Here is a 403037-nt window from a genome sequence, read left to right on the forward strand (position 1 = left end):
GTGACGCCTGTGCCAGCAAATAAGTGCCTTCAATGATCACATAAGGCGCGCTGAAAGCGATTTGTTCCGCCCGCACCGGCTCGATAGCCATAAAGGCCACATTCCAGGCCGAGGTTGCCAATGCGGCGAAAACCTTGCCCGCCGCGTCGTAAGTCACCAACTCCAATGCCACGCCCAGTTCATGCGCCAATGCGCTGGCTAAAACCACGGACACGCCCTGCGGTTCGCCATCCGGCCCCGTCTGCGCCAAAACCGGATTGCCAAGATTGATCGCCGCGCGCAGGACACCCTGTGGGGCCAGGTCAGCAAGTACGGCTACGGGAATAGGGTCCATGGTTATCTCCTTAATAATGAGTCACTGCGCCTCTTCAACGCGTCCCATTAATGTTATAGCCCAATATCGACTGAGCAGCATTTAACCGTGGCTCCCCCTGGAGACGTGACTGGCGTCACAGTATTGTCACAAAAATGACCAATCGTCCCCCGCCGCACTGGGCCGCGGCAAACACGCATTGACCCTGTCGCGGTCAATGCGCTATACCCTTCCTCTTTCGCGCTGTGCGCGGTTCAGCCGCGTTTCTCAGGGCAGTTAAGATTTTCTTTTTAATCAGACAGGGTACGGTGGATGGTTTCAGCATTAATTTCGTTTGCACTTTTTTTAGCCTCAATTCTCATCTACCGGACCCGGGCCGCCGCTAACCGCTGGTGGCTTGCCGCTCTGCTGACGCTGCTGGGGAGCTATCTGATCCTCAACGTGGTGCTGATCGCCAGTAACTACTTTACCGGCGACGGCATTACCGATGCGGTGCTCTACACTCTCACCAGCAGCCTGAAGGGCGCCGGCGTCGGCAAATACCTGCTGCCGTTTATTGGGCTGTTGGCGGTATTGGCACTGATTTTCGCCGTGCTGACCTGGAGCCTGGTGCGACGCAAGGCAAAAAGCAGCAGCGTGGTATATAGCGTGATCGCCGTGCTGCTGGCGCTTTTTTCCGTCGGCACCACCCCGGCCTTTCAGGATATTTCCCTGCTGGTCAGAAGCCAGATTAGCGGCGACACCGCCGACTTTGATACCTACTACAAAGCCCCGAAGAAGAGCGTGCAGGGCAAAGCACCGAACCTGGTATATATCTATGCCGAAAGCCTGGAAAGAACCTACCTGGATACGGATGTTTTCCCCGGCCTGGCCGATGAACTGAATCAGCACCGTGAAAACAGCATCGACTTCAGCAACACCCAGCAGTTGCCGGGCACCGGCTATACCATTGCCGGAATGGTGTCTTCACAGTGCGGTATTCCGCTGTTTGCCCCCTTTGATGGCAACGCCTCCAGCGCGGTGTCCACCTTTTATCCGGAAAACGTCTGCCTGGGCGACGTGCTGAAATCCGCCGGTTACGACAACTACTTTTATCAGGGTGCCGAACTGGCCTTTGCCGGTAAGGACACCTTCCTGAAATCGCACGGTTTTGATCATGCTTACGGCTTCAAGGAATTGCGCGGGCAGGTCAGCGACCCTGGCTACAAGAATGACTGGGGCTGGTACGACGATACCGTGCTGGATCTGGTGTTCAACAAGTTTGTCGAGCTGTCGAAACAGGATAAAAAGTTCTCGCTGTTTGCACTGACCGTCGACACCCATCATCCGGATGGTTTCATCTCCGCCAGTTGCAGCAAAAAGTCGTTCAGTTGGCAGAACAAGGAAAACCGTTCGCTGAGCGCAGTGGCTTGCAGCCAGCAGCACATTGCGGCGCTGATCGACAAAATCAAAGCGTCGGACTACTTCAAAAACACCGTCATCGTGGTGTCCTCAGATCATCTGGCGATGAACAACACCGCCTATGACATTCTGACCAAACAGAAACGCCGCAACCTGTTCTTTATCATTGATGGCACCCACCCGCAGACCACGCTGCATAACGAAAAGCGCAGTACGCTGGACAATGGTGCCACGGTGCTGGATGTGATGGGTGGCGATAACTACATCGGCCTCGGCCGCAGCAGCCTGTCCAGCCCAACGCTGACCACCGTGTTCCTGAATATTGATGAAAAGATCAACGCCTGGAAACCGGCGGTGGTGAAGCAATGGGGCTTCCCGAACAGCATTAGCAACTTTAGTTTGGACGACCAGGGCAGCCGTTTTACCTTCTCTGGCATCACCTTTAAGGTGCCGTTTATCCTGAAGGTGACGGACAACAAAATTGAGCCAATGTTTAACGTCTACCTGTCCACGCCGCTAAAAAAACAGCTGGCCGGTCTGGGAGCAGGTGAAAAATTTGTCTGGGTCGACAAATGCTATGAAATCGGTCGGGTGTGGGCACCCGAACTGGCGCTGAGTACCGAGACCTGCGTCGCCTCCGGCAATCTGGCCGCCCCACCGCAGATTGTGCAGGCCAAAGCGGGCAGCTATCGCGGCAAGGTCAACTTTACTGCGCCAGAAGCGGATAGCGTTGCCGCTTACCAACAGGCCGTCGATCGGCTGAAAGTGGACGACAGCGCGGTTAAATATCACGCGGACGCCATCGCCTTTATGCTGCCGGGTATGCCGGAACAGGTGAAGGCCATCACCGGCGTTTCCAGCGTCGAGGATTGGGGCCGCTGGTCAGACGCCAATCTTGCTCCGACGGTGAACATCGACTACGTTGACCCACTGCCATCCGCCTTCGATCTTGTGCTGCGCGCACGCGCTTACGGCAAAAATGTTGGTGAGCCGATCTCGGTACGCGTTGGGGATCAGGAGCAGTTTGTGACGCTCACTGAGCAGGACACCACCGTGACCCTGCGCTTCGACAACCCCGGCGGCGCGCAGAACATCAGCATCACGCCACCGGCACCGACCGAGCCGCAGGAAGGTGCCAGCGGGGGCTTTATACCGAAAAAACTGGGTATTGGCCTGGTCTCGCTGAAGGTCGAACAAGCCGCCCCCGCTTCCTGATCATCAGCTTGTCAGGGCGCTGCATGCAGCGCCCGTGTTAATCGTTCGCCCCCAACAGCAAATCTACCGGGAGCAGATTTGAACGCTGCCTTTTCTTTCCTCCGGTTCTATTTCTGCAAAGCTTTTGCGCCCATCTTCAGCTAACCTGTTGCAGTGAATTGATATCGGCATCCGCATGCCTCCCGCCGCAGAGCCGGGAGAACCCAGGAGAGAGTATGAGCAGTCAGCAATCCGGCACCGGCCTCACCCCCGCTCAGGCGATTGAACAACTGGAAGCGCTGTATGAAGCCTCGGTTGAAGCGCTGCGCCAGGCGGTTGGGGATTTTATCAGTCACGGCGGGCTACCCGACGCGCAGACCCGCGCAGCAGGGCTGTTTGTTTACCCTGAACTACGAGTCAGTTGGGATGGCAAATCGACCGGTCAGACCAAGACCCGCGCCTTCGGCCGCTTCACCCATACCGGCTGCTACACCACCACCATTACCCGACCACAGCTGTTTCGTCACTATCTGACCGAACAATTGACCATGTTGGCGGGGGAATATGATGCACATATTGAAGTACGGCCATCACAACAGGAAATCCCCTTCCCTTACGTGATCGACGGTTCCAATCTGATGTTGGATCGCTCGATGAGTGCCAGTCTGGCGCAGCATTTCCCTACTACCGAATTGGCGCAAATTGGTGACGAAACCGCTGACGGTCTGTTCAACGCCACCAGCACTTTCCCGCTTTCACACTTCGACGCATTGCGGGCCGATTTTTCACTGGCGCGGTTGCGGCACTACACCGGCACCCCGGTGGAGCATTTCCAGCCGTTCGTGCTGTTCACCAACTACACCCGCTACGTGGATGAATTTGTCCGCTGGGCCTGCGCCGAGATAGCCGATCCGGCCAGTCCTTATATTGCGCTGTCCAGCGCCGGTGGCATCTATATCACGCCGGAAACCACCGCGCCGGACCAGGCCGTGTCCGATCTGGCCTGGAAGAATCACCAGATGCCGGCCTACCACCTGATTTCTCGTACCGGCCAGGGCATTACCCTGATCAATATCGGCGTCGGCCCGTCCAACGCCAAAACCATCTGCGACCATCTGGCGGTATTGCGCCCCAGCGCCTGGCTGATGATTGGCCACTGCGGCGGCCTGCGCGAAAGCCAGTCGATTGGCGACTACGTGTTGGCCCACGCCTACCTGCGCGACGATCACGTGCTGGATTCGGTACTGCCACCGGACATCCCAATCCCCAGCATTGCCGAAGTACAGCGCGCGCTGTATGACGCCACCAAAATGGTCAGCGGCATGCCGGGCGAAGAGGTCAAACAGCGCCTGCGTACCGGCACCGTGGTCACCACCGACGACCGCAACTGGGAGCTGCGTTACTCGGCTTCGGCACTGCGCTTTAACCTCAGCCGCGCCGTGGCGGTAGACATGGAAAGCGCCACCATCGCCGCTCAGGGTTATCGGTTCCGGGTGCCTTACGGCACGTTGTTGTGCGTGTCCGACAAGCCGCTGCACGGCGAAATAAAACTGCCCGGCCAGGCCAACCGCTTCTATGAAGGCGCAATCTCGGAGCACCTGCAGATCGGTATCTGCGCGATCGATCTGCTGCGTGCAGAAGGCGATCGTTTGCACTCCCGCAAGCTGCGTACCTTTAACGAGCCACCTTTCCGCTAACGGCCGATCATCAAAGCCCGTTTCTGCGGGCTTTTTTTACTTTTAGCGCCCAGACCGTTGATGAACAGGCCGCAAATCTGTTACAACTGCGGCTTCTATTCCCCAGTCAGCCCCACACCTATGATTGTCAGACCTCAACAACACTGGTTCAGACGGCTTTTCGTCTGGCACGGCTCGGTGCTCTCCAAAATTTTGTTCCGCCTCAGCCTTAACGTGGCGATGTCGCTGGTCGCGGTGCTCTGTTTCCAGTGGTACGAACACCTGGGCGTCAAGCTGACCCTGGCTCCCTTCAGTTTGTTGGGCGTGGCGATTGCTATCTTTCTCGGCTTTCGTAACAGCGTCAGCTATGCACGCTTCACCGAGGCGCGGTTGCTGTGGGGCAGCCTGTTGATCGTCCAGCGTTCGCTGCTGCGCCAGATTAAAAGCCTGCTGCCGCAGCAGGACCAGGCGGCACATGAGTTTGCCGCCCTGCTGATGGCGTTTAGCTACTGCCTGAAACATCAGCTACGTGGTACTGATATCAGCGCAGACCTACAGCGCCTGCTACCTAATGCCGACCTGCGGGCGATTGGAAGCAGCGCTTCACCCTGTAACCGGCTGCTACTGATGATGGGTCAATGGTTGGGTGAGAAGCGGCAATCGGCCCAGTTGTCGGACGTGCTGTTTCATAGCATCGATCAGAATCTAAACCGCCTGTCGGAGATCCTCGGCGGCTGCGAACGCATCGCCAATACGCCGATCCCCTTCGCCTATAGCCTGATCGTTCACCGTACGGTTTATCTGTTCTGCACCCTGCTGCCCTTCGCGCTGGTGCCGGATCTGCACTATATGACGCCGCTGGTATCGGTATTTATCTCCTATACCTTCATCTCACTGGACTCGCTGGCGGAAGAACTGGAAGATCCTTTTGGTACCGCGGCCAACGATCTGCCGCTCAATGCCATGTGCAATGCGATTGAGATCAACCTGCGTGAAATGAATGATGAAACAGACTTGCCTGCCCCCGCGCAGCCAGACAGTCGTTACCAGCTCAGTTAATCTGTTACCGCTTCAGGCCGGTGAAAATCGCGCCTGAAGCCCCCAGTGACCGTTACTCCTGCCAGCCGCCACCCAGCGCACGGTAAAGATCGACCAGATTGGTCATCCCCGCCATCGGCAAGATTAAGCGGGAAAGTCTGTCCTGATTTACTGCACCAGCGCCAGCACGCGTTTTTCCTGACTGCGGCTGGCGGCGATCGACAGCAGGATCTCTTTCACCACCAGCGCCGGGGCCGACAGGGATTGCTGGCCGGAAATGCATAGCGAAAGCGGCACGCTCAATGACGGGGCATTGATACGCGCCATCCATGCCTTGGCCGGGCCAATCATCGCGCGGGCCACCGACTCTGGCAAAATGGTGGCGCCCAGGCCGCTGGCGATAGCCGCACTCAACGTGCCGGGGGATTCAATTTCACCAATCACATTAGCGGCCAATTTACGCACCGCCATGGCTTCATCCACCTGGCTACGTACTACGTCCCCCTCACGCGGCAGGAACAGATTCAGTCGCGCAACGTCCAGTAGTTCAACGCTGTTACCGGGATTCGGTACCGCACGCGTCGCCACCAGATAAAGATCTTCCCGCATTAACGCCGTGGCCTGCAAACCAGCAGGCATTTTAGCGCCGTAGATCACCGCCATATCCAAATTCTGGTTGGCGACCTGCCCGGCCAGCGTCGAACCAATATTCTCATTCAGGCTGAGCAAAATCCCCGGATGCTGATCGCGTACCGCCTGCAACAGCGGCAAAGCCAACTGTGACGCCAGGCTCCCCGGTGCCAACCCGACCGACACATGACCGCTCATTGCCTGCCCGGCGCTATTGACCGCGCTTTGCGCCTGTTCGCACTGGCGCAGAATAGTCTGGGCATGGGCATATAGAATATTACCGGCCTCGGTCGGCATTACGCCGCGCTTGGTGCGGATCAACAATTGCTGTTTCAGTTCGCCTTCCAGCGTGGCCAATTGTTGGCTGAGCGCCGGTTGAGCAATATGCAACACTTCTGCTGCCTGCGTCAGGCTACCGATATCGACGATTTTCACGAAATACTTAAGACGTCTGAAATTCATATTGCCTCCGTCGTGCCACTTAACTGCGTATCGCTAAACAACAGCAAGATCCGGGCCAGAGCGACGGAATAAGAGAAAACCTGAACTAATCGACGGAAAAATAAGAAAAAATGATAGTGGGCGATTTAATGGCTCACTCCACAACCGGCGAGAATAGCCAAAGCTTGCACCAGCATAAGGCATGCTGACACGACCCAGCGGAAGGTGCTGAACCACTGCGCAGCAGTGCAGCAATAAAAGCCATAAAAAGCAGCAGGTTGAATAATCTTGCAGCAAACGAAACGACAAGGCGTTTTCAGGCTTTACAAGCCCAGGCCCCCCCGTTATTATTCGCCCCGTTCACACGATTCCTCTGTAGTTCAGTCGGTAGAACGGCGGACTGTTAATCCGTATGTCACTGGTTCGAGTCCAGTCAGAGGAGCCAAATTAGAGAAGCCCGCTCGGGGAAACCTGAGCGGGCTTTTTGTTTTTTGCTTTTGGTTTTTGGGTTTTGCTGGAAGACCACCGAGAGCGAAAGCAAGAATGTGGTACATCATCCAAGCACTCTGTAGATCTCAGTGATCACCTGCATCGTTGCGTCTTCGATGGTTCCTTCATTACGACATAAAAACCAGCCGTGATTTGCAATTTCTCGCTCGAATGCCTTGGTACAAGCGACTTGCTCTTCCAGCTTATAAATCACCGTACTACTTAGCCCACGCGGCCGGGCCGCAGCCCTCGCCCATGAAATATCAGGCGCAGTAACAACCCCGACATGCAGGTCTGGCGTTCGCACGTTTCGTTCAATGTTAAGCTGTAAAATCTCTGTAAATGGCACCATCCGGCGAAACGCAGCATCCGACGGGTACCAGCGATCCATCAAGATAATGCTGTCTGGTGGCTGTTTAGTCAGCACTTGCTGGGAAATCCAGGCACGGCTATCTGCAAGGCGCTTACAAACTTCCAATTCCAAATCCAGGGAGGGATTTCTGGCGAGCTGGTTAACGAGGGCCATTGTTTCCCCCCTGTAGAGATCGCTTTTTTTCTCGCAAAGTCGGACCACCTTCTTGTTGTCTGCCCTTAGTACTTTCGTAATGGCCTCCAACAGTGTGGTTTTACCGGCTCCTTTGGGCCCATCCAGAGAAACAAACAGCTGACGACTCATTCTTGAAATGACGATTGATATAGGTTTTTTGTAAAGCTTGCATCTGGCAAAAACATCTTACTTCCTTCATATGAATAGCTGCTCCCTCTTCGCTCGTTGGAGTCGCTTGGCACGTCAGCGTGAACCTAATAGAGGCGGCAGTTGCTTACTGAAGCAATACTCTCAATTGCGCTAACAATCTGCTCACCATTGATTATCACATTGATGTCAGCTACGTCCACGACTGACACAAAGTGTGTCAGGCAGAAGTGACCTACAGGTCCGTGATGAGCGAGGAGCGGACGCCGGTGTGAAGTAAACAGGCGCCCAATATATTAGATTACTTAACTCGTTTCCCCTTTTCATCAATGACCTTTTCACCGTCCTCTTTGGTAAAAGAGCCTTTCTGACCTTCAGGTAGAATATCCAGTACAATTTCTGAGGGACGACAAAGACGCGTGCCAAGCGGCGTCACTACAACCGGTCGATTAATTAGGATCGGATGCTGAAGCATGAAATTAATCAACTGCTCATCAGAAAATTTGTCTTCATCAAGACCCAACAACTCATAAGGTTCAACGTTCTTACGCAGCAATGCGCGTACTGAAATCCCCATATCTGAAATCAGTTTGCTCAGTTCTTCACGCGTCGGGGGCGTATCGAGATAATAAATAATGGTTGGTTCGTTACCGCTGTTACGGATCATCTCCAGCGTGTTACGTGAGGTCCCACAGGCCGGGTTGTGATAGATGGTAATGTTGCTCATATCAATATCTCATTACAAAGTGACAGAGAGCCGCCACACCAGCGCGGCCAGAGTGACGAAAAGCACGGGCAGGGTCATGATTATGCCGGTGCGGAAGTAATATCCCCAGGTGATGGTCATGTTTTTCTGTGCCAACACATGAAGCCACAGTAGGGTTGCCAGACTACCTATCGGGGTGATTTTAGGACCTAAATCGCAGCCAATAATATTGGCATAAATCATCGCCTCTCTGACGATGCCGGTCGCAGCACTCCCGTCAATTGACAATGCACCAATAAGCACCGTTGGCATATTGTTCATCACAGACGACATGAACGCAGTCAGGAAGCCGGTACCGAACGTGGCAGCCCATAAACCTTTGTCTGCCAGCATATTGAGTACGGCAGAAAGATACTCAGTGAGTCCTGCGTTACGCAGGCCGTAGACAACCAGATACATACCCAGCGAGAAAATCACGATCTGCCAGGGCGCGCCGCGCAGCACTTTCCCGGTATTAATGACATGGCCACGCTTTGCTACCACGAAAAGCACTGCAGCCCCAACTGCTGCTATCGCGCTTACAGGGATCCCTAACGGCTCCAGAACAAAGAAACCAACCAGCAGGAACAGCAGAACAATCCAGCCCGCTCTGAACGTCGCAGGATCTTTAATCGCACTGGCAGGCATCTTGAGCAGTGAAACGTCATATCTGGCTGGGATATCGCGGCGGAAGAAGAGATGGAGCATAACCAGCGTGGCAGCTATGGCCGCCAGGTTCACAGGAACCATCACGGAGGCGTACTGTGTAAAGCCCAGGCCGAAGAAATCTGCCGAGACAATATTTACCAGGTTGGAAACTATCAGCGGCAGGCTGGCGGTATCAGCGATGAATCCTGCAGCCATGACAAAGGCCAGAGTCGTCGCCTGACTGAACCCCAGTGCGAGCAGCATCGCAATAACAATCGGCGTCAGTATCAGTGCTGCACCGTCGTTAGCAAACAGCGCAGCAACAGCAGCGCCAAGCAGTACTATCCAGGTAAACAGCAGGCGACCGCGCCCGTTACCCCATCGGGAAACATGCAACGCGGTCCATTCAAAGAAACCGGACTCATCGAGCAGCAAGCTGATGATGATCACCGCGATGAATGCCGCTGTTGCGTTCCAGACGATATTCCAGACTACGGGGATATCATGAATGTGGATAACCCCCATACCCAGAGCTAGTACGGCTCCGATACTTGCGCTCCAGCCAATGCTGAGGCCTCTGGGCTGCCAGATGACCAGGACCAGCGTCAGTATAAAGATACTCCCTGCCAAAATCATTTCAGGTTCCTTTGCATATGGTTATATGTATATGATAAACATTCTTAACATGATGTGCCGGCTGATTTTGACAGCCATTCATCCACATCTTCTCTCAGACACTGCCAGGACGTCGTGATCGTCTCAGCCGCCCACGCGGGCATGTGGGGAGACAGGCGGTAGTGAATCCATTTGCCTTCCCGACGGTCAAGCACCAGCTCAGCTTCACGCAGAATAGCCATATGGCGAGAAATTTTTGGCTGTGATTCAGTGGTGGCCGCACATATATCGCATACGCACAGTTCGCCGGACTCCCGGAGAAGCATGACAATCGCGAGGCGGGTTTCATCCGACAGGATTTTAAAAAGCTGAATAGGCTGTAGCATTTTTTACTCCGTTTCCTTTAGAACTCACATATGATAAAACATATATGTTTATTTTGAAATCACCAAAATCTCCCGGAGGAGTAATAATGGAACACTTTCCTGCACTGAACGCTGATTGCTTCGATCAGCTGATTGCTGAACGCCTGCAGCTCCAGGAACCGCCACGCATTCTGATTCTGTATGGCTCGGTAAGAGAACGTTCTTACAGTCGTTTTGCAGCAGAAGAAGCGGGTCGCCTGCTGACGGCGATGGGGGCGGAGGTCAGACTGTTTAACCCCTCAGGTTTACCCCTGCCGGATGATGCTCCGGATACGCACCCTAAAGTCACCGAACTGCGCGGACTGGTCAGATGGTGTGATGGAATGGTGTGGAGTTCTCCTGAACGGCATGGGGCAATGAGTGCGGTGATGAAAGCACAGATCGACTGGATCCCCTTAAGTGAAGGTGCGGTTCGTCCTTCACAGGGCAAAACTCTTGCGGTGATGCAGGTTTGTGGCGGCTCGCAGTCTTTTAATGCCTTGAACCAAATGCGTATTCTTGGGCGCTGGATGAGGATGTTCACTATCCCCAACCAATCTTCAGTAGCCAAAGCCTGGCAGGAATTCGATGAGAACGGGCGAATGAAACCTTCGTCCTGGTATGATCGTATCGTCGATGTCGCCGAGGAGTTGTTTAAAATCACGCTGCTGCTCAAGGGGCAAACCGGCTACCTTGCCGATCGCTACAGTGAACGAAAAGAGAGCCATCAGGAGCTTTCATCCCGCGTCAATCAGGAGAAAATATAACCTCCTTTCTTATTGAACTCACAGCACAAACCAGACCTACTGACGGGCAGGTGATTATTTCCCTGAACCAGCTGTCAGCAGGTAATCTCTTTTAACCCCGGAGAGAGGGCTCTACGGGGCCTTATCTTGCTGCTGACACTTAGGGGATATTCTTCAGTTATTTCAGCGAAACCAGGGAACTTAACAACCGTCGCTTGTATCAACGGTAGCCCGTTAAGGAACTATAGAGAAAATTGTACAGACAATCTGTTGCAGACCCATTTTCTCCTGACTTCCGCAAGATACTCACTTCCAGATCGTTCAGTGGAGGCAGACCTTCATTGGCACCAATAATGCACAGGGATGGCGGTACACTGCACTTAGCCAGACCGGCCACTGCAAGCCCCGCCTGAACAACAGCTACAAGACCAAGCAAACTGGCACTCGAATAAGCATTCCGGTAGGTATAGCCGTTTTCAGATAGAGCACGAATGACATTGGTACGTGCAGCACTTCCGGGAGCAAATAGTGCTACCGGGACAGGATCACTTTTCCAGGCGACATGTGTTGGTGATGCAACCCAGACAAAAGGCTCTTTTCGTATCACTTCAACCGGTTGTTCCTCCACCCGGGTAACAATGGCCAGGTCAATTTTCCCATCCGCAATAGCTTTTGTGAGGGAAAGAGAGGGCTCACATATCAGTTCTACTGTCACCAGGGGATGTTCCGCCGAGAATTGTTCAAGCACCGGAGGTAATAAAAAAGCGGCATAGTCATCAGGTACCCCCAGGCGAACACAGCCAGTTTCTTCTGGGCGTGTCACACTTGTCCAGGCCTCATCTGACAGTTTTAAAATTTGCCTGGCATGAACCAGGAAATCAGCACCAACGGAGTTGAGGGCAACAACCTTTGTCCCTCGATGTAAAAGGCGCTTACCGATGGACTGTTCAAGACGCTTGATCTGCATACTCACCGCAGACTGGCTTCTCCCTATACGTTCGCCCGCACGGGAAAAACTGCCCGTTTCGACAACAGCAACAAAGGCACGCAGCAGATCAATATCTAAAAGATTAGCCATAGTTCTATTAATATAACGAATAGAAGCTATCAAATCTATTCACTGGCTTAATTTAACCACAAAAAATATAGTTGCTTCATTGTTCATTTAGAGCCTGGGAAGGGATAGAAAAATGTCTGACAAACAGCTACCTGCGGTTAAACTTGCTGTCGGAATGGCGATGATAGGAACGGTTGGCGCTTTTGCCGTGGAGTCCGGACTTTCGCCAGTTTCGGTAGTGTTCTGGCGCTGCGTTTTTGGCACTCTCTTTCTTGGTTTATGGTGCATCATCCGTGGTTACCTGCCGGACAGGTCTCTTTCCCTTAAACGTCTTACTTATGCCTCCCTCGCAGGGGTCTGTATGGTGCTGAGCTGGATAGCTTTTTTTGCCGGATTCACACTTACCTCAATTGCCACAACAACTATTATCTACCACATACAACCTTTCTTTGTTGTACTGATTAGCGCAGTGTTTCTTAGGGAGCTGATCTCACTTAACCAGGTCCTATGGATGGCAGGAGCATTTACAGGTGTCATTCTGGCCAGTGGGCTTGTCTCTCCCTTCGGTATCATTAATATTCACTGGGTTCTGGGAGTCGCGCTTACACTGGTTGCAGCCTTGCTGTACGCGATATCAACATTAGTGGGGAAAGGACTGGGGCAGCAACGACCCGAAATTACCATATTATGCCAGACGATAGTTGGAATTATTCTGCTGGCCCCCTTTACCGACTCGTTTCGTTCAGTTCCTCCTGAGTCGTGGGGGTGGCTAATTGGCATAGGTGTATTGCACACCGGTGTCGCCTACGTCCTGATGTATTCGGCTTATCCAAAGTTAACCACCCCGGTAATTGGCGTGCTGACTTTTATCTACCCACTGATTGCTATCATTGTTGACTGGGTGTTTTATGGCCATCAACCAGGGGTCATTCAGATGACAGGTATGATACTGATCGCACTATGCACACTTGGTGTAAAACTGGGCTGGCCTTTCCCAGTCGGGCTAAAACGGAAGATAAGTTTATAAGGCCATAGCGACAGATAATCTTCACGGGTTCAGCGTCCGCTCATGGCACTAATCGGACAGACTGACCGAGTTGAAGGTCCGCTGTGAGCGAGGAGCGGACATTGTGGCCCCAGAAGAAAACCACCCTATCATTGACCTGCTTTCTTAATTGTTGGCCTGATCGTTTTGGTATTGAATGACGATCATCTGATTACCCCTCGTTTGCGTTGTTTTACGTTTCGACTTTACGATAAAGTACCTCTCTGATTTTCATCCAGGCTCCTACGATGTCAACAGTGATTTCTACCGAATCTTTCAGCAGCATCGTCCACTTCGTGACGGCCGCAAATTCAAGTAGTTTTACCGAAGCTGCTGAACAGTTGGGCGTGTCGAAATCAGCAATTGGTAAGAGCATTCAGCGACTTGAGCATAACCTCGGCACTCCGCTCTTTCATCGCACCACGCGTAAAATAAGCCTGACCACAGAGGGCGAAGCATATTTGGCAAGCTGCCAGAGTGCGCTTGAAACTCTGCAAATGGCAGAAATGGCGCTGCGTTCCAAGCTTACAGAGCCCACGGGTACAGTGAGGATAGATCTGCCTGCTGCCTTTGGCCGTTCGGTGATGATGCCGGTGCTGATGAGCATGACAAAACGCTATCCGTATCTGAAGCTGACCATCACTTTTAATGACCGCATCATTGACCCACTGGATATTGGTTTCGACCTGGCCATCCGCTTTGGTCCGGTGAAAGACACACCCGATCTCATCGCCCGTAAACTGAATGATCAGCATCTGATTATCTGCGCGTCTCCCACTTATATTTCGACTTATGGCACACCTGAAACTCCGGCCGATCTGGTACACCACCGCTGTATTCTGGCATGGCGCGGTGGGGCACCGCTTAGCTGGCTCATCCGAGACGAGAACGGGAAGGACATCAGGCTTAAACCCACGCCTTTTCATCAAATCAGTGATGGCGATGCGATGATCGATGCCTGTATTGCCGGAGCCGGTTTGATTCAGTTTCCCGAAGCGTTACTGCGGCCGCATGTACAGAGCGGTAAGTTAGTGCCGCTGCTGGCTGCCTGCAATCCTGCGCCCACCGAGCTCAATGTGATATGGCCCCGCGCTCGTCATTTGCTGCCAGGCGTACGTTTCATCATTGATGAGTTAATGGGTTTGGCTGCACAAAAAGCATTCGAATGATTGTAGATATAAAGTCTACACTCTGTCCTATTTTAGCCTGTTTATCCACTTACATTATCAGCGTAGGATTTCTTCTAACGTCAGTTTGACTGACAATTCATTCACTCATGAAGGGATCTACCATGCCAGTAGTTAATATTCAGATGTTCGAAGGCCGTGATGATGCTAAACCTGCTATTGCTAAAGCAGTAACTGAAGCTATCGCCACTCATGCCAACGTTGATCCACAGTATGTCTATGTCATTTTCAACGACGTAACCACCGACAACTGGGCAATTTCAGGTGAGATTTTTTCTGAGACGCTGAAAAAATCGAGCTGACATTCAGCGATCCTTAGTTTTACCCGCCGTTATGCTCTCGCGCATAACGGCATATTCCTTTATCCCTCTTCTCTTTGCTTGTTCACCCGCGCCCATCATTCTGGAGGTTACGATGAAAAATGAAATTACCTGTGTGTTTAACCTGGCAGTCAATGACGGACAATTCCCTGCGTTTAAAGAATTAGTTTCACGCGTGGTAGAAGCTACCAGTCAAGAACCCGGCACGCTGAGTTATGTCTACAGTGTCAGTAACGATCAGACAACGGCAAGCATTGGATGCATGGCGGAGAGAGATGGCGGTTAAGTCCAAGGTTAATCTTAATGACGAAATCGCTATCTGAACCCGCTTTCCGTGATCCCTAATACACCGTCAATACCATGCTGGATTATCAGGTAACCGATAAGCTTTCCACCAACCTCACCTGGACCTTGTTTGGGGAAACCTGAGCGGGCTTTTTAGCGCTCAAAAACTTCTTCTTGCCACCAGAAAAGCGCCAATCACCAGCAATATACCGCCCAGCAGGGCCGGCAGGTTTTCGCGCAGTGCCTCCGGGCCAGCCTTGTAAATATCGGCCATCAAGCCCGCCACCAGTTGGCTGGCTACCAGTACCGCAATGGTGGTTGCCGCCCCCAATTTCTGGTACCCCAGAATGCCGGAGAAGACAAAGAACGAACCCAGCAGACCGGGCAATAACATCCACAGCCGGAGGGCGCCCGTTATCTCTGCCAGGGCGCTGACGCCATTTTTGGCAAACAGCAGCCCCATCAACAACACCAGACCAACGCTGGAGTTGATCACCAGCGTAATCAGCACCGTCGAAACGCTTTCGGTGATACGTACCATCAACAGATTCTGGATAACCAGGCTGACCCCGGCCGCCACCAGCAGCAATAGCATGATATTCATAGAGGTTCCGTTCTTTGCAGCGTCATTGGCGGGCTGGTGGTGCATTGCTGTCGTCTAGTTTTAACTGCAGGAAGGTCAAATCCAGCCATTTGCCGAACTTGGCCCCCACTTCACTCATCCGACCGACCATTTCGAAACCCAGATTGATGTGCAGCTGTACAGAGGCCTGGTTGCCGGACTCAATGCCCGCCACCATCACGTGTTTGCCCATCGCCCTGGCGTGTTCAATCAGCGCAATTAACAGCGTTTTCCCCACCCCGCCGCCACGGCTGTCTTGCCGAACATAAACCGAATGTTCCACTGTGTGACGGTAACCGTCCCATGCCCGCCAATCGCCAAACGAGGCGTAGCCCATCACCTCGCCTGCCTCATTGATCGCCACCAGCACCGGATAGCCCGCCGCTTGCCGCTCCGCCATCCACGCGGCACGGTTTGCCTCGTCGACGCTAAGTTCATTCCAGATCGCGGTGGTATTAAGCACAGCGTCGTTATAGATAGCAGCAATGCCTGCGCTATCGGTTATAGTCGCGTTACGGATAAGCATGTTGACCTCTTGGTTGACCGTCTACTATCATACTACGATATGAATAATAAATTAGACAACCTAAATCAGCGCATCGGTGCGAGGATCCGCATCGAACGTGAAGCACGCCATTGGTCGTTGTCCGATCTGGCCGAACGGGCTGGCGTTTCGCGGGCGATGGTGCACAAAATTGAACGTGGCGACAGCAGCCCAACCGCGATGTTGCTGGGCAGGCTTTCCGGCGCGTTTGGCCTGAGCATGTCCAAACTGATCGCCCGGGCGGAAACGCAGGAAGGTCGGTTGATGCGCCGCCAGGACCAACCGCTGTGGGTCGATCCCGACAGCGGCTATGTGCGTCGCCATGTGTCACCGCAGTCAGACATCCCGCTCGATTTAGTGCGCATTGAACTGCCTGCTGGTGCTGCGATCCCCATGCCGGCTTCGGCCTATGCCTTTATGCGACAATTAATCTGGGTGTTGTCCGGCTCGCTGGTGTTCCAGGAGGGTGAAACCCGCCATGAAATGGCCGAGGGTGATTGCCTGGAGCTTGGGCCCCCCACGGACTGCGTGTTCAAAAATGAGAGCGCCGAAACCTGCATTTATCTGGTGGTGGTGATGAATAAGGCCTGAGCCCGTCAGGCCATATGATGGCGGCGCTCAGTTTTGCCGATCGCGGTTATATCCTGCGCAGAAGAACTTTTCGGCCAGACGATTGGCGCCGCCAGAAAAGAACTCGCTCATCACTTCCCCATTGAGATCGTACGCCCGACACAGCAACCCGGCTTCGAATGCCGCCTGGTTTTCGTCACCCAGGCTTTGGGCCAAGTGGTGAGCATAGCCCAGCACAAAGCCACGTTTATAGTCACAGCAGAAACGGGTAAGCTCCGAAGCCGGCCTGACGTCCTGCGTGGCTAAACCGGCCATCAGCCCCTTACCGAAGTGATTGTTCATGGCACCTCCTCTATCATTAAACGCTATATAAAATATTATATAACGATCATTGCGCGCATGGACATACTCACAAAGTTTTACCTGGTTACCTGTACGCATAAAAGACCCGCAGAGCGAAAAACCTGCGGGCAGATGAGCATTTAGACCAGGATAATTACAGGGTAAAGCTCAGCCCTTCTATCACCGTCTGCTCCAGCGGCAAGCGCCCTGAAGGGATCTCTTTTTGTTGCAAGAATTCCGGCAGCAGGGATTTGTCGCCCGCTTTGCCGATCGCCACCATACCGTGCACCTGATAGTTATCCGGCAGGTTCAACGCAGCCTTGATTTTGTCATGGTGAACACCGCCCATGCAGTGGGTCAGCCAACCTTTCAGGTGCGCCTGCAGCGCCAGGTTGGCCCAGGCGGCACCGGCATCAAAGGCATGACTCGGGTTACTGACTTCCTTCTCACCGTTCAGACTGGTGGTTTTGGAGATCACCACCACCAACGCCGAAGCGTGCTGCGCCCAACCGCGGTTGAACTCAATCAGGAAATCCAGATAGCTGTCCCAACTGGCCGAACCGTGTTTGCTGTAGGCAAAACGCCACGGCTGAATGTTATAGGCCGAAGGTGACCAACGCGCCGCTTCAAAGAAGCTCAGCAGGGTCTCATCGTCGATAGCATCATTGGCCAGCGCGCGCGGCGACCAACGTTCAATAAACTGCGCATCAATCGGGTAATCAGAAACTCTTGGCTGGCTCATGGACATCTCTCTCATGGGAATGGATAACAAAGTTATCTGATATTCCCATGTCTCACGCCAGAAAAACTTTTATTTTGTGCCCTTGCTCAGCGCCGGACCTCCTGTTGCAGCCAGTCCAGAAACGCCCGCACCGGCGGGTGCCGTTCGCGGCCAGGCACGCACAGCGCAGTATAAGCCGCACCCGGCACGCAAATGTCCGGTCGATAAGATGCCAGCAAACCGTTACGCACCAGATCGGACACCATTACCGAGCTGGCCAGCACCAGCCCCTGCCCGGCCACCGCCGCCTGCAGCGCATAATGCTCTTCGTCATAAGCCCGCAATGCGGCATGCTGCTGCCACCAGTCGACTCCCGCAGCCTGGCACCACTCACGCCAGCCAGTTTCATATAGGGTGGAGTCATGCCAATGAACGGTGATCAGCGTGGGCACGGGTTGCTCCATTGCACACAAATCTGGGGCACCGTAGACACCAAAGCTCTCCTCCAGCCGCGCCGCCTGATGCAGTTGCGGGTAGCTTGCGCTGCTGTAGCGAATGGCAATGTCCACGCTGGCGTCCTGTTGCAGATCAATCACCTCGCCGCAAGCCTCCAGCCGTACCAGATAATGCGGATAGGCCTGATAAAAACGTCCCAGGCGCGGCACCAGCCATAAGGCTGCAAAAGAATGGGTGACGGAAACACTCAATGATCCGGCGCTGGGCACCGGCCGCAAAGCATCCAGCGTGGTGGCAACATCAAGCAGCGCAGTGTGAACCCCTGCAAACAAACGCTCACCCTTCTGCGTCAATCTAACGCCACGCGGCAGTCGTTCGAACAAGGCAAAGCCCAACTGCTGCTCAAGCGCTTTGATCTGATGTGATACCGCAGTCGGCGTAACCGCCAGCTCCAGCGCCGCCTGTTTGAAACTGCACAGGCGGGCAGCGGATTCGAAAGTTCGCAATGCAGTTACGGGAAGCGAGGCAAACATGAACAAGACCCATACAGATGAATTTATCTCATCCTGACAGAGTAGCCGTCATTTGTCGCTTGCGCTGCACTCACCGTAAATTGACACCCGTATTCCCCTACTCAGCAAACGGAGAGTGACATGAACTCATCTCAGCAACCCAAACGCCTTATCGTCCTGGTGGGCAGCCCACGCCGCGACGGCAACAGTGCCACCCTGGCGCAAGCCGTCATGGCGGGAGCTGCCGAAGCCGGTACCGAAGCCAGCCTGCATTTTCTCGATGACTACATCAGTGGTTTTCTGGTGGATGGGCGCCATGCCGAGCCGCCTGCTGACCGTTATGGCGAACTGTTTCTGGAACACTTCTTGCCGGCGGATGGAGTGGTATTTTGTACCCCGCTTTACTGGTACGGCATGTCGGCACAAACCAAAGCCTTTTTCGACCGCTCTTTCAGCTATTACTCCAACGCCTATCCGGATGCGGAACAGGTTCATCAGCGTATGAGCGGCAAACGCATCGGGCTGACGGTGGCCTCGGAAGAAACTTACCCCGGCGGGGCAATGGGGATCGTGCATCAAATTCAGGAATTCAGCCGCTACTCGCATTGCGAATTCATCGGGATGGTCCAGGGGGCGGGCAACAACCGGGGTGAAGTTAGCCGCGATCCGCGCAATCCACTACAGGCCGCCCGCGATTTGGGGCGCGAGATTTTCACTCGCCGCTATTCGGATTACCGGATGGATACGCCGCGCAGCACACAGGTTTGGCAAGATTGATTCAACACAGGGGCGGTCTGCTGCCCCTTTATCAAGGTTACGCAAGTATATGTAGCAAACTATTGCCGACCATTGGCCCACCAGGACAAACATCATATGATGCAGATGCCAGACTGGCGCACTCATTAACTCGAAGCGAAACAAGATGTCAAAACAGTGGAAAATAACGGCGGCCAACGCCTGTCTGCAGGTGTACACCCGGTTGGGCGGCAACTTCAAAGAAAAGGCCAGTTTTACACCGGAGCTGACTTTCGAACGCATCGTTATTTTTTCCACCACCGCCCTCGGCGACCTGATGTTTAACACGCCGGCCATTCGCGCGGTGCGTGAACGTTACCCCATGGCGAATATCACCCTGATTTCCAGCCATAAGAATAAACAGCTGGTCGCGACCAGCCGTTACTTTAATGCTGTTATTTATTGGGATCATAAAGCCAAAGACATGCTCAGTATCATTCGCCAGTTGCGTAAGCATAAGCCGCAACTGGCCGTCATCCTGCACTCCAAATCCCCTTACGATGTGATTGTCGCCATCACTGCCGGTTGCCAGTATCTTTTCAAAGACGTCTACGGCAATAAAGCCACCGGTATGGAAACCTGGCTGAGCGGCGTAAGCCAGAGTACCGGCGGGCATTTGATTCAGCGCAAGCTGGATCTGGTGGCGCAACTGGGGTGTAAAACCGACAACACCGAGATGTTTATTCCCGTTGAATTTTCGCCGGTTAATAAAACCGCGGATAAAATCCCAATCGGTTTTCAAATGGGTGCTTCTGAAACGCTGCGCTGCTGGCCCGTCGGCCAGTTTATTCACCTGGCGAAACTGTTGCTGGCACAGTCGCCACACCACCAAATCGAATTAATCGGCTCCCCGAAAGAGCTGGCTATCGAAAAGGAATTTATGGCGGGGCTAACGGCGGACGAACAGCAACGCGTGGTCAGCCATATTGGCAAAACCACCCTGCCGCAACTGCTGGCGGTGATGTCAAACATGCAGGTGCTGGTAACCGGCGATACCGGCCCATTACATCTGGCCATTGCCCTAAAAACACCGACCATCAGCCTGTTTGTCACGGCCAATCCGCAGCACACCGGCCCCTATCAAAATAGCGAACTGCATCAGGTGATGAACGTATCGGTGGATGCGCAAAAGCTCACCACGGCTCAACGCCGCCAACCGCTCAGCATCATCACCGAAAATGAGGTGTTTGAAAAAGTGACGAGCGCGCTGGAGTTCACGCACCCGCAGGCTGACTAACGCACTCTTTGGGGCGGCTGGGCAAAAACCATCGCCAATGGGAACCAGAACAGGTACCAGAACTCGGCCGGATTGGCGATGACAAACATGCCCTGCGAGCAGTAGAAGATCAGCATAAACAGATATAAAGCCGCCTCCAGCCGCCACCCGGCCCTGAGGTGACGCGCGGCTTGCCGCGCGCCAAACGCCAGTAATCCGGCGAACAAACAAAAACCAACCAACCCGCCTTTGAGCAATGCCCCCAGATACAGGCTGTGAGTGGTATGAATAAACTCGCCGGTATAATTGGTAAAAGTCAGTTCTTTATCAAATCCATAGCCGAAAAACGGCGCCTGTTCTATCAACGCCAGGCTGTGCCGCCAAATGCTCATCCGCACGAAGCTCTGCTGATACAACTCGGCAAAGCGCGTAATCAGCATTTCCCCGATGGACGACCATAGCACCATGCCTACGGTAAATATGATCATTGCCATAATCAACATCGCCAATTTTTTATTCAGCGCCCGGTAATGCGTGGTTAACACCAGCGCCGCCATTAAGGCAATCAAAGGCCCACGGCTTTGTGTCAGTACCATAAAGGCAAAAAGTAGTGGGATCGTCAGCAGGACCTTTTTTTGTTGGGTATCACGAAAAACCATCAGGCTTAAAATAATGCCCAAAGCGGCATAACCGGCAAGATCGATCACATTACGCGGGCCGGGATTGGCGTCTGAGGTTTCTCTGAGGGTATAAATTTCTTGGTAATCACTCCATGCCAGATACAGGCATAGCAACGTGATACCGGCGATCACGCAGCAGAGCAAGAGATTGCGCCGGGGGCTATCCAGCACGCTGACCAACAGACCCAAATAAATCAGGATATAAGCGCTATGCGTCAGGGCAGACAGCGCATCTCCCGGCGTGCCTCCCCAGAAATTACTGGCGGAGTAGTACGCCAGAAAATACGCCGCCAAGGCTATTCCGGTGACCGCAGCACGTCTGCTAAACCAGGCCTGACGAAATTCCGGCCGGGTGAGCAGCGTCAGCAGGAAAAAAAATGCCGAGATATGGAATAGATTATTCACCCGGGTATGGCCGCAAAAAATGGCACTAAAGAAGGAGAATGCCAGGAAGACGTAAACAGCGATCGGTGTGGTTACATCAGTTTTTTTTGAAAAAATCACTGCAATCAACCTTTTCAAAAATACGGGTATCTATGGCGCTCGCCAATGAAAAATTCTTTACGGCGATATTGTTGATTTTCATTCTTTCAGCGGCATGGCTAAAAGCCGGGATGATCATATCATCGACCTTTTCGGGTAAAAATGTCGGCAGTTTGTTTTCTGGCGTTTCATAGAAGCGTGGCAAATGGAAATTGTTCATATCCAGCCCGACAATAAAGAGCTGTTTAAACCCCAGGAAGGAGATGATCTGAAACACCCAATAAACCACCGTGCCGGCATCAAAAATTCCATGCCGAATATCATGACTAAAAGCGATGGATTTACAGACAGAAGAAAAATAGACGTTACCGTCATGGCGGTAATGTTCCCACAATGCCGGAGGATTTATTTTTGGGCTGTAAATTTTGAAAGCCGCATCTTCGATGGCGGCAAACTGACACTTCACGCCTGCCAGCGTGAAACGGTCAATGATTTTCGCCACGCCGTGGACCGTCGTAAACAGGATTAAATCCTCTGCCAGAACAATGTCTTCTATAATATCCGGCCTTTGATCAATAAATCCCATATCGACAATGACGTAAAAACGAAAGCTCACCTGTTGGCTTAAGAAATAGGCCCCATTGACCCCGATGGCCGGCATATCAGGAATATCGCTAAAGTAAACAGAACTCACCGATGGCCCGGTGGCCGTCAGCAATACAGGCCCCTGAAAGCGGTCTTTTAACGCTGAAAGTTTCACTATAGGAATCATCTGTCTTTTATAATGAAACTCGACAATCTCGCCACTCTCCGCACGTTCAATTTTCACGTAAGGCCAGAGGTTTTCATTATGCCGATAAGGGCGGGAATGTGAATAACGGTATATCTGCTTAAAAAAACTTCCCATCGAGACCATTTCCCATCAAAAATGCATCCACGCCAACACAGATTCGTTTGATCTAAATTAAATCCATTGATGGGATGAGTATCGGAGCATTCATGACGGCGAGCAATTTATGCAATTTGAGTTATTCGTTATATTAACGACAAGAGATATGTCTATTTGTTAATAACGTTAAAAACCTGCCTTAAAAGGTAATTATTATCTTGAATTGCATAGGGGCGTAAACTTTCGCCCCGTTTTACACGGCGGTTATTGGCGGAAGACTTATTAATCGTCGAAGGGCTCACCCAAAGTCAGCATCAACCGGTTAGCCCAGGCAAAGAACGCCGTCGACTGCACCAAATCCAGCAACGCCAGCTCATCCAGCCCCTGCTCACGCAGCACTGCCAGATGTTCAGCGTTAACCTGCGGCGGCGTAGCGGATAACGCCGCCGCAAAGTCTATCTGTGCCCTCCACGGCTCCCCTTGCCCCTCACTCAACACGCCCCCCGGTGCTACCTCCAGCAGACGCTGCACCTCGTCCGTCTGTTTGGACAACTGTGCCGCCTTGCGCGCATGCACCGAAGCGCAATAGATGCAGCCATTCACCTTGCTGGCCACCGTGGCCGCCAGTTCACGGTCTTTACGTTCCAGCCCGCCTTGCGTATAGAAAATGGCCCGATCCACCAGCGTTCGCTGCTCCAGCACCGGATGGTTACGTGCCAGCAGGCGAAAATAATCCGAGTCGCTATGCCCGAAGCGCGTCAACAGCGCCTGACCCGATTCATCAAACTCCGCCAGCGGCTTGGCGGCGATCCACGGCTCCCAACCCAGTTCCTGACGGGTAAACACCGGCGGCGCATGGCGGCCACTCAGGGTGTCGGACTCGGTGCGCCAACTGCCGGCTCTGACCGGTGAGCTGCTGCTGCCCTCCTCAACCGGCTGACCGCCAAGCAGCCGATAGCCGGTTAACAGACGGCTTTGGAAACTGACAAACGCGATCAGTTGCGACAGGGTGACGATAGCGTCCAGTGACCAACCGGCCTGCTGCAATGCCTGCAAATGCTGGGCATCGGCACTGGCGGGTTTGAACGCCAACCGTTCGGCATGATCCAGCGCCGCCTGCAAACGCGGGCTATCCTCTGCGCCGCCCTGTTGTTGCAGCAACGCCGCATAATGGGCCGCCAGTGATTTATCCGCATGCCATTCGCTGATGCGCTGGGCGATTTGCAAGCGCTGCGCTACAGGAAAATCGCCGGCATCGGCGGGAGCAAACAGCGCAAGGTAGCTGGCCTGAATCGCGTCTGTCGCCGCCTGCCGTGTCACTCTGGCCTGTGCCAATGCGGAACCGGGTACGATCTCTGCCAGCACGGCCAGCAGGTCGTCATTATTCAATGTTGCAGTCATACCTTTTCCTCAGCGTGATGTTCGTGGGAGATGGAAGCGGGAGTGCGACGTTGCCAGCCCAGTTCCGGGGCAACGTGGCGGGCGATCAGCTCAATAGAACGCAGAATGTGGGCGTGCGGTGGATCAATGGAATGCACCTGGAACGCCAGGTCGGTGACTCGCGCCAGCGCGCTGTCTTTCTGCAACGAGGCGATCACCTGATCCGGAGTGCCGAGATGCACGTCAAAAGCCCGGATCAGCCCATCGAGCGACTCATCGGATGGCCGATGGCCACTGGCGCGCAGGCGTTCAAGCCCACGGCCCAACCCTTGCGCGGCAAAGTCCCGCGCCTGTTGGCTATTATCGGTCACCAGAGCGGTGCGCGACCCCATAATACGCGGTGCGATGCCGGGCGGCAGCGCCGCCAGATAGGCGTCGATAATCGGGTTCTGCAACTCGTCCAGCGGCAAATCTGGCGCATCCGCCGGGCGCGGTTGGGTACGCGACAACATTAAGCCGTCACCGGCACGTCCGGCACGCTCGCCACCTTCCACCGAAAAAGTCGCCTGCCAGACTCGCTCCACCAACTGCGGCGCTGCCGGATACAAACGGTTATCCTCACCGCCCAAGGCCTCACCGCGCCAGGCGCGCAGCAGCGTGTTGAAGTTGTCGGCAAATACCGCGTGGCGCTGCTGAGCATCAAAACCGAAGGCGCTGAACGATGACGGCGTGCCACCGGCGGCAATTCCCACCTCCAGCCTGCCGTCAGACAGCAGATCCAGCACCGCAGTATCCTCCGCCACACGAATGGCTGACTCCATCGGCAGCGTGATCACCCCGGTACCCAGCCGGATATGGCGAGTTCGTGCCGCCACCTGAGCCAGGAACACCAGGGGGGAAGGCAAGCCGCCCTCATCCTCATGAAAATGGTGTTGCGCCACCCAGGCGCTATCAAAGCCGACCCGTTCGGCATGCACGATTTGCTCGGTTGCCAACCGGTAACGCTGCTGTGCACTGCCCTGATCCAGCAGGCGGGTGAAAAAACCCAGTCTTTTACTGCTCATTAATCGCATCCTTAATCTTGGGCTGTTCGGCATAAAACTGACGCCCGGGAATAGCCTCAATCAACTGGCGGGTGTAATCACTGCCCGGCATGGCGAACAGCTCACCGGTCGCGCCGCTGTCCACCTGTAACCCACGGTGCAACACTGAAACGCTGTGTGAAATCTGCCGTACCCTGGCCAGATCGTGTGAGATAAACAAATAGGTCAGCCCCAGTTCCTGCTGCAAATCCTGTAACAGCCGCAGGATCTGCGCCTGTACCGTGACATCCAATGCCGAGGTCGCTTCGTCCAGCACCAGTACCCGTGGCTGCAACACCAGCGCCCGGGCGATCGCCACCCGCTGACGTTGGCCGCCGGACAGCTCGCGCGGCTTGCGGCTCAGTAACTCGTCCGGCAGCGCCACCCGTTCAAACAGCTCACGTACCCGCCGATAACGCTCGACTTTGCCCAGCGGTTCAAAGTTCAGCAACGGCTCTTCAATCACCTGAGACAGCGTCTGCGATGGATCGAGCGAACCGAACGGATTCTGATACACCAACTGAATACGGCGACGGAACTGCCGCAGCGCCTCCCCCTTCAACTGGGTGAAGTCGATGCCGTCGATAATGATTTGCCCGGCGTCCGGCCGTTGAAAACCGAGCAGGCAGCGTGCCAACGTGGTCTTGCCGGAGCCGGATTCCCCTACCAGCGCATGGGTGGTGCCACGCGGTACGCTAAATGACACCTGATCCAACGCACGGTAAGTTTTGCCCCCCACACCGGCCAGGCGGAAATCTTTCACCAGCCCATTAACCTGGATCGCCAACTCTTGCGTGCTGCTGTGGGGTTGCGGCAACGCCGCACGGGTCAACGATGGCACGTCGGCAAACAGTCGGCGGGTATAATCGCTGGTGGGGGCACGCAGCACTTCGGCGGTCACCCCCTGCTCCTGAACCCGGCCATGGCGAAACACCAGCAGCCGGTCGGCACGCTCCGCCGCCACAGCCAGATCGTGAGTCACCAGCAGCACCGCGGTACCAAACTCCTGCCGCAGCTCGTCGATCAGATCGAGAATGCGCTTTTGCACCGTGACATCCAGCGCGCTGGTTGGCTCATCGGCGATAATCAGCGCCGGTTGCAGCGCGATAGCGATGGCGAGCAACACCCGCTGTTTCATGCCGCCGGAAAGTTCGTGCGGATACTGACGCGCCCGCAGCTCCGGGTGGGTCAGACCAACCCGGGTCAGTAATGCCACCACCCGCTGCTGCACCTGTTTGCGCGGCAGGCGACGGTGAATATTGAGGATCTCCGCCACCTGTTCGCCGATAGTCTTCACCGGGTTGAGCGAGCTGGACGGATCCTGTGGGATCAGACTGATTTGCGCGCCACGCACTGCATCCAGACGTCGTGACGACCAATGGCTGATATCGGTGCCGTTGAGACGGATAGCGCCCTGCTCCAGACGGCCATTTTCCGTCAACAGGCCAATGATTGCCTGCGCGGTGGTGGTTTTGCCTGAGCCGGACTCGCCGACCAATGCCACCACTTCCCCCGGCTGAATGGCGAACGATACCTGATGCACCACCCGCTGGCTGCCGGTTGCGCCCTGATAGGCAATCGACACCTGCTCCAGCTCCAATACCGGCGTGGCCGCCGCCCGTTGTAATGCCGTCTGAATACTCATAGCTGCGTTCTCCCCAATGCACGGCTGATGCGGTTGGCCGCCAGCACCACCGCCACCACCGCCAGCCCCGGGAAGGTCGTCAGCCACCAGGCGGTGGAAATGTAGTTGCGCCCTTCGGCGATCAACAGTCCCCACTCCGGCGTCGGCGGCGGAGTGCCATAACCCAGGAAGCTCAGGGTGGCGATCGCCAAAATAGCGCTGCCAAACTGCAACGCCGAGAAGGCGATCACCGAAGTCAGCGAGTTCGGCAGGATGTGCCGCCACAGCACCGCCCAGAAGGTACCGCCGCTGCCATAGGCCGCTTCAACGTAATCACTGTGCCGCACCCGCACTACTTCTGCGCGCGCCAGGCGGGCAAAGTTGGCGACCGAAGTAATCCCGACGGCAATGGCGGCGTTAACCGTACCAAACCCCAGTAAAATAATGATGCTCAGCGACAGCAGCAGGCCGGGAATAGACAGCAAGACGTCGACAAAACGCATCACCGCTTCGTCCGCGATGCCCCCCACCGCACCGGCAATCAGCCCCAGCGCGGTGCCCAGCAATAATCCCAGCGCGACTGCCACCAGCGCGGCGGACAGCGTCTGCGAGGCACCATAGACAATGCGCGCATACAGATCGCGCCCCAGTTGATCGGTGCCCAGCCAGTGTTCGCCGCCCGGTGCCAGCCGCTGCGCACCGGCGATACCTTCGGTGCCGCTGTAGGCGGTGAATAACTGGGGCGTCAGCGCCCACAGCACTGCAATGGCGATCACCGCCCAGGCCAGCAGCAAGGTCAACGGCACGCGACGACGGCGTGGACGGCTGGTCGGTAAGGTTCCTTCACTTTCCAGGCCGCCCAGATCTCGCTCCGGTACGACCGCTTTTTCATAGGAGATACTGCTCATACGGCGACTCCTGTGTGGGTTTTCAGTCGTGGATCCAACAGCGGGAACAGCAGATCCACCAGCAGATTGAGGGTGACGAAAGCGGCGGCGGAGATCACCACGATCGCCTGCAACACCGCCACGTCCTGATTCAGCACCGCCTGCAGGGTCAGTTGTCCCAGCCCGCTGCGGCCAAACACGGTTTCGGTAATCAGCGCGCCGGCGATCAGTTCGCCCAACAGAATACCGGCGATGGTCAGCGCCGGCAGCATGGCGTTGCGCGCCACATGCCGCCACAGCACCCCGCTACGGCTGGCACCTTTGGCACGCGCCACGGCGACAAACGGCTGGGTCTGCACCTGGTCAATGCTGCGGATCAGGATCTGCGCCAGCGGGGCGGAGATCGGTACCGCCAACGTCACAATCGGCAGGATTAACCCTTGCCACTCACCCGGGTTGATCACCGGGATCAGCTTGAGTTGGAACGAAAACACCTGGATCAACACAATCCCCAGCCAGAAGGTCGGCACCGAGACAAACAGCGACGGCAGCGACTGCAGCGCCGATCTCAGCCAGCCAAAACCGGTCAGATTGGAGATAAAGGCAATCGCCAGCGCCAACAGCAACGCCAGCGTAAAACCCAGCACCGCCAGTTGCAGCGTGGCGGGCAGGTTGGTGGCCAACAGTTCGGTGACCGGTACCCCGGCCTGAATGGAGTAGCCCAGATCTCCCCGCAGCACGTTACCCAACGCATGCAGATACTGCTGCCACAGCGACACATCGGCACCATAGGCGGCACGCATATCGGCGATCTGCACCGGGCTTAGCCCCATGTCCGGGTTCTGGAACTTAATCAGGATCGCATCGCCCGGCAGCACCTGCAGTAGGAGAAAAGACAGGCTAAAGGTCGCCCACAGCACCAGCAGCGCCTGCCCGATGCGCCGCGCCAGATATCGGCTCATCATGCTCTCCTTAATGTTTTTCTAACCAGGCGCCGTAGAAACTCGGGCGACCCACGGCTTCGAAGCTCACCCCCTTCAGATAAGGTGCACCGGCAAACACCTGCGGCTCCTCGAAGAACGGGATCACATAGGCCTGATCGATCAGGTAATTTTGTGCTTCACCGGCAATCTGCAGGCGTTTTTGCGGGTCCACCTCAGAGGCGATGCCCAGCAACAGCGCGTTCAGCTTGTCGTCGCTGAACTGGCTGTTTTTACCGGAGCCGCCTTGCTGCAATAGCGCATCGCGGTTGGTCGGGTAGAACTGGCTTTTAATCACGTCAGGATCGGCCCGCCCCACTTCCACCACCGCCGCCGGGGTTTTCTGCGGGTCGAGGTTATCGGCCACCCGGCTGCTGGCGTCACCGGCCAGAATGTTCAAACGCGCGCCGACCTTGCCCCACTGCTGCGAAACCAGTTGCAGAACCGCCTTGTTCTGCGGTTGCGGCAGCGATTCGTAAACATTCAACAGCAGTTTTTTACCGTCCTTCTCACGCAGGCCGTCGCTGCCCTTTTTCCAGCCCGCCTCATCCAGCAGGCGGTTGGCCAGTTGCGGATCGAACTTCAACTTGGCGGACAAGTCGACAAAACCAGCGGCGGAAGAAGCAATCACCGATTTGGCCTGTGGGTAGTTAACCGAGAACAGCGTATCGACGATCTGCTTGCTGTCAGTGGCATGCAGCAACGCCTGACGCACGCGCAGGTCGCTTACCAACGAGTTATCCGGTCGGAAGGCGATGCTGTCATTAACACCACGCGTTGGGGCCGCGTAGATTGTGAAACCCTGATCCTGAGTCTGCTTCTCGTCGTAGGCCTGGATCTGGCGAATAAAGTCCGCCTGCCCGGCTTGCAACGCACCGATACGCACGCTGTCTTCCCCGGTGACAATCACCTTGATGCCATCCAGATTCGCGCGCCCTTGCTGAGCCAGCCTGGCCGGACCCCAGTGATAATCTTTGCGAACGCTAAGGCTGACCTCACGCCCCAGCGTCTCGCCGCTGACCACAAACGGGCCAGATCCGATGATATGGCGCGCATCGCCGAGTTGGTCATAGTTGCGGTTCAGGGTGCTGAGCGAAACCAAGCCCGAGCCAATAGTGGCGGTACCCTGCAGGAAACCTGGCGACGAGTGCTTGAAGTAAAATTTGACGGTTAACGGGTCGCTCACTTCGCTGTGGTCGTAGTTATTGATGACTTCAGACACCGGCAGGCGTTTCTCTTTATTGCCCAGGCCATAGGTATCGAAGTTTTTTGCCACCGCATTGGCATCCAGCGGTGTACCGTCGGAGAAGGTCACCCCCGGCCGCAGCTTGAAGGTGTATTCGGTTTTGTCGGCGTTGCTGCTCCAGGATTCGGCGATCCACGGCTCAATCTCCAGCGTTTGCGGGTTCTGGTAGGTCAGTTTGTCAGTGATTTGATTGAGGATGCCGCCATTGGGGTAGAAACCGCCAGAAGGCGGATAAAGGTTGGTGTGCGCCTGCTGTTCCAGGTAGACCAGCGTGCCGCCCTGCACCGAGGCCAGCGCCGGACTCATCACCGTCGCCAGGCCCAATGCCACTGTTATCCCGCTGGTTAATCTATTGAAAGAGAAATTAAACATCGTATGCCACGCCTTCTTTATTTCGGAATGTTATGGGTTAGATAACAAACCAAATCGGCGGGGAGTTGAACGAACTAATTTCGCTAACCAATGGCGAAAAATGCACAAGGCATCGGTGGTTGGCAGAAAGGATGTTTTGTTATAACGTATCAGAAATCAAACCAGGAAGACCAAAATGAAAATTCAGCTCTCGCTGTTGTTCCTTGGCCTATTGGCCGGACGCGCCGCCGCGTTTCAGTCAAAAGTGCCGGAACCGCAGCCAGAACAGACGCGCGCAGCAGAAAATAATATCGAGAATAGGTTCTACGGCTTTCATGCGCTGGATGCGCAAACGGTCAATGTCGGCACCTGCGCAGCATTGCCGCAGGCCGGATGCCAATGTGCTTTTTGCACCATGCTGCGACAGGCCGGGCCGACGAAATAATCGGTCCGGATCAAACCTCAGCCCAGTTCATACTGCACAATCAACTGCCCTTTTTTCATCTTGAGCGCGGTAATATTTACCTTACCCAGTTCAGCCAGGGAAGAGACATGGGTACCACCGCAGCCATAAGTAGGCAATTGACCAAAACCTACCTGACGCAGGCCGTCAACCGTCAGTTGTTTGCGTGGGAAATCCGCCGCAATCAGCCGCGCCAACTCCGCGTCCAAAAAATCCAGATCCAGGGTTTGAGGTTCAGCGCCCGGTGCAAAGGTAATGCGCCCTTCACCCGGCCAGTGGTGCGCCTTGACCGGTTGCCAGCCTCGCGTTTCACCCAACCAGCCAATCAGATGTCCGGCGGAATGCCAACGGGTATGCAAGCGGCGCCGCTCGCCCTCAACCTGCACGCTTATCGGGCCAAGAGGCACGGGGTCGGCGGTAAAATGCAGCACCTGATCCCCCTGTTGTGCCACACGCAGCACCGGAATAGCACCCAGCCTGCCACCGTCTGCCGGTTGTCCGCCGCCCTGAGGGTGAAACAGCGTGGCGTTCAATGTTATCGCGTACCCGCCGTCTTCAACCGGAGTACAGGCCAGTACCTGCGCTTCAGCCTGTAAATCGTCGCTGTAAAAATAGAGTCGTTCGGTCATGGTTTTTCTCCTGGTTAGAAGCCCCATTATATTCATGCCATAATCAAAGCATAATCCATCAACTTTACAATGGACCTTTGCGCTGTGAGCACAAATCTTTCTCATTCACTGCTGGCCGAAATGGCCGTGTTTGTTCAGGTGGTGGAAAGCGGCAGTTTTTCCGCCGCCGCTCGTCAACTGGGCACCTCTCCCTCTGCTGCCAGCCGCAGCGTGGCCAAACTCGAACAGGCGTTGGCATTGCAACTGCTGCACCGCACCACGCGTAAGCTGCGCCTGAGTGAACAAGGTGAAGAGGTGTTTCTACGCTGTCGCAGCATGTTGCACGCGGCGAACTCGGTCATGGCGTTCAGCGGCCGTGGGGCGGTGGAACCCGAAGGGCTGGTCAGCATCAGCGTGCCCAAAGCCGTCGGCCGCTTTGTGTTGCACCCGCATATGCCAGAGTTTCTACGCCGTTACCCCAAGGTAGATATTCGCCTGCGGTTGGAAGACCGCTATATGGATTTGATTGACGATCGGGTCGATCTGGCGCTGCGCATTACCGAACGTCCTTCTCCCGGCTTGATCGGCCGCCAGCTGATGACCATCGAACACCTGCTGTGCGCCACCCCCGGTTATCTGGCACAGCACGGCACGCCGCAGCATCCGCAGGATTTAACTCAGCATAGCTGTATTTATCTGGGAGAAACGCCCAACGACGCCCGTTGGAAATTCCGTCGCGCCGGTAAAACGGTGACGGTGAACGTACACGGGCGCTATGCCGCCAACCACACCGGCGTGCGGCTGGATGCGGTAAAACAGCACATTGGCAGCCTGCCGTACTTTACTGCCCGGCAGGCGCTGGACAGCGGTGAAGTGGTGCAAGTGCTGCCGGAATGGGATTTTCTCAGCAGTTACCACGGCGGCCTGTGGCTACTGTATGGCCCCAACCAGCACTTGCCGCCCAAACTGCGGGTGTTTATCGACTATCTGGTTGCCTGTTTGGCAAAAGAGCCGCAACTAAAGCGCCTTACGTAGCGTGATGTTAATGCGGTGTGGCCCCACCAGTGAATGATAGCCCTCTTTGATCGGCATAATACCGTGAAAACACAGCCGTGACGGGCCGCCCCATACCACCACGTCACCGTGTGCCAAGGGTATGCGCTGGGTGCGATCGCTGCGCTGCATGCCGCCAAACTGGAACACCGCCGGTAACCCCAGTGAAACGGAAACGATCGGCGAGCCGAAATCATGCTCGTCTTTATCCTGATGCAACGACAGCTTGCTGCCCGGATCGTAGCGGTTCATCAGGCAGGAATCCGGCACGAAAGGGGCAAAACCCGCCTGCTGCGCCGCCTCATCCGCCAGCGCCATCAGGATAGCCGGGATCGGTGGCCAGCGTTTGCCGCTGCGCGAGTCGCGTTCGGAGTAACGGTAACCCCGGCTGTCACTGCTCCAGCCGTTACCGCACCAGCTCATCGCCACCGACATAACATGACCGCCCGGCGTGGTCATATGCCGCCACGGCACCTGAGCGATCACCCCATTCACTGCCGCCAGCAACTCCGGGCCGTGATCGCGCACAAAACCGTGCATCACCACCGCGCCAGGGGCGATCTGCTCCCGCCACGGCGGCGGCACAGAGTCTTCAAAAAGATCGAGGGTCATCGCATAACACCTGTATTAATACACAGTACTTATTTTAACTCGCCACTGCCGATTGTCCAGTGTGATACGCAGCATTGTTGTCAGCACCAAACTTCACTAGAGTGGGCGGCAATAAAATCAATAACTTTTCAGGACAGCCCGTGATTAAAGGAATAGCGCTTTCCGTTATCGCCTCGATATTGTTCGGCGTGATGTATTACTACACTTCCACTCTGACGCCGCTCGACGGTGAGCAAGTGTTTGGCTGGCGCACCCTGCTAACGGTGCCGTTTTTGACGCTGTTTATGCTGTTTTCCGCCGACTGGCGGAAAGTCGGCGAAACGCTGTGCTGGATAAAACAACGGCCGCGCCGCCTGCTGTTTCTGCCGCTGAGCTCGGCGCTGCTGGGGATCCAACTCTGGCTGTTCCTGTGGGCGCCGCTGCACGGCAAAGCGCTGGAGGTGTCACTGGGCTATTTCCTGCTGCCGCTGACCATGGTGCTGGCGGGGCGTTTGATCTTCCGCGACAGGCTTTCTTTGCTGCAAAAATTGGCGGTTGCCTGCGCGATCATCGGCGTTGGCAATGAACTGTATCAGGTGGGCGGCGTCTCCTGGACCACGCTGGTGGTGGCGCTGGGCTATCCGGTTTACTTTATTCTGCGCCGACGTTTCGGCACCGATAATCTCGGCGGATTGTGGTGTGAACTGACGCTGATGCTGCCGGTCGCCGCCTGGTTTGCCTTCGGGGGGAATGGGCCGCTGGCCGCGCTGAGCGTCAGCCCGACGCTGTATTGGCAAATCCCGCTGTTGGGGGTGATCAGCGCCGCTGCACTGGTGTGTTATATCCTGGCCAGTCGCCTGTTGCCGTTCAGCCTGTTCGGTTTACTGAGCTACGTGGAGCCGGTACTGCTGGTTATCGTGGCGCTGTTGCTCGGCGAGAGCATCGGCCGGGATGAATGGCTGACCTATATTCCGATCTGGCTGGCAGTGCTGTTACTGGTGTCGGAAGGTGCTGGTCATCTATTGCGCCGACAGCGGATAAAATCAATCACGTGACAGTGCAACGCATTTATTGCATTGATTACAAATAAATAAATGTAGTGACATCGTCACTTTCATGCCAGTAGCGGCCACTAAAGCGTCGGCCGACATGGCAATGCGGCGTGAGCTGTTTAAGCAGTTCCAATTCAAAGGTCTGCTGTTGTGGATTGAGTGCCACCAGGCGCGCATCGAGAAAATCAAAATAGCTGCGCACCTGTGGGTACAAAGCCTTGAACAAGCTTTCTTTGGCGGAGAATACCAGCGTCAACAGTTGGTTAAATGCCTGTGGCTGTGCGCGCAGCTGCTCACACTCCGCCTCACTGACGATAGCGCGCCACAAGTCCTCCGCCCGTGCGACAGGGATCAGCGTTTCAACGTCCAGCCCCACGCCACCCAACCCCGTTTCCCGATGTACGGCGCAAAGCGCAGTATCCGCATTATGACTGAGCGCACCGGCAATGCCCGGCGGCCACAGCGGCGCACGGTCCTCGCCACGTAATAAGGTGAAGTCGACAAACCCCAGCGACGTCAGTAACTCTCGTGCCAGGTAACGCCCGGCCAGATACTCCGCCCGCCGCTTTGGCACCGCCCGCGCCAGATGATCGGGCAGTGTCATGCCGATTTCGTCGAAACAGCTGTCCTGATAATGGGCCAAAAAAAAGTGGCAACGCGCGACCTGCCCCGGGTAATTGTCCAGGTTCAGCCATTCAATACTGGGGATAAAGGAAGAGAACACTTGTCGTCCATGTTGGGTGTGTAAGCGCTAATTTTAGACGCCGAACCCATGGGCAACAATGATTATTCCTCTCCCCCGCCATTGAGGGAGAGGAGCGGCAAGATTACAGAATGCCTTTCATGGTTTTTTCGAAGTCACTCCAGGCGCAGTAACCCTGTTTATCTACCGGGCAACCTTTCAGCGCCAAAGTTACGCGCTGCGGCGGGGTTTTCAGCGTCAGCGGGCTGGCATTACGCAACTGGTCGGTGGATTGATACACATACTCAATCTTCAGCAGGTCGCGATCGTTTTTCTTGTCGTGCCAGCGCTGGAACACCAGCTTGCCGCCAATCGGCGTTTTCTCATATTGATGCGGCAATTGGTACGGTTGGAACTCCATCGCCGACAACAGAGAAGCGATGTTGGAATCGTGGCCCACCAGCACCGTCACTTTCGGTGAGTCCGGTTTGCGTTCACCAATCAGTGCGCCGTTGATGTAGGTCAGCAGCGGCTTGGCCACGTTCTGCGCCACTACCGGCGAGGTGAACAACGAATCCTGATAGCCGTCTTTCAACTGCGCCAACTGTTTCCACTGCTGCGGCGTAGTGATTTTGCCCCAGGCCACGTCCTTCATCGGGAAGCCTTCGTAATATTGCAGCATGAAGGCATCCACCAGCGAGTTGCCCACCCGCAGCGGACCCGCGACACCCGGCTCTTTGCCCGGTACCGCACTCATTTTGCTGGCCTCTTTGGTCAGATCGCAGTGCTTGTCGGTTTTACAGCTGCTGGAATCTTGGTAATCGATGATTTTCGCCAGTTGTTTATAGGCCGCATCCAGCTTCAGCGAGGCCAGTTCTTTGTTCATCGCCCCCAGCGCCTGTTGATTGAAAGCGTCGCTGTTGTCGGTGATGATCGGGTTGAAGGTCGGATCCATCTCCCCCATTTTGTCCTGGTGATGCACGCTGATATCACAGCCAGGGAACGCGCCGTTGGTAAAGAACTGCGCGGTCGCTACCGTGCGCTGTAGGCTATTGGCGTAAACGTAAACGCTGCCAGCCGTCGGGCAGCCTTCCTGCGGCAGTACTCCGGTTTGCTTCAGCCACGCATTGAAATAGTGGCCCATATACACTTCCAGCACCCCGCCCTTGGTGGTCAACAGGCCACCCGGTGTATCCCAGGCCGGCCAGGCTTTAGGCGTGGACTGTGCCAGCACGCTGCCGTTATTGGCCAGTGGCGCACGCAGGTTATGGCGGCTCATCACCAGCACCTGATCCAATTGATAGTCGTTGGTTTCCGCCAGGGCAGTCCCGGTCATTAATAACGGCAAGCACAGCAATAAGGCTTTTCTTTTCATCCGCAGAGGCTCCAGGAAAATGATTATTTTTAATGTGTTAGCTTTTGCTTCGCTATGATGGAGAGGTTAACGGGGAAAGTGTGTGATGAGTATCACAAGGAAAGGTCTGCCCAGCGGCCATCCGCAAATGACCGCCGTTAACTCAAAAAATTACAGCCACAAACGCATGATTGGCCAGCCGATCAACAGCAGCGCGGCGATATACACCACGCCGAGAATACCGCCCATGCGCCAGTAATCTTTCGACTTCACGTAGCCGCAGCCGTAGATGATCACCCCTGGGCCGGTAGCGTACGGCGTCAGCACGCCCATGATGCCGATCGACAACACCAGCAGCATCGACAGTTGCTCCATCGGCACCCCCGGCAACCCTTTACCCACCGCCAGGATCACCGGCAGCATGGTGGCCGTGTGTGCCGACAGGCTGGCGAACAGGTAGTGGGCAAAGTAGAACACCAGCACCAGCGCCACCACCGTCATATTCGGTGAAAAACCGTCCAGGTGGGTGCTCATGGTCTGGGCGAACCAGTCGATAAAGCCGGAGCGGGTCAGGCCGTTGGCCATCACCACCAGCGTCGCCAGGTTAACCAGCGTATTCCAGGCGCTGGAATATTTGGTGATCTCCTTCCACGACACCACGTGCAGCGCCAACATCAAGGATACCGCCAGCAGGCAAACCGTGGTGGCATCCAACAGCTTACCGCCAAACACCCACAGGCACAGGCTGAGCAGCACCAGGCCAATCAGCGTGTATTCCTTGCGCGTCAGCTTGCCCATTTCGGCCAGCGCGGTATTGGCCCAGGTCGCCACTTCGCTGCTGTGGGTCACGCCCGGTTTGTACAGGTAATAGGAGATCAACGGCGCGATAATCAACAACAGCAGCCCGACCGGCAGGAAGGCCAGGAACCACTGCATCCAACTGATGTGCACCCCGGCAATCTTGCTGACGAACTCGATCCCCAGCACGTTCGGCGCGGCACCGGTGACGAACATCGAGGAGCTGATGCTGGTCCCCACTACCATCATCCACATCAGGTAACCGCCGATACGGCGCGAGGAAGGATCATTGGGGAAAGAGTCAAACAGCGGCGGCAGGTTTTTCACCACCGGGAACACGGTACCGCCGGTACGGGCGGTATTGGACGGGGTAAAGGGCGCCAGCAGAATGTCGATGATCACCACCGCATAGCCGAGCGTCAGGGTACGCTTGCCCATAAACTTCACCAGGAACAACGCAATACGTCGCCCCAGCCCGGTAGCCTCGTAACCGAGCGCGAAGATGAATGCGCCGAACACCAGCCAGACGGTGGTGCTGGAGAACCCTGCCAGCCCCCATTTCAACGCTTCTTTACCGGCCTTGAAGCCCGGTTCCGCCAGCTCCTGCGCACCGAACAGCACCCAGTTGGCACTCAGCACGCTGAGGGTCACGGCGATAAAGCTGATCGCCGTCGCCGGGATCGGCTCCAGGATCATGCCGACAATCATCGCCACAAAAATGGCAAAGTAGCGCCAGGCCTGCGGCGGCATGCCGTCCGGCGTGGGTATCCATAACAGGATAGCCAGCACCAGCAACGGCGTTAGCGCTTTCCAGATTTTTTCCTTGGTTTCGGACATAAGTTTCTCCAGAGACGGGATATTGTTTTTAGTTCGGTAACTGCGCCAGTAGCCAGGTAACGATTAACAGGTCGGCGCTGCCGCCGGGGCTGAGGTTGCGTATGATGCAGTCGGCGTCAAACTGCCGCAGGCGCTGTATGCCCTGCTCGCCCTGCGCGCCACCTTGAGCCAGCAGCCCGGCGGCACGCTGCTGAAGCCAGTGCAGGCCATCGATGCCGCCGCGCGAGGCGACGTTGGTGTCATCGTTGTGGGCCATCAGCCACAGCAGGCTGTCCATCAGCGCGGTCGGTTCATCACAGCCGGCATTCAGCCGTTGTCGGTACAGCGGCAAAGCGCCGTTAATCACCCGTTCGAAGCCGGATTCGGCCTCGCCGCGAGCGCCACTCAGGCCATGCCCAACAAACAGCCGCTGACCGGCAGTCTGTAGCGCGTTGTGCTGTTGCAGCTCGCGCGCCACCAGCCCGTCACACATCGTCGCCACTTCGGCGCACAAGGTTTTGGCGTTGATATGGCGTTGCTGCTGATCACAACGACCGTAGGCGGCACACAGCAGACCGAGTGAAAACACGCTGCCTTTGTGGGTGTTGACGCCGCCGGTGGCCTGGAACATGTGGTTTTCGCAGGCCAACCCCAACGGGCGCAGTCGCAATAACTGCTCGGCTGCCGGGCGGAAAGCATCGTCGCGGCCCTGGCGGATAAAGCGCGGCAGCCAGATGCCAATGGCACGGGCGCTGCGGTAAAAATGACCGAGGTTCATATCCCGGTGTGCGCCGTTGTTATGACGATCAACCAGGCCCGGTTTGGGGGTCAGATTCACTTCCACCAGCAGCGCCCGGTAGGCGGCATGGGCGAAGTCCCCGACTTGCGTTTGGCGGGCATAACGGATGGGATCAGCGGGTAGCGAGTGCATCATTGAGCATCCTTTCCATTTCCTGCAGCAGCTGTTCACTGCTGTGCTGCCGTTGGCGGGCGCAGAGTTTGGCCGGTTGACTGCACAGCAGGCAGCGACGCTCCGCCAGCCCCAGGTCGCGGCGCGACAAAATGCGCCCCTGTGAGTCCAGCACGTCGATATCCCACAGTCGGCCAATCGGCTGCTGCACTTCCAACTGCATGGCGCAGTCTTTCACCCGCTGGGCATCGGCCTGTAGCGCCACAAAACCTTCGCAGCCAGTGGACAGCGCCAACGTTTCGGCCTGCAGGCAGTGCCAGCCCTGCTCGCCCCACAGCTGTTGCAGCGCCTGCCAACCCAGGTTGAAGATATTGCGCGTCAGCGCGCTGTCTTTCACCCCACCGGGCACCACCAGCGTCAACACCAGCAAGGTTGACTGATGCTGTGCCAGCCACGCCTGCTGGCGGGCCTGACGACATTCGCGGCTGGTGAGCAGTTCCGGCAGGCTGACTGCGCGGTTGGCGGCCAGTTCAGGAAGGACGCTAGCCATAGGATTACTCCGCCACCTGATGCACCACGTCGATCACCGAACCATCGCGATAGCGCACGACCGCCACCACCTTGTCGGTAAAGACGATCGGCTCCGGTTCACCGGTCAGCAACAGCGCTCGCTGACGCAGCCAGTCAATGCCTACCACCGGCAAACCGGCCTCTTTTAGCCGCTGCACCAACTCTGGCCGCGCCGGGTTAACGGCAATGCCATGATCGGTAACCAGAATGTCTATGCTGGAGCCGGGCGTGACACAGGTGGTCACCTGCTCGACCAGCGTTGGGATGCGCCCACGCACCAGCGGTGCCACGATGATCGCCAGCCGCGCGGCCGCAGCGGTATCGCAGTGGCCGCCAGAGGCACCACGCAGCAGGCCGTCGGAACCGGTCAGCACGTTAACGTTGAACCCGGTGTCGATTTCCAATGCGCTCAGCACCACCACGTCAAGCCTATCGACCGAGGCGCCCTTCGAACTGAAATTGGCGTACTGGTTGGCGCTGATCTCAATGTGGTTAGGGTTGCGTGCCAGCGACATCGCCGCCGCGCGGTCGAAGCTCTGCACGTCCAGCAGCCGGGTGATCAGCCCTTTTTCATGCAAATCCACCATGGTCGAAGTAATGCCACCGAGTGCGAAACCGGCGCGGATACCGCGGGCGCGCATCTTGTCCTCCAGAAAACGCGTCACCGCCAGTGAGGCGCCGCCGGTGCCGGTCTGCAGCGAGAAACCTTCGGTAAAGTAGCCGGAACCGGCGATCACTTCGGCGGCCCGACGGGCAATCAGCAGTTCACGCGGGTTGGAGGTCATGCGCGTGGCGTCGGCACCAATCTTGTCGGCGTCGCCCACCCGTGCCAGTTGAACGATCAGATCCACCCGATCCTGTGCCAGGCTGGCCGGATGATGCGGATAAGGCACAATCGCCTCGGTCAGCAACACCACGGTGCCCGCCGCGTCGGCATCCACTTTGGCGTAACCCAGCGAGCCGCAGCAGGCTTCGCCGCTGTAGCCGTTGGCATTGCCGAACTCATCGCAGGCCGGTACCCCAAGGAAGGCGACGTCAATGGCCAGTTCACCGGATTCGATCAGGTTGACCCGGCCGCCGTGGGAGTGGATCTGCACCGGTTCGGCCAGCAGGCCGCGTGAAATGGCGTCCGCCAGCGGGCCGCGCACACCGGAGGTATAAATCCGGCTTACCACCCCGTTGCGGATATGGCCGACCAACGGCGCATGACATTCGCTCAGCGAGCTGGAGGCCAGCGTCAGGTTGCGGAACCCCATCGCCGCCAACGTTTCCATCACCTGATTCAGCGCCAGATCGCCGCCGCGAAACGCATGGTGGAAAGAAATGGTCATGCCGTCCTGCAATCCGCTGCGGCGCACCGCCTGTTCCAGCGTGTCGCAGCGTTTGATATCGCGGGGTTTACGCGCCTGTTGGTTAGCCTTGGAGGAGTCCTGATAGCAACACAAATCCGCCAGGTTGTTCAGGGTCATCAGTCGTTGTTGACGTTTCATTATGCTTCCTCTCCATGCTGAATCGAGGCTTCGCGGATGCCGGAAAGCGCTGCGCGCTGCAACACCAGCCGTGCGCGCTCAATCACCGGGCTGTCGACCATCTTGCCGTTGAGCGACACCACGCCGCGCCCTTCCTGCTCCGCCGCTGCGGCGGCATCCACCACCCGCTGGGCATGGGCCACCTCTTTGGCGGTAGGCGCATACAGGTTGTGCAGCAGTTCGATCTGCCGGGGATTAATCAGGGATTTGCCGTCGAAACCGAGCTGTTTGATCAGCGCCGCTTCCTGCAGGAAACCGGCTTCGTTATTGGCGTCGGAATAGACCGTATCGAACGCCTGAATGCCTGCGGCCCGCGCCGCCTGCAACAGTGAGCAGCGCGCAAACAGCAGCTCGATGCCCTCGGGGGAACGTTCGGTACGCAGGTTGCGCACATAGTCTTCCGCCCCCAGCGCAATACCGATCAACCGTGGCGAAGCATGCGCGATAGCCACCGCCTGAGTGATGCCCGCCGCCGACTCAATCGCCGCCAGCAGACCGGTGCTGCCGACCGGGCGGCCGCTGTCGGCTTCGATGGCGGCAATCTCGCGATCCATATCCACCACGTCCTGCGCGCTGTCGGTTTTCGGCAGGCGCACAATGTCGGCCCCACCACGGACTACCGCCTGCAAATCTGCCAGGCCGTAAGCAGAATCCAGCGCGTTAACCCGCACAATGGTTTCCACTTCCTGATACAGCGGATGTTGCAACGCGTGATAGACCAGCCGCCGCGCCGCGTCTTTTTCGCGCAGGATCACCGAGTCTTCCAGATCAAACATCAGCGCATCGGCCTGATAGATAAAGGCATTACTCACCATCGCCGCATTGGCGCCGGGCACGAACAGCATGCTGCGGCGCAGGCGGTGTTTATTCAGCGTTTTCATTAGACGCTCCCCACGGCAGTTGACCGTTTTCACTGGCGCGCATCAGTGCGGTTTCCAGCCGGGCTCGCAGCACGCAGTCGAGCGCACCTTTGTCGTCCACCATCACCTGCACCGGCTCCACCTGGTAGTGTTGCAGCACCTGCAGCAGCGTCTGGCGGATAGCTTCGCCGAACTGTTTTTCCACGCTGCTGGCGATCAGCAGATCGTGTTCCGGCCCCTCAGCGGGCGCGATGCGCACCATGACATCGCTGGACTCCAGCGTGCCGGCCATTGCTTCTCGGATAATTTTCATCTTTCACCTGATTGTGCGGATTCAAAGGGGGTGACTGCCGGTTTGGCCCGGCGCTGCGTTTGCAAATCTTGCAGGTAATACAGGGTGTCTGGTGGTACCAGCGGCGCAGCGGCGTGAAAATCGCCTGCCGCCAACAGCTTGCGTACCCAGGAGGCGGAGATCGCCGTGCCCTGATATTGCAAACGCTCAATTTCTACCAGCGCGATCGGCGGGCTGGGCAACGCCGGGGTTTCCAGCCAATAACGCATATCGCGGTTGTATTTCGCGGTGACCGCGCAGAACGGCTCGTTGCCGACAAAACGGTGGGTGATACCCAGCGCGGGGGCCAGATACTGACGAAAGATCTTGAGATCGATTTCGGTGTAACAGTCGTCGGCAATACCCTGATCTTTAATGAAGTAACAAGGGAAAGTGGCGCGGGAAATGACGTATTGCGAGCCTTCATGCACCGTCAGGTTAGGGATATCCGTGGTACCCGCCAGTACCAGCCGCCGCCGGTCTTCATAGCTGAAACGCGAGGTGTTTTCCTTGACCAAAAACAGGTGCAGCCAGTCGCACTTTTCTGCCGCCTGGCGCACCAGATACTGGTGACCGCGGGTAAAGGGGTTGGCGTTCATCACGATGCTGCCAATGGTGTGGCCCGGCTGTCGCTGGCCCGCCAACTGGGCGGCATAGCGCTTCAGGCGGCACGGGCTGTTTTCCATCAGCACCACAATGCCCGGTACCTGGGCTATCGGATAAAAACCGCACTGGCGGAACAACGCTTCATTTTGGATTTTTGTGTAGATAAATAGCTGGGTGTGGTGGCGTTCATAAGCCAGATTGACCAGTTCGGTCGCCAGCCGCAGTGCCAACCCTTCGCCACGCATTTGTGGGCTGATAGCGACGCATTTGATAATATTGTCCGCAATGCCGCCGCAGGCGACCAATTCATCGTTTTGCGTCACGGTTATAAATATTTCTACCGTAGTATCAATATTCAGGTCGTTACTCCGCAGAAAGGCATTAATCTGCGCTATATTTTTATGATCTGATCTTTTCACTCGGTCAAATACGGCATCGCCCAACATAGCACACTCTCTGGGTTAACTAATAAATAACAAATTAAACAGAAAATAAACATCAATTAACATTTTCAAGGGTTATTAAAACCTTAAAAACCATAAAGATAAAACCGTTAAAACCATCAGGTACATTTAATAAAACAATAGTAGGCAGAAAAAATCAGCGAATTATTGACCTATTTCACAAACCCCTACCGGTTAATAAGTTATTTAATGTTCTTTATTTACTTAATTATTTTTATGGTGTTTATTATTGAGACAATCTTTAATTGATGGCGCAATTAAATTACATTTACGTAGCATATTCATTGCAACTGGAAAATGTCCTATGGAATGGTTGAACATACTGATCGTCGAAGATGAAACGCCGCTGGCGGAGATGCATGCGGAATTTATCCGGCAGAACGGCGGTTGCCGGCAAATTTGGTTGGCCGGCAACCTGGCGCAGGCGCGTATGATGAGCGAGCGCTTCAAACCGGATCTGATCCTGCTGGACAACTTCCTGCCCGACGGTCAGGGTATTGAGCTGCTGCGTGAACTGACCCTGAGCGGTTATACCGGTGGCATCGTGTTTATCACCGCCGCCAGTGATATGGACACCGTGGCCGAAGCGCTGCGTTATGGGGTCTTCGATTACCTGATCAAACCGCTGGCCTACGATCGTCTGTCCCACACGCTGCTGCGCTTTAGCCAGCGACGTCAGGCGCTGAAGGACAAAGCGCGGCTTAGTCAGCACCGCATTGATCAGATGTTCAATACCTACGCACGCGGCGAACAGCAGGCGAGCTTGCCGGCAGGCATCGATGAACTGACGTTGGTGAAAATCCGTGCCTTGTTTGAACTGCCTTCGGCCAGCCACACCGCTGAAAGCGTTGCGCAAAAAATGGGGCTAAGCCGCACCACCGCACGCCGTTATCTGGAGTTTTGCACTGCCGCCCAGCAGCTGCGTGCAGAAATCATTTACGGCAAAGTGGGCCGTCCGCAGAGGATTTACCGCCCCAACCAGCCAGAATAAGCGGTTATTTGATCGCCCCTGCAAGCTTGAATGTAACCGCTTTACTTTTATCACTATCCTCAGCATCTTATTCGGCATGATGCCTCTATAATCCGCCGACAGGACGATCGCTGATGAGTAGCCTGCCCCTTCCTTCCCTGAAAGATCTTCTCGCCCGCCGGGACTGGCAAAATCCGGCCTGTACCCATTATCAACGGCTGGCTGCACATCCGCCTTTCTCGAGCTGGCGCAGCCTGAATGCTGCGCGTGACGATGAGAGCAGCGGTAGTCGGCAACTTCTGAACGGCGACTGGCAGTTCAGCTATTTTGGCAGCCCACAGGCGGTGCCCGACAGTTGGTTGCAACAAGATCTGGTCGATGCGGATACCCTGGCTGTGCCGTCTAACTGGCAACTTGCCGGTTATGACGCGCCAATCTACACCAACGTCCGCTACCCGATCCCAGTCGATCCGCCGCGGGTGCCGGAACAGAACCCGACCGGCTGCTATTCGCGGCAGTTTACTGTCGATCCCGCCTGGCTGACTGAAGGCCAGACGCGCATTATCTTTGACGGCGTTAACTCGGCGTTTTATCTGTGGTGCAACGGCCACTGGGTCGGTTATTCACAGGACAGCCGCCTGCCTGCCGAGTTTGATCTGAGCCCCTGGTTGCAGGCCGGTGAAAACCGGTTGGCGGTGATGGTGCTGCGCTGGTGCGATGGCAGCTATCTGGAAGATCAGGATATGTGGCGCATGAGCGGTATTTTCCGCGACGTCAGCCTGCTGCATAAACCCACCGCGCACCTGAGCGATATCCGCATTACCACCCCGCTGTATGACAGTTTCCGCCGTGGCGAACTGGTAGCAGAAGTACACATCAACCGTGCCGCCCAGTACCGGGTACAGTTGCAGCTATGGCGTGATGGGCAGTTGGTGGGGGAAAAAACCCAGGCGTTCGGCAGCAAGATTATCGACGAACGCGGGGCCTATGAGGATCGCACTACCCTGCGCCTGTCGGTGGAGCAACCGGCACTGTGGAGCGCGGAAACACCTGCGCTGTACCGCGCAACGCTCGCCCTGCTGTCGCCGGAAGGGGAAATTATTGAGGTCGAGGCCTATGACGTCGGCTTCCGTCAGGTGGAAATCAGCAATGGGCTGTTGAAGCTTAACGGCCAGCCGCTGCTGATCCGCGGCACTAACCGTCACGAACATCATCCGCAGCACGGCCAGGTGATGGACGAAGCCACAATGCGCCATGACATCCTGCTGATGAAACAGCACAACTTCAACGCGGTGCGCTGCTCACACTACCCAAACCACCCGCTTTGGTACCGATTGTGCGACCGCTACGGGCTGTATGTGGTGGATGAAGCCAATATTGAAACCCACGGCATGCAGCCGATGAACCGGCTGTCTGACGATCCGCTGTGGCTGCCGGCCATGAGCGAACGCGTGACGCGCATGGTGCAGCGCGATCGCAACCACCCTTGCATTATTATCTGGTCGCTGGGCAACGAGTCTGGTCATGGCTGCAACCACGACGCGCTGTATCGCTGGGTGAAAAGTCAGGATCCCACTCGCCCGGTTCAGTACGAAGGCGGTGGTGCCAACAGCGCCGCAACCGATATTATCTGCCCGATGTATGCTCGGGTGGATCAGGATCAACCGTTCCCTGCCGTGCCCAAGTGGTCAGTCAAAAAATGGATCGGCCTGCCGGATGAACATCGCCCGCTGATCCTGTGTGAATACGCCCACGCGATGGGCAACAGCTTCGGTGGCTTTGACCGCTACTGGCAGGCCTTCCGTCAGCATCCGCGCCTGCAGGGTGGCTTCGTCTGGGACTGGGTCGATCAAGCACTGACCCGCCGCGATGAGAACGGTGATGAACACTGGGCTTACGGTGGCGACTTTGGCGACACGCCGAACGATCGGCAATTCTGCCTTAACGGGCTGGTATTCCCCGATCGCACTCCGCATCCCGCGCTGTTTGAAGCCCAGCGCGCACAGCAGTTTTTCCAGTTTACCTTCGACGCCGATACGCTGACGCTGACCGTCAGAAGTGAGTACCTGTTCCGCCAAACCGACAATGAACGGCTGAACTGGCGGCTGGAACTCGATGGCATCGAGCGCGCCAGCGGCAGCGTTGATCTCACCCTGAAACCTCAGGGTAGCGCCAGCGTCCAACTGCTCGAGCGCTTGCCGATGCTCCATCAACCCGGCGAACTGTGGCTGAATGTCGAAGTGGTTCAACCGCAGGCCACCGACTGGTCCGAGGCCAACCATCGCTGCGCCTGGGATCAATGGCTGGTGCCCCGCACGCTGCATCTGGCACCGCCGACATCAACAGGCTCGTTTCCACAGCTCAGCCAAAATGACCAAAGGATCGACATCACCCATGGCAGTCAACGCTGGCAGTTTACGCGCGACGACGGCTGTTTAACCCAGTGGTGGCACCACGAACACCCTCAGTTGCTGACGCCACTGCGTGATAATTTTATCCGCGCACCGCTGGATAACGACATCGGCATCAGTGAAGTCGAACGCATCGATCCCAACGCCTGGGTCGAACGCTGGAAGCTGGCAGGCATGTACCGGCTAGAAGCACGCTGCACGCAGTTACAGGCCGACTTGCTAAGCGATGGCGTGCGTGTGGTGAGTGAACACCTGTTCGGGGCCGATGGGCAAACGCTGCTACGCAGCCGTAAACAGTGGCTGTTCGACAACCAGGGCGCGGTCAGCATCAGCGTTGACGTTGAGATCGCCGCCAGCCTGCCGCCACCGGCACGCATTGGCCTGAGCTGCCAACTGGCGGAAACTCATCCGCAGGCGCAATGGTTGGGCCTGGGCCCGCATGAGAACTACCCTGACCGTCGCCTTGCCGCGCAATTTGGGCGTTGGCAGCAGCCGCTGGAAGCGTTGCACACGCCGTATATCTTCCCCGGCGAGAACGGCCTGCGCTGCGAAACCCGCAGCCTGCAGTACGGTGGCTGGCACATTGACGGACTGTTCCACTTCTCGCTCAGCCGCTACAGCCTGCGCCAGTTGATGGATTGCAGCCATCAGCACCTGCTGCAACCGGAAGCCGGTACCTGGCTCAATCTGGACGGTTTCCACATGGGGGTGGGCGGTGACGACTCCTGGAGCCCTAGCGTTAATCAGGACTACCTGCTCAGCCGCAGCCATTTCCATTATCAACTGCGTCTAAAACGCGCAGAACAGAGCTAAATCTGCCAAAAGCTCAACGGGTTGCGCATTCTGTAAGCAAACAGTCACAGAATGCGTAATCCGCCTTTGACATGCTGCCAACACCCCGTTATGATTCCGGCCGTTCAAACGATTCCTCTGTAGTTCAGTCGGTAGAACGGCGGACTGTTAATCCGTATGTCACTGGTTCGAGTCCAGTCAGAGGAGCCATATTAGAGAAGCCCGCTTAAGGAAACTTAAGCGGGCTTTTTGCTTTTCGGGTATCCTTCTCAAAGCTTATCGCCCCGTCAATACCCCCCACCTGCCCCTACTATCGGCACTTTCCCCCCACCGTACCCCAGATCATGAATATGGCTCATGTTGTAATGAAATTAAGTCGCTTTCACTCATCCAATGGCTCTGGCATAAATTATGCAATGTTAACTTATTGACAACATGAAGACTGACGAATGAGAAACCCAGTAGTTTCTGGAGAATCAAAAAGTTAGATTCAGTTTTCATACCAGAACTCAGGGTGCAAGAACGCGATGAATAAAAATTTTACATTTACGGTTAAGAGCAGTAGTTTCGATGAAAACTATAACCCTTCAGAAAATACGCGCATTACCACCAACTTTGCCAATTTGGCCAGAGGGAAGAACCGCCAGGAGAACTTGCGCAACACTCTGGTGATGATTGACAATCGCTTCAATACATTGGCGCATTGGGATAACCCTAAAAGCGATCGCTATGCTGTCGAACTTGAGATCATCTCTGTTGAGATGAATATTGAGGGCAATGGCGATAGCTTCCCAGTGATTGAAATATTGAAAACCAACATTATTGACAAGAAAACCAACAAACGCACTGAGGGCATTGTAGGAAATAACTTCTCTTCTTACGTTCGAGATTATGACTTTAGTGTATTGCTGTCAGAACACAATAATAACCAACCCGAATTTAGCATTCCAGATGACTTTGGTAATTTGCACGGGAATATATTTAAATTATTTGTCAATTCAAATGAGTATAAAGATAAATTTAACAAACTACCGGTTATATGCTTAAGCGTATCCAGTAAAGACACCTATTATCGGACTGGAAATGAGCATCCTGTATTGGGCATTGAATACCAGCAAAACGATTCATCTTTGACTGAACAATACTTCAGCAAAATGGGCTTGCAGGTTCGCTATTTTATGCCGAAAAATAGTGTTGCACCTTTGGCCTTTTATTTTTCTGGTGATTTACTCAGTGATTACACTGACCTTGAACTTATCAGCACCATCAGCACGATGGAGACTTTCCAAAAGATTTACCGCCCTGAGATTTACAATGCAAACTCTGCAGCCGGACAATACTATCAGCCGGCCCTGAATCACCAGGATCATTCATTGACAAAAATTGTTTATGACCGTGAAGAGCGTAGCCAGTTGGCTATTGAGCAGGGGAAATTTACTGAAGAACACTTTATCAAACCCTATAAGACTATTTTTGAGCAATGGTCTGCTCACTGCGCGCTTTGATTAACCAAAAATAAAAGGTCATCCATTATGAAAATATTATTACCTACTTCGACTGCCGGCAGCTTACCCAAGCCTTCCTGGCTGGCACAACCTGAGACACTTTGGTCACCCTGGAAATTGCAGGATGAGGAACTGATTGAGGGGAAACAGGATGCTCTGCGTTTGTCCCTGGAAGATCAACAACGAGCAGGTATTGATATTGTCAGTGATGGCGAGCAAACGCGCCAACACTTTGTCACTACCTTTATTGAGCACCTGAGCGGCGTTGATTTTGAAAAACGGCAGACGGTTAGAATTCGTAATCGCTATGATGCGAGTGTGCCTACGGTCGTTGGTGCAGTGACTCGCCAAAAACCGGTGTTTGTTGAAGACGCCCGCTTTTTACGTCAGCTCACCAAGCAGCCGATTAAATGGGCCCTGCCAGGCCCGATGACCATGATAGATACGCTTTACGATAGCCACTATAAAAGCCGCGAAAAACTGGCCTGGGAATTCGCAAAAATTCTCAATCAGGAAGCCCGAGAGTTAGAGGCGGCCGGTGTCGATATTATCCAGTTTGATGAACCCGCATTTAATGTCTTTTTTGATGAAGTGAATGATTGGGGCATCGCCGCTTTAGAAAGAGCCATCGAAGGGCTTAAATGTGAAACGGCGGTGCATATCTGCTACGGGTATGGCATCAAAGCCAATACCGATTGGAAAAAGACTCTGGGGTCGGAATGGCGTCAATATGAAGAGGCTTTTCCCAAACTGCAGACCTCTAATATCGATATCATCTCACTGGAATGCCATAACTCACATGTTCCAATGGACTTGCTTGAACTGATCCGCGGTAAAAAAGTGATGGTAGGTGCCATTGACGTGGCAACCAACACCATAGAGACACCGGAAGAAGTCGCCAATACTTTACGCAAGGCACTGCAGTTTGTGGATGCCGACAAGCTCTATCCTTCGACCAACTGTGGCATGGCCCCCTTGGCTCGTCGGGTAGCCACTGGCAAACTAAATGCTTTAAGCGCAGGCGCAGAGATCATCCGCAGAGAACTCTCAGCTAAATAAGCTCGCCACATTAGAAAAGCAGACTTCCCCGGAAGTCTGCTTTCTTTATTTTATCCAGGCGTTACTGCTTATGCTTCACTGGTTTCTCTCAGAGAACTTATAACCTCACGCGCCTCGGCGAACAGTTTATGGTAGTGGGCTTCGCCATCAGTAATCCCCTCCTCAACTCCAATCGTATTATAGAGAAAATCGATCCTTGCATCCTCCACGCCCAGATATGCCATGCCGCCATTAATGTAATCGGTCATGTTCTTTTCCCAACCGTACTTAATGAATCCTGACTGAGAACCGCCCACCAAAGCCAACCAGCGAATTTTTTTATCCTTCAGCCTATTTTCGTCGCCGTAGGCCAGACCATAGTTCCAGACGCGTTCCAGGTAACCCTTGAGTATTGCCGGGAAGGAGTACCACCAAACCGGGAACACCAGAACCAATGTGTCCTTATCCTCCAGCTCATTGAAAAGTCGATGTACTTCCTCCGAATAGATTTTTTGCGGATTATCCCAGTCCGGCTCATCCTCCACCCTGAGTATCGGATCAAAATCGCTGCGATAGAGATCAAGGCTGGAAACGTTGTAGCCATGACGCACCGCCTCGCTCTGCATTTCGTTCACCACCTGCGCGGTTAAAGAATCGGACCGAGGGTGAGCCCAGATAAAGTAAATATTATTTAATTTCATGAAATTACCTTAACATTCCGTGGAGGAACCATTACTTTACGGCTGTACTATAGTTCTGTAAAACGTAGTATTTGAGATGGGTTATTGAGGGAAATTCACTAATGCAGCCGAACTTTTCAGACTTTGCTTCGTTTATTGCCGTCGCACGCTACAAAAGCTTTCGGGCGGCGGGTGATGAATTGGGACTATCCCCCTCCGCCATGAGTCATTCCGTCAAACAGCTGGAGCAGAGATTAAAAGTCAGACTATTTAATCGCACCACTCGCAGCGTGGCACTCACCGAGGCGGGGCTAACCCTTTTTGCACGACTACGCCCGGTCTTTGATGAGTTCAATACCATACTCGACGAGATGAACTGCTTTCGCGATGCCCCGATGGGCACTCTGAAAATCAATACTTCACGCCTGGCCTCGCGTCTCTTTCTGCTGCCGCTCATCACCGGGTTTAGCCGTCGATATCCGGACATAAAAGTGGCGATCACCACCGAGGACAAACTGGTGGATATTGTCCAACAGGAGTTTGATGCCGGGATCCGCCTGAATAACCGGGTAGAAAAAGACATGATTACCGTCCCCATCGGGCCGAAAATCAAACTGGTGGTGGCCGCCACGCCGGATTATTTCAAGCATCATCCCGCACCGACGCATCCGTGCGAGCTGGTTAATCACCAAAGCGTTGTTTTTCGTTTCCACAGCGGCCGCCCGTATCTCTGGGAATTTGAAAACGCTTCGGAAAAACTTGAAGTGGCGCCGATCGGCAATATCATGCTGGACGATATGGATTCCGCACTCGAGGCTGTTCTGGGTGGAGCTGGGCTGGGTTATCTGTATTACGAACAGGTGAAAGAGCATCTGACAAGCGGCAGACTGGTCAAGGTCCTGGACGACTGGCTCCCCGAACGCCCCTGCCTGCAACTCTACTACCCTAATCGCCAATATATGTCTGGCCCATTACGCGCCTTTATTGACTACATAAAAGAGACGCAGAGAACGGCAAAAAAGAGTCATCAAGAGGATCACCTCTGATCACGGCAGTGAGTTTGCTGACAAAGGCGAACCAGTCGGCAATCCCCTATCAATTGGCAATAACTCAATAGTCACAGACTATTACAACATTCAACTATTCCTATTTTATCTATCGGCTTCCACTGACTAAGCTTAGTCATGAGTGTCAGTGCGAGCCCCATCCGCGGTTGGCGAAAAACTCATACCTTATTATTGAAAATCAGTTGATTAGATAAACCATTAGCGCAACACCCGACGCGAGCATTAGCCCGCGATGTCAAGTTAACGGCTCCCCAGGTACAGACAGACAGGGCCTGGCGAGCGAACCTACAGAAGCAGAGAGCGCATCATGACAACTGAAAGCAAATGCCCATTTTCGGGCGGCGGTAAGCCGAACACTCCGCGCCGCGGCCCCTCAAATCAGGACTGGTGGCCCAACCAACTTAGCCTGAAACCGCTGCACCAGCACTCCTCCCTTTCCGACCCGATGGACTCCGATTTCGATTACGCCAAAGCCTTTAACAGCCTCGATCTGGCCGCCGTTAAACAGGATCTGCACGCCCTGATGACCGACTCGCAGGACTGGTGGCCGGCAGACTTTGGCCACTATGGCGGCCTGTTTATCCGTATGGCCTGGCACAGCGCCGGTACCTACCGCATCGGCGATGGCCGTGGCGGTGCAGGTGAAGGCCAGCAACGTTTTGCACCACTCAACAGTTGGCCCGATAACGTTAGCCTCGATAAGGCCCGTCGCCTGCTATGGCCAATCAAACAGAAATACGGCCGCAAAATTTCCTGGGCTGATCTGATTATCCTGACCGGTAACGTCGCGCTCGAATCCATGGGCTTTAAAACCTTCGGCTATGCCGGTGGCCGTGCCGATACCTGGGAGCCGGATGACGTCTATTGGGGATCGGAAAAAATCTGGCTGGAGCTGAGCGGTGGCCAGAACAGCCGCTATTCGGGCGATCGTGACCTGGAAGATCCGCTGGCGGCGGTTCAAATGGGCTTGATCTACGTTAACCCGGAAGGCCCGGACGGTAACCCGGATCCGGTCGCTGCGGCACGTGACATCCGTGAGACCTTCGCCCGGATGGCGATGAACGATGAAGAAACCGTGGCACTGATCGCCGGTGGCCACACCTTCGGCAAGACCCACGGCGCAGGCCCGGCCTCGCATGTTGGTGACGATCCGGAAACTGCCGGCCTCGAATTACAAGGCCTCGGTTGGCAGAGCAGCTTTGGCACAGGTAAAGGTAAAGACGCCATCACCAGCGGCCTGGAAGTGACCTGGACCACTACCCCGACCCAGTGGAACCACGACTTCTTCAAACACCTGTTCGAATACGAGTGGGAACTGACGCAGAGCCCAGCAGGCGCGCACCAGTGGGTGGCCAAAGACGTGGGCGAGACCATTCCCGATGCGTTCGATCCGGCGAAGAAACGGCGCCCAACCATGTTAACCACCGATCTGTCGCTGCGCTTTGACCCGGCATACGAGCAGATCTCTCGTCGCTTCTATGAGCATCCTGACCAGCTCGCCGACGCTTTCGCCCGCGCCTGGTACAAGCTGACCCACCGCGATATGGGGCCACGCGCCCGCTATCTCGGCCCGGAAGTGCCGGCCGAAGAGCTGATTTGGCAGGATCCGATCCCGGCCGTCGATCATCAGTTGATTAACGATCAGGATATCGCCGATCTCAAAACCAGGATCCTGGCCTCCGGCCTGCCGCTCTCGGTGCTGGTGTCCACCGCCTGGGCTTCAGCCTCCACCTTCCGCGGCTCCGACAAACGCGGCGGTGCCAACGGTGCGCGCATTCGTCTGGCACCACAGAAAGACTGGGCAATCAACCAACCGGCTCAACTGGCGCAAACGCTGGCCAAGCTGGAAGGGATCCAGCAGGCGTTCAACAGTGCCCAGTCGGGCAACAAGCGCGTCTCGCTGGCGGATTTGATCGTGCTGGCCGGTGCCGCAGCCGTCGAACAGGCCGCGATCAACGCCGGGCATCCGGTGAGCGTGCCCTTCGCGCCGGGCCGTATGGATGCTACGCAGGAACAAACCGACGTCGACTCCTTCGAAGCGATGGAGCCGGTTGCCGATGGTTTCCGTAACTACCTGAAGCGCCAGTTCAACATCCCAGCCGAAGCCTTGCTGGTCGACAAAGCACAGTTGCTGACGCTGACGGCACCGGAAATGACGGTACTGGTGGGCGGGTTGCGGGTGTTAAACGCCAACGTCGGTCAGAGCCAGCATGGCGTGCTGACCCAACGGCCGCAGGCACTGAGCAATGACTTCTTCGTCAATCTGCTTGATGGGGCCACGACCTGGAAAGCGGCAGACGAGGAAGGTGTGTTCGAAGGCCGCGACAGCCAAACCGGCGCGCTCAAGTGGACGGCGACCCGCGCCGATCTGATCTTCGGCTCACATTCCCAACTGCGCGCGCTGGCGGAAGTCTATGGCAGCTCAGACGCCCAGGCGAGTTTTGTCCAGGACTTTGTCGCCGCCTGGAATAAGGTGATGAACCTCGATCGTTTCGACCTGGCCTAAGTCAGAACAGCAGTAACGCAGCCCGCTTAAGGCAACTTGGGCGGGCTTTTTATTGCCCACTGACCGGGAATAACCGCTCGCCAAGAAAGTCGATAAAAACGCGCAGTTTGGGCGCCAGGTATTTGCTGGAGGGCCAGATAACGCGAAAAGCGCCCTGATGCTCGACAAACTCCTCCAGCACCTTTTGCAGTTCGCCGCGCTGCAACGCCGCCTTCACCATAAAATCCGGCAGGCAAGCAATACCTAACCCGGCCTGCGCCACGGGCAACAGCGCCTCGGTGGTATTGCAAATCATGGTCGCCGACAGTTCAGGTAAGGCTTCCCCCAGCAGCGGCCAGCTTTCAAAGCGGCCAGTGGAGGGGAATTTATGCTGCAAACAGGCATGGTTGAGCAAATCCGCCGGTTTCTCTGGCACACCACGCCGCGATAAATAATCCGGCGACGCCACCAGCACCAGTTGAAAGCCGCCCAACCGGCGTGATACCAGTCGCGAATCGGCCGGCTCACCGGTACGCACCACCGCATCAAACCCCTCTTCGACGATGTCGACCATGCGATCGGAAAAGTCCACGTCCAGTTCGATATCCGGATACTGATGCATAAAGTCCGTCAATACCGGCATTAGCAACCCACTGACCAGCGGCAGGCTAATACGCAGCTTGCCACGCGGTGCGGCACGGCTGTCGGCCAGCTCAAGTTCGGCGGCGGCGATCTCCGCCAAAATGCGGCGGCAGCGCTCAAGAAACAGCGCTCCTTCTGCCGTCAGCGTCACACTGCGAGTGCTGCGGTGAAATAAACGCACCGCCAGCCGCTGTTCCATACGCGCCACGCTCTTACCCACCGCGGAAGACGAAACGCCCAACTGTCGCGCAGCATCGGAGAAACTGCGTGTTTCCGCAACCTGCACAAACGCCAGAATGCCATTAAGACTGTCCATCACACGTGATCCCTCATTCCGGACATTTTTGTCCGATATCTATGGAAATTTAGCCTATTTTTCTCCACTACGGGAAGCATTACCTTGATGGCAACGCAGTCAGCAGGCCATTACCCGGCGCTTAGCGCTGCGCAGCACCCGCTTTCGGGCTTTTTCACCAGAGACAGATGAGCACCATGACGCAAATAACCTCCACCGCAGACCGCATTGAAATCCGGGCATGGCTGCAATTACTGGCCGCCTGCCTGACCGGTATCCTGATCCCACTGAGCTTTACCGGACCGGCGGTGGTCTTGCCCTCCATCAGCCATTCGCTGGGTGGCAGCGCCGTACAACTGAGTTGGGTGGTCAATGGTTATATCCTTACCTATGGCAGTGCCATGATGGCCGCCGGCAGCCTGACCGATATTTATGGCCGCAAACGGGTTTGGTTGTTCGGGCTGGGCGCGTTCGCCATTCTGACCATGATGATCCCCTTCGCCCCGTCGGTGGTGGGAATAGATATTTTGCGGCTGGCGCAGGGACTGGCCGGTGCGGCAGCTTTTGCCGGTGCGATGGCGTCGCTGGCGCAGAGTTTCCACGGACCGGTTCGCACCCGCGTTTTTAGCCTGCTGGGCACCACATTCGGTATTGGCCTGGCTTTTGGGCCGCTGGCCTCCGGCTGGCTGGTGGTGACCGCAGGCTGGCCATGGGTATTCTTCGCCACCGCGTTGATTGGCCTGGCGGGATTGGCACTGGTCGCGCTCAGCGCAACGGAATCCCGCGATCCCCATGCGGTGGGTTTGGACTGGCCCGGTGCCATCAGTTTTACCGCTGCGCTGGCGTTGTTCACCTACGCCATTCTGCTGGCACCGGAAAACGGTTGGGGCAGCCTGTCGGTGGCCGGTTCATTGCTGCTGTCGCTGGCGGTCTTTATCGCCTTCGTGCTGATTGAGCGCCGGGTAGCACGCCCAATGCTCGATCTGACCCTGTTCCGCAGCACCCGCTTTATTGGGGTTCAGGTGCTGGCTGCCTCTCCGGCATTCTTTTTTGTGGTATTGATCGTCATGCTGCCGGGGCGCTTTATCGGTATTGATGGGCAGAGCGCGCTCGAAGCCGGTAAAACCATGATTGCTCTGGCGGCCCCGTTGCTGTTGGTGCCCTTTCTTGCGGCACTGCTGGCACACCGTTTTACCTCTGGCGTGCTCTCCGGTATCGGGTTGCTGTTGGTCGCCGTCGGGTTGGCCTGGCTGGGTCATGCACTGACGGCAATTAGCGGCCACGGCTTGATAGCGCCGATGCTGTTGATCGGCACCGGTATCGGCCTGCCCTGGGGATTGATGGATGCCATGGCGGTCAGCGTGGTGGAAAAAGAACGGGCGGGCATGGCCACCGGGATATTCAACGCAGTGCGTGTCTCGGCCGACGGTATCGCCATTGCGATTGCCGGCGCGATACTGGCCATGCTGATCCAGGGCGGTCTGTTTGCTGCACTCTCCGGCAGTGGCGGCACGCTACATTTGGTTGAGGCAGCTAACCGCGCGGCACTGGGTGACCTGAACAGTGCCGCCGCACTGCTACCCGGGCAACGCCAGCTAACGCTGCAAACTTATGATCAGGCGTTCCGCAACTTGCTGTATATCCTGGCGATAGCCTCTGCCGCCTGCGCGTTACTGATATTTGGGTTATTGGGACGTTTGCATGCTCACGATAGCACGGCGGAGTAAACCGGCCTCCGCCGCAGCTGTTTTACTCTCTCATCGCTTGCCGCTCCAGGTGCCGCAGGTCAAGCGACAGGAAGTGGTGTACCACCGGTTTCTCCGGGCCGATATGGAACTGCAGCGCCTCCTGCTGCAAGTCGGCATCGGCATGAGAAACCCGCTGGTGCTGGCGCAGGTGTTCGGCCCAGGACTCCACCATAAACCACTCCATCACGCACTGCGGATCGGCGGTATGTTCGGTCAGCCCCCAGGCGTAGGCACCGTCACGCCGGCGTACCCGCGAAAGCCGTTGCAGGGTGCGCAGAAACTGCGGGCGATCCTCCGGTCGCACCCGGTACTCCACCTGGATCATCACCGGCCCGCGATCGTTTTCAACCGGGGTATTGAGCAAGGGCTCCGGCCAGTGGTTGGACGGCTGCAGATCGGCCTCGCCCTCCGGCAGGCGAATACGGTGAAACACCAGCGAAATCACCAATAAACCCACACCACCCGCCAATAGCGTGGCGGCCACACCAATCTCTTGGGCAATCAAGCCCCACAATAGGCTCCCGGCAGCCATCGCGCCATTAAACACCATCAGATAAATCGCCAGCCCGCGTCCACGCACCCAGTTTGGCAACACGCCCTGTGCTGCGCCGTTCAGGGAGGTAAGCGCAATAATCCAACCGCCACCCAGTGCCAGCAGCAGCAAGATCGCCAGCCACTGTGGCGGCGCCAACGACAGCAACGCCATTACCACTGCGGTGATCACCGCGGCCAACAGCACCAGACCATCGGCGTTCAACCGTTGACGCAGCCGGGGTAATAACACCGCACCGCCTATCGCGCCGGCCCCCACCGCCCCCAGCAGGATGCCGTAGAAACCGGCGGTACCGCCCAGCATCTGCCGGGCAACGAGGGGCAACAACGCCCAGACCGAACTGGAGAACACAAAGAACACCGCCGCTCGCAATAGCACCACGTGCAGCTCACGGCTGGCACGGGCATAGCGAATACCGGCACGGAAAGCGCCAAAGAAATGTTCGGAAAGTCCGTTGTCCTCCACCTTCGGCCTGCGCCACCACAGCAGGGCGGCAACCACGAACACATAACTCAGTACATCGGCACCGTAGGCCGCACCGGCACCAAAGCTCGCCAACAGCAGCCCCCCGGCCGCCGGGCCGATAGCACGGGCGATATTGATCCCCAACGAGTTTAGCGCTACCGCATTTCTGAGATCGGCTCGCGGTACCAGTTCCGGCACGATGGATTGCCATGTCGGCCCCATCAGCGCCCCGCCGATGCCGCCGATAAAGGTCAGCGCCAGCAAATACTCAACGGTCAGCGCGCCGCTTTGCGACAGCAGTAATAAAGTGCCGCTGACGCTGGCCAGCAGGATCTGGACAAAAATAAGAAAGCGGCGGCGATCGAGAATGTCTGACAACACCCCTGCGGGGATCGCCAACAGGAACACCGGCAGTGTGGCGGCGGTCTGCATCAGTGCCACCGCCGACGGGTTAGAGGACAAATCCGTCACCAGCCAGGAACTGGCGACATCACGCATAAAGCTGCCGACGTTGCCCAGCACCGTGGCCCCCCACAACACCGCGAATACCGGGATCTTCAGCGGCGCGAAACCGCCGGGTGCTACCTTATTCTCAGCCGGTTCGGCCATCTTTTGCTCCTTCAGATCGTACAACGCCACCAGCAACAGCCAGCGAACAGATAAAAGCGGCAGTGCTCATGGTCGGCTCCGGTTCACAGGCAAAGCCCCCCGTCCGGGGGACAGGGGTCAAGATTGGATAAACGCCAGTAGGTCGGCATTAAACTGTTCAGGGTCTGTTTGCGCCAGCCCGTGCGAAGCGCCCGGATAGACTTTCAATTCAACCTGCCTGATAAGCTTAGCGGCTTTCAACGCGGATGCGGCGATCGGCACAATCTGGTCGTCGTCGCCGTGCACTAGCAGCGTCGGCTTATCGATGGCCAGCAGATCCGCGGTGTAATCGACCTCGGAAAACTCACGCACGCAGTCATACAACCCCTTCACTCCGCCCTGCATGCCCATCAGCCAGAAACTGTCCGTCAGCCCGGCATTGGCCCTCACGCCGTGCCGGTTATAGCCGTAGAAAGGCACCGCCAGATCCTTGAAGAACTGGGAGCGATTTTCTGCCGTTCCGCTGCGGATGCCGTCGAATGCCGACATCGGCAACCCTTCAGGATTAGCCGGGCTTTGCAGCATCAACGGCGGCACCGCCCCCACCAGCACCACCTTCGCCACCCGTGCGCTGCCGTGCCGGCCAATATAGTGTGCCACTTCGCCGCCCCCGGTTGAGTGCCCCACCAGGATAAGGTCCCGCAGATCCAGCGTTTCAATCAACTCCGCCAAATCGTCCGCATAGCGGTCCATGGTATTGTCGTCCCAGGTTTGGTCGGAACGGCCATGACTGCGGCGATCGTGCGCGATAACGCGGTAACCGCTTTGGCCGAAGAACAGCATTTGATTATCCCAGGCATCCGCGGATAGCGGCCAACCGTGAGAAAACAGAATCGGCTGCCCACGGCCCCAGTCTTTATAGAAAATACGCGTGCCATCTTGGGTAGTCAGAATGCTCATAGGTTATCTCCCGGTGGTGGTAGAGGTGGGTCTTCCGGGTTAACAGTAAGGCAGGAGGGGAAACGGTGATAACGGAATTATTTTCGGATGATCGCGAGTTTTTTTGCTGAAGATCCCGGCCTGGCTTCAGGGCACAACGCCGGGTGGCTGCGTCAGATATTTTCCAAATCAATACCACGGGTTTTGGGGCCAAACACCCCGATCACCACCATCACAATCAGCATGCTGGCAACGATAAATGCAATCACCCCCACCGAGCCGCCGTATTGCAGGATCATGCCGATAATCAGGCTGCTAAATACCGTCGACAGTCGGCTGAACGAATAACAGAATCCGACCGCGCGGGCCCGGATGTAAGTCGGGAACACTTCTGACTGATAGGAATGGTAACTGTAGGTCAGCCAGGCATTGGACCAGGTAATGAAGAACCCGCACAGAATCAGCCACAGGGGATTATTCTGCATGGCAAACAGTGAGCCGAAAATCACCGTGACCAGGCAGGAAAGAACAATCTGCCATTTGTTTTCCATCTTGTCGGCATAGCGACTGCACAGCAATGATCCCAGCGGGTAAGCCAGGGTAATAAAGAAGGCGTACAGCAGACTGTGGGTGATTGAAGCGCCCTTTCCGGCCAGTAAGGCCGGCAGCCAGTTGCCAAAACCGAAGAAACCAATCGCCTGGAAGAAATTCATCACCACCAGCATCAGGGTGCGGCCCCGGTAACGCGGCGACCAGATATCTTTAAAGCCTCCCTGCGCGGGCGTTTCACTCGCTGATTCGGCATCACGCAATGGGAATTCCGTCATCTGGGTAACGCCGCAACGGCGCTCCATCGCCAGCATTACCTGCCTGACCTCCGGGTAACGTCGCTGCTGCGCCAGCCAACGCGGGGACTCCGGCAAGCCTTTACGCACCAGCCAAATCACCAGTGAAGCCACGGCACCGGCGATCACCACATAACGCCAACCGCTCAGGCCCAAAATGGTCTGTGGTACCAGCCACCACGACATCAACGCGACCGTTGGCACCGACAGAAATTGAATGAAAAACGAAAAGGCAAAGGCCCGGGTACGCAGATGCGCAGGCACCCACTCGGTCAGATAGGTATCTATGGTGACCAGCTCAATCCCCAACCCGACTCCCACCAGAAAGCGCAGGAAGATCACCCACTCTGCCTGATGCTGAAAAGCCAGGCACAGCGAAAACACGCCATACCAGGCCAACGCAAACATGAAGGTGGTGCGGCGGCCAAAGCGGTCAGCATAGGGGCTGAGCAGGCTGGCACCAATAAACAGGCCAAGGAAGGTGGCAGAGGCAAACGCCGCCTGGTCGGAGACGCCGAACACGCCTTGCGCGCCGGTATGGAATATCCCCTCGGCAATTAAACCCGTGCTGATATAGCCGGTCTGGAACAGGTCATAAAGTTCAAAAAAACCGCCCAACGCCAGCAAAGCGATAAACTTCCACAAGCCGGCCGAGGTCGGCAACGCATCAATTCTTGCTGACAAATCCTGTTCATGGATCGGTGACTGGGCCACCGCATCGCTTCCCGCAACCAAAAAACCACTCACCATTAACCTCGTCATAACATAATTATTATTTTTCTATGCTATAGGCTCGGCGTCGGAGTTAAATATTTAATTAGCATGCTATGCAAGGTAATTAAGCATAAAAAACTGCAGCAATCTGTTTTGCTGAGAGAAAATTTAAGCCGTGGGGATATGCCTGATAGTGAGCCGGCGGCCCACTATCAGAGCACAGGAAGTTAGCGGATTTGGTGGTGTTGCAGGCGTTCACTACGGTAAAAGTTCAGCAGGCACCAGCCAAGGGCGATCAACGCCAACGGGGCAGCGACAAAGCCGATGTTGCCCATACCCAGATACTGGCTGACCTGGTTACCCAGCAGAGCGCCGGCACCGATGCCGAAGTTGTACAGCCCGGAATAGATCGACATCGCCACGTCGGTAGCGTCCGGGGCCAGGTTCAATACTTTGGCCTGCATCGACAAACCAATTGCCATGATTGCCATGCCCCATACCGCAAACAGCACCGTCAGATGGTTTTCATCACCGGAGGCCGGTAACAGCAGCAGCAGGCTCAGCATCAATAAGGCGATGGCGCCGATGAAAAAGCCCGACGGGAAACGCTCGCTGAAACGGCTGAACAGCAGGCTGCCAATGATACCGGCGGCACCGAACAGCAACAGCATCAGGGTGGTGAAGTTTTCCGACAGCCCGGCCACGGTCTGAATAAAGGGTTCGATATAGCTGTAGGCGGTAAAATTGGCCGTCACCACAATAATGGTCAGCATATACAGGCTGACCAACGCCGGGCGCTTAAACAGCATTGGCACGCTGGCCAGCGAGCCGGAATGCTCGCTTTTCAGCACCGGCAACAAGCGCCACAGCAGCACCAACGCCAGCGTGGCACAGACGGCGATACCAATAAAGGTCATGCGCCAGCCGAGGATTTGACCCACGATACGGCCCAGCGGCAGGCCGAGCACCATCGCCAGCGCGGTTCCCCCCGCCAGCAGGCTCAATGCCTGCGCCTTTTTGCCCGCGGGTGCGACCCGGATCGCCAATGAGGCGGTGATCGACCAGAATACCGCATGGGCCAGCGCCACACCGGCACGGGAAATCACCAGCGTGGTAAAATTCCATGCCACGGCGGTCAGCACATGGCTGGCGATAAACAGGATAAATACCCCGATCAGCAGTTTGCGCCGCTCAATCCGGCTGGTCAGCAGCATACACACCAGCGAACTGGCGGCGACGATCCAGGCATAAATAGTGATAATCAACCCCACCTGCTCGGTCTGCATCGAGAAGCTTTGGGCGATATCACTCAGCAACCCGACCGGAATGAATTCGGTGGTATTGAAGATAAAGGCCGAAACGGCAAGAATGACCACGCGCAACCAGGCAGTTGAGCGAGAGACCTGAGTTTGTTCCATGTTAAACGGGATCCGGACGGGTGCGGGAAGTAGCGATATTTTAACCAATCGGCGGGGTAAATGCGACATGCGTCACACTTTTATTGGCCTGTTTTTTTCGCCAGCCTTTTGCCATCCAGGGCCTGCACAATGGCAGACCCTGGACAGCAACAGATGCCGTTTACTGACTGATACAGTGCTTTAACGCCTCGACCGAGGTATTGATGCCGGCATCGACCGACATGGTCAGATCCTCCATCTCCAGCGACACCCAGTCGTTATAGCCCATCATGCGTACCACCGAGAAAAACTCTTTCCACCACTGCAGATCCTGTCCGCAGCCGACCGCCACATAATTCCAGGCACGCTCCGCCACCTGCTCCACCGGCCGGGTTTCCAGCAGCCCGTTGACGGCCACCACACCCCTTTCCAGCCTTACGTCCTTGCCGTGCACATGGTGGATTGCGTCCCCTAAACGGCGTGCTACGGCAATCGGATCGGCCCCCATCCAAATCAGATGGCTGGGATCAAGATTCAGCCCGACCATCGGCCCCACCGCATCACGCAGCCTGAACAAGGTGTCGGGGTTCCACACCAACATCGAACTAAAGTTCTCCAGCGCGAATTTCTCGATGCCAAACGCCTGTGCCTTTTCCACCAGCCGTTGCCAGTAGGGGATTGCCACTTCGTTCCACTGATAGTCCAGGCAGTTTTTTAGCGTCGGCGGCCAACTGATGGTATAGGTGATCCAGTTGGGGATGCTGTCGCCGGGAGCCGCAGGGGGCAATCCGCTCATCATGACGATTTTCTTCACCCCCAGGCCGGCGGCCAGCGCCAGCGTGTTGTCGGTATCGTGGCGATGTTTTTCACCCAGTACCCCCGGCTCCAGCGGGTTACCGGAAACGTTCAGTGCGGCAATGTTCATGCCACGGCTTTCCAGTGCCGCCAGTAACCGTCGGCGCTTACCGGCGTCCTGCAATAACGCAACGGTATCCAGATGCGGTGCCGAAGACCAGCCACCGGTGGTCATTTCCACACCAAACACCCCCAATTCGCCCAATCGATCCAACATGGCTTCAAACGGCAGGTGGCCCAGACTATCGGTACAGAAAGAAAGCTTCATGTTATGTCTCCGCAAAAAGGTTTATTCAAAGGCTACCCAGCGAGCACCCTGATCGGCTGAGCGCACGCAGTTTTCAATCCAGCGCACACCGTCGATCCCGGCGTCGATGTCCGGATACACCAGTTGATCCAGCGCCTGCCGATCGCCACGGTTGCAAGCATCAATCGCCAGGGCGAATTTCAGGTAGATGTTGGCCCAGGACTCGGTCAACCCCTCGGTATGCAGCGCCCCCAGCCGCTCCCAGGCATTGCAGGTTTCGTCCAGATAGGGCATGCCGCGATACAGCGTCTGATTGGGTTGCCCCTGCACCTGGTAACTCAACTCGCTGGGGTTGATGTCGGTCCATTCCAGGCTGGCCTTCGAGCCGACGATGCGAATACGCTGGCTGCTCATGGCACCGGCATTGACCGATGAGGCCCACATGCGCCCCACCGCACCGTTGGCATAGCGCATCATCACCAGCGCGTTGTCTTCCAGCGGCGCACGCGAGGGAATAAAGCTCTGCCGATCGCAAAGCAGTTCGCTGATTTGCATCTGCGGCATGACCAGTTGGGACAGGTAATAGGTGTGGGTGGAAATATCGCCCAGCACAAAACTCGGGCCTGAAATTTGGGGATCAATGCGCCATTTCTGCGCATCGCTGAGACGATCGACCTCGTCGGTGGCATTAAAACCGTGGGTATATTGCAGATCCACCATGCGAACTTCACCGATCTGCCCGTTGGCAACCATGGCGCGCATCTGCAGCAGCAACGGATGGCCGGAGAAACCGTAGGTCACGCCGACAATGCGGTTTTTTTCCGCCGCCAGTGCCTTGATTTCATAGGCTTCCCGGCTGGTAAAAAACAGCGGTTTTTCGCAAATCACGTGCAGCCCGGCCAGCAGTGCCGCACGGGTAATTTGGTAATGGGTACCATTCGGCGTCGCCACCGACACCACTTCAATACCGTCTTCTCGCCTGGCCTCTTGAGCAAACAGCGTGCGGTAATCGTCATAGCAGCGATCGGCATCCACCCCCAGATTGACGCCGAATTCTCGGCCGCGCTCCGGCACAATATCAAATGCCCCAGCCACCAGCGCAAAGGCGGTATTATCCCGCAATGCACCGCAGCGATGTTTATAACCCACCTGCCCCAACCGCCCGCCGCCGACCATCGCCCAACGCAGAGGCTGTGGCGTTTTTCTTTCACCATTCAACATAGTTGCTCCCGAAGCTCAAAGTTTCTGATATTTCCGCCGCATTGCACCCGGGTGCAAATTTAAAATGCACCCGGGTGCAAAATTGGGTGGCAACTTGACCGCAAAACAAATGCCACTTGCGATGGACTATTGGAGAGGGTTAAAAATAAGTCAAATGCGCCATGATAAATCTGCCGCTCAGGATCACAATTTACCGTTAAAAGGATCGGGGACATCACCCTGTTTGCACCAGGGATCCCACCGCTGACGGCAGCAACTCCCGCATCCGGCAAGGCTGTGCTAATCTGTTGAACCCATAACGTTTTTTCATCACGAGCGAAGATGATGGCGAAGAAACCCGGCGCGATCCCCGCGCCCACTGCACGCAAGGCGACGGCCAGTGATGTGGCTGCCCGCGCCGGCGTGTCCAAATGGACGGTATCGCGTGCCTTTACCGACGGTGCGTCGATCTCGCCCCATGCGATGTTGCGCGTTCAGACCGCGGCAAGAGAATTGGGCTATCGCCCTAATCTGCTGGCGCGCAGCCTGTCGAAAAAAAGCACCCGCATCATCGGGCTGGTGGCGGACGAGCTAAAAAACCCGCATATTTTCACGCTGCTGGACGAAGTCACCCGGCAGTTGCAAAGCCGCGGCTATATGGCCTTGCTGCTGAATATCACCTCGGAACATGACTATGAATCGGTGCTGACGCTGGCCGATCAAATGCAGGTGGATGGCCTGCTGTTTCTCGGCACCCTGCTCAACGATCGGCTAATCACGCTGGCACAGGATATTCACCATATTCCACTGGTGGTGCTGTATCGCTATAGCGAAAGCCCCTATATCCAGGTGTTAGCCACTAACGGCTATCAGGCCGGGCGTGAAATTGGCGAACTGTTGCTGACGCAAAATTATCAGCGCATGGGCTATCTGGCTGGGCCGGTGAGCGAATCCACCCAGTTACGCCGCCTTGACGGTTTCCGCGCTGCACTGACGGAAAAGCAACGCGACGTCAGCGTGCTGCTGCAGGCCCCGCATTATCAACGTCAGTGCGGCATGGAAGCCTTCGCGGCCTACCTGGCAACCACCCCGGCAGAACAACGGGTTGAGGCGATTTTTTGTGAGAACGATATTCTGGCAGTGGGGGTTATCGACGCCATCCGCGCCACGCCTGACTGCGCACCGATTGCCGTGGTGGGGTTTGATGACATTGAACTGGCCGCCTCCCCCAGTTACCAGTTGACCACTTATCGCCAGCCGATGCAGTCGCTGATTGCCGATGGTATTCATTGCCTGACGCAGGCTTTTGAGCCGGGTGGTCAGCGCTTGTATAACGGTGAATTAATCGTCCGACAGTCGCATATTAAACAATAATGATATCAACAGACGGCGAGAACTCGGGTCAGGCTTATTGAGGTCATATGTCAGCTCTCTATGATTGGTCGGTATTGGCATTACGCCGCATTTACGATCGCCGCATCAGCGGTGCGCCGGTGCTCGACAGCGCGCGTCTGTTCCCCGACGCACAGCGTTTTACCGCCCAGTGGCCGCAGATCCGTGATGAGGCACTGACCCTGGCGCAGGATCTGGGTAATATCCCGCGATTTCACGAGATCATGAGCGAACAGGCGTCGATCTCCGCCAATGATGCGCGTGACTGGCGCATGTTTATTATGCAGGCTTATGGTCAACCGATTCCCCGCAATCTTGCCCGCTGCCCGTTATTAGCCAGCCTGATCGCTTCTTCCCCAGACGTGCTTTCAGCCTCATTGTCCTTTCTGGCGCCCGGCAAGCAGGTGCCCGCTCACCGTGGCCCGTTCCGGGGTATTCTGCGCGGTTATCTGGTGCTGGCGATGCCCAAACGCGCCGACGGCCTGCCCGCCGCCGTATTGAAAGTCGACGGGCAAGAATATCGGCTCAATGACGGGGAATTTATGCTGTGGGACGATACCTTCGAGCATGAGGTGTGGAACGACAGTGACCGGGTGCGCACCGTGCTGCTGCTGGATATCCGCCGCCGCGATTTACCTACCGGGCTGCGGATGTTGTCCAACGGCATTATTGCACTGGTACGGCTGAACGTGCGCTGGATCCAGCGCCAGTTCTAGGTACCGCCCAGATAGGCTTTCCTCACCTCCTGATCGTTCAACAGCTCCGCACCGCTGCCGGTCAGCCGGATTTGGCCGTTGACCATCACATAGCCGCGATCGGACAGTTTGAGCGCGTGGTTGGCATTCTGCTCCACCAGAAACAACGTCATGCCGCCACGGGTCAGCTCCCGCAAAATGCTGAAGATCTGTTTAACGATGATCGGCGCCAGCCCCAGACTCGGCTCGTCCAGCAACAGCAGCTTGGGCCGACTCATCAGCGCCCGGGCAATCGCCAGCATCTGCTGTTCGCCGCCGGACATGGTCATCGCCCGCTGGTTACGCCGTTCCTTCAGGCGTGGGAACAGCTCGAACATGCGCAATAAATCCTCATCCACGTAGCGATTACCGATGGTAATGGTGCCCATCAGCAGGTTTTCCTCCACGCTCATGTCCGGGAAAATGCGCCGCCCTTCGGGTGCCTGGGCAATACCGCTGCTGGCAACGTAATGGGTGGAACGCTGGCTGATGTCCTCGCCACGAAACAGGATCTGCCCACCGCTGATGCGCGGCTGACCGAAGATCGACATCAGCAGCGTCGACTTGCCCGCCCCGTTGGCACCAATCAGCGCCACAGTTTCCCCTTCCCTTACCTGTAGAGAAACCTGCTGCAACGCCTGGATCGGGCCGTAAAACACGTCTACGTTGCGAAACTCCAACATCACATTGCTCATTCCGCCAGCTCCTCTTCATCCGCGCCAAGGTAAGCGGCGATCACCGTATCGTTATGCTGAATTTCTTTCGGCGTGCCTTCGGCGATCACATCGCCGTGATCGAGCACAATCACCCGATCGGAGATCTCCATCACCATGCCCATATCGTGTTCGATCAGCAGCACCGTGATGCCGTGATGCTGACGCAGAAAACGAATAATGCGGCTCAGCGTCGCCGTCTCCACCGGGTTCAGCCCGGCAGCGGGTTCATCGAGGCAGATCATCTCCGGCGTGGTGCACATTGCCCGGGCGATCTCCAGCCGTCGTTGCTGGCCGTAGGACATCTCCCCCGCCAACCGGTTGGCGCAATCCACCAGTTCCACCACTTCCAGCCAATAAAAGGCGCGATCCAGTGCCTGGCTTTCTGCCCGGCGGTAGCCCGGGGTATTAAGCACGCCGGCGATCAGGTTGCGGTTGCTCAGCATGTGCTGCGCCACCAGCAGGTTCTCCACCACCGACATTTCGCGGAACAAGCGGATGTTCTGGAAGGTGCGCGCCAGTCCGGCACGGTTGACCAGGTGGGTGCCGCCAAACATTTTGTAGTAAACACGCGAGCCCAGCCGTTTCGGGTTAACCCAGTCCCCGGCGTGGAATTTCTGCCCCAGCACCTGGATCACGTCGGTCGGCCGCTTGTGGGTGTTGAGCAAGATCGCGCCGCCGGTGGCACGATAAAAGCCGGTCAGGCAGTTGAATACCGTGGTTTTACCGGCCCCGTTGGGGCCGATCAGCGCGGTGATAGAGCCGCGCTCCACCGCCAGATTGACGTCGTTCAGCGCCTTGATGCCGCCAAAATGCATCATCAGATGCTCAACCTGCAGGATAGCGTCGCTCATGGCTCCACCCCCTTGCGGGTCGCAAAGCTGGTTCGGCTGATGCGCACCAGGCCGCGCGGCCGCCAGATCATCATCGCCACCATCAGCACGCCGAACAACAGCACGCGGTACTCGGCAAAGCTGCGCAACAGCTCCGGTGCCACCGTGAGCACGAACGCCGCCAGCACCACGCCGATGGTCGAGCCCATGCCGCCCAGTACCACTATCGCCAGGATCAGCGCCGACTCAAAGAAGGTGAACGAGGTGGGATTGACGAAGCCCTGATAGGTGGCGAAAAACACCCCGGCCAGCCCAGCGGTGGAAGCACCCATCATAAAGGCCGACAGCTTCACCAGAACGTGGTTCAGCCCGAGTGAGCGACAGGCGATTTCATCCTCACGTAATGCCTCCCAGGCGCGGCCGATTGGCATGCGCGTCAGCCGGTGCTTGATGTACAGCACCAGCAGCACCACCAGGAACAGCACGGCATAGATAAAGATAAACTTCAGGTTGGGGTTGTAGGCGATACCGAGAAACTCGTGGATCGGCACGCCGCCGTCCTTCGCCCGTCGGCCAAACTCCAGGCCAAAAATCGTCGGCGCAGGCACCGAGACCCCGTTGGGACCGCCGGTCAGCGACATCCAGTTGTTCAGCACCAGGCGGATAATCTCGCCGAACCCCAGCGTGACGATCGCCAGATAGTCGCCGTGCATGCGTAACACCGGGAACCCCAGCAGCGCGCCGGCCAGTGCCGCCATCAGCGCCCCCAGCGGCAGCATCGCCCAGAACCCCAGCCCGAGATACTGGTAGCCCAGCGCCAGGCCATAAGCGCCAATGGCGTAGAACGCCACGTAACCCAGATCCAGCAGCCCGGCCAGCCCGACGACAATGTTCAGCCCCAGCCCAAGCAACACGTAAATCAGCCCCAGTATCGCTACCGTCAGCAGATATTTGGTGGCAACAAACGGGAACAGCAGCGCGATCACCGCCATTAACGGAATAATCCAACGCAGACTGGTTTTGGCCCCTATAGGCCGGACATACACCCCGTCATTGCCACCGTCAAAGCGCGTCAACAACTTGCGCCCCGGCGCGGTTTGCAGGAACAGGCTGAGCAACAGCCGCCCGGCCATTACCGCGGCGATAATCCACGCCAGGCGGCGCGGTTCAAAGTTAAAACTGTATCCATTAAGGACGATACCGACGATCGGCCCGAACACGATCAGGGCTATCAGCCCGGCCAGCACCGCATCCAGCAGGCTGCGTTTAACGTTCAGCCCTGGGTGAGCTACAGATTGCGACATAGTTTTCCCCTCAAACCTTAGCGACCATTGGCCGACCGAGCAGGCCCTGAGGGCGGAAAATCAGGATCACTACCAATAAACCGAAGGAGAAAACGTCTTTGTAATCCGAGTTCACCATACCGGCGAACTGCGCCTCCGCGACGCCCAGCAGCAGGCCACCGAGCATCGCGCCGGGTAGCGAACCAATGCCCCCCAGCACCGCAGCGGTAAAGGCCTTTATGCCGATGATAAAGCCGACGTAGAAATCAAAGGTGCCGTAGTTCATGGTGATCAACACCCCCGCAAGCCCGGCCATGGCGGCACCAATCACGAACACCAGGGAGATCACCCGGTCGGTGTTGATGCCCAGAATGGACGCCATCTTGCGGTCCTGCTGGGTGGCGCGGCAGATGCGCCCCAGACGGGTGTGCTGAATGATGTAGGTGAGGATGGCCATGCCCAGCAGTGAGGCGACCAGGATAAACACCTTGGTGTAGGTGATTTGGATCACCCCGCCGTCAAAGTTGAGGCGGAACACGCCGTCCAGCAACGTCGGGATCCCTTGCTGGCGCGGCCCCTGGCTGATTTGCGCGTAGTTTTGCAAAATAAGCGACATGCCGATGGCGGAGATCAGCGGTGCCAGACGCGTGGAGTTACGCAAGGGTTTGTAGGCGATACGCTCGATCACCCAGCCATACACGCCGGTGACCACGATGGTGAACACCAGCGTACCGAGGATCAGCAGCGGGAAGGATTGCAGACCGAAGAACGACAGCAGCGCCAACCCTATAGCGCACAGGTAGGCGGAAATCATGTACACCTCGCCGTGGGCGAAGTTAATCATGCCGATAATGCCGTAAACCATGGTGTAGCCGATGGCGATCAGGCCGTAAACCGCGCCGAGCGTCAGGCCGTTGATCAACTGTTGCAGAAAGAAAACATCCATAATGAGCAGTCTCGCCTGGTGGGACCGCAAGCTAGTGCAGACGCGGCCCAAGGGAAGTATCGGCGCGGACCCGCTGAACACGCGGATCCGCTTATGGGTTAATCCTCAATGGATTTCAAGTTACAGCCAGGCGGCAAGTATGCGCATCCCCAGGAACTTAGATACGCTAAGTGACTGGGGTGACCGTATGCAGCCAACAACGCTGTGGCTTGAAAGACGCCGAGGATGGATTAGAGTTGGTGATATTTGCCTTTATCGTCCCATTGATAGACCACGTAATCCGATACCTTCAGGTCACCTTTCTTGTCCCAGGCCTTTTTGCCCATCACGGTATCCACATCATGCGATTTCAGCCATTCGCTGGCCTTGGCGCTGTCTTTGCCGCCGGTAGCGCTGAAGGCTGCGGCGATTGCCTGAATCGAAGCGTAGGAGTAGAGGGTGTAGCCTTCCGGCTCAAAACCGCTGGCGCGGAACTTGGCGATCACCGCCTTGCCTTCCGGAATTTGACGCGGATCGTTGCCGAAGGTCATCAAGACGCCGTTGGTGTACTGTGGCCCACCGGCAGCGGTCACCAGCTCTTCGGTCACGATGCAGTCACCGGAGAAGAACTTGGCGGTCACGCCCTGCTCACGCATCTGGCGCACCAATGGCCCGGCTTCTGGATGGCAACCACCGAAATAGACCACGTCAGGTTTGACCGAGGCGATTTTGGTCACCAGCGCGTTGAAGTCTTTTTCACCGCGTGACAGCCCTTCATACAGCACTTCCTTCACGCCACGCTTGTTCATCTCTGCCCTGGCGGCATCTGCCAGCCCCTGCCCGTAGGTGTCTTTGTCGTGGATCACCGCGATGCGTTTGGCTTTCAGGGTATTGAGCATGTAGTTGGTGGCGATCACTCCTTGCTGGTCATCACGGCCGCACATGCGGAACATGTTGGTCATGCCGCGTTCGGTGATCTGCGGGTTGGTGGATCCGGGGGTGATGGCGATAATCCCGGCTTCGTCATACACCTCGGAGGCCGGCATAGTGGAGGAGGAGCAGAAGTGCCCGACCACCGCCGAGACCTTGTCCTGATCCACTAACCGGTTGGCGACCGAGACCGCCTGTTTGGGTTCGCAGGCGTCATCCCCCTGCACCAGTTTGATTTTTTCCCCTTTAATCCCGCCGGCGGCGTTGATATCCGCTGCCGCCTGCGAGGCACCACGCCAGTACTGATCGCCATAGGTCGCATTCGGCCCGGAGAACGGCCCGGCGACGCCAATAACAATATCCGCCTGAGCATAAAAAGCAGAACCTAAACAACCGATAAGCAGAGCAGCGAGCGGACTTTTAATAAGTTTCGATGACATTGTTGTATTCCTCAGCACTGTTTTTAGACCCTAAATAATTGGAGCTGTATCAAGGCGGAAGAACATCCATCCCCAGGATGCTTACTCAAGTAAGTGACTGGGGTGGGTGTTCGCAACCAACACCGATACAGCTTCAAGTATGACGGGTATAGCGAAACGCCCAGGGGCGTGGACCAGTCACTTTATGTGTAGACGGGGAAAATAATTTGCGCGAGAGCGCAGTCGCATTACCCGAATTTAGCTAAGCAAAAATCCAGCCATTGTGACGGCCAATACATATTTTCTGTTCATTCATCCTACATATCAGAGGCAAAACGCGGGGATTCACTACCGCGAGGAGGCGCTGTGGGGCGATCAGGTGGCAAACTCGTCGCAAAATTTTTCTGCTACTTCAGTCGTTGTTCCCATGCAGCCTCCCCCCTTCGCACCAGAAACGTGCAATGGCGGGTGCAACCCTGACGCCGGGGATTTTGTGGTGATAAACAACAGGGATAAACAAGATGAGTGCCGAAAAACAACGCAACATGCTCATTCCATCAGCAAACGCGCTTTTCTTGCAGTTTAGTGCTTTGACAAAGCCGCACCACCCCGCTATTATTCGCCCCGTTCACACGATTCCTCTGTAGTTCAGTCGGTAGAACGGCGGACTGTTAATCCGTATGTCACTGGTTCGAGTCCAGTCAGAGGAGCCATATTAGAGAAGCCCGCTCAGGGAAACCTGAGCGGGCTTTTTGCTTTTAGGGTTTGGTTAGCGATGGTTAAACGGGCATAGATGCAAAAATCAGAGCCTCTCATACGATAGTGATTATAATGAACACCATTACTGCTTTATCCTCAGTTGTGATTTTGTAGGTCATGTGATACCGGTCGATATTTCTTGTGTCGGTACCATGCTTTTCACTTTGCTTTAAAACACTTTGGGGAGTCGCCGGGAACGATGTCTACGTGCATGACACTTATTTCTTTGGATTACATTATTTTTCGTACATTTTAAGTTGAGTGAAGTTTATTTTTATTCTCCATATTAAAATTCAGTAAAAAACCAGATGGAGTTTTGATCCCGTCCCAGGTGTGCATTAACATTATTGAATTGCATCAACAACTCATTTATAAAAATAACCAAAAAACTTTAAGTAAACCATTTACTTAATAAAATATTTTGGCGAGAAAATCTTATCGCTTATTTTTTCCACGCCATCCATTCCACCTCAACTTGCTTACTTGCAACTTTTTCATCGTTAGCATGCTTTATCATATATTGCTCTTTAAAGTTTTTTGCACTTATTAACAAGCTGGCATCCGACAGGTTGTCACTCTCTATTCTGGCTATCGTATCCCATATTTTTGAACTTAACTCGAGGTCTGTCTCCTCTTGCATCATTGAAAAATCAAGCAAGTGTGAAATAGAAACATCTTCATTTCCCTTCGCCAGAGAAAAATAATCAATGACTGCAATTGGATGCATGACATAATATCCATCATTACCATCTGGATTTTTACTTGAGTGTACTTTATCCCATGTACAAAGGAGCTTTACTATTCCAGATTGAACATAGTCTCCTGACAAATAACCTATAACTCGTGCGTCATGCCTTACTAATACCTCCGGTCTTGTTATATTTTCATCAGATAAAAATTGTTGAAGTTCTTCAATCTTACTAGAAATAAATTCTACTGGAAACTTCTCCACACTGAAATTATATTTGGATGATATACTGCTGAGCTCTCGTACAGATCTATCCCTTACTGCATAAAATGAAGAATCTGACATGTCGGCGCTAACATTACTAAGTCTGACCCCAAACACTTTCACATAATCATTAAAAGTAACATCTGCATTATTTTTCTTGTATTTTGAGTAATGGCTAACAAATGCATTTCCAGAATGTGAAAGATCAACATCCTGCTCTATTATATGTTTGTAATCGCGACAGGCTTCTATCAGATGGCTTGCAACTTCCTCCATGTAATCATATGGAATTATGGCTTTAAAACTATGATTTGAAATTAACTTATATAATGAAGAACCTGATTGTGAAAACCTATCTTTTACCTTATCAAATAATAAACTACAGATTATTGGTATAAAAACAGAAGAATCTATATAAACATTGAGATTTTCTGTTCCACCCAACGCATTTATAAGATGAGATGAATTTGTATTTAGGAAAGCATCATATAATTTTGCACAAGCAACATGCTTAGCAAAATCTGAAGTGGCGAAAAATGCGGAAAGTTCCTTAAATATTTCAGATGTTTGATCTTGACCAAAATTCGATGCAATAATTTCTCTAATTGAATTGTAAGCATCATTATGCTTTAATTCACCGTCATAAGTACTATAGTTTTTCCCAGATAGATAAATTGTTAACTCTAGGAAGTTATCTACAAGTAAATCTTGAATTCGATCGTCAATATCTGTTGCTAAACTAGATACTTTATCTTTGAAATCAATTTTTAATATTTCCAGTTCAAGCTCTGTGGTTTTTTTCAGTCCAGCAAATCGATCTTTTTCAGGTGCCGAGAGAGTAATCACTCCTCTTTTATTTATTATTTCACCTCCTTGCAAAAGGCTATCTATGTTCGAATTGATCTGTACCAATTGATTTTCTTGAATGTTAAAAACTGTCTTTATTTCATTTAGTAAGGAGTTCCTAGCAAAGCCATTAATCTCCCTTGAAAGCACTGACATTATTATCGATTGAAAAAATCGCTGTCTAAGATCCTTTGTTTTTTGATCGAATAATAAAAGTGAAGAGACTGCTTCATTTTTTGGACCAAGATATTCTTTCTGTTTCTCTGTAGCAGGACCAACATTTACCCCCATCAATAACAGTGCATCCTTTACCTTGTTATGATTTATCAAACGTGTAGCAATAGCTTGGCTGTCATATTTATTGATTGTAACTCCATGCTTTAAAAAAATCTCCTCTTTTATTGTTGCGTATGTGCCTTCTGGTATCCTACGTGAAGATAGGAAATACATAATATTCGTGTCATAATTTTTTTTCAGCTTGATAGCATCCGAGTTTATTTTATTTTGCCATTTTTTTTCTACGGAAATTTGAATTCCTATATTTACACCGCTTGCAGGCATAACTGCTAAATTAAAATCCTTACCACCATCGTAAGGTCCATCGCAGTAGTCGGCATCCCCTAACCCAATCAATGGTACTACAATTGCGGCTATTGAACGAAAAACAGATACATCGGTTGCTTCAATCAATCTGGCAAATGTCTCAATGTTCATATTTACCTTATATAGTTATGCATTCTAATTATTACTTTGATAGGGATTTGTCAAACTACTCTATCAAAGAAATGTTGACTAAAAGTGGAGATTCAGACTGCTTTATCCATATTTTTACTCATGCAAAGTTAGCGCAAACATACCTATAAGCCAATAGTTTTCCAAGAAAATTTAAATTATTACCGGTTAAATAAACTCAAAAATCATGCGAGTTGCTAAGGTTTTTACTAAGGTACCTCTACAGGATTTATGCCGATGACGACGTGTACATTCCGTACAAAGTCAAATTTTCCGATCTCTCCTTCATGTCCGCTCTTGGCACAAAGCCAACGGTCAGGACGCCCCCATCATAACCAAAACTCTTCCAGTTGACTTAGTACCCCCCCCCCCTAAATCAACAACTTCACCCGATCATAAATCAGTCGGTCCTCGAGCCGCGCGGAGCGGGCGTGCTGGCGCAGGGTGCGGATCAGGTTATCAATCAACGCGTGGGCGGCGGTACTGAGAATGCTGTTACGCCGGGTGACGATATTCAGCCGCGCCAGGTCACAGCCTTCCTGTAGCGCCAGCGGTTGCAAGCGTCCGGCAAACTGCGGTAGTCCGAGCAACGGTGCCGGGCACCAAGTGCACATGTCTGCCGATTCCACCATTGCCTGTAGCATGCCAAGGGAATGCGCATGAATAATGCGGTTCGGATCAAGCTGAGCGCCGTGTCGGCTGAACAGTTGGTGGATTAAATCGTCATAATTTTCTGGCGTATAGTTCAGCACCCAATCCTGCTCCAGCAATTGGTGGACTGAGGTGCTTTGGCCCAACGGATGGCCGTGGCGCACCATCACCGCCGTTTCATAATCCAGCAATGGTTCACAATGAAACTCCTGCGGTGCCATCGAAGCCGGAAGCGGCGTGATGGCGAAATCCATCGTGCCCTCTCGCAGTTGGGATTGTGCGTTGGCCATCAGGCTTTCAAACAGCTCCAGTTTTACCCTGGGCATCTTTTTGCGAAAGGCCATCACGGCCGCCGGTAACACCGTCAGCATCAGCCATGGCGTGATCGCCACCTTCACCTGTTCTTGCGCCAACCCGCGCAGGCCAGCCATTTCATTGTTGGCCTGTTCCAGTTGGTTTAACACCAGCCGGGCGTGAGCCAGCAGCGTTTTCCCGTAAGGCGTAAAGCCCAGCCCGGCCGGTGTACGGATCAGCAATGGCAGTTCCTGCTGCTGTTCCAGCTCACGCAGGGCGCGCGTGACCGCCGCCTGTGAAAGCCCCAACTGCCGTGCGGCGGCGCGGATGCTGCCACCGTCGGCACTGGCGACCAAGGCCTGTAACTGATGTAGTTTCATCACGCCCCCTGACAATCAAAGGTTGTCAGCATAACCGAACGACGGCTCCCCGGGCAAAAGGTTGTTTGTTAGTCTCCGAAGTACCTTGTTCCCGGTTATTGATTGCATCGGGAACCGAATACTCCAGTTGGAAACCCTGATGACTCATTCGCTGGTCTTACCTGAAATAGCCGCTGTTCAGCACGAAATGGTCGCCATTCGTCGCCATATTCATGCTCATCCCGAACTGGGATTTAACGAGTTCGCCACCAGCGATTTGGTGGCAAAACTGCTGTCCGAATGGGGTTATCAGGTCACGCGCCATATAGGACAAACCGGGGTTGTCGCCACGCTGCAACGCGGCGTGGGGAAATCGCTTGGCTTGCGTGCCGATATGGACGCGCTGCCGATTGAAGAAACCAGCGAATTGCCCTATGCCAGCACCCATAGCGGCGTGATGCACGCCTGCGGCCATGATGGCCACACCACCATGCTATTGGCGGCGGCGCGTTATCTGGCGCAGCGGTCTGACTTTACCGGTACCCTGCACCTGATTTTTCAGCCAGCAGAAGAAGGCGGCGGCGGTGCCCGAGTGATGATGGAAGACGGGCTGTTCGAGCGTTTTCCCTGCGATGCCGTGTTCGCCATGCACAACGTGCCCGGCTTCCCGGTCGGCCAACTGGGCTTTGCCAACGGCCCCTTCATGTGCTCGGCCGATACCGTCAACATCACCCTGCATGGCCACGGCGGCCATGGCGCGGTGCCGCAGCATACCGTTGATCCGATAGTAGTCTGTGCCGCCATCGTGATGAGCCTGCAGACCATCGTATCCAGAAATATCGATCCGCAGGAAACGGCGATTGTGACCGTGGGCGCGATCCAGGCCGGTCATGCAAGCAATGTCATCCCCTCGACTGCCACCATGACGCTGAGCGTGCGCGCGCTGAATGCCAATGTCCGTCAACGGCTGGAAGACCGCATTACGGCACTGGTGGAAGCACAGGCCGTCAGTTTTGGTGCCCGGGCAGAGATTGATTACCAACAGGGTTATCCGGTGTTGGTAAACCACGCGGCGGAAACTGAGCTGGCGCGAACGGTCGCGCTGGAATGGGCCGGTGAAAGCCGGGTTATCCCCAACCTGCGCCCGATTACCGCCAGTGAAGACTTCGCTTTTATGCTGGAGAAATGCCCCGGCAGTTATATCTCAATTGGCAACGGGGAAAGCACGCCCGGTAACTCGCTGCATAACGCCGGTTACGATTTTAACGACGAGTGTTTGCCGATTGGCGCCACTTATTGGGTCAAGCTGGTTGAACGCTTCCTGGCTTAATCCCTTTTTGAACACCACTTCGCTGAGGAAAACCAAATGAAAACAAAAAGTAGCCTGGTTTTATTGCTGCCACTGGCATTCAGTTTCGCCGCCTTTGGCGGGGAGTTCAGCGGCAAGGTGATTAAGCTGGGCATAGACCCCACCTTCCCGCCGCTGGAATACAAAACGGCGCAAGGAGCCCTGACCGGGTTCGGTGTGGATATCGCTCAGGCGCTGTGCGATGAAATGCAGGCCAGGTGCGTGTGGGTCGAAAGCAGTTGGGACGGGATGATCCCGGGATTGCAGGCAAAAAAGTTTGACGCTATCGCCTCCTCAATGACCATTACGCCGCAGCGCGAAAAGCAGATCGCCTTCTCAAACAAGGTTTCTAACGCCCCGGCGCGGCTGGTGGCACGCAAAGGCAGCGATCTGCAACCCACGGCGGCTGCGTTGAAAGGCAAGTCAATTGGCGTGCAGCAGGGCTCCAGCCAGGAAGCTTATGCGAACGCACTGTGGCGACCGGCCGGTGTCAATGTCGTTGCCTATCAGAGCCAACAGGAAGTGAATGAGGATCTGGCCAACGGCCGGTTGGATGCTTCGTTGCTGGCCAGCGTCAGCGCCAGTGAATTCTTCAAAACGCCCGGCGGCAAGGACTTCGCCTTTACCGGTGCGGAACTGAACGACAGCAAATATTTTGGCATTGGCGATGGTATTGGCGTGCGTAAAGAGGACAGCGCATTACTTGATGCCTTCAACGCGGCGCTGAAAGCCATTATCGCCAACGGCACCTATAAGAAGGTGAACGATAAATACTTTGATTTTGATATGTACGGTGCAGGTGAATAACGGCGAGGCAGACTAAAAGGGCCAGGCGAGTGCCTGGCCCAATAAAAACGGTTACTTCACTTCGCCCATAGCCTTCAGCTTTTTGGACAGTTCGCGACGTTCTTTAGACAGATCGGCATTTTTGATGATGTAGTCATCAACGCGATCTTCATAGTCGCTACGCATGTTGGCAATGATGCCCTGAACATCTTCAATGCTCATGCCCGGCTTGATGTACTCACTCAGGTTATCGAGCAACAGCACACGCTTCTGGTTGTCGCGGACTTTCTTCTCGTTGTCGACAATTTCACGCTGCAGCTTATTTTTACGTCGGAACATACGCACAAACTCCAGAACGTCCTGGAAACTCGGCTTATTTGCATTATCCATCTTCATACCCTTGCTTTAGTAATACACAGATTCATTTGCTTACGGCCACAATGAGACCAAGATACAGGTTTGTGGCGCTCAGACACAACACTCATCGCCCTATCTTACTCACTTTAGCGCCGCGACAAAAACCCGAAGCGCCTGCTTCATGATCTGGCCCCCTATTCACGCTCGCCGGCGGTACACACCTTGAGCAAGTCACCCAGCTCTTCCAACTGCTGCGTCAGTTCCATGCTCAACCATACGTAGCCGTAGATCGGTGCTTCACCATGCTGGCTGACGCTGGCTTCCTGCATCAGGGTTTTCAGCTCCGCAGCGATTTCGCTCAGTTCCCCTGCCGCCATCGCCCGCTGCGCCTGCGGGCCGTTACGCATTGTCTCCGCCAGCGCTTCCAGCGAGCGTAGCGTCAACAGTTGCGCACTGCGCAGGGTTTTGGCATTCAGCATAATAAAATGGGTTTCGCGCGAGGCCCAGTAAGCGTCGGCCAACAGCTCCAGGGTACAGACCAAATTGCGGCTCAGCGTCTGCACCGCTTCGAATACCGCTTTGGGAATATGGGTTTCTTTGCTGCTGGGCACAATCAGCCCGCGCAATTTGACCACCTGATTCAGCAAGTCTTTCAGTTGCGGCTCCAGCCGTGGCCGTTCGATCATGTTCGGGGACAGATAAGCGCCGTAGATCTTGCCCGCGCTTTGCAGGCAATCCGCCATCTGCATGCGCCACAGGATGTAGGCGCGCTGTGGGTAAATACTGGTGAACAACAACGCCAGCAGTGAGCCAAAAATCACGTCGCCGCTGCGCCACAGTGCAGTGTGCATATCACCGGCCCCCGCGCCACAGACCACCGCCAGCGTAATACCCACCAACAGCGCCATATAGGGCCGTTTGCCGAGCGTAAGATAGCCGCAGAAAAACATCACCACCCCGCACCACGCCAGCATTAAGGGGAGTGAATACAGCTCAAGATACAGCGCGATCAGGCCCGAGGCGGCACCAAACACCGTGCCGGCGATACGCTGCAACGCCCTTTGCAACACGTTGCCCCAAAACGAGATCGGCCCCATCACCACCACCAGGGTAATCAGCGGCCAGGTGCCTTCCGGCACTTCAAGCAGGCGGATCAGCAGGAAGGTCAGGATAAACGCCAGCCCAATGCGCACACCGTGCACAATGCGGTAATGGCGATAAGTCAGACGTTCAAACGACGATATTTTTCTGTCGAGGCGCACAATGCATCCCGTTATCGATGGCGAGAAAGAACATCAGTTTAGCGGAGGAAGGCAGGCGGAGAAAAGGCGGATAAGGCGTCCCCTATCCGCCGTCAGACGTTAAGCGGCATATTTATCCACCAGCGCGCGCAAAATGGCGGCGGTTTCCACATCCATCACCCCGTCGTACTGCCGTTGACGGAAATGCAGCTGGAAGGCGCGCACCAGTTGACGATAGCCTTCGGCATCGGTCGCTGCCGAGGTGTCGTAACCGTATTTAGCGAACAGCGCCAGCAAATCAGGCTGCGCCGGCAGGCCGTGGCACTGATACTCATGCTGGTGACGTTGCTTCACCGCTTCGTCATACCAGGCGCCTACACCTGCCTGATATAGCTGGTGCCACGGAAACTTCGGACCGGGATCACTTTTGCGGCCCGGAGCAATATCGGAATGCGCCACCACGTTGACCGGCGTGATATCCGGATAGCGTTGCAGAATGTTCTGCGCCAGTTGGCTGACCGCCGCAATCTGCTGCGGGTTAAACGGCGGGAAGCTAATGTCTTCGCCATCGCCGCTGGCCAGATTGACGATCTCAATGCCAATCGACGTATCGTTGAGATTATTGCGATTGCCCCACTGACTGGCCCCGGCATGCCAGGCGCGTTCCACTTCATCGACCAGGTTGAAAATGCGCACGCCGTTGAAACCGGCGGCCTGATAGCTTTGATCTTCAGGATCCGGCACCAGATAATGGGCGCTGACCGACTTGCCGGTCAGTGACTGCACCGAATCGGCAAAGTTTTGCGCCGTGTAATGCAGCACCAGAAAACGCACCCGGTGGCCAAAGCTGGCTACCGAACGGTAGCTGTTGTAATCCATACTGAACATAATAGATTCCTTGTTAGTTAAACTCGCGTACCACAGTCATTGCAGGATCCGTTCCGCTCAAGCGGCCGCAACGTACAGCGACCCTACAATGTCTTTGCGGACCATGTCCACCCGTTCATGTTTAGCTAATTGCTAAAGTTAAAGCAAGAAATATTTAGTGAAAGCAATATTTACCTTTTTGCTAAAGAGTGCGATCATCCGACAATGGAAACCAAAGAAATAAGACGCAATAATTTGCGCGAGCTGATGGCCAGCTACGCCCGCCAGGGTGTTAACCAGAACGAGTTTGCGCTGCTGGTAGAGTCCTCTTCGCCGACGCTCAGCCAAATCAGCGGTGAAAAGTCATCCCGCAACCTGGGTGATAACCTCGCCAGACGGATCGAGGCCAAACTGAATCTGCCCAAGGGCTGGTTTGACGTTTTCCATGAAAAAGAGCTGGTACGGCCGTTTGATAACGTGGCGGCAGAGTCGGATTTTCAACCTGCCCGCCTGAAGCCGGTGGTATGGGAAGACACCGAACAGGACAAGGAAGAGTTTGTGGAAATCCCGCTGCTGGATATCAATTTTTCTGCCGGCGACGGCTGTTATGAAATCGTCGATCGTGAAGAGTTTTCGCTGATCTTCCGTCGCTACTATCTGCACAAGATGGGGGTGGCAGTGAATGCCGCGCGCATCATCCGCATTTCGGGCTCCAGCATGGAACCGCGTCTGCAAGACGGCGATGTGGTGGGGATTAATACCGATGACATCCGCATTCGCGAAGGCAAGACCTACGCCATTCGGCACGGTAATCTGCTGCGGGTAAAAGTGTTGATAGAACAGCCCGACGGCGGCGTCACTATTCGCTCCCTGAACCGGGAAGAATACCAGGACGAACACCTGAGTTATCCGCAGCGCAAAGACCAACTGGTGGTGCTGGGCCGCGTTTTCTGGTCTTCTTCGTCCTGGTAATAAGCCGGGCGCCGTGGGTCGGCGCCTTGCTGTTATTTAAAATCAACCACCATCTGCTGCTGGATCGATAACCCACGCGTGGACTGCACGCAACAGTCGATATAGTCGGTAAAGCGCGGCGGCTTCGGCATGCCCAGCTTAAGGATTTTGTCATTGCTGAAACGCACGTTAAGCATGGCGAAAGATCCATACAGGCGCATCGCCTTCAGCATCAGTCGTTCGTTACAAGGCCCGAAAATATCCTTCAGCTGCTTGCGCATTTTCAACAGCGCTTCGTAACTGACCTGCGCGTAATGATCGCCAAGCGGCGGTTTTTCCAGCGCGGCGGCAATCGCACGGTCAATATCCGCAAAGCTGACGCTGCTCTCTTCACCGGCGGAGATATGATAAACATCATTATCCAGCGTTTCGCTGTTCAACAGCATCACCAGCGCATCGGCACAGTAATCGACCGGGATCACGTCGATGTTGTCCTGCAGTGAACACATAAACTTGCGCAGCATCAGCGCCATGCTGAACACCCAGAAAATGCTGCTGGAAGGCTGGCAGCCCAGGCGAGTATGCCCCACCACGATCGAAGGACGGGCAATCACCAGCGGCAGCTGCGGACAGCGTTGGCGCATTAGCTGCTCGATGGTCGATTTGGAGCGGGTGTATTCCACCAAATGCTCGGCGGTTTCTTCAAATTCACCACTCTCTGCCACCAGAGAACCCGGTTCCGGCGCACAAGACATGGCGGTACCCACGTGCAGGAAACGTTTTAATCCAGACACCTGCGCCATTCTCTCGGCAAAGGCCAGCGTGCCTTCGACGTTCACCTTCCAAATAAGAGGATTGTTGCCAAACGAGGCTACTGCGGCACAATTAATAACGTGCGTTACATTGTTAATTCGTGTGTCCGCTAAAAAGTCAGCGGGCTCACCTAAGTCGCCCAGCAATATATTTTCTATCGTGATCTTTGAAAATAAATCAGCATCAACATTAAACTTTTCCATATTCATTCGAATACGTTCCAGTCCCTGCTGTGCATTTTCAGCCCGCACTAACAGAAGATAGTTAATAGACTGATTTTCTTTAATTAATTTCTCGAGAACCGCACCACCGAGAAAGCCGGTAGCACCGGTTAACAGCAGAGTTTTCATAATAAGTGTCCACATTGGTATTGAATGCTGCTGATTGTATGTGGAAACAATTAAACGAATACTAAATAAAACTCAGTGGCATCTATTTATCTTTTCTTAATATTATCTTAAGGAATGTTCTGAAACATCACGAAGGTATTTGGTAACACATTAACAAAAAAACAAACCATAATAATGTGGCCGTTGACATTCCATTGAGAGAAACTCTGATTTAATTTCCTGGCAAATTCTATTACCTTTTCTCATCCGGAGTATTTATGAGCTATAACCAAAAAGTCTGGCTGGGCATCCTGGTCCTGTGCAGCGTTTTCTGGCTGGCGGTGATCGGCAGTGTTTTCTCGGCCCATAGGGCCTTCGAGCACGCTAATCTGCAAAACCGGCAGGATTTTGCCGCCCGATATGCTCAGCATTATCATGGTGCTGCGGCACCCGGCCACAGCCTCCAGGCAAAGTCGCCGACTTCTTGAGACTCCCCCCAGAATGGGTAGGGACAAGCGCTGCCAAGGATCCTATGATGCCCTATGATTTACAGGGAGAATAATATGGGTCGAAAGCTGGATAGCTTACCGCAAGCAGAGCGTGAAAAAATTGAAGTCGATTTACTGGCCCTCAGCGTCATTTACAACGAACGCTATGGCATTACCGTCAATGACGCCACCAACGCCGAACAACAGGTGCCCGATTATTTACGCCCCTACTTTCATCTGCGCCTGAACTACTACCGCAGTGCGTAATGCCGCGCATTTCGGTGATTAACACTAACGACTCGTACATCTCGCCGTTACAATAGAGGCATATTCCCTACGCCACGTGAGAGATGCGATTTTGAGCAGCAAGGCACCGGCCACATTCTACATTCACGACTACGAAACTTTCGGTATTAGCCCATCACTGGACCGCCCGGCGCAGTTTGCCGGTGTGCGTACCGATGCGGATTTCAATATTATCGAAGAGCCGTTAGTCATCTACTGCACCCCGGCCGATGACTACCTTCCCGATCCTGAAGCGGTGATGATCACCGGTATCACGCCGCAACTGGCGCTGGCCAAGGGTGTCAACGAAGCCGACTTTGCGCGTCAGATCCACCAGGCGTTCAGCGTGCCCGGCACCTGTATTCTGGGTTACAACAACATCCGCTTCGATGACGAAGTCAGCCGCAATATTTTCTACCGCAGCTTCTATGATCCTTATGCCTACAGCTGGCAGAACGGCAACTCACGCTGGGATCTGCTCGACGTTATGCGTGCCTGTTATGCACTGCGCCCGGACGGCATCGTCTGGCCGGAGAACGAAGACGGCTTCCCCAGCTTCCGTCTGGAGCACCTGACCCGTGCCAACGGCATCGAACATGAGCATGCCCATGACGCGATGTCGGACGTCTACGCCACCATCGCCATGGCCAAACTGGTTAAACAGGCGCAGCCACGGCTGTTTGATTTCCTGCTGCAGCACCGTAACAAGCATAAGCTGAACGCCCTGATCGACATCGCAGAAATGACACCCCTGGTGCACGTTTCAGGCATGTTCGGGGCCGCACGCGGCAACACCAGTTGGGTCTCGCCGCTGGCCTGGCACCCGGATAACAAGAACGCAGTGATCATGTGCGATCTGGCCGGCGATATGACGCCGCTGCTGACGCTGAGTGCCGACGAGCTGCGTGAACGGCTGTATACCCGCCGCGACGATCTGGCCCCCGGGCAATCACCAGTCCCAATCAAACTGGTGCATATCAATAAATGTCCGGTGCTGGCACCGGCCAAAACCCTGCTGCCGGAAAACGCCGAGCGGCTGGGTATCGATCGTCAGGCCTGCCTGCAAAACCTGCAGTTGTTGCGCCAGCATCCGCAAGTGCGTGAAAAAGTCGTCGCGCTGTTCGCCGAAGCCGAGCCTTTCAAGGGATCGGATGATGTCGATGCGCGGCTGTACGACGGTTTCTTCAGCGATGCCGACAAGGCGGCGATGAAGATTATTCAGCAGACCAAACCGCAGAACCTGCCGGCGCTGGATCTGACCTTCAGCGATAGCCGCATGAAGGAGTTGCTGTTCCGTTTCCGTGCCCGCAACTACCCCAATACGCTGGATGACGCCGAACAACGCCGCTGGTTACAGCATCGTCAGGAAGCCCTGAGCGCCGAACGGGTGCAGAGCTATGTCCTGCAACTGGAATCGCTGTATAACCTGCATGAAGGCGATCAGGAAAAGACCGCGCTATTGAAAGCGCTGTTTGAGTACGGCAAAGAATTGGTCGGCTGACAAAAACAACAAAGGGCGCCGAGGCGCCCTTCTTAATACTTACTGAATAAAGCTTAGGCTACGTCTTCGCTAGCCTGTGGTACCGGCAGGCGGAAGCTGCGGGTCACAAAGGCCAGGTAAATCAGGCCAATTGCCGCCCACACCAGGCCCAGCGTCATGGAGCTGGCTTCCAGATTCAGCCACAGCGCGCCCACGGTCAGCGCACCCATAATTGGCAGGATCAGGTAGTTAAAGGTGTCTTTAACGGTACGGTTCAGCTTGTCGCGAATATAGAACTGCGAGATCACCGACAGGTTCACAAAGGTAAACGCCACCAGCGCACCGAAGTTAATCAGCGCCGTTGCGGTAACCAGATCAAACGACACCGCAGACAACGCAATCACGCCGACCAGCAGCACGTTCAGTGCCGGGGTACGCCATTTCGGGTGCACATAACCGAAGAAACGCTCCGGGAATACGCCATCACGACCCATCACATACATCAGGCGCGAAACACCGGCGTGCGATGCCATGCCTGAAGCCAGTACGGTCACACAAGAGAACACCAGGATCACCGACTGGAAGAACTTGCCGGCCACGTACAGCATGATTTCCGGCTGAGACGCGTCAGGATCTTTAAAGCGTGAAATGTCCGGGAAGTACAACTGTACAAAGTAAGACACCACGATAAAGATGATACCGCCGATCAACGCCGTCAGGAAGATGGCTTTCGGGATCACGTTCTCTGCGTCTTTGGTTTCTTCAGACAGCGAACTGATGCCGTCAAAACCGAGGAACGAGAAGCACAGAATGGTCGCACCGGTAATCATCGGCACCACGTGCGCACCCTCAGACCAGAACGGACGGCTGCTGATCAACGTACCGGCACCTTCACCATGTGAAATACCGTTCACTACCAGGAACAGGAACACGATCATGATCGCCACCTGCACCACCACGATAATGGAGTTCAGGTTCGCCACCAGCTTGATGCCGCGCAGGTTGAACAGCGTCATCAGCGCGACCAGTGCCGCCACGAAGATCCACGAAGGCACTCCCGGGAAAATGGCTTCCAGGTAAATCTTGGCCAACAGGATGTTGATCATCGGCATGAACAGGTAGTCCAGCAGCGACGACCAGCCCACCATAAAGCCGACGTGCGGGCTGATGGCTTTCTGGGCATAGGTATAGGCAGAACCGGCGGACGGGAATTTCCGTACCAGTTTGCCGTAGCTCAGTGCGGTAAACAGGACCGCCAGCAGAGCAAAGGCGTACGCAGTGGCGACGTGACCATCGGTCAGGCCGGATACGATGCCAAAGGTATCGAAGATGGTCATTGGCTGCAGATAAGCCAGCCCCATCATCACTACCGGAACTAAAGTCAGGGTTTTACGCAGCTGTGCGCGTTCAGCCGGAGCGGCATTGATGATGTTATCGGACATGACGCAGCCCCCCCTTACCTTCAGCCTTGCGGAGCGTAGACACGCCAAGACTTAAGGTTGCGGGGAAACTTCGCAACTTGCGACTGAATTCAAAAAGAAGGGGATTGGAAGCTGGATAACGAGTCAAGGCGGCCTTGGCTGCTCCATAATCGCTGCGACCGCAGCGGAAACCGGCGGGCACCGGTGCTAAAGTGAAAAATTGCCCCATCTTTCTTATCCTCATGAGTCACGACCATAAAGTTTTATTTGATCGCGCACGAAACTATTTATCTATCCGGATCGGTGTCCGGCCTCGCTTGGTGTATGAAACGCACAGTTTGTAGAACACAAATGCAAAAAAAATAACCGACGCGTTAAAACGTCGGCTATCTGCATTAGGGATATTTTGCACCAGAAACCCTCCTGATGACAAGATCAGGAAGGCCTGTTAAACAAATTCTTTTCGCGATCGTTCGGAAATGCGCCCTTATGGGTGAATTAATCCGCTATCTTCACTTTCACCGATCAACTTAATGACGCTCAGTTTACGCCCCCTCAGGCATTTTTCAACATCCAGTCGATCTCGGTTTCCGTCACCAGCCGTTCGAACTGCATCAGTTCATCCATTTTGCAGGCGTGATAAACATGCGCGAAACGCTCGCCGAGATACTGCGTCAGTTCGTGCTGATGCTCAAATTCATACAGCGCATCGCTTTGGCGGATCGGGAACGGCAGCCCTTCCTGCTCCAGCCCGTTGCCGGTCACCGGCTCAGGTAATGGCAGTTCGTTATCCAGCCCGTAAAGAATGCCTGACAGTATCGCCGCCACCACCAGATAAGGATTGGCATCGGCGCCCGCAACGCGGTATTCCACCCGATGATTCTCCTGCTCGCCGCAGGGAATACGCAGTGCAACGGTGCGGTTATTGTGTCCCCAGGATGCCTGGGTAGGCACATACATTCCCGGCTGAAAACGACGGAAGGCGTTAATATTGGGTGCCAGCAGCGCCATGGAAGCCGGCATTAAGGTAATCATCCCGGCCAACGCGCGATGCAGCAATGTAGAGTCTTCGCCGTCCGCTTGCGCGAACAGGTTGTTGCCGTTGCCGTCGAGCATGCTGATATGTACGTGCATGCCGCTACCGGCGTATTCCTCATAAGGTTTCGCCATAAAGGTGGCGTGCAAGTGATGATTTTCCGCCACCATTCGCACCAGACGCTTTAACCCCAGCGCATGGTCACAGGCCAGCAGCACGTTATCGGTATGCTTCAGGTTCACCTCGAACTGGCCGGGTGAGGCCTCCGCGACCGCGCCGTCCGCCGGCAAGCCCTGCATCTGTGCCAGGCTGTCGATGTCGTTTAACACCTCGGCAAAATGATTCAGGTTATCCAGCGAGTAAACCTGGCTCTGCATATTGCGCTCCTGGGTACCGGGCGCACAGGGTGGCTGCAAATACCCCTCTGAGTCTCGCTGTCGATCAATGAGATAGAACTCCAACTCTACCGCTACCACCGGGAACATGCCGCGCTGGCGCAACGCCTGCCACACTCGATTCAGGACATTACGGGGTTCAACGTCAAAGGGAGTGCCATCTTCATCCAGCATGGTCAGCAACACCTGACCGATATTATCCGGGTCCGCCGCTGACGGTGTCAGTGAACCGAGCACCGGCAGACAAACGCGGTCCGGCTCACCCAGTTCCTGGCCCAGGCCTGCCTCTTCCACCACATTGCCCAAAATATCCATAGCGAATACCGAGGCGGGGAAGTAACAGCCTTTTTCCAATTTTTTCAGTCCGGAGACGGGAATACGTTTACCGCGGAAGGAACCATTCAGGTCAGTGAGAAGGATATCGATATACTGCGTTGAGGGGTGGCGTTCCAAATAGTGAGCAACCTCACGTTGGAACGCGCTACTTCGCCTCTCTTCATTATGCTGTGCAAAATTTTCAACTGCTGCGATATTGGTTTGCATACATCACCCGCCATTATGCTCTGAGAACGCGCTTGCGTTCGCCTGCCGATAGGTTCAACACATGGTCTGATTTCTCTGTAGACTGCGCCAGAATGGGCGCTCAAAATAACATCCATAATATGAAACATAGCCTTAACACAAATGGTTTGCAAATGTTACAATCCTGTTTGATTATTCGCCACCGACTGCTAAATTGATAAAATATTGACCGAAAAGGCGTTAACTGCCTTTTTGTGTACAGAATTTCGTCCGCCAGAATGGGGGTGGTCATGGGCAATATATTTTCCATATCGGTCACAACTACCGATATCATGCTGTGTCGAACTCACTCAGACAGGCACCTGACACCGATATTCATTTCTGCCTGTCGTCCCTACCAGAAGGAAGTACCGCTATGAGCGAAGTCAGCTTGGCACCAGGCAAGCGCCTGTCACAGATCCGTCTGCAATTGGGTTTGTCGCAGCGCCGGGTCGCCGAACTGTCCGGGTTAACCCACAGCGCAATCAGCACTATCGAGCAGGACAAGGTCAGTCCGGCCATCAGTACGCTGCAAAAATTGCTGAAGGTTTACGGGCTGTCGCTGTCGGCATTCTTTGCCGAACCTGAGGCCACCAATGAACCCAAAGTGGTGATCGAGGCCGAAGATCTGATCGAGATCGGCAGCCAGGGCGTGTCGATGAAGCTGGTGCACAACGGCAACCCAACGCGCAATCTGGCGATGATGCTGGAAACCTACCAACCCGGCACCACCACCGGAGAGAAAATCAAGCACCAGGGCGAGGAGATTGGCACCCTGCTGGAAGGCGAGATCATGCTGACCATCAACGGCCAGACCCACAGTCTGAGCGCCGGCCAGAGCTATGCGATTAACACCGGCATTCCCCACAGTTTCAGCAATACCTCGGCGCGCGTCTGCCGCATCGTCAGCGCACATACCCCCACCACCTTCTGACCCCTTGGGGCGGAGGCGTTATGCAGGAACATGTCGCCAGTTATTATGCCGCTACCGCCAACCCGTTCGCGCCCTATCCGGCGCTGAACGGGCCGGTCCGCTGCGACGTCTGCATTATTGGCGGCGGCTTTACCGGCCTGTCGTCGGCGTTGCATTTGGTTGAGGCCGGTTACGATGTGGTGCTGCTGGAAGCCGCCCGCATCGGCTGGGGCGCCAGCGGTCGCAACGGAGGTCAGGTAGTCAACTCCTACAGTCGTGATATCGATGTGATCGAAGCGCGCTATGGCGCGGATACCGCAGCGATGCTGGGCAGCATGATGTTCGAAGGGGCAGAGATTATCCGCCAGCGCATCGATCAATACGCCATCGCCTGCGACTACCGTCCCGGCGGCATCTTCGCCGCTCTGAATCCAAAACAACGCGATGAGCTGCAGCAGCAACAGATCCGCTGGCAGCGCTATGGCAATCACCAATTGGAATGGTTGGATCAGCAGGCTATCCGCCGTGAGATTGCCAGCGAGCGTTACGTCGGCGGGCTGTTGGATCACAACGGCGGCCACCTGCATCCACTCAATCTGGCGCTGGGTGAAGCCGAGGCGGTACGCCGTCACGGCGGGCGGCTGTTCGAACAATCTGCCGCCACGCGCATCGACTACGGCGAAACGGTCAAGGTGCACACTGCCCAGGGGTCGGTCAGCGCCAACTTTGTGATTATTGCCGGCAACGCCTACCTCGGTGAGCAACTCGAACCCCGCCTTAGTCGCTTAAGCATGCCCTGCGGCTCACAAGTTCTCGCCACCGAACCGTTGTCCAGTGACATGGTGCTGTCGCTACTGCCCAATAATTTCTGTGTCGAAGACTGCAATTACCTGCTGGATTACTTTCGCCTGACCGCCGACAACCGCCTGCTGTATGGCGGTGGCGTGGTGTATGGCGCCCGCGACCCTGCCGATATCGACGCGTTAATCCTGCCCAAGCTATTGAAGACTTTCCCGCAACTGAAACGGGTGCGGATTGATTACCGCTGGAGCGGCAATTTCCTGCTGACGCTGTCACGTATGCCGCAGTTTGGTCGGTTGGAGAATAACGTCTATTACATGCAGGGCGACAGCGGTCATGGCCTGACCAGCACGCATTTGGCGGGCAAGCTGATCGCCGAAGTGCTGCGCGGCGATGCCGAACGCTTTGACGCCTTCGCCAAATTGCCGCACCTGCCTTTTTTGGGTGGACGCCAGCTGCGCGTTCCCTTCACCGCCCTCGGCGCGGCCTACTATGCGTTGCGTGACCGGCTGGGGTTCTAGTGCCTGCCCGACCAGATTTTTTTGATCTCAGTTATGCCATTTAGTTTGTTGCGGAAATCGCAATCTGTGTTACAAAAGGCTTACTTTAGCCATCTAAACACCTAAACGTCTTTTAATCACACTATGCCAATTCCTACGCCCTCACGCCTCGAGATGCGCAATATTTCGATCGCCTTTGCTGGCTTCAACGCCCTGCAAAACGTTGACTTCACCCTGCAGGGCGGCTCTACCCATGCGCTGGTCGGCGCTAATGGCGCAGGAAAATCCACGCTGATGGCAATACTTTCCGGTGCGCACAACCATTACCGTGGTGAGATCTTTATCGACGGCCAAAAAGTGGATATTCATTCGCCGCTGCAGGCGCGTCAGCACGGGATCCACGTGGTGCAGCAGGAAGTGGATGTGGCGCTGATCCCCACGCTGTCGGTGGCGGAAAATATCATGCTCGACTGGCTGAACCAGCCGGGCCATCTGCTGAACTGGGCACAACTGTATCGCCAGGCGGCACAGTTACTGGCCCAGTTGGATTTAACCATTAACCTGCGTCAACGATTGGCGGACTGCACATTGGCGGAAAAACAGCAGGTGCTGCTGGCCCGTGCGCTGTCCCACCGTTGCCGTTTCCTGGTACTCGATGAACCCACTGCCCCGCTTGATCGCACTGAAAGTGAACGTCTGTTCCGCGTGGTGCGCCGTCTTAAGTCCGAAGGCATCGGCGTGGTGTTTATTTCCCACCGCATTCATGAACTGAGCGAAATCTGCGACCGCCTGACGGTACTGCGCGATGGCCGCCACGTCAGCGAAGACACCATGCAGGGGCTGAGCGGTGAGCAGATTGTCGAAAAGATGCTCGGCCATCAGTTGGACGACATCTTCCCGCCACCGCGCCCACCGCACGGTGCCCGTCCGCTGTTGCAGGTGGAAGGTCTGAACGATCGCCACAAGCTGCGTGACGTCACGCTAAGGCTGCATCAGGGGGAAATCCTCGGTATTGCCGGGCTGGCCGGTGCAGGCAAAACCGAACTGTGCAAGGCGCTGTTTGGTGCCTCAGCAGCCCGGGTTGAACGGGGCGAACTGCTGGGTAAGCCCTGGGCCCCGCGCGCGCCGCACCTCAGCGTTGAACAAGGGTTGGCGCTGGTGCCGGAAGAACGGCGCAAAGAAGGCATTTTTATTGATGAAGCCATCCCGATGAACCTGAGCGTCAGCGCCGACGAAAGCTTCTCACGCTGGAGCCTGTTCAACCGCCGTCAGGAACTGCGCTGGGCGCGGGATATCATGCAGCGCCTGAACATCCGAGCCTCTGGCCCGCAACAGCGGCTGGCCAGGCTGTCGGGCGGCAACCAGCAAAAAGTCGCCATTGGCAAATGGTTACGCGGCGACGCCAAAGTGCTGATTTTCGATGAGCCGACCAAGGGCGTGGATATCAAGGCCAAACAGGAGCTGTTCACCCTGATCGACGGCCTGGCACGTGACGGTAAAGGCATTATCTATGCTTCCGGCGAGTTCTCCGAGCTGGTCGGTTTATGCGATCGCATCTGCGTGCTGTGGGATGGCCGAGTGGTGGCGGAGCTTAACGCCGCCGAGATTGATGAAGAAACCCTATTACTGTATTCCACCGGAGGAACCCCAGCGTGAGTAAAGAATTATCCCTGCAGAATGCGCAACCCTGGCGCCATCAGCTGTTTGAATTTCTCTACAAATGGGGGATGTTACTCACCGTTGTCGCGCTGATCGCCCTGTTCGGGCTGGCGTCGGACAACTTCCTCGATCCCAATAACATCATCAATATTTTACGCTCAATTGCCATCGTCACGGTGATCGCCATAGGGGTCTCCATTTCGCTGTCGGTCGGCGGTTTCGACCTTTCCGTCGGTTCCACCGCCTCGCTGGCCAACGCCCTGGTGGTTTCGCTGTTTGTTTGGTACGGCTTCGGGACCACCGGCGCGATTGTGCTGACGTTGCTGATTTGCACGCTGGTCGGGCTGTTTAACGCTTTCCTGATCGTGGTGCTGAAGATCCCCGATATGCTGGCGACGCTGGCCAGCCTGTTTGTGATCCAGGGCGTGGCGATGACCTACAGCTACGGCGGATCCATCACCCAAAATATGCTGCTGCCGAACGGCGATATGGCGGAAGGCCTGATCCCGGAGATCTTCTCATCACTGGGCCAGGTACCGGTGATCGTGCTGATTATGCTGGCAGTCACTGTTGTGGTGCAGCTGTTCCTGTCGCTGACCAAGCATGGCCGTCGTATGTATGCCATCGGCGGTAACCCGGAGGCGGCACGCCTTTCGGGTATCCGTACCGTACGTTACAGGGTTGCAGCTTATGTCATTTCTGCCCTGCTGGCCTCGCTTGGCGGCATACTGCTGGCGTCACGTATTGGTTCTTCGCAGGTGAATGCCGGCAGCGGTTATCTGATGGATGCGGTTGCCGCCGCCTACATTGGTTTTTCGCTGGCCGGCTCCGGCAAACCTAACGCGCTTGGCACGCTGGTCGGCGCGGTGATCCTCGGCGTGCTGCAGAACGGCCTGGTGATGCTCTCCGTCCCCTACTACGCGATGGACATTATCAAAGGCCTGGTGCTGGCCCTGGCGCTGGCGATCACCTACATCCAGAAACGTTGATCCCCCCGGCGCACGCCCTGCTGCGCCGGTTTTTTCCTGCCATTCATCAATTTCTTCGTCATATCCCCTTTCCTTTTATAAGCATACAAATGATACGAATTATCATTTGCGTTTACATTTTGTTTGAAATCCTTACAATGGCCTGACGAAATACTGACGGAACGACGATCTTCGCAACGACGGAGCCCGTTTCTACTTATTATTCAAACCGTTAAAACGACACTTTGTCGATTTACATCAGACCAGGAAAGGTTTGCCTCATGGAAAAGCCACGTTATAACCAGCTTACCGCACTGATTATTGCCTCACTCGGCAGCGCCGGCGTCTTCGCCGCACCACAAGATGATGCACAGGACACCATGGTGGTGACCGCCTCCGGTTTCCAGCAACGGATCCAGGATTCCGCAGCCTCTATCTCAGTGATCCCACGCCAGCAGATTGAAGACAAAGCCTATCGCGACGTCACCGACGCATTAAAAGACGTGCCGGGCGTGGTAGTCACCGGCGGGGCAAGCAGCAGCGATATCAGCATCCGCGGCATGTCCTCCAAATACACCCTGATTCTGGTAGATGGCAAACGCGTGGACACGCGTGGCACTCGCCCGAACAGCGATAACTCCGGCATCGAACAGGGTTGGTTGCCACCGCTGGAAGCCATCGAACGCATCGAAGTAGTACGTGGCCCTATGTCATCGCTGTATGGTTCCGATGCCATGGGCGGCGTGATCAACGTGATCACCCGCAAGACCTCCAGGACCGAATGGAAAGGCTCTCTGCACGGCGACGCCACCTTCCAGGAACGCAGTGACTCCGGCGATATTTTCCAGACCAACGCCTACGCCTCCGGCCCGCTGATTGAAGGCTTGCTGGGCCTGCGGGTCAACGGCCTGCTGTCGCGTCGTGCCGAGGATCAAATCCTCAACGGCTTTAACGAACAGCGCATGCGCAGCGGCACTGCGGTATTTAGCCTGACACCGGATGATAAAAACGAATTCGACTTTGAAGTTGGCCGCTCGCTGCAGGACCGTAACAGCACGCCAGGTAAATCCATGGCGACCGAAAACTGTCGCAATAACAAATGTACGCCAAACACCGCCAGTGACAGCCTTTACGCCCGCACCAACTATGCACTGACGCATAACGGTTATTACGACTTCGGCAACACCACCAGTTACATTCAGCACGAAGAAAACAATAATCCGGGCCGCAAAATGAAGATGTATAACACCATCCTCAATACCCAAACCCAGTTTGATCTCGGCGCCCATATGCTGAGCCTGGGTGGTCAATATCGTTACGAAAAATTGAGTGACGAAGGCAATCAGTTGGAAGCGGCAGATGGCTTGAATAAGCTGACCCGTTGGAGCTGGGCGCTGTTTGCCGAAGACGAATGGGCGATGACCAACGACTTCAGCCTGACCAGCGGCATCCGTATGGATCAGGACCAGAACTACGGCAACCACTGGACACCGCGCATGTACGGCGTCTGGCACCTGACCGAGCAATTTACCCTGAAAGGCGGCGTTTCCGCCGGCTACCGGTCACCAGACCTGCGCCAATCCTCTGCCAACTGGGGACAAATCACCGGTGGTGGGCGCACCTCAATCATTATCGGCAACCCGGACCTGCAGCCAGAGAAGAGCCTGAGCGAAGAGATCGGCGTGATGTGGGATAACCAACAGGGCCTGAACGCCGGCGTAACCCTGTTCAACACCGACTTCAAAGACAAGATCACCGAAGTCCGTCGCTGTGACAGCGGTGATGGCGACGCACAATGCATGATCGGCAATACGCCTTACTACTTTATCAGTGACCGCACTAACGTTGATAAAGCCAATATGCGCGGCGTAGAGGCCACCTTCGGTTGGGAAATCACCAAGGACTGGGAGTGGACCACCAACTATACCTATACCTCGTCCGAACAGAAAAGCGGAGATTTCCAGGGCAAGCCGCTGAACCAGATGCCGAAACATATGGTTAACAGCGTGCTGGATTGGCAGGCCACACAAGACGTCAGCCTGTGGTCACGCGTGAACTTCCGCAGCAAGACTTCAGATTATTTAAGCCGGACGTCAATGGCCAAGAGCACGCCGTCTTACACCTTTGTCGATGCCGGGCTGAGCTATAAGGCCAATAAAAACCTGCAGGTTACCGGTGGGGTCTACAACATCCTCGACAAAACCGTGGATTACGATCACTACAACACCGTACTGGATGGTCGCCGCTACACCGTCGGCATGACTTACAACTTCTGATGCCACACTGGGCGCGCACTTCAAACTGCGCGCCCTTTTTGTCACTCTCGCACCCGAGGAAGCCTTAATGACATTACGTCGTTCCCCCATGGTTATCGCCCTGCTGGCCTGTATGACGCTGGCAGGCTGCAACAGTCAACCCCACACTGCGGCCCCGGCAACGGTCAGCTTTCAACATCTTAACGGCACCACAGAAGTGAAAAAACACCCGCAACGCGTGGTGGTGCTGGACTACGCTTCGCTGGAAACCCTGCAACTGCTGGGCGTCGAGCCGCTGGCACTGCCAGGCAACCGCAGCATGCTGCCGGATAGCCTGAAGCAGTATCAGGATGCCAAATACCTCAACGCCGGTACCCTGTTTGAACCGGACATGGCCACGCTGCGCGCAGCCAAACCGGATCTTATCCTGATCGCCGGTCGCTCTTCCAAGGCCTATAGTGAACTGAGTGGTATCGCACCAACGTTGAATATGGCGATTGATCCGCAAGATCAACTGGGCAGCCTTAAGCAACGGACTCTGCAGTTGGGTGAGTTGTTCGATAAACAGCAGCAGGCACAGGCCGCGGTCGACAAACTGGACGCTGAAATTGCAGCAGTCAAACCGCAAGTGGCAAAAGCCGGGCGTGGCCTGGTGGTGTTATTCTCTGGCGGGAAAATCAGCGCTTATGCGCCCAAGAGCCGTTTCAGCTTTACCTACGATGCGCTCGGATTCCCTTCGGCGTTACAGAGCGAAAACCCCGATGTCCGCGGCAACAAGCTATCGCCCGAGCAGGTGGCTAAACTGAACCCGGACTGGCTGTTTATCATCGATCGCGATGCGGCAACCGGCCGTCCGAATGCGGTTGCTCCGCAGAAGATACTCACCACTACCGCGCTGAAAAACACCGTGGCGGTGAAGAAAGGTCAGGTGGTTTATTTGCCGGCGGCGGAGGTCTATTTGTCTGGCGGTATTATCACCAGTCAGCATATCGTCGAACGCGTCGCCGACGCGCTAAACAAGAAGTAATAGTAAAAGGCCCGGTGATCACCGGGCCTTCCTGATATCAAACCACCGGCTGGTTCACCAGGCCGTCGATCAACACCTGCGGTGTCCCTTGCGAACAACGCTCAATCCGCCCACGCACGCCATACACCCGCGCCAGACTCTGCGGCGTAATCACCTCTTCCGGCGCACCGTCGGCAATCAATTCGCCATTCTGCAGCATCAGTACATGGTCACCATGACGCAGGGCGATATTGATGTCATGCACCACCACCACCGTGATGATATTGCGTTTACGCGTCTCTTTACGCACCAGATCCATCACGTGAAACTGGTAGTTGAGATCGAGCGCGCTCAGCGGTTCATCCAGCAACAACAACGAGGGCTGGCGGATCAGCGACTGTGCCAACCCGACCAACTGTTTCTGCCCACCGGAGAGCTGATCAAGATAGCTCAGCGCCAAATGGGCGATGCCCAGCTGCTCGAGCAGCGCCATCACCTCGGCCTCGCTGCCGGCGTTGCTGCGGCCGCCTGAAGCGCGTTGCGCCACTATAATCGACTCCAGCACGTGCAGATGCACCCCGGCAGGCAACGATTGTGGCAGATACACCACCTTTTCAGCCCGGCGGGCAAAAGGCATCTGCATTAAATCGGTATCATCCAGCCACAGTTGCCCCTGCGCCGGGTTTAACCCCGCCAATGAACGTAGCAGCGTCGACTTTCCACTGCCGTTCGGCCCCAACAGCACGGTGATTTGACCGCGAGATAACATCGGGACCGCCAGATCGCTGATCACCTGACGCTTCGGATAACCGGCAGAAAAATGCTCAATGCGTAATCCCTGGCTCATACATTCCCCCGATGACGCAAAATAATACTCAGGAAGAACGGTACACCCACCAGCGAGGTGACAATACCCACCGGAATGATGATCCCCGGGATCAGGTTTTTCGACACTACGGAAGCCATCGACAACACCAGCGCACCAATCAGCGCACTGGCCGGCAGATAGAAACGGTGATCTTCACCGAAAATCATTCGGGCGATATGGGGCGCCACCAGGCCGATAAAACCGATAGGCCCGACAAACGCCACCGCTAATGCGGAAAGAATACTGATACGCAATAAAGTGGTCAGACGCAGACGACGCACGTCGATACCAAAGCTCACCGCCCGATCTTCACCCAGACGCAGCGCGGTCAGTTTCCATGAGCTCATCATCGACAACGGCAGCAGCACAGCGAATACTCCGAGCAGGATACCCAGCTTGTCCCATGAGGCGCGCGCCAGGCTGCCCATGGTCCAGAACACCAGCCCCTGCAGCGTGTCTTCGCTGGCAATAAACTGCATCATGGAAACCAGCGCGTTAAAGGTGAACACCAGCGCAATGCCAAACAGCACCACCCCGGAGGTGGCAACCCGCGTCCAGCGCGTAATACCGTCCAGCATCAGCGCGGCGAACAGGGCGAAAACAAACGCATTGGCAGAAATAAACCACTGGTCGGGAATGCCCGGTAAGCCAATCCCCAACACGATGGCCAGCGCCGCGCCGAAAGCCGCAGCAGAAGACACACCCAGGGTAAAGGGGCTAGCCAGCGGGTTATTCAGGATGGTCTGCATTTCGGCACCGGCCAGGCCAAGCGCAAAGCCCACCACCACCGCCATCAGGGCATATGGCAGGCGGATATCCCAGACGATCACCCGCGTTCCGGCATCGGCCGTCGCAGGATCAATCAGCGTTTGCCACAGCGAGGACAACGAAAGACCTGAGGGCCCCAGGGTAAAATCCAGCAGCAGCGATCCCAAAATCGCCAATGCCAACACCCCCATCATCAATAAACGGTGGCGGAGAATATGGTGATAACGCCCCATAACATTGACGTCAGGTTGCCCCTTGGCGTCAGACAGAGGATCGGTGGATACGCTCATTATTTCGGATACCTGTTACGACGATGACCATAGCGGTGTGCCAGACGGCCGCTTGAACCTGATAAGCAGCCGGTAACAATAAAGCAAACGATAATACTTATCAATCATATCAATAGCTATTACCCGTCATGTGAATATGTAACGCTTTATTTTATAAGGTGATTAACCAAACAGGTCTGACAAGCCGTTGCTAGCGGACAGGGTTAATAATTCCGAAAGTTTCGCCTCGCTCGGTCCGGCTGTGACAAATGGCAACGAAACCACATAGAATCCAAAACCAGACCGGTAAATAACGTGCTCACCGCGCCAGACCGGATATTTTGGCCTGTTGGCAGGGCCCCTATGAAAGAGGCTGCATTGAGAAGTCGAACCCAAACCTTAACGCCTAAAAAGCCCGCCTTGCTGCACTGGCTGGTACAAAGCCCGCAGCAGGCTGATGACGCCCAATTCCAACGCCAGATGCGGCTGACCCTGGTGCCTTCGCCAGTCACCCCCTGGCTAAATGCCGCCGGGGTAGCGCTGCTGCTGTTGGCTTATGCCTGGCTGAGCCATATGACCATTGGTGCAGCACTGCTGATGTTGCTGGTCCTGCTGACCGGCGTGCGCTGGTGGCTGGCGCGCGTCAGTCCCCCCCGCAGGCCAACCGCCATGCTGGTAACGGTGCTGCTCTGGTGCGCCCTGGTGGGAACCATTGCCCTGCTGGCGATGCTTTCTGGCCGCATGGTTCTGATCCTGTTCGCCGGCCTGTTGATTACCGCGCTGGCGTTCTGGCTGATACAGCGCCACGCCGCCGCACCGCGCTTTGTCTTGCTGGAGGTGATGCTGCTGACGCTGCCCTATCTGCTGGCCGCACCGTTGTCACGCGTGCAAAATCTGTTTTTACTGGCGGATATCATTCCGCTGTGGTTGCTGCTGGCCCACGGATTGATCGCGTTTTACCATCGTCAGGTGGCACAGCAGGTCACGCTGACCGCAGAAAAACAGCAAGCGGCCCAGCGCGATCATTTGACCGGCTTCCTCAACCGGGCTGGCGGCGAAGCGGTGATGCAGGAAATTTGTAGCCCTTCCCCCACCATCCACCCACTTTCTCATCTGTTTATGATCGAATTCACCCCACTGGCCGCGTTGTACCAAAGCCACGGCGTGCTGATCGGCGATGACGTGTTACGCACCATCGGCGAACGCCTGAAAATGCTGGTTCGCCCCAGCGATTTTGTCTGTCGCTATAGCGGTGGTCAGTTTCTGATCCTGGTGCACGGCCTGCCTTACGGTTCCGAAGGGGAATTTTTGGCGCGTATCGTTCCCCCGTTGGAGGTGCCCTACGACTTTGGTGCTTTCGGTGAGGTGACGCTGCAGTTGAATAGCGGTGCACTGGCGTTAACGCAGGATTATCAAACGGTTGAAAACCTGATGGCTGCGGCGCAGCAAGCGCTGGTGATCAACAGAAAGGAGTAGCACGACGTTTCAAGCTGCAGCCAGGCGGTCGGCTGCAGCTTGAAATTCACAGGCTAAAGGCCGGAGTTAGTTCACGTCCATTTTCGGGAATTCCATTTCGCTGTACTTCACGACACGGGTGCCGCGCGTCAGCTTGTAGCCGAACCAGATAATCAGGAACAGCGGCAGGCCGATATAGGTGGCCGTCACGCCGTACCAGTCGATCCGGTCTTGCAGGAACGCCTGATAGTTCTGCCCCAGCGTGATAATCAGGCACAGGACAAAGGCAAAGATCGGCCCCAGCGGGAAGAAGCCGGAACGGTACGGCAAATCGTTGAGATCGCGTCCCTGGATCATATAGCCACGACGGAAGCGATAATGACTGATAGCAATCCCTAACCAGGCGATAAAGCCGGTCATACCCGAGGTATTCAGCAGCCACAGATAAACCGATTGGTTGCCGAACATCGAGCTCAGGAAGCACAGGCCCGCCACCACGGTAGTGGCGTACAACGCGTTACGCGGCACCCCACCCTTCGACAGTTTGGCAAAGATACGTGGCGCTTTACCTTCCGATGCCAGAGTAAACAGCATGCGGGTGGAAGCGTACATCCCGGAGTTACCGGCGGACAATACCGCCGTCAGGATCACCGCATTCATCACCGCCGCCGCCGACAGCAGACCAGCGTGCTGGAATACCAGCGTGAACGGGCTGACGCTGATGTCTTTTACATCGTTACGCAGCAGGCTCGGATCGGTATAAGGAATGATCAGGCTGATAATCAGGATGGCAAAGATATAGAACAGCAGGATACGCCAGAACACCTGACGCACTGCGCGCGGGATGTTTTTGCCCGGGTTTTCCGACTCACCGGCCGCGATGCCGATAAGCTCGGTGCCCTGGAACGAGAAGCCCACTATCATCGCCACGCCTATCATTGCCGAGAACCCACCGGCAAACGGCGCGTCGCCTATGGTCCAGTTCTGCCAGCCTGCGTGCTCCCCTCCTTTGAGGATGCCAAAGATCATCAGCACACCGATACCGATAAAGATAATGACGGTGGTCACTTTGATCAGCGAGAACCAGTATTCCGCTTCACCGAAACCTTTAACCGAAATGTAGTTCAACAGGAACATCAGGCAGAGGAACAGTGCGCTCCAGATCCAGCCTGGCGCGTCCGGGAACCAGTAGGTCATCACCAGTTGTGAAGCCACCAGGTCAACGGCGATGGTCACCGCCCAGTTGTACCAATAGTTCCAGCCCAGCGCGAAACCAAAGCCTTCTTCTACGTATTTGGCACCGTAGGTAGAGAACGAGCCGGACACCGGCATAAAGGCCGCCAATTCGCCCAGGCTGGTCATCAGGAAGTAAACCATCAACCCGATCAGCGCGTAGGACAGCAGTGCCCCGCCCGGACCGGCCTGAGAAACCGTAGCGCCAGAGGCGACAAACAGACCGGTGCCAATAGAACCACCAATAGCAATCATGGTTAAGTGCCGAGCTTTCAGCTCGCGGCGCAATCCGGGTGCTGGTTGCCCCGATGTTTTTATATCCTGCTGAGCCATTCTTACCCTATCTACTGGTCAAAAAAAATGAGGGCGGATTGTAACAAATACCCACCGGCGAACTAGTAACATTGCACTGATATAAGATAGCTTCATAATTCAGGGCTAATTATTAGCAACGGGCCACAATACCTTACTTACTGTCATTAATGTGACAGGGAGCAGGTTTTTATGCTTTGTTTCTCCTGACAGAGACGTCATTGAGGCTGAAACCCGCAGTAGCCGAGGAAACGCTGCAGAGCGTTGGAGAGATGCTTTTGCCGGTGATGGATCAGATAAAGGGTCCGCATCAACGGCGGTAACGGCACATTCAGTGCCACCAGCACCCCGCTGTCCAACTGTTCACCAATCACCCGCCGCGACAGACAACTGATCCCCATGCCGTGGCGCACCGCGTGCTTGATCGCTTCCGAATTGCCCAGTTCCATCACCAACTGGAAGTGCGGCAAGTGCGCCAGCAGCAGGTGATGCAGCACCTCGCGCGTGCCCGAGCCTCCTTCACGCAGGATCCAGGGAGCTGTAGCCAACATCTCCAGAGTCAGCGGTTGCCCGGCCAGCGGGTTGTCCGGCGCGGAAAACACCACCAGCTCATCTTCCAGCCAAGGCAGGGTGATCAGCTCCGGCATATGGCAAGGGCCTTCAATCAACCCCAGATCGACCCGGAAGTCCGCAACCGCGCCAATCACGTCCTGGCTGTTGCCGACGTTCAGTTCCAACGGTGAAGCAGGGAAATCATGTCGATAATGGGCGATCATTTCCGGCAACATATAGTTACCGATGGTGCTGCTGGCACCAATGCGCAACGCACCGCCGTCATGGCGGAACAGCTGTTCAATCTCCCCTGCCTGCTCCAGTAGCGCCAGGGCCTTCGGATACAGCAACCGGCCGTGCTCATTAATGACCAAACGCTTACCCACGCGATCGAATAACTGCACGCCCAACTGCCCTTCCAGATCGGCCAACGCTGCGCTGACCGCCGATTGTGATAACGCCAGAACCACCGAGGCCTGCGTGGTCGAACCGCTTTTAAGCACTTCGGTAAAAACTTCCAATTGACGTAAGGTGATATGCATAGCGTCTCGGTATTGATTAAAGGTGACATCGAAAAAGTCACTGAAATTAATGCAAAATCTGCGCTGCTGACCGGCAACAACGCACAGGGTGAATAACATTAATGGTACCACGTTTGCAGAAATCAGCATGGAAGCCAGCCAGGTCGATTAACCACTTATTCAGATAGGTTATAACCATATAATCAATTTCTCTTTTATGCTGCCAGAACGTAGTCTGTGCTCAAGATTTTGAATAAAAGGGCTGACTTATGGCGACCAATACCACACACAATTTCCCAACCCGACAATTCCCTCTGCTCGGTTTACCTCACCTGGTCCCCGGACTGTTGTTGACCGGTGTCATCACCGCGTTAGCAGTATGGGTTGGTGATATTCCGTGGGTGGCCGGATTGGGATTAGGGGCGCTGACGCTGGCAATTTTACTCGGCATTGTGGTGGGCAATACGCTGTATCCCTGGTTACAACCAAGCTGCCATGGCGGCGTTCAATTTGCCAAACAGCGCCTGCTGCGTCTCGGTATTATCCTTTACGGCTTTCGTCTGACGTTCCAGCAAATTGCCGACGTGGGCACTACCGGCATCATCATTGATGCCTTGACGCTAACCACCACTTTCCTGCTGGCCTGCTGGTTGGGCAAAAGGGTGTTTGGCCTCGACAGTCACACCACCATGCTGATCGGTGCCGGCAGCAGCATTTGCGGTGCGGCCGCGGTCATGGCAACCGAACCGGTACTCAAAGCCGATGCCAATAAAGTGGCCGTCGCAGTCAGCACCGTAGTGGTGTTCGGCACACTGGCGATCTTCGCCTACCCATGGCTGTACCATCTGAATGAGCAATTCCAGTGGCTGCCGTTTAATCAGGAAACTTTCGGTATCTTTACCGGTTCGACCATCCACGAAGTGGCACAGGTCGTCGCCGCCGGGCATGCCATCGGGCCGGATGCCGAAAATGCCGCGGTGATCTCCAAAATGATCCGCGTGATGATGCTGGCACCCTTCCTGGTCGTGCTCTCCGGGTTTATCAGCCGCAGCCGTAGCACCGAAAACACTGGGGAGAAGGCAGAAAAATCCGCCATCACCATTCCCTGGTTCGCCGTGCTGTTTATCGCAGTGGCCGGGCTGAACTCATTCGACCTGATCCCGGCGACGCTGGTGAAACACCTGGTTACCGCCGATACCTGGATGCTGGCGATGGCGATGGCGGCGCTGGGGCTAACCACCCACATCAGCGCAGTGCGTCAGGCAGGGATCAAACCGATTCTGCTGGCCACCCTGTTGTTCATCTGGCTGATTGTTGGCGGTGCTGTGATTAACCTGCTGGTGCAACATTTCCTCTGATTATCTCCGCAGTTCTTTTCCGACCTCAGGCCCGCCATCGCGGGCCTGAACTTTTCCAGCCATTCAATCCTTCCGCTATCAATGCCATAATGACGCCGATTACACAGGAGAATGAAAATGAAGTTTGTCGGTGCACATGTCAGCGCGTCAGGCGGCGTGGATCAAGCAGTGATCCGCGCGCACGAATTAGAGGCGACCGCATTCGCCCTGTTCACTAAAAATCAGCGTCAATGGAAGGCCGCCCCACTGCCTGCTGACGTGATTGATAAGTTTAAAAGCGCCTGTGCGCAATACGGTTACGGCCCTGGGCAGATCCTGCCGCACGACAGCTACCTGATTAATCTCGGCCACCCGGTGACCGAGGCATTGGAAAAATCCCGTGAAGCCTTTCTTGATGAAATGCAACGCTGCGAGCAACTGGGGCTGACGCTGCTGAACTTTCACCCTGGCAGCCATCTGCTGCAAATTGACGAAGACAAATGCCTGGCGCGTATCGCCGAATCCATCAACCTGGTGCTGGATAAAACCACCGGCGTGACGGCAGTGATCGAAAACACCGCCGGTCAGGGCAGTAATCTGGGCTTTAAGTTTGAACATTTGGCAGCGATCATTGACGGCGTGGAAGATAAAAGCCGCGTTGGCGTCTGTATAGATACCTGCCACGCCTTTGCCGCCGGTTACGACCTGCGTACCGAGGAAACCTGCGAACAGACCTTTAAAGAGTTGGGCGAGGTGGTGGGCTTCAACTATCTGCGCGGTATGCACCTGAATGACGCCAAGAGCGCATTCAACAGCCGCGTCGATCGGCACCACAGCCTGGGGGAGGGAAACATCGGTAAAACGGTGTTCAGCTACATCATGCGCGACGCGCGTTTCGACAATATCCCGCTGATCCTGGAAACGGTGAACCCGGATATCTGGGCGGAAGAGATCGCCTGGCTGAAGGCGCAGCAGTAGTTGCCAGAGACACCCTACCCGGTGAGCCTCAGGCTGACTGGGTGGGAGTGACTCAATGGCCACCTGCTAACGAGGGAATTCAATTGAATAATTCAGCATGAGTGCCCAAGGCCAGCAGCATGACAAGATTCTTTTCCTCGTAAATTTTATAGACCAGCAGAAAATCCCCTCCCAGGTGCATTTCCCTGTTATCGGACCACTCTCCCGTTAAGGGATGATCAAGATATTCTGCAGGTATCATTTGCCGCGCGACCAAGAGAGCACTGACGGTTTGGATGAGTGACATGTCATGGCGGCCGGCTTTATCGTAGCGGGCCCAATCTTTGTCAAAACGAGATGTGTAGTCCAATTTTCGCGGCCTAATCCCCGTTGGACGTGCCACCCTCGCTGCTTTTGCCTTGGTCTTGGCTTTCGATAGTGGTTTTTTTACCAACTTTCAGGCTCTCCATCATGGATTCAACACTGTTAAAGTGCTCCGGCTTCCCTGCCGCTAAAGCATCAGCTTCTTCAATGGCCGCACGAAGGCGTGCGTTAGGCGTATGGGCCTTTATTTCTATTGGCATTGCCTTGGTTGCAACGACTTCACTCAGAAAGATTCTGAAAGCAGCACTGACAGTAAGACCGCAATCTTTCAAAACAGCGGTAGCGGCATCTTTAAGGTCAGTGTCGATGCGTGCACGTACATAAGTTTCCATAATCCCCCCTCGGGTTTGTAGTCACATTGTAGTCACACAAAACTATTATCACAATCTTAAGATGCAGAAATGAACAAGGGACCCAATGGGTCCCTTGAGGTCGTTTTTATTACCAACGCTAATCTTAAGCCACGCTAGCCGCCGGGACGTCAGCACGTTTCAGCACCGCGTAAGACACGCCCGCCAACAGCGTACCGGCGATAATCGCCACCAGATACAGCAGCACCGGGGTGATAGCACCAGGGATTAACAGCACAAACAACCCGCCGTGTGGTGCCATCAGCTTGGCACCAAACGCCATGGACAGCGCACCGGTCAATGCACCACCGGCGATGCAGCAAGGCAACACGCGCATCGGGTCACGGGCAGCAAACGGGATCGCCCCTTCAGAGATAAAGCACAGGCCCAACACCAGCGCAGCTTTTCCCCCTTCCTGCTGAGACTTGTCGAACTTGCGACGCGCCAGCAGCGTAGCCAACCCCATCGCCAGCGGTGGCACCATACCGGCAGCCATAATCGCGGCCATCGGCGCATACACCGAAGAGCTCAGCAACGCCACGCCAAAGGCATAGGCCGCCTTGTTGACCGGGCCGCCCATATCGGTACACATCATGGCACCGAGGATCGCCCCCAGCAGCACTGCGTTAGCGGTACCCAGGGACTGCAGCCAGTGGGTCAGGCCCTCCATGATTTTCGCCACCGGCGTACCGACGATGAAAATCATGATCAAACCGACGATCAGGCTGGCCACCAGCGGAATGATCAGGATCGGCTTCAGCGCTTCCATACTTTGCGGCAAACGCAGTTTGGTGCTGATAAATTTGGCGACATAACCCGCAAGGAAACCGGCAATGATACCGCCGAGGAAACCGGCCCCGGTGCTCACGGCCAGCATGCCGCCGATCAAACCTGGCGTCAGGCCCGGACGGTCAGCAATCGAGAACGCGATAAAACCGGCCAGTACCGGCACCATCAGCGCGAAGGCCGATCCCCCGCCGATTTGCATCAGCGCAGCCGCTAGCGTGCCTTTCACTTCAAATGCCTTGATACCGAACACGAACGACAATGCGATACACAGACCGCCCGCCACCACCATCGGCAGCATGTAGGACACGCCGGTCAACAGGTGACGATAAGGCCCGGCACTCTCTTTCTTCTTGCCGGCAGCGGCCGGAGCACCGCTTTTCTGCGGTTGGAATATCTCGGCTTCGGCCTGCGCCTTGTCCAGTTCCTGCGCGGTTTTCTTCAGCGCCAGACCGGTCGAAGTGCGGTACATCGGCTTGCCGGCAAACTTGTCCAGATCCACTTCGATGTCAGCCGCCACAATCACCAGATCGGCCGCCGCCACTTCTTCTGGCGTAATGGTATTGCCTGCGCCTACGGAGCCACGGGTTTCAACCTTCACCCACCAGCCGCGTTTTTTGGCTTCGCTCTCAATGGCCTCTGCCGCCATAAAGGTATGCGCCACGCCGGTTGGGCAAGCGGTGATCGCCACAATGCGTTTTTGGCTAGCTGCTTTGACCGGCTCAGCCGTTGCCGGTACCTGCCAGGCTTTTGCCTCGGCGATAGCCTGCGTCAGGAAGGCTTCAGGTTCACGCACCGCGTGTTCCACATCACCCACATAAACCCGTTTTCCGTTCAGCGCGGCGTCAGCAGGCGCAGATTGCCCTGCGACCACCACCAGTTCAGCCTCAGCCAGCGACTCAACCAGCGTCAGGCCGGTTTTTGCTGCAGCAGCACCGAGCATACGTTTCGCCAGGTGACCACGCGCCTGTCCCAGCGAACTGTCTATCATCAGCAGTGTTTTCATTCTGCCTCCTGCTATTGATTAAAAGGTTTCAGATCGACACGCGCCATCATCGCGGCCAACTGTGGACGGTCGGTCACGCCAACGTTGCTCTGGCTGACGGCCAGTGCAGCCACGGCGGTGGCCAAACGCAAAGTATGTTCACTGGATTCGCGCATCAGCAGGCCATAGATCAGGCCACCCACCATCGAGTCACCGGCACCGACAGTGCTGACCACTTCGCAGGCCGGGGGTTTGGCGATCCAGGCGCCGGAAGCGTTGACCCACAGCGCACCTTCTGCACCGAGAGAGATCACTACGTGGGCAATGCCCTGATCGCGCAGCGCATGTGCAGCCTCAACCACGTCTGCCAGCTGTGGCAACGGGCGACCGGCCCAGATTTCCAGCTCACGGCGGTTCGGTTTCACCAGCCACGGCGCGGCTTTCAAGCCGGCAACCAGGGCTTCACGGCTGCTGTCGAAAATAATGCATGGGCACTGGGCGCGCAGACGAACCATCCAGTCGGTAAAGGCATCGGGATCAACCCCGGCCGGCAGACTGCCGCTCACTGCCACCATGTCGAACTGACCGAGCCAACTCAGGGAGTCGGTCACGAAACGTTCCCAATCCTGGCCGGTGACCTCAAAGCCGGAGAAGTTGAAATCGGTCACTTCGCCGTCTTTTTCCGTCAATTTGACGTTAATGCGGGTACGGCCCGGCACCACCTGGAAGCGGTTGGCAATGCCCAGATCGCTGAACAGCAGTTGGAAGCCGTCCTGGTTGTCTTTGCCCAGGAAACCGCCCACCGTCACATCAATGCCCAAGTCTTTCAGTACCTTGGCAACGTTAATGCCTTTTCCGGCGGCATGCAGGCCGGCAGTTTTAACCAGATTCACTTCACCGCGTTCGATCTCCGGGCAAAAACCCACCAGATCGTAAGCCGGATTCAGGGTAATTGTTGCTACTCTTCTGCTCATGCTGCGCCCTCGCCCAGTCCTTCGTTAATTGCCGTTCCGATCGCCTTCAGCGCCGTTTCAGCATCTTCACCTTTGGCGGTAAAGCGCAGGTGATGTCCTTTCTTCACGCCCAACGCCACAACCTTCATCAGGCTGCGTCCGTTGGCCGGTTTGCCACTGCCATCCAGGTTAGTGACGGTAATTTCACTGCTGAACTGCTTGATGACGTTAACCAGTGCCGTGCCCGGACGGGCATGCAGACCGTGTTCGTTACGGATCACGTATTCGGCACTCAGGGTGGTATTTTCTTCTTCGACCTCACTGGTCAGCAATGCCAGCACGGTGACGGCATCGGCGTTCAGCAAGCGTTCAGCTTTATTCGCCAACAGCAGGTCACTCAGGTAGTTCAGCACCGCCAGCGGTTGCGGGTCAGCCACCGACAGCGTCAACAGCAGCGCAACTTTCTCGCCGTCTTCGTCAAACGCCTGCACCGGGCGGCTCAGGGTGGCTGCGCTGGTCAGATTGCCTTCGGTGCTGTCACTCAGCCAAATGCCCTGCCCCAGATTCAGCGGCTTGCGGGTAATGACGTCGCTGACGAACTGGGCGTTGACCGCACCCATTTTTTGCAAACGACCCGCATTCAGCGCCTGCAGCGTCATCAGGCTGTCAGCGGCCACATCGAGCGCAATCAGAGAAGCGTCAAACTGGAATTCCGTCGTCAGCTTTTCGCCCATCAGCAGGCTGCGCAGTTCTTCAGCCGAGGTGGTTTTCGCCAACTGTTCGGCCACGCTGTCGTCGCTCAGTACATGCGTCAGCTGACGCAAAAGCGCCAGGTGTTCGTCGGAACGGGCGGCAATACCGATCACCACAAAGGCGGTTTGACCTTCGCCCCACTCAATGCCCTGTGGAAACTGAAATACCTGCACGCCGGTGTTCAGCACCAGATCGCGGGTATCGGTGGTGCCATGCGGGATGGCGATGCCGTTACCCAGGTAAGTGGAGGTTTGCAGCTCGCGCTGCAGCATGCCGTCCACGTAGGCGGCACTGACGCAGCCAGCCTCGGTCAGTGCGGCGGCAACCTGTTGGATGGCTTCCTGCTTGCTGCCGGCAGCCGCGCCCAGGTGAATATCTTGCTGTGACAACTGGAACATGATTCTCCTCTCCTGCTGAATTGAATCGTTTCAGCTTCATTGGGAAAAAGGAGCGTTATCGGTACGGAATCATCGCGCCCATAACGCTGAAACGTTTCAAGGAGTGTGTGAGTAGCACTGGCCGAAAGCAAGTTTTCTCAAAATTGATGTGATAGATTTTTGACCTTACGCACACTTTTCCTGAAGGGTTACCTGTCACGAGGGTAAAATGACATACTGTGCTGAAACTTTGCTGACGGAGAAAAGCATGACTGTAGTGGCTGGCGTAGGGGTGATTATCGTAAATACCCAAGGGGAAATATTGCTGGGGAAACGCTGCGGCCAACACGCGCCTTTCTGGTCGATCCCCGGGGGGCATCTGGATGCCGGTGAAACCATTGAACAATGTGCACAACGTGAGATTGCCGAAGAAACCGGGCTGATCATCGCCCCACCCACTTTTATCGGTATCAGTAATAATCTGCAAACCTGGCGCGCCGAGGGTAAACATACCCTGTCCGTATGTTTGCTGACCCAACATCCCGGTGGGGACCCCGAACTGAGAGAGCCGGAAAAATGTGCCGAGTGGCGCTGGTGCTCGCCGAATCAGTTGCCGGAGCCGCACTTCGAAGCCAGCCGCAATGCCATTCATCTTTGGTTGACGGGTCAGGCGTACATCCCTACGAAGTAGCTGTTTTCAATCATGGTTTTTCCACTCTGTCCGTGATCCTGCTCATAGATTGATAAAACCCTATAAAAAATACGTTATATAAAACAGAATATAACGCTTAAAAATCCCTCGAATGACCGTTTTCCTGCTAAAAATAACCCTATAGTATTAGATGTCATTGCTAGTTATACCTATACTTCTTCAAGTGTGTCGGCACTTGGCCGGCCATTTTTTTGGCAAGGTTTTCCTTGGTATTTCATAATTATAAGCGGGTTCAATATGACCAATAAATTCACTGGCTTGATAAAAAAGCACCGCTGGGGATGGCTGTGGCTTTTGCTGCTGGGGATTATCCTCGGGGCAGCATTACTGGCGGGTACCGCCACGGTATTCCACAAAACCAGCGACACCGCCTTCTGCGTGTCCTGTCATACCATGCAACAACCGTTGGCCGAGTATCAGGGCAGCATTCACTTCCAAAATACCAAGGGGATTCGCGCTGAATGCGCCGACTGCCACGTTCCGCACGAACCGCTTGATTACCTGTGGACCAAGATCCGCGCGGTAAAAGACATTTATGGTGAGATGGTGGGCACCATCGATACGCCAGAGAAATACGAGGCGCATAAACTGGCGATGGCACAGTCGGTATGGAAAACGCTGAAAGAAAGCGATTCCGCCACCTGCCGCTCGTGCCACAGCTTTGACGCCATGGACATCACCGCCCAGCGGCCTGAAGCGCGTATCCAACATCCGGTGGCCATCAAACAGGGTGAAACCTGTATCGATTGCCATAAAGGGGTAGCACATATCCTGCCAGACATGAGCGGTGCAGCTCAGGCCGGTGCCGCCGAACTGGCGAAGGCCGCCGCCGAAACCTCACCGACCGCCACCACGCTGTACACCATTGCCACTGAACCCTTCTTCCTGAAACCGGACGACAGCCACAATGCCGGCAACCTGATGCCATCCACCGAAGTTCAGGTGGTGAAGCAGGAAGGCGACAAGGTGCTGGCCAGCGTCACCGGCTGGCAGCAAGACGGCGTCAGTGAAGTGTTCTACGCCGCGCAGGGCAAGCGTATCCTCAGCGTATTGCTGGGTGAAGACGCCCGCAAACTGCTGAAAAACGGCACCACCATGACCGATAGCGACACCGGGCTGGTGTGGCATCAGGTTTCCCTGCAGGTCTGGCTACCGCGTAAACAATTGATCGACGATCAGCAAAAAATCTGGCGCTACACCGCGGATATGATGTCGGCCAACTGCACCGGTTGCCACGGTCTGACCGCACTCGATCGCTTCAACGCCAACCAGTGGATCGGCGTAATTAAAGGTATGGCTCCACGCACCTCGCTGACGCAGGAACAACTGCGCGTTCTGACACAATACGTGCAGAAACACGCCAGTGACATGCAGCCAGCCAAACCTGCCAAGCTTTAAGGGAGAAGCGAAATGAGCAAATATCAACAACAAGCGTTAAAAATGAGCCGCCGCCGCTTCCTGACCGGCGCCACCGCGCTGGCCGCCGCCCCGTTGCTGGCAGGCCTGTGGCCCAAGTCGGCGCTGGCGCAGGCCATCAGCCAGGCGCTGCCGCAATTTGTAGCATTGCGTCAGGCGCAGAAAGGCATTCTGACCGGGGCGCACTGGGGCGCGTTTGAAGCCATAGTGCAGGACGGAAAAATGATTGGCGTGCAGCCGGTCAAAGACGATCCTTACCCGAACGAACTGATCACCATGGCACCCTACCAGGTGCATGCTGAAAACCGCATCAAGTATCCCATGGTGCGTAAAAGCTGGCTGGAAGGCGGCCCGGGTAGCCATACCGAACTGCGCGGCCGCGACGAATGGGTGCGCGTCAGCTGGGACAAGGCAATTGAACTGGTTTGCGGTGAAATCACCCGTCTGCAAAAAGATCACGGCCCGCAGTCAATCTATGCCGGTTCCTATGGCTGGAAGAGCGTCGGCATGCTGCACAACAGCCGCACGCTGCTGCAACGCCTGATGAACCTGACCGGTGGCTTCCTCGGTTATGCCGGTGACTACTCTACCGGCGCCGCGCAGGTGATCATGTCACACGTGGTCGGCTCCATGGAGGTTTACGAACAGCAAACCGCCTGGCCAAACGTGATTGAAAACAGCCAACTGGTGGTGTTGTGGGGCTGTAACCCGATGATCACGCTGAAAAACAGTTGGAACGTGCCGGACCACTACGGCCAGACGGGCTTTGAAGCGCTGAAGAAGAAAGGCACCCGTGTGATCAGCATCGATCCGGTGCACAACGACAGCGCCAAATTTATCGATGCGCAGTGGATCGCCCCACGTCCTTATACCGATGGCGCCATGTTGATCGGCATCGCCCACACGCTGCTGACCGAAAAGCTGCATAACCCGGACTTCCTGAAAACCTACACCGTCGGCTTCGACAAATTCCAGGCTTACTTGCTGGGTGAAACCGATGGCACGCCGAAAACCGCCGAATGGGCCGCCGACGTTTGCGGCGTCGATGCCGAAGTGTTGCGCCAACTGGCGCGCGACATGGCGAAAAATCGCACCATGATCATGGGCGGTTGGGGTATTCAGCGCCAGCATCATGGTGAACAGCAGCACTGGCTGTTGGTCACCGTCGCGGCAATGCTCGGCCAAATTGGCCTGCCGGGCGGCGGCTTTGGCTTCAGCTATCACTACTCTTCCGGCGGCAGTCCGACGGCGAAAGGCGGCATTATTTCCGGTATTTCTGCCGGTAATGCGCCGAAAAACTCACCGGCACCGATCCCGGTGGCACGTATCGCCGAATGCCTGTCCAACCCGGGCAAGACCATTAACTTCAATGGCGCACAGGTCACCTATCCCGAGGTGAAAATGGTGTATGTGGCCGGGGGTAACACCTTCCACCAGCACCAGGACACCAACAATCTGGTCAAGGCCTGGCAGCGGCCGGACACCATCGTGGTGAACGAACCTTACTGGACCGCTACCGCCAAACACGCCGATATCGTGTTACCGGCCACTACCAGCTATGAACGCAACGATCTGGAAATGGGCGGCGATTACTCGCAACTGTACGTGTTCCCAATGCATCAGTGCGTGGAGCCGCAGCATGAGTCGCGCAGCGATTTCGATATCTTCGCGGCCATGGCGGCCAAGCTGGGTGTGCAGGATGCCTTTACCGAAGGCAAAGATGAAACCCAGTGGCTGAAAGGCATGTATGACGACATGAAAACCCAGGCGCGCGCCGCCCGGGTGGCCCTGCCGCCGTTCGACATGTTCTGGGCATCGAATAACTATGTGCGCTTCCCGGTGCCTGAAGCCAACACCCAATGGGTGCGTTTCGCCGACTACCGCGAAAACCCCCTGCTCAATCCGTTGGGGACGCCGTCCGGCAAGATCGAGATCCATTCCGACGCTATCGCCAAAATGAAATACCTGGACTGCCCGGGTATTCCGACCTGGATGCCGCCGCATGAATGGTATCGTGGGCCGGAAGCGGTTAAATATCCGCTGTCGTTGAACACCGCGCACCCGATCAACCGCCTGCATTCGCAGCTAGACAACACGCCGTTGCGTAAAAAGTATGCGGTAGCCGATCGGGAAGCGATTGTGATCCATCCGCAGGACGCCAAGTCACGCGGCATCGCCAGCGGCGATCTGGTACGTGCTTTTAACGATCGCGGCCAGATCCTGGTGGGAGCGGTAGTCAGTGAAGACGTACGTCCTGGCGTGGTTCGCATCAGCGAAGGGGCCTGGTTCGATCCGGCCGATCCGTCACAGCCGGGCTCGTTGTGCAAGAACGGCAACGTCAACTGCCTGACCTTCGACGTCGGCTCCTCCAGCCTGGCGCAGGGGAACTGTGGGCAGATGGCCCAGTTGCAGATCGAGAAGTATCAGGGTGAAGTGTTGAAAAATACTGCGCACGACGTGCCAGCCGGCGCGTAACGGCAGATCCAAAAGCATCAGGGGCGATGATAATATCGCCCCTTTTTTTGTCCCTGCGCAGGGACATAATTTCCCTATTAAGCAGGGTGAAACCGGTTTCTGTTTCTTTCTTTTTATTTAAAATAAATGGGCGTATGATGCGCGCGAACCCCTCATTCTCGGCTATTTCCTGACCTCTATGCCTACTTCAACTGCGGTAACGCGACGCTCACCCGACCTCACATCGCTGGCTTTTTTAGTGGTGGCGTTCCTCACCGGCATTGCCGGGGCGCTACAGACCCCCACGCTGAGCCTGTTCCTGGCGACGCAAGTCAATGTGCGCCCCTCCATGGTTGGGCTGTTTTTCACCGGCAGCGCGGTGATCGGCATTTTGGTCAGCCAGTTTCTCGCCCGCCGCTCAGATCAAAAGGGTGACCGCAAGACGCTGATTTTCCTCTGCTGCATGCTGGGCGCATTGGGTTGTGTGCTGTTCGCCTGGAACCGCAATTATTACCTGTTGTTGGCCGTTGGCGTGGTGCTGACCAGTTTCGGCTCCACCGCTAACCCACAGATGTTCGCCCTGGCGCGCGAGCACGCCGATCGAACCGGTCGCGAAGCAGTCATGTTCAGTTCGATCCTGCGGGCGCAAGTTTCCCTTGCCTGGGTGATCGGGCCGCCTATCGCCTTCGCGCTGGCACTGGGGTTCGGTTTTAAGGTGATGTATCTGGCCGCCGCCGCGGCGTTTATCCTGTGTGGCGTGCTGGTGTGGAAAATGCTGCCGTCGATGCGCAAAACACCGGTGGCCGCCAGCACCACACTGGAGGCTCCACGACAAAACCGTCGCGATACGCTGCTGCTGTTTATGGCCTGCACCTTTATGTGGACCGCCAACAGCATGTATCTGATCAATATGCCGCTGTATATGGTGCATGAGCTGCATCTGCCGGAAAGGCTGGCTGGGGTGTTGATGGGCACGGCCGCCGGGCTGGAGATACCGACCATGCTGATTGCCGGCATGGTGGCGAAACGCTTCGGCAAGCGCTTTTTAATGCGTTGGGCGGTGGTGGCGGGCCTGCTGTTTTATGTTGGCCTGCTGTTTATCACCGGCACCTGGCCACTGATCGCCCTGCAACTGCTTAACGCGGCGTTTATCGGCGTACTCGCGGGGATTGGCATGCTTTATTTTCAGGATTTGATGCCTGGACAGGCAGGCGCGGCCACCACCCTGTTTACCAATACGACGCGTGTAGGCTGGATTTTTGCCGGTTCTATCGCCGGTGTGGTGGCAGAGGTCTGGAGCTATCACGCGGTATTTTATTCCGCGCTGGCGATGGTTGTCGGCGCAGTGCTGTGCCTGTGGAAACTAAAAGACGCTTAGGGCGCGGTATCCGCTTCCAGTTTGATCAGATAAATCAACGCGTCGTCACGGTGGTCGTGGCACATTTCGCGGCTGGCCTGCAGGCTGCCACAGACTTTGGGCCGCAATGGCGAGTGAAACAAACCACAGCGTAGCTGCTCGCTCAGATGAATGCAGCGGGTATTGGCAGGCTTGCCATTGGGCATGCCGGGGATCGGGCTGGATATTGAAGGCGCAATACAACAGGCGCCACAGTCGGCACGACAGTCCATCAGCAAGTCTCCCGGTGGGCTGGCGGAATTGAAGCGCGACAATATCAGTAGCGCTCATTCGCCGCCAGCATAATCCGGGTTTGCCCAACAATCTTTACATCGCCCCCATTTCACCGCTAATGGGTTGCACTCATGTCAGGCAAAAACACGCCGCCAATCGCCCCATTCACACCGATTAATGCATGAAACAAGCGCATTCACGGCTTTACATGCGCCAACCGCACCTGTACCATTGAGCTAGTACAAAAGAACTCACGGCCAACCCGGCCACTCAGGAGCAAAAAATGTCCGCGGACACCATCCAGAAGCTTTCCCGCCCTTCGGTCCTTGGCGGCGCGATGATCATTGCAGGCACCGCCGTCGGCGCCGGCATGTTCTCCATCCCTATTGTCACTTCTGGCGTGTGGTTCAGCGGCTCGGTCGCGCTATTGATTTATACCTGGGCCTGCATGCTGATCTCTGGGCTGATGATCCTCGAAGCCGCAATGCATTACCCAAGCGGGGCCAGTTTCCACACCATCGTCAAGGATCTGCTGGGTAAAGGCTGGAACGCCATTAATGGCATTTCCATCGCCTTTGTACTGTATATCCTGACCTACGCTTATATTTCCGCGGGTGGCTCGATCATCGCCCACACGCTGGAAGGGATTGTTGGCGTTGGGCAAACCACTGCCGGGCTGGTGTTTGCCATCGTGGTGGCGTTTATCGTCTGGCTGTCCACCCGTGCCGTCGATCGTCTGAGCACTATCCTGATTGGCGGTATGGTGATCACCTTTGTGATGTCGGTGGGTGATATGTTTACTCATGTACAACCGGCGGTACTGTTCAACCGCGGTGACGACCAGGCCAGCTATCTGCCTTATGCCCTGGCGGCACTGCCTTATCTGCTGACCTCGTTCGGTTATCACGGCAACGTGCCGGGGCTGGTGAAGTATTACCACAAAGACAGTGGTGCCGTGGTGCGCAGCCTGGTGTACGGCACGTTGCTGGCACTGGCTATCTATATCCTGTGGCAGTATGTGATTCAGGGCAACATCGCCCGTGACGCCTTTCGCCAGGTGATTGCCGAAGGCGGCAACATCGGCAGCCTGCTTAAGCAGATGGGCAACGTGTCCAGCAGCCAGACCGTTGGCCAGCTCCTGAGCGCCTTCTCTTATATGGCACTGGCCAGTTCGTTCCTCGGGGTCTCGCTGGGCCTGTTCGATTATCTGGCAGACTTTTTCAAATTCAGCGATGACACCGTCGGGCGCAGTAAAACCGCGCTGGTGACCTTTGCGCCGCCGACCATCGCCGCCCTGCTGTTCCCGAACGGCTTCCTGTATGCCATCGGTTTCGCCGGGCTGGCGGCCACCGTTTGGGCGGTGATCGTGCCGGCAATGATGGCGCGCGCCAGTCGTCGTCGCTTTGCCGAAGCGCAGTATCGCGCACCTGGCGGCCGGGGTATGATTCTGTTTATCATTCTGTTCGGGGTGATCAACGCCGTCGCACACGTGCTGGCATTGCTGGGTCTGTTGCCGGTCTTCAAGTAATACCGCAGGGGATGGCGCTCGCCATCCCTTTTTCCGCCACTGTTTTTGCTCGATCTGCTTGCCTGAAATCATCGGCGCGAGTAACTTGTCGCAACTTCCCAAAAACTCTTTATTGCAGGTTATTTTATATGGCAAAGGCTAACGAAATTAAGCGTGGCATGGCGATCAGCTACAACGGCAAACTGCTGCTGGTAAAAGACATCGATGTGCAGAGCCCAAGCGCACGCGGTGCCAGCACCTTGTACAAAATGCGCTTCTCTGACGTCCGTACCGGGCTGAAGGTAGAAGAGCGCTTCAAGGGCGACGATATTCTGGACACCATTAGCCTGTCCCGCCGTAAGGTGAATTTCTCTTACATCGACGGCGAAGAATACGTGTTTATGGATGATGAGGATTACACCCCTTACATCTTCAAGAAAGACCAGATCGAAGACGAACTGCTGTTCATCCCTGAAGCCGGTCTGCCAGGCATGCAGGTGCTGACACTGGACGGCCAGGTGCTGGCGCTGGAACTGCCACAGACCGTGGATATGGAAATTGTCGACACCGCGCCGGGCATCAAAGGTGCCTCCGCCAGTGCCCGCAACAAGCCGGCCACCATGGCGACCGGCCTGACCATTCAGGTGCCGGAATACCTGAGCGCCGGTGACAAAATCCGCATTCATATTGCGGAGCGCCGCTATATGAGCCGCGCCGACTAGCCCTTCGTCTTTCACGCTGCAGCGTTGTTGGCTACTAGCCCTCACCCCAGTCACTTACCGATGTAAGCTCCTGGGGATTTGGGCTCTTGCCGCCTAGCTGCAGCGTAAAATCCATTGGGCTTTATTCCCACTTCACAACGGCAATTCAGGGAAGAAACGGCGTTTGAGCGCCAGCTCGACACCGCGCAGTTCCGCCAGCCCTTTCAAACGACCAATTGCCGAATAACCCGGATTGGTTTTTTTCTTCAAGTCATCCAGCATCTGATGCCCATGATCGGGACGCATTGGTATCGGCCGGGTATCACCCGCCTGATGACGCCGCAGCTCCTCGCAGAGGATCGCCTCAATCACCGCCACCATGTCAACGTCGCCTTGCAGATGCGCCCCCTCATGGAAACTTTTCGGGTTTTCTTCACGGCAAGTGGCGCGCAGGTGGGTGAAATGGATGCGATCGCCGAAGGTTTCAATCATCCGCACCAGATCGTTATCCGCACGCACCCCATAGGAACCGGTACACATAGTAAAGCCGTTATAAAGGCTGTCGACCGTCTGCTTGAACCACTGCATATCCTCGATGGTCGAGACAATGCGAGGCAGGCCCAGGATCGGCCGCGGTGGATCGTCCGGATGCACCGCCAGCCGCACACCAACTTCCTCCGCTACCGGAACAATGGCGCGCAGGAACACCGCCATATTTTCACGCAGTTGCGCCTTGTCGATGGCATCGTACTCGGCCAGACGGGCACGAAACTGGTCGAGCGTATAGCCCTCTTCCGCCCCCGGCAGCCCGGCAATGATGTTGCCGGTCAATTTGGCAACCTCTGCAGCGCTCATGGCAGCAAAACGCTCGGCGGCCTGCTTCCGCTCTTCCTGCGTGTAATCTTGCTCTGCCCCGCCACGTTGCAGAATATGCAAATCAAAAGCAGCAAAGGCAATCTGATCGAAACGTAACGCTTTTGATCCGTCCGGCAGCAAATACTCCAGATCGGTACGCGTCCAGTCGAGGATTGGCATAAAGTTGTAGCACACGGTATCGATGCCGCAGGCCGCGAGGTTACGCAGCGATTGCTGATAATGGGCGATATGCTGCTGATAATTGCCGCTATGGGTTTTGATCTCCTCATGCACCGGAATGCTTTCCACCACCGACCACACCAACCCCTTTTCTGCCAATAGCGCCTGGCGGGCCTTGATCTCTTCGATCGGCCACACTTCGCCATTCGGGATATGGTGCAATGCAGTAACCACTCCGGTAGCGCCCGCCTGGCGCACATCGTCAAGAGAGACAGGATCGTTCGGCCCATACCAACGCCATGTTTGTTCCATTTTTTATCCTTGTAAGAATCGCCCAGTATTATGGAGGGGATAAAGATCGCACAGTTTTGGCGATCTTGTTATACCAAATTGAAGTAGATATCAGTTATCTTTCACCTTACTCTTTCGCAACTGACTGTCAAAAGCGAAACCCTGATTGGTTGATCCACTTCACGATTCTGGCTTATTTTGAGCTGGGCAATGTTATTAGCACCCATACAGCCTTACACTGGCGGCAGAGACCCCGTGCGAAAAAGGGTAAGCGCCGTGCCGTTTTTTTCTCGCAAAACTGGTCTGATAACTTTTGGAAAGTTAACGGCCAGTACCTTTCATTCAGCTTAGGAGCCATGCATGAAGACTATCGCCAACTCACCGCTTCCCGACGCCGTCCTGCAACCCCACTATGACCGCAGCGCGCTGCAAAGCCGTATGGTGCACATTGGGTTTGGCGCTTTTCACCGCGCCCATCAGGCTTTGCTGACCGACCGGGTATTGAACCGCCAGGGGGGGGACTGGGGGATTTGTGAGATCAGCCTGTTTGGTGGCGCTACTCTGTTCCAGACGCTGCGTCAACAAGACCATCTTTATAGCGTGCTGGAAAAAGGTGCGGCGGGTAATCAGGCGATCGTGATCGGTGCTGTACATGAAAGCGTGCACCGCAAACTGGAAGGGATCGACGCGGTACTGGAAAAACTGGCTGAGCCTCAGGTGGCGATCGTCTCAATGACCATCACCGAAAAAGGCTACTGCATCGAGCCAGGCAGCGGTAAGCTGGATTTGCAACATCAAGGGATCCGCGCCGATCTGGCTAATCCCGACCAACCCACCACCGTGCCCGGTATTTTGGTCGAAGCACTGCGTCTGCGCCTGGAACGTGGTCTGCCCGCCTTTACCCTGCTCTCTTGCGATAACATTCCGGAAAACGGCCATGTGCTGCGTAACGCCATCATAGGTTTGGCACAGGCACGCGACGGGGCTCTGGCCGGCTGGATTGCTCAACAGGTCAGCTTCCCCAGCACCATGGTCGACCGCATTGTTCCTGCTGCCACGCCGGAAACACTGGAGGAAGTGGCCATCGCACTGGGCGGTGTGCGTGATGAATGCGCTATCGTCTGCGAACCCTTTATTCAATGGGTGGTAGAGGATAATTTTGTCGCGGGCCGTCCGGCCTGGGAACGGGCTGGTGCACAGTTGGTGAATGACGTACTGCCTTTTGAACAGATGAAGTTGCGCATGCTGAACGGCAGCCATTCTTTCCTGGCCTATCTCGGTTATCTGGGGGGATATCAGTATATCAACGACTGTATGGCCGATGAGTCTTATCGCCATGCCGCGCTCCACCTGATGCTGGCCGAACAAGCACCGACGCTCAGCGTCAGCGGCATCGACCTGGCCGCTTATGCCGCGCAACTGATTGAACGCTACAGCAATCCGGCGCTGCAACACCGTACCTGGCAAATCGCCATGGACGGGACGCAGAAATTACCGCAACGCATGCTGGACTCGGTCCGTTGGCATCTGCAACATGGCGGCAGCTACGCCGGTCTGGCACTGGGTGTGGCTGCCTGGATGCGCTATGTCGGCGGCGTGGATGACGCCGGACAAGCTATCGATATTCACGATCCGCTGCTGGCAACGCTGCAGCAGACGGTGGCCGCAACGCCGGACGATGAACAGCGAGTAAAAGCCCTGCTGGGGTTGAAGGCGGTTTTTGGTGAGCAGCTGGCGGTTAATGAGGAGTTTGTAGCGGCGGTTACCCGCGCCTATCTGTCACTGCGCGATCGTGGAGCGCGACAAACGGTGCAAAACTGGGTGTCGACTCAACTGGCTTAATTCCCCGCTTAAACCTGGTGATAGCCTGAAAGAGCAATGAGAGGAAAATGACCATGCCGGGCGTCCGGCATGGCCGAACGACTTAACGATAAACTACCGTCATTACTGCAAGGTTTTTCTGCTGATCCACCCACTTCATCTCGGTTGACCCTAAATTCAGCGGAAGCTCTTTGCGTGTAGCATCAAATTTAGACAGTGTCTGTTGGCCTTGATAGTGCTGCCCATTGCGGTAACATTGTGTCTTGGCCGTTGAATCGGCGACGTTCACCGTGCAGGGACTTTCCACAATAGAACCGACAAAATGAATAACCCCGCCAGTGGTTCCTGCATGACTTGCTGCCGTCCATGAAAACAACATTCCTGCGATCAAAAATAACCGGAAGACATTCATGGCAACCTCATTTTTTGTTAAGCCAATTTAACCATAGAGGATCTTCTTAAGAATAATCGCAAGGTCAGAGGAATTATTTGCGGGGTAATCGGGCAATTAACAAAGAAAAAACAAGCTAATAACAAACGGTATCCATGGCTAATTCATGGTTTTACCTAAGAATTTTCCGACAATTTATCGTGGATTTAGCCGGTTAAATATCGCATCTTAACCTGCCAAATTTGTGATCTGGCGCAGATAGAGCAACCTCATTCGCTCAGACAGAGTCGCACTGCTTATTTATTGATCAACCACTACTTTTACATCAGGAATAATCCATGACTAAAACTAACCTGATCACCGGTTTCCTTGGCAGCGGTAAAACCACCACCATCCGTCATTTGCTGGCTAACAAGCCGGAGCATGAACGCTGGGCGGTGCTGGTGAATGAGTTCGGTGAAATTGGCATCGACGGCGCACTGCTGGCAGACAGCGGCGCGGTACTCAAAGAGATCCCTGGCGGTTGCATGTGCTGCGTCAACGGACTGCCAATGCAGGTCGGGCTGAATATGCTGCTGCAACAGAGTAAACCCGACCGACTGTTGATCGAACCCACCGGCCTTGGGCATCCCAAACAGATCTTGTCGTTGCTGACGCAGGACAGCTATGCCGGTTGGATCGACTTGCAAGCGACCCTGTGCCTGTTGGACGCACGCCAACTCAGCGAACCGCGTTACCGTGAAAACGAAAACTTCCGCGATCAACTGGCGGCCGCCGACATTATTCTGGCCAGCAAGAGCGACACTTATCAGCCACAAGATCTGCGGGCCCTGCAGCAGTGGGCAGAACAGGATCCCCGGCAGCGACCGCTTTATCACATCCAACAGGGTCAGGCGGATGTCGCCCTGCTCGACCTTCCTCGCACGAATCGCACAGAATTACCGGATGCGCAGCATCATCATAGCCACAGTAAAACGCAGGGCTTGGCTGCATTGCGACTGCCGGAAAACTCACGCTGGCGAAGAGCGCTCAATCAGGGCCAGGGATTTACCAGCTGCGGTTGGATCTTTGACGCCGACACCGTGTTCGATACCGTTGGCATCATGGAGTGGATACGGCTGGCACCGGTCGAACGGGCCAAAGGCGTAGTACGTATTGCTGAAGGCACCCTTTTGATCAACCGTCAGGGACAGGATCTCAGTATCGAAACGCGCCCTGTCGCACCACTGGACAGCCGAATTGAACTGATTCACAACGAGAATGCGGACTGGAACGCGCTGCAATCCAAACTGTTTAACATTCGTTTAAGTTGAGATCTTTACCGTTAGCACCCTTTTCATTTTAGACTTACAACAGGTTATGCCATGACTCGCCGCAATTTACCCTTCATCATTTTCTTCAATATACTGGGCATTGCGCTGTTTTTGTCCTGGTTCCTGCCAACCAACCACGGCTATTGGTTTACCCTGGACTCGTCGATTTTCTTCTTTTTTAATCGTCATCTGGCGACCGACCCCGCTTTTCTGCATTTGGTGGCCATTACCAATAACCGTGCGTTTGATGTAATTTCGCTGATTGCCATGGGGTTGCTGTACCTGTGCTTTTACCTGCAACAGGATGCCGCCGGCCGTCGCCGTTTGCTGGTCACCGGCGTTGTTATGCTGCTGACCGCCGTGGTGTTGAACCAACTGGGTCATCTGTTACCGGTCAAGCACCCCAGCCCGTCGCTGAGTTTTGATAATGTTAATCGCGTCAGTGAACTGACCGGCATTCCCACCAAAGATGCCTCCAGCGACAGCTTCCCTGGCGACCACGGCATGATGCTGATGATTTTCGCCTGCTTTATGCTGCGCTACTTTAACCGCCGCGCGTTTGCCGTCGCGCTGCTGATCACGGTGGTGTTTTCATTACCACGCGTAATGATTGGCGCTCACTGGTTTACGGATATCGCCGTCGGTTCGCTGTCGGTGGTGCTGGTGGGGGCTAGTTGGTGCCTGATGACTCCACTCAGCGATGTGTTGATCCTGCGCCTGAATCGTATGCTGCCCGGTAAGCACCGCCCAACACAACCATAACCCATCGTTATGACCCGCAGGAGGCCGCCAGCCTCCTGATAATTTCCCCACCGCTTCCTGTTTATTTCCACATCACCGCGTTAACGCTTCTGTTACCTAATTTCACGCAAAATCAACACAACGGACAATCAGCGTTTTTTATATGATGATTTACATTATGTTACATCACAAATTCATATATAAAAGGGCGGAAAAAGGCTCGCAATCCCCAATTCGTTACGGTAATCTCGGATGCGTTTGTGCCTGGTTTAACTCGACTCAGCATCAAATCCACTAAAAGTGTGCGTTCCAGCACGTTTTCGGCGGTATCTGATTGTCGATAAAGCAGGTGCAGATTAGTCTCGTTCCGTTTGGCATTTTTCAGGTAGCGACTGACGTCGTTAAGGACTTCAAGGGAAAACAATAACAATGGTCAAATCTCAACCGTTTCTGAGATATTTTTTGCGGGTAGTACCTGCAATTGCCGCAGCGGTAATGCTCTCCGCGTGCAGCACGACACACACTTCGAACTTGAATAACGCACAAACTGAGATGCGTGCAGTTAATGACAAAGATGGTCTTTTACTGCAAGCCTCTCAGGATGAATTCGAAGCAATGGTCCGTAACGTTGACGTTAAGTCAAAAATTATGGATCAGTATGCAGACTGGAAAGGCGTTCGCTACCGTTTAGGCGGTGAAACCAAGCGCGGCATTGATTGCTCAGCATTTGTACAGCGTACTTTCCGTGAACAGTTTGGCATGGACTTACCTCGTTCAACCTATGAACAGGAAGACATGGGCAAGAAAATCTTGCGCACCAAACTGCGTCCTGGCGATCTGGTGCTGTTCCGCGCCGGCTCTACCGGACGCCATGTCGGCATCTATTTAGGTAACGATCAATTCGTTCATGCCTCTACCAGCAGCGGCGTGATGATTTCGAAACTGAGCGATAACTATTGGAATAAACGTTATCGCGAAGCCCGCCGGGTGCTTACCAGCAGCTGACGGAACAAAACCTGATTGTCCTGAAGACCAAACGAGCGATAGAACGCTGCCTACGGGCAGCGTTTTTTTTTGCGCGGAGATTCCCCCACTAAGCCCCCCTATTATCTATTCGCGATGTTTTCGACATCCCCGTTTATATTTCGCGAAATTATTGCAGGGAAACGACGCCAACGATGAAAAACTCACCTATTATCGTCAAATGGGAATAACAGCGATAATGCAGGGTTTAAACTATTATCACCGTGGGATAAACGATGAATAATGGCTGCAACACCATCATTGCGATATATTAGACAGTCACTCTATAACAAAAACAAATTGATACGCCGTGCTCAGGGGGCAGGTTTATGGGCTTGAAAAGGGCATTTGCACGCCACGTCTCGCACAGACGACGCAGCCTGGCTAAAAGCGGTATCGTGGCCCTGGTATTTTTTATCCTGTTTATGGCTATTACGCTTTCTTTGATTAGCCACCAGCGCACAGAATATCAACGTGCGCTAGAACAACGGACGCAGAAACTCACCCTTGAGACCTTTAACAGCCTCACGACAGTCATGCACCAATTGATGCCGTTAACCGAGCGCCCCTGCGCAACCAGCCAGCCGGAACTTACCTACCAGGCCGCCTTCCATTCCGGTGTGCGCACCTTTATGTTAGTGAAAAACGGCTTTGCCTATTGCTCTTCCGCTACCGGTAACATGATGCTGGCGTTAAAAAACATCTACCCGGAAATTGACCAACAGCAACGGCTGGATCTCAAACTGCAGCAGGGTACCCCACTGGTCCCTGGAAAACCGGCGGTTGCCGTTTGGTTGCGTCAGCCAGGTAAAAAAGACACCGGCATACTGGCCACCCTGGATATTGGCCTGATGCCCCAACAGATGTTCGGCACCAGCACCGTTCGGACCCATGGCGTTGCCATTATTCTGGGCGATCGCGCCCTGACCAGTTTTAGTCCAAACCTGATGCCGGTGAACCAGTTGCCGGACGGAAAGGCCGATCGCATCTCCATCGCCGGCACCCCGATGATCATTATGTTTTATAACCAAAAACTGACGCCCAACGATATCCGCCTGACGCTGCTGGGCAGCCTGGTGCTGTCTTTGATGATCGGCGTGCTGTGCTACTACATGCTGCTGCTGCGCCAAAGCCCGGAGCGGGCAATGATGCGTGGAATCAAACGCAACGAGTTCTTTATCGAATATCAGCCGGTGTTTCATACCCGTTCCGGCACCATCGGCGGGCTGGAAGCACTGATCCGCTGGCAGCACCCTATCGAAGGACGTATTCCGCCGGATCTGTTTATTCCCTACGCCGAAAGCGAAGGGCTGATAGTGCCGCTGACGCGTCACCTGTTCCGCCTGATTGCCGAAGACGCCCCCAGGCTGGCGACGGCATTGCCGCAGGGGGCCAAGCTCGGTCTGAACATCTCCCCTTCTCATCTCAGTGCGCCCTCTTTCCATCAGGACGTGTACGAACTGCTGGCGCAATTGCCGGGGAACTACTTCACGCTGGTGTTTGAAATTACCGAACGTGGCATGGTTGAGGAAGGCAACGCGTTGACCGAGTTCGACTGGTTGCATCAACAAGGCATTGAAATCGCCATCGATGATTTTGGCACCGGCCATAGCGCTTTGATTTATCTGGAACGCTTTAGCATGGACTATCTGAAAATAGACCGCGGCTTTGTCAACTCCATCGGTCGGGATACGGTCACTGCCCCGGTGCTGGACGCGGTGATTTCACTGGCCAAGAAACTGAAAATGCAAACCGTGGCCGAAGGGGTGGAAACCGCCGAACAGCTGCACTTCCTGAAGGAACAGGACGTTAACTTTATGCAGGGGTATTACTTTAGCAAACCGCTGAGCATCGATAACTTCGTGACCTTCTGCAACGCCCATACGGTCATGGACCATCAGGTGCTAAAGGACTGAATTTTTTAACTTCTTTACGCTTAGGCACGGCAGAAAATGTTATGCTGCCCCAGATTTCATCGACTTTACAGCAGGAGCTTACCGTCAAGATGTCCGTGCGCGTTTTTGCTGCCCTGGTGCTCTCAGCACTGAGTTTTGGCCTGCAGGCCGAAACCCTCAATGAAAGCTATGCTTTCGCCCAGCTCGGTGAGCCGAAATATGCCACCGACTTCAGCCATTATGACTACGTCAACCCGGCAGCACCGAAAGGCGGTGATGTGCGGCTGGCGGCGATCGGCACCTATGATAACTTTAACCGCTATGCGCAACGTGGCGTACCCGGCGAGCGAACCGACGCGCTGTATGACACCCTGTTTACCACCTCAGACGATGAGATCGGCAGTTACTACCCACTGATTGCCGAATCTGCTCGCTTCCCGGCCGATATGCGCTGGGTGGAGCTGGATATTAACGCTCGCGCCCGCTTCCACGATGGTACCCCCATCACCGCTGCCGATGTCGCCTTCACCTTTAACAAATTTATGACCGAAGGCGTACCTCAGTTTCGCGTGCTGTATAAAGGCGTTACGGTCAAGGCTATCTCACGTCTGACGGTGCGTATTGAATTCCCGCAGCCGGATAAAGACAAACTGCTTGGGTTGTTCGGCCTGCCTATTTTACCGCTGAGCTTCTGGAAAGATCACAAACTGAGCGAGCCGCTGAACACCCCGCCACTCAGCAGCGGTCCTTATAAGGTCGCCAGTTACCGGCTCGGTCAATACATTACCTATCAGCGCGTTCGCGATTACTGGGCCGCCAACCTGCCGGTCAACCGCGGCCGCTTTAACTTCGACAGTATCCGCTACGACTATTATCTGGATGACAAAGTCGCGCTGGAGGCCTTCAAGGCCGGTGCCTATGACTTCCGCATTGAAGGTTCGCCAAAAAGTTGGGCGACCCAGTATCAGGGCGGCAATTTCGCCCGCAATTACATCATCAAACAGGACGAAACCAACCAGTCGGCGCAAAACACCCGCTGGATGGCCTTCAATATGCGGCGCCCTCTGTTCGCCGACCCTCGGGTGCGGGAAGCGCTCACGCTGGCCTTTGACTTCGACTGGATGAATAGGGCGCTGTATTACAACGCCTATCAGCGCACCAACAGCTACTTCCAGAATACTCAGTATGCCGCCAGCGGCTATCCGGATGCGGCCGAACTGGCGCTACTGGGGCCGCTGAAGGGCAAGGTGCCGGCAGAGGTGTTTACCAGTATCTATCAACCCCCTTCCTCTGATGGCAGCGGCAACGATCGCCAAAATCTATTAAAAGCCACTCAGTTGCTGAAACAGGCCGGCTGGGAAGTGAAAAATCAGCAGTTGGTCAACAGCAAAACCGGTCAGCCGTTTAGCTTTGAATTATTGTTGCTGAGTGGCAGCAATTTCCAGTACGTATTGCCATTCCAGCACAACCTGAAGCGACTGGGCATCGATATGCAGATCCGTGAAATCGACATATCCCAATTCACCAAGCGCATGCGCGACGGTGATTTCGATATGATGCCGACGGTTTATATGGCAGTGCCATTCCCTAGCCCCGATCTGAAAATACTCTGGGATTCCGAATACATTAATTCCAGCTATAACCGATCGGGCGTCAGCGATCCTGCGGTCGATAGCCTGGTCAGACAGATCGCCGCGCATCAGGGCGACGAGAAAGCCTTGCTGCCGCTGGGCCGCGCGCTGGATCGGGTATTGACCTGGAACCGGTATATGCTGCCAATGTGGTATTCCAACCACGACCGCTATGCCTACTGGGACAAATTCTCCACGCCGTCGATCCGCCCGGCCTACGTGATTGGTTTCGATAACTGGTGGTTTGACGTCAACAAGGCGGCGCGTTTGCCGGCTCAACAACAGTAAGGGGTCAGCGATGACGGCTTATTTGATTCGCAGGCTGTTGCTGATCATCCCCACCCTGTGGGCGATCATCACCATTAACTTTTTTATCGTGCAGATCGCCCCCGGCGGCCCGGTCGATCAGGCGATTGCCACTATCGAAATGGGCCAGAGCAGCGGCTTTGGTGGCGGCGGTGTCGGTGAAGGCTTGGGACATGCGCGTATCGGTGTCGGCAGTGCGACGGATAGCCAATACCGTGGCTCACGCGGGCTGGATCCGGAAGTGATCGCCGAGATCACCAAACGCTATGGCTTCGACAAACCGCTGCACGAACGCTATTTCACCATGCTGTGGAATTACATGCGTCTCGACTTCGGTGACAGCCTGTTTCGTGGTGCATCCGTAATGCAGTTGGTTGGCCATAGCCTGCCGGTGTCGATCACGCTGGGGCTGTGGAGCACGCTGATTATCTATCTGGTGTCGATCCCGCTGGGGATCCGCAAAGCGGTGCATAACGGCAGCGCCTTCGATACCTGGAGCAGCACCCTGATTATCATCGGCTATGCCATCCCGGCCTTTCTGTTCGCTATTCTGATGATCGTGCTGTTCGCCGGTGGCAGCTACCTCGACTGGTTCCCGCTGCGCGGTCTGGTTTCCAGCAATTTCGATACCCTGCCGTGGTATGGCAAAATCACCGATTACCTGTGGCATATCACGCTGCCGGTGTTGGCAACGGTGATTGGCGGCTTCGCTACCCTGACCATGCTGACCAAAAACTCATTCCTTGATGAGATCCGCAAACAATACGTGGTCACCGCGCGCGCCAAAGGGCTGGACGAGAGCAAGATCCTTTACCGCCACGTGTTCCGCAACGCCATGCTGTTGGTGATCGCCGGTTTCCCGGCGACCTTTGTCAGCATGTTTTTCACCGGCTCATTGCTGATCGAAGTGATGTTCTCGCTTAACGGTCTGGGGTTGCTGGGCTATGACGCGACCCTGCAGCGCGATTACCCGGTGATGTTCGGCACGCTGTATATCTTCACCCTGATTGGCCTGCTGTTGAATATCCTCAGCGATATCACCTATACCCTGGTCGATCCTCGCATTGATTTCGAGGCCCGCCAATGAGCCGCTTAAGCCCAATCAATCAGGCACGCTGGGCTCGCTTTCGCAGCAACCGCCGTGGCTATTGGTCACTGTGGATTTTTCTGGTGCTATTTATCCTCAGCCTGGGAGCCAATCTGATCGCCAATGACAGACCGCTGCTGGTGCGCTATGAGGGCCGCTTGTACCTGCCGTTCGTTATCGACTACAGCGAGACCACCTTCGGCGGTGAGCTCAATACCGTCACCGACTTCCAGGATCCGTTCGTCAAAAAACAGATCGACAGCCACGGCTGGGCAGTTTGGCCACCGATTCGGTTCAGCTACGACACCATCAACTTCGCCACCGAGGTGCCCTTCCCCTCGGCACCTTCACGCCAAAATCTGTTAGGTACCGACGGCAATGGCAGCGACGTACTGGCCCGCGTGCTGTATGGCTTTCGTATTTCGATGCTGTTCGGGCTGGCATTGACGCTGTTTTCCAGCGTGATTGGCGTCTGTGTCGGTGCGATACAAGGCTACTACGGCGGCCGCGTGGATCTGTGGGGCCAGCGCTTGATTGAAGTGTGGTCAGGCATGCCGACGCTGTTTTTGATTATTATGCTGTCGAGCATCGTACAACCCAATTTCTGGTGGCTGCTTGGTATCACCATTTTGTTTGGCTGGATGAGCCTGGTGGGCGTGGTACGCGCCGAGTTCCTGCGCACCCGTAACTATGACTACATCCGCGCCGCGCGCGCCATGGGGGTGCAGGACCGGGTCATTATGTATCGGCATATGCTACCCAATGCGATGGTGGCGATGCTGACCTTTTTGCCGTTTATCCTGTGCGGCTCCATCACCACCCTGACCTCACTCGACTTCCTGGGCTTTGGCCTGCCGATCGGTTCTCCGTCGCTCGGGGAGCTGTTGCTGCAGGGTAAAAACAACCTGCAGGCGCCGTGGCTCGGCATCACCGCGTTCCTGGTGTTGGCCGTGTTGCTGTCTTTACTCATTTTTATTGGCGAAGCGGTACGCGACGCTTTTGACCCCAGCAAGGCGCATTGATATGGCTAGCACTCCTTTGCTTTCAATTCAGGATCTCGGCGTCGCTTTCCGCCAGGGTGACCAACTGAATCAGGTGGTCAACGGCATTTCGCTACAGATAGAAAAGGCAGAAACGCTGGCACTGGTCGGGGAGTCCGGCTCGGGCAAAAGCGTCACCGCGCTGTCGGTGCTGCGCCTGCTGCCTTCGCCACCGGTGGTCTATACCGGCGGTGATATCCAGTTCAACGGCCATTCGTTGCTGCACGCCCCGGAGGCCGAACTACGCAAGGTGCGCGGCAACCAGATTTCGATGATTTTCCAGGAGCCGATGGTGTCACTCAATCCATTGCACAGCATTGAGAAACAGCTGGCGGAAGTGTTGGTGCTGCATCGCGGTATGCGGCGCGATGTTGCACGCGGTGAGATAATTCAATGTCTGGATCGGGTTGGCATCCGTAACGCCAAAGGCCGCCTAAAAGACTATCCGCACCAACTCTCCGGCGGCGAACGCCAGCGGGTGATGATCGCCATGGCGGTGTTAACCCAGCCTAAGCTGCTGATTGCCGATGAGCCCACCACCGCGCTCGATGTGACCATTCAGGCGCAAATTCTGTTGTTGCTGAAAGAGTTGAAGCAAGAAATGGGCATGGGACTGCTGTTTATCACCCATAACCTGAATATTGTGCGTCGTCTGGCGGACAACGTGGCGGTCATGCGCCAGGGTCAATGCGTTGAGCAAAACAACCGAGTCCGCCTGTTTAGCCAGCCGCAACACCCCTATACCCAACAATTACTGGCGGCAGAGAACCTGGGCGACCCGCTGCCGCTGCCGGCGGATGCCACCCCGTTACTGAAAGTGGAAAACCTCCAGGTCAGTTTCCCGATCAGGCGTGGTTTACTGCGCCGCACGGTGGACCAACATTATGCGCTGAAAGATTTGAGCTTTGAACTGAAGGCCGGGGAAAGCGTCGGACTGGTAGGCGAATCTGGATCGGGTAAGAGCACCACCGGGTTGGCGTTACTGCGTTTGCTCAATGCCAACGGCTCGATGTGGTTTAAAGGCCAGCCGTTGCACCAGTTCAGCATGAAGCAAATGTTGCCGTACCGCAGCCAGATGCAGATTGTGTTCCAGGATCCTTTCTCCGCGCTGAATCCACGACTGAATGTGCTGCAAATCATCGCCGAGGGGCTGGAAGTGCACCAGAAACTGAGCGCCGCACAACGAGAGCAGCGGGTGATCGAAACATTGCAGGAGGTAGGATTGGATCCCGCCCTGCGCTACCGTTACCCCACCGAGTTTTCCGGCGGCCAACGCCAACGCATCGCCATCGCACGGGCGCTGATTTTACAACCGCAGTTGCTGATCCTCGATGAGCCGACCTCGTCGCTGGATAAATCGGTACAGGCGCAAATCCTGACGTTGCTGAAATCGCTGCAACAACGCCACCGGCTGGCCTATCTGTTCATCAGCCACGACCTACAGGTGGTGCGTTCACTGTGCCATCAGGTGATTGTGTTGCGACAGGGGGAAGTGGTGGAGCAAGGCGACTGCCAGACGATCTTTAACTCGCCGACCGCCGCTTATACGCAGCAGCTGTTACAGCTGGCGGATTAGCGACGGGATCTAGAAAGGGTATTGAGCGCTCATCTGCTCGGCAATAGCAGCACCTACGTTTTTTAACCGGCACATGGTGGCGCTTTCATCGCCGCGATGCACAAACAGGCAAGGTTCTCCTTCCCACTCTACGATGGCGCAGTCGACCTGAATCTCCTGCAAAGACAGCTTAAGCTGCTGCATCACCTGCCAGGCATCCGCGCCCTCATGGCTGAGCAGTTTGAGCCCCATCAGGTTGTTATCTTCGTCTATTCCGCTGAGCGGAATCGGTTCAACCTTGACGCCGGTAAAACCTGATAGCCAACGATAACTTTGCGGCAAGCGATGAACTACCGAAAGTTGGATACTTTCCACATGAAATCCCTAGTTTGAAAAATGAAACACTTTTTACCTGACAGGGTAACTAAGTTATAGCCGTTGACGCCTGACTCTGCCGCTCATGAATGTTATTTAAATGTAAAATATGTCACAAGCGGTTAACCAGCTCCCCGCGCTTGCCGATGTCCTGCTGTTTTAGTGACTCCCGTTGGGGTCATTTCACGGCATTTTGCGACTCAGCTCGCATTTTTTCGTTATATGTAACCCTTTCCCGCCGCGATCTCAACTCTTTTTTCTTGCAATACGGTTACTTATTGCTCCGCATAATTTTACATTGAGGAAACATTTAAGGTTATTCAACAGCCAGTGATAATGCGTTAACTCATTGATTATTATTATCACTAAGTTAAATTGCGCAACGTTTCCAGGTCAAACCTATCGGGCAAAGACCGGTTGCAGCCCGGCGCAGGCAGAGCATTTTTTTTAACAAAAAGCACACAGGCAGCACGACAAACCATCGCTTAGCGCACTTATATATAGCAACGAATTTTTATTGCACCTGAATTTCAGAAGGGAGTGACAGAGGGCTGATTTCACTCAGGCTCAACACCAGATTGAGCCTGAGTCAGAAAGGAGAAACTACGGGGTATCAGGCGACGCTTTAAGCCGTGGCCGGCTGGCATACAGATAGAACAGCACCGCAACGATGCTGCACAGCGCCATCGAGGAGACCATCGGCCAGGCACTCTTGCCGGGTGCCATTGCCAGTATCGCCCCCACCAATGCACCGATACTGAAACGCAAGGTACCGGCCAGTGAAGATGCAGTACCCGCCATATGTGGGAAATCGTCCAGGATCACCGCCATGGCGTTAGATGAAATCATGGCAATACAGCCCAGATACACCGCCACGCCAATCACCAACGCCCAGAACCCCAGGCCAATAGCGCTCACCGCCAGCAACCACAACCCCATGACTAACTGAACAAACAGCCCCAAACGGAACATCTTGATCGCACCCAGCCGCCGGACATTGCGGCTGTTGACCAGCGTCGTCAGGAACAGGAAGACAATATTCAGCGCAAAGTAGTAGCCAAAGTGCTGCGGTGAAACATGATTCAGTTCGATATACACGAACGGGCCGGCACTGAGGAACGAGAACATGCCGGCAAAGGAGAAGGCACTGGCCAGCATGTAGCTCAACACGCGCTTATGGCGGAACAATGAAGCAAAGTTACCCAGCGTGGTGCGCAGATGGAATTTTTGCCGCCGCTCTTTCGGCAGCGTCTCTTTAATAAAGAATGCCACCAGCAACGAACCGATCAGCGCCGCGGCCCCCATAGTCCAAAAAATCGCATGCCAACTGAACCACAACAGCAGCGCGCCACCGATCATCGGCGCCAGTAACGGCGCAATGGTCATCACCAGGATGACAAACGACATCATGCGCGAGAACTCGTCCTTGGTGAACATATCGCGCATCAGGGCATTAATCACTACGCTGGCCGCCGCCGCCGAAAGCCCATGCAGGAAACGCAGGTTGATCAGTTGATCGATCGACTGCGCCATAGCGCAGGCACCACCGGCAATCGCGAAGATCAGCGTTCCCCACAGGATCACCGGCTTGCGACCAATGCTGTCCGACATTGGCCCGTAGAACAACTGCCCCAGGGCAAATCCGAGCATATAGGCGCTGAGCGTCATCTGTACGCTGCCCGACCCGACGCCGAACTGTTTGGCAATCACCGGCATACTGGGCAGGTACATGTCGATAGCCAGCGGCATCAACATGGACAGCAGACCCAGAATAAAAATCAAACCGAGGTGAGATGACCGGTTCTGTAACACGTTCGACGACTCCTTCATCAGCCGTAATCTAGTATTGAATTAATCTTGCAGGTGCGGAGCACCGACGCTGGCGATTTCTTCTTCGGTCAGCGGACGGTATTCGCCCTCTGCCAGATCCTCATCCATCACGATGGCGCCGATACGTTCACGATGCAGCTCGAGAACCCGGTTGCCGACCGCTGCAAACATGCGTTTCACCTGGTGATAACGCCCTTCACTGATGGTCAGACGCACCAGCTTGTCTTCAATTTGTTCCAGTTGCGCAGGCCGGGTCAGATCTTTCTCGTTATGCAACTGCACGCCTTCGGCAAATTGCTGTGCGGTATCTTCCGCCAGCGAATGCTCCAGCGTCACCAGATAGGTTTTCTCACAGTGATGTTTCGGTGAGGTGATACGGTGCGACCACTGGCCGTCGTCGGTCATCAACACCAGACCGGTAGTATCGATATCCAGGCGACCGGCAGCGTGCAGCTTGTAGGCCACCGGCTCATCGAGGAAATACAGCACCGTCGGATGATCGGGATCGTCCGTGGAGCAAACGTAACCCTGCGGTTTGTTGAGCATAAAATAGCGCGGGCCATTTTGGCGCTGCAGCGGGTTGCCGTCGAACGCCACCTCCTGCTCCGGAGTCAGTTTCAGTGCCCCGCTCTTCACCACTTCACCGTCCACGGTGACGCGTTTTGCCCGAAGTTCGCGCGCTACCAGCGCACGGCTAACACCTAACTGCTGAGATAAAAACTTGTCCAGTCGCATTGAATCTGCTTTGCCTGTCGTTGTTATGATCGCATTGATCGTATTGCTAAAATATGACACCCGCCGTTGCACCAGGTGCAACAGAGCAGGTTCGAAGAGGGGGATACAGCGATTACTGTCACACGAGTATAGCGATGGAAACGGCCCCCTGACAGAGGTAATTTCCATGCTTCTCGCACCGCGAGTGCTCAGAAGGCATAATAATAGAAATTTTTTAGCCGTCATGGGAGTAAAATGTCACTGTTTTGGTGGGATCAGAGGTTACAAAACCTGTTCCCGACGGCCCTTCTCAACCCACGGCGTTAATTTATGGCCTTTACTCTACGCCCCTACCAACTGGAAGCGGTCGAAGCCACCATCAAACATTTCCGTCAGCACCCGCAACCGGCGCTGATCGTACTGCCGACCGGGGCCGGTAAAAGTCTGGTGATCGCCGAGCTGGCGAAACGTGCACGCGGCCGGGTATTGGTACTGGCCCATGTGAAAGAACTGGTGGCGCAGAACCATGCCAAATACCGCGCCTACGGGCTGGAAGCCGATATCTTTGCCGCTGGACTGCAGCAGAAAGACAGCGCAGGCAAGGTGGTGTTCGGTAGCGTGCAGTCCGTAGCACGCAATCTGCCGCTGTTTGACGGAGCTTTTTCCCTGTTGATTATCGACGAATGCCACCGCATCAGCGACGATGACGACAGCCAATACCAACAGATTATTCAGCATCTGCAAAAAACGAATCCACAGTTGCGGCTGCTGGGCCTGACCGCCACGCCCTATCGGCTGGGCAAAGGCTGGATTTATCAGTATCACTATCACGGCTTTACCCGCGGTGATGCCAATAGCCTGTTTCGCGACTGCATTTATGAACTGCCATTGCGTTATATGATCAAAAACGGTTATCTGGTGCCACCGGAACGGTTGGATATGCCGATAGTACAGTATGATTTCAGCCGACTGGAGGCCAGAAGCAACGGCCTGTTCAGTGAAGTGGACCTGAACCGTGAGCTGAAACAGCAAAATCGTATTACACCGCATATCATCAGCCAAATCGTCGAATATGCCGAAACGCGTAAGGGGGTGATGATTTTCGCCTCTACCGTTGAACATGCGCGTGAGATCTACGGCCTGCTGCCTTCCGGTGAAGCCGCGCTGGTCAGCGCCGCAACGCCCGCAGCCGAGCGCGATGCGCTGATTGACGCATTCAAACAACAGCAATTGCGTTACCTGGTCAACGTGGCGGTGCTGACCACAGGTTTTGATGCGCCGCATGTCGATCTGATCGCCATTCTGCGGCCAACCGAATCCGTCAGCCTGTATCAGCAAATCGTCGGCCGTGGGCTGCGGCTGGCCCCCGGCAAAGAGGATTGTCTGATCCTCGACTACGCCGGAAACCCGCACGATCTGTTTACGCCCGAGGTCGGGGTCAGCAAGCCACACAGCGACAGCCAACCGGTACAGGTGTTCTGCCCCGGCTGCGGTTTCGCCAATTTGTTCTGGGGCAAGTGCACCGAGAGCGGCGATATCATCGAACACTACGGTCGCCGTTGTCAGGGCTGGCTGGAGGACGATGAAGGCCATCGCGAGCAATGCGACTACCGTTTCCGCTTCAAAATTTGCCCGCACTGCGGTGCGGAAAATGACATTGCCGCCCGTCGCTGCCACCAATGTCAGGAAGTGCTGGTCGACCCTGACGATATGTTGAAGGCCGCGCTGAAGCTGAAAGACGCTCTGGTACTGCGCTGTGGCGGCATGGAGCTGCAAACTGGCCGCGATGATAAAGGTGAGTGGCTGAAAGCCACCTATTTTGACGAAGACGGCACCAGTACCAGCGAACGTTTTCGACTGCAAACGCCCGCACAGCGCAAAGCCTTCGAAATGCTGTTCCTGCGCCCGCATCAGCGTGCACCCGGGGTGCCGTTTGCCTGGCAAACCGCCGCCGATGTGTTGGCCCAGCAAACGCTGCTGCGTCATCCGGATTTTGTGGTGGCGCGCAAACGCGGACAATTCTGGCAGGTTCGGGAAAAAGTGTTCGATTATCAAGGCCGCTTCCGCCGAGCCAATGAGCTGTATTGATCCTGTCGGCCTGCAAATCGGGCAGGTTTCCATTGCCCTGCGGACGGCTTTCCGTTAAACTGCCGCCCGCTTTGCCTGGGTTCGCCCGGTGCTAAAGCAGGTTATCGAACTTGCTACTGGGTCGCCTGTAGCAGGGTAAATTTTCTTTTTAGAGAAAAAACAATGTTCACTATCAATGTAGAAGTACGTAAAGACCAGGGTAAGGGTGCGAGCCGCCGCCTGCGTATTGCCAACAAATTCCCAGCTATCGTTTACGGTGGCGAAGAAGCTCCAGTTTCCATCGAACTGGACCATGATTCTGTTAAGAACATGGAAATCAAACCAGAATTCTACAGCGAAGCAGTAACTCTGGTTATCGACGGTAAAGAAACCAAAGTGAAAGTTCAGGCTGTACAGCGTCACCCGTTCAAGCCGAAACTGGCTCACATCGACTTCCGTCGCGTTTAATCGCAACGAAATCGAACCTTTCGGGACGCCGAAGTAGAAAACGCCGCAATTGCGGCGTTTTTTATTGTCTGCGATCCGGCGAAATTACTTATTACCGCTATTCTGGCGGCGTTGTAGCTGATCGCGCAGGTTCGGTGGCGTGCCTCTGATGGTTAGCGTATCGGTAGCCGCATCCCAGAAAATTCGCTCCCCCAACAGCATGGCGTCAAAGTTCATGCTGATACCGCCACCGCTGCCGGCAAACTTGGTCAACTGACGCAGCGTACCGCGATCGGCCGGAAAGCTGTCTTCCAGTTGATAACCCTGCTCGCTGGAGAACTGCAGAAAATCTTTCTCGCCCACCGGTGCAATCTCTTTCGACAATTCCTGCAGCTCAATCTCTTCGCCAGCCTGCAGCTGTTCGTTGCAGTAGCTGTAAACCTGCTGACGTACCGACTGACGCTCATTTTTGTCCAGCTGTGCATCGGCACAATAATCGTCAACCGCCTGCAGCAAGCCCCGGTTCTGCGCCTTGGTGTCCAGCCCTTCGGCCGCCGCCAGGAAGTCCATGAAGAAATCGGACACCTTGCGACCCACTCGCCCTTTCAGGAAGGTCAGGTAACGGGTCGACTCCGGATTGGTTTCCCACTCGGTCAGATCGATGCGCGCCACGATATCGGCGTGGTTGATGTCCAGATAATGGGTGGTATTGATATCCAGCTCTTCGTTAACGCGCGAACTGTTGCGGCTGTTCAGAACCGCAATCAGTAAATACTCCACCGCCAGGTAACGGTATTGGCCAAATAGCACCACGCCACCTTCGGCAAACGGATACTTGGCCAACTCATCGCGCAGGCGACCGGTCGCCGCACGGCTGAAGGCCAAAAAGTCCTTATCTTCCTTGCGGCAGGTACGCAACGCGTCCGCCAGTTCACTGCCTTCATTGAACAGGCCGTAAGCCTTGCTCTTGGCACTGTAGACACGATGCAGCTCTTCCATCATCTCTTCCACCGCCGCATTGGTTGGCAGCAGAGAATCGCGCAGCACCACGTCCAGCGTTTGTTCGTCGCGTTTGACCAACTGGTGCAGAGCGATCTGGTCGATATCCAGACTCATGGTAAATCCTCCTGTTCTTTAGGCGCGTATTCAAACACTGAAGGCTACCGTGCTGCAACTTTTAAGCAGCGATCACATCACCAGCCATCGATAAATTTCCGGCACCCATACAGACCATAAATAGCTGGAATATCCCATGGAATTCAGGCTGCGGGCCGGTAGCCAACCCGAGCCAGGGACGGGGGCCGCCCGCACAACCCGCGACGCTAGGGTTTGAAAGACAAAGGGAATAGATAAAAGAGCGGAAAATCACTGTCCTATACGGTAAGATATGGGACTTTGTCAGGCGTTGAGCGCAATTTTTATGCCACAATCATCCCGTTACAGTGACGAACACGTTGAACAGCTGCTCTCTGAGCTGGTTAATGTTCTGGAAAAACACCATACTCCCACCGATCTCTCTCTGATGGTGCTGGGTAACATGGTAACTAATCTGATCAACACCAGTGTTGCTCCCGCGCAGCGGAAAACATTGGCAAGATCGTTTGCAGAAGCTCTGCAAGCTTCTATTCGTGAAGATAAAGCGCATTAATAATTAATTATGGTGACAAACCGTCAGCGTTATCGTGAAAAAGTCTCCCAGATGATTAGCTGGGGGCACTGGTTCGCCTTATTCAATATCCTGCTTGCCCTCGGGCTGGGCAGCCGCTACCTGTTTGTCACCGACTGGCCCTCTTCCTTGTTGGGTCGGGTTTATGCCCTGGTCAGCTTACTGGGGCATTTCAGCTTTATTGTTTTCGCCGGCTACCTGCTTGTGATCTTCCCGCTCACCTTTGTGGTGATGTCGCAGCGGCTGCTGCGATTTATTTCTGCCGCGCTGGCCACTGCGGGACTGACACTGTTGCTGGTAGACAGCGAAGTGTTCACCCACTTCCACCTTCACCTTAATCCGGTGGTGTGGGAACTGGTGATCAACCCGGATCAAAGTGAACTGGCGCGCGACTGGCAGCTGATGTTTATCTGCGTGCCGGTTATCTTCCTGGTGGAGATGCTGTTTGGCACCTGGAGCTGGCAAAAGCTGCGCAGTCTGAACCGTCAAAGGTTCGGTAAACCGCTGGCCGCGCTGTTTATCAGCGCCTTTTTCGCCTCGCACCTGATTTATATCTGGGCCGACGCCAATTTCTACCGCCCGATCACCATGCAACGGGCCAACCTGCCGCTGTCATACCCAATGACCGCGCGTAAATTCCTTGAGAAACATGGCCTGCTTGATTCGCAGGAATATGAACGCCGACTGGTGCAGCAAGGGAATCCGGAGGCCGTTGCGGTGGAATATCCGCTGAACGATCTGAGCTACAGCGACAAAGGTAGTGGCTATAACCTGCTGATGATCGTGGTGGACGGCATACGTGAGCAGGATATGAAACAGGATATGCCTGTCCTGACCCGCTTTGCGCAGGAAAATGTCCGTTTCAGCGATCACTACAGTTCCGGCAATCATGCGGATACCGGCTTGTTTGGCCTGTTCTACGGCATTTCACCGACCTATCTGGACAGCATTCTCGCCGCGCGCAAACCTTCTGCTCTGGTTAGTGCACTCAGTGCCCAGGGCTATCAGTTTGGTTTGTTCTCGTCAGACGGTTTTAACGCCAGCCTTTATCGCCAGGCGCTGTTGACCGACTTCACGCTGCCGGCGCCAATACAGCAAAATGACCCGGCGACCACGCAACAGTGGCAACGTTGGCTGGTCGACCAAAACAGTAACCGCCCCTGGTTCTCTTATATTAATTTCCGTGGCGCTGAATCGGCTGCCAATGAGAAAACGCCGGCCCCGGCCGACTTTATTCAGCGCTACCGCGCAGGTGCGCAGGATGTGGATGCGCAAATTGCTCAGGTGCTTAGCACGCTGAAAGAGCGTGGTGTTCTGGATAAAACCGTGGTGGTGATTACCGCTGAACACGGTGTGGAATTTAATGACTCCGGCAAAGGCTACTGGGGCGCTGGCACCAGTTTCAACCAGCAACAGTTGCAGGTTCCGCTGGTTATCCATTGGCCGGGGACCCCGGCGCAGACCATCAATAAACTGACCGGTCATAACGACGTGATGCGCACGCTGATGCAGCGTTTGCTGCACGTGAAAACCAGCCCTAATGACTATTCACAGGGTGAAGACCTGTTTACCGCCCAGCGCAGAAACAATTGGGTCGCTACCGGTGATAACAGTCTGTTGGTGATCACCACGCCAACACAAACCCTGGTGCTGGACAGCAGCGGCAACTACCGCGCGTATGATAAGAACGACAAAGAGATCAAAGACGAGAAGCCACAGCTCGCCCTGCTGCTGCAGGTGTTGACCGATGTGAAACGCTTTATCGCCAACTAATTGCTTAAAATACAATCAGTCAGTTGGCGTGCTCTTGATTTGAGATTGGGAAAGGGTAGTATAATTTTCTATAGCATCGGCATGTAGCGCAGCTTGGTAGCGCACCGTCATGGGGTGTCGGGGGTCGGAGGTTCAAATCCTCTCATGCCGACCAAAAAACACCCATAAAAACCAACCCATTGCGGTTGGTTTTTTATCTCTTAAACTCGGCATTCACCCGTGATCGAGTTTTTCCCCTGAGGGCAAACGTCGGAACTCTGCGGGATCACACCCAATATGGAGCCCAAAGAGCCCGAACACCCTGACAGGGTCAAAATAACCAAAAGAAATAACACCCTTCGCATCCAACGCTCCTTATCTTTTTGCTATCCGGTTATATCTCATTCATGGCTAACTGTCTTTCAACAAACTGTCAGTTTTCGTGAAAACCTCTGCTCCCCTGCACATTTAGACTTGCGAAAGGTTTGCAGGATCAGCTCATGCCGACAACATTAGAAAAACGCGCTTTCCGTAAGGCCTTTCAAATCTGCTGGTCGATCAAACCCACATTCAGATTTACCCCAGTAACTATTCTAAATTGGTCTGCTATACTAGAAAGCTAACAAAAATTCACCTAATTACGGGTATCTGTTAATGAAATACTGTTCAGAAGGGCTTGCCAATGCAGCCTGTTAAGAAGTGGTCACAGGAGTTAGAGGGATTACGTGGTCTGGCTTCTCTTTGGGTTGTTTTGGGTCACATTTGTATTTTAACCAGTTTTCATTTCCCCATCCTTTCCGATCCGGCAATCGGTGTCGATTTGTTCATTTTGCTCTCTGGTTACCTGATGGCAAAAAACTATGTAGAACGAAAAGAGAAGGAACCCTGGACTGACAGCGCAACCTTCAAGAAATTTTGGCTACGTCGTTTCTTCCGAATTGCACCGCTTTACTACATACTCTTGATCTTGGCCATTGGCTTTGGCAGCTACTTCGGTGAGGCACGTAACGTCATTGGTCATTTTTACAGCGAAACTCAAACCAATAGTTCGCGCTACAGTGACTCTTCATTCTTAAATGTATTTACTCACGTAACCTTTATTTTTGGTTTCCTGCCGAGCTTCTCATTTAATACCGTTTTGCCTGACTGGAGTATCGGCCTGGAAATGCAGTTTTATTTCCTGTTTCCCTTCATTATGCTGGCAGTGATGAAACTGGGCTTCGCCCGTGCCTGTTTCGCAGTCATTCTATTGTGCGCAGCAGCCAAATATCTACTCCCGAATTACTTCGCTGCTTTTCCAATGCCCTCAATGATCCTGATAAAACTGCACTTGTTTATCGCAGGCATGTTTATTGCTGAAGCCATACGCAGTAGGAGTATGTGGCATGCTCTTTTTGCCGTAATTTCAGCGATCGGTAGCATCTACATTTATATGCCAAATGATGTAAGGGTATCCCATTTACTGGCCCAGATTGGCATGATTTTCATGATGACGCTCATCCTTTGGCCGCGCAATGAGGGAAGCGCCTGGGGAAACATACTACGTCTACCACGTTGGATGCTAACGAACAAATTCAGCGTATATATGGGAGACGTCTCCTACTCGGTATATTTATTGCACTTGTTAATCGTAATCCCTATCGTTGCGCTCCTTCTGTCAAATACCCAATTTGCAGACCTGCCCGCGGCAATACGATTCATCGCCGCCTCCGCCATCATTCTCCCTATCACTTATGGGATCGCGGCGCTGCTGTTTAAATTTATCGAAAAACCGGGTATTCAGTTAGGTAAACTGATGATCAGTCGTAGTGAGGCAAAGAAAACCAGCCCTGCCGTTATGGACTAACCTGGAAATATAACTCTGTATCTCTTATCAACCCGGCATTCTTTGCCGGGTTTTTAATGACATCAAACTCGGGCCTATCCGTTGGGCAACAACGGCGTTTGGCGCTTATCGCTCCAGCCATTCGACGGCCAATATTCGTGCCTCATCCAGACTGACATCCCTGCCATCCCTGGTGATCGCCATTTTTAACACATCAATGATATCGGCCTTTTCCGTGGCGCGCTCTTCATTAATTAACACTAGAACCGCATCGCCTATCACCGTACATATGCCGATATACAAGGCTTTTGAATCTTCGAAGCCGCTGCCCATAACTACCTCCGGTTGCAATTTATGCAGATTAACATCTTGCGCCTGACAATGCCCTTTTAAGACCCGGTCGGCGCGGGCGGAAAACGAAAAACCCCAGCAATCATTACGATTACTGGGGTTCGTAGACGGGGTTAAACGTCTGTACAACTTATATGGTGCCGGCTACCGGAGTCGAACTGGTGACCTACTGATTACAAGTCAGTTGCTCTACCTACTGAGCTAAGCCGGCTAAATTTGGCGGAAGGACAGAGATTCGAACTCTGGGAGCTGTTACACTCGACGGTTTTCAAGACCGTTGCCTTAAACCACTCGGCCATCCTTCCAATGGGCGCAGATATTAGCGCTACCGTTATGAAATGTCTATCGTTTCATGATAAAAAATGCAGGAAAAAGTGCGTTTGGTTAAACTTCATGCCACTAACGGTTAAAAAATGAAAAACCCCGCTAAAGCGGGGCTGGATTGAACAGTAATACGGGGTTATTTAGGTTGTGAGTCGTAGTCTGAACAAGTCTGATAACCTTTGTTCATCACATGACCAGTGTCGCTATAGCTGACAAAATAAGTTTGTACTTTCCCGTCACGTGGCGCCACCGCATAGGTGTCGCAGGTACCCTGCGCATGAACCAGGGTAGCTGTAGTAGACGGTGGTCCGGCAATCGCCCGTACCTGCTGTTTGGTCATTCCCACTTTTACGTCACTGACCACGGGTTCCGCTACGTAACTGGCGGCCCTGTCATAAGCCGTACAACCGGCGAGAAGGGTGAAAGTCGCTGCAGTACAAATGGCTAAAACCAGTTTATTCGTCATGGTTTGTCCTCTTAGAGTACGTTTATTGTCCTCTAAGTCTAGAAGAGAGAAGGCTTTTCTACAAATTTCACTTTGTCGATAGGTGCGGTTCATGCGGAACGGTGTCTTTTATCAATAACACCAATCAGAAGCCAAATTCGCTCAGTGCCGCAATCTCATCCGGACGACGGCCAAGCGGCCAATGGAACCGACGATCCTGTTCGCGGATTGGCATATCGTTGATGCAGGCGTGTCGGTTAATCATCTGACCGTCCGGATTAAACTCCCAATTCTCGTTGCCAAAACTACGGTACCAGTTGCCGGAGTCATCACGCCATTCGTAGGCAAAACGCACCGCGATACGCGCCCCATCAAACGCCCAGAGCTCCTTAATCAGCCGATACTCCAGCTCTTTTGCCCATTTACGTTGTAAGAACGCGCAGACGGCCTCACGGCCATCAACAAACTCCGCCCGGTTACGCCAATGGGTATCCACAGAATAGACCTGTGAGACTCGTTCAGGATCGCGGCTGTTCCAGGCATCTTCCGCCAGACGGACTTTCTCGATGGCCGATTCACGGGTAAACGGCGGTAGCGGGGGTTTAATGCTCATAGCTCACCTCTGTGGGTTACAAGAAAGTAGACAGAATTGTCTACACGATTAAGCTAGCGCATGTAGACAGAGTTGTCTACAATCATTCAAGCCAATATTTCAGGAGATATTTCGATGTCTGCTACTCCCAGCGCTCTGCCGCCGCGTCAGCGTATCCTGCTGACTGCCCACGATTTGTTTTACCGCGATGGGGTACGCGCGACCGGCATCGATCGCATCATCAGCGAGTCAGGCGTGGCCAAGGTAACGTTTTATCGTCACTTCCCCAGTAAAAATGAACTGATTGAAGCGTTTCTGACCTACCGTCACGATCAGTGGCTGAGCTGGTTCAGTCTGTCGCTGGAGCAACATGTCGCGCGGTCAGGAGATGTGATGCTCGCGTTGGTGCCTTGTCTCGAAGAGTGGTTCAGCGATCCGCACTACCGTGGTTGCGCGTTTATCAATACAGCGGTGGAACTGGCGGACATGCTACCGGAAAGCCTAATCATAGCCCGCCGACATAAGGCGCAGATGGCAGAAGTGCTTGCCCGCTACCTGCCCGCCGGCCCTGAACAGGAACAACAGGCAGAGATGCTGGCGATGTTGATCGACGGAGCGATCGTCAAGGTGCAAATTGAGCAGCAGGCACAGAACGCACTACTGCTCCTGAGCGAAATGCTGAAAGCCTTGGCCACCGCCTGGAACCATCAGTAATTAGCCCAGATCCCCGGAGTGACCAGCTCCAGCAGATGATCATCGGGATCGCGGAAATAAATACTCTCTCCACCCTGTTCCCAGCTCATGCGTCCTTCTATCGCTACGCCATGTGCCGTCAGGTGTTGTTCCCATTGCGGTAATTGTTCTTTCGCTACTGCCAGGCCAATATGCAGTGGCCCGCTGCCGTCATGTGGAGGGATGTACCCTTCCGGATAATGTGTACCTTTCACCGAGTCGCCTTCAATGAACAACAGCAGCACGCTTTGTTGGCCCACGGCATAGGCGCGAAAACGCTCGTTGGCCACCATCGCTGAAAGCTTTAATACCTGCTGATAGAAAACCGCGGCACGCTCGATATCTTTGACGTACAGCACCGTTTCAACCACTCGATCTATCTTGAGTTCCATATTAGCCCCCTGACTTATCTATATGGCAGAAGTTTAGGTAAACCCCAGCACATCGAAATGACAATCCGTGCCGCTAAAATTCCAATTTGTGCCAAACCGCAGGCAAAAAAAACGCGGCCCGAAGGCCGCGTGATCATATTCACACTCTGTGCTTAGAACTGGTAAACCAGGCCCACGGCAACCACGTCGTCGGTGTTGATACCGGCAGATTTGGTGAAGTCGTTTTCATCCATCAGGTTGATTTTGTAATCAACGTAGGTAGACATATTTTTGTTGAAGTAGTAAGTCGCGCCCACATCAACATACTTCATCAGATCCTGATCGCCGTAACCGCGATCGATGTCTTTGCCTTTAGACTGCAGGTAAGCCACAGATGGGCGCAGACCGAAGTCGAACTGGTACTGAGCAACAATTTCAACGTTCTGCGCTTTATTAGCGTAACCGTAAGTGCTGCTGTTGCTGCTACCGAAGCGGGTTGCATTGTAAGACTGGGTATACATCGCTGCCAGGTAGACGTTGTTGGCATCATATTTCAGACCGCCGCTGTAGGCCTCAGCCTTGTCACCACGGCCCAGAATGCCAGGGTTGTTATTGCCATTTTGATCGTTGGTGCGGTCGGAAGAGAAGTACGCCGCTGCAGCACTGATGCCGTAGCCCAGATCGTAAGACGCGGACATACCATAGCCGTCACCGTTCTGTGCCAACACGTCACGACCATTGTTGGATTCGGTAGCGCTGTCGTTTTTACCCTGGTATTGCAGAGCAAAGTTCAAACCGTCAACCAGACCAAAGAAGTCTGAGTTACGGTAAGTCAGCACGCCATTGGTACGCTGGAACATGAAGTTGTCCGCACCGTAGGTATCGCCACCGAACTCTGGCAGTACGTCGGTCCATGCGCCGATGTCGTACAGCACGCCGTAGTTACGGCCGTAATCCAATGAGCCGTAATCGCCGAATTTCAGACCGGCAAAGCCAACACGGGTGAAGTTATTGTTGTCTTCACTTTCTGCGCGGTTGAGGTTTGCCTGATATTCCCACTCACCATAACCGGTCAGTTGGTCGCTGATTTGTGTTTCGCCACGCAGGCCAAAACGCATATAAGACTGGTCGCCATCGGATCCTTTATCGTCGGAGAAATAGTGAAGACCATCGATTTTACCGAACAAATCCAGTTTATTACCGTCTTTGTTGTAGATTTCCGCCGCGCCTGCAGTACCTGCAACCAGCAGAGCGGGTACTATCAGTGAAAGTACTCGAAGTTTCATCGTTATTATCCTCGTTAATTATGTCGAACTATGGCCACTGCCCTTTTGAGCATTATTAGCACGACTGTGCATTACCATTCTGGTAACAAGGGTTATATTAATCCAGAAAGAAAATGATACCAAGTATCCGATAGTGTTTCATTGTGATTAACAAGGGTTTCCAAATGTAAATATGCGCGAACTTCCACAAAACATTACAGACAAACAAAATAAGGCACACAATGCCAAAAAATACATTTATAGATATAAAATCAGTTAGTTATACAAAACCTTAAGAAAAAACAGACTGATATACAAAACTCACCACTGATAAGCACATTGTGCCAAAAACATCTCATATCTCTGCCGTTATAATAATCCCGCTATCATCATTATTTTCATTATTACCTTCATTATCTGTAAGATAATTTTTGTACATTTCGACCGGCTTCTGGCCGGTTTTTTATTGTTTTACATTTTCTTCACATTTCATCTTTATTCGCACTTTTTGCCAAAAAATAATCACCTATAGATATTATCCCCCTAATTAACTTCCGCACTAATCGCTAATTTATTAGCCTGATTTAGGCTACGAATTAATCGTATCAATTAGGAGAGCATTTTATTGCTAAAACACCTTCAGCTTGGGCCGACATTCGGTTTGGGGAAGCAACATTGGCTCATCCTGCCTATTTTGATAGCCTATACAAAATATCCCGAAGAGATGACCCATGCTATTTCACCCCGAAGCGCTATGGCGTCGGCTGCAAAGCTCCCCTTTCCGCGCCAGGTTCCGCCTGAACCTCAAAGACCAACTTTACTTTGATACCAAAGGGTTGCCGCTGATCCTCAGCCACGCACGAGATTTTATCGAGCAACGGCTGGCGGCCCCTTTCCCGAAAAATGACGGTAAGCAAACCCCGATGCGTGGCCATCCGGTATTTGTCGCTCAGCATGCCACCGCCACCTGTTGCCGGGGCTGTCTGGCCAAGTGGCATAACATTCCCCAGGGGCAAGCGCTGGACGAGCAACAAAAGCGGTACATTGTGCAAGTCATTGCCTTGTGGCTGGAGCGACGAGCAGGCGTAAAGGCCGATGACAGCGCGAATCCTTTCGACCCGGATCGCGGATTGTGATAAAAACACTCCATAACTTTCAGCCCGCATTTCCACAATAGATCCTGATGCCCAGATGACATCCACCTTGTGTAATGAACAGCAAAAACCCGGCGTCCCGGCCCAGATTGCAACTCGGTTGGCTTTCTTTGTCGCCGGTTTTGGTATGGCCGCCTGGGCCCCCTTGGTGCCGTTTGCCAAAGCACGCATCGGCATAGACGATGGCTCGCTGGGTCTGCTGCTGCTGTGCATTGGCGCAGGTTCGATGTTAGCGATGCCATTAACCGGCTTCCTGACCGGCAGGTTGGGCTGTCGCCCGGTGATCCTGCTCGCTGGCCTGGCGCTGTGTATTGATTTGCCCCTGCTGGTTCTGATGAACACCACCACCGGTATGGCGTTGGCCCTGCTGCTGTTTGGTGCGGCGATCGGCATGATCGACGTGGCAATGAATGTGCAGGCGGTGGTAGTCGAGCGCGCCAGCGGCAAGGCAATGATGTCCGGTTTCCATGGTTTCTTCAGCGTTGGCGGTATCGCCGGTGCCGGCGGCGTCAGCCTGATGCTGTGGCTGGGGCTGTCACCCTTGCTGGCAACCTGGGTCACCGTATTGACCATTGCCGCGCTGCTGATGCTGGCCAGTCGCAATTTATTGCGCGAAAGCGGCGGTGAAGAAGGCGGGCCGATGTTCGTGCTGCCTCGTGGCTGGGTGATGTTTATCGGTATCCTGTGCTTCATTATGTTCCTGGCGGAAGGCTCGATGCTCGACTGGAGCGCCCTGTTCCTCACCACCCAGCGTGGGGTTGACCATAGCCAGGCCGGATTAGGCTATGCGCTGTTCTCCATCACCATGACTATCGGCAGGTTGAACGGCGATTGGGTAGTGAACCGGCTGGGCAGATATAAGGTATTGCTGCTGGGTAGTCTGTGCGCGGCCGTTGGCCTGAGCCTGGCCATTGTGTTCAACAACGCCATGGTTTCACTGATTGGGTTTATGCTGGTGGGCCTGGGGGCTTCCAACGTGGTGCCAATCCTGTTCAGTGCGGCGGGCAACCAACATGATATGCCAGCCAATCTGGCTATCGCCTCAGTGACCACCGTGGGTTATGCCGGCATTCTCGCCGGACCTGCACTGATCGGCTTTATCGCCCAGTTCTCCAGCCTGACGGCGGCCTTTGCCTGCGTTGCAGTATTACTTCTGGCAGTCACCGCCAGTGCCCGGGCCATAACCCGTTGATTCAGGAATGCGCAGTCAACTATGCAAAATAAACAACTGACCATCAGCTCAAGCAATATTACCCGCTGCTTCCTGTTATTTTCCGTCCTGCTGACGATAGCCATCGGCTTGTATGGCTACAACTACACCAACGCCTGGCTGGCAGAAAAGAAATACGCGCTGAACAGCATCGCCAACGGCCTGCAAAAACGTATCGACAACTACCGCTACATCACTTATCAGATCTACGACAAATTCGGCAATGCGCCGTCTTTGAATGTCGATCCCAGCCTACAGGAAACCCGACTGCGCCCGGACGTTTATTACCTGGAGAAGCCGCATAAAAAGACCGACGCGGTTATTTTTGGCAGTCATGAAGAAGGCACCCTGGCGATGATCGCCAATATTTCAGACTATCTGGACACCCGTTGGGGGGCCAAGACTGAAAATTACGCCATGTATTACCTTAACGGGCAAGATAACAGCCTGAGTCTGATCACCACCCAGCCGCTGAAAGAACTGGCCTCACGCTTCAAGGAAAGCTATCTGACAACCTCGGCAGAGGATCGCCGGGCCGAAATGCTGCAACAGGCCAATATGCTCGACGAGCGTGAAAGTTTTTCCGCATTGCGCAAACAACGCTTCCAGAACACCTATTCGTTTTCAATCCGCACCACTTTTAACCAGCCGGGTCATTTGGCCACGGTGATCGCCTTCGACCTGCCGATTAACGACATCATCCCCATTAACATGGCGCGCGCCAACTTCATGCTGTTGGCTGACGATAGCAACATGGACGACGCAACCTTGCCGTTGGATACGGCGACCAGCACCGGCATAGCAATGAGTGGCAGTTGGGTAGAGTTCAGCGCTCCCCTGCCTAATTCGCCGCTGAAAGTGGTTTACCGCGTCTCCGCTATCAGCCTGGCGATCGACCTGCTGCGAAACAATATCTGGCTGATCGCCATCAATCTGTTGCTGTTGGCACTGTCGTTGGTGGGTATTTACTTTATCCGTCGCCAATATATCCGCCCGAGCGAGAATATGGCGGTTGAACTTGAAGCCGAACGCGCACTGAATCAGGAAATCATCGCCAGCCTGCCTTCCGGCCTGCTGGTGTACAACTTTGCCAGTAATACGGTGATCGCCAGTAACAAGATCGCCCAACACCTGTTGCCACATTTAAGCCTGCAAAAAATCGCCCATATGGCCGAACAGCATCACGGCGTTATTCAGGCGACGGTCAACAATGAAGTGTACGAGATCCGCATTTTCCGCAGCCAACTGTCGCCGGAAACCTACCTGTTCCTGCTCAACGATCAGGACAAGGAAGTGATGGTGAACAAGCGGTTGCAGCAGGCACAGCGCGAGTACGATAAAAATGTCCAGGCGCGCAAACTGATGCTGCATAACCTGGGCATTGAACTGAACCAGCCGGTGCGCCAGATGCACGATCTGGCCGATCGCCTGCGTACGCAAGCGGATGAAGAACAGCAACAAGCGCTATTAAAGCAACTGACGGTACAATCGTCGACGGTGCTGGGGCTGATTGAAAACATCACCCTGCTCACCCGGCTGGAAACCCAGGACTGGCAGCCTTCGCGTCACCCCTTCAGCCCATCGGCCCTGATAGATGAATTACTGCAGGAAGCCCTGCCATCCATCAATCAAAAAGGTCTGTCGTTGTTCAATCATTTCCATCTTGATGTCGAACAGCAATATATCGGGGATGCCAATGCACTGCGCAAGGTGATCTCACTGCTGGTGCATTACGCCATTATCACTACCGCCTGCGGCAAGATTTCGCTGGTGATCGATCATGAGCCCGAGCATCCCGATCGCCTGGTATTCCATATCAATGACACGGGGTCAGGCATTTCCAACGAAGAGATCAGCAACCTGAACTATCCGTTCCTTAGCCAGACGCTGGTGGATCGTTTTAATCACGGCTCCGGCCTCACCTTCTTCCTGTGTAATCAACTGTGCAAAAAGCTCAATGGCCAGTTGGATATCCGCAGCAAGATTGATATCGGCACCCGCTACAGCATCCGCGTGCCGATGGAAATGGAGAAAAAAGAGACGGAAGCGCAGGAAAAACTGCTCGACGGTGTGACCGCATTGTTGGACATCACTTCTGAAGAAGTGCGTGGCATTGTCACCCATCTGTTGCACGCCTACGGCGCGAGCTGCATCGTTGCCGACGAACGCCAGATTAATCGCGACTACGACGTATTGCTGACCGATAACCCGCAAAGAGCAGACGATTACACCCTGTTGCTGACCAGCGATGAAGCCGGATGGCAACAGCTTGAAAAACGGTATATTCGGGTAAACTATAACCTGAGTGGTGCGATGATAGACGCCGTGCTGATGCTGATTGAGCAGCAAATGGCCGCGTTGGAACAGCAGGAAAGCGCGCTTTCACTGACCGCCGATGACATCCAACTCTATGAAAAACAATTGAAATCAAGTGATTACTATGGCCTATTTATTGATACAGTACCCGACGATGTCAAAAAACTGTATACTGAGGCGGGCAGCAGTGATTTCAATGCTCTGTCACAGACAGCACACCGCCTGAAAGGCGTGTTTGCCATGTTAAATCTGCTTCCCGGCAAGCAACTGTGTGAATCGTTAGAACAGCACATCGCAGACGGTGATGCGCTCAAGATCGAGAATAACATCAGTCAGATTGATTTTTTCGTCAGTAGACTGCTGCAGCAAGGTAGCCAACAACATGAATAACCTGAACGTAATTATTGCTGATGACCATCCTATCGTACTGTTTGGCATCCGGAAGTCACTTGAGCAAATTGAATGGGTGAATGTCGTTGGGGAGTTTGAAGACTCAACAGCACTGATCAACAATCTGTCCAAACTGGACGCGAACGTCCTGATCACCGACCTTTCGATGCCGGGTGATAAGTATGGCGACGGCATTACGCTGATCAAATACATCAAACGCCATTATCCGCAGTTGTCGATCATCGTTCTGACCATGAACAACAACCCGGCTATTCTTAGCGCCGTGCTGGATCTGGATATCGAAGGCATCGTGCTGAAACAGGGTGCGCCGACCGACCTGCCGAAAGCGCTGGCCGCATTGCAGAAAGGCAAGAAGTTCACGCCGGAAAGTGTCTCCAAACTGTTGGAGAGGATCAGCGCCAGCGGTTACGGTGATAAGCGTCTGTCACCGAAAGAGAGCGAAGTACTGCGCCTGTTCGCTGAAGGTTTCCTGGTGACCGAGATCGCCAAGAAGCTCAATCGCAGCATCAAAACCATCAGTAGCCAGAAGAAATCGGCGATGATGAAGTTGGGTGTTGAGAACGATATTGCGCTGCTCAACTACCTATCCTCTGTCAGCATGGCACCGCTGGACAAAGACTAAAATCCCGGTAGTTAACAGAGGGCGCGGCATTTTGCTGCGCCCTTTTGCTTTCAGACGTCTTCTGACTCAGCCCGCGTACGACGCACCTGTTGGCTGTAATACCCCAAAGTCTGCTCCAGCGTTTCCAGCGTCACCGGTTTCGACAGGCAGTTATCCATCCCCGCCTCAATACAGCGCTGCTTCTGCTCCGCCAAGGCATTCGCCGTCACGCCGATCACCGGAGCGGTAAAGTGCAACTGGCGCAAACGCTGGGTCAAAAGATAGCCATCCATGTTGGGCATGTTGACATCGGTCAGCACGATATCGACAGTATTGCGATTCAATACGTCGAGTGCATCTACCCCATCATTGGCGGTCACCACCTGATAGCCCAGAGAGCCAAGCTGGTCGGACAGCAACCGGCGGTTAATCGGGTGGTCATCCACCACCAGCAAATGAATATCCCCGTTGTCTACCCTGCTGGCCTTGGTCGGTACCGGCAATTGCATCAGGGTATTGCCGCTTTCATCACGGGTACCAAACAAACGGTTGAGCAGCGTCAGGGTTTCACGCGGCGTCGAGGTACTGTGCATCCAATAGCCCGGCCGGGTTTCCTGCGACGGACCAATATGCTCGGTAGTGAACTGGATCTGCGCCAGCAGTGGTGTGTTGACCATCAGTGGGTGATCGCTGAGCATCACATCCCCTGCGGCGGTATCCTGCCCCTGGTGACGCAGCACCGTAGCTCCATAACCACCAAGGATCTCCATCAGGTAACTTTCCAACCGTTGGTTGCGGATGTCCAGCCACAGAGTTTTACCTTGCCAGGTATCGCTGGGCTGCGGGATCGGGAACTGGGCGTTAAACAGCGGAATGCGAATGGTGAACAGACTGCCTAATCCCGGCTCGGATTCAACAGCAATGTCGCCATCCATCATGTTGATCAGTTTTTCGCAAATCGCCAACCCCAGCCCGGTGCCCTGGAAATGGCGTTGCACACCACTACCGACCTGGAAGAACGGGTCGAACAAGCGGGTGATTTCTTTCTCCGGAATGCCGACTCCGGTATCGCGAACGCTGAATTCCAGATAGCTACCACGCGTACAAACTTGCAGAATGATGCAGCCAGTATCGGTAAACTTAATCGCGTTGTTCAACAAGTTCGACAGTACCTGCTGCAAGCGCACCGGATCGCCGGAAATGCGCTCCGGCACGTTCTGCTCGATAAAACAGTACAACCCCAACCGTTTCTTCACCACCAGCGGCAAATAGTTGCCGGCGATGTGGGTGATCACCTCCAGGCAGGAGAACTCACGCGGTTCAATCTTCAACTGCTCGGATTCAATTTTCGAGAAGTCCAGGATGTCGCTGATGATCTTCAACAACAGCCCGGAGGAGTTGTTCATCGCATTGACCAGTCGATCAACGCCCTGCGGCAACGCCTTGGTCTGCAATAAATCGAGGTTGCCGATGATGCCGTACAGCGGCGTACGCAACTCGTGGCTGACGGTCGCCAGGAACATCGATTTGGATTGACTGGCCTGCTCTGCCGCCGCCGCCATCTCCTGTAGCGACTCCTCCATTTTCACACGTGCGCTAACGTCCACCAGCACGCAGATCGCCACATCCTCGTTGCGGTAACGGGAATGAACAAAGCTGATTTGCAGATTATTGTTATTACTGGTCATCACATCGACAAAATTCACCTGCTGTTCGCAGATGATGCGTGTAATGCGGTCACGGTCTTCGTGAGTCAGCAGGTTGATATAGTTGTGTGCCAGCTCATTACTCAGAATGTTGGTACCGTCGCTGATGCGCAGAATACAAATGCCCACAGGTGCCGAGGCGACAATCTTACGGTTGAACTGCTCATGCTCCTCCAGCCGGAAAGCGTTGTCCTCCGCCGGCAGGAACATTTTGCGCTCAAACAGCCAGGCCAGGCTGAACAGCACAATGGCGGACAGCAGATTCAGCAGTACTGCATTGAGGATTAACATCCTGAAGCGCTCAACCACCGTCTGCACCGGCACGGCATAAACAATACTGAGCGATGACGGCGGCAGCGCCTTTTTCATGATCAGGTCGCGGTAGTTATCTACATAGCCAAAGTAAGCCGGATCGTCCGGATAGCTGCCGGGGGCCTGCGCATCACGATCGCCATCCACCAGCCTCAATATCGGTTGGTTATTCTCATCCAGCAGGGTTACGCCGGTCGGCAAGCTGCCAGCGGTGACAAAGTCTTCCAGACGAATGGTCTGCTCAATGCCCAACAATGCCTCAAGCTTGTTACCAATATAGATAGGCGTCAGCACATACAGATAACCAACATCCGGCCGCTGCTGGCTTGGGCTGATCCAGTACAGACTATTGTCTTTGTCCTGGTTCTTGGCATTACGGTATTTGAGGATGCGCTCATGCAGAGTTTGCAGCGCGTCGGCTCGGTTGGCCACGCCGCTGCTGCTGCCACCAAACTCCGCCATGCATAAAGTATCACCGTCGATGAAAAACACCCGGTTGAGATCGTAGGCCGCAACGAAATTCTCTTTCCAATACTGAATCAGTCCGCTCAGTGAATTGAGCGAGCTGCGATAAGTGGTATTAAGTGAACAGTTGGACTCTGAGTACAGTGGTACAAACTCCAGTGGAGTGTTCTTGCCGGGGAAAATACCGCTGAACATGTCCAGGCTACTGACTGAGCCGTTGAGACGGTTTTCCGCCATATATTTGATATCACGCATTATATCGGACGAATGGCGGATATAGCCCTGCGCCTGATCGAAATTCAGATTGTAGTCCTGTCGAATGTCAGACTCTTTCTGGTGCAGGATATTCAGGATATAGAAGGTGGTGAGCAACGCCCCCAACGACCACAGCATTATCGCCAGCACCCGGAACAAATAGCGGGATATCTTTAACGTGGTGCGAAAAGAAGCTAAATATTTCAATCGGATACCATACAAAAGTGAGTGGCGACCAGCGCGTTCATATCAGAACCGGGCTCTCTGACTTGGGTCCGGCAATTAAACCATATAACTGAAAAAGGGCCTAGCATCGCTGCCAGGCCCTTTTAACCTCAGTGCGACAGGGGCGGCAAGCCAGCCCCTACCACTTAGACGTTATCATCTTCCACGTCATCTGACGCTTCAGAATCATCATCGCCTTCGTCCAGCGGTGCAGCGTCTTCTTCTGCAACTTCCGCACCCGGTTCGAGGCTGTCCAGCTCTTCATCTTCCACCGGTTCGGCAACGCGCTGCAGACCGACGACGTTCTCGTCTTCCGCAGTACGGATCAGCGTAACACCCTGGGTATTACGCCCGACCACGCTGACTTCCGATACGCGGGTACGCACCAGCGTACCGGCATCGGTGATCATCATGATCTGATCGGTGGTATCCACCTGAACCGCACCCACTACCTGACCATTACGCTCGCTCACCTTAATAGAGATAACCCCTTGGGTGGCACGTGACTTGGTCGGATACTCGGTAACCGCAGTACGTTTACCGTAGCCGTTCTGGGTGACGGTCAGAATATCGCCTTCACCACGTGGCACAATAAGGGAAATAACGCTGTCGCCTTCACCCAGATTGATACCGCGCACGCCGGTAGCAGTACGGCCCATTGAACGCACCTGCGTTTCCGGGAAGCGCACCACTTTACCGTTGGCGGAGAACAGCATGACTTCGTTGCTGCCGTCGGTCAGGTCAACACCAATCAGCTCGTCACCCTCATTGAGGTTAACGGCGATGATGCCGGCGCTGCGTGGGCGGCTGAAATCGGTCAACGCGGTTTTCTTCACGGTGCCGCTGGCGGTGGCCATAAACACGTGACGCCCTTCTTCATACTCACGCACTGGCAGAATGGCGGTGATACGCTCATTGGCTTCCAGCGGCAACAAGTTGACGATTGGACGACCGCGCGCGCCACGGCTGGCTTCAGGCAGTTGGTACACCTTCATCCAGTACAGGCGACCACGGCTGGAGAAGCACAGGATCGTATCGTGGGTGTTAGCCACCAACAGACGATCGATAAAGTCTTCTTCTTTAATACGTGCCGCTGACTTGCCTTTACCGCCGCGGCGTTGCGCTTCATAGTCAGTCAGAGGCTGATACTTCACATAGCCCTGGTGCGACAGCGTAACGACCACGTCTTCCTGGTTGATCAGGTCTTCGATATTAATATCTGAAGTATTGGCGGTGATCTCGGTGCGACGGCCGTCGTTGTACAGCTCTTTGACTGCCACCAGCTCTTCGCGGATCACTTCCATCAGACGGTCTGGGTTTTCCAGAATAAAGATCAGCTCGGCAATCGCCGTCAGCAACTCTTTATATTCGTCCAGCAGCTTCTCATGCTCCAGGCCGGTCAGTTTCTGCAGACGCAGATCCAGAATCGCCTGAGCTTGCTGCTCGGTCAGGTGGTATTTACCGTCACGGATGCCGAACTCCGGCTCCAGCCACTCAGGGCGTGCGGCATTATCACCAGCGCGCTCCAGCATAGAGGCCACATTACCCAGATCCCACGCTTGAGCTACCAGGGCGGCTTTCGCTTCCGCAGGGGTTGGTGCACGGCGGATCATTTCGATGATCGGATCGATGTTCGCCAGTGCGATAGCCAACGCTTCCAGGATATGGGCGCGATCGCGGGCCTTACGCAGTTCGAAGATGGTACGACGGGTCACCACTTCACGGCGGTGGCGAACAAACGCCTTCAGAATATCTTTCAGGTTCAGCAGTTTCGGCTGGCCCTGATGCAATGCCACCATGTTGATGCCGAAGGTGACCTGCAGTTGCGTCAGCGAGTACAGGTTGTTCAGTACCACTTCACCGACCGCGTCGCGCTTGATTTCAACCACGATGCGCATGCCGTCTTTATCGGACTCATCACGCAGCGCGCTGATACCTTCCACGCGTTTTTCTTTGACCAGTTCGGCGATCTTCTCAATCAGACGCGCCTTGTTCACCTGATACGGGATCTCGTGAACAATGATGGTCTCGCGACCGGTTTTGGCATCGGCTTCTACTTCGGCGCGTGCGCGCAAATAGATTTTTCCGCGGCCGGTACGGTAGGCTTCTTCGATGCCGCGGCGGCCGTTGATGATCGCCGCAGTCGGGAAGTCCGGCCCCGGGATGTGCTCCATCAGGCCTTCGATGCTGATGTTTTCATCATCGATATAAGCCAGGCAGCCGTTGACAACCTCTGACAGGTTATGCGGCGGAATGTTGGTGGCCATGCCCACGGCGATGCCCGACGAGCCGTTAACCAGCAGGTTCGGGATCTTGGTTGGCATGACGGCTGGGATCTGCTCGGTGCCATCATAGTTAGGCACGAAGTCGACGGTTTCTTTTTCCAGATCCGCCAGCAGTTCGTGAGCAATTTTGGACATGCGCACTTCGGTATAACGCATCGCCGCGGCGGAGTCGCCATCGACAGAACCGAAGTTACCCTGACCGTCCACCAGCATATAGCGCAGCGAAAACGGTTGAGCCATACGCACGATGGTGTCGTAAACCGCGCTGTCACCGTGTGGGTGATATTTACCGATTACGTCCCCGACGACACGGGCCGATTTTTTGTATGGTTTATTCCAGTCGTTACCCAATACACTCATCGCGAACAAAACGCGACGGTGCACCGGCTTCAGTCCATCACGAACATCTGGCAGCGCACGTCCGACAATTACGGACATCGCGTAGTCCAGATACGAGTTTTTCAACTCGTCTTCGATGTTTACCGGTGTGATTTCTCTGGCAAGGTCGCTCATGGAGCTGCTATCCCTCTACTAATGATTCATCTGCCCGCTGCCATAGTGGCAAAGGTGTAAAACTATATCACAAAGCACGCTTTACGGGAAAATAACCGCCGTTGTTTAACTTAAATTGTGCATATATGTGCAGTAAAAATGCATCGACGCAGACGGTGCTGCGCCGGAACATGTATAATCCGCGCAACGAGAACCAGGAGCCAAATACGCCCATGAATGCAGAATCATCCAGCCAAGCGCAAAACGTAGACCATCATGAAATCGCCAAGTTCGAGGCTGTGGCCTCACGCTGGTGGGATTTGGAAGGTGAATTCAAGCCGCTGCACCGTATCAACCCGCTGCGTCTGAACTACATCCTGCAGCGTGCCGGCGGCATTTTTGACAAAACCGTCCTCGACGTGGGCTGCGGCGGCGGCATTTTGGCGGAAAGCATGGCGCGCGAAGGCGCACAGGTCACCGGGCTGGACATGGGCGCCGAGCCGCTGCAGGTTGCCCGGCTGCACGCACTGGAAAGCGGCGTGAATGTAAACTACATACAGGAAACGGTGGAGAGCCATGCGCAGGCCAACCCACAACGCTATGACGTAGTGACCTGCATGGAAATGCTGGAGCACGTTCCCGATCCAGCTTCGGTGGTACGCGCCTGTGCTCACCTGGTCAAACCGGGTGGCCACGTGTTTTTCTCCACCATCAACCGCAACACCAAAGCCTGGCTGATGGCGGTGGTCGGTGCGGAATATATTCTGAAGATGGTGCCACAGGGCACCCATGACCATAAGAAGTTCATCCGCCCTTCTGAGTTGATCGGCTGGGTTGACGGCACGCCGTTGCGCGAAAAGCATATGATTGGGCTGCATTACAACCCAATCACCGACCATTTCAAGCTTGGCCGCAACGTTGATGTGAACTATATGGTACATACTCAGCACGAAGGCTGAGCCTTCCAAAGCGCGCCGGGACGGGCTTGTCCGTTTCGGTGCGCCGATAACATTAAGATAAATACCTGATTTTTCCGCTTTCGATCAAAATCACCGTTGTAAACAGTTTTTAAGAATATTAAATCAGATCAATATGCCGTTTTTTTCTAACGTTTAATAAAGCGGCAAACGATCACGTTTTTCTGATTCTAAGGAAATTCTTATCCCGCTTATTGACAAGCTTGTCGCGCCAGTCACAGCGCGCACTGCGAAAGACAAGTCACATTTCACCCCCAAGTTATCCACAAATTAGGCCACTTTTGTTCACTTGCAAACGCCCTGTTTTCTCACTATCTTGTTACCTCACCGACATACAACCCCTATATATAGTGTTTACATACTGAGCAGAGCTACTACACTTCTGCTTAGGGGCACCATACGGACAGGTAAAACACCACATGAACCAAAGTCTGCTTGTAACTAAACGCGATGGCCGTAAAGAGCGCATCAACCTCGACAAAATCCACCGTGTCATCGACTGGGCCGCGGAAGGGTTAAACAACGTCTCGGTTTCTCAAGTAGAGTTGCGTTCCCATATTCAGTTTTATGACGGCATCAAAACCGCTGATATTCATGAAACCATTATCAAAGCGGCAGCCGACCTGATCTCGCGCGACGCGCCGGACTATCAGTATCTGGCAGCACGCCTGGCCATCTTCCATCTGCGTAAAAAAGCTTACGACCAATTCGAGCCACCGAAGCTGCTCGCTCACGTAACGCGCATGGTAGAGATGGGCAAGTACGATAAGCATCTGCTGGAAGACTACAGCACTGAAGAGTTCGAGCAGATGGACTCCTTTATCGATCACTGGCGTGATATGAACTTCTCCTACGCAGCCGTTAAGCAGCTGGAAGGGAAGTATCTGGTGCAGAACCGCGTTAGCGGCGAGATCTACGAGAGCGCACAGTTCCTGTATATCCTGGTGGCCGCGTGCCTGTTCTCCAACTACCCGCGTGATACCCGTCTGGACTACGTTAAACGTTTCTACGACGCGATCTCCACCTTCAAGATTTCACTGCCTACGCCAATCATGTCCGGCGTGCGCACCCCAACCCGCCAGTTCAGCTCTTGCGTGCTGATCGAGTGCGGCGACAGCCTGGATTCCATCAACGCCACTTCCAGCGCCATTGTGAAATACGTTTCGCAACGCGCCGGTATCGGTATCAATGCCGGTCGTATTCGTGCGCTGGGCAGCCCAATCCGCGGTGGTGAAGCCTTCCATACCGGCTGTATCCCGTTCTACAAACATTTCCAGACCGCGGTGAAGTCCTGTTCTCAGGGCGGCGTGCGTGGTGGTGCAGCTACGCTGTTCTACCCGATGTGGCATCTGGAAGTTGAAAGCCTGTTGGTGCTGAAGAACAACCGTGGCGTTGAAGGCAACCGCGTACGCCACATGGACTACGGCGTGCAGTTGAACCGCCTGATGTACCAGCGCCTGATCAAGGGCCAGGACATCACCCTGTTCAGCCCGTCTGACGTGCCGGGGCTGTATGACGCGTTCTTCGCCAATCAGGACGAATTCGAACGTCTGTACACCCAGTACGAACAAGACAGCAGCATCCGCCAGAAACGCGTGAAAGCGGTTGAACTGTTCTCACTGATGATGCAGGAACGCGCTTCGACCGGCCGTATCTACATCCAGAACGTTGACCACTGCAACACCCACAGCCCGTTTGATCCGCAGATCGCGCCGGTACGTCAGTCCAACCTGTGCCTGGAAATCGCCCTGCCGACCAAGCCGCTGGATGACGTCAACGACGAAAACGGCGAAATCGCCCTGTGTACGCTGTCCGCCTTTAACCTGGGCGCCATCGAAAGCCTGGACGATCTGGAAGAGCTGGCTACCCTGGCAGTGCGTGCTCTGGATGCCCTGCTGGACTACCAGGACTACCCAATCAAAGCCGCTCACCGTGGCGCTATGGGTCGTCGCACCCTGGGTATCGGCGTGATCAACTACGCTTACTACCTGGCGAAAAACGGCGTTCGCTACTCCGACGGCAGCGCTAACGCCCTGACCCACAAGACTTTCGAAGCCATCCAGTACTACCTGCTGAAGGCCTCGAACCGTCTGGCTCAGGAACAAGGCGCCTGCCCGTGGTTCAATGAAACCACGTATTCACAGGGCATCCTGCCGATCGACACCTACAAGAAAGATCTTGATGTCATCTGCCAGGAACCACTGCACTACGACTGGGAAAGCCTGCGTAAAGAGATCAAGGAAACCGGTCTGCGCAACTCTACCCTGTCGGCGCTGATGCCTTCGGAAACCTCTTCGCAGATTTCCAACGCCACTAACGGCATTGAGCCGCCACGCGGTCACATCAGTATAAAAGCGTCTAAAGACGGTATTCTACGCCAGGTGGTACCAGAATATGAGCGTCTGAAAAACGACTACGAACTGCTGTGGGAAATGCCGAACAACGACGGCTACCTGCAACTGGTTGGTCTGATGCAGAAGTTTATCGACCAGTCGATCTCGGCCAACACCAACTATGACCCAACCCGTTTCCCGGGCGGCAAGGTGCCAATGAAGCAGCTGTTGAAAGACCTGCTCACCACCTACAAGTTTGGTGTCAAGACGCTGTACTATCAGAACACCCGCGACGGTGCCGATGATATTCAGGAAGATTTACTGCCGGCCAAAGGCGGCGATGACGACTGCGAAAGCGGCGCCTGCAAGATCTAAAGTTTGACACAGCGGGCCGGAACTCTTCCGGCCCCTTCATTTAGCCACGTTACGATGGATTCAGGCTTATGGCTTACACCACATTTTCTCAGAACAAAAACAACCAGTTGCTGGAGCCGATGTTTTTCGGTCAGTCGGTTAACGTTGCGCGTTTCGATCAGCAAAAACATGAAATTTTCGAAAAGCTGATTGAGAAGCAACTGTCCTTCTTCTGGCGTCCGGAAGAAGTGGACGTTTCACGCGACCGTATCGACTATCAGGCGCTGCCGGAACATGAAAAACACATTTTCATCAGCAACCTGAAATATCAGACGCTGCTCGATTCGATCCAGGGCCGCAGCCCGAACGTCGCCCTGCTGCCGCTGATCTCGATCCCGGAGCTCGAAACCTGGATAGAAACCTGGTCCTTCTCCGAGACGATTCACTCACGTTCCTACACCCACATCATCCGTAACATCGTCAACGATCCGGCGGTGGTGTTTGACGACATCGTCACCAACGAAGAGATCCTCAAGCGCGCGAAAGACATCTCCGGCTACTACGACGATCTGATCGAGATGACCGGTTACTATCATCTGCTGGGTGAAGGCACGCATCAGGTCAACGGTAAAACCGTGACCGTTACCCTGCGCGCATTAAAGAAACAACTCTATCTGTGCCTGATGAGCGTTAACGCACTGGAAGCCATCCGCTTCTACGTCAGCTTCGCCTGTTCGTTTGCCTTCGCGGAACGTGAATTGATGGAAGGCAATGCCAAAATCATCAAGCTGATCGCCCGTGACGAAGCGCTGCACCTGACCGGCACCCAGCATATGCTGAACCTGATGCGTTCCGGCGCAGATGATCCGGAGATGGCGGAAATCGCCGTTGAGTGTCAGCAGCAATGTTATGACCTGTTCGTGCTGGCGGCCGAGCAGGAAAAAGAGTGGGCAGAATACCTGTTCCGTGACGGCTCGATGATCGGCCTGAACAAAGACATTCTTTGCCAGTATGTGGAATACATCACCAATATCCGTATGCAGGCAGTCGGTCTCGGCCTGCCGTTCGCAACCCGCTCTAACCCGATCCCGTGGATCAACGCCTGGTTAGTGTCAGACAACGTTCAGGTGGCACCGCAAGAAGTAGAAGTCAGCTCCTACCTGGTCGGCCAGATCGACTCGGAAGTGCATGCCGACGACCTGAGCGACTTCGAACTCTAAGCGATGGCATCATCAATCGTCACGCTGCGTGCCACCGGCACGCAGCTATCCTGCCCCAAAAGTGAAGGCTGCCTGCTGGACGTGCTGGAATTGCACGACGTTGAAGTGGAATACCAGTGCCGTTCCGGCTATTGCGGTGCCTGCCGTCTGAAGTTGGTGAAAGGTGAAGTGATTTACCATCAACAACCGCTGGCATTTATCAACGACGGTGAAATCCTGCCTTGCTGCTGCATGCCACTGACCGATATCGAGCTGGAACTCTAATTTTCAAGAGTGTTCTTCAATCACCTAAATATACCCTATGACTTTCGAATTGCAGCTAGGCGGCCAGGGTGTAAATCCCCAGGAGCTTACTTAGGTAAGTGACTGGGGGGCGCACCTGCAGCCAACAACGCTGCAGCTCGAAAGGCGACGGGTATGAATACCAAAACCGTAATACATACAACAGTTAACGCGTGAAACACATGCTTTAACCGCATGCAGCCTCCTTGCTGTGAAGGGGCTACCATAACGGTGTCTAGGCGTTAGGGCAGCCCCATTCTGATTGATAGTCAGTTTGGGGCTTTCATCTATCCGCCTTGCCACACAATGCTCAAGACGAATAGTCTCAAGCACCCGCAGCGATTGTAACAGCCTATCTTCAACGCGATAACCCCTTATAATATTATGATTAATAAGGGATATATCACTACCATCAAGCATTCTCTACTCAATAATCTCGACAATCTCCAGCCAGCCATTCTTCCCGCACACTGGCCCCCCGTTCAGCCAGCGCCGCAGCATGTCCAGCGCCAACATCGCCACCGACTCCTGCCGCAGACGCAAACCATGACGCGCTGCCCGGTAACGCACCGTCTGCCCGATACCGCCTTTTGGCGTATGCAACACCACACTCACCTGATCACCGCTCATGGCACTGACCGCCAGCGCCAGCGGTGCCCCAGTCAGCTCCGCCAGAGATCGAGCGCGGGCCAGCGTGGTTTCCAGCGTTTCCACACAGTGCGACGGTAGCAGTTCGCCACCGGCCAGCGGTGCACCTTCGGTCTGCAACTGCAGATTGATCAATCCGGCACTGAACTGTTCGCTCAGCGCCAGCTTCAATCCCTGCTGGTTCAAGCGTTGCGTCAATACTGCCGGCAGGCCAATAGTCCCCTCAAACAGAGTGTTATCCCCCGCCACCTGACGCACCCGTTCCCATGCCTGCTCCATCGCTGCTCGCTGGGTCACCGGGCCGGTTAACTTCAGTTCAATGATCGGGCTGGAAGAGCGGTAGCCCATTACCACGTCTGCCGGCAGCGGCATGCCATCCAGCGCGGCGGCCAGATCGCTCTCCGAGGTGCCAAAAGTGGTTAAACGCAGGCACAGCGGGGGTGCCGGTAAGGTAAAGCGCTCACGCAGACGCGGTACGATTTGCTGCTCGACCATCACTTTGAATTCAGAAGGCACGCCAGGGGTGAAAAACATCGTGCATCGGTTCAGCTTCAAGGCGAAGCCGCAGGCGGTACCGACTGGGTTATCAAGCATCTCGGCGTTAGCCGGGATCAGCGCCTGTTTACGGTTTGAAGCCGCCATCGGCCGCCCACGCTCGGCAAAATAAGCCTCAATACGCGCCATCCATTCGGCATGTTCAACCAACTCAACGCCACAAGCGGTGGCCGCCGCCAGCGCGCTAAGATCGTCACTGGTCGGCCCCAGCCCCCCGTTAACGATCAGCACATCGGCGATGTGACTGCGCTCCTGTAATGTTTCGATCAAAGAGGAGAGACTGTCCCCCACCGTTTCGCGCCCGCTCATCGGCATACCCTGCTGAAACAGATAGTCTGCCAGCCAGGCGGCGTTGGTATCTATAATTTGCCCATGCAGCACCTCATCACCGGTGCTGAGCATCTCCACCCTTAACATTGATCTCTCCCACATTTTCTGATCATTCCACTATAGAAGCCCGGAAATAAGTTTTCACTAAGCATCAGCGGATAATTTCTGTCGAAGGCACTTTTTTGCGATATTACGCGGCCCATCAGGATGTAAACATAAGTTAACATCTTCCGTAACGCCCGTTTGACACAAAATAATCCATCCACTATCCTGCCGCACATAGCATGGGTTACCTATAATTTTACAAAATCTTTGGCTGGTAGAGAAAAACGTGAAAAATCGTACGCTTGGCAGTGTTTTTATCGTGGCGGGAACCACCATTGGCGCAGGGATGTTGGCAATGCCACTGGCAGCTGCCGGTGTCGGCTTTGGCGTCACGCTGGGTCTGTTGGTCGGACTGTGGTTGTTGATGTGTTATACCGCGCTGCTGCTGGTTGAGGTTTATCAGCATGAGCAAGCCGGTACCGGCCTCGGCACACTGGCAAAACGCTACCTTGGCGGCGGGGGCCAATGGCTGACCAGTTTCAGCATGATGTTCCTGATGTATGCCCTGACCGCCGCCTATATCAGCGGCGCCGGCGAATTGCTGGCGACCAGCATCAGCCAATGGACCTCACAGGATTTCCCCACCACGCTCGGCGTGTTGTTGTTTACTCTGGTAGCCGGCGGTGTCGTCTGCATAGGCACCCATTCGGTCGACTTGTTTAACCGTATCCTGTTCAGTGCCAAAGTGGTGTTCCTGATCGTCATGCTGGGCCTGATGTTACCCAATATCCATCAAACCAACCTGATGACCCTGCCGCTGGAACAGGGACTGGCGCTGTCGGCCATCCCGGTGATCTTCACTTCGTTTGGCTTCCACGGCAGCGTGCCCAGCATTGTTAACTATATGGGCGGCAATATCCGCAAGCTGCGCTGGGTATTCATTATCGGCAGTGCCATTCCGCTGGTGGCCTATATCTTCTGGCAGTTGGCGACTCTCGGCAGCATCAGCTCCACCACTTTCGTGGGCATTTTGGCGCAGCAAGCCGGTCTGAACGGACTGTTGCAGGCAGTACGCGACGTCGTGGCGTCCCCACATGTCGAACTGGCGGTGCATCTGTTTGCCGATCTGGCGCTGGCCACTTCGTTCCTTGGCGTAGCGCTCGGACTGTTTGATTTCCTGGCTGACCTGTTTAAGCGCCAGGATAACGTGCGGGGTCGTCTGCAGACCGGGGTCATTACCTTCTTGCCGCCGTTGGCTTTCGCCCTGTTCTATCCGCGAGGCTTTGTGTTGGCTCTGGGCTTTGCCGCCATCGCGCTGGCGGTGCTGGCGCTGTTATTACCGTCACTACTGGTGTGGAAAACCCGTCAGCAGCATCAGGCAAAATACCGCGTCTGGGGTGGCACACCGGCATTGGCACTGGTGTTTGTCTGCGGGATAACGGTGATTGCCATTCAGTTGGGCATCGCCAGCGGCATCCTGCCTGCAGTAGGGTAATAGATTGGTCGATAAAACAAAGGGGCCGATTGGCCCCTTTGTTGTTGGTATCAGAAGCTCAGACCTACACCTACATAGGGGCCATCGGCCAGGGTGTTGTCACGATGCCCGTCTTTCCCTTCCATCTTAATGTAGCGATAACCTACATCTACGCTGAGCGGGCGGAATATATTCCAGCGCAGGCCGCCGCTGGCTTCGTTATACGCCTTCACTCCGCTGGTCAGTGAATCCGGAGCAAAATAGCCTTCGCCATGCAGGCTGAAGTAACGGCTGATAGCCCAGTCCAGGCCGCCGCCCAATGCCAATGCGCCACCGTTATCGCCATCTTTCGGGCTCAAATACAGTGCCTTGCCGCCCACAGTCGCGGTCAGCGGCCCAAGCGGCAGGCCAAAATTCAACCCGAGGCTGCCAACGTTGCCGTTATGATCGCTGCGCGCCCAGTTGCCGGTTAGTCCCAACCCGGTGGTCCCGGTGTCCTGGCCAAAGCCAAGGTTGGTGTAGTGCTGCCCGGCTTCACCCGACAGGCTGAGAGCGCTCGCCGCACCGGTCACAAACAGCATGCTTGCTGCGCAGGCCACCAAAGTCTTTTTCATCATCTATCCCTCTTGCTGCTTCATCCATTGCGAATGATATGAGTTAACCCGTAATAATACCGTCACAAGTCTATACCAAAGCACAACCAGTCCTTAAGGGATAAATCCTTAATTAATCAAACAAATGTAAAGTTTTGCAAGCAAAGCGCATCTCCCCTGGGGCAATGGCAACGATAACTCAGACCTATTTGCCGCGAGCGTTCAATAGGGCTACAACTAGTAGTGGTATTGACCTAAGTCAGGGTAACCGTTCCCTGCTGAATTATGATGATGAACGCTTAATTCGCCCGAGTTTTCACTCGATTGCACTAAGTTTAAGGAGCAAGTGATGAGCAAGAAAGGACTGACCACCGCAGCCGGCGCCCCGGTTGTCGATAATAATAACGTGATCACCGCAGGCAAACGCGGCCCGATGCTGCTACAGGACGTGTGGTTCCTGGAAAAGCTGGCCCATTTCGATCGTGAAGTGATCCCCGAGCGCCGTATGCACGCCAAAGGCTCCGGCGCCTACGGCACTTTCACCGTGACTCACGATATTAGCCAGTACACCCGCGCAAAAATCTTTTCTGAAATCGGCAAGCAAACTGACATGTTCATCCGCTTCTCCACCGTCGCCGGTGAGCGTGGTGCCGCAGATGCCGAGCGTGACATTCGTGGTTTCGCCATGAAGTTTTACACCGAGGAAGGCAACTGGGATCTGGTAGGTAACGATACACCGGTATTCTATCTGCGCGATCCACTGAAATTTCCGGATCTTAACCACGTGGTCAAACGCGATCCGCGCACCAATCTGCGTAATCCAACCTACAAGTGGGACTTCTTCTCGCTGTCACCGGAAAGCCTGCACCAGCTGACCATTGACTTCAGCGACCGTGGCATTCCGAAATCTTACCGTCATATGCACGGCTTCGGCAGCCATACCTTCAGCTTTATCAACGCCAACAACGAGCGCTTCTGGGTGAAATTCCACTTCCGTTGCGAACAGGGCATTGAGAACCTGATGGACGATGAAGCGGAAGCGATCATCGCCAAGGATCGTGAAAGCTCACAGCGCGATCTGTATGAGGCCATCGAACGGGGTGATTTCCCGCGTTGGAAACTGCAAATCCAGATTATGCCAGAACACGAAGCCTCCCAAACTCCATACAACCCGTTCGACCTGACCAAGGTATGGCCACATGGTGATTACCCATTGATCGACGTGGGTTTCTTCGAACTGCATCGCAACCCGGAAAACTACTTCTCCGAAGTTGAACAGGTGGCGGTGAACCCAGCCAACGTGGTCCCTGGCGTCGGTTTCTCTCCGGATAAAATGCTGCAGGGGCGCCTATTCTCTTACGGAGATGCACAGCGTTACCGTCTGGGTGTGAACCACCATCAAATCCCGGTTAACAGTCCAAAATGCCCATTCCACAACTATCACCGTGACGGTGCAATGCGCGTGGATGGCAACAGCGGCAACGGAGCAACCTACGAGCCGAACAGCTTCGGTCTGTTCCAGGAGCAACCGGACTTTAGTGAACCGCCGTTGAGCATCGAAGGCGCAGCCGACCACTGGAATCACCGTGAAGACGATGATTACTACAGCCAGCCACGCGCACTGTTCAACCTGTTGAGTGCCGAAGAGCATCAGCGCATGTTCACCCGCATCGCCGGTGAGCTGTCGCAGGTGCCGGAACAAATTCAGCGCCGTCAGGTTGATCTGTTTAGCAAAGTGCACCCGAATTACGGTGCCGGCGTGGCCAAGGCTTTGGGTCTGAAATAAACCTGTCCTGAAGACAAACTGCCCCTGCGGCTAATACCATGCACGCAAGCTCGCTGAATGGGGAAGCCGCTATAGGTATAAAGCACCGATTGATTATCTCGTCGGTGCTTTTTTTACTGGAAAATAAAGGCGTTGAAATCAGACTTGGCGTCCGATTTTGAAACCTTTTACATCAAATGACATCCATTACCATTATGAATGTATTTTATAGCCATCCATCCTGCACCAAAAACGAGTACCTGGCCAAACCAAACACCATAAACACCTGAGAACAGCGGTAAAACCCAGATCTGGTGCGGGATTAATTATTCTGCTCACCTCTCTGCGCATAGATATCGGCATGCAATTACGCAAGGCTAAAAGGTACAAAAAGTAACCTTGTTAGTTGAATTGTGATAAACATCTAATGATTCGTACAAAAAAACACATTCCCTTTGCCCTTCCGACTGACTTCTGAGAAATATGCTGGTGCCTGATGTCAGGCATACCAACCCTACAAAAGGATCAATGTGATGAAACTGAAAAAAATCAGCAAAAAATCCACGAAGAAGCTGGGCGGCGCAACCTGCGGCTAACCGGTGATCATAATAAGCAGGGCCAGTCATAAGCACCGGCCCTGCCTTCAGAATAAAAGGAAAATGCCATGGATAAAAACTACCAGACTTCTCCAAAATTCGTTCACAACCTGTGGACCACTAATGAAGATGACGAATACTATCTGCGTTTTACCGCAGGGCTTTACGAAGTGGAAAAGGAAGATGCCCGGGATTTTTATAAAATACGCAGCTATTGCACCGGTCATAACACCGTAGCTGAAATTTCAAGTAAAACAGATATCCCCATTCAGCGTATCGAAGAGATGGTCGCTTCTCTTAACGAAATAGGCATGGTTAGGAATGAGACAAAATCGGCTAATGAAGATTTTCTTGGCAAAGCTATCCAAGCCTGTGAGATGTGGGCGGAGCAGGTCGAAGAAACTCATTTATTTAATAAATTTCTGTATGGCGACACCAACCGAAACGTCCTTATCGGTTTTTTCATGGAAACTTACCATTATATAAAGGCCTTCCCATCCATCATTAACGCTGCGATTGATAACACAGACAATCCCGAGCTAAAAATGGTTTTAACAGAATACAAAAAGCAAGAAACAGGGCATGAATCTTTTATATTGTCGACATTACTGAAACTGGGAATGAAACAGGCCGAAGTGGAAAGCTCGGTTCCTTTGGTCTCAACACTTAATTTAATCAGCATGATAAGCGCATTGTTCAGAACCCACCCCAGTACCGTATTCCTTATTGCCAAGGTCATCGAGTCTCATGACTTTGACCAGGCAGAAGTTACAAAAGCCATTGAGGACATCACGCAGCACTATGACCTTGAACCAGGTACCCTTGAGCCATTCTTCCAACATTCACAAATCGACTACGAATTGGGCCATTCACGCCTGCTCGACGAACATAGCCATCTGGTTAGCCTCGGGGACCTGGAAAAAACCTCTTTCATTTTGAATGCCATACATGACATAAAACATGCCATTGATCTTCAGTGTCTTGAAATAGAAGAGTATTATTCAAAGGAAGGCAACTACATCCCTCGTCAACGAGTCGACTACTTTGGTATATAAGATATGTTCCCCATTCTGCTCTCCGCATTCACATCCGGCGTTTCGATGGCAGTATTCTTCACTGCCATTGCCTGGTTTATAGAGAGCACGTTCAATTCCAGCTTGCTGGTTTCTGTCGTTCTGTCGTCAGGGTATATCATCACCTTTTTTGCCCTGCCCTACATCGGTCACCTGACAGACAAAACAACATGTAAAAAAATGCTCAATATTATTTACGTCGCGGGGGCCTTCAATGCGCTGGTTTTTTTGATAATAAATCCAGCCACGCACGACTCATTACTTTCATTTATCGTCATTTTGTTATCCACAGCGGTGTTTACGCTGATACGTGCATCTGACCAAGTGATCCGCTCCACCTACATGAAAAAGGTCTTGCCTGAACATAAGCTGTACCACGCCAACAGGTTGTTGGAAATGGTCAGGCAAGGGATAACTTTTCTTTCCGGCGGAATTGCATTTTTGATCTTGCAGGATAAATCCATTCAAAACGTTTGTTTGATTGCCCTGATTTGTTTCTCTCTTTCATTAGTTATCAACCGCTATATCCCCCGAGACATTATCAATGAAGTGGATGCGTCAACAACACCAGAGCCTAAAAAACTGACGATGTACCATAAGGGCTATGTATTTTTCCTCGGTGACAAAAAACGAATTATTGAACTGCTCTCATTATTCCCCTACATTTGCGTCGTGTTCTTGAACGCATTATATCCGGCACTATTTACTCGTATAGGGGCTCCCGTCAGCGCATATGCTATTCTCGTCGTACCCTATGGGCTGGGTGCCATTGTAGGCAGTATGATAAATACGCAATCTTGGGTGCCAACCTTAAAATCCGTGTATGTTATTTTCGGCAGCGGTTTTATTATCGGACTGGTTTTACCCTTGTTTTTCAAAAGCCTCCCCGCCGTTTATATCTGTCTTTTTATTATCGCCTTCTGTCATTCCCATATTCGGGTGAGAAGAAACACACTGATCATGACCCAGGCAGAAAGCAAAGAACTGGCACGCATCCTCGCCTTCAACGAGGTGTTGTTCATTTGCCTGTCCACGGTGTTAAGTCTGGGATTGAGCCTGATAGCCGACCGATTGGATTTCTGGTTGGCCTGGGAGATCGTGATTGCCCTGAATTCGATGGTGCTGTTGCTGATTGTCCTGACGAAAAATCCGGCGGCAGAACCCTGTACACCAATGGAAAGCGCTGCGGAACACGACCGCTGAGCGACGGTTTTGGCCAAAAAAAAGCGGTGCCAGGAACAATCGGCCCCGCTTTTCCTTTTTATCTCACTGCCAGAAAATAACGTTTCGATCCATGCTGCCTATTCGATGGAGATCTGCTCCGCCACCCATTGCTGTAACTGACGGCGCGAGATCTTGATGCCGCCGGCTTTCAACGCATTCGGCATCGGCAATAGCGCCATTGGCCGCTGGAAGTTCACCAGCCGATCTTGCGACCAGGCCAGCAGTTCTTCCAGCAAAAGAGGCTGCTCACTGTCGATAACCGCCACCGGGCGTTGACCAAACTCGGCATCGTTCACCGGAACCACTACCACTTGTAAAATCTGCGGGTGAGCTGCCAACACACGCTCAATATCCTCCGGCTGAATGCCTTCTCCACCGCTGAAAAACAGGTTGTCCAACCGACCGATAATCCGCAGCTCACCCTGCTCCATAACGCCGCGATCGCGGGTATGGAACCAGCCTTGCGGATCAACGAGCGGCAGCAACGCACCCTGCCGCCAGTATCCCAACGCCAGACTCTGCGCACGGATCCACACTTCTTCATCCACCAGCCTAATTTCCCGACCGGCCAACGGCAGGCCGACACCCGGCCGTGCATCGGCGCGCTTGGCACACACAGTGGAAGCCAGTTCGGTCAGCCCATAACCGCACCAGCAACGGATACCCGCGGCCTCCGCCTGTTCGGTCAGCGCAACCGGGATCATCGCGCCCCCCAGCAGCACTTTTTTCAGCGTCAGCCCTGCCAGCGGTTGCGCCAGCAGACGCCAAAGCTGAGTCGGCACCAACGAGGCATGGGTACAGCCCGCCAAAGCATCCGCCAGCGGGTGCATATCGCGCACCACCAGCGTGGCACCCGCCTTCAGCCAGCGCCAGACAATGCCCTGCCCGGACACGTGAAACAAGGGTAACGACAGCAGCCAACGATCCCGAGGTTGAAACTCCATCAGCTGCAACACGCCTTCGGCGCTGGCGAGATGCCCGGCAAAACTGTGTGCGGCCGCTTTCGGCCTGCCGCTGGAGCCGGAGGTCAGGGTCAGCGTGGCCAACCGTTGGGGATCCCAGCGCGGCGGATTCAGCCAACGGGGTTCGGTAGAAGGGGGACTTAAGCGGATAACGGTGGCCGGCAAGGTCGGCAACGCGTCTGGGCTGAAGGCAAAATCGATATCCAGCTCGGGCAACAGCGTCGCCAGCAGGGTAGCAGGCAACGCCGGATTCAGCGGCAGCAGTCGCGCACCACACTGCAACAGAGCCAGGTAGGCCAACAACAGCGGATAACTGTTCTTGCCACACAGCGCAACGCCGCAACCGGGCTCGACCCCCTGGTACTGAAAATCCGCCGCCAGCTTATCCACCTGACGGCGTAACACCAGCCAGCTCACCGGCTGATGACCGACAATCAGCGCCGTCGCCTGCGGACGCCGTTGCGCCCAATATCGCCATGGCCAGTCATTTAACTGCGCCATAAACACTCCAGCGCTTGCTGATCCAGTAGCGGCAGCTTACTGTCCGGCCAGCGCCGCAGCAGTTGTGCCTGCATCAGATCCAGCGTGTCGAGTCCAGGCACGGTGGCCGGCGTCAGCCAGTGCGCGATGCGCGCCAACTGCGTCAGCCCCAGGCTGGATTCAATGCTGGAACTGATCACCGCCGTCAACCCCACCGCATGGGCCTGATCCACCAACGCGCGACAACGGCTCAGGCTACCGACCAACGTCGGCTTAATCACTATCGCTGCCACGCCCGGTTCCGCCTGCACCACAAAATCGGCCTCGCGCACGCTTTCGTCCCAGGCAATGGCAATGCCGGTCGCCTGAGCAAAATCCCGCGATTCATCACGGGTTTTACAAGGTTCTTCAAGGAAAGCAATGCGGTCACGCAGCGCCGGGTTGACGTATTTAGCGAAACCATCGGCCTTGGCCCGCGTCCAGCTGCGGTTGGCGTCCAGCCGCAGTCGGAGATCCGGCAGTGCTTCCAACAGCACGTTGACGATCATACCGTCGCGCACCGCTTCGTACAGCCCGACCTTCACCTTGGCGACCTTTTCCCCCGGCAAGGCGGTCAATACTTCGAACAACTCATCGGGGTCACCGGTACACAGCGGCGCCTTGCGGTAATCGGCCTGCAGCGGCAACCGCTGCTCCAGCTCGGCCAATGCACAGCTGATGCCGAACGCCACCGAAGGTAACGGGCTTTCTACCGGTAATGCACCGCCTTGCCAGCTTTGTAGCCAGCTCAGTGCGGCCTGTTCGGCCTGCGCCAGCGTTTCCTGACTGAACGCCGGCAGTGGCGCGATCTCCCCCCAGCCCTCCTGTTCACCCTGCTGCAGATGGATCAGCAAGCCATCGCGGGTTTTCAGCCGCTGGTTACGCAGCACTACACCAGCGTCCATCGGCAGGCTGTAACGGTAAACGGCCGCGTTACGTCTAGCCGTGTTCATTACGGATTACGCTTGAATTTGCTGAAGTCAGGCTGGCGCTTTTCGTTAAACGCGTTGCGCCCTTCCTGGCCTTCGTCAGTCATGTAGAACAGCATGGTGGCGTTACCCGCCAATTCCTGCAGGCCGGCCTGACCGTCGCAGTCGGCGTTCAGGGCAGCTTTCAGGCAGCGCAGCGCCATCGGGCTGTTCTGCAGCATTTCACGGCACCAGCGCACGGTTTCTTTTTCCAGCTCCGCCAGCGGTACCACGGTATTGACCAGGCCCATGTCCAGTGCTGCGGCTGCGTCATATTGACGGCACAAGAACCAGATCTCACGGGCTTTCTTCTGGCCGACAATACGCGCCATGTAAGAAGCGCCCCAACCGCCATCGAAAGAACCGACTTTCGGGCCGGTCTGGCCGAAAATGGCGTTGTCTGCCGCAATGGTCAGGTCACACATCATATGCAACACGTGGCCACCGCCGATCGAATAGCCGGCGACCATCGCCACAATCGGTTTCGGGCAGGTGCGGATTTGACGCTGGAAGTCGAGGACGTTCAGGTGATGTACACCGCTGTCGTCCTGATAGCCGCCGTAGTCGCCGCGGACTTTCTGATCGCCACCGGAGCAAAATGCCTTGTCGCCGGCACCGGTGAGGATAATGGTGCCGATCCCGTCGTCATAACGGGCATTGGACAACGCTTCGATCATCTCTTTTACCGTATGCGGCCGGAACGCATTGCGCACCTGCGGACGGTTGATGGTGATTTTGGCAATGCCGTCGCTGGACTTATGATACAGGATATCTTCGAAATCACCGGAGCAATCCTGCCAGTCGATGGCGGCGTACAGTTGTTCTTCATTTGGATAGAGCATGTTCGGTTCCTTTAACCAGGGTTAACGAGAAAATTGCGCAGCTCGGCGGCGAAATCTTGCGGATTGGCCAGGTGCGAGTTATGCCCGGCCTGCGGCACTAGGCGTAACGGCAACCCGGCGTCGCGCGTCAGTTGCTGAAATTTGTGATCGTCAGCGCCGCATAACACCACCAGCGGGACCGGCAGTTGTTGCAGCTGCAGCGCCAGAGAGGGCTGTCTGCCCAGCGAAGTGGCTTCCAGCATGTCTGCCACGGCCGCGCCGCTGTTGTCAGAGCGGGCGCCGATCAGCGCATCACGGTGTACCGCGCTAAGATTGGCGAACACCGGTTGCTGATACCAGTCGGCCAGCACCTCGGCGAGGGGTTCACAGCGAAAACGTTCGGCCCAGGCCACATCGTGTGCCAGCCGCTGTTCGCGCAGTGCTGCGTCGGCCAGCCCTGGGTTCCCCCCTTCAATAATGACACCCTGCAAGCCACGGGTTTCACCGTGGCAGGCGTGATACATGGCAATACGTCCGCCCAGCGAATAGCCCACCAGCCAATAGCGTTCGATGCCGTGCATTTGCAGAATGGCGCTGATCTGCGCGCTGATATCGTCAAAGCTGGTGCAGACTACCGCAACGGAATCCCCGTGGCCGGGCAAGTCGATCGCCAGCGACGGCCATTCCGGACAGCGTGAAGCGATCACTCGCCATTCATTATTATTGCCCAACAGACCGTGCAGCCAGATCAGCCATGGGCGATCGGCCTCGCCCTGTTGCAATACTTTGGTTGCCAGCATCATTGCTCCGCCATCTGTTGCACCAGATGCTGCAGCGCCTGCGCACCATCACTCGGCGGCACCTGCAGCTCAATCAGCGTAGCGCCGCTATGGCGCCAGCCCTGTTCCACCGCCTGCAGCAGTTGCCCCCAGTTTTCCGGGCAGGAGTAAGCCAGCTGGAACATCGCCGCCGCATGGCTGAATTCTACGTCCTGCGGCATGCAGTAAAACCGCTGCCGATCTTCTTCCGGCGTCGGCAACAGTGAGAAAATCTGGCCGCCGTTGTTATTCACCACGATCAGCACCGTCGGTGCAGAACATTGGCGCAGCAACGCCAGCGCGTTCAGGTCATACAGCGCAGAGAGATCCCCCACTACCGCCAGCGTCGGTTTGGCGGTTGCTCGCTGTACGCCAGCCGCCGTGGAGATCAGGCCGTCGATACCGCTGGCCCCGCGATTGCTGAATACCGGGTAACCGGCCGGCAAACGGGTCAGCGCATCAATCAGCCGCACGATCAGGCTATTGCCGAGGAACAGTTGGCCGTTTACCGGCAGTAATTCCGGCAGTCGGTGGGCTAGCTGCGCCTCACCAAAGCGGTTAACCAAATAGCCGGCGACGGTATCCAGCGCGTTGTCTGCCAACCGAGTCAACTCATCGGCCCAGGCGGAACGCCGCTGCGCCGGGTGCAATTCAAGCCACTGCGCCACGCTGGCACGAATGCGACGTCCACGATGCTGCGCCGGATCGAGCCGCCCCGGTAAATCGTCGATCAGCCAATACTCTTGTGGACGACACTGCTCCTGCCACTGCAACAGACGTTTGCCAGTCAGGCTGCTGCCGAACTGCACCACCAACTGCGCATCATCCAGAAGCTTTTGCGCCTGCGGCTGAGCCAGCCATAAATCGGCGCAGGGCAACGGCTGGCCGGTCTGAGACAGCACGTCGCCAATCAGCGGCCAACCGAGCAGTTCGGCCCATTGGGCCAGTTGCTCGCCCTCTTCCGCGCTCATGCGCCCCGCCACTATCACGCCGCGCTTTTGCCGCCAGAAGAACCAGTCCGGTTGTTTGAGCACCTGGTGGGGATCCATTTCACGCAGCCAGGGGTGGCTGCCTTGCCACCAGTCGCCGAGCGTCGCCGACCAGTCGGCATACTGTTGCTCATCACCGCCGTACAGCGGTTCGGCAAACGGGCAATTAATGTGCAAAGCGCCGTGCTGCAGGCGTGCCATCGCGCTGTCGACGGTGGACACCAGCCAACGGGCGGGGATGTCGGTCGTCGGGCGCGGCAGGTCAATACTCAGCGCCGGGTGGCTGGCATACAGACCATTTTGGCGGATCGCCTGGTTGGCGCCGCAGTTGATCAGTTCAGGTGGCCGATCGGCAGTGAGAAACACCAGCCGTTCACCGGTCAGCCCGGCTTCGATCAGGGAAGGGTAAAGGTTGGCTGCCGCAGTACCGGAAGTGACGATCACCGCCACCGGCTCCCGCGACGCCTTCGCCAGGCCAAGCGCCAAATGGCCCAGCCCGCGCTCATCAAAATGGGTATGGCAAATAAAGGACTTGTTAGCCGCCGCCGCCAGCGTCAACGGTGTAGAGCGTGACCCCGGAGCGATACAGACATGTCGCACTCCATGACGGGCCAGCGCTTCCAACAACAACGCCGCCCACCGGCGATTAAAAACACTTGTCGACATAATTCGCTCACAAGTCGGTTAACAGAATCGTCCGCTGGCCCCGCCAATCGGCGGTGTGCCAAAAATGATGTTCTGCATTATATGAGTAGTTATCTTTACGACTTTTGCGCCAGCGCAAAAACGCCGTATATCCCGGTGACTTTATGATAGACAATCAATTGATTTTGAACAAAAAATAAACATAAAAATCACAAACAGTTTACACTCACCGTGTCATTCTCTCAATGAATCCAGAACAACAGCAGGGAAATTCAGGCCAGGCTTAGGGTTGCAGCAAGCTCAGCAACCCGGCGGCCTTGTTTTCAATTTCCTGCCACTCCGCGGCGGCGTCAGAGCCGGCCACGATGCCTGCACCGGCATACAGCCACAACCCCTGGTCATCGAGCTGTGCACAGCGCAGGGACACACAAAACTCACTGCGGGAAGAAGACAGGTAACCGGCAGATCCGGCGTACCAGCCACGGTCGAAAGGTTCATGTTGCAGGATAAACTCGCGGGCGGCCTGGCGTGGGAGCCCGGCGACCGCCGCCGTGGGCTGCAAGCGCTGCAGGCAATCGGCATCGTCACCCTGGTTGAGCCGGCCTTCAATGCGACGCCGCAGATGCTGCACCTTACGCAAGCGCACCACCTCCGGCGGCAACACATCCACCGCATCGGTTCCCCCTTGCAGACGTTGACAGATGTCATCCACCACCAGCAGATTCTCATGCTGGTTTTTGCCATCCCGCAATAACCAGTGCGCCAGCGTCTGAGCCTGCTGTCGATCGGGGTGATTGGCCACGGTGCCCGCCAGCGCCTCCGTCTGCAGATGACGACCGTTGCGCAGATAGAGCCTTTCCGGACTGGAGCCGAGAAAGGCGCAATCTGCATCGAAGCGCAGCATAAAGTGGTAGCAGCGGTGGTTCACCCGGCGGCTGGCGTCCATCATCGCCGGTGCAGACAGCGGGCAATCCAGCATCAGTAACGTACTGCGCGCTAACACCACCTTCTCCATCCGTTGCCGACCTATCGCTTGCAGTGCGTCGTGCAGCATGATTTCCCACCCGGCAAAATCCGGTTGATGCTGCACCTGGGTCACCTGCGCCTTTAATGGCGTGATGGGCCTTGCCAACGAGAGCTGCTCCAGCCCGTGGCTGGCTAACGCCGCATCTTCACGCAGCGAGCTGGCAGAAAACAGATTCAGAGTTAATTGTGTTTCACCGTCACGGCTCAGAATTTCCAGCCGTGGCAAAAATAAATGGGCCAAACCGTCAAAAGCATTCAGCCCCCATACCCGCGCTCCCTCATGCTCCCTGAGAAATGCCTGTGCCTGCCGTGGCTGGCTAAACTGACACACTGCGCCGCAGACTGCCGCCTCCTCACGCCCATCGCGATGACGCCAATAAAACTGCGGGAATGCCGCTTGCGCCGCCAGCCACTCCAGCAAATGGCCGGCTAACGGTGCCGGTACGGGAAGTGAAAGCTGCCGGAAACCACCCACAGCAGGAAAAGGTTGTTCAAGCTGCTGGCGTAACCGCCTCAGCAATCCCGAAAGTTGTTCCACGACCACCTCAATAACCAAGCTTAATGTAGGGAATTATACGGTAAATCAAGGCAGGACGGCGGAAAAATAGCGTTTGGGATCAACGTCAGTAGCCTTTAATTGTTTATTAAAATTAAACAATTAGTTCAAAAAACGGCCAGCGCGCTATTATGCAGCTATACTGAGAAGGCATGTTCCTGCCTGCTGCGAACCCACGCCAAATCTGACCGGCGCTAAAAACAGGATATTCACGATCTCCCAGCGGTTTCACCGGCTGCCCTTTGGGTCAGATGTAAGGAGCTTTTGTGTGAAAGAAATACTAATCAATTGGTTAAAAAAACAACGAAGAACAACGAAAGTAAAATCTTTACCAGCCCGGCGCGGCAAGGGTGAACCCGAGCCTAGCGGCGGAACGATCAAGGCCGAGCTGTTTTCTGTCGATCAAATGGAGCGCTATGGCCAACGTCTGGCGCGCTCCCACAAGCTGGCGACGCGTAAGACTCCCTACTACTTGCTGAAACGACTGGATGATAATGAACGCATCCTGGCGGAAAGCTGCCATCAACTCAGCAATGGCAAGAAAGCCAGCATGACCCCCGCCGGCGAATGGCTGCTGGATAACTACTATCTGATCGAAGAACAAATCCGCGTCGTGCGCCATCATCTGCCGAAAACCTTCGGGCGCGGCCTGCCGCAATTGAGTGCACCGCATAACTGTCCACGCATCTATGACATCGCTTCAGAAGCCATTGCACACGGCGACGGCCGCTGGGATGCCGAGAGCCTCACGCGCTATATCGCCGCCTATCAAAAAGAAGCCAATCTGACATTGGGTGAACTTTGGGCGCTGCCTGGTATGCTGCGCCTGGCGTTGATCGAAAACCTGCGGCGCGTCAGTGTTGAGGTGGCCCAGGCGCAGCAGGAGCGCAATCTGGCCGACAGTTGGGTGACTAAAATGCTGGAATCGGCGGAAAACGATCCGGCCAATCTGATCGTGGTGATTGCCGACATGGCGCGATCCAATCCCCCGCGCACCAGTGCCTTCGTCGCCGAGCTGGTTCGCCGCCTGCAGGGTCACGGCACCATGCTGGCGTTGCCGCTCACTTGGGTGGAGCAGCGCCTGGCGGAAGTCGGCCTGACTTCCGACGAATTGATCCACCGCTTTAACCAGCAATTGGCGGTCAGCCAGCTGTCGGTCAGCAACAGTATTTCCGGCCTGCGCCAACTGAGCGAAATGGACTGGGCTGAATTTGTCGAAACCATGAGCCAGGTGGAACAAACCCTGCGGCAGGATCCGGCCGGGGTTTACCCGTTGATGCACTTCACCACCCGCGACAACTACCGCCACGTGATTGAAATGCTGGCACGGCATTGCCCGCACAATGAGGTGCAGGTCGCCCAGCATGTGCTGAATATGGCGCGCATTGCGGCTGAAATTCCCTCCAGCGATCCACGTTGCAACCACATCGGCTATTACCTGATTGATGATGGCCGCCCGGAGCTGGAGCAGCAACTTGATGTGCACCTCGGCCGTATTACCCGCCTGCGGCATGCGTTGAGTCAGGCGCCGCTGCTTTCCTGGCTCGGCAGCCTGAGCCTGATCACCACCGCCTGCTGCGCCGAGCTGCTGCGCCACGCTTACAGCACCGGCATCAGTTGGGGGCTGGCGCTGTTATTTTTCCCCATGGCGCTCGTCATCAGCCAATTCGTACTAAACCTGCTCAGCGAAGTCACTACCCGCAGCCGCACCCCACAACCGCTTCCGAGGCTCGATTTCTCCTGCGGCATTCCGGCCGAGTTCCGTAGTCTGGTGGTGATACCGACGCTGATTGACAGTAAAAGCGACGTCGATAAGCTGATCAATGCACTTGAAGTCTGTTATCTGGGCAACGCGATGAAACATCTGCACTTTGCCCTGCTTACCGACTTCAACGATGCCCCGCAACAGCAGCACGCGGACGATGCCGAACTGCTGGCCTATGCCAGCCGGCAGATGGAGGCGTTGAACGGGCGCTACCCTTGTGAAGGGCCCAGCCATTTTTTCCTGTTTCACCGCAACCGTGAATGGAACGAAAAACAGGGCGTGTGGATGGGGCTGGAGCGTAAACGCGGCAAACTGAATGCGCTGAACGACTGGCTGCGCAACCGTGGCAACGCCTTCTGCACCCAGATTGGCGACGGGCTGGAAGTGCTGAAAAACGTCAAGTACGTCATCACCCTGGACAGCGATACCGTATTGCCGCGTGAAAGCGCCCACCAGTTGATTGCCGCCATGGCCCATCCACTCAATCAACCCCAGTATGACGCGCGTCAGCAACGGGTGGTGGAAGGTTATGCCATCCTGCAGCCACGCATGGCCGAGGAGATCCCAAGCTATGGCCAGGGCCGTTATGCCGCGCTGTGCAGCAGTACGCCGGGCAACGACCCCTATACGCTGATGGCCTCGGATATCTATCAGGATTTGTTTGGCGAAGGTTCATTTATCGGTAAGGGGATTTACGACGTAGACGTGTTCTCACACAGTCTGAAGGGAACCTGTCCGCCTAATCTGGTACTGAGCCACGATCTGCTCGAGGGGTGTTATGCCCGCTCCGGCCTGCTGAGCGACGTGCTGCTGTATGAACAGTATCCCAGTAATTATCTGGTAGACGTGGCGCGGCGTTCGCGCTGGATACGCGGTGACTGGCAACTGCTCAACTGGCTACTGCCACGAGTGAAAACCGCAGACGGCAGCCGTACCGCCAACCCGCTGAGTACCCTGTCACGCTGGAAGCTGTTCGATAACCTGCGTCGCAGCCTGACGGCACCCAGCCTGCTATTGCTGCTGTTTTGCGGCTTCGTCTGGCTGCCGAATACCCGTTACTGGCTGGCGGTGTTCGCCATTATTCTGCTGCTGCCGACCCTGTTGGCGCTGGTGCAGGACATCGTGCACAAACCGCCTCGTAGACCTTTCCTGCAGCACCTGTTGTTGGCGCTGAAAGGCTCACTGCGCCGACTGTCGCAAGTTGGATTGCGGCTGGCCACGCTGCCGCATGAAACGCTGTACAGCCTGAAAGCAATTGCCGTCACCCTCTGGCGGTTGCTGATCACTCAACGCAACCTGCAGGAGTGGACCAGTTACGATCAATCCAAAGCCCGCCAGCAGGTCACGCTGAAAAACTTCTACCGCGCGATGTGGATCAATCCGGTGACCGGCCTGGTGCTGCTGTTCTTCACCCTGATGCATAACCCGATGGCGCTGTTTATCACTCTGCCGCTGGCCGCTCTGTGGATGCTGGCGCCGCTGCTGCTGTGCTATCTCAGCCACGAACCCCAGCGCAGCAAAACCACCATTAACGATGAACAGCGGCGCTTCCTGCGCCATACCAGCCGCCAGACCTGGGACTTCTTCAATACCTTCGTCAATCAACAGGAAAACTGGCTGCCACCGGATAACTATCAGGAAATACCCGAACCGGTAGTCGCGCACCGCACTTCACCGACCAATATCGGGCTGTCGCTGCTGGCGAACCTCACTGCCTATGACTTTGGTTATCTGACGCTCAGTGAGGCACTGCGGCGTATCGAACTGACGCTCAATACCCTCGACCGCATGGAACACTATCGCGGCCACCTGTACAACTGGTACGACACTCGCACGCTGGAACCTCTGACCCCGCGTTATATCTCCAGCGTCGACAGCGGCAACCTGGCCGGTCACCTGCTGACCCTCAGCGCCGGCTTGCCGGCACTGGCTCACCAACCGATCATTGACCCGCAACAAATACTGGCCGGGCTGGGCGACAGTTTGCAACTGCTGGAGCAACATTGGGGCGACGCTGCGCCGAAAAACCTGTCGAAGCTGCGCAACCACTGGGAGCGAGCGCACCACAGCCACCCTGCCGTCCTGCTGGCGGAGCTGAATGCCATGCGCAATTACAGCAACGGGCTGCAAGAGCTGGCACTGAATCACGATGAGGAAACCCAACGCTGGGCCGGTGCACTGCATCAACAGCTCAATGAGCTCTGTGCCGAATGGGCGCAGTGGTGCGACTGGCTGAGCGACGGTCTGCCAGAACTGGAACAGGTGCCCAGCCTGCACTGGCTGGCTAACCCACCGGGAACCTTGAAACTGTCGCCGGAGCAGCAGGGCCAACTCGAGACAGCCAGCGCCCTGGCGCAGGAACGGCTGACCCAGTTGTACAGCCTGCAGCAGCGGCTGGAAAAAATGGCGCAGATGGACTTCCACTTCCTGTATGACGAATCGACCCATTTATTGACCGTCGGCTTTAACTGCGATCAAAACCGCATGGACAGCAGTAAATACGATCTGCTGGCATCGGAGATCCGCCTGACCAACTACGTCGCTATCGCCACTAACCAGGTACCGCAGCGCAGTTGGTTTGCGCTTGGCCGCTTATTCACCGTGATCGATCGTGAGCCGGCGCTGATGTCGTGGAGCGGTTCGATGTTTGAATACTTGATGCCGCAGTTGGTGATGCCCGCCTATCCTGATTCGCTGCTGGTGCAAATGTGCCGGGCGGCGGTGGAACGGCAGATTGCCTGGGGCAAGGAGCGCGGCGTGCCCTGGGGCATTTCCGAATCCGGCTACTTTGGCTTCGATGCCGATCAAAACTATCAGTATCATGCCTTTGGCGTGCCCGGACTGGGCCTGAGACGCGGGCTGGGTGACGATATGGTGGTCGCACCTTACGCCACGCTGATGGCATTGATTGTCGATCCGCACGCCGCCTGCAATAACCTGGTCACGTTGGAACAAAACGGCGCCAAAGGCCGCTATGGTTTCTACGAGGCGCTGGATTACACCACTGCCCGCCTCAGCCGTGGTCAGCTGTACGTGATTATCCGTTCTTATATGGCGCACCATCAGGGCATGAGTTTCCTTGCCCTGTCGCACTTGCTGCTGGATGCGCCGATGGTGGCGCGCTTTGCTGACTATCCGGCATTCCAGTCGACACGCCTGCTGCTGCAGGAACGGGTGCCGGATGCGGTTGAGCTGTACAGCACCCGCCGCCACTTCGAAACCCATGAGGGCACCATTACCCCGGCCAGTTTCGCCGCACGCGAATTCAACCGGGTGGACTCGCCGATCCCGGAAGTGCAGTTGCTGTCCAACGTCAATTATCACCTGATGCTGACCCAGGCGGGCGGCAGCTACAGCCGCTGGCAGAACCTGGCGCTGACCCGCTGGCGTGAAGATGCCACCTGCGATAACTGGGGCGCTTTCTGCTACCTGCGCGATCCGCAAACCGGCGAGGTATGGAGTAATACCTGGCAACCGATCGGCGGTGCCGCCAAGGGGTACAGCGCGGTATTCAACGATGCTGGCGCCGAGTTCCAGCGCCAGCAGGGCGCGTTGTCGGTCAAAACGCAGATCGTGGTGTCGCCGGAGGATGATATCGAGCTACGCCGGGTGACGCTGATCAACCGTGGTAAACAGCCGCGGACTATCGAAGTCACCAGCTATGCGGAAGTGGTGCTGGCGCCGGCCGGCAACGATCTGGCTCACCCGGCCTTCAGCAACCTGTTTGTGCAAACCGAGCTGCTGGCGGATCAGGACGCTATTTTGTGCCACCGCCGCCCACGCGAACCGCAAGAGAAATGCCCGTGGTTGCTGCACATGATGACGGTACAGGGCCGCACCAGCCAAACGTCGTTTGAAACCGACCGAGCCAAGTTTATCGGCCGTGGCCGTACCCCGGCCAACCCCCAGGCGCTGTATCAAAATGCACCGCTGAGCAACAGTGCCGGTCCGGTGATTGACCCAATCATCGCTATTCGCCAGCGCGTGGTGTTGGAACCGAATGTGCCGCTGACGCTGGATATTTTCTATGGCGTCTGTGAAGACCGTGTCAGCAGCCTGGCGATGCTGGAAAAGTACCGCGATCGTCATCTGGCGGACCGCGTGTTTGAACTGGCCTGGTCACACAGCCAGGTGGTGCTGCGTCAATTGAATGCCAATGAGGAAGACGCCAACCTGTTCAACCGCCTGGCCAGCGCGGTGGTGTTCCCGGCACAGGAAATGCGCGCTGCCAGCAACGAGATCATTCAAAACCGCCGTGGCCAGTCAGGGCTGTGGGGACATTCGATCTCCGGCGATCTGCCTATTGTGCTGCTGACCGTCACCGACGGTGAAAATATCGAGCTGGTGCAGCAACTGATCCAGGCGCACAACTACTGGCGTCTGAAAGGTCTGCAGGTGGATCTGGTTATCCTCAACGAAGACGTCGGCGGCTACCGCCAGGAACTGCAAAATCAGATCATGAGCCTGATCGCCGCCGGGATGGAATCCACCCAGACCGATAAGCCCGGTGGCATCTTCGTGCGCACCAGCGAACATATGTCACAGGATGATCACCGCCTGCTGCTCAGCGTGGCGCGGATTTATCTCGACGATCGCCGCGGTGGACTGACCGAACAGCTCAATCAGCGCCTGCAACTGCCGCAAATTCTGCAGCAACCGCTGTCGCCGGTGACCGCCTCGTCGAAACTGGCCACGGTGGACAATCTGCCGCGTAACCTGCATTCGCCGCAGTTGCCCGCCATTGACGCACTGCAGTTCTATAACGGTCTCGGCGGCTTCTCGGAGGATGGCCGTGAATATGTGATTGCGATGAATGAAAGCAAGATCACCCCTGCGCCCTGGTCAAACGTGATCGCCAACCCAATGTTCGGCTCGGTGATCTCGGAAAGCGGTCAGGCGTACACCTGGTACGAAAACGCCCATGAATACCGACTGACGCCGTGGGATAACGATCCGATCTGTGACCGCAGCGGGGAAGCCTTCTATCTGCGTGATGAAGAGAATGGGCATTTCTGGTCACCCACCCCGTTGCCCGCCCGCGGCCGCGGTCACTATCTGACCCGCCACGGTTTTGGCTACAGCGTATTTGATCACCGCGAAAACGGCATCGACAGCCAGCTCACCGTGCTGGTGGCCAAAAAGGCACCGGTAAAACTGTTCCTGCTGACGCTGACCAACACCTCCGGGCGCACGCGCAAGCTGTCTGCCACGGGCTATGTGGAATTTATCCTCGGCGATCTGCGGCAAAAATCCGCCATGCACATCGTCACCCAGGCGGCAACGCTCGAGAGCGGCTGCGGGATCCTGGCCACCAACCACTACGGCAGCAGCGGATCGGAACGCACGGCTTTCTTTGGCGTGACCGGTGTGCACTGTTCGATCAGCGGCGATCGGCGTGAATTCATTGGCCGCAATGGCTCGCTAACCAATCCGGCAGTGCTGAAGCTGCGGCGGCTGTCTGGCAAGGTCGGCGCAGCCATGGATCCCTGTGGCGCCGTGCAGTCGGCCATCAGTCTGATCGACGGCGATCAGCGCAGCTTTGTATTCGCCCTCGGCTTGGGGCAAAACGCCGATGAGGCCCAGGCGCTGCTGCAAAATTACCTGCGGGAAGACAGCCTGCAAGATGAACTGCAGCAGGTCGCAGCGCATTGGGACGGCATTCTCAACAAGGTGCAGATCGGCACGCCGCAGCCGGCCGTCGATCTGCTGGCCAACGGCTGGCTGCTGTACCAGACCCTGTCCTGCCGAATTCAGGCGCGCAGCGGTTACTACCAATCCGGCGGTGCCTTTGGCTTCCGCGATCAGCTTCAGGATACGCTGGCATTGACCCACGCCGCCCCTGAGCGCCTGCGAGAACAGATCCTGCTGTGCGCCTCACGTCAGTTTGTCGAAGGTGACGTGCAGCACTGGTGGCACCCGCCACAGGGTAATGGGGTGCGCACGCGCTGTTCAGATGACTATCTGTGGCTACCGCTGGCGATTTGTCATTATCTGGACGCCACCGACGATCAAAGCATTCTGGATGAACGGGTGGGTTATCTGGAGGCGCGCAAGCTGGCGCCGGGCGAGGAATCTTCCTACGAACAGCCGGCCCTGAGTGCAACGCAGGAAACCCTGTACCAGCACGGCGTGCGAGCGTTGAAACACGGCTTGACCTTCGGCGAACACGGTCTGCCGCTGATGGGCGCCGGTGACTGGAACGATGGTATGAATATGGTGGGCCTGGAGGGCCGCGGTGAGAGCGTGTGGCTCGGTTTCTTCCTGTTCCATATCCTGCAGCGCTATGGCGAACTGGCGCAACGCCGTAACGACGCCGACCTTGCCACGCAATGTCGTCAACAGGCCGCCACCCTGCGCGATAATCTGCGCGACCACGCTTGGGACGGCGAATGGTATCGCCGGGGCTATTTTGACAGTGGGGAACCGCTGGGATCTCATCAGTCGGCCGAGTGCCGTATCGATGCCATCGCCCAGAGCTGGTCAGTGCTGTCCGGGGCCGGCGATCAGCCACGCAGCCTGCAGGCCATGCAGTCACTGGACAAACATCTGGTCGACGATCAGGCCGGTCTGATCAAATTGCTGACTCCGCCGTTTGACGGCAACGGCCCTAATCCGGGCTATATTCGCGGCTATCTGCCCGGCGTGCGGGAAAATGGCGGCCAGTATACCCACGGCGCCGTATGGGCGGTGATGGCCTTCGCCGAGATGGGCAATATTGAACGCGCCTGGGAATTGATGGCGCTGATCAACCCGATCAATCATAGCCTGGACAGCACCGCCGCCGAGCGCTACAAGGTCGAGCCTTACGTGGTCACCGCCGATATTTACGCGGTGGCACCGCATGTTGGCCGTGGCGGCTGGAGTTGGTATACCGGTTCGGCTGGCTGGATGTACCGGCTGATCCTCGAGTCATTGCTGGGGCTAAAACGCCATGGCGATCGGCTGACCGTCAACACCCGTCTGCCGGCCGACTGGCCGCAGGTGACGGTTAACTATCGGGAAGGAGGCAGCGAGTATCAGTTGATTGTCCGCCAGGGACAGGGAGATGCGCAGGTGACTGTAGACGGTGAAAAACAGCCGGAGGCCGTGATAACGCTGCTGGATGATGGCAAAATCCATCAGGTGGAGGTCACGCTGGGGCAGTAAATGTCAGGGCGCGGCGGTTGCCGCGCCCACCTTCTGACAGGCGTTATTTACGCGCCAGCAGCAAGCCCAGTACCAGACCGACCGTCGCGCCGATGCCCACGCTGTGCCAAGGGTTTTCACGCACGTAACCGTCGGTGCGGCAAACCGCGTCCTTGGCCCGCGCATAGTAGGACTCGGTAGAGTCAGCCAGCCGTGACTTGACCTCGCTCAACGCCTCTTCGGCATGGGCCTTGATGTCAATATAGGCCTGATCGGCACGATCGCCGGAGTACTTCAACACTTCTTCCAGCGTGTCGCTCAGCATTCTCAGATCGTCATCGAGCGTGGTTTGATCCGCATCCGTATTTCTCGCCATGTTAAGTTCTCCGTGATAAAAAATGAAACGGCCCTTAACTATAGACAAGGATCACCGCTCTTCGCCATCAGACTATCGGCTAAAATCAGAACACCAGCTGTACCTTGGCCGCCTGACTCTTGTCACCGGCAAAAGCCAACGCCTGTGCCAGTTGCTGATTATCAAACTCGGCAGACAGTAGCGGCAACGGATTGACGGTCCCCTCGGCCAACCAGGCCACCGCCAAATCAAACTCTTCAACAAAACGAAACGATCCCAGCAGAGTCAACTCCTTGGCGATCAGCAACATCAGCGGGAAGTCCGGGAAACTGCTGCCCATACCCACCTGTACTACCCTGCCCTTGGCGCGGGTGACTTCCAGACAACGTTGCAACGACAGTGGGTGGCCGGAAACCTCAAAAGCGATATCAAAGTACCCCTTTTCCTGTTGATAGAGGCTAAAGTCGTCATTGCCAGCATGCAGACAACGGGTCGCCCCCATTTTCTGGGCAATATCCAGGCAACGCGGGCTGAGATCGGCACAGACAATGTCGTCGGCGCCCAGCGCCTTCAATGCCGCCACCAGCAGGCAACCAATCGGGCCAACACCGGAAACAAACACCCTTTTCCCTTTAACCTCACCCGGCTGTTTCGCCGCGTGGATCGCCACCGCCAGGGGCTCGGCAAACACCATCACCTTTTCATCACGATCGGCATCGAAGGCAATGCACTGGGCGCTATCGACCACCTTGTACTGAGTAAAGGCGCCGTCAACATGCGGGAAGTACATCGCGCTGCCGAAGAAACGCATTTGGGTACATTGGTTTTGCTGACTCGCCAGGCAATACTTGCACTGTCCACAGGGTTTGCTGGGGTTTAACGCCACCTTCTGCCCCACTGGCAGCCGCGCGGTATCACTGGCCACCACTTCGCCGATCACCTCATGGCCGAGCACCATCGGCTGCCGCACCTGAAAACTGCCGACTTTGCCTTCCTGGTAATAATGCAGGTCGGAACCGCAGATGCCGCCACGGGTGATTTTCACCAGCGTGCCGATCCCCTGATAATCCACTTCCTGCTCCACGACTTCCACGTCATATTTGCCGTTTACCACGCAGGATTGGGTTTGAATTTTCATCATGATTTTCCCTTGAGCAGGCGGCTAGACCGCAGCGGACATGCCGCCATCGACAAACAGCAGATGACCATTAACAAAATCCGAGGCTTTGGACGACAGGAACACCGCCGCGCCGATCAGCTCCTGCGGATCGCCCCAGCGGGCGGCCGGGGTACGCTTGGTCAGCCAGGCGGTAAACTCCGGGTTATCCGCCAGCGCCTGGGTCATCTCGGTTTTGAAATAGCCCGGTGCGATACCATTGACCTGAATGTTGTAGCGTGCCAGCTCCACGCACATGCCACGCGTCAACATTTTTACCGCACCTTTGGAGGCGGCATACGGCGTGATGGTGTCGCGGCCCAGTTCGCTCTGCATCGAGCCGATATTGATAATTTTGCCACTTTGGCGCTGCACCATATGGCGCGCTACGGCTTGTGACACCATAAATACCGCCTTCTGATTGACGGCGATAATGTCGTCCCAGTCTTTTTCCGGAAATTCGGTAAACGGATGACGGCGCTGAATACCGGCGTTGTTGATCAACACATCAATCCCACCGCTTTCCGCCTCGATTTTTTCTATCGCGGCATGAATAGCCTGTGAGTCGGTGACGTCGAAAGCCGCCGCATCGGCGCGGAACCCTTCACGGCGCAGTGTTTCAACCGCACGCTGGGCGTTTTCCTGAGTAGTGGCATTGACCAGAATATGGGCGCCATACTGCGCCAGCCCACGAGCCAGCAGAAAACCAATGCCGCGAGAAGCGCCGGTAATCAGTATTTTTTTGTTATCCAGTGAAAATAAGGTGTTCATAACGTTCCCCGGCAATAGCATTTGGATAGGACTGACGCCTATCTCAGCGGATCGTCGTCGGTAAAAACGTGATAAAGATCACTTAAAACAGTGTTACTAAAAGCTGTTACCTTTAACGTGAAGCCGCGCATTCGCTCGGGGCAGGAAATTACCATATTCAATTGAAAAACATGAACTTTATACTTTACGGCGCCGATTGTTATCACCAGATCGATTTGTTAACATGGCAGAATTAGCCATCTTTCCGCTCCACCCTGTTAAGGCCCCTGAATGAAGAACCAACGCGTCACGCTGCAGGACATTGCACTGCTCGCCGGTGTGACCAAAATGACCGTCAGCCGCTATCTGCGTACGCCGGAAAAGGTGGCGGCCGAAACCGCCGCGAAAATTGCCCTGGTGATGAAAGAAGTTAACTTCACCGACAGCGATGAAGCGCGCTCAACTCAAAAACCGCGCATTGGCGTGTTGATCCCCTCCTTCAACAATCAGATTTTTGCCGATCTGCTGGCCGGTATCGAATCCATCACGCTGGAGCACGGCTATCAAACCCTGGTGGTGAACTATGACTACAGTCGTCAGCGGGAAGAAGAGCACATTATCCAGTTGCTCGCCTACCCGATCGCCGGGTTGATCCTCACCGATTCAGAGCACACTCTGCGGGCGGAAAAATATCTGGCGGCGGCAAAAATCCCGGTGGCGCAGGTCATGGATCTTGAAGGGCCTGAGGGGCGGATCGCCGTGGGGTTCGATAACTATCAGGCGGGTTTTGACATGACCGAAGCGCTGCTCGCCAGCGGTAAACGTCAGGTGGTTTACTTTGGCGCCATGTCCGACGCACGCGACACCAAACGTTTCCAGGGCTATTGCCGGGCGATGGAGAAGCAGGGGTTGATGCCGCGGCAAATCACACCGCATCGGGTGTCGTCGGTCTCGGTCGGCTCCGACATGCTGGCGATGGCGCGACAGCTCTACCCCGATTTGGACGCTATCTTGTGCACCAATGACGATCTGGCGGTGGGCGTATTGCAGGCGTGTCTGCGGCTCGGGCTGAAGGTCCCGCAGGATATCGCCCTGTCAGGTTTTCACGGTCTGGATATCGGTAAGGCTACCACGCCGGGGATCGCCAGCGTAATCACCCCAAGGTTTGATATGGGCAAGGTCGCCACAGAGATCTTGCTGAAACGCATCAAAGGGGTGCCATGCATTGAGCGCGTTGACCTGCACTACCGCATTTCACTCGGCGGCACCATTTAAATCAGCGGTTAACATGCTCGGTAACAGCCGTTGTCTGTTTAGGTTTATCTTTGCGCGCCGCCAGCCACAGGCCGCTGTTTTTCATCGCGTAGCCGAATACCAACCCCACCAGCAAGGACAGGGTGACCAGCGGCCAGTCACCGCCACCGGCGAAGGTGGCGCAGGCGCCAATAAAGGTACCGGGTACAAACCCCAACCACTGCTGCCTGGCCTGAATGCACATCAGGAAGGCCACCGCACCGGTCAACAGGTAGCCGAGCATGCTCCAAGCGGGCGCCAATTCGCTGCCGTGAATGATCACCATCGCCCAAAAAATCCCGCTGCAACAGGTTAGCGTGCTGATCAACAACCCTTTCAGCCCGCCCTGTGGGCAAGCAAAATAGGCCGTACAGCCCAGGAAACCGGCCCAGCTGATCAGCCCCAGGCTAACCGCCACCCAGCCCCACACGCCGGACAAGATCCCGGTCGTCACAGCAATGGCAAAAATAACGTTCATAAACCGACCCGCAGCAGAGAAAGCGCGCAGTTTACTCGAAAATCGGCAATATTATGTGATGAAATTCACATAAAACATGTAATGAGAAACATGGTAATTACAGAGTTGTGGAATTTGTCACAAAAAAAACCAGCGTGGCAAGCACGCTGGAAATGACACACAACAACACCAGGGAAATCGGATCGCCACATTGCGCAGCGACTAGAGACTTATACCCTACCAACTTCAAGTTTCAGTCAATCAGACATCCAGCTTGGAAGGCGACGGGTATCTCAGCGCGGGAAGCCCGCACGGGTCACCATGAAGCTCAAAATTAAGCACACCACGGCACTGACCATAAATAACAGATTGACCGCCAGATGCAGGCTGGCATGGTCGATCACTATCCCCAACAGGATCGGGACCCAGTTGGCGATATAAGCAATAACGTAAAACAGTGAAATCAGTCTGGCATGGCTGGCCTTCGGTGAAATCAGGTTCACCAGCGTGGCACTGCCGACAAAAATAGCCCCGTAGGCATAACCGGCAATCACCATGCCGGCACTGGCCAGACCCAACGAGTTGATCTGAATGGCTTCGGCAAACACCACCACCGACAACGCCTGCGCCAGACAACCAAACATCAGCGAGTGGCGCGCATTAACGCGGCGACTCAGGATCTGGCTGATACCGGCTATCACCAGGTAAACCGCAATCACATAGCCGTAAATGCCGCGGCTATGCATACCCAACAGCTTTTCCGACACGCTCGGACCGATCGCCAGAATACTGGCGGCCACCGCCCAACAGATAAACAACGCGCTGGCACACAGGTAGAACTTGCCGCCGGTAGCGCGCAGGCCGTCAGCCAACGAACTTTTCTCTGCTGCGGCATCACTCCCCTGCGCCCCGCTTAACGGCACGGCGACGGCTTCAACCGGCCATTTCAGCATCACGCCCAGCGCGGCCACGGCGGCCACCGCCATAATGATAATGAACGGCAACGAAGTGGTATGGAACCCGGTTTGCAGCGCCACACCGCTGAAAATCGGTCCCAGTGCCAGACCAGTGGTGAATGACAGCGTGGCAATCAGCGCCGCATTCTTACCGCCGTCTTTCGGCCCAAAACGCACCAATGCAATATTGGCCGCTCCGGTCAATGCCCCGGTGCCAATCCCGGCCAGTAAACGCGCCATAAACATCATCAAAAACGAATCAGCCATCGAGAACAACAAGGCCCCGGCCAGCACCACCAGCAAAGCCGGCACTATCATGCTGCGCAGGTCTTTCACCTTACCGGCCATGTTGCCCACGCCGAACAGCGAGATCAGCACACCGGCGGCATAGGCACCATAAATAACCGTCAGGCTGACCGAGCTTAACGCCAACTCATGTTGATAAAGCGGATAAAGCGGCGTCGGCGCACTGCTGTTGAGCAATGCAGACATTAATGCCAAGGCTAAAAATAACAGGATGGCAAAATGCGACGTGCCCGAATTCGCTTTATCCGCTTCATCAACAGCCACACCTTCAGACATTTTTCTCTCCCGAAATAATCTGGATAAACACTAAACCCTGAAAACCAAACTCATCAGGAGACGCGTTTATCATACCTTTCGGGTATAACCGTCAAAATAGCCAAGAATGCATCATAGTGATTCATTAATGCATTCTGTTGCATGCAAAACTACACCGCTTCGGCCTTGGCGACCTTCGCCGGCGCGCGTTTTAAAATAGCCAGCGCACCGGAAAGTATAATCAGCGCCATACCACCCGCGGCAATATAAGACAGCGTCTCGCCAAACAGCAAATAGCCGAGCAGCGTGGAGAAAATGATGGTGCTGTAGGACAGAATACTGACGATCACCGCGTTTCCGCTGCCATAGGCACGGGTCATGGTGATCTGCCCCAGGCTGCCAAAAACGCCGATGGCACCAACGCACAGCATCATGGCGCTATCCAGCGTGGTGAAGCCCACAACCGTCGTCATCACGCCACCCACCAGGGTGCCCACCAGCGAGAAGTAAAACACCACCCGCAGTTCCGGTTCGCCACTGCGCACCAGTTTGCCGACGTTAAAATAGGCCAGCGCGGTCAACAAGCCAGAAAACAGGCCGATCAGCGTGGCGGCATACTCACCGTTCGGCGTATCAGGGCGCAGCAGGACCACAATGCCGATAAAGCCCAGCAGCACCGAGAACAGCAGCTTGCCGGTCAACTGCCCTTTCGACGTCACAAAGGCGATCGCCGACTGGAAGATCGGGTTGGTGTAGCCCAGCGTGGTGGCGGTGGCGATCGGCAGGTGGATTAGCGAATAGAAACCGCAGTACATCGCCGCATTACCGATGGCGGCGCGCTTCATATGCAGACCCAGGTGCCGGGTGCGAAAACCGAGGTTTTTAACCTGAATTAACGCCGCGACGATCAGCACGTTAATCACAGAGCGGTAAAAAATGATGTCGAAAAAGCCGACTTTGGCCGAAGCCAGTTTGATGCTGGCCCCCATCAGCGCAAAGAACCCGCTGGCGACAACCATCCACAAAGCAACCATGATTCCCTCGGTATACCGCCCCAACGGGCAATAAAATAAAACGGGGCGAATGTATTCACCCCCTACAGGTAATGCAACCGACAACGCTGTAGCTTGAAAAATGCCGGGGATATTATTCGGCGGCTTTCACCGTCAAGGGCTTGTTATCGGCGCAGGCAAAGAATACCAGCATCTCGGCACCTTTATCGCCGGAAACGCCCTGATGCACGATATCTACCGTGTCGGTAAAGGAGTCGCCCTGCTTGAAGGTGTGCTTCACGCCGGTTTTCTTAACCGTCAGTGAGACGCTGCCACCGGTCATATACACCGCGCTAATGCACGGATGGGTATGCCAGGCGAGCACCTTGTTCGGCTCCACCGTGACCTTCAACATGGTGATCTGCGGGGCGCCGGCCGGATAATGCTGGTACGGCGAACCTTCCCACGAGGTCTCGGTTTTCAGCAGGGTTTCTTTGGTAATGCCTTCGCCGTGATCGTCAGCGGCCTGGGCATAGCCCTGAAATGCCATCATTAATGCCAGAAGTGCCAGTTTATACATTGTTATCGCTCCATGACTACTGTGAACAAAATAGAATGGCGTGATACAAAAGCAATAATGACGGCTCCCGCAGTTTGTGGACTACGTCCTTACAAGCCTTTGATACGCTGCTCGTATTCTACGATGCTCTCGGCATAGTATCGATTAGGCGCCACATGATTACCTACCAACACTTCTATCAGGAACGGTCCTTCGTGCTCAGCCGCAGCGGCTAACGCCTCATCCAGCTCTTCCAGCGTGGCCGCTTTGGCAGAAGAAACCCCCAGGCTGTTGGCGAAGGCCTTCCAGTTGTGATTCGGCAGCGCCGTATAGTCCGCCGAGACACCACGGTTCTGCAAGGTATCTATGTGCATCGCACCGTGGGCGCAGTTATTCATCACCACAAAGGTCATCTTGACCTGATAGCGAGCCGCAGTCTGGATCTCCATGCCGTGCATCAGCATGCAACCGTCGCCGGTGACCACCACGCAATCACGGTGCGGCGCCGCCAGCTTGATGCCAATACCGGCACAAATCGCCCAACCCATCGGTGCCAGGGAACTTGAGGTATGGTAATCACCACGCCCGCTGGCCAGCCAATGATGTGCCATAAAGATCCGGTGCGCACCGGAGTCGACCACCACGTTAGTATCCTGGTTCATGCGGCTGCGAATGCGTTTGATGGCATCGCCGGGGTACATATTGGCTTCACCCAGGGCAAGACGCGCCTGTAAATCGGGCCGTTGTTGCTCCAGCGGCAGTGAACGCACCTGTTCGAGCCATCCATTGCGCAAGCTTTTAATACCGGCCAAATGCGCATCTTCATCGCTGACTGCATCCAACAGGTGGTGCAGCGTGCCGGTCAGGCTGGAGAAAATCTGCATGTCCGGCTGATAGTGCGAACTGACCTTGTCAAAATCTTCATCAATTACCACCAGCGTTTTGGTGCCATGCAGCCGCGGGTTCCAGTTCAGGCTGTCGCGCTGACTGAGATCGCAGCCCAGCACCAACAGCACATCGACTTCGTCGCCATTGATGGTTTCCACCGCCCGAGTGTGGCCAGCGAAGCCATACAGCCCCAGCGCCAGTTCGTGTCCTTCGGGAAAAGCGCCCTTGCCGGACAGCGTAGTAGCGACCGGCAAACGGTATTTCTCCGCCAGGCGCAACAAAAGTGCAGCATCCAGCGGGTTATTCATGCGGTTTCCCACCAGACAGGCAACATTCAGCCCGCGCAGCAGATAATCGTCCACGACCTGCTCCAGCGCCAGCTGGTCGATCGCTGCTTCGCGGCACTGCGGCGTACGCTGCGGGCTGGCTTCATAATTACCGGCCACCCCTTTCTTTTGCATATCAACCGGCACGCTTAAATAAGCGCGGCCTTTACGCTGGGTGTTCAGGCAGGACAAACTGCGCCGCAGCTCGTGCTGCAACGTAAGGTTATTTTTCACTTCTATGGCGGCGGAAAGCAGTGGTTTGACGATAGTCAGCTCATCGATGCCGCTATTGCTGCCGTCCTGGAAAGCGCCCTGCGCTTCATGATAAGTGGCGATCCCGCCAGCCAGATACAGCACCGGGATTTTATCGGCCTGTGCAGCAGCCATTGCCGGCAGGAAATTCATGGTGCCGGGACCGGAGATACCCAGGCAGACGCCAAATTTGCGGTTAGCGCGGGCGTAGCCATCGGCCATAAAACCGCAGGCGGTTTCATGAGCACCGACGATGCCGGTAATGGCTGAATGTTCAATGGATTTAATCAGTGGGTACACCAGCTTGCCGGGTACCAGGAATATGTGCTGAATGCCGCGTGCTTCAAGACTCTGGATAATCACATCAGCGTTACTTTGCTCTGCCGCTTTCGCGCCGGGCGTTGCAATAACCCTGACACCGTCCGCAGTTGCCAGTGCAACGGGGGTGTATAACTTCTCTGCGTGAGACTCCATTTTTAATGTCCAGTCGTGGTAGGCCTACCTGATTCAGAGTCGATCCCACCAGGCTGTTAGCCAACAGAGACAGGCTCTCATACGCATCTGTTTATGCGTTTAGGGTAACACTGGCACGAAATGTGCGCCAGATCACAGCATAAACGTTGATAAGCATAAAGATTGTCGGGTAAAAATAAAGATGCAAAACTGCTTCACGTTGATGCATTTATTCATATCCTGAAACATAATAAATAATTATGATACGTAGGCTCCATTTGCAGCCTAAACCAGAGCCAGTACGGTTGCGCAAGAATGAACATCGACAAGGCCGATAAGCCTGTACAAAGGAAATGGCATGATGAATTGGGATGACGCACGCTTCTTCCTGGCAGTAGCACGCTGCGGCACTTTACGAAAGGCCGCCAATGAACTACACGTCGACCAGGCCACCGTCGGACGGCGCATTACCGCTTTTGAAGAGAGCCTCGGCTCCAAGCTGTTTATCCGCACACCAAAATCATTTTCCCTCAGCCCCCTGGGCGAGGAAATGCTGGCGGACGTCATGAATATGGAAAACGCCGTGCAGGCGATTGGCCGTAAAGCCACCAGCGGCGACGACAGCCTGTGCGGCAATGTGCGCATCGCCACCACCGATACCATGGCCGAGGCCTTTGTCATCCCGGCGCTGAAAGCACTGCGGGAGCAACACCCGCTAATCACCGTCACCATGCTGACGGCGGTGAATATCTCTGATATTTCCTACCGTGGGGCAGATCTGGCGATCCGCGGCGCACGGCCCGAGTCCGATGAACTGATTATCAAACGCATGGCGACCATCGAAATGGGGTTGTACGCTACGCAAGACTATCTTGACAAACACGGCCTGCCGACCAAGGGCGACCATCTGCGCGGTCACGATCTGCTGATGTTCCCACGTGAACTGGTACCCCGCCACTGGAATGATTTCTGTGGCGAGGCGCTGATCGATCCCAACGTCGTTTTGCAGTGCAACTCGCAGTTGCTGCTGCGTTCTGCGACGCGGAGCGGTTTGGGTATCGGCCTGTTATCCTCCTTCCTGGCGGATAAGGATCCGGACCTGGTGCGCATCTTCCCGGAAAATAAGGACTGGGTGGATATCTGGCTGGTGCTGCACCCCGACCTGCAGCGCGCTGCGCGGGTGCGCGCCGTCGTACAGGCGTTGGAAACCTCGTTTAAAAACAATCCCGGCTGATCTCCCGCCCCATAAAAAAAGGTCGCCGAAGCGACCTCAGACTGCTGACAAAGCCCGTTATTAGGGAGAGCGTGCCGAAGGGGTCGTAGCGGCTTGCCCGCCGGAGCGCCCCTCGGTGCGCTAGGCCCGGGTATCTCGGCTTCAATGACTACTTCATCAAACTCAAAAAAGGTCGCCGAAGCGACCTTTTTTACTGCCTTTATGCCAATCAGAACATCGGCTGTGCCATCTGCACCAGCGTAATCAGCGGCTGCGGATAAACCCCCAACAGCAGCACCAACGCGGCGGAGATCAGCACTACCACACCGCCTGCGGTCAACGCCCAGTTGTTCGGGGTATCGCGCTGCAGCGCTTCCGGCGCGCTGAGGAACAGACTGACGGTCACACGCAGGTAGTAGTACAAACCGATGGCGCTGCCCAGCACCACTGCGCCGGTCAACCACCACAGGTGAGCACTGACACCCATCGCGATAACAAAGAACTTACCGATAAAGCCCAGGGTCATCGGGATACCGGCCAGTGACAGCATCATCACCGTCATGACCGCAGACAGAATTGGCTTATGCCAGAACAGACCACGGTAGGAGAACAGTGAATCGGCGTCCGGGCCACGGTACGGGCTGGACATCAGACTGACCACGCCGAACGCACCCAGGCTGCTGAACAGGTAACCGGCCAGGTAAACCCCGGCGGTTTCCAGCGACAGTTGATGGGTTTGCACCGCAATCAGCGCCACCAGCAGATAACCCAGGTGGGCGATCGACGAGTAACCCAGCAGTCGCTTGATGTTGGTCTGGCTGATGGCCATCAGGTTGCCGAACAAAATTGAGCAGACGGCAATGATTGACAGCACCATGCGCAGCGCTTCGTTGTCGGCGGCCGGTGCATACAGGAACAAACGCATCACTACGGCAAAGATCGCAATCTTGCTGGCGGTCGCCAGGAAGGTTGAAACCGGCGCAGGCGCCCCCTGATACACATCCGGCGTCCACAGTTGGAACGGTACCAACGACAGCTTGAAGCCCAGACCAACAATCATCATGCCCATACCCGCCAGGATCAGCGGCTGGTGCATCATGTTTTCTTGCATGCTTTTGCCCAGACCGGCCAGTGACAGGTCACCGGACTCCGCATACAGCAGCGCCATACCGAACAGCAGGAATGACGACGCGGCAGCGGACAGCAACATGTACTTGATAGCCGCTTCCAACGGGCGCTTCTGGCGGTAGGCATAGCCCACCAGGCCAAACAGCGGCAGCGAGATCAGTTCAATACCGAGGAACAGCGACGCCAGATGGTTGGCGCTCGCCAGCAGAATGCCACCCATGGTCGCAATCAGCACCAGCAGGTAGAACTCTTCGCGGTTGTCCGGGTAACCGACCAGCCAAGGATAGGCAAAGGTACAGGTCGCCAGACTCGCCAGTATCACCAGCCCGGTATAGAACATCGAGTAGCCGTCTACCCGCATCAGCGGGGTGACGTCCATTGGGCCTACCTGGCCAACAAAGTACAGTGAAAGCAGCGCCAGGTTGAGACCGATCACGGTCAGGGTGGCGTTGATAAAGTGGTCGCGTCGCCACGCAATGCCTAGCATCACAACCACCACCGTCAATCCGACGATCAACAGTGGTAACAATGCGATCAGTTGTTGAGGAGTTATTGTCATGGCGAATTACGGCCTTGTTGTTGAAATTGCTGAAACTGACGAACCAAACCAGTGTTGCACGTTGCTCATCGCCGCATTGGAAGTATCCAGAATCGGCTGCGGGTAAACCCCGAGCAGAACCAGCAACACCACCAGCAGCAGAATGATAAACAGCTCACGCGCGGTCATGCCCGGCAACGGTTGGTCAGATTTGGCTTTGCCGTAATAGGCGCGCTGCATCATGATCAACGAGTAAACCGAAGCAAACACCAGACCGAAGGTAGAAATCACGGTGATCACCGGCACAACCTGGTAGCTGCCGAACAGGATCATGAATTCACCGACGAAGTTACCGGTACCCGGCATCCCCAGCGTCGCCACTGCGAAGAACAGCGACAGCGCAGGGATGTATTTGATACGTCCCCACAGGCCGCCCATTTCACGCATGTCACGGGTATGCAGACGTTCGTACAGCTGGCCACAGATGATGAACATACCGGCCGCAGACAGGCCGTGCGCAATCATCTGGATCACCGCGCCCTGGTAAGCCAGTTGGCTGCCGGTGTAGATGGCGATCAGCACGAAGCCCATATGGGAAACCGAGGTGTAAGCAATCAGACGCTTGATGTCGGTCTGCGCAAACGCCATCCAGGCGCCGTAGAAGATACCGATCACACCCAGCCACATGGCGATAGGCGCAAACTCGTGCGACGCTTCCGGGAACAGCGGCAGGCTGAAACGCAACATGCCGTAGGCCGCGGTCTTCAGCAAGATCCCCGCCAGGTCCACAGAACCTGCGGTAGGGGCCTGGCTATGCGCATCAGGCAACCAGCCGTGCAGCGGTACCACAGGCATTTTCACCGCGAAGGCAATGAAGAAGCCCAGCATCAACAGGTATTGCACGTTGTGCGACATTGGCGTCTGCAGCAGGTCTTCGTAATCGAAGGTCCACACGCCGGTCGCGTTATAGTGCACGAACACCAGGCCCATAATGGCAATCAGCATCACCAGACCGCTGGCCTGGGTATAGATGAAGAACTTGGTGGCCGCAGTGATGCGGGTTTTCCCATCCGACGCCTTGTGACCCCAGAGCGCAATCAGGAAGTACATCGGCACCAACATCATTTCCCAGAAGAAGAAGAACAGGAACATGTCGATGGCGAGGAACACGCCGATTACCCCACCCAGGATCCACAGCAGGTTCAGGTGGAAGAAGCCCTGGTATTTCTGGATTTCACGCCAGGAACAGAGGATCGCCAGCACGCCCAGCAGGCCGGTCAGCACCACCATCAGCAGTGACAGGCCGTCCAGCGCCAGGTGGATGGAAATACCAAAGCGTGGGATCCACGGCAGCAGGAATTCAGACTGCCACTGCGGAATGCCTTTCGGCGTAGTCAATGTGTAGCCACCCTGCATCCACAGATACAGAGAAAGCGCCAATGTCAGCCCCATTGCGATCAACGCAATCCAGCGCGGCACCTTAGTACCGAAGCGCTCAAACTGCCAGCACAGCAGACCGCCAATAAAGGGGATAAGAATTAGCCAAGGTAATAGCATGGCGTTTTGTGTCCCTTATACGAATAATTTCAAACTTTGTACGTAGCGCCTGCCCTGCAGGGCGCTACGCCCGAAAAATGCGTCTGTTTAAATTATTCAATTAAACCAGAATCAACAGAGCCAATACGACCACTGCACCCACACCCATAGACGCTATATACCAACGCACCTGACCGTTCTCGCTCACTGTCAGACCTCGGTTCCCCCAGCGGGAGAAGATGGCCGGCAGATTCATCATCGAGTTCAGCGGATCACGCTGCAGCAACTTCGCAATACCCAGGTACGGCTTGACGAACACTTTGTCGTACAGCCAGTCGAAGCCCCAGGCATGGAACCACCAGGTCGAGAAGAAACGTCCCGGTGCGCTCTTGGCAATGCGGGTCACCAGGCTACGTTTGCCCAGCCACAGTGCCGCCGCCAACAGGATGCCGACAATAGCCACTACGCCGGAGGTGATCTCCAATTGCAGTACGCTACCGTGCGCCAGCTCGGTGGTGTCTGGCAGTACGCCCTGCAGTGGCGGAACGATCATCGCGCCAACGAAGGTGGACAGCACCAGCAGAACCAACAGCGGCAGGTGGTGAGTGATGCCTTTACCGGCATGCGCTTTGATTTTCTCTTCGCCATGGAACACGATGAAAATCATACGGAAGGTGTACAGCGAGGTCATGAACGCACCGATCAGACCGGCAATCATCAGGTTGATGTGACCGTTAGCCATCGCACCGGCCAGGATCTCATCCTTACTGAAGAAGCCTGCGGTGATCAGCGGCAAGGCCGACAGCGCAGCACCACCCACCAGGAAGCAGACGTAAACCAGTGGAATACTCTTGCGCAGGCCACCCATCTTGAAGATGTTCTGCTCGTGATGGCAGGCCAGGATCACCGAACCGGAGGACAGGAACAGCAGCGCCTTGAAGAACGCATGGGTCATCAGGTGGAAGATAGCCGCATCCCACGCCTGCACGCCCAACGCCAGGAACATGTAGCCAATCTGGCTCATGGTGGAGTAGGCAAGTACGCGTTTGATATCGGTCTGCACCAGCGCGGCAAAGCCAGCCAGCACCAGAGTCACCGCCCCGATAATCCCCACCAGATGCAACACTTCCGGCGCCATCAGGAACAGACCGTGAGTACGGGCAATCAGATAAACGCCCGCGGTCACCATGGTCGCCGCGTGGATCAGTGCGGAAACCGGGGTTGGGCCCGCCATCGCATCTGCCAGCCAGGTCTGCAACGGCAACTGCGCCGATTTACCGACCGCACCACCCAGCAACATCAGGGTAGCCCAGGTGATCGCCGTATCGCCGATCGCCAGTTTTTGCGGTGCCAGGATCATCAGTTCGCGAATGTTCAGCGTGCCCAGCTCGTTGTAGAGAATGAACAGCGCAAACGCCAGAAACACGTCACCGACACGAGTCACAATGAAGGCTTTCATCGCCGCCGCACCGTTAGCCGGATCCTTGTAATAGAAGCCGATCAACAGATAGCTGCACAGGCCCACGCCTTCCCAACCCAGGTACAGCAGCAACAGGTTGTCTGCCAGTACCAATATCACCATGCTGGCGATAAACAGGTTGGTGTAAGCGAAGAAGCGTGAGTAGCCCTCTTCACCGCGCATGTACCAGGAAGCGAACATGTGGATGAAGAAGCCCACGCCGGTCACCACTGACAGCATGGTCAGCGACAGGCCGTCCAGCGTCAGGGTCACGCCAATGTTGAAGTTCCCGACGCTCATCCAGTTCCACAGGCTTTGCTCAAACAACTGCACGCCAGTGGCTTTCTGGGCGAAGAAATCCATCCCCACATAGACCGTGACCAGAGCAGCCAGGCCGATAGAGCCTACGCCGACGGTTGCCGAGGTGTTCTCAGACCAGCGGCCACGGGAAAAGGCCAACAGCAGGAACCCGATCAGCGGTAGCAGAATAGTTAAATATAATAGGTTCATCCGCGCATCTCACTGACAGTATCAATATTCAGGGTATGACGACGACGGTAAAGCTGCAGCAGCAATGCCAGACCAATACTGGCCTCGGCGGCTGCCAGGCTGATCGCCAGGATATACATCACCTGCCCGTCCGGTTGGCCCCAGTAGCTGCCCGCAACGATAAACGCCAATGCTGCGGCGTTGATCATCACTTCCAGACTGATCAGCATAAACAGCAGATTGCGACGGACCAGCAACCCGGTCAGACCCAGGACGAACAGGATCGCCGCCAGGATCAGGCCATGTTGAAGAGGGATCATGCTTGCTCCTCCGATTTTCTTCTCGCCATTTCGCTACTGGCCGGGGCGTTGCTCAACACCTCACCCGGTTTGTGCTCACGGCCAATGTGGAAGGCAACAACCAGACCTGCCAACAGCAGCATTGAAGCCAGCTCAACCGCCAGAACGTAAGGACCAAACAGGCTGATCCCCACCGCTTTAGCATCAACCATCTCACCGCTGATGCCCTGATCGGACACGCTGCGGATAGCGACAATCAGCACCGCCAACAGCGCCAGCGACAAGATGCCAGGGCCGATCCACACCGACGGCTTCAGCCAATCGCGTTCTTGCTGCTGCACCGCGTTGCCGAGGTTCAGCATCATCACCACGAACACGAACAACACCATGATGGCGCCGGCGTAGACGATGATTTCCAATGCCGCGGCGAAGTACGCGCCGAGTGAGAAAAAGACTGCAGAGATCGCCAGTAACGAAACGATCAGATACAGCAACGCATGCACAGGATTGGTATGCGAGATCACGCGAATTGTCGAGATCACCGCAATAAAACCTGCCAGATAAAAGGCAATTTCCATGCTTGCTGGCTCCTTAAGGCAACAGACCTTTGACGTCGATCGGTTTGGCTTCGTTTTCGGCTTCGCCCTTGGCTTTGCCGTCAATCGCCATACCGGCCATCCGGTAGAAGTTATATTCCGGATATTTACCCGGCCCCGAGATCAACAGATCTTCTTTTTCGTACACCAGATCCTGACGCTTGAACTCACCCATTTCGAAATCCGGCGTCAGCTGGATCGCGGTAGTTGGGCAAGCTTCTTCGCACAGGCCGCAGAAAATGCAGCGCGAGAAGTTGATGCGGAAGAACTCCGGGTACCAACGGCCGTCTTTCTGTTCTGCTTTTTGCAGCGAGATACAGCCCACCGGGCAGGCAACCGCACACAGGTTACAAGCCACGCAGCGCTCTTCGCCGTCCGGATCGCGCGTCAGCACGATGCGGCCACGGTAGCGCGGCGGCAGGTAAACCGGTTCTTCCGGATACATCTGGGTTTCGCGTTTGGCGAAGGCATGCATGCCTATCATCCAAATACTGCGCACCTGGGTGCCGAAACCAACCAATAACTCTTTCAATGTCATGGTTTATTCACCCCTTATTGAGCGTTGTACAAAATGACTGCGGCAGTCGCCAGCAGGTTCAGTAGCGTCAACGGCAGACAGACTTTCCAGCCGAAGGACATCACCTGGTCATAGCGTGGGCGTGGCAGAGCAGCACGAATCAGAATGAACATCATCATGAAGAAAGCCGTTTTCAGCGCGAACCAGATGAATGGCGGTAGGAAAGGACCCTGCCAGCCACCGAAGAACAACGTCACAATCAGGGCAGAAACGGTGACGATACCTATGTATTCACCCACGAAGAACAGACCGAACTTCATGCCGGAATATTCAATGTGGTAACCGTCAGCCAGTTCCTGCTCGGCTTCCGGTTGGTCAAACGGGTGACGGTGACACACCGCCACGCCGGCAATCGCAAAGGTAATGAAACCAAAGAATTGCGGGATGACGTTCCACATGTGCGCCTGAGACTCAACGATCGCCTGCATGTTGAAGGAGTCCGCCTGCGCCACCACACCCATCAACGACAGGCCGATGAACACTTCGTAGCTCAGGGTTTGCGCAGAAGCACGCATCGCCCCCAACAGCGAGTATTTGTTGTTGCTCGACCAGCCGGCAAACAGCACGGCGTAAACCGCCAGGCCGGCCATCATCAGGAAGAACAAAATACCGATGTTAAGGTCAGACACCGCCCAGGTCGGACTGACCGGGACGATGGCAAATGCCAGCAACAGGGAAGTAAAGGCGATCATCGGCGCCAGGGTAAAGATCACCCGGTCGGAGAATTTCGGTACCCAGTCTTCCTTGAAGAACATTTTGATCATATCGGCGACCAGCTGCAGTGAGCCACCCCAGCCGACACGGTTCGGTCCATAACGGTTCTGGAACAAGCCGAGCAAACGGCGTTCGCCGAAGCTCATGAATGCCCCACAGGTGACTACGACCAGCAGGATCACTACCGCTTTAAGAATGGAGATCAGAATGTCGATCACCTCAGGGGTAAACCAGCTCATCGTGTTGCCTCCCGCAGATTTTCAACCGTTGCACCCACCAGTACCGGCGAGATCCCTGGCAAGCCGAGCGGTAAGCCCACCTGGCCCTGGGCCAGGGTTTCACTCAGACGCACCGGCAGACGCAAGGTCTGGCCCGCACAGCTGAACTCCACCAGCGCACCGGCATTGACGCCAAGCGCAGCAGCGTCGGTCGGGTTGACCATCACATAGGCATCCGGCATGCGCTGCTGAATCACCCCGGAACGCTGTGACATTTCATCACTGCCGAACAGGTGGTAATACGGCGCGACACGCCAGCCTTGCTGTTGACCAAAGGCGGCAGGCACTTGGGTGAAGTAACCCAGCTTGCCCTCCCCCGCTTCGATCAAGCGCACGCCCGGATCGCCATGACGCAACTTGCCACCCACTTCGGCCTGGAATTTGTTCCAGGCTTGCGGTGAGTTCCAACCTGGTGCCCAGGCGAACGGGATCTGCTGACGATCGGCAAACGGGCTGTTATTCCCTTCCATTGAGAAGGCGAACATGGTGTCTTTATCCTGCGGCTGACGCGGTTCGTGCACGCTGATATTGGCGCGCATCGCCGTACGGCCACTGGAGCGAATCGGAGAACGTGCCAGTTTCTGGCCGCGGATACGGAAACTCGCATCCGGCGCAGCGTCGACAATACCCTGCAACTGCGGCAACGCGGTGACACAGGCTTCGATCACATGGTCGAGCTGCGTCCAATCCACGTGGCGGCTGGTATAGGTGGAATGCAGCGAGTGCATCCAACGCCAGCTTTCCAGCATCACGGTGTAAACGTCTTTCTTCGCGTCGTCGTAGTACGCCGGATCGTAAACCTGGAAGAAACGCTGTGCGCGGCCTTCCTGGTTGACCAGAGTACCGTCGCTTTCGGCGAAGCTGGCCGCCGACAGGATCAGGTTAGCCTTGTCCATGATGGCGGTACGCTGGTGATCGACCACGATCAGGTTACTGACCTTGGCCAGCGCAGCGTCCACTTTCGCCGCCGGCGCATGCCGGTAGAGATCGTTTTCCATCACGATGGCCGTGTCGGCTTCGCCGCTTTCCAATTGGGTCAGTGCCTGATCGAGCGAACCGCCGCCGATCATCGACAAACCGATGCTGTTGGCAGCGCTGGCGACAAAGGTGATGCCGACGTCAGAACCGCGATCCTTCAGCGCTTTGGCGATATTGGCCGCCGCTTCGATGATGGCTTCGCTGCCAGCGTTGCTGCCGGTAACGATCAGCGGTTTACGCGCGTCGGTCAGCGCCTGCACGATAATGTCGACTTTCTTGTTCAGGCCATCAGCCAAATCGTTGACCGCCGGTGCCGCGTTGTCCAGCGCATGGGCGATAGCGAAGCCGAAGCGCGCCTGCTCATCCACCGGTGCACGGTAGTTCCATGCCGCGATGTCGTCCAGACGGGTGTTATCCACGTTGGTAACGAACAGCGGGTGTTTGGCGTGCTGGCCGATGTTCTGCACCGCAGCAATCTGCCAGTCGGCAACGCGTTGGGCCGCAGCCATGGCGCGAGCCTTGCCCTTCACCGCCTGACGTACCGACAGGGCAATACGTGCGCCGGTCTGGGTCAGATCTTCACCCAGCACCAGCACCGCGTCGTAACCTTCGATTTCGCGCAGCGCAGGCGTGTGAACGCCGCTGTTTTGCAGCACGTTCAGCATTAGGTCCAGACGGCCCTGCTCGGCCTGCGAGATACCGGTGTAGAAGTTCTCGGCACCCACCAAATCACGCAGTGCAAAGTTACTTTCCAGGCTGGCGCGTGGTGAGCCAATGCCGATGGTTTTCTTCGCCTGACGCAGAATATCTGCCGCGCCCTGCATCGCCTGCTCGGCGTTCAGGGTGATCCAGTCGTTGCCACGCAGTTGTTGTGGCTGACGTGGACGATCTTTCTGGTTCACGTAGCCATAACCGAAGCGGCCGCGGTCACACAGGAAGTAGTGGTTCACGCTGCCGTTATAACGGTTTTCGATACGACGCAGTTCACCATAGCGCTCGCCAGGGCTGGTGTTACAGCCGATGCTGCACTGCTGGCAGATGCTTGGCGCAAACTGCATGTCCCACTTACGGTTATACCGCTCGGAGTGGGTTTTATCGGTGAACACGCCGGTCGGGCACACTTCCACCAGGTTACCGGAGAACTCGCTTTCCAGCGTGCCGCTCTCGGTACGACCGAAGTAGACGTTGTCGTGCGCGCCGTACACACCGAAATCGGTGCCGTCCGCATAATCCTTGTAGTAGCGCACACAACGGTAACAGGCGATACAGCGGTTCATCTCATGCGAGATAAACGGCCCCAGCTCCTGGTTGTTGTGAGTACGCTTACTGAAACGGTATTTACGGAAGCTGTGGCCGGTCATTACTGTCATATCCTGCAGGTGACAGTTACCGCCTTCTTCACATACCGGACAGTCGTGCGGGTGGTTGGTCATCAACCACTCAACCACGCTTTCGCGGAACTGTTTGGCTTCGCCATCGTCAATGGAAATAAAGGTTCCATCGGATGCCGGTGTCATACAAGACATCACCAAACGGCCACGCGTATCTTCCGCGTTTTGGTATTGCTTTACCGCACATTGGCGGCAAGCGCCGACGCTTCCCAGCGCCGGATGCCAGCAAAAGTAAGGAATATCGAGCCCGAGGGAGAGACAAGCCTGCAGCAGGTTGTCGGCCCCATCTACGTCGTATTCTTTGCCGTCTACATGAATCGTAGCCATAGTCAGCATGCTTCCAAGTGGCCTGCCTTGCGGCAGGCGTTAATCAAAAATTCTGGCCGTGTCGTCGGGGCGAGTCGGCTTACCAGCGTTGCTTCAGCAGATTGTTTGGCTGAATACCGCCAATCGCATGCGCGTTACTAAAGTGCTTCACGGCAATGCCCGCTTCGAACTCTTCACGGAAATATTTAATCGCGCTTTGCAGTGGCTCTACGGCACCTGGCGCATGGGCGCAGAAGGTTTTGCCCGGGCCGAGAGAACGGCACAGTTGCTCAAGGGTTTCGATATCCCCCGGCTGCCCTTCGCCGTTTTCCAGCGCACGCAGGATCTTCACGCTCCACGGCAGACCGTCACGGCATGGTGTACACCAGCCGCAGGACTCGCGAGAGAAAAACTCTTCCAGGTTACGCACCAGCGGAACCATGCCAATCTCGTGGTCTACGGCCATCGCCAGCGCGGTACCGAGACGGCTGCCGGCTTTACCGATGCTCTCGAAGTCCATCGGCAGATCGAGGTGATCGGCGGTCAGGAAGTCGGTGCCCGCGCCGCCTGGCTGCCAGGCTTTGAAACGCAGACCGTCACGCATGCCACCGGCGTAATCTTCCAGAATTTCACGTGCGGTGGTACCAAACGGCAGCTCCCAAACGCCTGGGTTTTTCACCCGGCCGGAGAAGCCCATCAGTTTGGTACCGGCATCGTTACTCTTGCCGGCGGAGATCCCCTTGTACCAGTCAACGCCGCCGTCAAGGATCGCCGGAACGTTACACAGGGTTTCTACGTTATTGACGCAGGTCGGTTTGCCCCAGACACCGGAGGACGCCGGGAAAGGTGGCTTGGAACGCGGGTTGGCACGGCGGCCTTCCAGCGAGTTGATCAGTGCGGTTTCTTCGCCACAGATGTAGCGACCGGCGCCGGTATGAACAATCAGCTCGAAGTCGAAGCCGCTGCCCATGATGTTCTTGCCCAAATAACCGGCTTCGGTGGCTTCAGCGATCGCCCGGCGCAAATGCACCGCAGCTTCGATGTACTCACCACGCAGGAAGATGTAGCCGCGATAGGCCTTCAGCGCGAACGCCGAGATCAACATGCCTTCCACCAACAGGTGCGGCAGTTGCTCCATCAACAAGCGGTCTTTATAGGTGCCCGGCTCCATTTCATCGGCGTTACACAGCAGGTAACGGATGTTCATGGATTCGTCTTTCGGCATCAGGCTCCACTTCAAACCGGTGGAGAAACCTGCACCGCCACGACCTTTCAGCCCGGCGTTTTTCACCAGGGTGACGATCTCGTCCGGGGCCAGGCCCTTGATGGCCTTTTCGGCACCGGCATAGCCGTTCTTGCTGCGGTATTCATCCAGCCAGACCGGCTGTTTGTCATCGCGCAGCCGCCAGGTCAGCGGGTGCATTTCGGGAGTGCGCACAATGTCTTTAATCATTGATACTGCTCCAGTAGCGTCTCGATATCTTCAGGCTTCAGCTGACTGTGAGTGTCCTCATCAATCATCATGGTCGGCCCTTTATCGCAGTTGCCCAGGCAGCAGGTTGGCAGCAGAGTGAAACGGCCATCAAAGGTGGTTTGACCCGGTTTGATGCTCAGCTTCTTCTCAATGGCGGCCTGAATGCCCTGGTAACCGGTGATGTGACAAACAACGCTGTCACAATAACGGATCACGTGACGTCCTACTGGCTGACGGAAAATCTGGCTGTAGAACGTGGCCACGCCTTCTACGTCGCTGGCAGGAATGCCCAGCAGTTCCGCGATGGCATAAATCGCCCCATCCGGAACCCAGCCACGCTGCTTCTGCACAATTTTCAGTGCTTCGATAGAGGCGGCGCGTGGGTCCTCGTAATGGTGCTTTTCGTGCTCGATCGCATCACGTTCTTCCGCACTCAGCTCAAATGCATCAACGCCGCTCTGAGGAGCGGCCGCATTGATAGGTTCAAGCGCGGGGTTATTCGCGTGATTGTCTTTTTGATCATGCATAGTTAGCGGTCCACATCTGACATTACAAAATCGATACTACCCAGATAGACGATCAGGTCGGAGACCAGGCTGCCACGGATTACCGCTGGGATTTGCTGCAGGTGCGCAAAGCTTGGCGTACGTACCCGGGTACGGTAGCTCATGGTGCTGCCGTCGCTGGTCAGGTAGTAGCTGTTGATCCCTTTAGTGGCTTCAATCATCTGGAATGATTCGTTGGCTGGCATCACCGGGCCCCAGGAAACCTGCAGGAAGTGGGTGATCAGCGTTTCAATGTGCTGCAGCGTGCGCTCTTTCGGCGGCGGCGTGGTCAGCGGGTGATCGGCTTTGAACGGGCCTTCCGGCATGTTGTTCAGGCACTGTTCGAGAATGCGCAGGCTCTGGCGCAGCTCTTCCACCTTCAGCATCACTCGGGTGTAGCAGTCGCTGTTGCCGTCACCGACCGGAACTTCGAAATCGAAATTCTCATAGCCGGAATATGGACGCCATTTGCGCACATCAAACTCGATACCGGTGGCACGCAGGCCCGCGCCAGTGACGCCCCACTCCAACGCTTCTTTCGCATTGTAGGATGCCACGCCAACGGAACGGCCTTTCAGGATGCTGTTCTTCAGTGCAGCCTTGACGTAAGAATCCAGACGTTTTGGCATCCACTCAAGGAACTCGCGCAGCAGACGATCCCATCCGCGCGGCAGGTCGTGTGCGACACCACCAATACGGAACCAGGCCGGGTGCATACGGAAACCGGTGATCGCTTCAACCAGATCGTAGATTTTCTGACGGTCGGTAAAGGCGAAGAACACCGGGGTCATGGCGCCGACGTCCTGAATGAAGGTACTGATGTACAGCAGGTGGCTGTTGATACGGAACAGTTCGGACAGCATCACGCGGATGGTATCAACGCGATCCGGCACCTTGATGCCTGCCAGTTTCTCAACTGCCAGCACGTAAGGCATCTCGTTCACGCAGCCGCCGAGGTACTCGATACGGTCGGTGTACGGAATATAGCTGTGCCAAGACTGACGCTCGCCCATCTTCTCGGCGCCACGGTGGTGGTAACCGATATCTGGTACGCAGTCGACAATATCTTCACCATCCAACTGCAGAATGATACGGAATGCACCGTGCGCAGACGGGTGGTTCGGGCCGAGGTTAAGGAACATGAAGTCCTCGTTCTCGGTACCGCGCTTCATGCCCCAGTCTTCCGGTTTGAAAGTCAGCGCTTCCATTTCCAGATCTTCTTTCTGTTTGGTCAACACAAAGGGATCGAATTCGGTGGCACGCGCCGGGTAATCTTTACGCAGCGGGTGGCCTTCCCAGGTTTGCGGCATCATGATGCGCGTCAGGTGCGGGTGGCCGTCGAAGGTAATACCGAACATTTCCCAGGTTTCACGCTCATACCAGTTGGCATTAGGGAATACCTTGGTCGCTGTGGGCACGTGCAGGTCTTTTTCAGACAGCGCCACTTTCAGCATGATGTCGCGGTTGCGTTCGATAGAAATCAGATGATAGAAAACAGAAAAATCCGCAGCAGGCAGGCCGTCGCGGTGGGTACGAAGACGCTCGTCCATGCCATGCAGATCGAACAGCATGACATAAGGCTTCGGCTGCTTTCTCAAAAACGTCATTACTTCCAGTAACTGATCGGCTTTGACCCATACCACGGGTATTCCGGTACGGGTAGGCTGAACAGTAAAGGCTTCCGGCCCAAAACGGTTGCGCAGTTCGCCAATCACCGGATCGTCAAGGTGATCTCTGGTTTGCCAGGCCGGCAATGCGTCGTGCGTCGTTGAATCTGTCATAATTTTTTTCACCACACTGAAGGGTTATTTCGCCGCAAGTTCACTTTTCGCTGTGTTAACCAATAGCGCACTAAGATGGACGTTAAATGAACGTCTTAAATCTCGTCAGGCGTCCGAAGGTTGGTCACCGCGATACGCTCGCCGTGTTTACGCTCTCTTTCAGACTGCATGTTGGCGCGGTAAACACCCTGATCGCCGACAACCCAGGACAGAGGGCGGCGTTCTTTGCCAATAGATTCCTGCAACAGCATCAGTGCCTGCATGTAAGCTTCCGGGCGCGGTGGGCAGCCAGGAATGTACACGTCGACCGGCAGGAACTTGTCCACACCCTGTACTACGGAATAGATATCGTACATGCCGCCGGAGTTGGCACAGGCCCCCATGGAGATCACCCATTTTGGTTCCAGCATCTGTTCGTACAGACGTTGGATAACCGGGGCCATCTTGGTAAAGCAGGTACCGGCCACCACCATCAGGTCAGCCTGACGCGGTGATGCACGCAGAACTTCAGCACCAAAACGCGCCACGTCGTGAACGGCGGTAAACGACGTCACCATCTCCACGTAACAGCACGAAAGGCCGAAGTTATACGGCCAAATAGAGTTTTTACGCCCCCAGTTCACCATGTCATGCAATGCATGTTCGAGTTTACCCATGTAAACCGTGCGGTGAACCTGTTGGTCCAGGGGATCGGCAACGATCTCCTGTTTTTGCAGGGGGTAACGGTCGTTCTCACCGTTCGGGTCTATGCGGGTGAGCGTATAGTCCATCTTAATGCCTCGTTTTTAACCGACTACTGCGGATGACTGTTAGTGGCGTTTTTGATTGTGCCTGGCTTGCTCTGGCGCCGGGAGCGCACCGGAGTCCAATCCAATGCGCCAATACGCACCAGATAAACCAGCCCAGCCAATAACACCAAAATGAAAATGGCGGCTTCGATAAAGCCTACCCACCCGCTCTCACGTATGGAGACCGACCAGGCGTACAGGTACAAGGCTTCAACATCGAAAATAACGAAGAACATGGCGACCAGGTAGAACTTGGCGGACAGACGCATGCGCGCCGTACCGACCGAGTCGATGCCTGATTCAAACGGGGTATGTTTGGCGCGCGCACGGGCTCTCCCACCCAGGAAGAACGCACCCATAAGCATTAAACAGCAAAGCCCGATTGCCACGACAAAAAATACGGCGAACGCCCAGTGATGAGCGATAACTTCAGTGGTTGTTGACATACTCTATGCTTACTCATCAAAAGTGGCGTCGATCGCTCTGCTCTTGTTTCTGGCAGTTAGTGCACCACATCGATTTAAGGGAAGGATAAATAAACCACACAAACAAACTGCTATTACAGCAAGTTAGCCAGCGTTTTACTGTGGGCTTTTTACTCCTTTCTATAACCTTTTGTCAACTTTGACAAAAGTATCTACACACTAGTTTACATACATATCATTTAATTAACATTTGATGCGCCTGGCTTAGGCTAAATCGTGTCAGTTAATTGATGTGTAGAAACAGATAGATATAAACCAACATGCTCATTTCAGTTTTACTATACCATTGTCTCAGGAATCTCCTGTTCTTCCACTCACTACCTAGGGGTATTTTTTTGATCCAGGACACGTTTTCAGCATAAACCCTCAAAAAAAGTGTGGCCCTTTAATAAATTTTGTCAATTACGCCGGTCAAATTATCCCGGCACAAACTACCAAAATAACCATATTGATTCCAGGCCTTTACCTTTATAATTATTCGTTCAAAAAATAACCGAAAGGCTATTCCTTCGTCTGATAACCGTTCTCATCGGCAACGCTTTAGTCAAACAAATAACCACTTCGCCATGAAAATAAAACGAACCTCTCATAAATTAAATTCTCACTGAATTCAGAGCAAAAAAAACCTCCGCCTAAGCAGAGGTTTTATGACCGGATTTAATGCGTTTTGGCGTTATTCCTCATCGTCAACCAGACAGGTATCATCCTGCAACGAGCTACTCGGCCCATTGAAGCTGTAGTTATCGTTACCGTTCTGCATGGCACTGAAAATGGCCATCGCCAGCTCGTTGCCGCACTGCAGGTCTTTGCACAAGCTGTATTGCGTGTCCGGCAACGTCGGCAAACCTTCCGCTGCGCCGAGCACCCGCAAGGTCCGGACTCATCATTTCAATTGGCCGCACGGTGATGCCCAACCCAGCCTTGCAGGCTGCACGAACGGCGGACAGCGTCGAAGCCACATAGGCAATGCGCCATGGGATCCCGGCGTCATCCAGGTGTTTAATCGCCATCGCGCGGAACGGACTGGGTTCGTCCATCACCACCAACGGGATCGGTTCACCGGCCTGAAAATGGTAATCCGCCGCGCAATACCACAGGGTTGGCGAAGTACGCAGCACAATGTGCGGGCGATCTTCGGTAGCCATCGTGGTAATCGCCAGATCAACTTCACCGTTTTCCAACATCTCGATCATAAACGAGCTGGGTTTCACCCGCACATCAATCGCCAGTTTTGGATACACAGAAGTGACGCGGTTAAGCAGGAAAGGCAGGATGGTATCGGCGGTATCATCAGAAGCGCCAATAGTCAGAACACCTTTAATATTGTTGTACATCAGAGAGGTACAGGCTTCGTCGTTAAAGCGCAGAATTTTTCTGGCGTAGCCGAGAAGCTGAATACCGTGTTCAGTCAGTAATTTATTGCGCCCGTGACGGGCAAACAACTCTTTGCCAACCAGTTGCTCTAACCGCTGCATTTGTTGGCTGACGGCTGATTGAGTACGACAAACGGCGACTGCCGCCGCCGCAAAAGTATTCAAATCAGCAACAGCTACAAAGGTTCTTAGCAGATCGAGGTCGAGATTGAGTATCGGACGATTTGCAGTTGTCATAGTGTTTTCTTCACTTTTTAAATTCTAATTTACAAACTACCCTGGTGTGTTTCTAAGACATCGTTTAAAAGGGACGATGCCAGACATGACAGTACCCCACTCATTAGTGGAGGGCAAAAAAATTACTTTTATTTCGTTACCTCTATCGCCTTTTAAAATGTGATCTATCGAGAATGCTTATACAACGTCTGACGTTATAAGTGGTGCAAGTGTTTCATTTTTACCGAACAAAATATTTTACTCATTCAGATAGCGGGATTACCACACCAATTGTGCTGCACAACCTCCGCAGCCAGACTGGCCTCAGCGTATTCTCATACGCAAAAGAGTAAGACGTTCCTCTTGTAACAGCCGGTACATTTTTTAATGATTTTAATAAATTCAATCAGTAACATTTATCCCGTGAATAACTAAGGAATAACTACTTAAACGCGGCTTAACAGAGAAACTAAAATAGCGCTAATGTGAATTTTCTTATGATTCAGTTTGGAGTGAGCCTGGACAAGCGACTATCAGACTACTCTGGCATTATCATTTCTTTACAGTTTATCTCCGCTAAATCCCCTATGTAGCTTAACAGTGAGTACGGTTCCGTCAGCATTGCATCAATAACATGGGGCCATTATCTCTATAATGGCCTCATCACAACAGAATAAAAAACCAATAAAATAATAAACACTGGAATTAAATACCAACAAACCACTTTAGCATTGTTCATCATCCCTGAAATCCCCCGTTGAGCCCTTCGTTTGCACCAAAGGCGTGCACAACCCTTCAAAAGCATCTGCGCCAGGAGTACATTGAGCAGGTTGCGGTGTTCCACGGTAGGAACGCCCCTATCCCAGCAAAAGGCTCAACTTTCTATGTCCCCCATTGAGAAATCCAGCAAACTGGACAACGTCTGTTATGACATTCGCGGCCCGGTGCTCAAAGAAGCTAAACGTCTTGAAGAAGAAGGCAATAAAGTCCTCAAACTGAACATCGGCAACCCTGCCCCGTTTGGTTTTGACGCCCCTGATGAAATCCTGGTCGACGTGATCCGCAATCTGCCCACGGCGCAAGGCTATTCCGATTCCAAAGGGCTCTTCTCGGCGCGTAAAGCGATCATGCAGCACTATCAGGCGCGCAACATACGTGACGTGACCGTTGAGGATATCTACATCGGTAATGGGGTTTCCGAGCTGATTGTGCAATCCATGCAGGCGCTGCTCAACAGCGGCGACGAAATGCTGGTACCGGCGCCGGATTACCCGCTGTGGACCGCGGCTGTTTCGCTGTCCGGCGGCAAAGCCGTGCATTACCTGTGTGATGAAGAAGCCGGCTGGTTCCCGGATCTGGACGATATCATCAGCAAGATCACCCCACGCACCCGCGGCATTGTGATCATCAACCCAAACAACCCGACCGGCGCGGTCTACAGCAAGGCACTGCTGGAGCAGATTGTTGAGATCGCCCGTCAGCACAACCTGATCATCTTTTCTGATGAAATCTACGACAAGATTCTGTATGACGAAGCCGAGCACCATTCGATCGCTGCACTGGCGCCGGATCTACTGACCGTGACCTTTAACGGACTGTCAAAAACCTATCGCGTGGCGGGTTTCCGCCAGGGCTGGATGGTGTTGAACGGGCCGAAGAAGCACGCCAAGGGGTATATCGAAGGGCTGGAAATGCTGGCATCCATGCGGCTGTGCGCCAACGTGCCGATGCAGCATGCGATCCAAACCGCGCTGGGTGGCTACCAGAGCATCAACGAATTTATTCAACCGGGCGGGCGTCTGTATGAACAGCGCAACCGTACCTGGGAACTGTTGAACCAAATTCCGGGCGTTTCCTGCGTGAAACCTCAGGGAGCGCTGTATATGTTCCCGCGCATCGACGCTAAACGCTTTAACATTCACGATGATCAGAAATTGGTGCTGGACCTGTTGCTGCAGGAAAAAGTGCTGTTGGTACAGGGTAGTGCGTTCAACTGGCCGTATCCGGACCACGTGCGCATCGTGACTCTGCCACGGGTGGATGAACTGGAAATGGCAGTGGGCAAACTGGGCCGCTTCCTGGAAGGCTACCGTCAGTAATCTCCGCCGGGGCAGCCTGCTGCCCCACGCCCCCACCCGCAGACCCACACCGCACAGCCCGAGTTGCATAACCCGCCGTCACTGCTCACAATGGAACCCTCACTTGCCGTTGTAAAAGAGAGCACCATGAGCCAGAGCCACTTTTTTGCCCATCTGTCCCGTTTGAAACTGATTAACCGCTGGCCGCTGATGCGCAATGTTCGCACCGAGAACGTTTCCGAACACAGCCTGCAGGTGGCATTCGTTGCCCACGCCCTGGCGGTGATCAAAAACCGAAAATTCAATGGCAACCTGAGCGCCGATCGCGTCGCCCTGCTGGCGATGTACCACGATGCCAGCGAAGTGATCACCGGCGACATGCCAACGCCGATCAAATACTACAATCCGCAGATCGCCCACGAGTATAAGAAGATCGAAAAGATCGCCCAGCAGAAGCTGCTGGATATGATCCCGGCGGAATTACGCAACGATTTCCGCTCGATCCTCGACGAACACTATTACACCGAAGACGAAAAGTTGGTGGTGAAACAGGCCGATGCGCTGTGCGCCTACCTGAAATGTCTGGAAGAGTTATCTGCTGGCAATAACGAATTCAAGCTGGCAAAAGCACGACTGGAAAAAACCCTGCAGCAGCGTAGCAGCCCGGAGATGGATTATTTCATGAACGTGTTTATCCCCAGCTTCAGCCTGTCGCTGGATGAAATCAGCCTGGATTCTTCCCTGTAATTCTCATGGCGCAGCAGGCTGCGCCGTTAATTAGAATGCATACAACCAAGGCACGATAATCACGCTGACTACCATCACCAACAGCGTGAATGGCACGCCCATGCGGATAAAATCACCGAACTTATAGTTTCCCGGCCCCAGCACCAGCGTGTTTACCGGTGAAGAAACCGGTGTCATAAATGCGGCCGAAGCGGCGATGGCAATGATCATCGCAAAGGGGTAAGGCGAAACGCCCATTTCACGCGCGGCCGCAATGGCGATCGGCGCCATCAGCACCGCGGTGGCGGTGTTGGAGATAAACAGGCCGATAGTGGCGCAGAGGGCAAACAGGCACACCAGCATCACCCGCGGTCCAGCATCACCCGCCACGTCCATTAAACCACGCACGATCAAATCGACCCCGCCGGTTTTTTGCAGCGCCTGGGCAAACGGCATCATACCGACAATCAAAATAATGCTCGGCCAGTGAATCGACTTATAGGCACTTTCCATGTCGATGCAGCGAAACTTGCCCATCAGCAGGCAGGCAATCAGCGCGGCGATCGGGTTGGGGATTTCATCGGTCAGCATCATCGCGACCATCAACGCCAGGCAGAACAGTGCGTGCGGTGCCTGGGTAATCGCCGGTGCTACTTCATCAACCTCGGCCGGCAGATTGAGCACGATAAAATCATGGGTTTTCGCCTGCAACTGGCGGATCGCCTTCCAGTCGCCGATCACCAACAGAATATCACCCAACGCCAGGGGCTCATCCACCAGCTTGCCTGACAGGGTTTCGCCATTGCGACGAATACCAACCACGTTCAGATCGTAGCGGCTGCGGAAGGCTGACTCGCGCAGGCTTTTGCCCAATAACGTTGAATCGGGGATCAGCGACACTTCCGCCATGCCGACGTTGCGCGACTGTTCGGAGAAATAATCGCCGCGCAGAACCATCGGCTCCAGCTGCTGTTCGCTGCAGAACTCACGCAGATCGACCTGGCTGTCCGACATGTCGAGCAACAGTACGTCCCCTTCGCGCAGCTCGGTGCTGCCGGATGCGCTGACCATCACCCGCCGGAAACGTTTCCAGCGTTCAATCCCCACCACGTTAGCGCCGTAGCGGGCGCGCAGGTGCAGCTCGTCCAGAGAGTGACCGACCAGCGGCGAGCCGCTGCGCAGTGCCAAGCGACGGGCACGTCCGGTCAGCTTATAGTCACGGATCAGATCGCGGAAGGTACGGCGCTGCCAGGTTTCACGCGTTTTATCACCGTCGTCATTGGCCAACCAGCGCCGGGCCACCAGCATGTACCCCACGCCCAACACCAGCACCGCCAGACCTACCGGGGTTACGCCGAAGAAGCCAAAACCACTGATACCCTCGCGGACCAGCTCACTGTTGACCACCATGTTCGGCGGCGTTGCCACCAGGGTCATCATGCCGCTGATCAAACCGGCAAAGCTCAGTGGCATCATCAACCTGCCCGGTGCGATTTTCATCCGCGCCGCCACGCTGAGTACCACCGGAATAAAGATCGCCACCACACCGGTCGAGCTCATAAAAGCCCCGAGTCCAGCCACGGTGACCATCAACAACATCAGCATCCTGGTTTCGCTGCTGCCGGCCACCTTCACCAGCCAGTCCCCTACCTGATAAGCCACGCCGGTGCGCACCAACCCTTCACCAATCACGAACAGCGCGGCGATCAGGATCACATTGGGATCGCTGAAACCCACCGTGGCCTCCGCCAAGGTCAGCGTGCCGCTCAACACAAAAGCGATGATCACCAGCAATGCCACTACGTCCATCCGCAGCTTGTTGGTGGTAAACAGCACGATGGCAATCAACAGTAAACTCAGCACCCACAGTAATTCGCTGTTCAAAACGGCCTCATCCGGCAGAGATATCCAAAGGCTTAAAAATTAGCATAAAAAAACCCCGCCGGTGCGGGGTCTAATCAATTTGGGTGAAGATAGACTCGGTCAGGCGACCAGGCTTATCGCCGCACCCTGTTCCGTTTTACTCACCGCAATCTGCTCAAGCGAGGTTAACAGCAGATCAACCTGCTCCAGCTTGGGGGCGTCGGCTGGTGCGTTGACCGCAATCACCTGGCAACCCGCAGCCAACCCGGAAAGGATACCGGCGGCGGCGTCTTCCACCACCACACAGTCCTGGGGTGCCAACCCCAGGCGCTCAGCGCCCAGCAGATAGGCATCCGGCTGTGGCTTGCCATGTTTTACCTGCTCGGCGGTGATGAACACCTCCGGCTGCGGCAAACCACCCGCATTACGACGGGCGGTAGCGACCGGGATCGACCCAGAGGTAACGATCGCCCACGGGATATCTAAGCGATTCAAGCGCTCCAGCAAGGCAGCGGCCCCCGGCAATGCCGTGACGCCGTCGGTGTCCTGCGCTTCCACCTGCTCCAGCAGCAGGAACTCCTGTTGGATGGCTTCCTCACTTTCACCCGGCATAAAGTGGCGTAACGAGGTAATGGCCTGTTTACCGTGAATGAAATCCAGTACGTCCTGCGGATTAATGTCGCGGCGTTTGGCCCAGTTAATCCAGGCGCGCTCTACCGCCGGCAGTGAATCAACCAACGTCCCATCAAGATCGAACAGAAAACCCTTACACTCCACAGGAAACCTCTTTTAATCAGGCATTGATAATTTGCGCTATCTCAACGGCGCTCAGGTGATACTGACGTGGGCATGACAGCCAGATAGCCAGCATCCGCTGGTACTTTTCCCACATTTTGGTTTGGGCATTAAAGCCGTGGCTGCCAGAATCGAAATGAGTATAGCGCCCCTCGGTGGTCACAAGGAAACGCACATAGCTCAGATAACGCGCTTCGGTTGCGGCGTCAAAGCCGAGAAATGCCAGACGGCGTGCCTCAATTCCCTGTTTTTCCTTCAGGTTATCCCAGGAGACCTGCAACGCATGGTGCATTTCCATCACGTTGATAATGGTGCGGCACACCTCTTCGCTCATTTCGCCGAAGTCGCGATCCAGCTCGCGCATCTGCAGGCCAAAACCACGTTCGATAACGGTCTGCAGGCGGCGGTAACGCTCGGCGTTATCCGGATCCAGCATGGTCATCATTTTGTATTGGTTCGACAGGATCAGCCGTTGGGCGTGGGTCATTTCCATTATAATTTCCTCGATAAATTACTAATGGCGGAAGCATCGCACAGCGCAATATCGCAGGAAATCACAACTCGCCGGTTCTTTGATTTAAACCGGGGTTATTGGCTGGAACAGCAACCAGGCCGCAACCAATGCGGCCATTTTTGTGGTTACAGGTCATCCAGGAAGGTTTTATCCAACTGCTTGAAGGCGCGTTTCAGCAGCTCCGCCAGCGCCTGGTAGGTCGGCGGGCCTTCTACCGGTGCTACCGCCTGACCGGCTTCCGCCAGCTTGTTGCGGACTTCGTGGAACCATTGCAGCAGCGTTGGTGGCAACGGGGTGACCGAACGACGGCCCAACCACCACAGACCCTGCATCGGCATGCTGCACGCAAACAGCGCGGTGGCGATCGCCGGGCCCAACTGCCCACCCAGGGCAATCTGCCAGGTCAGGGCGAACACCGCCAGCGGCGGCATAAAGCGGACGGCAAAACGGGTGGCACTCGCAACGCGATTCTCCGGAAAGACCGGAGCCAGACGTTTGTCCGACGGCCAGGTTTTCATATAATGCTGCCCGCGCTGGAAGACCTGAAACCAGCTAACGGAACCGGACGGTTTGCTCGTCATTGCGTACCTCAACGTCACAAAGAAAAATAAGGACACAGCCAACACAATACTAAAAAAGTTGAAGCTTTAAATTTATTTTGTGTTTGCCTCAGGCTATCGGTATCCTAAGCCGGCCTTTTGGCCGGTAGAAGATGACAAGAATTCTGTCAACTTTTAGCCCTATAAAAATCAAGATTACTTAAACCGCAGAGAAATCATCGGTTTTTTCATCGTCATGTGGTTTGTGCAATTCACATGATGTTAATCATAAATGTCAACGGCATTATGCGCTACGCTTGTTGTCTGATTGACGATTAATTCACCACGTGTTTTGGTCTTTCCTTTAACAACACGAACTATTTAAGTAGGTACTTCCATGTCGAGTAAGCTAGTACTGGTCCTGAACTGCGGCAGTTCTTCCCTGAAGTTCGCTATCATCGATGCTGTCAACGGTGAAGAACACCTCTCCGGCTTAGCCGAATGTTTCCACCTGCCTGAGGCTCGCCTCAAGTGGAAGATGGACGGCGCGAAACACGAAGCGGCTCTGGGCGCCGGCGCTGCGCACAGCGAAGCACTGAACTACATTGTTAATACAATTCTGGCACAAAAACCTGAGCTTTCTGCACAGCTGACCGCTATCGGTCACCGTATTGTGCACGGCGGCGAGAAGTTTACTGCTTCTGCCGTGATCAATGACGAAGTCCTGCAGGGTATCAAAGATTCGGTGCCTTTTGCACCACTGCATAACCCGGCGCACCTGATTGGTATCGCTGAAGCATTGAAATCTTTCCCTAAACTGGCGGATAAAAACGTTGCCGTGTTCGACACCGCGTTCCACCAGACCATGCCGGAAGAATCCTACCTGTACGCCCTGCCGTACAGCCTGTACCGTGACCACAGCGTTCGCCGCTATGGCGCACACGGCACCAGCCACTTCTACGTGACTCAAGAAGCGGCCAAAGCGCTGAACAAACCGGTTGAAGAAGTTAACCTGATCACCTGCCACCTGGGCAACGGCGGTTCCGTTACCGCAGTGCGCAACGGCAAATGCGTTGACACCTCCATGGGTCTGACCCCGCTGGAAGGCCTGGTCATGGGTACCCGTAGCGGTGACATCGATCCTGCCATTATCTTCCACCTGCATGACTCCCTGGGCATGAGCGTTGATCAAATCAACAAAATGCTGACCAAAGAATCCGGCCTGCTGGGCCTGACCGAAGTCACCAGCGACTGCCGTTATGTTGAAGACAACTACGAAAGCAAAGCCGACGCCAAGCGTGCGATGGACGTATTCTGCCACCGCCTGGCCAAGTACATCGGTGCCTACAGCGCACTGATGGACGGCCGTCTGGACGCAGTCGTCTTCACCGGCGGTATCGGTGAAAACGCCGGTATGGTGCGTGAACTGACCCTGAACAAACTGGGCCTGCTGGGCTTCGAAGTTGACCACGACCGCAATATGGCTGCACGCTTCGGTAAATCCGGTGCCATCACCAAAGACGGTAGTCGCCTGGCGCTGGTTATCCCGACCAACGAAGAGTTGGTCATCGCGCAAGACGCATCCCGTCTGACCGCGTAACGCTCTCCGACACCGTCAGCCCAGGCTGACGGTGCTGTTTTAGCCTCATGTTAATTCGTGAAGAGGACTATTCTGTGTCACGTACAATTATGTTGATCCCCACTGGCACCAGCGTCGGCCTGACCAGCGTCAGCCTGGGTGTCATTCGCTCCATGGAGCAAAAAGGCGTTAGCCTGAGCGTGTTCAAACCTATCGCACAGCCACGTACTGGCGGCGACTCGCTCGATCAAACCACCACCATCATCCGCAGCAGCAACTCCACCATCACCGCGGCCGAACCGCTGCGCATGAGCTACGTTGAAGGCCTGCTGAGCTCCAACAAGCAAGATGAGCTGATGGAAGAGATCGTGGCTCGCTACCACGAAAACACCAAAGACGCAGAAGTGGTGTTGATCGAAGGTCTGGTACCGACCCGTAAGCATCAGTTCGCCAACGCGCTGAACTACGAAATTGCCAAAACGCTGAATGCAGAAATCGTCTTCGTGCTGGCGCTGGGCAACGACTCCCCGGCACAGTTGAAAGAGCGCATCGAGCTGGCCCGCAGCAGCTTCGGCGGCAGCAAAAACAAAAACATCACCGGCGTGATCATCAACAAGCTGAACGCCCCGGTTGACGAGCAGGGCCGCACTCGTCCTGACCTGTCTGAGATCTTCGACGACTCCACCAAGGCCAGCGTGACCAACGTTGACCCGGCGCAGCTGTTCGCCAACAGCCCGCTGCCGATTCTGGGTTGCGTGCCGTGGAGCTTTGATCTGATCGCCACCCGCGCTATCGACATGGCTCGTCACCTGAAGGCCTCCGTGGTCAATGAAGGCGACATCATGACCCGCCGCGTGAAGTCTGTGACTTTCTGTGCGCGCAGCATTCCGCACATGCTGGAGCACTTCCGCCCGGGCTCGCTGCTGGTGACCTCGGCAGACCGTCCTGACGTGCTGGTTTCTGCCTGTCTGGCTGCGATGAATGGCGTAGAAATCGGCGCCATCCTGCTGACCGGTGGCTATGCCATCGACGAGCCGATCAGAAAACTGTGTGAACGTGCCTTCCAGACCGGCCTGCCGGTATTTATGGTCGACACCAACACCTGGCAGACCTCACTCAGCCTGCAAAGCTTCAACCTTGAAGTACCGGCGGACGACCATCAGCGCATCGAGAAAGTGCAAAACTACGTGGCCAGCCACATCAACGCCGAGTGGATCGAGTCTCTGACCGCCACCTCCGAGCGTTCACGTCGTCTGTCCCCACCGGCATTCCGTTACGAACTGACCGAGCTGGCACGCAAAGCCGGCAAACGCATCGTCCTGCCTGAAGGTGACGAGCCGCGTACCGTGAAAGCGGCAGCTATCTGTGCTGAACGCGGTATCGCAGAATGCGTGCTGTTGGGTAATCCGGAAGAGATCAAGCGCGTTGCTGCCGCTCAGGGCGTTGAACTGGGCAAAGGCATCGAAATCGTTGATCCGGTCGCCGTCCGCGAACTCTATGTGCCGCGTCTGGTTGAGCTGCGTAAGAGTAAGGGCATGACCGAAGTGGTTGCGCGTGAGCAACTGGAAGACAACGTGGTTCTCGGCACCCTGATGCTGGAGAAAGGCGAAGTTGACGGGCTGGTTTCCGGCGCGGTTCACACCACCGCCAACACCATCCGTCCACCGCTGCAGTTGATCAAAACCGCACCGGGCAGCTCGCTGGTATCCTCCGTGTTCTTCATGCTGCTGCCTGACCAGGTTCTGGTGTACGGCGACTGTGCGATCAACCCGGATCCAACCGCTGAGCAACTGTCTGAGATCGCAATCCAGTCGGCCGACTCTGCCGCCGCTTTCGGTATCGAACCACGCGTAGCGATGATCTCCTACTCCACCGGCAACTCCGGTGCGGGCAGCGACGTTGAGAAAGTGCGTGAAGCGACCCGTCTGGCACAGGAAAAACGTCCTGACCTGATCATCGACGGTCCGTTGCAGTACGACGCCGCGATCATGGCTGACGTAGCCAAATCCAAGGCGCCTAACTCACCGGTTGCGGGCCAGGCTACCGTGTTCATCTTCCCGGATCTGAACACCGGTAACACCACCTACAAAGCGGTACAGCGTTCTGCTGACCTGGTGTCCATCGGGCCAATGCTGCAAGGTATGCGCAAGCCGGTGAACGACCTGTCACGTGGCGCACTGGTAGACGACATTGTTTACACCGTGGCGCTGACCGCCATTCAGTCTTCCCAGGCTGATGAAGCTGTAGTGAAAGCCTGATAACCTCTGGGTTATCCGATAAAAAAAGCCGGTCAATTGACCGGCTTTTTTATTTCTGAAACCCCATCAGGCATTTTCATCGCTATCGCGTAGCGGTTTACCGTAAGCCTGCTCGTTGTTGCGTGTCAGCCAGAGCGACAGCGCTTTTAGCGAATCTGGCGTGAATTCGTCGCAGCGTGCGGTGATCTCTTCCGGCGTCAGCCAGCTCACCTCAGCCACTTCTTCTTCCTGCAGCGCAAACGGGCCGTGAGATACGCAACTGAATAATGCGCCCCACACCCGGCACTGATCTTCTTCAAAGTAGAACAGGCCGTGTTCGGCGAAAGGCACGCCGGCAATGCCCAGCTCCTCTTCCGCTTCGCGACGGGCGGAATCCAGTACATTCTCCCCGCTCTGCACCACACCACCCGCAGTGGCGTCCAGCCAGCCCGGATAGAAATCTTTAATGTCGGTGCGACGCTGCACCAGAATTTTTCCCATTCCATCATGCACCACAATATAGGTAGCACGATGACGCAGCCGTTGGGCACGCATCTGTTGGCGACTGGATTGAGCAATCACTTCGTTTTGCTCGTTGACGATATCAACCCACTCGGTATCTGCAGCCTGATCCTGTTCCGCCATCCTCTAAAACCTTCTATTTTGGCGCGATGCATCCCGCGCACTGGTTAATCAATGAGTGTTTTTCAAAGATTTTTATTGTGTGTGTATAAATTAGTGCGTTAATGCCACCTCTGCAACAGCCTTACCGCCGAGCAAAGTGACCACACTTAAAACGCCGTCCTCCAGTATGCCATAGCTGGCAGGAAAGCCCCCTTTCGGAATGCTGACCGACCCTGGATTAAAGCAGTAAATTTCTCCCTGCCGTTCCGCCTGCGGCAAATGGCTGTGTCCGTAGACCAGCACATCACCGGCAGATAACGGCGGCAGTGCCGAGGGATGATAAAGGTGACCGTGGGTTAAAAACAATCGTCTTTTTTGTAATAGCACCTGCTGCCAAGACGCGGTGATAGGGAAAGACAGTAGCATCTGATCGACTTCACTGTCACAGTTGCCGCGAACGGCGATGATCTTGTCGCTATAGCGATTCAATTGTTCGGCAACCTGCGCCGGCTGATAACCCACCGGCAGTGCATTGCGCGGCCCATGATTCAGCAAATCGCCCAGCAGGATCAGCCAGTCGGCACCGCTTTGTTCAAAACGCTCCAGCACGCTTTCGGTGGCGGGGAGCGAACCATGTATGTCCGAGGCAAATAACAGCTTCATAACCTTGTCCCTGATAAGGAAATAAGCCCTATTTTAGCGCGCTGGCACCGTGCGGCAAACCGCAGATGCGCCTACAAAGAATTGTGATGCATCTTGTGGAGATAGCATCAGACGAATCTCACATAGCCTGCTATTCTTAGCTGCTATTGTTGGTAACCCTAGAGAAAGATCTCTGATATACCTTTGTGCGCGGCGAAGACCGCAACAACGTGTAATGACTTACAGATCACCTTACCGCAGGAGGCAACATGATTGACCTGTATTACGCGCCTACTCCCAATGGTCACAAGATTACCCTGTTTCTGGAGGAGGTTGGCTTACCCTACCGTATCCACCGCGTAAATATCAGCGCCGGCGACCAGTTCAAGTCGGATTTTCTGAGCATTTCACCCAACAACAAAATCCCGGCGATTGTCGACCAGCAACCGGTTGATGGCGGTGCGCCGATCAACCTGTTCGAGTCCGGCGAAATTCTGCTGTACCTGGCGGAGAAAACCGGCAAGCTGCTGAGTAAAGGGCTGCGTGAGCGCGCTGCCACGCTGCAGTGGTTGTTTTGGCAAGTGGCGGGCTTTGGGCCCATGCTCGGGCAAAATCACCACTTCAACCACTACGCGCCACAGCCGGTGCCTTACGCCATCGAACGCTACCACCTGGAAACCAAGCGCCTGTATGCCGTGCTGGAAGCCGAGCTGCAAAAGCACCCCTATCTGGGCGGTGACAACTACAGCATAGCCGATATCGCGACCTATCCCTGGGTGGTTTCACACCCGCGTCAGCGCATCGATCTGGCGGATTATCCGGCGGTACGCAACTGGTTCGAACGCATCAGCAACCGCCCGGCTACCGAGCGTGCCTACAAGCTGGCTGAGCAGGGTTAAATTTCCAGCTCCCCGGCCTCCGGGGAGTTTCCCCCGACTCGTTATCTTTTCCCTGCTTTCCGTGTATTCTGAGCACCAATAATCAGACCTGTGGAGACTCTCTGATGTCATTCAGTCAACCCGACGCCATTATTCGTATAAAAAATCTGCGGTTGCGTACATTCATCGGTATCAAGGAAGAAGAAATCAACAACCGTCAGGACATCCTGATTAACGTGGTGATCCACTACCCGGCGGATAAGGCGCGCGACAGTGAAAATATCGACGACGCGCTCAATTACCGCACCATCACCAAAGCCATCATCCGTCATGTGGAAGATAACCGCTTCGCCCTGCTGGAAAAATTAACTCAGGATGTGCTCGATATCGTGAAACAACACGCCTGGGTAACCTATGCTGAAGTGGAGATAGATAAACTACTGGCCCTGCGCTACGCCGACTCGGTTTCGATGACCATGAGCTATCGCCGGGCCTGAAAACCACAGTTTCAGGGAGAATCGACCATGCGGATCCTGATCACCGGTGCCACAGGATTGATAGGGAGCAGCCTGACGCAGCGGCTGCTGGACCTTTCTCACCAAATTACGGTGCTGAGCCGCAACGTGCAGCGCGCACGTGAGCAGTTCGGCGAGCAGGTCAGCTACTGGTCAACGCTGCAGGAGCAGCCCTCGCTGGACGGTTTTGACGCGGTGATCAATCTAGCCGGAGAGCCGATCGCCGACAAACGCTGGAGCAAAGCGCAGAAAGAGCGACTGTGCCACAGCCGTTGGGATCTGACCGAGCAGTTGGCCAAGCTGATTAACGCTGGCAGCGCGCCGCCCAACGTGCTGATTTCCGGTTCTGCGATTGGCTACTATGGCGATCAGGGCCAGGCGGTGGTCACCGAAGACGAAGCCCCACACGACGAATTCACCCATCAGCTGTGCCAACGCTGGGAGTCCCTGGCTTTGCAAGCGCAAAGCGATGCCACCCGCGTCTGTTTGCTACGTACCGGCGTGGTGCTGGCGCCCAAAGGCGGTGCCTTGGCGAAAATGCTGCCGCCGTTCCGCTTTGGGCTGGGTGGGCCGATAGGCGACGGCCGCCAATATCTGCCATGGATCCATCTGGAAGACATGGTCGATGGCATTGTCTATTTGCTGGAACACCAAACCCTGCAAGGGCCGTTCAATATGGTTGCCCCCTACCCGGTTCACAACGAACAGTTTACCGCCCAGCTCGCCAACGTGCTCGATCGGCCGGCATTTCTACGCGTACCGGCATTCGCCATGCGTTTATTGATGGGGGAAGCGGCAGTATTAGTGTTGGGTGGGCAGCGCGCGGTACCCAGAAGGCTGGAGGAAGCCGGTTTTAGCTTCCGCTTTTTGGAGCTGGAACAGGCATTGGATGATGTGATTAATCAGCGGGCCGAAACCCGCTGAAGATCCGCTCGGGGCCAGAAAAATCCGGCCCCGACAGGTCACTATTTTAACGCACCGGACAGGAACTGCTGCAGGCGAGGACTTTTCGGATTGCCAAACAGCTCAGCCGGTGGCCCCTGCTCTTCGATCAGCCCTTTGTGCAGGAAGATCACATGGCTGGAAACATGACGCGCAAACTCCATTTCGTGGGTTACCACCACCATGGTTTTGCCCTCTTCCGCCAGCTTCTGCATGATACGCAGAACTTCCCCCACCAACTCCGGATCCAGCGCCGACGTTGGCTCATCGAACAGTAAAACCTCCGGCTCCATCGCCAGGGCGCGCGCGATAGACACACGCTGTTGCTGGCCGCCAGACAGATGCACCGGGTATTTGCCGCGAGCCCGCTCGTCGATACCCACCTTATCCAGATAACGTATCGCGCGCTCACGCGCTTCGGTCTTGCTCAGCCCCAGCACCTGTACTGGCGCCTCCATCACGTTCTCCAGCACCGTCATGTGGCTCCACAGGTTAAAGTGCTGGAACACCATGGTCAGGCGGGTACGCAACAGTTGCAGCTGTTTCTTGTCGAAGACCTTCAACTGGCCGTCCTTGTCACGCACCATGCGGATATCTTCGTTGTTCAGGCTGATGGAGCCTTCACTTGGCTTCTCCAGGAAGTTAATGCAGCGTAAAAAGGTACTTTTACCGGAACCGGAAGATCCGATGATGCTAATCACATCCCCTGCGTTGGCCGCCAGCGAGACGCCTTTCAGCACTTCGTGTTCGCCATAGCGTTTATGCAGTTCGGTGACGGCTAATTTATTCTCAGACATAGTAGGTTCCCGTCATTATCAGTGATTAACGTGTGCCATCCAGCGCTTTTCCGCCTTGCGGAACAGGCTGATTAACCCGTAAGAGATGATCAGATACAGCACTGCCGCAATGCCAAAGGCATAGAACGGCTGGTAGGTCGCCGCGTTGATATCTCGCGCTATCTTCAACAAGTCCGGCACGGTGGCGGTAAACGCCAGCGCGGTGGAATGCAGCATCAGGATCACTTCGTTGCTGTAGGCCGGCAGTGCGGTGCGCAGCGCAGAAGGCAAAATGATGCAGCGGTACATTTTGAAGCGTGAGAAGCCATAGGCATTGGCCGCCTCGATTTCACCGTGCGACACCGAGCGGATCGCCCCGGCGAAGATCTCGGTGGTATAGGCACAGGTGTTAAGCGTCAGCGCCAAAATGGTGCAGTTAAGCCCGCTGCGGAAGAAGGCGTTGAGGAAGTCCGTCCCACGTACGATTTCCAGGCTGTACATACCGGAGTAAAATACCAGCAGTTGCACATACAGCGGCGTGCCGCGGAAAATATAGGTATAGAGCCAGACAGGGAAACGCACCCAGGTGATGGAAGAAACGCGCGCCACCGCCATTGGGATCGCCAGTAAACCGCCCATCACCACCGAGGAAATCAGCAGCCATAAGGTGACGGCGACACCGGTGAAACGGTAGCCGTCACTCCACAGCAGCGATTGCCAGTACTGTTGCAAAATTTCGATCATAGCTCAGCCCTCCGGACGCCCAGGGAATAACGCCGTTCAAGCCACAGCAACACGCCATTGGAGAGAGTAGTGAAAATCAGATAAACCACCCCGGCGACGATCGCAAAGAAGAACGGCTGATAGGTACCTTTACCGGCCAATTGAGTGGCTTTCACCACGTCATTCAGGCCCAGAATAGATACCAGCGCCGTCGCCTTCAGGATCACCTGCCAGTTGTTGCCAATGCCCGGCAGGGCAAAACGCATCATCGCGGGAAACAGAATGCGGCGGAAAATCTGCGAACCGGTGAAGCCGTAGGCGGTTGCCGCCTCGATCTGCCCCTTCGGCACGGCCATATAGGCACCGCGGAAGGTTTCAGTGAAATAGGCACCGTAGATAAACCCGAGGGTAATGATCCCCGCGCTGAGCGGATCAATATCGATTTGCGAGAAGCCAAGCAGTTCGGTGAGGTTGTTGAGCGCAATTTGCAGGCCGTAGAAAATCAACAGCATCAGCACCAGGTCAGGCACGCCGCGGATCAGCGTGGTATAGGCGCCAAACAGCGTTGAAAGCAGGCGATTTTGGGAAAGCTTGCCACCGGCACCGATCAAGCCGATCACCAGTGCCAGCAGTACAGAACTGAGGGCCAGCTCCAGCGTCACCAGAGCGCCCTCAAATATCAATTGGGAATAGCCTTGCAGCATTTACTTCACCCTGTCGTCATTGGATCCCGAACCATCGGGGCCGGCGGGCCAGCCCCGAAGTCACAACATGGAACGGTGTGCGGCATTAACCGCCGTAGACGTCAAAATCGAAGTATTTCTTCGCGAACTTGTCGTAAGTGCCGTCTTTGCGCATTTCAGCAAAGGCTTTATCCAGCGTCGCTTTCAGCTCGGTATCGGTCTTGCGCAGGCCCATGCCAGTACCCACGCCGAAGAATTTGTCATCCTTCACCGACTCACCGGCAAAAGCATAATCCTTGCCTGGAGGCTGTTTCAGGAAGCCATCGCTGCCCGCCACTTCGTCCTGGAAGGCGGCATCGATACGGCCGGATGCCAGGTCGGCATACACCAGATCCTGGTTCTGATAAGGCACAACGGTGATGCCTTTAGGCTGCCACATAGCGTTGGCATAGGCTTCCTGGGTGGTGCCCTGCAACACGCCGACGCTCTTGCCTTTCAGCGCGTCCACGGTTGGCAGCAGCTTGGAGCCTTTCGGTGCAATCAAGCGGGCGTTAGCGGCGTACAGCTTGTCGGTAAAGGCTATTTCCTGCTGGCGTTTTTCGGTGATCGACAGAGAAGAGATAATGGCGTCAATTTTCTTCGCCTTCAGGGACGGGATCAGCGCGTCAAAATCGCTTTCCACAAAGGTACATTGGGTATTTATGCGTTTACACAGCTCTTTGGCCAGATCGATATCAAAACCGACCAGTTCACCTTTGGCATTTTTGGATTCAAATGGTGCATAGGTCGGGTCGGTACCTATCTTCAGCGTCGATGGTACCGCGGCAAATGCGCTGCTTGCTGCTGCTAAAGCCAAGACTAAAGGGAGAACCTTAACCAGCTTTTTCATAAATTACCCTCAAATTGATTTTTTGATGCCACTGCGGGCATTACTTTTCCACCAAATCAATTTGCAGTAATCGTGCCACATTTGTTGCTGTAGGCGGAGGGAACGGCTCCGGCCTTCACAAAACTGTTTCCTGGGACGATAACCGCAAAATTAAATCGGCCAGTGTTGGCCGCGCCACGGGCAATGGAGAAATACCAGAGCCTTGAAACAGTGAGCGTGATGAAGTGGGATCATTATGGTGCATGCGCCGCCCTAATTCAGTGCGGTGTTGCACAAATGTACCAAATTGGGGAAAAATTTGTTAATTCGCGCCTTGCCAGCGGGCAAATAAATCTTGCGGTAATTCAATGTCAAACTGATCGACCACCCGGTTGACGGTTTGATCGATGATATCTTCTACGCTTTCAGGGCGATGATAAAACGCCGGCACGGGCGGCATGATCACCGCACCCATTTCCGCCGCCTGGGTCATCAGGCGCAGATGGCCGATATGCAACGGGGTTTCACGTACGCACAACACTAACCGGCGACGCTCTTTCAGAACCACATCGGCAGCCCGCGTCAGCAGACCGTCACTGTAGCTATTGGCGATACCCGATAAGGTTTTAATCGAGCAAGGTAAAATCACCATACCGGCCGTTTTGAACGAACCGGAAGAAATACTGGCACCAATGTCGCGTGAGTCATGCACCACATCGGCCAGCGCCTGCACTTCACGCAGGCTGAGATCGGTTTCCAGCGCCAGAGTTTGCCGTGCCGCGTTACTCATCACCAAATGGGTTTCCACCTCTGCGACGTCGCGCAATACCTGTAACAGGCGCACGCCGTAGATTGCGCCGCTGGCGCCGGAAATACCGATGATGAGTCGTTTCATAAAGCTGGCCTCTGCCAAGGAAAAAATAGGATCAGGCAGACTTTGCCGCAATGGGGCTGCATAAGCAAGTCAGGGAGGGATAATGCACCGCAGCGAGCGCCACGGTGCACTGTTTTGGTCAAGGCCAAGGCTTAGCCTTCGTTGTGCATTTCCAGATTTTCCGCTTCGGTCTGACCACGCATTTCTTTGGCGTCGTCATTGCGCAGCGATTCCAGATACTCGAGGTAGCTCTGGTCGACGTCTTTGGTGACGTAGATACCGTTAAATACCGAGCATTCGAACTGGCTGATATCCGGGTTCTCTTCGCGCACCGCTTCAATCAGATCGTCCAGGTCCTGGAAGATCAAGCCGTCGGCACCGATGATCTGGCGGATTTCATCCACTTCACGCCCGTGGGCAATAAGTTCATTGGCGCTCGGCATGTCGATGCCGTACACGTTAGGGAAACGGATCTCCGGCGCAGCAGAAGCCAGATAAACACGTTTCGCCCCGGCGTCACGCGCCATCTCTACGATCTGCTCGGAAGTGGTACCGCGCACGATGGAATCATCCACCAGCAGCACATTCTTATCGCGGAACTCGGCACGGTTGGCGTTCAGCTTACGACGTACCGACTTACGGCGCGCCTGCTGGCCCGGCATGATAAAGGTACGGCCGACATAGCGGTTCTTCACAAAGCCCTGGCGATACGGCTTATCCAGGATACGCGCAATTTCCAACGCGATATCGCAGGAGGTTTCCGGGATGGGGATCACCACGTCAATGTCCAAATCTTCCCATTCACGGGCAATCTTCTCACCCAACTTCTGCCCCATACGCACACGGGCGCTGTAGACCGAAATCTTGTCCATAAAGGAGTCTGGACGAGCGAAGTAGACGTATTCGAACAGGCACGGGTTGGTTTTCGGGTTCTCTGCACACTGGCGAGTGAACAGTTGGCCTTTCTCGGTGATGTACACCGCTTCGCCCGGCGCCACGTCGCGCAGGAATTCGAAGCCCAGCGTGTCCAGTGCCACGCTCTCGGAAGCCACCATATACTCGTTACGGCCATCTTCCAGCGTGCGTTTGCCGATCACCAGCGGGCGAATACCGTTAGGGTCACGGAACGCCAGCAAACCGTGGCCAATGATCATCGCTACGCAGGCGTAAGCGCCACGCAGCTGCTGATGCATGGCGGCAACGGCGGTGAAAATGTTGTCTGACTCCAGCGGATAATGTTGGAAACGGTCCAGCTCACTGGCCAGTACGTTCAGCAGGATCTCGGAATCGGAGGTGGTGTTGATATGGCGGCGGCCGCTTTCAAACAGCTTTTGGCGCAGCTCATGGGCGTTGGTCAGGTTACCGTTGTGGGCCAGCGTAAGGCCGAACGGCGAGTTGACATAGAAGGGTTGAGCCTCTGAGGCACTGGAGCTGCCAGCCGTCGGGTAGCGCACATGGCCAATACCCATGTTGCCCTGCAAGCGCTGCATATGGCGTGCCTCAAACACATCCTTCACCAGACCGTTGGCTTTACGCAGACGGAACCCATTATGGGCATCTATGGTGACGATGCCTGCGGCATCCTGGCCACGGTGCTGAAGCACCATCAACGCATCATAAATCGACTGGTTTACCGGCATAAAACCGGCGATACCGACAATACCGCACATGTTGTCTTTTCCTCATCAGCGCTACCGCCCCGGTAAATGGGTCGGCAAGAAACTCGACGTGCTCTGCAGGTAGTCAAAGAACCACCTGATGATGTAACTGAACTGGGGGATCAGCTGCGACTGTTTCCAGTCGGTACTTTGTGAAAAGCCGGTAAAGGTATCCAGGAAAAACAGTATCGCCGAAACGATCAACACACCGCGCAGTGCGCCGAAACAGACGCCCAGCACCCGGTCGGTGCCTGATAACCCGGTTTTCTCTACCAGTGAGCTAATCACATAGTTAACAATAGCGCCTACGATCAGGGTCGCGATAAACAAGATGGCAATCGCGATGCCGTTTCGCACCAGTTCATCTTCAAAACGAGTGAAGTAGACTGCAAGGTAAGAGTAAAAATGGCTGGCAACAAAAAACGCACATCCCCATGTCACAAGTGACAATGCTTCGCGAACAAATCCTCGGATCAGGCTCACCAGAGCCGAAAATCCAATCACCGCTATAATGACGTAATCAATCCAGACCATGAACTATTCCAATGATGAATCGCCCCTGCATCCATTTCGCGGCGAATTCTAACAGAAAACGTAAACGTTTGCGTAGGGGTTTTCCTACCACGTTACAAATAAAAAACGGCGATAAAAAAATTCCCAATCGCCGCGCCTACATAGGCCATTTCAGCTACGAAAGGCACATTATTTTTAATGATTATATCGACATCCATCGTTTAAGGGGCACAGCATGCTGTGCCCTCTCATCTTAACGTACGCCGTACGGCTTCACCTGACCGCTCAAACCGCTGATCGAGTTCAGCGTGGACAGCGAAGACTGCAGCTTCTGTTTCGAGGCGTCCGGACCGACATAAATCCGGGTGATCTGCCCCTGTACCGGCGTTGACGGCACGGTAAAGGCGCGATAGCCGGACAGCCTGAGCGATGCCACCACCTCATTGACCTTGGCGGCATTCTTCAGCGCGCCGAGCTGCACCACATAAGCCTGCCCCGCCGGCGCTTTCTCTTCCGCTGGCTTCTGCACAGGTGCAGGTTCAGGCGTTGGCTCAGGTTTCGGCTCCGGCCGGGTTTCAGGTTTCACCACCGGCTTCACTTCTACCGGCTTCACTTCTACCGGCTTCGGCTGCTGCACCGGTTTTGGCTTAACCTCTACCGGTTTCGGTTTTGGCTGTGGCGTCGGCTGTGGACGGGTTTCGACCGGCGGCGGCGTAACCAACGTCGGCTGCTGCGTCGGCTGGCGAACTGCCTGCTGCGCTGCTGCCTCATTGGCCGCCTGCTGCTCAACCAACGCGCCCGCCCCTTCCGGCGGCTGTGCCGGTAGCGGTTGGCTTACCGGTGGCAGCACGTCGTTTTCTTCCACATCACCGGCCTTTGGCACCAATGGAATAGCGGCGAATTCGTCCTCATAATGCTTCTTTTTACCGTCCAGCAGCCCTGGCAGGATAATCACCCCCAGCGCGACCAAAATCACGGTACCGACCAATCGGTTTTGAAATTTACTTGCCACTCACACTCCCCGCATCTCGTCTAACGCCGCCATAACCTGTGCAACGGTGTGGAACGATCCACAGACGATCACAATATCCTGAATATCTGCGTCCTGCATAGCCTGACGCCAGGCAGTTTCGACATCGGCAAACTGCCGCGGTTCCGTCAAATATTGCGCCAACAGTTCAACGCTGGCCCCGCGCGGCCCGTCCAGCGGCGCGCAATACCACTCATCGACCAGCTCACTCAAACAGGCCAGGGTGCCGGCGATGTCTTTATCCGACAACATCCCTACCACCGCACGCACCTTGCCACCCTTGCGCGGCAAGGTCGCCAGACGCCCGGCCAGATAGCCTGCCGCGTGAGGGTTATGTGCCACGTCGAGGATCAGCGTCGGCTCACGCCGTACAATCTGGAAGCGCCCAGGCAATGTCGCCTGCTGCAGCCCGGTGAAGATCGCCCGCTCATCAATTTCCAACGCAGAAAAATGCAGCGCCGCCAGCGCGGTCGCAGCGTTGGCCAAGGGGACATTTGGCATCGGCAGGTCGGTCAGCAAGGTACCGCCGCCTTGCCACTGCCAGCGTTCACCCTGTTCACTAAAGGTCCAGGCATCGCCACGGCGGTACAGTTGGGCACCCAGGGTTTCCGCTACCTGCCCAATGCTGGCTGGCATATCAGGTTCACCTACCACCGCCGGCTTGCCGCTACGGAAGATACCGGCCTTTTCGCGGCCAATGCTTTCGCGATCGTTGCCCAGCCAGTCGGTATGATCCAGCGCGATGCTGGTCACCACCGCCACGCTAGGATCGACGATATTGGTCGCGTCCAGGCGTCCACCGAGTCCGACTTCCAGGATCACCACGTCAAGCTTAGCCTGTTTAAATAGTTGCAGCGCCGACAGGGTGCCGAATTCGAAGTAGGTCAAAGAAGTTTCACCCCGCCCCGCCTCAATAGCGGCGAACGAACGGCAATGCTCGGCCTCGCTCAGTTCATCGCCCTGAATGCGTACTCGTTCGGTATAACGCACCAGGTGCGGCGAGCTGTAGACACCAACGCGCAAACCGGCCGCCAACAGGATGGTTTCCAGGGTGCGACAGGTGGTGCCTTTGCCGTTGGTACCGGCAACGGTGAATACCGTCGGTGCAGGGGTGAGTAAATCAAGATGCGCCGCAACGCGCTGTACGCGTTCCAGGCCGAGTTCGATCGCCTGGCTGTGCAGACGTTCCAGATAAAAAAGCCACGAGCTCAATGGCGACGTGGCTTGGGGAATTTGGTGGTTTTGCATGAGTCCCGTCACTGAACTTGGGTTCATTAATCCATCGGGCACCACCCTCACCGCGGTAAAGGCGATGCTCTCCGTTTTCAGCCGTCATTTAGCCACAAAATGGCGGCTGAACCCACACCGACTGGTAGCGGTGTGGGTCACTTATTTGCCTCAGGCGTCGGCCTGATTTTCCTGCTCAGACACCGGCGCGACTTCATCGAAATGCGGCTGCGGCTGGTTGGTCAGCTTGGAAAGGATACTCGCCAGGGTCTGGCGCATTTCCGGACGGCGTACAATCATGTCGATCGCGCCTTTTTCAATCAGGAATTCACTGCGCTGGAAGCCCGGCGGCAGCTTTTCACGTACAGTCTGTTCGATAACGCGTGGACCGGCAAAACCGATCAGCGCTTTCGGCTCGGCGATATTGATATCACCCAGCATCGCCAGACTGGCAGAAACGCCACCCATGGTCGGATCGGTCAATACCGAAATGTACGGCAGACCGCGTTCCTGCAGTTTCGCCAGCGCTGCGCTGGTCTTCGCCATCTGCATCAGCGACATCAGCGCTTCCTGCATACGGGCACCGCCACTGGCTGAGAAACACACCAGCGGGCAGTTGTCTTCCAGCGCCTGCTCAACCGCACGCACAAAGCGCGCACCGACCACGGACGACATGGAACCACCGATAAAGGCAAATTCAAACGAAGCGGCGACAATCGGCATGCCGTACAGCGTACCCTTCATCACGACCAGCGCGTCTTTTTCACCGGTCGCTTTCTGTGCGGCAACCAGGCGATCTTTATACTTTTTGGAATCCTTGAACTTCAGAACGTCTTTCGGCTCCAGTTCACTGCCCAGTTCCACTTCACTGCCTTCATCCAGCAGGGTATGCAGACGCATACGCGCAGTCATGCGCATGTGGTGGTCGCATTTCGGGCACACTTCCAGATTACGCTCCAGCTCGGCGCGGTAGAGAACCTGACCGCAGCTATCGCATTTGGTCCAGACCCCTTCAGGAATACTCGCCTTACGGGTTTGGGTGATATTGCTCTTGTTAAGAATTCGTTCAATCCAGCTCATCGATGACCTTTCTGTTTGAACCTGGCAGACGCCAGTCCGCTGTTCATGCTTTAACAATCCCCCCGAAAACACACCAATGAAAAAACGCCTGGGCAAAACGCGGCATGCGCGCGAGCAAGGCACAGGTTTCAAGGTTGTTAACAGGAACAGACCATAAATGTCGCTCATTAAACCATATCGGCCCGACTCTGTGGATAAAAAACTGGTCGAACCGACAGGTTAAGCGATGTTTTTACTGTTTTTGCTGGCGGGCAGCCGCGCGCTTATGGCGCCAAATTTCAATGACACCCGGCAGAATTGAAACAATGATGATACCCACGATCAACAGTTTCAGGTTTTCCTGCACGATCGGCAGATCGCCAAAGAGGTAGCCAGCATAAGTGAAGAGCAGCACCCAAACCAGAGCACCAATCACGTTGTAGGCAGCAAAATGGCGATAGGACATATGCCCCATACCGGCAACAAACGGCGCAAAAGTACGCACGATCGGCACAAATCGCGCCAAGATAATCGTTTTTCCACCGTGTTTTTCATAAAACTGGTGGGTTTTATCCAGGTAGCTGCGGCGGAAAATTTTCGAATTCGGGTTACTGAACAGCTTTTCCCCAAACAGCCGACCTATGGTGTAGTTAACCGCATCCCCGAGTATCGCCGCACCTATCATCAACGCAACCATGGTGTGCACATTCAGATCGTTGGTCGGCAATGCCGCCAGCGCACCGGCAACAAACAGCAGAGAATCGCCCGGCAGAAAAGGCGTCACCACCAGCCCGGTTTCACAAAACAGGATCAGGAACAGAATCGCGTACACCCACATACCGTATTGCGCCACCAGTTCGGCCAGATGCACGTCAATATGCAGAATAAAATCAATCACAAACTTGATAATGTCCATAGGTTCTCTCGTTTACCGGGTGTCTCACCCACCCGGCAGGTACACAAGGGAGTAACGCGTCGGGCGCGCCAGTATTTAGTCGTCGGGTAAAAACAGCGGCCCCATTGCCGGCCGGGGTATGGCAAAGTGCTCAGGGTAATCGACGCTAACCAGGTATAACCCGTCGGCCCGCGCCGTCGCCGCAGCCAGATTTCGATCCTTCAGTGCCAACAATTCGGCCATCCAGTTCTCATCCTGATTGCCGCAGCCAATTTCCATCAGGCTACCGACAATGTTGCGAACCATATGATGTACAAAGGCATTCGCCTTGATATCTACCACAAGATACTCGCCGTAGCGCGTAACCTTAACGTGTTTTACATTACGCCAGGGCGTGCGCGACTGACATTGTACGGCGCGGAACGAAGTAAAATCGTTCTCGCCCAGCAGCGCCTGAGCCGCCCTTTCCATCCGTTCGGCATCCAGCGGGTGATAAAAATGGGTCATCCCCTGCTGCAATACCGCCGGACGGTAGCGGTGGTTATAAATAATGTAGCGATAGCGACGTGCAGTAGCACTGAAACGCGCATGAAAATCTTCAGCCACGCCGGTCACCCAGCGTACGGCAATATCCGGCGGCAAATGGGTGTTGACCCCCATCGTCCAGGCGGCGTCCTTGCGCTGCGCGGTGGTTTCAAAATGTACCACCTGGCCGGTAGCATGCACCCCGGCGTCGGTACGTCCGGCGCACAACACGTTGATCGGCGCATTGGCCACCTTGCTCAACGCCTGTTCCAGACAGGCCTGCACGCTAGCCACTTCCTGCTGCCGCTGCCAGCCGTAATAATGGCTGCCGTCATATTCAATCCCCAGCGCGATTTTTAAGGTCGGCTGGGTGGGCAAGACAACTTCAGACATCAGTACATCTGCTCCTGCACCAGACGCTCGGCAGTTTCGATCGCCATTAATGCGCCGCCAAAGCGCACGTTATCAGCGACCGACCAGAACTGCAGGATCTCCGGAATGCCGTAGTCATTGCGCAGGCAGCCGACGCTTAACACATCGCTGCCGGAGGCTTCCGTCACCTGGGTCGGGTAGTCGTCTTCTTCGCTCAGTTGGATATCGTCCACCTGCTCCAGTTCGCCGCGCGCTTCTTCCGCAGACATTGGGCGCAGCGCTTCCAGATGAACCACCTGCGCATGGCCGTAGAATACCGGCGACTGCACACAGCTCACGGAAATCGGCAACCCTTCGTCCTGCAGCACTTTACGCACCTGATCGACAATCAAACGTTCCTCGCGCACGCTGCCCTGTTCATCAGCCAGCAACGGCAACAGGTTGAACGCCAACTGCTTGGCAAAAACGCCCGCTTCAGCCGGAATGCCGTTCAGCAGGCGTGCACTTTGGCCGGCCAGATCGTCGACCGCCACTTTGCCGCGTGCCGATACCGACATCAGGGTAGTGACGTGCAAACGGGAAAGCCCGGCCTGCTCGGTCAGAGGTTTGATCGCGGTCAGCAGTTGGCTGACCATGCTGTCGGCCACGGCAACGATATTGCGGTTACGGTAATCTGCCAACACCTGCGGGTTCACCCCAGGGACCACCAGCGGCACGTCCGGCTCCAGCGCAAACAGGCCGCTGGTGTCGATCACCAGGCAACCCATGTTGCCGGCTTCTTCCGCGTAGCGGGCCGAGGCCTCGGTACCGGCGACGAAGAACGCCAACTGCGCCTGTGACCAGTCAAATTCTTCCGCTTTTTGTACCAGTACCGATTTGCCATTGAAGCGCACCGTAGCACCGGCACCACGTTCACTGGCCAAGGGATAGAGTTCGCCCACCGGGAACTGGCGTTCCTGTAATAATTCCAGCAACGCTTCACCTACCGCGCCAGTGGCGCCAAGCAGAGCGATATTCCAGCCGTCAGACATTGGGTTTCTCCAGAGTATTTATTCAAATGCAGATGGGCGGCTACTGCACCGCCCTGATAACAAAATTAGTCGCTGTGGCTTAAGAAAGCCTTATGCCGTCAGGAAACCCAGCTTGTGCAGCAGCTCCGCACTGGCACTGTCATCGCACTGGACGCGCAATGAAGACCACTCACGGCGTTCCTGATAATGCTTGCGCAGACGATCAAATTCGCCCGGTTGCCCGGCCACTTTGCGCAGCGGCGCATCATCGCGGCGCACATCATACACCAAGTGCATCAATCGTTTTAATTTGCCTTCATCCAGCGGCCCATTGAGCTGGATCTGGCTGAATTCGGGTACCGGTAACAACGAGGCCAACTCGATCTGTTGCGGCTGCCCCAGGTGGCGGCTGAAGGCTTCAAACACCTGAGTGGTGCCGCGCGCCTTGCCTTCCAGCGTATAACCGGCAATATGCGCGGTACCAATATCCACCCGCGCCAGCAACGGCAGCGAAAGCTCCGGTTCCGGCTCCCAGACGTCCAGCACCGTACTCAGCTTTTTGCCTTTTTCCAGCGCCTGCAGCAGCGCAGCATTATCCACCACCGCACCGCGGCAGGCGTTGATCAGAATACGGTTGTCCGGCAGTGCCGCCAGCAGTTCAGCGCCCACCAGGTGCAGCGAGTTATAAGGGCCGGATTTATTCAGCGGCGTATGGAAGGTCAACACGTCAGCTTCCGCCACCAGTTTTTCCAGCGGCCAGAACTCACCGGCATCACCACGTTCGGCACGCGGTGGATCGCATAACAAGGTGCGCACCCCCAGGGCTTTCAGGCGGGCATCCAGACGCGAGCCTACGTTACCCACGCCGATAATGCCGACGGTTTTATCCCGCAGTTGAAAACCGTCACGTTCGGCCAACAGCATCAGCGCGGAGAACACATATTCCACCACCGCAATGGCATTACAGCCCGGTGCCGCAGAAAAACCGATGCCCTGCTGTTGCAGCCAAGCGTCGTCTACGTGGTCGGTCCCGGCGGTGGCGGTGCCGACAAAACCAATACGAGTACCGGCCAGCAGCGCTTCATTGACTTTAGTCACTGAACGCACCATCAACGCATCGGCATCGGCCAGCGCATCACTCGGGATCGGACGGCCAGGCACCGCCTGCACATTCCCCAAACGACTGAACAATTCAGTCGCGTATGGCATATTTTCATCAACCAGGATTTTCACTTATTGCTCCGATGGTTTGCGGCTATTTCGCTGGGAAATAGTGTGCCACCGAATCATGCCCGGCGAAAGCGCTCGGGGGTGGTACCGGCGATTTGCTGAAACATGACAATAAACGCCGAGGCCGAGCTGTACCCTACCTCGAGCGCCACTTCCTGCACGGTTTTTCCCTGTTCCAGTAAGGATACGGCATGCAGGAAACGCAACCGCTGGCGCCATTCGCTGAATGACATCCCCAGATCCTGCTGGCAACGGCGCGACAGCGTACGTTCGGTGGTATAGACCCGGGCAGCCCAGGCGGCGAGCGACGTGTTGTCCGAAGGGCAGTGCTCCAGCGCCTCCAGCACCGGTGCCAGGAATTTGTCTTCGGACGACGGCAAGTAGGTTTGCTGAATCGGCGACAGATGCAGTTGGTCGATCAGCGCCCGGCACAGGCGCAAATCCTGTTTGCTCTGAGGGATGTATTGTTTGCGTGCGTAAAAATCTTCGGCAATGGCGCGGAAAATCGGCGTTACGCTGATCAAACAGGGGTCAACCGGAAGCCCGGCGCACAATGGCAACGCAATATCGACCATGCGGCACTGCGCCAATCGCTGGTTATAACAGGAGTGTTCAATGCCAGCCGGTGCCCACAGCACAAACTCCGGCGGTGCCAGAAAACGCTGGCCGCCGATGCGCAGCACCATCACACCGGCCTTGACCCACATCAACTGCCCCCAACTGTGCTGGTGTGGCTGAAATTCTGTACGGGCGTTGAACTCCTCGCAGCGGAATTGCACCGGCCGTGGCGCCGGGATCAGCGCTTCGGGATAATGACGAATTTCTGGCATGGTTTCGCCCCGTGACTTGTCTTGTTTAGGGAAAATATTGTCTGGATATCGCTATATATAATAAACCGGACACGAGTAAACTAGCCAGCATGTCCGTTGTTAATGAGAATAATTATCATGAATATGCTATTTCCTCTGCTGGCGGTGTTGATTTGGTCAATCAATGCCGTGGTCAGCAAGCTCTCCGCCACCGCCATCGATCCGGCCGCCATCTCCTTCTACCGCTGGCTGCTGGCGTTGATCGCTCTGACGCCTTTCGTCCTGCCTGGGGTGATCCGTCACTGGGGGGCGATACGCGCCAACTGGTGGAAGTTGCTGGTTCTCGGCATGTTGGGCATGGTGCTGTATCAGAGCCTGGCCTATTACGCGGCACACAGCGTCAGCGCACTGTTTATGGGGATCATTGTTTCCCTGATCCCGTTACTGACCATTCTGATCAGTATTGTGTTATTGCGGGTAGCACCGACGGTGGGCATTGCGATCGGCAGCCTGTTGTCGCTGGCTGGCTTAATCTGGCTGGTGAGCGCCGGTAACCCGGCCGAATTGTTGCAACATGGCATCGGCAAAGGCGAGTTGATGATGTTTGCCGCCACCGCCGCCTATGCGCTGTATGGCGTGCTGACCAAGCGCTGGGCGATCGCCCTGCCAAATTGGCAGTCACTGTATGTACAGATCGTCTTCGGCGTAGTATTGCTGTTGCCTAATTTCCTGATGGCACAAGACGTCGCGCTGACCAGCCAGAATATCCCGCTGGTGCTGTTCGCCGGTATCCCGGCCTCGATCATTGCACCTTACCTGTGGATCCACGGCGTAATGCGTCTGGGTGCCAATACCGCGTCGATCTTTATGAATCTGGCCCCGGTATTTACCGCCATCATTGCGGTGCTGTTCCTGCATGAACATCTGCACAGCTACCATCTGATTGGCGGCGGCATCACCTTGCTGGGTGTGATCCTGTCGCAGCGCCTGCGCACGCCGCTGGCACGCAAGGCAAAACAAACCGCAGAGTGTGAAAGCTAAGGCAGCAATTGAAAGCGCACCCGCACCAGCAGGCCTCCCAGGGTGGCTGAGGTCAACAGCTCCGGGCGGGTGCCGTGATAACGGGTAATGTCGCTGACCAGCGCCAGCCCCAGGCCGGCACCGGGCTGATTGCCCACGTTATCCAGCCGATGAAACGGCTGCAGCGCCTGTGCCGTGTCCTGTTCGGCAATGCCCGGGCCACTGTCTTCAATTTCCAGCACGCACTCCCCTGCCAACTGATCCATGGTGAGTCGTGCCGTGACCGTACCCTGATTCGGGGTGTATTTCAGCGCATTGTCCAGCAGGTTGGCGCACAGTTCGGTCAGCAGCAGCGCCTCCCCACCAACCCAACAGACGGATTCCCCCTCATACCCCAGATCGATACGTTTACTGCGCGCCTGCGGCAGCCGTGAAAAACAGGCATCGCGCAGCACTTGCGCCAGGTTCACCGGCTGCAACTTGTGATCCGCCTGGTGTTCATGGGCTTTGAGCCTGGAGAGATAGAGCAGACGATCGGTCAGCGCCACGGTGTTATCCAGCGTAGCGCTCATCGCTAACAGGCTTTCCCGCCACTGCTCCGATTTATCGCTGGCCAGCGCTACCCCCACCTGAGTCTTCAGCACGGTTAACGGCGTGCGAAGTTGGTGCGAAGCGTCAGCACTGAAACGTTCCTGACGCGCCACCATCAGCCGCAGCCGTTCAATATAACGGTTAAATGCCAATAGCAGTGGCTGCATTTCCGACCAAGGCAATACCATCGGCAAGGGCGTCAGTTCACCCGGATCGCGCCGCAGCATGATGCCGGAAAGCTTGCGCATCGGCTTCAGCACCCGCTTGAGCAGCGCAAAGGCCAGGATCATGGTCAACACCACCACGGTCCCCTGGCTGAGCAACGCGGAAAGCATCATTTGCCGCGCCAGATAGCGGCGTGACTCCAGCGTTTCCGCCACCAGAATGGTCGCCATGCCCATCACGCCAGATTCATTGATCGGCTGGTACAGCGCAGCCACGCGAATAGGTCGGCCGCGATATTCGGCATCATAGAAATGCACCAGCGCTGGATACAGGCTGGAACGCAGAATATGGGGCGGCATCGGCGGCAGATCGTTATAGCCAGAAATACTTTCCCCCAGCGGGGAGATCACTTCGTAATACAGCTGATCGTTCATGTTGCGCTCGAAGCTGTCGAGCACCACATAGGGTACATCCGCTTCCAAGCGACCATTGCGCACCACCAGCCGCTCCGCCACGGTACGCGCCGACGCCAGCAGCGTGCGATCGTAGGCCAGCGTGGCAGCATTCATCGCGCTGAAGTAGTGGGTATAAATCGAGATGCAGCCCAACACCAGCAGCGGTAAACCAAAGAATAACAACAGTTGATAAAACAGCGATCTCGGCGCGTTAAACCACCTCATTGCTAAGCTCCAGGCTGTAGCCCAGACCGCGCAGGGTGATTATCGCCACATTGCTGCCCTGCAGCTTTTTCCGCAGCCGATGAACGTACAGTTCGATGCTCTCCGGATTGGCCTCATCGGACAGAGTAAACACCTGTTCAAACAGTTGCTGTTTGGCAACCGGTCGGCCACGCCGATGGATCAACGCGGTCAGCACCGCCAGTTCCCGTGGCGTCAACTGCAAGGGTTTGTCGTCCAGTTGGAAATAGCCTTCATCATGATAGGTCAGCGCCCCGTACTGCAGCGCCTGTTGAGTGACGCCAACGCTGCGGCGCAGCAACGCCCGGATACGCGCTTCCAGCTCATCCAGCTCGAACGGCTTGGTCAGGTAATCGTCTGCACCCAGATTCAGCCCTTTGACCCGATCGGCGACGTCAGTTCTGGCCGTCAGCAACAACACCGGCAAATCCTGTCCGCGCTTGCGCAGCCGTGCCAGCAGCTCCAGCCCATTCAGGCGCGGCAACGCCACGTCGAGCACCACCAGCGCATAGGTTTCGTTTAATAACAGATGGTCGGCCGCCAGCCCGTCCGGTGCGACGTCGACGGCAAAACCGACGCCGGTCAGCGCCTTTTGCAACCAGTGAGATAACTCGGGATGGTCTTCAACCAATAACAGACGCATTTTTCCATTCCATTGATTTATCTATACCTACAGGCCAGATGCAGTGCCGAGGGACCCGGCTCTGGTCAGTGGTTAATTAACATATTGATAACCGAAGGATGGCACGTAAGACCGGGGGATAGAAGGGTTATGCCGAGCCAGTTTTGGGAGCTGGGGCACAATTGTGACACGGAATAAACGCTGGCCCGTCGGCGCAGCCGTCTATTCAGCGGGCAGACTATTACTTTTCTCTGTCGGCCAGGGCGATATCCAACACCGGCTGCAATTTGGCTGGCGTGAATGGAGGAGAAACCAATACCGAGCGATTATTGGCAGCAAAAACAATATCAATGCCGGTAATACAGGCCGTCATAGGGCAAACGTATTTATCGCCTTTGGGATCGGCGAAATGCAGTTCAAAAACGCCGATGTCCGGGCGCAGGCGTTTCAGCCGGCACTCACCTTCCTCCCCGGAAAGGTCGGCATATGCCGAGGGCAACATTTTGATAGCTTTGACTTTCTCGCTGTCCCTGCCACCGAATAATTTCCCTAATAAAAACATAATCCCGCACCTGTCATAATTTTAATTTTAGGCATTTTATCTCAAAAAAACCTCGGCAAAACTGATAATACACAGGTTTTAAGCAGGGTTTACGGGCTGTAATTATCACGGGGAATGTGTTAGCGCAACGGCCGCCCCGTAAACACCGCTGTTTTGCCCCTAACAGGAGATGCGTATCACATCCCGTAAACTTTTCCGCGGGTTGAAAGGTAAATGAAAGGTTATTGATTTAACAATCCAGCAACCCGTATCGGCGGGGATCGACACCGACTGAAAAAATACCTTGGGGAAAGCAATGAAAAAAATAATCACCCGCACTCTGACCGCTACCGCCCTGCTGCTGGCAGCCCATCAGGCCTTTGCCATTGAAGCGCCAAAACGTACCGAATGTATCGCCCCTGCCAAGCCCGGCGGTGGGTTTGACCTGACCTGCAAGCTGATTCAGGTCTCGCTGCAGGAAACCAAAGCCATCGATAAACCGATGCGCGTCACCTACATGCCTGGTGGCGTTGGCGCGGTGGCCTATAACGCCATCGTAGCCCAACGTCCGGCGGAATTCGGCACCGTGGTCGCCTTCTCCGGCGGCTCGTTGCTGAACCTGTCACAGGGGAAATTCGGCCGTTACAACGTCGACGACGTGAAATGGCTGGCCGCCGTCGGTACCGATTACGGCATGATCGCGGTTCGCGCCGACTCGCCGTACAAAACCCTGAAGGATCTGATGGACGCCTTCCAAAAAGATCCGAACAGCGTGGTGTTCGGCGCAGGTGCCTCTATCGGCAGCCAGGACTGGATGAAAACCGCCCTGCTGGCGCGTGAAGTCGGGGTCGATCCTCACAAAATGCGTTACGTGGCATTCGAAGGCGGCGGCGAACCGGTTACCGCCCTGCTCGGCAACCATATTCAAGCGGTCTCCGGCGATCTGAGTGAAATGGTGCCCTACCTGCAAGGCGACAAAATCCGCGTGCTGGCGGTGTATGCCGATCAGCGTTTGCCGGGCCAGTTAGCCAACGTACCAACCGCCAAAGAGCAAGGATTCAATCTGGTTTGGCCGATTATTCGCGGCTTCTACGTGGGTCCGAAGGTCAGCGAAGAGGAATACCAATGGTGGCTCGACACCTTCAAGAAAATGATGGCAACCGACGAGTTCAAAAAGCAGCGCGATCTGCGCGGCCTGTTTGAATTCAACCTGGCCGGCAAGGAACTGGATGCCTACGTGAAAACCCAGGTCAATCAGTATCGCGAACAGGCCAAAGTATTCGGCCTGGCCAAGTAACCGGGGGCCTACCATGAGCGATCGCATTTTTGCCGGTTTCTGGCTGCTGCTGTGTATCGGCGGCCTGTTTATCGGCTGGGGTATTCAGAGCGAATACAGTTACGAACCCCTAGGGCCACGTCCTTTCCCGCTGGCGATTCTCAGCCTGATGGCGCTGTGCGCAGCCCTGCTGCTGCTGAACAAACCTCAGGTGGTTGAATGGCCACATAACAAAGTCATGCAACGCCTGCTGGTGCTGGTGATTACCCTGGTGCTGTACGCCTGGGGTTTCGAGTGGCTGGGCTTTCCGCTGGCAACGACATTGTTGACCTTCAGCATTGGCCTGCTGTTCCAGGCCAGCCTGAAGGCGGCATTAGTGTCCGGCGTGGTGATGGGCGTGGCGCTGTATTACGCCTTTGACCGCTTACTTGATGTGACACTGCCACTCGGCGTTTGGCTGAGCTAACGGGGGCGATGATGGAAACCTGGATGTATTTATCTCAAGGGTTCGAGGTGGCATTGGTGCCACAGAACCTGATTATCGCCCTGATCGGCTGCTTCGTCGGCACCATTGTCGGCCTGCTGCCGGGGTTGGGGCCGATCAACGGCGTGGCTATTTTGCTGCCGCTGGCGTTCGCACTCAAACTACCTGCCGAGTCCGCGCTGATCCTGTTGGCGACGGTGTATATCGGCTGCGAGTACGGCGGTCGTATCTCCTCGATACTGCTTAACGTACCGGGTGACGCGGCGGCCATCATGACCGCGCTGGACGGCTACCCGATGGCGCAGCAAGGCCGTGCCGGTGTGGCACTGTCGATCTCGGCAGTCAGCTCCTTTGTCGGTTCGATGATCGCCATTGGCGGGATTATCCTGTTCGCCCCACTGCTGGCACGCTGGTCGCTGGCGTTCGGCCCGGCAGAGTATTTCGCCCTGATGGTGTTCGCCATCGCCTGCCTGGGCAGCATGATGAGTCAGAACCCACTGAAGTCGCTGCTGGCGGCGCTGATTGGCCTGGGGCTGGCGACGGTCGGGGTGGATGCCAACACCGGCGTTTACCGCTTCACCTTCGACAGTGTTCATCTCTCCGACGGCGTACAGTTCATCGTGGTGGTGATCGGCCTGTTCTCGGTCAGTGAAATCCTGTTGATGCTGGAAAGCACCAGCGGCGGACAAAAGCTGGTGCGCAAAACCGGCCGCCTGCTGTTCAACCGTAAGGAAGCCGCCCAGTGCGTTGGCCCAACCTTGCGTTCTTCGGTGATTGGTTTCTTCGTCGGCATTCTGCCGGGCGCCGGTGCCACCATCGCCAGTGCGCTCACCTACATGACCGAAAAGAAAATCAGCGGTAACAGCGACACCTTCGGTAAAGGGGATATTCGCGGCGTGGCAGCGCCTGAGGCCGCCAATAATGCCTCAGCCTGCGGCTCGTTTATTCCGATGCTGACGCTGGGCGTGCCGGGTTCCGGTACCACGGCGGTGATGATGGGTGCGCTGACGCTGTATAACATCACGCCTGGCCCGGCGATGTTCACCGAACAACCGGATATCGTCTGGGGCCTGATCGCCGCATTGTTGATTGCCAACGTCATTTTGTTGATCATGAACCTGCCGCTGGTTGGTCTGTTCACCCGCATGCTGACCATTCCGCTGTGGTTCCTGGTACCGGCGATTGCCGCAGTGTCGGCGGTCGGTGTTTATGCGGTGCACAGCACCACCTTTGACCTGCTGTTGATGGTCGGATTGGGGGTGTTTGGCTACATCCTGAGGAAAATGCACTTCCCGATGTCGCCGCTGATCCTGGGCTTCGTGTTGGGAGAGATGCTGGAGCAGAACCTGCGCCGCGCGCTGTCAATCAGCAACGGACAGTTTGGCATCCTGTGGAGCAGCAGCATCGCGCAAACCTTGCTGGTGTTGGCGGTGGCCGTTCTGGTATTGCCGCTGGTGTTGCGCGTAATACGCAAGCGCCGCCGGCTGGCGGAAACGGCGAAGGCCGAATAAGTTTAAAGGAAGGGGTTATAACCCTAATGCTGATGGTTTAAGCGCGTTCGAACAATTCGACCAGAGAGACAATCCGGAGTCAGCCCTTTGGCTCTGGATTTTTTATGTCTGAACAGGATATGGACTTCGTTGTTCGCGATTTATCCATTACAAGTGCCTACCATCATCTCGATATCGTTCTTCATACTGATGACAACTATCAAAGTCTGGCCCCCAGCGTCTGGGAGAAGGCCCCATGGCGCTACCTTTTCATACCTGCAATAAGAAGAGGTAGCGCTGAGAGGTCGTTTTACGGAGGGTGTGAAGCACGGGCTGAGGTATTCTAGAAGCCTACAATATGAATCGTGGCTTACCCATAAATTTCTCCTATATTAAAAATATGAGAAAATTTCATATTCTAGTTAGGAAACACTCTCGTCATTGCTGCTCAATCAGGTTAATGATAGTGTAACGAAAATAGCCTCTGCGACATTACAGACGGACTATTGATAAGGATTATCAATATAAAACGAAGGAGTTATAATGTATAGGAACTTTATTTTTTGCTGTGCTTTTTTATTGTCTCAACAAGCCATAGCTGGCGCATATATGCTTCCTGTATCTTTTGCTAACTGGACTGTTGTTCAATCTTTGGTTACATGGGATGAAAGTTATTCTGATCTCAATCCTTGCTATGGATGGACGTCTTGTTTTATTGGTCCGGATGTAAAATATAGCACTAGGTCTCCTGGGTTATATGGTTCATGTGTAGATTCTAACAATTGTCTTCGAATTGAGAAATATAGAACAGCAAAAGAAGTAGAGGCTGCATGGAAGCTTTCCTTTGGTGTTCCATGGACCTCAAAACCTTACGTAGTGAATGGCCTTGATGCCAGCTGCGTTGGCGTTTTTTATATAAAGACACCATCAATGTCTGGAGGTGCTGCTTTATGGCCTAATTCTGTTTGCGGTAAATTACCACCACAAAACCAATCTTGTGATGTGTCTATCCCAACGGTAATAGATTTTGGCATACTTCCGCAAAATGAAATTTTCGGGGTGGAGAGGACCATTTATGGAACAGTTGGATGCATCAAATCAGGAACGGTGAAAATATACGCTCAATCTACGCTTGGTGAGGGTAGAATTTATCTAAATAACAACAGAAACTTTTATTCAACGCTATTTTTGGATGGAAACTCCGCATGGACAGGTGTGGATTACCATCTGACTGGTGGAACAAGAAGAAATATCAACCTGAAAGCAACATTGACAGCAAATGCAACCGTCAGCCCAGGCGTTTTTTCAGGCAATGCTATTATTTACATTGCGTATCTATAATACTTTCCTATGGGACTGTAGTGGTCAACTAATATTGGCCACCACATTACACTGTTTGGACGTTACTCTGACGTGGGCCGGATTGCGGCATATTCGCAAACATCGCCTAAGTCGGAAACGGCCAAGGCCGGGTAAGTTAAAAGGGTGGGAACACTCAACTCACCAAACGACCGACAGAGTGAGTTATTAAGGAGAGCCTGCCGAAAGGGCCGTAGCAGCTTTAGCTCCCAGAGTGCCCCTCGGTGCGCCAGGCCCAGGTATCTCGGGCTTTAATCAAACTTGAACGGGGTAATAACCCCGCCCTTTCCCGTTAACGCTTAATGTCGTTTATCGCCCGTTCCAGGGCGGCAATATCATTGTCGGCCAGCCAAGGTTGCACGCGGGCAAACTCCTCGGTCGACAAATCATAAATACGCAAAGCCAATAACCGGGCGATGGTCCGCGGGCTAAACCGCAACTTGATTGGCCGCGCCGGATTGCCGCCCACGATAGCGTAAGGTTCGACATCCGCAGTCACTATGCTGCCTGCAGCCACCACCGCCCCTTCGCCAATAGTGACGCCCGGCATCAGCATCGCCCGCATGCCTATCCAGCAGCCGTCGCCCAACCGGGTATCGCCCTTGGGCTGATAAGCGGTCTGGATGCTCTCCATAAACGGGTACAGGCTCAGCCAATCGATACGGTGCGTATGATTGCCGCCCATTAGGATCACCGCCTCGGCGGCTATGCAGACATAATCGCCGATCAGCAATTTGTCTATCGGCCCCAACGGGGGCCACTGCCGGCTGACCGCGTCGCCGTGTAAATAACGCACCACCGAGCGTTCGAAACCGCTATCCCAGCAGTCGCTGTAATAGCTGTGGGTTCCCTTGACGATAATATTGGGATTGGTCACCGTTTGGTGCAGCAGTTCTGTTTTTGACCAGTGTTTTTCTGTCATGGTAGTTACTCTTTTATTCAGTACAAGAGCCACAGCCGAAGGTTTGTGGCAGTGTTTTTTGGTCACAAAACACTGCCGGGTTAAGCGATGAGTGCCCGCTTTAATCTTGGGTTATTGGTCATTATTGCCTCCAAATTGCGGCATAAGGGTAACAAATCACGCCTCAGCCGTCTTGCTCTTCAGCATCAATACCCCACCCATCACCAGCACGCTGCCCAGCAACTGTAACTGATTCATGTTTTCCCCCAGCAGGAAATAGGCAATGACCGCCGTAAACACCAGCTCCAGCGACAAAATCAGGTTGGCCACCGCCAGCGGTAAGGTTTTCAGACTGATGTTATACAAACCAAACCCCAACAGCGTCGGCCCGGCAGCCAGGGTTAGCAACAACAGCCAGCCACGCCACTCAATACCCTGAACGCCGTGGGACAGGAACCATAAAGAACCGGTCATGCCGTGGAACGCCGCCAGCGGGTAGAACGTTAACGCGGCGTTGAACAGCCACTGGTAGATGGCCGAAAAGCCGAACACATATAAAATGGTATTCCACACCGGATAATGCCGTTCCGTCGCTACCCGCCCGCCCAGCGTGTAGAGGGTATAACCGATACCGGACAACATACCGACCAGCAGCCCCAGCAGGTTAAAATGGCTGTTGCCCATGCTGTCACCGTTGCTGACCAGGAAACAGCCGCCCAGGCTGACCACAATCACCACCAACTGGCGCAGGTTCAAGCGCTCGCTGTAGATCATCCAACCGAGAAAGACGGTAAAGCCCACCGAACAGTAAGTCAGAATGGTCGCCACCGACGCGCCGTTCAGCGCCACCGACAACGTCCACAGGCTGTTGAATACCGCCAGCAGCAGGCCATAGCAGGCATAAAAGGGGATCTGCGAACGCCGTAAACACGCCCACTCGGGCTTAAACAGCAACAACGCCGGTAATAAAACCAGCGCCACCAATGCTGCTCGCCAAAAGGCCAGCACAAAGGTCGGCAGGTGATAATACTCTGTCAGCACGCGGATAATAATGGCGGTAAAAGCCAGCAACATGGCGCTGATAATGGCAATCACATAACCCTGACTGCTGCCCTGTAAAATACCCGCGCCGGGGAAAACCGGCCTGGCTGAAACACCTGATGGTAATGACATGACACCCTCAAAAAACGGCGGTAATGGACTCAGGCTGAGATTCTAACGCCGCGCGACTTTGCCGCCAGAGCCACTTTCCCCTAATGTTATACAGGCCACTTTTATCCGCTTGAAGGCCTGTTGCTATGGGGTATAGTAAAAATCATCACCGTTAACCGAGCCAATTTCGCATGCATATTCCATTAGACCGCCAGCAGGACGTCCCGCTGTATCTGCAAATTGAAGAAGCGCTGCGGCGGGCGATCCTGAGCGGCGTATTTGTCGATGGCGATAAGTTGCCTTCAACCCGTACCCTGGCAAGCGAACTGGCCGTCAGCCGGTTAACGGTAGATAACGCCTATGCCGAACTGGCGGCCAAAGGCTTCTTGCGCCAACGGCGCGGCAGTGGTGCCTATGTCCAGCACCCGCTGCCGCAACCCACTCAACCGCGCCCCAGCACCGACACAGCTTTCCCGAAGGAACGTTTCACCACCCTGACCTCACGGCTGGATGGCTACCCCGATATCCCTCTGCCGGACAACATCATCAACTTTGCCGCCGGTGTCGGTAGCCCGAAGGTTTTCCCTCAGGAAGAATTCCGCAAGATATTGCTGTCGGTACTCAGCCGCCATGCGGAAGAGGCTTTCAGCTATGGCGAATACTGTGGCTACTACCCGCTGCGCGATACGCTGGGGCGGATCCTCACCGCGCAGGGCATTCCGACCCATGCGGAACAATTATTGATCACCAACGGTTCGCAGCACGCCATCAGCCTGATTGTGCAAAGCCTGCTGGAACCGGGCGATACGGTAATCGTCGAACAGCCGACCTACGCCGAAGCGCTGGGGCTGCTGCGCCTGCACCACATCAATATCGTCACTGTCCCCAGCGATCGGCACGGCATGCTGGTTGAACAACTGCCAGCCCTGCTGGAAAAACATCGCCCGAAGCTGATTTACACCATTCCCAATTTCCATAATCCCACCGGACGCTGCATGAGCGAAACCCGCCGTCGACGCCTGTTGGCACTGGCCCAGCGCGCTGGCGTGGTGATCCTGGAGGACGATTTTGTCGGCGATCTGCGCTACACCGGCAAGCAGTTACCGTCTCTGCGGGCGCTGGCGCAGCCGGGTGCGGTGATTTACGTCAGCACTTTTTCCAAAATGCTGTTACCCAGTATGCGCATTGGCTATTTGGTGGCGGACAGCGAACATTATCAGCGCATCGCCCGGCTGAAACACGTCGACAGTTTTACCAGTTCCAACCTGATCCAGCGGGCGCTGGACGCCTTCGTCACCATCGGTCGCTACGACAAACAGTTGCGGCGCGCCGGGCGGATCTATCGCCAACACCGGGACGTGATGGTGGCGGCTTTGCAGCAACAACTGCCGCCAGGCTGCCAGTTTGAAACACCGGAGGGCGGGCTGTTTATCTGGCTGACACTGCCTGCGACCGTTAACACCGAAGCCCTGATGCCGGTGGCCTGGCGACAGGGTGTGACTTTTGCGCGCGGAGAATGTTTTTATGCCGAGGAACAGCGTGGCACACACGGCCTGCGATTGAATTTCGCCGCCAATACGCCACTACTGATTGAGGAAGGTATCGCCCGGCTGTGCCGGGCGATTAGTCAGGTGATGGTGTCAGAATAAGCCGCTGATTACAGCCCGGCCCACCACAGCCGCAGCTTCATGCCCCAGTAGCTGGTCCACCCAGTAGTGCTCTGCACCACCTGGCCTTTGGAGATAAACACCAGCGTCGGGGTGACGCCGATTTGCCACTGCGCCGACAGCTTGCCACGCGGATCATTCACCACCGGCAAGGTCACCCGTTTGCCCGCCAGCCACTGCGCTACCTGACTGTCGTCGCCGGAGCGCAGCGCTACGGTCAGTACATTGCCCCCTTCGCCGACCAGTCTGGCGACATAGGGGGTGGTGAAGCGGCAAACACCGCACCAACTGGCCCAGAAATAGACCAGCAACGGCTTATCCTGACTGAGCTGCGCCAGTGACACCTGTTCACCGTTCAGCGTCGTCAGAACCTGCGAGTCGAAGGCTGCCGGTGCCTGCGGTGCGCGCAGCCAGTCCATCCCGAACGCCGCCACCAGGACGATCAGCAGCAGGATCAGCAGTTCGCGCGTCCAACGTCGCAGCCTAGCCATTTTTGACCTTCGCCAATTGTTGTTTCACCATCGCTTCCAGCTCCTCGTAAGACACGGCCCCCGGCAGCATCTGGTCACCAATCAGCGTCGCCGGCGTCCCCTGCACGCCCAGTTGCTCCGCCAGTTCCATGTTAGTGCGCAGCGTGGTCATGCTTACCTCGCTGGGTGCTACGGCTTTCACACCGGTTTTCTGCTGTGCGGCGGCAATGCTGGCGGTGTCGTGGAAACCTTTCTTCGCCATCAGCCGCTGGTGCAACGCCCAGAACTGATCAGGATGCTGCTGCCAGGTGGTCAAGGCTACGCGCGCCGAACTGACCGAGCTTTCCCCTTTGAACGGCAACAGCTTCACCACCAACGCCACATCCGGGTTCTCTTTAACGATTTTTTCCAGCATCGGGTCAAAACGCTTGCAGTACGGGCAGTTGTAATCGGTAAAGGTTACCAGCGTCAGTTTGGCATTGGCTGCCCCCAAACGCGGACTGGCCGGGTCTTCATACAAAGTTTTGGCGTTTTGCTTTATCGCCTGGCTGATTTGCTGGCCGGCGGTTTGCTGCTGCCAGGCATCAACCGCCTGCGCCAGAATATCCGGGTTGGACACCAGGGTTTCGCGGATCAGCTCTTTAATGCGGACTTCCTGTTCTGGAGTAAATGGGGCAGCGGCCCAGACCGGGGTGGCGATCAGCATCAGTAAAATCATTAATTTTTTCATTGTGAATTTCCTTTGGCGGCGGACAGGGTTTGCAATACGGCATCGCGGGACAATAGCGGGGACAACACCACGCCATCTCGGCTGCCGGGGCCATAAATTTGATTAAAAGGCACGGCGACGCTGCCGCGTTGTTGCAGGAAGGCGCTAATTTCGGCCGATGGACGGCTCCAGTCCCCCCGCAGGGCAACAACGTCCTCAGCGCTCAGCGCCTTTTGCACGTCATCGCGCAGCAGTACGTTGAATTTGTTGGCTTTACAGGTCACGCACCAGTCGGCAGTGACGTCGACAAACACCCGTTTGTTCTGGGCCAGCGCCTGAGTAATAGCCTCTTCGCTCAGCGGTTGCCAGGCCACATTGTCGTGCAGCGGCTGACGCCACAGCCCGGCGGTCAGCGAACCGGCCAATAGCACCATCCCGACCAGTACCAGGGTCCCGGCAGCCAGCTTGGCCGCCAGACGAATGCCATGTTGCCAGCCGACCGCCAGCAACAGGGCCAGCAGAGCTATAACCCCCACCACCAGCGTCTCTATCCCACCGATGTGGTTGGCCATCAGGCTTAGCAGCCACAGCGAAGAAGCCAGCATCAGCAGGCCCATCACCAGGCGCAGACTGTTCATCCAGCGCCCAGGACGAGGTAGACGCAGCGCCAACGCCGGCCAGGCGGCAATCAGCAGCCAGGGCAGGCTCATGCCGATGCCCAGCGCGACAAACATGCCCCACAACACCGGCAAGGGTGCTGCCAGAGCAAAGGCCACTGCGGTACCCAGGAAAGGCGCGGAACATGGCGTCGCCAGTAAGGTAGCGAAAGCGCCCTGCCAGAAATGGCCACTCAGGCCATGGCCGTTATGGGTCGCCAGTTTGGTGTTCAGCGAAGAGGAAAGCTGCAGATGGAACAGGCCGAACAGGTTGGCACTGAATAACAGCGTTACCAACACCATAAAGCCGATAAACCACGGATTTTGGAACTGGATACCCCAGCCAAGCGCCTGATTGCTCAGCCGCAGCAGCGTCATCAGCAAGGCCAGCACCATAAACGACGCTACAATGCCGAACGACGAGGCTAGAAATTGCAGCCGAATGCTGTGTCGGTCGCGCTGTTCGACCTGCAAAATCGAACCCAGCTTGATGCCCAATACCGGCAGCACGCAGGGCATCAGGTTGAGGATCAGCCCACCGAGCAGCGCCATCAGGACCGCCTGCCACAGTGAGAAGCTTGCCGCAACGTGAGAGGCCAGTGGCCCTTCAATAGGTAACGTCACCTGCTGCGCCACGCCGCCGTCACCGATCACCAACGTCAGGGTTTTGCCACGCAGATCCGGTGCGCTATCACCCCAGCCATCACTCACCGGCACCCGCGCGAACATCCGGGTTCCGTCGCTGCTGACCTTCGGCTTGCCGAGATCGGCATCCTCCAGCGTATCGAAGAACAGCTCAGGCTGCTGCCAACCGGCGGTTCGCTCGGCGCTGATCTGCAGCTCCCCGTTCTGATAGCCGGCTTTAATGCTCTCCACCAGCCCATCAGCAATGGGTACCTGCCCCATCGCCTGGGCAAAGTCATGAGTAAACTGCGCGTCTGACGGCGCGCCAAGATCCAGACTGAACGGATAGTCGGTCAAGATGCAGACGTTGCTGCAGGTAGACAGCGTCAGGGTGCCCGCCAACTGACGCGGCACCGCACCTTTCATTACCATCGGCAACTCAACCCGGTCGTGATAACCCTGGGTAGAAATACCGGCAACGTCAAAACGCTGCGGCGTCGGCCAGTACCAGGTCGCCGGCGGTGGATTGCCCTGCCAGGTGATGGCCGGTGCAATGCCGCCTTCCCCCGGTGAACGCCAATAGGTTTTCCAGCCTTTTTGCAGTTCTATGCCCAGCAGCAAACGGGTTTCCCCATTGTGCGAAGTGTCGGCACGCAGCCGCACCTTGGCGTGATCGTTAGTCGGACTTTGTAGCCAGCCGCTGTCCGCTGCCTGCAAAACAGGTAACCACAGCAGTAACAGGCAGGCTAATGCCGACCTGATGATATTCAACATGTTTTTTCTCCATAAATAAGCCAATCACCAAAACAGACGGGTGATTAACTCATTCACGGAACACGCATAATCGCAGATGTACCCTGAGGGTGGTGGGGGAAATAACTCTGGGAGGGGGAATCCGCAGACGTGCGGCCACGGTGGGTGCCAATAGCACCAGTAACAGACCCAGGCCGAACAGCAGGGTTTCGAACATCACCGGCGGCGAGGCCAACAACGATTTGGCACTCAGTTCGCATGGCGTGGGTTGCAGTTCGGCGGTGTCATCGGCGGGGGATTGTGCGGCGCTGGCGGCAGGCAGACCCGTCACTTGCTGCAACGCATGCAGGCTCGCCATGCGCTGAGTCATGCAGGTCAATACCACCAGGCAAGCCAGGCATAAAAACCATTTTGCAATCCGCTGCTGTTTAACCATGCCGTCCTCAATTCCAAGTCTGCGCTTATCTTAGCGACGCAGACGCGTTTAGCAATGTTTTGCCTGTAAAGAAATGTCTGACGGCGGTATTGATGACGGCCATTTACAGGTATCATAAGCACAATCCTGCGCTTTTCGCCGGGTATGACGATTTTCTACACAGCGAAGGACAGGTGATATGCAACCTTTGAGTGGACCGGGCACCCCGATCGCCAACGATCGTTCCCCGAGCCCGGACAAAACCACATCCACTGACGGTAGTCCGCTCTCCCCGGCACAACGCACGACGCTGGAGAAACTGGTCGTCAAGATCATGGCGCTCAGCCCGGCCAAGTCCGCAGAGATTTGGGTCACGCTGCGCCATGACCTGCAGACGGACAACAACAGCGAACTGCTGGCACGCCATTTCCAACCGGCCGAGCAACTGTTGCAAAACCGTCTGGCACAGGTGCAACAAAGCCATGCCAGCCGCCAACTATTGCAGCAGCTTACCGAACTGTTGCCGCAGGGCAATAACCGCCTGGCCGTCAGCGACTTTATTCGCCAGCAGTTTGGCCATACGGTGCTGAGCCAATTGAGCCATCCGCAGTTAGAACAGGTACTGAACCTGTTGCAGACCCGCAGCCTGGCCATTCCTCAGCCGCAGCAAACCACCACCAGCGATCGCCCGCTGCTGCCTGCCGAGCACCAGAGCCTGCAACAGCAGGTGACCAAGCTCAGCGCCGCCACCGGCGAATCACCGGTCAAGATCTGGCAGACGCTGTTTGACCTGAGTGGGGTAAAAACCAACGATCCGCTGCCTGCCCGCCACTTCCAACTGCTGAACCAGTTTTTGCAGGTGAAGGTCGCGCTGAGTCCACAGACTGCACCAACGCTGAACAACCTGTTGGCCGTGCTCAAACAGCCGGCAGACTCTCAGGAGCAACAGCAGTTGAATGACTACTGCCAGTCACGTTTTCACTGCAATGCCAGCGCACCGCTGACCCATCCGCAGATGAGCGATATTATTAACCAGCTGTTTGCGCGCCGTCTGGAAAAGAGCGGCCCGGCACAGCCGCTGTCCGGCAGCCATGCCGAACCGCAGCCATTGCTCAACCCACTGATTGCCGCCCTGCCCCAACCGCTGCAAAAAGCGCTGAGCAAGCCGGCCGTGGCCTTTATCCTGTTTATTCTGGTGCTGGCCCTGGTATTGGCGCTGGTGTTTTAACCCTTCAGGCGCAGCCGCAATCTTCTCCAATAGCACTTCCCTGCAGCGAGCCCGGCTGTTCACCGGTGGCCAATGGATGGCCATCGCGTAACCAGAAGTCCAACCCGCCAATCAACTCCTTCACCCGAAATCCTTGCAGCGCCAACTTGTACGCCCCCTTGGTGGAGCCGTTGCAGCCAATGCCATCGCAATAAGTGACATAGACTTTATCGCGCGCCAGATGCGCCGTACCGGCCTCGTCCATCAGGCGATGGGGCAAACTGATGGCACCAGGAATATGACCGGCCGCGTATAGGGCTTCCGCACGGGTATCGATCACCAGGATCTCACTGACGCCGTTGCGTAGATCTTCCGCCACGTCCCACGCATCTGCGTAATAACTCAGCTTCGCGGCCAGATAATCCAGACTCTGCGTCGCTGTCCCCGGTGGAAAGGTCAAAACCAATGAAGATACCGCCATGGAATTCACTCCTGTTGATAAACACTGATGACAATATTGCCTGATTTTGGTCTTATGATTGATACCCATTTTCGCCCATTGATAAGTCCCATTATGGCCAGCACGCTACTCACTCTTTTTCACCTGCCGGAACACGCCAACGGGACCTTGCGTGAGCGCGTAAGCAGCACGCTGCGCCGGGCTATCCATAACGGGACGTTGATCAGCGGGCAACGTTTGCCCTCATCCAGAGTACTGGCGGCAGATTTAGCGGTCTCACGCGTGACCGCCGAGGCGGCCTACGGCCAACTTGAGGCCGAGGGCTATCTGCAGCGCCGGGTGGGTCAAGGCACTTTCGTGGCGGCTGGCATCGTCAAATCAGTGCCTGTAGCCAAAGTCAGCGGCGAGCCGCGCCTGTCATTGCGCGGCCGACAGATCGTACAAACCAGGGGCTGTCGCGATCCCCAACAGCCCTTGCCCTTTGCCGCCGGTTCGCCGGATCTCCGCGCCTTCCCGTTGAAACTGTGGAAACAGCTCACCGCCCGACAGTTACGCCTGCGGGGCGAAACCCTGATGCGCTATGGCGATCCACAGGGTTATATGCCGTTACGCGAGGCGATTGCCGGTTATGTCAGCCAAACGCGCGGCGTTAATTGCGATGCTCAACAAGTGCTGGTACTGACCAGTTCGCAGCAGGCCCTGCAGTTGATTGCCACCCTGCTGTTGGATCAGGGTGACAAGGTTTGGCTGGAGGAGCCCGGTTACCGCGGAGCCAGAAATGCCTTTACCAGTGCTGGTGCCGAGCTGGTACCGGTCAGCGTTGATAAGGCCGGGATGCGGCTGGATGAACAACTGCCGACACCACGGTTGATTTACCTGACACCTTCGCACCAATACCCTACCGGCGTGGGGCTCAGTCTGGCACGCCGGCTCGAGCTGTTGGCATTGGCACAACGCCAGCGGACCTGGATTATTGAAGACGATTATGACAGCGAGTTTCACTATGACGGCCAGCCCATGCCAGCGATGCAAGGGTTGGACCGGCACGGCAACGTGCTTTATCTGGGCACATTTTCCAAGGTGTTGTTTCCCTCACTGAGGCTGGCCTATTTGGTGGTGCCCCCTGCGTTGGTGGAACCCTTTACCACCGCACGCACGGTTTACGACGGCCACAGCGCCCAACTGATGCAGGCGGTAACCGCCGAGTTTATCCAGCAAGGGCATTTTGCCGCTCATATCCGCTATATGCGTCAGTTGTACCGCAGCCGTCGTGACCGGTTATTGGAGGAGGTGCAGGAAAAACTGGGGCACTTTGCCACCCCACAACCGGCAAGTGGCGGATTGCAACTCAGCGTTTGGCTGCCGCCCGGTCAGGAGGAGGCTCTCTCCCGTCAGGCGCAACGCCTGGGTGTCGTGACGCCAGGGCTGGCAGCCCAGTATCTAATGCCAGCCGGGCGGCGCGACGGTTGGCTGTTGGGCTTTTCTGCCCTGACACCGGGTGAAATCCGTGCCGCTATCGAACGGCTGGCACAGATTTCACCCGTTTAAACTGACAACACCGTTTGCGATTAAATTACTGCTCGGTCAGCCGCAATTCGGCAACCACCGGCAGGTGATCGCTGACCGCCGGCCAGTGAATACCATTCCAGTCGCCGCTGGCGTTCGGCACCGTCAGGCTGTCCAGGTGCCAGCGCTGGGCATTGCCGCTAAAGATGTAGTCGACCTTGATTTCGGCGTTTTCCGCCGGCCAACTGCGGCCATCTTGCCCGCTGGGCATGATGTCATTCCAGTAACGGCTGAGTTCGGTCCAGGTGACGCTGCCCGGCACGTCGTTCATATCGCCAAACAACAGCTTGATACCGCGCATCTCGATAGTGCGATCATTCAACTCACGCACCTGCTCCAAACGCAAGGCAGGATCTTCCTTGGTGTCCAGATGGGTAGTGATCAGGGTGATCGGGGCCGGGAATTCAGGCACGTCAGTCTGGGCACTGAAGGCAATGCGCTGTTCACGCTGACCAGAGGGGAGCGGATAGATTTTGCTGTCATGCAGCGGGTATTTTGACAGGAACGCCAGACCATATTCACCGCCGTCAAAGTCAATCGCGCGACCAAAGGCCACGTGCATGCCGGTCAGCTTGGCCAACTCTTCAGCCTGATCCAATTTACCGCTGCGGCCGGTCAGCTTGTCCACTTCCTGCAGCGCCACCACGTCGACGTTCATCGCCTTGATCGCCTTGGCGATGGCGGTCATGTCACTGACCTTACCGGCGGCAATATTGAAGCTGGCGACGCGGATCTTCGGCGCCTGCTCCAGGCTATAGGTTTTGTTCTTCAGGCCACCAAGCGCGCTGGCCACTTCGCGGCTATTGGCGTTGCTGTTGGCATGGCCGCCGTCGGTGGAAGACCAGGCGGTCTGAGATATTCCCAGGGATAACAAAGTAATAAGCAAAGCCTGACGTGAGCGCATGAATTCTCCTTTTAAGGTTAAGATTTTTATTGGGGCACCCGCTCCCCACAGCTAACAACGATTTTGCCGCAGTTACCCGCGACTATTTCCTAGTTGTGCCGCTATTTTTTTATTCTGCGCGGCGCCTCGCATTCCGACAGTCGAAGTATTGCACCATTGGACAACCGGCTGATTTACCTTTAAAACCGATAGACCGCTTACCGAGAGGAACCCACATGACCAGCGCCATAGCCGAACAGCTCACCGAACGTTTCTTCCGCTATCTGGCGGTGACCAGCCAGAGCGATGCCGCCGTCACCACCCTGCCCAGCACGCCGGGCCAGCATGATATGGCCAAGCTACTGGCCGCCGAACTGCGCCAGTTGGGGATGAAAGACGTGCAAATTGATGAGCACGCCACCGTCACCGCACGCAAGCCCGGTAACCAGCCAGGTGCGCCGCGCATCGGTTTTATTACTCATATCGATACCGTTGACGTCGGCCTGTCAGCACATATTCATCCGCAGCGCCTGCGCTTTAGCGGCCAGGATCTGTGCCTGAACGCGGAGCATGACATCTGGCTGCGCACCGCCGAGCACCCGGAGATCCTGGCCTACCCGAATGAAGAGATTATTTTCAGCGACGGGACCAGCGTGCTCGGTGCCGATAACAAGGCCGCAGTGACGGTAGTGATGACCCTGCTGGCTAACCTGAGCGCCACCGACCGCCACGGCGATATTCTGGTGGCCTTTGTGCCGGATGAAGAAATTGGCCTGCGCGGTGCCAAGGCGCTGGATCTGGCGCGCTTTGATGTGGACTTCGCCTATACCATCGACTGCTGCGAACTGGGGGAAGTGGTGTATGAAAACTTCAACGCGGCCGCGGCGGAGATCCGCATTGAGGGAGTGACCGCTCACCCGATGTCAGCCAAGAACGTGCTGATCAACCCAATTCGCATCGCCAATGACATTATCAACCAGTTCGACAGCCAGGATACGCCGGAGCATACCGAGGGACGTGAAGGCTATTTCTGGTTCAATGACATGACGGCCAACGCCAACCTCGCCACGCTGAAAGTGTCGATCCGTGATTTTGATCTGGCGAATTTCAATGCGCGTAAAGCGCGTATTAAGCAAGTGGTGCAGCAGGTAGCGGCAAACTACCCGCGGGCCAGGGTCAATTGCAGCGTCACGGATATCTACAGCAATATCAGCAACTCTATCGGTGAAGACAAACGTGCCATCGAACTGATTTTCGGCGCACTCGCCGCCCATGGTATTCCGCCAAAGGTGATACCGATGCGCGGTGGCACCGACGGTGCGGCGTTGTCCAGCCGCGGGTTGGTGACCCCCAACTACTTTACCGGCGCGCACAATTTCCATTCACGCTTTGAGTTTCTGCCAATCAGCGCCTTTGTGAAGTCCTATCAGGTCACCCGCAGTATTTGTTTGCTTGCGGCTCGCGGTTAATTGCTGGGCCAAGGGAGAGCGGTATTTCATACAAAAATACCGCTCTTAGGCCAACAGCCAGCCAAGCAACCCACCCCACGCCAGCAGTGGCAGCGAGTAATAATGGAATTTCAGCCAGATTTTTCGCTCGCCCGCCATCCGCAGTGCAATCAGATTGGCCAGTGAGCCGATCGCCAGGCCAAAACCACCGGCATTCACCGCATAGGCCAGCAGTTGGCTGGAAGGCACATAATTGAGCAGTAAAATGGTCGCCGGCACGTTGCTGATCACCTGTGACAGGCCTATCCCCAGGGCATAAATACCGCCCTCACTTAGCCTGGCAATGTCAACAAACCAGGGCTGAACAGCCCCGAGCCGGGTGAACAACCCCACGTCGATAAACATGGCGATAAAGACAAAAATCAGGCTCCAGTCGATCTGCAGCAATACCCGGCGCGCCAGCAGTAAAAAACCGGCGAATACCGCCAACAGGCCGTACAACGGCAGGTCAATATCCAGACACAGCAGAAAAATCACGTACAACGCCACACAACTCAGCAACAGGCGTCGCTGATAAGGGTAGCCTTCGGTGTGCGGGGCCTTAACGATATCCCGCGCCGGGAAACTGAACCAGGTCAACAGCAGCAGGCTGGCCAGCATCACCACACCAAAGGGTGCCATCTGGGCAATGAAACCCAGGAAGGACAACGAGGATTTACTCCACAGCAAAATGTTCTGCGGATTGCCAATCGGCGTCAGCAGCGAGCCGGCATTGACCGCCAGCGCCTGGAAGATAATCAGTCGACTAATCGGCAGCGAAGACAGTTTTTTCAGCGTGATGGTCAGCGGAATGACAATAAACAGTGCCACGTCGTTGGTCAGGAATGACGACAACAGCGCGGCAGAAAACACCAAAAACAACGCCAGCCGCCGTTCGCTGTGCAGCATATTGACTATCTTGCGGCCGATAAAATCAAAATAGCCGCTGACCTCAACCCCCTTGGTCAACAGCATCAGGCCCAGCAGGGTAATAATGGTTCGCCAGTCAATAAAACCGCTGAGCGCGGGCAGTGGCTGTGGATTAATGACCGCCATCAACACGCCGGCCAACAGCAGAATATGTAAAAAACGATCTTTCAGGAACGGCTGAACCAAGTGTGAAACGGCGTTTGAACTCATGTTGAGCGCTTCAAAAATCAACCAGGGGTCGGGAGCCAGAAGTTAGCCCAAGCACGACGGGAACGCCAGCAAAATGCTATTTTACCTTTAACTGCTTTTCATTCGTCGCGCTTTACTTTATTGGTAGCGCCTTTCCCAGTTTTAAAGGATTTTTTATGGCTAACGTTTTCGCCAAAGGGCTGTTGCTGAGTCTCGTGCTCGGTTTGCTGACCGCCTGTAATGACCAGAACTCCCGCCCGCAGACGGATATCGACGGCAAAACCATGGGGACCTTCTACAGCGTCAAGGTCAGCGGTGACATGGCAATCAATAAACAGCAGTTGCAACAGCAGATCGACGCCGTGCTGGAGCGGGCCAACGACGATATATCCACCTACCGCAATGATTCGGTACTGTCACGCTTTAATCAGACCCGCAGCGCCGATCCACAGCCGATCCCACGAGGTATGGCGGACATTATCCTGATGGCTCAACGCATCGGCCGCGATACTCAGGGCGCGATGAATATTACCGTCGGTCCGTTGGTCAATTTGTGGGGCTTCGGCCCGGATAAACGGGTAGTCAAGGTGCCGAGCCAGCAGCAAATAGACGCAGCGCAAAAGAATGTCGGCCTGCAGCATCTCAAACTGATCAGTGACGATCGTGGTGAGTGGCTGCAAAAAGATCTGCCGGATATGTATGTCGATCTCTCAACTCTGGGTGAAGGTTATGGCGTCGACCAGTTGGTACAACTGATGGCGCGCAACGGTATCACCAACTATCTGGTCTCGGTCGGCGGTGCGGTTTCCTCACGCGGCGTTAACGGCCAGGGCAAAGCCTGGCGGGTAGCGATCCAAAAACCAACCGACCGCGAAAATGCGGTGCAGGCCCTGGTGGATCTGCAAGGGTATGGCATCAGCACCGCCGGCAGCTACCGCAACTATTTCGAACAGGATGGGCAGCGTTATTCGCACGTGATCGATCCCACTACCGGCCGACCTATTACCCACCGTCTGGTGTCCGCCACGGTGATCGCCCCGACCGCGCTGGAAGCCGATGGTTGGGATACAGGGCTGATGGTGCTGGGAACGGAAAAAGCACTGAAACTGGCGGAGGAAAAAGGGCTGGCGGTATATTTGATCAGCAAAACCGACCAGGGATTCAGCGCCGTAATGACGCCACAGTTTAAAGCGTTTCTGGTGAAATAGTTTCTGGTTCAGTAATAAGGGGCGCAGTTCAATACCGCGCCCCTTAAACGACTGACCAAGCCCGTTATTAGGGAGAGCGTGCCGAAGGGGTCGTAACGGCCTTGGCCGTCGGAGCGCCCCTCGGTGCGCTAGGCCCGGGTATCTCGAGCTAAAAAACACTTTGTCATCAACCTCAGGGGCGCAGTTCAATACCGCGCCCCGCTCCGTCACCCTTTACGGTGCAACAGCAAATAAACCACCGGAACCACCAGCATCGACAACAAGGGTGCGCTGACCATCCCGCCAATCATCGGTGCCGCAATGCGCCGCATCACCTCAGAACCGGCACCATCGCCCCACATGATCGGTAGCAACCCAGCCATGATGGTGGCGACGGTCATCACTTTTGGCCGCACTCGCAGGACCGCCCCCTCACTGATGGCCGCCATCAGTTGTTGCTGGGTGAGCGGCTGCCCTGGCTGACGGTGTTTTTCCAACGCGTGATTCAGGTACAGCACCATAATCACGCCGAACTCCGCCGCCACCCCGGACAGGGCAATAAAGCCAACCGCCCCGGCCACCGAAAGGTTGTAGTCCAACAGGTACAGCAGCCACACGCCGCCGATCAGCGCGAAGGGCAGCGTCGCCATGATCAGCAGCGCATCGCGCACACTGCTGAAGGTGACAAACAGCAAGACGAAAATGATCGCCAGCGTCACCGGCAGCACGATTTTCAGCTGGGCGCTGGCGCGTTCCAGATATTCAAATTGCCCGGACCACCCCAATGACACCCCGGCTGGCAACTTAACCTGCTGTGCGACCGCCTGCTGCATATCTTCCACCGCCGATTTGAGATCGCGCCCGCGCAGATCGACATAAATCCAGTTGGAAAGCCGCGCATTCTCACTTTTCAACATCGGCGGCCCTTCGGTCACCCGAATGTCTGCCAACATCGACAACGGCACCTGGCCCCCGCTGGCGGTCAGAACCGGCAGCGCCTGCAGTTGTTGCACCGAATCACGGATTTCGCGTGGGTAACGCACATTGATCGGATAACGCGCCCGCCCCTCTATGGTTTCACCAATGTTTTCGCCGCCCACCAACGTCGCCACCATAGATTGCAGCTCTTTGACCGAAACGCCGTAGCGTGCCGCTCGCTGACGGTCGATATCAATATCCACGTAACGGCCGCCGGTAATACGCTCGGCCAGTGCCGAGGTAACGCCCGGAACCCGCTTCACCACCTGCTCAATCTGCCCGGAAATCCGTTCGATATCGGCCATGTTATTGCCGTTCACCTTGATACCGACCGGGCTTTTTATCCCGGTGGCCAACATATCCAGCCGATTGCGGATTGGGGGAACCCACACGTTGGCTATCCCCGGCACCTTAACCACGCTGTCCAATTCCGCCACCAGCTTGTCCATGGTCATGCCCGGTCGCCATTGGTCATGTGGCTTGAAACGAATGGTGGTTTCCAGCATGGTCAGCGGTGCCGGGTCGGTAGCGGTTTCCGCCCGCCCCGCCTTGCCGAATACCGTCGCCACTTCCGGCACGGTTTTGATCAACCGGTCGGTCAGTTGCAGCAGCCTGCTGGCTTCGCGTGCCGACATGCCCGGCAATGACGATGGCATATACAACAGATCGCCTTCATCGAGCTGCGGCATAAATTCACTGCCCAGGCGGCTGAGCGGATACAAGGTTAACAACAGCAGCAGCAACGAAACCCCGAGCGTGGTTTTCGGCCTTGCCAACACCGCCGCCAGCACCGGCTGGTACAGACGGATCAGCCAACGGTTGATTGGGTTGGCATGCTCGTCGGGAATGCGACCACGAATGAAGTAGCCCATCAACACCGGCACCAGCGTAATTCCCAGCCCGGCCGCCACCGCCATGGCGTAGGTCTTGGTGTAGGCCAGCGGAGAGAACATCCGCCCTTCCTGCGCCTGCAGGGTGAAGACCGGAATGAAGGACAACGTGATGATCAGCAGACTGCAAAACAGCGCCGGTCCCACCTCCACCGCCGCCTGCTCCGAAATGCGCCAATAATCTGCCGACGTCGGTTGTTGCCCAGGGTGGCGTTGTCGCCACTGCTCCAGCACCTTATGCATGTTCTCGATCATGACGATCGCCGCATCTACCATCGCCCCTATCGCGATGGCGATCCCGCCCAACGACATGATGTTGGCGTTCACCCCCTGATAATGCATCACCACAAAGGCACCGAGAATGCCGAGTGGCAGCGTGATCATCGCCACCAGTGCCGAGCGGAAATGGAACAGGAACAAGGTGCAGACCAGAGCCACCACGATAAACTCTTCCAGCAGCTTGTGGGACAAGGTTTCGATGGCATGCTCGATCAACTGAGAGCGGTCGTAAACCGTGACGATTTCCACCCCCGGCGGCAAGGTCTGCTGAATATCCTGTAGCTTCACCTTCAGCGCATTGATGGTTTCCAGCGCATTTTTACCGTAGCGCATCACCACAATGCCGCCTGCCGCTTCCCCTTCCCCGTTCAACTCCGCCACGCCACGGCGGATCTCCGGCCCTTCACGCAGCGTCGCCACCTGTGACAGCAGGATAGGCACACCGTCGCGCACGGTGATCACCACGTTGGCAAAATCACTCAGCTTTTTCAGGTAGCCCGAGGTGCGCACCATATATTCCGCTTCGCCCATTTCCAGCAGCGCCCCGCCGCCTTCCTGATTGGCATCCTGGATGGCCGTCACCACCTGTTGATGAGTGATATTCAGCGCACGCAGACTTTGCGGATCCAGCACCACCTGATACTGGCGCACCATGCCGCCCACGCTGGCTACCTCCGCCACGTTGGGGACGGTTTTAAGCTCAAACTTCAGCGTCCAGTCTTGCAGCGCGCGCAGGTCGGCCAGGCTGTGTTTGCCGCTTTTATCCACCAGAGCATATTCATACACCCAACCCACACCGGTAGCATCCGGCCCCAGCGCCACCTTCACCTGTTCAGGCAATGAAGATTGCACCTGGCTCAACGACTCCAGCACCCGTGAACGCGCCCAGTAAAGATCGGTGCCATCCTCAAACAGCACGTAGACGTAGGCGTCGCCAAACATGGAAAAGCCCCGCACCGTTTTAGCCCCCGGCACCGTCAACAAGGTAGTGGTCAGCGGATAGGTAACCTGATCTTCAATCACCTGCGGTGCCTTGCCTGGGTAAGTGGCACGGACGATCACCTGCACGTCAGACAAGTCCGGCAGTGCATCCAGCGGTGCTTTCTGCAAAGCCCAAACACCCCAGCCGGCCAACAACACCGAAGCCAGTAGCACCAGCAGCCGATTACGCAGCGACCAGCGGATCACTAATGCAATCATAAGTGACCTCCGTGTTCAGCACTCGCCGACAGGACCTGGCTGATATGCGAACCGCTGTCGTCGACGCTAAAGCGGATTTTCACCCGGTCGCCTGGCTTGATGCCTGCCGGTAATCCTCCCGGCGGCAAAGCAAAATCCATGGTCATCGCCGGCCACTGCAATTCCGGCACCGGCCCGTGTAACAACGTTATGCTGTCGCCATTCAGCGCCTTAATCACTCCCTCGGCCTGATACTGCTTAACCTCGGTTTCCGCCGCCATCTGCGGCAAAGCACTGCGCATGCTGGCCTCGGAGTCAATCAGGAACTGACCGGAGGTCACGACCTGCTGCCCGGCGTTCAGCCCACGTTTGATTTCGACCCAGCCGTCCTGGGCGCGCCCAGCCACCACCTCAACCGGCGTGAAATGACCATTACCTTCGGCGATCAATACCCGATTACGATCGCCACTGCCAATCAGTGCCTCCTGCGGGATTGCCAGCACCGGTTGACCGACGCGGCCCTGCGACAGCGTCAGTTGCAGGTACATGCCCGGCCGCAGCTTTTGCTGAGGATTTTTCAACAGGATCCGCGCTTTAAAAGTTCGGGTCAGCGGATCGACATTAGCCAACAGTTCGCTCACCTCGCCTTCAAAGCGCTCTCCCGGCCAACTGGCGGAGTTGGCCTGCACCCTGTCCCCCACTTTCAGCAACCCGGCTTGCGCCTGCGGATAATCAGCCACGATCCACACCGGATCGAGACGGGCAAGTTCAAACAGCCCCTGCGCCGCGGTCACCTGTGCACCTTCGAGCACGCTGAGTTTGTTCACATAACCGCTTTCCGGCGCCACTATCGTAATGCGAGGCTCGGGTTTACCCGTGCGCTCTACCTGCCGAATCACCGCTTCAGGCATAAACAGCAGCTGCAACCGCTGGCGTGCGGCGGCGGTCAACGCACGGTCACCCAGTTGGCGTATCGCCAGATACTCCTGCTGCGCCGCACTCCAGTCCGGGATCCACAACTGTGCCAGCGCTTCGCCTTTTTTCACCTGCTGCTGGCTGGCACGGACATAGAGTTTTTCCACCAGCCCATTGGCGCGGGCGGCAATGATCTGTACCCCACGTTCATCGGTGGCCACGCTGCCAAAAGCGTTAAGCTGCGGATCCAGCGGACGCAACTGGGCGGTTTCGATACGTACCCCCAGGTTCTGCTGCTGGCGTGCGCTGATGGTCACACCGCCCTCGGTCTTCGCCTCATCGGCATAGCGCGGCACCAGTTGCATATCCATAAAAGGCGATTTCCCCGGCTTATCAAAGCGCTGGGCAGGCATCATCGGATCGTACCAATACAGTACCTGCCGTTCACTTTTGTCCACCTGCGGTGCGGTTTCACCCGACGCGCCAAACCAGTATCCGGCCAGCCCAGCGCCGATTAACGCCGCTAACAGCGCCAGCTTAAATGGCATTTTCATTGCATCGACTCCTGAGGGGTGAGGTAGCGGATAGCGGCCCAAATCTGCGCCAGTCCGCGAGCGGCCTTACCGGCGCTGAGACGGCTGTCGAGCAGCGCCCGTCTTGCTTCCAACACCGCAGACAAGTCGCTTTTACCGCTGCGATATTGCGCCAACAGCAAGCTCACTCGCTGTTGCTGCAGGGGGATCGCCTGTTGTTGCTGACGCTGCCATTGCGCCTGCGCCGCCTGATACTGTGCCAACAGCGTGTCGAGCTGCGCCTGATGATCGCGGATCAGCAACGTCAGCCGATCGTTGGCCTCCATGTTGCGAGACACATCAGCGGCGTAGTTCTTGTCCTGCAGTTGCGAGCGGAACAGCGGCAGATCGACGGTAAACATCACCCCAGCCAGATCTTCGTAATCATCGGCACGCTTGCCGTAATAGACCTCTACGCCGACGTCCGGTATCGCCGCCACCTCCGACTGCGCCGAACGCGCCTTGGCTACGTCGGCCTCACGGCTGGCCTGCAGCACTTCGGGATGCTGCCTGATCGCCTGTCGTAAGACGTCACTGTCGGCCGGCAAACGTTCAAAGCGCGGCAGGGTTCCGGCGGTATCCGTCGCCGCCAGACCGGTCAGTTGTGTCAGGCGTGCCTGCGCCACCGCGACGTCACGCTGCGCCTCACTGATACGGTCCTGCATGGCCAACAGCGTCAGTCTGGCATCCAGCACGCCGCTGGCAGGAGTACCGCCACCGGCCACACCGGCATGCTGAGTGGCAATTTGACGCTCACTCTCCGTGACCAGAGCAGTAGCATCGCGCAAGGTTTGCCGACTCAGTGCCAGTTCCAGCCATGCCTGCGCGGTTTGCTGCTGCAGACGGGTTCGGATGGTGGCACTGCCGGCGTCCGTCTGGCTGGCTTCGGCGCGCAGGGTATCCGCTTTACGTTGGCGTTTGATACTGCTGACGTAATCCTGCATGATGCCAACCCGCCCCATCGTCATGCCTTCACGGGTGAAGCGTCGGGCGTTTCCACCCTGCACCGGCACGTTTTCAATACCGAACTTCAGCTTGGGATCGGGCAATTGCATCGCCGAATCCGCCATGTTCTCCAGGGCATTCACCTGATGTCGATTGGCCGAAAGTTCCGCCGAATAGCGTTCAGCTGCCGTCAACGATTGTTGCAGCGTCAGTTCCGCTGCCAGGCTGGCCGGTGCCCAACAGGCAAGCAGCAGCCAGCCCACCCGTAAAGGGTGAGAAAGGATAATGGTCATGACGCCTCCGTTATTGCCGAGCGGTTGCGATAGCAATCAGCCGGTAACCGCCATCGACCGGCAGGAAGCTGAAATCAACCGCCGTTCCCACAGGCAGTGCAGTGAGCAATGGCGATGAAGGGAGCTGGAAACTCATGGTCATGGGCGGCCAGTTGAGCGCCGTAATGGCCCGGTGTGCGATGGACACCTTTCGCTCATCCCAGGCTTTGATCACGCCCTGGCTATGGATTTCGACGGTAGGTGTTACGGCAGAATGCTGCATCGCCATATCGGCGGCGCTGGCGACAGAGGAGAAAAGCAGGGTGATCAGTACAGCGGCAAATAAATTACGCATAACGGGTACTCCATTAAATAGTTAACAAACGCGGGTGGCCGTCAGGGACGGCAAAGCGGTTGTCAGAGCTATTCACGGAACCGGCAGAAAACTATCTCTGTCGGCGGGCCTGTTATCGGGGGTGTTTGCCAGGTATTAACCGGGATAGAAAGTGACGGGGAAGGCGCAATAACGGCCCATTCGCTGCTGATCGGCAAGGCGGCTAACGTCAGGTTGGCGTGGTCTTGTTGGGCTGACTCAGGGACACAATGTTTCTCGCACAGCGGCCCCTGGGTTTGCATCTGTTCCGACGACGGCAGGCTGTTTTGCATATGCATCATATGCTGGGCCATCGGCGCCTCGCCGCTGAACTGCAGGTTACAATTATGGCTGGCCAGCGCCAGTTGGCTATTCAACAGCAGCCAGCAGACGACCAATAACCATGCGCCAGCCCGCTTTTTAGCAAAGCGCAGACGGTGCATGGATAAAGAGATGGACGCCAAAGCCGACATCAGGTCATTCCAGAGCGGGAGATGGCGGAAGTATATCGACCAAGTGCTTGCGCAGGAATGGAATTTACACCCGCTGACAAAGCGGCATTCACCGGCGAAGTGGAAATTAAAATTCTTTGATATCAATCAACCGGTGGCGTCTCAGCCAAAGAAAAAGCCCAGCGCGGAGGCTGGGCTTGATACGGAGATATTCACCGACGGAGGGTTATTTGGTTAACGCGATAATACCCAGCGTCAGACCGGCAACCGCCGCCGCACCACCGGCGATGGCGCCTGCGGTTTCCCAGTTATCCTGAGTGGTGCCTTTCATACAGGTGTTGGTGTGCACCAGACGCCCCTGATCGTCATAAACCGGGACACAAGGTGACTCAGTCGCGCACCCAGCCAGAAATACCGACAGCAGCCCAACCGCAATTAACTTTTTCATACTTTTGCCTCAATGTTCGATCACTCTGAAATGCGACGCCGAGTGATATTCGCGCTATTGAGCCATTGTATGCGCAAAAGGCTGAACGAAGCGTTAATGATCCGTCAGAAGATGTAATTTGGGATAACTCCGAACGGCCCCCGGTAAGATCTGCAGGCAGTAAAAAGCCCGCGAAAACGCGGGCTTGATCGACAACCTTGAGGCCGGAATTACTTCTGCAGTTTACGCATGACCAACGTGGCGTTGGTGCCGCCGAAACCGAAACTGTTGGACATCACGGTAGTCAGCTCACGTTGAGTCGGCTGAGTCACGATGTTCATACCTGCGGCTTTCTCATCCAGGTTTTCGATGTTGATGCTCGGCGCAATAAAGCCGTGCTCAACCATCAACAGGCTGTAGATCGCTTCCTGCACGCCGGCGGCGCCCAGTGAGTGACCGGTCATGGCCTTGGTGGAGGAGATTGCCGGGGTGTTGTCGCCAAACACTTCACGGATAGCGCCCAGTTCTTTCACATCGCCAACCGGCGTGGAAGTCCCGTGCACGTTCATGTAGTCGATTGGGGTATCAACGCCCTGCATTGCCATCTTCATGCAACGCACTGCACCTTCGCCTGATGGTGCAACCATGTCTGCACCGTCAGAGGTCGCACCGTAGCCGATGATCTCGGCATAGATGTGTGCGCCACGCGCCAGAGCGTGTTCCAGCTCTTCTACTACCACCATACCGCCGCCGCCAGCGATGACGAAACCGTCACGCGCTGCGTCGTAAGTACGGGAAGCTTTTTCCGGGGTGTCGTTGTAGCTGGTGGACAGTGCGCCCATCGCATCGAACTCACAGGCCATTTCCCAGCACAGTTCTTCACCACCGCCGGCAAAGACGACGTCCTGCTTGCCCAGTTGGATCAGTTCAACCGCGTGGCCAATGCAGTGTGCAGAGGTGGCGCAGGCAGAGCTGATGGAATAGTTAACGCCACGAATTTTGAACGGGGTTGCCAGGCAGGCGGAAACGCCTGAAGCCATAGCCTTGGTCACCATGTACGGGCCAACGCCGCGCAGGCCTTTGGCACGCATGCCGTCAGATCCAGCAACCTGGTTGCGTGGAGAGCCGCCACCTGAGCCAACAACCAGACCGGTGCGATCGTTGGAAACCTGATCGGCAGCCAGACCTGAGTCTTTGATGGCTTCTTCCATGGAAAGATAGGCATAAACGGACGCATCGCTCATAAAGCGCATCACTTTACGGTCGATCAGACCGGTGGTGTCCAGTTTAACATCGCCCCATACGTGACTACGCATGCCGGAATCTTTAAGCTCCTGGGAGAAAGTGATCCCAGAACGTCCTTCCTGCAGGCTCGCCAGGACCTCCTGCTGGTTGTTACCAATGCTGGAGACGATTCCCAGGCCAGTAATCACTGCACGTTTCATTCAGTACCTCTTCCACAATTTTACATTCGGGATTTTGCATCGCACTTTAGCGTACAGATGTACGCCGAACAAGTCCGATCAGCGTTTTTCAGCTTTATTCTTATCCAGTTTGCGCCATAGCGCCAGCGCCGTTAGAATCCCGTCACCCCTTGAGTTACGAGCAACTAACCGTGAGCCACGCCCCGATCCAAACCGCAGCGTTATCCTGGAATGAACAGGGTACACCTGTTTCGAAACAGTTTGATGACGTCTACTTTTCTAATCAGGATGGGCTGGAAGAAACCCGCTACGTGTTTCTCAAGGGCAACCGACTGCCACTGCGTTTTGCCGAACACCCTCGCCCGCTGTTTATCGTCGCGGAAACCGGCTTCGGCACCGGACTTAATTTTTTAACCCTGTGGCAGGCCTTTACCGGCTTTCGTGCAACCACGCCGAACGCCACGCTGCAGCGGCTGCACTTTATCAGCTTTGAAAAATTCCCGCTGCTGCAGGCCGATCTGGCGGCGGCACATGCGCGTTGGCCGGAGCTGGCCCCCTATGCCGATGAGCTACGGGCCCAATGGCCGTTACCGCTGCCGGGCTGCCACCGCCTTCTGCTGGCGGAAGGCCGTATTACGCTCGACCTGTGGTTTGGCGACGTGAATACGCTGCTGCCACACTTTGACGCCAGTATGAACCGCCAAATCGACGCCTGGTTCCTCGACGGGTTCGCCCCGTCGAAAAATCCGGACATGTGGACCGAACAGCTGTTCGCCGCCATGGCACGTTTTGCCCGGCCGGGGGGCAGCCTTGCCACCTTTACCGCCGCCGGCTTCGTGCGTCGCGGGCTTCAGCAGGCCGGATTTGAGGTCATCAAGAGCAAAGGTTTCGGTCAGAAACGTGAAATGCTGATTGGCGAACTGCCTGCCGATGCGCCCGTGATCGCCCATCCCACCCCCTGGTTGTTGCGCCCGGCGGCGGAGCATACCGACGATATCGCCATCATCGGCGGCGGTGTTGCCAGTGCCTTGACCGCCCTCGCCCTGTTGCGACGGGGTGCGAAGGTCACGCTGTACTGTGCCGATCCGCAATCGGCCGAAGGAGCATCCGGCAACCGTCAGGGCGCGCTCTACCCGTTGTTGAACGGCCGGGGTGATGCACTGGAAAACTTCTTCAGCGCCGCCTTCCTGTTTGCCCGCCGTCAGTACGATGCGTTGGTTCAACAGGGCGTGGCGTTCGATCACCAATGGTGCGGCGTCAGTCAGTTAGCTTTTGATGAGAAGAGCGCCGGGAAGATTGCCAACATGCTGGCGGTTGAATGGCCGCAGGAACTGGCCACGGCGGCCGATCGCACCACGCTCAGCGCCCTGTGCGGCATTGACAGCGGTTTTGGCGGCATTAACTACCCTCAGGGCGGTTGGCTGTGCCCGGCCGAGCTGACGCGCAGTGCAATTGCCCTGGCGCAAGGTCAGGGGCTGAGCTGTCAGTATCAATCTGATGTCCGCGCTCTGACCGCCACCGACAGCGGCTGGCAGCTCAGCTTCAGTCAGGGTGAACCCCAACAGCATGCGACGGTGATCCTGGCCAGTGGCCATCGGCTTGGCGAATTGGCGCAAAGCGAAGCGATGCCAGTTTATGCGGTGCGCGGTCAGGTCTCCCATATCCCCACCACCCCGGTGCTGAGTGAGTTGAAACAGGTGCTGTGTTACGACGGCTACCTTACGCCGGTCAATCCTCATAACCAGCAGCACTGTATCGGCGCCAGCTACCAGCGCGGCGAAACTGCCACCGAATACCGCGAAGAAGAACAGCAGGCCAACCGTGCCCGCCTGCTGCGCTGCCTGCCGGATCAGAGCTGGCCGCTGCAGGTAGACGTCAGCGGTCACCACGCCCGCTGCGGTGTGCGTAGCGCTACCCGCGATCATCTGCCGATGATTGGCGCAGTTCCGGACTTCCAGGCGACGCTGACCCTGTATCAGGATCTGCAACGCCAACATCAGCGCGGTGAGGCTATTGCCAATGCGCCGAGCTATCCCAATCTGTTTGTGATTGGTGCGTTAGGTTCACGTGGGTTGTGCTCGGCTCCGCTGGCGGCGGAAATTTTGGCGGCGCAGCTATTCGGTGAGCCATTACCAGGCGACTCAGAGATGTTAGCGGCGTTGAATCCGAACCGGATGTGGGTAAGAAAATTACTGAAGGGGCGTGAGGTTTAATCGCCATTTTACAGGACGCTGTTGCCAGCGCCCTGTAAAGCTGATCAGGCGGTCGGCAACGCGGTTTGGTACAGGGTTTCCCACATGCCATACACCAGTACCTGGTCCGGTGGCGACAGTTCACCGGCGGCGATGGCTTTATGCAGGCTGCTTTCCACCTGCGTTTTCAGCGCTTCGGCGCTGTGTTCGCCCAGTTCTTCCACTTCGGCAACCGCCAATGTCAGATGACCGCGCAGGTAGCCACCGGCAAACAGTTCATCATCGCTGGCGTGCTCTACCATGTCATCAATCAGCGCCAAAATGCGCGCTTCAAATTCTGCGATCATCAAATTTCCTCATTAAATAACAAACTGACGGTCAGTTGAGATCTTCCGGATAGGGGAAAAGCTCAGCCGTCAGCGGTGGCGTATTGTAAAACGATTGTAACGCCTGAATAAAGCGCGCAGGTCTTGTGGGTATTCCCTGTTCCAGCAGCAACAGTACCCGTTCGCGGACTTTACGCTGGAAGGCAATGCGATCCGGCTCGCAATCACCGTTCAGGTTGTCGCAACTGACGTTGAACGGAAAACCGGCCGCCACGCAGAACATCCACTCCAGCGACTGCGGCTTGATTTCTACCGCTTCGAATTCGCTTTGGGTCTGCGCGTCGCGCCCGTCCGGGCAGTACCAGTAACCGAAGTCGACCAGTTTGCGGCGCTGCTCACCGGCAATGCACCAGTGAGAGATTTCATGCATGCCGCTGGCGTAATAGCCATGGGCAAAGACGATGCGGTGGTATGGCAACTCGTCGTCGGCCGGCAGATAGATGGGCTCATCGTCGCCCTTGACCAGCCGGGTGTTGTAATCATCACTGAAGCACTGATTAAAGATTTCAATCAGCTGTTCGTATTGATGGGTAGCCTGTGTGTCTGACATAAAAAATCCAATAACCACAAAAATAAAGCGGCAATTATTTCACTTTACCGCTCTCTTGGCATGCTAAATATGCAATGCCAGCCACTGCTGAATTTCCGTACCGTGATTGTCGTATATCAGCTTGCAGCTCATCACCAGAGAAACGATGACGATCATCGGGCGGATCAGCTTCTGTCCGCGGGTCATCACCATATGTGCCCCGAGGCGCGCCCCCAGCACCTGCCCTACCAACATCACCAGACCGATACTCCACACCACCTTGCCGCCGATGATAAACAACACCAGGCTGCCAAAATTGGAAGTGAAGTTCAGCACCTTGGCGTGAGCGGTGGATTTGGCCAGATTAAAGCCGCACAGCGTCACATAGGCCAGCGCGTAGAAGGAACCGGCACCGGGGCCAAAGAAGCCATCGTAAAAGCCTACGCAGCCACCCGCCACCAGGCCAAACGGCAAGGCGCTCAAACGGCGCTGCCGATCACTTTCTCCCAGACGCGGGGTCAGCAGAAAGTACAGGCCGATGCCGATCACCAGTAACGGCAGCATTTGCCGCAGCAGATCGGCACGCATGTGCTGCACCAGGATGGTCCCGGCGACGGAACCGATCAACGCCAACAGGATCGTCAGTTTCTGATCCTTGAGATCGACGGCTCGCCGGCGGATAAAGTACAGGCTGGCGGAGAAGGAACCGCCCACCGATTGCAGCTTGTTGGTCGCCAGCGCCTGCGCCGGGGGAACGCCCACCGCCAGCAACGCCGGCACGGTCAACAGGCCACCACCACCGGCAATCGAATCAATAAAACCCGCCAGCAATGCCACCACAAACAAAACCCCGAGCATCTCGGGGCCAACGACGAACCACTCCATTTATACCCCTCTTATTTGAAGCTGCATCTGTGTTGGTTACACTCATTCACCCGAATCACTTACTCATGTAAGCTCATCGGGATTCATTCCCTTACCGCCTTGATGCAACTCCAATTACTTTGGGTATATTATTCCGCAGCGAAATGGTTATTCAGCAAAGTCTGGCAGGTTGGCGGTAGAGGTGGCGGTACCGGTTTACCCGGTTTGGCACTTGGCTGATGCGGGACGAACCAGCTTGCCAGTTCGGCACCACAACCGTCACCCGGCGGCGGCGTATCCTGTTCTTTACACTCCAGGCTACCGGCAGGACAACGCAGACGCACATGCATGTGCGCACGATGCCCAAACCACGGCCGTACCTTGTGCAACCAGTCACGATCGGCACCGGCATCCAGACACAGACGCTGCTTGATCGCCGGATTGACGAAGATGCGCGTCACTTCCTGATCCTGCGCCGCCGCTTTGATCAAAGTTTCAATCTGCGGCTGCCACTGCCGTGCGACCACCTGCTTGCCGTCGCTGGAAACCAAATCGATCGGCTGTGGCTTCAACAGTTGTTGTGCACTCCAGCGTTGGCGCGGCAACTGTAGCCAGATGTCGACATCAAGCCCGGACTGGTGGCTGGCATGACCGCTGCTAAAGCGCCCGCCGGCCGGCATCGCCATATCGCCGATCAGCACCGTACCGAGGTTTTTTTGGTTCGCCTTGCTGCTCAGACGCTGGATAAACGCCAGCAGATCCGGGTGACCGAAATAGCGGCGTTGATCGGGACGCATCACCTGATAATCCGGCGAGTTCAGCGGCAGCGGCTGGGCGCCGATCACGCAACCATTGGCAAACCCGCCCACCGCCTGCGGCGCACCGGCCACCGGGTGATCGATTTTCTGCCACGGCGTCAACGCCATGGCAGATCCCGAAACCATCAGGGCAACGATGCCCAACATCCAGTTTTTCATGGTGATTACCAGCGTGGAACGTTAGAAACCACATCACCGTTCTGCGCACGTTGGCGCAACAGGTGATCCATCAGCACAATCGCCATCATCGCTTCGGCGATCGGTACCGCACGGATGCCTACGCAAGGGTCGTGACGGCCACGGGTGACCATTTCTACCGCTTCGCCCTGGCGATTAATGGTTCTGCCCGGCACCATAATGCTGGAAGTCGGTTTCAGCGCCAGATGCGCAATCACCGCCTGGCCGCTACTGATGCCGCCAAGAATGCCGCCTGCATGGTTACTCTGGAAACCTTCCGGGGTGATTTCATCACGGTTTTCGCTGCCGCGCTTGGTCACAACGCTAAAGCCGTCGCCAATTTCCACGCCTTTAACCGCATTGATGCTCATCAACGCATGCGCCAAATCCGCGTCGAGGCGGTCAAACACCGGTTCACCGAGGCCAACCGGCACGTTTTCTGCCACTACGCTGACCTTGGCGCCAATGGAGTCGCCCTCTTTCTTCAGCGCACGCATCAGTTCGTCCAAGGCTTCCAGCTTGTCCGGATCCGGACAAAAGAACGGGTTCTGTTCGACCTGCTCCCAGTCTTTCAGCTCACATACCACATCACCGATTTGCGCCAGATAACCGCGCACCTGTACGCCAAATTTCTGCTGCAGATATTTCTTGGCGATTGCCCCTGCCGCAACGCGCATTGCGGTTTCACGCGCCGAAGAACGGCCACCGCCACGGTAGTCGCGCACGCCGTATTTTTGTTCGTAGGTATAATCGGCATGTCCCGGACGGAACACGTCTTTGATCGCACCGTAGTCCTGCGAGCGCTGGTCGGTGTTTTCGATTATCAGCCCAATGCTGGTGCCGGTGGTCACGCCTTCAAACACGCCGGAAAGAATACGCACCTGATCCGGCTCGCGGCGTTGAGTGGTATAACGCGAGGTGCCCGGACGGCGGCGGTCCAGATCGTGCTGCAAATCAGCTTCGGTAAGCGGAATGCCCGGCGGCACGCCGTCTACGATACATCCCAGCGCCACACCGTGAGATTCACCAAAAGTGGTGACGCGGAAAATCTGCCCAATACTGTTTCCTGCCATCGCGGATCCTTACCCTTAATTATTATCTTTGTTCGGCCCGCCAAAGCAGGCCCGAAGAATGCTTAGCTGCGGTAGAGGCTGAAATGATCCTTGCAATCTACCAGTTGCTGTTTGGTCAGCATGAACACCCCGTCACCGCCGTTTTCAAACTCCAGCCAGTTGAACGGAATATCCGGATACTGTTCCATCAGATGTACCATGCTGTTACCCACTTCACAAATCAGCACGCCGTCGTCGCTCAGGTAATCCGGCGCACAGGCCATAATGCGACGCACCAGCTTCAGGCCATCGCTGCCCGCCGCCAGGCCCAGCTCAGGTTCAAAGCGGAATTCCTGCGGCAGATCGGACATGTCTTCTGCATCAACATACGGTGGGTTGGTGACAATCAGATCGTACTGGATCGCGGGAACGTCGCGGAACAGATCGGAACGGATCGGGGTCACTTGCTGTTCAACACCCAGCGCCTGAATATTGCGCTCGGTCACTGCCAGCACGTCGGCGGAGATGTCTACCGCGTCCACTTCTGCTTCCGGGAAAGCGTAGCCGCAGGCAATAGCGATACAGCCGCTGCCGGTACACATGTCGAGAATATGGCTCGGCGGATGAGGGATCAGCGCGCTGAAGCGATCGTTGATCAGTTCGCCAATTGGGGAACGTGGAACCAGCACGCGCTCATCGACATAAAACTCCAGGTCGCAGAACCAGGCTTTGTTGGTCAGGTAGGCTACCGGAATACGCTCGTTGACGCGGCGGATCACGCGTTCAACGATGCGGTGGCGCTCGCTGGAGGTCAAACGTGCAGTGTGCATGTCCTCTGGAATATCCAGCGGCAGGAACAGGCTTGGCAGCACCAATTGCACCGCTTCGTCCCACGGATTATCGGTTCCGTGACCATAGTAGATATCGGCGGCGTTAAAACGGCTTACTGTCCAACGCAGCATATCTTGAATGGTGTGCAGTTCATTCACTGCTTCCTCGACGAAAATTTTGTCCAATTTGCCCTCCGGCAGGCACTGTGATTCATGATTTAGCCGCATAGTTTGCCATGAAGCCCGCGACAAATCACGCTAACCCCTTGCGCTTTTCATTTTGGCGCGAATTTTGCGTCGACAGATACCCGCGACACGGTAAACTACCGCGATAAATGATTTCCGGTGAATAAAAAATGAAGAACAAGCACCCTCTGAGCAAAGATGAATTGCAGCTCTTCAGAGAGTCGGTAGTAGACGCAAAAAAGCTGCGTCAGGACACCATTGTCCACCGTAAACCCAAGCCAAAAACCAAACAAATTGCTCCGCAGCGCCTGCTGCAGGAGCAAGTCGACGCCAGTTATTATTTCTCGGATGAATACCAACCGCAGTTGGAAGAGGAAGGGCCGACGCGCTATGTGCGCCCCGGTTACAGCGCCTTTGAGCTGAAAAAACTGCGTCGCGGCGACTATTCGCCAGAACTGTTTCTCGATTTGCACGGCCTGACCCAAATGCAGGCCAAGCAGGAGTTGGGCGCATTGATCGCCGCTTGTCGACGCGAACATGTGCACTGCGCCTGTGTAATGCACGGCCACGGCAAGCACATCCTTAAACAGCAAACCCCACTGTGGTTGGCACAGCACCCCGACGTACTGGTATTCCATCAGGCGCCCAAAGAATGGGGCGGCACGGCGGCGATCCTGCTGCTGGTCGAACTGGCCGAGTAAACTGCAGAAATGACAAAGGGCGATGTTAAACATCGCCCTTTTGTTTGGAACCGGCCTGCGGTCCCTACACTTTAGCCATCACCTGTGACGGACTGACCTGCCATTCAAATTTACCGCAACTGCCGTCAGCCGCCAGATCGACATTGGCGATCGCCGAGGTGGCAAACATCGGCGGACATTCACCCGGGCAAAGTTCTGCCACCAGGTAACCCACCAGCGGTAAGTGGGAGACAATCAGCACCGAGGTAATCCCCTGCTGCGCCAGCACCTGCAGATAACTGCCCACCAGGCTGGCATCCCCGCCCGGCGTCAGCTCAGGCAGCACTTCTTCGCTTGCCGGCAAGCTTAAGGCTTCGCGCACCGTGGCCAGCGTCTGCTCGGCCCGCAGGTAAGGACTGACCAGCACTCGTTCAATATCCACAGACTTGGTGTTTAACCAGGCCGCCATCTGACGTGACTCATCACGGCCACAAACAGTAAGAGGTCTTACCGAATCGCTGGCCGCATCAAGTGCCGCCTCTCCGTGACGCATAATCAAAACTTGCATATTGCACCGCTGTTGTTGACAAAATAACGCTATACAGAAACGCCGAGCGTGCTGTATCGCCGAGTTTTACAACCCCAAAGCAAAAGCTTTGAAACGATAACGCGCCGTCTCTTTATGGCGGCCGGGCATTTTGCCTGAAAGTTCACGTAAAGAAAACGCTGTTTTTTACATCAATGACGTCTTGATACCCATTAGACGCTCACTTAACAACCAATTCAACAGGTTAAATTTTAACCTTTTCATCATGAATTTTATTGATGGCGGCCAGGATTTCACCGCCATCGGGTTACGTTACCTCGTCCCTATCTCCCTGTATAGGGTCCGGGATTACCGGTGTTGCAAGGAGTGATAACGATCACAATGCACCCTTGATCCTACTCTAGTACAAATCACGTCACCGTGCCGCTCACGCCCCCTGCGGGTAGAAGCGCTCACCCTGCTGAGCCATGTGCTGCAAGCGTTCACAGGGCGCAAAATATTCCCCGTGCTGTCGCTGCAGGTGCTCCAGCGTTTTAACCACCTTATCGGCACCCAGTTGATCCATATAACGGAATGGCCCACCGAGGAACGGTGGAAAGCCAATGCCGAATACCGCGCCAATGTCGCCGTCACGCGCACTGCGGATCACACCCTCATCCAGGCAGCGCGCCGCTTCGTTCAGCATCATCATCACGCAACGCTGTGCGATAACCGCCGGCTGCAAATGCGACTTCGGTGTAATACCCAACAGAATATACAGCGAGGTATCGGCACGTTTGTTCCGCTGCCGCTGCTGGCCTTCGCTCGGATACAGATAGAAGCCACGGCCGTTTTTGCGCCCTTTTCGCCCGTCTTTCAGGACCGCATCGAAAGCCGCCGGGGCGGCAAAGCGCGGCCCCAACTGTTCCACCAGCACCGGGATAATCTTGGTACCGACGTCAATGCCCACTTCATCGAGCAGGGTTATCGGCCCCACCGGGAAACCGAAGTCGACCAGCGCCTTGTCCAGCGCTTCGATAGGCTCGCCTTCCAACAGGCAGCGCGCCGCTTCATTTATATAAGGAGCCAAAATGCGGTTCACGTAAAAACCGGCGCGATCGGCCACCACAATCGCCGTCTTGCCCTGCTTGTGCGCCAACGCCACGGTGGTGGCTATGGTTTCTTCACTGGTCGTGGCATGCGGGATCACCTCAACCAACGGCATTTTATCTACCGGGCTGAAATAATGCAGGCCGATCACCTGCTCCGGCCGCTGCGCCCTGGCGGCGATCTGGCCAATTGGCAACGATGAGGTATTGGAGGCAAAAATGGTGTGCGGCGCAGCGTGCTGTTCGATCTCAGCCACCATCTGCTGCTTCAGGGACAAGTCTTCAAACACCGCCTCAATCACCACATCCACCTGTTCAAAGCCGGTGTAATCGGTCGAGCCGGAGATCAGCATCATCTGCTTTTGCCGCTCCATCGGGCGCATGCGTTTGCTGCGAACCCGTTTGCTGAGCACATCCCAGCTGTATTTCAACGCGTGGTTAATGCCCGTTTCGTTAACGTCTTTAATTCGTACCGGCAGGCCGCCACGCGTGGCGGTGACGCACGCGATACCCCCGCCCATCAGGCCGCCACCCAAAATACCGATACGGTGCAACTCATGGGGTTGAGCGTTGCCACCGCGCTCTTTCTTCAGCGCAGTGGAGGCGAAGAACAGGCTGCGTAACGCCGCCGACTGTGGCGTCATGGCCAGTTCGCCAAAGGCGCGGGCCTCGGCTTCATAACCGCTGGCACTGCCGTGATCCAGGCCGGTGCGCACCACCTGGATAATGCGTTCCGCCGCAGGGTAGTTACCGTGGGTTTTTTCCCGCGTTTTCTTGCGCACAATGCTGAACAGCAGGCTTTTCCCCAGCGGGCCGTTGAGCAGACGCTCCTGCCATGGCAGTTCACGTCGGCTCTGCCAGCCCTGTTTGACTCGCTCGATAGCAGCCTGCAACAAGATAGACTGAGGCACCGCATCGTCCACCAGACCCATACGCAGTGCCTGACGCGCCCGAATATGTTTGCCGGTCAGGATCATGTCCAGCGCCTTGCTGGCACCAATCAGCCGTGGCAAACGCTGGGTGCCGCCGGAACCCGGCAGCAAACCCAACTGAACTTCCGGCAGGCCAAGGGCGGTTTTATCATCCAGTGAACAGACGCGACCGTGGCAGGCCAAAGCCAACTCCAGCCCGCCGCCAAGACAGGCACCGTGAATAGCCGCTACTACCGGAACCTGGAACGCGGCAATCTGAGCCAGGGTGCTCTGCCCTTTTTTCGCCAGCACCTCGGCTTCTTTGGCGGTGCTACAGGCGGCAATCATGGTGATGTCCGCACCGGCAATAAATGAGTCCGGCTTACCGGAAATGATCACCAGCCCTTCCAGGGCCGGGTGCTGTTGCGCGCGGATCAGTACGTCGTTGACCTGCTCGACAAACTCGGCCTTCAGCGTATTCACCTTGTCACCCGGAACATCAATGGTGATCACACCAATGTTGTCCGGACGTATCGTCAGTTGAAAGGCTGAGGGTTTGGCTCGCTGTTCGTGCAATGCATTTTCAAAACTCATTATTCCACCTCTACGATCATTGCGGCCCCTAACCCCCCGGCGGCGCAGGCGGTGGTCAACCCCAGTCCGCCGCCACGGCGTTTCAGCTCGTGCAGCGTTTGGGTGATCATACGCGCACCGGTAGCGGCAAACGGGTGGCCGTAGGCAATCGAGCCGCCCAATACGTTGAATTTATCCATGTCTACCACGCCAATGGCCCGGCTGCGACCCAATTTTTGCTGAGCGAACTCGTCGCTGGCAAACATCTTCAGGTTAGCCAGGGTTTGTGCGGCAAAGGCTTCGTGCATGTCGATCAGTGTCAGGTCGGCCAGACCTATGCCGGCGCGATCCAATGCCAACGGCGTGGCATAAGACGGCCCGAGCAGCATGTCTTCCCACACGTCGATGGCGGAGAAGGCAAAGCTGCGCAGGTAGCCCAGTGGCTTCAGGCCCAATTCTTTCGCTCGCGATTCACTCATCATCAGTACCGCTGCCGCACCGTCGGTCAACGGCGTGCTGTTGGCGGCAGTAACGCTGCCATGCTTGCGGTCAAATGCCGGTTTCAGCTTCGCGTAGGAAGCCAGGCTGGAGTCTTTGCGGACGTTATTGTCTTCGGTGATTTGCGTGCGGTATGGCGGCACGTAGGCGGTCATCACCTCATCGTGCAACAGCCCCTGTTCCCAGGCTTTAGCCGCCAACTGATGAGAACGGTGCGCCAGCGCATCCTGCTCTTCCCGGGTGATGCCGTGGCTTTTCGCCATTTGCTCGGCAGTATCACCCATACGCAGGCCGGTAGAGTATTCCGCCACCGCAGGGGGGACCGGCATCAGATCACGGAACTTCAGTCGGCTGAACAGCTTGAGGCGCTGCGACAGAGTGCGGGCCTTGTTAACGTCCACCAATGTACGCGCCAGCGCCTTGCTGACGCCAATAGGCAGTACGGAGGAAGAGTCAGCGCCACCGGCAATGCCGATACTGATGCTGCCGGCCATAATGCTTTCCGCCACGTTGGCAATCGCCTGGAAGCTGGTCGCACAGGCACGCGACACGCTGTAGGCATCGGTATGCACACTCATGCCGGTGCCGAGCACGATTTCACGCGCGATATTCGGTGCTTCAGGCATTTGCACCACCTGGCCGAACACCAGTTGTTCAATCAATGCAGGATCGATACCGCTGCGGGCCAATAATTCACTCACCGCCGTTTTACCCAAATCCACCGCCGGAATACCGTGATAAGCGGTCGCCTGTTTGGCAAAGGGGGTGCGCAGTCCATTTACAATCGCAATACGGTCACCGTGACGGGTCACCAACGGCAGTGCCTTACTCATAAACGCTCCTGAAGAGAATAACGTCAGCGCAACGGCTAAAAAGAGGTCTGACCTGATGGGGTCATTGTTAACCAAATGTTTATATTTGGCAAACCGGCAGAAGTGAAAACTGAGAGCAGGAGCAACTTTCTAAGGGGGGATAATCGGGGTAGTCAGCGGCGCGGGTGAACCCCGCACCGTTTTAAAGCAGCAATTAACGCAGGCCGAGCTGGAAAATAAAGGTTTCTGCCTGGCAGGCAAAGGTGAAATCAGCCACCAGTTCCACACCACCGTCAACCGGTTTAATGCTACTGCTGATGTCGCAAGGGTCGGATTCCACACTACGGGCTTTTTCAGTCAATACCGCCAGCATTTTCTCTGCATCTTGCTGATTAGCAAACACCTGGCTGTAAGAGGCGGTGCAATCGGTATTGTCCATGACGGTACCGACATCAACACAGCAACAAGCGGCAGTTTCCTGGGCGCTACATTTATTAAATGCGTTTGACATAATTAATTCTCCTCAGGGATCGCCATGACGCGGATCCGAATTGCCATTTAACTACTGGCGCAAAGACACAAGATTCTGCGTTCATTTTACTCTGCGACGAAACCGATCACTAGCACTTACTTTTTATAGGTGTTTTAAGTGATGGAAATCACAAATGAAAATCGTCATCTGCTAAGAAATGGTAAGAATTTTGTTATCTATCGCTGGTTTTTTGTTAGCCAGATCTCTCTTTTGATATCAATTTGGAAATATTTCAAAAACAATGTTGCAACATTCTCACAGGTCGGACCTATAATTCAGCCACTGGTCTGATTTGTCTGAATGGGATCGGACCCTACAATCGCGCGCTTCCTTGTTACTTTATGTAACATGTTTAAATAATAAACACATAAAATGAGGTTTTGGTCATGAGCCAGAAAAACCTATTTACTAAATCAGCTCTCGCAGCTGCAGTGGCAATTATTTCTTCAAACGTGTCTGCCGCAGGATTCCAGCTGAATGAGTTCTCATCAGCTGGTTTGGGACGTTCGTATTCTGGCGAAGGCGCCATGGCAGACACTGCGGCTTCCGCCAGTCGCAACCCGGCCTTGTTGATGATGTACACTCGCCCAGAGCTGTCTTTCGGCGCGGTGTTTATCGATCCGGACGTGGACATCACCGGCAAGTCACCTTCTGGTGCCAGCCTGGATTCTAAAAATATCGCCCCTACCGCCTGGGTGCCGAACCTGCACTATGTGCAGCCGATTAATGACCAATTTGCCGTGGGTGCCTCTGTCACCAGTAACTACGGCCTGGCTACCGAATTCAACGACGGCTATACCGCTGGCGCTTACGGCGGTAAAACTGACCTTACCACCGTAAACCTCAATCTGAGCGGTGCTTATCGTCTGAACCAAAACTTCAGCTTCGGTCTGGGTTTTGATGCGGTTTATGCTAAAGCCAAACTTGAGCGTTATGCGGGTGAAAGTGGTGCAGCCCTCGGAATGCCGGCTGATACTCAAATCTCTCACCTGAAGGGTGATGAATGGGGCTTTGGCTGGAACGCCGGCCTGCTGTATGAAGTCGACGAAAACAACCGCTATGGCTTAACTTACCGTTCAGAAGTGAAAGTCGACTTCGACGGCGACTATAAAAGCAGCATTCCATCCCGCTTTAACCCGCTGCAGGGAAGAACCGGTCTGCCATGGGGGACCGATGGCAATACCATACCGGGCTCTCTGACCCTGAATCTGCCGGAAATGTGGGAAATCTCAGGCTACAACAAGGTTGCGCCGCAGTGGGCTGTCCACTACAGCTTGGCTTACACCAGTTGGAGTCAGTTCCAGGAGCTGAAAGCTACCGGCAACAACGGTCAAACGCTGTTCGAGAAGCACGAAGGCTTCAAAGACGCTTACCGCATCGCGCTGGGTACCACCTACTTCTACGACGATAACTGGACCTTCCGTACCGGTATCGCCTTCGATGACAGCCCGGTACCGGCTCAAAACCGTTCTATCTCTATCCCGGATCAGGATCGTTTCTGGCTGAGCGCCGGTACCAGCTACGCGTTCAACAAAGACGCTTCGGTTGACGTCGGTATCTCCTACATGCACGGTCAGAAAGTCACCATTAAAGAAGGTCCATACACCTTCGAATCGGTGGGCAAGGCCTGGCTGTACGGTGCCAACTTCAACTACCGCTTCTAATCCTTTCGACGATGAAGCCAAAGCGCCCTGCGGGGCGCTTTTTTATTACCGACGTATTTGCAAGGCAAAAAAAACCCGCCGGATGGCAGGTTCTTTATCTTCGCAAACCGGGACCTATTGCGAGTCGATCTCGTCCAGATCGCCCTGGATCGCCTGGGCGTTCGGGTTAACTTCCGGCTTCAGAGAGCCGCCGTTCGCCAGGAAGTCGTTGCGCTGGAAGTAGGCTTCACGCACCATCAGGTACGGATCGGAAGAGTTGTGCAGCAAGCCGTCGGAATCCAACAGTTCGGCGCGGGTTTCAATCCCCTCAACCACCCATTTGCCCGCCGACATCCAGAAAGTCAGGTAGCTCAGCACCGGGTAAACGGTATCTGCCCAGTCACCGCCCTCTTCACGCAGAGTGAAGCTGCCATAGCCCGGCAACATCACATAAGGGCCATAGCCGACACCATAATGCCCCAGAGTGCTACCGAAACGGTTCGGCTCTTCACGCGCCAGTTTCGGGTTAGCCATGCCAGCCACGTCGATCAGGCCGCCCATACCCAGAAGGGTGTTGAGGAAGAAACGGTTGAAGTGGATCATCCCCTTGTACGGATCGCCCTTCAGGAAGGAGTTGACCATACTGGCCGGTTCTTCCAGGTTGGAAGTGAAGTTGCTGATACCATTACGCGCCGGCATCGGCAGATAGTCACGCCAGGCCACGGCCACCGGGCGCAGTACGTACGGATCCAGGACGTTATAGTTAAAGTTGAACATCGTCCGGTTAAATCCTTCCAGAGGATCGGATCGCCCTTGTGGTTCATCTTGTGGCGCGCTGGCACAGCCCACCAATAACACCGTTGTGAAAGCCAGCCCAGTCAGGCGAAAGTTCATATTCTTCTCCATGAAAACACGTTCGGTCTTTTATTCAGGGGACCTGTTTGTTTATCTGAACGTCAATTTGCTCTTTACCACTGAAATTCTGCAGCGCACTCTCACCGAACCAGTCACCCGCCTGTGGCGTGGCCAGACCATCCTGAGAAATCCGCACCCGCACCTTGACCTGATGCTGAGCCGAAAGCAGGCGCTCAGGCATCATGGCGTTGCTGTCATCCAGGGAGAATGACAGCGGGAAACGGCTCAAGGGCAGTTGTTTTACCGCCACCGGCACCGGATTAGTGCCATCGGTCACAGAGATCACCAGCGTCCCCTGCGGCGGTAAAGCGTTGCTCGCCTGCGGCGATAACGTCACGTTAATACCAAGTTTAACAGTTTCTCCGCCCGCCTGGGATTTTGCTTGTTCAATGCTGCGCTTTAACACCTCGGCGCGCTGATCGTTAGCCGGCAGCAGTTTCAACATCACCTGCCAGGCACCGATCGCCTGCTTGAAATCACCCTGTTCGAAGGAGTTAAATGCCAATAAGCTCAGCACCCGCAGATTGGTATGATCTTCGGCGATCATTTTGCGCAGCATCTGCGTGGCCTGCTTGTTATCCTCTGGATCGTTGGAGCGCGTCAAGACTTCCGCGTAGCCGAGACGAACTTCCAGACTATTCGGGTCCAGTTGATAAGCATGAGCGAATGCCTGAGTCGCGGTGGTGGCGTTATTCAGTGCCATACCTACCCGGCCCAGCATCATCCAGTCATTGATATTACGATCGTCCTGTTGGAGTGAGGTACGCAGGCCCAGGCCGAGACGGGCAATCTCTTCCATACTCAGCGGCTGAGCGCGTTCATTGGCAACCCGCGCACGCAGATCCGGCATTTGAGCTTCTACCTGCTGCCAGTCCAGCACCTGCGCCAGCCCACCGGTTTTCAGATAAAAACCCAGGGTGACCACCACCAATAACGCGACGCCGGGTACCAGCGCCCAACGGTTGATCGGTTTCGCCTGCTCTTCCTGCTGACCGGGAATATCATTCAACAGGTTTTGCTGCAGTTCCTTCACCAACTCCGGACGTTCGGCAACCACCCCCTGCTCTTCGTCCTGCTCCAGCTCGTGCAGACGGTCCTGATAAAACGCCTTGTTCAGCGTATCGCGGCTAGCGGCGGTGCTTTTGTCGCTTTGGCGCATCGCCGGCACCACCAGCAACGCCGCAGCGCCAACCAGCAATACAATAATAATCAGCCAAAAAGCCATTAGGGTTTCTTCCTGTCAGTCTCTTTCAGCAGCGCCGCCAGACGCTGTTGCTCCTGCTCGGAGAATTCATCGTTAGCGTTAGCGGCACTGCTGCGGCGACGGCGGGTACGCAGTATCACTACCGCACCGCCGATCAACACAAACAGCAACGGGCCAACCCACAGGATCAGCGTCGCCGGGGTCACCGGCGGCTCATAGGTGACGAAATTGCCGTAGCGCGCCACCATGTAATCGATGATCTGCGGCTTGCTCTGCCCCTGCATCATCAACTCGTATACCTTGGTACGCATGTCAGCAGCGATGATGGCGTTAGAGTCGGCAATGCTGTTGTTCTGGCATTTCGGGCAGCGCAGTTGCTCGGTCAATTCACGGTATTGCTGTTCCTGCTCCACCGATTTGAACTGATAGGTATCAATAGCCGCAGCGGCGCTCCAGCTCAGCAACGCAGCAAACACCAGGGCAATGAACCTCATACCTCACCCCCGTACTTTTTGTACAGCGGCAAGACTTCCTGCTGCCAGACGCGTTCGTTCATATCCCCGGCGTGGCGGTAACGAATAATGCCTTGCCCGTCGATCAGGAAGGTTTCTGGTGCGCCGTACACGCCCAGATCCAGCCCGAGCATACCGTCGCCGTCGTACAGGCTGAGCGCATAAGGGTTGCCCAGCGAATTCAGCCAGGTCACTGCCTTGCTGCGATCGTCTTTGTAGTTCAGCCCCACTACGCGAATACCGCGCGCAGCCAGCGTATTGAGGTATTGATGTTCGGCGCGACAGGTTGGGCACCAGGTGGCCCAGACATTCAGCAACATCGGCTTGCCATTACGCAGCACCGCCTGATCGTAAGTCTTGCCGGGGCTTTCGAGCGACTCCAGCTTGAAGGCCGGTACCGGTTTGCCGATCAGCGCCGACTCCAGCATGGTCGGATCGTCGCCACCGGCATTGCGCGTCAGTTGCACCATAAACGCCGCCACCAGCAGCAGGAACAGGATTAACGGGATAAACAGCAGCTTACGGTTCATGCCTGCTCCTCCAGCTTGCCTTCACGCTTGAGTTTTTTGCTCATCCGATAGCGCGGATCGAGAATACACAGGATGCCGCCAATCGCCATAAACACGCCACCGAACCAGATCCAGCGTACGAAGGGTTTATAGTACAACCGCACGGCCCAGGAGCCGTCGTCCAGCTCTTCCCCCAGTGCCGCGTAAAGATCACGGCTGAAGCCGCCGTCGATAGCCGCTTCGGTCATCATGCTGCGCGCCACGCTGTAGTAACGTTTTTCCGCGTGCAGCGTCGCTTCCGGCTTACCGTTGCGCGTAACGTCGATGATACCGACACCGCCGGTGTAGTTCGGCCCACGGATATCGTGCACATCACGGAACACAAAGTGATAGTTATGGATATCCACGCTGTCGCCGGCCTTCATGCGCACATCACGTTCCACACTGTAGTTCTGGCTAAAGGCAATACCGATCACCGTCACCGCGACGCCAAGGTGACCCAGCACCATGCCCCAGTGACTGCGGGAAAGATGGCTCAGGCCACGCCAAAAACCGTGGCGATGAGTAGCACGTTCGTGCAGTTCCATCAGCGTCAGGATAATGACCCAGACCGCCATAATCAGCCCCACCACCGTCATACCGGCGATGCTGTCTTGCAGCAGCCACGGCAGCAGGACTGACAGCACCAGCGTAATCACCAGCGCCACGCTCAGACGGCGCCACAGCTTGGTCGGTTCATCACGGCGCCAGCGCACCAACGGGCCGATGCCCATCAGCAAGGCCATCGGGGCCATCAGCCAGGTAAACATGGTATTGAAGAAGGGTTCGCCGATAGAAATACTGCCCAGGCCAAGCTGTTTATGCACCAGCGGCAACAGCGTGCCCAGCAACACCACCAGCGTCGCGGCAATCAACAGTACGTTGTTGCCCAACAGGAAGGTTTCACGCGAGAAGGTTTCATGCTGCACCCGGCTGCGCACCTGGCCGCCTTTGACCGCGTACAGCAGCAAAGAACCGCCGATCACAATCACCAGATAGGCGAGGATGAACATGCCGCGCGCCGGATCGGAGGCAAAGGAGTGTACCGACACCAGCACGCCGGAACGCACCAGGAAGGTGCCCAGCAAACACAGCGAGAAGGCGGTAATCGCCAGCAGCACCGTCCAGGCCTTGAAAGTCCCGCGTTTTTCGGTCACCGCCAGCGAGTGCATCAGCGCCGTACCGGCCAGCCACGGCATAAATGAAGCGTTCTCTACCGGATCCCAGAACCACCAGCCGCCCCAGCCCAGTTCGTAATAAGCCCAGGCAGAGCCCAGCACGATACCCATGGTGAGGAACACCCAGGCTGCGGTGGTCCAGGGACGCGACCAGCGAGCCCAGGCAGTATCGAGCCGGCCGGCCATCAGTGAGGCAATCGCAAAGGCAAAGGCCACCGAGAAACCAACGTACCCCATATACAGCAACGGCGGATGGAAAATCAGGCCGATATCCTGCAGCAGAGGGTTGAGGTCACTGCCGTCGATCGGGAAATTCGGCAAGGTGCGGGTGAACGGGTTGGAGGTCATGATAATGAACAGCAAGAAGCCTGCGGTAATCATGCCCATCACCGACAGCACGCGTGCCACCGCATCCTGTGGCATCGAACGACTGCACAACGCCACCGCCAGCGACCAGCAGCTCAGCAGCAGCACCCACAGCAGCAGCGACCCTTCATGGGCGCCCCAGGTGGCGGCGATGCGGTAATACACCGGCAGTTGCGTATTGGAGTTGGCGGCCACATAGGCCACGGTAAAATCATTGGTGACAAAGGCATACACCAGGCAGATGAATGCCAGCGCAATAGCACCGAACATGCCGTAGGTCAGCGGACGCGCCACCGCCATCATACGGCGATCCTGACGCGCAGCGCCCCACTGCGGGTAAATGCTCAGCAGCAGCGATATCGCCAGCGCCAGGCACAGCAGAAAACTTCCCGTTTCCGGCATCATGATTTGGCACCCTCATTCTGCGGGGTAGCGTAAGCCGAAGCCGGCCCCTTATGGTTTTCTTTCATTGCGTCGGCCACCTCCGGCGGAGTGTATTTTTCATCGTGTTTCGCCAGCACTTCACGCGCATTGACCACATTACCTTCGCCCAATACGCCCTGCGCTACCACGCCCTGCCCCTCACGGAACAAGTCCGGCAAAATACCGGTGTAGGTGACATCGATCGCACCGCGCGCATCGTAGACCTTGAAGCTGACCTGCAGCGTTTTCTGATCGCGTTTTACCGAACCAGGCATCACCATGCCGCCGATACGCAGGCGTTGGCCCACTTCCGGCTTCTCATGATTTTCGCCTTTGCCCTGCAGAATTTCGCTCGGGGTATAAAACAGATCGATGTTGGAGCGCAGCGCATACAGCATCAGGGTCGCGGTAAGCGCAACGCCGATCAGCACTACGATCGCCAGATACAGGCGACTTTTACGACGTGGATTCACAATGATTTCTCCCGCGGGTTAGCGGATTTTTGTTTCGACTGCTGCGACTGACGAATGCGTCGCTCGCGCGCCTGACGGCGGCCGATCTCATCGAGCAATTGCCGACGCTGCCAGAAAGTATGAGCCACCAGGCCCAACAGCGAGAGCAGCGTGACAGCTACCGCCAGCCAGACGTAGAAGGCATAGCCCCCCATGGCGAAAAACCCCTGCCAGGAAGTAAATGCGGCATTCATGGTTGGCGCTCCTTATTGACCAGCCCAGCGACCCATGGGCGCTGACTTTCCTGAGACAAAATCAAATTGCGCAGGCGCATCAAAGTGAGGGTAATAAAGAACAGCAGGTAGCCGAGGATCGCCCAGCGCAGCGGGGTGCGCATACTTGGCGCGATACTCTGTTGCATATTGGTCGATCCCTGATGCAGCGTGTTCCACCATTCGACCGAGAAATGAATAATCGGGATGTTCACCACCCCCACCAGTACCAGAATACCGGCGGCCCGGCCCGCCAGGCGGCGGTCTTCAAAGGCGTTGTACAGCGCAATAATGCCGATATAAAGGAACAGCAACACCAGTTCAGAGGTCAGGCGCGCGTCCCACACCCACCAGGTGCCCCACATCGGCTTGCCCCAGGCGGAACCGGTGACCAGAGCAATAAAGGTAAATACCGCGCCGACCGGCGCCATGGCCGCCACCACCGTATCGGACATTTTCATCTGCCACACCAGACCGATGAATGCCGCTACCGCCATCGAACCGTAAATCCCCATCGACCACATGGCGGCCGGGACATGGATATACATGATACGGAAGCTGTCACCCTGCTGATAATCCTTGGGGGCAAAGCCAAAACCCCATACCCAACCCAGCAGCAGGCAGGCCGCACCGGCCAGCCCCAACCAGGGGATAAAGCGGCCACAGACACGATACAGCCGTTCAGGCTGGGCAAATTGATGTAACCATTTCCACATTGTCGTCATTGCTCACGGTAAATTTATACGGTGGCCGCCCCGTTGACTAAGGCGACGAAAATTACAGTGCGGTGGAACACGCTCTTGATGGCGTTAACCCGCATTTCAATAAGTTAGCTAGTGCACGCTCACACGCAGCGCCGCTGCGGTGGCGAATGGTGCCAGCGTTATGCTGCCCGCCAGCATCGCGCCCAGAATCGCCAGGTAACCGTCTATCGGCATGCCCATAGACGCAGCATCAATGGCGGCGGTGGAAAATATCAGCACCGGTATATACAACGGCAACACCAACAGGCTCAGTAATACCCCCCCCTTGCGCAGCCCGACGGTCAGCGCCACACCAATAGCGCCGATCAGACTCAGTGTCGGTGTCCCCAACAGCAGCGTAAACGCCACCGCCAGCCAGGTATTCATATTCAACGACAGCAGCAACGCCACCAGCGGCGACAGGATTAACAGGGGTAAGCCTGTTACTACCCAGTGAGCACACACTTTGCCTAACACCGTCATTGGCAGCGGCGTCGGCAGCAACAGCAGTTGCTCCAGCGAACCATCCAGAAAATCATCGCGGAACAAACGCTCCAGCGACAACAACGCCGCCAGCAGCGCGGCGACCCAGATAATCCCCGGCGAAATACGCGCCAGTAACTGCGGCTCCGGCCCGATCCCCAGCGGAAACAAGGTGATAACGATAAGGAAGAACCACAGCGGATTAACGATTTCCGACCCTTTGCGAAAGGCAATCTTCAGCTCACGGCGCAATATAATCAAAAACATCAAACACTCTCCACGCGGTTTTCCGTCAGGCTGATTTTCCCTACCGCCTGCGTTACGCCGGCCAAATCCTGATGCGTGGTCAACAATACCATGCCGCCCTGCTGTGCATGTTGCTCAAAAAGGCTAATTAATTCAGCCACGCCCTGCTTGTCGATGGCCGTCAGCGGCTCGTCCAGGATCCACAGCGGGCTGTCACTGAGCCACAAACGCGCCAGTGCTACCCGGCGCTGCTGCCCGGCGGAAAGCTGCGCCACCGGCAAATCCTCGTAGCCCACCAGCCCGACCTGCTCCAGCGCCTGCCAAATGGCTTGACGATCGGGCGTGGTACGTACAGCCTGGTAAAACTGCAGGTTCTCAAAAGGTGTTAACTGGGTTTTAATTCCCGGCTGATGGCCGAGAAACAGCAGATCCTGGTAATAACGTTCGCGATGGCGCAACGTATTTTTCCCGTGCCAACAAACTTCCCCCCCCTCCGGCCGCGCCAGACCGGCCAAAATACGCAACAGGCTGGTTTTGCCCGCGCCGTTCGGCCCTTCCACCTGAATAATATCGCCCGGTTTCACCGTAAAGCTTAACCCGCTAAACAGGGTGCGCTCATCGCGGACGCAACTCAGATTTTTAGCTTCCAGCATCGGGAGAACTCATATTTTTCTTTGGGATAGCGATCATAGCATAAGCCATGCTGCGGCACGTAGCCCGCCGCTGGTCACTCAGCTACTCCAATAGGGGTAATATTGCGCCCCAGATCAATAATGCGAAGAAAAAACCGACGGCGTTAAACTCTTGTTACTTTTTTCTGCAATTTGCGACATGGCTTTCGCCGTGCCGACACGCCAACTATGCTTAATCCGTGACCCAGACAGCAGTTAAAGGAGAGAGCAGATAATGAGCGACCCACAACAGCGCCCTGATACAGATAGCGATGATCATCTGCAGGTGGAGAGCAAGGAGCATGAACAGGGCAAGAGCGAAATCGAGGTAAAGGAACAGAACCTGCCCTCACGCGCGGCGGCGGTGCATGAGCAGATCCGCATGGAGGGTGAGAAAGAGCTGGAACGCGATTGGCTGGCCTTGCTGTGGTCAGCGGTGGCCGCTGGGTTGTCGATGGGTGCTTCACTGATGGCAAAGGGCATTTTTCATGCCCGTTTACCGGACGACCCCAGCCGCTTCTTTATCGAGAATATTGGCTATACCTTTGGCTTTATCATTGTGATTATGGCCCGTCAGCAGCTGTTTACAGAAAATACCGTGACCGCCGTGCTGCCGATCATGCATAAACCGACGCCGAGAAATTTCATCATCTTGTTCCGCCTGTGGGGCGTGGTGCTACTCGGCAACCTGATTGGCACCGGGCTGGTGTCACTGGCGTTTATTCATATGCCGATTTTTGATGAAAACACCCGCAGCGCCTTCGTTAGCCTGTCGGAAGAGGTGATGCAAAACTCACCGTCAGAAATGTTCGCCAACGGTATTATTGCTGGCTGGATCATCGCCACCATGGTGTGGATGTTCCCTTCCGCCGGCGCCGCCAAGATTTGGGTGATCGTCCTGATGACCTATCTGGTGGCGATCTGCGATCTGACCCATATCGTGGTCGGATCGGTCGAGATCCTTTATCTGGTATTTAGCGGTGTGATCCCCTGGCAAGATTTTATCTACCCGTTCGCCATTCCGACGCTGGCCGGCAACATTATCGGCGGCACCTTTATCTTTGCGTTAATCAGCCATGCACAGATCCGCAATGATATGAGTGATAAAAACAAAGCGGCGCGGCTGGAGGCAGAAAAACAGACCGCCAGGGCGAGAAAACCGTGATCGCAGTCAGCGCAACACGCGAAAATCAGCGCATATTGGCGAGGGAATGAGCAAACGCACCGCTAAGCGCTTATTCTGCGGGTAAAAAAAGGTATACTGCCCCGGCAGCCTCAGGTTGCCAGCCCGCAGCGTCCCCGTAGTTAAACGGATATAACAAGCCCCTCCTAAGGGCTAGTTACTGGTTCGATTCCAGTCGGGGACACCATTAAGCTTGTCTATTCAGCACTATCGCCTCCCGAAGCTCCCTTGCCTGACCAGGCCTTAAAACTTCCCGGTTTATCAGGATGATGCATCACCCTGTCTCACAATCTGGCGCAAGGTCGACTATTAAAGGTATAATCTCACACACGATTTAATTGATTTTAGAAACGAACATGACAAAACTCACATTACAAGAGCAGATGCTTAAAGCCGGATTGGTCAACAGTAAGAAACTGGCGAAAGTGCAGAAAACCGCTAAAAAATCGCGAGTTCAGGCTCGTGAGGCCAGAGAGGCGGTGGAAGTCAATAAAAAGGCACAAATTGAACGTGATAAACAGCTTAGTGAGCAACAAAAGCAAGCGGCCTTGTCTAAAGAGTATAAAGCTCAGGTTAAACAGTTAATTGAAATGAACCGGATCGTTATTTCAAAAGGCAATGTTAGCTATAACTTCACAGACAATAATTTAATTAAAAATATCAGTGTGGATAAAGCGACTCAATCCCAGTTAATCAGTGGTCGTCTCGCCATTGCGCGTCTGGTTGCTGATAATGGCCTTGATAACGATTACGCGATTATCCCCGCAATAGTGGCAAATAAAATTGCGCAGCGTGATGCCAGCAGCATTGTAGTCAGTAATGTGCTGAGTCAGGAGGATCAAGACGATGAAGATCCGTATGCCGATTTTGTCGTGCCTGATGATCTAATGTGGTAAGAAATACTTGGGGCAACGGACAATAACCCTTGCCCTCACCTCTCAGTTCCCCCGCCCTAGCCGGTAATAATGCCAAGCTATATTTCCTGACAGTATTCAACCCAGCGTAAACAAATTATTTAAATGCCCCCTCATAAATAAGTGAATTCTCATTTCATATCCATAAATTAAAATGCTAACATTAATAACATGACGCGAATGGAGTAATAGCATGTTCCCCAACAAAAAATATTCACAACGAGCCAATCCGCTAACCAGTTATCAATTTTCACGCTTGCATACTTTTGAATGTGTCGCTCGTCACCTCTCATTTTCATTGGCGGCGGAAGAACTGTCAATTACCCCCAGCGCCGTAAGTCACAGAATTAATTTGCTTGAGAAAGAGTTGGGTTTTCTTTTATTTCAACGTTTTCACCGCAGAATTACGCTAACGCCAGAAGGCGAGCGGATGCAATGGTCGTTAAGTAGCTCCTTCGATGCCCTGACTCAGGAAATTCTTGATATCAGGAACCGTGAATTGACGGGTACCCTGACCATTTACTCCCACCCCTCCATCGTACAGTGTTTGCTGATACCTAGGATCGGTGACTTCATTGCCCAGTATCCCACCGTTCATTTAAACATTCTCACCGGGCAGGAAAACATTAACCTGGCCAACCGGGGCGTTGATTTAGCCCTTTATTTTGGCCGGCTGCCGTCGGGCCAGCAGCTGGATGAAGCCTTTATGTCAGAGTCCATGGTGCCGATCTGCACTGCGCAGTACGCCAAAACACATAACCTCTACAATGCTCCTGAAAATCTGGCGCACAGCACCCTGTTGCATGACAGATATAATTCCGGCGAAGACGAGTGGCAAACCTGGTCACAACATTTTGATTTGGGCCTGGATACCGACAGCAAAAGTATGGAGTTCGATCGTTCTGACCTGGCGGTGCTGGCGGCGACTCAACACCTTGGCGTTGCCATGGGACGGCTTAATCTGGTGCAAGACTGGATCAAAAGCGGCGAACTGATTATCCCATTTCCCCACACGATCCTGCCCTGCGAACACTGTTATTTTGTGTCGACCGTGTCCGAACGTCAGTGGCCGAAGATCATCGCGTTCAAACAGTGGATGATGAAAATAGAGCCTCTGGTCTGATTGCCAGAGGTTTAAAATGATTACCACTTCTTTGGGGTATAAGAAAATTCAAGTGCACAGCTGTACAACCGCCCGGCCTTTGAATAATAAATATGCTTGCGGCCGTTATCCCACACTACTGTAGCGTTATTAGAGAATTTTATTATCTCAACCGGTGTCTGGTTAGATAACCGACCGCGCTTAGTGCTTTTCACCACGAAAAAGTCACCATTATCACTGAGTGTAATCAAAGGATAACCCCAGGCATACTTTGATATTTGCACAGTAATGGTGAATTGACTTTCACAGGTAATTTGATAGGTATTAACATCTACATCCATAGCTTATATTTTAGGTACAATTCCTCTATTGAGATAAAACAAATAAGAACAGCTCACGACAATCAATCCTAAAACGATGAGCACAGAACCCAATATAAACTCAACCTGCAGCGGCTCCCCCAAGATCACCACGCCGGCTAAAATTCCAAAAATGGGCGTCATAAAAGTCAAGATACCCAACGAGGATGCCTGATAATGACGCAGCAAAGAAAACCAGATCAAATAGCTGATAAAAGAGACCACTACCGTTTGGAATATCAGGCTGCTCCAGGCCACAGCACTCAAAGTGAAATGAACGTTCTTTGTGGTTAGCGCCAACAGAGATAGCAGAATGCAGGCACCCGAGAGCTGGAACAACAGGGTCTGTTTTGACGAGCAGTTTGCCAGCCCGGTGGTGCGAATGACGATGGTCGAACCGCCCCAGGACATTCCCGCCAGCAGGCCGTAAATATCACCACGCAGTTGGCTTTCTGCGCCCGAGCTACCACTCATGCCGGATATGGCCAGCACCACGCCGCCGAAGGCGATGGCAATACCGGCCCACTGTATCAACGACAGCCGTTCATGCCGAATAACAAAATGCAGCCCGATGGCGGAGAATAAAGGTGCGGTATACAAAAATACCGCCATGTGCGACGCGCTGGTATAGCGCAAACCTTCGGAGACGAAAAAGAACTCCAACGCGAACAGTCCCCCAACGCACAGGCCTGCTAACAGCGTGGAGCGATCGAAAACGAACTTTTCGCTTCGGTAGCGCGCCAGGAGGTAAACCGCCAGGGCGGCAATGCCCGATCGAATGGCGATTTGCAGTACGGCAGAAATGTCCGGCTCGGCGGCCTTGATCGCCACCTGCTGCAGCCCCCAGATGGCGCATATCATCATCATGGCGGCGGCAGCCCTGCTGTCTATGTTGTTTCTGGCACTCATCACACCACCTCAAGCCGCTTAAATAAAAATACACTCTTCCCTCACCGCTAATAAAAAGGTGATGGATGAATTCGAGGAAAATATTAAAGGCTAGTCTTTATAAACCACTATTTCCTGGTACATCTTAATGACTTCGCTATCACTGTCGACTTCACCGGTATATTCCGTTTGTTGCGCTACATGGGTCACCTTCCAGCCCCGCTTGGCCAATTCAGGGATAGTGACGCGCCCAATATCACGACAGGTAAAGATCGTGTCATCACTCAGTCTAAGATTACCAATACTTGCATAATCATAAGCTTGTGATTGGCAAACGTGCGACTCGGCCGCCATCAACGGCAATGGCAACAGACCGACAATCAACATTAAATACTTTTTCATAACCATCTCCATTATCCTTATTAGCCTTATCCATTTTGCAGATATCACCCTAGTCAATGACGTTATATCCGCTTATTTAAATATCGTTCTGCGCGATGAAATTACACGGCATCTGCCCTTCACTGACAAGTGAAAAATATAAACCTTCGTGTTAGATGAATTCATCCGAGCATCATCGTCACTGTTGTGCCATTAAGTTAAGTTTTTCCATCGCCTGGCGGCATCGCAGCACCGCACTGCTGCCAGTTACAAAAAAAACCAATAATTAGCAGGAAAAGTAACTTTTTGTGACGCACGTTGTGTTACATATGCATTTCGCTTTACCCACGCTAAAAGCAATGAAAACGCTCAGAAAACTTCCTGAGCAAATCACTGATGCCAGAAGGTTCAGTGAGGTTGGCAAGTACACACAGGGATATAAAATGACATACAAATTGCGCGCATTAACTCAGGCAATTGCTCTGGGATTGGTCGTTGGCAGTACCTCTTTCGCTGCTCAGGCTGAAATCACCCTGCTGAAGCAGGATCCACAAGCGGGTGATCCGCTGAGCCGTCTTAACTTTACCGTCGGCGGCAGTATCCGCCCGCAGTTCAACAATATGACCGGCGATGGCGATAAAGGTTCTTACAAACGTAACGGTTTCGACGGCGGCACCCGCTTCCGCTTTGCCGCCGATTACTACCTGTTCGATGACATTAGCTGGATCAGCTACTACGAGTTGGGGGTGAATATCCCTGCGCTGTTCAACTGGGATAGCCACTATGCCGACGGTGCCAACAACACCAGCCGCCGCATGTTGTACACCGGTCTGAAAAGCAAAACCTGGGGACAATTGACCTTTGGTCAGCAGAACAGCGTGTACTACGACGTGGTCGGCGCCAAAACCGATATCTGGGATTACGACATGCTGGCCCAGGCTCCGGGGAACGGTATCAACGGGGATTACGACGGCTCCTACCGTTCACGCAAAATGCTGAAGTACAAAAACACCTTTGGTGATGCTGACGTTTATGCCTCATACCTGTTCAGCGATAACGAGTACCTGCCGGGTAACGGCCTGCGCTACAAGCGCGAGGGAGGGGGTTCACTGGGTGTGGATTACCATCTGACGCCGGACCTGACCTGGGGCACCGCGTGGAACTATACCCGCGCCGAAATGCGTGATCCCTCCAGCAACAGCACAAAAGATTACGACCAAAACATCCTGGGTACCGCGCTGAGCTGGAAACCGGATAACTGGACGCTGACCTTTGGCGGCGGCTGGTACAACAACTTCCTGACCACCAAAAAAACCAACGTTGACGACTACTTCGCCGGTGACGCCTGGGGTATTGAGTATCTGGCCGGTTATACCGTGCCGGTAGGGCAATATGCGGTGAAATCCGTAATGCCGTACTTTATGGGCGACCGTTTGGAGTACGTCAGCGGCCGTGACTATCAACGCATTGATAACGGCCTGGGCGTTACCGTGCAGTTTGATTACGGTTTCCGGGTAGATGTGGAACACGTGCTGACTTCAAGCACTGACAACCTCGGTGATATGACGCTGGTGCGTCTGCGTTACGACTTCTAATCGCTACCGATGTAAAAAAGGCCGCTTCCGCGGCCTCAGACTACGGACAAAGCCCGCTATTAGGGAGAGCGTGCCGAAGGGGTCGTAGCGGCTTGCCCGCCGGAGTGCCCCTCGGTGCGCTGGCCCGGGTATCTCTGATTCAAAAACAACTTTGTCATCAAAATCAGGCCGCTTCTGCGGCCTTTTCCATTATTTGCCCAGCATCAGAATCCGCCACGCGCCGAGCGGCCCACCGCTTCGCCCAGTTGCCACACCGCCATCGCATAATGGGTGCTGTGGTTGTAGCGGGTAATGGTGTAGAAGTTAGGTAAACCGTACCAATACTGGTAACTGGTCCCCATATCCAGGCGCAGCAGGCTGGCTTCCTGATTGTCGCCAAGCGACCCTTGCGGCGTCAGCCCGGCCTCAGACAAACTGGCAACCGAGTAGCGGGTTTTAAAGCCATTCTCCAACCCAGGAGCCTGACCGTTGGCCGGCACGGCCACAGGTTCACCCTTGGTCCAGCCGTGCGCTTTAAAGTAGTTGGCGACGCTGCCGATGGCATCCACAGGATCCCACAGGTTAACGTGGCCGTCACCGTTGAAATCAACAGCATAACTCTTGAACGAGGACGGCATAAACTGGCCGTAACCCATTGCTCCGGCGAAAGAACCGCGTAACTCCAGCGGATCATCCCCTTCAGTACGCGACATCAGCAGGAAGGTTTCCAGCTCGCCGGCAAAGTAATCGGCACGACGTGGGTAGTTGAAAGCCAGAGTAGACAACGCATCGATAATGCGGGTTTTACCCATCACGCGGCCCCAACGGGTTTCAACGCCGATAATGCCGACAATGATCTCTGGCGGCACGCCGTAGACCTGGTAAGCACGCTGCAGCGCTTCCTGGTACTGATTCCAGAACTGCACGCCATTTTGCACGTTATCCGGCGTGATAAACTTATTGCGGTACCGCAGCCAGGAACCGTTCGGGCCAGACGGCGCCTGAGTGGTTGGCGTCGGAGCCTGGCGATCCATCAGCCGCAGTACAGAGTCCAGGCGTTTGGCCTGGGCCAGCACGTCATGCAGTTGCTGACGATCAAAACCGTGTTCCTGCACCATTTTATCGATAAAACGGGCGGTGTTCGGATTGTTGGCGAAATCACCGCCCAGCGGCTGGCCGGAATGCGCTGGTGTCAGCAAAAAACCGCCTTTGACGCTATTGTCCTGAGGCGTGGCTGGGGTCGACTTCGGCCCGCTGCTACAGGCAGTGAGTAAGGTAAGCAGAGGGAGAAGAACAACTAAATGACGCATCGGATATCCATATAAGCCAGGCCAGTGATAAGTGTGGGTTATGTTAATCCATTGTCAGGTGCGAACAAACTGGATTATGTCGCCGATCACACCGCCACAAGCCAAAACTCAAGAAAACGTGACGGGCAGCACAGAAACAACGAAAGACTTAGGGTAAGCGGCTGCACCAACGGCAACCAATACCCGCTGCCAATGAGAACAACTATCATCTCCACCCGGTACAACACTGGCTATCTGTGGGGCAAGCGGTCACAATGCCACATCATTCCCGGCCCAAACAGGAAATACCATGTCTTGCCACTATCCCGCCCACTACGCCTTTGATAACGACAGCGATGCCTGGCAGATTCACTTTCGTGATTTCCCTGAACAACAGGCCGCCTGCTATAAACGTGAAGACATAGAACTGGAAGCGCAGGAAAGCCTGCTGATTGCCATTGCGCTGGAAATGGAAGAAGGCCGCCCGGTGCCGCCCCCTTCCCGCCCCCTGCAGGATGAACTGACGATCCACCTGCCGGTGCTGGTTAAACTCAAGCTCGAACTGCATAACATTATGCTGGCCGGAACCACCTCAAAAGCGGAACTGGCACGTAAACTGGGCTTTAACGCCGGGCAAATGGATCGCCTGCTGGACGTTGCCTATGCCTCCAAGGTCGAAGCTCTGGAGCAGGCTCTTTACCTGTTGGGCTATGAGATACAAACTTCGGTAGCAGAAATTCGCCAACAATAAAAAATATTTTTGCCGAGGGCTAAATTTCCGCCACTTTTCGCCGATGTGTTCATTACCGAATCATCAAGAGCAAAAGTGAAGGCTAAAAATGGAGTGGAGTCGCCGCAATATCTGGACCGTTATTCTGCTGTCGTGCCTTGTCTTCTGGGCCATCCTGCTGACCGGTGCCAACGCCGTCGCCTGATCCCTTTTCATAACATCACAGCAAACACAATAATAAAGCCCGCTTAAGCGGGCTATTCCCCTTTTCCCTGATAAAAAAGCGAAATAAAAATCGTTTAAAAACAGTCTGCGCTGGTTAAAAAACCGTCAAAAAGTGTGATCAAAAACACAGTATTGTAATCTGGCTGGCATTGGGAGTACATTAACGCCGATCCTGTCGTGGTTCATGTTTTACCTCACGGACTTTGAAGCACGACAACCGGGTAATCTGTGGTCAAGGACGTTGTTCTTCCTATTGAAGGATCCGCCTCTCCACTGCCGACTACCCACAAAATACTCAGCACAACAATCGGGATCATTGGCTTGCGAGGGACTCCAGACGGGAGTTGTTCAGTGAAATATTTTGTATTTGGCGTTTCATTCATGTTGGTTACATGGATTGGCACCTTTATGCTGATGGTTGCATAACCACGGCATGACCGGGAATATAGATACATAGATAAAGGGGCGCACCAGCGCCCCTTTGTTGTTTCTGAATCTGGGCTATTTGCCCGGCATCATGCGGCGTAAGGTGTCATCCTTGCGCAGATAATGGTGGTAAAGCGCCGCCAGCGTATGTGCACCAATGATGAAATAACCGGTATTGGCCAGGGTCTCATGAGTACTTTTGATAAGCCGACGCAGCAGGGGATCCGGCGTAACGAACTGCGGCACCTGCCAACCCAGTAGCACCCACTCCTTCCCGCCGTAAGCCAGCGTCAACACCCCCAGCACCGGTAAAGCCAGGAACAGCAGATACAGCAACCAGTGGAAAATTTTGGCGCCCCATTCCTGCCATTCTTCAAGCGGCGGTGTGGTGGCCGGCGTGCCATGTCGCCGACGTAACCCCAGCCGGATGAACATCAGCAAAAAGACCGCAAGGCCAAAATTAAAGTGCAGATTTTTTACCAGCGATGCCAGGTCATCCGGCACCGAATCCTTTAACAGCATCGCCGCATAGGTGAGGATCACCATCAGTAGCGTCAGCCAGTGCAACACAATTTGTGATTTTGCATAGCGGTTACCCATACACTCATCCTGATAAATAAAGAAAATCTTATTGGATCATAGTGGGTAAATGATGAAGAAAACCTTAGCGGCGAGAAAAAAGGCCGGTGCGAATGCGCCGGCCTGAAGCAATTATTTGGTGGTGCTCGGTTTGATCAACCCATCCGCCCGGAACATGGCTTTGATACCGCGTACCGCCTGACGGATGCGATCCTGATTTTCTATCAGCGCGAAACGCACATGGGTGTCACCGTAGTCACCAAAGCCGATACCTGGCGATACGCAAACCTTGGCCTCTGCCAACAGGCGTTTGGCAAACTCCAGTGAACCGAGATGCGCATAAGGCTCGGGAATTTTGGCCCAGACGTACATCGCAGCCTTCGGGTTTTCCACCATCCAGCCCGCTTCATGCAGCCCTTTCACCAGCACATTGCGGCGCTGACGGTACTGTTCCGCGATATCCCGCACGCACTGCTGATCGCCTTCCAGCGCAGCTATGGCGGCAACCTGCAGTGGCGTAAAGGTACCGTAGTCGTGGTAACTCTTGATGCGCGCCAGCGCGTTGACCAACTCCGGGTTACCGACCATAAAGCCGATACGCCAGCCCGCCATATTGTAACTTTTCGACAGGGTGAAAAATTCCACCGCGATATCTTTGGCGCCAGGCACCTGCATAATCGAGGGTGCTTTCCAGCCGTCATATACAATGTCGGCATAGGCCAGATCGTGGACCACCAGCACGTCGTATTGCTTGGCCAGCGCGACCACGCGTTCAAAAAAGTCCAGTTCCACACACTGGGCGGTCGGGTTCGACGGGAAGCCGAGGATCATCATTTTCGGACGAGGAATGGTTTCACGAATAGCGCGCTCCAGCTCACCAAAGAAATCCACACCCTCCACCAACGGCACCGAACGCACCTGGGCACCGGCAATCACCGCACCGTAAATGTGAATAGGGTAGCTCGGGTTCGGCACCAGTACGGTGTCACCATGGTCTAACGTCGCCAGCATCAGGTGTGCCAGCCCTTCTTTTGAACCTATGGTGACAATGGCTTCGCTTTCGGGATCGATCTCCACCTGGTAGCGGTCGGCGTACCAGCGTGAAATAGCACGACGTAAACGCGGAATACCCCGCGAAGTGGAATAACCGTGGGTGTCGTCACGCTGGGCAACGGTGCAGAGTTTTTCCACGATGTGCGGCGGCGTTGGCCCGTCGGGGTTACCCATGCTGAAATCGATAATATCCTCGCCACGACGGCGTGCAGCCATCTTCAGTTCGGCGGTGATGTTGAATACATAAGGGGGAAGACGTTCAATACGCGTGAAACGGCGTTGCGGACTATTATCAGCCATAGATACCTCGAAGAGACGTTAGCGCCCGGACCATCCGAGCGACGCTGGCCAACCTAAAGATTGACCGGATATTGAACATATCCCAGCTTCGGCAGGGTTGTCGATACCCGGCACAACTTTTTTATTTTCCGGCCTTAAACTCCCTGGCCAGCAGCCCGAAGTGCCAGTCATCACGCCACTGCCCCGCCAGCCGGTAATTATCGCGCAGCGTACCTTCCAGCAGAAAGCCACAGGACTCCAGCAACCGGCGCGAGGCAATATTGCCGGCGGTCACCGTCGCGGTCAGCTTATGGAAACCGCAGCCATTAAAACCAAAGTCCAGCACCGCACGCAGTGATTCCTTGCCATAGCCCTTACCTTGCGCGGACGGCAGCAAGGCGTATCCCACTTCCGCCTGTTGATTAGGCAGCCACATCGGACGAAAACCGGTCATGCCAGCCACTTCTCCGCTCTCTTTCTCTCGCAACACCAAGCACAGCCATTGATCCAAATGCTTGTCCCAGGTTGGTAAACGGGCCTCGAAACGACTGAGGATGCCCTCATCGCTGTACGGGTCGGAGATGTAGCGGATCACATCAGGATCCTTATACAGGCGTAAAAACAGCGGCCAGTCATCGGCAGTCAACGACTCCAGGGTCAAACGCTCAGTTACCAACTTCATTGCTTCTGTCTCCTAAAAACAAAAATCTCCGAAAAACGAAAATGAGGAAGTTACGAATGAAAGATATCCCTTTATTTTCCCCTATTAAATCCAGATAATCATTAACGTCAAAACAACAAAACCATAACGCCTTACCCGGTCCCCTACAACCGTCCGTCGTTGCCCATCCGCAACACGAGGAGAACACCATGGCTTCCTTACAGATTGACGATATTCCAGGCGCAATTAAAACTGTCAAACAACAACTGCGCCAGGCATTACCGAATTACCGTGAGACCTTCCTGGCACTGGAAGACAATATCCGTCAGCAGGTCGAACAAATCCGCCAGGAGCTGGCCGCCGGTCAAAACCCGGTGCCGCAAATCGATGCCGAAGATATCCTGCAACAGCGCGTCAGCGAGCAGCAAAAAGCGCTGATCAAACAGCGTGGCGCCTGCGCCATTCGCGGCGTGTTCCCCCGCGACAAAGCCACGGCCTGGAACCGGGAAATCGGCGACTACCTCGAGCGCAACAACTTCGTCGAACGCCTGAAAGGGGCCGCCGAAGACAATTACTTCGGCAAACTGGCCGCCAGCAAGCCACAAATCTACGGCATTTACTGGTCAAAACCGCAGGTGGAAGCCCGCCAGGACGCCCGTATGCACGCGGTACAGGTATTCCTTAACAGCCTGTGGAAAACCGAAAGCAACGGAAAACAGCATTTTGACCCAACGCGCGTCGCCACCTACGCCGATCGGACCCGTCGCCGTCCGCCGAATTCCTCTTCGCTGGGCCTGTCGCCACACGTAGACAGCGGCACCATTGAGCGCTGGCTGGATGAGAACTTCCGTTACGTCTATCGCCACGTGTTCTCCGGCAACTGGCAGGATTATGATCCGTTCGCCGCCGACGGCCGCACCGAAGTGCGTGAAATCGCTTCACCGGCGGTGTGCTCGATGTTCCGCACCTTCCAGGGGTGGACGGCGCTGACGCCGCAGCGCACCAATGCCGGCACGCTGAATCTGGTCCCCATTGCCAACGCCATGGCCTACGTGCTGTTGCGTGCGCTGCAGGATGACGTCGCCGACGATGATCTGTGCGATGCCGCCCCGGGCCGTGCGCTGTCGATCTCCGAAAAATGGCATCCCCTTTTAATCAGTGGGATTTCCCCTATTCCCGATTTAGAGCCAGGCGACACGGTTTTCTGGCACTGCGACGTGATCCACGCGGTGGAAAACGAGCATAACGGCGAGTTCGACAGCAACGTAATGTATATCGCTGCCGCGCCGGGCTGCGAGAAAAACGATGCCTATCTGCAGCGCCAACTACCCAGCTTTATTGCCGGTAAAACCCCGCCGGATTTCGCTCCCGACGATTTCGAAGTGGATTTCATCGGCCGAGCCACACTTGAATTGCTGACACCGCTCGGCAAGGAACAGCTGGGCATCAAATAGCGCAAGTTCCCCGTGGCGCGCCGCCCGGCCGCACGGGGACAATTCGCTGTGATATACTCCCCGCATCTTTCCGCCGCAGCGAGAGCCCGTCGTGCACCCTTTTTTTGAAATGCTGTTAGCGGTATTTGATCGCGCCGCGTTGATGTTGATCTGCCTGTTTTTCCTCACCCGCACCCGGTTGTTCCGCCAGTTGCTGCAAAAAGAAGACCATACGCCGCTGGAACTGGGCATGGTCACCGCCATCTTCTCGCTGTTTGCGCTGTTCAGCACCTATTCCGGCGTTAACGTTGAAGGTTCGCTGGTCAACGTACGGGTGATCGCCATCATGGCCGGCGGTATCCTGTTCGGCCCCTGGGTGGGGATCATTACCGGCATCATCGCCGGGGTGCACCGGTATCTGATCGATATTGATGGCATTACCTCGGTTCCCTGCCTGATCACCAGCATCATTGCCGGTATCAGCGCCGGATATATCAACCTGAAGGTGAAAAAAGAGCAGCGCTGGCGCGCCGGGATCATCGGCGGCATGCTGTGCGAATGCCTGACCATGCTGTTGATTGTGCTGTGGGCCAAGCCGACCGAACTGGGGCTGGATATCGTCTCCAAAATCGCGCTACCGATGATCCTCGGTACGGTGTGCATTGGTCTGATTGTGCTACTGGTGCAGAGCGTGGAAGATGAAAAAGAAGTGATCGCCGCCCGGCAGGCCAAACTGGCGCTGGATATTGCCCGCAAAACGCTGCCGTATTTCCGCAATATCAACAGTGAATCGCTGGCCACCATCTGTGACATTATTCGCCAGGACATTCAGGCCGATGCGGTGGCTATCACCGATACCCATCAGGTACTGGCCTATGTCGGCGTGGGTGAAGAGGCTTACCCGATCGGCCGTGAAGGGCTGAGCCGGGTGACCCGTGAAAGTATCCGGCACGGCAAGATCATCATCAAAAATAATCTGGAAAACCCGGCCACGCCGCAGATCCACTCGCAATTGGTGATCCCGCTGTGGGAAAAAGGCGAAGTGACCGGCGCGCTGAAAATTTACTACTGCCATGCACACCAGATCACCAATACGCTGAAGGTGATGGCAGTGGGCCTGTCGCAAATTATCTCCACCCAAATGGAGGTGTCGCGCATTGAACATCTGCGGCAGATGGCAGACAAAGCGGAAATGCGCGCTCTGCAGAGCAAGATCAACCCGCACTTCCTGTTCAACGCGCTGAACGCCATTTCGTCCTCGATCCGCATCAATCCGGACACCGCGCGCCAACTGATTATCAACCTGTCCCGCTACCTGCGCTATAACCTGGAGTTGAACGACGAGTTGATCGACATCCGCAAGGAATTGCACCAAATTCAGGATTATATCGCCATCGAACAGGCGCGCTTCGGTGCCAAGCTGACGGTGATTTATGACATCGATGACGATATCTCGGTGCGCATCCCCAGCCTGCTGATCCAGCCGCTGGTGGAGAACGCCATCGTGCACGGCATTCAACCCTGCAAAGGCAAGGGAGTGGTGGTGATTGCGGTGAAAGATCAGGGTGACCGGGTCAGGATTTCGGTCAAAGATACCGGCCACGGTATTGACCCGCAGGTCATCGAACGGGTAGCGCGCAATGAGATGCCTGGGCACAATATCGGCCTGCTGAATGTGCATCACCGGGTGTCCCTGCTGTACGGCGAAGGGTTGCGCATTCGTCGTCTGGAACCAGGCACCGAAATTGCCTTTTATATCAGTAAAAATGGCGGCAAACTGCCGGTAGAGAACAGCGCACTGCCGGCCGGGGAACCCTCATGAAAGCCATCATCGTTGAAGACGAGTTCCTCGCTCAGGAAGAACTCAGCTATCTGATCAAAAAACACAGCAATATCGTTATCGAAGCCACCTTCGAAGACGGGTTGGACGTGCTGAAATACCTGCAGAACCATCAGGTCGATGCCATTTTCCTCGACATCAATATCCCGTCGCTGGATGGGGTATTACTGGCGCAGAACATCAGCAAATTCGCCCATCGCCCTTCTATTGTGTTCATCACCGCCTATAAAGAGCATGCGGTGGAAGCCTTCGAAATCGAGGCCTTTGACTACATCCTCAAGCCTTATCACGAGGCGCGTATCGTCACCATGCTGCAAAAGCTGGAGGCGCTGCATAACCGCCCCGCCAGCCTGCCGGAACAGGCCAGCGCGCCGAACCGCAGCAGCCATAGCATTAACCTGATCAAAGACGAACGGATTATCGTTACCGACATCAACGACATTTACTATGCCGCCGCCGATGAGAAAGTGACACGGGTGTATACCCGACGCGAAGAGTTTGTGATGCCGATGAACCTGACCGAGTTTTACGGTCGTCTGCCTGAAGAACATTTCTTCCGCTGTCACCGCTCCTACTGCGTCAATCTGTCAAAAATTCGCGAGATCGTACCCTGGTTCAACAACACCTATATTCTGCGGCTGAGCGATCTGGATTTTGAAGTGCCGGTCAGCCGCAGCAAGGTGAAAGAGTTTCGCAAACTGATGCGTTTATAATCGCCAGCAGTTACCAGCGTGGCCCTGGGCGATAGTAATAGCCCGGCGGCGGTGGCATACGGTAATGTGGACGATCGCGCCATTCACGTCGTGGTGGGCCGTAATAAATCACCCGTGGCGGTGGGCCATAGTAATAACCGCGCGGGCGTTCATAGCCTCGGTGTTCAGACCACCAGCGTGGATCCCGCCAGCGACCGCCGTCCCAATAGTGACCGCGATTATCGCGATCGCCAATGTGCAATGAAAGGCCTGGTACATTGACGCCAATCGATACGTCTGCGTGGCTCACCAACGGTAGCGACAGCAGTGCGGCTAATAACAACAGTATTTTCTTCATCTCAACGACTCCTGCAGAGCGGAACCCGTCCGTACGCAGATAACATAGTTCTGCGCCAGCCGCCGCTCTATAGGAACAATGCCCATTTACGCCTTTCACACAGATCCTTCACAATTTGACCACAATCACCGCCGGGTGATCGGCGATAAATCGCTAACATTCTTGATATAGATCACGTGACACCCGCTGCATTTCACTCCCTTTTAAGCGCAAAAACGGCAACTCATGCGCCTTCTGATGCATTTCATTCCTCCCCTTGTGCAACTCATTCCCGATCCGCCGTCCAGTGGTATTACCAGCCTTATAATAAGCCCATACCGCGGGGCCTTAGACGCTATCCGCAAATTTCCGCCAACGGCTAACGCCCGGCAATGCACACACAGGAAGGAGTCCGGCCATGAACACCAAACCGGCAAATCGCAGCTTAATCGTTCTGGGGACCATCATCTGCCAGATGGGTCTCGGTACTATCTATACCTGGAGCCTGTTCAACCAGCCGTTGGTCGATAAGTTCCACTGGGGCCTCGGCGACGTTGCCACCACCTTCTCCATCACCAGCTTCTTCCTGGCTTTCGCCACGCTGTTTGCCGGCAAACTTCAGGAACGCTTCGGTATCCGCAACCTGACGCTGTTCTCCGGTATCCTGGTGGGTCTGGGCCTGATGGCCAGCGCCTACGTCAGCTCACTGAATATGGTCTATCTGCTGGCCGGCGTGGTAGTCGGATTCGCGGTAGGTATCGCTTACATCTCTACCCTGTCTAACCTGATCAAGTGGTTCCCGGCCAACAAAGGGCTGATCTCCGGTATCTCGGTCGGGGCTTTCGGTACCGGTAGCCTGCTGTTCAAATACGTTAACGCCGCACTGATTGCCGACGTCGGCGTGTCCTCCGCCTTCTTCTACTGGGGTGCCATTGTGATGGCGCTGATCGTGTTCGGCTCCCTGCTGTTGAAAGAACCGGTACTGGTGAGCAACTCTGCACAGCAAGGCACCCACGGCCTGGGCAATGACTACAGCGTGCGCCAGATGCTGGCCACCAAAGAAGCCTACCTGCTGTTCATCATTTTCTTCGCAGCCTGTATGAGTGGCTTGTACCTGATTGGTATCGTGAAGGACATGGGCGTGCAACTGGCCGGAATGGATTTAGCTACTGCCGCCAACACCGTTTCTGCCGTCGCTATCTTCAACACTGCGGGCCGTATCATTCTGGGTACGTTGTCCGATAAAGTGGGCCGCATGCGCGTCATCAGCTTCACCATGCTGGTTACCGTACTGGCGATTGTGGCGCTGAGCTTCCTTACCCTGAACCACACGCTGTTCTTTATCTGCGTCGGCGCCGTCGCCTTCTGCTTCGGTGGCAACATCACCGTGTTCCCAGCGATTGTCGGTGACTTCTTCGGCCTGAAAAACCACAGCAAAAACTACGGCATCATCTATCAGGGCTTCGGTCTGGGCGCACTGGCCGGTTCGTTTGTCGCCAAATACTTCGGCGGCTTCCATGCCACCTTCATCGTGATTGGCGTGTTGTCAGTGGCTTCTCTGATAATCACCCTGTTCATCAAGGCACCGAAAGCGGTAGCGCAGGAAGAAGAACACTTCCCGCAGACGGAGCTGGCAAAAGCCTAACTCCTCAAACGATAAAAGGGGCGCAACTTATCGGTTGCGCCCCTTTTTTTATCACTACGATTAATTACAGATGCATTCCCAGCGTTTGACGCAGGTGAGCGCCTGCACCCAGCAGGCCAGGTTGTCCGTGGGTGATCATAAATACCGGAATGTCGTGCACGTAATCTTTGAAACGCCCTTTATCTTCGAACGCCGCACGGAAGCCAGAGGCTTTAAAGAACTCCATAAAGCGCGGCACTATGCCCCCGGCAATATAAACGCCGCCAAAGGTGCCCAGGCTCAGCGCCAGATTGCCGCCGAAACGCCCTAGAATGACGCAGAACAGCGACAAGGCGCGGCGACAATCAATGCAACTGTCGGCCAGTGCGCGCTCGGTAATGTCCTTTGGCTCCAGCTTTTCCGGCAGGCGCTTATCCGACTTAACGATAGCGCGGTAGAGATTGACCAGTCCCGGCCCGGACAGTACGCGCTCGGCAGACACATGGCCCACTTCGGCGCGTAACACCTCCAGAATGATATCTTCTTCTTCACTGTTCGGTGCGAAGTCCACATGGCCGCCCTCGCCCGGCAGGCTCACCCAGCGACGGTTAACGTGCACCAGGTGCGCCACCCCCAGACCGGTGCCGGCGCCATACACTGCAATCGGCTTGTCTTTCTGCGCGCTGCCACCGCCGAACTGCAACACATCGTCTTGCGACAGCATCGGGATCGCCATCGACACGGCGGTAAAGTCGTTGATCACTTCCAGGTGGCTCAGCCCCAGGCTGGCCTTCATCTCTTTGATCGAGAACGCCCAGGTATGGTTAGTCATCGCTACCCAGTCTTCAGTGACCGGGCAGGCAATGGCAATACAGGCGTCCTGCACCTGGATATCCTGCTCGGCTAAATATTGGCGGATCACCGCCTCCAGACTGTCAAACTCCAGGCCGGAATAGGTTTTCGCCTGGGTAATTTCACCCGTCGCCACAGTGCACAACGCCAGGCGAGCATTGGTGCCGCCTACATCACCTACGAGGGCATAAGTCATCAGTATCTTCTCCGCGAAATGAATAATTGAAAGCTGCCCACACTGTAAAATCCCGCTGCAAAAACAACAATCACCATCCTTCACGCGGCCATCCATTAGCGATCCAGATCACAAAAAACGTTTCAGCCCGTCCCTTTCAGGGCGATTTGAAACAAATTGCGGCAAAAAACGCGCTACCACGGCTGTTAACCATCAACACAGAAAGGCACTATTAATCGGCTGTGGCCCTAGGCCTGGCCGGAAATTTCTTTGCGTGCCAGAGTGCTGATTGTCTGGCACGCTGTGGTCACAATTCAATCACCCGTTCGCCCTGCCATCCGGGGCCATTAACAAGGGATCCCCGCATGTTGCACCCGCGCGCCAATGCCATGTTGGCTTTCGCTCTGCCCGCTCTCGTTATCGGCTCGGCTTCAAGCCTGGTGCTCATTCTGGTGATGAAATTCGCCGATGCACTGCAGCGGCTGCTGTGGGTGAATATTCCTGCGGCTATGAATATCGACACCCAGTCGCCCTGGTGGTTGATCGGCATTCTGACGCTGACCGGTGTCGCCGTTGGGCTGATAATCCGCTATATGCCCGGCCATGCGGGGCCTGATCCGGCAACGGAATCGCTGATCGGCATGCCTCTGCCCTTGTCGGCGGTGCCCGGCCTTGCGCTGGCACTGATCGTTGGCCTGGTCGGTGGCGTCAGCCTGGGGCCGGAAAACCCGATCACTGCCATCAATATTGCGCTGGTGGTGGCTATCGGTTCGCGCCTGCTGCCGAGAGTCCCGCGCATGGACTGGATTATTCTGGCCGCAGCCGGCACCATCGGCGCACTGTTCGGCACTCCGGTTGCCGCTGCGCTGATCTTTTCACAAACGCTGGCAGGTAATAATGACGTGCCGCTGTGGGATCGGCTGTTTGCCCCGCTGATGGCAGCAGCAGCCGGTGCGGTCACCACCCAACTCTTTTTCACCCCGAACTTTACCCTGCAGCTTGATGCCTATGGCGTTACCCGGCTGACAGATATTTTCAGTGGATCTATCGTCGCGCTGATCGCCATCGCGCTGGGCATGGTGGCGCTGTGGAGTTTTCCGCATATCCATCGCCTGTTCCATTCGATCAAGAACCCGGTACTGATGCTGGGGCTGGGCGGTTTTGTGCTTGGGTTGCTGGCGTTAATCGGTGGCGACATCACCCTGTTTAAAGGGCTCGATGAAATGAAGCGGCTGGCGATAGGCGAGAATTTTTCGGTCACGGAACTGCTGCTGATTACACTGAGTAAATTGGCGGCTCTGGTGATTGCTGCCGCCAGCGGCTTTCGTGGTGGGCGCATCTTCCCGGCAGTGTTTGTCGGGGTAGCGCTGGGCCTGATGCTGCATCAGCATGTTCCGGCGGTACCGGCGGCGATTACCGTTTCCTGCGCCATTATGGGGTTGGTGCTGGTGGTCACGCGTGACGGCTGGCTCAGCCTGTTTATGGCCGTTGCGGTGGTGCCGGAGTTGCACCTGCTGCCGGTGCTGTGTGTGGTGATGCTGCCCGCCTGGCTGGTGCTGGCGGGCAAACCGCTGATGCTGGTGGGTAAACTCCAACCGCCGCACGACGATTAGGCTAACGAGTATTCTGCTGCTGCGCGCGCATGGATAGCGGTGGTATCAAATACCGGCACTGACGCATCCTGCGCGCCAACCAGCAGACCAATCTCGGTGCAGCCGAAAATAATCCCCTGAGCGCCCTGCTGTTCCAGATTGCCGATAATACGGCGATACTCATCGCGCGACGCATCGCGGATTTTCCCCAGGCACAGCTCTTCATAAATAATGCGGTGCACAATGTCGCGATCGGCCGCCACCGGGGTGACCACCTCAATGTCATACTTTTCCTGCAGTCGCCCGCGATAAAACTCTTGTTCCATGGTAAAACGCGTGCCGAGCAGCCCAACGCGGCGAATATCCTGCTGACGCACCTGCAACGCCGTGGCGTCGGCGATGTGGATCAGCGGTAAGCCGCTGGCCTGTTCAACCGCATCCGCTACCTTGTGCATGGTGTTGGTACAAATGACGATAGCCTGTGCCCCCGCGGCACGCAGTGAGGCCGCAGCGGCAGCCAGCAGTTGCCCCGCCCCCTGCCAATCACCCTGATGCTGCAAGCGTTCCACCTCGTGGAAATCGACGCTGTAGAGCACAATTTTGGCCGAATGCAGGCCGCCAAGTCGCTCCTTAACCTGTTCATTGATCATGCGGTAATAAGGAATGGTCGATTCCCAGCTCATGCCGCCCAGCAGGCCCAACACTTTCATCGTTTGCTCCTCAGTCATTGCTGCAATTACCCGACATTACCTGAGAATCGCAGGGATGACGACGCCTTATTTAGCGGAGGAGTTGACCGGCTGACGAGCCTCAAACCAACGCTGACGCAGCGTATCATACGCCCAGTTATAGAACATGGTGTACGGCAAGAAGAACAGGAAGAAGCCGATCTCCAGCATAAACGCCTGTACTAAAGAAATGCTCAACATCCAGGCGGCAATGGGCACGCCGATCAACACAAAACCGGCCTCAAAGCCCAGGGCATGAAACACCCGCACCTTAAGATTACGCACCACGCGGCCCACCGGCCACAGGCGGTCAAAAACGGTGTTATAAACCATGTTCCATACCATAGCGACGGTAGACAACATCACCGCTAACGCACCGACCTGTACCATCGAACGGTTCAACAACCACGCGCCCAACGGGGCGCAGACCATCACAGCAATGGCTTCGAAACCGACGGCGTGGACGATACGTTCAATGAAAGACTTGTTTTGCAGTTGCATACATCACCTGTTTTTACTGTTGTGGCAAATAAAGTCAGGTGATTATCATCGATTTTTTGGGTAGATTAAAAATAGGTTCCATCGATAAAGTAGATACATCATGCGCTATTCTCCCGAAGCCCTACAGGCGTTTGTTGAGGCCGCCGCCCTCGGTTCTTTCTCAGCCGCCGCGCGCAAGCTGCGCAAAAGCCAGTCCACCATCAGTACGGCGATCGCCAATCTGGAAGCCGATCTCGGGCTAAGCCTGTTTGATCGCCAGGCACGCCAGCCGGTATTAACCGCCGCCGGCCACAAAGTGCTAGGCCATGTGCAGGAAATTCTCACGGCCAGCGAACGACTCGACGCGCTGAGTATTCGGCTGGCGGATAATATAGAACCCCGCCTGACCATCGTTTTTTCCGATACCTACCAGCCCACCCACCACGATCGCCTGATGCAGCACTTTGAACAACGCTATCAGGATATAGAGCTGGAGTGCATGATCGCCGAGGACGAAGACGTGTTGGATCTGTTGCAAAGTGGCCGTGCGCATCTGGGTATGGTGGAAGTGCAGGCCAGCTATCCACCGGATATCGGCTTTGCACGGCTGCCGGAACAGACGGAGATGGGGCTGTTCGTCACCCACTCGCACCCGCTGGCGCAGACGCCTTCCCCCACGCCGGAACAACTGTCCAGCACCCGCCAGCTCTATCTGAACACCTACACCGGCACCGGTGCATCTCGTCCTCAAGGCCGGGTCTGGTCGGCACCCAGTTACCTGATGCTGTTGGAAATGGCAGAGCAAGGGGTCGGTTGGGCCACATTGCCGAACTGGCTGGTGCGGCAATATGGCCATGAAAAATTAACCGAACTTAAGCCACGCGGATGGCCGAAGCTGATTTCAGTGGATGCGGTATGGTCGAAACTGACCCCGCCAGGGCCAGCGGGGTATTGGTTGCTGGAGCGTCTGCTGGAGAACGCGACGGATCAGGCCGCCGCGTTACGCGACTGAATGGCGCGCGAGACGGTATCCAGCAATTCGGGAATATCCATCTTTGGCAGCACCACTTCCACAAAAGCCAGTTGCGGGCTGTCGCCGACTTCTCTCAGCGCCTGGCGCAACTGTTCCGGTTCGGTAACCCGCAGCGTTTTTACCTGGTGTTCGCCGGCTAACGCCTGCGGCAACTGCGTCCAGTTCCACTGGGCGATATCGTTGTAGCGCTGTTGCGGGCCGTGGATAGCCCGTTCAACGGTATAACCTTCATTATTGAGCAGGAAAATCACTGGTTTCAGCCCGTCGCGCAGCATCGAGCCCAGCTCCTGCGCGGTGAGCTGTGCCGAACCGTCGCCGATTAACAGCACCACCCTACGGTCCGGCTCCGCCGTCTGGGCACCGAATGCCGCCGGCAAGGTATAGCCGATAGACCCCCACAACGACTGGACAATAAACCGGCAGCCCTGCGGCAGACTAAGCGCCGCAGCACCAAAACAGGCCGTACCCTGCTCGGCGATCACAATGTCGCTCGGCCGCAGAAAGTCCTGCATCTGTTGCCAAAAACCGTGCTGATCCAAACCACTGCCGTTCGGATCCGGTAATACCGGACGTTTAATCGCCGGTAATTGCCATTGTTTTACCAGCGTCAGCGTCAACTGGTGCAACGCAATGACCGCGTCTCGCATTGGGATCTGGCTGAAGACTTGCTGCCCTACTCGTGCTTCAAACGGCTGAATATCAATGCATTTCTCCACCGGCAGATGATGAGTGAAGCCAGCGGTAATGGTATCGGTAAAACGCACGCCGACGTTAATGACGACATCGGCTCCCTCAATCAGTTGCTTCACCTGCGGATCGCTGGCCGCACCGGCATAGGTGCCGGTAAAACAGGCATGCGTTTCATCCAATACGCTCTTACCGAGCAACAGGGTTGAATGTGGCATATCAACCTCATTCATCCACTGTGCCAGCACCTTTTCAGCCCCAAAGCGTTCCGCCAGAAAATCCGCCAGCAGGGAGACCCGCTTGGCCGGTAGCAGCATTTCCCGCGCGGCCGCGATAAAGGCTTGTAATGACACCTGAGAACAATGGGCCTGTCGCAGCATCAGCGGTGCCGGTCGGTATGCCAGCGGTGCTTCTGCCACCTCACTCGGCAACAGCAGATAAACCGGACGATGCTCAAACAACGCGATGGTAAGCAGCCGATCTATTTCTGCCTCGGCGTTGTCCGCGGTTAGGCTAGCCTGCGCGACGGTGATTTCTTTCGCCATACGGGCAAAGTGGCCGAAATCGCCATCGCCCAGAGAATGGTGCAATAAATCTCCAGCCTGCTGGGCACGTAATGTGGGGGCCCCCACTACGTGGATCACCGGCAAATATTCAGCGTAGCTGCCGGCAATGCCGTTGACCGCGCTCAGTTCACCCACGCCAAAAGTGGTCAGTAAAGCGGCAGCCGGTTTACAGCGTGCATAACCATCTGCGGCATAGGCGGCATTCAGTTCATTAGCACAGCCTACCCAGGTGATCTGCGGATGAGCGATAACATGATCGAGAAACTGCAGGTTGTAGTCCCCGGGCACGCCAAAGAAATGTCGGATACCGATCTGCGCCAAACGATCGAGTAGGTAATCGGCCACCCTATAGGTCTTATTCATGCTCATCACCTGCCAACACTTAAGATTGCCAGTATTAAGTATCGAAGATGTGGTATGAATTTCGAGCTTTGTGTTTAAAAAGGGATTGGCAACCCAGCGTTACATCGACGCACCCTTGGCAGGCATTAGGTATGCCTCATAAGTTGTATTTATAACGTTATGGCGATTAAGCGTGATCGGCGACTCTGACAAAGGCTATGGAAACGCATACACTAAAATTCATTCCACCTCTGCTGAAAAGGGTTCCTATGCTCTACCAGGCTGATTCTTCGCGTTATCAAAGTATGGAATACCGCCGCTGCGGCCGTAGCGGCCTGAAACTGCCGGCTATTTCACTCGGCTTATGGCACAACTTTGGCGACACCACGCTGTATGACAATGCGCGCAAGCTGATCCACTGCGCGTTCGATCGCGGTATTACCCACTTTGATCTGGCCAACAACTATGGTCCACCTCCTGGTTCTGCCGAGGAAAACTTCGGCCGTATTCTTAATGCGGACCTGAAGCCCTGGCGTGATGAACTGATTATCTCCTCGAAGGCCGGTTACACCATGTGGCCAGGCCCTTACGGTGACTGGGGATCGAAAAAGTATCTGGTCGCCAGCCTGGATCAAAGCCTGCAACGCACGGGGCTGGAGTACGTGGACATTTTCTACCACCATCGTCCCGATCCGGATACGCCGCTGGAAGAAACCATGGGCGCACTGGATTTGCTGGTACGTCAGGGCAAGGCACTGTACGTCGGGTTGTCAAACTATCCGGCCGACCGCGCACGCGAAGCGTTCCGCATTCTGCAAAAACTCGGCACGCCTTGCGTGATCCATCAACCCAAATACTCGATGTTCGAACGCTGGGTTGAACCCGAGTTACTGGATACGCTGGAAGAGCACGGCGTAGGTTCCATTGCCTTCTCACCGCTGGCCGGCGGTCTGTTGACCGATCGCTATCTGCACGGTATTCCACAAGATTCGCGCGCCGCCAGCGGCAGTCAGTTCCTGCAGCCCGGTCAGCTCACCGACGATAAGTTGGAAAAAGTGCGTCGACTCAATGCGTTGGCACAACAGCGTGGGCAAAAGCTGTCGCAAATGGCGCTGGCCTGGGTATTACGTGGCGATCGCGTCACTTCGGTATTGATTGGTGCCAGCAAGACCAGTCAGATTGAAGATGCGGTAGGCATGCTGGCTAACCGCAGCTTCAGCGATGACGAAATTGCCCAGATCGAACAGATATTAGTGTAATCGGTTACAGTTATCGCCGGATCCCACGCCGGCGATCGTCTATCTGCGCCAGACAAATCTTAAATCAGCTGCTCCACACCGCTTTTCAGAATCTCTCTAAGATTCAACCCTATCCCCACAGGCTAAGATGCCGCTATTGCAGGTAAAACTATAAGGCCATTTTATAAACCGATGAACGCGTTTCATTACTTATAAAACCGGCCAACCCGCTGCGGCGGAAAGGAGAATTCATGTTTAAGCCTCTGTTATTGGCCGCCCTGTTGGTGGTGTCAACGGTGCCTGTCATGCAGCAAGCCCAGGCGGACGGCCTCAGTATCGATCTGATGCCGGGCGTGTCATTACGTATCGGGGAGCAAGACAACCGTGGCCGTTACTGGGACGGTTATGACTGGCGTGACCGCGACTGGTGGCAGGGCCATCAGGGCCGCTACCTGGGCGATCGCAACCGCCGGGGCTACAACTGGGATGGTTATCGCTGGCGGGACAACGACTACTGGCGCAAAAATTATTACTATCATGAAGGCCGCTATCGCAAATACGATAAGCACTACTATAAGCATCATGATAAACACCACTGGAAAGATCGTCGTCATGATGACCGCGATCACGGTCACCGTGGTCATGGCGACCACGACGACTGACAGTAAAAGGCCGGCATGATGCCGGCCTTTCATTTAACAGGTGCTCACAGCAGGCTGCTGACCAGCAAATAACCGTTCAGCCCCACCACTACCACCACGATCAGCTTACCCATCGTCTGTATGGTACGGCTGTTCACCATCTCACCCATCAACTCACGATTGCCAGTGAACGAGAGCAATGGCACCAGTGCCAGGGCAATCCCGAAACTCAGCAGCACCTGGCTCAGCACCAGAATGCGCGTAGCGTCCATCCCCAGCATAATCACGATAAATGACGGCAGCATGGTGACCACGCGGCGTACCCACAGCGGAATGTAAAAGCGCACGAATCCCTGCATCACCACCTGCCCCGCCAGCGTGCCCACCACGGTAGAAGACAGCCCGGCAGCCACCAGGCTCAGCCCGAAAATGGTCGCTGCCGCCTGACCCAGCAAAGGTTGCAGCGTCAGATAAGCCTGGTCGAGATCGGTGACGCCACTATGTCCATTAAAATGGAAGGCCGCGGCGGCGGTGGCCATCATCGCCAAATTAACAAACCCGGCGATAGTCATGGCAATGGCGACATCGAACTTGGTAGCGGCATAGCGATCGGCCTTTGAATTCTCGCCAGCGGCCTGGGTTAACGACGAATGCAGATAAATCACGTGCGGCATAATGGTGGCGCCCAGTACGCCCGCAGCCAGAAACACCGCATCGCCGTTCGGCAAATCCGGCAGCGCCATACCTTTTAACAACGGTCCCAACTGCGGCTGGGAGAACACCAGCTCCACCATATAAGCCAGGGCGACAAACAGCAGCAGGCTGCCAATCACCCATTCCAGCGGTTTTTGCCCGCGTTTTTGCAGCATCAGGATCAGGAAGGTGGCAATACCGGTCAGGATCGCCCCTTCCAGCAGCGTTACGCCCAACAGCAGTTTGAAACCGATAGCCGCGCCAATAAACTCGGCCAGATCGGTCGCCATCGCAATGATTTCTGCCTGCACCCAATAGGCCCAGACCGCTGGGCGTGGAAAACGATCGCGAATGTGCTCCGCCAGGTTTTTACCGGTGGCAATGCCCAGTTTGGCGGACAACAGCTGGATAAGCATCGCCATCACATTGGCCCACACCACCACCCACAGCAGGGTATAGCCAAAAGAAGCCCCTGACTGGATATTGGTGGCGAAATTGCCGGGATCGATATAGCCGATAGCCGCGATAAATGCGGGCCCCATCAGGGAGAGTTTGATCTTTCTGGATGGGCGCTGAGTGGTCTCTACCACGCGACTGTTCAGCATGCTCTGAACCCTTACTTCTATTAAGCCTGAGGTTATTTTATGTAAATGATAATAATTATCAAGTGCATTTAGAGCGGTAATACTTATCTCTGCGATAGAGAAAAACCACGGGTTTAACGAAAGGTTTAGCGGGTAGATGGATATTTTCCGTACTCTGCCGAGCCTGATTCAGAGCACAATCGGTCTTATAATGGAATTAGCACAGGAATAGGAATTTCATATGGCTTCATTAAGCTATTGATTTTTTATGCTTTACCGTACTAATTTAAGATATATCCCACTATGACTTTCCATATTTGCAATAGACCTCTCGTTTTTAAACGTGGCGTTACATAAAATGACATCCGAAATTCAGCCTGCCTCAAGTTTGGAGCAAACATGTCCCATATTGCGCACTTTGCGTTGGCGTTAGTGGTGGTTGCGGTTCTGGCACTGTTAGTGTGCCGCGATCGTAAAAGCATCCGCATTCGCTACGTTATACAACTGTTGGTTATTGAAGTACTGCTGGCCTATTTCTTCCTGCATTCGGAAGCGGGTTTAGGCTTTGTAAAAGGATTCGCAGCGCTGTTTGACAAGCTGCTCGGGTTTGCTGGGCAAGGGACTGAATTTGTATTCGGCGGTATGGGTGATAAAGGTCTGGCCTTCTTCTTCCTGAAGGTACTGTGCCCGATCGTCTTCATCTCTGCGCTGATCGGTATTCTGCAATACATTAAAGTACTGCCGTTTATCATCCGCATTATTGGTACCGTGCTGTCAAAAGTAAACGGTATGGGCAAGCTGGAATCCTTCAACGCCGTCAGCTCGCTGATCCTGGGCCAGTCTGAAAACTTCATTGCCTATAAAGATATTCTGGGCAAGATGTCAGAAAAGCGCATGTACACCATGGCAGCAACCGCGATGTCTACGGTTTCCATGTCCATCGTCGGTGCTTACATGACCATGTTGGATGCCAAGTTTGTGGTCGCCGCGCTGGTACTGAACATGTTCAGCACCTTTATCGTGCTGTCATTGGTCAATCCGTATGACACCAGTAAAGAAGAAGAACTGCATCTGGGTAATCTGCACGAAGGCCAGAGCTTCTTCGAAATGTTGGGTGAATACATTCTGGCTGGTTTTAAGGTAGCCATTATCGTTGCTGCGATGCTGATTGGCTTTATCGCCCTGATCGCCGCGCTCAACGGCCTGTTCAGCGCCATCTTCGGCCTGAGCTTCCAGGAAATCCTGGGCTACTTCTTCTATCCATTCGCCTGGATTATGGGTATTCCTAAGCACGAAGCGTTGCAGGTAGGCAGCATCATGGCGACCAAACTGGTTTCCAACGAATTCGTGGCAATGATGGAACTGCAGAAAATCTCTGCTGAACTCTCTCCTCGCAGCATGGGGATCCTGTCGGTGTTCCTGGTTTCCTTCGCCAACTTCTCTTCCATCGGTATCGTTGCCGGTGCGATTAAAGGGCTGAACGAGCATCAGGGCAACGTGGTGTCCCGCTTTGGTCTGAAGCTGGTATACGGTTCTACGCTGGTCAGCATCCTGTCTGCGTCCATCGCAGGCCTGGTTCTGGGCTAAGCCGAAACCTCAGTGAGACAAAGGTCGCTTCGGCGGCCTTTTTTAATGCCTGTAATTCGGTGTTCGGGATGGAGGAGGAAAGACAGAAAGCAAAAAGCCGACCCTGAGGTCGGCTTTTCAAATGGTGGTGGAGCTAGACGGGATCGAACCGTCGACCTCTTGCATGCCATGCAAGCGCTCTCCCAGCTGAGCTATAGCCCCACAAAAGTGGTACGCTTTAACCGGCGTTACGGTATTCCCCAACCCCTCTGAGATAAGGGTTGGTGGAGCTAGACGGGATCGAACCGTCGACCTCTTGCATGCCATGCAAGCGCTCTCCCAGCTGAGCTATAGCCCCAATCCACAATCACAAAATCCTGTGAACGGGGCGCATAATATGAAACCCCTGAAACACTGTCAACGGCTAAATTGAATTACTCGATTAAGCGCTGAAAAAGCCGCCAAATCAGCGCGTTTCACGCTAAAAAATCGCCAGGACGGGTAAAAATCAGCCATTACCCTGGTCATCTCACAAAACGCAAAAAACCTTATCTATTGTGTTGATTTTTATTTAATGGAATGTTAGCGAAATACGCTTGAGTCATCATCCCCACAGGCATAGACTGCCCGCGTCGTAAAATCCACAACTATAAACCGAGTCAGTTATGTCGTTGCATTCACCAAAAGAAATCGCTGCGTTAGCCATTCAGGCCGGCGTAAACAAAAGCCAGGCGTCACTCGCCAATCTGCTCATTCTGGGCTTTCTCGCCGGTGCCTTTATCGCTACCGGCTTCCTGCTGGATATCCATGTGATCGGCACCCTGCCGGCCGAATGGGGCTCGTTTGGGGCATTACTGGGCGCCGCCGTGTTCCCGATCGGTCTGATCCTGACAATTCTGGCCGGAGGAGAGTTACTGACCGGTAATATGATGACTCTGCCGATGGCCTGGTTTGCCCGCCAAATATCGCTGTTTGCCATTCTGCGCAACTGGTTCTGGGTCACTCTGGCCAACCTGGTCGGCAGCGTGGCCGTTGCCTATTTCTTTGGCCACCTGCTTGGCATGACAGAAGGGGCATTCCTGCACAAAACCTTGTCCATCGCGCAAGCCAAAGTGGATGCTGACTTCCTGCACGCATTTATTTCCGGCGTCGGCTGTAATTGGCTGGTGTGTCTGGCGGTGTGGCTGGCCTTTGCCAGCAAAGACGTGCCGGGAAAAGTGATTGGCATGTGGTTCCCGGTGATGGCTTTCGTCGCTATCGGTTTCCAGCACGTGGTGGCGAACATGTTCATTATCCCGGCGGCCATCTTTGCCGGTGGCATGAGCTGGAGCCAGTATCTGCCCAACTTCACCGCCGTGTTTCTCGGTAACGCATTGGGCGGCGCAGGCTTCGTCGGCCTGATGTATTTTCTCGCCTACCGCCCCGCCGTTCCGGCCAGCGAACAGGCCTGATCAACACCGATAAAAAAGCCCCGGGATTGCTCCACGGGGCTTTTTCATTCACAGACTGGGAAACTATCAGCCTTAAGCTTCACGCCCGGCAATGAAAGCCAGCGCCAGGTCGATGCGCTGCAGAGAACGTTTCTGACCAATAGCATGAACGGTAACATCCATACCCGGTGACTGACCGGCACCGGTCACCGCTACGCGCAGCGGCATGCCGACCTTGCCCATACCTACACCCAGCTCATCAGCCGTGCCCTGAATGGCGTCATGCACGTTTTCCGGGGTCCAGGCAGTGATAGCAGCCAGTTTGGCACGTACTGCCTCCAGCGGCTGGCGTGCAACCGGACGCAGGTGTTTCTTGGCAGCATCAGCGTCGAACTCGCTGAAATCTTCGTAGAAGTAACGGCAGGACTCGGCCATTTCCTTCAGCGTTTTGCAGCGCTCGCCCAGCAGCTTAACAATATCTTTCAGCTCAGGACCATTGCGGGTTTCAATACCCAGTTGCTCAACATGCCACGCCAGGTGCACCGCCACTTCTTCGGCAGGCATATGGTTAATGTAGTGGTGGTTGAGCCACTGCAGCTTCTCAGTATTGAAGGCGCTGGCAGATTTGTTGATCGCTTCCAGAGTAAAGAACTCTTTCATCTCATCAATAGAGAAGATTTCCTGATCGCCATGGGACCAACCCAGACGCACCAGATAGTTCAGCAGCGCCTGCGGCAGATAGCCGTCATCGCGATACTGCATTACGCCTACTGCACCGTGGCGTTTCGACAGTTTTTTGCCGTCGTCACCGAGGATCATCGAAACGTGCGCGTATTCCGGTACTGACGCGCCCAGCGCTTTCAGAATGTTGATCTGACGCGGGGTGTTGTTGATGTGGTCTTCGCCGCGGATCACGTGGGTGATTTCCATATCCCAGTCATCCACCACTACGCAGAAGTTATAGGTCGGTGAACCGTCGGTACGGCGAATGATCAGGTCATCCAGCTCCTGGTTGCTGAATTCGATCGGGCCACGGATCTTGTCATCGAAGATAACCGAGCCTTCCTGCGGGTTACGGAAACGCACCACGTAGGGTTCGTCGTCGGTATGGCTGCACTGGCTGTCACGGCAATGACCGTCGTAACGTGGTTTTTCACCGTTTTCCATCTGCGTTTCACGCAGCGCTTCCAGACGTTCCTTCGAGCAATAGCATTTATAGGCGGTATTCTGCACCAGCATGTCGTCAATCACCGCGTTATAGCGGTCAAAACGCTTGGTCTGGAAGTACGGGCCTTCGTTCCAATCCAGGTTTAACCAGTTCATGCCATCCATAATTGCGTCAATAGCGTCCTGGGTTGAACGTTCCAGATCGGTATCTTCGATACGCAGAACGAACTCACCGCCCATATGGCGGGTGAACAACCAGGAGTAAAGCGCAGTACGGGCGCCACCGACGTGAAGATAGCCGGTTGGGCTCGGTGCAAAACGGGTTTTGATTTTCATTGGGTTCACTGCCTTATTACGCAACGCGTGTCGGCGGTTGCCGACGATTGCTCGGAATTTAAAAAAGTGGGCAACATTGTACCACCACGCGCTAATTCCTCAACGCTGACACGATATTGCTGCCCCTGATTTCGTTATCTCTGCGGCAGGTTTCGCATAACAATGTGCAAAGATCCGTCATTGCGGGCGATAAATATCGCATCCTGTTTAAATTTGCGGCGAACGATTGAAATCATTTTAAAAACCGTTGACTCACTTTCAACTATCCCTATAATGCGACTCCAACAAGACGGGGCGATTAGCTCAGTTGGTAGAGCATCTCCTTTACACGGAGGGGGTCGGCGGTTCGAGCCCGTCATCGCCCACCATCTTGTTGAGCAGTAAAGCAGTAAGAAATGAGAAGAATGAGGGTGATTAGCTCAGTTGGTAGAGCATCTCCTTTACACGGAGGGGGTCGGCGGTTCGAGCCCGTCATCACCCACCACTCATTCTCTTGTTTGGCAGTACCCGGAAGTTCTGAAGTGGGTGATTAGCTCAGTTGGTAGAGCATCTCCTTTACACGGAGGGGGTCGGCGGTTCGAGCCCGTCATCACCCACCACTTCTGCGGGTCGTTAGCTCAGTTGGTAGAGCAGTTGACTTTTAATCAATTGGTCGCAGGTTCGAATCCCGCACGACCCACCACTACAGAAAAAGCGCCTTTTGGCGCTTTTTTCGCATCTGCAGCACAGTAATCATCTCAAACGCCTTTCTAACATAGTGCAGAGTGTCGTGCTGGATGAGAACCTGTGCAGGTTCGACAAAATTGCCCCGCCAATTTTGAACAGCGCTTGCGCTGGCCCGAAGGGTGAGGCCAAAGGCCGAATTAATCCCGCACGACCCACCACTACAGAAAAAGCGCCTTTTGGCGCTTTTTTCGCATCTGACGTCCGGAACAATTCAAAACCCCTATAACCTTCCCTTGCGACGCCAATAAAAAAGGCAATGCAAGCAGCGCCTTATGGTCATAATAACAAATAGTCATATACCCTAAATAATTCGAGTTGCAGGAAGGCGACAAAAGCGAGAATCCCGATGAGCTTACTCAAGTAAGTGATTCGGGTGAACGCTTGCAGTCAACACATCTGCAGCTTGAAGTATGACGGGTATATCAGGCCGCCAGCGTCGCTCCACCATCAATCACAATATCCTGCATAGTGATATGGCTGGCACGATCGGAAGCCAGGAACAGAATGGCATCGGCGATTTCCTGTGGTTGAGCAATTTTGCCCAACGGAATGCCCAATTTGAACTGTTCCGGGAAACCGTTGATGGTGTTTTGCTCGCCGGTTTCGTCCAGCCACATGCCACGCTGCATTGGCGTATTGGTCGAGCCCGGCGAAACCAGGTTGCTGCGCACGCCATAAGGGGCCATTTCCAGCCCCACGGTTTGGCACAGGCTGCGTAATGCCGCCTTGGAGGCGCAATAGGCCGCCATGCCGACGCGCGGCACATGGGCGGCATTGGACGCCACGCTGACAATCGCACCGCGTCGTTGGCGACGAAACACCGGCAAGGCATGGCGGAACATATTGAATGCCCCACCGGCATTGACCGCCAGACAGGCCAGCCAGTCTGCGGTGCTGGTTTCATCCGTCAGCCCCATGCGCAAAATACCGGCACCGTTGACCAGCACGTCCAAATCCCCCTGCTCCGCCAGCAAACGTCCGCACACGCGGTCTACTGCATCACTATCAGCGATATCCAGCACTTCAGTGCGGAATGGGTATTCCTGCTCACCAAAGTGCTTATCAAAGCCAACCACTTCGGCACCGGCCTGCACAAACGCCAGTGCCGTTGTCAGACCAATTCCGGCACCAGCACCAGTCACCCAGACTCGCTTACCGGCGAAATCGCCCTGCTGTCCCATCAGGCTTTCCCCTCGGACAACAACGCCCACCAGCCATCAATGGTTGGGTTCTTGGCCAGCGCGATAAAATCGATATCGCCGCGAATTTTGCGCCAGCGTGCCGCCAATTCCATGATGCGTACCGAATCCAGACCGTAGTCGATCAGGTTTTCATCGTCGCCCATGTCTTCGCTGTCTTCATCGAGGAAAGGCATGATTTGCTGACGCAGCGCAGCCTTGCTGGCAATGCCCGGCAACAGCTCGGCGGTGGTCACCACGCGACCGCAACGGCCGGCGGTATAACGCAATGACATCAGATGCTCTTCACGGGAGAAATCAGCCAGGCCGTCGGCCACCATGAACGGCTGAATATTGCGCATAAAGGCATCGAGCGCCGTAGTCATGCAGCCGATATGCGCGTAGACGCCACAGATGATCAACTGATCGCGCCCCGACTCCTGCAGAATTTCCTGCAGCGGTGAGCGGTGGAAAGCACTGTAACGCCACTTCACCAGTAGGGTATCGTCTGCTTCCGGTGCCAGAGCAGCAACCACTGCCTGCTGTTCCGGGTGCTTATTCAGACCTGGGCCCCACATGTCATTCAACAAAGCGCGATCTTCATCGCTCTGCTGATTAGGCTGCGCGGTGTAAAACACCGGGATCCCCTGGGATTTGCAGTAACGGCGCAGGTTGGCGATGTTCTCCACCACCTGTTTGATCAGCGGGCTGTCTTCACCCCAGAAATTCAGGAAATACTGCTGCATATCGTGGATCAGCAGTGCAGCGCGCTGCGGTTCCACCTTCCAGCTCACTTTGTTGGTCGGCAGTTCAGCCTGAGTCGGCAACGCGTAATCATTAAGTTTTGGAATGGCCATGACTTATTCTCCCTGGACCAGAGTCAGTTGTTGCGCCTCCAGGCGTTGGCGCAACAGTTTTTTATCCACTTTGCCAACCGGGGTGAGCGGCAGCGTATCAACCTGTATAAAGCGATCGGGTAATTTGAATTCGGCCACGCCCTCGGCGCGCAAATGGCGGCGCAGTACCACCGGTTTCAGTGCGCTGGTCGCGATAATATAGGCACAGCTTTTTTCACCCATCAGTTCGTCCGGCATGGAAACCAACGCCGCGTTGATCACTTCAGGATGACGCAACAGCAGGTTTTCGATCTCCTCGGCGGCGATCTTCTCCCCACCACGGTTGATCTGATCTTTCTGACGACCTTCAACCTTCACATAACCGTCTTCGGTCAGGCTGATCAGGTCACCGGAGCAGTAGAAGCCGTCGTCATCAAAGGCGGCGGCGTTGTGCTCTGGGCTTTGGTAATAGCCACGGAAGGTATAAGGACCACGGGTCATCAGACGTCCGGTTTCGCCCACCGGCAGCGGGTTACCCTCATCATCGGCCACCCACAGCTCGTCATCCGGCGACATCGGGCAGCCCTGGGTGGTCAGAATATGCTGGTCGTCATCGTCCAGGCGGGTGTAGTTCACCAGGCCTTCCGCCATGCCGAACACCTGCTGCAACTGGCAGCCGATCTCGGCCGGAATACGTGCCGCCAGGGTTTCTCCCAACTTGGCGCCGCCCACCTGCAGCAGCTTAAGGCTGGCCAGTTGCTGGCAACCGCCCCACTCTTCAATCGCCTGCAACCACAGCGTGACCGCCGGCGGCACCAGCGCCGTCACGTTAATCTGATGCTGCTCGATCAAACGGAAACATTGTCCGGCATCCGGATCGCTGGCAAATACCACCAGCCCGGCACCATAGAACACGCCCAAGATGCCCGGGGAGCTCATCGGATAGTTGTGGGCCACCGGCAGCGCGCACAGATAGCGGGTATCAACATCGAAATGACAAATTTCCACGCTACGGCGAATGCTGTAGTAGTAATCATTGTGGGTACGCGGGATCAGCTTTGGCGTGCCAGTGCTACCACCGGAAAGCTGGAAAAATGCCACCTGATCGGCCGGGGTTGGCGTCGCGACAAAATCACCGCTGTCTTCTTCCAGCCAGGCCGCCAGCGACTGTTCGCCCTCGGCCTGATTACGCAGTGCCACCACGCGCAGTGAAGGATGCTCAGCGTGAAAAGCCGTCAGATATTCATCGTTGCCAAACAAGCCATGCTGGCGATCGGCAATCAGCAACGCTGGTTTGATCTGTACGGCGTAGGCATTCAGCTCGTTGCGTTGATGACTGAACAGCGCATTCACCGGCACCACGCCAATTTTCAGCAACGCAAAGAAGGTCACATAGAATTCGACTACGTTGCCCAACTGCACCAGCGCAGTGTCACCGCTTTGGATGCCGCGACGCTGCAGGGCGGCGGCCAGCCGATCGGAAAGCTGATTAAGCTGGCGATAGCTCAGGTTGCGCTCCGGGTCGATCAGCGCGATGGCGTCATTTTTGGCCTGGCGAGTGATGATGTCGGTCAACGGCCGGTCGGTCCAATATCCGCGCTCACGATAACGACGGGCCAAGGCCTCAGGCCAGGGGGTAAAAGCAATACTCATGGGAATGTCTATCCTTGGTTCAGGCCAAACGCCCGCGAAATGGTACTGAGTTTGGTGCCGGTTTCATGCCACTCGGATTCCGGCGAAGAGTCTTGTACGATGCCGGCTCCGGCAAACAGTCGCACCTGATTGCCCTGCACCGTGCCGCAACGGATGGTCACTACCCACTCACCGTTACCTTCGGCGTCACACCAGCCGACGATGCCGCCAAACAGGCCGCGATCGAAAGGTTCCAACTGCTTAATCACCTGATGTGCCAACGCGGTCGGCGTACCGCACAGCGCCGGCGTCGGGTGTAACAGGCAGGCCAGCGACAGCGCATTTTCAGCGCGGCTGGCAGCTTCACCGTCGATAGGGGTCGACAGGTGCCACAGCGTGGTAGTGCTCAATAATTCAGGAACGGTAGGAATATTCAGATAACGGCAGCGTTCGGCCAGCACCTGACGCATCCCTTCGGTGACAAACTGGTGCTCATAGCGATCTTTTTCTGACACCAATAACTGCTGGCTGACTTCCAGATCCCGCTGCGGATCGGCATCACGACGGGCAGAGCCGGCCAGAGGGTTGGAGTAAAACTGCGCGCCGGATTTGCGTAGCAGCAATTCCGGGCTGGCCCCCAACAGTGCCCCCTGTTCCAGCGGGACATGGAAGTGGAAACCATGAGGATTCTGGGCGATGATACGCGCCATCAACGCTTGGCGATCTACCGGCTCGCGGGTTTCAATCTCCAGCAAGCGCGACAGCACCACTTTATCCAACTGGTCGCCACGGGTCGCTTCCACCGCATCCGCCACCATCTGCATAAAGGGTCGTTGGGCAGGCACTTCATTTTGGCGAGTAATTTCCGGCAGGGCGTCCTGCGGTGAAGCTACGCCAGCCAAATAGGCATCGCGCTCAAACCATTGAGTTTGCTGGGGAATAAACAGCGCCGAGGGCTGATGAGTGTCAAACGGGATCGCACCGCACAGTATTGGGTTTTTCACCCCCGCCAGTTTGGCCTCGGCAAAAGCATGCTGTACCGCCTGCTGGAACTCGCCCTTAAGCTGGTCCCCGTCCTGGGCCGGCAGCGTAATTTTGGCGAAGCAGCCTTGAGTACTCAGGCTACGGAAAGGAGAGGTAAAGAAAAAGCCGGAGGTCGGCGACACGCCTGCAGCAGACTGTTCGCTATCCTTGCTTTGCGGCTTCTTCTGCCCGGAACTCTTTACTGTAACGCTCATCGGTACTCCCTTTCGTATCATGAACAATAACCGGTATAATAATGATTATCATTTGTATTGAATCGCGTTAAATTACCCTCGTGAATATGCTATGTCAATAAATGTAAACAGTTCTTCCATTCATAATCGTGATATAAAACCAGCAGTTTTAATTATATAAATGATAAGTATTACTATTTAACTTCTAAGGATGCTTTATGAAGAAGAACCCGATCTTCAGCCTGGTGCTGTTTGGCCTGATGCTCATCGGTACTGCCCATGCCGCAGACGCCGGTTGGCCGCGCAAAATTGAAACTTCACACGGCGTGGTGACACTCAGCCAGCCCCCTGCGCGCATCGTTTCCACCAGCGTCACCGTCACCGGTACCCTGCTGGCGATCGACGCTCCGGTGATCGCCAGTGGCGCCACCACGCCCGGCAACCGTCTGGCGGACTCACAGGGCTTCTTCCATCAATGGGGCGCTATCGCGGCACAGCGCGGTGTTAAGCGTCTGTATATCGGCGAACCCAACGCAGAAACCATTGCCGGCGAAGCCCCCGATCTGATTATCATCTCGGCCACCGGTGCCGATTCCGCCCTGCGCCTGTACGATCAGCTCTCCGCCATTGCCCCGGTGCTGGTGGTCAATTACGACGACAAAAGCTGGCAGGCACTGGCGACCGAACTGGGTCAGGCTACCGGGCATGAAGTTCAGGCACAGAAAGTCGTCAGTGATTTCGATGCGCGTAAAAAATCACTGAAGCAGCGTATGAAACTGCCGGAACAACCGATTTCCGCCCTGGTCTTCAACGCCGATGGCAAATCCGCCAACCTGTGGACCGCCGCATCGTCCCAGGGGCAGATGCTCAAGCAGTTGGGTTTTACCCTGGCACCGCTACCGGCCAAGCTGAACAACAGCCGCAGCATGGGAATGCGTAAGGACATTATTCAACTGAGCGGTGAAAACCTGGCGGAAGGCCTGAACGGCCAGACGCTGATGCTGTTCGCCAACAACGACAGCGATGTCCAGCGTCTGATGGCCAATCCTTTCCTGGCGGACCTGCCGTCGGTGCAGCACAAGCGGGTTTACGCGCTGGGGAGTGACACCTTCCGACTGGATTACTACAGCGCCAGCAACCTGCTGACGCTGTTGGAAACACAGTTTATTTCTCAGTAGATTCTGCGGCGGGCTGGAGATCGCTTTCTTGCCCGCCACGGCCCACCTGACGCAGACCGCGCATCGCAAAAGCCAACACCACACCGAGCAGCGCCACGCCAAAACCAAAGCTGGTTGAGGTCATCGCCGGCAGCATAAACGCCCCCATGGCCCCCAGCAACAGCGCGCCCAAGGCGTCACCCACCACGTTTTGCGCCGTCCACAAGCCATTGATACGTCCGAGAAACGCATCCGGCGTCAGGTTCTGGATCAACCCGTACTGCAGCAGTGAATTCAGCGCGCTCAGATAACCGAAGACCACCAGGAAAAACAGCGCCAGGCCATACCACGGCATCAAACCGAACAGGCCGATAGCGACAAAAGCGCCAATCGCCGTCATCAGCATCATCCAACCCGGCCGCGCCACGTGGGCTACACGGCCACTGGTAAAGGCACCAATCGCTGCTCCCAGCGGCACGGCGGAATACATAAAGCCCAACTGCGCCGCACTGACCTGCCACATGCCGGACATGGCCGGATACAGCACCCGCACCGCGCTGGCCATGGTCAACAGTGCGCCAATCAGCGCCACCATACCAATTACCCGGTTACGGAACAGGAAACCAAAGCCCCCGGCCAGCGCACGTAGTGGGTGCTCACGTGGCTGCGGGGGTGGCAACAACTGCGGCAGGCGCAGCAACGGGATCAGCGTCAGCAAGGTGCCAAACGCCGCCAGACCGTAGTTCCAGGCCACGCCGGCGTTGGCGATCACCAGCCCCCCGATCGCCGGGGAGAGGATCGAGCCAAAACGCACCGTCAACATGCTGATAGCCCCGGCCTGCACGATATTTTCACGCCCCACCAGTGCCGGTGTGGCCGCCAACAGCGCCGTAACGCCAACCGCACCGAAGAAGCCGTCCCAGACGGCCAGCAGGTAAATCAGCGTTAATGAGGGAGCAGGCAACGCGGCGTTCAGGCACAGACCGACAAAACCGATGCCGCAGGTGGAGCGGGCGAACAAAATCAGGCGACGGCGCTCATAACGATCGGCCAGCACGCCCCCCATCAGCAAACCGGCAAACATGCCGCTGCCCGCCAGCGTCACGGACAAACCAACCAGCAACGTCGACCCGGTCAAGGCCTGGATCTGCACCGGGATAGCAATGGCCATCAACCCCAGCGCTAAAATGGAAATAAAACGCGCGCAAAAAACGGCACGAAACGCGCCATTGGTCTTAAGCAGGCCAAAATCAAGCAAAATAGAGGGCTTACTCATGAGCTTTCTCACCACAACTAAAGAAAAAGGGGCAGCGTCCATAGCCAAAATAATTGGAGTTGAATCAAGGCGGCAACTAAGCGTATCCCCAGGAACGTACCGGAAGTACGTGATTGGGGTAAGTGCAGGCAGCCAACACAGATGCAGCTTCAAGAATGAAGGGTATATGCTGCAATAGCGAAGGGACTCATGATACCATAGATGAAAGCAATCAATAATGATAATAAAACTCATTTATATTCAATTGAATAATGGATTGGTATGTTACGGATTACACGCCCAGGCACACAGCCCGTCCCCGCTCCCCAGGAGCGTCTTATTGGCGGCACTTCCCGTTCATTTCGTCGCAGGCTTTTTGGCCTGCTGATTGCCTTTTGTGCATTGCTGGGCGTGATGCTACTCAGCCTATCACTTGGCGCTAAATCAATTCCCTTCGACACGGTTATCCAGGCGCTGAACGGCCAGTGCAGCGGTGCAGACTGCACCATCATTACCAACGCCAGGCTGCCACGTACGCTGGTGGGCGTGCTGGCCGGTATCGCACTGGGCCTGTCCGGCGTACTGATGCAAACCCTCACCCGCAACCCCCTGGCCGATCCGGGCATTCTCGGGGTTAACGCCGGTGCGGGCTTTGCCGTGGTACTGGGGATCACCTTCTTTGGTGCTGCCGACGTCAGCCAATATCTGTGGTTTGCCTTTGCCGGTGCGATGTTCGCTGCGCTGCTGGTGGCGCTGATCGGCGCTTTGGGCGGCAGCAGCCTTAACCCGGTACGTCTGACGCTGGCCGGTGTCGCGCTGGCCGCGGTGCTGGAAGGCATGACCTCCGGGATTTCCCTGCTGAACCCACTGGTGTTCGATCAGCTCCGTTTTTGGCAGGCCGGTTCGCTGGATATTCAAAATATGCAGGTGGTGCGTACCGTCACCCTGCCGATCCTGCTGGGTACGCTGATTACCCTGTGGTTGAGCAAGTCACTGAACAGCCTGAGCATGGGTAATGAATTGGCCACCGCACTGGGCACCGGTATTGTGCGTACCCAGTTGCTGGGTCTGCTGGCGATTACCTTGCTGTGTGGCGGTGCCACTGCCGCCGTCGGCCCGATTGCCTTTGTCGGTCTGATGATGCCGCACATCGCCCGGCGGCTGGCCGGTTCCGAGCTGCACTGGATGCTGCCATGGACGCTGGTATTAACCCCCATCCTGCTGCTGAGCGCCGATCTGATCGGCCGCTTCCTGGTGGCCGGTGAACTGCGCGTTTCCATCGTCACCGCTCTGATTGGCGCCCCCCTGCTGATCATGTTGGTGCGGCAACGCCATATGTTCAGGAGGCAGCGCTAATGGCGATGTCCGCGGCCCGCCTGATGGCCAACCACAAAATGCGCGCCCTTTCGCGTCCGGCGCTGACTGCGCTGCTACTGTTGCTGGCCGTGCTGGCGCTGGCGATTTACGCTCTGGGTTCCGGTGCTCTGTCGCTGACCGCCTCGCAGGTGATCGACGCCTTGCGCGGTAAAGGCCCGGCCAACCTGGCGGTGATCGTCACCCAATGGCGTTTACCACGCGTGGTGATGGCACTGCTACTGGGGGCGGCACTGGGCATCAGCGGTGCCATTTTCCAGTCGATACTGCGCAACCCGCTCGGCAGCCCGGACGTGATTGGCTTTAATACCGGCGCTTACAGCGGCGTGCTGGTGGCCATAGTGCTGTTTAACGGCGGCGTTTTCGGCATCACTTCCGGGGCGCTGGTCGGGGGTCTGTTGACCGCCGCGCTGATTTATCTGCTGGCCTGGCGCAACGGCGTTGAGTCTTTCCGTTTGATTATCGTCGGCATTGCCGTCCGCGCCCTGCTGGTGGCGGGGAATACTTGGCTTATCATCAGCGCCTCGCTGGAATCCGCCATGACCGCCGGACTGTGGAGCGCCGGTTCACTCAACGGCGTGAACTGGGCGAAAAGCCTGCCAGTGTTGGTGGTGTTCGCGCTGTGCTGCCTGCTGTTACTGACACTGTCCCGCCGTATGCGGCTGCTGGAAATGGGTGATGATACCGCCTGCGCACTCGGCGTACCGGTAGAACGCTCGCGCGTTATGTTGCTGCTGATCGGCGTGTTGCTGACGGCCGCCGCGACCGCCGTGGCCGGGCCGATCTCCTTTATTGCGCTGGTGGCCCCGCAGATTGCGCGACGCCTGTGTGCCAACCGCAGCGTACTGCTGCTGACGGCCCTGATCGGTGCCCTGCTGTTGCTGCTCGCCGATGTCGTTGCACAGCGCCTGTTTATGCCTTATCAGCTGCCGGTCGGAGTGTTGACCGTCAGCCTGGGCGGCATTTATCTGATTTGGCTATTAATCCGTGAGTCACGTAAAAAATGAATGCTGAACCCCTGCAGCCCGCGCCGCTACGCGCCGAGCATCTGACGCTCGGCTACGACAAAAAAATTGTCGCCAACGACCTGTCCGTCTCTATCCCGCACGGCGAACTGACGGTGATTATCGGGCCGAACGCCTGCGGTAAATCGACCCTGCTACGTACCCTCAGCCGCCTGATGCAGCCGCAGGCCGGCGCAGTCTGGCTGAACGGCAAACAAATCAGCGAATACGCCACCAAAGAGGTGGCGCGCCAGTTGGGATTATTGCCACAAAGCTCGACCGCACCGGGTGATATCACCGTGTTTGATCTGGTGGCCCGTGGTCGCTATCCGCATCAGCGCCTGTTCAGTCGCTGGAGTGAGGAAGATCAACAGGCGGTAGACCAGGCAATGCGCTCCACCGGCGTATTCGAACTGGCCGAACAACCGGTCGATACGCTCTCCGGCGGACAACGTCAGCGGGTGTGGATCGCGATGGTACTGGCGCAGCAAACGCCACTGCTGCTGCTGGATGAGCCGACCACCTGGCTGGATATCACCCACCAGATCGACCTGCTGGAGCTGATGCGTCAGTTAAACCGTGAAAACGGCCATACGCTGGTGGTGGTGCTGCACGATCTCAACCATGCCTGCCGCTACGCCACGCATCTGATTGCCATGCGCGACGGTAAGGTGGTGGCCGAAGGGGCGCCGAAGGATATTGTGACCGCGGAACTGATCGAAGAGGTGTACGGCCTGCGCTGCATGATCATTGACGATCCGGTTTCGCATACGCCGTTGGTGGTACCACTGGGTAAGTCATAAATATTGTAGGGGCCCAGCATGCTGGGCCCGCGTTAATCGGGGCGAATCTATTCGCTCCCTACCCGTCACTGGGTATTACAACGCTCTTAGAATACGGTTCAGCAACGGTCCCAACACCTTGAACGACGTTGGTGAAACGATATCTACGTGCGCACAATCCAGCTCATGCACCTGCAAGGCATCGACGTATTGCGACCAGGTCTGCTGCACGTCCATCCCTTCCTGCAATGTCTGACGCGCGACAAACAGCGTCGCCTGCCCTTTAAAGTTCGCCGTATGAGTCGCCGAAAGCAGGCGCACTGAATCGGCATAGTTGGCTTCGATATTATCGAACATCGCCACCCGGGTTTCACCCAATGCAGGATCCAACGCATCCTCGGAAACTGCCAGGAACTGCTGACGCTCGCGCTGGACCTCTTTGAGCACGTTATCATCCAGCATCACGTCCCAGTTCTGCGTTTCCGGCGGATAGGTATCCAGCAGCCCAAGGAAGGCCACCTCTTCACCCCGCGCCTGCAACCTGGCGGCAATGCCCTGCGCCAATGTGCCACCCAGTGAGTAACCGATAAAGTGGTACGGGCCCTGCGGCTGCACCTGCAATACCGTCTCCAGATGTGCATCGCAGACCTGATCCATATCCTCGCTCAGCGCCAGCGGACCACCTGGCCGTGGTGACTGAATACCCACCAGCGACCAATGCTGATCGATATAGCGCGGCAATACGCTGAACTGCCAGGAGAATCCGGATGCCGGATGCAGACAGAACAACGTTGGGCCTTCCGTGGTACGTAACGGCAGTACGCTGTCGAAACCGGTCTGATCGGCCTCTTCCTGCGTGCGCTCTTCCGCCAGCAGCTGCGCCAACTGTTCCACCCGGGAAGCCACCATCACCTGCCCTACCGAGACCGCTTTACCCAGCTCACGGCGCAGCTCCGCCGCCAGGCGCATCGCCAGCAGCGAGTGACCACCGAGGGCAAAGAAATCGTCGTCGGCAAACACGGTTTCACGCTGCAGCAGACGGGCGAACACCGCAGCAATCGCCGTTTCCAGCCCGGCTCCGGGTTCACGCCCGGCGGCTCTGACACCGCTCTGTGGTTGCGGCAGCGCTTTGCGATCCAGCTTGCCATTGGCACTCAGCGGCAAGGATTCCATCTCGACCAACGCCACCGGCACCATATGTGGCGGCAAACGATCGGCCAGCGCGGCTCGCAGCACCTCCAGATCGAGGCGCACACCGGGCTGCGCCACCAGATAGCCTACCAGTTGACGGGCATCGCCACCGGCCGGATCTGTCGGCGTATTATCCAGCACCAGCGCATGAGTCACCGCCTGCTTGATGCCCGGTAATGACAGCAACGCATGATCGATTTCACTCAGTTCTATACGTTGACCACGAATTTTTAGCTGATCGTCGCTGCGGCCGAGGTATTCCACTTCGCCCCCCGGTAACCAGCGTGCGACGTCGCCCGTGCGATACATCCGCCCACCGTCACCTTCCGGATCGGCCACAAAGCGGCTGGCGGTCAGTTCTGGTCGGCCCAGATAGCCGTGCGCCAGCTGTACACCGGTGAGATACAAATCACCCGCGACACCCGGCGGCACCGGCCGCAAGCGTGCGTCGAGAATGCGCAGACCGGTGTTCCATACCGGCAGACCAATAGGCACGTTAGCCCCGGTGACGGCGGCCAACGCCTCGCCCCAGGCCGGATGCCAACTGACGTCTACCGCCGCTTCGGTCGGGCCGTACAGGTTATGCAACGGCACCGCGGTGCGGCTTTGCCACAGGCGGCACAGCTCGGCCGGCAAGGCTTCACCACTGCAGAACACCTGCCGCAACGGCGCACAACACGCCACCGCCTGCCGAGTGTCCAATGCACCGACAAAGGCCGCCAGCATCGAAGGCACAAAGTGCATAGTGGTGACCCGATATCGGTCAATCAGTTGCAGCAACTGTTCCGGATCGCGATGCGCCTCCGGCGGTGCCATCACCAACTGGGCACCCACCATCAGCGGCCAGAAGAACTCCCACACCGAGACGTCAAAACTGCAGGGGGTTTTCTGCAACACTACATCGCCCGCGGCCATCGGATACTGATGCTGCATCCACAGCAGACGGTTGACGATCGCCTGATGCCCCACCAGCACACCTTTCGGCCGCCCGGTTGAGCCGGAGGTAAAGATAATGTAGGCCGGATGATGCGGCGTTGGCCCACTGAGCACCACGTCCGCCGCGCTGCCTGCGGCCAGCGGTGCGTCATACAGCAAGATCTCACCCTGACCGGAAAAACGCGCCTGCTGGCTGGCTTCGGTGATAATCAGGCGTGGCGCGGCATCTTCCAGCATCATGCTAAGGCGTTCGTCAGGATAACCGGTGTCCAGCGGCAAATAAGCCGCCCCGGCCTCGACGATGGCCATTAATGCCAGCGACAAAAACACCGACCGTGGCAAGGCAACGGCGACGATATCGCCGGGCTGCACGCCCTGTGCCGTCAGTTGACGCGCTAACGCAGTGACCTGTTCACGGGTCTCGCGGTAGTTGAATTGGTATTGCGCATCGGCCAGCGCCGGGGCATCCGGGGTTTTCTGTGCCTGTTCCGCCAGCAGGCCGCTGAGGGTTTGCGGCGCCACTGGATGAGCGGTGTCGTTAACCCGGGCCAACAATTGGCGATCCTGCTCGGTGAGCAAATCGGCTTCACCGATCGGCATCTGTGGCTGTGCCGCAAACTGGCGCAGCAACAGCGGCAGGCGTTGCAGATGCGCCGCCAGCTCATCCGGCTGATAACGCTCGGCATTAGCCAGCAGATCAACCTTCAGCGTACCGGCCTCATCGAGGTACAACGCGATTTCCAGGTCACGCACCGGCCCGGAGGCCAGCTCATGGGTAATGCCTTCGATATCACCGAAATCCAATTGGAAATCGAACATCTTAAAGTTGAAAACGGTGCCGTACAGCGGCTGGGCATCGCCAATCCGCCCCAGATCACGCTGCACCTGTTCCGCCTCGTAACGCTGATGACGACGGACACTTTTCAGTTCTCGGCCGATATTGCCGGCGACCTCGCTCAGTGTCGCCTGAGGATCGAGGTGCATTTCGATCGGCAATACGTTAATCACCGGTCCATTGGCACACAGTGCCGCCGAACCGGTGCGGCGCATAAAGATAAAACCGGCACTGAAGCTGGCGTGGCCGCTCAGGCGAGACACCCACAGCGCCACCAATGCCAGCGCCATATCTGCCACGCTGAACTGCTGCAGACCGGCGTTCACAAGTTGACTAAAGTCCTGGCGGTCACACAGCTGTGATAACCGATGAATGCGGGTGGTCGGCGTTTGGCCGGCCAACGGCTGTGGACAGAGCGTGGCCGGGGTCGGCAACTGCTGCGCCTTGTTCAGCCAAAAGGCCGCATCGCGTTGACAGGTAGGCGACTGGGCGTAGCGTTGATACTCTTCAACCACTTCGCTGAAGGCGCTAAACGGCGTCGGGTCCGGCTGTTCATTACGCAACGTTCGGGTATAAATATGAGCAATTCTGCGGGCAATGGCGGTGAAACTGAAGCCATCGACCAAAATATGGTGATAACGCTGATACCAGAACCAGCGCCGATCCGACAGGAGGATCAACATATGGCGGTACAGCGCATTGCCGCTGCCGATGCGTAAATCACCTGACATATCCAGTTGCATCAAGGCGCGTGCTGCAACGCCTGCGTCAGGAGAATCACGCAGATCAATAAACTCGACCGGCAGGATCGCCAGCGCCGGGTCATGCCACTGCATCGGCACCCCGTCACGCTCTGCAAAACGGAACTGCAAGGTATCCACTTCGGACAGCCCCTGCGCAATCGCCTGTAGCAGACAATCCTGGTCCAGCGGGCCGTTCAGCTCAATGAAGTGGGAAACCGCATAGGCATTGGCATGCGGTGAAATTTGATCGGCAACCCAGATCCCGGGCTGCGCGGCGACCAACGGCAGCTCAGTGGCGAGTTGCTGTTCGGACGATAATAAAATGCTGTCTGACAAGGGACTGACTCCTGTTTTCGGGACTAATGCCATCACGCCTTACGCAGTGATGCGGGCCGCATATCCTGCCAATGTTGTTCCAGCCACAGCACGCACAGCGGCCGGGTCGCCGGGCCGAATACCGGCGTCCACCCCGCCGGTACTGCGCTGAAATCCGGCCACAGGCTGTATTGCCGTTGGTCATTCTGCACAATCAGGCAGATTTGTTGTTCGTCATCGAACGGGTTCAGAGTTTCCATCACGGACTCCTTGGATGGTGAAGGTTAGCTTGGCCGAAGGAGCAGGAACGTGATCTGCCCACAGCGTCTGTAGCCCATCGATCAGACCGCCACGCCAGCACAGGTGATCATGCCCACCCGCTACCACCCGGTATTGCACCCGATGTCCGGCGTCACGCAGCAATGCCGCCATTTGGTCGTTCACTCGGCGCGCTACTTTTTCGTGCACGCCAGCCTCCATAAACACCTTCAGCTTACCCTTGCCGACGCCCTGCTCAACCTGATGCAGCAACCAGCCGGCATCGGCGGGTATCTCTTCACGCTGATACATATCGCGACGTGGCCACCAGAAGGAGCCAGACTGGCTGATAACGCCGCCGAAGCACTGTGGCCAGTGCAAGCCGGCATACAGCGATGACAGGCCGCCAAAACTCTGGCCGCACACTAACGTCGTGGCCGGATCACTGCGGTGAGGCGCCCATTCGGCCACCTGCGGCAGCAGTTCTTCTTGCACCGCCAGCCAGAAATCTTCATTGCAGGCCAGTTCCTGACTACGGTGTTTCAGGCTGATGATGTCGATCAGCAGATAAACCGCTTCCGGCAGTTTGCCTTCGCGGGTCAACTGCATCAGCGGATCCCAGACCGGCATGTTGCTCGACCAGAATTGCCCGTCCAGCATTACCGCCAGCGGCCGTTGCGCCGGGTTGCTGTCGCCGGTGGTGTAAACCCAGACGTTACGGGTATTACCCAGTCGCTCGCTGTGCCAACTATGACGCTGCAGTCGCGCAGGCGGCGCTGGCGTACAGCGCCCACTGGCCACGGCGTAGCGATCAAAATCCAGCCAGGCCGGTTGCGATGGGGCCTCCGGCATATGCAGCCCGGACAGCACATTGCCGCCAACACCGGTCCATGAACGATGGGGATTAAGCAGATCCTGAGTCGCACCGGCAAACACCTGATGCCACCAGTGACGGATTGAATGCATATTGGCGTGCGCATCGTCACCACTGTTTTCCAGCGGGCGGTCGTCCATACAGGGGATAAAGCAGTAACTGCCACGCCAGTCCGCGCTCAGCTCAGTTTGCCAATACCAGACGTCGGTGCCTTCCAGTCGTTGTAGGCTCTGTGGCGGCGACGACTGATGGTGGTCGGTCAGGCAATTGATGTGGATCCAAACGCGTTGATAGGCTGAAGTGAGCTCACATCCCTGCGGATCGCGCCATAAAAATGTGACCTTCCCTCGCCCATCCCCCAGCAGCTCCACCAGCGGCGTGCCGCGTTTGGCGATATTCAGCCACCATCCATGGCGCCCGGCGTGCTTGCTCGATAATAATCTGCTGCTTTCTGACTCGGATTTTGTTTTCAAAACGCCTATTCACTTTTTAGCTGGCAGCTTCAGGAAAGCCGGTAAATTCGCGGCGCGAGGCGCTGCCCAAGAAAACCGTAAACCGAATACTATTGATAATTATTTGCGTTTGCAATAGTGTGTGTAGGCCCGCAAACGGGGCAGGTATTCTTCAACAGGGATGGATACCGGGTTTTAGCGCTGAATCCAATGTCGGTATCGGTGTCGTCGCGTCTCGGCCGGCTGGATTTTTATTTTCGAAAACACAAAAACTACAACCGCCCTTCTCTCCGCCGGTGGCCTACAGCTTGGGTGCCCCGGGAAAGGCAGCAAGGTAGGAACACTCACATGAACCGCAAATTGTCTCGTTATTCCTTAGCCACACTCATCGGGTTAGGATTAGGCGCGTCCGCCTTTGCGCACGCCGCACAGCAAACAGAAACCACCGCAGAAACAGACTCCGTCGCCAAAAATAAAAAAGAAGCCGCCGAAGACACCATTGTTGTCACCGCTGCCAAGCAGAACCTGCAGGCACCGGGCGTTTCTACCATCAGCGCCGACGAAATCAAAAAGCGCCCACCGGCGCGCGATATCAGTGAACTGATCCGCACCATGCCCGGCGTTAACCTGACCGGCAACTCCACCAGTGGCCAGCGCGGCAACAACCGCCAGATCGATATTCGTGGCATGGGTCCGGAAAATACCCTGATCCTGATCGACGGCAAACCCGCTACCAGCCGTAATTCGGTGCGCCAGGGCTGGCGTGGCGAACGTGATACCCGTGGCGATACCGCCTGGGTACCACCGGAGATGATTGAACGCATCGAAGTGCTGCGCGGCCCGGCGGCAGCACGCTACGGCAACGGTGCCGCCGGCGGCGTCGTCAACATCATCACCAAGAAGAACACCAAAGAGCTGCACGGCTCGTTAAATGCCTACTTCAACGTCCCGCAGCACAAGCAAGAAGGCTCTACCAAGCGTACCGACTTCAGCCTGTCAGGTCCGTTGACCGACGAGCTAAGCTTCCGCCTGTTTGGCGGCTACAGCAAAACTCAGGCCGATGCCTGGGATATCAACGAATCACACAAATCCGCGCGTGTGGGCGCTTATGCCAGCAGCACACCCTCCGGACGTGAAGGCGTAGAAGACAAAAACATCGATGCCATGCTGCACTGGGACTTTGCTCACTTGCAGTCACTGGAGTTTGAGTATGCCTACGGTCGCCAGGGCAACCTGTATGCCGGGGATACCCAAAACACCAACTCCAACGCGCTGGTGCAAAGCAACTACGGCAAAGAGACCAACCGTATTTACCGTGAAACCTTCGGCCTCAACCACCGTGGTGCCTGGGATAACGGCGTCAGCACCAACAACTATATTCAGTTCGAACGCACGCGTAATACCCGTCTGAACGAAGGCCTGGCCGGCGGTACCGAAGGCATCTTCGATACCAAAAACGAGGGTTTCGGCACCACCAAGCTGGACGATTTCCTGGCGCACAGCGAAGTCAGCGTGCCATTCGAACTGGGCGTGACGCAAACCGCCACGGTCGGGACCGAGTGGAATCAACAGAAGATGAAGGACGGCTCTTCCACCAGCCAAACTCAGATGGGCGGCACCATTCCAGGCCAAGACACCGGCACCCGTAGCCCTTACGCCTCCGCGCATATCTTCTCGCTGTTTGCCGAAGACAATATGGAGCTGACTGACAGCACCATGCTGACACCGGGCCTACGTTACGACCTGCACTCCGAGGCCGGCAACAACTGGAGCCCGTCACTGAACCTGTCGCAGGAACTGGGCGACTTCTTCACCCTGAAGATGGGCATCGCCCGTGCCTATAAGGCACCAAACCTGTACCAGACCAACCAAAACTATTTGCTCTACAGCAAGGGGCAAGGTTGTTCGTCCAGCGACGTCAAAAATGGCTGTTACCTGCTGGGTAACGACGATCTGAAAGCGGAAACCAGCGTCAACAAAGAGATTGGTCTGGAATTTCATAACGACGGCTGGCTGGCCGGCGTGACCTATTTCCGTAACGACTACCACAACAAAATTGAAGCGGGCAACTCCCGAATCGACACCAGCAGCACCGGTACCGCCATTTACCAGTGGGAAAACGTGCCTAAAGCGGTAGTACAGGGGCTGGAAGGGTCGTTGAACGTGCCGGTGAGCGAGACCGTTTCCTGGACCAACAATGCCACCTACATGATTGAAAACAAGAATAAGACGACCGGTGATTACCTGTCGATTATTCCTGAGTTCACCATCAACTCGACCCTGAGCTGGCAGGCAACCCAGGAGCTGTCGATGCAATCGACCCTGACCTGGTACGGCCGCCAGAAACCGAAGAAGTATAACTACCAGGGTAAGCCGGTTAGCGGCACCGAAACCAAGGAAGTCAGCCCTTACGCCGTAGTGGGCGCCAGCGCCACCTATGATGTGACCAAGAACATCAGCCTGACCGCCGGTATCGACAACCTGTTCGATAAACGCCAGTTCCGTGAAGGTAACTCGCAGAACGTGGGTGATCCAACCACCGGCGCGATTAACATCGCCGGCGCAGGGGCAGCCACCTACAACGAACCGGGCCGGACTTACTATATGAGCGTGAATACCCATTTCTAACGGTGGGATAAATCGGTAATGATACGGGGGCTGCCATGCAGCCCCCGTTTATTTATTTCTCCAGCGAAACCTGTTTGAAGATGTGCTTGCCAAACGGGTCGATCTCGTAACCTTTCACTTCTTTGCGCACCGGTTCAAAAATGGTTGAGTGGGCAATCATCATTGCCGGCATTTGGTCATGCATCATCACCTGCGCCTGCTGATACATCGCCACCCGTTTGGCGTGGTCATTCTCTTCACGCGCCTGCAAAATCAGCTTATCAAAGGGTGGATAGCACCACTTGGCCGAGTTCGAACCCCCATTGGCCGACACGCAGGTAAACAGCGGGCCGAAGAAGTTATCCGGATCGCCGTTGGCAGTGGTCCAACCCATCAATGCCGCCTGATGTTCACCGTTTTTTATCCGCTGCAGGTACTCACCCCACTCGAAGGTGACAATCTTGGCCTTCACGCCGATCTTCGCCCAATCGGCCTGGATCATCTCCGCCATGCGCTTGGCATTCGGGTTGTACGGTCGTTGTACCGGCATCGCCCACAGATCAATAGCGAAGCCCTGGCCCAGCCCGGCCTCCTGCAACAACTGTTTGGCTTTTTCCGGTGAGTACGGATAGTCCTCAATTTTATCATTGCTGCCCCACTGGGTCGGTGGCAGCAGGTTCTTCGCCGGCTGCCCCGCGCCGTGGAACACCGCTTCGAGAATAGCCGGCTTGTTCACCGCCAGAGCCAACGCCTGCCGTACCTTGAGGTTATCCAACGGCTTTTTCTGGGTGTTGAACGCCAGGAAACCGATGTTCAACCCGGATTTCTCCATCAACTGGATATTTTTGTCCTCACGCATGCGCGTCAGATCCGCCGGGTTGGGGAACGGCATAACCTGGCATTCATTCTTTTGCAGCTTGGCGAAGCGCACCGCCGCATCCGGGGTGATCGAGAACACCAAGCGGTCAATCTTCGGTTTACCCTCCCAATACTGATCGAACGCCTTGTAGAGGATCTTCGCATCCTTCTGGTACTGCACCAACTGGAAGGGGCCGGTACCGACAGGATCGTTATCCACCCGCTGCGGGGTGCCGGCTTTCAGCATCGCATCGGCATATTCGGCGGATAGAATAGTGGCGAAATACATGCCGAGATCGGCCACAAACGGCGCTTCTGCGCGCGAAAGTTCAAAGCGCACAGTGTTGTCATCCACTTTGACAATCTGGTTGATCAGCGAACCAAACTCCATCGATTCGAAGTTGGTGTAAGCCCCGTTGGAGACGTTGTGATAAGGGTTATTGGCATCTTTTTGCCGCATAAAGGAGAAGATGACATCGTCGGCATTGAAGTCACGGGTGGGAGTAAAGTATTTGTTGCTCTGAAACTTCACGCCTTTACGCAGATGAAAGGTGTAATTCTTGCCGTCTTCGCTCACCTGCCAGCTTTCCGCCAGGCTCGGTTGCAGCTCGACGGTACCGGTTTTGAAATCCACCAGCCGGTTGTAAATCGTCGCCGAACTGGCATCGACCGTCGGGCCGGAGGTAAACAGCTGCGGATTGAAACCTTCCGGCGAGCTTTCGGAACAATAAACCAGCGTGCTGGCACGCGCGCCCCCCATCACCGCCAGGGCCAATAATCCCAGCGTCATTGTTATCGCTTTTGCTTTTGATTTCTGATTCATCGTGCCATCCCCAGAGTAAAAAACAGACTCGATGGATACCAATAAATCATGCAGTTAGGGATGTAAAGAACAAATTCTGAGCATGTAAAACGGGGAGTGCCAAAGACGGCATTCCCCGTGGTTTAACGACTTGTTGAAATTAAATCATCTGGCTGAAATTCATCTGCGCCATCAGTTTGTAGTTGTCGGCGTAATCCACCGGAATGGCCACCACGACTGGCCCCTGAATTTCCATCGCCTTACGCAGCATGGGCCGCAAGTCCTCCACCGACTGCACGGCAAACCCGACCGCACCGCAGGCCTCGGCATAGGCTTTAAAGTCAATGGGGCCGAATTCCACCCCGGATTTACGCTGGTATTTGTTCACCTCCTGCATTTCCACCATGTTGTAGGCGTTATCCACCCAAATCACGTGCACGATGTTATTTTTCAGTCGTACCGCGGTTTCCAGCTCCATGCTTGACTGCATAAAACCGCCGTCGCCGGATATCGACACAACTTTATCCCCCGGGCGCACCAGCGCCGCACCGATGGCCCACGGCAACGCCACCCCCATGGTCTGTTGGCCGTTGGAAATCAGTAGCTGGCGCGCGCGGAAACTGTAAAGGTAACGTGCAATCCAGATGTGGAAACTGCCCATGTCCACGCACAGCGTCACGTCGTCGCTGACAATGTCCTGCAACTCTTTCACGATGCGCAACGGGTGGATCGGCATACCGCCGCGCCGTGCGGCACGTTCCGCCAATTCATTGCGCTGACGTCCCAGATCGCTGAGGATCAATTCCACCTCCGCCGGTACGCTCACCACGCCGTTAAAGGCTTCGGTCATCATGTCGAGAGTGGCGCTGATATTGCCCACCAGCTCGACGTCCGGGCGATAGCAGGTGTCGATGTCCGCCGGCAGCACGTCGATATGCACCAGTTTCAATCGGCCCTGGCTGTTCCACATGCAGGGATCGTATTCGATCGGCCCGTAGCCGACGCTGACCACCAGATCGGCCTTCTGCAATAGCTGGTCGGCGGGTTGGTTGTTGAACAGCCCGACGCGCCCGGCAAAGCGCGCGAAGTGATTGACGTCGATCACCCCGGCCGCCTGATAGGTGCCCACCACCGGCATATGGGTGCGATGCAGCAACTGACGCACCGCCTCGCTGTTTTCCGGACGGCTGGCCTGTAGGCCTAACAGCAGCACCGGGCATTTCGCCTGTTGGATCAGTTTAACCGCCGCACGAATATCCTCGGCCGCCGCTGCCCCCATGCGCGGCAATCGGCACCCCGCCAGCACCGGCGCACTGACCGGCTCATTGACGATGTCCATCGGCAGGCTGACGAACGATGCCCCCGGACGGCCAAACTCGGCGTGGCGGAAAGCATTGGCGATCACTTCCGAAATCGCCGAACCGGCATGCACCTCGGCGCAATACTTGGTCACCGGCCGGAACATGCTGACGGTGTCCATGCTCTGGTGGGTTTGCTTCTGGTTATCGGCACGTTTCACCGCCCCGCCAAACGCCACCACCGCATCCCCTTCAGAGGTGGCGGTCGCCAGCCCGGTGATCAGATTGGAACTGCCCGGTCCGGAGGTCACCAGTGCCACCCCGGCCTTGCCGGTCAAACGCCCGACCGCCGCCGCCATAAACGCGGCGTTGGCTTCGTGACGCACCACCACCGTTTCTATCGAGGGGGCGTCCTCCAGCGAATCAAATACCCGATCAATCTTGGCTCCCGGGATGCCAAATACGTAGTTAACACCCTGCGCTTCCAGATTTTTCACCACTAAATCTGCGCCGCACGCCCAGTTATGGTCTGTTTTTGCCTTGCTCATGGAATACCTCCTGAAAATTAACCCAAGACTGTCGCGGACTTAACCCTCGGCAGAACGAATTGCGCGGTCCAAATCCTCTGGACAGAGGTCGGCGCGCAGGAAATCCGCATCATGCGGCAACTGAAGATTGAGACGGGTGATCACGCCAAATTGCAGGCGACCGTGGTTGAGCTGGTAATCCAGCACGTGGCCGCCGCCGTTGCGATCCTCGGTGACAAAATGTTCGTGATAACCGGCCACGCCAATGCCTTGCATATAGTCAGGCGAGCGGAAACCGACCAGGGTGCCCTGGCAGTGATGAAAGGCAAAGGTTGGCTGCTCCTCTATCGCTTCCAGCATCGGGCGATAGGGGCGTTCCTGGCGGGGTACGGTGCGGGTTTCCACGTGGCTGAATTCGCCGTCAACGCGTACCGCGCAGAACAGATTTGGTGAAGCCACCTGTTCGTCAATGCACTGGTGCAGTTGCGCCTTGGTGATCGGGCGATCAAAGTTTTGGGTAACGCTCGGTTGGAAAAAGGTGACAACGGCAAACGGGGTTTTCTGCTGCAGACTGGCCGGCCGCGCACTGCCGTCGGCGCGCAACTGGTGAATTTCCTTGTCGAAGGCGATCAGTTCGCCGTCAAGGTGATTGAAGGTGCCCAGGCCGAAGTTACCGTGCCGGAGCAATTCGGCAATAGTGACCTCCCCTTCGTAAACACCGCTGATTAACGCGCTCATCAGCGAGATTTGGTAGATCTCGCCCTCCCCAACGCTCAGCGACTGCCTGGCAAACCCTTGCGCCAAATGCTGCGCACAGGAACACCCGTGGTCTTCGTTCATAAACTACTCCTCCACCAGCGCGGAGTGGAATGCCCCGCGCGTTCAAAAATGCTCACCTGAAGGTGAGCAAAGATGTCACCGGCGACGCGTTCAGTTGGAACGATTCAGCCAACGATGACAAAAAAACCGGCACGGCAGGCCGGTGACACCCAAGGTCAACAACGGTTTAGCTTCACTAATCATTGTTGTTAAACAGGGTGCCAAATTGAACGGTTAGTCTGGTGTTGAAGCAGTTATCAATACCGCAGGCACACGGCGGAGCCTGGGGAAAACAAGCTATCTGAAGTTCTAAAAACCGCGTGCTTTATGCATTCTTGCTCTGTGCGGTGAGCTCACGGCACGTTCTTATCCGCCGTAAGCACCCAAAAAGAGTAGCCGCATCGCGACGGACGGAGAACCAGGTATTCATAAGAAACGCTTTTGCATATAATGCAAAGATGAATGACGCTCGCTATGTTGAACATCTGCCGATATTTCTCGAAGTGGCCCTGTTGGGCAGCTTCTCCGCCGCCGCCCGCAAGCTGGGAATGGTGCCGTCTTCGCTGGTGCGCCACGTTGATGCACTGGAAAGTGCCTTGGGCGCGACGCTGTTTATCCGCTCAACGCGCGGTCTGATGCTGACGGACGCCGGGGAAATGCTGCAGACGCGAGCCACCACGCTGCTGACGGACATCAGCGATATCCGTGCCGAACTGACTTCGCTGAGCGACAGGCCGCAAGGCACCTTGCGCATCAGTTGCCTGCCGACCTTTGGCAAAACCTATATTCTGCCACTGTTGCCGACGCTGGCTGAACGCTATCCGCAGCTATTTGTTGAGCTGGATTTGACGGAACGTCAGACCGATCCGACCCAGGAACTGCTGGATGCCGCCATCCGCATCGGCGAGCAAAAAGACAGTGGGCTGTATGCCAGCCGGATAGCTACCCAGCGCTGGATGATGTGCGCCAGCCCTGATTATCTCGCGCGCTATGGCCGCCCAGCCGACCTGAACGCCTTGCCGGAACATCGGCTGATAGCCCGCTACCACAAGCAACAGCCGGCCTGTTGGGCACAAATTCTCAGCGCTCCGTTGATGGATCGCTGCAATCTGGTATTGCGCTGTGATGACTTTACCGCTCAGCGCGAGGCGGCGCTGCTGGGGCTGGGGATCACCTTTTTACCCAACTGGGTCGTCGGGCCGGATATTCAGGCCGGTCGGTTGCTACCGCTGCTGGAAGATCCGCGGCAGGAGCAACAGGGGATTTATCTGCTGCGGCCGCTGGCGAAGGTGTCCACACGGCTGAATCTGTTTATTACTCTGCTCAAGCAAAGTATCGGTCAGCCGCCGAGTTGGGAGTGAAGCGGTGATACCTTGCCATACAACGCCGGGTTGTCACTTTCGTCTTTCAGCTCTATTCCGGTCAGGCGGCGCTGGAAAGCCTGCTCCAGCAGCCACGCCAATTTAAACGCCGCCTGCGGGTAATCCAGCCCTTCCGGACGCACGTTGGAAATGCAATTACGCTCCGACTCACGCCGCAGGGTGTTCGGCCCCCAGGTGAGGTAGATCCCCAGGCTGTCCGGCGATGACAGACCCGGCCGCTCGCCGATCAACATCGCCACCGTTCTGGCCCGCAAACATTCACCAATATCATCCCCCAACGCCACCCGCGACTGATGGGCCAACACCACCGGTGCGACCGAGAGCCCCAATAGGTCGAGATAAGGCCGCAGCGCCTGCAACAACGGCAGCGCCTGACGATGTACCGCCTTGGAGGACAAACCATCCGCCACCACCAGCAGTAAGTCGGCCGGCTTGTCCGACAGACCCTGCAGCAGGCTGCGGCTGTCCGCGGCCAACCGACGCCCCAAATCCGGTCGACTGAGATAAGCGGTACGATCGGCCGCCTGGCTGTGCACCGTCAAGGTTTGCCAGCCCTGATGCTGTAAAGCGCTGGCCAGCGTATCGCTGTCGAACGGCTGGTGCACCGCATCACGCGCCTGCGCATGCGCCAGGCCAAATTTAAGCAGTTCCTCGGTGGGCAGGCTGGCGCCGGTGCGCCCCAGCGCAATACGCGCATCGGTAAAGGCACGCATCGCATCCCAACTATTAACATGGACCGGCTTGCTCATGGTTGCTCTCCCTGTAACGCCAGCAACAACGGGTGATTGGCGGCGGTGTCGCGCAGTCGCCCCAGATCGTCGGTGATATGCATTTTCGTCAGCCAGTCGGCGAACTCCGGCGCATGCTTGAGCCCCAGCAGTTCGCGGATATACAGCGCGTCGTGGAATGAGGTACTTTGGTAATTGAGCATGATGTCATCCGCCCCCGGAACGCCAATCAGGAAGGTCAGCCCGGCGGTGGCCAACAGCGTCAACAGCGTATCCATATCGTCCTGATCCGCCTCCGCGTGATTGGTGTAACACACGTCACAACCCAGCGGCAGGCCGAGCAATTTACCGCAGAAATGATCTTCCAGACCGGCACGAATGATCTGTTTGCCGTCGTACAGGTACTCCGGCCCGATAAAGCCGACCACGGTGTTGATCAGCAATGGCGAGAAATGTCGCGCTACCGCATAGGCGCGTGCCTCACAGGTTTGTTGATCAACGCCGTGGTGCGCATTGGATGACAAACAACTGCCCTGCCCGGTTTCGAAGTACATGACGTTATGACCCAAAGTGCCACGATTGAGGCTCAGCGCTGCCTGCTGCGCCTCCGCCAGCAGGGCCAGATTTATGCCAAAACCGCTGTTGGCCGCCTCGGTACCGGCGATCGACTGGAACACCAAATCCACCGGCGCGCCACGCTCGATCAGGCGCAGCGTATTGGTGACGTGCGTCAACACACAGGATTGGGTAGGAATGGCGAAACGCTGGATCACGTCGTCCAGCATATAATTGAGTTTCTCCAGCAGCGGCAGGCTGTCGCTGGCCGGGTTGATGCCCACGACCGCGTCACCGCTGCCATACAGCAAGCCATCAAGCATGCTGGCCGCAATGCCCTGCAGACTGTCGGTAGGATGGTTCGGTTGAAGCCGCACGCTGAGGTGGCCCGGCAGGCCAATGGTGTTGCGAAAACGCGTGATCACCCGGCACTTTTTGGCCACCAGGATCAGATCCTGATTGCGCATCAGTTTACTCACTGCCGCCGCCATTTCCGGCGTAATGCCGGCGGCCACCCGCGTCAACATCAGGCTGTCCGCCTGCTCGCTCAGCAGCCAGTCGCGAAAGTCGCCCACCGTCAGATGCGAAATCGGCGCAAAGGCCAATACGTCGTGGCTGTCGATAATCAGCCGTGTCACCTCATCCTGTTCGTACGGCACCAGCAACTGCTGGAGGAACGTTTTCAGCGGCACCTCTGCCAGCGCAATGCGCGCCGCCATACGTTCCTCTGCGCTGTCCGCCGCCACTTCCGCCAGATAGTCGCCGGAACGGGCCGGTGACGCCTTGGCCATCAACTGGCGTAAATCACTGAAACGGTAGCTGCGCCGGCTAAGCGTTGCCTGATACATAGTGTCCCCTGTTCTATCCTGAATGCTCACCTGAAGCTGCAAACCCTGTACCAAGTGTAGTCAGTCGGCCAGCGAATATATTCGCTCGCTGTTTCACCTACGGGCACTTCAGGTTACAGTAGCCGCAACAAAGGAGAGGTAATGACCCGGCAACAGAGAATTATCCAGTGGTTACAGCAAGATAGTGCAAGAATGGCGGCATTGCGCACCGCACGGCGGCTTGGTCTGAATGACTGGTGCCTGGGGGCCGGTTTTGTGCGTAATCTGGTGTGGGATCGGCTGCACGGTTACACCACGTCAACACCGCTTAACGACATCGACGTGATCCATTTTGATCCACAACGCCCGGAAGCGGAGCGTGACCAAATGCTGGAAACGCGACTGCAAGAGTGGTTGCCGCAGCCGTGGTCGGTGAAAAACCAGGCGCGTATGCACCTGCGCAGCGGCCGGGCGCCCTATCTTAACAGCGAAGATGCCATCAGCTATTGGACCGAGCGGGAAACCGCGGTGGGCGCACGTCTGAACGCTGACGACAGCATCCAACTGGTCGCGCCATTCGGCCTCGACGGGTTGTTCGATGACACCATCACCTTCAATGCCAAAAACGGCGACCTCAGTGCTTATGAACAACGGGTAGCCAGCAAAAGCTGGTTGCAACACTGGCCACGCCTGCGGCAAATCCGCGGGTAAAGTTTTCCCCCGCGCAGCCGATACCCTGAGCAGCAGAATCAAACTCAGGGAGAGTATTATGTCGACCAGCATTACCATGATTGTCCCGGTGAAAAACACCGTACCCGGCATCAGCAAGGTTTTTAGCGCCCCCGGTAACGAAGGCCAGTTGCTGATGGCCAAACCGGTCAACCAGCAGCCGGAAGGCGGCAAGATGAAAGAAACCAAGGAAGCGGGCGGTAGCGATCAGGTAAAAGTGGCCGACAGCAGCGCCTCGGCACGGATCAAGTCGCTGAACAAACAAATCCAGGATCTGCAACAGAAGCTGGTGGATCTGAAAGACTCGGATGCCGATCCCAAAGAGATAGAAAAGCAGAAACAGTTGATTCAGGCGCAGATCAAAATGCTGCAGGCCGAAATCGCGCGGATTCAGAAAGAAGAGATGGAAAAACAGCAGGCAGAGCAAATGACCAAAACGGCTGACAGCGTTACCCCCGCCAAAGGCGACGGCATCAACCGCCCGACCGCGCTTAACGCCGTGGATGTGTATATTTAACTCAGTAATCCGCCTGCCGTTGGCGCTGCTGCTGCAACAACGCCGCCTGCTGTCCCACCACCTGCCAGATGACCTCTGCCGCCGGTGTCAGCGAGCGGTTTTTACGCCGCACCAGCATCAGCGCGCGGTTGATTTCCGGCACCAGCCGCCGAACCTTCAGCTGGCCCCCTTCCGGCAAGGGTAATGCCAACGCCGGAAAAATACTGATGCCGATACCTGCCGCCACCATCGGAAACAACGTAGCCGGGTGGCCAATCTCCTGCACCACCGTGGCTTCCACCCCTTGTTGGCGCAGTGCGCTGTCAATCAACGGTCGGCTGCCGGAGGCATAATCCTGCAACACTAAACGACTGCCGTTCAGCGCCGACCAGTGCACTTCGGGCAATTCGGCAAACGGATGATCGTTACGGCACAGCAGCAGGAAAGGTTCGTGCAGGATCGGTTCACAGTCCAGATCCAACGCCTGCACCGGATCGACCACGATGCCAAAATCGACCTCGGCGTTGCGAATGCTGTGCAGCACCTGCTGTTGCGCCTGGTCACGCAGCATAATGCGGATCTCCGGATACTGCTTTTCCCCTGCGGCGATACATTGCGGCATCAGGTGCGCAGAGATGGTCTGGCTCGACGCCACCCGCACCGTACCACTGCGTAGCACGCCAAAGCTGCGCGCATCCAGCAATGACGACTGTAATTCATCCAGCAATCGTTCAACGCGGTTGGCCAACCTCTGCCCGGCATCGGTCAGCAGCACTTCGCGGGTAGTGCGATCGAGCAGGCGCACGCCGATTTCCGCCTCCAGCTCTTTTACGCTGTGACTGACCGCCGACTGGGTCAGGCCAATCGCCTCACCGGCCCGGCTGAAACTGCGGTGCCGAGCAATGGCGACAAAAACCCTGAGTTGTTTAATCGAGTAATTCATGTTTTTTATTCATAAATGAATTAAATAAATCAATTTAATTATTATATCCCGTCGCGCGACAATGGGCGCATTGATTTTTCTTCGAGTATGCCGCCATGAGATTTTTGCCCGATCGCTTTACCCTGACGCTGATCGCCACCGTGCTGCTGGCTTCGTTCCTGCCGGCGCGCGGCGAGTTCGTCGGTTGGCTGAACGCGTTGACCATCGCTGCCATCGCCCTGCTGTTCTTTATGCACGGTGCCAAGCTGTCTCGCGAAGCCATTCTGGCCGGCAGCAACAACTGGCGGCTGCACCTGTGGGTGATGTTCAGCACCTTTATTATTTTCCCGACGCTCGGCGTGCTGTTTAAATGGTGGTCGCCGGTCAACGTCAGCCCCGAGTTGTATTCCGGTTTTATCTACCTGTGCATTCTGCCCGCCACCGTGCAATCGGCCATCGCCTTTACCTCACTGGCGGGTGGCAACGTGGCCGCTGCGGTGTGCAGCGCGTCGGCCTCGAGCCTGCTGGGGATTTTCATCTCGCCATTGCTGGTCGGGCTGTTGATGAACGTGCACGGTGAAACCGGCAGCCTGCAACAAGTGGGTTCCATCGTGCTGCAACTGCTGGTGCCGTTTGTCGCTGGCCATCTGTCACGGCCACTGATCGGCAAATGGATCGAACGCAACCGCAAGCTGATCGGCAAAACCGACCAGACCTCGATTCTGTTGGTGGTGTATGCCGCCTTCAGCGAGGCGGTGACGCACGGCATCTGGCATCAGGTGGGCCTGGGTTCATTGGTGTTTATTGTGGTGGGCAGCCTGGTGCTGTTGACTATTGTGCTGGTGGTGAACACTTATATGGCACGCTGGCTGGGCTTTAATAAAGCCGACGAAATCACCATTGTGTTCTGCGGCTCGAAGAAAAGCCTGGCGAACGGCATCCCGATGGCCAATATCCTGTTCCCGGCCGCGACCGTGGGGATTATGGTGCTGCCGTTGATGGTGTTTCATCAGGTGCAGTTGATGACCTGTGCGGTATTGGCTCGGCGTTATCAGAAGAAACAGCAGGAAAAGCAGTCGGCGCTAAGCGCAGAAGCAGAAACCGTACGGGGATAATAAAATGGGCGCGGCACAAATACCGCGCCCGGCAACTCAAGTTCTCTTCAGCGGCTTGACCAGGTGGTCGAGCCCTTCGATTTTAATCGCCAACGTCATTTCCATCAGCATACCGAGTTTCCCCTGTGGGAACTCCCCTTTGCGGGCAAACCACAGCAGGTATTCTTCCGGCAGGTCAATCAACACTCGACCCTGGTACTTGCCGAACGGCATCAGGGTGTTGGCGATCTCGATCAGATTCTCTTTTTCCATCAGACACCCAACAGGCGGACCATTTCCGCCTCGTCGATGACCGCGATGCCCAGCTCCTGCGCCTTCACCAGCTTGGAGCCCGCCGCTTCACCGGCAATCACCAGATCGGTTTTCTTCGATACGCTGCCGCTGACCCTGGCGCCCAGTGCCGTCAGGCGATCTTTGGCCTCGTCGCGGGAAAGCTGGCTCAACGAGCCGGTCAGCACTACGGTTTTACCGGCGAACGGGCTGTCGATCTCTTCCGCCACTATCACCACCGGAGCCGGCCAGTTAATGCCGATTTCGTCGCTGACCAGTTCCTGGATTACCTGCTGATTAAGTTCTTCGTCGAGGAAGTGACGCGTGTGCTTCGCCACCACCTCGCCCACTTCCGGCACCTGTTTCAGTGCCTCAATATCAGCAGACATCAGTTTATCCAGCGAACCGAAATGTGCCGCCAGATTGGCCGCCGTGGCTTCGCCGACTTCACGGATACCAAGCGCGTACAGGAAACGGGCAAAAGTGGTCTGCTTAGATTTTTCCAGCGCGTTAACCAGATTCTGCGCCGACTTCGGCCCCATGCGGTCCAACCCGGTCAGTATACCGGCGGACAGACGGAACAGATCGGCCGGATTCTTCACGTACTCTTTTTCGACCAGTTGCTCGATGATCTTGTCGCCCATGCCGTCGACATCCAATGCCCGACGGGAAACAAAGTGCTTCAGCGCTTCTTTACGTTGTGCAGCGCAGATCAACCCGCCGGTGCAACGTGCCACCGCTTCGCCTTCCACTCTCTCAACGTCGGAACCGCATACCGGACAATGCTGTGGGAATACGATTTCACGCGCATCCGCCGGACGGCGTTCGGTCATCACTCCCACCACCTGCGGGATCACATCACCGGCGCGGCGTACAATCACCGTGTCACCAATACGCAAGCCCAAACGTTCAATTTCGTCGGCGTTATGCAGCGTGGCGTTGCTGACGATCACCCCGGCAACCAGCACCGGCTCCAGTCTCGCCACCGGCGTAATGGCACCGGTACGGCCAACCTGGAATTCCACCTCACGCACTAGCGTGATCTGCTCCTGCGCCGGGAATTTGAACGCCGTCGCCCAACGCGGTGCACGCGCCACAAAACCGAGCGTTTCCTGCAGGTCAATATCGTCGATTTTCACTACCACGCCGTCGATATCAAACCCGAGTTGCGCGCGATCCTGTTCTACCTGGCGGTAAAATGCCAGGACTTCGTCGCTGCCGGTACAGCGTTTGGCACGATCGCTGACCGGTAAACCCCAGTCTTTGAATTGCATCAGGCGCTGCCAGTGACTGCGCGGCAACTCGCCGCCTTCCAGCAGGCCAACGCCATAACAGAAGAAAGTCAGCGGGCGTTTAGCGGTAATACGCGGGTCAAGCTGACGGATCGATCCGGCAGCAGCGTTACGCGGGTTGGCGAAAATTTTACCGTCCTTGCGACGCGCCTCTTCGTTCATCTGCTCGAAACCGGCCTGCGGCATAAACACTTCGCCACGTACTTCCACCCGACGCGGGATATTGTCACCGGTCAGTCGCAGCGGAATGGCGCGGATAGTGCGTACGTTAGAGGTAATGTTTTCACCGGTGGTGCCGTCGCCACGCGTGGCCGCGCGAACCAGCTCGCCCTCTTCGTAAAGCAGGCTGACCGCCAGACCGTCCAGCTTCAACTCGCAGCAGAAGGTCAGCGGGTCGCTGCTCTTCAGGCGATCCTGCACTCGCTTATAGAACGCCAGGAAGCTTTCTTCGTCGAAGACGTTGTCCAGCGACAGCATCGGCACTTCATGACGCACCTGATCGAACGCCGCCAGCGGGGCTGCGCCCACACGCTGAGTCGGTGAATCTGCGGTGATCAGCTCCGGGTTTGCGCTTTCCAGTGCACGCAGTTCCCCCATCAGGCGATCGTATTCCGCATCCGGCACTTCCGGCGCGTCCAGCACATGATATTGATATTCGTGATGGCGCAGTGAGGTTCGTAGTTGATTGATTTGTTGGATTATCGATTCCATGGCTCACCATCAAAGATAAAAAACCCCCGGCAGGCGGGGGCTTTGTTGTTACGGATGTTCAGTGCGTGTGGCCGTCGATCAGGCGTTGTTTTCCAACACTTCACGAAGGCGCGCTTTGTAGGTTTCCAGCTTTTGCGGGGTCATCATGCGGCGCTCATCGTCCAGCACCACACCACCCACATCGTCGGCGATCCGCTGTGCCGACTGCAGCATCAGTTTGAAGTTCTGATTAGCGTCGCCATAAGACGGCACCATCATAAACATCGACACGCCCGGCGTAGAGAAATCGGACATCATCTCAGGATCAAAGGACCCCGGCTTAACCATATTCGCCAGGCTGAACAGCACAGGACCGCTGCCCGCAGGACTGATATGGCGATGGAAGATACCCATTTCACCAAACTGGAAGCCCGCCTGCAGTACGCTCTGCAGCAGAATTTCGCCGCCGATCACGCCACCCTGATGTGCGGTAACGTGCAGCACCAGTACGGTTTCTTTCAGTTTAGCCTTGATGGCAGCAGGCGCTGGCTGAGGCTCGTGTGCCACGGCTGGCTTCACTTCCGGCTGCGGCTGTTGAGCAGGTTCGGCGTGGAATGCCGGCTCTGCTACTGGTGCCACAGGCGGGAGATCGTCAACGCGCGGTTCACGGCGTGGCGCAGGCTGCTGCGGCTCGTCGTCTTCGTCCTGCGCGTAATTGTCCAACAGAATGTCATCATAATCCGGCCGCTGAGACAGCGGTGGCGGAGCCTGATGAGCAGCCGGTTGAACGGCACGCGGTGCTGGCTCAGCCGCCGGAGCGGGCTTGGGCGCAACCACGGGTTCTTCGCGAGCGGCATCAAAATGACCAAAGGACGGCTCATCTTCCGGGTGAGCGGAGCGTACACGCACCTCTCCCACACCTTCATCGAGTTCGTCGATCGGGGATTGTTCACGTTCCTTTTTGGAACGTTTGGCTGGGCGATCGCGAAAAAGCGATGAGCGTTCCTTACGACTGGTCCAAAGACCATGCAATAACAACGCTATTATGGCGATCGCGCCAACAACGATTAATATCAGACGCAAATCCTGCATCATTGCTATCTCTGTTGTTCCAATACATTGCCACCGCGGCAAACATTCACTCTTTAACTCTATTTGCCCGAGCACACAAGTGCAAGTCCGTGCTGAACTTTATGCCAATAAAGATGATTATACTGCCTTTTTTTGCTGTTTTTTCAGCCAATGTCACCCTAGCCAGTAGAAAATCATCCCGATATGATAGCTAAGCCTGTTCAGACAAAGAGATAACTTAAGATATGTCCTATACGCAGTCACCTTCTCACTCCACCAACGGCCTTCATTATTTTGCCGAAGGCTGGCGCCTGATTTCGCGCCCGGGGATTAAACGCTATGTCGTATTACCGTTACTGGTCAACGTACTGCTGATGGGGTCCGCCTTCTGGTGGTTGTTCAGCCAGCTAGGGGATTGGATCCCAAGCATGATGAGCCATGTCCCCACCTGGCTGCAGTGGCTTAGCTATTTGCTGTGGCCGCTGGCGGTCATTTCCGTCTTGCTGGTGTTCAGCTATCTGTTCAGCACCATCACCAACCTGATTGCCGCCCCGTTTTGCGGCCTGCTGGCCGAACACCTGGAGGGCAGCCTGACCGGCAAGCCGCTGCCGGACACCGGCATCTTCGGCATTGTGAAAGATTTGCCGCGCATTATGGCGCGTGAATGGCGCAAACTGGCCTACTACCTGCCGCGCGCGCTGCTGCTGCTGATACTCTATTTCATTCCGGGCATTGGCCAGACGGTGGCGCCGGTGCTGTGGTTCCTGTTCAGCGCCTGGATGCTGGCGATCCAGTATTGCGACTACCCGTTCGACAACCACAAGGTGAGCTTCGCCGATATGCGCCGCGCACTGCGCCAGCATAAAACCGACAACCTGCAGTTTGGCGCGATGGTCAGCCTGTTCACCATGATCCCCATCCTTAATCTGGTGATCCTGCCGGTCGCGGTTTGTGGTGCTACTGCAATGTGGGTCGATCGTTACCGCCCACAATTCGTTCGTTCCTGAGTCGTTTTACTGACCGTTTCACGATTAATTCTTCGACAGGGCGCGCAATCTGCGCCCTTATCCTTGTGCTTAAAACTTATTTCCTAATAACATATAGATATACCAATTCTTTACTTCCCTGCCGGTACTGTTAGCGTATGCTTTCGACGTTCCCCACATTTTCATAGAGTTAAAGGACGGGCTATGAGCAAGATATATGAAGACAACTCATTAACAATCGGCCATACGCCGCTGGTTCGTCTGAACCGTATCGGCAACGGACGCATTCTGGCCAAGGTTGAATCACGCAACCCCAGCTTCAGCGTTAAATGCCGCATCGGTGCCAATATGATTTGGGACGCAGAAAAACGCGGCGTACTGGTTGCCGGCAAAGAACTGGTGGAGCCAACCAGCGGCAACACTGGTATCGCACTGGCGTTCGTCGCCGCAGCGCGCGGCTATAAGCTGACGCTGACCATGCCGGAAACCATGAGCATCGAACGCCGCAAGCTGCTGAAAGCGTTGGGCGCCAATCTGGTGCTGACCGAAGGCGCTAAAGGCATGAAAGGCGCGATCGCCAAGGCGGAAGAAATTGTCGCCACCGATCCCAACCGCTACCTCATCCTGCAACAGTTCAGCAACCCGGCTAATCCGGCGATTCATGAACAAACCACCGGCCCGGAAATCTGGGACGACACCGATGGCGAAGTCGACGTTTTCATCTCCGGCGTCGGTACCGGCGGTACGCTGACCGGTGTCAGCCGCTATATAAAGAACACCAAGGGCAAGGCGATTACCACCGTGGCGGTGGAACCTACCGACTCCCCGGTGATCACCCAGGCGCTGGCCGGTGAAGAAATCAAACCGGGTCCGCACAAAATTCAGGGCATCGGCGCCGGCTTTATCCCCGGCAACCTGGATCTGGATCTGGTCGACCGCGTTGAGCAAGTCACCAACGACGAAGCCATCAGCATGGCGCGCCGTCTGATGGACGAAGAGGGCATTCTGGCGGGCATTTCTTCCGGCGCAGCAGTGGTTGCAGCGGTGAAACTGGCTGAAGAGCCCGAGTTCGCCGACAAGACCATCGTGGTGATTTTGCCGTCCTCCGGGGAGCGCTATTTGAGCACCGCTTTGTTCGCCGATTTGTTCACCGAACAAGAATTACAACAGTAGTGCCAACCGCGCACTAATCGCTAAAAAAGCACCTCCCGGGGTGCTTTTTTGTGGACTGGATCAAAGTTTATAGCAGTCAAAGATTGATTTTACCCGCCAGCTTTAGTATTTAACGGTGCATTATTTCGATGCGCGAAATTAATCACCCTTCATTTCTGGTTTAAGCTGAATCGATTTACTCATTTGTCGCCAAGGCGTTAAACACGGCATAATGGAGAGCGGATTAAAACGACGATGGAAGCCGAATTTTTTGATCTGAAGTGCCTAACTCGTCGTTTTCTGTTGCATCAATGCTCGCCCCTGTACCATAGTCAGGCGCTAACCAGACAAGCTAAAGTCATACCCTTGGGCTAAACTTTAGCTCCACAACACACCAATAAGTTGGGGAAACATCAATGTTCCAGCAAGAAGTTACTATTACCGCTCCGAATGGTCTGCACACTCGCCCTGCCGCTCAGTTCGTGAAAGAAGCCAAAGGCTTCACGTCTGACATCACCGTAACCTCCAACGGTAAAAGCGCTAGCGCCAAAAGCCTGTTCAAACTGCAAACTCTGGGGCTGACTCAAGGGACCGTAGTGACCATCTCCGCTGAGGGTGAAGACGAGCAGAAAGCCGTTGAGCACCTGGTAAAACTGATGGCAGAGCTTGAGTAATCGGCCCGTCTTCTTAGTTAACACCAGTCAAGAGTAAGGTAGGGTTATGATTTCAGGCATTTTAGTATCACCGGGTATCGCTTTTGGTAAGGCTCTCCTACTGAAAGAAGATGAAATTGTCATCAACCGGAAGAAAATCTCTGCAGACGCTGTAGAGCAGGAAGTCCAACGTTTTCTTGATGGCCGCGCCAAGGCATCCGTGCAGTTGGAAGCGATCAAGACCAAAGCTGGCGAAACCTTCGGCGAAGAGAAAGAAGCTATCTTCGAAGGCCATATCATGCTGTTGGAAGACGAAGAGCTTGAGCAGGAAATCATAGCCCTAATCAAAGATGATCTGGCTTCTGCGGACGCGGCTGCCTACACCATCATCGAAGGCCAGGCGAAAGCGTTGGAAGAACTCGACGATGAGTACCTGAAAGAACGTGCGGCCGACGTACGTGACATCGGTAAACGCCTGCTGCAGAACATTCTGGGCCTGGCTATCGTCGATCTAAGCTCAATCCAGAACGAAGTGATCCTGGTAGCTACCGATCTGACGCCGTCTGAGACCGCACAGTTGAACCTGGACAAAGTGCTGGGCTTCATTACCGATCTCGGCGGTCGTACTTCCCACACCTCCATCATGGCTCGCTCCCTGGAATTGCCGGCAATCGTAGGCACCAGCGACGTGACCAAGCAGGTGAAAAACGACGACTACCTGATTCTGGACGCGGTTAACAATAAAATTTACGTTAACCCAACCGCTGACGTTATCGATCAGTTGAAAGCCGAACAGAACCAATATCTGACCGAGAAAAACGATTTGGCCAAGCTGAAAGATCTGCCGGCGATTACGCTGGACGGTCATCAGGTTGAAGTCTGTGCCAACATCGGCACCGTGCGCGACGTCGCAGGTGCAGAGCGCAACGGTTCTGAAGGTGTCGGCCTGTATCGTACTGAATTCCTGTTCATGGACCGTGACTCACTGCCAACCGAAGACGAGCAGTTCCAGGCCTATAAAGCCGTTGCGGAAGCCGTAGGCTCACAGGCTGTGATCGTCCGCACCATGGACATCGGCGGCGACAAAGACCTGCCGTACATGAACCTGCCGAAAGAAGAGAACCCGTTCCTCGGCTGGCGCGCCATCCGTATCGCCATGGACCGCAGAGAAATCCTGCACGCCCAGCTGCGTGCCATCCTGCGCGCCTCCGCGTTCGGCAAACTGCGCATCATGTTCCCGATGATCATTTCCGTGGAAGAAGTCCGCGATCTGAAAGGTGAAATCGAGACGCTGAAAGCGCAACTGCGTGAAGAAGCCAAGGCATTTGACGAAACAATTGAAGTGGGCGTGATGGTGGAAACACCGGCCGCGGCAGTGATTGCTCACCACCTGGCGAAAGAAGTCGACTTCTTTAGTATTGGGACAAACGATCTTACCCAGTATACTCTGGCGGTAGATCGCGGCAACGAGCTGATTTCTCATCTCTATAACCCGATGTCCCCATCAGTGCTTAGCCTGATCAAACAGGTTATTGATGCATCTCACGCAGAAGGCAAGTGGACCGGTATGTGCGGTGAACTGGCTGGCGATGAGCGTGCTACACTGTTGTTATTGGGCATGGGGCTGGATGAGTTCAGCATGAGTGCGATTTCAATCCCGCGCATCAAGAAAATTATTCGTAATACAAATTTCGAAGATGTGAAGGCGTTGGCAGCGCAAGCCTTGGCACAGCCAACGGCGCAAGATCTGATGAATTGCGTGAATAAATTCATCGAAGAAAAGACGCTCTGCTAAACTTCCACGACACTGGAACGCCGCCCAATTTAATGCTTAGGAGAAGATCATGGGTTTGTTCGATAAATTGAAATCTCTGGTTTCTGATGACAAGAAAGACACGGGCACTATCGAGATCGTAGCTCCACTTTCTGGCGAAATCGTTAATATCGAAGATGTACCTGACGTAGTATTCGCTGAAAAAATCGTTGGCGACGGTATTGCTATCAAACCAACGGGCAACAAAATGGTTGCTCCGGTTGACGGCACTATCGGTAAAATTTTTGAAACCAACCATGCTTTCTCTATCGAATCCGACAGCGGCATCGAGCTGTTTGTCCACTTCGGTATCGACACCGTTGAACTGAAAGGCGAAGGCTTCAAACGCATCGCTGAAGAAGGCCAGCGCGTCAAGAAAGGCGATGTGGTCATCGAGTTCAATCTGGCCCTGCTGGAAGAGAAAGCCAAGTCTATCCTGACGCCGGTCGTTATCTCCAACATGGACGAGATCAAAGAGCTGATCAAACTGTCCGGTACCGTGACCGTTGGCGAGACCCCGATCATCCGCATCAAGAAGTAATAGCGAATGAACGCAAGAACGGCGCCCTCGGCGCCGTTTTTTATGTCTGTGATTTGTGCAACGTCGCGATAGCGATTAACTCCAGCGTGGAATGCGTAGGGTAATCACCAGCCCTTCCTGTTCGCCGTTGCGCGCTTCAACCTGGCCGCCATGTGCCAGTACCACCTTGCGGGTGATCGCCAGCCCCAACCCGTAGCCCTTGCCCGACATCGCCGATTTCACCCTGACGAACGGATCAAAGATACTCGAAAGCTTCGACTCTTCCACTCCCGGCCCCTGATCGCTGACCTCAATCTGGAACCGTTGCTCGATACGCGTTAGCACCACCGTCACCCGCTGTCCGTGGCTGGAGAACCGTAACGCGTTACGCACGATATTATCCACCGCACGTCGCATCAGTTCGGCATTGCCCTTGACGGTGTAATCCACGTCCGAACTGGCCTGCAGCACGATTTCCACCCCAGGGATCTGGGCTTCATAACGCGCATCGCTCACCACCGCGTCCACCAGCCCGTACAGATCGAAATACTCTTCATCCGGCAGGCTGTTGCTCTCGGCACGTGACAGCGCCAGCAGTTCGCCAATCATTTTATCCAGCCGCCCTGCTTCATGCTCAATGCGCTGCAGCGAGTTCTCTACGTTGCCCTCATTCTGCCGCGCCAGGCCAATCGCTAATTGCAAACGGGCCAGCGGCGAACGCAGCTCGTGCGAAACATCGTGCAGCAACTGCTCACGGGCGCTGACCAACAGTTCCAGCCGTTCGGCCATGCTGTCAAAGTCACGCGCGACCTCAGAAAGTTCATCATGCCGTCGGCGCATCGCCGGGAACAAACGTACCGACAAATCCCCCTGCGCCACGCGATCAAAACCGTCACGCAGCTTGCGCATTGGCCGGGTCAGGTTCCAGGCCAGCACCGCACTGAACAACAGCCCCGCCAGCCCCCCAACCCAAAGCATTGGCGCGGGAATATTGAAGAAATGCGAACGCTTGTTGGGACGATACTCTTCCCGCAGGCCACGCATGTCGTAACTCAGCCAATAGCCGTTACCGCCCTCACCTTTTACCCAGGCGGTGATCGCTTTCGGCATCCGACGGCCTTCAAACACCGGCTCCTCGGGTTCTGGTGCCGGTGGCTGCGGCATGGGGGTCACAGACAGCAAACGTCGGTCATCATCTGACCAGTCTTTCAGCATCGCATTCAGCGCAGGCATGCCACCGCTGCGCAGTTGGGTGGCGGCCGACGTCAATTGCAGCGTGATCACCCGCCGGGCCATGGCATTTTCCGGCGGTTCGTAGCGATCGCCATACAAGGAAAAAGCGACCCACAGCGCCTGGGTCATGATGATAAAGGTCAGCCAGAAGCCGAGCAGGATTTTCCAGAAGAGTCTTCCGCGCATGGGCATTATCGGATGCGATAGCCGATGCTGCGCACCGTTTCAATACTGAGCGCGTTATCCGTCAACGCCCCCAACTTCTGGCGAATGTTGCTGATATGCACATCAACGCTGCGATCATAAGCTTCGCGCGGGCGGCCTAACCCTTTTTCTGACAGCTCATCTTTTGATACCACACGCTCGGGCGCACGCAGCAACAGCTCCAGCAGGTTGAACTCGGAAGCGGTCAAATCGAACGCCTTGCCGCGCCATTCACTGCTGCGGGTCGAAGGGTTAAGGGTCAGCTCACCAAAATTAATCGCAATCTCGTCGTCCACTTCATCCGGACGCTCGTCAAAACGGCGCAGTACCGCACGCAGGCGCGCCACCAGCTCACGGGGATAGCATGGCTTGGGCATATAGTCATCGGCGCCCATTTCCAACCCGATAACCCGATCGATATTGTCGCCTTTTGCCGTCAGCATAATGATTGGCATGCGGCTCTTTTTACGCACGTCACGCAGTACGTCGATGCCGCTCATGTCCGGCAGCATAATGTCGAGGATCATCGCGGTGTAATCGCCTGACAGCGCGCCTTCTACCCCCGCCTTGCCGGTTAGCACCAGCGTGGCGTTAAAGCCTTCGCCGGTCAGGTACTCACTCAGCATGGTGCCGAGTTCGAGGTCATCATCGACCAATAAAATTTTCATGCCTTGCTCCTTCGCGGATTTTCGCCATTTTCACGCCTATTTGTCTGCTTCGCAGCCGGTTTTACTCAATCCTTACATATTCCTGAACGCCACTTAACCGCAGCCTGAGCGACGGCGCGTTAAATTAGTGCCAACAGATTTTTGCCGCGCTTTTATGCCAGGGAATCCCATCGTCATGCCATCGTTTCAACGCTCAAAACGCTATCTGCTGCCCACCGTTATTGTGGCTGCTATCGCCTTATTTCTCTACTTCAGGTCGCAAGGCGGCGAAGAAACTCCCCGTTATATCACTGCGGTGGCGCAAACGCGCGAGCTGGAACAAACGGTGTTGGCCGATGGCACCATCGAGGCGCAAAAGCAGGTCAGCGTCGGTGCCCAGGTCTCCGGCCAGATAAAGGCTCTGTACGTGACGCTGGGCGATAAAGTGCATAAGGGGCAATGGGTGGCTGAGATTGACGACTTAACGCAGCAGAACGCCCTGAGGGACGCAGAAGCGGCATTGAAAAACATTCAGGCCCAACGCGCTTCCAAGATGGCGGCACTGCATAACAATCAGCTCGCTTATCAGCGTCAGCAGGCCATAGTGGCGCGCGGCGTTGGTGTGCGGGCAGATTTAGACAACGCCCAGGCTACGCTGATTGCGACCCGCGCTGACATCAATGCGCTGGACGCGCAGACGGTTCAGGCGCAGATCGCAGTCAATACCGCCCAGGTCAACCTCGGTTACACCAAAATCACCTCGCCGATCGACGGTACTATCGTCGCCCTGCCGGTGGAGGAAGGTCAGACGGTGAACGCGGTACAGAGCGCACCGACCATCGTCAAAGTCGCTCAACTGGCGACCATGACCATCAAAGCGCAAATCTCCGAAGCCGACGTGGTGAAGGTGAAAACCGGCATGCCGGTCTATTTCACCATCCTCGGCGAGCCGGGCAAGCGCTACCGCACCACCCTGCGGGCGATAGAGCCGGCACCGGATTCCATCAATGACGACACCACCTCGTCCAGTACCAGTAGCTCCAGCAGCACTTCCAGCACCAGTACCGCGATTTACTACAACGGCCTGTTTGACGTAGCTAACCCGGACGGCGCGCTACGCATCTCCATGACCGCGCAGGTGTATATCGTGCTGGCCAAGGCAGCAGACGCGGTGGTGATCCCCGCCACCGCATTGCAGGGTAACTGGGTACAGGTGGTGGATAAACAAGGTAATATCGCCCGCCGCCCGGTCAAGGTCGGCATCAATAACAACGTTGATGCGCAGATTATCAGCGGCGTGTTGGCCGGCGAGCAAGTAATTGTCAGCCAGGTCAATACCTCGACTAAAAGCAGCACCCGGCGTATGGGCCCGCCGCCGATGGGGATGTAATCATGAACCAACAGCCTCTGCTGCAACTGCATGGCATCAGCCGCCATTTTCAGGCCGGTGAACAAACCGTGACGGTGCTGAACAATATCAACCTCACCATTGGCCAGGGCGAAATGGTGGCGATAGTGGGAGCTTCCGGCTCCGGTAAATCGACGCTGATGAACATCCTCGGCTGCCTTGACCATCCCAGTGAGGGCGATTATCAGGTGGCGGGTCGCAGTACCGGGCTACTGGATCGCGATAGCCTGGCTGAACTGCGCCGCGAACACTTTGGTTTTATCTTCCAGCGCTACCATCTGCTGGGCGATCTTAGCGCACAGGGCAACGTGGAAGTCCCGGCAGTTTATGCGGGCCATGCGCGTAGTGCACGCCGACAGCGCGCCGCCGATTTGTTGCAGCGGCTTGGTTTGGCACAACGGCTGGACTACCGTCCCAGCCAGCTCTCCGGCGGCCAACAGCAACGAGTCAGCATCGCCCGTGCATTGATGAACGGTGGCGAAGTGATCCTGGCGGACGAACCGACCGGCGCGCTGGACAGCCACAGTGGTCAGGAGGTGATCGGCATCCTGAAAGACCTGCACGCCCGCGGCCACACGGTGGTGATCGTCACCCACGACATGCAAATCGCCGAGCATGCCCAGCGCATCATCGAGCTTAGCGACGGCGAAATCATCGCCGACCGGCAGAAAAGCGCCCAGACCGTCGCACGCCTGCCAAAGATGCCGGCTAGCACCAGCAGTCGTTGGCAATCACAACGCGACCGCCTGCGTGAGGCATTCAAAATGGCGCTGCTGGCGATGGCTTCCCAACGTCTGCGCACCCTGCTGACCATGCTTGGCATTATTATCGGCATCGCCTCGGTGGTATCGGTGGTGGCGCTGGGCAAAGGCTCCCAGCAGCAGGTGCTGGCGAACATTAATGCCATGGGGACCAGCACACTGGAGGTCTATCCGGGCAAGGATTTCGGCGATATGCGTTCTGCCGCAGTGCAAACGCTGCGCGCCACCGATGCCGACGCGCTGGCGCAGCAGAACTATGTGCACAGCGTGACGCCGACCGTTTCCAGCAGCACCACTTTTCGCTATGGCAATCAGTCGGTCAGTGGCACGGTCAACGGCGTTGGCGAACAGTATTTTCTGGTGCGCGGCTACCACATTGACAGCGGCATGGCGTTTAACCGCCAGAGCGTCGATCATCTGATGCAGGAAGCGGTGATCGACGAAAATACCCGCGACAAACTGTTTCCCCACGGCGTCAATCCGCTGGGTGAAGTGATCCTGCTCGGTTCGTTGCCGTGTCGCATTATCGGCGTCGCCGCCAAAAAACAGAGCGGCTTCGGGAGCGATGAAAACCTCAACGTCTGGATCCCCTACACCACCGCCATGAAACGCATGCTGGGCCAGAGCTACCTGAAAAGCATTACCGTGCGGGTTAACGACGATATCGATCTCACCAGCGCCGAAGACGGTGTCACTCGCCTGCTGAGCCAACGCCACGGCGGCAAAGACTTCTTCGTGATGAACACCGACAGCATCCGCCAGACCATTGAACAGACCACCGCCACCCTGACCTTGCTGGTGTCGATGATCGCGCTGATTTCACTGGTGGTCGGCGGTATTGGGGTGATGAATATCATGCTGGTGTCGGTCACCGAGCGCACGCGTGAAATTGGCGTCCGCATGGCGGTGGGTGCCCGTGCCAGCGACATCATGCAACAGTTCTTGATTGAGGCAGTGCTGGTGTGCCTGCTGGGCGGCGCGCTGGGGGTCTTGTTGTCACTGGCGATCGGCCTGGTGTTCAGCCAATTCAGCGACAACTTCAAGATGGTTTATTCCACCGGATCAATCGCCGCCGCTTTTATCTGTTCGACGTTGATTGGGGTGATTTTTGGCTTCTTCCCGGCGAAACGCGCCGCCGGGATGGATCCGATACATGCGTTGGAAAGGGAATAACAATCAGGCAAAAACACCGGTGGAGAGATAGCGATCGCCGCGATCGCAGATGATCGCCACTATCACGCTGCCCGGATTGGCTGCCGCAATCTTTAGCGCACCGGCTACCGCACCGCCGGAGCTGACGCCGCAGAAAATGCCTTCGCGCTGTGCCAACTGGCGCATAGTCTGTTCGGCGTCGGTTTGCTCGATGTCCAGCACCTGATCCACCAGTTCCGGACGGAAGATGCCCGGCAGGTAGGCCGGGGCCCAGCGGCGAATGCCGGGAATATTACTGCCTTCCGCTGGTTGCAGGCCGATAATCTGCACCTGAGGACTTTGGCTCTTCAGGTAGCCACCCACGCCGGTAATGGTGCCGGTGGTACCCATGCTGGAAACAAAATGGGTCACCCGTTGATGGCTCTGCTGCCAGATTTCCGGGCCGGTGGTGGTGAAGTGGGCGTAAGGGTTGTCCAGATTATTGAACTGATCCAGCACCTTGCCCTGTCCCTGATTCTGCATTTCCAGCGCCAGATCGCGCGCGCCTTCCATCCCCACTTCCCGGCTGACCAGGATCAGCTCTGCGCCATAAGCGCGCATCGCCGCCTGGCGTTCCAGGCTCATGTTTTCCGGCATCAGCAGGGTCATCGAATAACCTTTCAGCGCCGCGATCATCGCCAGCGCAATACCGGTGTTACCACTGGTGGCTTCGATCAACCGATCGCCGGGCTTTATCTCACCGCGTAACTCTGCCTGCTGGATCATCGCCAGCGCGGCGCGATCCTTCACCGAACCCGCCGGATTATTGCCTTCCAGTTTGAGCCAAACCTCGCTGCCCAGCCCTGCGGCCAGACGTTGTAATTTTACCAGAGGGGTATTACCGATGCATTGTTCAAGCGTTGTCACGATCTTGGCCTGTGTTGAAGTACGTAATGTAAAAAGGCAACCCCGGGGTTGCCTTTAAAATGAAGCCGGGGGGTAAAAACTATCAGGCGCTTTTAGCTAACGCAACAGGTTGTAGCAGTTGATCACCGGCATACAGGCGCGCATTCAGGCTGCCAACGTAGTAACGGCCACCGCGTACCGGGGGTTCGTTGCCATCCGGCAGCACTACGCTGATCGGTTCCTGATGCCAGCCGATTGGCTGTACGGTCATCTGCCAGAAATGACCGCGTGGGCTGACTTCCAGCACCTGTACCGGCAACGGGCAGCGGTCGCTGCTTTCGGTGCCCACTTCCATTTCCCAGGGGCGCAGGAACAAATCCACGCTGCCCTGATGCATCGGCTGGAACGACAGCGGCCACTGGTGCGCACCGACGAACAGCTGCGAGCCGCGGATCTCGCCGCTCAGGCGGTTCACTTCGCCCATAAATTCCAGCACGAAGCGGCTGGCAGGCTCACGCACAATCTCTTCCGGCGAACCGACCTGTTCAATATTTCCCTGGCTCATCACCACGATACGGTCGGCCACTTCCATCGCCTCTTCCTGATCGTGGGTGACGAATACGCTGGTGAATTTCAGCTCTTCATGCAGTTGACGCAGCCAGCGGCGCAGCTCTTTACGTACCTGTGCATCCAGCGCGCCGAAGGGTTCGTCCAGCAGCAGGATTTGCGGTTCGACCGCCAGCGCACGTGCCAGGGCAACGCGCTGCTTCTGGCCACCGGAAAGCTGTGACGGGTAGCGGTTAGCCAGGTGGCTCAACTGCACCATTTCCAATAACTGGGACACTTTTTGTTTGATCGCCGCAGCATTCGGGCGCTCACGGCGCGGCAGCACGCTCAGACCGAAGGCGATGTTGTCGAACACCGTCATATGGCGGAACAGCGCGTAATGCTGGAACACGAAGCCCACCCGACGATCGCGGGCATGCACATGGCTGACGTCGGTACCGTGGAAGCCCAGCTTGCCGCCGCTCTGGCTTTCCAGCCCGGCGATAATGCGCAGCAACGTGGTTTTACCGGAGCCGGAAGGCCCCAGCAGCGCCACCATCTCACCGGAGGCAATATCGAGCGAGATATCGTTCAATACCTTGGTACGACCGAAAAACTTGTTGATACCGTTAATCTCAATGCTCATGATTTTCCTCCCGCTCGAGACGTGCATTCTGACGTTCCAGACGCCATTGCAGGCCACTCTTCAAAAATAGGGTCACTATCGCCATCAGGGTCAGCAAACCGGCGGCGGTAAAGGAACCGACCGTGTTGTAGTCCTGCTGCAATAACTCAACCTGCAGCGGCAGGCTGAAGGTCTCACCGCGAATAGAACCGGACACTACCGAGACCGCACCGAATTCACCGATGGCGCGCGCGTTGGTCAGTACCACGCCGTACAACAGCGCCCAGCGAATGTTTGGCAGCGTCACCCGGCGGAACATCTGCCAACCGGAAGCGCCGAGTAAAATGGCGGCCTCATCTTCCTGGCTGCCCTGGCTGAGCATCATCGGCACCAGCTCACGCACCACGAACGGACAGGTCACGAAAATGGTCACCAGTACCATGCCCGGCCAGGAGAACATAACCTGAATATTATGCGCATCCAGCCACCCCCCCAGCAGGCCATTACTGCCGTAAAACAACAGGTAAATCAGCCCCGCAACCACCGGTGAAACGGCGAACGGGATGTCGATCAGCGTCAGCAGCAACTGGCGACCGGGGAAGGTGAAACGCGTCACCAACCAGGCCAGCAAGGTGCCGAAAACCAGGTTGAACGGCACGGTAATCAAAGCGATCAGTACCGTCAGCCAGATGGCGTGCAACATGTCGCGATCGATCAGGTTGCCCCACATCGCGCCAACACCCTTGGAAAAGGCCTCGGCAAAAATCGAAATAATCGGCACCACCAGCAGCAGTACCGAAAACAGCACGCCGATACCGATCAGCGTCCACTTGCCCCAGTTCACGCGTGGGCGTTCGACACCGTTGAACTCAGAGATATCCGCCATCAGTGCCCCCCAATGCGTCGGCCAAAGCGGCTCTGCAGAACGTTAATGCTGAACAACAACAGCAGCGAGGCCGCCAGGATCACCGAGGCAATCGCACTGGCCGCCGGATAATCAAATTCCTGCAAACGGACAAAAATCATCAACGACGTCACTTCCGTCTTCCAGGCGATGTTGCCGGCAATAAAAATCACCGCGCCAAACTCGCCCAGGCTGCGGGTAAAGGAGATGGCCGTACCGGCCAGCAGCGCCGGTGCCAACTCGGGCATCACCACACGGCGGAAGCTCTGCCAGCGGGTTGCGCCCAGGGTTTCCGCCGCTTCTTCATATTCCGGCCCCAGTTCTTCCAGTACCGGCTGTACGGTGCGCACCACGAACGGCAGGCTGGTAAATGCCATCGCCACCGCAATCCCCAGCCAGGTAAAAGTCACCTTGATGTCAAAATGCGCCAACCATTGGCCATACCAGCCGGTGGTGGAGAACAGTCCCGCCAGCGTCAGGCCGGCCACCGCAGTCGGCAGCGCGAACGGCAAATCGATCAGCCCGTCCAGCAGCGTGCGACCGGGAAAACGATAGCGGGTGAGGATCCAGGCCATCAGCATGCCGAACACCGCGTTAAACAGGCTGGCGACGCCCGCTGCCAACAGCGTGACCTTATAAGCCGCCACCACCTGCGGGTTGGAAATCACTTCCCAATACTGCGCTAGGCTCATCTGAGCCAACTGCATCACCAGCGCGCTGAGCGGCAACAGCAGGATCAGGCAGGTATAAAACAGGCTGCTCCCCAGACTGAGGCCGAACCCAGGCAGAACCCGCTTGCTGGTCAAGGTCAACATTACTTACGCCCTGCGGCTAACAGCTGATCCAACTCACCACCGGTGGAGAAATGCGTTTTCATCACCTGCGGCCAGCCGCCAAACTGATCTTCCACCCGGAACAGCTTGGTCTCCGGGAACTGGCCCTTGGCCGCCGCCATCGCCTGCTTGTCGTAAACGCGATAATAGTAGCTGGTGATCACCTGCTGGGCTGCCGGGCTGTAGAGATAATTCAGGTAGTCTTTGGCCGCCTGTTCGGTGCCATTTCTTGCCACATTTTTATCTACCCAGGCCACCGGGAACTCCGCCAGAATATCGACCGGCGGCACGATCACTTCGTATTTGTCTTCGCCATACTGCTTGCGAATATTGTTCACTTCCGACTCAAAGCTGATCAGCACGTCGCCCAGACCACGTTCCACGAAGGTGGTGGTTGCGCCGCGGCCGCCGGTGTCAAACACCAGGACGTTTTTCAAAAAGCGGGTCATAAAGGCGCGAGTTTTGGTCTGATCGTTGCTATCTGCCTGGCTGGCAGCCCCCCAGGCAGCCAGATAGGTGTAGCGGCCGTTACCGGAGGTTTTCGGGTTCGGGAACACCAGCTTCACGTCGTCACGCACCAAATCATTCCAGCTATGAATGTCTTTCGGATTGTCCTTGCGTACCAGGAAAGCCATGGTGGAATAGAAAGGCGAGCTGTTGTTCGGTAAACGGGTCTGCCAGTCGGCCGGGATCAGTTGGCCGCGATCGTGCAGGATCTGCACGTCGGTCACCTGGTTGTAGGTCACCACATCGGCACGTAATCCTTGCAGGATCGCCAACGCCTGCTTGGAAGAGCCAGCGTGGGATTGCTTGATGGTCAGCTTGTCGCCCGGATGCTGCTGGTTCCATTGCTGTTCAAAGCCTGGGTTCAGCGCGGTAAACAATTCACGGGAAACGTCATAGGAGCTGTTCAGCAATTCGGTTGCCGATACGGTGCTGCTGGCTAACAGCGCCGCCGCCAGCCATCCTTTCAGTACGATATTTTTAACCCGCGTTTGTTTCATTGTGCACCTTATAACTGAGTCAATCTGTCGGGCTTTCGCCCTGATGTTGACCAGTGTATTTATAACTAGGTGCGGAACTGTAACGCTTTTATATACCGTTTAGTGATTTTCAAGCATCAAACGCTATAAGGCAGATACGGAGCGGCATGGCGGAGGGAGATATAAAACCGGAGCTGGCGTGGCCAACCCCGGTGAAGGGATTAAAGCGACAGCAGGCGCGTCAGTGATGGCGCAAAGTAATAGCTGCCGGTCACCGCACGGCTGAAACGCAGCATCGCATCACGTTTGCCGTCCAGATCGCCAAACATGCTCAGCAGCTGTTTTTCGATGTTATGCAGGCGCGCGCAGTAGGCGATGAAATACAGCCCGTGCTTGCCGCTGGCTGTACCGTAAGGCAGGCTCTGGCGCAGGATCTTCAGGCCCTTGCCGTCTTCTTTCAGATCGACACGGCTGACATGCGAGGTATCCGGACGCTGCTCCGGCGGCAACTCTTCGCTGTCATGCTTGGTGCGACCGATAATCTGCTCTTGCTGCTCGGGGGTGAAACGCTGCCACTGACGCAGGTTGTGTTCGTAACGCTGCACCAGTACGTAGCTGCCGCCGGCATCTTCTTCGCCTTCGGCAATCACCGCCACTTCCGGACGTTGCTCGCCCTGCGGATTTTCAGTACCGTCGATAAAGCCGCTCAGATCACGCTCTTCTACCCAGCGGAAACCGTGAGTTTCTTCTTCAATTTTGATGGCGTTGCCAAACGCAGCCAGCGCGGCCTGGGCCAGCGTGAAGTTAACGTCATGACGCAGGGATTGAATATGGATCAGCAGGTCGCGCTGGGTGGCCGGTGCCAGCCCCTTACCGAGCGGAGTGAATGGCTTCAGCTCTTTGGCACCCTGGCCGCTGGACAGGTCATGCCAAACGTCGTAGCCAAAGGCGATCACCGCGCCCAAATGCGCATCGGGGAACTGCTGTTGCAGCTCGGTCAAGGTCTGGCAAAACTGCTTGCAGCCCTGGCGTAAATCGGCGAATTCGCCCTGCACGGTGGCTTCCATAAAAATGGCGAAACGGCAGTGCTCCAGCAAAATGCCGCTCTGAACCTGTGTCATTGTCGTTATCCTCAATAGCAGAATCGGGTAACAGTGGCCTGTTACGAATGCGCAGCATCATACCGCAAGCAGGGCTAATTGCCTTGCCCGAACGCAAAGAAAATAAGGATATCCGTCATGATGAGGGGAGCTGAGGCGCCGCGGATTGGGCGCCCAAAAAGAAAGGTTTACTGAGGTTTGGCATGCCAGATGATCTTGCTGACCGTCCAGCTTTTCAGCGTGTCATCCGGTGGGATGATGTCCTGCGGACCGGCCCATTTACCGCTGAAGATGTAGGTGACGTACTTGCTCTGCTCCGCCACGCACTCTACCTTGCCGGCATCATCACCGTCAGCCGGTTTACAGGCGCCAAACGCTTTGCTGTACAGGTCGCTGAACGGCGTGCCGAGTTTGCTGCCCCACTCGGTAGCGACTTTGCTGTCCATCACGTCCACACGCTGCACGTGGCCCTTGGGTTCACCGGTGATCACCAGCTTCACGTCGTTGCCGTCCATCGCCTGATAGTAAGAAACAATCTGGCCCTGACTGGTGGCCATGCCCCCGCGCAGGCGGTAATCGCCGTTCAGCCCGTCGTTAATGGCGCTTTCCGACATTGGGGTACCGGCATTGAGTTCACCAACGCCCTTGGCGCTGACCTCAAGGCTACTGCCAAACCAGTTAAGCGGTGACAGGCTCGACCAGGAGAAGTTGGACATCGTCGAACAGCCGGTCAGTAACAGCGGAAGCCCTAACAGCAGGGGGCGAATATTCATCTCTAACTCCTTAATATCAAGCGCGCTCGGCGTTTTGCTGCGTGTCAGCCTCTCATAACTGCCCACGCTTCGCCATCGGTTGCGAGCTTGGAGTGCGGAAAATAGGAAAAGTGCCGCAGCCAGCGGCAATTACCCCGCCTCGTCCTGTACGGTAAAGCAGGCTTTCAGGCGTTCGCTCAGCAGTAGACAGGCCAGTGCCAACGCATCAAGCAGCACCAGAATAGCCTCCAGCAGCGGCTGATTGTCGGCCTGCTGCCACAGGCTGAATAGCGAACCGCCCAGCGCCGCCAGTAGCGAGAGGCAGAGTACCCAACGCCAGGCTCGCCACAGGCGTGGCCACTGATGACGGCGTGGGGCTAACAAAAATGCCAGTGCCGCCGGTAGCCCCAATATGATGCCGAACCAGAACCTTTGAGTATCCGGATAAAACAGCTGTAGCAGCCCTTCTCCCTGCTGACGTGAGGCACCGGCCATCACGAACAGGATCCAGGTGCGGGCCTGTAAAACCAGCACGCCCCAAAACCACAGCGGCAAACGCAACGCGCCATGATGATCGTAATCGTCGGGGGAAAAACGGGGGGAGAGTGGCTTCAACGTCGATTCCTTGCCAATTTCATTTAATTACTCCTTCAAATGGGAGCCCAATTTATGGTTTTCAATGCGCACGCTTAAGAACCCCTTAAGATTTTCATGCTTTACTTAACCCCATCAAACCAGCAGTCCTGATTGGCAGGGCTTTGATTCTCGATTGAGATAAGGAAGCTTCAAATGAAAAAATATACCCTGGCCGCATTAATCGCCCTGTGCAGCGCACCGGTTTTGGCACAGCAAGGTGGGTTCCTCGATCCTGCAGCACCACAGACGCAAACGCAAAACACCCAGCAAGGCGGCTTCTCCGGCCCCAGCGCCGCGCTGACCACTGTGGACAAGGTTAAGTCGATGAGCGATGACACCTGGGTGATGCTGCAGGGCAACATTGAGCAGCGCGTCGGTGACGACACCTATACCTTCCGCGATGCCAGCGGAACCCTGACGGTAGAGATCGACAGAAAACGCTGGAACGGCCAGACCATCACCCCGAAAGATAAAGTGCAGTTGGAAGGGAAAGTGGATAAAGACTGGAGCAGTGTCGAAGTGGATGTGAAGAACATCAAAAAACTGCCGTAACCGGTAGCAAAGGGCGGTGAAACTTCACCGCCCAAAGTACCACTCAATATTCCTGATCTTCGATCAGTCGTTTGCCCAGGCTGGTGACGTTCTGAATTTCGTAACCGAGCTTTTCATACATCTCGATCACCGTATCGTTATCTTCCCGCACCATCAGTTGGATTTTCGGGCAACCACGCGCAATCAGCTTCTTCTCCAGGCGGCTAATCAACGCATTGGCAATGCCCCGCCCGCGATAATCCGGGTGTACCCCCAGATAATACGCCGAGCCGCGATGGCCGTCGTAACCGCCCATCACTGAGCCCACCACTTCTCCGCCCACTTCGGCGACCAGAAACAGATCCGGATCGTGATTCAATTTGCGCTCAATATCCATCTCAGGATCATTCCACGGACGCAGCAGATCGCAGCGCTCCCACAGGGTAATGATTTCTTCAAAGTCGTCTTGTCGAAATACGCGAATTTCCATCGATGTTCGCCGCTGTTAATTAAGATGTTTATCTGATTATCGCGTGATTATTCACTTACGCAATATCAAACTGCGATTTCCTCCCTCAATTATGTAGAAATCACCGGTAACACGAGTAATAAATGGACATAGTTATCAGGTCGATTAATGATTATCAATACGATATAACATCGCAAAATAGAATTTGTCGATGGAGCGTAGCGCTATGAAAAAGCAGGTTAAACAATTCCTCAATTTTAAGCCGCTTTCTGTTTCCCCCACGCGACGTCAATTACTGCTCTCCGGTCTGGCATTAGTGTTACTTGGCAGCAAAAGCCAAACTGCCGAAGCCGAGTCTGGCGGCATGCTGCGCAACCAACATCCCAAACCGACCGCCAAACCAGCGCCTAAACCCTCCGGCAGCAAAAGGCTGGTGATGATCGATCCCGGTCATGGCGGTATAGACTCCGGCGCAGTCGGCAGTGAAGGCTCGCAGGAGAAGCACGTGGTGCTGGAGATCGCCAACCACGTCCGCCGCATCCTGCACGAACAGGAACATGTCGAAGTTCGCCTGACGCGGGAAGAAGACGAGTTTATTCCCTTGTTCCAGCGGGTGGAGATTGCCCACCAGCACCAGGCCGATCTGTTTATCTCGATTCATGCCGACGGCTTTACCAGCCCGGAAGCCTCGGGGGCTTCGGTGTTCGCCTTATCCAACCGCGGCGCCAGCAGCGCCATGGCGCGTTACCTGTCCAAGCGCGAAAATGCGGCCGATGACGTGGCCGGCGGCAAGTACAAAAACCAGGACAACTATCTGCAGCAGGTGCTGTTCGATCTGGTGCAGACTGACACCATCAACAACAGCCTGACGCTCGGCCGCCACGTGCTTGGCCAGATCCGTCCGGTGCACCACCTGCACAGCAACAGCACGGAACAGGCGGCGTTCGCGGTGCTGAAATCCCCGTCGATCCCGTCGGTGTTGGTCGAAACCTCATTCATTACCAATCCGGCCGAAGAGCGCCTGCTCGGCACCACCGCATTTCGCGAAAAAATCGCCCGCGCCATCGCCGACGGGGTGATCAGCTTCTTCAGCTATTACGATACCCACCAACGAAAACCCGGCTGATACTGCCAGCCGCGGTGAATAAAGGTATACTCTGCGCCTTGTTCAGTCAGACGCTGTGAATTAATCCGTATGAGTTTATCGACCATCGCAGAAGTAAAATCCTTCCTGCTGGCGCTGCAAGACCGCATCTGCACGCAATTGGCCCAGGCCGACGGCAGCGCCGTTTTCAACGAAGACCGCTGGACGCGTGAAGAAGGCGGCGGTGGCCGCAGCCGGGTGTTGACCGACGGTGCGGTGTTCGAACAGGCGGGCGTCAATTTTTCACACGTTTCCGGTGCCACCCTGCCCGCTTCTGCTACCGCGCATCGCCCCGAACTGGCCGGACGCAGCTTCCAGGCGATGGGCGTATCGCTGGTGATCCATCCGCGCAGCCCCTACATTCCTACCAGCCACGCCAACGTGCGCTTTTTCATTGCGGAAAAACCGGGTGAAGAGCCGGTGTGGTGGTTTGGCGGCGGTTTTGACCTGACGCCGTTCTATGGCTTCGAAGAAGACGCCGTTCACTGGCACCGCACCGCCGAGCAGCTGTGTGCGCCCTTCGGTGAACAGGTCTATTCCAAATACAAAAAGTGGTGCGACGACTATTTCTTTATCAAGCACCGCAACGAGGCACGCGGCATCGGCGGCCTGTTCTTTGACGATCTGAACACTCCGGACTTCGCCACCTGCTTCGCGTTTACCCAAGCGGTGGGCGAAGGCTTTCTCGAGGCCTATCTGCCAATTGTAGAGAAACGCAAGGCGCTGAGCTGGGGCGATCACGAACGCCAGTTCCAACTGTATCGCCGTGGCCGCTATGTGGAATTCAATTTGGTCTGGGATCGGGGCACGCTGTTTGGCCTGCAAACCGGTGGCCGTACCGAATCCATCCTGATGTCGATGCCGCCGCTGGTACGCTGGGAATACAACTATCAACCGGCAGAAGACAGCCCGGAAGCGGCGTTGTACCGTGATTTCCTGCCGGTGCGCGATTGGCTGAAGGAGCCAGAATGATGCAGATTTGGGTTGATGCAGACGCCTGTCCGAACGTAATCAAGGAAGTATTGTTCCGGGCGGCAGAGCGTACTGCGATGTCGGTGACGCTGGTAGCGAACCAGCCACTGAGAACGCCGCCGTCAAAACACATCCACACCCTACAGGTGCCGGCCGGCTTTGACGTGGCGGATAACGAAATCGTACGCCGCTGCGAGAAAGGCGATCTGGTGATCACCGCCGATATTCCGCTGGCAGCGGAAGTGATAGAAAAAGGGGCAGTGGCGCTGAACCCGCGCGGTGAACGTTACACCCCGGACACCATTCGTGAGCGCCTGAACATGCGTGACTTTATGGATACCCTGCGCTCCAGCGGCATCCAGACCGGCGGGCCGAATACGCTGAACCAGCGCGACCGTCAGCAGTTCGCCAACGAGTTGGACAAGTGGCTGCAGCAGGCAAAACGGGCGCAGTAATTGCGCCCGCATCCCATTTAGAAACGCACCTCGCCTCCAAAGATATAGGTTCGGCCGCGGGCGGTATTGGTCGGTGAGGAATCCCGTGACTGTGATGGCATCGCATTCATCTTGTTCAACGCATCGGAATAGTCTTTGTCCATCAGGTTCTGCACGCTGAATTTCAACAGCAGATTGCGGTTGAACTGATAGGTGCTGTACAGATCGATAACGGTCGGGATATGCGGTGCCGGTTCTTTCAGCAACTGCTCATTCTCATCAACGTTGGCGTCGGGAGAAAGTCGCACCGCCTTGCCGGTATATTTCACCAGCCCGCCCAGCGTCAATTTCTCATCCAGTAGACGTACCCCAGTATCCAGCGTGAAGTACAATTCCGGCAGCTCGCTAATGTCACCGGCACCGAACACATTGCTGGCCTGATTGGTCGGCTGGCTGGTGTGCTCCTTGCTCAGGGACAGTTTGGTGTAGGCAAAACCGGCGTCGTACATCGCCTCCACTTCCACCCCACGCGACCTGACTGGCTCGTAAGCGTTGCTGTACATGGTCATGGCGACATTCACATCGGCGTTATCCCATTCCTCCTGACTAGTCTGGACACGATTACATTTTTGGCGATTACTGCACACCATGTAGCTCTGGCTGGAGATGTAATTTTTGATTTTCGACTCAAAATACACCGCCTTCAGCTGGAAGCTGTCCTGTTTAAACAGCAGGTCATGAGCATTGGCGTTAAAACCCGCCTGATAGGTTTCTGCCGTTTCGCCCTTCAGGAACGGGTTCATCGACTGCCCGCCGCTGTTGGCGAAGAACACTTCCTGAATATTCGGCCCACGCATCGATTTGTTGTAGCTGACGAACGGCTGCAACCATGGCGTCACCTGCGCTGACAACATCACAGCCGGATTAAAGCCGTGCTCTTTCAAATTAATATTACTGGCCCCCTGCGGAAAGCAGGCTACGCGTTCATCACAGGCCGGTTTATAGCCGGAGATATCATAGGCGCTGTAGTTCAGGTCAAAATTACCCTGCCAGATGCCGTAATTAAGCTGCAGTCCACTGTAAAGGCTGGCTATATTTTGTTTGCCTGCAATACCCACCGGCGAGCTTTCCGCCTGGCCCTCGTCTGTCACCAGCCCGGAGGCGCGCTTCTTGTATTCGTTGCGGATCAGCTTGCCGCCATAGCTAAAGGCAAAGTCGACCTCCTGCAGGCTGAAGCGACTGGTGTTGTTCACATCCAGCGCGTCGGAGATATTTTTTGCGGTACTGTCGCTAAACCCCGCCATATTATCGGACATAAACTTCTGCTCACCCCGGCTGGTACTGGCAGTCAGATTAAAATCAATCAGCTCTGAAAACGGGGCGTAATGATATTTAATATAGAAGTCATTACTGTCGATATGGCGACGGGTGATCTTGTTTTGATAAGTTCTGGCCGACAGTTCAATACTATTAAAAGCGTCAGGTTTAATATCCACTTTAAATAACTGAGATTTAGGATTCTGGCGATAGGTTTTATCGACATTAAACTCTTCACTGTCAAAGCCGGAACCGTTCTTATAATTAGAGGTGATCGAACTGCCGCTGATAGCCGCCATGGCTCCCAGGCTACCGCCTTCGTCGAATGCGTCGGTTTTCCCACCCACGGCGATCATACCGCTGCGGCCAATACCGTTATTACCTACAGAAAACTTGGTGCGCACGCCAAAAGGGTTATCCGAAAACACTACGTCATCCACGCCAATGGTGCGGAAGTTGGCGCTGCCTGCCAGCGCATTGACACCGGCGGATCCCGTCGCATTACCGCGTGCCACATCAACGCCGACGATAAAATTAGGATCGATCAGCGCACCAAACTGGCTGGTTGGCAAACCGCCATGCGCCGCGTCACTGGGTGAACTGCCATAATAGTTCTGGGTAATGCCATCAACCATGGTATTAACGCGGCCAAAACCACTCATGCCACGGATATTAACGCTGACCGAACCCTGGCCGGGGTCGATCTGGGTATAGGTGCCCGGCATACTGCGCAGAATGCTGTCCACCGACTCCAGATTCTTATTTTCCCCGCGTGAACTGAAAGCGCCGGGTTTTTCCAACGCTTCTTTTTCACTGCTGTTGCTGCTATCTGCCGCCGAGACATTCAACGGGCTGAAAACGACCTTGCCCTTTCCTTCTTCTGCCCCATTCTGCGCGGCCGTCGCCGCCCCGCTCAGCGCTATTCCCGCGCCGATCAGGCTTACTATTAATTTGATTTTCATATATCCCCAGAAATTGCCAAAAAGATTTGGTGGCCGACAATGCCCAGCAAAAAGCCCGCCGGAATCGACGGTAAATTTATTTTTTTATAGTGTTAATAAACCGCCGGGTTTATTACCCGACGGTGATAGTGGTTATTTCTGTGTTTTCTGATCCATCGCCATAATAAAGCTGTATTCCAGCGCGTTATTTTCCAGCCGCGTCAGGCGGCCCGATTTTCCGCCGTGGCCGGCCGTCATATCGGTTGCCAGCAGCAATACTGAATCGCCCTGTTTAAAACGACGCAGTTTGGCTACCCATTTGGCCGGTTCCCAATATTGCACCTGCGAGTCATACAGGCCGCTGGTGACCAGCAGGTTCGGATAGGCCTGTTTAGCTACGTTGTCATACGGGCTATAGGACCTCATCAACGCATAAGCCTGCGGCTGATTCGGATTGCCCCACTCTTCGTATTCACCGACCGTCAGCGGAATGCTGTCGTCCAGCATGGTGGTCAGCACATCAACAAAAGGCACCTGCGCCACCACCGCGTTATACAACTGCGGTGCCTGATTAATCACCGCCCCCATCAGCAGCCCGCCGGCACTGCCCCCCATGGCGTAAATACGGCCCGGCTGACCATAACCCTGTTGGATTAATGCCTGGGTGGCGTCGATAAAGTCATTGAAGGTGTTTGGCTTATGAGTCAACTTGCCCTGTTGGTACCAGTTCTGCCCCAGCTCACCGCCACCGCGCACGTGGATTAGCGCATAAACGAAACCGCGATCCAGCAAACCAATGCGGTTGGCGCTAAAGGCCGGATCCATACTCATGCCATAGGCACCATAACCGTACACCAGCAGCGGGCTGTGCCCCGGTTTGAACATGGCTTTGTTGTAGACCAGCGAGACCGGCACCTTGACACCGTCACGCGCGTTAATCCACACCCGCTCGCTGTGGTACTGGCTGGGATCCACCCCCTTCACTTCCTGCTGTTTCAGCAGGGTGCGCTCGCCTTTGTTGAGATCCCATTGGTATGTGCGGGTCGGGGTAGTCATCGCCGAATAGCCATAGCGCAGTTGCTGGTTGTCCGGATCCGGGTTATAGCCCAGCCAGGCCATATAGCTGGCGTCGTCGAACGGAATACTGCGCTGGGTTTTACCGTCCCAACTGATTTGCCGCAGTTGCACCAGCCCCTCGCCACGCTCCTTCACCACCAGCCAGTCGCGGAACAGGGTGAAGCCCTCAACCTCGTTCTTTTCCTGCGGCGCTATCAGCGCTTGCCACGGCTTGTCGACCGCCGCGGTGTGATACAAGCCAAAATGCGGGCTTTGGTGGTTGGAGCGCAGATAGAACTCACCGCGATAGTGGTCTAAATAATACTCGTGGCCGTTCTTGCGCGCGGCAAACAACACCGGTGTGTTCAGCGGCTGGTTAGCGTCGATCAGTCGCGCCTCCGAGGTGGTATTGCCGCTGATGCTAATAATGACGTAGTCACGTGAGGAAGAGCGGCCGAGGCTCAGATAAAAACCGCCGTCGTTTTCCTGATACACCAGTTTATCGTCCGTGACCGGCGTGCCGGATTGATGACGATAAACCTGATACGGCAACAGGGTCTGCGGGTGATTGCGGATATAGAACAGCGTCTTGCCATCGTTGGCCCACGCCATGTCACCGGAGGTATTTTCAATCACTTCCGGCGCCCATTTTCCGCTATCGATATCCTGCAATGAGATACGGTACTGCCTGCGCCCCTGCAAATCTTCAGCGATCGCCATCTGCCGATTATCCTGGCTGATCTCCAACCCGGCCAGGCGATAATAATCCTGCCCCGTCGCACGCTGATTGGCGTCCAGCAAGGTTTTCCACGGCACATCGGCCGTCAGAGCCTGGCGTTGATACAGGGCAAAATCCTTGCCCGCCGCATAGCTTTCCTGATAGCGATAACCGTTAAGCTGATAGGGTACCGAGCGATCTTCCGGGCTCATACGGCCCAGCATTTCCTGATACAGCGTATCGCGCAGTTTTTTATACGGCTGCATCATCTGCTCGGTATAACGGTTTTCCGCCGTCAGATAATTCAGTACCTTTTTATTTTGGCGATTGTCGTCGCGCAGCCAATAATAATCATCCACCCGGGTTTCCCCTTGGGCAGTTAATGGATGCGGGATAATCTCAGCGCTGGGTGCCAGCGGCTCCGCCCGGGCTACCTGCCCCAACAAACTCAATGAAATCACGGCATAGGCGGCCGTACGCCAACGACAACGAACCGACAGAAATGGATGTTTCATAATCCCTCACGATGGTTTGGCGTAAGCAATCCCCGCCCCTGGTTTAGGTAAACAAAGGCCACTGCTCACGGAATAAATTATTGGCTGGTGTTCAATGCCGCCAGATTAAAATCAATCGGCATCGTCACCTGAACGTTGCCCTGCCGCAGCATTTCGACCGGCGGTGGTGGCAGTGGCTGCGCCCGCATCACCACCGATAATGCTTCCCGATCCAGCGAGGCCGTGCCCGACGGAGCCTGCAAGGTCAGATCGAAAACCCGTCCCTGAGCATCCACAGAAAAAGACACCTGCGGCATGCCGGTACGGCGGCGGCGCTGCGCATCCGGCGGATAACGTTTGATGCGGTTTAGCATTCCCTTTACCCGGCTTTCCCATGACAGCTTGACCTGTTCGTTGCTTGCGGAATCACTGTTCAGCGGTGCGGCCGTCTGCCGGGTTATGTTCAAGGCTTTCGGTGCGGCAGCGCTGGATGCAGCGGCGTGCCTGATCTCTTTCACCTGCTCTTCCGGCTTCGGCTGGGCTTTCTGCGCTGGCCGGTGTTCGGTTCGCTTTTTCTCAGCCACGCTGATTTTGGTCTTTTCGGCCCGCGCCAACTTGGGCAAATCGGGTTGATCCTGCGGCTCGGCCGGTTGTGCCGCAGAAGACTCTGCCTGTTGCACACCCAACGGCAGCGGCTTGGGGCTTTCCGGTGCTTCAATCTGCGCCGCCCAACTCATCATCACCGCCGGTGGCGCTAACTGCATCGGCGGCAGCGTCTGGGGTGGCCAATAAAACAGCAGTACCAGCGCCACATGTGCCGCTATCGCACATAAAAATCCGCGCGCCCAGCGCGGCTGTGGTATGGAGGCAAGCGGATAAGATAAAGACGGACTCGGCATAGGGATATTAGATTACTTAATTACGAATGATTTTAGATCTCATTTGCTAATGATAATCATTTGTAATTTGTATTAACAGTTCTTTTCACTGTCTTAACCTAATCATTTACCCTCAGGGTTAACCGCTGGGGTAACCCACAGGTAATCCGCCACCTGCTTATCGACCTGTACACCGTGCTCAGCCAGCATCAACACGGTTGGCACGGCTGTCGGTTGCAGATCCTGCACGTGCAGCGGCACCCCCACCGATTTGGAAGCATGATAACCGCCGGCAATCAGCAGCGCCGGCGTCGGCGCGGCCAGTAAACGTTCGGCCATACGTCGATCGCGTTGCTGCTGGATCGCCAGCATGGCATGCAGTTGTTGAGGCTCAATTTTCCCACCGTGCGAAGTCCGGATAGTTTCTTCCAGCACCTTCTGCACCGCCGGACGCACTGACAGTTGGCCCTGCGGGAAAGACGGCTGCTGATAAAACGCCATGATCTCATCGCGATCCAGGTTAGCCGACCACAGCGGGTACGGTGCACGCATCGCCGCCATCGTCAAATCGCCGTACAGCGGCCATTTCCAGCCTGGTTGCCAGTCAATCAACTCCGCCACACGGCTGTCACGCACTCTCGGATTACCCTGCAGCCACTGTTTCACCTGACTCACTTTGGCCTGTTGGCTCGGGTTAATCATCTCCATCAGTACGCTGCCCTGCGGCCGCTGCTGCGGTAAGTTTTCCACCAGCCACAGTTCAATCTGGTGGTGGTATGGGTTGTCATGCTTTTCTCCGACGATAACCCGTGGCTGAGCGGCCAATCGGGTCAGCAGTTGCTCGGGTGACAAACTTTCGCCGCTGCGCAAGTCGGTAATTTTCCCCAGGTTATCAAGGCTGTTTTTCGGCGAGGAAACCGGTACCTGACTACAAGCGCCCAGTGCCAGCGCGGCCAATAAAATCAAAAATCTCATCATGCTGCCCTTGTAATAAAAGTGGCGACATTATAGATAATAATTATCATTTGCATATAGAAAGCAACCTGTCCTGAGACGCCGATAACGGTTTTTGCTTTATGGTTTCCGCTCACACATTGATTTCGTGAAGTATTGCGGGTATAACCGATAGCCATTTAGCTGTTTAGACGTCTACACGGATAGAATATTATGCACTCAGCCGTTCCCGCCGAAGGGCAGTTCAAACGCACCATGAAGGCCCGACATTTGGTGATGCTGTCGCTGGGCGGCGTGATTGGTACCGGGCTGTTCTTCAACACCGGCTATATCATTTCCACTACCGGTGCTCTCGGCACCCTGCTGGCCTATCTGATCGGCGCATTGGTGGTCTATCTGGTGATGCTGTGCCTGGGTGAACTGTCGGTGGCGATGCCGGAAACCGGTGCCTTCCACGTCTATGCTTCACGTTATCTTGGCCCGGCCACCGGTTACACCGTTGCCTGGTTGTACTGGCTGACCTGGACGGTTGCATTGGGCTCCAGCCTGACCGCCGCTGGTTTCTGCATGCAGTATTGGTTCCCGCAATCGCCGGTGTGGCTGTGGTGTCTGATCTTCTGCGCAGCCATTTTCCTGCTCAACGTGGTCACCACCCGCTTCTTTGCTGAAAGCGAATTCTGGTTCTCGCTGATCAAGGTGATCACTATTCTGGCGTTTATCATTCTCGGCGGTGCGGCGATGTTCGGCCTGCTGCCGATGAAAGACGGCACCCCGGCGCCCTTCCTGCATAACCTGACCGCCTCCGGCTGGCTGCCGAACGGTACTTTGCCGATCCTGATGACCATGGTGGCAGTGAACTTCGCTTTCTCCGGTACTGAACTGATCGGCATCGCCGCCGGCGAAACCGAGAACCCGGAAAAGGTGGTGCCCTGGGCGATACGTACCACGGTGATCCGCCTGATGCTGTTTTTTATCGGCACGGTGTTTATTTTAGCGGCGCTGATCCCGATGGATCAGGCCGGGATTGTCAAAAGCCCCTTTGTGCTGGTGTTTGAACGCATCGGCGTACCCTATGCCGCCGACATCTTTAATTTCGTGATCCTGACCGCCATTCTGTCGGCGGCCAACTCGGGCCTGTACGCTTCGGGCCGCATGCTGTGGTCGCTGGCCAACCAGCGTACTCTGCCGGCCTATTTCTCCCGCGTGAATAAACGCGGCATTCCGATTAATGCGCTGACCTTCAGCATGCTCGGCGGCGTACTGGCACTGCTGACCAGCGTGATCGCTCCGGACACGGTGTTCGTGGCGCTGTCTGCGATTTCCGGCTTTGCGGTGGTGGTGGTCTGGCTGAGCATCTGTGCCTCACACTTCGCTTTCCGCCGCCATTATGTCCGCAGCGGCCAGCCGATCTCCGGCCTGAAATACCGTGCGCCGGGGTATCCGCTAACGCCGATTGTCGGTTTCGCCCTGTGCCTGTTGGCTTGTATCGGGTTGGCGTTCGATCCCGAGCAGCGTATCGCGCTTTACTGTGGCCTGCCGTTTGTCGCCCTGTGCTACATCGCCTATTATCTGACCCGCCGTGCCGGGCAAAAAACCTCACTGGGAGAGAATCATGTCGGTCAATAACCCCGTAGCCCCCCTCTTGGCCGCTAGCGGCACGCTGATTTTAGACGGCGCGCTGGCAACCGAACTGGAAGCGCGCGGCTGCAACCTCAGCGACTCGCTGTGGTCGGCAAAAGTGCTGATTGAGAACCCTGAACTGATTTATCAGGTGCATCTCGATTATTTCGAAGCGGGGGCACAGTGCGCCATCACCGCCAGCTATCAGGCCACGCCGCAAGGCTTTTTACGTCAGGGTCTGGATCAAGCGCAGTCACTGGCGCTGATTGCCAAAAGCGTGCAACTGGCGCAGCAGGCTCGCAGCGACTATCTGGCGCAGCATCCACAAGCTGCCCCCTTGTTGATTGCCGGCTCGGTGGGGCCGTATGGCGCTTATCTGGCCGATGGGTCTGAATATCGCGGCGATTACTCACTGCCGCAGGAAGAGATGATCGCCTTCCACCGCCCGCGTATCCAGGCGTTAGCCGAAGCTGGGGTGGATTTACTGGCTTGCGAAACCCTGCCGTCCTTCAGCGAACTGCAGGCGTTGCTGACGTTGTTACAAGAATTCCCGACGCTGGGCGCCTGGTTCGCTTTCACCTTGCGCGACAGCCAACACCTCAGCGACGGGACACCGCTGACTGAGGTCGTGGCGTTGTTACACGCAAATCCACAGGTGCTGGCCATCGGCATTAACTGTATTGCGCTGGAAAATGTAGCCCCGGCACTGCAACAGTTTGCCGCCCTGGCTGACAAGCCGCTGCTGGTCTATCCGAACTCCGGTGAACACTACGACGCGGTGAGCAAAACCTGGCATGCCTGCGGCGGCGTACACGGTAGCCTGAGTGATCAAATTGGCGAGTGGCAAGGCATCGGTGCGCGACTGATTGGTGGCTGCTGCCGCACTACGCCGCAGGATATCCGTCAGATCGCGGCCAACTGCAAGGCATAAAAAACCCCCTGCGCCGAGGGCGTCAGGGGGGGGTTATCGCTAAAGGCTTACAGCGGTGTGGTCTGCGCTTCCACCACGGCCAGCGCCACCATGTTGACGATGCGGCGCACAGAGGCGATTGGCGTCAGGATGTGTACCGGTTTCGATACCCCCATCAGCACCGGCCCTACGGTGACCCCTTCGGAAGAGGAGACACGCAGCAGGTTGTAGCTGATGCGCGCCGCTTCCATATTCGGCATGATCAACACGTTGGCCGCCCCTTTCAGCGGGCTGTCCGGCATCAGATCATTACGAATACTCTCTACCAGCGCGGCATCGCCGTGCATCTCACCGTCAATTTCCAGTTCCGGCGCCATCTTGTTCACCAGCTCCAGCGTTTTGCGCATCTTGCAGGCCGCCGGGTTATCGGATGAGCCAAAGCTGGAATGGGACAGCAGCGCCACCTTCGGCTCAATACCGAAGCGGCGCACGGTTTCCGCCGCCATCAGGGTGATTTCTGCCAGTTGTTCCGGAGTGGGATCGTCATTGACATAGGTGTCGGCAATAAAGGTGTTGCCGCTTGGCAGCAGCAGCGCATTCATTGCCCCGGCGACGTGTGCCCCCTCACGGAAGCCAAACACTTTCTCAACCACGTCGTAATGTTCGTGGTAACTGCCGATGGTGCCGCAAATCATCGCATCCGCTTCACCGCGATGCAGCATGATGGCGGCAATCAGCGTCGGGTTCCCGATCACCGCGCGGCGCGCCTGCTCCTGCGATACACCGCGGCGCTTCATGATCTGGTAATACTCGCCCCAGTATTCGTTGAAACGCGGATCGGACTCGTTGTTCACCACTTCAAAGTCTTTACCTGCCGTCAGTTGCAGGCCGAGTTTTTTCAGGCGCATTTCAATCACGCTCGGACGACCGACCAGGATCGGATAGGCCAGCCCCTGCGACACCAGTTCCTGAGTCGCATGCAGTACCCTTTCCTCTTCGCCTTCCGCCATCACCACGCGCTTCATTTCTTTCTTCGCCTGGGAGAAAATCGGCTTCATGAACAGGTTGGTTTTGTAGACGAACTCGGACAGTTTTTCGACGTAGGCGTCAAAGTCTTCGATCGGGCGCGTCGCCACGCCGGACTCCATCGCCGCCTTGGCGACCGCCGGAGCAATTTTAACAATCAGGCGCGGGTCGAAAGGTTTTGGAATGATGTATTCAGGGCCAAATGACAGGTCCTGGTCGCCATAGGCCGATGCCACTACGTCGCTCTGCTCAGCCAGTGCCAGATCGGCAATCGCATGTACACAGGCCAGCTTCATTTCTTCGTTGATGGTGGTAGCGCCCACGTCCAGCGCGCCACGGAAAATGAACGGGAAGCACAATACGTTGTTCACCTGGTTCGGGTAGTCGGAACGGCCGGTACAGATAATGGCGTCCGGACGCACGGCTTTCGCCAGCGGTGGCAAGATCTCCGGTTCCGGGTTGGCCAGCGCCATGATCAACGGATCCCTGGCCATGGTTTTCACCATATCCTGGGTCAACACGCCCGGGCCGGAACAACCGAGGAAGATATCGGCATCCGGGATAGCGTCCCCCAGCGTCCGCTGGCCGTTATCTTCGATGGCGTAGGCCGCCTTGGTCTGCTCCATGTTGGCGTCGCGACCTTTGTAGATCACCCCTTTGGAATCGCAGACGGTAATGTTCTGCTGACGCAACCCCAGCGCCACCAGCAGGTTCAAACAGGCGATCGACGCGGCGCCGGCACCGGAAACCACCAGCCGCACGTCGGAAATATTCTTTTTCACTACCCGCAGGCCGTTCAACACTGCGGCGGTGGTGATAATGGCGGTGCCGTGCTGATCGTCATGAAACACCGGGATCTTCATGCGCTCACGCAGTTTCTGTTCGATGTAGAAACACTCTGGCGCTTTGATGTCTTCCAGGTTGATGCCACCGAAGGTGGGCTCCAGCGCGGCGATGATGTCGATCAGCTTGTCAGGGTTTAGCTCATCCACTTCGATATCAAACACGTCGATACCGGAAAATTTCTTGAACAGGACGCCTTTCCCTTCCATTACCGGCTTACCGGCCAAGGCACCGATATTACCCAGCCCTAAAACCGCCGTACCGTTGGAAATCACCGCCACCAGGTTGCCACGCGCGGTATACTTGTAGGCCGCCAGCGGATCGGCTGCAATTTCCAGACAAGGGGCCGCGACGCCCGGCGAGTAGGCCAGCGCCAGATCGCGTTGCGTTGCCAGCGGTTTGGTTGGAGATACCTGGATCTTCCCTGGGGTCGGATACTGGTGAAAATCAAGCGCACTCTGTTTGAGCTGTTCGTCCATTATGGGTTCCTATGCTTTTTGCTTTTATGTTGAGGTAAGACTTGTAAACCTTTAAGGCTATGAGGCTGCGTCCTGTCATTGTCCGTGGCGCCGTCGCAGACCCAAAAGCCCGTAATCAAGGCGGAGGGAGTAGAGCATAGCGGGCCTATGTTCAAACCCGACAACGCGGAGTACGGGCTTTTGGGGCGCGACCCGAAGGGCTGGGGCCATTTGAACGCGCATCTGTGTTACGAGTCGCTTATTTGGCCCACCAAACCTCACGACCCGCGCCTTGCTGCGCGTCCAAATGACCGCCAGCGGCGCTCACGTACAATGGCAGGGCACAGCCTTTAAGTATAGTGAGAGAAACGTCACAAACTTTGAAGCGGGCCATAACCTTGATCGAAATAGTTTTTTAAAAGTAAAAAAAGAAGTACCACAGGACGGAAAAGAAAAACACTGCCGTCAGTGCGACTGATAGTGAGTTTGATAACAAAGTTGTTTTTTAGCTCGAGATACCCGGGCCTAGCGCACCGAGGGGCCATTATGGGACACGTCCATGTGTCCCACCCTTCGGGCCGACTGAAAGTCGTTCCAATTTGCTCCCGGCAAATTGGTCGGCAGCCAAGGCTGCTACGACCCCTTCGGCACGCTCTCCCTAATATCGGGCATCATCAGTAGTCTGAATACCGTCAGTGCGACGGCAGTTGGACACGCCAGGCATTGAGCGTCGCCACCCGGCCGGCGCAAACTTGTAACGAGGTTTGTAGTGCCAGCGTGTAACTCAGCGCATCGCCCCAGGTGTTACCCAGCAGCGGCGGCTGCTCGCACGGGGTAAACACCGACTCAGGGGGCAACAGCACCACCGGCACTGCTGCCTGCGGCGGTTGGGCGCAGGAGCTCAATAACAGCATCAGGCATAGGCTGCCCAGCGCAGGCGTCATTTTTGATCGCTTCACGGTATTTCCTCTGATAAACGTCGCTTTGCTGGCGCAGCTGCTGCTCCTGCTGCTGTTGGACCGCCATCAGCGCCCGGTTCTGTGCATCCTGAGTTTGCAACGTGGCAATCAACCCTGCCTGCTGCGCCAGGGTCTTTTGCTGTTCATCCGCCTGTTGCTGCACCAATTCCAGCCGGTGCGACAACAGCGAGCTATAGCCGCCAAGGCAGATCGCTGCCACCAACAACAACAGCCATCCCCCCTGCACCAGCCGGCTCAACAAGCCACTCATGCCGGATAATCCCTGAAGGAAAGCTGGAAGTGCGGCCCGTCCTTCAGCGTTTTCCATTCGCCCCCCCACTCAACGTTAACCGCACATTCGCGTGCCGCACGGCGCACTGCTACGGCAATTTGCGCGTAGTAATCCCATTCCCAGGACACCACGCCCGCCGGCATCGCCACCACGTCCACCGCATGGCCGGTCAAATGACGGCTTTTCAGCGTCTGGCTTTGACCACCGCGCACCAGATCACGCTGACGAGCCATGGTGCGCAGGCCCTCGGTGATGGAAAACGGCACCAGCGAGTAATGCAGCGCCAGCCTTATCACCCGCACCAGATCCGGATGAACGCCGATTAAATTCGCCTCGCTGCGTGCGGTAAACTGAATGTCCTCAATTTCATTTATCATTTTTAAACCCCGTCTTTTTTCCAATGATTTTTTTAATTAATGCGCTGATATAATCGGCCCCAAGGAAACCAATCAGCACGCTGGCAAGATTCGCCCATTTTAATTCCAACCCGGTCAGCGCCAACGCATCGCGTACCGTCCAGGCCAATAATGCACACATGCCTGCATTTAACAGTCGGCGCCGCATACCTACGTTGCGGTAGGCGCCATGTAATAGCGCCATGATGCCCGCCAAAATGGCATTTATCACCGGCTGGAGATATTCACATGCTCGCTGGATAATTAAGCCAACAGCGTCTGGCTCTAAGCTGGACATAGCTACACTCCTATTTTATTTTAATAAACTGCCCATCACGGCCGGTGGGATATCGGTACCATCAGAATCTAGTTAAGGATGCTATAACAAAGCAAATGAATAAATATAGCCTCTAAGGTCAAATTGATTCATGCTCAGCCACAGCACAACAAGCTCAGGTAAATAACAGGGTCCATTGATAAAAAACTCATCTTTACTGTGATTTATTTCGACTTCTCTTTATCATAAAAATAAACATTAATAGCGGCGAGAGAATGTCTCTCAATAAAAAACCTCAACCCTGGAGAAATACCATGTCCGAACGTAAAGCCGTTATTGGTTATTATTTCATTCCAACCAACCAAATTAATAACTATACCGAGTCTGATACTTCAATCGTGCCATTCCCGGTATCAAACATCACACCGGCCAAGGCCAAACAGCTGACGCACATTAATTTCTCGTTCCTCGACATTAACAGCAATCTGGAATGCGCCTGGGATCCAGCCACTAACGACGCCAAAGCGCGCGACGTGGTCGGCCGGCTAACCGCGCTGAAAGCGCACAACCCCAACCTGCGCATTATGTTCTCCATCGGCGGCTGGTATTACTCCAACGATATGGGGGTTTCCCATGCCAACTATGTCAATGCAGTGAAAACCCCGGCGGCGCGGACCAAATTCGCACAATCCTGTGTTCGCCTTATGAAAGACTACGGTTTTGACGGCGTAGACATTGACTGGGAATACCCACAGAGCAGCGAGGTGGATGGCTTTGTCGCCGCGCTACAGGAAATCCGTACCCTGCTGAACCAGCAGACTCAGGCCGACGGCCGCCAGGCACTGCCTTACCAGTTGACCATTGCCGGCGCCGGTGGCGCGTTCTTCCTGTCGCGTTACTACAGCAAGTTGCCGCAGATCGTCGCCTCGCTCGATTACATCAACCTGATGACCTACGATCTGGCCGGCCCATGGGAAAAGATCACCAACCATCAGGCCGGGCTGTTCGGCGACAGCGCCGGGCCAACCTTCTATAACGCGCTGCGTGAAGCCAACCTGGGCTGGAGCTGGGAAGAGCTGACCCGCGCCTTCCCCAGCCCGTTCAGCCTGACGGTGGACGCCGCAGTACAACAGCACCTGATGCTGGAAGGCGTGCCGAGCCACAAAATTGTCATGGGTGTGCCATTCTATGGCCGTGCGTTCAAGGGCGTCAGCGGCAGCAACGGCGGCCAGTACAGCAGCCACAGCACACCGGGCGAAGATCCTTTCCCGGGCACCGACTATTGGTTGGTGGGCTGTGAAGAGTGTGTCCGCGACAAGGATCCGCGCATTGCCTCCTACCGCCAACTGGAACAGATGCTTTTGGGCAACTACGGCTATCAGCGCCTGTGGAACGACAAGACCAAAACGCCGTACCTGTATCACGCGGCCAATGGCCTGTTCGTCACCTATGACGACGTCGAAAGCTTCAAATACAAGGCGAAGTACATCAAGCAGCAGCAGTTGGGCGGCGTGATGTTCTGGCACCTGGGCCAGGATAACCGTAACGGGGACCTGCTGGCGTCGCTGGACCGTTATTTCAATGCGACGGACTACGATGACAGCCAACTGGATATGGGCACCGGCCTGCGTTATACCGGCGTTGGCCCGGGTAATTTGCCGATCATGAGCGCCCCGGCCTACGTTGCCGGTACCACCTATAACCAGGGGGCGTTGGTGTCATATCTGGGTTACGTCTGGCAGACCAAGTGGGGCTACATCACGTCGGTGCCCGGCTCCGATACCGCCTGGCTGAAAGTGGGCCGCGTGGCATAACGGCAGGTTATCCCATAAAAAAACCCCGTGGCCGATGGCAACGGGGTTTTTACTGCATTAAACATTTAATTTTCGCATCCCTTCGTGGCTACTCCCTCAGTTGTTACACCAAGGGTAACCCCCGTCACGTATCACTTCACGCCCCATCAGGCTAAATACGTCGCTTTTACGCGTCAGTCGCTCATGCCACCAGCTAAATCCGGCGCCCTTGCTGGCCGGGTGCCAGGCCAGCCAAATCATTTCGTCCCCCTTTTGCATATCGACCGGCACCGTCACCAGCTCACCGCTCGCCAACTCTTTTTCTATCAGCGCCGGTGGCAGGAAGCCGTGACCAATGCCGCGCTTGAGTAACGCCAGCTTGCTTTCGACGTCGCACACCACCAGTTGGCGCTGCAACGGCATGGTGCCATGGTTACGCTTGGGCAGTTCGTGGCTGCTGTCGGCAATCACCACCACGATATCGTTCAACCGCTGGTTTTTATCCACCGGCTTTTTCTGCGCCGCAAAAGGATGCGAAGGTGAAACGCACAGCACAAAATTCAGCTTGCCGAGCATCAGCGTCTTGGCCTGTACGCTGTCCGGGATCTGGCCGATGGCGATAATCAAATCGGCTCGGTTGTTCTTCAGGGCATCCCAGGTGCCATTCAGCGCTTCACGCTGTACGGAAATGTTGGCATTCGGACTGTGCCTAATATAGTCGCGGATGTCCTGGGTGATAGTTTCCAACGGAAAGAAATTATCGACGACGATGCGGATATTATTATCGAGTTTCGGGATGTTTCTTACCCTACTCTCCAGATCCTGCACCGCATTTAAAATCCAGCCACCCTCTTGCAACAGGAATTCCCCTTCATCTGTCAGGGTAATCATCGGGCCATTACGATGAAAAAGTTTCACACAGAGTTTACTTTCAATATTGGAAACCCGATAGGAGATTGCCGACGGAGTTTTATGCAATGCCTCCGCCGCCATTGAGAAAGAGCCGGTACTTTTGATGGTGCTGATTATTTTAATCGCATCCAGGGATAATCTAGTCATACAAATTCCTCTTTGAAATAAAATAAGAAAAAATTGACACTAAATTCCCAAGTGGTTGGCGCGTAAAAGTCGTTCAAGTCACACAAGAGTAAGTCAAACCACAAGCAATATACTCCATATCGGAGAACGTCATCTGAAAGACTATTCATCAATCCTTTAAATAAAATTCATCATGACGCCGTTTTTTTAGACAGCAGCGTTTAAATAAATTCAACCAAAAAACAAAAGACAATCATCATAATAATTTTAGTTAATAGCCTATAAAACATTCCATCCTGACGAGCGAGACTAAGAGTAAAAATAAAACAAGCCGCCAAGAATGATGTTTTTAATTTCGTTAATAACCTCTCATTTCACCGGTGAAATAAACCCAACTTACAAAACAACTTCAGTCAGGAGTGACTTATGAACACGACTTCTCGTACCCTTATGTCCCTTGGTCTTTTGAGTGCCGCACTGTTCGGCGTCTCACAACAGGCTGCCGCCCACGGCTATGTCGAAACACCGGCCAGCCGCTCCTACCAGTGCAAACTGCAGCTCAATACCCAGTGCGGCAGCGTGCAATACGAACCGCAAAGCGTTGAAGGGCTGAAAGGCTTCCCGCAGGCCGGTCCGGCGGATGGGCATATCGCCAGCGCCGACAAAACCACCTTCTTCGAGCTGGATCAGCAAACGCCGACCCGCTGGAACAAGATCAACCTGCACACCGGGCCTAATTCCTTCACCTGGACATTGACGGCTCGCCACAGCACCACCAGCTGGCGTTATTTCATTACCAAGCCAAACTGGGATGCTTCACAACCGCTGACCCGTACGTCGTTTGACCTCACACCGTTCTGCCAACAGAACGACGGCGGTGCAATCCCTGCCGCACAGGTCACCCACCAGTGCAACATACCGGCAGACCGTAGCGGCTCGCACGTGATCCTCGCCGTGTGGGATGTAGCAGATACGGCCAATGCCTTCTATCAGGCGATTGACGTTAACTTGAGCAAATAAATAAGGAGGGGGAATACCACAGGGTTCAGCCGGGTGCTGAACCCTTTTTTATTGCTTTATAGATCGTCGCAGCGCATGTTTCTTATTGTTCCCCCTCAGGCTAAATTCGGCTTCCCGCTGCCGAACAACCGGCGCAAACCCGCGGCCCGCCTGGTTTTGGAGAGGATCCATCGTTCTTGTCCATTGCAACAATCAGAAAAAGCGCATTTTAATCTTCGGGCTTCTGATGCAGTGTGTTCAGCCTACGATGGAAAACGTTCTCATTTCCTACATTGACGTTAGGTCAAGGAGCTTATAAATGAATCAATTAGACGCACTCAAGCAGCTAACTACGGTTGTGGCCGACAGTGGCGATATCGAATCGATCCGCCAGTTCGAACCGCAAGATGCCACCACCAACCCTTCCCTGATCCTGAAGGCCGCTGCACTGCCTCAATATAAGCCACTGATCCTCGAAGCCCTGAGCTATGCCCGCCAGCAAGGCGGCAGCAAAGAAACCCAACTGATTAACGCCTGCGACAAACTGGCGGTCAACATCGGCGTCGAAATTCTGAAAAGCGTACCGGGCCGCATTTCCACCGAAGTGGACGCCCGCCTGTCCTTCGACCGCGGTATGTGCGTGGCCAAGGCGCGTAAACTGATTGGCCTGTATCAGCAACAGGGCATTGATAAGTCGCGCATTTTGATCAAACTGGCTTCCACCTGGGAAGGCATCAAAGCCGCCGAGGAGCTGGAAAGAGAAGGCATCAACACCAACCTGACGCTGCTGTTCTCTTTCGCCCAGGCCCGCGCTTGTGCCGAAGCCGGGGTGTTCTTGATTTCACCTTTCGTTGGCCGTATCTATGACTGGTATCAGGCCAAACAGCCGTCCGCTGACTATAACGCCGAGCAGGATCCGGGCGTGGAATCAGTCCGCAGCATTTATGAATACTACAAGCAGCACCGTTATCAGACGGTGATCATGGGTGCCAGTTTCCGCAAGGTAGAGCAAATTCTGGCGCTGGCCGGCTGCGATCGCCTGACTATCGCACCGAACCTGCTGGAACAGCTCAAGCAAAGCGATCAACCGGTAGAACGCAAACTGACGCCATCTACCGAAGGTTTCCATCAACCTGCCCCGCTGGCCGAGGCCGAATTCCGTTGGCAGCACAATCAAGATGCCATGGCGGTTGAAAAACTGGCCGAAGGTATCCGTCTGTTCGCCGTTGACCAGCAAAAGCTGGAAGACATGCTGGCCGCTGAACTGTAATCACTCTGGAGTCCCGTAATGTCTGCTCGTAAAGAACTCGCCAACGCCATCCGCGCACTCAGCATGGACGCCGTACAAAAAGCAAATTCCGGCCACCCGGGTGCACCTATGGGCATGGCGGACATCGCCGAAGTCCTGTGGCGTGACTACCTGAACCACAACCCGA

Annotated in this window: 352 protein-coding genes, 13 tRNA genes, 1 other RNA gene and 1 pseudogene (1 of these 367 running past the window's edge); 147 read left to right on the forward strand and 220 right to left on the reverse strand. The window is 55.6% G+C overall.

From position 1 onward, the window contains the following. Window positions 1-334: the 5' portion of a transporter substrate-binding domain-containing protein gene (locus F8R23_RS07090; RefSeq protein ID WP_129936840.1), read on the reverse strand. It extends 398 nt beyond the left edge of the window; 334 of the gene's 732 nt are visible here — the first part of the coding sequence; its start codon is at window positions 332-334; the stop codon falls past the left edge of the window. 291 nt (window positions 335-625) lie between these two features. Between F8R23_RS07090 and opgB the strand changes: the two genes are divergently transcribed. The 3 genes from opgB (at window position 626) to F8R23_RS07105 (ending at window position 5643) form a co-directional block, all read left to right on the forward strand. Next, window positions 626-2929, forward strand: coding sequence for a phosphatidylglycerol--membrane-oligosaccharide glycerophosphotransferase (gene opgB / locus F8R23_RS07095; protein WP_129936841.1), 2304 nt, complete (start codon window positions 626-628; stop codon window positions 2927-2929). A 215-nt stretch (window positions 2930-3144) separates the two neighbouring features. Continuing rightward, a complete protein-coding gene (locus F8R23_RS07100) occupies window positions 3145-4605 on the forward strand; it encodes an AMP nucleosidase (RefSeq protein ID WP_112349493.1) in 1461 nt (486 codons plus the stop codon). A gap of 120 nt (window positions 4606-4725) precedes the next feature. Next, on the forward strand, window positions 4726-5643 hold the full coding sequence (locus tag F8R23_RS07105) for a bestrophin family protein (protein ID WP_151415430.1): 918 nt from the start codon (window positions 4726-4728) through the stop codon (window positions 5641-5643). Between the two features lie 147 nt (window positions 5644-5790). Here the strand turns inward: F8R23_RS07105 and nac are convergent, their stop codons facing one another. Further along, window positions 5791-6714: a nitrogen assimilation transcriptional regulator NAC gene (nac, locus tag F8R23_RS07110; protein WP_112349491.1), complete on the reverse strand. Its 924-nt coding sequence runs from the start codon at window positions 6712-6714 to the stop codon at window positions 5791-5793. Between the two features lie 348 nt (window positions 6715-7062). On the opposite strand from nac, the gene F8R23_RS07115 reads away from it, so the two are divergent. Further along, window positions 7063-7138 (forward strand) — tRNA-Asn (locus F8R23_RS07115). Window positions 7139-7246: 108 nt separating this feature from the next. Here the strand turns inward: F8R23_RS07115 and F8R23_RS07120 are convergent. The 4 genes from F8R23_RS07120 to F8R23_RS07135 form a co-directional block, all read right to left on the reverse strand. After that, window positions 7247-7858: a dTMP kinase gene (locus F8R23_RS07120; RefSeq protein WP_129936458.1), complete on the reverse strand. Its 612-nt coding sequence runs from the start codon at window positions 7856-7858 to the stop codon at window positions 7247-7249. A 319-nt stretch (window positions 7859-8177) separates the two neighbouring features. Continuing rightward, window positions 8178-8603 carry a glutaredoxin-dependent arsenate reductase gene (gene arsC, locus F8R23_RS07125; RefSeq protein WP_129936459.1) on the reverse strand — a complete coding sequence of 142 codons (426 nt, stop codon included), beginning with the start codon at window positions 8601-8603 and terminating at the stop codon, window positions 8178-8180. A 12-nt stretch (window positions 8604-8615) separates the two neighbouring features. Then, the gene (locus tag F8R23_RS07130) at window positions 8616-9905 is read right to left on the reverse strand and encodes an arsenic transporter (protein WP_129938338.1); all 1290 of its coding nucleotides are present in this window, start codon (window positions 9903-9905) and stop codon (window positions 8616-8618) included. Window positions 9906-9949: 44 nt separating this feature from the next. Then, window positions 9950-10270: a transcriptional regulator gene (locus F8R23_RS07135; RefSeq protein ID WP_151415431.1), complete on the reverse strand. Its 321-nt coding sequence runs from the start codon at window positions 10268-10270 to the stop codon at window positions 9950-9952. 86 nt (window positions 10271-10356) lie between these two features. On the opposite strand from F8R23_RS07135, the gene arsH reads away from it, so the two are divergent. Then, window positions 10357-11055 (forward strand): arsenical resistance protein ArsH, encoded by a 699-nt coding sequence (gene arsH, locus F8R23_RS07140; protein ID WP_129936462.1) that lies wholly within the window; start codon window positions 10357-10359, stop codon window positions 11053-11055. Between the two features lie 199 nt (window positions 11056-11254). Here the strand turns inward: arsH and F8R23_RS07145 are convergent, their stop codons facing one another. Then, complete coding sequence (locus F8R23_RS07145) at window positions 11255-12112, reverse strand: LysR substrate-binding domain-containing protein (protein ID WP_129936463.1); 858 nt, start codon at window positions 12110-12112, stop codon at window positions 11255-11257. A 112-nt stretch (window positions 12113-12224) separates the two neighbouring features. On the opposite strand from F8R23_RS07145, the gene F8R23_RS07150 reads away from it, so the two are divergent. The 4 genes from F8R23_RS07150 (at window position 12225) to F8R23_RS07165 (ending at window position 14929) form a co-directional block, all read left to right on the forward strand. Beyond that, window positions 12225-13118 (forward strand): DMT family transporter, encoded by an 894-nt coding sequence (locus F8R23_RS07150; RefSeq protein WP_129936464.1) that lies wholly within the window; start codon window positions 12225-12227, stop codon window positions 13116-13118. A gap of 266 nt (window positions 13119-13384) precedes the next feature. Beyond that, window positions 13385-14305 (forward strand): LysR family transcriptional regulator, encoded by a 921-nt coding sequence (locus tag F8R23_RS07155; RefSeq protein ID WP_129938340.1) that lies wholly within the window; start codon window positions 13385-13387, stop codon window positions 14303-14305. Window positions 14306-14427: 122 nt separating this feature from the next. Beyond that, window positions 14428-14625, forward strand: a complete 198-nt coding sequence (locus F8R23_RS07160) for a tautomerase family protein (protein ID WP_129936465.1) — start codon at window positions 14428-14430, stop codon at window positions 14623-14625. A 112-nt stretch (window positions 14626-14737) separates the two neighbouring features. After that, entirely contained in the window at window positions 14738-14929 is a 192-nt protein-coding gene (locus tag F8R23_RS07165) for a putative quinol monooxygenase (RefSeq protein WP_151415432.1), read from the forward strand. A gap of 159 nt (window positions 14930-15088) precedes the next feature. Here the strand turns inward: F8R23_RS07165 and F8R23_RS07170 are convergent, their stop codons facing one another. After that, window positions 15089-15532: a DMT family transporter gene (locus tag F8R23_RS07170; RefSeq protein ID WP_112348983.1), complete on the reverse strand. Its 444-nt coding sequence runs from the start codon at window positions 15530-15532 to the stop codon at window positions 15089-15091. A gap of 22 nt (window positions 15533-15554) precedes the next feature. Next, window positions 15555-16076 (reverse strand): GNAT family N-acetyltransferase, encoded by a 522-nt coding sequence (locus F8R23_RS07175; protein ID WP_085117529.1) that lies wholly within the window; start codon window positions 16074-16076, stop codon window positions 15555-15557. Window positions 16077-16115: 39 nt separating this feature from the next. Here F8R23_RS07175 and F8R23_RS07180 point away from each other — a divergent pair, with 39 nt between their 5' ends. After that, window positions 16116-16685 carry a helix-turn-helix domain-containing protein gene (locus F8R23_RS07180; RefSeq protein WP_085117530.1) on the forward strand — a complete coding sequence of 190 codons (570 nt, stop codon included), beginning with the start codon at window positions 16116-16118 and terminating at the stop codon, window positions 16683-16685. A 27-nt stretch (window positions 16686-16712) separates the two neighbouring features. On the opposite strand, the gene F8R23_RS07185 is transcribed toward F8R23_RS07180, so the two are convergent. The 3 genes from F8R23_RS07185 to F8R23_RS07195 form a co-directional block, all read right to left on the reverse strand. Continuing rightward, the gene (locus tag F8R23_RS07185; protein ID WP_112348981.1) at window positions 16713-17006 is read right to left on the reverse strand and encodes a DUF2623 family protein; all 294 of its coding nucleotides are present in this window, start codon (window positions 17004-17006) and stop codon (window positions 16713-16715) included. Window positions 17007-17160: 154 nt separating this feature from the next. Then, window positions 17161-17748 (reverse strand): nitroreductase family protein, encoded by a 588-nt coding sequence (locus F8R23_RS07190; protein WP_151415433.1) that lies wholly within the window; start codon window positions 17746-17748, stop codon window positions 17161-17163. An 86-nt stretch (window positions 17749-17834) separates the two neighbouring features. After that, complete coding sequence (locus F8R23_RS07195; protein ID WP_112348979.1) at window positions 17835-18716, reverse strand: LysR substrate-binding domain-containing protein; 882 nt, start codon at window positions 18714-18716, stop codon at window positions 17835-17837. Window positions 18717-18836: 120 nt separating this feature from the next. On the opposite strand from F8R23_RS07195, the gene F8R23_RS07200 reads away from it, so the two are divergent. Together F8R23_RS07200 and F8R23_RS07205 are read left to right on the forward strand one after the other, a co-directional pair. Beyond that, on the forward strand, window positions 18837-19472 hold the full coding sequence (locus F8R23_RS07200; protein WP_129936468.1) for a flavodoxin family protein: 636 nt from the start codon (window positions 18837-18839) through the stop codon (window positions 19470-19472). A gap of 145 nt (window positions 19473-19617) precedes the next feature. Then, window positions 19618-20727 (forward strand): glycosyltransferase family 9 protein, encoded by a 1110-nt coding sequence (locus tag F8R23_RS07205; protein WP_129936469.1) that lies wholly within the window; start codon window positions 19618-19620, stop codon window positions 20725-20727. Here F8R23_RS07205 and F8R23_RS07210 read toward each other — a convergent pair. From F8R23_RS07210 to F8R23_RS07245, 8 genes are all read right to left on the reverse strand, one after another. Next, window positions 20724-21890 carry an O-antigen ligase family protein gene (locus F8R23_RS07210; RefSeq protein ID WP_129938342.1) on the reverse strand — a complete coding sequence of 389 codons (1167 nt, stop codon included), beginning with the start codon at window positions 21888-21890 and terminating at the stop codon, window positions 20724-20726. The genes F8R23_RS07205 and F8R23_RS07210 overlap by 4 nt on opposite strands. Then, on the reverse strand, window positions 21868-22776 hold the full coding sequence (locus tag F8R23_RS07215) for a sugar glycosyltransferase (protein ID WP_129938343.1): 909 nt from the start codon (window positions 22774-22776) through the stop codon (window positions 21868-21870). Before F8R23_RS07215 ends, F8R23_RS07210 begins: the two co-directional genes overlap by 23 nt. A gap of 264 nt (window positions 22777-23040) precedes the next feature. Further along, window positions 23041-24159 (reverse strand): alkylhydroperoxidase domain protein, encoded by a 1119-nt coding sequence (locus tag F8R23_RS07220; RefSeq protein WP_129936472.1) that lies wholly within the window; start codon window positions 24157-24159, stop codon window positions 23041-23043. Next, window positions 24156-25202: a putative FMN-dependent luciferase-like monooxygenase gene (locus F8R23_RS07225; RefSeq protein ID WP_112348973.1), complete on the reverse strand. Its 1047-nt coding sequence runs from the start codon at window positions 25200-25202 to the stop codon at window positions 24156-24158. Before F8R23_RS07225 ends, F8R23_RS07220 begins: the two co-directional genes overlap by 4 nt. Beyond that, window positions 25192-26865 (reverse strand): dipeptide ABC transporter ATP-binding protein, encoded by a 1674-nt coding sequence (locus tag F8R23_RS07230; protein WP_151415434.1) that lies wholly within the window; start codon window positions 26863-26865, stop codon window positions 25192-25194. The genes F8R23_RS07225 and F8R23_RS07230 overlap by 11 nt, the downstream gene beginning before the upstream one ends. Then, window positions 26862-27752 (reverse strand): ABC transporter permease, encoded by an 891-nt coding sequence (locus tag F8R23_RS07235; RefSeq protein WP_151415435.1) that lies wholly within the window; start codon window positions 27750-27752, stop codon window positions 26862-26864. The genes F8R23_RS07230 and F8R23_RS07235 overlap by 4 nt, the downstream gene beginning before the upstream one ends. Further along, window positions 27749-28693 (reverse strand): ABC transporter permease, encoded by a 945-nt coding sequence (locus F8R23_RS07240; protein WP_112348970.1) that lies wholly within the window; start codon window positions 28691-28693, stop codon window positions 27749-27751. The genes F8R23_RS07235 and F8R23_RS07240 overlap by 4 nt, the downstream gene beginning before the upstream one ends. 10 nt (window positions 28694-28703) lie before the next feature. Continuing rightward, the gene (locus F8R23_RS07245) at window positions 28704-30329 is read right to left on the reverse strand and encodes a TIGR04028 family ABC transporter substrate-binding protein (protein ID WP_151415436.1); all 1626 of its coding nucleotides are present in this window, start codon (window positions 30327-30329) and stop codon (window positions 28704-28706) included. Window positions 30330-30504: 175 nt separating this feature from the next. Between F8R23_RS07245 and F8R23_RS07250 the strand changes: the two genes are divergently transcribed. Further along, a complete protein-coding gene (locus tag F8R23_RS07250) occupies window positions 30505-30753 on the forward strand; it encodes a hypothetical protein (RefSeq protein ID WP_129936476.1) in 249 nt (82 codons plus the stop codon). 17 nt (window positions 30754-30770) lie between these two features. Here F8R23_RS07250 and F8R23_RS07255 read toward each other — a convergent pair whose 3' ends face one another. Then, window positions 30771-31400 carry an alanyl-tRNA editing protein gene (locus F8R23_RS07255; protein WP_151415437.1) on the reverse strand — a complete coding sequence of 210 codons (630 nt, stop codon included), beginning with the start codon at window positions 31398-31400 and terminating at the stop codon, window positions 30771-30773. 84 nt (window positions 31401-31484) lie between these two features. On the opposite strand from F8R23_RS07255, the gene F8R23_RS07260 reads away from it, so the two are divergent. After that, window positions 31485-32414, forward strand: a complete 930-nt coding sequence (locus tag F8R23_RS07260; protein WP_211369067.1) for a LysR family transcriptional regulator — start codon at window positions 31485-31487, stop codon at window positions 32412-32414. Here F8R23_RS07260 and alkB read toward each other — a convergent pair. After that, entirely contained in the window at window positions 32397-33044 is a 648-nt protein-coding gene (alkB, locus tag F8R23_RS07265) for a DNA oxidative demethylase AlkB (protein WP_129938347.1), read from the reverse strand. The genes F8R23_RS07260 and alkB overlap by 18 nt on opposite strands. Before the next feature lie 140 nt (window positions 33045-33184). Between alkB and rarD the strand changes: the two genes are divergently transcribed. After that, entirely contained in the window at window positions 33185-34078 is an 894-nt protein-coding gene (gene rarD, locus F8R23_RS07270) for an EamA family transporter RarD (RefSeq protein ID WP_129938348.1), read from the forward strand. Window positions 34079-34103: 25 nt separating this feature from the next. Here rarD and F8R23_RS07275 read toward each other — a convergent pair whose 3' ends face one another. The 9 genes from F8R23_RS07275 to citC form a co-directional block, all read right to left on the reverse strand. Continuing rightward, on the reverse strand, window positions 34104-34799 hold the full coding sequence (locus F8R23_RS07275) for a 4'-phosphopantetheinyl transferase family protein (protein WP_151415439.1): 696 nt from the start codon (window positions 34797-34799) through the stop codon (window positions 34104-34106). A gap of 103 nt (window positions 34800-34902) precedes the next feature. After that, window positions 34903-36132: a bifunctional glucose-1-phosphatase/inositol phosphatase gene (gene agp, locus F8R23_RS07280; protein WP_129936481.1), complete on the reverse strand. Its 1230-nt coding sequence runs from the start codon at window positions 36130-36132 to the stop codon at window positions 34903-34905. 150 nt (window positions 36133-36282) lie between these two features. Continuing rightward, window positions 36283-37746, reverse strand: a complete 1464-nt coding sequence (locus F8R23_RS07285; RefSeq protein ID WP_099064582.1) for an anion permease — start codon at window positions 37744-37746, stop codon at window positions 36283-36285. A 28-nt stretch (window positions 37747-37774) separates the two neighbouring features. Then, entirely contained in the window at window positions 37775-38659 is an 885-nt protein-coding gene (gene citG, locus F8R23_RS07290; RefSeq protein WP_151415440.1) for a triphosphoribosyl-dephospho-CoA synthase CitG, read from the reverse strand. Beyond that, complete coding sequence (gene citX / locus F8R23_RS07295) at window positions 38637-39185, reverse strand: citrate lyase holo-[acyl-carrier protein] synthase (protein ID WP_129936483.1); 549 nt, start codon at window positions 39183-39185, stop codon at window positions 38637-38639. The genes citG and citX overlap by 23 nt, the downstream gene beginning before the upstream one ends. Window positions 39186-39189: 4 nt before the next feature. Continuing rightward, a complete protein-coding gene (gene citF, locus F8R23_RS07300; RefSeq protein WP_151415441.1) occupies window positions 39190-40695 on the reverse strand; it encodes a citrate lyase subunit alpha in 1506 nt (501 codons plus the stop codon). Further along, complete coding sequence (citE, locus tag F8R23_RS07305) at window positions 40695-41615, reverse strand: citrate (pro-3S)-lyase subunit beta (protein ID WP_129936485.1); 921 nt, start codon at window positions 41613-41615, stop codon at window positions 40695-40697. Before citE ends, citF begins: the two co-directional genes overlap by 1 nt. Beyond that, entirely contained in the window at window positions 41599-41907 is a 309-nt protein-coding gene (gene citD / locus F8R23_RS07310; protein WP_129936486.1) for a citrate lyase acyl carrier protein, read from the reverse strand. The genes citE and citD overlap by 17 nt, the downstream gene beginning before the upstream one ends. Next, window positions 41904-42977: a [citrate (pro-3S)-lyase] ligase gene (gene citC, locus F8R23_RS07315; RefSeq protein ID WP_099064587.1), complete on the reverse strand. Its 1074-nt coding sequence runs from the start codon at window positions 42975-42977 to the stop codon at window positions 41904-41906. Before citC ends, citD begins: the two co-directional genes overlap by 4 nt. A 322-nt stretch (window positions 42978-43299) precedes the next feature. Between citC and dpiA the strand changes: the two genes are divergently transcribed. The 5 genes from dpiA to F8R23_RS07340 all read left to right on the forward strand — a co-directional run bounded on the left by dpiA (window position 43300) and on the right by F8R23_RS07340 (window position 49732). Then, window positions 43300-43986, forward strand: a complete 687-nt coding sequence (gene dpiA / locus F8R23_RS07320; RefSeq protein WP_112348957.1) for a two-component response regulator DpiA — start codon at window positions 43300-43302, stop codon at window positions 43984-43986. Window positions 43987-44099: 113 nt separating this feature from the next. Further along, window positions 44100-47189 carry a beta-galactosidase gene (locus F8R23_RS07325; RefSeq protein ID WP_151415442.1) on the forward strand — a complete coding sequence of 1030 codons (3090 nt, stop codon included), beginning with the start codon at window positions 44100-44102 and terminating at the stop codon, window positions 47187-47189. 113 nt (window positions 47190-47302) lie between these two features. Next, window positions 47303-47378: transfer RNA gene (locus F8R23_RS07330), tRNA-Asn, on the forward strand. Window positions 47379-47695: 317 nt separating this feature from the next. Continuing rightward, window positions 47696-48673, forward strand: coding sequence for a DUF1852 domain-containing protein (locus tag F8R23_RS07335; RefSeq protein ID WP_129936487.1), 978 nt, complete (start codon window positions 47696-47698; stop codon window positions 48671-48673). 27 nt (window positions 48674-48700) lie between these two features. Beyond that, a complete protein-coding gene (locus tag F8R23_RS07340) occupies window positions 48701-49732 on the forward strand; it encodes a methionine synthase (RefSeq protein WP_112348949.1) in 1032 nt (343 codons plus the stop codon). A gap of 68 nt (window positions 49733-49800) precedes the next feature. Here F8R23_RS07340 and F8R23_RS07345 read toward each other — a convergent pair whose 3' ends face one another. Further along, on the reverse strand, window positions 49801-50412 hold the full coding sequence (locus F8R23_RS07345; protein ID WP_112348948.1) for an NAD(P)H oxidoreductase: 612 nt from the start codon (window positions 50410-50412) through the stop codon (window positions 49801-49803). A gap of 101 nt (window positions 50413-50513) precedes the next feature. Here F8R23_RS07345 and F8R23_RS07350 point away from each other — a divergent pair, with 101 nt between their 5' ends. Both F8R23_RS07350 and katG read left to right on the forward strand, forming a co-directional pair. Next, complete coding sequence (locus F8R23_RS07350) at window positions 50514-51437, forward strand: LysR family transcriptional regulator (protein ID WP_151415443.1); 924 nt, start codon at window positions 50514-50516, stop codon at window positions 51435-51437. Between the two features lie 328 nt (window positions 51438-51765). Next, window positions 51766-53964 carry a catalase/peroxidase HPI gene (gene katG / locus F8R23_RS07355; RefSeq protein ID WP_112348946.1) on the forward strand — a complete coding sequence of 733 codons (2199 nt, stop codon included), beginning with the start codon at window positions 51766-51768 and terminating at the stop codon, window positions 53962-53964. A gap of 49 nt (window positions 53965-54013) precedes the next feature. Here katG and F8R23_RS07360 read toward each other — a convergent pair whose 3' ends face one another. Further along, entirely contained in the window at window positions 54014-54901 is an 888-nt protein-coding gene (locus F8R23_RS07360) for a LysR family transcriptional regulator (protein ID WP_129936489.1), read from the reverse strand. Between the two features lie 176 nt (window positions 54902-55077). On the opposite strand from F8R23_RS07360, the gene F8R23_RS07365 reads away from it, so the two are divergent. Continuing rightward, window positions 55078-56607, forward strand: coding sequence for an MFS transporter (locus F8R23_RS07365; RefSeq protein ID WP_129936490.1), 1530 nt, complete (start codon window positions 55078-55080; stop codon window positions 56605-56607). 22 nt (window positions 56608-56629) lie between these two features. On the opposite strand, the gene F8R23_RS07370 is transcribed toward F8R23_RS07365, so the two are convergent. From F8R23_RS07370 to F8R23_RS07395, 6 genes are all read right to left on the reverse strand, one after another. After that, entirely contained in the window at window positions 56630-58255 is a 1626-nt protein-coding gene (locus F8R23_RS07370) for an MFS transporter (protein WP_129936491.1), read from the reverse strand. A 117-nt stretch (window positions 58256-58372) separates the two neighbouring features. Next, complete coding sequence (locus F8R23_RS07375) at window positions 58373-59194, reverse strand: alpha/beta fold hydrolase (RefSeq protein ID WP_151415444.1); 822 nt, start codon at window positions 59192-59194, stop codon at window positions 58373-58375. A 152-nt stretch (window positions 59195-59346) separates the two neighbouring features. Beyond that, window positions 59347-60780: an MFS transporter gene (locus tag F8R23_RS07380; protein WP_232810745.1), complete on the reverse strand. Its 1434-nt coding sequence runs from the start codon at window positions 60778-60780 to the stop codon at window positions 59347-59349. A gap of 179 nt (window positions 60781-60959) precedes the next feature. Beyond that, window positions 60960-62150: a sugar transporter gene (locus F8R23_RS07385; protein ID WP_041418615.1), complete on the reverse strand. Its 1191-nt coding sequence runs from the start codon at window positions 62148-62150 to the stop codon at window positions 60960-60962. Between the two features lie 160 nt (window positions 62151-62310). After that, window positions 62311-63252 (reverse strand): sugar phosphate isomerase/epimerase family protein, encoded by a 942-nt coding sequence (locus tag F8R23_RS07390; protein ID WP_129936493.1) that lies wholly within the window; start codon window positions 63250-63252, stop codon window positions 62311-62313. Window positions 63253-63273: 21 nt separating this feature from the next. Further along, window positions 63274-64452 carry a Gfo/Idh/MocA family protein gene (locus tag F8R23_RS07395; protein WP_112348940.1) on the reverse strand — a complete coding sequence of 393 codons (1179 nt, stop codon included), beginning with the start codon at window positions 64450-64452 and terminating at the stop codon, window positions 63274-63276. Window positions 64453-64773: 321 nt separating this feature from the next. Between F8R23_RS07395 and F8R23_RS07400 the strand changes: the two genes are divergently transcribed. Both F8R23_RS07400 and F8R23_RS07405 read left to right on the forward strand, forming a co-directional pair. Continuing rightward, window positions 64774-65805, forward strand: coding sequence for a LacI family DNA-binding transcriptional regulator (locus F8R23_RS07400; protein ID WP_112348939.1), 1032 nt, complete (start codon window positions 64774-64776; stop codon window positions 65803-65805). Between the two features lie 47 nt (window positions 65806-65852). Then, window positions 65853-66539 (forward strand): aspartyl/asparaginyl beta-hydroxylase domain-containing protein, encoded by a 687-nt coding sequence (locus F8R23_RS07405; protein ID WP_129936494.1) that lies wholly within the window; start codon window positions 65853-65855, stop codon window positions 66537-66539. Here F8R23_RS07405 and F8R23_RS07410 read toward each other — a convergent pair. From F8R23_RS07410 to F8R23_RS07430, 5 genes are all read right to left on the reverse strand, one after another. After that, window positions 66536-67252 carry an ABC transporter ATP-binding protein gene (locus F8R23_RS07410; protein ID WP_112348937.1) on the reverse strand — a complete coding sequence of 239 codons (717 nt, stop codon included), beginning with the start codon at window positions 67250-67252 and terminating at the stop codon, window positions 66536-66538. The two genes, F8R23_RS07405 and F8R23_RS07410, sit on opposite strands and share 4 nt — an antisense overlap. Then, window positions 67249-68124 (reverse strand): ABC transporter ATP-binding protein, encoded by an 876-nt coding sequence (locus F8R23_RS07415; protein ID WP_129936495.1) that lies wholly within the window; start codon window positions 68122-68124, stop codon window positions 67249-67251. The genes F8R23_RS07410 and F8R23_RS07415 overlap by 4 nt, the downstream gene beginning before the upstream one ends. Next, window positions 68121-69407 (reverse strand): high-affinity branched-chain amino acid ABC transporter permease LivM, encoded by a 1287-nt coding sequence (gene livM, locus F8R23_RS07420; RefSeq protein WP_085117589.1) that lies wholly within the window; start codon window positions 69405-69407, stop codon window positions 68121-68123. Before livM ends, F8R23_RS07415 begins: the two co-directional genes overlap by 4 nt. A gap of 10 nt (window positions 69408-69417) precedes the next feature. Further along, the gene (locus F8R23_RS07425; RefSeq protein WP_017893418.1) at window positions 69418-70332 is read right to left on the reverse strand and encodes an ABC transporter permease subunit; all 915 of its coding nucleotides are present in this window, start codon (window positions 70330-70332) and stop codon (window positions 69418-69420) included. 230 nt (window positions 70333-70562) lie between these two features. Beyond that, complete coding sequence (locus F8R23_RS07430) at window positions 70563-71681, reverse strand: branched-chain amino acid ABC transporter substrate-binding protein (protein WP_099063757.1); 1119 nt, start codon at window positions 71679-71681, stop codon at window positions 70563-70565. A gap of 616 nt (window positions 71682-72297) precedes the next feature. Between F8R23_RS07430 and F8R23_RS07435 the strand changes: the two genes are divergently transcribed. Continuing rightward, window positions 72298-72373, forward strand: a tRNA-Asn gene (locus F8R23_RS07435). 488 nt (window positions 72374-72861) lie between these two features. Here the strand turns inward: F8R23_RS07435 and F8R23_RS07440 are convergent. Both F8R23_RS07440 and F8R23_RS07445 read right to left on the reverse strand, forming a co-directional pair. Further along, the gene (locus tag F8R23_RS07440) at window positions 72862-74931 is read right to left on the reverse strand and encodes a hypothetical protein (RefSeq protein ID WP_129936496.1); all 2070 of its coding nucleotides are present in this window, start codon (window positions 74929-74931) and stop codon (window positions 72862-72864) included. A 389-nt stretch (window positions 74932-75320) separates the two neighbouring features. After that, the gene (locus tag F8R23_RS07445) at window positions 75321-76274 is read right to left on the reverse strand and encodes a LysR family transcriptional regulator (protein ID WP_129936497.1); all 954 of its coding nucleotides are present in this window, start codon (window positions 76272-76274) and stop codon (window positions 75321-75323) included. A 139-nt stretch (window positions 76275-76413) separates the two neighbouring features. Between F8R23_RS07445 and F8R23_RS07450 the strand changes: the two genes are divergently transcribed. Then, on the forward strand, window positions 76414-77583 hold the full coding sequence (locus tag F8R23_RS07450) for a M20 aminoacylase family protein (protein ID WP_151415445.1): 1170 nt from the start codon (window positions 76414-76416) through the stop codon (window positions 77581-77583). Window positions 77584-77619: 36 nt separating this feature from the next. Next, on the forward strand, window positions 77620-78408 hold the full coding sequence (locus F8R23_RS07455) for an ABC transporter substrate-binding protein (RefSeq protein WP_151415446.1): 789 nt from the start codon (window positions 77620-77622) through the stop codon (window positions 78406-78408). A gap of 51 nt (window positions 78409-78459) precedes the next feature. Here F8R23_RS07455 and tmaR read toward each other — a convergent pair whose 3' ends face one another. The 3 genes from tmaR to F8R23_RS07470 all read right to left on the reverse strand — a co-directional run bounded on the left by tmaR (window position 78460) and on the right by F8R23_RS07470 (window position 80873). Beyond that, complete coding sequence (tmaR, locus tag F8R23_RS07460) at window positions 78460-78777, reverse strand: PTS system regulator TmaR (RefSeq protein ID WP_020827737.1); 318 nt, start codon at window positions 78775-78777, stop codon at window positions 78460-78462. 161 nt (window positions 78778-78938) lie between these two features. After that, window positions 78939-80006, reverse strand: a complete 1068-nt coding sequence (locus F8R23_RS07465; protein ID WP_129936500.1) for an FUSC family protein — start codon at window positions 80004-80006, stop codon at window positions 78939-78941. A gap of 99 nt (window positions 80007-80105) precedes the next feature. Continuing rightward, window positions 80106-80873 carry an N-acetylmuramoyl-L-alanine amidase gene (locus F8R23_RS07470; protein WP_129936501.1) on the reverse strand — a complete coding sequence of 256 codons (768 nt, stop codon included), beginning with the start codon at window positions 80871-80873 and terminating at the stop codon, window positions 80106-80108. A gap of 204 nt (window positions 80874-81077) precedes the next feature. Between F8R23_RS07470 and F8R23_RS07475 the strand changes: the two genes are divergently transcribed. Beyond that, complete coding sequence (locus F8R23_RS07475; protein ID WP_129936502.1) at window positions 81078-81824, forward strand: S24 family peptidase; 747 nt, start codon at window positions 81078-81080, stop codon at window positions 81822-81824. 32 nt (window positions 81825-81856) lie between these two features. On the opposite strand, the gene F8R23_RS07480 is transcribed toward F8R23_RS07475, so the two are convergent. After that, a complete protein-coding gene (locus tag F8R23_RS07480) occupies window positions 81857-82966 on the reverse strand; it encodes an SDR family oxidoreductase (protein ID WP_129936503.1) in 1110 nt (369 codons plus the stop codon). A 257-nt stretch (window positions 82967-83223) separates the two neighbouring features. Between F8R23_RS07480 and F8R23_RS07485 the strand changes: the two genes are divergently transcribed. From F8R23_RS07485 to sbcB, 3 genes are all read left to right on the forward strand, one after another. Then, window positions 83224-83433 (forward strand): hypothetical protein, encoded by a 210-nt coding sequence (locus F8R23_RS07485; RefSeq protein WP_129936504.1) that lies wholly within the window; start codon window positions 83224-83226, stop codon window positions 83431-83433. 75 nt (window positions 83434-83508) lie between these two features. Then, window positions 83509-83700, forward strand: a complete 192-nt coding sequence (locus tag F8R23_RS07490) for a DNA polymerase III subunit theta (protein ID WP_129936505.1) — start codon at window positions 83509-83511, stop codon at window positions 83698-83700. A 91-nt stretch (window positions 83701-83791) separates the two neighbouring features. Next, window positions 83792-85219, forward strand: coding sequence for an exodeoxyribonuclease I (sbcB, locus tag F8R23_RS07495; RefSeq protein WP_129936506.1), 1428 nt, complete (start codon window positions 83792-83794; stop codon window positions 85217-85219). Between the two features lie 53 nt (window positions 85220-85272). Here sbcB and F8R23_RS07500 read toward each other — a convergent pair whose 3' ends face one another. Together F8R23_RS07500 and F8R23_RS07510 are read right to left on the reverse strand one after the other, a co-directional pair. Further along, on the reverse strand, window positions 85273-86640 hold the full coding sequence (locus F8R23_RS07500; protein ID WP_012145931.1) for an APC family permease: 1368 nt from the start codon (window positions 86638-86640) through the stop codon (window positions 85273-85275). 534 nt (window positions 86641-87174) lie between these two features. Next, entirely contained in the window at window positions 87175-88593 is a 1419-nt protein-coding gene (locus F8R23_RS07510) for a glutamine synthetase family protein (protein ID WP_099063742.1), read from the reverse strand. Between the two features lie 394 nt (window positions 88594-88987). On the opposite strand from F8R23_RS07510, the gene puuR reads away from it, so the two are divergent. The 6 genes from puuR to F8R23_RS07540 all read left to right on the forward strand — a co-directional run bounded on the left by puuR (window position 88988) and on the right by F8R23_RS07540 (window position 96734). Then, window positions 88988-89545, forward strand: a complete 558-nt coding sequence (gene puuR / locus F8R23_RS07515) for an HTH-type transcriptional regulator PuuR (RefSeq protein ID WP_129938383.1) — start codon at window positions 88988-88990, stop codon at window positions 89543-89545. Window positions 89546-89565: 20 nt separating this feature from the next. Then, complete coding sequence (locus tag F8R23_RS07520; RefSeq protein ID WP_129938384.1) at window positions 89566-90846, forward strand: NAD(P)/FAD-dependent oxidoreductase; 1281 nt, start codon at window positions 89566-89568, stop codon at window positions 90844-90846. Between the two features lie 123 nt (window positions 90847-90969). Beyond that, entirely contained in the window at window positions 90970-92481 is a 1512-nt protein-coding gene (locus F8R23_RS07525; RefSeq protein WP_129936508.1) for a sugar ABC transporter ATP-binding protein, read from the forward strand. Continuing rightward, window positions 92478-93473, forward strand: coding sequence for an ABC transporter permease (locus F8R23_RS07530; protein WP_085117625.1), 996 nt, complete (start codon window positions 92478-92480; stop codon window positions 93471-93473). The genes F8R23_RS07525 and F8R23_RS07530 overlap by 4 nt, the downstream gene beginning before the upstream one ends. Before the next feature lie 260 nt (window positions 93474-93733). After that, on the forward strand, window positions 93734-95728 hold the full coding sequence (locus tag F8R23_RS07535; RefSeq protein ID WP_129936509.1) for a ligand-gated channel protein: 1995 nt from the start codon (window positions 93734-93736) through the stop codon (window positions 95726-95728). Window positions 95729-95795: 67 nt separating this feature from the next. Further along, window positions 95796-96734 (forward strand): siderophore ABC transporter substrate-binding protein, encoded by a 939-nt coding sequence (locus F8R23_RS07540; protein WP_129938386.1) that lies wholly within the window; start codon window positions 95796-95798, stop codon window positions 96732-96734. 37 nt (window positions 96735-96771) lie between these two features. Here F8R23_RS07540 and F8R23_RS07545 read toward each other — a convergent pair whose 3' ends face one another. Further along, window positions 96772-97560: an ABC transporter ATP-binding protein gene (locus F8R23_RS07545; protein WP_129936511.1), complete on the reverse strand. Its 789-nt coding sequence runs from the start codon at window positions 97558-97560 to the stop codon at window positions 96772-96774. Next, the gene (locus tag F8R23_RS07550; protein WP_112348899.1) at window positions 97557-98639 is read right to left on the reverse strand and encodes a FecCD family ABC transporter permease; all 1083 of its coding nucleotides are present in this window, start codon (window positions 98637-98639) and stop codon (window positions 97557-97559) included. Before F8R23_RS07550 ends, F8R23_RS07545 begins: the two co-directional genes overlap by 4 nt. 357 nt (window positions 98640-98996) lie before the next feature. Between F8R23_RS07550 and F8R23_RS07555 the strand changes: the two genes are divergently transcribed. After that, window positions 98997-100094 carry a GGDEF domain-containing protein gene (locus F8R23_RS07555; protein ID WP_129936512.1) on the forward strand — a complete coding sequence of 366 codons (1098 nt, stop codon included), beginning with the start codon at window positions 98997-98999 and terminating at the stop codon, window positions 100092-100094. A 66-nt stretch (window positions 100095-100160) separates the two neighbouring features. Here the strand turns inward: F8R23_RS07555 and F8R23_RS07560 are convergent, their stop codons facing one another. Then, window positions 100161-101639, reverse strand: a complete 1479-nt coding sequence (locus F8R23_RS07560; protein ID WP_112348898.1) for an amino acid permease — start codon at window positions 101637-101639, stop codon at window positions 100161-100163. 197 nt (window positions 101640-101836) lie between these two features. Beyond that, window positions 101837-102712, reverse strand: a complete 876-nt coding sequence (gene yieE, locus F8R23_RS07565; protein WP_112348897.1) for a DNA-binding transcriptional regulator YeiE — start codon at window positions 102710-102712, stop codon at window positions 101837-101839. Window positions 102713-102960: 248 nt separating this feature from the next. Here yieE and F8R23_RS07570 point away from each other — a divergent pair, with 248 nt between their 5' ends. Together F8R23_RS07570 and nfo are read left to right on the forward strand one after the other, a co-directional pair. Further along, window positions 102961-104049 (forward strand): YeiH family putative sulfate export transporter, encoded by a 1089-nt coding sequence (locus F8R23_RS07570; RefSeq protein WP_151415447.1) that lies wholly within the window; start codon window positions 102961-102963, stop codon window positions 104047-104049. Window positions 104050-104166: 117 nt separating this feature from the next. Then, the gene (gene nfo / locus F8R23_RS07575; RefSeq protein WP_112348895.1) at window positions 104167-105006 is read left to right on the forward strand and encodes a deoxyribonuclease IV; all 840 of its coding nucleotides are present in this window, start codon (window positions 104167-104169) and stop codon (window positions 105004-105006) included. Window positions 105007-105085: 79 nt separating this feature from the next. Here nfo and F8R23_RS07580 read toward each other — a convergent pair whose 3' ends face one another. The 5 genes from F8R23_RS07580 to fruB all read right to left on the reverse strand — a co-directional run bounded on the left by F8R23_RS07580 (window position 105086) and on the right by fruB (window position 109594). Then, a complete protein-coding gene (locus F8R23_RS07580; protein ID WP_244953379.1) occupies window positions 105086-105355 on the reverse strand; it encodes a type II toxin-antitoxin system YafQ family toxin in 270 nt (89 codons plus the stop codon). A 10-nt stretch (window positions 105356-105365) separates the two neighbouring features. Then, a complete protein-coding gene (locus tag F8R23_RS07585) occupies window positions 105366-105701 on the reverse strand; it encodes a type II toxin-antitoxin system RelB/DinJ family antitoxin (RefSeq protein ID WP_129936515.1) in 336 nt (111 codons plus the stop codon). Window positions 105702-105825: 124 nt separating this feature from the next. After that, a complete protein-coding gene (gene fruA / locus F8R23_RS07590) occupies window positions 105826-107511 on the reverse strand; it encodes a PTS fructose transporter subunit IIBC (protein ID WP_129936516.1) in 1686 nt (561 codons plus the stop codon). Between the two features lie 11 nt (window positions 107512-107522). Continuing rightward, entirely contained in the window at window positions 107523-108464 is a 942-nt protein-coding gene (gene fruK / locus F8R23_RS07595) for a 1-phosphofructokinase (RefSeq protein WP_099063729.1), read from the reverse strand. Beyond that, on the reverse strand, window positions 108461-109594 hold the full coding sequence (gene fruB / locus F8R23_RS07600) for a fused PTS fructose transporter subunit IIA/HPr protein (RefSeq protein ID WP_129936517.1): 1134 nt from the start codon (window positions 109592-109594) through the stop codon (window positions 108461-108463). The genes fruK and fruB overlap by 4 nt, the downstream gene beginning before the upstream one ends. A 247-nt stretch (window positions 109595-109841) precedes the next feature. Here fruB and F8R23_RS07605 point away from each other — a divergent pair, with 247 nt between their 5' ends. From F8R23_RS07605 to F8R23_RS07620, 4 genes are all read left to right on the forward strand, one after another. Then, window positions 109842-110264: a nucleotide triphosphate diphosphatase NUDT15 gene (locus F8R23_RS07605; protein WP_151415449.1), complete on the forward strand. Its 423-nt coding sequence runs from the start codon at window positions 109842-109844 to the stop codon at window positions 110262-110264. 258 nt (window positions 110265-110522) lie between these two features. Then, the gene (locus tag F8R23_RS07610; protein WP_129936519.1) at window positions 110523-111683 is read left to right on the forward strand and encodes a NapC/NirT family cytochrome c; all 1161 of its coding nucleotides are present in this window, start codon (window positions 110523-110525) and stop codon (window positions 111681-111683) included. A gap of 12 nt (window positions 111684-111695) precedes the next feature. Then, the gene (gene torA, locus F8R23_RS07615) at window positions 111696-114176 is read left to right on the forward strand and encodes a trimethylamine-N-oxide reductase TorA (RefSeq protein ID WP_129936520.1); all 2481 of its coding nucleotides are present in this window, start codon (window positions 111696-111698) and stop codon (window positions 114174-114176) included. 178 nt (window positions 114177-114354) lie between these two features. Then, on the forward strand, window positions 114355-115533 hold the full coding sequence (locus F8R23_RS07620; protein WP_151415450.1) for a sugar efflux transporter: 1179 nt from the start codon (window positions 114355-114357) through the stop codon (window positions 115531-115533). Here F8R23_RS07620 and F8R23_RS07625 read toward each other — a convergent pair. After that, a complete protein-coding gene (locus tag F8R23_RS07625) occupies window positions 115530-115784 on the reverse strand; it encodes a YkgJ family cysteine cluster protein (RefSeq protein WP_151415451.1) in 255 nt (84 codons plus the stop codon). The two genes, F8R23_RS07620 and F8R23_RS07625, sit on opposite strands and share 4 nt — an antisense overlap. A 284-nt stretch (window positions 115785-116068) precedes the next feature. Between F8R23_RS07625 and mtr the strand changes: the two genes are divergently transcribed. After that, window positions 116069-117313, forward strand: a complete 1245-nt coding sequence (gene mtr, locus F8R23_RS07630; RefSeq protein WP_151415452.1) for a tryptophan permease — start codon at window positions 116069-116071, stop codon at window positions 117311-117313. Window positions 117314-117441: 128 nt separating this feature from the next. After that, window positions 117442-118014, forward strand: coding sequence for an elongation factor P-like protein YeiP (gene yeiP / locus F8R23_RS07635; protein WP_129936521.1), 573 nt, complete (start codon window positions 117442-117444; stop codon window positions 118012-118014). Between the two features lie 132 nt (window positions 118015-118146). On the opposite strand, the gene uxuA is transcribed toward yeiP, so the two are convergent. Then, the gene (gene uxuA / locus F8R23_RS07640) at window positions 118147-119340 is read right to left on the reverse strand and encodes a mannonate dehydratase (protein WP_129936522.1); all 1194 of its coding nucleotides are present in this window, start codon (window positions 119338-119340) and stop codon (window positions 118147-118149) included. A gap of 339 nt (window positions 119341-119679) precedes the next feature. Here uxuA and F8R23_RS07645 point away from each other — a divergent pair, with 339 nt between their 5' ends. After that, window positions 119680-121161, forward strand: coding sequence for a mannitol dehydrogenase family protein (locus tag F8R23_RS07645; protein WP_151415453.1), 1482 nt, complete (start codon window positions 119680-119682; stop codon window positions 121159-121161). A gap of 82 nt (window positions 121162-121243) precedes the next feature. Here F8R23_RS07645 and F8R23_RS07650 read toward each other — a convergent pair whose 3' ends face one another. Then, the gene (locus F8R23_RS07650) at window positions 121244-121552 is read right to left on the reverse strand and encodes a type 1 fimbrial protein (RefSeq protein WP_129936524.1); all 309 of its coding nucleotides are present in this window, start codon (window positions 121550-121552) and stop codon (window positions 121244-121246) included. A gap of 317 nt (window positions 121553-121869) precedes the next feature. Between F8R23_RS07650 and F8R23_RS07655 the strand changes: the two genes are divergently transcribed. The 8 genes from F8R23_RS07655 to yejF all read left to right on the forward strand — a co-directional run bounded on the left by F8R23_RS07655 (window position 121870) and on the right by yejF (window position 132143). After that, window positions 121870-122844: a CobW family GTP-binding protein gene (locus F8R23_RS07655; protein ID WP_151415454.1), complete on the forward strand. Its 975-nt coding sequence runs from the start codon at window positions 121870-121872 to the stop codon at window positions 122842-122844. A 51-nt stretch (window positions 122845-122895) separates the two neighbouring features. Beyond that, entirely contained in the window at window positions 122896-123606 is a 711-nt protein-coding gene (locus F8R23_RS07660) for a phosphatase PAP2 family protein (protein ID WP_129936526.1), read from the forward strand. A 408-nt stretch (window positions 123607-124014) separates the two neighbouring features. Continuing rightward, window positions 124015-124590, forward strand: coding sequence for a bifunctional murein DD-endopeptidase/murein LD-carboxypeptidase (gene mepS / locus F8R23_RS07670; RefSeq protein WP_012145960.1), 576 nt, complete (start codon window positions 124015-124017; stop codon window positions 124588-124590). A gap of 347 nt (window positions 124591-124937) precedes the next feature. Next, window positions 124938-126524, forward strand: a complete 1587-nt coding sequence (locus F8R23_RS07675) for a cyclic di-GMP phosphodiesterase (protein WP_129936527.1) — start codon at window positions 124938-124940, stop codon at window positions 126522-126524. Window positions 126525-126613: 89 nt separating this feature from the next. Then, on the forward strand, window positions 126614-128422 hold the full coding sequence (locus tag F8R23_RS07680; RefSeq protein WP_112349014.1) for an extracellular solute-binding protein: 1809 nt from the start codon (window positions 126614-126616) through the stop codon (window positions 128420-128422). Between the two features lie 10 nt (window positions 128423-128432). Then, window positions 128433-129527 (forward strand): microcin C ABC transporter permease YejB, encoded by a 1095-nt coding sequence (locus tag F8R23_RS07685; protein ID WP_129938392.1) that lies wholly within the window; start codon window positions 128433-128435, stop codon window positions 129525-129527. Next, on the forward strand, window positions 129524-130549 hold the full coding sequence (locus F8R23_RS07690) for an ABC transporter permease (protein ID WP_112348881.1): 1026 nt from the start codon (window positions 129524-129526) through the stop codon (window positions 130547-130549). The genes F8R23_RS07685 and F8R23_RS07690 overlap by 4 nt, the downstream gene beginning before the upstream one ends. 1 nt (window position 130550) lies before the next feature. After that, complete coding sequence (gene yejF, locus F8R23_RS07695; RefSeq protein ID WP_151415455.1) at window positions 130551-132143, forward strand: microcin C ABC transporter ATP-binding protein YejF; 1593 nt, start codon at window positions 130551-130553, stop codon at window positions 132141-132143. 9 nt (window positions 132144-132152) lie between these two features. Here yejF and F8R23_RS07700 read toward each other — a convergent pair whose 3' ends face one another. The 3 genes from F8R23_RS07700 to rsuA all read right to left on the reverse strand — a co-directional run bounded on the left by F8R23_RS07700 (window position 132153) and on the right by rsuA (window position 135062). Beyond that, a complete protein-coding gene (locus F8R23_RS07700) occupies window positions 132153-132497 on the reverse strand; it encodes a YejG family protein (protein WP_085117672.1) in 345 nt (114 codons plus the stop codon). Between the two features lie 603 nt (window positions 132498-133100). Next, on the reverse strand, window positions 133101-134309 hold the full coding sequence (locus F8R23_RS07705; RefSeq protein ID WP_112348879.1) for a Bcr/CflA family multidrug efflux MFS transporter: 1209 nt from the start codon (window positions 134307-134309) through the stop codon (window positions 133101-133103). Between the two features lie 39 nt (window positions 134310-134348). Next, entirely contained in the window at window positions 134349-135062 is a 714-nt protein-coding gene (gene rsuA / locus F8R23_RS07710) for a 16S rRNA pseudouridine(516) synthase RsuA (RefSeq protein ID WP_112348878.1), read from the reverse strand. Window positions 135063-135371: 309 nt separating this feature from the next. Here rsuA and radD point away from each other — a divergent pair, with 309 nt between their 5' ends. Next, on the forward strand, window positions 135372-137129 hold the full coding sequence (radD, locus tag F8R23_RS07715; protein WP_151415456.1) for a DNA repair helicase RadD: 1758 nt from the start codon (window positions 135372-135374) through the stop codon (window positions 137127-137129). A 162-nt stretch (window positions 137130-137291) separates the two neighbouring features. Next, complete coding sequence (rplY, locus tag F8R23_RS07720; RefSeq protein ID WP_085117681.1) at window positions 137292-137576, forward strand: 50S ribosomal protein L25; 285 nt, start codon at window positions 137292-137294, stop codon at window positions 137574-137576. Window positions 137577-137660: 84 nt separating this feature from the next. Here the strand turns inward: rplY and yejK are convergent, their stop codons facing one another. Continuing rightward, the gene (yejK, locus tag F8R23_RS07725) at window positions 137661-138671 is read right to left on the reverse strand and encodes a nucleoid-associated protein YejK (RefSeq protein WP_012145971.1); all 1011 of its coding nucleotides are present in this window, start codon (window positions 138669-138671) and stop codon (window positions 137661-137663) included. 304 nt (window positions 138672-138975) lie between these two features. Between yejK and F8R23_RS07730 the strand changes: the two genes are divergently transcribed. From F8R23_RS07730 to F8R23_RS07745, 4 genes are all read left to right on the forward strand, one after another. After that, window positions 138976-139203 (forward strand): YejL family protein, encoded by a 228-nt coding sequence (locus F8R23_RS07730; protein WP_006317912.1) that lies wholly within the window; start codon window positions 138976-138978, stop codon window positions 139201-139203. 9 nt (window positions 139204-139212) lie between these two features. Beyond that, on the forward strand, window positions 139213-140994 hold the full coding sequence (gene yejM, locus F8R23_RS07735) for an LPS biosynthesis-modulating metalloenzyme YejM (protein WP_151415457.1): 1782 nt from the start codon (window positions 139213-139215) through the stop codon (window positions 140992-140994). Between the two features lie 77 nt (window positions 140995-141071). Then, a tRNA-Pro gene (locus tag F8R23_RS07740) sits at window positions 141072-141148 on the forward strand. A 507-nt stretch (window positions 141149-141655) separates the two neighbouring features. After that, window positions 141656-142819, forward strand: coding sequence for an acyltransferase family protein (locus F8R23_RS07745; protein ID WP_151415458.1), 1164 nt, complete (start codon window positions 141656-141658; stop codon window positions 142817-142819). Window positions 142820-142924: 105 nt separating this feature from the next. Here the strand turns inward: F8R23_RS07745 and F8R23_RS07750 are convergent, their stop codons facing one another. The 5 genes from F8R23_RS07750 to F8R23_RS07770 all read right to left on the reverse strand — a co-directional run bounded on the left by F8R23_RS07750 (window position 142925) and on the right by F8R23_RS07770 (window position 144531). Continuing rightward, window positions 142925-143131 carry a DUF2767 family protein gene (locus tag F8R23_RS07750; RefSeq protein WP_112348874.1) on the reverse strand — a complete coding sequence of 69 codons (207 nt, stop codon included), beginning with the start codon at window positions 143129-143131 and terminating at the stop codon, window positions 142925-142927. Between the two features lie 153 nt (window positions 143132-143284). Beyond that, a tRNA-Thr gene (locus F8R23_RS07755) sits at window positions 143285-143360 on the reverse strand. Window positions 143361-143366: 6 nt separating this feature from the next. Next, a tRNA-Ser gene (locus F8R23_RS07760) sits at window positions 143367-143454 on the reverse strand. Window positions 143455-143609: 155 nt separating this feature from the next. Next, window positions 143610-143939 (reverse strand): osmotically-inducible lipoprotein OsmE, encoded by a 330-nt coding sequence (gene osmE / locus F8R23_RS07765; protein WP_085117690.1) that lies wholly within the window; start codon window positions 143937-143939, stop codon window positions 143610-143612. Window positions 143940-144063: 124 nt separating this feature from the next. Next, the gene (locus tag F8R23_RS07770) at window positions 144064-144531 is read right to left on the reverse strand and encodes a nuclear transport factor 2 family protein (protein ID WP_099061568.1); all 468 of its coding nucleotides are present in this window, start codon (window positions 144529-144531) and stop codon (window positions 144064-144066) included. Window positions 144532-144645: 114 nt separating this feature from the next. On the opposite strand from F8R23_RS07770, the gene F8R23_RS07775 reads away from it, so the two are divergent. Continuing rightward, window positions 144646-145224 carry a TetR/AcrR family transcriptional regulator gene (locus tag F8R23_RS07775; protein ID WP_129939145.1) on the forward strand — a complete coding sequence of 193 codons (579 nt, stop codon included), beginning with the start codon at window positions 144646-144648 and terminating at the stop codon, window positions 145222-145224. Here F8R23_RS07775 and F8R23_RS07780 read toward each other — a convergent pair. Together F8R23_RS07780 and F8R23_RS07785 are read right to left on the reverse strand one after the other, a co-directional pair. Continuing rightward, the gene (locus F8R23_RS07780; protein ID WP_129936533.1) at window positions 145218-145634 is read right to left on the reverse strand and encodes a VOC family protein; all 417 of its coding nucleotides are present in this window, start codon (window positions 145632-145634) and stop codon (window positions 145218-145220) included. The two genes, F8R23_RS07775 and F8R23_RS07780, sit on opposite strands and share 7 nt — an antisense overlap. Before the next feature lie 152 nt (window positions 145635-145786). Further along, on the reverse strand, window positions 145787-146899 hold the full coding sequence (locus tag F8R23_RS07785) for a porin OmpC (protein WP_099061571.1): 1113 nt from the start codon (window positions 146897-146899) through the stop codon (window positions 145787-145789). A gap of 710 nt (window positions 146900-147609) precedes the next feature. Between F8R23_RS07785 and F8R23_RS07790 the strand changes: the two genes are divergently transcribed. Genes F8R23_RS07790 through rcsB form a run of 4 tightly spaced genes read left to right on the forward strand, consistent with a single transcriptional unit; the run spans window position 147610 to window position 152591 of the window. After that, a complete protein-coding gene (locus tag F8R23_RS07790; RefSeq protein WP_129936534.1) occupies window positions 147610-148014 on the forward strand; it encodes a DUF4186 domain-containing protein in 405 nt (134 codons plus the stop codon). A gap of 55 nt (window positions 148015-148069) precedes the next feature. Then, window positions 148070-149224 (forward strand): MFS transporter, encoded by a 1155-nt coding sequence (locus tag F8R23_RS07795; RefSeq protein WP_151415459.1) that lies wholly within the window; start codon window positions 148070-148072, stop codon window positions 149222-149224. Window positions 149225-149245: 21 nt separating this feature from the next. Then, entirely contained in the window at window positions 149246-151948 is a 2703-nt protein-coding gene (rcsD, locus tag F8R23_RS07800; protein ID WP_129936536.1) for a phosphotransferase RcsD, read from the forward strand. Next, window positions 151941-152591: a response regulator transcription factor RcsB gene (gene rcsB, locus F8R23_RS07805; RefSeq protein WP_037420903.1), complete on the forward strand. Its 651-nt coding sequence runs from the start codon at window positions 151941-151943 to the stop codon at window positions 152589-152591. The genes rcsD and rcsB overlap by 8 nt, the downstream gene beginning before the upstream one ends. A gap of 50 nt (window positions 152592-152641) precedes the next feature. On the opposite strand, the gene rcsC is transcribed toward rcsB, so the two are convergent. Both rcsC and gyrA read right to left on the reverse strand, forming a co-directional pair. Further along, window positions 152642-155515, reverse strand: a complete 2874-nt coding sequence (gene rcsC, locus F8R23_RS07810; RefSeq protein WP_129936537.1) for a two-component system sensor histidine kinase RcsC — start codon at window positions 155513-155515, stop codon at window positions 152642-152644. 164 nt (window positions 155516-155679) lie between these two features. Beyond that, window positions 155680-158331 (reverse strand): DNA topoisomerase (ATP-hydrolyzing) subunit A, encoded by a 2652-nt coding sequence (gyrA, locus tag F8R23_RS07815; RefSeq protein ID WP_129939147.1) that lies wholly within the window; start codon window positions 158329-158331, stop codon window positions 155680-155682. A 212-nt stretch (window positions 158332-158543) separates the two neighbouring features. On the opposite strand from gyrA, the gene ubiG reads away from it, so the two are divergent. The 4 genes from ubiG (at window position 158544) to yfaE (ending at window position 163458) form a co-directional block, all read left to right on the forward strand. Then, a complete protein-coding gene (ubiG, locus tag F8R23_RS07820; RefSeq protein WP_099061577.1) occupies window positions 158544-159269 on the forward strand; it encodes a bifunctional 2-polyprenyl-6-hydroxyphenol methylase/3-demethylubiquinol 3-O-methyltransferase UbiG in 726 nt (241 codons plus the stop codon). A gap of 437 nt (window positions 159270-159706) precedes the next feature. After that, window positions 159707-161995, forward strand: coding sequence for a class 1a ribonucleoside-diphosphate reductase subunit alpha (gene nrdA, locus F8R23_RS07825; RefSeq protein ID WP_099061578.1), 2289 nt, complete (start codon window positions 159707-159709; stop codon window positions 161993-161995). Window positions 161996-162063: 68 nt separating this feature from the next. Beyond that, window positions 162064-163194 (forward strand): class Ia ribonucleoside-diphosphate reductase subunit beta, encoded by a 1131-nt coding sequence (gene nrdB / locus F8R23_RS07830; RefSeq protein WP_099061579.1) that lies wholly within the window; start codon window positions 162064-162066, stop codon window positions 163192-163194. Window positions 163195-163197: 3 nt separating this feature from the next. Continuing rightward, a complete protein-coding gene (gene yfaE, locus F8R23_RS07835; protein WP_129936539.1) occupies window positions 163198-163458 on the forward strand; it encodes a class I ribonucleotide reductase maintenance protein YfaE in 261 nt (86 codons plus the stop codon). Window positions 163459-163899: 441 nt separating this feature from the next. Here yfaE and F8R23_RS07840 read toward each other — a convergent pair whose 3' ends face one another. Then, window positions 163900-165096, reverse strand: a complete 1197-nt coding sequence (locus tag F8R23_RS07840; protein WP_151415460.1) for a nicotinamide mononucleotide deamidase-related protein YfaY — start codon at window positions 165094-165096, stop codon at window positions 163900-163902. Between the two features lie 244 nt (window positions 165097-165340). Here F8R23_RS07840 and tyrP point away from each other — a divergent pair, with 244 nt between their 5' ends. Continuing rightward, entirely contained in the window at window positions 165341-166549 is a 1209-nt protein-coding gene (gene tyrP / locus F8R23_RS07845; protein ID WP_129936541.1) for a tyrosine transporter TyrP, read from the forward strand. A gap of 50 nt (window positions 166550-166599) precedes the next feature. On the opposite strand, the gene F8R23_RS07850 is transcribed toward tyrP, so the two are convergent. Next, window positions 166600-167142, reverse strand: coding sequence for a YfaZ family outer membrane protein (locus F8R23_RS07850; protein WP_099061584.1), 543 nt, complete (start codon window positions 167140-167142; stop codon window positions 166600-166602). A 328-nt stretch (window positions 167143-167470) separates the two neighbouring features. Between F8R23_RS07850 and katA the strand changes: the two genes are divergently transcribed. The 3 genes from katA (at window position 167471) to F8R23_RS07865 (ending at window position 171758) form a co-directional block, all read left to right on the forward strand. Beyond that, window positions 167471-168907, forward strand: coding sequence for a catalase KatA (gene katA, locus F8R23_RS07855; protein ID WP_129936542.1), 1437 nt, complete (start codon window positions 167471-167473; stop codon window positions 168905-168907). Between the two features lie 643 nt (window positions 168908-169550). After that, window positions 169551-170537 (forward strand): iron-containing redox enzyme family protein, encoded by a 987-nt coding sequence (locus tag F8R23_RS07860; protein WP_151415461.1) that lies wholly within the window; start codon window positions 169551-169553, stop codon window positions 170535-170537. 3 nt (window positions 170538-170540) lie between these two features. After that, on the forward strand, window positions 170541-171758 hold the full coding sequence (locus F8R23_RS07865; protein WP_151415462.1) for an MFS transporter: 1218 nt from the start codon (window positions 170541-170543) through the stop codon (window positions 171756-171758). Between the two features lie 98 nt (window positions 171759-171856). On the opposite strand, the gene menE is transcribed toward F8R23_RS07865, so the two are convergent. The 6 genes from menE to menF all read right to left on the reverse strand — a co-directional run bounded on the left by menE (window position 171857) and on the right by menF (window position 179065). Beyond that, window positions 171857-173242, reverse strand: coding sequence for an o-succinylbenzoate--CoA ligase (menE, locus tag F8R23_RS07870; RefSeq protein WP_151415463.1), 1386 nt, complete (start codon window positions 173240-173242; stop codon window positions 171857-171859). Then, window positions 173230-174213, reverse strand: a complete 984-nt coding sequence (gene menC / locus F8R23_RS07875; protein ID WP_129939152.1) for an o-succinylbenzoate synthase — start codon at window positions 174211-174213, stop codon at window positions 173230-173232. Before menC ends, menE begins: the two co-directional genes overlap by 13 nt. Next, a complete protein-coding gene (gene menB / locus F8R23_RS07880; RefSeq protein ID WP_085117730.1) occupies window positions 174213-175070 on the reverse strand; it encodes a 1,4-dihydroxy-2-naphthoyl-CoA synthase in 858 nt (285 codons plus the stop codon). Before menB ends, menC begins: the two co-directional genes overlap by 1 nt. Window positions 175071-175081: 11 nt before the next feature. Then, complete coding sequence (gene menH / locus F8R23_RS07885; RefSeq protein WP_151415464.1) at window positions 175082-175852, reverse strand: 2-succinyl-6-hydroxy-2,4-cyclohexadiene-1-carboxylate synthase; 771 nt, start codon at window positions 175850-175852, stop codon at window positions 175082-175084. Then, window positions 175849-177522 (reverse strand): 2-succinyl-5-enolpyruvyl-6-hydroxy-3-cyclohexene-1-carboxylic-acid synthase, encoded by a 1674-nt coding sequence (gene menD, locus F8R23_RS07890; protein WP_151415465.1) that lies wholly within the window; start codon window positions 177520-177522, stop codon window positions 175849-175851. The genes menH and menD overlap by 4 nt, the downstream gene beginning before the upstream one ends. 262 nt (window positions 177523-177784) lie before the next feature. Continuing rightward, entirely contained in the window at window positions 177785-179065 is a 1281-nt protein-coding gene (menF, locus tag F8R23_RS07895) for an isochorismate synthase MenF (RefSeq protein ID WP_129939153.1), read from the reverse strand. Window positions 179066-179351: 286 nt separating this feature from the next. Between menF and F8R23_RS07900 the strand changes: the two genes are divergently transcribed. Then, window positions 179352-187994, forward strand: a complete 8643-nt coding sequence (locus F8R23_RS07900; protein WP_151415466.1) for a glycoside hydrolase family 94 protein — start codon at window positions 179352-179354, stop codon at window positions 187992-187994. A 43-nt stretch (window positions 187995-188037) separates the two neighbouring features. Here F8R23_RS07900 and elaB read toward each other — a convergent pair whose 3' ends face one another. From elaB to idnO, 3 genes are all read right to left on the reverse strand, one after another. Next, entirely contained in the window at window positions 188038-188349 is a 312-nt protein-coding gene (gene elaB / locus F8R23_RS07905; RefSeq protein WP_112348855.1) for a stress response protein ElaB, read from the reverse strand. A gap of 85 nt (window positions 188350-188434) precedes the next feature. Beyond that, on the reverse strand, window positions 188435-189466 hold the full coding sequence (gene idnD, locus F8R23_RS07910) for an L-idonate 5-dehydrogenase (protein WP_165366412.1): 1032 nt from the start codon (window positions 189464-189466) through the stop codon (window positions 188435-188437). 24 nt (window positions 189467-189490) lie between these two features. Beyond that, entirely contained in the window at window positions 189491-190255 is a 765-nt protein-coding gene (gene idnO, locus F8R23_RS07915) for a gluconate 5-dehydrogenase (RefSeq protein WP_085117744.1), read from the reverse strand. Window positions 190256-190525: 270 nt separating this feature from the next. Between idnO and F8R23_RS07920 the strand changes: the two genes are divergently transcribed. Further along, window positions 190526-191509, forward strand: coding sequence for a LacI family DNA-binding transcriptional regulator (locus F8R23_RS07920; protein ID WP_112348853.1), 984 nt, complete (start codon window positions 190526-190528; stop codon window positions 191507-191509). Between the two features lies 1 nt (window position 191510). On the opposite strand, the gene F8R23_RS07925 is transcribed toward F8R23_RS07920, so the two are convergent. The 5 genes from F8R23_RS07925 to F8R23_RS07945 all read right to left on the reverse strand — a co-directional run bounded on the left by F8R23_RS07925 (window position 191511) and on the right by F8R23_RS07945 (window position 196992). Further along, window positions 191511-192005, reverse strand: a complete 495-nt coding sequence (locus F8R23_RS07925) for a DUF1097 domain-containing protein (protein WP_099061597.1) — start codon at window positions 192003-192005, stop codon at window positions 191511-191513. A gap of 272 nt (window positions 192006-192277) precedes the next feature. Next, window positions 192278-193522 (reverse strand): MFS transporter, encoded by a 1245-nt coding sequence (locus F8R23_RS07930; RefSeq protein WP_129936552.1) that lies wholly within the window; start codon window positions 193520-193522, stop codon window positions 192278-192280. Between the two features lie 149 nt (window positions 193523-193671). Beyond that, complete coding sequence (locus F8R23_RS07935; RefSeq protein ID WP_099061599.1) at window positions 193672-194535, reverse strand: DMT family transporter; 864 nt, start codon at window positions 194533-194535, stop codon at window positions 193672-193674. A gap of 112 nt (window positions 194536-194647) precedes the next feature. After that, a complete protein-coding gene (locus F8R23_RS07940) occupies window positions 194648-195073 on the reverse strand; it encodes a cupin domain-containing protein (protein WP_099061600.1) in 426 nt (141 codons plus the stop codon). A gap of 89 nt (window positions 195074-195162) precedes the next feature. Next, the gene (locus F8R23_RS07945) at window positions 195163-196992 is read right to left on the reverse strand and encodes a thiamine pyrophosphate-binding protein (protein ID WP_129936554.1); all 1830 of its coding nucleotides are present in this window, start codon (window positions 196990-196992) and stop codon (window positions 195163-195165) included. Window positions 196993-197329: 337 nt separating this feature from the next. Here F8R23_RS07945 and F8R23_RS07950 point away from each other — a divergent pair, with 337 nt between their 5' ends. After that, the gene (locus tag F8R23_RS07950; RefSeq protein WP_129936555.1) at window positions 197330-198205 is read left to right on the forward strand and encodes a LysR family transcriptional regulator; all 876 of its coding nucleotides are present in this window, start codon (window positions 197330-197332) and stop codon (window positions 198203-198205) included. A 208-nt stretch (window positions 198206-198413) separates the two neighbouring features. Here the strand turns inward: F8R23_RS07950 and nuoN are convergent, their stop codons facing one another. From nuoN to lrhA, 14 genes and pseudogenes are all read right to left on the reverse strand, one after another. Further along, window positions 198414-199871, reverse strand: a complete 1458-nt coding sequence (gene nuoN / locus F8R23_RS07960; RefSeq protein WP_112348849.1) for an NADH-quinone oxidoreductase subunit NuoN — start codon at window positions 199869-199871, stop codon at window positions 198414-198416. A 6-nt stretch (window positions 199872-199877) separates the two neighbouring features. Then, window positions 199878-201407, reverse strand: coding sequence for an NADH-quinone oxidoreductase subunit M (gene nuoM / locus F8R23_RS07965; RefSeq protein WP_112348848.1), 1530 nt, complete (start codon window positions 201405-201407; stop codon window positions 199878-199880). A 100-nt stretch (window positions 201408-201507) separates the two neighbouring features. Next, window positions 201508-203355: an NADH-quinone oxidoreductase subunit L gene (gene nuoL, locus F8R23_RS07970; RefSeq protein ID WP_099061605.1), complete on the reverse strand. Its 1848-nt coding sequence runs from the start codon at window positions 203353-203355 to the stop codon at window positions 201508-201510. Beyond that, complete coding sequence (gene nuoK / locus F8R23_RS07975; RefSeq protein WP_012146014.1) at window positions 203352-203654, reverse strand: NADH-quinone oxidoreductase subunit NuoK; 303 nt, start codon at window positions 203652-203654, stop codon at window positions 203352-203354. The genes nuoL and nuoK overlap by 4 nt, the downstream gene beginning before the upstream one ends. Further along, window positions 203651-204211 (reverse strand): NADH-quinone oxidoreductase subunit J, encoded by a 561-nt coding sequence (gene nuoJ, locus F8R23_RS07980; RefSeq protein WP_085117771.1) that lies wholly within the window; start codon window positions 204209-204211, stop codon window positions 203651-203653. Before nuoJ ends, nuoK begins: the two co-directional genes overlap by 4 nt. Window positions 204212-204224: 13 nt before the next feature. Beyond that, window positions 204225-204767: an NADH-quinone oxidoreductase subunit NuoI gene (nuoI, locus tag F8R23_RS07985; RefSeq protein ID WP_006317994.1), complete on the reverse strand. Its 543-nt coding sequence runs from the start codon at window positions 204765-204767 to the stop codon at window positions 204225-204227. 14 nt (window positions 204768-204781) lie between these two features. Further along, on the reverse strand, window positions 204782-205759 hold the full coding sequence (gene nuoH / locus F8R23_RS07990; RefSeq protein WP_085117774.1) for an NADH-quinone oxidoreductase subunit NuoH: 978 nt from the start codon (window positions 205757-205759) through the stop codon (window positions 204782-204784). Further along, the gene (nuoG, locus tag F8R23_RS07995) at window positions 205756-208494 is read right to left on the reverse strand and encodes an NADH-quinone oxidoreductase subunit NuoG (protein WP_112349013.1); all 2739 of its coding nucleotides are present in this window, start codon (window positions 208492-208494) and stop codon (window positions 205756-205758) included. The genes nuoH and nuoG overlap by 4 nt, the downstream gene beginning before the upstream one ends. 79 nt (window positions 208495-208573) lie before the next feature. After that, on the reverse strand, window positions 208574-209926 hold the full coding sequence (nuoF, locus tag F8R23_RS08000; protein WP_129939157.1) for an NADH-quinone oxidoreductase subunit NuoF: 1353 nt from the start codon (window positions 209924-209926) through the stop codon (window positions 208574-208576). Further along, on the reverse strand, window positions 209923-210474 hold the full coding sequence (nuoE, locus tag F8R23_RS08005) for an NADH-quinone oxidoreductase subunit NuoE (RefSeq protein ID WP_099061607.1): 552 nt from the start codon (window positions 210472-210474) through the stop codon (window positions 209923-209925). Before nuoE ends, nuoF begins: the two co-directional genes overlap by 4 nt. Before the next feature lie 2 nt (window positions 210475-210476). Next, a complete protein-coding gene (gene nuoC, locus F8R23_RS08010) occupies window positions 210477-212273 on the reverse strand; it encodes an NADH-quinone oxidoreductase subunit C/D (protein WP_099061608.1) in 1797 nt (598 codons plus the stop codon). A 95-nt stretch (window positions 212274-212368) separates the two neighbouring features. Further along, complete coding sequence (locus F8R23_RS08015) at window positions 212369-213043, reverse strand: NuoB/complex I 20 kDa subunit family protein (RefSeq protein ID WP_004947278.1); 675 nt, start codon at window positions 213041-213043, stop codon at window positions 212369-212371. Between the two features lie 23 nt (window positions 213044-213066). Beyond that, complete coding sequence (locus F8R23_RS08020) at window positions 213067-213507, reverse strand: NADH-quinone oxidoreductase subunit A (RefSeq protein ID WP_012146022.1); 441 nt, start codon at window positions 213505-213507, stop codon at window positions 213067-213069. Window positions 213508-214219: 712 nt separating this feature from the next. Further along, window positions 214220-215156 (reverse strand): annotated as a pseudogene (gene lrhA, locus F8R23_RS08025) (transcriptional regulator LrhA). An 863-nt stretch (window positions 215157-216019) separates the two neighbouring features. Here lrhA and F8R23_RS08030 point away from each other — a divergent pair. Together F8R23_RS08030 and yfbR are read left to right on the forward strand one after the other, a co-directional pair. Then, window positions 216020-217234, forward strand: coding sequence for a pyridoxal phosphate-dependent aminotransferase (locus tag F8R23_RS08030; protein WP_112348845.1), 1215 nt, complete (start codon window positions 216020-216022; stop codon window positions 217232-217234). Window positions 217235-217360: 126 nt separating this feature from the next. Further along, complete coding sequence (yfbR, locus tag F8R23_RS08035; RefSeq protein WP_037421003.1) at window positions 217361-217960, forward strand: 5'-deoxynucleotidase; 600 nt, start codon at window positions 217361-217363, stop codon at window positions 217958-217960. A gap of 30 nt (window positions 217961-217990) precedes the next feature. Here yfbR and F8R23_RS08040 read toward each other — a convergent pair whose 3' ends face one another. From F8R23_RS08040 to yfbV, 4 genes are all read right to left on the reverse strand, one after another. Next, a complete protein-coding gene (locus tag F8R23_RS08040) occupies window positions 217991-219823 on the reverse strand; it encodes an SLC13 family permease (protein ID WP_232810750.1) in 1833 nt (610 codons plus the stop codon). A 99-nt stretch (window positions 219824-219922) separates the two neighbouring features. Beyond that, on the reverse strand, window positions 219923-220579 hold the full coding sequence (locus F8R23_RS08045; protein ID WP_129939158.1) for a sugar phosphatase: 657 nt from the start codon (window positions 220577-220579) through the stop codon (window positions 219923-219925). A gap of 16 nt (window positions 220580-220595) precedes the next feature. Next, entirely contained in the window at window positions 220596-221090 is a 495-nt protein-coding gene (locus F8R23_RS08050; RefSeq protein ID WP_099061613.1) for a YfbU family protein, read from the reverse strand. Between the two features lie 146 nt (window positions 221091-221236). Beyond that, window positions 221237-221692: a terminus macrodomain insulation protein YfbV gene (yfbV, locus tag F8R23_RS08055; RefSeq protein WP_112348843.1), complete on the reverse strand. Its 456-nt coding sequence runs from the start codon at window positions 221690-221692 to the stop codon at window positions 221237-221239. A 355-nt stretch (window positions 221693-222047) separates the two neighbouring features. On the opposite strand from yfbV, the gene ackA reads away from it, so the two are divergent. Both ackA and pta read left to right on the forward strand, forming a co-directional pair. Further along, window positions 222048-223250 carry an acetate kinase gene (gene ackA, locus F8R23_RS08060; protein ID WP_129936559.1) on the forward strand — a complete coding sequence of 401 codons (1203 nt, stop codon included), beginning with the start codon at window positions 222048-222050 and terminating at the stop codon, window positions 223248-223250. Window positions 223251-223324: 74 nt separating this feature from the next. Continuing rightward, entirely contained in the window at window positions 223325-225487 is a 2163-nt protein-coding gene (gene pta, locus F8R23_RS08065; RefSeq protein ID WP_099061644.1) for a phosphate acetyltransferase, read from the forward strand. A 66-nt stretch (window positions 225488-225553) separates the two neighbouring features. Here the strand turns inward: pta and yfcD are convergent, their stop codons facing one another. Beyond that, a complete protein-coding gene (yfcD, locus tag F8R23_RS08070; RefSeq protein WP_099061616.1) occupies window positions 225554-226111 on the reverse strand; it encodes an NUDIX hydrolase YfcD in 558 nt (185 codons plus the stop codon). 90 nt (window positions 226112-226201) lie between these two features. Beyond that, a complete protein-coding gene (gene yfcE, locus F8R23_RS08075; protein ID WP_112348840.1) occupies window positions 226202-226753 on the reverse strand; it encodes a phosphodiesterase in 552 nt (183 codons plus the stop codon). A gap of 248 nt (window positions 226754-227001) precedes the next feature. Between yfcE and yfcG the strand changes: the two genes are divergently transcribed. The 3 genes from yfcG (at window position 227002) to F8R23_RS08090 (ending at window position 229049) form a co-directional block, all read left to right on the forward strand. Further along, window positions 227002-227631 (forward strand): GSH-dependent disulfide bond oxidoreductase, encoded by a 630-nt coding sequence (gene yfcG / locus F8R23_RS08080; RefSeq protein WP_129939159.1) that lies wholly within the window; start codon window positions 227002-227004, stop codon window positions 227629-227631. A 104-nt stretch (window positions 227632-227735) separates the two neighbouring features. Beyond that, complete coding sequence (gene folX, locus F8R23_RS08085; RefSeq protein ID WP_012146035.1) at window positions 227736-228107, forward strand: dihydroneopterin triphosphate 2'-epimerase; 372 nt, start codon at window positions 227736-227738, stop codon at window positions 228105-228107. Between the two features lie 27 nt (window positions 228108-228134). Continuing rightward, window positions 228135-229049, forward strand: coding sequence for a TIGR01777 family oxidoreductase (locus F8R23_RS08090; protein ID WP_129939160.1), 915 nt, complete (start codon window positions 228135-228137; stop codon window positions 229047-229049). Window positions 229050-229090: 41 nt separating this feature from the next. Here the strand turns inward: F8R23_RS08090 and hisP are convergent, their stop codons facing one another. The 15 genes from hisP to F8R23_RS08165 form a co-directional block, all read right to left on the reverse strand. Then, entirely contained in the window at window positions 229091-229864 is a 774-nt protein-coding gene (gene hisP, locus F8R23_RS08095; protein WP_020827863.1) for a histidine ABC transporter ATP-binding protein HisP, read from the reverse strand. An 18-nt stretch (window positions 229865-229882) separates the two neighbouring features. After that, on the reverse strand, window positions 229883-230587 hold the full coding sequence (locus tag F8R23_RS08100) for an ABC transporter permease (protein ID WP_012146038.1): 705 nt from the start codon (window positions 230585-230587) through the stop codon (window positions 229883-229885). After that, a complete protein-coding gene (locus F8R23_RS08105) occupies window positions 230584-231270 on the reverse strand; it encodes a histidine ABC transporter permease HisQ (RefSeq protein ID WP_099061619.1) in 687 nt (228 codons plus the stop codon). Before F8R23_RS08105 ends, F8R23_RS08100 begins: the two co-directional genes overlap by 4 nt. A gap of 85 nt (window positions 231271-231355) precedes the next feature. Then, window positions 231356-232138: a histidine ABC transporter substrate-binding protein HisJ gene (gene hisJ, locus F8R23_RS08110; protein WP_112348837.1), complete on the reverse strand. Its 783-nt coding sequence runs from the start codon at window positions 232136-232138 to the stop codon at window positions 231356-231358. 301 nt (window positions 232139-232439) lie between these two features. Next, window positions 232440-233012: a UbiX family flavin prenyltransferase gene (locus F8R23_RS08115; RefSeq protein ID WP_129936561.1), complete on the reverse strand. Its 573-nt coding sequence runs from the start codon at window positions 233010-233012 to the stop codon at window positions 232440-232442. A gap of 131 nt (window positions 233013-233143) precedes the next feature. Further along, entirely contained in the window at window positions 233144-234661 is a 1518-nt protein-coding gene (purF, locus tag F8R23_RS08120; protein ID WP_085117819.1) for an amidophosphoribosyltransferase, read from the reverse strand. A 21-nt stretch (window positions 234662-234682) separates the two neighbouring features. Continuing rightward, window positions 234683-235183 (reverse strand): colicin V production protein, encoded by a 501-nt coding sequence (cvpA, locus tag F8R23_RS08125; RefSeq protein ID WP_012146043.1) that lies wholly within the window; start codon window positions 235181-235183, stop codon window positions 234683-234685. Between the two features lie 232 nt (window positions 235184-235415). Beyond that, on the reverse strand, window positions 235416-236174 hold the full coding sequence (gene dedD, locus F8R23_RS08130; RefSeq protein WP_151415467.1) for a cell division protein DedD: 759 nt from the start codon (window positions 236172-236174) through the stop codon (window positions 235416-235418). Next, window positions 236175-237440 (reverse strand): bifunctional tetrahydrofolate synthase/dihydrofolate synthase, encoded by a 1266-nt coding sequence (folC, locus tag F8R23_RS08135; protein WP_112348834.1) that lies wholly within the window; start codon window positions 237438-237440, stop codon window positions 236175-236177. It lies immediately after the preceding gene. A 150-nt stretch (window positions 237441-237590) separates the two neighbouring features. Further along, the gene (accD, locus tag F8R23_RS08140) at window positions 237591-238499 is read right to left on the reverse strand and encodes an acetyl-CoA carboxylase, carboxyltransferase subunit beta (RefSeq protein WP_112348833.1); all 909 of its coding nucleotides are present in this window, start codon (window positions 238497-238499) and stop codon (window positions 237591-237593) included. A gap of 232 nt (window positions 238500-238731) precedes the next feature. Beyond that, the gene (locus F8R23_RS08145; protein WP_085117828.1) at window positions 238732-239394 is read right to left on the reverse strand and encodes a DedA family protein; all 663 of its coding nucleotides are present in this window, start codon (window positions 239392-239394) and stop codon (window positions 238732-238734) included. A gap of 75 nt (window positions 239395-239469) precedes the next feature. Next, on the reverse strand, window positions 239470-240291 hold the full coding sequence (gene truA, locus F8R23_RS08150) for a tRNA pseudouridine(38-40) synthase TruA (protein WP_129936563.1): 822 nt from the start codon (window positions 240289-240291) through the stop codon (window positions 239470-239472). Continuing rightward, window positions 240291-241301, reverse strand: coding sequence for an aspartate-semialdehyde dehydrogenase (locus F8R23_RS08155; protein ID WP_112348831.1), 1011 nt, complete (start codon window positions 241299-241301; stop codon window positions 240291-240293). The genes truA and F8R23_RS08155 overlap by 1 nt, the downstream gene beginning before the upstream one ends. Window positions 241302-241391: 90 nt before the next feature. Further along, the gene (gene pdxB / locus F8R23_RS08160) at window positions 241392-242513 is read right to left on the reverse strand and encodes a 4-phosphoerythronate dehydrogenase PdxB (RefSeq protein WP_099061627.1); all 1122 of its coding nucleotides are present in this window, start codon (window positions 242511-242513) and stop codon (window positions 241392-241394) included. A 53-nt stretch (window positions 242514-242566) separates the two neighbouring features. After that, complete coding sequence (locus F8R23_RS08165; protein WP_099061628.1) at window positions 242567-243340, reverse strand: AraC family transcriptional regulator; 774 nt, start codon at window positions 243338-243340, stop codon at window positions 242567-242569. Between the two features lie 117 nt (window positions 243341-243457). Between F8R23_RS08165 and F8R23_RS08170 the strand changes: the two genes are divergently transcribed. Then, window positions 243458-244360: a DMT family transporter gene (locus F8R23_RS08170; RefSeq protein ID WP_112348830.1), complete on the forward strand. Its 903-nt coding sequence runs from the start codon at window positions 243458-243460 to the stop codon at window positions 244358-244360. Here the strand turns inward: F8R23_RS08170 and F8R23_RS08175 are convergent. The 3 genes from F8R23_RS08175 to F8R23_RS08185 all read right to left on the reverse strand — a co-directional run bounded on the left by F8R23_RS08175 (window position 244357) and on the right by F8R23_RS08185 (window position 246977). After that, complete coding sequence (locus F8R23_RS08175) at window positions 244357-245775, reverse strand: sensor histidine kinase (RefSeq protein WP_151415468.1); 1419 nt, start codon at window positions 245773-245775, stop codon at window positions 244357-244359. The two genes, F8R23_RS08170 and F8R23_RS08175, sit on opposite strands and share 4 nt — an antisense overlap. Next, a complete protein-coding gene (gene tctD / locus F8R23_RS08180; RefSeq protein ID WP_099061631.1) occupies window positions 245762-246436 on the reverse strand; it encodes a transcriptional regulator TctD in 675 nt (224 codons plus the stop codon). The genes F8R23_RS08175 and tctD overlap by 14 nt, the downstream gene beginning before the upstream one ends. A 220-nt stretch (window positions 246437-246656) precedes the next feature. Continuing rightward, window positions 246657-246977 carry a hypothetical protein gene (locus F8R23_RS08185; RefSeq protein ID WP_129936566.1) on the reverse strand — a complete coding sequence of 107 codons (321 nt, stop codon included), beginning with the start codon at window positions 246975-246977 and terminating at the stop codon, window positions 246657-246659. Between the two features lie 295 nt (window positions 246978-247272). On the opposite strand from F8R23_RS08185, the gene F8R23_RS08190 reads away from it, so the two are divergent. The 4 genes from F8R23_RS08190 to F8R23_RS08205 all read left to right on the forward strand — a co-directional run bounded on the left by F8R23_RS08190 (window position 247273) and on the right by F8R23_RS08205 (window position 251547). After that, entirely contained in the window at window positions 247273-248253 is a 981-nt protein-coding gene (locus F8R23_RS08190) for a Bug family tripartite tricarboxylate transporter substrate binding protein (RefSeq protein WP_129936567.1), read from the forward strand. Between the two features lie 13 nt (window positions 248254-248266). Next, on the forward strand, window positions 248267-248698 hold the full coding sequence (locus F8R23_RS08195) for a tripartite tricarboxylate transporter TctB family protein (protein ID WP_012146057.1): 432 nt from the start codon (window positions 248267-248269) through the stop codon (window positions 248696-248698). An 11-nt stretch (window positions 248699-248709) separates the two neighbouring features. Then, complete coding sequence (locus F8R23_RS08200) at window positions 248710-250227, forward strand: tripartite tricarboxylate transporter permease (RefSeq protein WP_129939162.1); 1518 nt, start codon at window positions 248710-248712, stop codon at window positions 250225-250227. A gap of 522 nt (window positions 250228-250749) precedes the next feature. Beyond that, window positions 250750-251547 carry an MrpH family fimbial adhesin gene (locus tag F8R23_RS08205; protein ID WP_129939163.1) on the forward strand — a complete coding sequence of 266 codons (798 nt, stop codon included), beginning with the start codon at window positions 250750-250752 and terminating at the stop codon, window positions 251545-251547. Window positions 251548-251857: 310 nt separating this feature from the next. Here F8R23_RS08205 and F8R23_RS08210 read toward each other — a convergent pair whose 3' ends face one another. Both F8R23_RS08210 and F8R23_RS08215 read right to left on the reverse strand, forming a co-directional pair. Beyond that, window positions 251858-252487, reverse strand: a complete 630-nt coding sequence (locus tag F8R23_RS08210; protein ID WP_151415469.1) for a CatB-related O-acetyltransferase — start codon at window positions 252485-252487, stop codon at window positions 251858-251860. A gap of 156 nt (window positions 252488-252643) precedes the next feature. Beyond that, on the reverse strand, window positions 252644-253639 hold the full coding sequence (locus tag F8R23_RS08215) for a DMT family transporter (RefSeq protein ID WP_151415470.1): 996 nt from the start codon (window positions 253637-253639) through the stop codon (window positions 252644-252646). Window positions 253640-253809: 170 nt separating this feature from the next. Between F8R23_RS08215 and pdxR (F8R23_RS08220) the strand changes: the two genes are divergently transcribed. After that, the gene (pdxR, locus tag F8R23_RS08220; RefSeq protein ID WP_129936570.1) at window positions 253810-255267 is read left to right on the forward strand and encodes a MocR-like pyridoxine biosynthesis transcription factor PdxR; all 1458 of its coding nucleotides are present in this window, start codon (window positions 253810-253812) and stop codon (window positions 255265-255267) included. Between the two features lie 8 nt (window positions 255268-255275). On the opposite strand, the gene F8R23_RS08225 is transcribed toward pdxR (F8R23_RS08220), so the two are convergent. From F8R23_RS08225 to F8R23_RS08240, 4 genes are read right to left on the reverse strand one after another with little or no spacing between them, the layout of a single operon-like run. After that, window positions 255276-255776, reverse strand: coding sequence for a protein disulfide oxidoreductase (locus F8R23_RS08225; protein WP_129936571.1), 501 nt, complete (start codon window positions 255774-255776; stop codon window positions 255276-255278). Further along, entirely contained in the window at window positions 255769-256485 is a 717-nt protein-coding gene (locus F8R23_RS08230; RefSeq protein WP_112348820.1) for a DsbA family protein, read from the reverse strand. The genes F8R23_RS08225 and F8R23_RS08230 overlap by 8 nt, the downstream gene beginning before the upstream one ends. Next, a complete protein-coding gene (locus tag F8R23_RS08235) occupies window positions 256482-258518 on the reverse strand; it encodes a protein-disulfide reductase DsbD family protein (protein ID WP_129939166.1) in 2037 nt (678 codons plus the stop codon). Before F8R23_RS08235 ends, F8R23_RS08230 begins: the two co-directional genes overlap by 4 nt. Before the next feature lie 49 nt (window positions 258519-258567). After that, window positions 258568-258933, reverse strand: a complete 366-nt coding sequence (locus F8R23_RS08240) for a copper resistance protein (RefSeq protein WP_099061639.1) — start codon at window positions 258931-258933, stop codon at window positions 258568-258570. Window positions 258934-259111: 178 nt separating this feature from the next. On the opposite strand from F8R23_RS08240, the gene flk reads away from it, so the two are divergent. Continuing rightward, window positions 259112-260140 (forward strand): flagella biosynthesis regulator Flk, encoded by a 1029-nt coding sequence (gene flk, locus F8R23_RS08245; protein WP_129939167.1) that lies wholly within the window; start codon window positions 259112-259114, stop codon window positions 260138-260140. A 4-nt stretch (window positions 260141-260144) separates the two neighbouring features. Here flk and F8R23_RS08250 read toward each other — a convergent pair whose 3' ends face one another. Then, complete coding sequence (locus tag F8R23_RS08250) at window positions 260145-260600, reverse strand: rhodanese-like domain-containing protein (protein ID WP_129936575.1); 456 nt, start codon at window positions 260598-260600, stop codon at window positions 260145-260147. A 93-nt stretch (window positions 260601-260693) separates the two neighbouring features. On the opposite strand from F8R23_RS08250, the gene pdxR (F8R23_RS08255) reads away from it, so the two are divergent. Next, complete coding sequence (pdxR, locus tag F8R23_RS08255) at window positions 260694-262127, forward strand: MocR-like pyridoxine biosynthesis transcription factor PdxR (RefSeq protein WP_390900904.1); 1434 nt, start codon at window positions 260694-260696, stop codon at window positions 262125-262127. Window positions 262128-262152: 25 nt separating this feature from the next. Here the strand turns inward: pdxR (F8R23_RS08255) and F8R23_RS08260 are convergent, their stop codons facing one another. Beyond that, window positions 262153-263049, reverse strand: coding sequence for an endonuclease/exonuclease/phosphatase family protein (locus F8R23_RS08260; RefSeq protein ID WP_129936577.1), 897 nt, complete (start codon window positions 263047-263049; stop codon window positions 262153-262155). 215 nt (window positions 263050-263264) lie between these two features. Here F8R23_RS08260 and pepT point away from each other — a divergent pair, with 215 nt between their 5' ends. Continuing rightward, a complete protein-coding gene (gene pepT / locus F8R23_RS08265; RefSeq protein WP_129936578.1) occupies window positions 263265-264497 on the forward strand; it encodes a peptidase T in 1233 nt (410 codons plus the stop codon). Window positions 264498-264542: 45 nt separating this feature from the next. On the opposite strand, the gene F8R23_RS08270 is transcribed toward pepT, so the two are convergent. Continuing rightward, entirely contained in the window at window positions 264543-265655 is a 1113-nt protein-coding gene (locus F8R23_RS08270; RefSeq protein ID WP_129936579.1) for an SLC13 family permease, read from the reverse strand. Window positions 265656-265810: 155 nt separating this feature from the next. Here F8R23_RS08270 and apbE point away from each other — a divergent pair, with 155 nt between their 5' ends. Further along, complete coding sequence (apbE, locus tag F8R23_RS08275) at window positions 265811-266842, forward strand: FAD:protein FMN transferase ApbE (RefSeq protein WP_129936580.1); 1032 nt, start codon at window positions 265811-265813, stop codon at window positions 266840-266842. 206 nt (window positions 266843-267048) lie between these two features. On the opposite strand, the gene F8R23_RS08280 is transcribed toward apbE, so the two are convergent. From F8R23_RS08280 to F8R23_RS08300, 5 genes are all read right to left on the reverse strand, one after another. After that, entirely contained in the window at window positions 267049-270168 is a 3120-nt protein-coding gene (locus tag F8R23_RS08280; RefSeq protein WP_129936581.1) for an efflux RND transporter permease subunit, read from the reverse strand. Further along, complete coding sequence (locus F8R23_RS08285; RefSeq protein ID WP_129936582.1) at window positions 270165-271616, reverse strand: efflux RND transporter periplasmic adaptor subunit; 1452 nt, start codon at window positions 271614-271616, stop codon at window positions 270165-270167. Before F8R23_RS08285 ends, F8R23_RS08280 begins: the two co-directional genes overlap by 4 nt. After that, window positions 271613-272872, reverse strand: coding sequence for a TolC family protein (locus tag F8R23_RS08290; RefSeq protein ID WP_151415471.1), 1260 nt, complete (start codon window positions 272870-272872; stop codon window positions 271613-271615). The genes F8R23_RS08285 and F8R23_RS08290 overlap by 4 nt, the downstream gene beginning before the upstream one ends. 10 nt (window positions 272873-272882) lie before the next feature. Next, window positions 272883-273206 carry a copper-binding protein gene (locus F8R23_RS08295; RefSeq protein ID WP_151415472.1) on the reverse strand — a complete coding sequence of 108 codons (324 nt, stop codon included), beginning with the start codon at window positions 273204-273206 and terminating at the stop codon, window positions 272883-272885. A gap of 68 nt (window positions 273207-273274) precedes the next feature. Next, on the reverse strand, window positions 273275-273697 hold the full coding sequence (locus F8R23_RS08300; protein WP_099065663.1) for a hypothetical protein: 423 nt from the start codon (window positions 273695-273697) through the stop codon (window positions 273275-273277). Between F8R23_RS08300 and F8R23_RS08305 the strand changes: the two genes are divergently transcribed. Next, on the forward strand, window positions 273678-273914 hold the full coding sequence (locus F8R23_RS08305) for a hypothetical protein (RefSeq protein ID WP_129936585.1): 237 nt from the start codon (window positions 273678-273680) through the stop codon (window positions 273912-273914). The genes F8R23_RS08300 and F8R23_RS08305 overlap by 20 nt on opposite strands. Here F8R23_RS08305 and F8R23_RS08310 read toward each other — a convergent pair. Both F8R23_RS08310 and fabB read right to left on the reverse strand, forming a co-directional pair. Continuing rightward, window positions 273903-274124: a putative periplasmic lipoprotein gene (locus F8R23_RS08310; protein ID WP_004947462.1), complete on the reverse strand. Its 222-nt coding sequence runs from the start codon at window positions 274122-274124 to the stop codon at window positions 273903-273905. The two genes, F8R23_RS08305 and F8R23_RS08310, sit on opposite strands and share 12 nt — an antisense overlap. 209 nt (window positions 274125-274333) lie before the next feature. After that, complete coding sequence (fabB, locus tag F8R23_RS08315; protein ID WP_012146081.1) at window positions 274334-275548, reverse strand: beta-ketoacyl-ACP synthase I; 1215 nt, start codon at window positions 275546-275548, stop codon at window positions 274334-274336. Between the two features lie 170 nt (window positions 275549-275718). Between fabB and mnmC the strand changes: the two genes are divergently transcribed. Further along, window positions 275719-277740, forward strand: a complete 2022-nt coding sequence (gene mnmC / locus F8R23_RS08320) for a bifunctional tRNA (5-methylaminomethyl-2-thiouridine)(34)-methyltransferase MnmC2/FAD-dependent 5-carboxymethylaminomethyl-2-thiouridine(34) oxidoreductase MnmC1 (RefSeq protein ID WP_151415473.1) — start codon at window positions 275719-275721, stop codon at window positions 277738-277740. Between the two features lie 44 nt (window positions 277741-277784). Here mnmC and F8R23_RS08325 read toward each other — a convergent pair whose 3' ends face one another. From F8R23_RS08325 to prmB, 6 genes are all read right to left on the reverse strand, one after another. After that, the gene (locus F8R23_RS08325) at window positions 277785-278066 is read right to left on the reverse strand and encodes a YfcL family protein (protein ID WP_129936587.1); all 282 of its coding nucleotides are present in this window, start codon (window positions 278064-278066) and stop codon (window positions 277785-277787) included. A gap of 31 nt (window positions 278067-278097) precedes the next feature. Further along, on the reverse strand, window positions 278098-278655 hold the full coding sequence (locus tag F8R23_RS08330) for an elongation factor P hydroxylase (protein WP_129936588.1): 558 nt from the start codon (window positions 278653-278655) through the stop codon (window positions 278098-278100). A 63-nt stretch (window positions 278656-278718) separates the two neighbouring features. Continuing rightward, entirely contained in the window at window positions 278719-279519 is an 801-nt protein-coding gene (locus F8R23_RS08335) for a sulfite exporter TauE/SafE family protein (RefSeq protein ID WP_112348801.1), read from the reverse strand. 128 nt (window positions 279520-279647) lie between these two features. After that, window positions 279648-280475, reverse strand: a complete 828-nt coding sequence (mepA, locus tag F8R23_RS08340) for a penicillin-insensitive murein endopeptidase (protein ID WP_129936589.1) — start codon at window positions 280473-280475, stop codon at window positions 279648-279650. Between the two features lie 5 nt (window positions 280476-280480). Continuing rightward, window positions 280481-281566 carry a chorismate synthase gene (gene aroC, locus F8R23_RS08345; protein WP_012146087.1) on the reverse strand — a complete coding sequence of 362 codons (1086 nt, stop codon included), beginning with the start codon at window positions 281564-281566 and terminating at the stop codon, window positions 280481-280483. Between the two features lie 62 nt (window positions 281567-281628). Continuing rightward, the gene (prmB, locus tag F8R23_RS08350) at window positions 281629-282561 is read right to left on the reverse strand and encodes a 50S ribosomal protein L3 N(5)-glutamine methyltransferase (protein WP_129936590.1); all 933 of its coding nucleotides are present in this window, start codon (window positions 282559-282561) and stop codon (window positions 281629-281631) included. A gap of 170 nt (window positions 282562-282731) precedes the next feature. On the opposite strand from prmB, the gene smrB reads away from it, so the two are divergent. Beyond that, a complete protein-coding gene (smrB, locus tag F8R23_RS08355; RefSeq protein ID WP_099065657.1) occupies window positions 282732-283262 on the forward strand; it encodes an endonuclease SmrB in 531 nt (176 codons plus the stop codon). A gap of 64 nt (window positions 283263-283326) precedes the next feature. Here the strand turns inward: smrB and sixA are convergent, their stop codons facing one another. The 4 genes from sixA to F8R23_RS08375 all read right to left on the reverse strand — a co-directional run bounded on the left by sixA (window position 283327) and on the right by F8R23_RS08375 (window position 288181). Beyond that, entirely contained in the window at window positions 283327-283809 is a 483-nt protein-coding gene (sixA, locus tag F8R23_RS08360) for a phosphohistidine phosphatase SixA (protein WP_099065656.1), read from the reverse strand. 406 nt (window positions 283810-284215) lie between these two features. Beyond that, window positions 284216-286381, reverse strand: coding sequence for a fatty acid oxidation complex subunit alpha FadJ (gene fadJ / locus F8R23_RS08365; RefSeq protein ID WP_129939173.1), 2166 nt, complete (start codon window positions 286379-286381; stop codon window positions 284216-284218). Next, on the reverse strand, window positions 286381-287691 hold the full coding sequence (gene fadI / locus F8R23_RS08370) for an acetyl-CoA C-acyltransferase FadI (RefSeq protein ID WP_112348797.1): 1311 nt from the start codon (window positions 287689-287691) through the stop codon (window positions 286381-286383). The genes fadJ and fadI overlap by 1 nt, the downstream gene beginning before the upstream one ends. 193 nt (window positions 287692-287884) lie before the next feature. After that, window positions 287885-288181, reverse strand: coding sequence for a YfcZ/YiiS family protein (locus F8R23_RS08375; RefSeq protein WP_151415474.1), 297 nt, complete (start codon window positions 288179-288181; stop codon window positions 287885-287887). Window positions 288182-288588: 407 nt separating this feature from the next. On the opposite strand from F8R23_RS08375, the gene fadL reads away from it, so the two are divergent. After that, the gene (gene fadL, locus F8R23_RS08380) at window positions 288589-289866 is read left to right on the forward strand and encodes a long-chain fatty acid transporter FadL (RefSeq protein WP_129936592.1); all 1278 of its coding nucleotides are present in this window, start codon (window positions 288589-288591) and stop codon (window positions 289864-289866) included. A gap of 114 nt (window positions 289867-289980) precedes the next feature. On the opposite strand, the gene mlaA is transcribed toward fadL, so the two are convergent. The 10 genes from mlaA to ccmA all read right to left on the reverse strand — a co-directional run bounded on the left by mlaA (window position 289981) and on the right by ccmA (window position 297840). Next, window positions 289981-290739: a phospholipid-binding lipoprotein MlaA gene (gene mlaA / locus F8R23_RS08385; RefSeq protein WP_129936593.1), complete on the reverse strand. Its 759-nt coding sequence runs from the start codon at window positions 290737-290739 to the stop codon at window positions 289981-289983. A 34-nt stretch (window positions 290740-290773) separates the two neighbouring features. Continuing rightward, window positions 290774-291985 carry a c-type cytochrome biogenesis protein CcmI gene (gene ccmI, locus F8R23_RS08390; RefSeq protein ID WP_112348794.1) on the reverse strand — a complete coding sequence of 404 codons (1212 nt, stop codon included), beginning with the start codon at window positions 291983-291985 and terminating at the stop codon, window positions 290774-290776. After that, a complete protein-coding gene (locus tag F8R23_RS08395; protein ID WP_129936594.1) occupies window positions 291985-292458 on the reverse strand; it encodes a cytochrome c-type biogenesis protein in 474 nt (157 codons plus the stop codon). Before F8R23_RS08395 ends, ccmI begins: the two co-directional genes overlap by 1 nt. After that, window positions 292455-293006 (reverse strand): DsbE family thiol:disulfide interchange protein, encoded by a 552-nt coding sequence (locus F8R23_RS08400; RefSeq protein WP_151415475.1) that lies wholly within the window; start codon window positions 293004-293006, stop codon window positions 292455-292457. The genes F8R23_RS08395 and F8R23_RS08400 overlap by 4 nt, the downstream gene beginning before the upstream one ends. After that, a complete protein-coding gene (locus F8R23_RS08405) occupies window positions 293003-294973 on the reverse strand; it encodes a heme lyase CcmF/NrfE family subunit (protein ID WP_129936596.1) in 1971 nt (656 codons plus the stop codon). The genes F8R23_RS08400 and F8R23_RS08405 overlap by 4 nt, the downstream gene beginning before the upstream one ends. Beyond that, complete coding sequence (gene ccmE, locus F8R23_RS08410) at window positions 294970-295464, reverse strand: cytochrome c maturation protein CcmE (RefSeq protein ID WP_012146100.1); 495 nt, start codon at window positions 295462-295464, stop codon at window positions 294970-294972. Before ccmE ends, F8R23_RS08405 begins: the two co-directional genes overlap by 4 nt. After that, a complete protein-coding gene (ccmD, locus tag F8R23_RS08415) occupies window positions 295461-295697 on the reverse strand; it encodes a heme exporter protein CcmD (protein WP_112348790.1) in 237 nt (78 codons plus the stop codon). The genes ccmE and ccmD overlap by 4 nt, the downstream gene beginning before the upstream one ends. Further along, window positions 295694-296431 (reverse strand): heme ABC transporter permease, encoded by a 738-nt coding sequence (locus tag F8R23_RS08420; RefSeq protein WP_012146102.1) that lies wholly within the window; start codon window positions 296429-296431, stop codon window positions 295694-295696. The genes ccmD and F8R23_RS08420 overlap by 4 nt, the downstream gene beginning before the upstream one ends. A 117-nt stretch (window positions 296432-296548) precedes the next feature. Next, window positions 296549-297208, reverse strand: coding sequence for a heme exporter protein CcmB (gene ccmB / locus F8R23_RS08425; RefSeq protein ID WP_129936597.1), 660 nt, complete (start codon window positions 297206-297208; stop codon window positions 296549-296551). Beyond that, entirely contained in the window at window positions 297208-297840 is a 633-nt protein-coding gene (gene ccmA / locus F8R23_RS08430; protein WP_129939174.1) for a cytochrome c biogenesis heme-transporting ATPase CcmA, read from the reverse strand. The genes ccmB and ccmA overlap by 1 nt, the downstream gene beginning before the upstream one ends. Window positions 297841-298093: 253 nt before the next feature. Between ccmA and F8R23_RS08435 the strand changes: the two genes are divergently transcribed. The 4 genes from F8R23_RS08435 to dsdC all read left to right on the forward strand — a co-directional run bounded on the left by F8R23_RS08435 (window position 298094) and on the right by dsdC (window position 301078). Continuing rightward, on the forward strand, window positions 298094-299023 hold the full coding sequence (locus F8R23_RS08435; RefSeq protein WP_112348787.1) for a formate/nitrite transporter family protein: 930 nt from the start codon (window positions 298094-298096) through the stop codon (window positions 299021-299023). Window positions 299024-299153: 130 nt separating this feature from the next. Next, window positions 299154-299228: transfer RNA gene (locus F8R23_RS08440), tRNA-Arg, on the forward strand. A 169-nt stretch (window positions 299229-299397) separates the two neighbouring features. Beyond that, complete coding sequence (locus tag F8R23_RS08445) at window positions 299398-299937, forward strand: DUF2058 domain-containing protein (RefSeq protein WP_129936599.1); 540 nt, start codon at window positions 299398-299400, stop codon at window positions 299935-299937. 211 nt (window positions 299938-300148) lie between these two features. Then, on the forward strand, window positions 300149-301078 hold the full coding sequence (gene dsdC / locus F8R23_RS08450; RefSeq protein WP_151415476.1) for a DNA-binding transcriptional regulator DsdC: 930 nt from the start codon (window positions 300149-300151) through the stop codon (window positions 301076-301078). Window positions 301079-301401: 323 nt separating this feature from the next. Here the strand turns inward: dsdC and F8R23_RS08460 are convergent, their stop codons facing one another. Together F8R23_RS08460 and F8R23_RS08465 are read right to left on the reverse strand one after the other, a co-directional pair. After that, window positions 301402-302325: a DMT family transporter gene (locus tag F8R23_RS08460; RefSeq protein WP_129939177.1), complete on the reverse strand. Its 924-nt coding sequence runs from the start codon at window positions 302323-302325 to the stop codon at window positions 301402-301404. A gap of 90 nt (window positions 302326-302415) precedes the next feature. Then, window positions 302416-302706, reverse strand: coding sequence for a hypothetical protein (locus F8R23_RS08465; protein WP_129936603.1), 291 nt, complete (start codon window positions 302704-302706; stop codon window positions 302416-302418). Between the two features lie 422 nt (window positions 302707-303128). Between F8R23_RS08465 and F8R23_RS08470 the strand changes: the two genes are divergently transcribed. Continuing rightward, complete coding sequence (locus F8R23_RS08470) at window positions 303129-304280, forward strand: porin (protein ID WP_151415477.1); 1152 nt, start codon at window positions 303129-303131, stop codon at window positions 304278-304280. A 203-nt stretch (window positions 304281-304483) separates the two neighbouring features. Here F8R23_RS08470 and mltB read toward each other — a convergent pair whose 3' ends face one another. Continuing rightward, entirely contained in the window at window positions 304484-305569 is a 1086-nt protein-coding gene (mltB, locus tag F8R23_RS08475; protein WP_151415478.1) for a lytic murein transglycosylase B, read from the reverse strand. A 289-nt stretch (window positions 305570-305858) separates the two neighbouring features. Here mltB and F8R23_RS08480 point away from each other — a divergent pair, with 289 nt between their 5' ends. Both F8R23_RS08480 and ypdK read left to right on the forward strand, forming a co-directional pair. After that, entirely contained in the window at window positions 305859-306299 is a 441-nt protein-coding gene (locus F8R23_RS08480; protein ID WP_112348776.1) for a type II toxin-antitoxin system HicB family antitoxin, read from the forward strand. A gap of 555 nt (window positions 306300-306854) precedes the next feature. Continuing rightward, window positions 306855-306929, forward strand: coding sequence for a membrane protein YpdK (gene ypdK / locus F8R23_RS08485; protein WP_112349011.1), 75 nt, complete (start codon window positions 306855-306857; stop codon window positions 306927-306929). 75 nt (window positions 306930-307004) lie between these two features. On the opposite strand, the gene F8R23_RS08490 is transcribed toward ypdK, so the two are convergent. From F8R23_RS08490 to F8R23_RS08500, 3 genes are all read right to left on the reverse strand, one after another. Beyond that, window positions 307005-307529, reverse strand: coding sequence for a cytochrome b (locus F8R23_RS08490; RefSeq protein WP_099063684.1), 525 nt, complete (start codon window positions 307527-307529; stop codon window positions 307005-307007). Window positions 307530-307640: 111 nt separating this feature from the next. After that, the gene (gene alaC, locus F8R23_RS08495; RefSeq protein WP_112348774.1) at window positions 307641-308861 is read right to left on the reverse strand and encodes an alanine transaminase; all 1221 of its coding nucleotides are present in this window, start codon (window positions 308859-308861) and stop codon (window positions 307641-307643) included. Window positions 308862-308982: 121 nt separating this feature from the next. Then, window positions 308983-309522, reverse strand: a complete 540-nt coding sequence (locus F8R23_RS08500) for a GNAT family N-acetyltransferase (RefSeq protein ID WP_129936607.1) — start codon at window positions 309520-309522, stop codon at window positions 308983-308985. A 188-nt stretch (window positions 309523-309710) separates the two neighbouring features. Here F8R23_RS08500 and F8R23_RS08505 point away from each other — a divergent pair, with 188 nt between their 5' ends. The 3 genes from F8R23_RS08505 (at window position 309711) to F8R23_RS08515 (ending at window position 313487) form a co-directional block, all read left to right on the forward strand. Continuing rightward, complete coding sequence (locus F8R23_RS08505; protein WP_151415479.1) at window positions 309711-310955, forward strand: DUF1479 domain-containing protein; 1245 nt, start codon at window positions 309711-309713, stop codon at window positions 310953-310955. Window positions 310956-311064: 109 nt separating this feature from the next. After that, window positions 311065-312756 (forward strand): sensor histidine kinase, encoded by a 1692-nt coding sequence (locus tag F8R23_RS08510; protein ID WP_112349010.1) that lies wholly within the window; start codon window positions 311065-311067, stop codon window positions 312754-312756. Next, complete coding sequence (locus F8R23_RS08515) at window positions 312753-313487, forward strand: LytR/AlgR family response regulator transcription factor (RefSeq protein WP_129936609.1); 735 nt, start codon at window positions 312753-312755, stop codon at window positions 313485-313487. Before F8R23_RS08510 ends, F8R23_RS08515 begins: the two co-directional genes overlap by 4 nt. A gap of 10 nt (window positions 313488-313497) precedes the next feature. Here the strand turns inward: F8R23_RS08515 and F8R23_RS08520 are convergent, their stop codons facing one another. Continuing rightward, a complete protein-coding gene (locus tag F8R23_RS08520) occupies window positions 313498-313824 on the reverse strand; it encodes a DUF2502 domain-containing protein (RefSeq protein WP_129936610.1) in 327 nt (108 codons plus the stop codon). A gap of 397 nt (window positions 313825-314221) precedes the next feature. On the opposite strand from F8R23_RS08520, the gene F8R23_RS08525 reads away from it, so the two are divergent. After that, window positions 314222-315448: an L-lactate MFS transporter gene (locus F8R23_RS08525; protein WP_151415480.1), complete on the forward strand. Its 1227-nt coding sequence runs from the start codon at window positions 314222-314224 to the stop codon at window positions 315446-315448. A gap of 64 nt (window positions 315449-315512) precedes the next feature. Here F8R23_RS08525 and glk read toward each other — a convergent pair whose 3' ends face one another. Further along, entirely contained in the window at window positions 315513-316478 is a 966-nt protein-coding gene (gene glk / locus F8R23_RS08530) for a glucokinase (protein ID WP_112349009.1), read from the reverse strand. A gap of 341 nt (window positions 316479-316819) precedes the next feature. Here glk and F8R23_RS08535 point away from each other — a divergent pair, with 341 nt between their 5' ends. Then, window positions 316820-318067 carry an ion channel protein gene (locus F8R23_RS08535; RefSeq protein WP_129936613.1) on the forward strand — a complete coding sequence of 416 codons (1248 nt, stop codon included), beginning with the start codon at window positions 316820-316822 and terminating at the stop codon, window positions 318065-318067. Here the strand turns inward: F8R23_RS08535 and F8R23_RS08540 are convergent. Together F8R23_RS08540 and F8R23_RS08545 are read right to left on the reverse strand one after the other, a co-directional pair. After that, window positions 318064-318756, reverse strand: coding sequence for an aspartate/glutamate racemase family protein (locus tag F8R23_RS08540; protein WP_112348769.1), 693 nt, complete (start codon window positions 318754-318756; stop codon window positions 318064-318066). The two genes, F8R23_RS08535 and F8R23_RS08540, sit on opposite strands and share 4 nt — an antisense overlap. Before the next feature lie 66 nt (window positions 318757-318822). Beyond that, window positions 318823-319275 carry a multidrug/biocide efflux PACE transporter gene (locus F8R23_RS08545; protein ID WP_112348768.1) on the reverse strand — a complete coding sequence of 151 codons (453 nt, stop codon included), beginning with the start codon at window positions 319273-319275 and terminating at the stop codon, window positions 318823-318825. Between the two features lie 100 nt (window positions 319276-319375). Here F8R23_RS08545 and F8R23_RS08550 point away from each other — a divergent pair, with 100 nt between their 5' ends. Beyond that, window positions 319376-320266 carry a LysR family transcriptional regulator gene (locus tag F8R23_RS08550; protein WP_112348767.1) on the forward strand — a complete coding sequence of 297 codons (891 nt, stop codon included), beginning with the start codon at window positions 319376-319378 and terminating at the stop codon, window positions 320264-320266. On the opposite strand, the gene F8R23_RS08555 is transcribed toward F8R23_RS08550, so the two are convergent. Further along, window positions 320242-321903: an alpha-keto acid decarboxylase family protein gene (locus tag F8R23_RS08555; RefSeq protein ID WP_151415481.1), complete on the reverse strand. Its 1662-nt coding sequence runs from the start codon at window positions 321901-321903 to the stop codon at window positions 320242-320244. The two genes, F8R23_RS08550 and F8R23_RS08555, sit on opposite strands and share 25 nt — an antisense overlap. Before the next feature lie 248 nt (window positions 321904-322151). Between F8R23_RS08555 and mgrA the strand changes: the two genes are divergently transcribed. Together mgrA and F8R23_RS08565 are read left to right on the forward strand one after the other, a co-directional pair. Further along, window positions 322152-323141 (forward strand): L-glyceraldehyde 3-phosphate reductase, encoded by a 990-nt coding sequence (gene mgrA, locus F8R23_RS08560; RefSeq protein ID WP_129939183.1) that lies wholly within the window; start codon window positions 322152-322154, stop codon window positions 323139-323141. 230 nt (window positions 323142-323371) lie between these two features. After that, window positions 323372-323782: a DUF2502 domain-containing protein gene (locus tag F8R23_RS08565; protein ID WP_085117959.1), complete on the forward strand. Its 411-nt coding sequence runs from the start codon at window positions 323372-323374 to the stop codon at window positions 323780-323782. Window positions 323783-323826: 44 nt separating this feature from the next. On the opposite strand, the gene F8R23_RS08570 is transcribed toward F8R23_RS08565, so the two are convergent. Further along, window positions 323827-325059: an Nramp family divalent metal transporter gene (locus F8R23_RS08570; protein ID WP_112348763.1), complete on the reverse strand. Its 1233-nt coding sequence runs from the start codon at window positions 325057-325059 to the stop codon at window positions 323827-323829. A 378-nt stretch (window positions 325060-325437) separates the two neighbouring features. Between F8R23_RS08570 and F8R23_RS08575 the strand changes: the two genes are divergently transcribed. Beyond that, window positions 325438-326625 carry a NupC/NupG family nucleoside CNT transporter gene (locus tag F8R23_RS08575; RefSeq protein WP_099063669.1) on the forward strand — a complete coding sequence of 396 codons (1188 nt, stop codon included), beginning with the start codon at window positions 325438-325440 and terminating at the stop codon, window positions 326623-326625. A gap of 125 nt (window positions 326626-326750) precedes the next feature. Here the strand turns inward: F8R23_RS08575 and F8R23_RS08580 are convergent. Together F8R23_RS08580 and F8R23_RS08585 are read right to left on the reverse strand one after the other, a co-directional pair. Then, window positions 326751-326826 (reverse strand) — tRNA-Ala (locus F8R23_RS08580). 60 nt (window positions 326827-326886) lie between these two features. Next, window positions 326887-326962 (reverse strand) — tRNA-Ala (locus F8R23_RS08585). Window positions 326963-327269: 307 nt separating this feature from the next. Here F8R23_RS08585 and F8R23_RS08590 point away from each other — a divergent pair. Beyond that, window positions 327270-328055 (forward strand): formate/nitrite transporter family protein, encoded by a 786-nt coding sequence (locus F8R23_RS08590; RefSeq protein ID WP_129936617.1) that lies wholly within the window; start codon window positions 327270-327272, stop codon window positions 328053-328055. 72 nt (window positions 328056-328127) lie between these two features. Here F8R23_RS08590 and gltX read toward each other — a convergent pair whose 3' ends face one another. Beyond that, window positions 328128-329537, reverse strand: coding sequence for a glutamate--tRNA ligase (gltX, locus tag F8R23_RS08595; protein ID WP_151415482.1), 1410 nt, complete (start codon window positions 329535-329537; stop codon window positions 328128-328130). 292 nt (window positions 329538-329829) lie between these two features. Between gltX and F8R23_RS08600 the strand changes: the two genes are divergently transcribed. From F8R23_RS08600 to F8R23_RS08620, 5 genes are all read left to right on the forward strand, one after another. After that, window positions 329830-329905: transfer RNA gene (locus F8R23_RS08600), tRNA-Val, on the forward strand. A gap of 40 nt (window positions 329906-329945) precedes the next feature. Next, a tRNA-Val gene (locus F8R23_RS08605) sits at window positions 329946-330021 on the forward strand. Window positions 330022-330060: 39 nt separating this feature from the next. Further along, a tRNA-Val gene (locus tag F8R23_RS08610) sits at window positions 330061-330136 on the forward strand. A gap of 7 nt (window positions 330137-330143) precedes the next feature. Continuing rightward, window positions 330144-330219 (forward strand) — tRNA-Lys (locus F8R23_RS08615). A gap of 73 nt (window positions 330220-330292) precedes the next feature. Then, window positions 330293-330421, forward strand: a non-coding RNA gene (locus tag F8R23_RS08620) — RtT sRNA. Between the two features lie 264 nt (window positions 330422-330685). Here the strand turns inward: F8R23_RS08620 and dhbA are convergent. Genes dhbA through F8R23_RS08640 form a run of 4 tightly spaced genes read right to left on the reverse strand, consistent with a single transcriptional unit; the run spans window position 330686 to window position 335147 of the window. Beyond that, window positions 330686-331444, reverse strand: coding sequence for a 2,3-dihydro-2,3-dihydroxybenzoate dehydrogenase (gene dhbA / locus F8R23_RS08625; RefSeq protein WP_129936618.1), 759 nt, complete (start codon window positions 331442-331444; stop codon window positions 330686-330688). Then, on the reverse strand, window positions 331444-332298 hold the full coding sequence (locus F8R23_RS08630) for an isochorismatase (RefSeq protein WP_151415483.1): 855 nt from the start codon (window positions 332296-332298) through the stop codon (window positions 331444-331446). The genes dhbA and F8R23_RS08630 overlap by 1 nt, the downstream gene beginning before the upstream one ends. A 3-nt stretch (window positions 332299-332301) precedes the next feature. After that, the gene (locus F8R23_RS08635) at window positions 332302-333930 is read right to left on the reverse strand and encodes a (2,3-dihydroxybenzoyl)adenylate synthase (protein WP_129936620.1); all 1629 of its coding nucleotides are present in this window, start codon (window positions 333928-333930) and stop codon (window positions 332302-332304) included. Between the two features lie 8 nt (window positions 333931-333938). Then, window positions 333939-335147, reverse strand: coding sequence for an isochorismate synthase (locus tag F8R23_RS08640; RefSeq protein WP_129939184.1), 1209 nt, complete (start codon window positions 335145-335147; stop codon window positions 333939-333941). Between the two features lie 197 nt (window positions 335148-335344). Here F8R23_RS08640 and fepB point away from each other — a divergent pair, with 197 nt between their 5' ends. After that, window positions 335345-336304: a Fe2+-enterobactin ABC transporter substrate-binding protein gene (gene fepB / locus F8R23_RS08645; RefSeq protein WP_151415484.1), complete on the forward strand. Its 960-nt coding sequence runs from the start codon at window positions 335345-335347 to the stop codon at window positions 336302-336304. Here the strand turns inward: fepB and entS are convergent. Further along, on the reverse strand, window positions 336291-337559 hold the full coding sequence (gene entS / locus F8R23_RS08650) for an enterobactin transporter EntS (RefSeq protein WP_099063660.1): 1269 nt from the start codon (window positions 337557-337559) through the stop codon (window positions 336291-336293). The genes fepB and entS overlap by 14 nt on opposite strands. A gap of 261 nt (window positions 337560-337820) precedes the next feature. Between entS and fepD the strand changes: the two genes are divergently transcribed. From fepD to F8R23_RS08665, 3 genes are read left to right on the forward strand one after another with little or no spacing between them, the layout of a single operon-like run. Next, window positions 337821-338894, forward strand: coding sequence for a Fe(3+)-siderophore ABC transporter permease (gene fepD, locus F8R23_RS08655; RefSeq protein ID WP_129936623.1), 1074 nt, complete (start codon window positions 337821-337823; stop codon window positions 338892-338894). Next, entirely contained in the window at window positions 338894-339919 is a 1026-nt protein-coding gene (gene fepG, locus F8R23_RS08660) for an iron-enterobactin ABC transporter permease (RefSeq protein WP_129936624.1), read from the forward strand. The genes fepD and fepG overlap by 1 nt, the downstream gene beginning before the upstream one ends. Beyond that, window positions 339916-340719, forward strand: coding sequence for an ATP-binding cassette domain-containing protein (locus F8R23_RS08665; protein WP_129936625.1), 804 nt, complete (start codon window positions 339916-339918; stop codon window positions 340717-340719). The genes fepG and F8R23_RS08665 overlap by 4 nt, the downstream gene beginning before the upstream one ends. A gap of 75 nt (window positions 340720-340794) precedes the next feature. Here F8R23_RS08665 and F8R23_RS08670 read toward each other — a convergent pair whose 3' ends face one another. The 3 genes from F8R23_RS08670 to fes are packed head-to-tail and all read right to left on the reverse strand — an operon-like array spanning window position 340795 to window position 346323. Then, the gene (locus F8R23_RS08670; protein ID WP_151415485.1) at window positions 340795-344739 is read right to left on the reverse strand and encodes an enterobactin synthase subunit F; all 3945 of its coding nucleotides are present in this window, start codon (window positions 344737-344739) and stop codon (window positions 340795-340797) included. Between the two features lie 32 nt (window positions 344740-344771). Next, the gene (locus F8R23_RS08675) at window positions 344772-344978 is read right to left on the reverse strand and encodes an MbtH family protein (RefSeq protein WP_112348753.1); all 207 of its coding nucleotides are present in this window, start codon (window positions 344976-344978) and stop codon (window positions 344772-344774) included. Beyond that, entirely contained in the window at window positions 344953-346323 is a 1371-nt protein-coding gene (gene fes, locus F8R23_RS08680; RefSeq protein WP_151415486.1) for an enterochelin esterase, read from the reverse strand. The genes F8R23_RS08675 and fes overlap by 26 nt, the downstream gene beginning before the upstream one ends. A 327-nt stretch (window positions 346324-346650) precedes the next feature. Between fes and F8R23_RS08685 the strand changes: the two genes are divergently transcribed. Then, window positions 346651-348930, forward strand: a complete 2280-nt coding sequence (locus F8R23_RS08685; RefSeq protein WP_151415487.1) for a TonB-dependent siderophore receptor — start codon at window positions 346651-346653, stop codon at window positions 348928-348930. A 52-nt stretch (window positions 348931-348982) separates the two neighbouring features. Here F8R23_RS08685 and F8R23_RS08690 read toward each other — a convergent pair whose 3' ends face one another. The 3 genes from F8R23_RS08690 to budA all read right to left on the reverse strand — a co-directional run bounded on the left by F8R23_RS08690 (window position 348983) and on the right by budA (window position 353234). Then, complete coding sequence (locus F8R23_RS08690; protein ID WP_129936628.1) at window positions 348983-350590, reverse strand: ABC transporter substrate-binding protein; 1608 nt, start codon at window positions 350588-350590, stop codon at window positions 348983-348985. 139 nt (window positions 350591-350729) lie between these two features. Continuing rightward, a complete protein-coding gene (gene alsS, locus F8R23_RS08695; RefSeq protein ID WP_129936629.1) occupies window positions 350730-352415 on the reverse strand; it encodes an acetolactate synthase AlsS in 1686 nt (561 codons plus the stop codon). A gap of 39 nt (window positions 352416-352454) precedes the next feature. Then, complete coding sequence (budA, locus tag F8R23_RS08700; protein ID WP_112348748.1) at window positions 352455-353234, reverse strand: acetolactate decarboxylase; 780 nt, start codon at window positions 353232-353234, stop codon at window positions 352455-352457. Window positions 353235-353671: 437 nt separating this feature from the next. Between budA and F8R23_RS08705 the strand changes: the two genes are divergently transcribed. Continuing rightward, complete coding sequence (locus tag F8R23_RS08705) at window positions 353672-354574, forward strand: LysR family transcriptional regulator (protein ID WP_129936630.1); 903 nt, start codon at window positions 353672-353674, stop codon at window positions 354572-354574. On the opposite strand, the gene eutC is transcribed toward F8R23_RS08705, so the two are convergent. Further along, entirely contained in the window at window positions 354553-355344 is a 792-nt protein-coding gene (gene eutC / locus F8R23_RS08710; RefSeq protein WP_129936631.1) for an ethanolamine ammonia-lyase subunit EutC, read from the reverse strand. The genes F8R23_RS08705 and eutC overlap by 22 nt on opposite strands. Continuing rightward, on the reverse strand, window positions 355341-356726 hold the full coding sequence (locus F8R23_RS08715) for an ethanolamine ammonia-lyase subunit EutB (protein WP_129939186.1): 1386 nt from the start codon (window positions 356724-356726) through the stop codon (window positions 355341-355343). Before F8R23_RS08715 ends, eutC begins: the two co-directional genes overlap by 4 nt. 141 nt (window positions 356727-356867) lie before the next feature. On the opposite strand from F8R23_RS08715, the gene F8R23_RS08720 reads away from it, so the two are divergent. Together F8R23_RS08720 and F8R23_RS08725 are read left to right on the forward strand one after the other, a co-directional pair. Beyond that, a complete protein-coding gene (locus tag F8R23_RS08720; protein WP_151415488.1) occupies window positions 356868-357416 on the forward strand; it encodes a nucleotidyltransferase family protein in 549 nt (182 codons plus the stop codon). 58 nt (window positions 357417-357474) lie between these two features. Continuing rightward, window positions 357475-357951 (forward strand): FlxA-like family protein, encoded by a 477-nt coding sequence (locus tag F8R23_RS08725; protein ID WP_129936634.1) that lies wholly within the window; start codon window positions 357475-357477, stop codon window positions 357949-357951. A 1-nt stretch (window position 357952) separates the two neighbouring features. On the opposite strand, the gene F8R23_RS08730 is transcribed toward F8R23_RS08725, so the two are convergent. Then, the gene (locus F8R23_RS08730; RefSeq protein WP_099063645.1) at window positions 357953-358873 is read right to left on the reverse strand and encodes a LysR family transcriptional regulator; all 921 of its coding nucleotides are present in this window, start codon (window positions 358871-358873) and stop codon (window positions 357953-357955) included. Between the two features lie 95 nt (window positions 358874-358968). Between F8R23_RS08730 and F8R23_RS08735 the strand changes: the two genes are divergently transcribed. After that, window positions 358969-359967, forward strand: coding sequence for a bile acid:sodium symporter family protein (locus F8R23_RS08735; RefSeq protein ID WP_129936635.1), 999 nt, complete (start codon window positions 358969-358971; stop codon window positions 359965-359967). A gap of 36 nt (window positions 359968-360003) precedes the next feature. Here the strand turns inward: F8R23_RS08735 and F8R23_RS08740 are convergent, their stop codons facing one another. The 3 genes from F8R23_RS08740 to zipA all read right to left on the reverse strand — a co-directional run bounded on the left by F8R23_RS08740 (window position 360004) and on the right by zipA (window position 363314). Next, window positions 360004-360219 (reverse strand): DUF3820 family protein, encoded by a 216-nt coding sequence (locus tag F8R23_RS08740; protein WP_099063643.1) that lies wholly within the window; start codon window positions 360217-360219, stop codon window positions 360004-360006. Then, entirely contained in the window at window positions 360219-362240 is a 2022-nt protein-coding gene (gene ligA, locus F8R23_RS08745; RefSeq protein WP_151415489.1) for an NAD-dependent DNA ligase LigA, read from the reverse strand. The genes F8R23_RS08740 and ligA overlap by 1 nt, the downstream gene beginning before the upstream one ends. 78 nt (window positions 362241-362318) lie before the next feature. Further along, window positions 362319-363314: a cell division protein ZipA gene (gene zipA, locus F8R23_RS08750; RefSeq protein WP_129936637.1), complete on the reverse strand. Its 996-nt coding sequence runs from the start codon at window positions 363312-363314 to the stop codon at window positions 362319-362321. 221 nt (window positions 363315-363535) lie between these two features. On the opposite strand from zipA, the gene cysZ reads away from it, so the two are divergent. From cysZ to crr, 5 genes are all read left to right on the forward strand, one after another. Next, a complete protein-coding gene (cysZ, locus tag F8R23_RS08755) occupies window positions 363536-364297 on the forward strand; it encodes a sulfate transporter CysZ (protein ID WP_099063640.1) in 762 nt (253 codons plus the stop codon). Window positions 364298-364480: 183 nt separating this feature from the next. Next, window positions 364481-365449 carry a cysteine synthase A gene (gene cysK / locus F8R23_RS08760; protein ID WP_099063639.1) on the forward strand — a complete coding sequence of 323 codons (969 nt, stop codon included), beginning with the start codon at window positions 364481-364483 and terminating at the stop codon, window positions 365447-365449. Window positions 365450-365844: 395 nt separating this feature from the next. Continuing rightward, on the forward strand, window positions 365845-366102 hold the full coding sequence (gene ptsH / locus F8R23_RS08765; RefSeq protein ID WP_004936458.1) for a phosphocarrier protein Hpr: 258 nt from the start codon (window positions 365845-365847) through the stop codon (window positions 366100-366102). A gap of 46 nt (window positions 366103-366148) precedes the next feature. Further along, window positions 366149-367876 carry a phosphoenolpyruvate-protein phosphotransferase PtsI gene (gene ptsI, locus F8R23_RS08770; RefSeq protein ID WP_129936638.1) on the forward strand — a complete coding sequence of 576 codons (1728 nt, stop codon included), beginning with the start codon at window positions 366149-366151 and terminating at the stop codon, window positions 367874-367876. A gap of 49 nt (window positions 367877-367925) precedes the next feature. Further along, the gene (crr, locus tag F8R23_RS08775; RefSeq protein WP_085118019.1) at window positions 367926-368435 is read left to right on the forward strand and encodes a PTS glucose transporter subunit IIA; all 510 of its coding nucleotides are present in this window, start codon (window positions 367926-367928) and stop codon (window positions 368433-368435) included. 75 nt (window positions 368436-368510) lie between these two features. Here the strand turns inward: crr and F8R23_RS08780 are convergent, their stop codons facing one another. Further along, a complete protein-coding gene (locus F8R23_RS08780) occupies window positions 368511-369833 on the reverse strand; it encodes an ATP-binding protein (RefSeq protein ID WP_151415490.1) in 1323 nt (440 codons plus the stop codon). A gap of 5 nt (window positions 369834-369838) precedes the next feature. Further along, window positions 369839-370519, reverse strand: coding sequence for a response regulator transcription factor (locus tag F8R23_RS08785; RefSeq protein WP_012146164.1), 681 nt, complete (start codon window positions 370517-370519; stop codon window positions 369839-369841). A 175-nt stretch (window positions 370520-370694) separates the two neighbouring features. Here F8R23_RS08785 and F8R23_RS08790 point away from each other — a divergent pair, with 175 nt between their 5' ends. After that, window positions 370695-371888 carry an efflux RND transporter periplasmic adaptor subunit gene (locus tag F8R23_RS08790; RefSeq protein ID WP_129936640.1) on the forward strand — a complete coding sequence of 398 codons (1194 nt, stop codon included), beginning with the start codon at window positions 370695-370697 and terminating at the stop codon, window positions 371886-371888. 2 nt (window positions 371889-371890) lie between these two features. Further along, window positions 371891-373840, forward strand: a complete 1950-nt coding sequence (locus F8R23_RS08795) for a MacB family efflux pump subunit (RefSeq protein WP_170287979.1) — start codon at window positions 371891-371893, stop codon at window positions 373838-373840. Between the two features lie 3 nt (window positions 373841-373843). Here F8R23_RS08795 and cysM read toward each other — a convergent pair whose 3' ends face one another. The 8 genes from cysM to F8R23_RS08835 all read right to left on the reverse strand — a co-directional run bounded on the left by cysM (window position 373844) and on the right by F8R23_RS08835 (window position 381062). After that, window positions 373844-374725: a cysteine synthase CysM gene (gene cysM / locus F8R23_RS08800; protein ID WP_129936641.1), complete on the reverse strand. Its 882-nt coding sequence runs from the start codon at window positions 374723-374725 to the stop codon at window positions 373844-373846. A gap of 82 nt (window positions 374726-374807) precedes the next feature. Beyond that, window positions 374808-375896 carry a sulfate/thiosulfate ABC transporter ATP-binding protein CysA gene (cysA, locus tag F8R23_RS08805; protein ID WP_112348736.1) on the reverse strand — a complete coding sequence of 363 codons (1089 nt, stop codon included), beginning with the start codon at window positions 375894-375896 and terminating at the stop codon, window positions 374808-374810. After that, window positions 375886-376761: a sulfate/thiosulfate ABC transporter permease CysW gene (gene cysW, locus F8R23_RS08810; protein ID WP_085118026.1), complete on the reverse strand. Its 876-nt coding sequence runs from the start codon at window positions 376759-376761 to the stop codon at window positions 375886-375888. Before cysW ends, cysA begins: the two co-directional genes overlap by 11 nt. Further along, window positions 376761-377594, reverse strand: a complete 834-nt coding sequence (gene cysT / locus F8R23_RS08815) for a sulfate/thiosulfate ABC transporter permease CysT (protein ID WP_085118028.1) — start codon at window positions 377592-377594, stop codon at window positions 376761-376763. The genes cysW and cysT overlap by 1 nt, the downstream gene beginning before the upstream one ends. Beyond that, window positions 377594-378616, reverse strand: coding sequence for a sulfate ABC transporter substrate-binding protein (locus F8R23_RS08820; RefSeq protein ID WP_129936643.1), 1023 nt, complete (start codon window positions 378614-378616; stop codon window positions 377594-377596). The genes cysT and F8R23_RS08820 overlap by 1 nt, the downstream gene beginning before the upstream one ends. A gap of 200 nt (window positions 378617-378816) precedes the next feature. Next, window positions 378817-379716, reverse strand: coding sequence for a Dyp-type peroxidase (locus F8R23_RS08825; RefSeq protein ID WP_099063634.1), 900 nt, complete (start codon window positions 379714-379716; stop codon window positions 378817-378819). Window positions 379717-379883: 167 nt separating this feature from the next. After that, a complete protein-coding gene (locus F8R23_RS08830) occupies window positions 379884-380468 on the reverse strand; it encodes an RpoE-regulated lipoprotein (protein WP_112348733.1) in 585 nt (194 codons plus the stop codon). Window positions 380469-380597: 129 nt separating this feature from the next. Beyond that, complete coding sequence (locus F8R23_RS08835) at window positions 380598-381062, reverse strand: DUF2919 domain-containing protein (RefSeq protein WP_129936645.1); 465 nt, start codon at window positions 381060-381062, stop codon at window positions 380598-380600. Between the two features lie 174 nt (window positions 381063-381236). On the opposite strand from F8R23_RS08835, the gene F8R23_RS08840 reads away from it, so the two are divergent. After that, window positions 381237-381635, forward strand: a complete 399-nt coding sequence (locus tag F8R23_RS08840; RefSeq protein ID WP_012146173.1) for a YgiW/YdeI family stress tolerance OB fold protein — start codon at window positions 381237-381239, stop codon at window positions 381633-381635. A gap of 43 nt (window positions 381636-381678) precedes the next feature. On the opposite strand, the gene F8R23_RS08845 is transcribed toward F8R23_RS08840, so the two are convergent. Beyond that, the gene (locus F8R23_RS08845; protein ID WP_129936646.1) at window positions 381679-382104 is read right to left on the reverse strand and encodes a GNAT family acetyltransferase; all 426 of its coding nucleotides are present in this window, start codon (window positions 382102-382104) and stop codon (window positions 381679-381681) included. Between the two features lie 205 nt (window positions 382105-382309). On the opposite strand from F8R23_RS08845, the gene amiA reads away from it, so the two are divergent. The 3 genes from amiA (at window position 382310) to F8R23_RS08860 (ending at window position 384654) form a co-directional block, all read left to right on the forward strand. After that, on the forward strand, window positions 382310-383209 hold the full coding sequence (gene amiA / locus F8R23_RS08850) for an N-acetylmuramoyl-L-alanine amidase AmiA (RefSeq protein ID WP_112348731.1): 900 nt from the start codon (window positions 382310-382312) through the stop codon (window positions 383207-383209). Window positions 383210-383278: 69 nt separating this feature from the next. Beyond that, window positions 383279-384199, forward strand: coding sequence for an oxygen-dependent coproporphyrinogen oxidase (gene hemF / locus F8R23_RS08855; protein ID WP_129936647.1), 921 nt, complete (start codon window positions 383279-383281; stop codon window positions 384197-384199). Further along, window positions 384199-384654 carry a YaiI/YqxD family protein gene (locus F8R23_RS08860; protein ID WP_099063701.1) on the forward strand — a complete coding sequence of 152 codons (456 nt, stop codon included), beginning with the start codon at window positions 384199-384201 and terminating at the stop codon, window positions 384652-384654. Before hemF ends, F8R23_RS08860 begins: the two co-directional genes overlap by 1 nt. Before the next feature lie 17 nt (window positions 384655-384671). Here the strand turns inward: F8R23_RS08860 and F8R23_RS08865 are convergent, their stop codons facing one another. The 4 genes from F8R23_RS08865 to F8R23_RS08880 form a co-directional block, all read right to left on the reverse strand. After that, entirely contained in the window at window positions 384672-386912 is a 2241-nt protein-coding gene (locus tag F8R23_RS08865) for a TonB-dependent receptor domain-containing protein (RefSeq protein WP_151415491.1), read from the reverse strand. A 132-nt stretch (window positions 386913-387044) separates the two neighbouring features. Beyond that, on the reverse strand, window positions 387045-389180 hold the full coding sequence (locus F8R23_RS08870) for a S9 family peptidase (RefSeq protein ID WP_151415492.1): 2136 nt from the start codon (window positions 389178-389180) through the stop codon (window positions 387045-387047). Window positions 389181-389257: 77 nt separating this feature from the next. Next, window positions 389258-389971 carry a TonB family protein gene (locus F8R23_RS08875; RefSeq protein ID WP_244953380.1) on the reverse strand — a complete coding sequence of 238 codons (714 nt, stop codon included), beginning with the start codon at window positions 389969-389971 and terminating at the stop codon, window positions 389258-389260. 189 nt (window positions 389972-390160) lie between these two features. Then, window positions 390161-391012 (reverse strand): ChaN family lipoprotein, encoded by an 852-nt coding sequence (locus tag F8R23_RS08880; RefSeq protein WP_151415503.1) that lies wholly within the window; start codon window positions 391010-391012, stop codon window positions 390161-390163. Between the two features lie 192 nt (window positions 391013-391204). On the opposite strand from F8R23_RS08880, the gene mmuP reads away from it, so the two are divergent. Together mmuP and mmuM are read left to right on the forward strand one after the other, a co-directional pair. Beyond that, a complete protein-coding gene (gene mmuP, locus F8R23_RS08885) occupies window positions 391205-392617 on the forward strand; it encodes an S-methylmethionine permease (protein WP_112348725.1) in 1413 nt (470 codons plus the stop codon). Then, window positions 392604-393542 carry a homocysteine S-methyltransferase gene (gene mmuM, locus F8R23_RS08890; RefSeq protein WP_151415494.1) on the forward strand — a complete coding sequence of 313 codons (939 nt, stop codon included), beginning with the start codon at window positions 392604-392606 and terminating at the stop codon, window positions 393540-393542. Before mmuP ends, mmuM begins: the two co-directional genes overlap by 14 nt. A gap of 47 nt (window positions 393543-393589) precedes the next feature. Here mmuM and maeB read toward each other — a convergent pair whose 3' ends face one another. The 5 genes from maeB to F8R23_RS08925 form a co-directional block, all read right to left on the reverse strand. Then, the gene (gene maeB / locus F8R23_RS08895) at window positions 393590-395869 is read right to left on the reverse strand and encodes an NADP-dependent oxaloacetate-decarboxylating malate dehydrogenase (protein WP_129936649.1); all 2280 of its coding nucleotides are present in this window, start codon (window positions 395867-395869) and stop codon (window positions 393590-393592) included. 671 nt (window positions 395870-396540) lie between these two features. Beyond that, window positions 396541-396711, reverse strand: a complete 171-nt coding sequence (gene lysC, locus F8R23_RS08910; protein ID WP_170287968.1) for an Rz1-like lysis system protein LysC — start codon at window positions 396709-396711, stop codon at window positions 396541-396543. Then, window positions 396695-397078, reverse strand: coding sequence for a DUF2570 family protein (locus F8R23_RS08915; protein ID WP_112348722.1), 384 nt, complete (start codon window positions 397076-397078; stop codon window positions 396695-396697). The genes lysC and F8R23_RS08915 overlap by 17 nt, the downstream gene beginning before the upstream one ends. Beyond that, entirely contained in the window at window positions 397075-397455 is a 381-nt protein-coding gene (gene chiX, locus F8R23_RS08920; RefSeq protein WP_461531893.1) for an L-Ala D-Glu endopeptidase ChiX, read from the reverse strand. Before chiX ends, F8R23_RS08915 begins: the two co-directional genes overlap by 4 nt. Before the next feature lie 10 nt (window positions 397456-397465). Then, window positions 397466-397792, reverse strand: a complete 327-nt coding sequence (locus F8R23_RS08925; RefSeq protein WP_112348720.1) for a phage holin, lambda family — start codon at window positions 397790-397792, stop codon at window positions 397466-397468. Window positions 397793-398085: 293 nt separating this feature from the next. Here F8R23_RS08925 and chiB point away from each other — a divergent pair, with 293 nt between their 5' ends. Continuing rightward, window positions 398086-399585 carry a chitinase ChiB gene (chiB, locus tag F8R23_RS08930; protein WP_151415496.1) on the forward strand — a complete coding sequence of 500 codons (1500 nt, stop codon included), beginning with the start codon at window positions 398086-398088 and terminating at the stop codon, window positions 399583-399585. A 96-nt stretch (window positions 399586-399681) separates the two neighbouring features. Here the strand turns inward: chiB and F8R23_RS08935 are convergent, their stop codons facing one another. Continuing rightward, window positions 399682-400623 (reverse strand): LysR family transcriptional regulator, encoded by a 942-nt coding sequence (locus tag F8R23_RS08935; protein WP_151415497.1) that lies wholly within the window; start codon window positions 400621-400623, stop codon window positions 399682-399684. 405 nt (window positions 400624-401028) lie between these two features. Here F8R23_RS08935 and cbp21 point away from each other — a divergent pair, with 405 nt between their 5' ends. The 3 genes from cbp21 to F8R23_RS08950 all read left to right on the forward strand — a co-directional run. Then, window positions 401029-401622, forward strand: a complete 594-nt coding sequence (gene cbp21 / locus F8R23_RS08940; RefSeq protein ID WP_129939194.1) for a chitin-binding protein/chitosanase CBP21 — start codon at window positions 401029-401031, stop codon at window positions 401620-401622. A 298-nt stretch (window positions 401623-401920) separates the two neighbouring features. Beyond that, the gene (gene tal / locus F8R23_RS08945; protein WP_099063618.1) at window positions 401921-402871 is read left to right on the forward strand and encodes a transaldolase; all 951 of its coding nucleotides are present in this window, start codon (window positions 401921-401923) and stop codon (window positions 402869-402871) included. Between the two features lie 18 nt (window positions 402872-402889). After that, a partial coding sequence (locus F8R23_RS08950) for a ribulose-phosphate 3-epimerase (protein ID WP_037424098.1) occupies window positions 402890-403037 on the forward strand: 148 nt, incomplete at its 3' end.

Source organism: Serratia proteamaculans (assembly GCF_008830365.1).
GTDB classification, from domain to species: domain Bacteria; phylum Pseudomonadota; class Gammaproteobacteria; order Enterobacterales; family Enterobacteriaceae; genus Serratia; species Serratia proteamaculans.

Bases quoted from the DNA above. Each gene is read 5' to 3' on its own strand.
- opgB (WP_129936841.1), top strand. From the start codon at position 626: ATGGTTTCAGCATTAATTTCGTTTGCACTTTTTTTAGCCTCAATTCTC.
- F8R23_RS07100 (WP_112349493.1), top strand. From the start codon at position 3,145: ATGAGCAGTCAGCAATCCGGCACCGGCCTCACCCCCGCTCAGGCGATT.
- F8R23_RS07105 (WP_151415430.1), top strand. From the start codon at position 4,726: ATGATTGTCAGACCTCAACAACACTGGTTCAGACGGCTTTTCGTCTGG.
- nac (WP_112349491.1), bottom strand. From the start codon at position 6,714: ATGAATTTCAGACGTCTTAAGTATTTCGTGAAAATCGTCGATATCGGT.
- F8R23_RS07120 (WP_129936458.1), bottom strand. From the start codon at position 7,858: ATGAGTCGTCAGCTGTTTGTTTCTCTGGATGGGCCCAAAGGAGCCGGT.
- arsC (WP_129936459.1), bottom strand. From the start codon at position 8,603: ATGAGCAACATTACCATCTATCACAACCCGGCCTGTGGGACCTCACGT.
- F8R23_RS07130 (WP_129938338.1), bottom strand. From the start codon at position 9,905: ATGATTTTGGCAGGGAGTATCTTTATACTGACGCTGGTCCTGGTCATC.
- F8R23_RS07135 (WP_151415431.1), bottom strand. From the start codon at position 10,270: ATGCTACAGCCTATTCAGCTTTTTAAAATCCTGTCGGATGAAACCCGC.
- arsH (WP_129936462.1), top strand. From the start codon at position 10,357: ATGGAACACTTTCCTGCACTGAACGCTGATTGCTTCGATCAGCTGATT.
- F8R23_RS07145 (WP_129936463.1), bottom strand. From the start codon at position 12,112: ATGGCTAATCTTTTAGATATTGATCTGCTGCGTGCCTTTGTTGCTGTT.
- F8R23_RS07150 (WP_129936464.1), top strand. From the start codon at position 12,225: ATGTCTGACAAACAGCTACCTGCGGTTAAACTTGCTGTCGGAATGGCG.
- F8R23_RS07155 (WP_129938340.1), top strand. From the start codon at position 13,385: ATGTCAACAGTGATTTCTACCGAATCTTTCAGCAGCATCGTCCACTTC.
- F8R23_RS07160 (WP_129936465.1), top strand. From the start codon at position 14,428: ATGCCAGTAGTTAATATTCAGATGTTCGAAGGCCGTGATGATGCTAAA.
- F8R23_RS07165 (WP_151415432.1), top strand. From the start codon at position 14,738: ATGAAAAATGAAATTACCTGTGTGTTTAACCTGGCAGTCAATGACGGA.
- F8R23_RS07170 (WP_112348983.1), bottom strand. From the start codon at position 15,532: ATGAATATCATGCTATTGCTGCTGGTGGCGGCCGGGGTCAGCCTGGTT.
- F8R23_RS07175 (WP_085117529.1), bottom strand. From the start codon at position 16,076: ATGCTTATCCGTAACGCGACTATAACCGATAGCGCAGGCATTGCTGCT.
- F8R23_RS07180 (WP_085117530.1), top strand. From the start codon at position 16,116: ATGAATAATAAATTAGACAACCTAAATCAGCGCATCGGTGCGAGGATC.
- F8R23_RS07185 (WP_112348981.1), bottom strand. From the start codon at position 17,006: ATGAACAATCACTTCGGTAAGGGGCTGATGGCCGGTTTAGCCACGCAG.
- F8R23_RS07190 (WP_151415433.1), bottom strand. From the start codon at position 17,748: ATGAGCCAGCCAAGAGTTTCTGATTACCCGATTGATGCGCAGTTTATT.
- F8R23_RS07195 (WP_112348979.1), bottom strand. From the start codon at position 18,716: ATGTTTGCCTCGCTTCCCGTAACTGCATTGCGAACTTTCGAATCCGCT.
- F8R23_RS07200 (WP_129936468.1), top strand. From the start codon at position 18,837: ATGAACTCATCTCAGCAACCCAAACGCCTTATCGTCCTGGTGGGCAGC.
- F8R23_RS07205 (WP_129936469.1), top strand. From the start codon at position 19,618: ATGTCAAAACAGTGGAAAATAACGGCGGCCAACGCCTGTCTGCAGGTG.
- F8R23_RS07215 (WP_129938343.1), bottom strand. From the start codon at position 22,776: ATGGGAAGTTTTTTTAAGCAGATATACCGTTATTCACATTCCCGCCCT.
- F8R23_RS07220 (WP_129936472.1), bottom strand. From the start codon at position 24,159: ATGACTGCAACATTGAATAATGACGACCTGCTGGCCGTGCTGGCAGAG.
- F8R23_RS07225 (WP_112348973.1), bottom strand. From the start codon at position 25,202: ATGAGCAGTAAAAGACTGGGTTTTTTCACCCGCCTGCTGGATCAGGGC.
- F8R23_RS07230 (WP_151415434.1), bottom strand. From the start codon at position 26,865: ATGAGTATTCAGACGGCATTACAACGGGCGGCGGCCACGCCGGTATTG.
- F8R23_RS07235 (WP_151415435.1), bottom strand. From the start codon at position 27,752: ATGAGCAGTATCTCCTATGAAAAAGCGGTCGTACCGGAGCGAGATCTG.
- F8R23_RS07240 (WP_112348970.1), bottom strand. From the start codon at position 28,693: ATGAGCCGATATCTGGCGCGGCGCATCGGGCAGGCGCTGCTGGTGCTG.
- F8R23_RS07245 (WP_151415436.1), bottom strand. From the start codon at position 30,329: ATGTTTAATTTCTCTTTCAATAGATTAACCAGCGGGATAACAGTGGCA.
- F8R23_RS07250 (WP_129936476.1), top strand. From the start codon at position 30,505: ATGAAAATTCAGCTCTCGCTGTTGTTCCTTGGCCTATTGGCCGGACGC.
- F8R23_RS07255 (WP_151415437.1), bottom strand. From the start codon at position 31,400: ATGACCGAACGACTCTATTTTTACAGCGACGATTTACAGGCTGAAGCG.
- alkB (WP_129938347.1), bottom strand. From the start codon at position 33,044: ATGACCCTCGATCTTTTTGAAGACTCTGTGCCGCCGCCGTGGCGGGAG.
- agp (WP_129936481.1), bottom strand. From the start codon at position 36,132: ATGAAAAGAAAAGCCTTATTGCTGTGCTTGCCGTTATTAATGACCGGG.
- F8R23_RS07285 (WP_099064582.1), bottom strand. From the start codon at position 37,746: ATGTCCGAAACCAAGGAAAAAATCTGGAAAGCGCTAACGCCGTTGCTG.
- citG (WP_151415440.1), bottom strand. From the start codon at position 38,659: ATGATGCACTCGCTACCCGCTGATCCCATCCGTTATGCCCGCCAAACG.
- citX (WP_129936483.1), bottom strand. From the start codon at position 39,185: ATGGCTAGCGTCCTTCCTGAACTGGCCGCCAACCGCGCAGTCAGCCTG.
- citF (WP_151415441.1), bottom strand. From the start codon at position 40,695: ATGAAACGTCAACAACGACTGATGACCCTGAACAACCTGGCGGATTTG.
- citE (WP_129936485.1), bottom strand. From the start codon at position 41,615: ATGAAAACGCTGAATAAACACCGCCTGCGCCGCAGCATGCTGTTCGTG.
- citD (WP_129936486.1), bottom strand. From the start codon at position 41,907: ATGAAAATTATCCGAGAAGCAATGGCCGGCACGCTGGAGTCCAGCGAT.
- citC (WP_099064587.1), bottom strand. From the start codon at position 42,977: ATGTTGGGCGATGCCGTATTTGACCGAGTGAAAAGATCAGATCATAAA.
- dpiA (WP_112348957.1), top strand. From the start codon at position 43,300: ATGGAATGGTTGAACATACTGATCGTCGAAGATGAAACGCCGCTGGCG.
- F8R23_RS07325 (WP_151415442.1), top strand. From the start codon at position 44,100: ATGAGTAGCCTGCCCCTTCCTTCCCTGAAAGATCTTCTCGCCCGCCGG.
- F8R23_RS07335 (WP_129936487.1), top strand. From the start codon at position 47,696: ATGAATAAAAATTTTACATTTACGGTTAAGAGCAGTAGTTTCGATGAA.
- F8R23_RS07340 (WP_112348949.1), top strand. From the start codon at position 48,701: ATGAAAATATTATTACCTACTTCGACTGCCGGCAGCTTACCCAAGCCT.
- F8R23_RS07345 (WP_112348948.1), bottom strand. From the start codon at position 50,412: ATGAAATTAAATAATATTTACTTTATCTGGGCTCACCCTCGGTCCGAT.
- F8R23_RS07350 (WP_151415443.1), top strand. From the start codon at position 50,514: ATGCAGCCGAACTTTTCAGACTTTGCTTCGTTTATTGCCGTCGCACGC.
- katG (WP_112348946.1), top strand. From the start codon at position 51,766: ATGACAACTGAAAGCAAATGCCCATTTTCGGGCGGCGGTAAGCCGAAC.
- F8R23_RS07360 (WP_129936489.1), bottom strand. From the start codon at position 54,901: ATGGACAGTCTTAATGGCATTCTGGCGTTTGTGCAGGTTGCGGAAACA.
- F8R23_RS07365 (WP_129936490.1), top strand. From the start codon at position 55,078: ATGACGCAAATAACCTCCACCGCAGACCGCATTGAAATCCGGGCATGG.
- F8R23_RS07370 (WP_129936491.1), bottom strand. From the start codon at position 58,255: ATGGCCGAACCGGCTGAGAATAAGGTAGCACCCGGCGGTTTCGCGCCG.
- F8R23_RS07375 (WP_151415444.1), bottom strand. From the start codon at position 59,194: ATGAGCATTCTGACTACCCAAGATGGCACGCGTATTTTCTATAAAGAC.
- F8R23_RS07380 (WP_232810745.1), bottom strand. From the start codon at position 60,780: ATGACGAGGTTAATGGTGAGTGGTTTTTTGGTTGCGGGAAGCGATGCG.
- F8R23_RS07385 (WP_041418615.1), bottom strand. From the start codon at position 62,150: ATGGAACAAACTCAGGTCTCTCGCTCAACTGCCTGGTTGCGCGTGGTC.
- F8R23_RS07390 (WP_129936493.1), bottom strand. From the start codon at position 63,252: ATGAAGCTTTCTTTCTGTACCGATAGTCTGGGCCACCTGCCGTTTGAA.
- F8R23_RS07395 (WP_112348940.1), bottom strand. From the start codon at position 64,452: ATGTTGAATGGTGAAAGAAAAACGCCACAGCCTCTGCGTTGGGCGATG.
- F8R23_RS07400 (WP_112348939.1), top strand. From the start codon at position 64,774: ATGATGGCGAAGAAACCCGGCGCGATCCCCGCGCCCACTGCACGCAAG.
- F8R23_RS07405 (WP_129936494.1), top strand. From the start codon at position 65,853: ATGTCAGCTCTCTATGATTGGTCGGTATTGGCATTACGCCGCATTTAC.
- F8R23_RS07410 (WP_112348937.1), bottom strand. From the start codon at position 67,252: ATGAGCAATGTGATGTTGGAGTTTCGCAACGTAGACGTGTTTTACGGC.
- F8R23_RS07415 (WP_129936495.1), bottom strand. From the start codon at position 68,124: ATGAGCGACGCTATCCTGCAGGTTGAGCATCTGATGATGCATTTTGGC.
- livM (WP_085117589.1), bottom strand. From the start codon at position 69,407: ATGTCGCAATCTGTAGCTCACCCAGGGCTGAACGTTAAACGCAGCCTG.
- F8R23_RS07425 (WP_017893418.1), bottom strand. From the start codon at position 70,332: ATGGATGTTTTCTTTCTGCAACAGTTGATCAACGGCCTGACGCTCGGC.
- F8R23_RS07430 (WP_099063757.1), bottom strand. From the start codon at position 71,681: ATGTCATCGAAACTTATTAAAAGTCCGCTCGCTGCTCTGCTTATCGGT.
- F8R23_RS07440 (WP_129936496.1), bottom strand. From the start codon at position 74,931: ATGAACATTGAGACATTTGCCAGATTGATTGAAGCAACCGATGTATCT.
- F8R23_RS07445 (WP_129936497.1), bottom strand. From the start codon at position 76,274: ATGAAACTACATCAGTTACAGGCCTTGGTCGCCAGTGCCGACGGTGGC.
- F8R23_RS07450 (WP_151415445.1), top strand. From the start codon at position 76,414: ATGACTCATTCGCTGGTCTTACCTGAAATAGCCGCTGTTCAGCACGAA.
- F8R23_RS07455 (WP_151415446.1), top strand. From the start codon at position 77,620: ATGAAAACAAAAAGTAGCCTGGTTTTATTGCTGCCACTGGCATTCAGT.
- tmaR (WP_020827737.1), bottom strand. From the start codon at position 78,777: ATGGATAATGCAAATAAGCCGAGTTTCCAGGACGTTCTGGAGTTTGTG.
- F8R23_RS07470 (WP_129936501.1), bottom strand. From the start codon at position 80,873: ATGTTCAGTATGGATTACAACAGCTACCGTTCGGTAGCCAGCTTTGGC.
- F8R23_RS07475 (WP_129936502.1), top strand. From the start codon at position 81,078: ATGGAAACCAAAGAAATAAGACGCAATAATTTGCGCGAGCTGATGGCC.
- F8R23_RS07480 (WP_129936503.1), bottom strand. From the start codon at position 82,966: ATGAAAACTCTGCTGTTAACCGGTGCTACCGGCTTTCTCGGTGGTGCG.
- F8R23_RS07485 (WP_129936504.1), top strand. From the start codon at position 83,224: ATGAGCTATAACCAAAAAGTCTGGCTGGGCATCCTGGTCCTGTGCAGC.
- F8R23_RS07490 (WP_129936505.1), top strand. From the start codon at position 83,509: ATGGGTCGAAAGCTGGATAGCTTACCGCAAGCAGAGCGTGAAAAAATT.
- F8R23_RS07500 (WP_012145931.1), bottom strand. From the start codon at position 86,640: ATGTCCGATAACATCATCAATGCCGCTCCGGCTGAACGCGCACAGCTG.
- F8R23_RS07510 (WP_099063742.1), bottom strand. From the start codon at position 88,593: ATGCAAACCAATATCGCAGCAGTTGAAAATTTTGCACAGCATAATGAA.
- puuR (WP_129938383.1), top strand. From the start codon at position 88,988: ATGAGCGAAGTCAGCTTGGCACCAGGCAAGCGCCTGTCACAGATCCGT.
- F8R23_RS07520 (WP_129938384.1), top strand. From the start codon at position 89,566: ATGCAGGAACATGTCGCCAGTTATTATGCCGCTACCGCCAACCCGTTC.
- F8R23_RS07525 (WP_129936508.1), top strand. From the start codon at position 90,970: ATGCCAATTCCTACGCCCTCACGCCTCGAGATGCGCAATATTTCGATC.
- F8R23_RS07535 (WP_129936509.1), top strand. From the start codon at position 93,734: ATGGAAAAGCCACGTTATAACCAGCTTACCGCACTGATTATTGCCTCA.
- F8R23_RS07540 (WP_129938386.1), top strand. From the start codon at position 95,796: ATGACATTACGTCGTTCCCCCATGGTTATCGCCCTGCTGGCCTGTATG.
- F8R23_RS07545 (WP_129936511.1), bottom strand. From the start codon at position 97,560: ATGAGCCAGGGATTACGCATTGAGCATTTTTCTGCCGGTTATCCGAAG.
- F8R23_RS07550 (WP_112348899.1), bottom strand. From the start codon at position 98,639: ATGAGCGTATCCACCGATCCTCTGTCTGACGCCAAGGGGCAACCTGAC.
- F8R23_RS07560 (WP_112348898.1), bottom strand. From the start codon at position 101,639: ATGGCTCAGCAGGATATAAAAACATCGGGGCAACCAGCACCCGGATTG.
- yieE (WP_112348897.1), bottom strand. From the start codon at position 102,712: ATGCATATCACCTTACGTCAATTGGAAGTTTTTACCGAAGTGCTTAAA.
- F8R23_RS07570 (WP_151415447.1), top strand. From the start codon at position 102,961: ATGGCGACCAATACCACACACAATTTCCCAACCCGACAATTCCCTCTG.
- nfo (WP_112348895.1), top strand. From the start codon at position 104,167: ATGAAGTTTGTCGGTGCACATGTCAGCGCGTCAGGCGGCGTGGATCAA.
- F8R23_RS07585 (WP_129936515.1), bottom strand. From the start codon at position 105,701: ATGGAAACTTATGTACGTGCACGCATCGACACTGACCTTAAAGATGCC.
- fruA (WP_129936516.1), bottom strand. From the start codon at position 107,511: ATGAAAACACTGCTGATGATAGACAGTTCGCTGGGACAGGCGCGTGGT.
- fruK (WP_099063729.1), bottom strand. From the start codon at position 108,464: ATGAGCAGAAGAGTAGCAACAATTACCCTGAATCCGGCTTACGATCTG.
- fruB (WP_129936517.1), bottom strand. From the start codon at position 109,594: ATGTTCCAGTTGTCACAGCAAGATATTCACCTGGGCGCGGCTGCCGGC.
- F8R23_RS07605 (WP_151415449.1), top strand. From the start codon at position 109,842: ATGACTGTAGTGGCTGGCGTAGGGGTGATTATCGTAAATACCCAAGGG.
- F8R23_RS07610 (WP_129936519.1), top strand. From the start codon at position 110,523: ATGACCAATAAATTCACTGGCTTGATAAAAAAGCACCGCTGGGGATGG.
- torA (WP_129936520.1), top strand. From the start codon at position 111,696: ATGAGCAAATATCAACAACAAGCGTTAAAAATGAGCCGCCGCCGCTTC.
- F8R23_RS07620 (WP_151415450.1), top strand. From the start codon at position 114,355: ATGCCTACTTCAACTGCGGTAACGCGACGCTCACCCGACCTCACATCG.
- F8R23_RS07625 (WP_151415451.1), bottom strand. From the start codon at position 115,784: ATGGACTGTCGTGCCGACTGTGGCGCCTGTTGTATTGCGCCTTCAATA.
- mtr (WP_151415452.1), top strand. From the start codon at position 116,069: ATGTCCGCGGACACCATCCAGAAGCTTTCCCGCCCTTCGGTCCTTGGC.
- yeiP (WP_129936521.1), top strand. From the start codon at position 117,442: ATGGCAAAGGCTAACGAAATTAAGCGTGGCATGGCGATCAGCTACAAC.
- uxuA (WP_129936522.1), bottom strand. From the start codon at position 119,340: ATGGAACAAACATGGCGTTGGTATGGGCCGAACGATCCTGTCTCTCTT.
- F8R23_RS07645 (WP_151415453.1), top strand. From the start codon at position 119,680: ATGAAGACTATCGCCAACTCACCGCTTCCCGACGCCGTCCTGCAACCC.
- F8R23_RS07650 (WP_129936524.1), bottom strand. From the start codon at position 121,552: ATGAATGTCTTCCGGTTATTTTTGATCGCAGGAATGTTGTTTTCATGG.
- F8R23_RS07655 (WP_151415454.1), top strand. From the start codon at position 121,870: ATGACTAAAACTAACCTGATCACCGGTTTCCTTGGCAGCGGTAAAACC.
- F8R23_RS07660 (WP_129936526.1), top strand. From the start codon at position 122,896: ATGACTCGCCGCAATTTACCCTTCATCATTTTCTTCAATATACTGGGC.
- mepS (WP_012145960.1), top strand. From the start codon at position 124,015: ATGGTCAAATCTCAACCGTTTCTGAGATATTTTTTGCGGGTAGTACCT.
- F8R23_RS07675 (WP_129936527.1), top strand. From the start codon at position 124,938: ATGGGCTTGAAAAGGGCATTTGCACGCCACGTCTCGCACAGACGACGC.
- F8R23_RS07680 (WP_112349014.1), top strand. From the start codon at position 126,614: ATGTCCGTGCGCGTTTTTGCTGCCCTGGTGCTCTCAGCACTGAGTTTT.
- F8R23_RS07685 (WP_129938392.1), top strand. From the start codon at position 128,433: ATGACGGCTTATTTGATTCGCAGGCTGTTGCTGATCATCCCCACCCTG.
- F8R23_RS07690 (WP_112348881.1), top strand. From the start codon at position 129,524: ATGAGCCGCTTAAGCCCAATCAATCAGGCACGCTGGGCTCGCTTTCGC.
- yejF (WP_151415455.1), top strand. From the start codon at position 130,551: ATGGCTAGCACTCCTTTGCTTTCAATTCAGGATCTCGGCGTCGCTTTC.
- rsuA (WP_112348878.1), bottom strand. From the start codon at position 135,062: ATGCGACTGGACAAGTTTTTATCTCAGCAGTTAGGTGTTAGCCGTGCG.
- radD (WP_151415456.1), top strand. From the start codon at position 135,372: ATGGCCTTTACTCTACGCCCCTACCAACTGGAAGCGGTCGAAGCCACC.
- rplY (WP_085117681.1), top strand. From the start codon at position 137,292: ATGTTCACTATCAATGTAGAAGTACGTAAAGACCAGGGTAAGGGTGCG.
- yejK (WP_012145971.1), bottom strand. From the start codon at position 138,671: ATGAGTCTGGATATCGACCAGATCGCTCTGCACCAGTTGGTCAAACGC.
- F8R23_RS07730 (WP_006317912.1), top strand. From the start codon at position 138,976: ATGCCACAATCATCCCGTTACAGTGACGAACACGTTGAACAGCTGCTC.
- yejM (WP_151415457.1), top strand. From the start codon at position 139,213: ATGGTGACAAACCGTCAGCGTTATCGTGAAAAAGTCTCCCAGATGATT.
- F8R23_RS07745 (WP_151415458.1), top strand. From the start codon at position 141,656: ATGCAGCCTGTTAAGAAGTGGTCACAGGAGTTAGAGGGATTACGTGGT.
- F8R23_RS07750 (WP_112348874.1), bottom strand. From the start codon at position 143,131: ATGGGCAGCGGCTTCGAAGATTCAAAAGCCTTGTATATCGGCATATGT.
- osmE (WP_085117690.1), bottom strand. From the start codon at position 143,939: ATGACGAATAAACTGGTTTTAGCCATTTGTACTGCAGCGACTTTCACC.
- F8R23_RS07770 (WP_099061568.1), bottom strand. From the start codon at position 144,531: ATGAGCATTAAACCCCCGCTACCGCCGTTTACCCGTGAATCGGCCATC.
- F8R23_RS07775 (WP_129939145.1), top strand. From the start codon at position 144,646: ATGTCTGCTACTCCCAGCGCTCTGCCGCCGCGTCAGCGTATCCTGCTG.
- F8R23_RS07780 (WP_129936533.1), bottom strand. From the start codon at position 145,634: ATGGAACTCAAGATAGATCGAGTGGTTGAAACGGTGCTGTACGTCAAA.
- F8R23_RS07785 (WP_099061571.1), bottom strand. From the start codon at position 146,899: ATGAAACTTCGAGTACTTTCACTGATAGTACCCGCTCTGCTGGTTGCA.
- F8R23_RS07790 (WP_129936534.1), top strand. From the start codon at position 147,610: ATGCTATTTCACCCCGAAGCGCTATGGCGTCGGCTGCAAAGCTCCCCT.
- F8R23_RS07795 (WP_151415459.1), top strand. From the start codon at position 148,070: ATGACATCCACCTTGTGTAATGAACAGCAAAAACCCGGCGTCCCGGCC.
- rcsD (WP_129936536.1), top strand. From the start codon at position 149,246: ATGCAAAATAAACAACTGACCATCAGCTCAAGCAATATTACCCGCTGC.
- rcsB (WP_037420903.1), top strand. From the start codon at position 151,941: ATGAATAACCTGAACGTAATTATTGCTGATGACCATCCTATCGTACTG.
- gyrA (WP_129939147.1), bottom strand. From the start codon at position 158,331: ATGAGCGACCTTGCCAGAGAAATCACACCGGTAAACATCGAAGACGAG.
- ubiG (WP_099061577.1), top strand. From the start codon at position 158,544: ATGAATGCAGAATCATCCAGCCAAGCGCAAAACGTAGACCATCATGAA.
- nrdA (WP_099061578.1), top strand. From the start codon at position 159,707: ATGAACCAAAGTCTGCTTGTAACTAAACGCGATGGCCGTAAAGAGCGC.
- nrdB (WP_099061579.1), top strand. From the start codon at position 162,064: ATGGCTTACACCACATTTTCTCAGAACAAAAACAACCAGTTGCTGGAG.
- yfaE (WP_129936539.1), top strand. From the start codon at position 163,198: ATGGCATCATCAATCGTCACGCTGCGTGCCACCGGCACGCAGCTATCC.
- F8R23_RS07840 (WP_151415460.1), bottom strand. From the start codon at position 165,096: ATGTTAAGGGTGGAGATGCTCAGCACCGGTGATGAGGTGCTGCATGGG.
- F8R23_RS07850 (WP_099061584.1), bottom strand. From the start codon at position 167,142: ATGAAAAAGACTTTGGTGGCCTGCGCAGCAAGCATGCTGTTTGTGACC.
- katA (WP_129936542.1), top strand. From the start codon at position 167,471: ATGAGCAAGAAAGGACTGACCACCGCAGCCGGCGCCCCGGTTGTCGAT.
- F8R23_RS07860 (WP_151415461.1), top strand. From the start codon at position 169,551: ATGGATAAAAACTACCAGACTTCTCCAAAATTCGTTCACAACCTGTGG.
- F8R23_RS07865 (WP_151415462.1), top strand. From the start codon at position 170,541: ATGTTCCCCATTCTGCTCTCCGCATTCACATCCGGCGTTTCGATGGCA.
- menE (WP_151415463.1), bottom strand. From the start codon at position 173,242: ATGGCGCAGTTAAATGACTGGCCATGGCGATATTGGGCGCAACGGCGT.
- menC (WP_129939152.1), bottom strand. From the start codon at position 174,213: ATGAACACGGCTAGACGTAACGCGGCCGTTTACCGTTACAGCCTGCCG.
- menB (WP_085117730.1), bottom strand. From the start codon at position 175,070: ATGCTCTATCCAAATGAAGAACAACTGTACGCCGCCATCGACTGGCAG.
- menH (WP_151415464.1), bottom strand. From the start codon at position 175,852: ATGATGCTGGCAACCAAAGTATTGCAACAGGGCGAGGCCGATCGCCCA.
- menD (WP_151415465.1), bottom strand. From the start codon at position 177,522: ATGTCGACAAGTGTTTTTAATCGCCGGTGGGCGGCGTTGTTGTTGGAA.
- elaB (WP_112348855.1), bottom strand. From the start codon at position 188,349: ATGGCGAGAAATACGGATGCGGATCAAACCACGCTCGATGACGATCTG.
- idnD (WP_165366412.1), bottom strand. From the start codon at position 189,466: ATGAAAATTCAAACCCAATCCTGCGTGGTAAACGGCAAATATGACGTG.
- idnO (WP_085117744.1), bottom strand. From the start codon at position 190,255: ATGAACACCTTATTTTCACTGGATAACAAAAAAATACTGATTACCGGC.
- F8R23_RS07920 (WP_112348853.1), top strand. From the start codon at position 190,526: ATGAAGAACCAACGCGTCACGCTGCAGGACATTGCACTGCTCGCCGGT.
- F8R23_RS07925 (WP_099061597.1), bottom strand. From the start codon at position 192,005: ATGAACGTTATTTTTGCCATTGCTGTGACGACCGGGATCTTGTCCGGC.
- F8R23_RS07930 (WP_129936552.1), bottom strand. From the start codon at position 193,522: ATGTCTGAAGGTGTGGCTGTTGATGAAGCGGATAAAGCGAATTCGGGC.
- F8R23_RS07935 (WP_099061599.1), bottom strand. From the start codon at position 194,535: ATGGTTGCTTTGTGGATGGTTGTCGCCAGCGGGTTCTTTGCGCTGATG.
- F8R23_RS07940 (WP_099061600.1), bottom strand. From the start codon at position 195,073: ATGTATAAACTGGCACTTCTGGCATTAATGATGGCATTTCAGGGCTAT.
- F8R23_RS07945 (WP_129936554.1), bottom strand. From the start codon at position 196,992: ATGGAGTCTCACGCAGAGAAGTTATACACCCCCGTTGCACTGGCAACT.
- F8R23_RS07950 (WP_129936555.1), top strand. From the start codon at position 197,330: ATGATGAATTGGGATGACGCACGCTTCTTCCTGGCAGTAGCACGCTGC.
- nuoN (WP_112348849.1), bottom strand. From the start codon at position 199,871: ATGACAATAACTCCTCAACAACTGATCGCATTGTTACCACTGTTGATC.
- nuoM (WP_112348848.1), bottom strand. From the start codon at position 201,407: ATGCTATTACCTTGGCTAATTCTTATCCCCTTTATTGGCGGTCTGCTG.
- nuoL (WP_099061605.1), bottom strand. From the start codon at position 203,355: ATGAACCTATTATATTTAACTATTCTGCTACCGCTGATCGGGTTCCTG.
- nuoK (WP_012146014.1), bottom strand. From the start codon at position 203,654: ATGATCCCTCTTCAACATGGCCTGATCCTGGCGGCGATCCTGTTCGTC.
- nuoJ (WP_085117771.1), bottom strand. From the start codon at position 204,211: ATGGAAATTGCCTTTTATCTGGCAGGTTTTATTGCGGTGATCTCGACA.
- nuoI (WP_006317994.1), bottom strand. From the start codon at position 204,767: ATGACATTGAAAGAGTTATTGGTTGGTTTCGGCACCCAGGTGCGCAGT.
- nuoH (WP_085117774.1), bottom strand. From the start codon at position 205,759: ATGAGCTGGTTTACCCCTGAGGTGATCGACATTCTGATCTCCATTCTT.
- nuoG (WP_112349013.1), bottom strand. From the start codon at position 208,494: ATGGCTACGATTCATGTAGACGGCAAAGAATACGACGTAGATGGGGCC.
- nuoF (WP_129939157.1), bottom strand. From the start codon at position 209,926: ATGATTAAAGACATTGTGCGCACTCCCGAAATGCACCCGCTGACCTGG.
- nuoE (WP_099061607.1), bottom strand. From the start codon at position 210,474: ATGCATGATCAAAAAGACAATCACGCGAATAACCCCGCGCTTGAACCT.
- nuoC (WP_099061608.1), bottom strand. From the start codon at position 212,273: ATGACAGATTCAACGACGCACGACGCATTGCCGGCCTGGCAAACCAGA.
- F8R23_RS08015 (WP_004947278.1), bottom strand. From the start codon at position 213,043: ATGGACTATACGCTCACCCGCATAGACCCGAACGGTGAGAACGACCGT.
- F8R23_RS08020 (WP_012146022.1), bottom strand. From the start codon at position 213,507: ATGTCAACAACCACTGAAGTTATCGCTCATCACTGGGCGTTCGCCGTA.
- F8R23_RS08030 (WP_112348845.1), top strand. From the start codon at position 216,020: ATGTCCCCCATTGAGAAATCCAGCAAACTGGACAACGTCTGTTATGAC.
- yfbR (WP_037421003.1), top strand. From the start codon at position 217,361: ATGAGCCAGAGCCACTTTTTTGCCCATCTGTCCCGTTTGAAACTGATT.
- F8R23_RS08050 (WP_099061613.1), bottom strand. From the start codon at position 221,090: ATGGAAATGACCCACGCCCAACGGCTGATCCTGTCGAACCAATACAAA.
- yfbV (WP_112348843.1), bottom strand. From the start codon at position 221,692: ATGACGAGCAAACCGTCCGGTTCCGTTAGCTGGTTTCAGGTCTTCCAG.
- ackA (WP_129936559.1), top strand. From the start codon at position 222,048: ATGTCGAGTAAGCTAGTACTGGTCCTGAACTGCGGCAGTTCTTCCCTG.
- yfcD (WP_099061616.1), bottom strand. From the start codon at position 226,111: ATGGCGGAACAGGATCAGGCTGCAGATACCGAGTGGGTTGATATCGTC.
- yfcE (WP_112348840.1), bottom strand. From the start codon at position 226,753: ATGAAGCTGTTATTTGCCTCGGACATACATGGTTCGCTCCCCGCCACC.
- yfcG (WP_129939159.1), top strand. From the start codon at position 227,002: ATGATTGACCTGTATTACGCGCCTACTCCCAATGGTCACAAGATTACC.
- folX (WP_012146035.1), top strand. From the start codon at position 227,736: ATGTCATTCAGTCAACCCGACGCCATTATTCGTATAAAAAATCTGCGG.
- F8R23_RS08090 (WP_129939160.1), top strand. From the start codon at position 228,135: ATGCGGATCCTGATCACCGGTGCCACAGGATTGATAGGGAGCAGCCTG.
- hisP (WP_020827863.1), bottom strand. From the start codon at position 229,864: ATGTCTGAGAATAAATTAGCCGTCACCGAACTGCATAAACGCTATGGC.
- F8R23_RS08100 (WP_012146038.1), bottom strand. From the start codon at position 230,587: ATGATCGAAATTTTGCAACAGTACTGGCAATCGCTGCTGTGGAGTGAC.
- F8R23_RS08105 (WP_099061619.1), bottom strand. From the start codon at position 231,270: ATGCTGCAAGGCTATTCCCAATTGATATTTGAGGGCGCTCTGGTGACG.
- hisJ (WP_112348837.1), bottom strand. From the start codon at position 232,138: ATGAAAAAGCTGGTTAAGGTTCTCCCTTTAGTCTTGGCTTTAGCAGCA.
- F8R23_RS08115 (WP_129936561.1), bottom strand. From the start codon at position 233,012: ATGAAACGACTCATCATCGGTATTTCCGGCGCCAGCGGCGCAATCTAC.
- purF (WP_085117819.1), bottom strand. From the start codon at position 234,661: ATGTGCGGTATTGTCGGTATCGCCGGTTTTATGCCGGTAAACCAGTCG.
- cvpA (WP_012146043.1), bottom strand. From the start codon at position 235,183: ATGGTCTGGATTGATTACGTCATTATAGCGGTGATTGGATTTTCGGCT.
- folC (WP_112348834.1), bottom strand. From the start codon at position 237,440: ATGCAAAACCACCAAATTCCCCAAGCCACGTCGCCATTGAGCTCGTGG.
- accD (WP_112348833.1), bottom strand. From the start codon at position 238,499: ATGAGCTGGATTGAACGAATTCTTAACAAGAGCAATATCACCCAAACC.
- F8R23_RS08145 (WP_085117828.1), bottom strand. From the start codon at position 239,394: ATGGACATTATCAAGTTTGTGATTGATTTTATTCTGCATATTGACGTG.
- truA (WP_129936563.1), bottom strand. From the start codon at position 240,291: ATGTCTGAAGTTGTCTTGCCCACCCAGCCGACCTTAAAAATCGCGCTG.
- F8R23_RS08155 (WP_112348831.1), bottom strand. From the start codon at position 241,301: ATGTCTGACGGCTGGAATATCGCTCTGCTTGGCGCCACTGGCGCGGTA.
- F8R23_RS08165 (WP_099061628.1), bottom strand. From the start codon at position 243,340: ATGCCAGAAATTCGTCATTATCCCGAAGCGCTGATCCCGGCGCCACGG.
- F8R23_RS08170 (WP_112348830.1), top strand. From the start codon at position 243,458: ATGAATATGCTATTTCCTCTGCTGGCGGTGTTGATTTGGTCAATCAAT.
- F8R23_RS08175 (WP_151415468.1), bottom strand. From the start codon at position 245,775: ATGAGGTGGTTTAACGCGCCGAGATCGCTGTTTTATCAACTGTTGTTA.
- tctD (WP_099061631.1), bottom strand. From the start codon at position 246,436: ATGCGTCTGTTATTGGTTGAAGACCATCCCGAGTTATCTCACTGGTTG.
- F8R23_RS08185 (WP_129936566.1), bottom strand. From the start codon at position 246,977: ATGTTTTTATTAGGGAAATTATTCGGTGGCAGGGACAGCGAGAAAGTC.
- F8R23_RS08190 (WP_129936567.1), top strand. From the start codon at position 247,273: ATGAAAAAAATAATCACCCGCACTCTGACCGCTACCGCCCTGCTGCTG.
- F8R23_RS08195 (WP_012146057.1), top strand. From the start codon at position 248,267: ATGAGCGATCGCATTTTTGCCGGTTTCTGGCTGCTGCTGTGTATCGGC.
- F8R23_RS08200 (WP_129939162.1), top strand. From the start codon at position 248,710: ATGGAAACCTGGATGTATTTATCTCAAGGGTTCGAGGTGGCATTGGTG.
- F8R23_RS08205 (WP_129939163.1), top strand. From the start codon at position 250,750: ATGTATAGGAACTTTATTTTTTGCTGTGCTTTTTTATTGTCTCAACAA.
- F8R23_RS08210 (WP_151415469.1), bottom strand. From the start codon at position 252,487: ATGACAGAAAAACACTGGTCAAAAACAGAACTGCTGCACCAAACGGTG.
- F8R23_RS08215 (WP_151415470.1), bottom strand. From the start codon at position 253,639: ATGTCATTACCATCAGGTGTTTCAGCCAGGCCGGTTTTCCCCGGCGCG.
- pdxR (WP_129936570.1), top strand. From the start codon at position 253,810: ATGCATATTCCATTAGACCGCCAGCAGGACGTCCCGCTGTATCTGCAA.
- F8R23_RS08225 (WP_129936571.1), bottom strand. From the start codon at position 255,776: ATGGCTAGGCTGCGACGTTGGACGCGCGAACTGCTGATCCTGCTGCTG.
- F8R23_RS08230 (WP_112348820.1), bottom strand. From the start codon at position 256,485: ATGAAAAAATTAATGATTTTACTGATGCTGATCGCCACCCCGGTCTGG.
- F8R23_RS08235 (WP_129939166.1), bottom strand. From the start codon at position 258,518: ATGTTGAATATCATCAGGTCGGCATTAGCCTGCCTGTTACTGCTGTGG.
- F8R23_RS08240 (WP_099061639.1), bottom strand. From the start codon at position 258,933: ATGGTTAAACAGCAGCGGATTGCAAAATGGTTTTTATGCCTGGCTTGC.
- flk (WP_129939167.1), top strand. From the start codon at position 259,112: ATGCAACCTTTGAGTGGACCGGGCACCCCGATCGCCAACGATCGTTCC.
- F8R23_RS08250 (WP_129936575.1), bottom strand. From the start codon at position 260,600: ATGGCGGTATCTTCATTGGTTTTGACCTTTCCACCGGGGACAGCGACG.
- pdxR (WP_390900904.1), top strand. From the start codon at position 260,694: ATGGCCAGCACGCTACTCACTCTTTTTCACCTGCCGGAACACGCCAAC.
- F8R23_RS08260 (WP_129936577.1), bottom strand. From the start codon at position 263,049: ATGCGCTCACGTCAGGCTTTGCTTATTACTTTGTTATCCCTGGGAATA.
- pepT (WP_129936578.1), top strand. From the start codon at position 263,265: ATGACCAGCGCCATAGCCGAACAGCTCACCGAACGTTTCTTCCGCTAT.
- F8R23_RS08270 (WP_129936579.1), bottom strand. From the start codon at position 265,655: ATGAGTTCAAACGCCGTTTCACACTTGGTTCAGCCGTTCCTGAAAGAT.
- apbE (WP_129936580.1), top strand. From the start codon at position 265,811: ATGGCTAACGTTTTCGCCAAAGGGCTGTTGCTGAGTCTCGTGCTCGGT.
- F8R23_RS08280 (WP_129936581.1), bottom strand. From the start codon at position 270,168: ATGATTGCATTAGTGATCCGCTGGTCGCTGCGTAATCGGCTGCTGGTG.
- F8R23_RS08285 (WP_129936582.1), bottom strand. From the start codon at position 271,616: ATGAAAATGCCATTTAAGCTGGCGCTGTTAGCGGCGTTAATCGGCGCT.
- F8R23_RS08290 (WP_151415471.1), bottom strand. From the start codon at position 272,872: ATGACCATTATCCTTTCTCACCCTTTACGGGTGGGCTGGCTGCTGCTT.
- F8R23_RS08295 (WP_151415472.1), bottom strand. From the start codon at position 273,206: ATGCGTAATTTATTTGCCGCTGTACTGATCACCCTGCTTTTCTCCTCT.
- F8R23_RS08305 (WP_129936585.1), top strand. From the start codon at position 273,678: ATGGACGCCAAAGCCGACATCAGGTCATTCCAGAGCGGGAGATGGCGG.
- F8R23_RS08300 (WP_099065663.1), bottom strand. From the start codon at position 273,697: ATGTCGGCTTTGGCGTCCATCTCTTTATCCATGCACCGTCTGCGCTTT.
- F8R23_RS08310 (WP_004947462.1), bottom strand. From the start codon at position 274,124: ATGAAAAAGTTAATTGCGGTTGGGCTGCTGTCGGTATTTCTGGCTGGG.
- fabB (WP_012146081.1), bottom strand. From the start codon at position 275,548: ATGAAACGTGCAGTGATTACTGGCCTGGGAATCGTCTCCAGCATTGGT.
- F8R23_RS08325 (WP_129936587.1), bottom strand. From the start codon at position 278,066: ATGATCGCAGAATTTGAAGCGCGCATTTTGGCGCTGATTGATGACATG.
- F8R23_RS08330 (WP_129936588.1), bottom strand. From the start codon at position 278,655: ATGTCAGACACACAGGCTACCCATCAATACGAACAGCTGATTGAAATC.
- F8R23_RS08335 (WP_112348801.1), bottom strand. From the start codon at position 279,519: ATGGAGTGGTTCGTCGTTGGCCCCGAGATGCTCGGGGTTTTGTTTGTG.
- mepA (WP_129936589.1), bottom strand. From the start codon at position 280,475: ATGAAAAACTGGATGTTGGGCATCGTTGCCCTGATGGTTTCGGGATCT.
- aroC (WP_012146087.1), bottom strand. From the start codon at position 281,566: ATGGCAGGAAACAGTATTGGGCAGATTTTCCGCGTCACCACTTTTGGT.
- smrB (WP_099065657.1), top strand. From the start codon at position 282,732: ATGAAGAACAAGCACCCTCTGAGCAAAGATGAATTGCAGCTCTTCAGA.
- sixA (WP_099065656.1), bottom strand. From the start codon at position 283,809: ATGCAAGTTTTGATTATGCGTCACGGAGAGGCGGCACTTGATGCGGCC.
- fadJ (WP_129939173.1), bottom strand. From the start codon at position 286,381: ATGAGTTTTGAAAATGCATTGCACGAACAGCGAGCCAAACCCTCAGCC.
- fadI (WP_112348797.1), bottom strand. From the start codon at position 287,691: ATGAGTAAGGCACTGCCGTTGGTGACCCGTCACGGTGACCGTATTGCG.
- F8R23_RS08375 (WP_151415474.1), bottom strand. From the start codon at position 288,181: ATGTCAAACGCATTTAATAAATGTAGCGCCCAGGAAACTGCCGCTTGT.
- fadL (WP_129936592.1), top strand. From the start codon at position 288,589: ATGAGCCAGAAAAACCTATTTACTAAATCAGCTCTCGCAGCTGCAGTG.
- mlaA (WP_129936593.1), bottom strand. From the start codon at position 290,739: ATGAACTTTCGCCTGACTGGGCTGGCTTTCACAACGGTGTTATTGGTG.
- ccmI (WP_112348794.1), bottom strand. From the start codon at position 291,985: ATGGCTTTTTGGCTGATTATTATTGTATTGCTGGTTGGCGCTGCGGCG.
- F8R23_RS08395 (WP_129936594.1), bottom strand. From the start codon at position 292,458: ATGAGGTTCATTGCCCTGGTGTTTGCTGCGTTGCTGAGCTGGAGCGCC.
- F8R23_RS08400 (WP_151415475.1), bottom strand. From the start codon at position 293,006: ATGAACCGTAAGCTGCTGTTTATCCCGTTAATCCTGTTCCTGCTGCTG.
- F8R23_RS08405 (WP_129936596.1), bottom strand. From the start codon at position 294,973: ATGATGCCGGAAACGGGAAGTTTTCTGCTGTGCCTGGCGCTGGCGATA.
- ccmD (WP_112348790.1), bottom strand. From the start codon at position 295,697: ATGAATGCCGCATTTACTTCCTGGCAGGGGTTTTTCGCCATGGGGGGC.
- F8R23_RS08420 (WP_012146102.1), bottom strand. From the start codon at position 296,431: ATGTGGAAATGGTTACATCAATTTGCCCAGCCTGAACGGCTGTATCGT.
- ccmB (WP_129936597.1), bottom strand. From the start codon at position 297,208: ATGTTTTTGATTATATTGCGCCGTGAGCTGAAGATTGCCTTTCGCAAA.
- ccmA (WP_129939174.1), bottom strand. From the start codon at position 297,840: ATGCTGGAAGCTAAAAATCTGAGTTGCGTCCGCGATGAGCGCACCCTG.
- F8R23_RS08435 (WP_112348787.1), top strand. From the start codon at position 298,094: ATGAGCGACCCACAACAGCGCCCTGATACAGATAGCGATGATCATCTG.
- F8R23_RS08445 (WP_129936599.1), top strand. From the start codon at position 299,398: ATGACAAAACTCACATTACAAGAGCAGATGCTTAAAGCCGGATTGGTC.
- dsdC (WP_151415476.1), top strand. From the start codon at position 300,149: ATGTTCCCCAACAAAAAATATTCACAACGAGCCAATCCGCTAACCAGT.
- F8R23_RS08460 (WP_129939177.1), bottom strand. From the start codon at position 302,325: ATGAGTGCCAGAAACAACATAGACAGCAGGGCTGCCGCCGCCATGATG.
- F8R23_RS08465 (WP_129936603.1), bottom strand. From the start codon at position 302,706: ATGAAAAAGTATTTAATGTTGATTGTCGGTCTGTTGCCATTGCCGTTG.
- F8R23_RS08470 (WP_151415477.1), top strand. From the start codon at position 303,129: ATGACATACAAATTGCGCGCATTAACTCAGGCAATTGCTCTGGGATTG.
- mltB (WP_151415478.1), bottom strand. From the start codon at position 305,569: ATGCGTCATTTAGTTGTTCTTCTCCCTCTGCTTACCTTACTCACTGCC.
- F8R23_RS08480 (WP_112348776.1), top strand. From the start codon at position 305,859: ATGTCTTGCCACTATCCCGCCCACTACGCCTTTGATAACGACAGCGAT.
- F8R23_RS08490 (WP_099063684.1), bottom strand. From the start codon at position 307,529: ATGGGTAACCGCTATGCAAAATCACAAATTGTGTTGCACTGGCTGACG.
- alaC (WP_112348774.1), bottom strand. From the start codon at position 308,861: ATGGCTGATAATAGTCCGCAACGCCGTTTCACGCGTATTGAACGTCTT.
- F8R23_RS08500 (WP_129936607.1), bottom strand. From the start codon at position 309,522: ATGAAGTTGGTAACTGAGCGTTTGACCCTGGAGTCGTTGACTGCCGAT.
- F8R23_RS08505 (WP_151415479.1), top strand. From the start codon at position 309,711: ATGGCTTCCTTACAGATTGACGATATTCCAGGCGCAATTAAAACTGTC.
- F8R23_RS08510 (WP_112349010.1), top strand. From the start codon at position 311,065: ATGCTGTTAGCGGTATTTGATCGCGCCGCGTTGATGTTGATCTGCCTG.
- F8R23_RS08515 (WP_129936609.1), top strand. From the start codon at position 312,753: ATGAAAGCCATCATCGTTGAAGACGAGTTCCTCGCTCAGGAAGAACTC.
- F8R23_RS08520 (WP_129936610.1), bottom strand. From the start codon at position 313,824: ATGAAGAAAATACTGTTGTTATTAGCCGCACTGCTGTCGCTACCGTTG.
- F8R23_RS08525 (WP_151415480.1), top strand. From the start codon at position 314,222: ATGAACACCAAACCGGCAAATCGCAGCTTAATCGTTCTGGGGACCATC.
- F8R23_RS08535 (WP_129936613.1), top strand. From the start codon at position 316,820: ATGTTGCACCCGCGCGCCAATGCCATGTTGGCTTTCGCTCTGCCCGCT.
- F8R23_RS08540 (WP_112348769.1), bottom strand. From the start codon at position 318,756: ATGAAAGTGTTGGGCCTGCTGGGCGGCATGAGCTGGGAATCGACCATT.
- F8R23_RS08545 (WP_112348768.1), bottom strand. From the start codon at position 319,275: ATGCAACTGCAAAACAAGTCTTTCATTGAACGTATCGTCCACGCCGTC.
- F8R23_RS08550 (WP_112348767.1), top strand. From the start codon at position 319,376: ATGCGCTATTCTCCCGAAGCCCTACAGGCGTTTGTTGAGGCCGCCGCC.
- F8R23_RS08555 (WP_151415481.1), bottom strand. From the start codon at position 321,903: ATGAATAAGACCTATAGGGTGGCCGATTACCTACTCGATCGTTTGGCG.
- mgrA (WP_129939183.1), top strand. From the start codon at position 322,152: ATGCTCTACCAGGCTGATTCTTCGCGTTATCAAAGTATGGAATACCGC.
- F8R23_RS08565 (WP_085117959.1), top strand. From the start codon at position 323,372: ATGTTTAAGCCTCTGTTATTGGCCGCCCTGTTGGTGGTGTCAACGGTG.
- F8R23_RS08570 (WP_112348763.1), bottom strand. From the start codon at position 325,059: ATGCTGAACAGTCGCGTGGTAGAGACCACTCAGCGCCCATCCAGAAAG.
- F8R23_RS08575 (WP_099063669.1), top strand. From the start codon at position 325,438: ATGTCCCATATTGCGCACTTTGCGTTGGCGTTAGTGGTGGTTGCGGTT.
- F8R23_RS08590 (WP_129936617.1), top strand. From the start codon at position 327,270: ATGTCGTTGCATTCACCAAAAGAAATCGCTGCGTTAGCCATTCAGGCC.
- gltX (WP_151415482.1), bottom strand. From the start codon at position 329,537: ATGAAAATCAAAACCCGTTTTGCACCGAGCCCAACCGGCTATCTTCAC.
- dhbA (WP_129936618.1), bottom strand. From the start codon at position 331,444: ATGGGACAGCAGGGCGATTTCGCCGGTAAGCGAGTCTGGGTGACTGGT.
- F8R23_RS08630 (WP_151415483.1), bottom strand. From the start codon at position 332,298: ATGGCCATTCCAAAACTTAATGATTACGCGTTGCCGACTCAGGCTGAA.
- F8R23_RS08635 (WP_129936620.1), bottom strand. From the start codon at position 333,930: ATGAGTATTGCTTTTACCCCCTGGCCTGAGGCCTTGGCCCGTCGTTAT.
- F8R23_RS08640 (WP_129939184.1), bottom strand. From the start codon at position 335,147: ATGAGCGTTACAGTAAAGAGTTCCGGGCAGAAGAAGCCGCAAAGCAAG.
- fepB (WP_151415484.1), top strand. From the start codon at position 335,345: ATGAAGAAGAACCCGATCTTCAGCCTGGTGCTGTTTGGCCTGATGCTC.
- entS (WP_099063660.1), bottom strand. From the start codon at position 337,559: ATGAGTAAGCCCTCTATTTTGCTTGATTTTGGCCTGCTTAAGACCAAT.
- fepD (WP_129936623.1), top strand. From the start codon at position 337,821: ATGTTACGGATTACACGCCCAGGCACACAGCCCGTCCCCGCTCCCCAG.
- fepG (WP_129936624.1), top strand. From the start codon at position 338,894: ATGGCGATGTCCGCGGCCCGCCTGATGGCCAACCACAAAATGCGCGCC.
- F8R23_RS08665 (WP_129936625.1), top strand. From the start codon at position 339,916: ATGAATGCTGAACCCCTGCAGCCCGCGCCGCTACGCGCCGAGCATCTG.
- F8R23_RS08675 (WP_112348753.1), bottom strand. From the start codon at position 344,978: ATGGAAACTCTGAACCCGTTCGATGACGAACAACAAATCTGCCTGATT.
- F8R23_RS08685 (WP_151415487.1), top strand. From the start codon at position 346,651: ATGAACCGCAAATTGTCTCGTTATTCCTTAGCCACACTCATCGGGTTA.
- F8R23_RS08690 (WP_129936628.1), bottom strand. From the start codon at position 350,590: ATGAATCAGAAATCAAAAGCAAAAGCGATAACAATGACGCTGGGATTA.
- alsS (WP_129936629.1), bottom strand. From the start codon at position 352,415: ATGAGCAAGGCAAAAACAGACCATAACTGGGCGTGCGGCGCAGATTTA.
- budA (WP_112348748.1), bottom strand. From the start codon at position 353,234: ATGAACGAAGACCACGGGTGTTCCTGTGCGCAGCATTTGGCGCAAGGG.
- F8R23_RS08705 (WP_129936630.1), top strand. From the start codon at position 353,672: ATGAATGACGCTCGCTATGTTGAACATCTGCCGATATTTCTCGAAGTG.
- eutC (WP_129936631.1), bottom strand. From the start codon at position 355,344: ATGAGCAAGCCGGTCCATGTTAATAGTTGGGATGCGATGCGTGCCTTT.
- F8R23_RS08715 (WP_129939186.1), bottom strand. From the start codon at position 356,726: ATGTATCAGGCAACGCTTAGCCGGCGCAGCTACCGTTTCAGTGATTTA.
- F8R23_RS08720 (WP_151415488.1), top strand. From the start codon at position 356,868: ATGACCCGGCAACAGAGAATTATCCAGTGGTTACAGCAAGATAGTGCA.
- F8R23_RS08725 (WP_129936634.1), top strand. From the start codon at position 357,475: ATGTCGACCAGCATTACCATGATTGTCCCGGTGAAAAACACCGTACCC.
- F8R23_RS08730 (WP_099063645.1), bottom strand. From the start codon at position 358,873: ATGAATTACTCGATTAAACAACTCAGGGTTTTTGTCGCCATTGCTCGG.
- F8R23_RS08735 (WP_129936635.1), top strand. From the start codon at position 358,969: ATGAGATTTTTGCCCGATCGCTTTACCCTGACGCTGATCGCCACCGTG.
- F8R23_RS08740 (WP_099063643.1), bottom strand. From the start codon at position 360,219: ATGGAAAAAGAGAATCTGATCGAGATCGCCAACACCCTGATGCCGTTC.
- ligA (WP_151415489.1), bottom strand. From the start codon at position 362,240: ATGGAATCGATAATCCAACAAATCAATCAACTACGAACCTCACTGCGC.
- zipA (WP_129936637.1), bottom strand. From the start codon at position 363,314: ATGATGCAGGATTTGCGTCTGATATTAATCGTTGTTGGCGCGATCGCC.
- cysZ (WP_099063640.1), top strand. From the start codon at position 363,536: ATGTCCTATACGCAGTCACCTTCTCACTCCACCAACGGCCTTCATTAT.
- cysK (WP_099063639.1), top strand. From the start codon at position 364,481: ATGAGCAAGATATATGAAGACAACTCATTAACAATCGGCCATACGCCG.
- ptsH (WP_004936458.1), top strand. From the start codon at position 365,845: ATGTTCCAGCAAGAAGTTACTATTACCGCTCCGAATGGTCTGCACACT.
- ptsI (WP_129936638.1), top strand. From the start codon at position 366,149: ATGATTTCAGGCATTTTAGTATCACCGGGTATCGCTTTTGGTAAGGCT.
- crr (WP_085118019.1), top strand. From the start codon at position 367,926: ATGGGTTTGTTCGATAAATTGAAATCTCTGGTTTCTGATGACAAGAAA.
- F8R23_RS08780 (WP_151415490.1), bottom strand. From the start codon at position 369,833: ATGCGCGGAAGACTCTTCTGGAAAATCCTGCTCGGCTTCTGGCTGACC.
- F8R23_RS08785 (WP_012146164.1), bottom strand. From the start codon at position 370,519: ATGAAAATTTTATTGGTCGATGATGACCTCGAACTCGGCACCATGCTG.
- F8R23_RS08790 (WP_129936640.1), top strand. From the start codon at position 370,695: ATGCCATCGTTTCAACGCTCAAAACGCTATCTGCTGCCCACCGTTATT.
- F8R23_RS08795 (WP_170287979.1), top strand. From the start codon at position 371,891: ATGAACCAACAGCCTCTGCTGCAACTGCATGGCATCAGCCGCCATTTT.
- cysA (WP_112348736.1), bottom strand. From the start codon at position 375,896: ATGAGCATTGAGATTAACGGTATCAACAAGTTTTTCGGTCGTACCAAG.
- cysW (WP_085118026.1), bottom strand. From the start codon at position 376,761: ATGGCGGATATCTCTGAGTTCAACGGTGTCGAACGCCCACGCGTGAAC.
- cysT (WP_085118028.1), bottom strand. From the start codon at position 377,594: ATGTTGACCTTGACCAGCAAGCGGGTTCTGCCTGGGTTCGGCCTCAGT.
- F8R23_RS08820 (WP_129936643.1), bottom strand. From the start codon at position 378,616: ATGAAACAAACGCGGGTTAAAAATATCGTACTGAAAGGATGGCTGGCG.
- F8R23_RS08825 (WP_099063634.1), bottom strand. From the start codon at position 379,716: ATGACACAGGTTCAGAGCGGCATTTTGCTGGAGCACTGCCGTTTCGCC.
- F8R23_RS08830 (WP_112348733.1), bottom strand. From the start codon at position 380,468: ATGAATATTCGCCCCCTGCTGTTAGGGCTTCCGCTGTTACTGACCGGC.
- F8R23_RS08840 (WP_012146173.1), top strand. From the start codon at position 381,237: ATGAAAAAATATACCCTGGCCGCATTAATCGCCCTGTGCAGCGCACCG.
- F8R23_RS08845 (WP_129936646.1), bottom strand. From the start codon at position 382,104: ATGGAAATTCGCGTATTTCGACAAGACGACTTTGAAGAAATCATTACC.
- amiA (WP_112348731.1), top strand. From the start codon at position 382,310: ATGAAAAAGCAGGTTAAACAATTCCTCAATTTTAAGCCGCTTTCTGTT.
- hemF (WP_129936647.1), top strand. From the start codon at position 383,279: ATGAGTTTATCGACCATCGCAGAAGTAAAATCCTTCCTGCTGGCGCTG.
- F8R23_RS08860 (WP_099063701.1), top strand. From the start codon at position 384,199: ATGCAGATTTGGGTTGATGCAGACGCCTGTCCGAACGTAATCAAGGAA.
- F8R23_RS08865 (WP_151415491.1), bottom strand. From the start codon at position 386,912: ATGAAAATCAAATTAATAGTAAGCCTGATCGGCGCGGGAATAGCGCTG.
- F8R23_RS08870 (WP_151415492.1), bottom strand. From the start codon at position 389,180: ATGAAACATCCATTTCTGTCGGTTCGTTGTCGTTGGCGTACGGCCGCC.
- F8R23_RS08880 (WP_151415503.1), bottom strand. From the start codon at position 391,012: ATGAGATTTTTGATTTTATTGGCCGCGCTGGCACTGGGCGCTTGTAGT.
- mmuP (WP_112348725.1), top strand. From the start codon at position 391,205: ATGCACTCAGCCGTTCCCGCCGAAGGGCAGTTCAAACGCACCATGAAG.
- mmuM (WP_151415494.1), top strand. From the start codon at position 392,604: ATGTCGGTCAATAACCCCGTAGCCCCCCTCTTGGCCGCTAGCGGCACG.
- maeB (WP_129936649.1), bottom strand. From the start codon at position 395,869: ATGGACGAACAGCTCAAACAGAGTGCGCTTGATTTTCACCAGTATCCG.
- F8R23_RS08915 (WP_112348722.1), bottom strand. From the start codon at position 397,078: ATGAGTGGCTTGTTGAGCCGGCTGGTGCAGGGGGGATGGCTGTTGTTG.
- F8R23_RS08925 (WP_112348720.1), bottom strand. From the start codon at position 397,792: ATGTCCAGCTTAGAGCCAGACGCTGTTGGCTTAATTATCCAGCGAGCA.
- chiB (WP_151415496.1), top strand. From the start codon at position 398,086: ATGTCCGAACGTAAAGCCGTTATTGGTTATTATTTCATTCCAACCAAC.
- F8R23_RS08935 (WP_151415497.1), bottom strand. From the start codon at position 400,623: ATGACTAGATTATCCCTGGATGCGATTAAAATAATCAGCACCATCAAA.
- cbp21 (WP_129939194.1), top strand. From the start codon at position 401,029: ATGAACACGACTTCTCGTACCCTTATGTCCCTTGGTCTTTTGAGTGCC.
- tal (WP_099063618.1), top strand. From the start codon at position 401,921: ATGAATCAATTAGACGCACTCAAGCAGCTAACTACGGTTGTGGCCGAC.